We start from the raw sequence: 461373 nt of genomic DNA on the forward strand, positions 1-461373 counted from the left end.
CCTGTTGTCGACAATGGCAAGCCGCTCTACGGCGGCATGCCCTTTCGCTGTGACATGGATGGATCCAATTTTGAAGTCTTGGCGCACAACTTTCGCAATAACTGGGAGACGACGGTCGATTCGTTTGGCACGCTCTGGCAAAGCGATAATGACGACGACGGAAACCGTGGCACGCGTATCAACTTTGTGATGGAGCAAGGCAACTACGGCTATCGCGACGAACTGACCGGTGCGGGATGGCGTGATTCGCGAATCACTATGGAAGACGAGATCCCGCTGCAGCACTGGCATTTAAACGATCCCGGTGTCGTGCCCAATATGCTGCAGACCGGCGCGGGGTCGCCCAGCGGAATCTGTTTTTACGAAGGCCGCCTGCTGCCCAAGCGTTTTTGGGATCAGATTGTCCACTGTGATCCCGGCCCCAACGTCGTTCGTGCGTACCCGTCGCAGCCCGATGGCGCCGGCTACCAAGCCACCATCGCTCCATTGATGACCGGGACCACGGACAAGTGGTTCCGCCCGGCCGACGTCTGCGTTGCCCCGGATGGATCTTTGTTTGTCAGTGACTGGTACGACCCGGGGGTCGGCGGACACAAGCAAGGTGACAGCGACCGTGGGCGATTGTTTCGGATCGCACCACCGGGGGCAAAGTATGTCGTTCCCAAGTTTGATTATTCGACCGCTGCGGGGGCGGTTGCCGCGCTAAGGAATTGCAATTTGTCGGTGCGCTACCGTGCCTGGACCGCGCTGCACCAGATGGGCGCCGGCGCCGAGAGCGAACTGCTGAATTTGTGGAACGATCCAGAGCCGCGTTTACGAGCACGTGCGTTGTGGCTGCTTGGCAAAATCGATGGTCGCGGTGATCATTATGTTCAAGCGGCGATCAATGATGCCGACCCCAATATTCGCATCACTGGCATTCGTCTGGCCAAGCAAATTGGGTTGGTGCCATCGGATGCATTGGCGTCGCTTGCTAGTGATTCGTCGTCTGCGGTCCGCCGTGAATTGGCCGTCGCACTTCGGTTTGACAAATCGGCCGACATGCCCGCCGTATGGGCCAAACTTGCTCAGTCGCACGACGGCAAAGATCGTTGGTACCTGGAAGCACTGGGGATCGGTAGCGACGTCCGCGCCCAGGAGTGTTTTGAAGCTTGGGTCGCTGCTGGCGGGAATTGGAAAACCGCCGCCGGCCGAGACATCGTTTGGCGCGTGCGGGCTCCCGATGCAGCCAGCGCGATCGTGTCGATCATCGCTGACCCGAATCTGAAATTGGAAGATACCAATCGGTACTTTCGGTCGCTGGAATACCACGACGCTGCCACGCGAACCGCCGCACTGGAAACTCTCCTGCCCTGATTTCGCTGTCGCTTTCCTGCGTCGGCGAATGTCGCATGTCGCGATCTACCGCGCCGACGTTTTTTCAGTCCAGCCTGTGTGTTCACCGCCCCAGGCTCGTACCCATTTCACTTCATTTCGTACGACACCGATCAACCATGAATCGCATCCTTATTGCAATCACAGCGCTACTGTCTATTCAATCGATTCCTGCCCTCGCCGACCAGGCTCGCCAGGACGCCATTGTCGTTCGCGCGATCGAACGCATGCAGGGCTATGATTTCAGTAGCAACGATAAAGTCAAGGCCGCTATTGCCCGTCACATCGATCGAATGGCTGGTACTCCGGAATACCTTTCGTTGCTGCAGCGATTTCGACCCGACGGCATGAAGCAAAAAATCGAGAGCCTGCTGTTTGCCGGCAACAATTCGGCAGCCGTCGAAGCCGCCAAAATGATGGGCGAGATGCCCGACGGTCCCAATCGTTTGCGTGCATTGCTGCGCAGCGATGACACCGCCGCAGCCGCACGTGTCGCCGAAGTATTGGGATTCTTGGGCAATGGCCGGTCGAGTCGAATCTTGAGCGATTACGCTAGTGACGAAAGAATCGGGTACGACGTGCGCCGCGCCGCCGTGGTCGGTTTGACCAAAAGCCAGGGAGGTCAGAAAACGCTGCTGGAAATCGCGAAGTCCAAAAAACTGGTCGGTGACACCCGTTTGTTGGCGGGGGCGTTGTTGGCCCGATCGGCAGATGCAGGGATCAAGCAGCAGGCTGCCAAGATTTTGCCGCAGCCAGCGTCCAAGAATCAAAAACCACTGCCGCCCATTGATCGCTTGGCCACGTTGAAAGGGAGCGCCGACGCGGGAATGAAATTGTTTCGATCGGCAGCGACCTGCTCCAATTGCCACGTCGTCGGTGATTTTGGCAAAGAAGTCGGCCCCAATCTTTCCGAAATCGGCAGCAAGCTGTCTCGCGAAGCCATGCTGACATCCATTCTGGACCCCAGTGCCGGGATCAGTCACAACTACGAAAACTACAGCGTGCTGACCGAATCGGGCCAAGTCATTGTGGGGATCAAAGTGAGCGAAACCGCTGACGAAGTCGTGATCCGCACGGCCGAAGCTATCGATCGCAAGATCCCCAGCGGCGACATCGAACAGCTCAAAAAGAGCGAGAAGTCGATCATGCCCGAAAATCTGCATCACAGCTTTGATCAACAGGGCCTGATCAATATCGTCGAATACATGACGACGCTTCAAAAGAAGGGCTAGGCCGTCGCAGCAAGAACACGTCGGAGCAACTGACCAGGGCCTGATCGCGGTCCGGGCTGCAGGCAAGAAGGCAGGCCCCGAATTCGGGGGCCAGCTTTCAGGTTCGTTCTCGGCTTTCAGGGCCAGCATTAATGGCCCAGTTCACCGGCAATCAGCTCCCGTTCACAGGCAGTACCCAACGGCATCCAGTGGTTTTGCCGTTCTCTTCGGACCAGCTTGCCCTGCCAGCCTGATTTCCCCTGGCTTTCCTAATGCGGTTCTAACAGGTGGATGGTATCCTGCTTGATAGCTCATCTCATTTACATATTGCGGCAAATTTAGGACCTTCGCATGGCCAGTGTGCAAGAATTCACCGACCTGCTTCTCAAAAAAGGCGTCATCAGCCTCGATCAGCTTTCCGATGCGGAGCAGATCTCCAAAGACACCAAGGTGGATATTGGAGAAGTCCTGGTTCAGCAGGAGTACGCAACGCCCGAGGAAGTCGCGTTGGCGCTGGCCGAATTCCATAAAATCCCCTTCGTGGACCTTCGGGAAGAACGCATTCCCGACGAAGTCATCGAATTGGTGCCTGAATCGGTCGCCCGCGAGAACATGGTGCTGCCCTTCAGCGATGAAGACGGTGCCCTCCGGATTCTGATTGCCGACCCGTTTGACTTGGAAACCATCGAAAAGCTGCGGTTCATTCTCAACCGCAAGATCGAGACTGCCCTGGCACCCAAAGAGGCTATTCAGGGGGCGATCAACCAGTACTACGGGCAGGTCGAAGGTGAATCCGCTGACTCGATGCTCCAGGAATTTACGGATACGGCGATCGACTTTACCGAAACCGAAAGCGGCGAAACGTCGGAAGAAGAAACCGTCGATGACAGTTCCGCTCCGGTCATTCGCTTGGTCAATCTGATGATCGCCGAAGCCGTTCAGCTGCGGGCCAGCGACATCCACGTCGAACCGTTTGAAGAGCGAGTCCGGATCCGCTATCGAATCGATGGCGTGTGCGTCGAACGCGAAAGCGCCCCCCGGCGAATGCTATCGGCGATCATTGCTCGTATCAAAGTGCTATCAAAGATCGACATCTCCGAAAAACGGCGTCCAACCGACGGACGAATCACCATCACTGTGGGGGATAAGAAGCTAGACCTTCGGGTGAGTGTCATTCCAACCAACCACGGCCAGTCCTGCGTGATGCGGCTCTTGGACAAAGACAACATCAAAGTCGGCGTCCGGCAGTTGGGGCTCTCCGAGCGTGATTTCCGAAATTTCAATTCGCTGATCCGCCGTCCCAATGGAATCATTTTGGTGACAGGTCCGACGGGGTCCGGAAAGACCACCACCCTGTACGCATCACTGAACGCCTTGAACCGGCCGGACCGCAAAGTCATCACAGCGGAGGACCCGGTCGAGTACTACTTGCCAGGCATCAATCAGGTCGAAGTCAGGCACCAGATTGGGCTGGACTTTGGCTTGATCATTCGCGCGATGCTTCGCCAAGCACCCAATATTATTCTGGTCGGCGAAATGCGTGACCACGAGACCGCATCGATGGGAATCCAGGCTTCACTAACTGGACACCTGGTATTCAGTACCCTGCACACGAACGATGCGCCCAGTGCCATATCACGTATGGTGGACATCGGTGTTCCCTCCTACATGGTGGCAAGTAGTGTGATTGCGGTCCTGGCTCAGCGTCTTGTGCGAACTATTTGCCCCCGCTGTAAGGTTAAGTACAAACCGTCCGAAAGTGTGATTGCCGATTCGGGGCTTCCGCCGGAGATGGTGAAGCAGGCAGAGTTCTGTCGAGGCAAGGGTTGCCCGTACTGCGCCAGGAGTGGTTACCGCGGTCGAATCGGCATTTACGAGTTGATGATGATCAACACCAAATTGCGCGAGTTTATGTTCAAGGCCGCTCCTACCAAGGAGATTCGCGAAGCAGCGATAAATAACGGTATGTCAACACTTTACGCCGACGGCATGCTGAAAGTGATTCGCGGAATCACGACGTTTGAAGAGGTCTACCGGGTGGCCAAAAAGACGGAGCAAGAAGGCCTGGCGATGCAGCACATCGTCGACGATTTGGACTCGCTGTAAGCGGTTTGGTGGCAAATCTGCTCGGCAAGTTTAGCCCGCATCGAACGCGTCCGGCACGTCTTTGGACGTGCGAATCCGCGCCTGTCAGGCCTTGCCTGGGTTACCCCGTGTGGGGTGTTTAGGATTGCTTCTAGAGGGCATCGGCCGAGCGTCCGTTTCGGCGGCTGGCCAGTTTGCAGCAGGGGTGGGGTTATGGCAGCCTCGGGGACCAATAGTTGGTCTCTTGGGCGGTTTTTTTGGTCTTTGAGCGTTTGCGAGTGATAATGCTGCTGTCTGACACAAACGAGAGCTCGGTCGCCCAGCACTTTTCAGCGGCAATTCAGTCTCGAAACCTTAAAAGCATGCGTTATCAAGCCACCAGCGGAACTTGTCTTCCTTATTGCCTTCCGCGAATTTTTGGCTGATCAAAATATACTTATCCACTTTTTTCTGTTCCTCCTTTCACAACTCGCTCCGTTTCAAGATTCCTCCAGTGCAGTGTTTCGTCCCGGTTCCTTTGCGAACCCGGTTGATCCAGTTGGCGGATTCGCGTGAAGCCCAGCTTTTGAGAACGAGGCCGAAACCACGCCAATTTTGGAGATGATCTCTTGGCAACGGTACTGATTGACAAGCTGCTCCAGGCAGCCGTAAAGCAGGGCGTCAGCGATATTCACATCGTTGTCGGGCAGCCACCGGTCTTTCGATTGCATGGCCGGATGCGAAAACTGGAGACAAAGACGCTCGAGGCCGAAGATTCGGTCGGGCTGATGAAGAGCATCACGCCCGAGCGCTGTCAGCGCGAACTGCAGGAAACCGGTTCCTGTGACTTTGGTTTTGCGTTCGGCGATGCCGCGCGATTCCGAGTGTCGGTGTTCAAGCAGCGTGGTTTCATTTCCATGGTGCTGCGTCAGATTCCCAACGACAAACTGACGCCCGAGCAGCTTGGGTTGCCAGAAGCCGTCGTGAAAATGGTCCACCGACCACGCGGGTTGTTCTTGGTCACCGGCCCAACGGGATCGGGAAAAAGTACCACGCTGGCCAGTTTGATCAACTTGATCAACGAAACGATTGACCACCACATTATCACGATCGAAGACCCGATCGAATTTTATCACGACCATATCGAAAGCACGATCAATCAGCGTGAAGTCGGCGTGGATGTGCCAAGTTTCTCCGAAGCGATCCGTCGTGCTTTGCGGCAAGACCCCGATGTGATCCTGGTTGGCGAACTTCGTGACTTGGAAACGATCGAAGCAGCCATTAGTGCGGCCGAAACTGGGCACGTGGTTTTTGGCACGTTGCACACCAACAGTGCTCAAGGAACGGTGAACCGGATTATCGATGCGTTCCCGGGCAACTTGCAGGATCAGATCCGAACGCAGCTGGCCAGTACGTTGATCGGCGTGGTCGCGCAAACGCTGTTGCCCAAAATTGGCGGCGGCCGGTGTGCAGCTTATGAAGTCCTGAACGTGACTCCGGGTATCTCCAACCTGATTCGCGAAAACAAAACGTTCCGAATCAATAGTTCAATGCAGACTGGTGCCAAATTTGGCATGCAGTTGATGGACGACGCCTTGTTCAATCACTGGCAAGCAGAACGCATTACCGTCGAAGACGCTTTGTCAAAAGCGCAGCGTCCCGATGACTTGGCAAAGCGAATCGTCCAGGCACGACGCGGATTAGAAGACGAGCAGGTTCCTGTGCCAGAAGAGTGATTGATGCACCGAATTGATTGACAGCGAACATACCGACACCTCCCCCCACTTTTTAAAAAGCATTCCTCATGGCACCACGTCGCATTGGACAGATCCTCGTCGACCTTGGTTTCTTGACCGACGAACAACTGGAGATTGTGCTCGAAGAACAAGAGCAGCAACCCGGTGCGTTGTTGGGCAAAATTGCCGAAGACATGCAGTTGATCACGGACGAGCAATTGATTCAGGCGCTCGCCGAACAAATGGCGATGCAGACCGTGTCGCTCGAAGAGGCCGATCTGCAGCCAGAGTTGTTGGAGAGGGTCACCGAAACGATGGCACAGCTGTATCGCATCGTGCCCATTCGGTTCGACGAAGATCGCCAGGTGTTAACGATCGCCACGTGTGACCCCCAGAACCTGACCATCCAAGACGAACTACGAACGTTCTTGGGCATGGAAGTGTCGATGGTGATCGCGACCGAACGCGACATCATGCAGACGCTGACACGTCACTACGACAGCGAATCCGAGAGTGTCGAAAAATTGGTCGCCGAACTGGCCAATGACGAAGACCTCAAGGCCGCGATCACGGCGATGGAGAGCGAAAAATTCAACATCGCCGACGCCGCCGCGTTGTCCGATGCTGCGCCGGTTCGCAAACTGTTGAACATGGTGCTGCTGCTGGCGATCAAGGATCACGCCAGTGACATTCACTTTGAACCGTTCGAGGATGAATTCCGGATTCGGATCAAAGCCGAAGGCGTGTTGTACGAAATGGTTCCCCCCCCACGTCACTTGGCGTTTGCGATCACGACGCGAATCAAAGTGATGGCCAACCTGGATATCGCCGAACGCCGCATGCCACAGGACGGCCGAATCGAATTGATGGTCGGTGGTCACCCAGTCGACCTTCGCGTCAGCGTTCTGCCGACGATTTTTGGCGAGAGCGTCGTCATGCGAGTGTTGGACCGGAGCGTCGTGAACTTGTCGCTAGAAAATGTCGGCATGGACGAAAAGACAATGTCGACGTTCCGGAGTGTCATCGACCGACCCAACGGAATTATCTTGGTGACCGGCCCGACGGGATCCGGCAAAACCACGACGCTGTATTCGTCGCTGTCGGAAATGAACAAACCCGAAGACAAATTGATCACGACGGAAGACCCCGTCGAATACGACATCGACGGCATCATCCAGATTCCCATCGATCACGACGCCGGCGTGACCTTTGCCAGTTGTTTGCGAGCGATCCTGCGGCAGGACCCCGACACGATTCTGGTCGGCGAGATCCGTGACTTGGAAACGGCCGAAATCGCGATCCAGGCCGCGCTGACCGGTCACTTGGTTTTCAGCACGCTGCACACCAACAGTGCCCCGGCAACGGTGACGCGTCTAAAAGACATGGGCATTCCGACGTTCATGATCTGTGCCACCGTCGAAGCCATTTTGGCTCAACGATTGGTGCGCCGCATCTGTACCAAATGCCGCGAAGAAACTCGCATCTCAGCCGAGATGCTGTTTGAACTGAACATGGAACGCGAAGACCTGGAAGACAAAAAGTTCTTCAAAGGCACTGGCTGCGATCAGTGCAACAACACGGGATACAAAGGTCGAATCGCGATGTTTGAACTGATGATCATGAACGACAAGATTCGTGAAATGGTCATGGGCAATTCATCCACCGACGAACTGCGTGACGAAGCCGAATCGGATGGCATGGTCACGCTGCGAGAATTTGGCATGAACCTGGCCGCCGACGGAGTCACGACGCTGGACGAAGTGATTCGCGAAACCGTTCAAGATTAACCGCCCTGCGACGTCGCGCCGCCATCACGGTGCGACAACGCAGTTAGACAACCAAGTCATCACGATCGCCACGGCGATCATGCACCTTTCAAAATTCACCCTTCCAACTTCAAACTTTTCCCATGCCGATTTATCAATTTGAAGCGATGGATGCGACCGGGCAGGAAATCCGGGACGAGATCGATGCTGCCAACGAAGAAGAGGCGCAAACCACGATTCGGCAGATGGGATACTTCGTCACGAAGATCTCCGTCAAGAAGCAAGCCGCCACGGTTGACAGTACCGGCAAACGTAAACGCCCGTTCGCGATGGGCGGTGCCAAAACCAAACAAATTTGTGCGTTCACACGTCAGCTATCGATCTTGCAAGACGCCGGGTTGCCGATCCTGCGCAGTCTGAAAATTTTGGAACAAAACGAAAAGCCCGGCAAACTGAAAAACGCGTTGATGGACGTCTGCGACGAAATCGAAGGCGGAGCCACGCTGAGCGAAGCGATGGGCAAGTGTCCCAAAGTGTTCGGTCGGTTGTACGTCAACATGATCAAAGCCGGTGAAGCCGGTGGTGCTTTGGAGACCATTCTCCAGCGTCTGGCCGAGTTCTTGGAACGGGCTGAATCGCTCAAGCGAAAAGTCAAAGGTGCATTGATCTATCCGGTCATCGTGGTGATGGTCGCGTGTAGCATTCTGGCGTTCATCATGATTTTCATCGTGCCGACATTTGAAAAGATGTTCGAAGAGTTCGGGTTGAAACTGCCGGTGCCGACGCAGTTGTTGATTGCGATGAGTAACTACATCGCGGACTACTGGTTCTTGCTGATCATCATGCCGATCTGTTTCCTGTTGATGGTCAAACTGATTCGCAAATTCCGGCACGGACGGATGGGATTTGACATGTTCATTATCCGTGTGCCGATCTTCGGCAGCTTGATCGAAAAGAACATTTTGGCACGGACCACGCGAACCTTGGGAACACTGATTTCCAGTGGTGTGCCGATCTTGGAAGCCGTCAACATTACTCGTGAAACGGCCGGCAACGGCAAATTTGAAACACTGTTTTCACAGGTCAACGTATCGATTCGCGAAGGTGAAGTGATCAGCAAACCGCTGCGTGAAGGCAGCACGTTGGGATTCCATCCGATGACGGCCGTGATCTTCGCGCTCTTTGGCGCGTTTCCCGGCATCATGTTGATGTCCGTTGCCCTGACCGCGACCGGTACCAAGTTGGACAAAGACGGAATGGTCCAGACGCTGCAGTTCACGGCGCTCTACGCGATCGCGCTGGGCGTGTTTTTTGCACTCGTCTACTACGGCATGAAAATTAAATCTCGCATCGTCGATGACTTGGTGGTCAACATGGTCGACGTCGGCGAGGAGACCGGTGAGTTGGACACGATGTTGTACAAGGTCGCTGACACTTACGACGAAGAAGTCCGTGTTTTGACCGATGCTCTGACCGCATTGATGGAACCACTGATGATTGTGTTCCTGGGGCTGGCGGTTGGATTCATCGTGGTCAGTTTGTTCATGCCATTGGTCTCCCTGATTAGTGGACTGTCATAACCCAGGACCGCAAACCCACGGTCTCGTCAAACGTGCGAAGCGTTTGGCGAGACCAAGAAACCCCGGTTAGCCGCGGGCGTTGGCCATAGTCGCTAGCCGCACGGCAACCAAGCCAACACCTCACTTACTCACTCGATACACGAAACCGTTTTCCTGTCAGCCCCTGGCGGGATCCCGAGTCAAACAGAGTCTTGTCAGCGAATGGCTGCCCAGACAAAAACGAAACGAATCACGCATGTCATCCACGGCAACCTTTCATTCACGATCCATCCGAGCAAACATTGGTCAAAGCATGAACGCTCCAGTGAAACCCAACCCCCAAACGATCCTCCGCCGCGGCTTTACGTTGGTGGAACTGTTGGTTGTCATCACCATCATCGGTATCCTGGTGGGCTTAGCCCTGCCGGCGATCCGGACGGCAATCGAAACCTCCAGCGTTACTGCGATACGGCTTGAAATGGAGTCGCTTTCCAGTGCAACTGAACGCTACCAGCAAAAGTACGGTGACTATCCGCCGGACTTTTCAAATTGGGCGGTTGTACAACGTCACTATCGCAAATTGTTCCCGCGGATGGCGGCCAATGAGATGCTGTTGTTGCAAAACATGACTCATGTCAGTGGCGTTTTTAATCCGGTAGCGATCGATCGTGCCGAGGCGATTGTCTGGACGCTTGGTGCATACAGCGAAGATGTTCAGCATCCCTTTACTGGCCCCGGGGGTCCGTTGGCTTGGGTCGGAAATGGTTCAGATAGTTATGCGGCCCCGGCGGGAGCCTCGAATCCTACGCAGGTCAACGCTGCCCAGCAGAATCCAGTCAACTACCAGATTAACAGTGACAGAGTGAATTCGCTTCACGATTTTGATCCGGGCCGATTGTCATTGTCGTCTGTGAATGCGTCAGCAGCTCTGACCGGAGCCAATAAGTACACATCCACCGACGATGGTGATTTGGTGCTCACGTATGCATCAGTGACTGAAGGTGGCCCGTTCGTTTACTTCGACTCACGGACCTATGCCCACTTTGATCCCAATATCAATGGTGGAGTTGGTGACTTCAATGGATATGGAAGTACTGATTTTGGCGGCGTTCGTCCGTACATTTCCACTGAAGCAGTCGCCAATCCGTCGGGCGCCAACTATGCAACCGACATAGCTGCCGTAAACGCTTGGCGTTTTGTTAACAGCGACACCTTTCAGCTGGTTGCCCCCGGTTTGGATGGAAGCTTCGGCAACGTCGTCAGTTTCAACGTCGACAGCGATACGTATGCCGAACCTGTTTACTTTCAGTATCCAACTGGCCAAGCCGCGGCGCCGCGCACTGATGTGGGGACGCCTGGTCAACTGCTGATCACGGGAGTCAATGGATTTCAGGAAACTGGATTTCCAAACCAAATCGAAAGCGCGCAGCTGGACAACATCGCTAGCTTTGCAAAAGCAAAACTGGTCGATGATGTGAAGCAGTGATTCGGTGCTGCACGTAACGTCTGCTTTGACGACCCAATCGTACTTGAATCTATTATGAAACTCATCACTAAACGACCGAGAACCGGCTCCAATCGGCTGGCACCTAACCATTGTGGTTTCACGTTGGTTGAGTTGCTGATCGTCATTGCATTGCTGGGACTATTGGCGGGGATGGTTAGCGCGTCTTATCAGGGCGTTGCCAATGCCTCCCGTGAAGCTCGCACGCGATCGATCATTGCGACGATCGATAGTGTGATTCAGGAAAAGTACGAATCGTACAAGTACCGACCATTGCCAGTCGAAATTCCGGACATGTTTCAGCCAGGAAACCAGACAGGCACAGAGGTCGGGTTTGAAACATTGGCAACCGAAGCGTCGCGAATACGTTTGATGATGAGTCGCGATCTACAGAAAATGGAAATGCCCGATCGTTGGTCCGACATTGTCGTAGGAACCGGCGATCCAGTCCGGCTTCGAGCGGCAGTCAGTCCCGTGGTGACAGTTGGCGGCAATGTTGTGGGAGCACGTAGTAGTCCGGCAAGCCGGCGCATGATGAACGTCAGCTGGTTTGGTATCGACAGGGTCAACACAAATACGGCTGATTCGGCGAACGTCCCGAGTCAGCTGGCGGCATACCGAAGTCGTGTGACGACGGTTCCTACGGTTGAACATCAAGGCGCCGAATGCTTGTTTCTGATCATGTCAACCAGTTTTGTCGGCGGGACGCCAGCAATCGATGCGATTCCGGATACCAATATCGGTGATACCGATGGCGATCTCATGCCAGAGATTCTTGACGGCTGGGGACGCCCGTTGATGTTCGTGCGTTGGCCGGTTGGATATGTCGATCCAAGCGGAGTTGTTGATCGAACAACGGCGGATGATTTTGATTTGTTTCGTAGCGATTACGCCTATGCAGACACGGGCTCCCCACCGGTTAGTTCGGCGCAAGCCACCAGTGTCGAAGGTGGGGGAAAGGTCCGACCTTGGTCAATTCGTCCTTTGATTGCGTCAGCCGGTTCCGATGGTGAATTTGGCATTTCCGCCAATCCTTGGAATTCAGCGTCCGAGTTGACCGCGTTTGATTACCGCAGCCAATGGGGATGGGCGGTCGATGCGGATCACTATGGTTCGGAGTTGCCGGGGCGTGGCGCTGGAATTGGTGCTGCGACGCACACAACGCATCCGTTTCCTGACCCTTATTTGCGTAACTTCGTCGCCAACAATCAGAGCAGCGGCGTTTTCGTTGGTCGCTTGCCTGGCCAGGTGCTGCCAACATCAACCGCTTTGGAAGATCGCGTTGACAACATGACCAACTATGACCTGCAGGCGGACAACTAATGTTGATTCACGGCAAAACAAACTCGCGTCGAATCTCGTCGGATCGTCCAGCGTTCACGCTAGTTGAGATCTTGATCGTGTTGTCCATTTTTTCGGTACTGGCCGCAATCTCCTTACCGTTGGTGAGGAGCTTGGTGTCAGAACAGAAAGGTGCAAACACATCCCGTTCGATTTCGGCCTTTATCGACGCTACGCGGCGTCGTGCGATCGCAGAGGGCCGCCCCATGGGGGTATTGGTCGAACGTCTCACTCGTGATGACGGTCCGCTTAGTCCAGACCGTGGTGCATCGCTACGCGTTCGGCAACTTGTTGGAGTGCCGTCCTATGCGGGCGAAAGCTCCAATTCGTTTGCCGAACTCAAAGCCGACAGCAATTGGCCAGCCGTCGGCCACGTCACTCGCCCCAATACGGGCGATCCAGATCCAGATCCACTGAAAATCGACACGGCCGTTTTCAATGCCAGCGACAATCAACTTTTGTTTCTGAGCGCGAGGATGATTGCAAATTCGGAACTGAACCCTCCGGTCGCGATCAATGATCCGATCGAATTTCCGGGCGGTCGAATTGCTCGGATTGGACGATTGATCGCGTTCGTCGACGGGGGCGTCGACCGAGTCAAAGTTAACTTTGATTTAGAGGATTCTGCGGCCTTCAATTCGTCGACAGGACAGTCGACGGATCGATTTCCCGCAACCAATCACATCGTCAAACGGCCAGCGCGAAGCGCTGGCGTGGTCGTGATTGATTCCAACGGATTCGTGGTTGACTTGGCAAATGCTGGGCCAGACGGAGCAATCGGAACGGCAGACGATGTGGTTCAGAAAACAACCTACAAAATTCATCGTCGGCCAGCCCGATCGACGACCGCACCGCTGGATCTGCCGCGAGGCTTGGCGATCGATTTGAATTACTCGGGCATGGGGGCGTTTGGAAATCAATTCGCACCGGTTCCCAGTGCGGCTACCCCCGGGCTGTCGATTTTCAATAACCACATCTCGATTACTTTCAGCGCGGATGGTCGGGTATCACAGGTCAACAATGCGGCTGGTGTGTCGCTCAAACCAAGCGGTCTGATCTTCTTGTGCCTCGGTACCACCGACGGACTGCGCAGCGATTCGCTTTTGAGCAATGACGAACGTGCTCCCGCAAACTTAATGGATTTGCAGTCGATTTGGATTGTCATCAATCCAAGTACGGGACGGGTTGTGTCGTCGCCATTTGCATCGGTAGCTCCATCGACAGCAACCATTACCGATCCGGCGGATGCCGCATTGGCTCCAGCGATCAATCAAGCACGGTTCTTCGCGTTTTTATCCGATACGGTGGATGACAAATGATTCAGTCTTTAACGAACACCATGAAATATCGCATGCGTCGCGCCGTAACTCTGATCGAGGTCATCTTTTCGGTTGGCGTTGTGCTGGTCGGATTGCTAGGGCTGTTGTCGGTGCTGCCGCTGGCAGGACGCCGCGCGGACGATTCGATCAGTCTCAATAGCGGAGCGGCACTGGCTGAATCGGTTTTTGATGAATTGGTCGCACACAAATTTATGTCAAACGGTCAGCTGCGACGGTTCGACTACACGACGGTGACTTCGGCTGTCGACAGCAACAGTTCGTTTATCATCGACCCCATGTTCTGTTCGGGCTATGAACAGAGCGAAGGCAACCTGACGACGACGACACTCCCGGCCACACCAAACGGTTACGATCAAAAAGCGTTTCCCTACTACAAGCAAATTCATCACCCGTACATCGATCCACTTTCCGGTTCGTCGTCCACGTGGCCTGCTCTGCAACCACGAATGGATCGCGTAGGGATCGCGAGCCCGTTTTCGTCTCCGACGATTCCTGTTGATGGTTCGGGCGATCCCATTGGGCCTGCGTTTGTCGATGTCGAACAAGCACTTCGAATCGTCGAAAGCCCCGATGACCTTTGGATTGTTCGGCCAAGCGATCGATCGCAGCCAGCGACGTTCAAAGCTTTGCAAGGTACATCGGGCGGACTTGCGTACGGCAAGCGTGTTCCCGATAGCGTGTTCTCTTGGGTTGCCACAGTGAATCCGCTCCCTGACGGTGCGTATGCGTCCGTCTCGGTCGTCATCATCAAAGATCGGGAGCGTAGCTTCGTTGCCCCGCAGATAAACACCGGTGCCAACAGTGTGGAGGACAACGCTTTAGGTGAACGTGTCGCCTATATCAACTACGCGTCGGGGTTTCGTGGCGGTGCCGGTGGAGTGGTTCATTTAAACAGCTCAACAGCAACAGTATCACGCGTCCGCTCCAACGATTGGGTCATGCTCTCTCGCAATACGGGAACGGAGACATTCCACCGATGGTATCGCGTTGTTGGGATTGATGGAAAAGCGACCGAGATTCAGCAGCCTGATCCGGTCAATCCAACCAACAACATTGTCGTGTGGCAGCACAAGGCTCTTCTGGATGGTCCCGACTGGATCTTTGGACACGAAGATGATGCGAGTGCCGGATCTCGTGCTTTGGCATTAGCCAATAACACCTACGTAACGCTGGTGCAAGGCGTTGTGTCAGTCACTGAGCGGACGATTTTGCTTTCTGACTTATAGCCTATTCACTGCGTTTTTTGATTTCGCCTCGCAATTCTTCTCTTCATTGCTTTCGCTCAGCGAGTTCCCATTATGAACCGCCATTCACTTTTCTTCCGTCAACCAAAGTTCGCCACAGCGCCACGTCGCTCGGGCATCATTCTTTTGGTTGTGTTGACCAGTCTGACATTCTTCAGCTTGCTGGTTGTGACGTACCTGGTGTTCAGCAGCCAATCGCGCCAGTCGGCGTTTGCAATGAACATCCGGACGACAAGGTCGCCCGATGTGAATGAACTGATAGAGCAGGCGATGCTGACATTGGTGCGCGGACCTAGCGATCCCAATAGTCCTTTTCGTGGTGAAAGCCTGCTGGACGATTATTGGGGGGGCGATGGTGTCAATATGCGAGCGCATCACGTCAATAGTTTTGCGGTTGGCCCTTTTAATTTGGGGAAAGGATTTGTTCGCTTTCCTGCCGTTCGGCAAACGGCAACACCGACTCGCGCGTTTGCCCTCTACATCGCTGACGATTTGATGACCGGACGGTACATCACGTTTAGGCAAGGGCCGCTTGCCAATCGTACCTTTCGGGTAGTCAAGTCGATCTACGACCCTGGCGCTCCGTTGGCTGTTCCGCCGTTGCCGGCCTACGACAATCTGTACATTGAGCTCGAGAGTAAAGATTGGGATCCGTCAGGCAATGTGTTGATCCAGTCTCTTTTCTACCGTAACCCATCGGACCTCACGTCTGGCGGCTACGCTTTTCGGCTCAACGGTGTGCCGCAAAATTCACCGGGAGTTGGACTCAGCGGCGGTAACCTTGATGCGACTGTTGCTACTGCGTCGATGCAACAAGGACGTGGCTTCGCTGACTTGCCTGTTTCACTTCAGCCAAATCATCTTCCTCAATTGGGAGCGACATTCGACAAACTAACTACATCGCCAGGATTTGACGAAGCCTACGATGCTCCTGATGCTCAGAACTGGTTTCTCGCATTTCGTCATCCTGATGGGACCGTTATCCCGTCGTTTCATCGTCCTTCGGTGATCAACTACATCCTGAATGAAATGGATTGGTCGTCTGCGACAGATGTCGATTTTGCGGATGTGGTTGCTAGTTTGGCCAGAAGCACCATGCGGCCGTTGCCCATCGCAGCAGGTCAGTTTGATGCAGGTACACCCAGCCCAGCGGTGAATCCTCGCTTCACAGGAGGCAACGCAAACTTCGCATTGCGAACGCCCTTGTTGATGCGGCAAGCCGGTGGTGCAGCGCGGTTAGATCAAGTCGCCAAAGCGTTAATCAACGATTTTGATGTCGACAACGACGGCGATGGTCAACCTGACAGCATTTGGATTGACATTGGTTTGCCGCAGATCACATCACCCGAAGGCAAGCTGATTCAGCCTCTTGTCGCGGTCATGATCGAAGACCTCTCAGGGCGTTTGAATCTGAATGCGATCGGAAATTCACAACTGAATTCGATCACTGCGGGTGTGCGAAACAACCCAAATGCAATGTGGGCCGGGACGCGAAATGTTTTCCAATCAGTCGCGAATCGCAGAAATGCGTTTCGAGGCATTGGATACGGACCTGCGGATATTATGTTGCCGACGCTTTCGACCGGCAGTGGGCTGATCACCAACGGTAATGTTCTGCAAGACATTGCGCGTTTGCTAGGTGATCGATACGGCGCTGACGCAATGCCTGGTGCGGATTCGAACGCGTTTAACACAGTAGCCGTTGATGCGTTGGATACTATTCGTCATGGCTACCGTCCGGTTCAACACACGGGGCGATCCGGTTTTGGTCGTTCGCAGGATCCGTTTGGCCGAGGCGGAATCGGAATTGGACGTGGCGGAGATTTAGTGGCCTCTGATTCTGGAGTAATCGTTAGCACCACTCCTGCTTCCTACGTCAATGAAAGTTACAACGATCCCTACGAAATGGACCCAGCGGCCAAATTAGGTCAGGATGCCCCTTTCACGTTCGCTGAACTAGAAACCATTCTTCGATCGAATGACTTTAGCTCTGAATTATTACCCCAAGAACTTCGTGACCGACTGCTACGGCTGTTGTCGCTCGCTCCTGAATACAGCCGAGTGGTAACGACGGCAAGCGTTTCCCATGACGGTCCGCCGACGCTAGGCGAATCGACTGCCTTGATCGGTTTCTTGGAACGTGCGCAGGACCTTGCGACAGCGCAACTAACGCCCCCGGCGACTGCACCTTTTTTAACGCCGGCGCAAATTCCTGAAGTGGTACCGGCCGAATTTCGACTCGGTCGCAAAATCGATGTGAATCGATCCTTCGGAAATCGAGTCGATGACAACGGCAACACGATCATCGACGAGCCGGGTGAGGTTTTCAGCGAAACCAATTCCGTCGGTACCGTTGCAAATCAAGCTGTTCCGGTTGGCTTTCAAACTTCCTTGCCTCTGTCACAGCCCACTTATCAAGCTGATTCGACGACCGCCTCGAGCGGCCGTGATCTGCTGGCACGGAATCTTTACGTTTTGATGCGTCTGCTAATCGACGACGGATTTGATTTTCCATCGGTGACAGGGACAGCGTTTTCAGCTGCGGACGCCGATGCGTACAAGGCTCGTCGGCTTGCCCAGTGGGCGGTCAATGTCGTGGACTATCGCGACCCAGATGCGATCATGACTCGCTTTGTGTTTGACCCCAATCCATTTGACGGTTGGAACCCCGGGGCGGCAACTGTCGAAAACACCGTTTGGGGTGTCGAGGCGCCTGCGTTGTTGTTCAGCGAAAGTCTTGCTTTGCATGACACAAGACTCAACGACGGTACTGACGACAACGGTGGTGGCGACGACAAGATGAGTGGCGACGCCGATTCAGACCAAGTTCGTATTCCACAGGGATCATTGTTTTTGGAATTGGTTTGCGCCCACCCAACGATTTCGTCGCTCGCTGCTGTTCCGCCGAATCCTCCGATCACAGACGAATCGGCTCAGCCAAGTTTTCCGCAGGAACTATACGACGCATCTGGAGCCCTGGATCTACTGAAAGCGAATCCCAACGATCTGCCGGTATGGCGAATCGCGATCAGCGAGCCACATGCAATCGGTACTGGAAAAGAGAATTTGGATCCGATGACGCTCCGTGATGCCGAGCCTGATTTTGCTGCTCTTGCACCAGAGTCATTGCAGGATCGAGAAATCGATGCGTCGCTGGGGGCTGGCAATGGATTGGATTTGGAGCGGTTTATCTTTTTTCGTCACTTCGACAATCAGCAAGACATTCGAGACTTGATCACCAATTCGGGCATTACCGATATGGGCTCAAATGAAGTGTTCTTTACGCCCAATTCAGATTTGCGTCTGGGCAACGCGATGAACGTTACGAAAACGTTGTTGCCAGGACAGTACATGGCGATTGCACCAAGGAAGAAAACCCACCTCGGTTCCAAGGAGGTTCCGTTGGGGACTTTCCCAGGAGCTCCAAGCCAACAGCGTTTTGAAGTGGATGCCACTCAAGGCGTCGTGCAATTTGAACAGGGAATTGCTGCGTCCAACATGGGATTGGGGGCGCGAACAACACCTGACTTTGGTGCCGCTGAAAACTACACACCTGCTCTCCCATTGATCATCGGGACATTTCGTCCAGATACTTGGCCGATCGCAACGTTCGAGGATGGATATGTGGGGCTGAACGTGTCGGAGCCTTTGCCTCGCGACGAATTGGGTAATGCAACTTACTATCCGCAGCCGCTAACCACCTACAATGATTCGACGCTGGACAACGACGGCGATGGCAACCCTGACTACGAGCTTTTGGATGCCTATTTCAATTACAGCGATCCCAGCACGTCGTCGCGGGATACACCACTCGACTTGACGTATGGAATCATCCCTACAGTTGGAGGTGGTGCTGAACCTGACCTAGGCACGATTCCCCAGTTTAGAACCGCTTATCTTCAGCGATTGGCTGACCCTACCCTTCCCTACAATGTCGTCACAAATCCGTACCGCACAGTTGACTTGATTTCAATCGATCTGACAGTTTTTACGGGTGAAGACCGAGACGAGAACATCAATACTGGCGGAGCAAGTTACGCCACCAGTTCTCGGCAGCGAAACGGTTTCATTCGCACTTTTGATTCCGGCGGGACTTCATCAACAACAGCCGCTGGCGCGCTTTTCTCCTACGAAACGGCGCCAACTGTATCTGCCGGAACGACTCTGACCAGTGATGATTATTTTTCGTTCTCAGGAACAAGCCCATTTATTCAGAACTCCCTTAGCTTTTTGAATACGGCGACAACCGGAGCACTCAATCGCGGCGATATAAACAACGTGGTTGATAGGCGCAACGGACGCAGTAACCCCGGCTTTGTAGGGTTCCAGCCAAGCATTGGCAGTCAAAGTCCGGCCGGTGTGACAACGAACGATCGCAACTTGCCGATCCAGCCTTTTTCGTTGCATCCATGGCTGAATCGACCGTTTGCTTCGCATCTTGAACTGATGATGGTGCCCGCCTGTTCTCAGACGCGGCTCTTAGAAGAGTACACGCACAACCTGGGTGGCGATCCTGATGTATACCCCGATACAGCAGGCTCTGGTGCGGATGATCCTGTCGTGTTCAATGCTCCTTTTCGGCACTTGTTGAATTTCTTCCACAGCAGTGATGAAGGCTCTTCGGTTGCTGAGTTCGGTCGCTTGTTTGATTTCGTTCATACGCTTCCTCGTTTTCGAGGCGAAGTCGACATGATCACACCAGCCCAGCTAGCGGGAGGCACCACGGCCCAGCAAGCCGAACTGGCTCGCATGAGGACGCTGCTTGCGCCGCCATTTAATTTCTCTTACGACAATCTGCGTCAAGGCCGTGTGAACTTGAACACCCTGGCTGAATTTCAAGTTTGGGCGGGGCTGATGCAGGGCCATTTGAATGATCCCGAGTTCACGTCACCCGCCTTGGCCGGCGGAGTGTTGTCGTTTGAAAGTTTTCTGTTGAATCGAAGAGGCTATGCCGTTGGAACGACGCCAAGCGCGTTTGTAAACGCACCACGACCAACCACTGGCTACAACTACAATCCGAATAAATTTGATCCGCGGTTTCCCACTCAGTTTGCCGGCGTCTACAAACCCGGAACCGATGCGATCTACGCTCCATTGCTTCGCTCGGCAGCAGACACCGACTTACTCCGCAGGAGGGAAGTAAACGGCACAGTACTGCGAGGGTCTGGAACCGTGGATACAAGTGATCCTGCTGCTGGCCCACCGACGACCGCACAAATGTTTGTTCGCAGCGCGACACAGGCTCCGCTTCCGACGTCGGCAACAGAGCTGCATATGAATCGAGATCGCAACCCGTTCATTCGCTATCAGACGGCGATGAGGATGCCTAACTTGGCATCTAATAATTCGCAGATGTTTTTGATGCGAATGAAAATGGGTTTCTTTGAAGTCGACGCTGGAAACATTGACAGCGTGGGAGCGGAATACAAAGCGGATGTCGGCCAGAGTGATCGTTATGGCGCGATGTTCATTATCGACCGTTCGCGACCGGTTGGGTTTTCTCCCGGTCAAGATTTGAACGTTCGCGAAACTATCGTTTTTGAGAGTTATGACCAATGATGCACTTGCACAACCAAAAGAAATCTACGGCGTTTACGCTGGTAGAAATGTTGGTCGCAATGGCGATCACGATGCTGATGATGGCCGCACTTGCGCGTGCCTTCGGATTCGTAGGGGAGGCTGTCAAAGACAGTCGCGCCGACGTGGAAATGTCCGGTCGTCTAGTGGATATTAATGCGCGGTTGGCCGACGAATTAAAACGATGCACCGTTTCGCTTCAGCCTGCGGTAGAAACCGATGATCCATTGGGATATTTCCTCTACTCAGAGGGGCCAGTCACTGATGTGACTTCTTCTGTTTTTCGCGCCACTCCAGATGCCGATGGCAATCTGATTGACGCGCGATACGGTGATTTTGATGACTACCTTGCCTTCACGGCGGTTGCAAAAGGCAATAGTTGGTTTACTGGCAAAGTCCCTCGGTTTTTGCTGGATATGAAGAAGGTCGATTTGTTGCCTGTGAATCAGGACGCTAGCACGACCAACGATGTTGCGTATGACCCTACTCAATTCCCGGGCTTGCCACTCGATCCGATCGTCATTGAATCGAAATACGCGGAGCTCGTTTACTTTGCGAGTCCTGAGTACGTTGTCAGTTCATTGTCGACCGCGCCGGTCTTTGTTGACGACGACAACAATTTGCTCCCGGATCGGCTTAATCTTCATCGCCGTGTCTTATTGATTCGTCCGGATCTTGTTTTGACGTCGCCCACCGATGCTGTGGGAACGGAGGGGGCGCTGGCAGTCTATCCGGTTGTCACGGGCGCAACCGCCCTGCGTTGGATGCGGGCAGACGATTGGCCCATCGGAAATACAACGGTGCATACGACCAATCTGGCTCCTGCTACCGATCCGGCAGCATGGCAATATGGAATGGCCGGTGTTCATCAGCAGTGTGATCTTTCGCTGCGTCGGCGGTTCGATGCCACCGGTCAGCACTTGCCAACAGTGGCAGCCAACTCGTTATCGGATCTTTCCAAACCACACAATCGGTTTGGCCATATTCGTGTTCCGAGTGCTGCAATTGGCGGGTCCGGATCGGCGATTACATCAATGCCAATTCTTGCCTTGGGCGGTCCACCAGCGGTGCTGGGTGCGGCGACGACAGGGAGTGATCAAGTTCCTCCGCCGCTTGGCCCAGTGATCCCGACGGGCGAATCCAGTGTGTTGACGCCCTACCAATTCAGTGGATTCATTCGGCCCGAATTCGTATTGGGGACGAATGTTGCGCATCGTGAGGTAGCCGGGGACGCTTGGGGAAGCGAACGGCTAGGTGAAGACTTGCTGACCAACAATGCGTTGGCCTTCGATGTTCAAATTTACGATCCTCAGGTTACACAGTTTTCAACAAGCAACGGTTTAGTCGTGGGGCCGAACGACTCCGGCTATCGCCAAGCGGTTCTGGAAAAAATTGCTGCGGTGACATCGGGAAGCACTCCTGTTAGGGAAACCTCGCAAGGTGGTTTTGTTGATCTCGCCTATCCAATCCTAGCGGGCGGTTCTCTACGCGGATGGCGACCGCGTTTGGCTGATAGTCAAGCCACCGCGACCACGTTGGCGGTGGGAACTACCAATAACTACCTCAATACGCCGTTCTCTGGCGTTTCACAATCCAGTACGTCGGCGTATATCCTGTCTGATGCATTGCAGCGCAGTGGACGACTGATCTCTGACGCCTCAGGGAACATTCGTCTTTTCCAGCCCGCCTTTGATACTTACACGACGGCATACGAAGTGGACGGCATGTTGCAAGGCGCTGTGCCCAGCGCGAATGGTTCTCAGTGGCGAGATGTTACGGACATTAGTTTGGTTGACTTGGGAGCCGATGGCATCGACGGTGACGTAAATGCAGGTGCTGATGACGTGGATGAGCGTGAAACGTTGCCGCCATTTATTGACAGACCCGAAGCCATTCGTGTCACCATCCGAATTGAGAATCCGTCCACCCGTTTGATTCGGCAGGCGTCGGTTGTTCACCGTGATTAGACGTCAGTTAGATCAGCGGCGTGCGATAAAGCGGCTGGTGGTTGTGCAATGAGTCGCCAAGCATCCTTGGAAGAGTTGACATGAAACGGTCGCATTCGATCTTGCTCTCGGTGACCGTGGTTGCGGCTTCGGTGACTCGTTTGTATCTCCTGCGAGGTGCGGCGGCGGCTACTTCCGCGGTCTTGGTCGCTGAGCGTTTGTACGACGCGTCGGTGATCACACAATTGTCGTTTGATCCCAATGCGATTGTCTTGCTGGCTCCCGGCCCCGATGAGTTGCCCGGCCAAGCTGAACTTGATGATGACTTTGACGGTGTCATCGACAACCGAGCCGAAATGGGCGCCGTCGGCAGCGATGATGTGTGCTTGGCTCCCTGGAATCCCGGCTACCAAGCCGCCGCGGATCGCGGTGACGCGGTCGAAATCAGTCGCGGCGCGTTCGTCGACGACGGTCCCGTGTCGGTCGGCAAAGCTGCCGCCAACGGCGTCTCACTTTCGCCCGGTCAATCCGACCACCGCCGGTTGTTGATCACCGGAACGACCCGAGGGCGCACCTGGTCACGGATGATCATGGATCATCGGTGAGCCGGTGGCGTTTGAGACGATCTGCGATTTGACAAATGGTTCGGTTCGGAAAAGCACCTGTCGTGGTGCCGAATCGTTAGCCGCTGGCGCTAGCCACGGGCCCGTTGTTGGGAAGTTTGCTGGTGTGCCCGTGGCTAGCGCCAGCAGCTGATGGGGCGGGTGACGGCGGCGGCTGGCGAGGGTGGTTGGGCTTGTACAGATACCCTGCGGCTGGCGGAGCGCTTAGAATCGGTTGGTCCTTGTGCGTTTGCTGTTCGTTCCTCCACCGCTTTTGCTGCAGGTTATTGATGCGACTCTCTGCGATCGTTGTTTTTCTGGTTTTCGGCCCGGCGTTTATCGGTGCTGCGTTTGCGGCTGATCAGCCGAACGTATTGATCATCATGGCGGATGATTGCACGTTCAGCGATTTGCCTCTTTATGGTGGTCGGAATGCCCGGACGCCTCACATCGATCAAATCGCGTCGCAAGGTTTGACGTTTGAGCATGCGTACCTTTCCGAAGCGATGTGCCAGCCGTGTCGCGCCGAACTGTTTTCGGGGCTGTTTCCGATGCGGAACGGTTGCAATTGGAACCACTCCGCCAGTTTGCCGCAGACAACCAGCATGCCGCAGCACTTGGGAAAAGTCGGCTACCGAGTCGGGATCGCCGGCAAAGTTCACGTGCTCCCCAAGCAGGCGTTTCCGTTTGAAAAGGTTGGCGGGTTCGATTCCAACTGTGTGCGCAATCCGACTCAGGCCTGCGACCCTGGTTCGGTGCGAGAGTTCATGTCACGGTCCAGCGAGCAGCCGTTTTGCTTGGTGGTGGCGCTCGTCGAACCACATGTTCCTTGGGTGATGGGCGATGCGTCGGCGTATCCGCCCAAGCAAATCAAACTGCCCGCCAACCTGGCGTCCACGCCCAAGACCCGGGAAGCGTTCAGCCGGTACTTGGCTGAGATTACTTACATGGACGGCCAAGTCGGCACGTTGATGCGGACTCTGGCGGAAACGGAGCATGACGACGACACACTGGTCCTGTTCACGTCCGAACAGGGGGCGCAGTTTCCCGGATGCAAATGGACCAATTGGGACACCGGTCTGCACACGGCGTTGGTCGCGCGTTACCCGGGCGTCGTGCCGGCGGGAAAACGCACCGACGCGATCGTTCAGTACGCCGACGTGTTGCCGACTCTGTTGGAATTGGCGGGCAACAAGCCCGGTGAAAGCGAATTGGACGGCAGCAGTTTTGCCGGCGTGCTGAAAGGCAACGCTCATTCGCATCGTAAGTACGCCTACGGGACGCACAACAATATTCCCGAAGGACCGGCCTATCCGATTCGAACGGTCACGAACGGCCAGTACCGGTACATCCGAAATTTGCAGAGCGACAATTTGTACATCGAAAAACACTTGATGGGGATCAAGGGCAACGGCCAGCTGAATAATCCTTACTGGCAACAATGGATCTTTGATTCCGGCAGCAATCCCGGGGCTTATCGATTGGTGCAACGCTACATGCAGCGGCCTGCCGAAGAGCTCTACCACACGCAGATGGATCCGTACGAATTACGGAATCTGGCAAGCAGTCCCGCGGCCGCTGAGATCAAATCGGAATTGAGCCAGGAGCTGGATCGTTGGATGAAATCTCAGGGAGATCCCGGAGCTCAGCAGGATACGCCGCAGTCGCACCAAGCGGCCAAAGCGGGCAACCATCGTTTTCGCGCACCGATGACTACGGAAAAACAATCAGCGGATTGAACGCCGCCCCTAGGTTGCCTTACGTGGGATTGCGAGAACCGGGGCTGATGGATGCGCGTGTGGCGACGTCCCAACGTTGGCACAGGTATTTCAGAAAAACGGCTTCCGCGGTAGCCATGTGATTTCGGTTCAGCAAACTCTCTGCGAAGCCTTCCGCCATCGCTTCGCGCTGTCGTCGGGGCACCAGATTGAGTGTTGCGACGGCTTCTTCTAAGTCATTCATGTCGAACGGTTCGATGTCCATCAACCCGACGGGGCCCAAACCGGTAAAACCCCACATGCGTTGGAACCGCAGTTCGCCTAGCCCTTGGTCTCCCATCGTCACTCCGATCGAAATCACCTGCAATGCTTCGGCAAAGAGGGTTCGGAAATTCTTGTACTTCACTTTAACGCCCTTCCGCTTGCCAGCGTACGCCTCCAAAAACACCGACAACCAGCACTGCAGTTCCCAATCATTGGGCGCAGCTGCAGCCTGAATCTGCTTCAGCGTTTCTTGGACACTTGCGTTTTGGTCGTTATGGACGTGTTTCAGGGTTAGTTCCAGCAACGCGAACCATTCTTCGTCAGTGACGTTGCCAATCATCGACCAGAGCGATTCGATGGGGCCGCTCATTTTGCCGTCCTGGATGGTGGCTGCGATGGGGCGGTGGGATTCAGGAAACAACAGCAACGCAGGTACCGTTAGCATGACGGCAGCGGGGTCTAGGAACAGCTCCATCGTTTGGACGGGAAGGTCGGCCAGCGAACGCATCATCGATGTGTCGTCGCCACTGGCACGTTGAGGTTGTTTGTCATCTTCGCTTTCGTACAAAGGCACTCCATCCCAACGCCGGTCCGCCTTTTTGATCCGTCTTTCGAGCTTGGGGTGGGTATCGAGCAGGCCACCTGATTTGCCATTGGCTTGGGCAAACATCAAGTGTCCCAGTTTGCGACCGTCCGGACCGGCAATCCGGCCGTGAGTATCGTGTCCCAAGATTCGTTTCAGCGCGTCGCCAATGGGTTCCCAGGAGCCCAGGATTTTGGAAGCCAAACGGTCGGCGCGCATTTCGCGTTTGCGATTGGTCATCGCCATGACGGCGGCGCCCACCAGTGACGAAATCAGTCCCATCGGCCACAACGCGACGCCCAGCACGGTCAGGAAAAATCCCCACTGCAAACTCATCATCGCAAAACGGTAATTGCTTGACGATCCAAACAGCAGTCCGGTGCCTTTGCGAAGCATCCATTCGGCGGTGTGCCGAACGCTATTGATGCCCAGTTCGACGGCCAACAGTCGCATGTTGTGAACCATGTCACCATTGCGGATGTGAGCCAGTTCGTGAGCGATGATGCCGCGCAGTTGCTGACGGCTCATGTGTCGCAGTCCACGCGTGACGACCAGCACGGACTGGTTGCGTTTGCGTCCGACGACAAATGCGTTCATGCCCTCTTCGCTGGACAGCAGGTACAGCGCAGGGACGGGCAATCCAAATTGATCAGACAGTTCACGCACGATGTTGGGCAGTGCCTGCAATTCACCAGGGGCGGATTGGTCCAGCGGCAATGCGCCAAGTTTTTCTGCCATCGCGCGGCCGCCTTGGGCCAAGCGTCGTAGGTGATAGATCGTCGCGACGTTGATGATCAGAACACTTAGAGTTCCACCGATAAAGAAACCAGTGACAAAGTACCAACCCAGAATGGGCATCTGCGTCAGGGCGGTTTCGATATCCCAGGCCATCAAGGATTCTTTCAGCGGCACCCAGTCGCTGTCGTTCAGCCCGGTCACCAAGTGCGCAGCTTCTTCGCCGCCGACCAGATCAGAACCAAGGATGTCACGTGCCGCCTCGAATTTTTTCAGCTTGTACATCTGCAACGCGCCAAAACCGTAGCCCAGTCCGATTCCGGACAGGACAAAGGTAAGTAGTTGTGCAAACATGCTGACGAGAGCGACCGAAAGCCAGGAAAGCAGAGTACGCATGGGGAACGAATCGTCGGAATACAAAGGCTGGAACTGGCCCTCCCCCTCGCAGTTCCGCGGTGGGGTACCAAGGAAACCCTAGCTTCCGTTTTGCACACGCGCGTTCGGGGCGTGAACAAACACCCACAAGCGTGCCGGGTTATGGCGATAAATCCGAATCCAACAGGGCACGGGAGTCCGGTTATTCGGATTCGCGAGGGATCAGTTCCATGACGACTTCGATTCGTTTTTTGCCCGGTTCGGTGAGCGTTACCGAAACGTTGCGGTCTCGCAGCTCCTTTTCCTTGGGCACCTGGTAATCGTCATGCGAAACACTGATCGACATTTTCCCCAAGGGCACGTCGCTTAGGATTGCCACCCCGTCTTTGTCGGACGTGCTCTCGTATCGCTGGGGCGACTTACAAAGCCGGTGCGGTTTGGGAGTCCAATCACGATCAAGAAAATCGGCGGTGGGGTAGATGGCACCAAGCCATTGCGATCCCGACATCTCAAATAGCTGATTCGGCCACGTCGCAAGCTTCGCTCCAGGCAGCGGTTTTCCGTCGGGTGTTTTGACGCTCACCTGGATTGACGCGGTTGGCGTCATCGGGATTTCCAAGTCGTCCCAAACGTCATGGCCGGATCCGTCATCGTCAAATTCTTTTTCGTCCAGATCGTGGGTGATTCCACGGGTAAAGAAACCACCCGGTCCTTTACTGTCGATTATCCATCCGTCGCAAATCGCGATGAACTGAAGCTTGCCGGTCGGCGGCAACGACGGGAAATGATACGATCCATCGGGGCGAATTTCAGCAAAATCTTTCCAGCCGATCGACGCATTTTCCTTGGCGTGAACGTTACCATCGGGTTTGGGAATCGACCACGAAATCACAACGCCATTCGTGACGGGCCGTTTCACGTCATCCGAAAGCGTGCCGAATATTTCCAGCCCATTCTTGAGGGCCAGTCCACGCAGAGAGACCTTCTTTGATTCGGCAAAGTTGAGCGACAGAACTCGGCTAAACAAATGTCGCTGCTGTTCGCGATCGGCGCGCACTAACATGGTCTGGCGGCGACCGCGTGGAATGGATCGCGAACGCAGCACACCGGGGCCTTCGCCCGCGATGAATTTGGGTTGGTTACCCGCGATCAACACGCTCAAGTTGGGGATGATTTGACGTTGGGGATCGACGGCTGAAACAATCAGTTCGCAACCGGGAACCATCTGTTCGGTACAAGGGACGGCGGCGCAGGGAGTTTCGACGCGCCGCGAAATGAATTCGGCATGCGAAAGCGAATACGTGACCACCGTGGTGTGAACCCAGTCGGGATGCCTGCCGAATTTTTCGGGGACTTTGAATGTCGCTTTGCCCATTGCATCGGTAAAGACTTCCGGGCGTTTTCCAACGTTCGATGTCGGCCAGCCGTAGTGACTGCCTGGATCCTCTTTGACTCGCAGGCCAGTTCCAATGACCCGCACTCCCTGGAGTGGTTTGCCGGTTTCGTCGGTCACGGTCAACAAAAAATCGCCCGTGGGAACAGGGTGGGTGATCCGGTTGGGATCCAGTTCATCGGCCGATGCTGCCGGAGGGAGTGAACAAGAAAAGAGAATCGCGGATGCGACGATCGCGGTGGCCTTTGTCACTGGAAATCTCTTTTGAACGGGGAGCCGATTTTGCCCAGGGCTGGATGACAGAGGAAATTGTAAAGGATCGGCTCGGCGATTAACGCGTTTGGCAGCAGACGTTTTCGACGGCCGCCGGGGCAACGGGCAAGTTGCCCAGAGTTTGGACTGAAGGTAAAGGACTAAAAGATCTTCTTGAGCCCGTCGCTTAGGCTGTGCGACCGCTGGACCAAAGCTGCGTTCAGAACTTCAATTGCGACTCTTGATTCTAAGGTCACGCCGGCACGTACACCAACGCACGGATCGTGACGACCCTTTTCGAGCTCGAAATCGATCTCTTTCAAATTCTTGCGGATTGATTTTTGTGGTTTATTGATCGTCGAGGTGGGTTTAAATCCAACGCGGAAGACCAGCGGCATGCCGGTCGTGATGCCGCCGATCAATCCGCCATGCGTGTTGCTGACGTAGCCGCTTGATCGAATGGGATCGTTGTTTTCGCTGCCTGTTCGTGCGATCACGTCCAGCCCCGATCCTACTTCACAAGACTGCACGGCGTTGAGCCCACCAAGCATCCCCATGATTCGCGCTTTTAGACTTTGATAAAGCGGTTCGCCCAACAGCGGCGGAACGTTCAACGCCACAATTTCGACGGCCGCGCCGATCGAATCGCCCTCTTTGCGAGTGCTCTTAATCAGCTGGGCAGCTTCGTCGGCAAACGTGGTGTCGAGGCTGTGGATTTCCGCCGACTGCATTTTCTGTTGCACCGATTGGATCTCGGATTGGTCGATCGATAATTTTCCTGTATCGGTGATGATGTTTTGAAAATGATCCGAAAGCGTCGTCTTGGATGTCAACGAACCGACCTGGCAGATTGACGACAGCAGCACCGTGCCGAACGTCTCTTGCAAATACAGTCGTGCGATCGAACCACCGATCACATCCGCGATCGTCGACCGATAACTTGATCGCCCGCCTCCGCGCACATCGACAAACCCCGATGACTTGTGGAATTTGACCAAGTCCGTGTGTCCCGGTCGAACTTCTCCTTGTTCGCCTGTGAACTGCGTGTAGTCTCCCGATTTTTTGGAGGTCGACAAAACGATCGCGGCAATCGGTTCGCCCGTCGTATAGCCTTCCTCGTAACCCTCGGTCTGAAAGGACTGTCCGTCGACGTTGACCGACAGCTGACTGCCGCCCAAAAGTTTGTCGTGGTCGTCCTGGTAGATGCCTGACAGGAAGATCACTTTGTCTTTTTCGTTGCGTGGCGTGCCGTGCTTGTTGCCACCGGGGCGTCGCCGATCCAAGAATGGCTGCACATCGCTGCGGCGCAGGTAGTAACCCGCCGGGCAGCCAAATATGATCGCGCTGATAGCAGGCCCATGCGATTCGCCGGCGCCGGCGACCGAATAAAGTGGTCCACCCAAAATTTCCATTTGTATTCTCTTGTAGTCCACAACCGTTTTAGCAACGCACTGCAAAACGGGACAATTGCCGCGGCTGCGGCCAGCATTAGTACGTCACGCTGGTAAACCAGCGTTCTGAAACCAGTTTCGCCAGTTCGATCGTTTTTGTCGACCGGAGGGACCGTCCACGAAACGCAGGCAAGCCCTTGGCCGAAGTCACTCGCGATCAATCGGTGGTCTATTTCGCGGGCGCTTTGGTCGCGTGATTGATAAGGTGACCAACGTATTTGCCAAGTCGAACAGGGGGCTTGGCGGCTTGGCGCGGAAGCGTTTTGATCGCCGCCGTAACGGCATCGTTCAAGTCGGCGTTCATGTCCAGCACATTGAGCGCCTCGATGGCAGCGTAATGACCGTAGTCGTTGACATTGGCAAGTTCGATGAGTCGGTTCGTGGCAAATTTCTGCTCCAGTTTGGCTAGCAGTAGTTCGTCGCAGGCAGCGATGGCGACGCTGGGAGATTCGTCCGCGGCCATCAATTTTAGCCTTGCCGCCTTTTCGGCTTCCATCGCTTTGACCTGGGGATGATTCGGTCCATAGGAATGGAGCAGCCGTTGAATGTCGGACGGGGCATTTTTGACAGACCAGAACCGAACGACGCTATCCCTGTCATCCAGGGAAATGTTCGTTCCCATCGCTGCGTCAACGATTTGCTCGAAAGGCACTTCACCCGAACGAGCATATTCAAGCGGTGACAGGCTGCCACTGCGGCGGTGCATTTCGGCTTCGGGAAAGACGCCCATGTCGCGAGTGTCGATCATCCAGTCGCGGACTGCCTGACGCATGGTTGCGACTCGCTCGGCGTGCTCTGGTTTGGTTGCCAGATTGATTGTTTCGTCCGGATCGCTTTCCAAGTCGAACAACTCTTCGGTCGGTTTGGTTTTCCAGACTTTGGCTTGCGCGTCGTTTAACTTGCCCGCATCGAACATTTCTTTCCAAAGACGTGTCGTCGTCGTTTGGAACATGTAGTCGACGTACTTTAGGTAAGGCCGGTGTGGGTAGAAATGTTTCATGTAGACATAGCGGCCGTCGGTGCAGGACCGGACCATGTCGATGCGTTCGTCCATTCGGCCGCGGTATCCGAACAAGTACGATTTGCTTTTACCACTGAACTTGCCTGCAAACGGAACTCCCTGCATGTTCGTTGGCGGTTTGACTCCAGCCAAGCTGATCGCGGTTGGCCCCATGTCCACAAACGACGTCAAGCGATTGGACATCGCGCCGCTTTGATAGTCGGCCGGCGCCAAATCTTTGAATTTCGCCGGGACGTGCAAGATGAACGGCACATGCAGCCCCGAATTAAACGGCCAGCGTTTGCTGCGCGGCATGCCGCTGCCGTGATCGCCGTAGTAAAACACAATTGTCGAATCAGCCAGCCCGTCTTTATCCAACTGTTTTAGGACTTTGCCCACCTGCGCGTCCATCTCCGTCATTTTGTCGTAGTACTGGGCCCAGTCGCGACGGACTTCGTAAACGTCTGGTTGATAAGCGGGAACGCGAGCATTGGCGGGATCATGGATCAACGTATGCGGCTTGCTGCGAATCTTACTTTCGTGGCTGATCGTGATATTGAAGATCGAAAAGAAAGGCGTCTGCTTGCTGGGGCGGTCACGCCAATGAGCTTTCTTGCTGCTTTGGTCCCAGTCGACGTCGCCGTTGGCAAAGTTGTAGTCGGTCTTGGAATTGTTAGTGCAGTAGTAGCCGGCTTCCTTTAATACCTGGGGATACAGTTTCAAGTCGGCTGGCAGTTTGACCCCGCTACGCATGTGATGGCCGCCCAAGCTGGTTGCGTGCATACCGGAAATCAGCGTTGTTCGTGCGGGGGCACAGACGGGCGCATTGGACCAGCACATTTTGTAACGCAGTGATTTCTGTGCCAACGCATCCAAGTTTGGCGTGTCCGCATACTCGTCGCCGTAGCACCCCAATTGCGGACCATTGTCTTCACTGGTGATCCACAAAATGTTGGGACGATCGGCAGCAATCGCAGATGACGTCAGTAGGAGGACACACAGCCCAGTACGTAGCAATGGATTCATGTTTGACTCAGAAGACAAGAGGACAGGAGAGGCGATATTGTAGTCGCCAGCGATGTTAGGCGAACAAGTCACTGACGACCCGGCCGTGCACGTCGGTCAGGCGGTAGTCGCGGCCAGAATAGCGGAACGTAAGGCGTTTGTGGTCGATCCCCATCAGGTGCAAAACCGTGGCGTGCAGGTCATGCACATGAACACGTTTGTCGATCGCGTGCATGCCGAATTCGTCGGTGGCCCCATAGGTCAGGCCGCCTCGCACGCCGCCGCCAGCAAGCAGCATGGAAAAGCCCGTGTTGTGATGATCGCGGCCGGCTTTCTTGAGGTCTTTTGATTTGTCGATCTGTGCGTACGGTGTGCGTCCAAATTCGCCGCCCCAAATGACCAGTGTGTCCTCCAGCATTCCGCGTTGTTTCAGATCGGTAAGCAGCGCTGCGGTCGCCCGGTCGCTGTCGGCGCAGAGCGTTTGGTGCCCTGAGTTGTTGTTCTTGTGAGTGTCCCAAGGTTGCTTGCTGCCTTTTTTGACATAAAAACACTGGACGACTCGCACGCCCCGTTCCAGCAATCGACGGGCCAGTAGACAACTGCGTCCAAATTCGCTGTCGCCGTAGGATTCGCGCGTGGCCTGAGATTCGTTTTTCAAATCAAACGCCTCGGAGGCTTCGGACTGCATTTTGAAAGCCATCTCCATCGCGCGGATGTGCGTCTCCAAAGCAGCTTCGCCGGGGCGGTCGGCCAAGTGTTTTTTGTTCAGCGTCTGAATTAGATCCAGTTGTCGACGCTGCGTGGAGCGGTTCATGCTGGGGTGACGAATGTTTGCGATCAATTTTTCGATGTCGCGATGATTGGTGTCGACCTCGACGCCTTGATGCTGGCCAGGCAGAAACGCATTGGACCAAAGCTGCGGACCGACGACGGGCTGCCCCGGTGCGAGCGCGACAAACGAAGGGAGGTTTTCGTTTTCACTGCCCAGGCCATACGACAACCACGAACCCATGCTGGGGCGGATGGGCTGCTGATTGCCGGACTGCATCAATAGTAGTCCGGGTTCATGATTGGGGACGTCGGTATGCATCGACCGAATGTTGCAAAGATCATCGGCGTGCTGAGACAATCGCGGGAACAATTCGCTCATCTCCATGCCGCTTTCGCCGTGTGCAGCAAATTTGAAAGGCGACGGCATGTATCCCGCCGCGCGATTGGCATTGAAAAGTTCTTGGTCGGGTGCCTTGCCTTCGTGTTTGGCCAGTGCTGGTTTGGGGTCGAACGTATCGACGTGTGACGGCGCTCCGTTCATAAACAAAAAGATGACCCGTTTGGCGCGAGCCGGATGATGCAGCCCATTTGTTGCGGGTGTCTTGCCGTCGGACCCGAGCGATTGCTGAGCCGACATCGCACCGAGCAATCCTACGGTGCCGAACCCCGCGCCGGCGGTGCGAAAAAAGTCGCGTCGTTGTGGTTGATCATGCGTCATGGAAAATCGTGGGAATAAAAGGCGGCGGGGCGGCTCAATCGATCATGAACATTTCGTTGCTGATCAATAACGCTTGCAGGTACTGTGGCCACGCCTGCTGGCTACCGTCGAGGAGATAGTTTTCGCCAAGCGTGATCTCCTGGCGGGTTGGCTGCCGGGCGTAAAGAGTTTGATACGCGGTTTGAATCGCCGACTGGTGCGACTGGCTGGTGATTGGGATGCGGTCGGACAACGCCGTGGATTGGGCAATCAAAAAGGGGCTGTTCAGCAAAAACAGTTTTTGCAGCGGCGTCGTTGTCTCGTGCCGTTTGGCACTGTGCGCATTGGGATCCGGGAAATCGAAACGTGCCAAAAGCGGATTCAGGCCCAGGCGACTGATTTTGCTGTAAAGCGTCCGCCGCCTTGAATCTTTCGTGTCGGGCTCAATGGAAACGCCACCGATGCTAGTTTCCATTCGTCCGGCCACGGCCAACAATGCATCGCGGTATCCTTCGGCGCTTAGCCGTCGACGATTCATCCGCCAGCGAAGTGTGTTTTCAGGATCGATGGCGGCTTTGGCGGGATCGATGTCACTGGATTGGCGATAAGTCGACGAAAGGACAATCTCGCGTTGCAGCCATTTCAAGGACCAATCGTTTTCCATGAACCGTACCGAAAGATCGTCTAGCAGTTGAGGATGAGTCGGGCGGGAACCAAACTTTCCAAAATTGCTGGGCGTTGCGACCAACGGGGCTCCCATCAATTGCATCCAAATGCGATTGACGATCACACGCGCGGTCAGTGGGTTTTTGCGATCCGCGATCGCGTTTGCCAAATCGCCTCGGCCGCTCCCGTTGCTGAGCGGGATGGGTTGTTTGCTTAGCACGGTCAAAAAGGTCCGTTCAACCAAGGGGCCTTTGTTCGTTGCGTCGCCACGGATCTGAATCGCAATGTCGGTCGGCTTTCCTTCGCGGACGATGTGGACGGCGTCTTGCGGTTTCTTGGCTTCGCCCTTTTTCTTCTTGCCGGTTTGTTTTTCGACCGTGTCATTGATGGGGCGATTAAACATCTCGGTGCCGGCAAAGACTCCTGCCAAGGCGTAGTAGTCCGACGTGGGGATTGGATCGAATTTATGATCGTGGCAGCGTGCACAGGCGACGGTCAAACCGATCAGGCCTCGCGATACCGTATCAATGCGGTCTTCCCATTCGTCGGCCATCACGGTCGGGTCGTTGCGGCGATAGTACTTGGGGCCAAGGCCAAGTAACCCCAGAGCAAGGTGTGCGTCTTGGTCGTCCGGAACGATCAGGTCCGCGGCCAGCTGCAGTTTGATGAATTGATCAAACGGCATGTCGCCCGCCAGCGCGCTGATGACCCAGTCGCGGTATCGGTACGCGTTGGGATACGTTAGCGAATCGTTGCCGCCGACAATGTGAGCTTGGTCTTCGGCATACCGCACGACATCCAGCCACATGCGGCTCCAGCGTTCGGCACGACGTGGATCGCTCAAAAGACGCTCGATTAGGCGTTGATACGAAGTGGGCGAATCATCGGACAAAAAACGCTCAACATCGCGGGGCGTCGGTGGCAATCCGGTCAAATCAAACGTTACGCGCCGAATCAGAGTTTGGCGGTCGGCGGCGGCGTTGGGGGCGATGCCAGCGGATTCGAGTCGATGGAGCACGAACGCATCGATTTTGCCCGCGGCCCAGTCTGTCGCTTTCGCCGACGGTGGTTGGTGCTTGATGGGTTCTTGAAACGACCAAAACGCTCTGGCTTGGTCCCAGTCGATGTCGCTGGCAGGGTTGGACTGGGGAAGCGAATCGTTGGCGCGCGGATCGGCGGCCCCTAGTGCGATCCATTTTTCAAAATCTTGGGCGACCGCTTCGCTCAGTTTTCCGTCCGGTGGCATCTCCATTTCTTCGTAACGAATCGCCGCCAGCAGCAAACTCTTTTCTGGTTCGCCGGGCATCACTGCGGCGCCATTGTCGCCGCCGCGAACCATTGCGTCGGGGTGATCCAGTCGCAGTCCGCCTTGGATGACGTCCGAATCGCCGGAGTGGCACTCGTAGCAGTGCTGAACCAATACCGGGCGAATCTTGCGTTCAAAGAACTCAATTTGCTGGTCTTGTTGTTCGTTGGCGCTGGCAGGCAGGCAGAAGACTGCCAGGCAAAATGAGACCGCCAGGCACAACGAAACTGCTAGACGCAATGAAACCGACCGGGAAATCAAGCGTGTAAAGTGCACGGTGATTGCAAATTCAGGGAGGGGAGGCAGGGGCGGCGGGTTGGCCGTCAGGAGGGACCTCCATTCTAGCGGAATCGGTACTCCGCGACAGCAAAATTTAGCTTTCCTGCGATGCTCTTCGTGCGAATCCGATCAGTACCACAATCCTGCGACATGCCAGCGAGGCCCCTTGCGAACGCGGTTCTGGTCATGCGGTGCCAAACGTTGTCGCGGACGTGGAGTGTGCTGCAGTTGCGGCAAAACCGATTGGTCGGCCAAAAAGGATTCGCCGGCTGCGATGATTCGGCGGACACGTTCATCGGTGGGCGGGTGAGTCCGCAGCATGGCCGGAGTGGTTTGTGTCTTGCGCCCCGCGAAAATCCACGGAAAGCCTCCGCCGGATGTCGCACGTTCAAGTTTCGTCAGCGCGGACGCTAGGCCGCCCGCATCGCCAGTGAGAGCGACCGCGCCCAAGTCGGCATTGAATTCGCGCGCCCGTGACAAAGCAAGCTGCATCAAGTTGTTGATCATCGGAGCACTGATCAGAAGGATCGCAACCAGCAACAGCATGTAGCCACCATTCATCATCGCCGAGGGCACCGCCAAGAACAGCATCAGTTGTCCCATTTGCGAAAGCCCGCCGGTGATTCGCGAAACGCCATCCGCAATTCCCAGCACTCGCATGTCTTTGTGGCGAATGTGGCTGACTTCGTGAGCCAGCACACCGGCGACTTCGCGGGGATTCAAAATCCGTAGCAAGCCATCGGTGATCGCGACTGCACTATCGCGTTGGCTGCCGACGGCAAACGCATTCAACGTCCGCGACGGAATGTAGTACAGCTTGGGGGAAACCGGCAATTCTGCTCGCTGGACCAACTGAGCGAATAGGTCAATCAACTCGGGTGACGATGAGCGAGGGATTTCCTGGGCCTTGTACATCTTCAAGACCAACTGCGGCGACACGCGAGGGGAAAGGAACGCCATGGCCAAGCAAGTCGCGATGGCTAACCCAAATCCCAGCGGTCCGCCCAATACATAGCCGATCAGCGCAACGACGCAGGCCATTCCAAAGATGAGCAATCCCGATTGAATGCGATTGCCGCGGATGTTCGATGTGATGTGATCGTTGGGCACAGTCTGATGGCTTGGGAGAATGGAAACGTTGTCAGTCGAAACGCATTGTATCAAAACCACACCCAACGCAGCGGCCCGTTGGACGCGTCACCTTGCCCTTTGGTGCTGCTGAATACCGTTCGTTGCTGGCAGCACGCAGTAAGCAGACGGCAACAAAAAAGGGCCAGCGGGTGGTGTTCCCGCTGGCCCGATTGAATCAATCCCGTTAGGGTTCGATGGGTGGCCCACGCTGGCAAAGCCAACTGATAAACATCAGCGTGACTTCCGCCAACGTTGCCTCGGGAGAAAGGATCGCAAGCGCGAGTCGGGCCAATCGGTAACCGATTGAGAATCGCGCGTAGTTTACCTTGGCCTGGCTCCAGAGGCGTGCGACTTTTTTGACGCAGAACGCTGATCGCTGCCGACAACTGACGCCTTTGCGTTGACGGAATTCGCCAACGTTCCCATCAAGGCTTCGTGCCGAGTCGCGGTTGCTCGCTCGTGCTTTTCGCGTTGAGCCAACTCCTTTCGCTTCAACTCCTCGTCGCTCATTCGCGTAAAGTAGCTGCGGATCAAAAGAGCGCCGCCGACAACAAAGCTTGCTACAAAGACCAAGCCACCTTGCGTGTACAAGGCCGTTTCGAAACGACCTTCCCACGATTCTTGCTCGGGCCAGTGCGTCATCACCTCACGCAAGATCAAGTGACCATGCGAAAGGACCATCGTCGCGACCATGGTGATCGAACACCACACGGTCGTGATTAACTTGTGCTTAGGACTCATCGCAACCTCCTGTGGTGCAAGTGAAAGAAAACGGTCGAGCAGCAAACAGAATTTGCTGCCAATGAAAACTGCCGGTCGCAACGGTGCTGTTTGAAAAACAAAGTGTCTTGGCGGGACCGGGGGTCACGCATTCCAACCGGGCGACAACAAAGACGCGGTTGTCGGCGGGACGTTCGCGTTTTCGTAGGCAATTCGGACGGAAAATCACTGCGTCGTTTCAGCTTTGTGTACCACCCTCATTGCTGTTCTTTTGTTTTTAACAGTCGGCGTCGAACTGCAAGAAACGGCGGGTTTTGCGAAGGAAAGCCTGTCGCAGCCATGTTTTCGCAGAAAAGCAGCAGGACGCTGTGGATTCATTTCGCGCCCGCACGTTTAAAATAGAAGTGCCTGAATTGTTCGGCGCTCGTGATTAGTTTCACAAGCTGAATCAACAGTTCGGCTGCGACAACGGACCTTTCCGGCACTAAACTTAAAAGCCTCTTCTCCTTATCAAAAAACGCTCCTAAAGACCGCCAAAATGGTCACCAGCTCCTCTGGCAGCGTCCCTGACAATTCGAACCGCTTTTATCACGACAATTCGCAATTGTTCTGCGACTTACTTTCGCGTGCGCGGTCGGGCGATCTTGATGCTCTTGGAAAACTGCTTCAGTGGTACGTCAATTACTTAAGCATCCTGGCATCGTCGCAGATGGATCGGCGTCTTCGTGGTCGGATGAATTCGTCGGATGTGGTCCAAGAGGCGATGTTGGCCGCGCATCGCGACTTTGGCGATTTTCGCGGCGGCAGCCAGGGCGAACTGCTTGGCTGGCTTCGTCAGATTTTGATTCACACACTGCACCGAATGTTTGCCCGGCATTTTGCCGCGGAAAAGCGAGATGTGCGTCGCGAGCTTTCCTTGGACGAATTTTCGATGGGGGTCGAAGAATCGGCTTGCAACCTTGCCGCGATTTTGCCAGCGACTTGCGAATCGCCCAGCGGTCCGATGCAAGCCCGTGAAGACGCCGTTTCGCTTGCCAATCAATTGGAATGTTTGTCGGCACCGTACCGCGATGTGATTGTATTCCGAGTGTTGCAAGGGTTGTCGTTTGACGAGATCGGTTTGCAGATGCAACGCAGCAGCGGAGCCGTTCGCATGTTGTGGTTGCGGGCGTTGGAGTCGTTCAGAAAGCAATGCGAGGTAACTGATGAAAACTAGCGAACAGTTGTCAAATTTGGGATCCCAATGCGATGCCCTGCCAAGGGATGACGCCTTGAGTCGCGCAAGTGCGCAGCTGACTGATCAGCAACAGCAGCGTTTGACTTACTTGTTGGACGATTACTTGGCTGGGTTAGAGAACGGTGTTTCGCGAAACGTTGACGAAATTTGCGAAGCGAATCCAGATTTGGCGGACGCCATCCAAGCGTACTTGGTCACGATAAAAAAACTGTATGGCTTTGCCGCCGGGATGCGTGGTGCTGCCGCGATCGAAGCAGCAGCCTGCGAAAACGTCGGTGCCGAAGGTTCTGATCGAACGTTTCGTGATTTTCAGCTCGATGATTTCAAGATCATCCGCGAACTAGGCCGCGGTGGCATGGGGATCGTCTACGAAGCACACCAACAGTCGATCAATCGCCGCGTCGCGCTAAAGATTTTGCCGATGGCGTCGATGTTGGATGAACGCCAGTTGTCGCGATTTAAGAACGAATCGCGGGCCGCCGGTCAGCTTCAGCATCCGCACATCGTGTCGGTGTTCAGTGTTGGTTCGGACCAGGGTATTCACTACTACACCATGCAGTTGATCGACGGCACGCCGATTGATGCCTGGATTCAGCAGGAACGTGATCGCTGCGAATCAAACAGCCGCGTCGATTGGCGTCGCTGTGTGACATGGGCCATCCACGCGGCCGACGCATTGCACTGTGCTCACGAAAACGGAATCGTTCACCGCGATATCAAACCATCGAACTTGATTTTGGATGCCAGTGACAAAATCTGGGTCACTGATTTCGGTCTCGCACGTTTTCACACGAACCAAACATTGGGGAATCGGGCCAGCTTAGACAGTGGCAATCCGCAACAGTCCGGTGCAAAGCGGGATCGTGTTCAACAGGCATTGACGCATAGCGGTGATTTGCTGGGCACCATTCGCTACATGAGTCCCGAACAGGCGACCGGTCACAGCGAACTGATTGATCACCGCACGGATATCTATTCGTTGGCAGCCACTCTGTTCGAACTGCTAACGTTGGAACCAGCCGTCGAAGGTGAAAATGGACCGTCGTTGTTAAGCAAGATCGCTTCTGAATCAACCCGGAAGCTAACCTCCATTCGAAGTGATCTGCCAACGGATCTGAGTGTGGTGTTGCAAAAGGCGATGGCGAATTCCAAGGATGATCGCTACTTCACAGCGGACCAGTTTGCAGTCGATTTGCGAGCCGTACTAGACGGCCGCGCCACCGTCGCGAGACCACCATCGTGGATCAGTTTGACGGGGCGCTACGCTGCGCGGCACAAGCGAGTCGTCACCGCAAGTGTTTTGGCGACTGTGGCGGCGTGCATTGGATTGATCGTCGGCAGCGCGATGATCCTGAGCGAAAGTCAAAAAGCAAAAACCAGCGGCATGCAGGCGCAGCAGTATTTCAACCAGGCACGCGCGACCGTCGACCACCTAGGGACCGACGTCGCGACTCGGCTTGCATCGGTGCCCGGAGCCGAACGGATTCGACAAGACCTGCTGCACGATACGCTGCAGTACTACGAACAGTTTGTTGCACAAGCGTCCCACGACCCGAGCGCCGTGGGAGATCTGGCACGGACTTATCACCGGATCGGTGTGCTTACCACCGAACTGCACTCGTCTCAGCAAGCGGTGCCGCACTTTCAGCGCAGCGTAGATCTGTACGCACAGGTCATCGACGCCGATTCAGATTTGATTGACGATGAAATCCTGCATCAGTCTGCTGAAAACCTCAATTCGCTTGGTCTCGCTTTGGTCGACGTTGCTCGGACAGCCGAGGGAGCCAAGGCTTATGCTCAAGCTCGGGCGATTCAGCAGTCACTGGTCGACAAGCAACCTGGCAATATCGATTTTGCGACACAGTTGGCTTTGATTAAGAACAACACCGGTTTGTTGGCTCGTCACCAAGGCGATCTCGAATCGGCTCGGCAGTGGTTTGCTGACGCCAATGACCAGCTCGAATCCCTTGTGGAACGATGCAAAGCGAATGGTCAATTGGTCGACGACAAGACGCTTCGAACGCAGTCCGCAGCACTTGCCAATGCCAGTTCGGTTCTGTTGGACACAAAGCCAAAATTGGCGATCGGTTTGCTTGAACAAGCGATCGCCATTCAGGCATCACTTGCGCTGACATCAAGTCACCGACTACGTGTCTCGCAAGAGATTGCGGCGCTGTACAACAATCTGGCTTCGGCCTATTCATCGATTGGAAACGTCGACCAGGCCGACATCGCCTACCGGCGTGCCATCGGTCTGCAACGCAAATTGCATGCGATCGCACCGTTGGCCAGTGATCACGGACGTGCCTTGGCGATCAGCCTGAATAACTTAGCGATGACGCGGCAAAAGCAGTCACGCCACTCCGAAGCCGCCGATCTGATCACCGAAGCGTTGTCGCTTCAGGGAGGATTTTTGGGCGGCGACAAGCGATCCGCCGCGGATCAAAGTCGGCTGGGAGCGATGCTGCACAACCAAGCGATTTCGGCATTGGCATTGGAGCAGTTAGCGAATGCCGAACGGTTGTTCAAGGAAGCGATCAAACAGCAAAACGCCGCACTGGTTGATTCACCCACGCTATCGAGTGCAAGGGTTTTCTTGGGGCAGCACTACTCCCAACTTTTGAAGTGCCAACTGCGTTTAGAGCGTTGGCATGAATTGGCTGCCACGACGAAGGCTTACCATGACATCGCCAGTCAAACACCGGGGGATATGGCGGTCTTTCGGCAAGATTTGGCCGAAGCAGGCCGGTTGATGCCTGCGGATTTGCGACGCAGGCTGACGCATTCAAACGCCAGCGAGGTAACCCAATGAGAAACCAAATTCAATCGCGACGCCGACTGCGACTAGAACGTTTGGAAGGCCGCGCGCTGATGAGTGCCGACGCGTTTGGTTGGATGGGCGACCAACCGTTGAATTATGATCGCGCGTTTGAATCCGCAGCACGGCAAGTGGATCAAACCAGGGGCCGAACCGATAGCCAACAATTGCAGTCGCGGCAGTTTCGCGGTTTGGAGAACGCAAGTCGTCTTTCGCCCAACGATACGGCGGTCGATTCGCAACGTGCGGACCGAGTCTTTCGTGAAGGCGTTTCGTTACACCAGGAGCGTCCATCGCACGGGCAACCGCTAAGCCATCCGTCCCGTTCGCAGAATCACCAGCCAACTAATAGCGTATTGGTTGTGTACGTTTTCACTCCGGTATCTCAAGCAAGATCGATCGGCTCGGAGAATACGTTTGGCGTTAGCGGCCTTGCTCCAACGAACAATGCCATCGTGGTTTCGTCGTCCGGTCCGAACAGTAATGAAATACTTTCCTTGGGTTCGGGCGGTTTGACAGGTAGCACTTTGCAGTCATCGCCGCAGGGAGAATTCGTCGCGCCGAACTCGGAACGGGACGAAGTACAACGCGATGGGCAACCGCCCAGTGACGGACCACTCTCTACTGAGGGGCGACTTTCGACTGAGAGTCCGGAGCGGCAGGCGGTCGCGTCTGATCTCTCCATTGACACGTCGAGTGAAACGGCATCTGCATTGAGTCGAATCAGCGCCACGAACGAAGTGGTCTTGGTATCCCTGACCCAAAGCGATTGGGGGAAGTTCTCGTTTGAGACGGGGGCTCTCACTACCGAGGGGCTGGGCGGCGACAGTCTAGATGCCGCGTCGCAAACGAACCGAGGATCGGGGTTTTTAAGGAGAATTGATGAAGCGATACGCCAATCGGGAATCGATTCTTGGTTGGACCAATCCGAAGCCACGGAATTTGGTTTGGCGGATTTGGACGATTTGATCGAGCAGTTGAGCCAAGCGGATTCCGCACAGCCTGGGGGCGCTGCTAGGTCCGTCGGTGGCGAAATCTACGACCGAGTGACCTCTTCATCGAACAATGCCTGGCTCAACTCGATCAGCGAAATGATTCGAATCGAACCCAACGCCGGTCTGTCGGCTAGTTCGGGTATCGAGTTGGATGCAGAGAGCGACGAGGTGCCTCGGCCATGGGCTGCTGGCATCGGAATGTATCGGGCATTCGATTTTGCCGGAATGCAGACGCAGTTCGGTGATGCCGTCGCCAATGTTTCCGTACCGATCGATTCGGGGGCCTGGAATTTAACGGGCGATTGGACCGACACTCGAGAACTGTCACCCGGGTTAATCGAAACGCCCATCGTATCGCTCAACACTTCCATCGCCGTTGGGTTAGCCGTGGGAGTGCTAGGCATTCAGTACTTTCGTGGTCGCTTACGCGGGCAGCACGATCAGCACTCGTACATCACACACGTTGGTTCCGGTCGGTCCGGTGGTCAGTAGTCCGCCGACGGATTGAAAGAAGTGGTACGCATCATTGCGGCGCAGGAAATCTTGCCCATCGAGTCGCTGCTGGACGATTTGTTGGTGGACGGCTGCATTGATGAAGGCACCCGCGGCGTCCGTGGGACCGTCTTCGCCATCGGTTCCGCCCGAAAGGATTGCGATGCGGTTCCACTGTTCCGGTGTTAGATCTTGTTTTTGCAAATGCAAGTACGCGGCCAAAACCAGTTGTTGATTGCGTCCTCCTTTTCCGCGAATGCTGCTGTCGGCCAAAATTACGGTCGGCTCGCCGCCAGAGACTTGGCAGATCGGTTGGGTGAAGTCCTCTCGGTCCAGCAGCTTCAAGACTTCTTCGGCCAAATCTTGACCCAAAGACTCCGCTTCGCCTTCGCATTGGTCTGCTGAACTGGTTTGGGTTTCATATCCCAATTCGACCGCGAGTTCGCCTGCGGCACCGACGGCGACTTGGTTGTTGCCGATTACCAGAGTGGTGGCGTAGGTCGACTGTGGCGATGATGTGGTGGTGGCTGTTTCTAAAACCCGACGAATGTTCGCTGGCAAAGAATGGGCTTTGTCGTACCGGTCCAAGACGTTGATGGCGTCTTGTGCCGTTGACGTATCAGGGACGGTCGGGCCCGACGCGATCAAGTCAAGCGGATCGCCCAGCACATCGGACAACACCAGTGTGATCAATTCGCCTGCGCGGCAGGCTCTTAGCAGTCCGCCTCCCTTGATACGGCTCAGGTGTTTGCGAACAGTATTGAGTTCGCCAATGTTGGCACCCGCACCGCTCAGAAATCGCGTTACGGACTGTTTGTCGGCTAACGAAATTCCGTTCGCGGGAGCCGGCAGCAGCGCGCTGCCGCCGCCGGAAATCAACGCGATACACAAGTCGGTTTGATCGGCGGTTTGCACTAAATCCAAAATCGCTTGGGTCCCTGTCACGCCGGCTTGGGTCGGTTCATTCACACCGGCAGGCCGAGCGGGATGGACCGTGATCGAATTCATTGGCGTTTCGGTTCCTTCAGGCACATTGATCCAGCCAATCGTCGGCAGGCAGCCAGCGAGTGCATCGGTTAGTCCGCTGGCCATCGCGGTGGCGGCTTTGCCGGCACCGACGACCACGATTCGCTTGAACTGGGACAGATCCCAGCGTTGCTTGCCAATGATCAAGTGTTGGCCGTCGACGTGCACGACGCTGCTGACCAGTGGTCGCGCCCGGACGGCGTCAACTGATGCATTCCAAATCGAAACGGCGTCTCGGCTGACTTGGGAATCGGAAGTGGGCATGTCAAATGACCGGGGGATATGACTGGGCGAAACGACAAAGCGGCATGGTTTGTCCCTGCCGGCGTAACCGCGGTAGGTTGGACCTGTCGCGGCGGACTGCTACAACGATAGCACTATGAGCGAACAAAACGATACGCCTGATCGGGACGCATTGGCAAGCGAGTACTTTGACTTGTTGCCGTTTGAACCGTACCCGGTGCAGGAAGAATCGCTGCTGGCCTATTTTACCGGTGACCAAGGCGTCTTGGTTTGCGCCCCGACCGGAACCGGCAAAACGCTGATTGCTGAAGCCGCCGTCTACGAAGCGCTGCGGACCGGTAAGCGGATGTATTACACGACGCCGCTGATTGCACTGACGGACCAAAAACTGGACGAGCTTCGTGAATCGGCTGTGCGGTGGGGGTTTGCAGAGGATCAAGTGGGGTTGGTCACCGGGAACCGAACGGTCAACGCCAATGCACCGGTGTTGGTTGTCGTGGCAGAGATCTTGCTGAACCGTTTGTTGAATCCCGAAGCGTTTGATTTTGCCGAAGTATCCTCCGTCGTGATGGATGAATTTCACTCGTTCAATGATCCCGAACGCGGCATCGTGTGGGAGTTGACGTTGGCTCTGTTGCCGCCGCATGTGCGAACCATGCTATTGAGTGCGACCGTGGGCAATGCTCTGGAATTTACATCCTGGCTTTCGCGAGCCCACAACCGGCGACTCCAATTGGTATCGGGCACGGAACGCAAAGTGCCGCTGCAATATGAATGGATTGACGATGAAATCCTGGGTGATTTTGCAGAGAAGATTGCCGCAGGCGATGACGAACAACGTCGCACCCCTTCCCTGATGTTTTGCTTCAGCCGTTCGCAGTGTTGGACGAACGCTGAACTGTTGAAGGGAAAAAAACTGATCGACAAAGAACGCCAAGGCGAATTGGCCGATTACTTGAACGCGGCCGACATGTCGCGTGGGGCGGGGCCAAAATTGAAGCAAATCCTGATGCGAGGCGTGGGGGTGCACCATGCCGGCGTTTTGCCTCGCTATCGACGAATGGTCGAAGAGTTATTTCAACGCAAATTATTGAGCGTTTGTGTTTGCACCGAAACACTGGCCGCCGGTATCAATCTACCTGCTAGGAGCGTTGTGCTGCCGAACCTGTTGAAGGGGCCGCGTGATAAAAAGAAATTGGTCGAAACAGCTTCGGCGCAACAGATCTTTGGCCGCGCCGGCCGACCACAATTTGACGATCGAGGATACGTCTTTGCGCTAGCACACGAAGACGATGTGAAGATCAATCGTTGGCGTGAAAAATACGATTCGATTCCCGAAGACACGAAAGATCCGGGGCTGCTGAAGGCAAAGAAACAGCTGAAAAAGAAGATGCCCAAGCGGCGAAGTGGCGAATCGTATTGGACGCAGCAACAGTTTGTGCAACTGTACGAAGCCGAATCGGCGAATCTCTCTAGCCGAGGCCGACTGCCTTGGCGGTTGCTGGCCTATTTGTTTGGCAAAGATCCTGCGGTCCAGCCGATCCGCGACATGGTGGGCAGACGTTTGCTGACGCCGCAGCGAATTGAAGAAGCGCAGCGGGATCTGAATCGCATGCTGATTACGTTGTGGTCAGCCGGGTATGTCGAACTGGATCCGAAACCCAAGGCTGCCGCACCAAAGAAAGGACCGCCCAAGAAGGGCGACAAGCAGAAAGCTGATGCGGCTCAGGCGACGGCAGGTTTGTTTGGCGAACTTTTGGATAAAATGCGGGGTGATGAACCTGCCGACGCAGGCGAGAGCGAAGACAACGATGATCCAGAGCTGATCGAAAGCCGTGGCTATGAAGTCGATAGCTACAAACCAGTGACGGCGACGCCTACCGATCGCCTGGAACGATTGGTTCATCTGCGAAGTATCAATCCGCTGTTTGGCGTCTACTTGGCGGATCAGTTAGCGATTGCTGATCCCGATGAGCGGATTGCTGCGTTGGAGTCCGTGCTGTTGGTTCCCGGGACCGTCGCGAGATTTACCCGCATGCCGCGAATTGACGAAATGCCGCCGGGCACGTTGGCGACCACGCGTTTGGATCCGCGTCTTTTGCAGTTAGGATTGGCGACAGCCGAAGAGCTTGGCGCGGTCAGCGAATCCGAAGACGAAGAGGTCACCGATCGTGGTTTTGGTCGCGTAATGTTTGACGAACCGCGAGTGTGGCCGCTTACGATCGGCGAAAAAATCTTGCGACTATTCCGCAGCGAATTTCCGAGAGTTCACAATGTTGATGTGCGCCCGGTTTGGATCGTCGGAGACTTGCTCCAATACGGCGGCGATTTTAATAAGTACGTCACCACAAAAAAACTGCAAAAGGACGAAGGCATCCTGTTTCGTCATTGCCTGCGAATGATCTTGCTGTTGGATGAAATGGCCAATGTGCCGCCGGCCGAAACGACCGTGGAAACCTGGGAAGATCCGCTCGACGACATAGCCGAAAAACTGACTGAAACCTGCCGCAACATTGACCCGGAAAGTACCGATGAGATGCTTTCACAGAGTGGCAGTGAAATGGATGAACTGACGGAAATCGGTCGCCGTAATTCGTAGTGTTGGATAGTCGCCAGTTCGTAGGCAAGCATTGATGGTATTTGATTTTCGACCCGTGCTCAATGGTGAGCGCCGCGATCCGCTGGCGATCATGACGCGGCTGGTGCTGCGATTTGCCAGCGTTCCGTATGGTTGGGGCGTGCAATGGCGAAACCGGCAGTTTGAATCTGGCCAGCGCGAAACGGTCCGCTGTGGTGTTCCGGTGATTAGCGTGGGGAATCTAACCACAGGCGGAACGGGCAAAACACCCATCGTTTGTTTCCTGGCAAAACAATTGCGTGATCGAGGAGTGCGTGTTGCGATCGTCAGTCGCGGATTCGGACGTGGTGAAGCGGACGAAAACGACGAAGCGATGGAGTTGCACGCTCGATTGCCCGATGTCCCGCACGTTCAAGATCCCGATCGCGTCGAAGCAGCGCGAATTGCGGTCGAAGAACTAGAAGCCGAAGTGATTTTGATGGACGACGGGTTTCAGCATCGCAGGCTGCATCGCGACAAGAACATTGTTGTCATTGATGCGACGTGTCCGTTTGGCTACGGGCATTTGCTACCGCGGGGATTGTTGCGTGAACCGATCGGAAATGTCACTCGCGCGGACTTGGTTTTGATATCACGCTGTGACAATGTGGATTCAGAAGCCTTGGCAAACATCGAATCGCAGGTGCATCGTGTTCACCCGGAGGTTCCCATCGTGCGCAGCAATCATGTTGCAAAAACGCTGTTGCAATACCCTAGCGATCAGCAATCGATTGATAGCCTCGCAGAAGAGAACGTCGCTGCACTTTGCGCAATTGGAAATCCCGACGCATTCATGCACACCATCCGAGATTGTGGGGCCGTGATTGTGCAGTCCAAAGCACTGCCTGATCATGATCGCTACTCGCCCGAAACGATGGCCGAGGTGCGAGAATGGATTCAAACGATGGGCGATTCGATTGACCAAGTCGTTTGCACGCACAAAGATCTTGTCAAAATCTGTTCGGATCGCATCGGTGGCAAACCGCTCGGGGCGATTGCGATTGATTTGGAATTGGTCGGCGACGAATCACCTTTAGAGATTTTGATCAATGATACCCTGTCGCAATCGCAGCTTGATTGAAAAAGTCTGTCCTAAGTGGCTGGTGCTGATTGCAAAACGATGACACTGCGTTCTATGAGACTGCGGTGCCCATCTTTGTTGAAAAAAAAATGCCCAGGTCTCATCAAGTGATGAGATCTGGGCAATTCGCGATTTCATAATCAGCTGCGATCGATGGCTTGAAACTAGGGAGTTTCGCCTGCGGGAGTTTCGCTAGCTGCGGTAGTGTTTCCGTTGGGAGTCTCTACGCCAGTGGTCGTGTTGCCGGTTGTGTTGGACGTGACCGACGTCGATGTCGACGTGCTGGTGTTCGGTGCAGGCTGGCAGCCGGTCGTCAGTGTCAACAAAGCAATCGAAGCAACGGACAACACAGTGATTCGGATAGTGTTCAACATTTGATTGGATCTCTAGGAGGGGCGAGGTTGGCGGGCAGCGTTTTTCGCTATCAGTTCAGCGTCAACCGGTGCAAGGAACATCGTCACCGCAAAAGCTGACAATGACTGCACCTATAGTGGAATCACTTTTGCGAGAAAGGAAAGAGGCATCATCCAAATAATCCGCACCTTCGCGACGTTTCTGCAGATCTCTTGCGAACAATTCGAATCGTGTTACTTGGAGTGAATTTGACTGCCGATTCCAACTACATGGCCATGAGCGGCCTCTCGCATTTCCCACTGGCAAAATCAAATGAACGTACGGGTATCAGCAATCGCTTTCGTAATGGTGCTATCAAGCGCATTCGTGGCCGCCAGTGGTAGTTTCGCCCAGGAATCAAAGGAAGCCGAAGCCAATTCACGAAGCGGCTTGTTCGATGATTCCGAAAAATCGCCACGATCGTCATTGTCGACGGACCCGGCACAGATTCGTGCGGAGCGAGCCGTTGAACTGCGTCAGGCTCGAGCTCTGTACCGTTCTCAGCAACGAATTGAGCGTTTGGAACGCAATGCCTGGATCGGCTACGAACCGCTTCGCCCGACTTGGAACTCGGTTCCAATGATGTCCAGCCGCTACAACTACCGCCGGACAATCTACGTGCCGGTTTATTCGCGAGTCCGCTAGTCGCGGCTTTCTTTCGGCACCGCGACCGTCGGAATTATTTCCGACCCTTCTTTGCGGCTCAGCGTTCGGGGTCAGGCCGCTGTTCCATCTGCGTTGAATGCCATCCGCGTTGTGTGCGATCCGCGTTGAACTGGCGTTGGCTTCAAGCTCGGGCAGTTCTGCTCCTAAGAATCAGCCGTGGGCCGTAAGGCACCGGGACTTGATCGCTGTCGGCTGAACTTTTGGTTGGTTCTGCTCTACAGGCTTGACGGTGTCTCTCGCCGCAAAAAAATAGCCGCTTACCTGGCACGGTTCACGCGAATAGTTGATGAATCGCAAGTCAGTGAATTCTTTCTGCAGCGGCCACTGCATGGCTCCGAACGCATGTCTCGTCCGAATCTCCTTGAGAGCAAATTTGCGTCGCGCAATCTTCAACTTGATGCAGTCAAACACTGCCAAGGCGACGGGCTATCGCATCATCAAATGGACAGGTCATGCGCACGTGAACACTTGGCGCGATTATCGATGCGGTAGCAGTCGTGTGACTCGTTTGCATTGTCACTCGCGACAACAAGAAACGATCTGTTCAGACACACCAACAGCGAAACCGATCTCAACATCGAACGAAAAACCGTCCGATACAAACACCAACAGCGATTCGATCGTTCAGCCAACATGCTGATCGTGACTCGATAGGATTTCCACTCGACGGGATTTCCAAGCGAGAGTCATTTTCCATTAATCAATATTCAAGCGGTTCCCATCAATGGACAAAGAGATCAACGTTCTAGCATTGGTCAAAGGCGAAGAAAGATTTATCTTTCTGTTTGATGACGACAACCGTGATGAAACCTTGCGTCAATTAGCGAGGTTTGCTGCGGATCCTGAGTTGGAATTTACCTGGTACGACGCCGCAATGCTGAGTCGAAAGATTCGCGATGCAGTCCCCAGCGACGAAGATCTACTGGCCAACGATGAATTTGACAGCCTTTCGATTGAGGACTTTCATTGATCCGTTGACCTATCTGCCCAGGCTTTCGTTGTAGCGGGAGTCGTCAAGCTTTTGATTCGCGTTCGCCTGCTATCAAGAGTTTGACGATTTCCGCTGCTTCGTTTTTCTTAAGAGCCTTTGTCAGTTTCTAACGATTTGGACAGTTTCCCGATGCGAAGTTCGATAGCACAGTTTCTGAGATACTTGGCGACCGAACGTAACGCTTCGGATTTGACGATCAAAGCCTATCGCGAAGACCTAATGGGGTTAGTCGATTGGCTAGAAGCGACGCGCGGCAATGTGCCGCATCCCAGTTCGCTGGCGCCTCAAGATCTGCGGACTTTCCAAGCCGCGTTGCAAGAAGCCGAGTACGCTCGCACGACCATTTCGCGAAAACTGGCATCGCTGCGGAGCTTTTACAAGTTTTTGATGCGCGAAGGCATTGCTGCGTCGAATCCCGCAAAGCCTTTGCGAAACCCACGGCGTCAGCGAAAGCTGCCTCATGTTCTGAGCAATGACGAAGTCGGGCGGCTATTGGAAGCACCACCGCGCGAAAGTATCGCTGGACTGCGAGATCGTGCGATTCTGGAAACGATGTATTCCGCGGGCCTGCGTGTCAGTGAACTGGTGGGCTTGCGCGAACGGGATGTGGATTGTGACGAGCAAATCATTCGTGTTCGCGGAAAAGGTCGTAAAGAACGCATCAGTCCGCTGGGATCATATGCCATCAAGGCCGTGGATGCCTATTCTCGCAAACGAGTTCGCAGTCCCAAGGCGGAATCGCTTGGGCGAGATGCGCCCATTTTCGTCAATCGCTTTGGCAACATTCTGACGACCCGCAGCGTGGGGCGAATGCTGGAAAAATACATCGCGTTGGCGGATCTCGATTCGCGGACCAGTCCCCACACACTGCGGCATAGTTTTGCGACGCATTTGTTGGATCATGGCGCTGATATCCGGAGCGTACAAGAATTGTTAGGCCACAAGAGTTTGGCGACAACTCAGATTTACACTCACGTTAGCGCTGCGAATCTGCGGCAGGCGTACGAGCGAGCGCACCCGAGAGCCAACTGAGACGATTTCATTTCGAGCGATTTGCTTGATTGAAAAAGTGTCGCACAGCACGTCCGCTGACGGTCGACTTTTCGATCAGTTCTTCCGCGATCCAGCGGATTGCTTTTTGATAGATCTCGTCTTCCAAGATGTAGTGGGTTTTGTCGATCCAACGTTTGATCAATCGATCGAATTGACGTTGGTTGCCAAAACTGCTGCCCAGACGTGATTCGGCCAGTCGTTCGACCGCACGGAGGTCCTGCGCCGCTCCGGCGGTGCAATACTTGCCTGTGAAGTGCGACTCAGCAACCATGCCGGCCAGCAAGATTATCGCTTCGTCTTCTAGCCAGTCTTTGGTTGATTTCGTGCGTCCTTTTTGAATCTTGCACGCTCCCAGCCGAGTCCCACCAAATTGCATCTTGCCGGGAACAATCGTTACCTTTTCGACTGGTCGCCCGAGCGAAAATGCCATCACGGCGTGGCCCGCTTCGTGATACGCCGTGGCATTGAGTTCTTGATCAGTCATGGGCGTTTCGCATTGTGCAGATCGCATTGTGCAGAGATACTAAGCGAGTCACTAGAACTTGGATCTTACGTTCAGGCAACTGGACCGGATTGAGCGGCGTTCGATTCTTTTAATCGAAGATGATGCCATCAGGTCGAACCTTAACGCCCGTTGATCAGCGATACCACTTGCGCAGTCGCTGGGGCGAAACGCCGCAACGATGCGCCAGTTGAATTTTCCAGTTGCGTAGTGTTTGTCGAACGACGCCGGTCTTTTGCCAGCGTCTGGCACTGATTGTGATGGGGCCTGGCAAAAATGTCGGTTTCGCAATTCGGCGCATCAGTTTTGAAAATTGCACGTCTTCCATCAGTGGGATTTCGTCAAAACCGCCTTGCTGTTTGTAGGTGCTACGCCGAACAAAAATTGCTTGATCGCCAAACGGTAGGCCACGCCATTTGACTCGGAGTGCATTGCCCTTTTCTAACAGGCGGAACACGAATCGGTCGGAATCAATCGATTGCCCAAAGGCACCCCAGACGACATCCGTGCACAGGCAGATTTGCTGCAAGCAGTTTTCGCTCAGCCGATTGTCGGCGTGGAGAAACAGGACGTATTCCTTGCTGGCGAAAGTGGCTCCCGAATTTAGTTGGGTTCCACGTCCCGGCAACGAGCGAATCACCTTGGTTGCACCCGCTTCGGTGGCGCGAGTCGCCGTCGCGTCTTGACTGCCACCGTCCGCGACGATGACTTCGGTTGCCCCGGCTGCAAATGCACTTTGGATACAGGCCCCGATTGAATCTTGTTCATTCAGGGCTGGGATCACGACGGAGATGTCGCTCGGATTCATACCGTTTGGACGTCGCGTAGACGCACATAGGCAACCGGTCCAATGACAAGCAGTGGCACCCAAGCCGCAATCGCGGGCGAAATTAGATAGCCGTTTCCGCCCATCACGCTGGCGAACGTTTTAAGCACAAAGAAGAACAGGACGGTCAGGATCGCAAACGCAATCATGACGAACATGTTCCTTTGTCGTCGGTTGACCACCAATGGCAAGCCCAGCAGAATCAATGCGAAATCCAAGGGCAGGCGGACCACTCGTTCATGCAGCATGACGTGCAAACTGGTGCTGGTACGGACCGCCGGATTGCGAACCCGCGCGGCCAGTTCGATCACCGATGATAGTTTGGTGGACGACTGATCTTTAGACAGCAGCTGTGGCGAAATGGTCGTGGCGACGAAACACTGACCCGGTGAGAGCCAGTTTTGATCGCGGCTAGTAAGCAGGATTGCACGTTGCTGGGTGCCAATCGACGGTAGTTGGTCGATGTTTTGCGGTCGCTTGACTCGGTCCAATAGATAGCCCGAGGGATGCTCCGGAGTGGTTTCGATCCAGACGGCTTCTTCCGCCATCATTAGATCTCCGTAGCCTTGATAATCGCCGTAGAGACGAAAGCTTGGTTGGATGATCGTTTGTGTTTTCGGCACCATCGCTTGTCCTTCAAACAAAATGCCGCTGGTTTTATCGTACTCGGGCAACACCGCCACTTCGGCGATTCCTTTGACGTTCTTGGCTTTCATGTCCAAGGCATCGCGCAGTCGTGGGAGTGCAAGTTCGCGTATTGCCAACTGAGACGAGATGATGATCAGCGAGGCGATGATCATTGGTTTGAAAATGCGACCGTGAGATATTCCGGCGGCCAGCATCGCCGTCAGTTCGCCGCTTTTACGTAGCCATCCAACAACAAACAGCAACGCCAGCAGCGTGATGATGGTGCCCGTCATGTCAAACAGCAACACCATGTAGGGGCCGTAGAAACGCAGCATGACGGCGAGCATGCCGTCTTGTTCGCGTCCGAGTTCGACGAAGTCGTCCATTTTTGTAAAAGCATGAAAGACGACAAAGATGCCAGCGATCGAACAGAAACAAACAAAGACTGTGCGAAAGAAGAGCAGCAGGATGTAGCGATCGATCTTCGTCACGTCGTCGTCACGTTTTAGGGAAGCAATAGGCCATCACAGTGATTCAGCCCTTTGTCCCAAGTTCCCCATTCCCGCGGCAAGCCCATTCCAGCTTTGGTTCGGTCCGGCGACGAGCACCGGTATGAGACCGTGCCCACCAATGCAGAGCATTGCGAGTGAAACTGAGTTTCACGACCGACTTGTTCCACTTAATCTACTTGGATTTCACGAACGCTCGATTGTCTTGAATCGCTGCAAGCATTCGCCGGGCCTTTTGGTCGTGGGGCTGATTCTGCAAATAGAGATTGAGTTGTTCGATCGCAGCATTCCGATCGCCGGTTGCGAAATGCGCCATTGCCAGGGGAAACCCGACGCGAGCACCCAACAGCTTCGCCTGCGTCAGATGCTTGACCGCTTGCTTGGATCGCGCCGAACTGGCCAAGAACAGACCGTATTGTTGATGTGCATTGGCGGCATCAGGTTTCAGCTGGATCAATCGCTCGAAGTATTGGTCGGCTTTGGACATCGAACCGGCAATATCAAGATGATGAGCCATTGCATTGAGCATCGCGGATCGCAAAAGCATTCCGCCATCTTTTTGATCAGGTTGATCCAAGGTGTCAAAGAACACCGACAGTTTGGTGGCGTCGTCGCGAGCCCGTGCTTGGTCCTGTTCGTTTGCAAATCGCGTGGGGTAACTTGCCGCGTGGCGATGCAGGTTATTGAGCACTTCGTCCAGCCGTGGCATGTTCAATCCGTGGCTGACCTGCCCGTCAACGCTGGTCGACTGCATCAAAATGCTGGAGAGACGAATCGAGGGATATGGCGGTATCGGCGATCGAGTTTGCGAGGGGGCATCCGCCAAGTCAGCTGCCCCGGACCAAGATGCCAGTAGGCACACCAAAACTGCAGCTGGCAAGCGTTGACTGACGGACAAACAGATGGAATTCACAATAAGCTGCCCTGCCTGCAATAGAGGGAATGGGGGATTCTGAACTTATCGCCAATCGCTCTGGGGTGCGTAAAGGTCAGTGATCGTCGCCGACGTACTTTTGACGCCGCATTCTTTCGACTCCGCAGTCAGACAGCACCGACAGGCAATGTCTTGCTGCCGCTCTTGCGGGCGATACCAAAGGGCAACGCCCGTTATCCCGACGGTTGGATCGACTATATTGCTCGGCATGAGTTCCCCGACAGCAAACAACAGCGATGGCACGCCTGATTCTGGCAAAGAGGACGATTTAGATCCGCTCGATTCGATCATGGCCGACTATTTGCAGCGGATCGAAGCGGGCGAACGGCCCAATGTCGATGCTTATTTGACGGCCCATCCCCAGTATGCGAAAGATTTGAAAACCTTTTTTCGCAATCACCATTGGTTGGGGGATACTCCGGAAGCCAAGGCTTCTTCGTTGATCGGTACTCAAATCGGCCCCTACCAAATTGATTGCGAAATCGCGCGTGGTGGAATGGGCGTTGTCTACCATGCACGGCAACAAGGGCTGGAGCGTCCCGTTGCTTTGAAACTGATCTCCAGTGGATTGCTAGCGGGCGAAGAGGAACGCAAACGCTTTCGCATCGAAGCCGAGGCCGCGGCGAGATTAGATCATCCGGGGATCATTGCGATTCATGAAATCGGATCCTGGCAGGGCTACGAATACTTTTCGATGACGTTGATCGAAGGTCCCACACTTCAAAAACGCGTCGACGACAACCAGTTTGATGACGCCGAATCAGCTCGAATCGTCCGCGACATTGCTCGCGCCGTGGGCTACGCGCACCGAGCGGGCATCGTGCACCGAGATTTGAAACCCGACAACATCCTGCTCAGTCATGGTGATCATCCGCTGGTCACGGATTTTGGCTTGGCCAAATGGCATCGCGAAGGCAGCATGATCACGCGGACGGGCCAAGTACTGGGGACGCCCAACTACATGAGTCCCGAACAGGCGTGTGGTCGCGGGGACGGCGATGCGGGGACGGATGTGTACTCGTTGGGAGCGATTTTGTATGCGCTATTAACCGGGCAACCGCCGCACATTGGTCCTTCGGCAGCCGAAGTACTGCGAAGTGTTTTGCAAGATGAACCGGAATCACCACGCAAGATTCGCCGCGAAGTTCCTTTGGATCTGGAGAACATTTGTCTGAAGGCGATTCGCTACGAACCGCACGAACGGTATGCTACCGCCGACGCGTTTGCCGACGATTTGAACCGTTTTCTAGCCGGCGAGGATACTTCTGCTGCTGCCAGCGGATTGATCGACCGAGTGGCGCGAGAGATTCGGCGAGATCAGCACGAAAGCGTCTTTGGTGCGTGGGGGCAAACGATTTACGCGTTGGGCGGCATCATTTTCTTTACGCATCTGATCATCTTCATTCTGGATGCGATGCAGCTGCCACGCTGGGCTGCTTACTGGACGCCACGTTTTACGATGTTGGCGACCATTGCGATTCTGATCTATTGGGTTCGCGGCGGTTCGCTTCGTCCGCGAACGGTGGCCGAACGTCCCGTGTGGTCGATTTGGCTCGGCTACTTGGCCGCGTTGGGGGTTGTGAATCTGCTTCTTGTGATCGGTGGCATTGATCGCGACGCGTTGTTTCCGATCGCTGCGGCGCTGAGTGGTTTTGGCTTCATTGCGATGAGCGGCCATGTCTGGGGTGGATCAGCGATCATTGGCATCGCATTTTTGCTGGTCGCAGTTCTCAGCGCGTTTTTGATGAATGTGGCGCCGTTGTTGTTCGGGACGATGTGGTTGATCAGCCTAGTCACGTTGGGGCACCATTATCGCATGCGCTAAGGGCACGGATCGTCCTAGGAATCATTCGGTACAACCCGAACGCAAACCCGACGACCGCCGTTCCATCCGTCTTATTCGTTCGCCAATTTGTTTTGCGGAGGACTTCCGACGATGACATCAAAACCGGCGGCGAGGATGGCAGCCGATGAACACTAAGGTTTTGCGCGGATTTACTCCGGCGTGAAACTCTTCCCGAAGGAGCGAACGATGGTCCGATGCACTGCTGGTTGGTTGGTTTTCAGTTTCACAGCTGTTTGGATGTTTCAGCCAGCGATGGCGCATCACCCAGACCGTGAACGCCAGACGGTTCGCCCGCGGGGCGATTTGATCGGGCCACTGGGCAACAATTTCCGTCCCTCGTATCGCCGCGAACTCAATCGTCCGCGTTTCCTGGCCGGGAAACTGGCCTACGCAATCGCGCCGACCAGCCAAGAAGCGATTGCCTGGCATCACGCTGACCACGAAGGGGCTTACGCAAATGACGCGTGCCGCATCGAAAAGCGATTCATGTACCCCAAACCTTGGGAAGCGCTCAAAGTCGGGCCCCGGCGCACCTCCCAGATCGATCAAAATGCCGCGCTGAAACCAATGGCTCAAGGGCAGGCTCTTCCGCTGGCGCCGGGAAATTACGACGCGAGCAATGGCGATACCGATCCGATGGCTCTATCGGATGACGAAGACAACGCCGGCAATGACCAGACTGACAACGATTCGCGGACAGACGCGGATGAAAAGGCAGACAACACGATTGTCGATTCGCCCCCTGAAGAAGTGGACACGCTTCCAGAGCCGCTTTCCTCGCCATCGGATCTTCAGCCTGACGATGGTTCCTCTGCCGAACTGAATGCTCCGCCATCGGCCACTTTGGATGCTCCCCGGCAGTCGCCGCGTGAAGCGATCGGCAGTGGTTTGCAAAGGATCAAAGAGCGTTTGAAAATCAGCGGTCCAGCGAATCAGTAGCAAGTCAGAAAACTAATTGCGTTTTTTTGAGATAACCGGCAAAGTTTACCCAGAACCGCGCCGATAAAACACTTGGGCGAGGATTCGGCTGACAGATGCGAGACTCACGTTTCACATCTCAAAGACGATTCCTCGAAGGGGGGCTTTCCAATCAGACTGCTCGTGAAACTTGCCAAGCGTTTTTGGCGGGTCAAGCGGCGGCGACTCAGGGAAGCCTAGAGCATGAACCGCTCGTTGTTTCGCATTACTGTATATCTGCAACTCGGGATGATGATCCTGTTGGCGACGGGCTGCGCCCCGACTCAACCGTTCTTCATGAACGAGTCGCCCGACCTGCAGCACTATCTCAACACTGCGACGTCCATCGAATATCCCGATGTGAACATCGATTCGTTGGCGGAAACGACGCAGTCGATGCGCCCCCTTACTATTGGCAATCACGACTACCAGTTCTGGGACGTGACCCTGGAAGAGTGCGTTTCGATCGCATTGGCCAATGCAAAGTTCTTTGTCACGACCAGTGGCAACGCCGAGTCGCGTCAAAACATTGCTGCTCAATTCGTCAGCGGAACGGCAGACCAGTTCGGCAGCATCTATGACGTTCCGGTCCAGCAATCAACCACTCAGTCGGTCCCGCTGACAGTCGATGGCAGCGGCAACCGTTTGTTGCCACGAAACGTTGTCCGAGCTAACCAAGTCGGCGGTGTCGAAGACGCTCTGGCAGAATTTGATGCTCAGGCAAGTGGCTTTATCAACTACTCCACCACCGACCGTCCTCAAAACGTTGGTATTGGCAACACGATCAATCCGGTTGAGTCTCGGACTCAGAACATGACGCAGCAAGCCGCGATCAGCAAACGCGGTGCAACGGGTGGCGTTTTCACTTTGCGTCAACAAATCATCTATTCCGACAGCAACGCTCAGATTTCCAACTTCGGCCGTTCAGTCCCAAGCGACTACACCGCCGTTTTGGAAGCACAGGTTCAGCACCCGTTGATGCGAAATCGCGGCACACTGATCAACCGAATTCCCGTTGTCTTGGCCAGCCTGAACGAAGATATCTCGATCGCAGAATTTGAAGCACAGGTTCGTAACTTGGTTCGCGACGTCGAAAACAACTACTGGGACCTGTATGTCGCGTACCGAAATGTCGCGACAACCACCATCGGTCGCAACAGTGCGATCGCTACCGCCCAGTTTGCACGTTTGAATCTGGAAAACGGCACCGGCACCGTTCAAGAACTGGCACAAGCCGAAGAACAGTACTATCAATTCCGGGCTCGCCTGGAAGGCGCATTGGCGGGATCCAACTTGGATGACCGATTCGGCGTCTACGGTCGCGAACGAGCACTTCGCGAACTGATGGGACTTGCTCCAACCGACGGGCGTTTGATTCGTCCGATCGATGAACCTTCGGTCGCTCACGTCGAATTTGATTGGTGCGAATCGGTTGCTCAAGCGTTGTATCTGAGCCCCGAACTACGCAGCAAGAAAGTTCGCATCAAGCAAAACGAACTGGAGCTGATGTCAGCCAAAAACCAGATCTTGCCAGAAGTCAATCTTTCGCTGTTGTACCGCGGCGTCGGTGTCGGCGACACACTGGGGCCTCCCAATGGAAGCGATGTTCGCGAAGTACAGCGTGGGAGTAGTGCACTAAGTAGTTTCACCAGCGGCGACTACCAAGAAGGTGCGATTCGTTTGGAAATCACGCCTCCTGCTTTCGGTGGACGCCGAGAACTGGCTCGCATTCGCAATGCACAACTGCGACTCGTTCGCGAAAAAGGATACTTGCAAGAGTCAGAGCGACTCTTGGTCAGTCAGCTAAGTGATGCGGTTGCAAAAACGGCGACACACTACCGTTTGATGGAAACGCATTCGCAGCGTTGGCAAGCCGCCGAACGCGAAGTCGAAGCACGATTGGCTGAATTTGAAACTGGTCGCAGTCCCGTCAACGTCGTTCTGCAAAGTCAGCAGCGAAAAGCCGACGCACAAGTCGCGTACTACCGAGCCCTGGGCGAATACAACAAATCACTGAACTACGTCGACTACCTCAAGGGCACGATGCTGGTTAATAGTGGCATCACATTGGCCGAGGGGCCTTGGAATTCCAAAGCCTACTGCGACGCATTGGAGCGAGCACGTGAACGAAGTGCTGGCAAAGAAATGCAGTACGGTGTGACCCGGCCTAGTGTCGTCCGCACGGGACCGGTTCGCGATGCAGCCGGGGCCTTGGACTTGATGGCTCGTCAAAAGCCGACACTCGGTCAAACCATCGGGGCAGGTCTTGCACCTGTGCAGCAAAGAGACATTCAGCAGTACTCCGACGAAATCATCCACGAACAAATTCCTTCGCACTTTGGATCCGAAAGTCTGCGTCGGTCCGAGCCAGCCATCATCGACAGTGTGCCACTGAGCGACATGGGCACGCCTCAGGAAATGTTCTCGCCAAGCACGACCGACGTGCAAATCGAAAACATCGTGCCAGACGAAATGGAGCTGGAAGACATGCAGCGTCGAACGATGCCTCTCGGGAATCCGACGATCCAGGGTACTGGCGAAAGTATCTTGAATGCTCCTGCGGTCGAAACCGTCTTGCCATCAGAAGGACGAGTGGACCAGGTCAGCTATCAGGCGGGAGACATCGGTGTTGAAAATGCACCGTCACCAGTCCGCCGCCGTCCTCTGCCTCGTTAATAGGTCTTCGGACCAAAGCACCAATCCATCCGTAGGGCGGAGGCATTGCGAGGGTTACCCATACGCGTCGGGAACCCTGACCCTCGTACACGAACAGCTCGAGTTGCATCTGCAAGATGCCTCGAGCTTTTCGTCGTTCGAATCGGCGGCGGATTTGTTTCAGCGCGAGCAGGGTTTGCCTATACTGCATAAATCGATTTCAGCTGGCCCTGCTTGCCATTCATCACTCTGACAACCGTGGACCTGATGTTCCGAATGATTGTGGCTGCAGCATTGATGATGGCAAGCCAAATTGCAGTGGCTCAACTGTCGTTTGATCTTCCACCCATCGAATACTCCACCACCGCGCCGACGGATCCCGTCGCCAAGCTGAATGCGAAAGTCGCGAGCGGCGATTTGGTTTTGCAGCGAGATGCCAAATTTGGCTACCTGCCAGCACTGCTTGAAGTACTTCAGATTCCGCTTTCGTCACAAACGTTGGTCTTCTCCAAAACCAGCATGCAGCGGCATCTTATTTCGCCGGCCAATCCAAGGGCGATCTATTTCAACGATCAGACTTACGTGGGTTGGGTACCGCATGGCGAAGTCATCGAAATCTCGTCGACCGATCCGATGTTAGGCACGACCTTTTACACGATCGAACAGTACAGCCCGCGTCGGCAAATGCGAATTTCCAGGCGGACAGAACGGTGTCTTTTTTGCCACGCGTCTAGCGACACCGGACGCGTGCCTGGATTGTTGATGCAAAGTACTTACACGGATCTTGATGGACACCGCGTGATGCCCGTCGATTCGATCTGGCCGAAATCCAGTGGCCCACTCCAGACGCGTTGGGGTGGGTGGTTTGCAACAGGGACACACGGACAACAATCTCACCTGGGTAATTTGATGATCGATTCGGGCGACATTGTTACCGATGACATCGAATTGAATAACGGCAATGTAAGCGAGTTGTCCAAGTGGTTTGATGTGACAACGTACCCGTCGCCGCACAGTGATCTGGTCGCATTGATGGTGCTGGAACATCAAGTCACGATGCACAATCGACTTACCGATACCAACCATCGCGTGCGTCATTTGATTCGTTCAGCAGAGATCACAAATCAAGAACAAGGCCGCGTTAAATCGTTTTTGACGGCGGAAGAAATCATCATGATCGATCAACTGGCCGAAGACTTGGTCGATACGCTGTTGATGGTTGGTGCATTGAAGTTCAGTGAGCCGGTCTTAGGCAGCAGCCAATTCGGCAAAGAGTTTTCCGCGATTGGGCCGGTTAGCGCGAAGGGCAAATCGCTGCGAACGCTCGATTTGCAACGTCGCTTGTTTCGATACCCTTGCAGTTATCTGATCTACAGTGATTCGTTTGCTGCTTTGCCAGAGCAAGTGAAAACGCAGTCAATCAAGCGTCTTGCCGCGGTGCTTAACGGTGTAGATGTGCGGGAGAAATACTCGCATTTGTCCAGCGAAGATCGTGTTGCGATTCGGGAGATTCTGCGCAGCACAAAACCTGAATTCGCCCTTTAGGCTCCAGCCGTCTGCTTAGTCCAACGTGGATAGAGAAAGCAGGTCCAGTTCGGTTAGCAACGCGTCGATCTCGATTTTTAACTGGTCTCGTAGCTTGGTTATCGCGGGCCAATCGGAACCGCTATCGGCTTGTTCCAGTTTCAACGCTGTGGCAACGGCATCGGTTGCACCGACTACCATCACGGACCCCTTCAGCGTGTGTGCGACACTTTGCAGGCCAAAAGGATCGTGTTGGTCGATCGCTGTCGAGATCTCTTGCATCAACGAGGGCGTTTCTTCGTGAAGGACGACGACCAAGTCGCGCAGCAACTTTCGGTCGTTGCCGACGTTTTCCAAAGCAATTTGCAAATCAAACGATGGCGTGGTCCTGGCATTGGGGTCAGGGACGGTCGGTTCCTCGTGTGCAAAATTGTTGGTGAAAACCTCTTCAATCTGTTCCAACAAGGCAGCACTCTTGCTGGTCTTGCGAATGCAAAGGTCCGCGCCAACCTGTTTTCCACGCGCCGAAAACTCAAAGTTGTCTTGGCCGGAGTACAGGATGATGGGAATCGTCGATAAGCGACGCGTTTGGCGAATCGTCTGACAGACTTCAAATCCGTCGCGACCGGGCATGTTCACATCCAGCACGATCAAATCAGGTTCGCGTGAATTCGCCAGTCTGACCGCTTCGTCGCCAGTCGCTGCTTGGATCACATCGTGCCCAGCGGCAGAGAGTTTTCGCGAAAAAAGCAGCCGCAATGCGCGGTGGTCGTCCGCCAACAAAATCGTCTTTCCAGTGGGCGGTTTATGAAATGTCTCGCCGGATTCGTTGACTTGTCGGATCAGTACCAAGGCATCGTTTTCGCGGACCTCGGTACCACTTGGGCAAGGTTTCAGCACGCCTTCGTCACGCCGGATTCCCGCAATCCCGATGGCTTCGTTAGCCAGCATGATCGCTGCGGCCGTGGTCGGTTCGCTGCGATGATGTCGATAGGTTGTCAGTTGCAAGCCCATCACGCTATTGGTCGTCAGCAACTTTTCGGCATCGGGCAATTCGCCGGCTTGCTGCTTGATCAATTGGGCAATTTGTTGTCCGCCCAATTTCATCGGTGATACAACGATGTCAGCGCCGGCACGTAGGATACGGTCTTCCACTCCCGAATCCTCGCCGCGCGCGATGATCAGGATTTTGGGATTCAGTTCACGGGCAGCCAAAGCGATGAAAAGATTGTCCGCGTCATCGGTCAGGATTGCGATCACGCCGACGGCGCGTTCGATGCCGGCTTCTTTTAGCGACGTGTCGGCGGTCGGGTTACCTGTCACCGACGCATAGCCTTCGCGCGAGATGGCGGCTTTAGCGGTTTCGTCGTTGGTAATGACCACGAACGGGAATTGTTGATCGCGGAGTTCGCCGCAAATCGCGCTGCCGATTTCGCCGTAGCCACAAACGATGTAATGATTTTTCATGCGACTGATCCTTCGACTCATCTGCTTTCGAGTGATAACGCCGACGCCTTCCAATTCGCTTTGAATGATTAGGCGGGCAAACTGCGTGGCGAACGCAACCACAGCGCCGAAACCACAGAAGACCAACAGCACCGTGAAATACCGGCCGGGCACCGACAACTGGTGGACTTCGTCAAACTGAGTGGGGGTGATCGCCGTGACGGCCATGTAAAACGCGTCGCTGATCGAAATGTTGTCTTCGATCACCAAGTAGCCCATCGTGCCGAATGTCAGGATGGTCGCTACGAATACCAAAATCGGCAATAGGTACGAGGCCGATTCTTTCATGGTTGGGCGAGATGAGGTTGAAGGTTGCGTAAGGAAGTAGGGAACGAACTGCCATTCTAGTGAGAAACCCGCCCGATACGATCGGTCCAATTCGTTATTGGCAAAGCCGTGAGATGGGTTCGCATCCAGGCCTGGAGGCGCAGCAAGGTCTAGCGAGTTGTGTGATCAGGGGTGGGACAGGACACGTCGAATCGCTCCCAATCACTTGGCAATTCAGCCGATCACCGCGCAACCACTGCTCTGGTGGAGGCTCTGTAGTCGTGAAGGCACCTTGTCATCCAGGGTGTCCCGCATCATTACACGGAAATTCGGGTACCGGCCATGTCTCAAACGATCGACGATTCGGCGTCTTCCACTCGCTATCCAACACCCACCCAGTCGCCGGAGAACAGTTCGTCGTCTTGGTTTGAAACGTTCTTTCACAGCTTTTTTCAAGAAAAGAACATCAAGTGGATGCTGATTGTTGGCGCCGCGATCGTGTTTGGTTCTTCCTTGATGTTGGTCACCAAAGCCTGGCCCGATTGGTCTGTTGCTTTGAAATACTTGACGATTGTCGGCTACACCAGTGCGATCTTTTTTGCCGCTGAAATCACTCGGCGTCGTTTGAAGTTATCGGCGACCTATCACGTTTTGCAATCGCTGACGCTGTTGCTGTTGCCGGTTTGTTTTCTGTCGCTGACGTGGTTGTCGGCCGGCACGGCCGTTCAGGCAAACCTGCATTCGCTGAAGTATCTGGGATTGCTGTTGCCAGCGATTGCACTGCTTTGGCTGGCATCGACCACGATCTTGGATCATTGGCTACGAGGTCGACAGACGACGTTTTTGATCAGCTTTGGGCTGTTGTGTATCGCCGGCGCTTTGCCAGCGATCGCATCGCCCGCTTTGGCGTTTGTCTTCGTGGCGATCTGCTGGTGCGTCTTTACCGTCGGTGTGGTGAAAGTAAACCGCCATACGTTTTGGCTTGCCGAACAGCATCAACTACCGCGGATCTTTGGTTTTTTGCCCATCGCTATGCTGGGCCTCCAACTTGTGACTTTGGTCGGTGTCAAAGCCGGAGCAATGTTGCCGGCGCACTGGATTGGATTCGCTGTCGCCATGGTTGCAGCGACGATTTTGATGACAACGCGAACCGTAGCGGACGTCTTTCGTCAGCGCACTGGTGATCTGGTCCGCCCGCTGCCTTGGGCGATCGCCGTTCCGCTATTTGTTGGACTCATCGCGGCAGTCACTGGTTTGGGGCTGTCCCTGATTGGGTTTTCTTACGTCGGATCAACAACCTACGCCGTGATTCCAACGTCGATCGTGGTTGCCATCCTGATGGCAATGGTGGCTCGTGACACACGCCATCCCGCGTTGGTGTGGGCAACCCTGGCAGTCGTTGCTTTAGCTTACCAGTGCTCGCCCACTTTGTTCGCGGACTTGGTGCAAATGGCAAAGAGTGCGACAGCCGATGCGATCAATCAATCTCGCGTGCCACTGTCGATGTACGGCCTGACGTATTTGCCGCTGCTGGGCGGACTGGCGTTGATCGGACGGCGATTTGCAGATCAAAAGCGATTGGAATTTTATGTTCCCGTCAAGCAATTTGTTACCGTGGTGTCGGCAGGTCTTTTTTGTGTTGCTCTGGCAGATATCGTATCGCTGAAATTCATCTCGCCGTTCTTGGTTTCATCGGCCAATTCGGTCGCCTTCCTGGCGTACGCTATCGTGTTTCGGGATCGCCGTTACAGCATTCCTGCAACACTGGCGTTTGTGGTTGCTTGCGGGACGGCCATTCCAGCGATGAACCAAATGCAGTACACGGACCTTTCGCTGTCGTGGGTTCCGACAGTCTTGGCGGGTGTCGCTTTGTTGATGAATGTGACTGCGTGGCCCGACCGTTTGGTCAATCGAATTGCAGTGTGCAACGATCAGTCAGGGAGGGCGGTCAACGGAGCGAACCGGAAAGTGATCCGTCTAACCGGTTGCGTATTGGCGGTGGCCCTGGCGATCCACTGGATCGTCAGCACGGCGATGATGTTTAGCGAAGCTTTGACTCTTCCGGCGGTGTTGCAATTTGGTTTTTTGATGGCCGCACTGGTCAGGTACACGATTCGCGAATCGCACTATTTTCCGGCCGCCAGTGTGTGGGTGCTGTCGGGATACGCGACGCTACGGATGGCGGCTGGCACAGGGATCGAAGCGGTCGATCTGGTCAGTTGCAGCGTCTACGCGTTGGTTGGCATTTCGATTGTCAGCTTTGGTCTGCTGAAGTATTTGCAGTCGGCATCAGGGACGGAATCTTTGGGCCAAATGCGTCGTTGGCTGGGGCTGGGATCTCCTCTGGAAAGTGGGGTGAAAGCTGGACCGAACAATGTTGGCAGCGGTTTTGTGAAAAGTATGGCTGCGTTCAGCTTGCCGGTATTTGATCTCAGCACCATCGTGCTCTGCAGTCTGGTTGGGTTGGTTTATATCCCGGCGGTAATCATTCAACATGCTGCGTTAATGGGTTTGCAGACCGCTGACTTAAGTAACTTTGGGTGGTCGACCACCGCGATTCTGGCTTGGTTGTTCACGTTCGCGGCGGTCAATCGTGATCGTGCCTTTGGGGTGATCGCCGCGATGTTGTTGCCTTTGGTTGTCAGCTCGACGTTGATTACGGCTGGTTTTTTGAGCGGTGTGACTGAATTGTTTTTGGTTTGGGCAACCGTTCAGTGTGCGTTGACGGTTTTTAGCCACCGATTACTCGTCCGTCTTGAAGATGCTTCCGGCATCACCGCGGTTATGCAAGTCGGCCGCGTTTGGTGCGTGGGATTACTGGCGATCAGCTGCCTTTCGTTTGACATGCCAATGCGAATCGTTGCATTGATCAGCATTGCTTCCCTGGTAATTTCCTTCATCGGACGGTGGGATCAATTCAAACAGTGCAACCTTGCCATTCTGGCCAATGTCAACGTGCTCTTGTTTGCTGCAGGCGTTGGTGGGTGTAGCGGTTGGGTGCTGCCGGGACTGAGCGGGACAATTGTCCTGGCAGCTTTGCCGCAGGTGTTCTTTGTTGGATGTGCATCCGTCCTGGCTTTTGAAATGCCTGCCCGTTGGTACGCAAACAAGCTGGCTGGCCAATGGGCAACGGTTTTGCGAATCTCATTGATTCCTCTGATGCTGGGGGCGTTCCTGTTGGATCAGTTGGATTGGGTATCCGTCGTGCTCGTGATGGTAGGCTTCGGTGCTCTGATCACGACCGAGCTAGCTCAGGCCCTGAAACGAGTTTCGGAGTGGAGAGTCTGGACGGCCTGCTTGATCGGTGGAGCTGCGGCCCTTTTCCTGTACCAACATGAAATCATTTCTTTTGGCGTGGGCATCAGCCAATTGGTGCTGCTGACGCTATCAGTCGTCGGGTTTTCGGTTGCCCATCTTTCGCAGCGCCATCCTTCCATCGCGGTGCTTCGCCGTCCAATGTCGATCATTGGTCAGTCGCTGCCTGCTCTGGTTGCCTGTTTGGCAATGTTCCGTGAATTCTCTGGCGTGTATTCCTCGCTGACGGCGCTCAATGCCTTGTCGCTGATGATCGCTGCTGGGATTTATTTTCATCAAGCAATGGTGTTGCGACGCTCCTATTTGTGTTTGCCGGCTTTGGTGATTGCCAACGCAGGTGCCTTTTTGCTCTGGAAATCACTTAGCTGGAATGCACCTGAGTTGTACTTGGTGCCCATCGGCATTTCGATTTTGGGCTTTGCCGAAGTCATGAAAAAAGAACTACCCAAAGTCGCACACACGCCTCTGCATTACATCGGCCTGCTGACGGTGCTCTGTTCGCCATTGCCCGAAGTGATTGGCGGAAGCTGGGGGCACATTTTCGCTCTGATGGTGCTCAGCGTGGTCGTGATCTTGGCGGCGATCGGGCTACGGATGCGCTCGCTTGTGTATGCAGGATCAGCGTTCTTGCTAACGGACTTGGTCGCCATGGTCATTCGGTCAACGATTCACAACGTCAATCTCCTCTGGATCTGCGGCGTGGTGCTCGGAGTCGGCGTCATCGCTTTGGCGGCTTTCTGCGAAAATCATCGCGAGAATCTGCTCAGCCGAATCCGGATGTTGTCCGCCGAACTGGCGACTTGGAACTAATGGATGTTTTGAAACGAATCCCTTTTTAACTAACTACTCTTCAAGGAAACGAACCATGCAATGGCTTAATCAATTCTCTCTTGTAATGCGGTCCAGCATGACTTCACTGCGAGAAAAGGTCGAAGATCCCGAACGAATGTTGCACCAGCTTTTGATCGATATGGAAGAAGAACTCGACCGTGTACGCGGCAGTGTCGCCGAGGCGGTTGCGGACGAAATTCAGCTTCGCAAACGCACTGCCCGAGAGCAAAGTGATTCACAGCAGTGGATGCAGCGAGCCGAAGAGGCGATGAAGCGGGGCGATGAGTCGGCTGCGAAGTCCGCACTGGCTCAGAAGTTGGCCGCCCAACAACGAGCCGAGCGATTTGGAGACGACCACCAGCGTCAGAAAAGCGAAGTCGAAAAACTGCAGCACAGTGTCATTGATTTAGAAGACAAAATTCGCCAGGCAAAACAAAAGAAGACACTGTTGACCGCACGAATCACCCGTGCGGCGTCGTCGCAGAAGATCAATCAAACGTTGGACCGTACGCACAGCAAGTCTGCGTTTGCTCAGTTCAATCGCTTGGAAGAGAAAGTCGATCGAGAGGAGGCCATGAGCGAGGCGTGGGATCGGCTTGACGGCAAAGACCCGGATGCAGCCGAACTAGCGAGGCAGTTTGAGAAGCAGGAACGCGAAGGCAAGCTCAATGAAGAGCTTGAACGTCTTAAGTCAGCGACGTCCAACTAGCGCTGGGGGAGTGCATGGCTGTGTCTCACTTTCACTCGGTTTGTGGATTGATTCGGTCTTGGGCGGGCAGAGATCGCATTCGCATCTCGCCGACTCAGGGCCGATTGCTCGGGCTGCGGCCCAGCGATCGGCTGTTGATTGGTCAGGCGGTTTTTACGGTTCAATCACGCGAAGTGAACCGTCAGACGGTTGTCTATCAGTTGGTCGATGACGGCAGTGCCTGTCAGGTGACTGACTATCAGATGACTGACAACGAGTCGACTGATTATCAATTGACTGGATTTCAGTTGACTGTGCCCATTAATACCGAGTCGGTGGGGGCTCAGCGGCAAGCAGGTCGCGGCGAGCTGAACTGCCGGGGTGAATGCCGTGATGTATTTGAAGAGGACGTTTGCCAGTTGAGTCAAACGAAGGCTGATCGTTGAAACGCCGCGGTCGGATCTGCCCACGCAGTCGGCGTCTTAAGCCAGGCCATACACTTGGCGAAAACGGCTGATGTCCTTGGCGTTTCCCATGACGATCGCGGTGTCATCCTGTTGGAAAACTTGGTCAGCACCGGGATTGAATAGCAATTCACCGTCTTTGGGTTTTAACGCAACCACCAGTAATTTGTGTTTGCGATGCGCCTCCGTTTCCGCGACAGTGGCTCCGATGATATTGCTTCCCGCGGTGACACTGATCTCATCGAGTTCCAAATCTTCGTATCCGCTGTGCGTTACCAAATCGAACAGGTCGGCTGTCGTTGGGCGAGTGATCATTCGCGACATCAGTCGTGCGCCGACCAGACTTGGCATCACCACTTGATTCGCACCCGCTTGCAGCAACTTTTTTTCGGTGGAGGGCATCTCGGCTCGGGCGATGATTTGGAGATCGCAGTTCATGTTTCGTGCGGTCAGCGTCACGAACACATTTTCTGCGTCACTTGGCAATGCAGTCACGATCGCGCCGGCTCGGCAGATTCCCACTTCCGTCAAAACAGACTCGTCGGTTGCATCGCCGATTACGCAAAGGAATCCGTTGGCGACCGCTTCCTCTTGAACGTCTCGATTGGTTTCCAACACCACGACTTCCTTGCCTCCGGTTCGTAGTTCTGCAGCCAAGCTTTGGCCGATGCGACCGTAGCCACACAGCAACACGTGGCCGGAGAGGCGACTGATTTCTTGGTCCATGCGTCGTTTTCCCAGTAGGTTTTCGATTTCGCCTTCCAACATTAACTGGATGAAGCCGCCGATCGTATACACCGCGGCAGACATTCCCAGCAGGATCAACAATACGACAAGCAACTGCGATGTGGGCGAGAGTGTACTATGTTCGCCAAAACCGACGGTCGATATCGTCACGACGACCAGCCAGAGCGATTCAATCCAGTCGTAGCCTTCCAAGTAGCGAAATCCGACGACGGAGACGCCCACCACGAGACACAGGAAAATCGCTCCTCGACCGACTCGTTGCAGGGGGGTTGTCATGGGTGATCGTCGTGGCCGGCTTGTCAGAAGATGGCAGAAGTGAGGTGGACGCGGCAGCTACGAGAAAAGAGTGGCCGGCGGCCATCATTCTACGTTGCTGGACTGGCTTCGTTTGGCGCCAATTCGCATTCTGCTTTCGATGAATCAGCCGCCTCGTCTTTAGCAAATCGATCCAGCAGCCGGTACAGTTTTCGGCGATGGATGCCCAGCTTACGAGCGGCCCGCGCCTTGTTGTTCTTTTCGGCCGCAAGCACTTCCAGAACGTGAGCTTTGGCGATGTCATCCAACTTGGTAGACAGCATGCCAGTACGTCGTGAGGTTGCGGCTGCATCAAGCGGCATCAATTGAGATGGTGATCCCGGATCGATGCGTCGACCAGCACGCCCGTCGACGATTTCCGCAGGCAGGTCGTCGATCGTGATTTCATTTCCGTCAGCCAGAATCATTGCACGCTGCAGCACGTTGATCAGCTGCCGAACGTTGCCTGGCCAAGGACAGCGGTTCAACGCCGCCCGAACGGCATCGTCTACTTGCCAGACAGCGGGTGTAAAGTGATCGACCAGCCGATCGACGTCACCGGCTCGTTCGCGAAGTGGCGGCAGTTGAAGCGACAGGACATTGATACGGTAAAAAAGATCTTCGCGGAAATTGCCCTCTTTGACTTCGTCAGTCAAATTGCGATTTGTCGCCGCGATGATGCGAACTTTGACAATGCGTTCTTTGTGCGAACCAATGCGCCGCATCGATCCGTCTTCTAAAACTCGCAACAATTTTGGTTGAAGCGACAAAGGTAGTTCGCCAATTTCGTCAATGAACAGCGTGCCGCCATCGGCGATTTCAAACAGCCCTGGTTTTTCAGTCACGGCGCCGGTAAACGCGCCCTTCTGGTGGCCAAACAGTTCGCTTTCGACCAACTGTTCTGGCAACGCGGCGCAGTTAATTGTCACAAACGGCTTGTCTGCCAACAGACTGTTTTGCTGAATTGCGCGCGCAACGACCTCTTTGCCTGTACCGCTTTCGCCTTGGATTAGAACAGGTTTGTCAGTTGGTGCGACCTTGGTGATCAGTCGCGATATCTGGTTCATCGCAGGCGAATCACCAATCAAATCCATCGCCGGACGCTGGCGCGAGATGAGTGCCTTGAGTTGACGATTCTCTTTTCGCAACTGGCCGCGATTCGATGCCAATAGGCAGTGGTGTTCCAGGTCACCCAGTGAGCAGGGTTTGGTCAAAAAATCACATGCCCCCAATTTCATCGACGCCACGGCAGTTTCAATGGTGCCCTGCCCCGTCAAAATGATGACTTCCATCGGAATGTCCAACGTATGAACGCGTTGCAACAATTCCAGCCCCGACATGCCCGGCATGTTCATATCAAACACCGCGACATCAAAATCCTGCGTCTCGCAAAGTCCCAGCGCCTCGGCACCGCTGCCCACCGCAGTCACCCGGTGACCTTTACGTTGCATCCAGCGAGCGCAACTCTCGCGAAAATCGTCTTCGTCCTCGACGATCAAAAGGTTTAGTACGGTGTCAGTCATTGGGCGATGTCTCTTAATCGACTTTGTTCGGCGTCCATGAATCGGCGTAGCAGCTACTGGGAGACCTTTGCCGTCACCAATAGCCATCAATCAAACCCAAGAAGCGAATCATGTACCATTACAGAATCGGCCAACGAATCGGTGCCGTTGCATTGAATGCCCGTTGTCCGAAAACCTCGGCTGAGTCCGGTAATGGCGGTTGCCGGGGGAATTGTGTCTGCTAACGGCCGGTAAACGCCGCTAACGGCCTGTTTCAAAGTCGATGGATGATTTGTAATTCGGCCAACACATGCCGGGTACGAATCACTGGTACGCTTAAAACGCACGGCTGTGACAAATACGCACGGTCGCACTCCGGTTGGATCAGTAAGTGACTCAGCGAGCGCGGTAGCCTTGTCAGCGTGTGATTTGATGATTGAAATGCCGGAAGACAAGACGTCCAGCTAGTCTGGATGTGCTGAATCGAACTCGAAAACCAGATACTTTGGCCGACGCTGACGGCGAGTTGCAAAACGGAACGATCAACCTAAACGGGCGTTTGCTAGAAACAATCCGCCGGACGAAACTTAATCCATGACGCGAATTGAACCATCAAACGATTGTCGCCTACGGGTCCTATTGATCGAAGACGATGCGGATACGCAAGTCAATCTGAGTGACATTCTGGACTTGGACGGCTACGACATCCAGGTTGCAGGCACCGCAGCTGAAGGCCGCCTTTTGGCGAAGCAGACTGTCCCGGACGCGATCATTTTGGATCGGAAATTGCCCGATGCCAACGCCGACCAGTTGCTGCCCGAATTGCGTGAGTTGATTCCGTTTGGCGACATCATCATCGTGACGGGCTTCGCCGATATCGAAAGCACGATCGCCGCTTTGCGGTACGGCGCAAGCGACTACATTCTGAAACCCATCAATCCGGAAGCACTGCGTGCGAGTCTGAATCGAATCAGCCAGCGGCGGCGAATGGAACGCGAACTGCGGGGAGAACAGCAATTTGCCGAGCGCGTTTTGCGTACGGCCGAAGCCGTGATTTTGGTTCTTAATCTGGATGGAACCATTGTCGATTACAATCCGTTTTTTGCTCGTCTGACCCAGTGGCCGTTGTCGGAGTTGATTGGGAAGGACTGGTTCCGACACTTCATTCCGGCAGAAGATGTTGCGAGTATTCGGAAAGTCTTTATGCAAACAACGCACGACGTCGACACCAGCGGCATTGTAAACGAGGTCCGAACTCGTGACGGCAAACGTCGCTCAATCCGCTGGGCCAATACAACACTGGTGGACGATTGGGGCAATACCAATGCGGTGCTGTCTGTTGGCGTCGATGTCACTGCGTACATTGCGGCTCGCGATCGGGCTCTTCACGCCGAGCGTCTAGCGACCATCGGGCAAACGATGGCAGGCTTGGCGCACGAGAGTCGCAACGCGTTGCAAAGAATTCAATCCAGCCTGGAACTGCTGTCGTTGGAACTGACCGATCAGCCTGAGTGCCAAGAAGATCTTGCCAAGATCGGTCGCGCGACTCGGGATCTCAATTCACTGCTGGAAGAAGTCCGGTCTTACGCCGCACCGATCGTTTTACACTGCAAGCCGATCAGTTTGGTGCAAATCTGGCAGCGATGCTGGCGAGATTTGGAGTCCAGTCGTCAAGGTCGCGACGTGCAGCTGGTGCAACAATCGGGCGAGGACGAGCTGATCGCGTTGGTTGACGAGCTTCGCATGGAACAGGTCTTCCGCAACCTGTTTGAAAACGCCATTGCTGCTGGAACGGATCCTGTCGTGGTGAGTGTAGCGGGGGCCAAAGAAACCAACGGCGACGTAAGCATCACCATTTCCGACAATGGGCCGGGGCTCAGCCACGAGCAACAGCAGCGGATTTTCGAGCCGTTTTTTACAACCAAGAGCGCCGGGACGGGGCTGGGGATGGCCATTGTCCAACGAATTGTCTTGGCTCATCAAGGGACGATCGCCGCCCAGACGCCGTCTGCTTCGGGAGCTGTTCTGACGATTCGTCTGCCGTCATCAAAAAAGAAAAACACGTTGGACAGCCAGTGAGTATTTCGCAATGGAAAAGTGTCAATGGATAAGCAGTCACGAGCCCTGCTAGCCGCAATTATGGAGACAGCCGTTGATTCCATCATTGTTATCGATTCGGCTGGCATTGTTCAGCTGGCAAACCCGGCCACCGAAGCCCTATTTGGTGTCGTTGTTGCTGACTTGGTCGGACAGAACGTCAACGTTTTGATGCCGACCCCGCACCAAGAGGCACACGACGGCTACTTGCGGAACTATCTGACTACCGGTGTCGCCAAAATCATTGGGATTGGGCGCGAGGTGATCGGTCGGCGAAAAGACGGAAGCGAATTTCCGCTGCACTTAGCGGTCAGCGAAATAAGCGTGGATGGCCAAAGGCTGTTTGCGGGAATCATTCGTGATATCACCCATCTCAAAGCCGCCGAAACCAAGCTTCAGGAAATGAACGATGTCTTGGAGCAACGAGTGCAAGAACGAACAGCCGAGTTGCACGCAGCTCAAGCGGACTTGATTCGAGTTGAAAAACTGGCAACGCTTGGTCAAGTCTCGGGCGGGATCGCGCACGAAATACGCAATCCACTCAACGCCATCAAAACGTCGGCTTACTATTTGCTCAACGCTAAGCATGCGACTCCGGAGAAAGTAGCGGAGCATCTCGAACGAATTGACCGACAGGTTTCGTCGATTGATCATGTCGTGACCGCATTGTCGGACGTCGCGCGGTTGCCCGATCCCCATGTCGAGTCGTGCGATTTACGGCCCATCGTCCGCGAAGTCGTCCGTGAAACGTCTCTGCCGTCGCAGGTCTTGATCGATGATCAATTACCCGTCACGTTTCCGAATGCTCTATTCGATACCAAACAGATTCCGATCGTGATTCGCAATATCATTCGAAACGCCCGCGATTCGATGCCAGATGGCGGAACGATGACGTTGTCTGCACTCGCGAATAATGACGAACTGTCGATTTCGATCAAGGATACTGGGTGTGGGATTTCTGCCGAGAACATGTCCCGCATCACCGAGCCACTCTTTTCCACCAAGCAAGCCGGGATGGGGCTGGGACTGGCAATCACGAAGGCGATTTTAGATAAGAATCGTGGTCGCTTGGAAGTCGCTAGCAGTATGGGAGACGGCAGTACGTTCACGATCGTTCTGCCGGTGGCGAACAGGTCGACCGATGGCTCTGCGGCTGAAAAGCCTGACACTGGCAAGTTTCTTAATACCTAGCAACCGCAATGATTGGGATAGGCACTTGTCCGCAAAACACAACCGAATCTTGATCGTCGACGATCACCAGGATATCTGCGCAAGTATGCGCGACATTTTGGACGACGTCGGTTACGAAGTAGTGGTGACTGGCAACGCAAACGACGCTCTTGAACAGGTGGATCTGACGCCGTTTGATGTGGTTCTGTTGGATTATCAAATGCCCGATATGAACGGTGCAGCCCTGTTGCGGATCATTAAGCAAAAACAAAAGGCCGTCACCGCGTTTTTGATCACGGCCTATGCCGGTAGCACGGGAGCACAGGATGCATTGAACATCGGTGCCACGGCAGTCTTGCAAAAGCCCATCAATGTCGTCGAACTTCTTGGCTATTTGGCCGATGCCGAAAGAGCGTGACAAAAACGCGTGTCGCTGCGTCTCGGTTTGGTTTTAGCCCTGTGCGTTATCGCACTTTCTTTTTCGCACACGGCGTATGCGTGTCGTTTTTGCGAATCGGCACGCGATCTGCTTTAGCAAGCTGGTGTCATTCGCGTCGGTTTCGACCCTCGGAATTCGCGTGACATCCATCAATCAACTTCGCTTGAATCAAAGGCTTCACGACGATGACTACTGCCAAACCAGCTTCGATCTACGACCGACGAATCAAAGAAATCATGAGTCGCGATGTGGTTACCTTGAGCGCTGGCGACACAATCCATGAAGCCCTCACACTGATGGGGGAAAATCGCGTTTCCGCATTGCCGGTCATCGATTCGCATAACCACTGTGTCGGTATTTTGTCGACCTCCGATTTGGTCGACATGACGCGCGACGTGGACGACGATCTTTATCACCTTGATTTGGTAGACCCCACCAGTCGTCGCTTTTTGCTTGACAAGTTGATGCACAGTATGGGCAATGAAAGTGTGCAGTCGTTTATGAGCGAGACAGTTGCGACCATCGATGCTGAGACAACCCTGGCAAAGGCGACGCAAGAAATGCTGCGCAATCGAGTTCATCACCTGCCGGTGGTCGACGCAAAAGATCACTTAGTCGGCATTGTGTCGACGATGGATGTCTTGGGCGAGTTTGCCGACGCGGCTCCTGAGTAGTTCGCTGTGCGGAGATTGTCCAGCGGCTAGTCAGTGTTACATTGATTGGGCCTTGGATAGTCGATCGCTTTCGCTACGGTTTGTTCTGTGCACCCTGATGCTGGGAGTCGATGATGAATGTTTTGCTTGCTACCGACGGTTCCAAAGACGCGATTCACGCGGCGCAATTCTTGTCGACGCTTCAGTGCAAGGAACCTATTTCGCTGACGGTGCTAACGACCACTTACGCGCCTGACCGCATTGGAGGGACTCAGTCGCAGGCTTGGTTTCCCGAATGGCGAAAGCTGGAGTATGAACGGGTCACAAGCCATCACAATTTACTGCGTGATTTGCTAGAGCCGCTTGGCAGCAAGACACACTTCGTCCATGTTGATGGCGCGGCGGCTCACGAGATTTTGAAACTCGCCGAACAGATCGACGCGGATTTGATCGTGTTGGGTGCATGCGGGCATTCCGCGGTGGGACGCATTTTGCTGGGTAGCGTTTCGGATTCCGTGGCGACTCATGCGACGTGCTCCGTCTTGATTGTTCGTCCTGAATCGGAGGATGCAAATACTGAACCTGGCACCTGCCGAATCACACTGGCTTATGATGGGTCTGAGAGCTCAACCGCCGCCGTCGACGAGCTTCAACACTTTGATTGGCCCCAATGCTGCAGCGTTAATGTGCTCTCGGTTGTCACCGCTCCAGTTTTGCTTTTGTCAGAGTATCCGGTTCTTCTGGACCAGCACAACGAAGTTGCGGTCGACGAAGCCAGGAAAAAAGGTGAGCAGTTAGTCGCCACCTTGGCTGGGTGCGTCGCGCAGCCAACCGCGCAAGTTGCCACCGGCGAGCATATCGGCGAAACGATCATCGCCAACGCCGCCGAATCGGACAGCAATCTGATTGTCATGGGAGATACCGGCCGTGGATTCTTAGGGAAGTTGCTGCTGGGGAGCGTGTCGAAATACGTGCTCCGGCATTCGACGACCAGTGTTTGGATTTCGCGGCATCATCGCAAAACGTCCGACGTAACGTAAATCGACCAAGCGGCAGTAGAAGATTTACTCGGTTGCAGTATTCTAGCGTTCAAGTTCCCCATGGATTTCCCCGTCGATCGATGCGATACATCGCCTGGCTGGGTCGCTAACTGAAATACTGCACGAAGAAAAGTGACTCTGATGTTCCGTACCTTTGGGATGGCATGCTGCTTTGCGGTAAGCCTTTTGAATTCAGCCAATGCTCAAGCACCGGCGATGCCCACGCACGAATGGGAAACCATCGCGGCGACAGGCCAGCCCACGGCGCGGCATGAAGCGACGTTGGTCGACTTTGAATCCAAGCTCTATCTGATCGGTGGACGACGCATCAATCCCGTCGATGTTTTTGATCCGAAGACGAATGCTTGGACCGCAAATTCTGAAACACCCCAGGAGCTGCATCATTTCCAGGCGGTTGTGCTGGGCGACGCGATTTATTTGATGGGAGCGATGACGGGACCGTACCCCAACGAAGTTCCGCTTGAAAAAATTGTTGTCTACTACCCCAAAGACGATCGATTCGATTTCAAGCACGTGATTCCATCGGGGCGTCGTCGAGGCGGCGCAGGTGCGGTGCTTTACGACGGCAAGATTTATTTGGTTGGAGGGATCACCAACGGTCACGTTGATGGGTTCCAATCGTGGCTGGATGAGTATGATCCGCGGACCGGCGAGTGGACGCAATTGGAAGACGCACCGCACGCACGTGATCATTTTCCAGCCGTCGTCTTGGGCGACCGCTTGTATGCGTTAGGCGGTCGAATGACATCGCAAAAGACTAAGAAAACGTTCAGCCAAACGATTGCTGCGTGTGATGTCTACGATTTTAAAACCAAGCAATGGCTGGGCGTGCAAGATTGCCCAGTCCTGCCGACTCCGCGTGCTGGCAATATGGCGATTGCGTGGAAAAATCAATTGCTGGTTGGTGGCGGCGAAAGCGGTACGCAAAAGACAGCGCACAAAGAAGTCGAAGCATTTGACACCGACTCAAAGAAATGGACGAACTGGCCCAAACTACGTCGCGGTCGTCATGGCAGCGGCTTTGCGATTGTCAATGACTTTCTGTACACAGCGTCGGGGAGTGGGAACCGCGGCGGCAGTCCCGAGTTGACATCGATAGAAAAAATTAGATTGCCCTAACGCTTTGTCGGCGCGGCCAAGCTCATCGGAACGTCTTGAGTCTTGTTAACATGGTTGATCTGCACCCATGTCAACTTTCGCTTTCGTGAGACTCACCCCATGAAGCTTGCTGAACGCCTTTGTATCGCTGGTTTTCTCTTTGCATTGCTGGCCATGTCTCCGCCGCGGGAGGCGATTGCAGCGGACGGGCTCGCTGGCTCCCGGCCGAACATTATTTTGGTCATGACAGACGATCAAGGGATGGGTGACTTGTCGTGTCTAGGAAACCAAGTGCTGCGGACTCCGAATCTGGATCGATTTCATGCGATGTCGACGCGGTTTACCGAGTTCCACGTCAGTCCGACTTGTGCACCGACACGGTCAGCAATCTTCAGCGGACGCCATGAGTTTCGCAACGGCGTGACGCATACGATCAAAGAACGCGAACGCATGGCATTGTCCACGACCACGTTTGTCGAACTGCTTCACAAGTCAGGGTACGAGACGGGCATTTTTGGCAAATGGCATTTGGGCGACGAAGATGCGTATCAGCCTTACAACCGCGGATTTAGCGAAACCTTTATTCACGGTGCGGGCGGAATCGGGCAAGCGTTTGTGGGAAGCTGTGCCGATTTCCCGCCCAATCGAGCTAAGAAAGGGCGGTACTTTGACAACGCGATTTTGCACAACGACACGATCGTCCAAACCGAAGGCTTTTGCACGGATGTGTTTTTTCAGGCTGCGTTGGGCTGGGTCAAGAAAAATCACGAATCCAAAACTCCGTATTTTGCGTATGTCACGACGAACGCACCACACGGCCCGATGCTTGCGCCAGAGAGTTACAAGAAACGATTCTTGGACGATGGCTGGGATCAGAATACGGCCGGTCGATACGGCATGATCGAGAACATTGATGATAACTTTGGGGCATTGATGCAAAAGCTGGATCAGTGGAACGCCTGGGACAACACCCTGTTGATCTTCATGACTGACAACGGCCAGGCCGGAAGGAGCGGAAAACAGAATGGCAAGCGAGTCGGCTTGCACACGGCCGGGTTCAAGACGGGCAAAAATTCTCCGTATGAAGGCGGCACGCATGTTCCGGCGTTTTGGCGTTGGAAAGGCAAGCTTGGCGCGGGCGTCGATATCAATGCGTTGACGGCTCACATCGACCTTTACAAAACGTTTTGCGACCTTGCCGGCGTTGTGGTGCCCGATAGCGCCCAGGCGATCGACGGACGATCGATGCTTCCGCTTTTGGAAAACCCTGCGGCTCCTTGGGATGATAGACACTTGTTTGTTCACTTAGGTCGATGGGAAAAAGGCGTTGCCCCCAATGAATCGAAGCTCCGTGATTATGCGGTGCGAACGCAGCGTTGGCGATTCGTCAACAACAAGGAACTCTATGACATCGTCGCAGATCCGTATGAATCCAACGACGTAGCAGAGGATCACCCCGATGTGATCGCTGATCTGCGTCAAGCGTACAGCCGTTGGTGGTCGGACACGCTGCCGTTGATGGTCAACGAAGATGCCGTATTTGCCCCCGAACAACCTCAAGCAGTGCGTTACAACAAACAGCTTGCCGAAAAAGGGATTCCAGTTTGGCAGCCCCCCACACTGTAGTGTTCGCTTGGCTTTGCTGGGGCAGTTTCTGATGCCTACGGAGCGTCGTACTCTTCGCTGACAATGCGTGGCGGCGTGGGCGAAGAAAATTTGTAGAACTGATAGCCAAACAGTGATATCGCGGCGAGGATCAGCACCAACGAGCCGACCATTTTGATCGATTCTTGGTCAGAAAGATCGACTCTCGTTAAAAGTGGTGCGCGAACCTTGCTCGACTTCAGCGGTTTGCCTTTGGGGATTTTCAGCGGCTTCTGAGGCTTTGGTTTTTTGATCGCTGCTTTCTTTCCGTCGTCCATTTCTTCGGTAAGTGAGCGAATGGTTGACCGAGCCACGTCGCCTGAATCGTCACTTAGTTCATTTAACAAAGCACCTAACTTTTGGATCGGTTTGGCGACCGACTCCAGCTTGCTGTCGGCTTCCTCAAGAATTGAGAACACATCGGAATCGAAATCCGAATCGGCAGATTCCTCTGCCTGGGCTAAATCATCTATCTCAGCAGACGCAAATTCTTGGATGCTTTCGACGCAGATCAAAAACTCAAGTTTTCCACATCGAAGCCGGTCGTCGTCGTTAAGAAAATGCCATTGGTGCGGTGCAATTTTCTCTCCATTTACAAACGTTCCTGTACGGCTATCTAAATCGAAAACGCGCAGCAGTCCCTGTCGATGCTCCAGTAGACAATGCCGGTCAGCAATCGAAGTGCTTTTGGGCCGAATCTGACATTCTTTGTCCCGCCCAAGCAAGTAGTAGCCGACGAAGATGGGGGCTTCGACGCGGTCTTCCGAGTTGTTGAGGATCAGTTTGATGGTCGACAATGGCGCGGCAGGTTTTCTGAGCAAAATTGACTTTCGGATACGAGACGGTCGGGGCACTTATTCGTGAACAATGATCATGTGGCGCCCCTTGCCATCACTCACATCTTGGAACTTGGGCATGTGTGGATCCGACGGGCCAATCGCTGAATAGCCGACCATCGATAGCACGACAACGAGAACCAGCACGGCAAATGCGAATCCGAGCATCGAGACTGTCTTATGACTGGATGTCGGCGTTGCCTGGGGCTCCCTCTGCGCTTGTCGTTTCGGATCGGAAAAGACGCTGGACGACGTATTGGACAGATCGCTCGCCGATGCACTTTTGGCCTGGGCTGGATTGGAAGCGTTAGACGAAACGTGTTCGTCAAATGAAGGCAACTCTCCCAGGTTCAGTTCGTCCCACGGCGGATCGTCGGCACCCAAGGATCCTGCCGTCGAATCGCCTGACAGAAGCGATGAATCGCCAATTGTATTTTGGAACAGTTGCGTTTCGCACGCGGTATCGCCAGCGGGAGCGATGCTCTGAAGTGGCTGGTTATCTTCACAAGGTAGCTGGTTGCCAGAATTGATCTGTTTGATCCATGCCAAAAGAGCGCCAGCTGATTTGGGCCGATCGTCGGGACGCTTGGCCATCATCCGCATCAGCAATTCGGCAACCGCAGGGGGACAGGCTGGACACTGTATGCGCACATCAGGTGCCGGCGTGGTCTGATGTTTGGCCAGCTTTTGATCGGATGTCACGCCGGAAAAAGGGACTTCGCCGGTCAGCAAAAAATACAGGGTGCAGCCAAGCGAGTAGATGTCAGCCCGGGCATCCACGCCGGCGCTGTTGATGGCTTGCTCGGGGGCCATGAAGTCGATCGATCCCATTAAGCGGGTTCTCTCGCTGGCCGCGACGTCGTCCCATCCAACACGAGCCAACCCCATATCGCTTAGTTTGACAATTCCATCGGTTCGCAGCAAAAGATTGGATGGCTTGATATCGCGGTGAACAATGCCGCGATCGTGAGCGTGCGCCAGCCCAAGTGTGGCTTGGTTTAGAACGTCGATCGCGGCGGACACAGATAGATTGCCATCGCGCAGAACCGCTTGGTGCAGATCGATGCCATCGACATACTCCATCGCGATAAATAGTTTGCCTCCTGAATCGGCAAAGTCATAGGCGCGAACGATGTTGGGGTGATCCAGTTGGGCAGCCGCGCGAGCTTCTTGTTTAAATCGTTCGATCCGCCGCGCGTCTTGTGTCGCTTCTGGAGGCAGGATTTTGAGCGCCATCAGCCGACACATCACATCGTGTTCCCCCAAGTAGACGACGCCCATGCCTCCTCTGCCTAGCGGTCGCAGCAAGCGGTAGCTGCCAAGATAGAAGCCGCGTTTTTTGCCCGCCAGTAATTTGTTGGCTTGCCACTGAGTCAGCAGACCTCCTCCGATCAGTCCGTCGGACAAACGTTTGGGAGAGATGTCCGGGCTCTCAATTAGCAACGAAGCGACGATCTTTTTCAGATCATCTAGCTGAACCAAGCCCGACTGCAGGGCGCAGCGAACATAGTTCCGAGTCTCCTCGTTTAACTCAGGCGAGGTTTGCGGCTTTAAAACGTTTGACATCGAACCATCCCAAGGCCTTCTGGCTGGGCAAAATGCCCGTCCCGACGAGCGACACACTACAGCGCTTAAACCGCTGCTGGATGAAGGCGACGTTAATTTTCCGTTAGCAAATCCTCAGGAATTAGCACGGTGATGACGTCCGCACTCACGCACCGACAGAGGTGTTCATTGCTGCCCAAACCGGGCATCGCCTGCCTTTAAACGTGGCTTTCTGTGCCAGATTTCTGGGACCGCTGGATCGGCGCGGTCCGCACAATTATCCTTATCGGCAACCACCTGCTTCAGTCCCTCCCCTTCCAGGCTCGCCCCTCATGCCTCCAATCCGTTCAAATTGGCTGCTCAAGATCGTTTTGATGCTGACTGGTTGCCTTTCGGTTCCCTCGCTTTGTCAGGCAAAACAGCCCAACATTCTGTTTATCTTTTCAGATGACCACGCTCCGCAGGCCATTGGCGCTTACGGATCGAAGATCAATCAGACGCCCAACTTGGACCGGATTGCAAAGGAAGGGGCGATCTTTCGCAACTCTTTTTGCGCCAATTCGATATGCGGCCCCTCGCGCGCGTGCATTCTGACTGGCAAGCACAGTCACCTGAACGGATTCTTGCGAAACGGAAACAAGTTTGACGGGAATCAATTGACATTCCCGCAGCTGATGAAAGACGTCGGCTATCAGACAGCGATCATCGGCAAGTGGCATTTGTCGTCCGACCCCGTGGGATTTGATCATTGGGAAGTGCTGCCAGGGCAAGGCAGTTACTACAACCCCGATCTGATTCAGATGGATGGAAAACGCAAACGGTACGACGGCTATTGCACCGATATCATTACGGACAATGCGTTGGCTTGGCTGAAAGAAGAGCGTGATCCCGACAAGCCGTTCATCCTGATGTGCCAACACAAAGCGCCGCATCGAAATTGGTCACCGCCGAAGCGTCACTTTTCGCTTTACAAAGACACGGATGTGGCCGAACCGGACACTTTGTTTGACGACTATGCCAACCGCAGTTCGCTATTGCAGCAAAACGAGATGTCGTTGGAGAAGCACTTTCACTGGGGCCACGATATGAAGTTCCACGGGGACACTCCGTTCCCGAAATTCTTTGCTTCCCGCCATCAAAACGGCGAGTACAACCGCATGACTGATCAGCAAAAAGCAGATTGGGACGCGGCATACCAGCCTGAAAATGACGAGTTCATTCGCCGTATGAAGTCGGGCGAACTCAACGACAAGCAAGTTTTGCAGTGGAAGTACCAGCGCTACATCAAAGATTATTTGCGTTGTATCCAAGCCGTTGATGATGGTGTGGGTCGCATGCTGGATTACCTGGACGAAGCCAAGTTGACCGACAATACGATCGTGACCTACAGCAGTGATCAGGGATTTTATCTGGGCGAACACGGCTGGTACGACAAGCGATGGATGTTTGAAGAATCGTTGTTGATGCCGTTCTTGATTCGTTGGCCTGGTGTGATCAACCCGGGCGTCGATTCGGACGCGTTGATCCAAAACATCGATTATGGGCCAACCTTTCTGGAAGCCGCCGGAGCCGATGTGCCTGCGGAGATGCAGGGGCGTAGTATGGTGCCGATGCTGAAGGACCAGGGCAAACCGTCAGCATCGTGGCGTGACGCAATCTACTACGCGTACTATGAAAATGCTGCCGTCCACAATGTGCCTGTTCATGATGGCGTCCGAACCGATCGCTACAAGCTGATGTTCTTTCCGCGATCTCGCGAGTGGAATCTGTTTGATTTGGAAACCGATCCGCAAGAAATGAAGACAGTGCACGCCGATCCGCAGTACGCCGATATTTTGGCGGGAATGCAAAAACGCTACCGAGATCTTCGCACTTTCTACGATGTAAACACCGCCACGATTCCGGCCACGCGGGGTGATGAACCTCGCTGGCGAGAGCGTGACGCATCAATGACCAAACTGGCCCGAACCGGCGAGTTTGATTTGGCTTTTATCGGCGACTCGATTACACAAGGCTGGGAAGGTCGCGGGAAAGCTACTTGGGACAAATTCTACGGTAGCCGAAAGGCGATTAATCTTGGGATCGGTGGCGATCGGACAGAGCACGTGATCTGGCGTTTAACGCATGGCAACCTCGGCAAGATCAAACCCAAGGTTGCGGTGCTAATGATCGGTACCAACAACACCGGTCATTTTCAGCAAGAGCCGAGCGAAGTCGCGGCGGGGGTGAAAAAGATTTTAGATATCTTGGCCGAACGATTGCCGGAGACCAAAGTCGTCTTGCACGGAATCTTTCCACGCGGTGCTGGGCCGTTGGACTTGAAACGCCTGAACAATATCGCGATCAACCAACAGATTCGACGCTTGGCCGATGGTGAGCGAGTTCAGTACTTGGAAGTCGGCGATCAGTTCTTGGAAGCCGACGGCACAATCAGCAAAACGATTATGCCTGATTTACTTCACCTCAGCCCTCAAGGCTATGAGCGTTGGGCGAAAGCTCTAGAGCCGAAGCTGAAACAGCTGGGGCTGTAAGTCAAGTATGCGAATGTCGTTCCCACGCATTGCGTGGGAACGAATCGCAATTCGATTAGAACATCACCGGCTTGCCCGTCTTTCGACGCAGTGGCACAGCTTGACCGGCGTGCATCATCGGGTGCGTGCCAATTAGCACGAACATATGGCCCACGGTGGGACAGAAGTCACGCATGTGTTCAGGTGATTCCGCGTCCAGATCTTCAGCGGACAGCCCATCAAGTGCGGCAACGGTCGAAGCGCGAACCGAATCCCAAAGCTGCATGTATTCATCACGACTTTTAAACTGCGAAGCGTCGTCCGAAGCGGCTGCTTCCTTGGCGTGCGCTTCTTCAAAGCCGTCAGGTAAAGTCGCGGCTTTGCCGGGGCAGATGCTCTCTAGCAGTCCAACTTCCGAAGCGATCAAGTGACCGGTTTGCCAGGCGAAGTGATTGCAGCCGTCACTGGGACGCTGAAGCATCTCTGCATCGTCCAGGTCAGATAGATAGCCTCTGTAGACCATCGAGCTTAAATCCATCGCAGCTTTAATCGCGTTTTTTGAATCCATGTTTTCGCCTGTTTCGAGGAGAGTATTTTGAAGACGCTCAATCGTAGTTGAGTGAAAGACCGTTTGGAATTGGACACCTAATTTGATGCTGGATCTCGAAGCGGTAGTTTTCGTGTGCTGGCGATAGGCGTTTGGTTGGGCAGAGTGCGTTTGAGGATCTTCATTACTTTTTCACCCGTCGCTCGATAGCCAGTTAGTTTTCCACCAAATATTGAAAGTGTGCGTGGATTCGACGAGTTATTGGTCGGCAACTGGGTTTCGCGTGATCGTTTGAATGCTGCCCCCGTAGCAGCTGGCAAGACTCTTAAACCGGCCCAGTGATTAATCACGGTCGAGTCGCGGTTGGGGAAATGAGTCTCATAGACTTCTTTCAAGTACGCAATTTCGCGGTCCAACGCGGCGACTTTGTCAGGATCTTCATCGTACTTTGCTTCGGTCGTGCCAATCATCGTTCGCCCCTTCCATGGCATCACGAACACCACCCGCTTGTCTTTGGCTTCGACGTAATAGCATCCTTTGTCGATGTCGCCGGGACACTCGATGTGCGCGCCTTGGATATTGTCGACGGCAAAGGGCTCTTGTTTGGGCGTGATCCGAGAAAGAACATCGTTAGCCCAAGGGCCAGCGGCATTGACGATGACGCTTGCTCGGGTGGATACGGTTTTTTCGGCTGCGTCTTCGCCCAAGGCAATTTCGACGGAAACGCCATCGGCATCGATCGTCGCTTGTTGAAAATGCGCAGGGTAGAAAAGGTCCGCTCCCAAGTCCTGCGCCGATTGCATTACTGCGCGAGTCAAAGCAGCGTCATCGGTTTGGCCATCCCAGTATTGCAGGACTTTTCTCAGGCCTTTTTGATCAATCCCATCGAGCGAGTCCCATTCGCTTTTGGGTACGGTTCGGAATCGAGTGTTTTTCTGACCGCCGGCAAGGATGGAATAGATCAGCAAACCTAGTTTCATGACCCATGGTTTGCGACTGGTGCGATCGTAAACGGGGATGAAAAACGCTTGGCGGCGGACCAGGTTTGGAGCAAGTTGAAAGAGCAGTTCCCGCTCACGAAGACTCTCCCAGACCAACGATATTTCAAAGCTTTCCAGATATCGCAGTCCGCCGTGGATCAGCTTGCTACTGCGACTGGACGTGCCTTCGGCAAGACGTGATTTTTCTAGCACGGCCACGCTGTAACCATCAGCAGCAGCGGCTTGTGCCACGCCGACTCCGTGAATGCCGCCACCAATAACGAGCACGTCATAGTGAGGTTTAACCGTGGCGGAGGACTGGTTGGCCGAATTGACGTTTCCTGCGGAACCGTATTTCGATTTGGTCGTTTGGTCGGGGGCAGAGTCAGGCATTCGCATTCAGTTGGGCGTGGCCGAGTAAATCGACGATGCGGTTGGTTTCTAACATGTCGAAACCGCTGTGATAAAAGTCTAGCACGTCATCAATGGTTTCTGTGTTATAGAGCACCCATTGCCAGTTGCCCTCCCAGACAGTACGCGAGGTTGGAACGCGGGTGGTTTTGCAAAACAGATAGCTTGGTCGCAAATTTTGGGCGATTTGATGGTGGCTGTCGTCGTACTGACGCAGGACCAATCCGATCGGCATGCTGCTGCGGATCGATTTGACGGCAGCAAGGACTTCTTCATTGAACGAAATCACGACGCACTGATCACGAATTGGTTCCATCGCGGCAAGCACCTGATTGGCAACAAGCTCCGCACCAAAAAATTCGACGCTTTGACGTTTGATCTCGACAAAGGTGGTGACGTGTGGATGCTGCAACATCCACTGGGAAAAGTCAGCGAGTGATACAAGACGATTGTGCTGAAACGTTTCGCCGAACCGTTCGGGATAACCTGCGGGATGGCTGAGCACTTTAGCGGCAGAGAGTTGTGTGATATCGCCGGCGCGCCCCGTCATCCGCAAGAGGTCTTGGTCGTGATGCAGGATGGGAACCTGATCTTGGGAGAGCTGGACATCGAGTTCGACGAACTTTGCCCCCGCGGCTACGGCGGACTCATATGCGATAAGCGTGTTTTCGGGATACTGGTGTGAAGCTCCGCGGTGCGCAACCAGGGTGGGGGCTGCGGTGCTCGGATGAGACGGTTTTGCCATCGCATGTATTTACAAAAGCGAGTTGTCAAAAGTTACTGTTAAACGCGATCATCGTCATCACGAACGAAAACAGTATGAACGCAATACTGATCGCCGCGACGAGAGCGATCGAACGCCAAAACCGTAGTTGTGCGGCGGCAAATTGAGTTTGGTCTTCTAACGTGCCAGTTCGGGCGTAGCGAGTTGTCGCAAAGCAAGCTTTCCAAAGTAGAAACGTTGGCAGACAAAGTGTCAGAAAGTAGATCGCAATCGTGACCATCATTGCCAGTATTTCCATGACACCGATTCCACCTCCGATGCCCAGCATGGCAACAAAGTAGAATCCCATCAACACCGTGAAAAGCGTCATCGCGGATGCTGTGATCTTTTGCCAAGTCGCCAGCTTTTCGATCGTGAGCATAACAAAACTAAGGTCACCGAACTGATCCTTTGGGTCGGCATTGGTTAGCGTTGTCTGATAGGGATTGAAGTCGCTTGGTTGAGCTGGGGAATGGTTAGGCATTGTGATCAGCTGCAGCTTTTCAGTTCGAGGGCTTTCAGTTGGTTGTTTGATCAAACAACCCAATCGTCAAAGTCAACTTAGTTGTTGGGACCAATGGTCCACGCGGGCGTTTGAGACGTGATTGCGAGTTTTATGGAATTTCGCTGCAGATCGATTGAGAGCACGAATTGGCGGTCGTTTCAATTCCGAAGACTTTAACGCTTAACATAGCTAGGTTCGATCGGCATTGCCCAAGCGTCGATGCAGAATCTGTGCTGCACGACTCGATCGACGGACGCCAAACTCTGCGATGGCTCGTTCGGTAGGCAGCGGTTTCTTTTCTCGCCATGACGAATTTGCCGTGAATCCAAATCAGACCCCCACTCAGGTATCCGCATCGACACGCCCCGCACTGCTGGGGATTTGGCGATTGGGACGTGAGATTCATTCTGGCAGAACTTCCGAGCTAACGCTCGCGCAGCCCGCTGATGCGGAAGGCAGTCCGCGATGGGACTACGTGCTCAAGCGTGCCGTCGACACGACGAACAACGCGGAGAACGTTCGTCAGATTGTTCAGTTCGCTGCCGCGTCAGAGAAAGTCTCCAACCCAAATTTAGTTCCGGTTCTCGATGCTTCGGCAACTGGGACATCGCCCTATTTGGTAACGCCGCTTATCGAAGGCGTGACGTTGCAAGAGAGTCTGGCCGGAGTGGCCAAGCCGCTGCCCGTCGCGCTGTGGATTACTCGCCAAATCGCACAAGCACTAACCGCCCTGCATGCGACGGGATGGATTCATGGCGATGTAAAACCCGAAAATACGATCGTCGGCCCGCGTGGCCATGTCACCGTCATCGATCTGGGGTTTGCCTCCCAGATTCATCGAGTTGATAGCAGTCAATTTCGAGGAACACCCGAGTACGCCGCGCCTGAGGTGATGAAGGGAAACATGGCGGCGATGCCGGCGGCAGATGTGTTTTCGCTTGGACGGATTTTGTGGAAGTGTCTGACGCACATCGAACTCGCCAATGACGTCGTACTCGCTCCGGTCGCCCAACTGGTCGAAGAAATGGTCAGCGAAGATCCGTCGTCGCGGCCGTCGGCAGCCGATGTTACAGAGCGACTATTGCGGTTGGAGATCGATACGCTGGGGCACCACATCGGTCCTTCGCCAAGCATTCATCGTGGCACTGGCAATGTCCGTCGCGCGGCTTAGTTTGTGTCCATCGCGCGGCGTGGCTCGTCAGCCTATCTGCTACAGAAAATCGATGTTGTAGCAGTCTGATGCTATCACTTTGTCCGCATCAACTAGCTTCAATTCGATCAGTTGCTCAACCAGTGTGGACCAGCGTTCGGGCGACATTTGCCCGACGGATTTGAGCGGCAGATCATCGGGGCGAGCAAGTTTGCGTAGTTCTTTCATGCCACGATTCAGTGTCGCGCCAGTCATCTGCTGATTGTCAGCCAAGATCAAGGCATTGCCTTTTGCTGGATCGGTTAAGTAGTTCTGCCAGCCGGTTCGCGTTGCGGTGACGAACTGTTGAACAAGCGTTGGGTTCTCGCGAATCAGTTTGCCAGTGGTCACCAAAACGCTGGAATACGGATTGAAACCGAGTTCACTGGCCATCATGGTCCGAACTTCGACGCCTTGCTCGGCTGCTAGCAGAGGTTCCGAAAACGAGTAGCCTTGGATCACGACGTTAGCGTCGGCTACCAGCGGGGCAACGCTGCCTTGGTAAGGCACTTCGTTGACTTGGTCGAGCAACCCTTGCGAACGCATAAATTCGACGTACGGCCTGGGGCCGTGTTGGAACGTCGTGCCGCGTAAATCTTTGAACGTTTGGACGTCGCTGTCAGCACGAACCATGATGCAGCGAGGATGATTTTGCATGGCAGCCAGCACAGCGACGATGTCGACGCCTTCGTTGCGCAGTAGCACGACATCGTCGGCATTTGCCATCGCAAACTGGCAGCGTCCGAGTTCCAATTCTGGGCCAATTGGTGCGTTAATGCCACCCGGAGTAATCGCGACGGTCAAACCAGCTTGCGTATAAAGTTCGTCAGCTTGTGCTTGGTAAAGTCCGCCATGCTCCGATTCGGCTTTCCAATTCAATTGCACCGTCACGATCGATCGAGTGGTCGACATCGGCGGCGCGGTGGACCGGCTGCATCCTGATGCCAAAGTGATTGCTAGAGCAACGGCAAAGTGGAACGAAAGGAATTTCATGATTCGGTTGCACCGTGTTAACGCGCTGCGTTGTAGTTTGAACGTGCCGACTATGTTTTCTCGATGGCGCCGCTGACCCACATCCATCTCCGTAGTAGGGTCGCGCCGATCAACCGCACGCCGCCGAACAGGATCAGTCCTACCAACATGGACGCAAAAAGAGCGGCAATCAAGGCGTCCGTTTTGTAGTACGCCTGCCAGTCTTGCATCAGAGCGCCCAGTCCCGACGCGTTCTGTCCATTGCCGATAAAAAACTCCGCCACGATTGCACCAATCACGGCGAGTCCGCTGCTGGTTTTGGCGCCGACCATCAGGTGAGGAACAGCGGTCGGGATCTGCAGTCGGAGAAGTTTCTTGCTGCGGCCCGCTCCGTAAAGCCGAAACAGATCGGACAGTTCGCGGTCGACTGCAAGTAACCCGGCCGTCACGTTGTTGATGATCGGAAACAAACAAATGATGACCGTGATCATAACTACCGTGCGAAATCGATAGCCGCTCCAGATGATCAGCAACGGAGCGATGGCGACGATCGGGACGGTTTGCAAAAAGACGACGTAGGGAAAGAATGCCATGCGGATCTTTCGCGAGAGGCTAAACACGACGGCGATCAGAAACCCGATCGCGACAGCAAAAGTCAATCCGATCGCTGCAGCCAAGCCTGTCGCAATCGTGCCCTGCCAAAGTTCTGAACGATGCTCGATTGCCGCGGTGGCAACTTGGACAGGATTGGGCAGTAAGATCTTTGACAGACCGAAAAACTTAATGACGCAACACCAGATCACGATCCCCACAGCTGCGACGCTGATGACCCAGAGGACGTTGGTTGCAAGTTGCTTGGGGCGGTTCACTGGAATGTCTCCCCGGTGTTATTTAATTCATCGTTGTCCTGTGGCCCATTGTTCCGGGCATTTGAGTCTAAATCACTGGATTCCCAATCTGCCGTTGCGCGAAGTTGGTCGCTAACTTGGCCATAGAATCTGCCGAACTCAGGGGACGTGCGGATGGATCGGACACGTGGTTCCGGGAGCGAGTTGGTGATGATTTGTTGGACTTTGCCATCGTGCATCAGCACGATCTGGTGCGAAAGCAGTATCGATTCGGCAATGTTATGAGTGACCAGGACGGCGGTGAACTGATACTGATTCCATAGCGACCGCAACAGTTGACCGAGCTGTTCGCGGAGCAGGTCATCAAGTGCCGCAAAAGGTTCGTCCAGCAGCAGCACGCTGGGCCGTGTGATCAGAGCTCTTGCAATGGACACTCGCATTTTCATGCCGCCTGAGAGTTGGTTGGGCATGCGGTCGGCGGCGTCGGCAAGTCGTACTGAGTGCAATATTTCGGTTGCCCTCTTTCGTCGTTCGTCGCGTGAGTAGGCACCAAGCAATTCCAGTGGGAGCATGACGTTTTCGACCGTCGTCAACCAAGGCAATAAAGACGGTTGCTGGAACACAAAACCAATTTCCCCACGCTCGCTGATGGCAGGTGGCGACAACTCAATACGGCCCTTGGTACACGCTTGCAGTCCGGCGATCGATCTTAGAAGGGTCGTTTTGCCACAGCCGCTTGCGCCGATGAGCGAGTGAATCTTTCCGGCCTCCAGCTGCAACGACACATCGTCAACTGCTGTGGTTCCACTGGCAAACGTGACCGAAACCGCTTGGCAGCTGATCTCTGAAGGGCTCGATGGCGGTTGACGGACCGAGGCGGCAATGTCAGTGGCGTCTGGCATTCAGGGAATCGTCCGCGGAGAGATGTTTGATTGGGCATCTTCCATGCAGGCACGGTCTGCGACGAAAGAAAACGCTACGCAATTCTGTTGTATTGTCACATAGATGCCGTCCGCGGGAAGCCGGGAGGCGGTTCAGCAGTAGGCCGGCGTTTTGTTTGACCTCCTTGCTGCGGCAAAGCTGGTCAACACGTTACTATGTCAGTGTTCGTTAGAAGACTAATTATTCTGGGTCGCTGAAAAACGGGTCTATGAAAACACTGTGTTTCTTTGCCGCTTTGCCGCTGGTTGTCGTTATGGGGTGCTCTGGCAAGAGTTCTGTAGATCGATCGTCGTCTCCTGAGAAGCCAGCTGCTGCTAGTTCATCTGCCTCTGCTGATTCGGCTGACGACACAAGCGACACTGCATCCCATGCAAATGAGTCAGCAGTTGCCCTAGCGGAGAGCGGCAATGATCTAGCGATCACGCCCGCGGTCGCTGCGCTGATGAGCGACGCGGAGGTGGAGCAGTTCGTGGCGTTGATGCGTCCCAAAGTAAACGCATTTTGTGGTGATTGTCATGTTCCACCACGCCCGACCAGTTCTTCTCAGGCCGAGTGGCGTGATGAAGTCGAGCAAGGTTTTATGCTCTACCGCACATCAGGCCGCAAGGACTTGGAAGTGCCTGATCAGGATGATGTGTTGAAGTACTTTCAGCTGCAGGCCCCAAAGCGACTTGAGTTGCCCGTGTCGATCGACGACTATCCGCCCTCGCCCATTGCGATGCGTGTGAGCGAAGTGTTTTTTAAGGATTCGCGTCCATCGGGAATCACCAATCTGAAGTGGATGGAGATTGGCATGAAGGACTCGCCTGCGATTGTGTACTGCGACATCGGGACGGGGGCGGTGAAAGCACATTGGCCTCAAGAAGAGGGCGCGCCGACGCTGCGATTGGCGACGTTGTTTCAACCGGTTCACGTCGAAGCGTGTGATCTGGACGCCGATGGGAATTTGGATTTGATCGTCGCTGACATCGGCGAATTCAATGCGGACGATAGCGATCTTGGGCAAGTCATTTGGCTTCGGCGTGTTGATGGGGAAGAGAGGTTTGAAAAAATCGTTTTGCAAGATGGACTTAGCCGCGTCAGCGATGTTCGGCCGGGTGATTTCGACGGCGACGGTGATATCGATTTGCTGGTGGCCGCCTTTGGATGGCGAAAAACAGGCCGCACCTTCTTGTTGCAAAATGAAGGGGTCGACCAGAAAAAAGACAAACCGTTTAGCCTTCGCGAAGTGGATGATCGCCACGGGCCGGTGCATGTTCCGCCGGTCGATTTGAACAACGATGGACATTTGGATTTCGTCGCTTTGATCAGCCAGGACCAGGAGGTGGTCGCTGCGTTTATCAATGATGGAACCGGCAAATTTGAAGACCACGTCCTGTATCAGGCACCCGATCCGGCTTATGGTTCCAGTGGAATTGAACTGGTCGACATGGACGGCGACGGCGACTTGGACGTGTTGTATACCAACGGCGATTCCTTTGATCGTGGTCCCAAGCCGTACCATTCGGTTCAGTGGTTGGAAAACCAAGGTTCGTTTCCGTACCAGCATCATTCGCTGGCGCTGATGCCGGGCGTGCTGAATGCTACCGCAGGCGATTTCGATGGCGACGGAGACCAGGATGTCGTTGCGGTATCGTTGCTGGCCAAACCAGTGAGGGATTCGCTGAAGGGCCGAGATACGTCGTCGGTGGTTTTGCTTCGGCAGCAGCCAAAATTTAAATTCAGCCCCTTTCAGATCGAAGCAAAAACGCACCAGCACCTTTCGGTTGAGTCGGGGGATTTTGACGACGATGGCGATTTGGATATTGCTGTGGGCAATTTTCTCCGTGAAGGATCGCCGCAGCTTTCTGACCTGAAAATCTGGTGGAACACGGCAGAAAAACAGTAGCTGAACGATTTTCTGGCGTGCTCCGAGCATCTTGGCGCAGTTTTCCTGATTGAGGATTTCGTTTGCGTCGATTCTGCTCTGAGGCGGACGAGGGAAGGTATTTGTTTCGTTGAGGGAGAAATTAGGAAAACTGCGACTGATGAATCAAGCAAATTCTTTGCAGCCAGATTCACCATCTGCGACGGGCATGCGGCAGGCGATCAGTGATGCCACCATCTACATGGTTGTGTCGCAGCTGGGCCATGCGTTGGGGATCCCTGTCGAACGGAGCGGGTTCTCTGCTGATGGGTTGGGCAAGGCAGCCGATACGGACGATCAGCTAGAGCGATTGATGATCGCGGGGCGTCACGCTGGGATTTCGATCAAAGAAGCCAAGCTGATCAACGCGAACCAGATCTTTGACTTAATCTCCGAAGGATATCCCGTCTTGATCTGCGATGGGAGTCAGGCGGTTCATGTTCTTAAGTCGCGAACCGGTCGAAAGTTGGACGGCGTATCGTTGCCATCGAATCAGGTAGAGAGCTATTCTCGGAGGCGGCTCAGCCGACTTCTGAAGGCCAGCAGCGGGCAGCGAATGCTGGTCGCCAAACAGGAGCTCGAATGTGCAACATTGTCATCGTTGGGCATGGTGACGCCTGGTGGCGATGATGATCACGATCATATGTCGCCGCTTCAGCGATTCATGGGATTGCTGAATTTGGATCGTCGAGATTTGTGGATGGTGGCGTTGTTCGCTCTCGTCGGCGGCGTGCTTTCGTTGGCGACTCCGCTTGCAATCGAATCCCTTGTCAATGTAGTCAGCTGGGGCACTTATTGGCAGCCGCTGTTGGTGCTGTCGCTGTTGTTGCTGACGTGTTTGGGACTGTCGGGCATCATGAAGATTTTGCAGACAGTGGTGACTGAGATCATTCAGCGACGACAATTAGTTCGGATCGTCGGCGATCTAGCCCATCGTTTCCCGCGTGCCAATCAACAAGCACTGCAAGGCAGTTATCCTCGCGAGCTTGCCAATCGCGTGTTCGACATCATGACGATTCAAAAAGCAACGTCCGTGTTGTTGATGGATGGCGTTTCGCTGGCTCTGACAACCATGTTGGGGCTGTTGCTATTGGCGTTTTACCACCCCTTTCTTCTGGGCTTTGATCTTGTCCTGCTGCTGACCATGATCATTGTGTTGGTGGTGCTGGGGCGTGGTGGTGTGCGGACGGCGATCGAAGAGTCCATCACGAAGTACCGAATCGTGGCTTGGCTTCAAGACGTGATCGCACTGCCGACTGCATTTAAGGTAAACGGGGGCGAAACATATGCAATTGATCACGCCAACCGACTTGCTACGGACTATTTGATCGCGCGGAAGAGTCAGTTTCGAGTGATTTTGCGGCAGGTCGTGTTCGCTGTTGGGCTTCAAGTCGTCGCGTCGACCGTGCTGTTGGGGCTGGGAGGATGGCTGGTCATTCGTGGGCAATTGACGCTCGGGCAGCTTGTTGCCAGCGAATTGGTGGTGACCGTCGTGGTGGGCGCGTTTGCAAAAGCAGGCAAGTCGCTGGAGAAGTTCTACGACTTGATGGCAGGCATTGATAAGGTCGGGCACTTGTTGGATGTTCCCATCGATGATCGACGCGAAAGCGTCCTGCAGCCCGACGGCGCGGGGGCAGTCCGGTGGGATACGCTGACATTGGTCGCGGGTGCTCAGACGATCGAAATCCCCGAAACGGAGATCCAGCCAGGCAGCCGAGTGGCAGTCGTTGGTGAATGTCCGCACGGCAAATCAGCGTTGATGCGTGTTTTGGCCGGGCTTGTAAAACCACAACGTGGGCTAGCCGAAATCGCGGGTGCCGATGCATTGCAGGCTGGTCCAAGTGGTGAAGGGCAAATCGTGGGTTTTGCCGGTGATGTCGAGATTTTTAATGGTACGCTGCGTCAGAATGTGGCTCTGGGCCGTAATGATGTGGGGCGAGATCGAATCCGAAAAGTTCTGCAAGACATTGGGCTTTGGGATGGTGTGCTGAGACTGTCCGACGGTGTTGAATCGATCCTGCAGACCGGCGGTTATCCGCTGACCAAGACTCAGGCCAGTTTGCTAATGATCGCCCGCGCAATCGCAAGCGAACCTTCGGTGGTGTTGATTGACGGACTCTTAGATCCGCTTGGTGATGCCCCCAGGAGACGCGTGTGGGAAGCCATCAGCGGTGACGATAAACCTTGGACTTTGATCGTTTCGACCAATCGCCAAGATGTCGCTGACCTTTGTCGTGATCGAGTGACTGTGAGGGTAAAGGCATGAGTAAGCAGCAAACGTTGTTTAGTGAATTTCCGGCTCTGCAATTGGTGCGCACCGGTCGTGTGGTGCGATTGGTTGGCAAGTTGACGACGCTGATGTTGGTCGTGTCGATCGTGGCGCTCGTGTTTGTGCCGTGGCGTCAGACCGCAGCGGGGACCGGCGTGGTTGTTGCGTTGGATCCGCAAGAACGTCCGCAACCGGTCCACAGTCAGTCCAAAGGAGTGATCAGCTATGTCAAACCGGGGCTTCGCGAAGGCAGCTATGTCGAAAAAGATGAACTGGTGCTTCGGTTGACACCGTATGCAGCAGAAGGGGTGCAGCAGATCGATACGCAAGTCATGGCAATCGAATCCAAATTGGCGATTGGCAATTCCAGCTTGGAAGTAGCTGAACAGGCCGCGAAATTGCAGATTAGCAGCGGGCAAAGTTTGGCCGAATCGCTCAATCAAGAGTATTTGTCGTCGAGCCAGAAATGGGAGCAGTCCAAAAACGAGGTGGTCGCGTTGCAGGCTGAACTTGACGACAAACGCAACCAATTGCGTATCGCGGAAGAAGTCGCGGCAAAGGGATTGGTGTCTCGCGAAGAGTTGTTTTCCAAACGTCGAGCCGTCGAATCGCAGTTAGCAAAAGTATTGAAATCTGAAAGTGCCGTCGAAGAGGCCTATCGAACTTTGGCGGCAAAGGAAGAAGAGATCGAATCGAAGAAACAAGAAATCGACATCAAGAATCGGTCCGCCAACCAAAAAGTGTTGGAAGTGATCAGCAAGCTTCGTACGATCGAAAAAGAGTTGATCGACCTGCGTAACAAACGCGGTGAACTCGATCGATTGGATGTGCGAGCACCGCGGAGCGGACTGATCCAAAGCTGGTTGGGGCAAGCCGGAAGCGACTCGGTAAAGGAAGGCGATCGATTGTTTGTGATCGTACCGGACACGGATGAACTGGCGGTCGAAATGAAAGTGAGCGGCAATGACATGCCCTTGATTGCCGAAGGCGACCGCGTCCGACTTCAGTTTGAAGGTTGGCCAGCGGTGCAATTTGTCGGTTGGCCATCGGTCGCCGTCGGGACGTTCGGTGGACGCGTGAATCGTGTGTTTCCGACCGATGATGGGGTCGGGAACTTTCGTGTAGTCGTTACGCCCGACACCAGCGGTGAAAGCGACAGTGCGTGGCCCGATCGACGTTATCTGCGTCAGGGCGTACGGGCCAACGGTTGGGTGCTGTTGGACGAAGTCGCACTTGGATACGAAGTCTGGCGGCAACTGAATGGATTTCCGCCAACCGTCAACGACAAGGCACCCAAGGACGACAAGGGCAGCAAGGTGAAACTGCCTAAAGCTTAGATGGCTTTGAAAGCGAAGCCTCTTAGGAATCGGCCGTCAAAGTCGACGTGGATTTCCTGGCCTAACACGTCGGACACATGCGCGTGTGAAAGTTTGCGTTTGTGACGGGTTAGAACGATTGATAGGCTCAGAGCGTCTTGTTGGTTTGCCGATCATTGACCTACCGCCCTCTGCTTTTCATGGGCCGTTCATTGGTGATTTGCTAGCACAGATGCTCCGTCAACGCTCCTTGATTCTTCGACAATTGCCTTCGGCTTTCACGGCCGCGTGGCTGGCTTTATGTGCATCGCAAACTGTTGCTGAGCAGCCACCATCGGGGTTGCGGGCGACCGCGCAGACGACGCCAATCGAGGCGCTTCGCGCAAGCGATGGTTTGATCGAAGAGGGCGATTCGGCAGGGTTGCCAGACGCACCACAAAGTGCGATCGCGTTTCCGGTGAATCGTCAGGCCGAGGTAAGGGCGAACTCCGAGTCCAATCCGTTGGTCAGCGTTCCGGTGGAAGCACTTGACGTCGAACCGGACAACGATCTTACGACGCATGCTGCTGAAGTGCCGATTGCGGTTGATGCGAGCGATGCAAACGGGCCTTTGAAGCTGGCGGACGTGATTGCCAGCGTCTACCACGCGTACCCAGAAGTGGCGTCGTCGAAACTGGAGTACCAAATTGCCAATGGCCAGTTGAAATCAGCGTACGGATGGTACGACACGAAAGTAAAAGGATACACGCTCAACGAGCCAACTGGTTATTATGAAAATTACCGGCACGGTATCGGCGTCGCACGACAGACATGGTGGGGCGGATATCTTTCGGCAGGCTATCGCATTGGCCGAGGAGAATTTCAACCTTGGTACAAAGAGCGTGAGACCGACAAAGCGGGCGAACTAAAGGCATCATGGCAACAGGCATTGCTGCAAGGACGGGCGATCGATCCGCAACGCGTCGAAGTGTTTCAAGCGTCGGTCAGTCGCAAGGCGGCCGCGCCACAAGTGCAGCAAATCATCATCGAAACATCGCGTGATGCCGCACTGGCCTACTGGAAGTGGGTTGCTGAAGGCACCGTGTTGAAAGCTCAGCGCGAGCTGCTTGAGTTGGCTCAAAAGCGAAATGAGCAGTTTGTAGTTGGCGTTCGTGCCGGCAAGTTTCCTGAGATCGACCTGATCCTAAATCAGCAGTTGCTTGCCGAGCGACAAGCCAAAGTGTTGGAAGTGCGTCGGAAATACCAGGCAGCCGCATTCAAGCTGTCCCTCTTCTTGCGAGACGAAATGGGCAAGCCGATGATGCCGGAGGATACTTGGTTGCCCGAAGAATTCCCTGTCACCGAGGTTCCAGCGAGACCGGATTTTGAATCGTCTGTGATGGCGTCGATTGAGCGACGTCCGGAGTTTCAGTTGTTGCGTTTGAAGCGTCAGCAGTTGCAGTACGACTACCAGCTCGCCTGCAACCAAACACTGCCACAGGTGGACCTGATCGCAGAAGCTTCTCAGGACATGGGCGCGGACGCTTCGTCGAAGGATGACAAGGACGAGTTCTTGGTCATTCTGGGACTGCAGGGCGAGTTGCCAATTCAACGTCGAAAAGCACGCGGAAAAATCCAGCAAACGACGGCCAAGATGGCTCAGCTGGATCAGAAGATTCGTTTGCAGACGGACAAAGTGGTCACGGATCTGCGGACAGGTTTTGCTTCGTTGGAGCTGTATGCCCAAGTGGTTGAGCAATCTGATTTGTCACTGCGTGCAGCGTTCGATACGCTAGACCGCTATCGCTTTGCGTTTACCAAGGGCAAGGTGGACCTGCTGTATTTGAATCTGATTGAAACCAAAGCGTACGAAACCGAAATCAAGCTGATTCAGGCACAGCAGCAATGGTTTTCCGCCTTGGCAGAATTGCAGGCAACCATGGGGTTGGATCCGCTGGCACAAGCCACCACCGTCGATGCCATGCCGCCGTCGGATCATCCCGGGCCAGGCAATTTACCCGTCCCGGAGCAAGATGACGAACCAGCAGAGGACGCGTCGGGCACCAATCGTACGTCGAGCGATGCTGAGCAAAACCGATCTGCAAAACCGCAGGCGGGTGAAACACTGTCGGGAGAAAAGCAGCCAAGCGAACGCCGCCTAAATCAAGCTGCCGAGTAAACATGTGGTTAATGCAGTGCCACGACAGAGCCTTGCCGTTCGTGAACAGGGCTCGCGGCATTTGCCGTTCACCGCACTGGAAAACCCAGGCGGCGCTTTGGGGGATCGAAACGGTACTACGCATTCAGCGCGGCGGTCACGATCTGCTTCGCTTCCTCTTGAATGGTTGCCAAGTGTGATTCGCCGCGAAAGCTCTCGGCATAGATTTTGTAGATGTCTTCGGTTCCCGATGGTCTTGCTGCGAACCATCCGTTTTCGGTGACGACTTTTAGTCCACCGATTGCCGCGTGGTTGCCGGGAGCTTCGGTCAGCTTTTGAGTAATGGCTTCGCCCGCCAGTTCGGTCGACTGAACTGCTTCAGGCGATAGAGATGACAGCGCGGCCTTTTCGGCGGGCGTCGCGGGGGCATCGATACGAGCGTAATCGGGGCTGCCAAATTCAGCCTGAAGTGCTTTGTAGTGCTCCGACGGGTTCTTGCCTGTCGTCGCAGTGATCTCGGCCGCCAATAATGCCAGGATCATGCCGTCTTTGTCAGTCGACCAAACGGTGCCGTCTTTGCGAAGAAACGAAGCTCCGGCACTTTCTTCACCACCAAAACCGAGCGAGCCATCAAGCAGCCCGTCGACGAACCATTTGAATCCAACGGGAACTTCGCAAAGCCGGCGACCAAGTCGTTTCGCGACGCGATCGATCATTGAACTTGATACCAGCGTTTTGCCGACTGCAACGTCGTCGCCCCACTGCGGTCGATGTTGGAAGAGGTAGTCAATCGCGACCGCCAAGTAGTGGTTGGGGTTCATCAGTCCAGATCGAGTCACGATCCCGTGACGGTCAAAATCCGGGTCATTTCCAAAGGCAATGTCGAATTTGTCTTTCCACTGAATCAAACCTGCCATCGCGTACGGTGATGAGCAATCCATGCGGATCTTGCCATCTTTGTCGACCGTCATAAACGCAAACGTGGGATCCACTTTGGGGTTCACGATTTGCAAATCGATTCCGTACTTTGCAGCAATTGGCTCCCAGTAGCCAATGCCAGAGCCGCCCAGCGGATCGACGCCGATTTTTAAGTCAGACGCCGCGATGGCTTTCATGTCCACGACGGAATCAAGGTCATCCACGTAGGGCGTGATGTAGTCGCGCGAGTGAGTCGTGGCGGCGGCAAGTGCTTGCTGGAAAGGCAATCGTTTTACATCGGTGGATCCCGACGCGACGATCTGATTGGCGCGGTTCTGAATCTGAGTGGTTGTTTTGGTATCAGCGGGGCCGCCGTTGGTACCGTTGTATTTAAAGCCACCGTCTTGGGGCGGATTGTGTGACGGCGTGATCACAACGCCATCGGCCAACTTACTACCGCTCTGACGGTTGTGACCCAAAATCGCGTGAGAAATCACGGGCGTAGGCGTGTAACCCAGTCCCTCTTGGATCACGACGTCGACACCGTTGGCAGCGAAGACTTCGATGGCGGTTTGGAAGGCGGGTTCCGACAGCGCGTGAGTGTCTTTCCCGCAAAACAAAGGTCCGTCAATTTTGTTTTCGATTCGAAATTCGCAAATCGCTTGGCAGATCGCAGCGATATGTGTTTCGTTAAACGTGTTGGAAAGCGAACTTCCACGGTGGCCGGACGTGCCAAAGCTGACCTTTTGGGTCGAATCGTTTGGGTCGGGCCGCTGCGTGTAGTACGCCGAAACCAACTGAGGAATGTTGACCAGCAGATCGAGTGGTGCTGGTTTGCCAGCCAATTCGTGAAGTGCCATCGGTAATTTCTCGTGAGATGCGAGACGGTTCATCACCGCCTGTTATTGAATCGTCAACCACCGGCGGATTCTCGCCAGCGGGTCTGTTCGCTTACAGTCGCAGTAGAGGCCTACGATTTGGGGAGTGGCTTCACTTTCCAAATTTCGTCAGCGTACTGACCGATCGTGCGATCGCTGGAGAACCATCCACTTGTGGCGGTGTTCAGGATGCTCATGCGGTTCCATTTTTCGACGTCTTGGTAGGCATCGTTGACTTCGCGTTGTGCATCGATGTAACTACGCAGGTCCGCGATCGTGAGCCACTGATCTTGAGGATTGCGAAGGCCGTTGGTCAGGACATTGAAGATGCCTGGTTCGTCCTTATTGAACGTGCCTCCTTCGATCATCTCCATGACCCGGTGGATTTCCGCGTCAGCGGAAATGATCGCGTTGGGATCGTAGTCCATTTTCAGCTCGACCACTTCGGCAGCGTCCAGGCCGAACAAGAAGAAGTTTTCTTCGCCGGCTTTTTCGCGAATCTCGATGTTGGCTCCATCTAATGTGCCGATTGTCAGAGCACCGTTCATCATGAATTTCATGTTTCCGGTGCCGGAGGCTTCTTTGCCCGCGGTTGAAATTTGCTCGGAGAGTTCTGTGCCGGGACAGATGACTTCCATCGCCGAAACGCGGTAGTTGGGGAAGAAAACCAGTTTCAGCAGTTCGTTGGCTTTCGGATCGTTGTTGATCACACTGCCGACATTGTTGATCAGTTTGACGATCAATTTTGCCAGGTGATAACCAGGGGCTGCTTTACCTCCAATCAGTACGCAGCGAGGAACCATGCCCTTGGTTTCTCCTCGCAAGATGCGGTCATAGAGATGGACGACGTGCAAGACGTTTAGCAGTTGCCGTTTGTACTCGTGGATTCGTTTGACTTGGACATCGAACAACGCGGACGGATCGAATTTGACTCCTGTGTTCTTGAACACGTAGTCGGCCAATCGTTCTTTGTTGTGCTGTTTGACTGCTAGCCAACGCTTGCGAAACGCTGCATCGTCAGCATGCTTTGCGAGTTCGGAGATGCCTTCCAAGTTAGCTTCCCACTCCGTGCCGATCGTGTCGTTTAACAGATCACGCAGACCGGGGTTGCAGTGCGACAGCCATCGTCGCTGGGTCACGCCATTGGTCTTGTTGTTGAACTTGTCAGGCCAAATGCGATAGAAGTCAGCGAAGAGTCCGTCTTTGAGCAATTCAGTGTGGAGGGCGGCAACGCCGTTGACCGAAAAGCTGCCGACGATGCTGAGGTAAGCCATCTGTACATGCGGCTGGTCGCCTTCTTCGATCAGCGAGATTCGTTTGAGCAAGTCATTGTCGCCGGGGTATTGCTTGGCGACTTGCGACAAGAATCGCTCGTTGATCTCGTAGATGATTTCAAGCAGTCGAGGCAGCAGGCTACTGAACAGAGCGACCGACCATCGCTCCAGGGCTTCTGGAAGGAGCGTGTGGTTCGTGTATGCCATGCAGTTGGACGTGATCGACCAAGCATCGTCCCAGTCCAAGTGGTGCTCGTCGACCAGCAACCGCATCAATTCAGGAACGGCGCACGCGGGGTGCGTGTCATTGAGTTGGAAGCAGTTCTTTTCAGCAAAGTCGGTGAAGTCACTGCCGTGTTTGGACACCCATTCCTGCAAGACATCTTGCAGACTAGCGGAGACCAAGAAGTACTGCTGTTTGAGTCGCAGTTCTTTGCCGTTTTCACTAGCGTCGTTGGGATACAACACCATCGAAATTTGTTCGGCATTGTTCTGTGCAGCGACGGCTTCGGGGTAACTGCCGGCGTTGAATTCTTTTAGGTCGAACACATCCGTCGCCGCGGCCTTCCAAAGTCGGAGTGTGTTGACCGTGTTGTTTCGGTAGCCAGGAATCGGCATGTCGTATGGGACGGCCAGGAGGTCGTGGCTGCCGACCCAGCGGCTGCGTGTTACGCCATCTTCATCACGGTAACGCTCTGTGTGACCGTAAAGTTTTACCTTCTTGGTGTCCTCGGCTCGCTCAATTTCCCAAGCATTGCCGTTTCGCAGCCAATGGTCGGGAGCTTCGACTTGGTGGCCGTTTTCGATGTGTTGATGGAACATGCCGAATTCGTACCGGATGCCGTAGCCCGCAACCGGCAGGCGAAGATTGGCACAGCTGTCCAAGAAACAAGCTGCAAGCCGTCCCAAACCACCGTTGCCCAGGCCGGCGTCGTGTTCTTGTTCGACGACTTCTTCGAGTTCCAGTGAGTACTGATTCAGTGCTTCGCGGATGGAGCCATCCAATTCTAGGTTTTGGACGGCATTGTTGAGCGATCGCCCCAGTAGAAATTCAAGCGAGAGATACCGAACGCGACGCCCGTCGGTTTCTGCGAATTTTTCGCGAGTATCGAGCCATGGCTGACTGATCCGATCTCGAACAGCGATCGCAGCGGCTTGGTACGAATAATTGGGGCTGATGTCTTTTTCGTTTTGACCCAGCGTGTGGAGCAGGTGTCGACGAAGCTCCGTTGGTAGAGGACCCAGGAGAGCATGGTTTGTCGATTTTGATTGTTTAGTGTCTGGCATAACTTGGTCAAACGCTTAAGAGGAGGTTTCAGGGGATGGTAGAGCGTCGAATAAAAAGGAATTGACGCTGCACCGACACCGTGTTTGTAGGCCTGAAATAAAACGGCCATCATGATATGGGTTAAGTCATTGCTGCATAGCTTGTTGTTGCTGCATCGCGATCGGTTGTACATCCACGCTGACTTTCAGCGTAGTCTGGCCGCCACCGAGCACGACGCCACACATCGGGCTGATATCGCCGTAATCGCGTCCGATCGAAATCGGAATGTGGTCTGTTCCGGCAACAGTGCCGTTTGTTGGATCAAATCCGACCCAGCCGTGTCGAGGGCCCGAGTAAATACTGAACCAAGCATGTGATTCGTCCGCGCCGATTAACCGCGGTGCACCGACTGGCGGGAGAGTCCGCAAATATCCGCTGACATACTTGGCCGACAGGCCAATGGAACGCAGGCACGCAATCGCGAATTGAGCAAAGTCTTGGCAAACACCTGCGCGGGCCGCAAACGCTTCTTCGGGGAGCGTGTCGACGTTAGTTGCCGACGTGTCGTAGCGAAAGTCGGTGTAGATTCTGCGCGTGAAATCCAAGGCGGCTTCCAGGATTCCGCGTCCTGGTGTGAAGGATTTGAAAGCGTAGTCCGCAAACGGCTGCACGCGGCGGATCCTGGGGGAATCAAACCGTTGTTGATCGATCATTGCATCGAATGTGTCGGCCGATTGGATCTGTTGAGCGATCAATTCCCAGGGTTGGCCGACATCACTTATGTTCGATTTTCCCGGGCCGACAGTATTGGTCGGTGGGCCGATCAGTGTCACGGTGGGGGCGTGAACAGTCACGTCGCTATGGGCAACGATTTCGAGTGATTGATGCGTTGATTCAATGGCGAACGTCAAAACGCGATTGCCAAAGTAGTCTTGATGTTCTTCGCTGCTATCGGGCAGCGGCAAGATGTCTAATCGTGTGAAATGGCAAGTCAGGTTCGGCCGTGGAGCTGGCATCATGCGGACTTGGTTTTGACACACCGCGACCGGTTCGCTGTACGCGTACGACGTCTTGTGTTCGATGCGATAGCGCACTTCGGAATTTTGGTTCTGCATAACGGTCATCTCATTCCCCCGGTAAAACCGTGGCCACCCCGGTCAAAGTCTGCTGTTGGCCAGTGTGAATCAAATAACGCGCGGAAATGGCATCGGATAGTGTTGGCAGGTCATCAATGATTCGTCGCAGTTTATCTTCCAGTTGTCGAAGCGTCCCGTTGGGTGACCGTTTGCTAAGTTCTGCAGGGATTGCCATGACCAATTCATGTTTCAGCGCCAAAGCGATTCGTTCGTCGGGGCCAGCGCCGACCGTACGTGAAACGGATGGCAGCGAAGTAAGCAGTTCGACGATTTCGTCCATCTGAAATCGCAACGATCGTGGATTGGTATCGTCGGTTACCAAAAGGTCGATCACCGGGGCGAGGCGTACTAGGTTCATGTAACGCGAGCGGTACGTCATCAGCGAATCGCAAGTTTCAAGCACTGATTCGCAGACAACACGATCGTCTTTGGCCGGCCAAGAAATGGTGGCAAGCAGTAATTCGGATGTATGGTCGGAACGCTCAATGCGACGACCGAGTTCCAGAAACTGTCTCGCGTGGGTTCGCACGAAGCTTTCGGCCGTTACGCCGGCGAGTGCCAGAAAGGCCGAAATCAATTCGTCTAAGCGGATCAAATTCGCGCCGTCGTCATCGACATCGATGGGCAATTTTGCAAGATCCGAAATCCGCTGCACGATGCGATAAGCGTCCAGCGACAAGCGGTCGCGAACCGACATAGCACTTCGCTGCATCAGTTCGATGGTCCGAACCAAACCGCGCGGCTGGCTGGGATCAAAAACCGATCGCGGGAGAATGTCTTCGGGACGTGGGAAGTTTGTGTTTAAGAAATCAATCGCGTAATCCGGATCGATCTGTCCCATCGCAGCGAGGGCCGCGACTAAACGCGGAAGTTCGTTTAATTCGTCAGCGTTGCGTTCTCCGTTGAGCCTGAGCAGCACGGTGCGCAAAAGTCGGGCGATGGCTTCGGCCCGTTCGGCATAGCGGCCCATCCAGAACAAGTGTTCGGCGACACGACTAGGCAGTTCGTCACCACTGCGACGCAGCGAGACAGGGGCCGATGCAGGGTGTAGAAGCGAGTTTTGGTCGTCCGCCGTTTCTTCGCCAAGGACCCAGCAGTCTTGGGTCAAGCGTCCGGATGCCGGCGTTTGGTCCAAGTCGTTTTCATCGTCGCTGAGCCGTGCCAAAGCACCAGGGAGAACTTCGACGTCGTTGGCGGTGCTGAGCTGGAAGCAACGCATCGAAACGTGCCAGGGTTCTAATCGATTGTTGTGCCACACAGGCGCAGTTGAGTAAGTCGGGTGCTGCTGAGCGACGTAGTTGTGCGGTCGGTGTTCGATGGCGGCCAGCAGTTCGCTTCGTGCGGCGGCCGAAAGATTGGCGGCCGACACCGGAGCATCGCCGACGATATGATAGGCCGGGCGAATCAGCAGCTGATCCAAGTTGTCTTTGACGTACTGCAAGTCGGTCGGGCTACCGCACCAATAGGTCTTAACGTTTTGAAGGCGTAGTGGTTCTTTGAAAAAATACTCGCACGCGGCCGACAGGTACGGCATCAATGCCGGAGCTTGGACCAGCACGCTGCCGAGTCCATTTGTTAGCGCAATGCGGCCACTGCGTAAACAGCCCACCAGCCCGGTCACACCGTCGGCGGATTCGGGGGCGAGCTCTAATGGATCGCAGTTGCGATCGGAAATATGCCGCCAAAGCACTTGAATCGGCAGCAAGCCTCCGAGCGTCTTGAGATTCAGTTCACCACCGCGAACCGCCAAGTCAGCCCCTTTGACCAAAGTAAATCCAAGGTAGCGAGATAGATACGCGTCTTCGAATTGTCGGTAGTCACCGGAGGTTGGCGTCAGCAGCGCGACGCGGGGGTTTTCGCGTTCGCGGACCGCTAAGGATCGCAGGTGATCGCGGAGCGAGTTGAAAAAACTGGCGATCCGTTTGGTTTTCGTATTTCGAATCAAGTGCGGATAAATCCGGCTGGTGATGATCCGGTTTTCGAGCAGGTAGCCCAGTCCACTTGGCGCCCGCGTGCGGTCGCTTTGAACCAGCCAGTTGCCGTTGGCTTCGCGAGCAATTTCCGTCGCAGTGATGTGCAGCCGATGCGTCGAAGTCTGCAGCGAATGATAAACGCGATGGAAATAGGGATTGGACCACAGCAGGTCTGCCGGGATGATTCCTTCGCGGAGAAGACGCTGTTCACCGAGCAAATCGTCCAGCACTTTGCTAAGCAAACGCGTTCGCTGTTTCAAACCCGCTTCGACAATGCTCCAGCTGGCGGAGTCGATCACCACCGGGGTGCTTGAAAGCTGCCAGGGACGCGGTTGTTGATCGGCGTCGCCGTCAATTTGGAACGTCGTGCCGTTCTCTCGTACCAGTTTTTCGACTGCTTGTGCTCGCCGATTGAGGCCTTCCCAGCCGAGCGAATCCATTTCTCTTGCGCACATCGCCCAGTGCCCGCGCATGGTTCCATCGTTGCCAACCATTTCGTCGTAGCGATTGGGCAGCGTTTGGTAGCTCTGCACAATCGCCTTCTGATTGGCGGTTGGTTGATTGGCGGCTGGTTGATCGGGAGTCAACTGATTCGCAAGCTCAGGGTTCAATGACAAAATCGTTCGACAAGAATTCGCTTCGGGATGAAATGGCAACCTTCGCTAGGCTTCGCAACTGAAACGCTCCGGCTCGCCCTAAGTTACTTTTCGCAAATCAAAAGTGACAGGGTATTCATTTGGGCTGATCGTCGGTGGCAAAGGTGGCACATCGACAACGCCGCCGGTCACCGTGCCAGCTGTGAAACGGGTCGCACGCCGCGTTTCTGCTTCGCTAGCGTTGATCGGAAGCTTATCGTATGTCAAACCAGCTGGGTGCGACACATGATATCGACAGCCACCGACGCTATGACGTCGATTGCGGTCAACAATATCAAATTGGAGCGGCGTATCGACCGCAATCGTTGGGTGCAGGCACCGCGGAGGCTGCCAAGCACGGTATTTGACGCCAGCGATGAATCGGCCGGCGATGTCCGTTTCATGCATGGGAACTTGATGCCCCTGGCAAAGAATGGCGTGCCGATTGGGATCAAATCCGTCGACGGTCACTTGCAGCCGTTCCATCGACGCATCGACATAGCGTGCCGTACCGCCTCCGGCGGGTTCTTCGCCCATCAGAAACCACGGTTCAATGGCCGATCGAAGTTCCAGATTCACTCCGTCACGTGTCATTTCGCCAATCTTGGCGAAACGGAAATTGAACTGAGGTACAAACCACTCGGCGTCCATCGCGATCCCGCGATCATTTAACTCACCGATCAGGTTGACCATGTCGTTCCAGACAAAGTGCGGTAACAAGTATCGGTCGTAGATACCCGTGCCCCACCGCGTCAGCGGTGTGTGCAAAGGCGAATCCCAAAAGGCAGCTACGATCGATCGAATCAGCAACTGTTGAACCAAATTCATCTGAGCGTGCGGAGGCATTTCAAACGCGCGTAGTTCCAGCAGCCCCAGTCGTCCGGTGGGTGAATCGGGGGAATAAAGCTTGTCGATGCAGATTTCGGCGCGGTGAGTATTGCCCGTCAAGTCGACCAGCAGATCGCGGAACAATCGATCCACCATCCACGGTGGTTCGGCGGGCGTCAGTTTGTCCAACTGGGCCAACGCGATGTCCATTTCGTTGACGGCGTCCGGGCGAGCTTCGTCCATCCGCGGCGCTTGGCTGGTTGGGCCGATGAATTTGCCGCTGAACAAATACGACATCGCGGGGTGGTTGTGCCAAAAGCGAATCATACTGCCGAGCAGATCCGGTCGACGTACAAACGGACTGTCCGCCGGGGTGCTGCCGCCCATGACTATGTGCGCACCGCCGCCGGTGCCGGTGTGAAGTCCGTCCAAGTCAAACTTGTCCGCTCCCAATCGACAGTGCCGGGCTTCGTCGTACATCGTTTCGACCAAATCGACCAGTTGGTCCCACGATCCCGACGGCTGCACGTTGACTTCGATGACGCCCGGGTCGGGCGTGATTTTGAAGTATTCCAGTCGATCATCGGTGGGTGGCAAATAGCCTTCCAGGATAACTGGCAAGTTCAGGTCGCTGCAGGTTTGTTCGATCGCAGTGATTAGATCCAGGTAGTCTTCGATGCGCTGGGTCGGCGGCAAGAAAATGTAGAGCCGTCCATAGCGAGCTTCGACGCAGAGAGCCGTTGGGATCACTTCGCCCGTGATGGCTTCGCCGGGATCGCCAAAGTCATCGTCTTCATCGTTCGCATCATTTTCGTGAAGAATCTTTTTCAGTTCTTTGGCGTGTTCTTCCGCTTCCTTTTGAAGCTGCTTGCGGAGCGGATCGTTCACCAATTTTTCTTCGTCGGTGAGGATGTCGTCGCTGTACCGGTCTTGCAGAATCGTCCTGGCCTGCGACAGCGGTTCACGTGTTGCAAACGGATCGATGTACGAACTGTTTGCCGTCGTGTTGATTGCCTTGCCAGGCAATGTGTCTAGCGGCAATCGCAATCCGATGGGCGAATTGCCTGGAACCAAAAACAGCTTCTGACTCCGCACGGGCCAGCGGCTGCTTTCCCAAGGAGCCTTGGCTTGCCACCACGCGCGGCGAAGCGGCATCACGTAGCCTACGGGTTTTCCAAGTCCGCGAGTGAACGTGCGAACCATCATCTCACGTTCATTGGGATCTTCCAGCTCTGCCTTGGTTGGTTCGGTATCGACCGGCAGTCGTTGTTCACGCCAAAGGTAGTGAAACGTGTCTTCGTAAACCGGGAAACTGCATTTGACGTTTACACCCAGTTCTTCGGCCAAGTGCTTGGTAAATCGTTTGGCGTCGGTATGGTCGTGCCCGTAGTCGACGCCTTCATCGGCGATCAAAGCGGGGTTCTGCCAAACCGGTTCGCCATCACGGCGCCACAGACAAGTCAGCGCCCAGCGTGGCAACGATTCGCCGGGGTACCATTTACCCTGGCCGTAGTGCAGCATCGCACCAAAACCATATTTCTCTCGCAGTCGCATCAGCAGCATGTTGCTACGGACACGTTTGTCTTCGCCCACCGCGTCGGTGTTCCATTGCGGATCGTCGGCATTGTCGATTGCGATGAACGTCGGTTCGCCGCCCATCGTGAGACGGACATCGCTGTCGACCAAGCGTTTGTCGACGTCGGCACCGACCCGCATGACTTCGGCCCATTGGGCGTCGCTGTACGGTTTGCTGACGCGAGTCTCGCTTTGAACTCGCGTGACGGACATCTCATGTCCAAACGTCACTTCACAGGCTTCGTGTCCGCCGGTGATCGGGGCTGCACCGGAGTACGAAGGCGTGCAGGCCAACGGAATGTGTCCTTCGCCAGCCATCAATCCGCTGGTTGGGTCCAGTCCGACCCAGCCGGCGCCGGGCAAATACACTTCCGTCCAAGCATGCAAGTCACAGAAGTCATCGGTAGGGCCTTCGGGGCCATCGACCGGTTTTTGGTCAGGGGCTAGCTGGATCAAGTATCCCGAAACGAATCGCGAAGCCATGCCTAAGTGGCGAAATGCTTGAACCAATAGCCATGCTGAATCGCGACAGGAACCACTGCCGATCTTGAGCGTTTCCTCCGGGGTTTGCACGCCCGGTTCCATGCGGACGGTGTAGTCGACTTGGGCCTGAGCGGCTCGATTGACGTCGACCAGAAAGTCAATGACCTTTTCACTTTTGGTTGGCAGCGTTTTGACCCATTGCTGCAAAAGTGGCGTGATCGGCTCGGCTTCCAAGTACGGCGCAAGCTGCACTTTCAAATCGTGGTCGTAGTCGAACGGCCAGAAGCTAGCGGTATCGTCGACGAAAAAGTCGAACGGATTGATCACCGTCATCTCGGCGATCAAGTCAACTTTGACGACGAACCGATCCGTTGGTTTGGGGAACACAAGTCGAGCGACTGGATTGGCAAACGGATCTTGTTGCCAGTTCAGAAAGTGCTCTTCCGGTTCGATACGAAAATCGTAGGCCGTGATTTCGGTGCGGCCGTGGTAGGCGGGCTTTAAACGCACCAATTGCGGGCCGAGCGAAATGAAGCGATCGTAGTGATAGCTTGTGTGGTGCCGAAGTGCGACGCGGATCGTCATGCGTTAACTGGTGAGTTGAAGTAATCTTGATGGAGCGATGCACTAGCGGCATTTAACTCGACTTGAATCATGTCAATGAATTCATGCATGCCGCCTGCAATGACTTCTTTGACGCTGGTGTGTGCCAATCGGTGTCGAAGCGCCGCAACCTGTTTGGGGGCATCGCGAAGCGTGTGTGTGCAAGATGTCTTCTCGATCTGGCGAAGCGACCAGTCGGCCCCAGCGACGCAGGATCGAATGGATCGCGGGAATTCGGGATGAAACAAAAAGAACTCGATGACCTTTTTGACGCTGATGACTTGATGTTCACGGCGATACGCTTCAAAACCACTGATGGCGGCCAATAATTCGGACCACTGCAATTCGTCCACGACGGTTCCGACGTCTTCTAGTCGTGGCAGAAGGTTGAAATACTTGACGTCCAAGATTCGCGACGTCTTGTCGGCGCGTTCCAGTAAACGCCCCACATTGAGAAAATGCCAGCGCAGATCGTGCGTCATTGTGCTGTCGATGATTCCGGTCCACATCAGCGCATGTTTGCGGACTTGATCAAAGAACTCAGCTGTCGGGTCGGTTAACTGTGCTGCGGTCGAATCGTTGACAAAGTGATAAAAGTCATTCAGTTCTTCAAAGACTTCGGTTGAGAGCGATTCACGCACCGACTTGGCGTTTTCACGAGCGGCACGCAAACAAGTCAACATGGAACTGTGGTAGTTCAGGTCAAACGCCAAAAACGTCACGACCGAATGGGCATCGATGGTCGCGTAGTGTTCTTCGTACCATTCGTTGTCACCGGTAACGCGCACCAATGGCTCCCAAGGATCAACCATGTTTTCAGGTTGATCCAAGATCATGTGCAGCGTGACTTCCAGAAAACGAGCGTGGTTTTCAGCCCGTTCGACTTGTCGGGACATCCAATAGATTGATTCAGCGACGCGGGATAGCATCGAATTGCCTTTGTTTAAAAAGCGAATGGTGGAGGGCCAGAAGCCATGAGTGACCAAAGATGGATCTCGGCCCCATTGTCTTAGGTCGAGGTGATCTTAAGTCGAGGCGGTGGGTTGGCCATCATCGGCAGCCACCCAGGTATCTTTGCTGCCGCCGCCTTGTGATGAATTGACGACCAGCGAACCTTTTCGCAGGGCCACGCGTGTCAAACCGCCGGGCAAAACCCAAACATCGTCCGGGCTGCTGCAAAGGATGTAAGGGCGCAGGTCAACGTGGCGGCCCTCCATTTGTCCATCGACGATCGTTGGTACACGCGAGAGCTGCAAGGTTGGCTGGGCGATCCAATTGCGAGGATTTTTGCGGATGTTGTCCGCAAATTCGCCACGTTCCTTTTCGCTTGCATGCGGGCCGATCAAAATTCCGTACCCGCCCGATTCCGCGGCTGCTTTGACCACCAATTCGTCCAAGTGATTCAAGACGTACTCTCGGTCTTCGTCACGCGAGCAAAGGTAAGTCGAAACGTTAGGCAAAATCATTTCTTCGCCCAAATAGTACTTGATCATATTGGGAACAAACGCGTAAATGACTTTGTCGTCCGCGACCCCGGTTCCCGGAGCGTTCGCCAATGTCACATTGCCGGCTTGGTACGCTTTCATCAAACCGGCGACGCCCAGCAACGAATCTGGGTTGAACACTTCGGGGTCGATGAAAGTATCGTCGACGCGGCGGTAGATCACATGGACTTGTTGCAAACCCGCCGTGGTCCGCATGTAGACCTTCTCGTTTTCAACGGTCAGGTCGCGGCCTTCGACGAGCTCGATGCCCATTTGCTGAGCCAAAAACGAGTGTTCGTAGTATGCGCTGTTGAATACTCCTGGTGTCAGCAGTGCAACCATCGGGTCCGTGATGCCGCTGGGAGCCACTGCTTTGAGCATCGAGTACAACCGCGCCGGGTAGTCCGCTACCGGGCGAACCCGTGACGCACCGAACACTTCAGGGAAGTTGCGTTTCATGACGTGGCGATTTTGCAGCACGTATGACACGCCCGAAGGACAACGCAGGTTGTCTTCTAAAACAAATACATTGCCGGAATTGTCACGCACCAAGTCCGTGCCAGTGATGTGGCACCAGACGCCATTGGGCGGCTTAAGCCCTTTGCACTGCGGCAGATATGCAGTGGCCGAGTCGATCAGATCCGCGGGGATCACGCCATCGCGGATGATGTTTCGTTCGTTATAGATATCGTCCAAAAAACGATTGAGCGCTCGGATACGCTGTTGAAGTCCGGCATCGATGCGCTGCCAAAGATTGGCCGACACGATTCGTGGCACGACATCGAAAGGCATGATTTTTTCGGTGCCTTGATTGTCTCCGTAAACCGTAAAGGTAATGCCCATTCGGTACAAAGCGCGCTCAATCGCCGTCTGTCGCCGCCCCAGTTCGGCCACTCCCATCTGGTTGATCAGGTGGACCAGCATCGACGCATCGACGCGAGCAACATTGTCCGACGATACGAGTTCATCAAAGAAGTTTCCGGAATCATATCCGGACAAAGCCGGTAGCGGATTTCCCATCGCATCAACCGTGGCTGACTGCGATATCGGGGCACTCGATTGCGATTGAAAGGACATGGCAGCTTTCGCTTTTAGGTGCGTCCGTCGACTTCAGTGCATGGGCTGCACGAAAACGACTCGGTGTCTTTTAAAATGCCCGTCCGCCAGTCGGGGTCGCCTTATATTACCTGTTTGGCGATGAATACGAGTGGTTGGTTTCACAGTCTTTCTTTGTTGGAACGCTGATATCCGCAAGCGGTGGCCTAACGGGGAACAGACTTCCAGCCCTACAATACGACACGGATTGGAGATCTTGGTCAATGCAACGTCTCTGATCTGAATTAACGCCGAAGGTACGCACTGCAACGAGCCATGAAGGTCAGCAAACTGTCATCCTTGGGCCGTGGCTTGTCGTTTTTTTCTTCTACCGCGTCTGCGATACGCAAAATTGATTGCTATGAAATTGCTCTGCCGCGCACCTGCCTGCCGTCGATTTCTTCGAGTTCGGTCGCTTTTGCGGCAGATGTCAGCCCAGATAACGGTGCCGAATCTCACGGAGTTTCGGCGTGTCAGTCCGTTTCGTTGCGTCGGTGTGCCGGGGGCGAGCGAGCTTGCGGCTGATTCTCGCCTGGCAATTGCCGCCCTATTGGTTTTCTTTTCCGCTTTGCCCCTTGGTTCCAACCCAGCCAACGGGCAAGTGCTGGCGCCTTTCCTGAATTCGCCGCAGCGGGAAAGCGACGAATCTACGGAATCCAAATTGGATGCCAAGCCAAAGGCCGAAGCGGCGACGTCTGGTGAAGACGATAAGCCGGTGGTCGCTGCACCGGCAGACACCGGGGCCGTTTTTAAGACTCTGGCTAGTCGGGTCGAACAATCGCAGCTGAGCGACGAGGACAAGGCGGCGACTCTAGCGACGATCGCGCAAGGCGAGTCGCAGTTGGCAGAAATACAGACGCAGCAAAAACTCGTCGACGAGCGGACCGATACATTGTCGATCGTCCCACAGCGAGCAAAAAAGCTAACGGAAAAACTAAGCGAACTGACGAAATTCAAACCTGCGTTGCCAGAGGATCAGACGCTGCCAAATTTGGAAGTTCAGTTGGCCAACGCCGACGCGGAATTGGTGATTGCAAAAAAAGCCGCCTCCGATGCCGAAACTGCCATGGCACGTGCTACCGGTCGGCACCGCGAGATCGAAACGGAGCTGCCGGCGCTCCAAGAAAAATTGACCACCTTGACGGTCAAAGACGAAGCAAGCGATGCCGAAAAAGCTGCTTCCCTGCTGGCCCAAGCCAAGCGGGCCGAAACCCAGGTCGCAGTCAAACTGGTCACCGCACGAATTGCAGCACTCAATGCCGAAGCAGCGTTGCTGGCTGCCGAAGTCGCGGCCAACATGCCCCAACTGCGACGTGATGTGGCAGTCCGTCAATCAGAGAACCTGCAGGCTCAGAACGATCTAATCAAAACCGCGGTCGAAAAGAAACGTGCCGTCGAAGCCGCCAAACGAGTCGAGTCCGCCAATGAACAACTTGCGACATTGCATCCGGCGCTTCAGCCGATTGGCGAAAAGAATAAAAAGCTGGCCAAAGATAGCCAGACGCTTGCCAAAGACATCGAAGCCGTCCGACTTTTGCTGGAAGAACGCACGCTCAAATTGGAACAGTTGGAGTCGTCGCTCAAGCAAGCCGAAACCCGTGTCGATACGGTCGGACTAACCGATGCGGTCGGGGCGATGTTGCGTAATTTGAAACAGGGGTTGCCTAGCGCTGGCGAGTTTCATTTGCGAGCAGCAGAGCGACAGACGCTGATCAATGACACTCAGTATGAACTTTTTGAGTTGACGGATTTGCGTAACAAACGCTTGGAGCTCATGGTCGATCAGATCTTTGCCACCGCCAATCCTCCCATGAGTCTGCAGCAACGGGCAGACCTTAGCGGTGAAGCGAAAGAACTATTGCAGCAGCAACGCGCCGATTTTTTGGATCCCGCGATTCGGACGCAGACCAATTACTTCAACGCTCTAGTCTCGCTTTCAACGGTTGAGCAACAGATTTTAAAAACGGTCGAGAGCATTCGTCTGTATGTCGACGAACGCGTTTTGTGGGTGCGAAGCACCAAACCACTTACGTCGCAACTGTCGCAGTGGTTTCAGAATCGCGAACCTGAAGCATCGCAGCTGATGCCATCTTCGGACGAAGGGTGGTTCTTGCATTCGGCGGCCTGGGATGGTGCTTGGCAGCGATTGTTTGACGAAGTCAAACGTCGATTCTTTTTGTGGCTTGCGTCGGTCGTGGCGCTGATCGCGCTGTTGCGATTGCGAGTGTCGCTGCGAAAAGAAATCGCTGATTTGGGGCATCAGGTCAGCCAAGCGGGCTACACCCGATTTGGCCCCACGATGAAAACCATTCTGCTGACCGTCCTGACGGCGGCTCCGTTGTTTTTGATTTTTGCGTTTCTCAGCTGGCGGCTCCACGCGGTTGCGGGCGGCATTACGGGCATGAACGCGCTCTCGCGAGCCGCGTTCGCGTTTGCACTGGGTTACTTTCCGGCGGAAATCTTGCGTCAAATTTGCCGTCCCAAAGGGCTGGCCGAAAGTCACTTTGCGCTGCCCAGCAACAAGGTCGCAATCGTGCGACGAAACATGCGTTTGATCCTGTTCATCGTGATTCCCCTGCTAACCGCTGCTAGTTTTCTTGATACAAGCGGCTTGGCTTTTGGACGCGACACATTGACCAGATGTTTCTTCATTGCGGCGATGATTGCTTTGGCATTGATCGTGGCGAGGCTGTTTAATCCGCAGCACGGCGTGTTTTCGCAGTTCATTCGTTCGCGACCAACGGGGTGGGCTGCGCGACTGGTTTTTGTTTGGTATCCGTTGTTGATCGGTTTGCCAGTTGCGTTGGCGATCTTGGCGTTGGTCGGCTACTACTTCACTAGCCAACAGTTGGGCTGGCGTCTGTATCGCAGTACCGTGGCGTTGTCGATTCTGTCTGTGGTGTCGCTACTAGTCCTGCGCTGGGCGATGTTGCGCCGTCGACAGCTCAAAATTGATGAACTGCGTCAACGCCGTGCTGCCGCAGCAGAATCTGCTGCCAATTCGGACGCACCACCTGAATTGCTGGACGAAAACAGCATCGACTTGAGTAGCCAAGTTCAACAGACACGACAGATTCTGCAAACCGCGATGATCGTTTTCGGGTTGGCCTGGCTGTGGGTTGTGTGGAAAGATGTGGTTCCCGCACTCGGGCTGTTCGATCGATGGCCGCTTTGGGAATCGACCAAAACAATTTCCGAAATCGTGCCCACCGACGATGGAGGGTCGATTACAAGGACGCGCGATGTGCCCGAGAAAATTACGATCGCCGATGTTGGTTTTTCACTGCTGTCGTTTGGGCTGATGATCGTAGCGATTCGTGACCTGCCTGGTTTGTTGGACTTTGCCGTCCTCAGGCGCCTTCCATTCGATCGATCGACGCGCTACGCGATCACATCCCTGACAACCTACTTGATCGCCATGCTGGGGCTGATTGTCTGCTGCTATGGAATCGGTTTGCGATGGAATCAAATCCAATGGATGGCAACGGCGCTGACGTTTGGATTGGCGTTTGGATTGCAAGAAATGTTTGCCAATTTTATCGCTGGCATCATCATTCTGTTTGAACAACCGATCCGAGTCGGCGATGTTGTCGAGATCGATGGCGTGACCGGCGTTGTATCGCGGATTCGCATCCGAGCGACAACCATCACAAGCTGGGATCGCAAAGATTACATCGTCCCCAACAAAGAATTTATCACCGGCAAGCTTCTAAACTGGACTCGCAGTGACGAAATTGCTCGGCTGACCTTAGAGGTCGGCATTGCCTACGGAGCCAACACCAATTTGGCTCGCGACCTGTTGTTGAAGGCTGCCAATGACCACACCGAAGTGCTTTCGGAACCGCCGCCAATCGCATCGTTTGAACAGTTCGGTGACAACAGTTTGAACTACAAACTACGCGTTTACATCAAGTCGTACGAAAAGCGTTTTCATGTATCGCACGATTTGCATACCGCGGTCAACGATCTCTTTGCCGAAGCAAAAATTGAAATCTCGTTCCCACAACGCGATCTGCATCTTCGCACGGTCCCCGAACCAATGTTGAAACAGATTGTCGAACATGCCGCCAGCGTTGCAAAGCCAGACGTCGCGAAAGATTAAGTGGTCTTTGTCAGCGAGGACCGATTTGTCGTTGGAGGTAACGAAGCACGGTTGCGAATTGGTTGTTCACAAAGAAGTGATTGCCTGCGAACTGCCGACAACTGAACTTGGCAGAGGTCTCTTTTTGCCACCCATGGAGATCATTGATCGACACCATGCGATCATCCGAGCCTCCGATGGCGGTGATTGGGCAAGCGAGCGGTTCGGCATCGCGGTACGCGTAGGTTTCGTAGACATGCATGTCGGCGCGGATCGCGGGGAGTACCAGTTCCAGGATGTCTGGGTTGTTACCAATTTCGGGTGGAATCGCGTCATACCAATCCTGTAGCTTGGAAATCATGTCTTGATCGGGCAGCGATGCGACTGGATCCGTCACGCTCAGGGCACTGGGAGGGCGACAGGCTGCGACGACCAAGTGTTGGATGTTTCGTCCGCGAAGACGTAGCTGACATGCAAGTTCGTAGGCAACCACTCCGCCAAAACTGCAGCCGAGAAGTGTCAACGGACGGTCCGCCAATGGGCTACCGGAAACGGCATCGGCCAGATGCCCTGCCAACTCAACGGCATTGTCGATTGGGGGATCATGTAGTCGCCCGTCGCGCCCGGGGAGCTGGGCCGCGAAGATGTCCGCTGCATCGAACTTTGAATTGCGCCAACCGCTGAACGCTGCACTCCCCATGCCGGCGTATGGCAAACAAACGATCGCTCCGGGGGCCGCTGTGTCCGTCAATTGGCTGAACCAGACGGACTGGCCGGTGCTGGAGTCGCTGCTGTTGGCTCTAGGCATTGCTGTGTCTGGAGGAACCGTGTCCGAGGTCAGGGGGAATGTCCGAATTCGCTTGCGCGATGTTCGTTGGCAGCGAGTATTACAAGATTCTGATGGATCAAGCTCTTGCCCCCGTCTGGATCGACTGCGGGGAAGTTATCAAATGAGGGCAACGCAAAGAGAGAGCTTTACGCTGCCAGGCCGATGCAGATCGTAACCCGAAGCGTGAGCGAGGAAACCGTCTTCGTGCTCGCATGCGCTGCGAGTGACCGAGAAAACGCTTCTGCGCCGTGACGCGTTTTGTTCGTGCGGTGCCAGCAAACCAGAGGCGAAGTCGCCTGGGGTGTTTAGGCCAGTCCAGCGGCGTTCTGGGGCGGCATCTGTAATTTCCGTGCTCAAGCGTTTAAGTTTTCCACGTGTCCTTTGTTTCTGATTCATCGCTCAACGCTACCTCCAGCGAACTTGATCTGCTTCGTCGGCGGTATCTTCGTCGCTGGAAATTTGGGCTCGCCATTTTGCTTTTGTTGGCAATACCTGCGTCAGTTCACTCTGCCGCTGCCATTGCGACGCTACGAAATATTCCGGATCAATGGCTGCCGTCAAGTTTGCCTCTGAAGCAAGATTTTGCGGAGTATATTCGTCGCTTTGGCCACTCGGATGTTCTGTTTATCTCGTGGCCGGGAGCCAGGCTGGATGACGACGAAGTTCAGAGCGTCGCCATGCTTCTGCGCGGGATGTCCACGGAAGTCGCCGAACCTTTGGATGACAGCGAACCCTTGACGCCGCTGGACCAATTTGACTCGGAATCGGTACCCGATGCGATCCGCACCTTTTGGAAAGACGCGAGGGCGATGTGTGATGATGCCACCCCGTTGGTCTGGGTTCGCAGTGGCACAGAGATACGCGATTCGATGATGCGACGACCGCTAAGCCTGAGTGATCGGTCGGCAACGCGCCGGTTGAAGGGAACGTTCGTCGGACCCGATGGACAAAAAACTTGCGTGTTGGCTTCGTTCGCTGAATCCTCCGGATCTCACCATCGGCAGTTGCTACCGCTGATGCAAAATGCGATCGCCGAAATGCTGCGGCGCCCAGCGGAAGAGGTTGTTTTTGTAGGAGCCTGCGTGAATGGCGCGGCGGTCGACAACGAAGCGATTGCGTCGATCGAAAAATACACCATTCCGTCGTCCGTTTTGGCAGCCGTATTGTGCTGGCTATGTTTGCGATCGATTCCGTTGACGTTCACGATTTTGAGCATCGCGACGGTTGGACAAGGCATGGTGCTGGCGACGGTGTTCTATTTTGGGACGCCGATGAATGCGATCTTGATTGTCTTGCCGCCGCTCGTGTTCGTCTTGACGGTTTCGTCGGGTATCCATCTAAGCAACTACTACTTTGACTTCGCCCGTGATCGGCAAGTTTCACGAATCGTCGCGGCCCAGCAAGCCATGCGAATCGGCGTGCCACCTTGTTTGATAGCGACCTTCACGACGGTTGTCGGTTTGATGTCGTTGTATTTGGTTCGCCTGGAGCCCGTGCGAATGTTTGGCATGATCGGTTCGATCGGTGTGCTTTCGACACTGGCGTTGATGATCATGATGTTGCCCGGCGCGATGTTGTTGGCGCGAGTTTCGACTAAGCAGCCGTCCGCCGATACGCCTGTCATGACGCAATCGATCGCTTCAAAGGCGTCACCTTTCTGGCTACGCCCCTTTTGGATCCTGCTGATCTTCGCTGCGTTATCCAGTTCGGCGGTCGTTGGCTTTGGTCGGCTGACCACGTCCGTCAGCGTTCCCAAAATGTTCCATCCGGAGAGCGAACTGCGGCAGAGCTACGTTTGGTATGAGAGCAACGTTGGTGCAACAATGACCGCGGAGTTGCTTTTGTCGTTTGACGATCCGCTCCGCGAGGACCGAGCTAATCGAGATCCGAGCGTAAGAAAAGGCGACGCCGCGATCAAGCAACTGCGTCAAGTGATGCGTGTGCATGCTGCGGTTGTCGATCTGCCTGCGGTGGGAGGCGGTTTGTCTGCCGCTAGTTTTTTGCCCATTCCGTCGAAATCTCGCAGCGTTTCGGGAACGATTTCGCGTTCGGTAATCCGTGCCCAAGTCGCTGATGAGAACTCGGTGATCCACCAGCTAGCCTACGTCGACCGTGCGAAGGATGAGCAGACTTGGCGAATATCGCTACGGTTGTTTCAAACTCACGAATACGATTTCGGTGACTCGATTGAATTGATCGAACAAACCGCTCGAGAAGCCCTCCTGGTTGCTGCAGATGAATCGCCAAAGCAGGAATCGGATGTCAAAATCAAGATGACCGGCCACGTTGTGATCATCGATGGTTCGCAGCAGCTGTTGCTAAAAGATTTGTTCACCAGCTTTTTGGCAGCCTTTGGTGTGATCGCGATTTTGATGTCGATCTACCTTCGCAGCATCCGAGGCGGACTCTTTGCGATGCTTCCCAATTTTATGCCGACGCTGATTCTGTTCGGTGCCATGGGGTGGCTGCGATGGCCGCTGGACATTGGGTCCGTGATGACGGCATCTGTCGCACTAGGAATTGCCGTGGACGATTCGATTCACCTGTTGGCCCAGTACCGGCGTGTACGGGCAACGGAGCAAAGCCGCATAGCAGCTGCGGTCCTGGCGCTACGTCACTGTGGATGGGCAATGCTTCAGACCACCATCGTTTGTAGCCTCTCGCTACTCGTCTATGGACTATCGCCGTTCCTACCGACGCAGCGATTTGCGTTCTTCATGATGGGGCTATTGCTGTTAGCGTGGATCGGTGTTTCCACTCTGTTGCCAGCTATCATGTCGACCCGATTGGGGGACTATTTCACCGGCACAAATGCTAGCGGGTAGCCACGCTAGCGAGACATGCGGTTCCAGAACCGACCCTTGATGGCGAGAACCACCTATTTCGTGCCAGAATCCTGAGACCCGTCTTTACGCTGGTACGATTCGCTCGTCAACTGATTGCTTGGCTGATCAAAGTTAGATCCGCCTGAGTTGTCAGAATGACTGTTGGCTGGACTGTAGACGGGGAAGCTAAGTCCGTGGACGGTCTGAATGAACAGTTGGGGTTTTGAAAACATGATTCGCTCTCGAGTAATTCACTTCGGGGTGAGATTGAGGTGACGTATGCAATCGGCGTTCCAATAGTCCAACGGTATTCGGCACGTCAAGGCAGTTCCGTCCAATCAACCTCGTAAGAATGCTTCGGATTCGACCGGAAACAGTTTCGCTAGCCTGCGTGAGACGGCTCGGAATGCTTGCACAGACGGTTGAAGCCGGCTTTCGTTCGGGAAAACCGGCTGCTTCAGTTTTTGGATCGTTTATCGAACATTCTCAGCGGCCAGGCGAATTTGCATCGCAAGCGAACTGGGATCGACTTGCTCAGGTTTTGAGCAAGTCGATCAATTATTTGGCAAATGTTACAAACCGAAGGAAGACGAATGGTCGGCGTTGGCGGCATTTTTCGCATCAACGCCAGCTGATATCGCGTGGAACGACAATTGCGTCGTCAGGATGCGAGCGCGCGTGTTAGCAACGAATCGAAACGTCCGCGTCTGACGGCTAGCTCACCGGGCACGGTCACATTTTGCAAGTCGCTCCACTCAACAGCCACATTCTACCTATTTAGCCAACTGCAACACCGAGAGTTCAAAAGAAGTTGACTCAAGAAAAAAGCAACGCCGGAGCTCACCGGCACACCAAAATCATTGCGACGATTGGCCCCGCTACGGAGTCCGCTTTGCAGCTTCGTGAACTGATCCTGTCGGGCGTCGATGTCGTGCGGCTCAATATGGCGCATGGCACGGGGCAATGGGCTCGGGAAGTCGTCGCGCGGATACGCCAAGTGTCAGCCGAAGTGTCGCGACATGTTGCGGTGATGATGGACATCAAGGGTCCTGAAATTCGCACCGGTGTGGTCGACACGCCGATCGAACTCAAAACTGGTGACCGCGTATTTTTGATGACGGATCCGTCGGCGACTGCCCTGCCGTCTCCGACTGCCGAGGGGAAACTGGTCTATTCGGTGACGGTCAATTACCCTGCGCTGGGACGCGATATTGAAATTGATGCCATCGTATTGGTCGACAGCGGCCTGTTGCGAATGAAGGTCTTATCGATCGACGAAAATGGAGTTCTTTGCGAAGTCTTGACCGACGGGATGATGGGGTCGCGGCGACATATCAATTTGCCAGGAGTCGAAGTCAGTCTTCCCGCTCTTACCGAAAAGGATGTGGCAGACCTGAAGGATGGTGTCGCGGCGGGGATCGATTTTGTGGCGTTGTCATTCGTGCGTCACGGTTCCGACGTGCTGCAGCTTCAAGAGCTGCTGACAGAGCTGGGGTCCACGGCAAAAATTATTGCCAAGATCGAAGAGCATACTGGCGTCGCGAATATGCAAGAGATCGTTCGCGAGAGTGACGCGATCATGGTTGCACGTGGCGACTTGGGAATCGAAATCGATTATCACCGATTGCCGTTGATTCAATCTGAATTGGTGGTTGCCTGCCAACGCGAAGGCAAGCCAGTCATCATTGCGACGCATCTGTTGGAATCGATGATCGTTTCGCCGATGCCTACGCGAGCAGAGATTTCAGACGTATGCAATGCGGTTCGCGAACAAGCCGATGCGGTCATGCTATCGGGCGAAACAACGACGGGAGCCTATCCAATCGAGTCCGTCGAGGTGCTGAAGAACATCATCTGCAGCATCGAACCCAGTGTCAGTGCGGCGCTGAACGATCAGATTGTGCTGCGCGAACCCAAAGCCAAGATGCTTCGCTCTGCGGCAGTACTAGCACAGGATTTGAAACAATCGGGAATCATCGTCTTCACTCGCAGCGGTTTTTTGGCGTACGTCTTAGCAGCGCTTCGGCCGCGCGGTGTTCCTATCTTTGCGTTTACCGATCAAGAAGACATCTTTCGGCATTGCTTGTTGCCGTGGGGAGTTGAGCCCTTTTTGTTGGACTTTTCGGAGGATCCCGAGTTGACGATCGGCAAAGCCTTGGCCTGTCTTAAAGAAGGCGGCTGGGTTCACGATGAAGACTGGTTGGTAGTGATTACCAACGCGCTGGCAAATGACAAGATCATCGACTCGCTGCAACTGCGACAGGTTCAGCCCAAAGAAGTTGGCTAGGTCATGTCTTGCGGCAAAACGGGGGCACGCGGGATCGAAAAGTAAAACGTGCTGCCCTGGCCCGGCTGCGATTCAACACCGATCGATCCTCCATGCCGCGTGGCAATGCGGCGGCACAATGCCAAACCGATGCCTGATCCGGTGTAAGTGCTTTGCGTGTGCAGGCGACGAAAAATCTCGAAAATGCGTTCTTGGTGTTTGGGATCGATTCCGATGCCGTTGTCTTTGACGCGAATCGTCCATTGTTGTTCGGGTCTCTCGCCCGAGTCATCCTGTGACGATTCGGCTGAGATCTCAACGCGGGGTGATCCTTGGTCGTGATACTTGATTCCGTTGGCGATCAAGTTTTGGAATAGCTGAGTAAGCAGTGCTTTGTCGCCGTCGACGGTGGGCAGTTTGTCAAAGGTCACGATCGCATCGGCCGTTTCGAGATCGGCTTTGAGAAGTTGTAGGGCATCTTCAAGTGATTCGTTGAGGTCAACCTTTTCGTGAGGAGCTGATCGGGACTCGACCCGCGAAAACGTCAGTAGATCGTCGATCAATCGCTGCATCCGTTTTGAATTGCGGACAATGCGATTGAGGTAGTCGTCGGCGTTGTCATCAAGTTTGCCGCCGTAATCGTCAAGCAAGAACTGAGCAAATCCGGTGATGGCTCGCAGCGGTGCTTGTAAGTCATGCGATGCGACGGAAGCAAATTGTTGAAGCTCGAAGTTGCTTTCGCGGAGGGCTTCGTTTGTCGTCGACAATGCTTCGTTTAATCGGGCCATCTCCCGTTCACTGTTGACCTGATCTGTAATGTCAACATGAACGCCTATCATCCGCTTCGGCTTGCCGTCGGCGTCAAAATCCGCGTTGCCTTGCGCTAGAAACCATCGGTAGCTGCCGTCCGCACATCGCATGCGAAATGTTGACCGGTAGTCGGTGACCTTGCGTTGAAAATACTCGTCGACTCGCCGCAAAGCTCCTTCGATGTCTTCGGGGTGCAAGCTGGAACGCCAAAATTCAAAGTCGTGACAATCGACGTCTTCGGGAAATCCCAACTGCGATTTGTAGGTGGGTGAATAATAGACTTCGTCGGTTTTGGCATTCCAATCCCAGAGCCCAACGTTGGCACGCGTCACTGCTAAATCGAAACGTTCTTTGGCATTCGCCAGTTCGTTCTTACTTGCGTTGACTTGGTGTTCCAAATCGCGATGAACCTGCATCTCCTTTTGTTTTTGCTGTCGACGGTCCGTGGTATCGGTGAATGTGACGACAGAGCCAACCCACTGCCCGTCGCGACGAACCGGAATCGAGCGGTATTCCACGGGAATCGAAGTCCCGTCTTGTTTCCAGAAGATTTCATCATCGACAAAAGAACCTTCGCCTTTTTCGGACGCTTGACGAATCCGGCAATTCTCAATCGTCCATTTTGTACCGTCTTTTTGAGTTTGGTGGATCAGATCGTGGATGGGTTTGCCCACAAGCAACGTCGAACTCTGGTAGCCAAGCAGATTGGTCGCGGCTTTATTGGCAAATGTACAGAGGCCTGCCTGGTCGACCCCGTAGATTCCTTCGGTCGTGAATTGCAACAAAGACTGGGTTTGACTGTCGGGCCCCAGTAGTGCCGTTAGCACATCGTCGTGAATGGTTGTCGCATGAAAGACCATGCTGCATTTGCCGCTGGAGTCGTCTTCGTTGCCGATCAGGGTGACCTGCATTGGGAGCAATTGACCTTGGCGGTCGATGATGGTTGTCGACATCGTCGTCGAATAGTGCGTCGAATCTTGTGGTGGACCGAGGGCGATTTTTTCGGCAAAAGGCATGCGTCCCGAAACGCGATTGATTTGGCGTAACAGCACGTCGCGGTCTTGTTCGTGGATGATGAGGTCGACGATCGGTTCGCCTATCACTTGCTCTCGTTTCCAACCAAACAGATCCTCGGCCTGGGCATTGAATTCGGCGATAAGTTGCCCGTCACGTAAGTTCACGATCGCGTCGGACGAAATCGTGACATGTGTGGCAAGGATTGCTTCGGTGCGGTCACAGTGTTCGCGTAACCTGCGAAGTTGAAGCTTGAGTGATTCGATCGATTGAGAATTTGAATCGGACATCAGAAAGGCCCAGTAAAACCTGTGAGCAAATCACCGTTGTTCGGTGAGGAAAATACGAGGCGCTGTTGCCCAGCGGATGCTTGTCGTGTGAAGGAACACTTCGTTATCGATCGGCAATCAGTCCGTGTCCGCTTTTCTCTTGTTTAAGAATATCGCAATCACGTCCCGCAATCTTGCGTCTGGTTTGTGGACACTTGCGGCGTCTGAGTTGCGGAAAAGGAACTCGTGATTTTTGTGCCGTGGTACGCAGCCCATAGGATATGTCGGTGACGCGGTTTATAGGAACTCGTGGCAGTGAACGTTTGGTACGTAGTGTAAGGAAAGACTTGCAGCGGGGTGGTAAACCACAATAATGGGGGCCGCTCTCCCTGGAAGCGGTTGTTCCAGGAAGTCACTCCCCTGTGGAAAGCAGTGCGTAACGTATGGATGTTTGTCCCTCTGCGATGCGGGGCGTTTGGTATCCCAACTGATTGAATGATCATTTGGTGGATCGAATTGCTATTCGGAAGTAGACAATTTTATGCACAAGTCGATTGAAGCCAAAGAAGATTCACTTCTTGAGCTCGCTTCGTTGCTGCTTTGTTACGGCTTGGCTGTCGCGGTCATCGCAACCATGCGAATCGAGGTTGCGATTCTTTTGATGGGGACGTTGTCCTTGATGGCGTACTCAGGCAAACGACGATTCTGGGTGTGCTGGTCGCTAGCGCTTTTGGCGACGATTGTTGCGACCGGTTTCGTTTTCACCGGAGCTATCAGCGATGCGTGGGGCATGGCCGGCGAGACAGGGCCCACCTGGACTCAGGTTTTTTCGGGGCCGTCGGTGGCTTGGGTCGCAGCCTGTTTGGTGCTGATGATGCAGGCGATCATGCGATTGCAAAAAGAAGCCCACGAGGCTGGTCAAATTCGTTTCCCTGTCGCGGATGTCTCGCCGCTGTCGGTCGCAGCGCAAGATGTGGGACAACAGAGCGAATCTGCAAATGATTCGCAGATGACGTTTGAATTGGCCGACGATATCGAGATGCTCGACGCGACGGACATGCACTCGAGTATTGGTTTGCACGCGGGCAACGTGGACAAGATTCAACACTCTCGATTCAGTTTGGAAGCGACCGAGGTCGAAGAGCTGGTTCAGACGATCGGCGTTGCAGGGGACTTCGATCAAGATCAGTTGCAGTTGATCGACGATTCCTTGAAGCGAGCCGTTTTCAAACGCGAAAGCGATGTGGCCGATCTTTTGCCACCAGGCAGTCAGGTGGGACAATACACGATCGAAAAATTGTTGAATCAGGGTGGTGGCGGCCGCGTCTATGTTGCCAGTCACAACGAGAGCGATCAGTTAGTCGCATTGAAGATCTTGAAATCGCGAAAGCTCGACTCGCGTTTTCGTCGCGAAATGTCACTGGTTCAGAAGTTGGCTCACCCCAATATCGTGGTCGCCTATGAAGTCGACGAGCACTGTGGCGTGCCCTACATCGTGATGGAACTGCTCTCGGGGACCGACTTGCATGCGCACGTCCGCGATGAAGGGCCTGTTCCCTATGTGACTTCGTTGAATTGGATGTTGCAAGCCGCGCGTGCCCTTTCGCATGCCGACGAACGTGGGCTGACACACCGTGACGTCAAACCGGGCAATCTAATCCAGCATCGCGACAATGTCTTGAAGCTGACGGACCTTGGTCTGGCGGTCTTCAAAACAGCTGATCGAGATTCGCTGTCCAATTGCATCACTCGCGATGCAGCCGTTGTAGGGACGCTGGAATTTATGGCGCCTGAACAAGCCAAGTCACTTGCTTCGGCGGACGTTCGTTCCGACATCTTCGGGCTCGGTGCGACTTGGTACTACCTACTCGCTGGCCACTCGCATTTGTCCGGTAGCAACCTGAAGGAACAGTTGACGGCACTCTTAGTTGATCGGAATTTTATTCCGATCAAAGACGGCCTGATTCCACCGCGTGCGATGAAAATTTTGGAACGGATGACAGCCTACGATCCAGCTGATCGCTTTCAGGCTTGGGACGATGTCATCGCAGCGATTTTGTCGCTGTCGGATGATTCCGATTCGCATAATTCGCCCAGCGTTCAGGTGCTTTTGATCGAAGACAACGCCGACGACGTGGTGCTGACGACCCGGATGCTTGGCGAGATGAATCATTCCGTGGTGGTTCACGAAGCGAGCACGTTGGCAGAGGCGACCGAATTGCTGACAGGACCGATTGCATTTGATCTGATTTTGCTGGACCTGCAATTGCCGGACAGCATGGGAATCGAAACCGTGCACGCAGTCAGACAAGTCGATTCAACTAGCCCGTTGGTGGTGCTGTCAGGCTTTGGTGATACTTCGACCGGTCTGGCCTGTGAGGCCGCGGGCGCGAACGCCTACACCAGAAAGAACGCGTTGGACGTGCATGAACTGGAACGGATTATCTTTGTCACTCGCAGCCGTTTCGAGGCCAATGTCGCGGTGGGTGTCAGCAAGCGTGTTGTGTGAGCACGCTTATTCGAGTTCCAATCTTTGCAACACTCTTGCTGCCGTTTCTTCTACCGTCGCGTCTGTCACATCAACGATGGGAACTCTCAGACGTTTGTAGATTTGTTCGGCTGCCATCACTTCGCGGATCGTATCGCGAACAGCTGCGTAGCGAAAATTGGCGTCGGGCTTCTTCAGGATTTTGTCCGCGAATCCATTTACTCGCAGACGTCGGTTGCGAATTTCAGAAAGGTTTTTGGGCGCCATCGTCAACGCGACCACTCGGCTACGACAAGCTTTGATTTCAGCAGGCACACCCTGTTCGGGCGCAAACGACACGTTGGCAACGCGATGTCCAAGCCACCCCAAGAAGGCCGCGGTGGGAGTTTTGCTGACTCGGCTGATGCCCAGCAAAACGATGTCCGCTTTGTTGATCGAATCAAGCCGCCGGCTATCGTCATGCTGCATGGTGAATTCCCAAGCGTCGATTCGATCAAAGTAAGCAGCGTTTTGAGTGTGCACCGAATCAAGGTCTTCGATGGGCTGCTGCTGAACTTGCTGCGAAACAAACGCGACCGCACCACCGGTCATGTCATAGCTGTCGATCCCACGTGCGTCGGCTTGCTCTTGGAGAGTCGCTTTGGTTTGTTCACAGGCGAGAGAGTGAACTACAAATGCGTTCTTCGGGATGGTTTTTTTGAAGAGCTTCAGGATCTTTTCCGGTGTGTCACAGAAAACGTGATACATCGGTTGGCTGTGTAAGTCAGGAAACTGAGTCAGAATCGCCTTCAGAAAGTGTCGCGGAAGTCCGCCCGTTCCATCGGTGATGACATGAAACTGCTTCGCTGAAGTGGCTTTCCGCGAACGCGCTTTGTTGGAACGTTTGGTCGCTGGCTTCTTTCGAGTCAACGTCGTTGCTTTTCGTGCCGCCTTCTTTTTTGCAGTTGTCTTCTTTTTCGTTGGCGGTTTGCTGGCTTTTGTCATTGTCTTCGCAGCGGCTTTCTTTGTTGCTGTCTTGGATCTCACCGCGTTACCTTTGGCCATCTGCTTGCTCGTCGTGAAATTTTCAACCGGTCATCGTGGCTGGTCGCAGTAGGCTGCGGTGCTTTTGCTCGTTGCCGGCGACTACGCGCTGCCAAGCACACTTTGTTTGGAGGCAGATCTACAGCGCCGGGACGCGCAACGTCCGACGGAATTTCTGTCGAATAAATTGCACTAGGACGCTGCGAAGAAAGGTGATCAGTTTCAAAACTGGCCAGCCCTTCAGCTCTGCTTGGAAGCACTCGAACGCAAGTTCGATACCAACTGACCGTTGAATCAGTGGGGCCGTTGCCGGATGAGTTTTGGCTGGTTGCCAACGAATGAAGAACGAACACGCTGGCGAGTGCGTTTGGCCAACGCTTGGTGGTCCTTCATAGAAATCGCTTCGGCGTGGCCAAAAATCGAGTTCAATGCGGAGGAAATGCGAAGTGAGCGGGCGGGCACGTTTGTAGCTCTATTGTCGCAGTTAGATGTGCGTTATCGCTCGCTGGCGTCGTCGGTCGACAATCTTCGTTGCCCAGCCGCTGCGACGTTCAAAGTCTCGCATTGGCACGAGAGTTGTAATTGAGTATCGATGAGGTTCAACACGATTTTGCAGGAGGCAAATCCAATGAGACATCCAGTCGCGATCTTGACGCTTAGTTTTTTTCTAGGAACCATCATGTGCTTATGGCTGCCGGCTCAGCAGCCGGGGCAAACGGCACGCATCGAGGCAGATTCGGCATCGTCAGGAGCCCCGGTTTTGGTGGCATCACCGACTGCTGCTTCGAGTGCACTGATGAAAGCGAAGCTGGGGCGTTCGCAAAAGGTCTTGGAAGGTCTTCTGCGGAAAGACTTTGACCAGATCGCCAGTGGGGCTCGCGAAATGAAACGCATCAGCGAAGCAGCCGAATGGCCGCGGGCTCGCGACAATGTGTACGAGCATTTCAGTGCCGAATTTCGTCGGCAATGCAGCCAACTGGAATCGCTAGCGAGTCGACGCAACCATGAGGGCGTCACATTTGTGTACCTTCAGATGACGACCACCTGTATCCAGTGCCACGATCACGTTCGGGACTCACTGCGAGTCGCTGGGATAGAGCCTCGGGACAACGTGTCTTTGATTCCGTCGCAGTGGCCTCAGTCCAATGACAAAAGTGTTGAATCGGGGCCAGAACAAGTGCGCCGAGTGCCAGTGCATTCATCATCGGCTGATTTGCCATCAAGCTCTGTCCGTCCGGCTGCATCACCGCGGTAGAACAACCTGCAAATTCAAGCAATCATTCAGCTGCGTCGAGTGGAGTCATCCATCGACGTTGGTTTCGCCGGTGACTTTGTCTTTGTACATCGCTAAACGACCCAGCGCGTCATCGACGTCGCGGGGTGCGATGTCGTTGGCTTCCAACGCGTCCGCGAAATGTCCGCAAAACTTCGCGAAGTGCTTACCGGAGATGGCGTGTTTGGCGTGGATTTGGGTCAATTCGGCACCGGTGTAATTGACCGGGCCACCGAAGGCCGATGCAAGAAACTGGAACTGCATTTGTCGCAGTCTTTTGACGCCAATTCCTTCGAAGAAGTCGGCCAAGTCCGGGTCGGAGAGAACGCGTTCGTACATGTTGTCGACGATTTGCGCAAGTTTGGTGGCGCCTCCAAGTCGGTCAAACAGTTCGCTATTGGCTTTGGACATCATCTTTTTCGTTTCGTAAGAGGTGTTTCTGCGATCGCGAGGGGGGCTTTCGATTCCGGCGTTCGACGATAGGAGTGGTTCTGATAGAATTCCGATCTGACTGATTCGCAGGAGACAAGTTCAGGGGCCGTGAAGCCACTCGACTGTCAAGCCAAGCGACCGGGCAAAAAGCCAGTGACCGAAGCGCGATAATAGGGAATCGACTGCCAGTTTTATACTTCAGCATTTGAGACCTTCCAGCCGCTTAATGGCCAGACGTGGTCTTGAAAGTGAATTTATAGCGTGGCAGCGTTTCGCGAGAATGGGTTGGTGGAGCTCATCGCGTGCGTTACGGCACAGGTTGGCTGGCGGCGTGTGCGTTTTGGCACAGGCGAGGAGGCAGATTTTCCGCTACTTTTTAAAACGCTTGATTCCTGCTGCGACCGATGGACGCAAGGGGGCGGGAAAGTGCCGTTGGGGCGCTAAGATGAGTGAACAGATTTCGCTAGTTCGTGTACGTTCAAATCGAATCGAGTTTGGCACTGCATTTGAATAGCGTTGGGATCTCCGAAGCATCATAGAAACAGCTACAGCAGTATTTCGTAATTGCCAAGTTGCATCCGATTGCAATGCAGGTGATTTCGACAAACGACTTATCAACCATCTTTAATCGAATTTCTCTCACGCGAACCAATTCGACCGGACCATGGAAGCAACCATCGACTCATCCACCAGCAGCGCCCAGGACTCTTTGGAGCCTGATCAGTTTAGCTACGACGACAAAATCGTACGCCTGTTCGTAACCGCGACGATCCTCTGGGCATTGGTAGCAACGCTGGTTGGCCTAGTCGTCGCCTTGCTGTTGGTGATGCCGTCATTGAGCGGCGGACTGCCGTATATTTCGTTCGGGCGTCTGCGCCCGCTTCATACCAATGCAGCCATTTTTGCGTTCGCTGGTAACGCCATTTTTGCAGCCGTGTATTACAGCACTCAGCGTCTTTGCAAAGCACGGATGTGGAGCGACACACTTAGCCAACTTCACTTTTGGGGCTGGCAGCTGATTATTGTTGCGGCAGCCATTACACTGCCGCTGGGCATTACCCAGAGTCGCGAGTACGCGGAACTGGAATGGCCAATCGATATTTTGATCGCAGTGGTTTGGTTGTTCATCTTTGGTGGCAACTTCTTGATGACGCTGATTCATCGGCGTGAACGTCACATGTATGTGGCGTTGTGGTTTTATATCGCCACCATCGTCACGGTTGCGTTGCTGCACGTCTTCAATAACTTGGTGATTCCCGCAGGCTGGTTCAAAGGCTACAGCGTTTACGCTGGTGTCCAAGACGCGTTTATGCAGTGGTGGTACGGGCACAATGCGGTGGCGTTCTTTTTGACGACGCCGTTCTTGGGACTGATGTACTACTTTTTGCCAAAGGCTGCTGAGCGTCCGGTATTTAGTTATCGACTGAGCATCATTCACTTTTGGTCCCTGGTGTTCATCTACATTTGGGCGGGACCGCACCACTTACACTACACCGCGCTGCCAGAGTGGGCATGTAGCCTGGGCATGCTATTTAGCTTGATGCTTTGGATGCCAAGCTGGGGCGGCATGATCAATGGCTTGCTGACACTGCGCGGAGCGTGGCACAAAGTCGCCGCTGATCCTGTTTTGAAATTCTTTGTGGTCGGTATCACGTTCTACGGCATGTCGACTTTCGAAGGTCCGATGCTTTCGATCAAGGCCGTCAATGCACTGAGTCACTACACCGATTGGACGATCGCACACGTGCACTCCGGTGCTCTGGGTTGGAACGGTTTCATGGCGTTTGGAATGATCTACTGGCTGCTGCCGGTTCTCTATCAAACCAAGCTTTGGAGCAAAAAGCTGATGAGCTTGCACTTTTGGACAGGCACCATTGGCATTCTGCTTTACATCATTCCGATTTATGCAGCCGGTCTGATGCAGGGCCTGATGTGGCGTGCAATGGACGACACAGGCCACTTGGTCTATCCCGAATTTATCGAAACGATTCAATCGGTCGTGCCGCTATGGTGGTTGCGAGTCGTCGGTGGCACGCTGTACGTCAGTGGTGTCGTCATGCTTGCGTTCAATGCCTTTATGACTTGGACGACTCGGCCTGCGGTTTACGACATTCCTGTCTACACAGCCCCTCGATTGTCTAAGGATTACCCGGACGAACCGGCAACCGAGTCGGATCTGAAAGATGTTCCGATGTTGGAAGCTGGCAAAAAGCTCAGCGTTCTTGGCAAAATGAATTGGCACCGTCGTTGGGAGCGTTTGCCGGTCAAGTTCACTGTGCTGACGACTGCTGCGGTGTTGGTAGCAACACTCTTTGAATTGGTGCCCACGTTCCTGATCCGATCGAACGTTCCGACGATTGCGACCGTGACGCCGTACACACCGTTGGAGCTTGCTGGACGACACATTTACGTTTCCGAAGGCTGCTACAACTGCCACAGTCAAATGATCCGTCCGATCGTTGCCGAAACCAAGCGTTACGGCGAATACAGCAAACCGGGCGAATTCATCTACGATCGCCCGTTCCAGTGGGGCAGTCGTCGCATCGGGCCTGACTTGGCGCGTGAAGGCGGCAAGCAGAGTAGTTTCTGGCACTGGCGTCACTTCGAGAATCCGACGGACGTGTCGCCTGGCAGTGTGATGCCAAGCTACCAACACTTGCTTGACGATGACCTGAAATTCAACGCGATCGCACCTCACGTCCGCGCGGCAGCCTTTTTGGGAGCCGAGTATTCGGAGGAAGAATTGAATAACACCGAAGCAGTTGCTCGTAAGCAGTCGGAGGTCATTGCGGCTGAGATCGTCGCACAAGGCGGTCCGGCGGCGATGTACGACAAGCAGGCCATCGCGCTGATTGCGTACTTGCAGCGAGTCGGTACCGATCTGTTCAAAACACCTGAGCCAGCTGCGAAAACGCCGGCCGATTCGCCTGGCGATGGTGAAGCGGCGGCGGCGGACAGCGAAGCTGGGACGACAGGGAACGAAGCGACTGAGGATGCTCAGTAGTTTCGATTCTTGCTGGACAAACCACCTCATTTTTACGGACTTGATTGCTGATGATAAGAGACCTCGTTAGCTCACTTGACTACTCCGACTTTGCCGAATTGGCCCTGGGGCTGTTCGTGATCGCATTCGTGTTTATTGTTTTCGGCGCAATGCGGTTAAGTAAAAAAGCCGCCGACCGTTTTGCCTCGATTCCAATTAGCGACAAAGTGGAGGACCCACGATGAGCGAAGCCCCCAAAACAGATCATGCCTACGATGGCATCGAAGAGTACGACAATCCACTACCGGGTTGGTGGAAATGGTTGTTCATTGCAACGATCGTTTTTGCGCCCTTCTACTGGGTGTATTACCACGGAGGTGCCGAAGGGCGATCTGTCGAAGATCAATTTGGCATCGCACTTGCAGAGAATACTCGTCTTCAGTTTGCCGAAATCGGTGACTTGCAACCCGACACTGCGACGGTGGCAAAGTTCATGGGCAAAGACAGTTGGGTGAAAGTTGGCAAGTCGGTTTTTCGAGCGAATTGCATCTCTTGCCACGGTCGTGAAGGAGAAGGAAAAGTTGGGCCGAACTTGACCGACGATTCCTACAAAAACGTGAAGACATTGGGCGACATTGCCAAAGTGATTAACAACGGTGCTGGTAACGGCGCGATGCCAAAATGGTCACACCGTTTGCATGTCAATGAAGTGGTCATGGTGTCGGCGTTTGTCGCCAGTTTGCGTGGGACGAATGCCGAAGGTGGACGGCCACCCGAAGGAAACAAGATCGCCGCGTGGCCAGAGCCGCCACCTGAAGAAGAGGTTGAAGACGAAAAGGAGAAATCGTAGCTGTTCGATGGGAGCCATGAGTGCTATCCCGTCTTTCTAGCGACTAAGCAGTGCCGGTCGGATCCGGCAGTGATGTTTCTCTTTTTGCGTGAAGACGAATTTGGATGCCAAGTCGATGCCGTTGGCAATTGCCATCGGCGTGCTTGGCGAGCGAAGACCATCGCGGTCTATCCGCCGAAATGTGCACGAGAAACATAAACTATGAATCAGCCGCCCCCCGATAACGGATCGTCACTGCCGGTATTACCCGGTGGAAAACCACCCAGGAAAGAAGCAGCCGGAAACAATCCATCGTCTGGTCGCGCCAATGAAGCTTTGTTGGAGACGCCCGATCACGTCCTCAGTACGCTTGAAAAAGACGGTAGCCGTCGTTGGCTGCGTCCCAAGTTGTCGACGGGGCATTGGTGGAAACGCCGCCGCGTCGTCGCCTACGTTTTGATGGCCGTCTTTGTTGCGGTGCCACATCTTCGCGTGAACGGCAAGCCGCTTGTGTTGCTGGATATTGCAGCGCGTAAATTTACTGTCTTGGGAAAAACTTTTCTGCCAACCGATACGGTGGTGCTCGCGTTCTTGATGCTCAGTGTGTTCATCACGATCGTGCTGGTCACTGCCGTCGCGGGCCGCGCGTGGTGCGGCTGGGCATGTCCTCAAACGGTGTACATGGAATTTTTGTTTCGCCCGATTGATCGGTTCTTCGAAGGCACGGTTGGTAAAGGCGGCAAGCCTAAAAAGAAAGCTGCCATTTGGCAGGTCGCTCGAGTTGCTGTGTATCTGGTCTTGTCGATGTTTTTGGCTCATACGTTTCTGGCCTACTTTGTCGGCACGGAGCGTTTGGCTGTTTGGGTGCGGAGTTCTCCTTTGACGCACCCAATGGCGTTTTTGGTGATGGCGGGAACCACTGCCGCGATGATGTTCGACTTTTTGTATTTCCGCGAACAGATGTGTCTGATTGCGTGCCCATATGGCCGTTTTCAATCGGTGATGTTGGACGAACAGTCGATGATCGTCGGCTATGATCCTGTTCGCGGAGAACCACGGATCAAAGGGAAACGAGTCGAAGGGGACAACAAAGGCGACTGCGTGGATTGCCATCAGTGTGTCGTCGTTTGCCCAACGGGAATCGACATTCGCGAAGGCCTGCAGATGGAGTGCATTAATTGCACTCAGTGCATCGATGCGTGCGACAGTGTCATGGATCGCGTCGGAAAACCGCGCGGTTTGATTCGTTACAGTTCGCAAGATGCCATCGCTCGCAAACCTAAAAAGCTGTTTCGGGGTCGAACGATTATCTATCCGATTTTGCTAATCGGCGTTCTGTCCGCGTTCGGGTTGGCGATACGGTCCAAATCCAGTTTCGATGCTAGGCTGATACGCGGTCGCGGTGCTCCATTTACGATGATGCAGTCACGCCAAATCATGAACTCGTTTAACATGCGTCTGGTCAACCGAACCGACGATGAGCAACAGTACGTAATTTCGGTCGCGTCGCCCGAAGGTGCTTCTTTGGAGGTCGTTGATGACGAAGGCTTGACGCTTGACGGCGGCATGACTGCTTTGGTGCCCATTAGCATTCGCTTTCCCAATACCCTGACCAATCAGGGCGGAAAGTCGGAAGCGGTACTGAGAATCAAAGACGGAAGTGACAACGAGCGACTCGTTAATTTCAAACTTTTAGGTCCAAGACAATAAAGATGACCACCAACGATTCGTTTTATCAGCTTGATCCGGCAGTCCAGAGATCCGCCGAGCGACGCGCCAAGTATTTTTGGGTTTCGTTGGTGGTGACGCTGCTTGGCATTCAGTTAGTCATTGGCTTTTTCTCGATTCACTTGGCCACCAGCGATCCGACGGTGTCGGTGATTCCGGAGTACCACAAAACTGCTTTGAATTGGGACCAACAGAAGTACGTCTCCACTGCGGCCGATCGACTGGGCTGGGAAATTGACTTGGTGGCGTCGGATGTCGCCGACGGACAAGGTCGCCGGGCGGTCGAAATCGCGGTGCGAGACGAAAACGGGAAGACAATCGACAACCTCAGTTTGCATGCCACGGCCTATCATCATGCCGCGGCGACGGACATCCGAAAGTTCTCGGTCGATTCAGTTGGAAACGGAAACTATATGACCCTGGCTCCGCTGGGGCGATCGGGAATCTGGAACTTGGAGATCGACATCGCGGGAGCCGACGAGCCGATTACGCTGCGGCGAACGATTGAGGTGATCCAGTGATTGTGCGACCAGCATTTTTTAAATCGTGCTGATTACGAAAAGGAAATTGGCTAGTGTGGATTTTGATTTCAGCTGTAGCGACGGCCAGTTTGCTCGGTAGCATGCACTGCGTCGGCATGTGCGGTCCGCTCGCGATTTGGGCCAGCGGTGCGGGTGATTCGGCGCAGAAACGCACGGTTGCCGTTGCGACGTTGCTGTATCACGTCGGTCGATTAATCACTTATCTGATTGCTGGTTTGATCGCCGGTTTCATTGGCAGCGCCGTCGAGATCGGTGGCGAATGGCTGGGCTACCAAGTCATGGCGGCTCGGGTCGTCGGCGGAATCATGATCGTGGTCGGGTTGGTGCGGCTCTATCAACTGGTCGGTCCAGCATCGCAGAAAACGAAGACCGTCAAACCATCGACGATCGGCGGCTTGCTGGTCAAGGCTCGCCCGTTTCTGTTTCGTCTGCCGATTCCAGCACGAGGGTTGTTCACTGGAATGCTGACCACGCTGCTGCCATGTGGCTGGTTGTACCTGTTCGCTTTGATTGCTGCTGGAACAGGCAGCCTGCTGATGGGACCTGTGGTGATGTTCGCTTTTTGGATTGGAACGGTGCCAGCGTTGACCGGACTGATCGCAGGAACACGATTGCTATCTCAGCCACTGGGTTTGCTGGTCCCCACGGCTGCCGCAGTCCTGTTGATTGTTGGAGGCGGTTTTACCGCTTCTGGACGGGGGTTCGCAGGCCTGACTTCGCTCGAATCGCTATCTCCCAGCGGCAGTGACACAGCCGCGTTGGTGCAACAGGCAACATCCGCGGGCGATCAACCATTGCCCTGTTGCTGCGAAGAGGAAGAATGTGCAGTGTCGTCTGCCGAGAGCCCGGAAACCGGCGTGTTGGACGCGGCGAGTTTGGATGTGGGCAATTTGGACGTGGACAACGCAACCAGTCTGAAGTTGGACGACTGATTCATGTCGACAATCGAGCCAGCGTCCTCCGAGCCAGCGTCCTCCGAGTCGACGACGCGATCGCTGCCCTGCGTTCACTGTGGATTGGCGACGCCTTGCGGTGAAGGTACGGATCCGCAAACGGTCTTTTGCTGCAACGGATGTTTGGGCGCCTATCAACTTATCCACGGTTGGGGACTGGACGACTTTTACGCTCTGCGGGACCAGGTTTCGTCGACGGCGCCGGACCAAGTTCGCAGCGATGTCACGCGGTTCAATGAGTTTGATCGCGAAGAGTTTTTGGGGCGTTCTAAGCCGGTCGATCAACCTGACGGCCGCAAGCTATCGAATCTCGCGATCCATGGGCTGCACTGTGGGGCTTGTGCTTGGTTGATTGAAAACGCTGCGGGGCGAACACCCGGTTGGGAGTCGGCACGCGTGAAGATGAGCGACCACACGGTTTGTGTGAGTTACAACCCAGTGGAGATCCCCCTGAGTCGCATCGCAGCGCTGTTGTCAAAGTTGGGATATGAAGTCGCCCCGTTGACGGAAGTGCCCGATCAGCATTTCTGGATCGAAAATCGGCGACTGCTTACGAATATCGCTGTCGCTGGTTTCTGTGCAGCGAACGCGATGTGGATCGCGATTGGTCTGTACGCCGGCGAAGCTTGGGGGATCGCAGAGAGTCATCGCATTTACCTCCGAGCCTTTGGCACTGTCCTGGGCATTGTCGCCGTGGTTTTTCCTGGCAGGACTTTCTTTGCCGGAGCGATGGCGGCGATTCGTACTCGCACACCTCATATGGATCTTCCCGTCGCTCTAGGGTTAAGCGTTGGAACGCTGGCAGGTGCGGTCAATGCCGTCACGGGACGCGGTGAGGTCTATTTTGATTCTCTGGCCGTGTTGGTGTTTCTTTTGTTGCTGGGGCGATGGATTCAGTTTCGCCAGCAGCACCGGGCGGCTCAGTCGGTGGATCTGTTGATGCGGATCACTCCTCAGCACGCTCGTCGTGTAAATCGGGATGGAACGAACGACTTGGTGCCTTGGCAGCGTTTGACGACGGACGATCAAGTTTTGGTGTTGGCCGGCGAAAGCATCCCTGTCGACGGCAAAGTGCTGAGCGGTGATTCGATGATTGATCGTTCGTTGTTGACCGGAGAAAGTCGTGGTGTCGCCGTTACCGAAGGTGACTCGGTGGCCGCTGGCACAGTCAATCTAATGCGTCCGATCGAAATTTCGGTGGACGCGATTGGACAAGAAACTCGCATTGGTAAAGTGATGCAGTCGGTCGAAGCGGCCGCGATTACAAAGACCCCCATTGTCCAGTTGGCTGATCGGATTGGTGGCGTCTTTGTCGTCACGGTCACGCTACTCGCCTTGGCAACATTTTTGTTTTGGTCGAAAGAAAGCGTGTCGGTGGCGATGGGAAATGCCACGTCGCTGTTGATCGTGGCATGTCCCTGTGCGTTGGCGCTGGCAACACCACTTGCGATTGCGGTTGCCATTGGACGATCTGCGAAGCGGCGAATTTTGGTTCGCGACGGACAGACTTTGCAGCACCTTTCGCGAGGAGACACGATCTGGTTCGACAAAACCGGAACGTTGACGGAAGGCCGTATGCGGGCGGAGTTTGTGCATGGGAATCGAGATGCCTTTGCAGTGGCTGCGTCGGTGGAGGCTCATTGTGTCCATCCGATTGCTGAGGCCATTGTGAGAGCAGCAAAACAGCAAGGCTTGGTGATTTTCGACCAAGCCGAACTTTGTGGTATCGAAGTGGGGGGCGTGGTTGGTCGTTGCGATGGACGTGGAGTTTATATCGGTAGCCTTGGGTTTCTGCGTAGTAATGACGTGACGATCGATACGGCCATGCTAGACGCAATCAATCGCTGCCTTGATCATGGCACGACCCCCGTAGTCGTTGCCATCGATGGTCAAGCCGAAGCGGTGTTGACGGTTACTGACAACATCAAGCCGGACGCGATCCGCACGATCAGCGAATTGACTAAACGTGGTTGGCAAGTTGGCATGCTTTCGGGAGATCACCCGGCCATTGTCGACCGTGTCGCAGAGACGCTTGGGATCAGCAAGGAGAACGCGCTGGGGGGGCTTTCGCCTGAAGACAAATTGGAATGCATCAAGAAAGCTCAGCCCGGACAAGTTGTCATGGTGGGCGACGGAGCCAACGATGCGGCGGCATTGGCTGCTGCGGATGTGGGGATTGCCGTTCGCGGTGGCGCTGAAGTGAGCCTGCAGGCCGCGCCGGTTTTTATTTCGTCGGGTCATTTGGGCAGCATCGTCGAATTGATCGATGGTGCGAAGCGAACGCGGTGGTTGATTATCGCGACGTTTGCGGTCTCGCTGGGTTACAATGTGGTCGCGGTCGCACTTGCGATGACTGGTTACATTAGCCCGTTGGTCGCAGCCGTTTTGATGCCGATCAGCAGTGTGTCGGTCCTGGCTCTCACTCTTCTCTGCCCAATTTTTGGCAAGCAATCCTCATGAGCGTACTTTTTATCGCCTTGCCGCTTGCCCTGTTGCTAGGAGCTGCCGGCGTGACCGCCTGCGTCTACTGCATTCGTGACGGTCAATACGACGATTTAGATTCGCCGCCGATGAGGATTTTGGTAGACGAACAAAAAAAATCCCGGCCGGAAGATTCAGACGGCACGCCGCCGTCCAATCCGTAAGGGAGACAGCGCTGTTTGTCTTGCCGCGACGTGAAGGGCAATCGTGCCTGATGTGCGTTTTCTCTGCTCGCGCAAATGGGAATGGCGCAAACGCCGAGTTGCTGGAGCGGATTTGGAGCGAAAGCAGCCCCACCGATTAAACCACAAGTCGCCTCGCCAGTCCTGAGCGGTCTGCACTCCTGCAAGCGACCGGCTCTCCCGCACGCGGGAGAGGGAAGTGACGATAGTCGACGCTAACCGAGCCTATTTCTGCGACAGGTTCCGCAGCACCGTGTTGAGGATGCCCCCGTTTTGGTAGTACTGCATTTCGACAGGAGTGTCGATTCGTACTACACACGGAATCTCGGTGACTTTGCCGTCAGCAGCAGTAGCTGTCACGTTGATGGTCGATCGAGGCTGCAGGTCATTTGATAGACCTGGGATGTCGATGGTTTCTTCGCCGGTCAATCCCAGTGATTGCCAGGTAGCGCCATCGGCAAATTCCAATGGCAACACGCCCATTCCGACCAAGTTGCTGCGGTGGATGCGTTCGTAGCTGGTGGTGATAACGGCTTTTACACCCAACATCATCGTGCCTTTGGCGGCCCAGTCACGGCTACTTCCGGTGCCGTACTCTGTGCCAGCCAAGACAACTAGCGGCACGCCGTCAGCTTGGTACTTCATAGACGCGTCGTAGATGCTCATGACTTCGTCGGTTGGCAGGTAACGCGTCACGCCGCCTTCGGTGCCCGGTGCCAGTTGGTTGCGAATGCGGATGTTGCCGAACGTTCCGCGTACCATCACGCGGTCGTTGCCACGTCGCGAACCAAAGCTGTTGAACTCACGAATCTCCACGCCGTTTTCTTGCAGGTAACGCCCGGCCGGCCCGTCCGATGCGATCGCACCAGCTGGTGAAATGTGGTCGGTCGTGACGCTATCGTTTAACAACGCCAAGACTCTTGCACCTTTGATTGGCGTGATATCGGGGACCGATTCGCCGGTCACGCTGTCCAAGAATGGCGGGTGGTGAATGTAAGTACTGGATTCATCCCAAGGATAAATTGCTCCCCCGGCGACTTCGATGGCGTTCCAAAGTTGGTTGTCGGTGACGCCACTTTCGTACTGGTTGATGAACATCTCCGGTTCGATTGACGTCGCAATCGTGCTGGCGATCTCTTCGGCCGTCGGCCAGATTTCTTTCAAGAACACATCGTTGCCCTCGCCATCTTGGCCGATCGGCTCGGTCGCCAAATCGATGTCCGTTGTGCCTGCGAGTGCATAGGCAACAACCAGCGGCGGACTCGCCAAGTAATTGGCTTTGGTCAGTGGGTTCACGCGTCCTTCGAAGTTTCGGTTACCGCTCAAGACAGCAGATGCGATCAAGTCGCCTGACTTAATCGCGTTGGCGACGGGCTCTGGGAGGGGGCCGCTGTTGCCGATGCAGGTCGTACAGCCATAGCCAACCGTGTGGAATCCAAGCGCACGCAGGCTGTCGGTCAAACCGGCTTTGTCCAAGTAGTCTGTCACGACTCGGGAGCCAGGTGCGAGCGAAGTTTTGACGTGCGGCGAGACTTTCAAGCCACGTTCAGCAGCTTTTTTGGCCAACAATCCAGCGCCGATCATGACGGATGGATTACTGGTGTTGGTGCAAGAAGTGATCGCGGCGATCACGACGGCGCCGTGAGTAATGTCGTTGCTTTGGCCGTTGTTTTGAACGGTCGCTTTGCGGTCCAAATCGGTTGTTTCCAACCCAAAACCAGATGCTCCGATCGGTGCGGTCAACGATTTGTTGAAAGCCGCTTTCATGTCCGTTAGGGCGATGCGATCTTGAGGCCGCTTGGGACCAGCCATGCTGGGTACAACGGTTCCGAGGTCCAGCGACAGCGTTTTGGTGTACGTGAGCGATGGGCCGTCGTCGGTGCGGAACAAACCTTGTTCCTTGGTGTATCGTTCGACCAATTCGACTTGCTGGGCCGTCCGTCCGGTTTGACGCATGTACTGCAGCGTGACGTCGTCGACCGGAAAGAATCCCATTGTCGCACCGTATTCAGGTGCCATGTTTGCGATCGTAGCTCGGTCAGCAACGCTCATTGCGTTCATCCCGGCGCCAAAGAATTCAACAAACTTACCAACCACTCCTTCGTCGCGAAGAATTTCGACAACTTGCAACACCATGTCCGTCGCGGTCGCGCCGGCGGGCAAGCTGCCGGTCAATTCGAATCCGACCACTTCGGGCATCAGCATGTAGAGCGGCTGACCCAGCATGTTCGCTTCGGCTTCGATACCACCGACTCCCCAGCCCAATACGCCCAGTCCATTGATCATGGTGGTGTGGCTGTCGGTTCCGACCAAAGTATCCGGAACGGCAACGGGACCATCGGGAGTGTCATGCAGCGCGACAACGCTTGCTAGGTACTCCAGGTTTACTTGGTGGACGATGCCAACGTTGGGGGGGACCACGCGGAAATTGTCAAACGCCTGCTGGCCCCAACGCAGGAATTCGTAGCGTTCTTTGTTGCGTTTGAATTCCATGTCGACGTTTTTGACCAACGCACCATCGCTGCCAAAGAAATCGACTTGCACGCTGTGGTCGATCACGAGGTCGACGGGAATCAACGGATTGATTTTTTCGGGGTCACCGCCCAGACGAGCCATTGCGGATCGCATCGCTGCGAGGTCGACAACGGCTGGGACGCCCGTGAAGTCTTGGAGGACGACTCGGTACGGCTTGAAAGGGACTTCCTGCTTTGCTGGCGCGGCGGCGTTCCACGCTGCAAGGTTTTTGACATCGTCTTGGCTGACCAGAAAATCGTCGCAGTTTCGCAGCACTGATTCCAGCAAAACGCGGATCGAGAACGGCAGTTGGTCGATCTGGCCGAGGCCAGCGTCTTGCAATTTGCTGAGGCGATAAATGGTTGCTTTTCCATGACCAGTGTCGAACTGATCGCGTGCTCCAAATGGATCGAAACTCACGTTGTATTCTCGTATTAGCGGCTGTTTGGGCAGGAAGTCGTCGAGCCGAAAGTTTAGCGATTTGCGATCTGATTGTCTGGGGGCGGCGTTTTTTCGCAGGCAATGGCAGCTGGGGAGATGCGAAAGATAGGCAAAAGACGTCCAGTTTGCCGATGTTTCGGGTTCTCTTGGTCATTCCGAATCTTTCGGGTCGATACATCAAAGCATCACGCCGCAATTCCAATGAGGTTTCTGATGAAACGCCCTTCCCGCAACGATACCCCGATGTCCCAAATCAAACACAATCTGACCAGTCGCGTTTCGACGACGAACCGAAAACGACGACTTCTTGGCCGCATCGTGTTGGGACTGGTAGCAGTCGCTGGCATGGCAACGCAGGCTCAAGTCAGCCAAGCTTGTGATTACTGCGACAGTGTGGAAGTCAATTGCGCGGCTTGCGACGGCATGAGCTGCGATGCGATGGGGTGTGACGGCATTGGCTGTGACGCGATCGGCGGCGGCTGCAAGATGGTTCGTGGCGGCGTGTTTCGCGCTCTGGATGCAGTCGCTGGTGGCGTCGAAAGATTGATGGGCTTTGACAAATGCGGCCAAAGCAGCTGTGGCTGCGACAGCCTTTCCTGTGACAGCATGTCGTGCGACGGTGGTTGCGGATCGATGATGTCGGGCGAAATGATGATGCCAATGGCGCCTGTCGAAATGGCTCCCACCAACACGCATGTGCATCAGCACGTTCATTCGCCTGCACCTGCTTATTCGGCTCCCTTGCCGCCGATCGCAACGCCTCGCATGGCCGCGCCCCGTATGGCAGCGCCGCGGCATCCTCAGTTTCGCATGTCCGAACCGACCATCGTGTCGCCACATGCCGCTCCGCATCAATCAGCGCCGGTTCAAAGCGACCAAATGGAATTCGACAATCTGGAATCGCAACTAGATTCCAGCTTTGAAGCAGCGCCGTCGATGTCAACGCCTCGCACCAGTACGCCTCGCACCAGTACGCCTCGCACCAGTACGCCGCGAGTCACGACACCGCGGTCCACTCCCAGAGCTTCGGCACCGATTGACCGGTTGCCCACCATTGATCGCACACCTTCACCCGATCCGGCTCCCAACGCATTTGAAGCCCCAGCGGTTCGTCCGGCGGCACCCGCACCAAAGACTCCCGCGCCCAAGAATGATGGCGGCGGATTGTTCGATGCGTTGGACGATCCGTTTGGCGACGATGTAAGAGTCTTGCCACGAAGTCGTCCGACGATTCAGCCGAGCAACTATCGCAAGACTCAACTGAGTCAGCCGATTCGGTTGGGGGCACCGCAAGCAAGCGTTCGCACGCAGACGCAACAACGCACAGCCAAAGCAGCGTTGCAGCATCGCTCTAGTCGTGCACCGTCGCTGGCGCGTTCGTCCAGCTCTGCGCACCGACACGTCGCGACGTCCCATCGAAAGGCAGTTCCGCTTCGCACGGGAAGTTCGTTCCGTAGCTATAGCCAGGCGAGCCCTCCAATCCGTGTCGCGACTCGCCAGGTTTCGCACCAGCATTCTCGAACGGCCGCAAGTTCGCGCCGGTCAAATCCGCAGTTCTCACCTGCTCCCGCTCCTCGTCAGTTCACTGCCCCTCAGCAAGTGAAGTCCTCCGATTCGGTTCGCCGTCAAACGACGGGGCAGCGACACTCATCGGCCGGATACTCGGGTTACGGTCACACGACCAATCGTCGATAGAACGATCGGTAGGCGTCGACCATGGCGGGAACGGAGAAATCCAGTTTGACTCGTTCTTGATTTCGACGTCCGACATCATCGCAAATCAACTCGTCGGCTAGAAATGGTTCGACGAGTTTTCTCATTGCCGCGTCATCACCGATCGGGAATACTTGCCGATCTCGATCGTGGCTGAGCAATTCCAGACTTCCTTGCACACTACTGCACACCACCGGTTTGGCAGCAGCCATTGCTTCAAGCACCACATTGGGCATGCCTTCGTAATAGCTGGGCAAAACCAGTAGACGACAGGCTTTGATGATCGGGGCGATCTCTTTCTGCCATGGGATCATCTTGACGCGATCGGGGCCGATGTCGTTGGCCCAGGACTTCAGCTCGCTCTGCAGCGGACCGCTGCCGACGATCAGCAGTCGTCGGTCCGATTGTGCTGGTGCCAAGGAATCGATTTGTGACTGCAGAAGCTGAATTCCTTTTTGGGGATGCAGCCGACCGACAAACAGAGAAACCTTCGAATCGTCGGGCCATCCGATCTCGGACCAGGCCATGGGAGTTGCGGTCGAAAAACGCAGCACATCGACGCCGTTGGGAATGACAAGCGACTTGGTGGTCGGGCAATTCAGATGCGTCGCCGCAAATTCTTGCACACCGTGGCTGACGCAAATCAGCGAACTCATTTGTTTGACGGCATGACGTTCGATGCGATTGCGAAACCAGCGTTTTTCCGCAATGCGGGCTCCTCCCACGCGGATCTTGACGCCAGCTTTTTTCGCAGCCAGGGTTCCCAGGACATTGGCATGAAACAAAAACGTTTGGCAAATGTCTGGTGGAGATTCGACCAGCCAAGATCGCAGCTTTGCCGACGCACTCAAAAACGACGAAACGTGATCGGCGTGCGCCGATGCTACTGGAATGCCTGCGTCTCTCAGTTGATCGACCAACAAGCTTTGATCGCCGGTGGGGAAGTTGGCAAACGAAAACACTCGCACCGAATCGCCGCTTTCGGCCAATCCTTTTGCAAGCTGCGTCAAGCAGCGTTCCGCACCACTTACGTACATCTCGGTGATGACAAAATCGACACGCATAAAACTTCTAGATGGGATTGTTGGCGACGAACATGAGCATGGGCTTTGGCACGGCTATGACAACGAGGTGACCGCGAAATCAGACGGCGGGACTAAGGGATTTTTCCCCAGATCGTTTCCATCAGCTGGTGCATGTCCGGATCATGCTCCTTTAATTCGGCGCGAACGAACGGAAAGAAGTCATTCACGCCAAAATAGGCCTCGGTGGATTCGGCGAAATACTCTTTGTGGTTGTTCAATGCGTAATGCTTGACGTGTTTCGCTTTGTGGGAAAGGACTTTGTCGTAGGTGCCGCTTTGCTTCATCTTTTCATAGGCACTCCGAACCGGCGGATAGTCGAAACCAAGCTTTTGATCGTGGTACGCGTGCGCCAGTTCGTGCAGAATCGCGTAAGGATGTTTGGTCCATTGCCGGCGATCGATAAGATTCTTGGCACGACCGACGTGCACGTGCTTGGCCAATCGCGGATCATGATCGTTTGCTAATAGCCAACCGCGGCTCGGGTGATACTGCAGGTTCTCCAGTGTGTGGTCCCAATGAACCCAGATGCCAACTTGCTGAAGCTCTGCGAGACGCTCTGGCGAAACGATCCACCTGACCCTTTGCAGGTGATTGGCCAACGCGCTCAAGCACTCTTCGCCAGTCGAACGATGTGGCTGCGCGACGACTTCGGGAGAAATGAAAACCGTCCAGCCTTCGATATTCCGCTGGATCGGATCAGCGAACCTCTGCGGGGTCTGTGCTTCTAAGTGGTTGGCGAAGCACAGAATGCTCAGGGCAGCCATTGGAAGACAGCTCAGCAGGCGATCCGCATAACCGGATCGAATGTGTTTTAAAGCAGTGCGCACGTCGTTGATGGTCTCTAGTGGCAGTGAATCGTCCGTTGGGTGGCTGTCGCCTGCGGATGATCTTGTAACCACGGCCGCTGCAAACGGAATATTCGTAACAACAAAACAACCGCTGGACATCTTAACGACTTCGGCTGAGAAAAGACGCAGTGATCAGATGCGATTCGGCCAATACTTCACTTGTGGAATGAATGGCACCGGTGCCCAATCCACATCAAGCAATACTTTACGACGTCTCCAACAGTGACACTTTACGATGTTCAACTCAACAACCTTTACGATTGAGTCCGTTCACGGATTGAAGCAAACGTTCAACGTCAATCCTGGCGGCATCGTCGACACGACCAAACTGCAGGTTGTCGAAGAGCGTCAGCAAGAGTCGCAGCCCAAGCGGACAGAAGATCGAATGGCGAAAGCCAAGTAAGTCGGCCTCGGCAATTCGGCATAGGCAATTTGGCTTGGTGCGCCGCCGCATTCTTTCCATTGAGGTTGCAAGGCGACCTCCACGTGGCGGGCATTCGAACCGTGCTTTCACGCGCAAGGTCCCTTCGCTTTTGCAAAAGCTGTTGCAATAGAGACCAGGAGCGGAGCAACCGTTTCGTAATCACGCCGAAACTTCGGTAAGCACCGATGCTGTGTCGCAGTCAATTCGTAGGCAAGCGAGGGCCGGTGTAGTGAGCCCTTGCGGTCGGCCGTTGGGCCGTGAGCGGCCAAGATTCTGCGTTACGCCCGATGGGTTTCGCTCAGCCCAATCAGTTGTGTTTCACTGCCGTCATTGATGTGCAGCAATCCGGTCGCTGCTTAAGCCATTGCGTCACATGGAGAGGGCTCTTGGATGGCTGGTAGTGCTGGCGTCGTTGAAAGCGCTGCGAAGGCCCCTACCGCCAATTCTTTGACGAGCAATTCGATGGCTTGATCCAATGGCACTGGCTTGGAGAACAGAAAGCCTTGGGCCATATCACAACCAAGCTTCGTAACGGCCTGGTCCTGATCCGACGTCTCAATCCCTTCGGCCACGACCTTCAGGTTAAGTGCTTTGCCCAATCGCGTGACGCAGTCCGTGATCGCGTGCTGGCTCTCTGATTCGCAGACACTGCTAATGAGCGCGCGATCGAGTTTCAGGTAATCGATCGGAAGTTGTTGCAGATAAGTGAGCGAAGAGTGCCCAGCACCAAAATCATCCAATGCTACTTGAATACCACGTTTGCGCACATTTGAGATGACGCGTTTGGCTTTCTCGAAGTCGTCGATCAACGCTGTTTCCGTGATCTCCAGTGTCAGGTGCTTGGGATCCAGTTGAGTTCGTTCCAAGACATCGTTGATGACGGTGATCAATCGCAAATCTTGTACCTGCTGAGAGGCCAGGTTTACGTTGACTTTCAGCGGAATGCTCGGGAACAGCGTCGTCAATTCCTGGAGATCTCGGCATGCCTGTTCCAAAATCAATTCGCCGATTTCGACAATCGCACCTGTTTCTTCGGCGATCTCCAGAAAGAAAAACGGAGACAGCATTCCTCGTGTGGGATGATCCCAACGCACGAGCGATTCGAATCCTACGATCCGTTTAGATTGCAAATCGATGATCGGTTGATAGAACGCGACAAATTCTCGCTGGCGAATCGCGCGGGAGATCTCACGTTTCATCGTGTTTCGTTCTTGAAGCTGGTCACGAACCGCATCGTCGCAGACGACTACGCTTGACCGTTTGTGTACCTTTGCCAGTTCCAGTGCAAAACCGGCATCCCGAATGGTGGCGTCGAACGTTTGTCCGATTGCGCCCAGCGCGAGGCCGATGCTGACTTGCGGTTCGACTTCGACGCCGTTGATTTTGATAGGCTGGCAGAGTTCTTCGGTCAGCCGATAAGCGACCGATTCGGCGAATTCAAGCGGGCAGTCGGAGCTAAGCAGGATGGCGAATTCGTCAGCGCCAGTACGAAACGCGGTGTCGGAATCACGTGTGAACGCTCGGATTCGATCACCAAGAATACGGAGCATGGAATCGCCAAAGTCCTCTCCCAGACTGTCATTGATCGACTTGAAGTCGTCCATGTCTGCCAACAGAATCGCGATGTTCTTGCCGGCCTGCAGCGCGTGGCACGCATTGAGTTGAAACTGCTTTCGGTTGGCGAGTCCGGTTAGCGTGTCATGCAACGTGCGATGTTGCAGACGTTCTTCCAATTCGCATCGTTCGGTTACATCACGCGCCAGCAGGACATAGTTTTCGCTTCCCGAACGCGCCAAGCGGGCATCGAATTGATAGCCGTTGGAATTTTCGCCCAGTTGAAAGGAGACGACTTTGGGAACGTCGTCTTCATCGAGTGTCTTGATCGCTTCGGCGAGTACGCTTTCGATCGACGGGAGGCAGTTGGTGATCGTTTGAGTGACGAAACGAGCAGGGTTGGTACCCAGATAGGATTGGGATGCTGCTTTGATGTCGACGATGATGCGATTGGCATCGAAGTGAATGCACAAGTCACCGGCGGCTTCCAGGTCACCGATGAGTTCCTTTTCCGTCATGTGACGTTGTTCTTTGTCTCTTGCAGCGCGTTCTAAGCGAAGCACCAGTTTCTTGAGTTCGTAGTGCTTGATATCCTCGCCTGAGGCCGAAGGATTCAGCTCCCTTGATTCACTTTGGAATTTGTCGGAATGAGCAGCTTCGGGATTCCAGAGATGTATTTCACGGTCGCAGTGATCCTGGTTCGATGGACTAACCAAGAAAAGAAAGCCGTGCGCGCGAGACGACATTCGCCCAACCAATTGAAGCCCGCTTGGCAGCCAGTCCACCTTGACGGTCTGGTCCGTGTGCGCAGCGATCTTGCTGGAGTCAGCAGCCGACGTAATTTCTTGCTGAGACGATTCATGCCGAATCGTGACTTGCTCCATCAGGCGACTGCCAATTGCAACATCCCGATTAAGACGTTGGATGGATGCACCTAACATCGTAATTCGAAAATCAGGATCGCATGCAATGAAGAAGGGGAAAGCTTCTTCAAGCAAGTCGGTCGTGACTCCGTACTGCGCGAATGCGTCCATGGGAATTTGCCCTTTAGCCGATACACCGGTTGGCATCGGATTGTGATGTTGTCATTTCGTTTGTTTTTGCACTCTTTGGAAGAGTGGGTGGCGCCAGGATCTCGATTGCAGTCGTCAAAGCAGACCGCTGCAGCAATCCGATAGGTGATTGCAAGACATCTGGATACGGTTTGGCCTCGGGGTGTTTTGTTCAGTTCGCGAACAGCCCCAGTAATATTTACCCCACAAAAAGCGAAGCGGACGCATAAGCGACGGCGTCAGGTCGATGACGCAAAAAGACGGCAATGTCCGGCGTAAATCCTGCGGATTGCCGAAAGAGAGTTTGGCTGCAAAAGGCAGGCTTTTATCCCCTCTGCAGATGAGAATCAAGAGCTCGCGAGGGTTAGCCGTCAAAACGGCCAATTGCGCCGCAAACCCGGAAAAGCCGCAACGCATCCACGTTGGATTTGACGTCATGCACGCGGATGATGTGTGCCCCAGCCGCCGCAACTGCCAGGGAAACGCCGATCGTTCCCACTGTTCGATCAGCGTCGCGATCGTTCAAAACGTGGGCGATAAACCCTTTGCGAGAATGCCCGATCAAAATCGGCGAACCGAGATTTGCCAGCCGCCGTGTGGCTTGCAGCAGTTGCAGATTGTGCTGATGCGTTTTGCCAAATCCGATACCGGGATCCAAGCAGATCCGGTCTTCGCCGATTCCCAATTCCAAGCAAGCGTTTCGCCGTTGGATCAAGTAGTCGCAGATTTCGTCGACGACGTTTTCGTACATCGGATTATCTTGCATCGATTGCGGCGTGCCCTGCATGTGCATGACACACACGCCGACGCCGCTGTCGACCGCTACGCTTGGCATCTCACGATCGCCTTTCAATCCGGTGACATCATTGATGATTTCGGCACCAAGCTGAATCGCAACTTTGGCGACCGATGCTTTGCTGGTGTCGATACTGATTGGGATTTGTAGTTCTTGCGATAACCGTTCGATCACAGGCGCGATGCGGTCCGTTTCCTCCGCGGCCGATACAGCGGTTGAATACGGACGCGTGCTCTCGCCACCGATGTCGATAATGTCGGCGCCGTCGGATTGCATCTGAAGAGCGGTTTGGACGGCCACGTCGACATCGCAATGTTGGCCGCCGTCCGAAAAACTATCGGGCGTGACATTTAGAATGCCCATTACCAGCGGACGTTCATTCAATTCCAGCTGGCGGCGACCTAGGTTCCACGGTTTTGTCACGGATCGCTACCAACGCATTTCCATTTGAGAAACGATTCTTGCTGCTAGCTGATCGATTGCTTGTTGCATCGCCGTGTCCACTGACTGGCCAGCTTCGGGAACGAACCGAATGTTTTGGCCAAACGAAATAGCGGTGTCACTCATTGGAATCAAACTGTTTTGCATCAGCGGCTGACCGTTTCGCGACACCCAATCCGCACGCACGCTGACGGCCGCGTCCAATGCACGCGGGTCATCGGTACTGGCTTCGGTCAGCACTCGCTTCGATTCAGCCACGATACGGACTCGTAAAGTGCTATCCGCATTGGGGTCACCGGTGACAACGTAGTTGGTGCGATCTTGGATCTCTTTGACGATCGCTTCGGACAGCTGAGGACCCAGGCTGTGCCGGTACGTGTCGTTCTGAACAATCGGCACATGAACGGTGGTCACGCCAACGGGGAACAACGCATCGTTGCCATACTGATACGACGCGCAACCTCCAGCGGATGTCAGCCAGGCGACGATCGGCAAAAGGCACATCAGCACCAATCGAATTTTGCGGTTTTTGATCAACGCAGCATCGTCCCACGATTGGTGGTTGGTTGATTGGTAGGCGTTTCGTTTGTCAGCGGTTGGTTGGCGGGAGACTGGTTCGCCGGCGACTGGTTGGCTGGAGTCTGTTTCCTTTGCATTTTTGCAGGAACCAACGGCGATGATTGACGTGAATCAGGGAACACTTTGGTCAAAAACGCCAACTTCTTCTGCGGCACGGCGGGCAGCTTTTGAGTTTCCTGCAATCGTGAACGAGCGATCTTGGCCTGCGGTGCGCTGGGATGGTCACGCAAAATCTGTTGGTACTGCGCGGTCGCCGCTCCGTACTCTTCGCGTTTTTCCCGGTAGCGTGCTCGATGAGCCAATCGCTCGGCTTGGTGATAAGCCACTTCGCGTGTAGCGCGAGCCAACATTTCGTTGTACTCTTGCTTTTGCAATTTGTCGGGGAAGCGTTGACGAGTTTGCTTGATCAGTTTTTCGGATTCTTCCAGAACCAGTCCGCTGTAGTTTGGGCCTGCGTAGACTTCCAACTTACAGCGAATGCCAAGCAAATGAGCCAGGAACATATGGTCGCTATCGGTAAACGTTTCTCGCAAATCGGTTAAGAATTCATCCGCTTTTTCAAATTCATTTTGGCGAATGTACTCAGCCGCGGCCGCCATGGTCGCATCGTCCGCCAGTCGCCCGGTGGGGTCGTCGTAGCGAATTTGATCGAGCACTTTGATGGCGTGACCTTTGGAGTCGTAACCCGGACGTTTATGATCGAACAGATTGACTTTGTACCAAGCGTCCCCGCCAGCTCGACTGGTTGCGATCCAGTACTTGCTGATGTCAAAAAGTCTCGCTGCGACACGGTCGTTGTGCCGGTTGCGTGGGAAATCTTTTTGGAGCTTTTGGTAAGTCTTGGTTGCGTCGTTGAGTTCATTTGCAAAGAAATGACTCTCTGCCTGCATGAATAGGGCGTCTTGTTGCAGTGCAGACCCCGGCGCGGCATTGCCCGCTTTTCGAAAGAATTTGGCCGCCGCGGAATATTCGCTGGATGATTTACCGTTCGGCTTTCTTTTTGCTAAGCGAAACGCTGCGTCGGCTTTTTTGTACATGCTCTTGGCCGTCGCGGGATCTTCTTTCCACGATGTCAAAAAACTGACGACTCGATTGCCGCCGTCGGCGTCGGTGTAAGCCGCTGCGTCACCGTCGGCTTGAACCACCGGGTTGGCTTGTGATGGGGATTCGGTGGCACCTGCGGTCACGACTCCTCCCTGAGTGGATTCGCCACTGGCCAGTGTGACACTGGAGCCGGATTGGCTGTCGCCTTGGGAAATCAATTCCAAGGGCGTATCACCAAAGTCGGATGCCTGTGATTTGCGCAGCGACTGACAGCCAGTCAGCGCAATGGCCAAACCAGCAAGCAGCATCCATTTGCTGGAACTATGTAAGTGGCTGTTTAGAACATCACGAGGGGACATCATGCGTTCGGTTCCTTCCGGATCGCGGTTGGCAAGAAGGACTGCATGCGGGGTTGAGTGCCCAGCAGTGCCTGGAAATAGCGATTCATCACAGCCCTCAGTTCGCCGTAGACGGTTGCATCAACGGAAAGAGGAAATCGCACGTCGGTGGATAGCAGTCTCTGTAGTTCGTCGATTGAATCACAGGAGACCGAGAGAGTCTGGTGTTCGCGTGATCGGCAAGCGTTGCAGACCACACCGCCGCCGATCAGTGCAAAGGCCATTCGTTTCGTTCGCGGCACGATTTTGTCGCAGCCGGTACACGTCGTCGTCGAGGGCGCGTGCCCTAGCATTCGCAAAATCTGCGCATCGAAGAACAGCATCGCCGCAGCGATGGTGGTAGCGGGTTTTTTCAATCCGCAGTCGATTTGAGCGAGGGTCGCGATTGCCAAGTCGTAAACGTCGGGATGGGGGTCGTGTTTGTCGGTCAACAACCGCAGCATTTCGGCGATGTAGTAGCCTGCATACAGTTGTTGAAGTGAACGCTCAGCACCGCGAAACCGCTTTTGCAGTTTCGCTTCGGTCAAAAGATCGAGCGCATCGGCGTTCTTACGAATGACGACTACACGACAAACGGCCAGCAGGTCAAGCGAGCCTTCGAAGGGGCCTTTGGGCCGGCGTGCTCCTTTGGCGATCGCCGCCATTTGCCCAAAGTCACGCGACAACAGAGTGACGATCAGACTTGTCTCGCTAAATTCGATCGTGCGCAGGACGATTGCGGTCGTTTGTTCAGCGGCCACGGATGCAGGGGCACCTTCTTAAGAGAAACGAATTGGTTCGTATCTTCGGGCGGGCAGCGGCAATTTCCATTTTGAGCGCAGTTTCCCAGCCGGTCGTTTCACGGCACACCCACAGCGAAGACACGTACCGCTGAGCGATGATCGGTGTCGTCGTGCCGATGACTACAGTTCTCCGACTACAGTTCTCCGAGTTCACCCAATGAAGCAAGCAACTCGCTCATCTCTGCCGCTGCATGGGAGTCGCCTTGTGATCGAGCTTGCTCAATTCCGTCTCGTAAGAACTCTCTTGCTTCGTCCACTCGATCCAAGTCAGCAAGTTGTTGCGCGGCCATGAAAAACGCTGGGACGTACGGCGTCGCGTCTTTGGTCAGCTCTTGCAGCTTCGCAATGCTATCGTCGTGCGAACCTTCGCTTCGCAATTCCATGGCCAAGCTGTAACGCAGGAAAGTATCGGTGGGATCGTCGGCCAACATGGCCAAGATTTTTTCGCGTCGCGACATAGTAAGCAGAGTCAGTTGAATGAGGGGATTCGTCATGCGGTTGCTGAGCGTCGATTATCAGCCAGTTTCACGATTCGGGAAATGGTACCCAAGCGGTGAAGAGTCGCAGAATCGGAATAATCGTCAAATTCAGTTCAACTGTTACATGAGGACGGGCCGATATCAAGATTGATGGACTCCCCTTACGCATACACGCGAGATTTACGGATGAACCGCGGCAACCGCAGAATCATCGTAGCTTCGATCATTCTTACACTCCCTTTGGCGATCCTGCTGGGATCATTTTCCACTGGCGCTCCGCCCTACAAGGCAGCACACCGTACTTCCGCAAAGGCTTCCCAAAGTGGAGAAGGAAATGCAGGAAAGACGGGTTTGCGTTTGCCTGCGATCTTCCGCAAGCCGGCGACAAAGTCGACTCAATCGACGGCCAATCAGCCAACCGGCCATCACAATCATGGTCACCACGCACCTGTGACACGACAGAGTGTTCGCCAAGTTGCCGGTACTTCCAACGACACAGGGTTGACCGGAGGCATCTTGCACGCCTTCAGCGGCGGCAACGCTCAAGCGTCAACCAACGTGCGAACTGCGGCGCCTACCCGAACGACGGCGAACGCCCATCGTTCGCATGGATCAGCTGTTGTGCCTGCCGCTGGTGTGCTGGACGGGTTGGTCGAAGCAATCAAGCCTGCAAACAAGTCCACGAACACAGCTGCCCGCAATCATCGCCAGCAAATCGCACCGAACTGGGACGGTATCCCATTTCATAAGCCCAGTCGTGATACTGCTTCGTTGCAGCGCGGACCCATTCGCGATCCAAGTCAGGCACCCGCAGCTCAGGTCGCAACTTTGCCGCGTCCGGCAGCGACGCCACAAACGAGCGTTTCAGTTTCAACTGGGCGTTCGATCGCCGGAAGTCAATCGATCATGACTCGGTCGACAACTAAACCGGCACTTCAGGCGATGCCAGCGAGCAGTCGCATCAGTGGATCAGGAGCCGTCGTCAGTCGTCCACAATCTCTCAAAGATGCCAAACCGATCATCGTCGATCGCCGCGAAACCAACGTATTGTCATCGACCAGCAGTAGCCGACGTTCAGGCCGCCGCGTCATTGATGCGTTGGATCCATCGGAAATTGCTGCCGCTTCGACAACACCTGACGCCGTGGCAGCCGATACAAAATTGGACGAAGACTTAGTTCCAAAAGCTCCGCGGCGCATGATTGTTGACGCCGCTGCTTCCGCGAAGAAAGTTGCTGCTGTTGAAACTGCAAAAAAGGCTGCTGCCGATCTGGCTGCTTCCAAAGCCGAGGCTGCGAAATCGGCACTCCAAGACGCGGCGCAGGATCTGGCCGCGATCAAGTCATCGGTTGCTGACAAGGTGCAAGCCAAAGTATCGCCGTCAGCAGAGATTCCGATGAGTCTCTCTCCGGCACCCGCCAAAGCAAAGTCCGTTGCGGTTACCGCCCAGCCAACTCCAGCCGCATCGGCTCTCGCTGCTTCGGCGGCGAAATTGTCTGCTGCAACGGATGGTTCCGCCCAGACGCTTGCTGCCCCTGGAATCGCCAAGCTGAAGAAGCCTGCCCCGATGAAGTTGGATGTGACTACATCCGCTGCACCGTTGCCAGCCGAAAAGAAAACGGAAGCCACCACGCAACTGATGGCTCCGGCCGTCAGTCCAACTCCTGCGATTGCGAAGTCCAAGCCAGTCTTGAACGTGAAGGCACCTTCGTCGGTAACAGCTCATCGTGGTGAGACGCATTTCTCAGGACCGCCTGCTAACGCGTTTGACCAGCAAACCTCGATGGCCAATTCGACTCCGAAACTGACTGCAATTGGTTCGGGCGTGATCGCTCCGATCGAAAACGGTTCCCCATCGAGCTCGCCTTACGCATCACCTGATCAAGTTTCTGCTCCGCGAATTGCTCAGGCTCCCGCGACTTCGCAAACTTACGATCGCACCTACAGCCGTGACCCGTACATGGGCAACCAGTATTTGGATCCTCAGCCAGCGGTCAGCCAATTCGATGGCAACCAAAGTGCTGGTGCACAACTGGGCGGCGATCAGTTCGTTGGGCAGCAATTCGGACAGCAATACAGCAATGGTCCGTACATGCCGCAAACACAAGGCGTGACTCGCCCGATGCGAACGCAAGAGGCTGCCCCGGCGATTCAAGTTGAATCCAATTTTCAGCCGCGTGAACGACGCACGATTGCAAATGAAATGCGTCCTTCGCAGCCAGCCCAAGCGGCTGCGGTTCCTGCACCGACCAAACGAGTCGTCGATACTGGCAACTCGGTCGTTGCATCGGAGTTACCTGGGATTCGCGTCGTGACCCACGGTCCGAAGCAGATCATGATCCGTCAATCACACCAGTTTGAAATTCGCGTTGAAAATCGCGGATCGATCGATGCCGAAGGCGTCATGGTGCGTGCGATGATCCCAGACTGGGCCGAAGTGCTTGGTCAAAGTGCAAGTCGTGGTGGCATTGCTCCGGATAAAAACGCTGGCAAGGAACGTCTTGTTTGGACGATCGACGAGCTGCCGGCCGGAGCATCTGAAAAGATGTTGGTCCGTCTCAAGGCAGAACGAAGTGGTACTCACGGCCTGGATGTTGACTGGACGTTGATGCCTCAAAAGAGCGTGACTCAAATCGAAGTTCGTGAGCCACGTTTGGAATTGACCATTGAAGGCCCCGAAGAAGTCGTCTTTGGTCAGTCACAAACTTATCGCGTTCGCGTGCTGAATCCCGGTGACGGAATGGCTCCCAACGTGGTCTTCACGTTGTCGCCAAACTCCCCGACTCCTCAGACACAACGAATCGGCAACATCCCTCCTGGTAAGGAAGCTCAGTTTGAAGTCGAACTTACCGCACAGGATCTAGGCGACCTGAAAATTGCCGGCCTAGCATCGGGTGACTTGGAGCTTAGAGCCGAAGCGTCAAAGACAATTCGTGTTTCGGCAGCTCGACTGGAAGCCATGTTGACCGGACCTGAGTTGAAGTACCAAGACACCGAAGGGTCTTACAACTTGGAGATTCAGAACAAGGGAGTTGCGACCAGCGAAGACATTGTCGCGACGCTTCGCCTGCCAGCTGGTGTGAAATACGTCGGTGGTTTGGACAAAGCTGTTCAGCGGGGCTCCCAGTTGCAGTGGCAAGTCAGTTCATTGCCACCGTCGGCCGTTCGCAACTACCAGTTCCAGTGCAAAATGAACGCGACCGGCGAACAAGCGTTTGCGTTTGAGTGCAAGGGTTCGGCAGCGGGGGCGGCGAAGGTTTCGCTGGTCACACGAGTCGAATCGATCGCTGACTTGGTCATGACGATCAATGACCCTGCTGCACCGGCTCCCGTTGGTGCCGACGTGACTTACGAAATCACGATTCGTAACCGCGGCAGCAAAGCAGCGACCGACGTTCGTGCGATCGCACAGTTCAGCCATGGAATCGAACCCCGTCGCGTCGAAGGTCACAGCGGCGAAATGCTGACCGGACAAGTTCTGTTTGATCCGATTGCACGCATCGGTGCCGGCGAAGAAGTTCGCTTGAAGGTAGTCGCCAATGCAGCACGTCCTGGACACCACCGTTTCCGCAGCGAAATTCGCTCGGGCGATACGATCCTGGTCTCCGAAGAAGCGACGCACTACATGAACCCCAAGAGTGATCGTGTCAGTCGTCGCAGCGGCGACACACAAACTCGCTAGACGAGACTGAGCCTGACAAAAAACAAAACGCATCGGATAGGATCCGGTGCGTTTTTTGTGCGCAGGCGGGACGCGTCTACTTCACGTCAATGAATTCCAGCGGCTGCGTTTCGGTTACGTCCGCGACGCGGATGGCGAGTTCACCGGCCAGGATACGACGAAAGGTCTTGCCGACGATTTCGCCTCGCCAGCCTTTTAGCAGGGACGGTTCCGTATCGCTCTTGCGGCGATCAAGTTCGTAGCCAAGCAGTTCTCGGACGTCTTCGGCGTTTCCGACAATGGGCGGTGCCAGTTTTTGTTGGCGGCTGATGCAAGCGATCGACGTCGAAAGAAACTGGCTGAGCATCGGCGATACCACACGTCGTGTGCCGCGCGAACGTTTGGGCAAGTCGTCTTCGGGAACTGCCAACGCGTCGCCAATCGCTGTGGCGATATCTTCGTAGTGGTCTGTAAATCCGCGTCGATCGAGCCCGCGAATGTTGCGGATCTTTTTTTCATCTGACGAGCCGACCTTGGCAAGCTCGACGATCAAGTCGTCACGCATCACACGTTTGGTCAGCCGGTCGGTTGCCTTGGCTCGATTTTCACGCCACCGCCAAAGGTGTCTGACGATTTCTAGCTGTCTTGCATTGAGTCCCGATGAACCGCTGACGCGTCGCCAGTTTTCACGGTTTTCGGCATCGATGACGGCCTGCTGCTTCGACGCAGCTTCTTCGTCGACCCACTCCTTGCGATCCAGTTTGTCGATCATCGTGCTGAGCTTGCGGTACATCTCTTCCAGCTCAGTCACATCGTGCAATGCGTAGATGATTTGGTCTTTATTGAGTGGGCGATGACGCCAGTTGGTGCGTGTTTGCCCTTTCGGCAGCGTTTTGTTGCAAAGCCGATTGACCAGATTTCCTAGAGACGCGGGATATTCCATGCCCACGAATCCAGCTGCCAGCTGAGTATCGAAAAGACCGCCGATTGGCTTCCCTGTAAATCGGTAGCAAAAACGCGACTCTTCTCGTGCTGCGTGTGCAATCACGGTTCGACCCGGTTCGGCGATCAGATCCCAAAACGGCTGCGTATCTCCGATGGGCATCGGATCGATGATGGCCAAAATGTCTCCGGCAGCGACTTGCACGAGGCACAATTGGGGCCGGTAGCAGTCTTCGGAGACAAATTCGGTGTCAAAGGCGATGACTTTCTGCTTGGCTAGTTCAGTGCAGAGATCGTCCAAGCCGGCGGCTGTGTTTATATACTCGTGTTTCAACGTTACGCTGACATTCAAAAAGGCATCGAAAAGGTCGTCCATAGGGCGAACAATGACTGTAACCGCCCTGATACTTATCGCCTATCCAACCAAACGTGACAAATCGCACTCCACCTGAAAACATTTTGCCGCAGCCTGGGCGAGATCGGGATTCACAGACGGTCCTCGCCGCCCCAATGGCCTGGTTGGTCAGCGTCAGAAACGAAGTCGAATTTTCGCTCGCGGCAAGCTATGGCGTAGATATCGTCGATTTCAAAGAACCTCGCAAAGGCGCGCTCGCTCCGGTCGACCCGCAGATTTGGCAACAGGCCGCCCGTTTGCAATCGAGTACTTCGGCGGCGACGGATTCGGCAGCCTTTGAATTGTCGGCTGCCCTTGGGGAACGTAGTGACATGTTGCAAATCGCCAGCTCGGTGCCGCCGTCGTTTGCATTTGCCAAAGTCGGCCCCAGTCAGTGTGATTCGCCGCAAGACCTTTTGCAGCTCTGGGATGACGCCGCACAGCGTTTGCCTGCTAGCGTCGAACTGGTTGCGGTGGCCTATGCCGATTACGGAAACGCCGCCTGTTTGCCACCCGAAGAAGTTTTTGAATTGGCCAGCCAACGTGGGATGAAACGCTGCTTGCTTGACACGTTTACAAAAACGGGCGTCGCAACTCTTGACGCTTTGGGGATCGAACGCTTGCGAAGGCTTGCGACCCTGGCCCGTAGCCGAGGCATTTGGTGGACGCTAGCCGGTTCGATCAAGTTGTCGCACCTAGAGCAACTCTTGGCAAATCGCATCGATCCTCACTGCATCGGGATTCGAGGGGACGCCTGTGATCAGAATCGCACTTCTTCGTTGTCGTCAGAACGCCTGAAACTTTGGTCTGACACGATGGGCAAACGCAAAGCAATTGCCGCGGATGATGCGGCGTCGTAAGACGCTGCGTCCAACTTCTGGGGCCAATGCGTGCGAACTGTCTCTAAGCCCAGTTCAGACCGGTCATGTCTTTGAGGCGTTCTTCAAAGTTGCCGATCAGGCCGCCGATCATGGTCCACTGATCCGCGCCGCGTAGTTCGATCTCTCCGAATTTGTTGATGCGGATAATCGAATCGCTCTTCACGCCCGCGTCGTGCAATTCCTTGAAATCAATTTCGCCTTCGTTGACGATATCCAGCAAGGTCTTGCCTGTTAATTCGATGAACTGCATCTTCGCTATACCTAAGGATCTGTTGTGGCGGTTTGATCTTTTGATTGCAAAAGAAACGTTCATTCCGAAAGCTCTTCTTAGACGAAAAGTATCCCGTGAACATCGATTGCACCCTACAGTCTACTTCACAAATCGAGATCAGATTCCCTAATTGGCAGTGATTGTCGATACTTGGATTTCATCGTTTTTTTCTTGACATTGCAGGGCCAGATAGTCCGTTTTCGCGGGCAATTGCTCGCTGAGTTTCAACTGAACTGGACCGTGTTTTCGGGTGGACTTAGGTAGGTTGGGTTTGGTAGCTAAGGGGCTCATTGCTTGACCTACTACCCAACTCCGTGCGGCGCCTTATGCATTCATCGACAAATCAGAATTCGGGTGCGCGGATGTTGTTGATTGATGAAAACATCCGCGATTCGGGGGGGCACTATTTGGAACTTGCTCAGTTGTTGATGCAGGGGGCAAAGCAGCATGGGTATCGTCCGACGCTGGCCACCAATCAGTCCTTTGATCAAGGCAAAGCGTCTGAATTGCACTGCGATATTCGTAGTGTGTTTGAGCCGCGACGAATGAATGCTTGGTCGTTGGGGGTAGATGGCAATTCGCTTGTGCAGCGTGCTGGAATGGCTCGGCCTGTTGGTGCCAGTTTCCCACTTCGCGCGTCTCAACAAGTTCGTGATGCCCTGTCCCGTCGTCAACGCAACCCACAGCGAATGATCCAACAGTGGTCCGATGGTTTTCTAAAATTGATAAACGATTGGAAGCCCGAAGCTGCGGACCAGATATTGGTAAACACCGCTGATGATTTTGTCATGCTGGCTCTGTCAAACGCGCTGCAGCAATACAAATCATCGACGCCGCTGAGTGTTAGTGCGATTTTTCACTTTGCTCTCTTTGCGTCCAACAAAATCACGCGACGAGCGCGAGAATTTGGGCAGCAGGTCAATGCTGCGGTCCAGGCCAGTCAGCCGCATTCGATTTCGCTTTTCGCAACCACTCATTCTCTGTCTAGTCAGCTTGAAGCCGTGGGCGTTGATGCTGCTCCGGTGCCCTATCCAACGCGTTCGCGGCAGTCGGTCATGCGGCATGAAAAACGGAACGCAGAGCAGCCACTGAAAATCTTGATGGCCGGTATGCCGCGTGCTGAAAAAGGACGTGACAAGATCGCGACGCTGCTTTCGGCAATTCATCGTCCGTTTCTTGCGGACAATCAGTATCGCTTTTCGCTGCAAGTGCGTCCCGACACGTGGAAGCGATTGATCCCGTCGGAATTGCATCCCGCCTATCACGCGGCTGTTGATCGTCATTCGGCTGACACGGTTAGCCCGCTGGAAATTGTCTCGTCCGATTTGCCTGGGCAAGAGTATCACCAATGGCTGGGGACCGCTGATGTCGGGCTCTTTCTGTATGATCCGGTCCGATACGAAGCCCGTTGCAGCGGCGTGTTATTGGAAATGATGGTGGCGGGCGTTCCCGTTGTCGTTCCTGAAAAATGCTGGTTAGACGATCAGCTACAAGTGGCCGGCGGCGATGGGGCGATCGGATATCGCTATCGCACAATCGATCAGATCCCGAGTCTGTTGCAGCGAATTCGTGGCGACTACGTTGCTTTGCGTGATCGGTCGCAACGTTACGCAGACGTCATGCGCAAGCGGCACACCGGAGCCAACACGATCAAGCAAATGGGCATGCCGGTCGTCAATGCACAGCATCGAATGGCGTCGTAACGCAACTATCAGAGTAGATTGAAATGAAGATTCGGCACTACCTTCGCTATCCGATCGATATTGCACGGGCCAAAAACCGGCTCAGCGACCGATCCGCAGGCACATCGGTTTTCGGCAACCGTCCGATCGTTCTGGATCTGTACACGCCGGATTTACTGATTGACTGTGGTCGGCACTTCGCCTCGATCGCACACTACGCCGCACAACATCAGTCGGCGTTGATCATTCGTTGTCAACGACTGTTGCTGGCAGCGATCGCGCATAAACCATTTGGGACTCAAGCCCTGGAGATGCAAAACGTATCCTGGGTCGGTGACGATCAGTTGGTGCCGGCAAACGCAGTCGTCATGACGGACGTGGCCAATCGTGACGTCACACGCCGTTTGAATGGTCAGCCGATCACGACGATGTTGATCGGAAAGGACTTCATGATTGGCGATGACATCGCGCCGGCCGGTTCCGTGATGCCTTATCCAATGCACCCCGCGATTTTGAAATTCGCTGACCGCAGTTGTTTGTTAGCTAGTCGAGCGACGTCGAATCGCTCAGGTCTTTTTTTCGCAGGCAGTCAACGTGCCAAGTATGGTCGCGATGTGATGCGAAAAGGCTTTGATGTGCTGAACCGCTTGGAGATCCTGGATTGTGTGCGTCAGACGTACGAACAACGCATTGTCACCCAGCGAAGTGAAGTTCAGTCTGCGGATCGCATGCCGATTATTTTGCCGCCGACGGAGGCTGGTGATGCAGCAGTTCCCATCTCCACCGATCAATGGCTACCCACGTTGGCGCAGCATCAGTTCTTTTTGTGTTGTCCTGGTATCGCTCAGCCAATGTGTCACAACATCATCGAAGCGATGAGTGTTGGGGTGATTCCTGTGGTTGAGTACCCCGAGCGGTTTTGCCCAATGTTGATCGATGGCCAGAACGCAATCACCTACCGTGGACGTCAAGGATTGCATGCCGCGATCGAACGAATCGACGCGATGGATCGGGATGTAATTGCCGCGATAAGCGAGCGTGTGTCGACTTACTATGACGAACACCTTGATGGCGAACGTTTCATTGGCCGCTTGCTGTCAGAAACGAACGAACGTCGGCCATCGGCCATTTGTTTGCCCTTTCACGATGAAAACCTGACTGCAATGAAGTCCATCAAACTTGCCGCTGCAGCAGTAGCTTAGAGCATCGTCTGCGTGCCGAATCGATGCGCAGTCTGTTGGTGCCAAGCACCACGGACCATCTCACTTCTCTAGCAGCTCGGTGACGGTCGGCTCAAGCTTGCTACCAGTGAAATCCAGGGCAACGATGCGCTGCTGTTGGTCCAAGATGGCGACGAAAGGCATCGATACCATGCCGAATTGCGCGGCCACCGGATTCCCCATGCCTTGATCGGCAGACGATTCGCTCCGGTAACTGGGAAAGCCCAGCTTCTTGTCGGGCTCGAATTCGTCGACGCGTGTATCGGCGGGATCCAGGTTCATGCCCACAATGACGACGTCGTCGGGATGTTCGTTTTGAATGCGTTTGAGCATAGGAATCACTTGCAGCGATTCGGGAAAACCGGTCGCCCAAAATGGCATCAAGATGACTTTGCCATCGTGGTTTGAAAGCGGCATCGAATTGCCGCTAGTCGACGGCAGGTCGGGTGCGTAAACATTCCCGATCACACGCTGGCGAGCTGCACGTGCTTCCAATGCCACACTTACTTCGCGACCGGTGGCGGTTTTGGGATTCTTGAAACGGTCTTGCATGATTTGATACGTCACAGTCGCCAGCGAATCGGCTCCTGAAGCTTCAAATTCAAGTGCCGCTCCTGCCAAATACTGCACGGTGACAAGGTCGGGGGCATCGTTGATCAATTCGTCGACCGATTCGATCCATTGATTTTTAGTAACTGATTTGCCCGCGACGATCGAAGCACGCATTCTTTCGACGACATCGAAGCGGACATTGCCCGCCGCCTGCGCCGCCATTTTTGCTATCTCAGGATTGGAGGAGTCCGCAAACAAATCTAGGATCCGCTGGCGTACTTTGACGGCCTGTTCGTCGAATTCGTACTGTGCCAGCAGGCCACGGGCGTGACCCATCATCATCAACGCAGGCACATCGGGCTGGTCATCAGAAGAATCGACGGATTCAACGAGCGATACAATCTGATCCGCGGCACCCTCCTTGCCAGCTTGCAGCGATTCGATGGCAAATCCGATCAGCACAACACGGCTGTCAGCCACCAGCAGACGGTCATTGGACTGAAAGTTCTTTTTGGCCAGCGTAGCAAGATCCTCGGCGGCTTTTAGGTTTCCCTGAGCGGCCAAGTGTGACAGTGACTGCATTTCGCCGCGTGCGCCTTCGATCTGTTGCGTCGCATCGGCGTCCGGATGTTCAATTAGGCGGCGAGAAGCTTCGAGCTTGGTTTTCGCGACTCGGTTCATCTCTTTGAACGCTTCGTTTCGGTCCGATATCCCGCGTCCCGAAAACAGCAATTGCATGTACTGGTCGGCTTTGCCGAGAAAGATGATCAGCTCCTGCGGCGACAAATCCGCTGCCAGTTGAAGCGGTTCGGTCTGGTCCTCGGTTTCGGCTGTTTCGTCTTCCGCGGGGGCGATCGTCAGCGGCGACCGATACGGTTCTGGTTCATCGCCGACGATGCCGGTGTCGGACGGCTCTCCACCTTGAATGGGAGTCATATCCGTCGACGTCGCATCGAGAGCGGGAGGCATGAATTCTTCGCCACGCTCGGGGGCTTGCGAGTGCGTCGGGGCAAAGTCGGGGTTAGTCGATGTCGTCGGCTGGATCAGTTGCGACGCCATTTGACCGGAGGGATCCGCGTCTAAATCGGGCGGATTGTCGATGGAGGTGTCTTCGGACATGCTGCAGCCAGAGCAAACAAACGCTAACGCAAGCCCGGCTAGCAAAGCCTGTCGCCGGGGAGCCAGTGGCTGGGGAAATCGGCTTGCATTGTGAACGGTACTGATGGCGCGAAACATGCGTCGTCCCGAGATGGCAGGGGGTGGCTCTGGCGAACTGGTGCAGCACCAGTCGGTGCTGCGATCCCAATGATATCGCGCAGGGGCCTTCTCGTCGGCAGCTGATTGCGTTTTTAAATCGAGTCGCAGGAGATTGATCGAGTTTCAGACGTCGGCAAGCTAGAGGGGGGCGTCACGGGGAGTCATCCCGTTCGCACGCCTATTCCGGCACGGCGACGATTTCGTTGCCAGCTCGCGTCGACATGCCTTGCCACACTTTCATGTCAATAGAATCAGACACGAAACGCACGGACCCGTCCATCAACGAAGCATTGACCCCGCCTTGGTGAAAGCTACGTGATGTGACTGCAGCGTAGGTGAGCGCCGTTGTCGTTTTGCCTTCTCGCATGTTGGTGAAATCGACGTCATGTTCGATTCCACTGACGGGACAAAGGATTTTTTTGTTTGGCGAAAACGTCGTCGTGAAACCACTTTGATGCACTCGGCCATCGACCCATTCGGTGTGTCCCGAGTTGGATTTAAATGATCCTCCCAAGGCACAGATTTCGACTGGTTCGGTTGGCATGTCGATCGAACCAAATGTTTCAGCGTCACGATAGTACGGACGCCACGATTTGACTTCGGAAAAGGCGAGTGTGTTGGATAGGCCGTCTAGGACGTCGCGAAAACGCGACATGCGGTTGGCCACGAAAGAACCTTCACCGACCGTTTGATTGTTTGGGTTGTAGACGAACCACGGACCAGCGTTGTACGCATAGTTCAGCGGATGATGGTACGGGTCGCCGTTGGAATCAAAACGTTCTTGGTCGCCTTGTGGATCGCTGGGGCAAAGGTAAACCGGAACTCGAAAGCTGGAAACCTTGATGTCTTCGCCGTCCACGTGAATCGTCGATGCGCCATATCCGGCCGCAAAGTCGATACTGGAGGACAGGCCAACGGCTTCGACAAACGGGAGGATGCGTGCTTGGGCTGACCAGCCATCGCCACTAAGAGCAGGTTGCGTCCACGCAGGCGGAGTCCGTTTGTAGGCTGATTCGTAGTTGTGAACCGCCAGCAGGACTTGATGCAAATTATTGGTGCAGCTCATTCGACGCGCGGCTTCGCGAGCTGCTTGAACGGCAGGAAGCAGTAGGCCGACCAAAATTCCGATGATCGCAATCACCACGAGCAGTTCGACCAGCGTAAATCCGCGTTGGGACTTCAATCCGTTTTGGACTGGGCGTCGCGTGTTTCCGTGAGTGAGTTTCAGCAAATTCATTTCGATACCAGATCGCTAGCGGAAAAACGGGAATGCCAGACAGAAGTATGTGCGTTCGACTTGAACGCGGATGGCATGGCCGATGCGTGGCTGGCTGGGAATCAAACGTGATCAGTGCGGTGCTGTGTAGCACCGCCGGTGTGAAATCACACGGGATCAACGCGACTCTGGCTTGCTGCGTAGTCGGTGAGTGGTAATCAACGTTACGAAGCAAACAGCTTGCTGGTGTTGAGAACCATTCTCAGCAAAGTTTGCCCGGAAGCGACGGTGGATTCAAGGAGTGAAGCCTTGTTATTCCGAGGAATCATGGCATTTATCGCAGATTCCACAGAAAGAGGCGGGGGGTGGCTACCGCCGTTTGAGCGATGCGAGCCAGAATTCGACGGCTCGCCGGTTGGATTCAAACGCCATCGACTCCAGGTACTCCGGTCCCGGCTGGACCCAGACAAATTGGTCCAACTCGTCGGCAGCCAAGTTGATCACCGTCGAATCGGCGACTTCGCAAAGATAGAACAAGTCAATCACCGGCGAAACGACGCCTTGGTAGTTGTACTGATTGGGGCCAGTCATCAGAAGTTTGCTGCTGGTTACGACTAGCTGCGTTTCCTCGATGACTTCGCGAGCCAATGCTTCTTCGACATTCTCGTCACGGTCCACGAAACCGCCCGGCAGTCCCCACAAACCTTTGCCAGGGTCACGTGATCGTCGTACCAAAAGCAACCGTTGCTCCGCATCGACGACCAGTCCGCCCACCGCAGCCACCGGACCAAAGAACAATGAGAACTGACACGAATGGCATCGAAAGGGAACTGAGCCGACGTCCCGTGACTCCGCGCCGCATCTGGGACAGAAGCGGTAGACGGACTCAATTGGATTTGATTCGGTCGTCATGACAAAGGGTGCATGGGGGATATTTCAGATAGGCAGCAACCAAGGCGTCGTCAGTCTGTGTCGGCAACCGCATCATCGTCAGCGCTGGGCGCGTCACTTTGGTCGGACGTACCGCTTAGGTGAGGAGCGTCAACGGCTCCGTCAGCGAACTGTGCCGATCGGATGATTCCACAGGTTACAAACGATTGGCTTAACCGCGTGAGTTCGGATTGATCTGCGATCACACCGACGCCGAGCGGTTCGATCTGCTCTCTTGTCAGTAGACTTCGCAATACGACTCGATGTTCAGCCAGTACTCGAGTGAAAGTTGATGCGGCGCCGAGTTGTGCATCCCAGAGCGGAAAATCGTTTTCGTTCTCATCGCCCTGTGTTTCTTGCACATGTTGATCGAGTAGCGAAAACGGTTCGTCAAAATCGTCCAAGCGGGCCAGCATTCCGCGAGGCGGTTCGTCGATCGCCGTCCACAAAACGATCGTCCCTTCGTCAGAAACATGACGGCTTGACGCTGCCAACGCACGTGCGGCATTGGCCCACGTTTGCTGTTGCTGATCGCCGTCAATCGATGCGATGACTAAGTCCGCAAGCGGCGGAAACGAATCGCCCTTGGTCGGCTCGCTGGCGTTTTGCGATGTTGCCGCTTGCCCCTTTGTAAATTGATCGTTTGCGGGATTCTTGCTGGCCAGTTGTTTGCGAATTGCATCCGGTGTGCCTGCCAAGATTTCGCCAGCGACCCCGTCATCATTTGCCGTCACTGCCACGATCAAATGCACGCCTAGGAGCCAAGGGATTTGCAGTTCTTCTTCGTTCTGGGACGCTGCGGCGTCGATCACGCGTCGTTGATGCCGCAGTCGAGTCGCCGAATCAGCCAGCGCAGGAAACACGCCGGTCAGATCACGATCGCCGGTGATATCAATCTGGCGTGATGACACGACTGGCAATACAAAGTCGGCGTCGACTAGCAGGCGATTGAGATAGATGGGCGTCGCTTCGACATCGGCGGCTAAGTACCGGAGCGAATCACGTTGCGACGACTTGTGTTTGTGAACGCTTACTGTTTCGCCTGCCACGTCCTTGATCGCCGTGATCGTGGCATCGGACGCTTCGTCCCAAAGCACGATATCGATATCGCCGGCTTCGGACATGGCGAGCGTTTTTAAAATGCCGACAATGACTTCGGCGATCTGTGGCACATTCGGATCGACCGCCAACGCGACCCGATCACCGGCAACAATCGCGGCTTCGATAGACGGAAAGCCTAAGGGAGATTGAAGCGTGGCGTGAGTTTGGCCAGCGACATCTTTGCAGACCGTTTTTGTGCCAGAATCAAATTCCCACACCTTTTTCGCTTCAAGCGATGCTGTCAGATCATTCACGCGAACTTGTTGGGAAGGTTCCGGATTCATGCTGATTGAGCGTCGTAGAGAAAGGTAGATTCAGTTTGGGCAATTCGTTGCGATTGTGACCCACCCTATTGTTTTAGTACGCTGAGCTAGTCTGCATAAGTGTGGGCCTATCCGCCTGCCACTGTGTGATGCTAGTGCGGTTGGATTTCTGACGCATTCCATGCCTTTGATCGACATTCCTGTGATCGCCTTACTTCCGCCGCTATCTGCCACGATTCGCAGTCCCCAATCCAAGCGGCCATTTCGCTGCGTGATCGTTGCATCAGGATGGTTGGCGGTGGTGCTTTCCGTGGTGCTAACAATCGGGTGCGGTCGCCAATCGGATCGGGTGGGTGAAGATTCCATCCTCACGGAACATCAGGGAATGAATGCCGAACAGTTTCTGCGTTCGGTGTTTTCTCGATACCGCAACGCCGAATCTTATCGCGACCGCGGGCAGGTTCGATTGAATTATCGCTCGGGTGGAAAGACTCAAAGCGAAGTGGCTCCACTAAGCGTTTGGTTTGATCGCGATTCGCTTTATCTCAATGCGTACGATGTTCATCTGCGAAGCACGCCGCAGAATCTGACCGCGTGGATCACAGATCCGACGACCCGAAATTTTGACTCACAAGTCGTGCGGACGGATTCGCAATCCGGGCGTCCGGCGATTCACGCGATGTTGTCCGACACTGTGCTCCGAGAACGCATCGCGGCAGGATTGGCGGGGCCGCCTCCTCAGTTGGAATGGTTGTTTGCGGCTGAGCCGATGGAGCGACTTTTTGACGGGCCGTACCAAATCGCGTTTGGAAAGCCGGTCACCTTTGAACAACAAGAGTGTGTCGTCGTGGTGGTGCAAGCCGACGAGGATGCTTACCGATTTGCGATCGAGGAACGAAGCGGAGTGATACGTCAGGTTCAGCTGCCGTCGCTGCGTGCACCGGTGCGGTATCAGACAGCGGGTGATGCCAGCGAATCCAGCCCAATACGCTTGACGCTTGATCTTGCTGGCGCAACGTTCGAATCGCCACAAGACCAGCCGACCTTGGAGCCGCTGCCTCGATTGCCTCGGTTTGTAAGTCACTTCATTCCGCTGCCGCCGGATCAGCCATCGGAGACACTAGACACGCGGTTGGCATCGTTCAAAATTCGTGATCAGAGCGGCCGAATTACGATGACGCACCGCGGGATCGATGGCGTCGACTTCACTCTCTTGTTGTTTGCCAACGATCGCCCCTCGGATTTGGTGTCGGCGGCGAATCTGATTCAATGGGCGGTCGCGATGCCTGCAGACATGCGGACAAAAGTTGCCGTTGGAATCGTGACCGACGAAACAGCATTTCGCCGGCTGCCCCGTGACTGCCCTGCCCCACTCTTTATCGACGCCGAAGTCGACACGGGTGTCACTGTGCAGCAAACCGTCGGCGCCGCGTCGGGGCAATTGGTGGTGATCAGTCGTGACGCCCGAATCGTATGGATCCAAGATAGCGTTTCGATTGATTCAATCGCTCGATTGGGCCGAGTCGTTGGCGATCTCATTGACGGGGTGGATGTACCCGCCCGGTTACGATCGCAGTGGCAGAGCGACGAATCGACCTACCAATCAGTTTTGAATGCTGAAGTCGCGCGACAGCAGCAACACTGAAATCGATTTCGGTGAATCGCCGTTCGTGATCGAAAAATGCGGCGTTTTACGGTGTTTCAAATGATCTTGCTCTGCGATCGGGTCGCTCGCGACAATTCGCTGTTGATTTCCCGCGATCAGCATTCTGTTGCAGTTTCCAATCGATACCCTGCTCTCTGATTTTCCATGAACAAGCGCGACCTATCGGACCTTCCTAACCCGTTTGCGCCCGATTCGGCACGCCGATGGGAAAAACCACGCTTGGTGTCAGCCGCCAAGGTCTTTGCCGTCACGGTGGTTGCTTTGGTCGTGTTGCTTGTCGTGACCAGTCGTGGTCCTGGCTGGTTAGCAAATCGATTGAGCAAAGGGTTTGATTCGCTGGACTCTCAGCAGAAACAATCTCGATTGGTTCAGCTTTCGCAGCTAGGTCTCCCCGGGATTGAACCCTTGATGGCTGGACTTGCCGATCCGGATTCAGAAGTGTCCGATGCGACGATCGCGTTGATTCGTGACCTGCAGGCTCAGTGGACAACCATGCCCAGGGCCGAATCCGCACCGCGTCAGTTAGCGTTGGTCAACGCGGTGGGAAAGTCCGCGAATCGACTGCCAGAGGAACAGCAGGGATGGGCAGCCGATTTGCTGAACCAAACGATCGTTGAATGTGTTGATGAAACCGATCACGCTTCGAGGCAAATCTTTGAAGCCGCCAACAATGCTTTGGCTAGTCTCTCCCATGCCGGGCGGAATGCGACGCAAGCGTTTGACGATTCCAAGTCCGTTTCGATGAAGATGCCATCTGGCGTGCCACAGCCGTTGCCCCTGAGTGTTGCGTCGGACGGGCAATCTTGGACGGATTGGCCGCCACAGCGACCGACCGTGCTGCAACCTGAAACGGTAGCAGCGGAATCAATGATGGCAGAACAGGATGAACTTTCGTTTCCATCGATCAGCATCACCGATGTCCGTTCACGCGAATCCGCGATCACGATGCCGGTGGCCGCATCGATGAGCGTGGCTCCAGCGACAGTTGCGGAAACACCGATGGCCAGTATTCCAGTTGCGCAGGAGCCAGTTACGCAGAAGCCAGTCGCGCAGGAGCCAGTCGCGCAGGCAAGTCTTTCGCTTCCCACGGCAATCGCAGCTGGCGCTATCGCTCAGCCAGAACGACAGATCCAGCCAGAGCCAATGCCCGAATCGGGCGTGCGTTTGACGTCAGCTGAAACGCTTGGCGGCGATCCCATTGTCGCTCAAAGTGGTTTCGTTCAGCCGGCGGACCAAACGTTGGCAATCGAATCTGCGTCTGAACAGGTTGCCGCCGAACAAGTTGCGGGTGAACGGGCTACGATAGGAAACTGGAATTCGATTGACACTGTGTCGATCATCAAAGTGCTGGGAAGTCCGCAGGAAGTAGTGCGTCAGCAGGCCAAGGCGGAACTGCTGCATCGAGGTTTCAGCGACACTGAACTGTCGGTGGCCGTGGCGATCGCTACTTCGGACGCTGCCTACCGGGTCGAACTGATCCGGCAGCTTGTTGATCAGCAAACCATTGATGCACGACCTTGGCTGCTGCTGATGCTGCAAGACAACACTCGCGAAGTCAAACTAGCCGCCGTCGATGCCCTCGGTCGGATGCTTGATCCGCAGGTTCGCAAGGAGCTGCGTCTGCGATTGATTGACGAACCCGATCAGAAGATCGTGCTTAAGATTCGCCGCATTTTGAACCTGCGTTAGGTCTCCGGTCGCTATTCCGACAGACCGCGACGAGACTTCAGTCGGATAAACATCGCCGCAGCCGACACCGCCAGCAGGCCGACGCTAAACGCGAAGTAGCCGAATACGATTTTCAAGTTGCCGATGTTGACTGGTTTGTCGTCAAAATCCTGCTTCATCTGCGCATCCAACGGCAACGCAAAGAGTGCCGAAAACGGACTGGTCACGCCAAACCACTGTGCACTGACAATTTTGGATGGATCAAATTCCAGAATCGTCATCAATGCGATCATCGCCGGTGGCAAGACATACAGCAGCAAAAGCACCGAATACGTGCTCAGCAACGCGATCGAAGTCTTCTTTTGGTACAGAGAGCAAACCAATGCAATGGTTGCGTTGACCAGGCAGACCATCAGCACGATCGCAAACATGCCCAACACGCTGGCCCAGTTGGAATAGAACACGCGATTAAGCAGTGTGCCAAGCACAAGCGGCCAAAGCAGAAACGATGTCAGCACTGCGGAAATGCGGAACCCGACGACAAACTTTCCCGACAGAATCTGGAACGGTGTCAGTACAGTCGTCAGCAAGAGGTCCAGCGTTTGCCGTTCGCGTTCGCTGGTCATGCTGCCGGCTAAAAACACCGGGCCGACCAACATGTTGAACACGATCACATAGACGGGAAACCAGGGTGCTTTTTCGATTTGCCAAAACAGAAAAACTCCCATCAAGGGAATCGCCAATAGCATGCTGATCTGAATGACCAGACGCAGCATCAGCGTGCCTTGGCTGAAAATCTCGCTGTGAATTTCTTTATCGTAGACAGGGTTGGAACCATCCGGCATTAACTCTTGTTTTTTGGGTGGTGCAAAGAGTCGATCCGGAAATTGGTCCGGCTGGATGACCAACCCGACGGCTTCTTCGGCCTCTTTCTCTAGGTCGATGACTTCTTTGCCTTCGCTCCCAACGTCCGGTGGGTAGAGCATGCGGCCCGCTGCGGCGGCGCACATCAGAATCACGGCGGACAGCAAAAACGCTGGTACGACCAACACCGCCAGTTTCAGTCGCAGTTCGCCGTCGCCTTCCAGCGATTGCCAAAACATTACCGCCAGGATTACCAACGGCAAAATCACCAAGTAGCTGACAACCAGCGAACTACTGGTTCGCGAAAAGTAGCTGCTGCAGAAAACGCCAATCGCTCCGAATAAGATGACGGAAACAATCAGCCCCATGTAGGCCGCAAGGACTTCGTACAAACTGACACCGCCCAGCGGCAAGCAAAGCACGATGATGGGGAGCGATGCCAGGATCAGCATGCCCAAGTGAGTCAGGGAGGCAACCATTTTGCCCAGCACGATTGCGCCGGGGCGCAGTGGGCTGGCCAACAGCATCTCGTAGGTTTTGCGTTCTTTTTCTCCGGTGATTGCACCGGCTGCAAAACTGGGGGCCATCAAAGACGCGATGACGTATTGGCCCAGGAAGAAAAGGTTGACCAGCTTGGTCGCCGATGGCGGGTTGCTGGTCAGATCCAATCGCTGGGCACTTGGCCAGGCCAGGAGAACAACACCAGCGAGTAAAAGCTGGTACACGGCGAGCAACAGAAACGCGCGGTTGGTCCTTAAGTTGACCAGCAGTTCACGCTGAAGGACCGGGTTTTCAAAAATGTACATGGCGCGCTTGTTCTGAAACGATCGTTGCAACGATGGGGCGTCGACGAAAGTTTAGCAGAACAAACGCAGGCAAGGGCTGTTTGCACGTGGCTACCTGTACGCGGCAGACTAAAGAGCCAGCAGCAATCGGCTGGGGGCTTCCAAGTATCCGATCACGTCATTGAGGAATCTTGCAGCAGTGCCTCCGTCGACCAAGCGGTGATCGTAAGAGAGGCTGAGCGGCATCATTAGGCGTGGCTGAATCGAATCATCGGGCATGACGACAGGCAACTTGCGTGACCGGCCAACCAGCAAGATGGCGACTTCGGGAACATTGACGATTGGCGTGGAATACTGTCCGCCGATCGCACCCAGGTTACTGATCGTAAACGTTCCGCCTTTCAGATCGTTGACGCCAAACTGTCCGCCGCGAACTTTGCCCGCCATTTCGGCTAGCGAACGCGTGATTTCCGGAACACCCATCCGGTCGGCGTCCTGCATCACAGGAACAACCAGTCCGCGTTCGGTGTCCACCGCAATGCCGACGTTGACGTACTCCTTGTAGATAATCTGTTCGTTCTCTTCGTCGATGATCGCATTGATCGACGGGTGGTGACGCAGAGCCGTGGCGATCGCTTTGATCAAAAACGGCATCGTGGTCAGTTTCAGCCCCTGCGCGGCGTAGTCTTCTTTGCTGCTTTGGCGCAGACGTTCCAGGTCGGTGATGTCCGCATCGTCGAAGTTGGTGACGCGTGGAACGGTTGACCAACTGGTGTGCATCTGACGCGAAATCGTCTTGCGGATTTTGCTCATCCGTTCGACAGAAATCGGCCCAAAGTCATCGGCATCGGCGGTGCCGGGACGCGGTGCGCCGGAGGTCGACGCGCCCGATTTTGCAGCGCCTGCCGCGTTGCCAGCGGTCGGCTTTGCAGCAGTACTGTTTCCGCCAGCAGTCCGAGCTTCGTTGGCATTGCGTACGACAGCCATCACATCTTCGCGAGTGATTCGCCCGCCTTCGCCGGATCCGGAAACGCTGGCCAAGTCGACGCCGACTTCGCGAGCGAACCGGCGAACCGCAGGTCCGGCCGGGATGACTTCGGTCGATGTTGCTGCGACAGGTGCCGCAGTAGCGGGGGCTGGAGATACAGGCGGCGGAGAAATAGGTGCTGGAGCGGCTGGCTGCGGCGTAGCGGACGCAGCTGCCGGAGGAGGTGTTTGAGCAGCCGGTTCAGAAGCTTGTTCGGCTGCTTTTTCGGGAGCTGGTGTGGACGGTTCAGGAGCCGAAGCGCCCTCGGTCGCCTCGATTTCGATCAGCACGCCACCGATGGGGACAGTGTCGCCTTCGGCTACCGAGATCTTGCTGACTTTGCCACCCACCGATGCTGGCACGGGGACCGTTGCTTTGTCGGTTTCCATTTCGACGATGTCGTCGCCTTCGCTGACCACGTCGCCAACGCTGACGAAAATTTCAAGTACATCGCCGGATTCGATACCGTCGCCCAATTCAGGAAGTTTTACTTCGGTTGCCATATTGATAAGTGAAGTTGCGTGGAGGTTGGTTGGACGTGCTTCGGTGAAGGGAGAAGCAAGGTGTTGCCCTCTTTTGCAGAGGGGCTCGCCGAAGCGAGGGGAATCTCTGTACTGGAATGCCTTCGCTTCGCTCTGGCATGCCTCTCCTGGTCGGAGAGCAGAGCGAAAGTCTGGTCCAGCTATCGTAAGCCGTTAGGCGAAGTACGGGTTTGTTTTTTCCGCGTCGTAACCCAAGTCTTTGATCGCGTTGGCGACGTCTTTGGCAGTAAACACGTCGGCTTTGGCCAAACGACTAAGCGTTGCAAGCGTGATCGATTCTGCATCGACTTCAAAGTGACGTCGCAGAGCTTCGCGGGTTTCGCTGCGGCCCATGCCATCGGTTCCCAGGCAATAGTAGTCGCCAGGAATCCAAGGTGTGAGCTGTTCGCCGAGTGCCTTGACGTAGTCGCTCGCCGAGATGAACGGACCTTCGACGCCTTCGAGTGTTTCTTCCAAGTAGCTTTTCTTAGGAGTCTCGGTTGGATGCAGCATGTTCCAGCGTTCGCACGTTGCTGCTTCGCGTCGCAGTTGGGTGTAGCTGGTCACGCTCCAAACATCGCTGGCGATTCCATAGTCGTCGGCCAAGATTTCTTGGGCTCGCAGAGCACTGTTCAGGATAGCACCGCTGCCGAAAAGTTGAACTCGAGCTTTGGCCGATTTCACGTCGCGACTGCGGAACTTGTACATGCCTTTGACGATCCCTTCGGCACAGTCTTCGGGCATCGAAGGGTGGTCATAGGCGTCGTTTTCGGCGGTGATGTAATAGATGCATTCTTCGCCCTCTTGGAACATCCGCTTCAGGCCTTCTTGGATGATCACGATGACTTCGTAAGCAAACGCAGGGTCGTAGGCGCGAACGGTCGGGAAGGCGATTGCATTCAGCAAACTGTGGCCGTCCTGGTGTTGCAGGCCTTCGCCATTAAGCGACGTTCGTCCGGCAGTACCGCCGACCAAGAATCCTTTGGCACGCATGTCCGCCGCGGCCCAGATCGAATCTCCGACGCGCTGAAAACCGAACATGCTGTAGTAGATGTAAAACGGAATCATGTTGACTCCGTGGCAGCTGTAAGCGGTTCCCGCAGCATTGAAACTGCTCATCGAACCACATTCGGTGATGCCTTCTTCCAAGATCTGGCCGTCTTGGGCTTCTTTGTAAGAAAACGTGATTGCCGAATCGATCGGTTCGTACAGTTGGCCCGCATGCGCGTAGATGCCGAATTGCTTGAACATGCCTTCCATACCGAAGGTGCGCGATTCGTCAGGAACGATTGGCACCATGAATTTGCCGATTTGTTTGTCACGGCAAAGAGCGATCAGCATTTGAACGACAGCAAACGTTGTGCTGCAGTTCTTGCCGTTGCCCAATCGGTCGATCAGTTTCTGGAATGTGTCCAGCGACGGCACTTCCAATTTGGGATGCTCGGTCGGACGACTCGGAACGCTACCACCAAGGGTCTCGCGGCGTTCCTTCATGTACGTCAGTTCGGCGCTGTTTGCCGGCGGCTTGTAAAACGGTGCCGTGCCGACTTCTTCGTCGCTGATGGGGATTCCAAAGCGAGTTCGGAATTCCAGCAGCTCTTGCTCGTTCATCTTCTTTTGGTTGTGAGCAATGTTCCGTCCTTCGCCGGCTTCGCCCAATCCGTAGCCCTTGATCGTTTTGGCCAGGATCACGTTCGGGCGACCGTTGTCGGAATCCATCGCAGCTTTGTAAGCGGCATAGACTTTTTCTGGGTCGTGGCCGCCACGGTTCAGTTTTTCCAGCTTTTCGTCGCTGTAGTTTTCGACCAATTTGAGCAGTTCGGGGTACTTGCCGAAGAAGTGTTCGCGGATGTAACTGCCGGGCATGCCGACGTACTTTTGATACTGTCCGTCAACGACTTCGTTCATGCGCTTGGCCAGCAATCCTGTTACGTCTTTGGCCAAAAGTTCATCCCAGTCGTCACCCCAGATGACTTTGATCACATTCCATCCGGCACCGCGGAAGATGCCTTCCAACTCTTGGATGATTTTGCCGTTTCCGCGAACCGGTCCATCAAGTCGTTGCAAGTTGCAGTTCACGACAAAGATCAGGTTGTCCAACCGCTCGCGAGCAGCCAATCCGATGGCGCCGAGTGTTTCGGGTTCGTCGCATTCACCGTCACCTAGAAACGCCCAGACCTTCTGGCCCTTGGTGTTTTTGATTCCGCGATCGTTTAGGTATTCATTGAAGCGAGCTTGGTAGATCGCCATGATTGGCCCCAGCCCCATCGATACGGTGGGGTATTCCCAGAAATTGGGCATCAACCAGGGGTGCGGGTAACTGGACAGTCCACCGCCGCCTTCGAGTTCGCGACGAAAATTCTCCAGGTTCTGTTCGTTGATACGGCCTTCCAAAAACGCTCGGCTGTACATGCCGGGCGAGGCGTGGCCTTGGAAGTAAATCGAATCGCCGCTGTAGCCGTCTTCGCCGCGACCTTTGAAAAAGTGATTGAACGCGACTTCGTAGAGCGTCGCGCTCGAAGCGAACGTACTGATGTGACCGCCGACGCCGCCGGGACGCTTGTTGGCTCGGACGACCATCGCCATCGCATTCCAGCGGACGATGGATTTTAGACGACGTTCCAGATCGCGGTTGCCTGGAAAGGCCGGCTGATCCTTGGCAGGAATCGTGTTGACGTACGGCGTGATTGTGTCTTCGGCACACTGGATGCCTTCTTCGGCAGCGCGGTCGCGAAGCTGTTCGATCAAAAATTGAACGCGATCCGCTCCTTTGCTCTTCAAAACGTAGTCAAGCGAAGAGAGCCATTCTTGAGTTTCTGCCACATCGATATCGACCGGCTGATCTCCTTTTTGAAGCTCACCGATTTGATTTTCGATTTCAGCTTGGGCGACCGTTTTGGAGTCCGACATATTGTTTCCTTGTGTAAGTGCCGTCATAACAGGACATGTCGGGCCGGAGCACCAATGTGCTGACTCGGACGCAACTTGCCAACTCGGACGCTAGGTGCGATGCGATAGCAAACGCGAAAGGCGACGAGCCGAACGCCAATGAGCGTCGACGTGACAGGCGACGCAGAGGCGTCGAGGTGTCCATTCGTCGGCGATTCGCTGGCCGTTTAGGCGATTTAAGGTAATTCAGGGAAGCCTATAGAGTAGCCTCCGACGTCCAAAAACGGCAAGGGCGACGCGAATGTAGGTTAATTCTGCCCCCTTTAAGTTGCCACACCGTTGGCGTGCCTCCCGTTTTGCGAATCAAGCCGTCCTTGAAGTCCCGTTAAACTGCTTCAAAGGCAGATTCGAAACGAGCAGCGACCGCCTCCGAATGAGGCACCCAAGCAAGCATCACGCATTGTGACTTTCCCCTAAAACGTTCGAGAAGACACGAAGATGACAGACGAAAACAAAGACAGCGAAATCGTCGCCGAGCTTATCAAGGCCTATTGGATGGAGCTGGAGACGGTTCTGAACTACTTGGCCAACAGTGTGAATCTGGACGGCGTGCGTGCCGAAGAAATCAAAAAGTCGCTGGCAGCAGATGTCACCGAAGAGATGAACCATGCGACCCAAATCGCAAACCGGATCAAAACCATCGACGGCGTCGTGCCGGGCAGTCAGCAGTTTTCTGCCGGACAGACCACTCTGCAGCCGCCAGCGGATACCACTGATGTGGTGACCGTAATCAAAGGTGTGATCGACGCCGAGGAAGCTGCGATCAATCAGTACAACAAAATCATCAAGCTGTGTGATGGCTACGACTATGTCACCCAAGACATGTGCATCACGCTGTTGGCGGACGAGCAGCATCATCGCCGCGAGTTTGTTGGGTTCTTGAAAGAATACGAAAAAGCCTAGAGCGATATTTCCGCTGTGAAATCCTTTGCCAACACAAATGCCGTCGTTACCGGTGCCTCCAGCGGCATCGGCCAGGCGACCGCTATCGCTTTGGCGAAGGCCGGTGCGCAGCGTGTGCTGATTCACTTTCATCGTAATGAGGACGGTGCCAACGAAACCGCGGAGCGGGTTCGTGAAGCGGGCAGCCAAGCCGTCGTGCATTCGGGAGATTTGAGCGATGCAGCGCAGCGTGATGCGCTGATTGAGTTTGCCTGGAAAGATTTGAGCCTGATTCACACTTGGGTCAACAACGCAGGCTTGGATGTTTTGACCGGCGAGATTGCGGATGCAGATTTCGACACCAAGTTGCAGCGGTTGATGGCCGTCGACGTGATGGGCACGATTGCGTTGTCGCGTAAAGTCGCGATTCGGATTGGTTCTCAGCGACTTGCGAAACCACCCTCAATGACTTTCATCGGATGGGACCAAGCACCCGAGGGCATGGAAGGCGACGCCGGACAAATGTTTGGTCCGGTGAAAGCGGCCGTGATGGCGTTTGCGAAAAGTCTGGCACAAGAAGTCGCGCCGTTGATCCGAATCAATACCGTCGCGCCAGGCTGGATACAGACCAAGTGGGGCGAATCCACGGGCGAATACTGGGATGCGCGAGCCAAAGAACAAGCGTTGATGAATCGCTGGGGTAGTGTCGAAGACGTTGCCAGAGCGATCTTGTATCTCGCGGATCCGGCGAACACCTTCGCGACAGGGCAAACGCTAAACGTCAACGGCGGTTGGAATCGCACCTACCAATAGCCAGTAGTGAAAGCCAATAGCCAGCAGTGAAAGCATGGCCAAAGAAGTCTCCCGATCCAACGTCAACCCGTATCAACCTCCCGTTGGTGCGTTGACGATGCAAGATAGGCTGCTGGCAGGGTTTTCACGCGATCTGGCCATCAAGCTGATCCTCGTCATCGGCGCCTACCTGATCGTCGCCATCGTGTCGCTGTGCTGGCACTTGAGCATCAGTGCGTCGTTTGATGACCCGACCGTCGGATTGATGTTTGTTTTTTCGATTACCGCGGCGTTGGTGGGGCTACTAGCGATTTGGTTTGCTGCAGGGACGCTGAATTGGGGCCATCGATTCGCAGGGATGCTCTGCATCGCTGGGCTTGTCGCAGGTATGTTCTTCTGGGACCGCTTCTTGCTGTGGCAAATGGCGCAGGTGCACGTCGCGCAGTTGGCATTCCTGGCCGTTGCATTTGCGGTTCAGCGATTCATGGGCAAGACGATTGCAGATCCGAATCTGTCGCCGCGTTCGTTCGCCAACGCCAATGTTCTGTCGGTACTTGGCTGGTTGGTTGTGGCCACGATGATGCTTTTGATTTGGGCCGCCTTGCGAATTTTGCCTCCGTTCAGCTCAGGCATTGTGCTGGCGTTGGTTTTACTGGTCGGCGGCGCCGGTACTGCCGCAATCACACTGACCGCGATTCGAATTTCGCTCGGCAACGCAAGCTTGCTTTCGCGCGTCATGACGTTTGCTTTCGTCGCGCCGATGGGCGGCATCGTCTATCTGGTTTTGTCTCCCTTTGCCCCGTTGCTTTTCAACGGGTTTTGGTTCGCAGGCGTGACGACTTTGCAAATGTCGCTGACGATTGTTCCGATGTTGATTGCTCGCCAGCATGCCATGGCACGGCAGGTGGACCAAGCAGACGCATTGACCCCGTAGGCGCCTCGGTCGAAACCGGCCAACGCGTTGCAACCTAACTTGCGTGACTTTAAAACGCGTTGCTCTATCCGCGGCTGACTTCGCGATAGACGTCTGCGAATTCGCCAGCCATGCGCGAAGCAGAGAATTCCGCAGCGTGGCGTGCTTGCACGGTCCGGCTCATTTGCAGGTAGTCTGCTCGGCCGTCGATGAACGATTCGACCGCGTCCGCCAGTTTCGCGTGGTCGCGGTTAGGAAAAATCAAACCGTCTCGGCCGTGCCGAATGGTATCGGAAATGCCCGGAACGTCGGAACCGATCGCGGGAAGTCCGTGTGCCATCGCTTCAAGCAGTACCATCGGCAAACCCTCGGGGCCGACGCTGGGCATGACGAACAAATCCAGACGCCGCAGCTGAGCAGGCACGTCGCTGGTGAAACCCACAAACTCGATTAAACGTTCGGCATCCAACGATGAAACCAGCTCGTTGATCTCGTGCTCATATTCGTTTTCGTAAAACGTCCCGACGACCACTAGCTTTACGTCGCAGCCTCGATCGCGAAGTTCCCCGACACCGCGAATCAAAATTTCGATGCCTTTGCAGGGCCGAATCAGGCCGACGATTCCAAGCGTCCACTCTTTCGCAGGACGAGTCCGTTCGATTGGCGGCGATGCTTTGGGCACTCCGTTGGCGATCATGCGGCGTGTCTTGCCAAGATCAAGTTCTTCGGCCAGTCGCATGGATTCGGGGGAAACGGTTGTCACGAAGTCGGCGTCCCGCAATCGGGCAATGGAGTATCTGTTTTGCAAACGCTTGGTGATGTTTCCACCGAGCGAAAAGAAGACGTCGTGCATTGTGTGGACCACCGGACGTCCGGTCAGTTGCCCGGCCGAGAGTGCTGCCCAACTGCTGCGTGGTGTATGGCAGTGAATCACGTCGTAATCGCCATTGTTGACCACGTCGGCGATCTGCGCGATCGCCGGTTTGGACCAAGGGTGAGGCAGCGGGATTTCGTGCAACTTGGATCGCTGACTTTGACGTTTGGCCGGAAACACGTCGGGTTTGACGCAGACGAAATCGCTTTCGCAATTAAATTCTGGCAAGTGCATGGCCAGTAGATCTTGCACCCGTCCTGCACCTGCGTAGTACTGCCCGTTGACGACCTGCAATACACGCAACGTTGTCGGAGGAACCACGATGGGTGCCGCAAAAGCAACTGCGCTGTTTAGGTGAGTGTTGGTCGACATGCGGGAAACGGTGCAGATGGTTGGATGAAACAGTTGCCTGGACGACAACAGTGAATTGCGCAGCAGTGAATGGAAATCGCTGCTGGTGGTCCAGGACGGGCGCACCGGCGGCGTACAGCCAACGCTACGTCACACCCCAGTGCTTGGCGTGCTTGCGACGTGATTTCGCAGAAAATATTTGCTTGTTGCCAGCTGGAACCTACGTTTCACCAAAGCTCTACACTCGCAGCGTTGCTGGAACATTCCTGAACTTTCATGTCCAATTACCTGAAAACTGCCGCTTTCGGCGTCTTTCGACGCGCGACGATTCCCTACCGGCTTTGGTGCGCCCATGCCGCGCGGCAGCAGCGTCAGACTCCTTTGATGATGCTGTATTACCACCGCGTCGCTGACCGAGATCCGACGGCGTGGTCGATGACGAATCGGCAATTTCGTCGGCAAATCGATTGGCTGGAACAAAATTTTGACATGGTGTCGATGGATGAACTGCGACGCCGCATGGACAACGGCAATTCGCGTCCAGCTATGCACATCACCTTCGATGATGGATATGCCGAAAACTGCGACGAAGCTCTTCCGCTGCTGATCGAACGAAAGATCCCTTGCACCTACTTCGTCACGCTCGATCACACCTCCAATCAGCGGCCCTTCGAACATGATGCCAAAGCGGGTTACGACTTTCCGGTCAACACGATCGACGAACTCAAGGATTTGGCAGGCCAGGGAATCGAAATCGGTGCCCACACCCGGACTCATCCCAATCTAGGCGAAGTCTACAATTTCGCCGACATCTACGGCGAAATTGTGCTCGCCCGACGCGAACTGGCGGAACTTTTGAAGCTGCCAATCCGTTACTTCGCCTTTCCGTACGGATTGAAAACCAACTTGAATCACGCGGCCGCAGCGATGGCCCGAGCCGACGGTGTCGAAGCGGTCGTCAGTGCTTACGGTGGTTACAACAAGCCCGGTCAAGACTCGTTTCATTTGCAACGCTGCCACGGAGACCCCGAACTAGAACGCATCCGCAATGCGGTCACGTTTGATCCACGCCACGTGCGAAAAGAAAAATACAAACTGGAAACCCAGGGACCGGCTGTTCAAGCCGCCTTGGACTACTACCAAGATCGCAGCATCGGATCGAATGAAGCCACTCCGGCGGCCCCGATCAATTGCTTGCCCACCACCACTCCCCTGCAACAACCTTCATAGACGTGCCCAAAATGTTTCAACGAAAAGTCGCTCATCCAACGATGCCCGAAAACCGTGATCCACTGCGTGTGATGTTTGTTCATACAGAAGTCGTCGTTGGCGGCGCTGAAACGTTGTTGTTGGAGATCATTCGCAAGATGGACCGCGCGCGTTTCGAGCCCGAATTGGTTTGTTTGAAACAACTCTCCGAGCTTGGCGAAGTCATTGCCAAAGAAATCCCGACTCATGTGGGGCTGCTGGAGAACAAGTACGACGTCAAAGTTCTCGGTCGATTGACGCAGCTTTTAAAGGATCGCAAGACCGACGCCGTCGTCACGGTCGGCACCGGTGGCGATCGCATGTTCTGGGGACGACTGGCGGCTTGGCGTGCCAATGTGCCGGTCATCCTTTCGGCACTTCATGCCACCGGCTATCCGATGAAAGTCGAACGCATGAATCGAATGCTCTCACCCATTACCGATGGGTTCATCGGCTGTGCCCGGACTCATTCGGAGTTCCTGGTCCAAGGCGAAGGCTGTCCCGAAAACAAAGTATTCACGGTCTGGAATGGTGTCGACGTCGATCGTTTTCAGCCACGTGACAAGGCCGAAATGCGTGCACGTATCGGTATCGATGCAAATGTGCCGACTGCCGGCATCGTGGCTGCCCTGCGCCCCGAAAAGCAGCATGTCATGTTGGTTCAGTCATGGGCCAAAGTCGTTCAGCAACTGCCCAATGCGGTTCTGGTCGTGATCGGCGACGGCGTCGAACGTGAAGCGATCGAACAAGCAACGGCCGAACTTGGATTAGAAGACAACGTGCGAATGCTGGGCATGCGTCACGATGTGCCCGAAGTTCTAGCCGGATTGGATTTGAAAGTGCTTTCGTCACGTATGGAGGCCAATCCCGCGTCAACCCTGGAAGCGAACGCTTGCGGTTTGCCCGTGGTCGCTCCCAACGTAGGCTCGTTGCCGGACACCGTCGTCGAAGGCGAAACAGGCTACCTCTACGAAGCGAACAACGTCGACGCTCTGGCTGAATCGATGCTGAAGGTGTTGTCGAGTGAGGATCGAGGTGCCGCCATGGGAGTCAAAGGACGCAAGCTGGTTTGCGAGCGATTCTCCGTCGAAGTCATGGTGCAAGGTTACGAACAGTTGATCGATGGTGTGTATCGCGCTGCCCAAAACGGCAAGCGACTGACACCACAGCAGTACGATGACACGATGGAAGAGTTGATCCAAGAGATTGCCGCCCAACGCGACAGGGTGTCTCCAGCCGTAGCAGCGATCACGATGCCAGGTGTCGTTTCAGGAGCCAGCATCGAAGCTTAAGCATCGCAGCTTGAACGCCGCAGCTTGAACACCGAAGCTTGGATATCACCGCGAGTGAGTTTTGCTGCGATGGATGTTTCGGTCGACGGACAGACACAAAAAAACGCTTCGTACCATTTGGCACGAAGCGTTTTTGTTTTGCAGTGATGACTTGGTTGCTTACAGGTTGGGTGTCTTGTAAGGCTCGACGTCGCCGACCATGTGGAAGTGGTTGTGGTCGATGTAGACGACTTCGATTGCTTCGCGGTCGTGCAGAGTATGTGGCACTGGATAGCCGACGGTGGTTTTCTCGTCGAAGTAGATCGTGCACTTGTAGTGAGCGTGGTGCAGTTGAGCAGGACCGATCAGCGGGTAGAACCGTGGTGGGTCAATGTAGTCGGCGATCTTTTCTTTGATGATGCGAACGCCGTTACGCTGCTTTTCGTAGATCAATGGGATGCCACCTTGAACAGGACGTGCTGTTTCCAAAGCGTGCATGACTTCGTCGTCCGACGGTGGGTCAAGAGCGACGACAGGACCACCCGAAGTGATCGGGCCCAAGATGGGAACACGCTCGTATCGTTCGTGCTTCCAGAACTTTTCTTCTTGTTTGTGCTGGTAGTACGGGCTAACTGGAATGGGAAACCCGAGCAGGCCCAGGTTATACGTGCCGGTCCCGATTCCAAAGCAACCGGTGGTCGACACGGCCAACAGAGCGAACGTGCTGAGCAGCATTCGATTGACGTGTTTACGCATTGTGTTTCCGGGTGCGGTGTGTGCTGTCTTTTGCAAAGTGGTCATCACTAGCAACCTTCCATGGCCATCAAACTGACGGGATGTCGCGATCAGAACGCGAACGATCCTCTGTGTAAGAGTGTTATCGTGTGAACTTGGGAGGATCTTGCGGGTAATTCCGAAGATTCCAGGAAAGTCCGTCTCTGCGAACTTGAAGCTGGACGCTAGCAATGCGTCGTGTCGCGTCCGCGCAGAAAAAAAGCCGCGAACAGGCATGCTGTTCGCGGCACATGATTCAGAACTGTTGGCACGTTGCCCAACGGTTTAGGCTGATGATCGGCAACGTGAGGCGAGTCCATTAGAGACCCGCCGACACATTTGGGGCGACTTGTCGGTCGGTTTAACGATCCGAGAAGTCCAGTTGCCACCAGCCGTCGTCCCATTCCAACGATACCTTACGCCATCCCAAAGGAACTTGTGGGTAAGGATAGAAGGGGCCAATGTAAGGCCATGCCGAAGGGCTGTACTGCTGAGGATAAGTCAACGCAGCGTAGTTTGGGCTCGCTGCATAACCTGGCCAAGCGTAGTTCGGCAAGTTCGGTGAATCGTAGCGAGGTGCTCCACCACCGCCACTGTATCCGCCGACTGGAACAGGCTGTCCCATGACTGGTGCGCCCATCGAAGGGGCACCCATCATCGGTGCACCCATCGTGGCTTGCACTGGTTGAGCCTGCATTTGCTGTGTCATGCGGTACGGTGCAGGGCTAGCTTGAATCGGCTGAGCAACGTGCATCGATTGGCGTGGCAGTGCATTGTCGCGAATCGGTTGAGGAACCGGATCGACGGCAACGGGTGACAGACGAGTGCTGACCGAGCGTGCCGGCGTCGAAACGCTCCGCAATGCTGGCGGTTCAGGCAACTGAGCCGATGCGTCCATCTCTGGAATGCGAATCGAGTTTCGCACATGTTGCACGCCGGGAGTTGCCTCGGCGATTTGCAGGATACGTGATCGCTGAGCGGATGATGCAGCACGGCCTTTCAACCAAACCACTCCATCGCTGCTTTTGACGTCCACTCCGAAACCCTTCAGGGCACCGGACTTTTGAGCTCGGCTGAGAGCGCCGATCACACTGTTTTGGATGTCGTCATCGCTGCGGTTTCCGCCGGGTGCTGCGAACTCGACATTGGCAACTGGACGAACATCGCCCGCGAAGCCACTGATGGGTGTCGTAGCCAATTCGACGGGAGCAACGCGAGCTCCTGAATTGTCTTCCTGCATGATTTGACGTGCCTCTTCGGCAAGCGCTTCACGCAGTGAAAAATCAGCCTGTGACTCGCTCGTCACGGCTTGATGCACCATGGCATTGGATGCCGCCGCAGGTTTCATAACCTGAGGTTTCACGATTTCAGGTGCTGCAGTCACGGTCAGGTGATCGACGACATCATTGATGCCTTCGATGTCCCTGGCGGTTTGCAGTACCAGTAGTTTTTGCTCCGGAGCGTTCACGTTGCCTCGGAACATGACCACGCCTTTGTCCACTTTCATGTCCAAGGTGAAGTCTTTTAAAGCACCCGATTCTCGATTGGTTTGCAATCGTTGGATGATCTGTTCAGCAATCTCGCGGTCACCACCCCAAGCCAACGATGGCCCGAAAGTGGCAGCAGCAACGATCACCATCGCTAAGTATTTGCGTCGCATTGGAAATGCCTCCCTACAGTTCTGTTTCGCCTCGTGAATGAAACGATCTCGATGCACTAAAAAACCGTGAGTGCTTTGCTTGCGAAACAAATCAAAATGAATTGATCACAGTGACGCAGCACTCACCTGGCTGGCATACGAACGATCTTCCAGACCGGCGTTGTGGGTTGTTTCGGCGATTTCGAGGTGGTGAAGGTAGGTTTTTTCGGATTTTGTTGATGATTCCGAAGTTGTCGGATGTCCGTGCTAGCAAGCGGACGTGTTTCACTGTCGATTTCACGCTCTTTGAAACTCGATAGCCGACGTGTTTTACGTCTATTTTCGTCCACGAATCCCGCGCGCGATCGTCGCTAAAAACGTCAACACGCCGATCGCGGGCAAAACAAAAACAACTAGCCTGGGTTGAGCCGCCAAGACAATTAGCCCCAGAACGCAGGCAACCGCGATTCCAGGTGGCAACCATCTGGCGGGCCGAGTCAGCGACGGCCAAGCCAACCACAACGCGGCCATGACCAAACCAATTCGGCCCATCGCGGCGGACGCAAACGTCGACCAGGTTTTGTCACCAAACCACCAAGCCAGCAGTGCTCCGACAAGCAAGCCGATCGAAAGAAAGAGCACCATCGCGCGGCGGGCTTGGCTTTCGGGCGAAAGCTGAATGACGTGTTTGCGATTCATGGAACTCGTTGGCTTTGTCTGTTAGCCTTTTGGCAGAGAAGTCTTACAGAATAACCTTCCCACTCCGTTTTGCAGATTGGTAGCGATGAAGTTCCTCTGTTTTAGTGATCTTCACTGCGACAAAGATGCGGCCAGACGCCTGGTCCATCTCGCAGATGAGATCGACGTCGTGATCGGAGCGGGCGATTTTGCAAATCAACATCGCGGCATTGCGGACACGATCGACATTCTTTCGGCAATCACAAAACCATCTGTGCTGGTCCCCGGCAATGGCGAAACCGTTGATGAACTTCGCGAAGCGACCGCCGATTGGCCCAGCGCTTCGGTGCTGCACGGCAACGGCATCTGCATTGCGGGCACTGAGTTTTGGGGCGTCGGCGGTGGGATCCCCGTGACTCCGTTTGGCGATTGGAGCTACGACTTTGATGAACAACAGGCCGCTGACATGCTGCATGGCTGTCCCGATCATGCGGTTTTGGTCGTCCATTCGCCGCCACGCGATACGGTGGACCATGATAGTGCGGGACGTGTTCGCGGCAGTCAGGCCATTCTTGAATCCGTTCGTTCAAGGAAACCGACGCTGGTCGTTTGCGGGCACATCCACAGCGATTGGGGCAAGCAAGTCAAAGTCGGTCCGAGCATCGTGTTGAATGCGGGCCCTCAAGGCGTTGTCGTGACAATTGATTCGTAGCCAGAGAGCTCAACGAAAACAGCCCCGGCAGTGGACTGCCGGGGCTGCGAAATGCTCTTGTCAGAGTTGGTCGCCGTGATGACGCTCAGGTTATGACGCGCTGGGGTCTTTGCCGTCGACCCAAGGCCCTGCAAGGTCCATGTATTCGGGCTCGATCAACTTGCTCCCAAAGTCGCCAGCTTTCCAACCAGGGATGTGACGCACATCGGCGCGTTTCTCCGACAGGTCCTCCCACTGCTTGGCCCAGCCCGGATCCTTGGTGCTGATCTCGCGAGTCTCTTGGTTGATGAAATACACTTCGCCGTTGCGGTAACTTTGTGCTCCCAGGATGACCACGGCGATAGCCGCTGCACCAAGGTCAGGCGGATTGTTGCACTTCATCGGCTCACCAGCTTCGACCGCATTCAACCAATTTGCGAAGTGCGCTTTGGTCGTATCCGGCACGGGGTTTGTGCTGATCCGTTCGCTGTTGTAATCACGAACGTGCGTGACTTGCGGACGTTCGGCGACGAAATCAAATCCATCAAATCCTTCGCCGTTTCCAAACGCAAACGTACCAAAGTGACCACGAATCAATTGATTGATACGTGATTCTTGATTGCACATCGTCGCAGTGATCAAGCCTTCGACGCCTTCGTCAAAGTCCGCAACCACGGTTGCAACGTCCGGAACATCACGGCCGTCGTACTCCAGGAACAACCCGCCAGCACCGACCACCCGTCGAGGCAAACGCAATCCGGTGCCTTTCAACATGGCGGTGGTTCTGTGAACGAAAAGGTCCGTAAACATGCCGCTGCCGAATGGCCAAAATCGCCGCCATTGTTTGTAGACTTCGCGATCAAATGGCAAGTCCGGCCCGAGGCCTTCGTTTTTGCCAAGCCAACGATCCCAATCGATCGACTTGGGCGTCATCTCTTTTTCAAGTTTGTAGTAACGCCACTGCCCCATGTCGCTGTTACGGAAATACTCCGTCTGAAAACCGAGTACCTTGCCCAGCTTTCCGTCTTGCAGCAAATCACGCACTTGATCCCAGACTTCCAGGCTGGTCGATTGAACTCCGACCTGCATGACTTTGCCGCTTTCTTTCCAGACCCTTTCGACGTCGAACGCTTCTTCGACGGTTTTGGTCATCGGCTTTTCGCAGTAGACGTGCAAGCCAGCTTTGAGCGAGTCGACGGTTTGCTTGTGGTGCCAGTGGTCCGGGGTACCGATACAGACCGCATCGAGGTTTTCCTTTTCGATCATCTCGTTGTAGTCAACGTAACGACCAGGATCGGTGCCGGTACTTTTCTTGATGTAGTCGGCGACTTTGTCACGCTGGTTTTTGTAGACTTCGGCGACGCCGACCAAATCGATTTTGCGGCCCTCTTCATGCAGCTTGCAAAGCTTTTTGACATGGGCACCGAAACCACGACCACCCGGGCCGATGAATCCAATTCGCAGTCGGTCATTTGAACCGGCAGCGGCTTGCGTTTGCTTGGCCGTCAATGCAACGGTCGACGCGGTGGCAGCGACGGCACCGGATGCTTTGAGGAAATTACGACGGGAAGCGTCTTTCATCGAGTGGTTCTCCAGAGGGTGGGCAAAGGGAAGTTTTGTAGAAGCCGTTGTGCGGGCGAAAGCCCCAAGGTCTCGGCACCAATGGACTGAGAAGACACTGGGCGCGTTGAGTCCGTCCAGGATAACACGAGTGTTTTAGATTGGCGAACGATAGTGCAAATAAGCCATCGCGGAGCGAAGACTACCGCAGCAGTATTATCAAGCGTCAGAACCAAACGTCAAAATTGCGTCTGCCAAAATGTGATTGCCAGGCAGTGGGCGAATAATCCGCGATGGCAGACTCCAGCTGAGCTGCGTTAGCTGGGCTGGCGTATTGAAAAGATCCGCCGCGGCTATTTGATTTCGTCAAAAATGATTTCGGCATCAACCCAAACTCGGAATCGGCGAATCCGCAGGCCCGGCCCGAAATCAATTTCGATTCGTCCGGATCGTTCATCGGCAGCAGATCGCTGTGCCGAGGATTCAGTGCTTGGGATTCTGAATGTGATTTCGCGATTGAGCGCCACCCAGCTGACTTTGGACCAAACCCGACGATTGTCGACGACGACACGCTGCCAAAACCACCAGCCTGAATAAGTGATCAGTGTGCCGTTGCGGCTCGCATTACCGAATTCGCTCTCCGTTTCCCCCGCCGCAGGACTGCTGCCCTGATTCGGATCATGGACTCGGATCATCCGGTACAAAAAGGCCGACCGGAGTAAGTCAGCTGATTCTGCGAAAATCCCTTGCTCAGATGGGATATTCGTTGCAGCGGAATAGGGATTCGGCATGACTATAAGCTACAGGCTATCGAACGAAGGATAAGGAACCTGCGCGCTCGCTGATTCCTCGGATCCGCAAATTCAAACAATTTGACGTGTTTGGCGCCGATTATGCACGCCTAACCACTACGAACATCCCCATCATCGGGGCAGATCTGCCAAGCCAGACAAAAGTCAAGTTTTAGCAATCAAAGATGTTGAATGGCGGGTAGCCTTTATCTAATATCCTAATAGTTATGAATTGCCTAGTTTCGCGCGGGAGTATCGCACGACGGGGGGGATTCAAACGCGAGAGGTCGCAACACATGAAAAAATTTATCGCTCTATTAGCAGCGTTCTCAGTTAGCTTTACCGCTGCTCAGGCCACAAACGCTCAAACAACCGTCACGCCTTTGACCGTCAATCAGTGGGTTCAACCCAGCCAGGACGGTGTTTTGCAGGGCAAGATCGTTGTTCCTGCTGAAAACGGAACCACAGTCGCCGTCGAAAACGCCGAAGTCGCTATTCGTAGCAACGATGGCGAAGTTTTTCGTGCACAAGCCAAGACAAATGCGAAGGGTGAGTTTTCGATTCCCGGCGTTCAGCCAGGCGTTTACTCGCTGACAGCACGTGCTGACTACGTTTTCGCTGTTTGTGCTATGCACGTTTTGGACAGCGATCTGGTCGGCGAGCGTGAATTCCCTCAGTCGGCAGAAGTTGCTGCCGCTAACGTGGATTTCACCACCGTCAAAACAGCGATCATTCGCTACATGCCTCCTACAGCGAAACAAATTAAGAACGTTTCGATCAAAGGTGCAAAGCTGGACGCTCTGGCTTCACGAGTTTGTGGCGACGAAGCGTTTCGCGTCAATCAGTTCCGCGGCGGCATGAAAGGCCGTCTGCTGAAAGCTGGTACTCGTGGCGAAAACCTTGATACCGTTCAACTTACCAACGTTTTCATCATGCAAGATGGCGTTGAAATTGCTCGTACAGTCACGAACGAAGCTGGCGAATTTGAAATCGCCTCGATCGGTGCCGGAAACTACTCACTGATGGCTGTCGGTGCTGATGGTCTTGGACTGGTTGGCTTTGAATTGGTTAGCGAAGTCGCTGGCAACGTGATGACAACGACTGACGGAAAGACTTTTGTTCAGGCACCTTGTGGATGCAATACATTTGCAATGCAGGTTGCCCCTGTGCAAAACGTCGAAAACATCATCTCTGACACCGTGATTAGCGAACAGCCGATCATGCAAGGTGGAATCGCTGACGGCGGAATTATCGCTGACGGCGGAATCATCAACGGCGGCGGCATGGTCAACGGTGGTGGCATCGCTGGCGGTGGCGGCGGCGGATTTGCTGGTGGTGGCGGAATCGCTGGTGGCGGCGGCGGTGGCGGTTTGCGTGGAATCGCTGGTTTGGCCGGAATCGGCGGAATCATTGCAGCAGCCACATCGGGCGACGACGATGACGTTGTTGTCCCAGCTCCTGTAGCCAGTCCCGTTGTTCCGGCTAACTAGAGCAGCAAAGACGACCTCTTAGAGTTATTAGAAAGCCGTGACTGGCAACAGTCGCGGCTTTTTTTGTGTTCATCGTGCACGCGTCCGCAGTCGTTACGGGCTTCCCTATCGTCGATAATGGGCATGAAAAGTCCGTGCCGCGGTTGATTCTTGCGTTCTACGATTTCGCTTCGTTTCGATCGTGATATTATGTGGGGCCCTCCCATGCCGCTGCCGCGGTTGAAAACTCTACCAACCAAGAGACTTATTGATGACGTCTGTCGATTCTCAAGTCAGCCCGGAAATAGCCAGTCAAGCTGCCGAGGCCCTCGATCGCCTCAACGAACACACGCTCAAAACAGTGCACTGGCACTTTAGCGACGATACTGGGAGCCCGTTTTGGCTCGAGAAGAAAGCAGAGCTCAATTTCGATCCGTTGACTGACGTGAAGTCCTTTGATGATCTGAAAAAATTTCCGCTCTTTGAAGACGATTGGTTGCGTGGTGGACCCGTTCGACGCTGGGTTCCCCAAGGTCACGCGGGCAAGCCAACTTACGTCTTCGAAACGGGCGGTACGACTGGCGTGCCCAAGAGCCGTGTCGTCATCGAAGATCACTGGAAAGACTATGAGCTTTTCAGCGACACGCTTCCAGATGAACATTTTCCGCGTGGTTCAAACTGGCTAATGCTTGGCCCGAGTGGCCCGCGTCGATTGCGACTAGCCGTCGAACACTTGGCACAACACCGTGATGGAATCTGTTTCTGTATCGATTTGGATCCACGCTGGGTCGTCAAATTGATCAAGAAGGGCTGGATGGAACACTTGGAAGAATACAAGAAGCATTGTGTCGACCAAGCCGTCACGGTTCTTACCGCTGGTCACGACATCAAGTGCATGTTCACAACACCTAAGTTGCTTGAATCGCTCAGCGAAGCCTTGGAAGAACGTGGCACCAGCATCCAAGAAGTCGGCATCAAAGGCATCTTCTCCGGTGGCACCGAATTCACGCCTCAATGGACCCGCTTTTGTGTCGAAGAAATGCTGGGTGGTCCTGCCGAAGACGGTGGCGTTTTTATGACTCCTACCTACGGCAACACCCTGATGGGGCTCGCCTGTAGCAAGCCGATCACGGCAGCGGATGGATACAAGATCAGCTATCACGCTCCGCAGCCACGTGCTGCAACTGAAGTCGTCGAATTTGATGACTACAACCAAGTTGTGGGCTATGGCAAAACGGGCCGAGTCAAACTTTACACGCTGACGGACGAGTTTTTTGTCCCTGGATTTATGGAGCGAGACGAAGGGGAACGCGAAATGCCGTTTGCGAAATTCCCTTGGGATGGCGTCAGCGGAGTCCGTCCCTTTCACGAATTGGCAACGGCGACGACGGTTGGCGTTTACTAAAACCCATTCAATCAAAGTACGGCCGCGAATCGTTTCGCATCGCGGCTGTCGATTCTCACAAGTCCTACTGGCCCGCAAAGGCAAACTAAATTTTCAATGATTACTCTCAGTCCGTTACGTTGGGGCAAACCCTACGAATCGCTTGATTTTCACGACGTCGTTCACTTTGACACTGGCGCGCCAATCGCCAAAGTGGGGCAAGTCGGCGGCGGTGTCGTCGCGAAGGATTTGCGCAAAGCGTATAAAGCTCGTGAAGCCTTGTTGAAATATTCAACGGGTGAGTTGATCGAGATGTCGATCAAAGCCGCGGAGCTGTTCGAGAACGGCACCTTGTCGGTCGGTGATTCACAGCAATCCGTTGACGACTTTGTGCACCAGCAGTCCGCTAGCACCGGGCTGCCCGAGCACATGTGTCGATCCAATATGGTCAAGAACAGTTTTGTGTTGAAAAACATGGGGCAGATTCTCGACTGTTTGACACGCGGTTTGGACCTTTCGATCTTGTCCAACGGTTACGGCGAAGAAGGCCGTGGTGTGATCGTCAGCTACCAAGCTCAGACGCCCATTCTGGGCGCCGTTCTGCCCAACAACTCCCCGGGCGTGCATACGCTTTGGTTACCCGCGATTCCGCTGCAAATTGGACTAGCGCTTAAGCCTGGATCGCAGGAGCCTTGGACGCCCTATCGAATGGTGTCGGCCTACATCGCCGCTGGTGTGCCAGCCGAAGCTTTCGGTTTGTACCCAGGCGGCCACGATGCCGGTGGTGCGATCATGACAAAGACAGAACGCAGCATGATCTTCGGCAGTGCGCAAACGGTCGCACAGCACGCAGGCAATCCCCGCGTCCAAGCTCATGGTCCTGGCTTCTCCAAGATTCTGCTCGGCGATGACATCGTCGACGATTGGGAAAGCTACTTGGACGTCATGGTCGAAAGCGTGCTCAGCAACTCGGGTCGTAGCTGCATCAACTGCAGTGGCATCTGGGCCAGTCGACACACGCGTGAGATTGCAGCGGCAATCGCCAAAGAAATTGGCCCGGTCGATGTCAAACCACCTACGGACCCGGACTCTCAGTTGGCCGCCTTTACTGTCGCGGCGATGGCAACCGGCACGTACGGGATGGTCCAGCAAGATTTGGCTGAATCAGGCGTCACCGATTTGACGGCTGAATTTGGTGACAAACTGATCGAACGCGATCATTGTGCATACTTGCGGCCAATGGTTGTCCACGCCGATTCACCGGATCGAGCGGTGGCGTCCAAAGAATACATGTTCCCATTTGTTTCGGTCGTCGAGTGTCCGCAGGCTGAGATGCTCCGCCGGATTGGACCGACCTTGGTAGGCACCGTCATCACGGCGGACAAGCAGCTGATCGCAGCGGCTGGCGCCTGCACTCACATCGATCGCGTGAACATTGGGCCGATTCCTACAAATCGACTCAACTGGTTGCAGCCGCACGAAGGCAACATCATCGATTTCTTGTTCCGCTCGCGGGCGTACCAAGTTGCCGATTTGCCGGTTGCCGCGGCGGTCTAGCGCCCGTCAGAAAAAAGACGGTCGATCCACTTCGACGGATTGGCTATTTCGACAGATTGGCAGCGAACCAAATTGCCGTCGAAATCACAAACAACACACCGCTGGCAACAGCGGTGTTTTCGATTGGTTGCTGGCTTGAGCGGATCCGTTTTGGGCGAATTCTGTTTGCCGGTCTCCCCTTCTCGCTCGATCTTGTCGCACGCGAAGACGCCATGCGCCCCGTGCTTTTCGATTAATTGGCGAACCTAATGCACTTTCGGCGGGTTCAATCTTCAGGCCGGCTGTTGCTGCGCGCCGTCATTGGCCAAAACACCGACCGCTCGTCCAGCCGAATTGCTTTGAGGAATAGACTGTAGTGACCAACTATCGTGTGAGCGTTGTCTTCTTATTAATTGGCCTGCTGGGTCACCAAGCTGCCAACGCCAAGAATTTTGTGCTGACGATTGGGGGCGGTTACGCGCCCGAAGGCAATCAAGCGTCGTTGGAAAAGAATGTGCTCCTGTTCCAGCGTGTCCTAGCGGGACATTCGGGTGACATCGAACAACACGATGTGTTTTTTGCTGACGGTCAAAACGCAGCGAAAGACCTTCAGGAGCATGACCCCAGCCAGGTGCCGCTGCCCAACCGCTTGATGGCCGAACTGTTTGGGAGCACCCGTGACCTTGGACTGACCTATCGAAATCATCGTGTTGAAAATGTTCGCGGCGTATCCAGACCCGGCGAAATCAAATCTTGGTTCGCAAAGGTGGGCCCGCGAATGAAGGCCGGCGACAAGCTGACGATCTACGTGACTGCTCACGGGCACCGCAGTCGCGACCGTAATCGTGAGTACAACACGTCGATCGCCATGTGGGGAAACTCCGCGATTCAGATGACTGATTTTGCACGACTGCTTGATCGACTTGACCCCAAAGTCGACGTCGTCGTGGTGATGGTGCAATGCTACACAGGTGGGTTTTCGCACCTGATGTACCGAGGCGGAGATCCAGCCAATGGATTGTCACCGCAGCGGCGAGTCGGCTTTTACGCGACCGTGCATGATCGCCCCGCCGCTGGCTGCACACCCAGTGTCGATGAAGCCAATTACGTGGAATACAGTACGTACTTTTGGGCAGCGATCGCGGGCATCGACCGGTTGGGGAACCCGATCGATTCACCGGATTACGACAAAGATGGACATGTCTCGCTCGAGGAAGCCCATGCCTACACAATTCTGCACGCCGACACGATCGACGTCCCTGTGAAAACGTCCGGTGAGTACCTTGGCAATGCGAGCAAATTCGGCGACGGCAAAGGTGACCTGCTTCAGAACGACGAACCGTATAGCGTCGTGATGCAATATGCATCGCCCGTCCAAAAAGCGGTGCTGACGAAGCTATCGGAAAAATTGCAACTCGAGGGAGACAACCGCTTGGTCGATGCCTGGCAAAAGACGCGAGTCGATCGGCGACGACGAGGCCGTCGGACCACACCTTCCTCTGAACTGAAGAACACAATCGCCGCCGACCTTCAAAAACGTTGGCCAGAGCTGGCAAACACCATGAATCCTGTCAGCATCGCACTACTGACGACGCGGCACAAGGAATTCGTTGACGCCGTCCAGGACCATCCTCAATACACGAAGTACAAACAAGAATCGGAACAACGACAGTTCCGTCCCGACGAGCAAGAAACCCGGGCACAATTCGAAAGATTCCTTCGAGTCGCCGACAACGTGGTCCTTGCGGAAAATCTTCGCCGGTTGAACAAGCCGGTTCGGATGCAGGAGTACCAGCAGATCATTGCTGCAGAACGTGAAGCGTTTCTTTCACCCTGAGCCATCCACACAAAAGAAAAGGCCAGAACAAACTCGCACGAGTTCGTCCTGGCCAATCGTTTCGTGAAAACGTTTGCTCAACGTCTACTTGATGAACAACATCTCTTGGTACGTTGGCAGTGGCCACAAATCATCAGCAACAATTCCTTCGAGTTGATCGACGCAATTGCGAACCGCCAACATGGACGTCAGTACCGCGTCACAACGATGGCGAGCTTCGTCCAATGACGTCGTTGGCGACTCATCGGCAACGGCATATTCCAATCGACTGATGCTGTCTTGAAGTGATTTGACAAGCATTGTCACTGTATCCAACGTGTCGGTATCGAAGTCATAGCCGACCAGTTTCAGATTCGCACAGGTCGACGCTAGCTCACTTTGATAACGAATCGCGGCCGGGAAAATCAGTTTCTTCGCCATGCTGATCGTCAAATTCGCTTCGACATCAACGGTCAGACAATACTGTTCGAGATACGTTTCAAGGCGGCTCTCCAACTCGCGTTCGGAAAGCACCTCATACTTCTCAAACATTGCCAGCGTTTCAGGCGTCTGCAAAGCGGGCAACGCATCAGGCGTCGATTTCAAGTTCAGCAAGCCTCGTTCGGCTGCTTCGGCATGCCATTCGTCCGAATAACCATCGCCATTGAAAATGATCGCTGAGTGATCGTTGATGATCTCTGTCAGCAATTCCTGAATTGCCCCGTTCAACTTGTCTGGATCACCTTGCGTGGCTAACTCCAGTTTCGTTGCACAGAAGTCGACAGATTCAGCAATGATCGTATTCATTGCGACCAGTGGCCCGGCGATCGACTGATTCGACCCGACAGCTCGGAACTCGAAACGATTTCCAGTAAATGCAAACGGGCTGGTTCGGTTGCGGTCGCCCGCGTCTTTTGCAAACAAAGGCAATGTGTCGACACCAACCGTCAACGTACCGGAATCAATCGACGAGCTAGCACCGCCAGCCTTGATTTGGTCGAAGATATCCGACAACTGATCACCCAAGAAAATCGAGATGATCGCCGGAGGAGCTTCGTTCGCACCCAAACGATGATCGTTGCCAGCCGTTGCGACGACAGCACGTAGCAGGCCTTGATGTAAATGAACCGCGCGAATCACCGCCGCGCAGAACACCAAGAACTGAGCGTTATCGTGCGGCGTGTCACCTGGATCCAACAGATTGCCTTGAGAACTGCTTCCCATCGACCAGTTGACGTGTTTACCGGAACCGTTGACTCCAGCAAATGGTTTTTCGTGCATCAAGCACGCCATGCCGTATTTCTTGGCGATCCGGTCCAGCGTGATCATCATCAGCTGCTGGTGGTCAGCCGCCAAGTTAGCCGACTCGAAAACCGGAGCGATCTCAAATTGCCCGGGAGCGACTTCGTTGTGACGCGTCTTGACCGGAATGCCCAGCTTGAACAACTCGCGTTCCGCATCCAGCATGAATGCCAGAACGCGTTCTGGAATCGCACCGAAGTAGTGATCGTCAAACTCTTGCCCCTTGGGAGGTTTGCAACCAAAGAGCGTCCGTCCTGCGTTGAGCAAATCCGGTCGCGCGAAGTAAAAGTGACGATCAACCAGGAAATACTCCTGCTCTGGACCAGCCGTCGAAGCCACAAACGCACCATCTTGATGGCCAAAGAGCTTGAGGATTCGCTGAGCCTGTTTGTTCAGCGCCTGCATCGATCGCAAGACTGGCGTTTTCTTGTCGAGTGCTTCCCCGGTCCACGAAACGAACGCGGTGGGAATGCAAAGCGTGGTACCGTTTGGATTCTCCATCAAGTACGCGGGGCTTGTCACGTCCCAAATGGTGTAGCCACGTGCTTGCGAAGTGACTCGGATGCCACCGGTTGGAAAGCTGGAACCGTCAGGTTCGCCCTGGATCAGTTGCTTCCCGCTGAATTCCGAAAGCGTGCTGCCATCGGATGTCGGCGACAAAAAGCTATCGTGCTTCTCCGCCGTTGCACCCGTCAACGGATAGAAAATGTGAGCGTAGTGGGTCGCACCTTTTTCGATGGCCCAGTCCTTCATGGCAGACGCAACGATGTCAGCAACATTCGGGTCTAACTTCTCGCCAGACTCGATCGTACTGATCAGCGACTTGAAGACTGCTTTGGGTAAGCGTTCTTTCATCACCGATTTGTTGAAGACGTTTACCGAGTAGTAGTCTTGAGCCGGCGTGTCGGCGAACTGGATAGGAGGCGAATTAACCGAGTAGTTGGTAACGGCGGCGATCGCTGCTTGACGTGTCGATGTTCCGGATGATGAGTGAGCTTTTCCAGATGCCGAACCAGAAGGTTGCGTTGTGGATTTACTGGGGGTGAGCGTAGTGCTCATAAGCGTTTGCCTTGTCAGTGAGTGGGCGGAGATCGAACATAACTAAAACGAAACGCAAGTGCCTGATGGATGCATCAGGTCCAAACGCGTCCTAAACGACCCATCCCTGGTCAGCGAACAGCTTTCCGTCTCGAACATCAACCCGCACGACGAAGTCTCATTGATTGAAAGACTCGTCTTCGGTCGATTGCTCGATTTGCTGTTGAGCCAACCTCATTTCGCAAACCCTGTGCCACAATGACTGGGCACTTCAGAAAGACGACTGACCAACCGCGACCAAACAGCGTATTGGGTGGTCGTTTGACGGGGAAAACCGACGAGTTTGATTAAATCATCAAAACTGAAGCGTCGAAGCGTTGGATTCGATCTGGTAATTGGCGCAAGCTGAAGATGATCGAACCAGGGACACATTGAGGCACGACGTGCTAGTGCAACAGGCACGTTGGCATTTCAATCGCGCGATTCGCAGGCACTCAAGGTTGGCTCCGAGAGCCGCCGTCCGCCAATACGGATCCACGCGGTGGCGAAACCGTCGCGGCATGATTTGTGCTGTCTAGGAAAGCCGTCCCTCCCAGCACCTAGATCATCAACCATGCCAATGCCACTTTCTAAGCAGTCCAATCCCGCCGTCGAAATGATCGACACCCATCAGAAAGCGCTCCAGGTCAATCTGGATTCACGAAGGTATGGCACCTTCGCCGAAATTGGTGCCGGTCAAGAAGTTGTTCGTTGGTTTTTTCGCGTTGGAGCGGGTGCCGGAACGATTGCCAAGAGCATGTCGGCCTATGACATGACTGTTAGCGACGCGATCTATGGCCGAGCGAAACGGTACGTTTGCCGCGAACGACTGCAAGCGATGTTGGACTACGAACATGCGTTGAACATCGATCGGCTGAAAGATGTCCGCGGCGACACCACGGCGTTCTTTGCTTTCGCGGACACCGTTTCAGCAAGAAACTACCGAGGCACCAATGAATGCCATGGCTGGATGGGGATCAAGTTTCAAGCTCATCCTCGCGACGATGACAGTCAGATCATTCTCCATGTCCGTATGCTCGATCAGGAAGCAGCGCTTCAGCAGGAAGCGCTGGGGATCGTCGGCGTTAACTTGGTTCACGGTGCATTTGCACTCAACCACGAGCCCGAACTATTGGTTGATTCGTTGCTCGATGGCCTTTCCACCTCGCGGATCGAAATCGACATGATCGAGTTCTCCGGTATCGCATTTCGGCACGTCGACAAACGATTGATGAGCCTGAAGCTAGTCGAACTTGGCCTGAGTGGCGCCGCGATGTTTGCCGCAAGTGGCGAAGTTCTACAGCCATCGGAGTTTTTCTATCGCAAACCGATTCTGGTCGAACGGGGCAGCTTTCGCCCCGTCTGCAACGTCAATCTGGACATGCTGCGGTGCGCTAATGAAAAGTTTTCGCAGCTTCCAAGCGTCCAAGGCAAGGAAGTCGTTCAGGTGATGGAAGTCACCATGAACAACTTGAAAGCGGAAGGCGAAATCGACTTACGTGACTTTCTGGCTCGAGCAGACGTGATGGCAGCATGCGGCATGCCGGTGCTGATTTCTGATTACTTTCAGTACTACCGCCTGGCCGCCTATTTGTCGCACTACACCAAAGAAAGCATCGCCATCACGATGGGTGCGGGAAGCTTGATTCAGCTTTTCGATGAAAAGTACTACACCGGGCTCGCCGGCGGCGTGCTCGAATCATTTGGGCGACTTTTCAAGAACGACCTGAAGCTGTACGTCTACCCGCTGCGCGACCCGGAGTCAGGTGAACTGACAACGTGCGATAATCTGGAGATTAAATCCGAATTGCGGCAACTTTACGGCTACCTAAAAGATCGTGGTTGCATCAACGCATTGGACAATTTTAGCGAAGATTGTCTTTCGATTTTCTCACGTGAAGTGCTTGGCAAAATCAAAGCGGGCGATGAAAGCTGGGAATCGATGGTTCCCGGCGAAGTGGCTGAAGTAATCAAGAGCAAGAACTACTTCGAGTATCAGCCTGCGTAAGCATTTAGCTGTTGCCAGTTTCTTAAGCAATTCTGCGCAGCGGTGCCGCACCTCTTACTTACTTGCGCAAACACTACGGAAGCGAACCTCCCCTTGCTGCGGACAAGCGGCGCCGTTGCGTCCATAACATTCATCACGCGAATTTTGCGATCCGTGGCACGCTTTCTGCATATTGATCTGCGTTCACGTTTCTGTCGAAGAAGACCTTTGGTCTGTCTGCTCATCCAAGTCAGTTTACGTCTCCTCATACGCAGTCGATCCGTGATTCAGCGTGGAATCGAATCGAAACATCAGCCGTTCACCCGGCGACGGCAAAATCGACATTGCTCCTCTAGATATCTCGCGACCCATTCGCCGGATCATCACTGGGGCTGTGCTTTTTCTGTTCGTCTGCGTGATCGCCGTTTCGGGCTACGTGGCAGCGGGCTGGAGAGTCGACGACGCAATCTACATGGTTGTGATCACGATCTTTGGCGTTGGTTATGGCGAAGTCCAACCGATCGAATCGGCCGGACTACGCGCATTGACCATCATGGTCATCATCGCCGGCTACGGTGCAGTGATCTATACAGTCGGCGGATTCATGCAAATGGTTGTCGATGGCGAACTGAACCGCGCGATGGGAGCCAGGCGAATGACTAAAGGTATCGAACGCTTGAGCGAGCACACAATCATTTGCGGCATCGGTCGCTTGGGTAGCATTTTGGCAAGCGAGCTGCACAAGTCCGCGATGCCGTTTGTCGTCATCGATTCAGACTTGGAGCGACTCAAGGACGCCGAAGAACGCGGCTACCTCGTCCTGCACGGCGATGCGACCGAAGAAGAAATCCTAGAACAGGCGGGGATCAATCGTGCTTCGGTTGTCGCCGCTATGATGTCACTCGACGCGAGCAACGTTTTCGTCACGATCACCGCGCGTGACATGAACTCCGACGTCACCATCATCGCACGTGGCGAGAATCCACGTACCGAGAAGAAGCTTCTTGGTTGTGGAGCGAACAATGTTGTTTTGCCAACCGCGATTGGCGCTCAAAAGGTCGCTCAGCTAATCACGAGGCCGACCGCAGAGAACATTCTGCAACAGATAGAGGACCAAAGCACTCTGTTGGACGACCTCGGCCAGATCGGCTTGCAGTTCAATGAACTAGAAGTGCACCCCGACTCGGATCTTGCGAATCATCCGCTTAGCGAAGTCGAAATCCGCGGCAACCACAGCTTTTTAGTCGTTGGAGTCCGTCATACGGACGGCAAAGTTCAATTGAACCCAAAGACCAGTTTGAAACTTGTGCCCGGTGACGTCGTCATCGTTCTGGGGCACCAAGATGATTTACCTGAGATTGCAAGACGCTTTCTGCGCAAGCGTCCGAAAATGACCTACCGCGGCGCATCAGTGAGCTAGAAAATGGTGTTCTCCCTATCGCTTTCACACAAGCCTGCTGTATCGGCAATTGACGAGACGTTTGAACGTCTGATCGATGAGGCTCAGTATCGAATTGGTGATCTCGACACGCCAGAGATCGTCATTGATTGTTCGCTAGTGCAATGGATTTCCAGTCATGCGATTGATCGCCTGATTCGTCTGCACCTAGAAGCAAGACGATTCGAACAGTGCGTTGTTATTTCCAATGCAAGTGATTTTGCATGCGACGTGATCAACCTCACTCGGCTCGATCGAATCGTGTCTGTTCGATTTGATGCCGCTCATGAGCGAATGTCATCGCCTCATTTCGGTTCGTGAACCGAACAAAGGTCGTGCTACAAGCCTTCCGCATCCACTTTGCGGGTTGGCGTCACGATCGACGCTTCCAATTTACCTTGGCGGAAGTGATCCGCGCTGCGTCGAATCTTCTTCATTTGCGGACAAGCGTTTAACACGGTTCTTACCCGACACAAGCGAGATGAAGCGACCTTGCTGTACGACTCGGTTGTCTTGGTTGATCAACTTACGAAACCAAACGACGCGGCACGCGCGGCGGCCGTGCGGTTCGATCGATTCCACTTCGGTTGCCACATGAACTTGGTCACCGAAGAATACCGGCGACTTGAATTCCCAATCCGCCAAACTGACCAGGGCCAAAGTTGCGACGCGCGGGTGGGTAGTGCTCATTCCGGCCAGAATGCTCAGTCCCAACAGTCCGTGGGCGACCGGTTTTCCGAATGGTGAATTTGAACCTTGGTCCGTGTGCAACGGATCGTGGTCGCCGGTCAGCTGAGCAAAATCGGCCACGTCATCGCCCGAAACTTCACGCCAATCGCTTACCCACGACGCACCGACTTTCAAGTCCTCGAAGTACAGCAGGTCGGGTTCAGTTTTTGGATCCAAGGTTTAATTACCTAAGTGGGACGTTGCAAAAGCGGCGGCCAAGCGCTGTCTCCATGATGCCTTCCATAAGACGGCCCCAAAAGGCCTTTTTTAGTTTTCAAAGCGAAAAAATGGTCGGTCGATCGTCTCACTTCGGATTAGACAAGTGTTGCTGCTGATCAAGCCAACACGTCAGGGGGCTTTGGAGCTAAAATTCAGTTGCTTGCTTCCCACTCCCCTCCCGCCTACGGTCACATCGTCCATGAAAAATACCGCGTTTCCTTTCGTGCTTCTTGCCGTTCTGTTCGCTAGCGTTTCATCGGCGATCGCTGATGAGACCGTGCAATTCACCGTCCGGCAGCTAACGATCGATGGCAATGAGGGCATGGCTGCGGGAGACATCGACGGCGACGGATCGCTGGATTTAGTCGCAGGGCGAAACTGGTACAAGTCAGGTGAATGGGTTCCCCGTCCGCTACGAACGATCGACGATTGGAATGGATACGTGGAAAGTAACGGCGACTATTTGTTCGACGTTAATGGTGACGGTCGTTTGGATGTCATCGCCGGATCGTTTTTGCCGACCGAAGTCCACTGGTACGAGAATCCGGGCGACGAAGCGCTTCGCTTGGGCAAGATGTGGCCCAAGCATCTTTTGCTGGACACCGGGCAATCGCAAAACGAAGGCCAGATGATGGAAGATATCGATGGCGATGGTCGACCCGAATGGATCGTCAATAGTTGGAAAAAAGATACGCCTGCTTTTATCTATCGGTTGGTCGAAAAAACACCGAAGCCCACAGCAGACCCCAGCGCAAAAGGTAAAAAGGCTCCCGAAAAGAAAAAGGCGTCGGACGGAAATCCAAAGTACGAACTTGTGCCCCATCAAGTCGGTGAACGTGGCAATGGGCATGGCGTCGCCGTCGGTGACATCAACGGTGATGGCCGGAAAGATCTGTTGGTCGGCCAAGGTTGGTACGAACAACCCGCAAATGACGCTTGGTCAAAACCTTGGACGTTCCGGCGTAACTGGGATGTGCACTCCAGTTTGCCAATGGTGGTGGTCGATCTAGATAACGATGGTGACAACGATTTGATTCTGGGCGAAGGTCACGATTTTGGTTTGTCGTGGTGGGAAAACGACGGCCGCGATGACGAAGGCAAAATAAATTTCAACGAACACGAAATCGACAAGAGTTTTTCACAACCCCACTGTTTGCTCTGGGCCGACATCGACGGGGACGGCAACGAAGATTTGATTACCGGCAAGCGCTACTACGCACACAACGGAAAAGACCCTGGCGGAATGGAAATGCCTTGCATGTACTACTACACATGGGATGCGAAAGAAAAGAAATTCAGTCGGCACACGATTGAAGAAGGTCACGTCGGTTCGGGTTTGCAAATCGTTGCCAAGGATCTTAATGGAGATTCCAAAATCGATTTAGCGGTCGCGGGCAAGAGTGGCACTCACCTGCTGTTGGCCAAATGAGTGATCCGATCCCAAGCGACCCGCTGACTATCCGCCAAGCTCAGGACACCGTTGACCAGTGGATTCAAACGATCGGTGTCAGGTACTTTGGCGAACTGACGAATTTGGCCCAATTGGTCGAAGAGGTCGGCGAAGTGGCGCGCATTCTGTCCCGAACGTGCGGCGAGCAATCTTGCAAAGACGGTGAATCGCCCGGCGACTTGGCGGACGAGCTCGCCGATGTGATGTTTGTCACGATCTGTTTGGCCAATCAATCCGGAATCGACTTGACCGATGCACTTCGCCGTAACTTGGACAAAAAGACCAAGCGAGACGGCGATCGCCATCGCAACAATCCTAAGTTGCTCTGATAGGTTGACAAAAAAAGCGTCTCGCTAGCAATTCTTTGCAGCTCCTCTATTGCTCTCGCAGCGAAATCTTCGCTATCAGTCAGAGATATCGACGTTCTCATCCATTGCAAACGACTTGCATTAGGAACAGTTATGTTTGGCAAGAAGCCTCATCGAATCTCTCGCGGACTCAGCGTAGCCGTGATCGCCGCAGCCTTTTTGTGCCAAGGTTGCGCATCGATGTGGGGCGACAAGTCTGAAAAGACGGATGACGAACGTCTCAATGAACTGATGCACAACGTCCCCAACGCTCCGGAATTGATTCGCCAAGCAGCGGTGCCACGTGGGATGCAATCGATCGTGGTCGAAGGTGTCGGAGTGGTCAACGGCTTGCCAGGAACGGGCGGCCCAGCGGATCCATCGCCGTTTCGCGATCAACTGCTCGAAGAAATGAAACGCAACGACGTTGTCAAACCGAATCAGTTTTTGGAGTTGTCCGAAACAGCATTGGTCCGAGTTCGCGCGTTGATCCCGCCTGGAGCGCGGCGCGGCGAGCCGATTGATCTGATGTTGATCTCTCCTCCCCGAAGCCGTGTCAAAGATTTGCACGGTGGATGGCTGTTAGAAACTCGAATGCGGCACCAGCAAGTATTGCAAAGTGCAGTGCGGCAAAGCGACGTGATGGCGATGTCGATTGGTCCGGTGCTAACACGCGCCGACCACGAAGCCGGTAAAGACAATTCGCTCAAAACGGAAGCAAGGATTTTGTCGGGTGGTCGTGTTCAGAATGACCGAAACTTGGGATTGGTTTTACGACCGGATTACCAGCACTACAAAATGGCCAAGGGCTTGACAGCCGCGATCAATGATCGGTTCTTTTTCTTTGACGGATCAACACGACGTGGTATCGCTACGGCGAAAGAAGACGATTACATCGAAGTCGAAGTGCATCCACGCTATCGTGGCAATGAGTACCGGCTGATGTCCGTGATCTTGGCGCTCGGTGCAAAAGCGGGATCCGCTGAATCGCAGCAACGACTAAGTGAGTTGGCTGATAAGTTACGTGACCCTGCCACCGCATCTGACGCGGCGTTGCAGTTGGAAGCGATTGGCGAAAACGCAATCCCAACATTGCTGGCTGGTCTGAAATCCGAAAACCCAGAGCTGCGGTTCTTTGCCGCCCAATCGTTGGCCTACCTGGATCGCACCGAAGGCATCGCGCCGTTGGAAGAAGCCGCTCGGGAAATTCCAGCGTTTCGATACGCGGCTTTGTCGGCACTGCAAAACATGCCGCACCCCAGCGCGGTTGATTCGTTGAAGAATCTTTTCGCTCAGTCAAGTTTAGAAACACGCTACGGCGCGTTCGTTTCGATTCGTCGTCGCGATGATGGACGACGAAAACTTGATGGCGAGATGATCGGTCAGGCACTGCGTCTGTATCAGATCGAAAGCGATGCACCGCCAGCAGTGGTACTGTCGCTGAATGAAGCTCCCGAAGTCGTCTTGTTCGGAGATGTCGCGCCGATTCAAATTGATCGCTATCTGATGGGACCGGGGGGATTCATCCTGAAACCGGAACCTTCTAACCCAAATAAAATTCGCGTGAGCCGTTTTAGCCCCGGGCAAGACGATCAACGAGTCATTGCTGATAATTCCGTCTCCGCGTTGGTCAAGGCGATTGTGGGCGTGGGAGGCGGCTATGGCGACGTGGTTTCAGTCCTGAGAGCGGCCAAGGACAAAGGTTGCATGAGCGACCAATTGGCCCTCAATCCGCTGCCCAAGCCACTGCGGACCTACTATCGCGATGGGATGACCAAGCAAGAAGAGAGCGAGGACGAAGACAAGTCAAAATCGATTTGGTCCGACCAAAGAAACGCTAAGTAGTTGACTTTGACGACTGAGCGACCAAAATCTCAGTCGCCATGCGAATACTCACTCTACTAGCTGCTGCAGCCGCAATCTCTCTTGTCGGTTGCCCGTCGTCTCCTTCTGCGATCTCGATGATCGGCGATGCTTCCAAGGTTTCAGCGAAGGAAGATGCCGCCCCGGTGGCTGCGCATGTGCAGCAATCGCTGAGCGATAATCTTGCAAAGCGAGGCTTGTCGACGGAGCTGCATGGAGCCTGGCAGGTTCTGCATGGCATCCTGGCTTACGGCCAAGACTTTACTTTACAAACCGGTCGGGGATCGCAGCCTGCGGTCGACTATCTGCTCAGCGGTGGTGCATTGGATGGTTTTAATCCGCGGGCAGGTGACATGATCGGATCGCCCCCGCGTCGTGGCGTGCGAGTCGAATTGCAGCCTGACAGCAAGATTGGACAAGGCCACCGCGATCAGTGGTTGGCCGTAATTTTGCAAAGCGGTGTCAGCGAAGACGACTCGATCACCACGGTTGATGGTGACTACACGATTCGCGATTGGATCAATCAAACGCAATTCGACGTTCCGCTGAATTTGGAAACGGAGTTTAGCTGGACGTTGATAGCGCTCACCGCACTGGACCCTACGACTCAAACCTGGGTCGCCCGAGACGGAGAGACGTACAGCACCGAACTGTTGTTGCAGTCCGAAGTTCAGCAGTATCAAGAAAGTGCTCAGTCAGGCGCTTGTGGCGGAACTCACCGCTTGATCGGAATCGCGATGGCACTGAATAAACGCCGCGCCGAGAAGCTGCCAATGGATGGCGTATGGGCAGAAGCTGAGCAAGTCGTCAGCGACGCGATCGAAGTCGCAAGGCAGAACCAGAACCCCGACGGATCCTATTCCACGTCCTATTTTCATCGACAAGGCTGGACCAGGGATTTGGGCGAATCGCTAGGAACGACCGGGCATGTGCTTGAGCTTTTGGCGATCGCTGCCCCTCAAGAAACGCTCAGTCAGCCTTGGATTGAACGTACCGCCAGACGCTTGTGCGAAATCTTAGACCAATGCGAAGGCATCGATCTGGAATGCGGTGTGCTCTATCACGCGTTGCACGGACTGGCCGAATTTCAAAAGCGAAGCGTGCAGGATTGAGTCGTTCTGATGTCTTTCATCAAACGCTAGATGTAAAACATGGTTTCATCACCATGGCGACTGCGTTCAACCAAGTCGCCCAGCGTGACGCGTTCGAGAACGCCGCGTGATGCCTCGGCTGCTTCTTCCCACGACCGTTGCAGCAGTTCGCCAGCCTTGGTCGTTTTGGTTCCCGTCTGGCAACCTGATTCCTGGCAACCGACCGCTTCGGCGATATCGAGCAAAGTGATTTCGTTAGGATCAACGGCCAATCGGTAGCCTCCCTGGCTGCCGCGGATGCTCTGAACCCATCCGACAGATCGCAGCGTGCGCAGGATTTGAACCAGAAAGGGGCCCGGCACTCCGTGACGATCCGTGATCTCACGAACCGCGACCGGCGCGTCATCGCCAGCGCGAACCGACAGCTCCAGCATTGCCAAGCAAGCGTAATGGACTCGAGCAGAAATCACCATATTTGACCTCTAGTCGTGGAGTCCACATTCGGTTTTCTTAAATCCGGCCCACCGGCCCGCTCGCTCATCTTCGCCTAGCGTCACGGCGCGTGTGCACGGCCAGCAGCCAACGCTTGGATAGCCTTTGTCGTGCAGTGGGTTGTACGGAATGTTTTCTTTGGTGATCAGACTCCAAACGTCTTTCTTGGTCCAATTCGCAAGCGGGCTGATCTTGACCAGCTGGAACTTGCTGTCCCAACCCACGATAGGAGCTTTCGCGCGAAACTCACTTTGGTCCCGGCGAATCGCACTCGCCCACGCATGCCAACCTTTGGCTGACTCGCGGAGTACTTTTAGCTTGCGATCACCGCAGCAACGTGTTGGATCCGTCTTGTAGACCGGGCCACCGTTGGCGGCTTCGTACTCTTGGACCGTTTGATCTGGGTACTTGAATTCGACTTCGATGCCGTAACGCTGCTTGACAGTTTCGCGAAGCTCGAGTGTTTCGTCGAACTGATATCCTGTTTCCAAATTAAAGATCGGTGTCTCGGGGGCGATCTTGGACAGCATGTGGATGATGGTCATGCCCTCTGGGCCAAACGCAGTCGCCATCGTGAACTTGGGCGCAAAACGCTCAACCGCCCAGCTCAAAACTTCCTGCGGCGTCGACGATTCCAGCTTGTCGCTATCGGCCGCCAACTCAGCCAGGAACTCATCGGTGGGAACCAACGGTGGATCCGCGGCCAACGCCCCTCGAGGCTCGCCGTCATCATCTGGGGACAGCACATTGAGTGAAGCTGGTTGGGTTGGCTTGGCGTTACCGCTTTGCGGCACCGGAATCTTCGACTCGCTCATAGTGGGCTCAATGGCCGAAAGGCGTGTGGACGAGAGTATTTGACGATAACGTGCGGCAGACATCCAAAATTCTTCAATCGGCTCGCAATGAGTGATACAGTACAAACATGATCACATTAGTCAAGTATGTTCATCGGCCACGGTGCCCCGCCAATTGAGCGATTTTGGCTCGATCGAGGGGCTTAACCACGTTTTGGAGCCAATTTGCACGCGCCAAGCCGGCTCGGGGCGTCTAAGTTGGACTCTTGAGGAAGGTGATTTGCAGGTTTCGCACTACTTCTAATCGGCTCTTTTTTATGTCACGACTAGCTTCAGCCGCGTTTTCGCCGCTCATCATTGCAACGTCCATCTCCAGTCTGTGGATCGCCGGCATCGGCTGTCCGTCGACGCTGAACGCCGAGCTGCCTCCTACCGATACGATTGAGCTGCGCGGCGGCGGGCAACTCGCCGGCAAAGTCCTGCGACAAGTCGAAACGCCCGAAGGCGGGTTCGTGTCCGTGCAGGTCGATGACGGGATCAGTGTCGCGATCGAAAAGGCTCGCGTTACACGGGTACGGACGGCGGACGAGCTTGCGAAGTACTCACAGCTCGCAGAAGCCGCCGGAGACGACCCAGAGAAGCACTATTTATTGGGGAAATGGTGCACTGCAAATCATTTGTCGCAGCAGCGGTTGTTTCACTATCAGCGCGCGATCACATTAAATCCCGAACACAATCTGGCTCGCGCGGCATTGGACTACGTCCGTGACGAGCGCGGAAACTGGATCCCCTACGCCGTCCAACAGCGGAATCGCGGATTGATCTGGGCCAAGGGTGGCTGGAAATTTCCCGAAGTGGTTGCCAAGGATCGGTTTCAAGATGAAGCCAATGTGAAGGCCAGCAAGTGGATCAAGCAAGTCGCGCAGCTGCGAAGCCAGTTTCTGGGGCGAGGCAAGAAACAGCAAGAAGCCTGGCAAGAGATCCAGGGCATTCGCGACCCGCTTGCCGCAGGGGCGATTGCGGGCGAGTTTGAAAAATCGCGTGGCAAAAATATCCAGCCCCGTGCACTGCGTTTGGAATGGGTCAAACTGCTGGGACGTTTTCGCAACTCAGTCTCGGTGCGTTCATTGGTGCTTGCCGGAATCGATGAACCCGATGCCGTCGTGCGCGAAGCTGCGTTGGCGGAACTAAAAAAATACGGCTGGGACTCTGCGATCGCCACGTACGTACCCATGTTGGCGCCCAAGAACAGCAGCGACAATGTGCGACGTGCGCTGAGAGGTTTGACGTATTTTCCTCAGTCCCACCTCGCGATGACTTACGTCAATGCGTTGATCACCACGCACATGCAAGTCGTGCCCCAGGGCCCCGGCATTTCGACCGGGTTTAGCGACACCGGCAGCAGCGGTTTCACGACGGGGTCTGACAACAAACCCAAACCTGTCCGGCGGAAAAACACGGATGCGTTGACGCTGCTGAAAATGATCGAACCCGATGTTGACTACGGTTTCAATCAGCAGGCGTGGCGTGAATATTTCGCCGCAAAATTGACCGCGTACCGTGGCAACTTACGTCGAGATCCGTAGGCTGGCCGCCATTATGATTGAAACAGCGTCGGCAACATGCGGTCAAACTGTCCTCGTGTCAGCACCGATTCGATCCCAGCCGATTTGGCGGCATCTAATTTGGCCACCTGCACGTGCGGCCCGTAGGCGATCACCTTGGCGTCGGCACACAGATTGGCACACTGCTCTGGCAAATCGCCAGTCAGTTTGCTCATCGTTGCCAAGTCCAAAATCACGTAGCGAATAACGCCCCCTGCATCTTCGGGCAATCGTCCGCTCAATTTGAATTCCAGTCCCGCATTTTCGGCCGCTCCGCGCACACGCGAGGCAAACATCAAATCGCCGGAAAGGAAGACAACAACGCCCGAAAAATCTGCTTCGGGCGTTTGGGGGTGGGGTTGCTCGTTCACTTAAGCACGTTTCTCGACTTCGCCCTTCATGAACTTCAAACCTTCGCTGGCCAGCGTGATTTCGTCCTTGTACATCCGACGCCAGATTTTGGTTGCGGCAGCAATTTCGGGAAGTGACAACCCGAACGCTTCGATCACCATCCAGCTATCGTAGCCGCTTTTGCTGATCGCATCAAAGTTGTCATCCCATCGTACGATGCCCGCACCTGGGGTGCTGCGATCATTTTCGCTGATGTGGATGTGGACCAGTTTGTCACCGCCAGCACTGACCGCATCGGCAATCGATTTTTCTTCGATATTGCTGTGGAAAGTGTCGTACATCATGCCGCAGGCAGGGTGATCGACTTCGCGCACAAAACGCGCCGAGTCGGCATGCGTGTTCAAGAAGTAACACTCAAATCGGTTCAGTGCTTCGACGCCCAATTGCACGCCGACTTTGCCCGCATGCTCAGCGACAGCCCGCATGCTTTCGACGCCCCATTTCCATTCGTCTTCGGTCGGGCCTTCGCCGCTGAAGTATCCGATCGCGGAATGGTAAGGGCCAACAAGTGTCTCAACACCCGCCGCAGCACAACAGTCGAGAGTCTTTTTAGTCAGCTCCACCCCTTTGGCGCGAATCGCTGCGTCCGGTGAAATCGGGTTGTCTTCTTCGCCACGAATTGTCACCGCGGTGCGGCCTAGCCCCATGTCGTCGAGGTGTTTTCCCAACCCGGCGTAGTCCAAATCCAAGTTGAACATCGGCAATTCGACGCCATCGTAGCCGACGTCTTTCAGTTGTTTGCAAACTGGCAGTAGTTCATCGGTGACTTCGCCGGACCAAAGCAACAAGTTCATTCCGTATTTCATTCGTCTCTCACAAAAAAATCATTGGATAACGTGAGCCGCTGGCGCTAGCCACGGGCTATCCACCAACACCTGGGGGACTCACCGTCGGCTCACGAGCAAATTATTCAGAAAAAAGCCGCGAAGGGAACCGACCCATCTGGCGGCGTTAACAATCGTTCTCGACGAGATTCTATCAGTTTCGACGCTCCAGGGAGCCAGTCGAGTAGGGAATCAGGAAGCGGTGCCAATTTCACTCGCTTCATCACTTGGTTCAGACGAAACAGAAGCCGGTCGTGCTCTAGGTAGTCGAACAGGAACCGCATCTCCACAAAACGCCCCACCGTTGCTTGTAGTTCGTCGGTTGGCTTACCCGTGATCTGATTCACGCATCGCTGAATGTCCTGGTGCGAGACGTCATCAAGCATCGCATAGTACCGCTCGCCGATCGATGGATCATCGCGAATCCAAAACGCGTCCAGCAGCATTTCAATCAGAATGTGGCCGACAAAGGTAGGCCGGAATCCAGCGTCACCGGGCAACAGGTCACGTAGTTCAACTGCCAGCCGCATGTTTGTTTCGACAAACGCTTGCGTGCCGTGGAACCACTTGTCGTCTTCGATATGACGAATGATTCCCGAAGCAACCAGTCGAAGCGATTCATCGTCGCTATCGAGAAACTGCGAGGCTAATTTGCCGCGTGCGCGAATCTTGCGATCCACCACACTTAACCAGTCCGGCACCGCCGTACAAGAAGCCAACAACGGAGTGTCAAAATAAGGCATCGCATGGCAAAGGAAATTCATGCCGTCAGCGTATCAGTATTTCGCCTTTTTCTCCACAGCCGACGGCTTGAACCAGGGCAAGTCACTTTTTGAAAATGGGGCAACTGCTAGCGGAACGGCGCGAGCCGTCCGGTGCGTCAAAGACTGGATGGCTTGTGCTATTTCGCTAAAAACAAACCTCGACTCTTCGGAAATTGATTCGCCCTGTGCTTGAAACGGCACCGGCGGCTATGGATATATTCCGCCGCTAAATTACAGTGTTCCTTCCATGGGCCTTTGTTTCGTTTGTGATTCAGGTGTTTTCAATGTGTCGTCAGTTGTCACTGTTTCTATTACTGCTTTTCGTTAGTTTATCCACCGCGAGTGGCGACGAATTGCCAACACTCTTGTTTGATGACGTCGTCGTCAATGAAGGGGAAGCGGTTACGTTACAGCTGCGGTTATCTGCACCCTCCTCTCATCCGGTACGTCTAACTGCATCGACTCGATTTGGAAACGCGATTTCCGGCCGCGATTTTGCCTCCAAGTCCCAAAGGATTACCTTTGCGCCCGGCGTTACTGAAATGTCAGTGTCTTTCCAGACCAAAGAAGATGATATCGATGAACCAGACCAGTTCTTTTGGGTCTTCTTTCGCAATCCACAACGAGTGGATTTGGTATCGAATCGAGCTCGTGTGACGATCCGTGACAATGACGCCGAGCCGACGATTCGTTTTGATCGCACCGTTCAGTCTTTTGTCGAAGGAACAAATGGCGGCATCACGAAGGCGAACATTCGCGTCCGGCTAAGCCATCGTAGCGAAAAGAAAATTCGGTTCACCGTTCACACCGCCCCCAATACGGCAACGGAACTTGAGTTTTCGCCCGTTGCCCAGCGCGTGCTCTTTCAATCCGCGGGAATTGTTTTCAATTACGTGGTCAACCTCGTTCCCGATTCGGATCTGGAGGGGCGGCAGCAGTTCTATTTGTACATGCGCAATCCTTCCAACGCAGAACTTGTGTTGGACGATCCAGAGGCCGATCGAATTCGCACAACGATTCGAATTCTAGATGACGATCATCTGGTCATTCCCGCACCTATCGATCCAGCTAGTAGTTTTGCCTGGATTGGCACATTTGGGCGACGGTTTACCGATGCGGAACTGGACGCGATTGCGACCAATACCAAATTTGTCGTGTTGGCAAAATTTCACGCATTCTTCGATATCGAAACTCACAACGAAGAAACGGAACTGCTCAGACAACGCAATTCGGAACTGAAAGTACTGCCCTATTTCAACGCGAAACACTGGTTCGTCGAAAGCCGTTGGGGGACGACGCCCGACGAAGACTGGCTGCTCAAAGACGCTGGCGGAAATTTGGTTCGTATTTCGACCGATCGTTCGGACGCCAACTATTACGATTTAAGAAACCCCGAATGCCGTGCTTGGATTTTGGCCACGATCGCACTTTGGCTGGACACGGGGCTCTATGACGGAATCGCTTTTGATTCCGCTGGCCCGATCGGCGACTACGGCGAAGCTACTTTCTGGCAAGATTTGTTAGGCGGTCAAACCGAAATCGATGCTTGGAATGCAGGGCTCGCATCCTTGCTTCAGGATACGAAGACATTGTTAAATTCGCAGGGCTACTCCGTTATTTTCAATGGCATCGGTCAGTCGAACCTGCGTGGGGCGGATCGCGACACATTCCAATTGGCATACACCGACGGAGCGCTGAACGAATCATTCGCGATCGAACCTTTCGGCATGCTTCGATCCTCGTTGCTTGACGACATTGATCTGATGCAACTTGCTGACGACAAAGTTCTGTTGATGAAAACCAACGTCTATCACGACGGTGATCAGACGCGAACAGTGCGGATGGGCCGATTCGCGTACGCGTGTTTTCTGATGGGCTGGGTGCCTGGGCAATCGTATTTCAAGTTTGGCGTCGATGATTTTTATACGACCGCGGAGTTAGAAGACTTCCCCGTTGAGCGGCAGCTGGCAATCGGATTACCGCTCGGAACCTATACGTTGGCAGACGATATTCTGCAACGAGAGTTTGAGCACTACTCCATCTATGCGAACCTTTCTGAATCCGAAAAAACGATCTCCCACGGATCGACGTCCGTCACGATTCCGTCAATGGATGCAATGTTCCTTGAACGCACGGAGTAAAAAAAAAGTTGATTTGTTTTCAACCGCTGAGCGAATACCCAGGTCGAGTGACAAAAGAACTTCAATGGGTCAACAACGTGACGCTTGTCTAAAATCTTGCATGAATAGAAACGACGAGTGTTGCACAATCCGAACATTCATCGCTGGGGATAAACTCAGGGCACTGCAAAGCAGTAGGCTGAGCAAAACATGAATCGTCATCGGCCGGACTTACTTGAAACCGGACCAAGAAGCTGACCAGTTGGTTTTCAATTCAGTTCGGGGTTAAGGGAATACTGTCGAGGCTATCAGCAACTTCGCCGCGGGGTTGGCAGCAAAGTCAGCAGATCCTAGGTGCAGAGTCCGATCGTCTAAAAATTGTCGCCATCGATTAGACCACCGAGCGAGCCTAAGATGGAACCTTCGCCTTTGCCGCCGCTACCGGCGTTCATCAGGACGCGACCAGCGAGTCTTGAGAACGGCAGGCTCTGTAGCCAGACGCGGCCGGTGCCGCGAAGTGTCGCCAGGAAGAGACCTTCACCGCCGAAGAACATGCTCTTTAGATTTCCGGCTCGTTCGATGTCGTACTGAATGTGTGGTTCAAATGCGACCAAGCAGCCCGTGTCGACTCGCAAGGTTTCGTTGTTCAGTTCGCGCTCGATCACCGTGCCGCCGGCGTGGATAAATGCCATCCCGTCGCCGACCAGTTTTTGCAGGATGAAGCCTTCGCCGCCGAAAAGTCCCGCGCCAATTTTCTTGTTGAATGCGATCGTGACTTTGGTGCCGTGCGCCGCGCAAAGAAACGCATCCTTCTGACACAAAAGATCGTTGCCTGCGATCGAAGCCAAATCGATGGGAATGATCTTACCGGGATACGGTGCCGCGAATGCAACATGACTTTTACCTTGGCCTTGGTGCGTAAAGTGAGTCATGAAAATAGACTCGCCCGTGACCGCGCGTTTTCCCGCACTAAGCACTTTGCCAAAGAACCCTTGTTCGGGTTCGGAGCCATCACCCATCTTAGTTTCAAAATGAATGCCCTCTTCCATGTAGGTCATCGCACCCGCTTCGGCGATCACTGTTTCGGCCGGATCCAGTTCGACGATCACCATCTGCATATCGTCGCCCACGATTTCGTAATCAACTTCGTGACAATACTGTCGGCTGGGTCTCGACGTCACAATCGCCTCGGCAATGGCGATCTCCGTTTCAGGCACGTCCAGAACCGATTGGCAGGATGGGCAGCGAACTCGGCGGCCAGCATATTGATCCGAGACACGAAGTTCTTTGCCACAGTCGCAGTAGAGGTTCATCGTTGAATAGTTCTGGGCTATTGGAAATGTTTCAGCGAAAAATACTCGCGGAATCAGTAACAGGCCGAAACCGCGTTGTTTGGGGGCGCTGCGATTGTGTGGTAGCAGGCAATGACAATTTGGCTGCAGCGAACGGCGTTGTACGTGAGGGAAAATCTACTTCGGGACGTTTTTTTGCCCGTCTTAGTCCTTCAGCACCGGCGATTTTTTGCATAGAATTGGTAGTAGAATAGATTCCGTGTTCCTTCTCGTTGAAAGAGAAACAATGCTTTCCCTGCAGGCGTTTCGACCCGCACTTGTTGCTCTAGCGGTTTCCCTTTTCGCGTGTAGCACGGAAGCTGCCATCGTATTCAATTTGTTCGGTCAACCCGGAACCTTCGACAACAACTCGACGGCAATGTTGACAGTTGGTGGCATCACCGCGACATTTGACGCAGGATCGGATAATCTCAACTCGAATGCAATGACGTTCGGCATTAGCGACGGCAACAATACCTCGGCAAATAATGGTGATGCAATTGGTGGTAATGAAGTGCTTACGATTACGTTTGACCAAGTTGTGAATGTGACTCAGGTGGTTGCGACGAATCTAAGTACTACCGAGCAGATTCTTGCGACGATCGGTTTAAGTCCTCAGATATCGCTTGATGATACCGGAGACGCTATAGATACGTTCAATTTTTCGTCATCAAATGAAGTGGCTGTGGGGCAGTCGTTTGTCCTTGAGGCCTCCGGGGGAGACTATAGCTTGACGAGTTTTAGTGTGACGGCAGTGCCTGAGCCTGCGTCTTTGGGGTTCCTTGCGATTGGAGGTGTGGTGCTATTGAATCGCCGTCGGCGTAGTGCCTCGAGACTACTGCCAAAGCAAGAAGCCGACGCGTCGGAACTGCCTGAGCGGTAGTCGGCTTACACAGACGTAAGATCTCTCGTTTTAGGCGAGATGGGCACAGAGCTATGGTCTGAAATCGTCGGGGGCTTATCAGTTGCCGTGGTAAGATTCTGCTTTCTGAGAAACTCATTTCTGAGCCTCGCAACTACGCCTTATTGCCAACTGGATCGAGTGAGATCGCAATCGCTTGCTGTCGGGCAGCTTTGGTTTGTGTTGCTCTCCGTTGTTGCAGCTTCGTGGGATCTGAAATACATCTAGCGCCGTCGTCTTCATCACCGAGTTTGAAGAGGAGTGTTTCGTATTCACCAAGTTCACGAGCCTTGACTCCGAGGGAACTAAGTAGGCAACGGTCAGCACACCTTCATCTATAAGCACTGCTCCACGCTATGATTGTTGTTCTGTGTGACACGGCTCGCGTAGATTTGCAGTAAGGTTGTCGAACGCCCTCAGAAAAGTGACGTTGTAGTTTCAGGATAGCCTGAAATCAGTGTCACACGAGAATGATAGTGGGTTGTGCATGGATGGAAGCTTTCGCCAAGTGAAACGCCGAGGCAGTATTTCAATATTCGTTTGCAAGCACAATTGCCGCCGAAAAGCGGCTGACAATCTGGAAAGAACAAAGGCGGAGTTGATGTCGCTCGGTGATCAAAATGACAATCCTGTCGAAGAGCACGAGTGTTTCCATGAAGATGGATCTCGTGTCGTCTACTTGCCGGTTACAAATCGGATCGCGGACCGAAAAATACGCACGCAAGCGATCATCAGTGAGTTGATCGCTAGTGATGGCGGGGAGCGGATACTGGATATTGGTGGTAACGAGTATCAATCTTTTTGTCAGGAGCAAGGCATCGAATACACGATGCTGAATCTCGCATCACCGCAGCGCACTGGAACGGGCGGCTATCACGGTGGCGGAATGACGTATGACGGTCGCACGTTACCCTTTCCTGCTGGGGAGACGTTTGACTTGGTGATCTTGAACTTTGTGCTGCATCATGCAGCTGAGAATGCCCTGCCGATTTTGCGGCAGGTGAAAGAGATTGCTGCTCGGTACGTCTTGATAGGAGAAGATCTCACTGGGATTGACTACGCCGCCAGTTGGCATGATCGAAATCATAAGCACCAGCCTGGTGGCGTGTTTCGTTCGGACCAAGAATGGCGATTGCTGTTGTCAATGTTCGGTCTGCCTGTTTTGCGTCAGTACGTCATTCGACGAGAGGACGATGTTGATCCGGGCAGGGTCTACCGTTGCATGTATTTATGTTCGGTCGATTAGTGTTCCGTTGGTGCCCTGTGCCGAATGCGGTCCGAATCGGATCGGAGGTGATTCATCTAGCCAGGCCGAAACTCTTGACGATGATCGCAACGGAAGTATGACGACCGTGTCGGCGACCATCATCAATGGGGCGAACCAGGCCGGGACGCGACATATCGCAAACAAACGGTGCAATGCGCGCACGAAAAAAACCCCTTTGTTGTCGAAACAACAAAGGGGTTTTAAAAATCTGGCAATACCTACTTTCACGCTGGTGTGCACTATCATCGGCTCGGAAAGCTTAACTACTGTGTTCGGGATGGGAACAGGTGGGACCTTTCCGATATGGTCGCCAGAAAGACTTGCCGACGGATATTTCGCCACCGACAAGCCGGTGTTTGGTAATTGATATTTGCGATTGAGACTTAAGCCCTTCTAGCAGCTGTCTGTATCCTTATACGATCCAAAGTCGGTTAGGACTTTGAGTGCGGGATATCGACGGCCAAATCTTCGCCCGTTAGTACTGGTTAGCTTAACTGGTTACCCAGCGTACACGTCCAGCCTATCAACCTGGTAGTCTTCCAGGGGGCTCTCGTTCTATTGAACAACGAGTCCTAATCTTGGAGTGGGCTTCACGCTTAGATGCTTTCAGCGTTTATCCTTTCCGAAGTTAGCTATCCAGCCGTGCCGCTAGCGCGACAACTGGTACACCAGAGCTTCGTCCAACTAAATCCTCTCGTACTAAAGTTGAATCTCCTCAAGACTCGAACGCCCACGGCAGATAGGGACCGACCTGTCTCACGACGGTCTGAACCCAGCTCACGTACCACTTTCATTGGCGAACAGCCAAACCCTTGGGAGCTTCTACACCCCCAGGATGTGATGAGCCGACATCGAGGTGCCAAACCGCATCGCCGCTGTGGACGCTCGGATGCGATAAGCCTGTTATCCCCGGAGTACCTTTTATCTGATGAGCGATAACCCTTCCATTCGGGATTACCGGATCACTAAGACCAACTTTCGTTCCTGCTCGACTTATGAGTCTCGCAGTCAAGCACACTTCTACCTTTACGCTCTACGCCTGATTGCCGACCAGGCTGAGTGTACCTTTGTACTCCTCCGTTACTCTTTGGGAGGAGACCGCCCCAGTCAAACTGCCCGACTGACACTGTCCTTCGCCCCGATTCAGGGGATCGAAGTTAGAATTAAAATATGACCAGGCTGGTATTTCAACAACGACTCCTTCGACACTAGCGTGCCGATCTCAAAGTCTCCCAGCTATCCTACACAGAACATATCTCAACCCAATATCAGCCTACAGTAAAGGTTCACGGGGTCTTTCCGTCTAACCGCGGGTACGTGGCATCTTCACCACGACTACAATTTCACCGGGTCGGTGGTTGAGACAGTGCTCAAATCGTTACGCCTTTCATGCAGGTCGGAACTTACCCGACAAGGAACTTCGCTACCTTAGGACCCTCATAGTTAGGGCCGCCGTTTACTGGGGCTTCGGTCGCGGGCTTCGCCCCGAAGGGCTAACTCTCTTCCTTAACCTACCAGCACCGGGCAGGCGTCAGTCTCTATACATCCACTTGCGTGTTAGCAGAGACCTGTGTTTTTGATAAACAGTCGTTAGAGCCGATTTTCTGTGGCCTCTCTCAGCGTGAACCAAAAGAGGCGCCCCTTATCGCGAACTTACGGGGCCATTTTGCAGAGTTCCTTAACCACCGTTCTCCCGAGCGCCTTAGAATTCTCATCTCGCCTACCTGTGTCAGTTTTAGTACGGTTAGCTGTATGCATAACTTAGCTGCTTTTCTTGGACGTCCTTCCAATGACTTCGAGAACTTAAACGCTCTCGAGCTCAACCTTGGCTTATGTCGGGTGATTTAGTCCCCAACACCTCAGTTTTCGCTACGGACATTTCTAGTCGTACCGCTCACTTTTCGGACGCCGTCCCAGCATCGAACATACAGCCAGCGCAGGAATGTTGACCTGCTATCCATCGTCTACGCCTTTCGGCCTTGACTAAGGGACCGGCTAACCCTGGGCGGAATTGCCTTCCCCAGGAAACCTTAGGCTTTCGGCGAACAGGATTCTCACCTGTTTTATCGTTACTCATTCCGGCATAATCACCCGATAGACCCGACACCACTCGTTACCGTATGGCTTGTTTCTGTCTATCGGCGCTCTCCTACCACTCTAGATAAATCTAGAATCCGCTGCTTCGGTGTACTACTTACTCCCGTTCATTATCGGCGCAGAAATGCTCGACTGGTAAGCTGTTACGCACTTTTTAAATGGTGGCTGCTTCTAAGCCAACATCCCAGCTGTCACGGCACTTCAACTTCCTTAGTGACTAAGTAGTCCTTCGGGACCTTAGCAGGCGATCTGGGTTGTTTCCCTCTCGACCCTGGAGCTTATCCCCCAGGGACTGACTGCCGAGATAATTTTACCGGTATTCGGAGTTTGGTTCGGTGAGGTACCCCGGGAAGGGCCCCCATCCGATTCAGTATCTCTACCCCCGGTAAATAGTGGCTCGACGCTATCCCTCAAGATATTTCGGAGAGAACGAGCTATCTGCTGGTTTGATTACACTTTCAGTCCTCCCCACAAGTCATCCCCTCAGTTTTCAACCTAAGTGGGTTCGGTCCTCCACGCAGTTTAACCCGCGCTTCAACCTGCTCATGGGTAGATCACACAGCTTTCGCGTCTGCAGCATACGACCAATTTTCGCCCTATTCAGACTCGGTTTCCCTTGGGCTTCGTCCCGTAAAGACTTAACCAAGCCGCATACCACAACTCGCCGGATCATTATGCAAAAGGCACGCCGTCACCCGTGACGTAAACGCCATAGGGCTCCGACCGCTTGTAGGCACATGGTTTCAGGTTCACTATCCTCCCCTAGACGGGGTTCTTCTCACCATTCACTCACGCTACTGGTTCGCTATCGGTCATTAAAGAGTATTTAGCCTTACGGAATGGTCTCCGTGGATTCAGTCCAGGTTTCACGTGACTGGACCTACTCAGGTGCTCCTACTGTGACTACTTACTTTCGTATACGGGACTGTTACCCTCTGTGGTGATCCTTTCCAGAATCTTCTACTAGCAGCAATCAATCAGATGTTGGAGTCCTACAACCCCTCGGAGGAAACCTCCAAGGTTTGGGCTGTTCCGCTTTCGCTCGCCGCTACTTACGGAATCGATTTTTCTTTCTCTTCCTCTGGTTACTTAGATGTTTCAGTTCACCAGGTTGTTACGTGCCTGCCTATGTATTCAGCAGGCCGTTTTCAGGAATCCCGGGATCATAGCTTGTTTGTCAGCTCCCCCAGGCATTTCGCAGACTTCCACGCCCTTCTCACTTTTAATGCCAAGACATCCCCCATGTGCCCTTAGTAATTTGGCCGTCGAAATCCCGAACTCAATACTTAAGCCAAGTGACTTAAGCACCAAAATCGCAATCGCGAGCAGTTTCATTACTGAACGATATCACATGTGTTGGTTACCAATCATGTCGGACCTAAGACCGACGACGTCTTTGAGATATCCAGCAGGAGTAACTCAAAGCCTCAAGGTAACCACGTTGCACAGAATCCTATAAGAATACATTTGCGTTGAATCACAAATTGTGAAGTGACTCAACGACGCTACTTAAAGAACTTGTATCTTTAAAAACAACAAACTCAATCGATTCACCTCGACCTAAGTCTTGGTTCATCTCATAAGCATATTGCTCAATCAGATGCCAATTACCAAACAACCAAATTGTTAAAAATCAATTACTTGTTGATCAGCAGACCCGGAGGCCAGATCCCAACAAGGGACGCTGCGGTGAGCAGCCGGGCGACTTCAAACAACGAAGTCAGCCGGTTGTTCACAACAAGTGAGGCGGGAAGATAGCGATGCTAAATCCTGTCGTCAAGTGTCAGGTGAGATAATTCTCAAATGATTTTCTTGGCGACTGCCTCCGAGTCTTTCGCGGTCATTCGACTGAGTTTGTTACCTCGATCGAAGCCTGGCAAGACTCGAGCTGCAAGCTTGTCAGTCCGTGTCGCGGAGGTGACTTGCTTGCGAGAAGAGAAAGATAGCGATCTGCGGTTTCGGGTCAACACCTCTTGGGACAATCTTTGAGATAAAAACACTTTTCCCGTGTTTTGCCGAGTGAGTCTCATCGGCTTTTTCAGGCCGTAAGCCTGACATCTTCTCTAGCTTTCGTAGGTTTTCACGGTTGGTGACGTTTTACGGCGGCCATGCAACCAGATTTGGCAGCGGTTCGACTGGCTTTGAGGTGCGATGACCCATCGGCGGCTGTGCCGGTGAACCGTGAGACGGAGTATTGGTGAGGTCGGATATGGCCGCACTTTGTTTTCATCGGAGGCCTTTGATGTTGAGTATTTTCTTTCCGCGGGCGTGCTTTTGTGTTGGTGGTGCTTTCGGATTGCCCCGTTTGGTCTGCGGTCAGGCATCGATGTTTAGAGGTTCGGCTGAAAGTAAGGCGTTTTGGCGATGGTGCAGTCGCTTCGATCTGTTTTCAAGGCAATGTGTCGATTAGATTTGGTTTCTGGCGGTCTGTTTGCACCTCCCCCATTGCGTTTTGTTTGGTGGGCACGAGCATCGCGAAGGGGTTTGAGCAGGCCAGGATTCATCTCAATAGTTCGCAGTTCGACGTGTCGATCGAGTCTGTTTCAGCAAAGTCTTTACATGTCATCTCGCCGCAATCGCACCGATTCACCGGTGCAAAAACAGGCATCTTCGTACCGTCGCGTTTCGTGCCGGATCGGTCGTTTAAGTCGTAAAATGCTGAGTCAAAGCGACATTCGTGACGCTTGGCGGTCGCGCACGCGGGCCGCTCTGCGTCTCGCTATCGGAGGTTCGGGGGGCAGTCGTATTCGCTTCGGTTTTGGGTGGATTTTGCGAGGCGTTTGGGGCTGTTTCGTTCAGCGCTGGACGGTGGTTTCGCAGCAGGTGGTTTCGCAGCAGGTGGTGCGTCGGCAGCGGCGTATGATGGTCGCGCAGAATCTGGAGCGAAGGCAATTGTTGGCAGCGGATTGGTTGCCGGCTGCGGCCGAGGTTGGGCTGCAGAGTGACGTTCAAATGATTCAGCAATACACAGTGGGAGAGCTAATTCCGACTTCGGCTGTGCAGACGCCAATGCAGAATTTGCACAACCGTTTCGATGTGAACGCCGACAATGCGGTCACTCCGCTCGATGCGCTCAACACGATCAATTATTTGGCGAGCCCGGTGAGCGTGCAGGCCGATTTGACCGCTCCCAAAACCAATGGTGGTCAAGGCTTTTTTCCGGACGTGGATGGTGATGGGGCGGTATCGCCCGTCGATCTTTTGGAAGTGCTCAACGAGTTAGCGGCCATGAATCGGTCTGAGCGTTCGGAACGCTTGGAGGCGATTAGTCAGTCCGAGACGTTTACCCAGGCGGCACCTGAGCCATCGGCAAACACAGCGTGCACCGTGGTCGAAGTCGGCTTGCTGGCCACCGTGGATGTGGACGACGGAAGCTTGATTGCCGATTCAATCACTTGTTTGGCCAGCTACATCGATGCAACCCCGACGGTCGATCGTGGGATGGTGACTGTGTCGCAAAGCACGGCGTTTTCCGAGTCACTGCGTCTCCAGGACGACATCGTTTTGAACATCCAGGACGGTGTCACGTTGACGCTGGATACGTATCTGGATCCGTCGGACTTGATCAACGGTGGGCCAGCGATTCGTTTGAACAACACGACGGGATCGGGCGTGACGGGATCGGGCACGTTGGATTTTGCAGGCAACTCGCGTCAAGGCATTTACGGCGTGGCTATGCATGACGCGGTGATCGGCAATGTGGACGCCACCGGGCTGGATCCAGCAAAATTGAGGGTGGTTGGCTGGCAATACGGAGTGTTTTTTGCGTCGACCGTGGATGTCGCGGCCAGTAATTTGACGATTGCGAATTTGGAGATCACGGAGCCTCATTCCACTTTCGTCGAGTATCCCCTGACGGTGACGAATCGCCCTGGTGCCAATGGCCAGTGGGTCGACGGATTAACGGTCACGAATCTCTTGGTCGATGGTGGGCAACCGGACGGACTGGGCGGAAAAGTCGGCGGCGCACACGGCGTAAATAATCCTTTTACAGCCGATCAAATTGCGATTCAGGGAGTCCATAACGCAACGCTGACCAACGTGGAATCGTTGAACGGGGGCGAAAACGGACTGACGGTTTCGTGGGGATCCAGGAACGTCGTTTTGACTGACGTGACGATCGACAATCCCGATGCGCATGCCTTTAACATCGGCGGCAGTGGGCAGGCGATCGATGTGGTCAGCGAAGCGGGGTTTGTGCAAGGGCAGCAGATTGTTGGTGTCACGTCGGGAACAACTGCCGAAGTCTTTCAGGTTTATCCCGGGCGAATCTGGGTGAAGGACACCGGCGGCAACCGCTTCGCAATCGGCGAAGTTTTGGACGTGACGGATGCGGGGGTTTCGGTTTCGACGACGGTGATCAAAGCTTTCCGAACCGAGAACATCACCGTCGAAAACGCGGCGACTAAGCAGGCGGGCCGTAACATCCATTCAGCGGTCAACGGGGATGGCGATCTGATCGCTTTTTCGGATGTGTTTATTCAGCAAGGCAATAACATCGCGATCAATAACAGCCAGTTTGATTCGCTGGGGCGAAGCGATGGAGCGACTGGCGTAGCGGACCATTACGGAATCAACGCGGCGATCTCTATGTTCAGCATCAGCGGCAATGAGTTCGTGAACTATGGCGACAGCCAAACGCCTGTGGTGACCAGTGCGAATACAACGCAGAGTGCGGGAACGCCTGAATCAAACGCGATCGATGGCACAGTAGACGCCGACGCGATTGTCGGAACGGTTTTCGCTGACATCATCGTCGGTGAAGGTGGAGACGATTGGCTGCAAGGACGTGACGGCAATGATTGGATCGAGGGTGATGACGGAGCCGATTTACTCTCGGGCGAAAACGGAGATGACACGATTGATGGCGGCGCGGGCGACGACTATCTGATCGGAGGCGATGACGACGATCATTTGGTCGGTGGGATGGGCGTTGATGAGCTGTTTGGTCAAGACGGAGCAGACGTTTTGACAGGCGGTGAGGACGCGGATTATTTGAGTGGTGGCGACGGTGATGACCAGCTCGATGGCGGCACCGGATCGGACACGATTATCGGTGGGCAAGGTCACGACACGATCATGGCAGGCGATGGCGATGATACGGTTCGTGGGATCGGCGGGGACGACAGTATCAGTGGCGGGGCTGGCGTGGATCAGCTTCAGGGCGAAGGCGGCAGCGACACGATCTTGGGTGGAAGCGGTGACGATCTGATTCAAGGTGGACTGGGCGCCGACCAGTTAGATGGTGGAGACGATGATGATTTTGTTTCCGGCGAAGAAGGCAACGACACGGTGTCGGGCGGACTGGGGACCGATGTGGTTTACGGCGGCGACGGAAATGATTGGGTGTCGGGCGAAGATGGCGACGATACGCTTCGCGGTGATGCGGGTAACGACACCATCGATGGAGGCGATGGCGATGATTCGTTGGATGGTGGCGAAGGGAATGACCAGCTAAGTGGTGGCATTGGCGATGACAATCTCAAAGGTGGTCTTGGCAGCGATGTGTTGGATGGCGGTGATGGCCGCGACATCGCAGATTATCGCAATGCCGTGACAGGCATCACGGTCGATTTGCTGGATCCGACGTTGAATCTGGGCGCCGATGCGGTCGGTGATACTTACGTTGCAGTGGAAGATTTGTACGGCACAGCTCTTGCCGATGTTTTGTTTGGCAGCGGCCAAGACAACTGGCTCAACGGTGAAAACGGGAATGACATTCTCTACGGCCGCGATGGTGACGATACGGTCAACGGAGCCGAAGGCGATGACACGTTGATTGGTGGTCCGGGCGCGGATGAACTGCGCGGCAACGATGGTGTCGATACAGCCAGCTACGCTGATTCGTTAACGGGGGTGACGATTGACATTGAGTCGTTGTCGACCAACACAGGTGATGCTGCGGGGGACCAGTACTTTGCCGTCGAGCGAATTGTTGCGACCAGCCATTCGGATCAGCTGTGGGGCAGCGGAGCGGTCGAGATTTTCATCGGGGGAGCGGGCGACGACAATCTGAATGGACGCGGTGGTGACGATATTTTAGAAGGCGGCCAGGGAGATGATGTTCTGGAGGGCGGCATCGGCAGCGATGTGATTCGCGGCGGTGAAGGAATTGATACGGCGACTTATGTCAGTGGAAACGGCTGGGTAAAGGCATCTTTGTCCGATCCATTGTTCAATGAGGGCGCGGCGATCGGTGACACTCTCGAAGACATCGAAAACCTCAGCGGCACCGATTTTAATGACACATTGGAAGGCGACGCGTCGGCAAATATTCTGTCCGGTGGCTTGGGCAGAGACGAATTGCGCGGTTTTGGCGGCGACGACTTATTGCTCGGCGGCGACGGTGAGGACAAATTGATTGGCGGGCTGGGGGCGGACGATCTGCGCGGCGGGGACGGCATTGATCGGGCTGACTATCAGAGTGCGGGCGCCGGGGTGGTGGTTGATCTATTGGCGCTGGTGTCGAACGCCGGTGAAGCCGCTGGCGACTTATTTACCGACGTCGAAAACATTGGCGGATCACTCTTCGCGGACAGCTTGTACGGCGATGAGGGAGTCAACGAAGTCGTCGGTGATTTAGGTGATGATTGGTTGTTTGGACGCGGCGGCGATGACGTTTTGATTGCCGGCGATGGCGATGACACGTTGGACGGTGGGAGTGGTGCTGATGTGATCAACGGCGGCTTGGGCAGCGATGTCGCGACCTACGCACGTGCAGGATCGGGGGTCACGATTGATTTGATCACGCCAGCGTCAAATGCCGGCGAAGCATTTGGCGACACGTTCTTTTCCATCGAGCAATTCATCGGTAGCGATTGGGATGATGTTTTTCTGGGCAGCTTGGGTGGCAATGTATTGATGGGCGGCGCGGGCAATGATTTTCTGAATGGACGCGGTGGGCCCGATACGTTGATGGGAGGCGAAGGAGATGACGTTTTGGAAGGCGACACTGGCGCCGACCAGTTGCACGGCGGCAGCGGAATTGATGCGGCGAGCTATGCAGGAGGCGCGACGTTTGTCCGTGCTTACCTTTTCGATTCGCTGTTGAACAAAGGCGTTGCTGTCGGTGATGTGTTTGACAGTATCGAAAATTTGATCGGGACTGATTTCAATGACATTCTTTTCGGTGACGAAATTGGCAACCTGTTGGTCGGCGGATTCGGCGACGACATGCTTAGCGGTCTGGCGGGCGACGACACGCTTCAAGGAGGCGGCGGCGACGACAAACTTTCTGGCGGCGAAGGTGCGGATGATTTGCAGGGCGGCGAAGGCGTTGATGTGGCGTCATATCGTGACGCATTGTCCGGAGTGGTAGCGGATTTGACGTCGACGCTGGGATCGACGGGCGAGGCCGCGGGCGATGTTTTTACAGACATCGAAGACATTGACGGTACCGATTTTGAAGACTCTCTGTTGGGCGACCTGGCGGAAAATGAGCTAGCTGGTTTTGTCGGAAACGATCTGCTGGACGGGCGCGGCGGCGATGACATTTTGTCCGGTGGCGACGGCGATGACACATTGGTCGGTGGTGCGGGGGCAGACGTGTTAAACGGTGGTGCTGGATCGGATGTGGTGACTTACGCGGCATCCACCGCTGGCGTGACGATTGATCTGGAAGATCTCTCCGCCAACCTGGGAGACGCGGCGGGGGACACGTTCATCGCGGTCGAAAGCTACGTCGCGACTGCATTTGCTGACGTGATTGCCGGCAACGGTGGCGTGAATAATTTTCAAGCCGGAGAGGGAGATGATTTTGTCGATGGGCGCGGCGGTAGCGATACGCTTCGAGGCGGCGGCGGAAATGATGTGCTGCAAGGAGGACGTGGCGCCGATGCTTTGCTCGGCGGTGATGGAGTGGATGCCGCATCGTATGCGGATGCGACCAGCATTGTTCGTGTGTATCTGGCAAATCCCCAGGACAATAACGGCATTGCTGACGGTGACACTTACGACAGTATCGAAAATTTAGTCGGCTCGGATTTCAATGACACATTGGTCGGCGACACAGCTGCAAACGGAATCTTAGGTGGCTTCGGAAACGACGGTATCGAAGGCGGTGCTGGCGCTGACACGCTTGACGGGCAAGACGGTAACGATCGACTGACCGGCGGATTGGGCGACGATTGGTTGACCGGCGGTGCAGGAAACGACCGCTTTATCTTTGCTCCGGGCTGGGGGCATGATACCGTTTCGGATTTTGCCAATGACGGCGCCGAAAAACTGGACGTGCGCGGGATCGCCGGGCTGCATGCCGTCGAAGATTTGGTCATCACCGATGGACCCACAGGTGTGTTGATCGAATTCCAGGGGGACAGCATCACACTGGTTGGCCTGTCATCGGCTGACGTGGATCGCTTGGATTTCTTTTTTGATCCGCGGATCAACGTCGCTCCAACGACAACTAGCTTGGGCGAAACCGCGGCGGTCAATAAGAACGCTTTGGTAACGACTGGCGGCGTGATTGGCTTTGCTGATCCAGACGTGAGCGATTCGCACACCGCGACGACGACGTTTGTTTCGTCCACTCATTCGTCGCAGCTAGGGGCTTTGAATGCAGCGGTTTCCGGTGTGACGCCCAGTGGCGAAGTCACGTGGGACTACTCCGTCGACAATTCGGCGATTCAGTTTCTGGCTGCGGGCGAATCGATTACCGAAAATTATGTCGTCACTATCAGCGACGACCAAGGCGGCAGTGTCGACGTCAGCGTGGTGCTGACGATCCATGGTGATGCCGTCAATCAATATGTTGTCAACACGGTCGGCGACAAACCCGATGTTGATTTAAGTGACGGAATTCCTCGTGATGAAGATGGCAATGTGTCGCTGCGTGCCGCGATCATGCAAGCGAATGCCACGCCGGCTAACACGGTCAATCAAGTGCGATTTGAAGTGCCCACAGCATCTGGCGAAGCGGTGGTGGTGGCGGTGCAGTCCGCATTGCCGAAGGTAACGTCGTTGATTCAGCTAGACGGAATTCAAATCGATGACGCGATGCAAGCGAGGCCCAATGTCGTAATCGACGGCGCGGCCATTACGACTGGAATTGTCGATGGATTTCGTGTCGAGGCGGACGCCGTCAAAGTATCAAACCTAGACATCGTGAACTTTACCAGTGACGCGATCGAAGTCAGGTTGGCTGACGGCGTGGTGATTGATTCGGTTTTGGCGGCCGACAATGGCGGTGCCGGGATCCGGCTAAACAACGCAACGAACAGTCATTTAATGGATTCGGTGATCGTCGGAAATGGATCCTCCGGTGTGCAAGTCGTGGGGGCAACGCCCGCGCAAGGGAACCACATTTCCGGAAATCGCATCGGTCTTGTCGAAGATGATTCACCGGCCGGCAACGGTGCGTTTGGCGTTCAGATTCTCGCGAGTGAGAACTTTGTCACCGACAATGTGATCTCCGGAAACACGCGAACTGGTTTGGTCATCAGCGGTGTCAATGCGTCGGGTAACCAAGTTCAGGGGAATCGGATCGGCACCAATGCCAGTGGTACTGCGGCGGTGCCAAATGGTGCGTTTGGGATCATCGTTGCCAGCGCAAATGGTAATCTTATCGGCGGACCGGATTCGGTGGATCGCAACCTGGTTTCAGGCAACGGCGGTTCGGGAGTCTCGATTAGCAGTGGCAGTTCCAACACGACTGTCGAGAACAATTTGATCGGCCTGGATGTGTCGGGGACGATTGCGATCGCGAATGGTGGCAACGGAATTTATCTGCGAGCCGGTGCGGTCAATAATTTGGTCGTCAGTAACTTTGTCGCCGCAAATGCAGGCAGTCAGATTGCGTTGGTTGCCGCCAACACGACCGGCAACACCATCCGCTCCAATCACCTTGGGTTCGGGACCGATTTTGCGCAATTCAGTGGCGGCATCAATTCGATTCTGGTGAAATCGCCCGGCAATACCATCGGTGGACCGTTGGCAACCGACGCAAACTTCATCACCGGCAGCACGACGGGAATCAGCCTCAACGGTGTCACCGCTTCCGGCAATCTGATTCAAAACAATCGAATCGGTACCGACGATCAAGTGCCTCGAGGTGCCAACCATGGGATGGTCAATGGCGTTCAATTCCTGCAAGGCGCCAAAGAGAACTTTATTACCGAAAACGTGATTGCTTACTGCAGCGGGGACGCGATTCGGTCGCCCAACGGTGGCGTCGGCAATTTGTTTTCGCGTAACACTCTCTACAGCAATCACACCGCCATCGACTTGGGTGGCAACGGAAACGCCGTCAACGATCCGGGCGATAGTGATACTGGTCCAAACCAGTACCAAAATACGCCAATTGGCATCGGGACGATTCTGATAAGTCCGACGGGCGGCGATTTGGCGGACGTCACGATCGTGTATGCCGTTGATTCGGATCCTTTGAACGCGACGTATCCATTGTTGATCGACTTTTTCTTCAGTGACGGCAATGGCAAAGAGGCGTTCTATATCGGCAGCGATGTTTATTTAGAGGTCGATCAATTGGCCGGAAACAAGACGGTCACGATCAGCGGTGTCGCTATCAACGATGTCCCACTGCAAGTCGGTGTAGCGACGGCGACCGACGATTTGGGCAACACTTCGGAGTTGTCGGCCCCGATCGCTCTGCAAATCCTTTAGCGATCGCCCCTGCCCTGCCCTGCCCTCCGACTGCCTCTGACGAATTGCCTTATTAAAATGTCCCCTCAGCAAGGGGCTCTGGGAGTTGGAGCGATGTTTGTTGCAGCCCGAATACGGAAAGTCTCTGGCTCCCTCGGGAGATTCCATGAATGCACAGCGTTTCGGTCTGACGACAATCGTTTGCACGGCCGCGCGCAATTCCGTATTGAAGCTCTAACGTTCGTCAGCATGCTTGTTGGGCGGAGCGGTCCAAGGTTCGCTGCCGAGTGCTGCTGCGGTGCTGACTTCCGGTTCCAAGGCAACCACTCTGAAATTCGTATAGATGTGGTGAGTCCCGACCATGCGAAATCCGAAGTAGCCTTCGCGATAAATAGGAAAGCGATCGAGATCGTAGTCGGCTTCGCGGATCGTCAACTCGCCCTGACTGTCACGGCCTTCGATTTTGATCCGGTCGTCCCGTGCGATCTGATAGATCAGTTTACCGTCGACGATGTACTGAATGAGATCGTCGTACGCGACGAGTTGTACCGCCATCACCTTGTCCGGCGTGATCAAGTAGCCGGGGCGTCCGTCCTTGTCGGTGAACGCCAAATGTTCGGCTGGTTTGCCGTCTACTTCACGCGGGTATCGCCGCATTCGAGTCGTCCGGTTGGCGACCGCTCCGCCGCCTCCCGTGCTAGCGTAATAACCGTGGATCTTGTCATACGAAGAGAACTTGCCGTTGTACCGGTTCGAATCGAACAGACCCTGGTCGGGATCAAGCGGATCGGTCGCCATCCAGAAATGGTTGATGTCGCGAGGCTGCAATCCTTTGATCGCTGGTTTCGGCGTCGGGCAGACGACCTGATACGTGATCGCCACGCGAGTAGGCAGCTTCTGCTTAAACCACGCCGTGCATCCGCGTCCCGGCAATCGGCAGTCAAGCGATTGGTTTCGTGCTGCGACTTTGGCCGGTGCGAACCCCGATCGCTCCTGAATTTGGATGACCCAGTTGTTGAGGCTTTCAAAATCATCCTGGGCAAGTTGCGCCCCGATTTTAAACATGCCCACTCCGTGACCAAGCACCGCTGGATTCTTTCCGGCGACAACTAATTTTCCCCGCACCGGCAAACCGTAGGACGTCAGGGTGCCCCATGACATGTGTTGGCGATGCGATCCTTCAGGCCGTTCTTGGTCTGCGACTCGCCGGCTGTAAGCCATATCCAGGCCCATCCGATCGTGGTAGTGATGAACGATTCGCTCATAGATCGGACGGAAACATCCTCTGCCTTTTGCTGAAATGGCCCGGTAATCGTATCTGTCACCTACGCTGCGATAGCGTTGGTAAGGAACGTCTTCACCGAGGTTGTATTTGGCAGTGTATTCAAATCCCCGTGCAAGCCGATTGTCGGCGGCCGCATACAGATCGACACCTTGTCTCCAAGCCATCTCGCACGCACAGGCGAGGAACCCCATCCCCATCTGGACGTGCGACTGATCTCGACCGCTTTCTTGGCATTCTCCAAACTCGTTGAAATACTTTTCGATGGCGCCGTTGCCTGTGCCAGCTACGTAGTATTTCGCCGCGCGATCAAACATCGCGCGATCATCAAGGAAGATTCCCATCGCAATCATGGTTTGGATCATCGAGGCGTCCCAGTTGCCGTTGGCAGTGGGATAGAAGTCCTTGATCACCGGATAAAAGACCTGACGAAGCATTCGCTCAAATTGCTTCTGATCCGCGTCCGGCCACAGGGGGCTAGTGTGTCGAAGCAGTTCCGCAGCATTGCAAAACACCACTCCATCCATGCCTACCAGCAGCCGAGCATCGTGGCCCGAAACGGACTGGAGCGTGGTGGCCCAGGCGTTAAGAATTTCGATCGCCTTTCTCGCGTGTGCCTCTTTGTGCGTCAGGCCCCACTGCAAAGCGTGGGCATAAGCCGCCGCGGCGTCGCGGGACATATCCGAACTGCCAATGTTCGGATTGTTCCTCACGCCGCGTACAACGTTGGCAAACGGCTTGGGCGTGTAATCGAGCGCAGCTTCTTCGGCCGCTTGCAATTGCTCCCAGGCGGACTTCCACGGTTGCTGACTCGTGTTGATCTTCTGTTGGATGAACTTCAGTTCGGCGTGGCTGTGAAGCAGGCCGGGATGAACGAATGGCTTGGCCTCGTCTACCGATCCAGTACCTTCGTCGGCTATCGCCAAAGCAGTAGGGGCCAACGTGAGAAAAATGAGCAGCAAGAAGTAGTTCATTCGCACCAAACTCTCTGCCTGTTTGAACATTTTAGATTTCATCGTTTTCGTGGCTCTGGTTTATTTGCCGATCACTGAATCTGGATCCTACTATCCTAGGTCAGCAGACATTTCGGCTGCCCATGCGTTTCCTTCCCCTCGTTTTTGCAGGCAGTTCCGCCAGGGACGCCAGTCGCTTCCTGCCAGTTATCGACCCACCCCGCTGGCAATAGGTCGATCACTGCCGAGTCGCAATTTCCTGCGGCATGCAACGCCCGTGCAGCACGCACCGCGTCGTGAGTCGCTCCGATTGTATTCTCAATACAGCCATCGGCCTGAGTATGGCCATCGACGGACACACAAACTTCTGCGGCAGAACTCTCACCCGACACGAGCAAGCCAACCAACCCGGTTAGCAACCACTGAAAGTTCGCTGTGGGGCGAACAGAAGTCTGACGAGTATTCATGTGTCGCGGGATGCGAACGCAGGATTGAGATGAGAGTTCCTCAATCGAAGGCGTGGCTCATCTAGGGCTCGCGTGTCACGGTTGGTTTTGGTGATGAGGGCTTTCCAGTAGGTGCTTCTTCAGCAGATCCTCACCGTAGTCGTTGCCTGGTTCGCGAAACACGGTGTGAATGTGGTTGACGGGACCAGAACTGCGTCCTGGAGGAAAGTGGTTGTCGAATTCGATGATGACGGTGGGGCCGTGGATTCGATAGTAATAGGGCTTTCCCTCTCCAGTGCCGGCCCAAGCAAAATGAATCTTGTCCAAACCTGATTTCAAGATTCGATCCAGTTGGATGTGAGCAATGTTGTGCTCGTAATTGTGAACGTATTCGTCGATCAAAGACATCAAGAGGCGTCGTTGGCCCGCGTTCAGATCCGATGCCGGCAAACCCGTTGGCGTCTTCAGCTGGTCACCGCGCGTCGGGCCGGTGATCACATCGCGTGGTGCCACCTTGTCAATCACCGCTTTGGAACGCTGTTTGTCGTCCAGCGACGCGAAAAGCCGCTTGCCTTTTTCATCCTCAGCCCCTTGGACGTTCCACCCCGAATACGTTCCCTCGGGCAGCCTCGCTGGGTCGGAACCCATGAACGCGGGGCGGACCGAAACTTCGTCCCCAACCACCGTAATGTTGAGCGCGAGGTGATGGCCGTCTAATTGCCAGCCCCAGGATTTGTCCTTCGCGGGATCGCCGAAGATACCGATCCAGTAAAGGTCATGTCCAAACATCGGAGTATTATTTGGGCGACGCTTCTCCGCCAAGCTCTTAAGGATCTCATCAAGGTGCATGATCCCGGTTGTCTTTAGATAGCCCTGGCTACTAAGAGTGCTTTGCAGCAACTGATGAGCGAGTGATTTTTGTTCAGGCGACATTTCCTTAAAGCTGACTCCTTCGCGTTTGAAAGAAGTTGCCGGGAGATTGCTCCAAGCTCGACGTTCTTTGTCATCGAGCGTGAACATGGCTTGCTTTCGCAGTTCGGGGCTCAGACCTTCAAGGAAGGCGACCGCGGACTGGCGGATCTCCGTAACTGGAGCCTTGTGTTGCTCCTTTGGCTCCTGAGCATGGGCGACCGTGATGCTGACTAAAAGGCATGCAACGAGAGCGAGTGGTTTCATATTCAGAATTCCTTAGAGCTTGGTCGTTAAACGGGGATATAAGTAGCATTCGGCAAAATGCAGGCGGCACACGTTTGGTCGCCCGCCTGAGATCTACAAAAGCAGGTATTCGGTACTGCTGGATTTAATTGGGAACAGACGATCACACATGACGATGACACCGCCTTCGTGGCCACCGTCACGCGTCCAAAGCCATTTCGTCACCACTTCCACATGGAAGCCTCCGTTCGTCGTGGCCGGCCGTGTGAAGATGATATCGCTTGGGTGCGCGGTCCGCACCGACTGCGGCGAGGAAGGTCTTGCGGAGGGCGTCAAATTCGGCATCGCATCGACACCAATCAAGCTTCTCTGGCTTCAGCGACGATACATCCAATGCGGTTTCGTGCGCCGCATTGTAGGCACTCTGTGGTGCGGTGTAACGCGCAAGTCTCTCGTGTTGCGAACGCCACTGAACTGAACTGACTATCCAACGTGGTGGCTACAGCGATAGTTCCAGCACGCTGAAGATCGCTCGATGATCCGATGCGACGGCTTCGTGCAAGACCGTCGTTTCGATCGCTCGCCAACGCTTCCCAGGACGGAACAAGATAAAATCAATCTGGCGAGTTGGTTTGGCAACCGGAATCGTCGGCATCGCGTCGGCGTTGGTAACCGTCCATTGTTTTCTTAACAGCCCAAGTGGTTCGCTGCCCAGGACATCGTTCAGATCGCCTATCAAGAGTGCTGGGCGAGGATCGTCTTTGAGCAAAACGTTGATCGCCTGGGCAGACTGAATGCGTTCGTCTTGGTTGCGGCGATGGTCAAAGTGCGTGGCCAGTATGAGCAGTTTTTCCGCAATTTTTGGAACCGATATTTCCGCCGCCAGTACGCCACGTTGTTCGCCATCGTCCAAATTAGGAAGTCGGTGATTGGCATGTGTCGCGATCGGAAAACGTGAAAGAATTGCGTTGCCGTAATGACCGCCCTGGAGTTTGATGTTTGGGCCAAAAGCGACATTCATCTGTGTCAAACGCCCCAGTTTCTGGGGTTGGTCGACATTACCAGAACGCTTCGCGTTTTGATCCACTTCTTGCAGCGCCACCAAGTCGGGTTGCACCGACCGAATCACATTGGCGATCCGCGGCAGGTCCCGCTTGCCGTCGACGCCTTCGCCATGGTGAATGTTGTAGCTGAGTACACGCAACCGAATCGGTTCGGCCGAGACCGTGTTCCAAGACGCGACGTTGATCATGGACAAAACAGCAACAGCAGCGATCAACGAGAATTTTGTCATGGATTGGCCTGAATGCGAAGGAGGATGGACGTGACGAGAATGCGAAATGGAAGTCGCCTGGCGTCTTGTCAGGGCGAATCACTTTTTAAAGAAAGGAGGTTTGTTTCTAGCGGATTGGCGCGAGCCAGCCGTTCGTTGACGCACCGGATGGCTCGCGCCGTTCGGCTACCAGTTGCCCCAATTTCGAAGAGTGACTTGCGTTGGGTGTCTTGTTGTTAGTCGAGCGTCTGGTGTGTATCAGCTTAGCCCCGATTATTCATGGGATTTTGCAGCACTCCGGCAACTCGTTTGGATGCGCCTGTTTACATCAAAAGGGCGAATGAAAAATCCGGGTCAAAGACCTGCGGGGCCAATGTAATCGCGAGCGATGACCACGTTGTCAAACCAAACCCGATTGGTTTCTTGTTTTGTCCAGCGATCGGTTACGTAGCTTTCCAGAGTGAAGGCGTTTGCCCACAGGTCTCCCGAGGCACGCCAGTTGATTCCCTTGAAGTGACCGATCAGCTTACCATCGATCCACCACGCTTGCTCTCCATCCGGTTTGCCAGGAGTGTTGTGTTTCAACATGAATTCTGCGCAGATCCATTCCTCTTTTTTGATTGGCCGCTCATCCTCAGCGTCAAACGCGTTGCCCCAATAGTTGCCATCAGGGCTTGGCTTCATGTCTTGCCAATAGCTATAGAAATGCCACTTGCCTGGCGCCGGGTTTTTGCCCCAATTGCCCCACGGTTCCAATGCCGTCGAGAAGCGGTCGCTGCCAAGTGGTTTAAGCCCCGCACCACCGAACCCGCTCCATGCGTCTTTGCCGTGTGTTGCTTTGTTGGCTCGCAGGGTGCAGAAATGATGAATGTAGTCGACGTCTTTGTCGAATCGAACATAGAAGCGAATGAATAATCGATCGTTCGATTCAAACCACTTCGTCAGGCCGCCTCCGGTGTTCTTCGTCAAGCGAGCCGTGACTTGTAACGATCGTTTTCCCACCGGAGCAAAGCGTTCATTGGCCGGGGCGTCTGAGCGAAATGAGCTGGGCGCAGTGACTAATGTGAGCACACCACCGTCATCCCGAACGTCTTGCCAATTTTTCTGGTAATCGGATTGCTCGAAGTCTTCTGCAAAAATAACGCTCGAGTTACCGGCAATCCCAGCATCGGCTACGAATCGATCCGCTAGTCCCTTGCCTTGAGGCAGGCTGCTGTCTGCCGCCACGTTTGCCCACTGCTCGGCAAACAGGTTAAGAGGAGCGACCACGGCCAACAATGCGAATAGCTCTGCTTTGAATCTTAGCATTTGAAACTTGCTTCCTCGATTTGTCTAATCGTTGGAGTTCGAGATGAGTGGGGAGTTCGAGATGAGTGCTTCGGGCCGAACGAGGTTGAAGTAGTGACCGTGGTCGGCAGTGAGGATCAGTGCGGTTTCATCCCAGCCACCGTTTTGTTCGATCCAGTTGACGACAGCTGCAAAGGCGTCGTCGCCACTGAAGACCGCGCCGATGGAGTTGTCAATGTTGTTGGAGTGGTTCGCCCAGTCCACGTCTCCTGATTCGACCATCAACCACCATCGTTCGCTACGCGAATCAAGCACGTCGATCGCGGCGATCGCCATCTCGCTCAGTTTAACGCTCTCGTGCAGATCGGCCTCGCTATACACCTCTGCTTTCGCAGGTTCGGGGGTCCCATAGCTGACCACTGGGTCGTAGTTTCCATCGGCGGTACGAAACGGCAAGTGTCCACCTTGTGCACCGAAAAAACCAAACAGCCGTTGACGATTCGCTTTCGCTGCCTGCACGCCGGCACGCAGTGCTTCCGCCCCCGCAACACCACTTTTGCGCTGTGCGACGACGTATTTGCCTCCGTTCTGGGCATCGATTGCGGCCAAGTCGTCTGGGGCAATGTACCGGTTGCCTGGGACGTAGTTTTTGCCTTGTGCGGGATCTTTGTCCAAGTCGATTCCCCAGCCACCGCCGATCAGCACATCAACGCCGGGCAAACCGCCGGGGTGGTAGATGGACGGTTGCCCGATCAAATCGCGAGTCAAATCTTGGTAGTCGTTTCGATGGACGTTGCTCGCATAGGCACAGCCAGGCGTCGCATGGCTGATCGGCACACTTGTAACTACACCGACTGCGAAGCCTTGGTCTTGCAAAGTGCGGGCAATCGGCGTTGCCTCGCGTCCCATCGAATCCACGTTCATCGCCGCGTTGTAAGTTTTAATGCCGCTGGTCAACGAAGTTGCCGACGATGCCGAATCCGTATAGGCATGCTTGGTTTTCTTGCTTTTGCCGGTCAAGTAGTCGGGGTCATCGTGAGGCTTCCAGGGCGCATCGCCACCAAGCTCTGGATCGTAGCCACCGCGAACCTTTCCGTCCGGGTTCGTCACCGTCTGTTTGTCGACGTTGACGGAAGTCCCATCGTTGTGCGGACTCGTGACGCAGTAGCCGAAGTCGGTTTCTGCACCGCGATAGTCTTGGAAATGAAGGCCTTTGCCCCGCCCTTCGCGATAGGCCGCTTTGCCTAGTTTTGCGATCGCCGCAGCTCGCGTGATTTCCCAATCCATGCCGTCAAAGACAAACAAGATGACACGTTTCTTTCCCGATTCGACGGCCTGCTCCTGGAGACGAAAAACATCGGTCTGGTCAAAGTACTCAGCCTTTGGGTTCAGTGTGTTGTCGGGCAGATAGCCGTAGAGTTTTTCGATGGCCGCCGCATCGCGATACAGGCTTCTTTCACCGCTCACTGACCGGAGGTCGGTACCGAATGTATAAACCGGGATCAGGCGGTTGCTGTGCGTTTTCCAGCTGGAGTAGGTGTCGGGGTTCGGCCCCCAGTACCCCCAGTCGGATTGTCGCGTTGCGACTGCATCAGCTTGCAGTTTTGCAATTGGATCGGGAACTTGCGCGGAAGACGCAGTGGCAGCAATCGTGAGAACAACGAATGCAGTCCTTAGCAACGAAGTGTTGCCACCAAAGTGCGGATTCATATCGGGGGACTTGGTTTGGAGGTGGGATGTTCGGTGGGACCGACCAGTCTAATCGTCTGCTAGGGGACCACAACGGTTGGCACATTCAGCGTCGTCATCGTTGTCGTTTGCTGTCGGGAAAAAAACGAAAGTCAACACGGCGGATTCAACTATCTCGCCCGTTGATGCGTCAGGGGCAGGTACAAAGCGGAATGTCGATGACGCTGACCCAGCGGCCTGAGCTCAGTTGGACGATCGCCGCAGCTCGGCTCACGACTGTGACGTCGCTTTCATCTAGCTGGCAAGCAACACTCAGCAAGCGAGCCGAGCAGAATATTCAGCCAGATGCACGGCAACGCTTGAAGGGGGGCGATGCATGATTGCATCGCCCGGATTGCGACGCGACAATAAGTTTCCACGTTTACTAAATCAATTCTTGTCGGAAAAAAGACATGATCAGTCGCCGAAATTTCGTCGGTGTCATTCCTGCTAGTGCGATTGCCATGACGGGCGCTCATGCCGCACAGTCAGATCAATCGCAGGGGCGTGCACCGAGTGAAGCGCCAAACCGACCCTTGATCGCCAGTCCGCCGGTGGTTCAGAACCCGCGCGCCAAAAGCTTTGGTGTTAGCGTGGCCGTCGCTGGATTGGCGACCGCGTGGGTTGAGTATGGATTCTCCCAAGGTGATCTGCGTTTCACGGCATCTGCTAGCCATCATGGCTTGATCCAAGCAGACAACAAGGTGCTGCATGTTCGCGTGAATCATGCCGACATCCTGCCAACGGATCGACCGATCTATTATCGCGTCGTCGTGCAACCGCTGAAATACATCAGCGCGTATCAATTAAAACGCGGTGAGATACAAGCGACTCCGACCTATGCTCTGCGTTTGCCCGACCCGGCGGCAAAACAATTGCGTGTGGTGTCCATTAATGACACGCATGAAAATTTGCCGACAATCACACGGCTTCATGCAGAGATTGAAAAACTCGACCCTGACTTGCTGATCTGGAACGGGGACACGTGCAACGACTTCAACGCGCCGAAAGCAACCGAACAAATCCTTTTGAATCCCGCCAACGATCTCGCTTTGAGTTGGGCGAGTACCCGACCGCTGCTGTTTTCCAACGGCAATCACGATGTTCGCGGTGAACGTGCCAGAGAAGCGGCACGGTCGTTCGTCGGTTGTCCGGAATCGCAGGAGTTGCCCTACAACCAAGCACTTCGATTTGGCCCGCTGGTCGTCGTGACGCTCGACACCGGCGAAGACAAGCCGGACCAGCATCCTGTGTTTGCGGGAACTGCTGCGTATCAGCCTTATCGTGAGCAGCAAGCGTCTTGGCTGAAGCTCGTCGCCGCGCAACCGCACCTCCGTTCGGCTCCCTTCAAAATCGCAACCAGTCATATTCCCTTGCGAGGCCTCGAAGGTCACAACGACGGCACAACGCTCGACGGACATGCCTACTACAGCGGTTTCGGTGCAAAGCTCTGGCTGCCGACACTCAACGAGGCCGGATTTCAGGCTGTGCTCTCGGGACACATGCACCGCGATCGTCTGGACGCGGCAACCGACGACATGCCTGTCTGTCAATTTGTGGGCGGTGGTCCAAAGCCGGAGCAGGCTACGCTGACCGTTGTTGATACGACGCAAAACGTTAGTCGGGCAACGCTTGACATTCGCATTGTCGATTTGAATGGAAAATTGCTGCACCGAAAGCAGTGGTCAAGCTGATCGTCGCGGATCGCTACAGTGGATCTTGTGCAACAGTGGGGTTTGTGCAGCGAATGCGTGTGAATGGCCACTTAAGACTTCGGCTGAGCCCGATGCTTGGCACGGCTCAGCCTTGCGCTCCAGTCGGCTCATTTGACACTGAGTCGAGAGCCATCGGACGGCGCGGAGAATCTTGCCAGGCAGTTCATGTGAACCCGGAGCTTCGTCAGCGAAGGCTTGCGTCGATTGCAATGCCATCTTGTTTCACCGTTGTTGGGTGATCCAGAACAACTTCAATTTGGTTTGGTCACCACCATGATGGAGTCTTCAATCGCATTCAGGCTGTGCAGCTCCTCCGGAGGAAGAAACAGCATCGTGCCGGGCGTCATCGTGTGGGTTTCGCCCATCGTCGTGAACTCGACTTTCCCGGCCACGCACTGAACGGTGATGTCCTTGGCCGCCTTGTGTTCGGGGATCGCTTTGCCGGCTGTCAGCACCAGCCGCATTACGTTCATCGGCTCGGTCTTAATGAGCAGCTTTGGTTTCGGCTGGTCGTTGGTGCCGATGTCGTGAAGGTCGATCAATTGACCGGCAGCAGTTGTGCCTGTCATTTCGCTTTGCTTTCTTAGAGAGTAATTGTCATCCAGATGGCCGAGGCGATGGTTCCAGCCACCAAGGTCCATCCAACGCGTTTGAGTTGTTTGGCGTGAGGCGGATCGTGCATGAGGTGCCAAGACATCAAGAGCATCGGCAGCGTTGCAATCGGCAACGCAAACGCACGAAAGGTCAGATAGCCAACTAGAATCGAAAGCCCAGCTACGGCAATCCAGTGAATCATTCTTGACTGACGTTTCTGTGCCGCGATCACGCCGCGGACGGTCATCGTCGTCGCCGCAAAACCGATCAGCCAATCGCACCAAGCTTCCATGGTTGACGATGTGGAAAGGTCACCTGCCAGCAAGATCGGCATGCATGGAGCGGACAACGCGATGACACCCCAAAGCTGCCTGCCAAGTGTGCGATGGTTGCCGGCGATCGCAAGTGCAAAACTAGCCGCTGCAAGCACGCCACATCCAATCAGGGACCAATGCACGCTAGTGGTTCCCTCCGTCATCGCGATCACGCCACAAGTCAATGTCGCGGCAAGTAGCAAGCCAAGTCGCCTACGCGCGGTAGGTGTTGATCGCTGAGCACGATTGCCGCGATGTCCGATCGCGACCAACAGGGGTTCGTGGGCCAAGAATCCCGCCACAGAGGCGACGGCAACACAAAGTCCAGCCAGGGTGGTGCCAGCCAGGACCAACGACGTGATCATTGGAATCCCAAGGATCGCGTAAGCACCATGTTCCTTCGGTTTTAGTTTGGTGGCTGGTTGTGCTGGCATCTACTTCGCGATGTTGGGGATGACCGTACTCATGGTTTTAATAAACGGAAACCGAGGCATTGGAATGTGAATGTGTTTCCCCATGTCTCACTGGCTCTTGCGTCTCAGCGGCAGATTCTCTCAAGCCCGCGAGAATGCGAACCGCCGCCTTCTGCCCGCTTTCAATGCATCCGGGTACGCCGACACCCGACAGGAAACTTCCTGCCAAAGCCAACGTTGAATGATGCATCAGTTGTTCATTGATCTCCGCAATCCGTTCTTGGTGGCCAACGTGGTATTGCGGCATCGCGTTTGACTGGCGAGTGAGATGACTCAGCAGCGGGGCGCCGCCGATTTGCAACAAGTCAGCGAGTTCGGCATGAGCCAATTCGATCAATTGCTGATCAGGCAGGCGAAGCAACTCCGGCTGCATCGCACCACCAACGAACACTCTCATTAACACCGTGCCCTCTGGTGCTCGGCCTTCATGCTTCTGACTCGAAAAACTACACGAAAGGATCCGGCGGTTTTCAACGCTCGGAACCACAAAGCCAAATGAGTTCATTGGCGTCTTGATTTGGTCGCGGCGAAACGCAAACGAAACGACCGCGCAGCTGGCGTACGCGATTCGCCCGAGCCGCCGCGTCATGTTCGCATCGACACACTGCAACATCGCAGCAGCGTGATGAGCGGGCGATGCAACCACGACCGCATCAGCAGTCGACCGGCGACCGTTTCGATCCTCAATCAACCAAGCCGATCTCGTTTTGGTCAGATTTGAAATCGGAGAATTCAAATGAACCGATCCGCTGGGCAAGCTGTCTCCCAAAGCACTGATCAAGCGTGACATGCCACCGCGCAGACTCATGAATTGGCTGTACCGTGCCCCGCCCCGGTTTTCGGCCGCTTGCTTTTGCTTTCGGCGTCCTGCCATCCTGCCGCGAATCAAACTGCCGTACTTCCGTTCGATGTCCAAGAACCGAGGCATTGTCGCCGCTACGCTTAGCCGGGCTGGGTCAGCCGTGTAGATACCTCCGACCAACGGCTGCACCAATCGTTCAAACATCTCATTGCCAAAGCGGCGACAGATAAACGATTTCAACGACTCATCGTTCGTCACTTTCTTGCGTGGCACAAACAGTTCGATCCCCGACCGCAGCTTGCCCATGGGCGACAGTATCTTCGTCGCCAAGATCGGCCGGATTCGTGAAGGAGCCATCACCATGAAGCCCGGCGGAATCGGTTCGAGTTTGCCGTTGCGGACAACCATGGCTCCGCCGCCACCGGAATTCGTCTGGATCAACTCGTCCCCTAGGCCAAGGTCTCGGCACAGTTCGATAGCGGTCGGCGACGTGGTGATGAAGTTGTCAGCGGCTCATTCGATCAAGAACCCGTCTTGCTCGGTTGTCTTGATCATGCCGCCCAATCGATCGCTCGACTCGAACAATTGAACGTCGACCGTTGGATCGAGTCTGCGAAGTTGATGTGCCGTGGCGAGGCCAGAGATGCCGCCGCCAATGACGGCGGCGCGTTGATGAATGACGCGTTGATGAGTGACGGTGGAGGGCCCGTTCAAGGGCATAGGGCAGATCCTTGAAAGGCGGGAAGGAGATAGTTGCAGTCGGGTATCAAAAAGAACACCGACCACAGAGCAATGTCCAGCTTGCCGAAGCGATCGCCCATCGCTTCGATCTGGTCGACGTTGGCAGGCGTTAATGTTGTATTGATCAGCGTTTGAACGCCAAGTTCGCGAGCAATCATGTTGAAGCTCCAGGCGAATGAATCGTGTGCAATTCATCCCGCCGAATACTGTACCTGAGTGTATGCAATGAAAGCAGGGAGCTTTGCCGCGGTGAAATGTCACATGCATGTCGAGGAAAACACCAAGGGAACGGCGTCTCGTGCCCGTCGCGAGGATTGAACTGTTTCGCCTCTTCGCCATTCCTCCCATTGGACGCTCGGAGTTGCGGTCGCTCTTTAGCCAAGGAATGATCACGCGCGGTTTCTTGCCCAAGTCGACTTCGTTGGCTCGAAGCTGCAGCGGGAACCGGCCCAAGGCTTCCAGTACATCGCCATTTTTTGTTTTGGACAATTACGAACTTCTTCAAGTGATGACGATCGGACGACATGATGCGCGATGTACGCCAACTGAGAGCGGATAACGGAATAGCGTCCTTCCAGAATATCGCCCTTCAGATCGCTCACTTCGCGACTGCCAGCAGCCGTCAGATAACTCACGTCGTACTCAACGCTGTCCTCGTCCATGGTGTCAATTAGTGGTTAGGGACTATCTGATACGATGAGTAGGTCTAATGACGATTCCAAACGCCGCAAGGTTTCTTTCCCGAAGTCGCAAGTGAGCTTAGGTAACTGCGGCGCGGGCTTGCGAAAACCACACTTACATCATCAGCAGCACTTACACTGACGTGTCCGCCGACGCGATAATTTCCGCCATCTACGGTCACGACGGTAAACCGCTGGCCCAGGCATCAGATTGGGGAACTGTCGCGGTTGCCGAAATGGATTTGAACAAACCAATGCACTGTCACAGCCTCGGCGATTTCGAAGCAGAGATCCAGCGACACCGAACTGCGACGCTACAACACGCAAACGCGATCGCGAAATAGTCACACGCAATGAAGAACGTTCGTCAATCTAAAAAAATCTATTCATGAACTCCAACGCACTACGAATTGCAGCACTCACCATTGTCTGGTTGTTCACCAGTGTTTCTTCTGCCGAGGAAGCTTTGCGGCCGTGGGCGGGCAATGCGTGGTACTGGAGTTTCCACGACAAGCCCGTGCTGCTGCTTGGCGGCAGCGATGACGACAATCTGTTTCAGTGGCCCGAGGAAAAACTTCTACCGCAGCTTGACCGACTGGCAGACGCCGGCGGCAATGTCATTCGCAACACAATGAGCGACCGGAAGGACAAGGACTTCGAGCTGTATCCCTTCAAGCAAATTGACAACGGTAAGTACGATCTAAACCAATGGGACGACGAGTATTGGGCTCGATTCCAACGGATGCTGAGCGAAACGGCCAAACGCAATATCTTTGTGCAAATCGAAATCTGGGATCGCTTCGACTATGTCGACCAGAAAGGTCCCGATCGCTGGCAGATTCATCCATACAATCCACGCAACAATGTGAACTACACGTACGATGAATCTGGGTTTGCTCCGCGGTATCCCGACCACCCAGGAGCCAACAAGCAGCCGTTCTTTTTCACGACTCCCAAGCAACGCAACAACGTGGTTGTACTGAAGCATCAGCAACGTTTTGTAAACAAACTGCTGGATCATTCGCTGAAGTTTGGTCACGTGCTGTATTGCATGGACAACGAAACTAATGGCCAAGAGGAATGGGGCCGCTACTGGGCTCAGTTTGTCAAACAACGAGCGGCCAAAGAGAACAAGACAATCTTCGCCACCGAAATGTGGGACAACTGGAATCTCGCAGATGAAGAACACAAGCGAACCTTTGATCATCCCGAACTGTATGACTTCGTCGATGTTTCGCAGAACAACCACAACAAAGGTCAGAAGCACTGGGACAATTTCCTGCATGTGCGGAAGTATCTAGCAGACCAGCCGCGTCCGATGAACACGACCAAGACGTACGGAGCGACCGGCAACAAATTCGGCCACAATGATCAGGATGCGATCGAACGGTTCTGGCGACACCTACTGGCCGGAGCGGCGTCCATTCGTTTTCATCGGCCGGATTCCGGTCTGGGCTTAAACGACAGAGCGGTCGCCTGCATCAAAGCGGCCCGCAAGTTAGAGTCCTTGATCCCGCTGTGGTCCGTCGAACCGGCTGACGATTTGCTTTCTCAGCGGGATGCCAACGAAGCGTATGTTGCGGCTAAAAGCGGGGGATCGTGTGCCGTGTATTTGCCCGCCGGCGGCGAAGTTGAATTGGACTTGGCGGCGACCAGAGGGCCGCTGACAGTTCATTGGATCAACATCAACACCGGCGAGTTTGGCGCGCGGAAGAAAGTCACCGGCGGCGGCCTTGTCAAACTTTCATCGCCCGGTACCGACAACTGGGTCGCCGCCATCGTTTCTCCTTGAGCGTCCCTTCCCTTGCTGTGTGGAAGCTTGCGTTTGATTTTTTGCCCCGTTCGGCAACCGATTTCAGTTCATCCTCCATTTTCAGGTTTGGCTATGACGATGCGAATCCTTCTTCTTTTTAGCCTGACACTCTTTGCTGCACCGATTGCGGTTTCGGCGGAAGGCGAAAGGGCTCCGATTTCGCTTCACCCCGAGAATCAGCATTACTTTCAGTGGCGTGGCAAGCCCACCATCCTGGTGACGTCGGGCGAACACTACGGCGCTTTGCTGAATTTGGACTTTGACTACGTTCAGTACTTCGATGAATTGAAAGCTCATGGCTTGAATCACACACGAGTTTTCGCGGGGACCTATCGAGAAAACGAAGGCGCGTTCGGAATTACCGAAAACGTTCTCGCTCCAAAGCCAGGACGCTACATCAGTCCGTGGGCCAGAAGCAGCGAGCCGGGGAAGGCACATGGCCGCAATCGATTTGATTTGATGAAATGGGATCCCGCGTGGTTCGAGCGAGTGAAAGACTTGTTGCGGCAAGCGAGCGACCGTGGCATTGTGGTAGAGCTCACGTTGTTTTGCCCCATGTATGACGATCAGACGTGGGACATCTGCCCGATGAACGCCGTCAATAATGTCCATGGCATCGGTGCCGTGCCACGAGAAGAAGCCTTTACACTGAAACACAACGATCTGCTGGCGATTCAGATCGCAACCACGCGAAAAATTGTGCAGGAACTCGAAGAGTTCGACAATCTGTACTACGAGGTTTGTAACGAACCTTATTTCGGTGGCGTCACGATGGCATGGCAGCATCGCATCGTCGACGCGATCGTGAACACGGAAAAAGACTTCGCTCAGCGTCATCTGATTTCAATGAACATCGCCAACGGTCGCAGCAAAGTGAAGGAGCCTCATCCGGCCGTGTCTATCTTCAATTTCCACTACTGTGTACCGCCCGATACGGTTGCGATGAACTACGGGCTGAACAAGGTCATCGGAGAAAACGAAACCGGTTTTCGTGGCTCTGCCGATGTGCTGTATCGCACCGAAGCCTGGGGTTTCCTGCTCGCTGGCGGAGCGTTGTACAACAATCTTGATTACTCCTTCACCGCAAAACATCCAACCGGAACACTGCGAGACTACAAGTCGCCTGGGGGCGGCAGTGTCCAACTGAGACAGCAACTGGGGATTCTAAAACGCTTCCTAAGTGGCTTTGATTTCATCCGAATGAAGCCGAATGGTTCTCTTGTGCGCGCTGTTGAGCCGAAACTGTCGACCTACACGCTTGCGCAAAAGGGCAAAGCGTACGCCATTTACTTTCACGTTCCACTTCCCAGCAAGCCCAAAGATTTGAAGTCGCTGTTAAGGCGAGACATACAAAACTTTGGCGACGATTGATCTACCTGCTGGCAAGTGGCGTGCAGAATGGCTGGACACGAAAACCGGGGAGATCGTCAAACGCGAATCCTTTCAACACGAAGGTGGTAGCAGGCAAGTCAAATCGCCATACTTTTCCAACGACATCGCACTTCGGCTGACACCACAAGCCTGACAGCGGTGCGTTGACAGACACACTCCATATCGATGTCCTGCTCTCCGAGTCATACGATGCCTGTTTTCCAAGGGATACTCCTTCTGCTGACTGCTGCCGCCATTTTTGTGCCCGCCGTATGCACTGCCGATGAGCCAACGGCTATCGCCAGTGACCGATTCAGGCAGGCCCGTGACCATACGTTCCAATCATTCGATGCTCAGTCAGAACGAAACTGGCGGGGGACTTACTTTTTTCTGCAGCTTGCCGATACGCAATACGGAATGCTCACTGGAAACATGGGCTCTGAAAAAGAAGCGGCCCTTTCGCAACAGGCGGTTGAACACATCAATCGCCTCCGACCACGATACGTCATCGTATGCGGTGATCTAACGAACGCGACACCGAAACACGCTCGCTACGACGCGCAAGTCTCTCAGTACAAACAAGACTTTTCGGCGATAGACGAAGACATCCCTCTGGTTTGTGTTTGCGGAAATCACGACATCGGTAACCGACCGACACCAGATTCGATCACGATTTACAATCAGAATTTTGGCGACGACTATTTCTCATTTTGGGTTGGTGGCGCCTTCAACATTGTGTTGAATTCGAGCGTCCTGAAGGATCCGTCGGGAGCCCCCAACGTCCTGACTGCACAGCACGAGTGGCTGGACCTGCAGCTGGCTGCTGCGAGGAAAGCCGAGGCGAAGCACATCTTTGTCTTTCAACATCATCCGCTGTTCTTGAATCAGCCGGACGAAGCCGATCAGTACTTCAATATTCCGCTTGTCCGCCGCACTCCGCTAGTAAAGAAGTTGCAGATGGAAGACGTGCGTGCTGTTTTTGCGGGACATTATCATCGCAACTCCCACGGTCAAGCAGGAACGCTGGAGATGATCACGACCGGACCCGTGGGCAAGCCGCTTGGAAACGATGCTTCGGGGTTTCGGATTGTGACGGTGCATGAAGATCACATTCGGCATCAATACTATGGATTGGATGACGTCCCACAGTCCGTCGACTTGCAGCCCATTCCTCAAGTCACCCAGCCAACTGCTAACGATTGAGATTCTTGGCTGTCAATGTGCCGCCGCGCATCGTTTTCGTGATTCAACCCGCGGGAGTTTGAATTTCGTCACCGAGTCAACACTACTGCGGTTGCAGTAAAAGCTGCACGCCGTCGACGACCACGAAGCCATCCGTGTTTCGATTCGATACGGTCACCATCAGGCAATCGTTGACACGAAACTTGCCCAGTGACGAACCGACCGCCGTGGCTTTGCGTTGGTTGACCGTCAGCTCTTTCGCCTCGTCGCCCACCGAAACCGTCACCGGAGTCGTAGTGGATCGGTTGGAAGACGCAACATACAGCAGGTTGACTTCGTAGGTGCCAGGTTGCGGGACACTGATTTTGAAGGTCGCCGTTTTCTCGCCCTTTCCAGTGTTGCCATCATGAAGGTAGGCCGGGCCAAAGACAGGAGACAGCGTGCCGGCCGTCCATGCTCCGGCAGTTTGTGCATCCTTGTCATCGGTCACTAGGCCGGTAAGCATTTTGGCAGGTTTGTGCACGGGCGTTTGATCCCATGTCAGTCGCTGGGCGTCGCGTGCCAGTTTGGCCCTTAACGCTGGATAGTCCACTTTCTGCACAGCGATCTTTTCGGTAATCGCCATTGCTGCAGCCGTACCGGCACTTTGGCCCAAAATCATGAACACCGGTTCCATCCGAATCGATCCATATGCAACGTGCGACGACGAAAGACAAACCGGCACCAATAGGTTGTCGCATTCACTTTCTCGTGGAACGATCGCGCGGTACGAAACGGGATACGGCTTCGCGAAGCCATGCCCAAAACCGCCTTCTTTTCGCACTGTCTGGACTCCGTTTTCTTCGATGACGACGCGCTGACAAAAGTGAGAATCCATTGGGTACGACGCCAGACCCACGGAATCGGTAACGACCCGCCGTGATTCGCAGTCCGCCTGGGTGACGACATAGTCAGACACCATGCGTCGGCCTTCCCGTACATACAATTGATGCGGCCAGAATCCCGTTTCCTTAAACTCCTGCGGGTCGAGTCCCCAGGCACGCACTCGTGTCCGCAGTTCATCCGGGACGCGAGGATCGTTTGCCAGGAAGTACATCAATCCTTGCTGGTAGTTGACGTGGTCCTGGAAAATGCGTTCACGCAGTTCGTACAATTCGCGCGGCGGCATCGGAAGTCCGCGGCGTGGTGGAGATGTTTTTGCAAACGAACCTGGCAGGTAGGTGCCGTCGGGCCAGCGATAATTGCCGCCGACATAGTCCGACGAGAAACTACCGGCGTTGTTGCTGTCGCCTCTTCGCATCTGCACAGGCCCATCGGTCAACGCAGCCGTTGTGTAGTCCAAACGCCACTCGACGCGTTCATCGAAATTCAGAAAATGGGCCAACAAGGCGTAGCGTTCCGCGTCGTAGCCACGAGGTTTCGGGAATGCGATTCTGTCGTCGCCGCGTGAAAGTTGAATTCGGAAATTGTAAGCCTGCACTTTGAAGTCGCCGTCGCCCCGTTTTCCAGCAGTCTCAGAGGCGATTTCGGGCAACAGCCCTGATGCCGGATCATCAGGAATCACAAAGGGGCTCAGCGGAAGTCGGCAAAACTGGTAAACGTTTTTCCACGACACTGTCTGCCATTGCCCGCCCAAAGATTCGTCATAAGCTGACGCGGGTTCTCGGCCCACGCGGTAGGAAACACTCGCTGCGGCCAGCAGATCGCCTTCATACGTACTGTCAATAAACATGGCCGCACGCACGGTCTCGCCGGTTTCCATCGTGGCGGACACCAGCCGGTTCTGCTGCATTTCCACTGACTGCAATGCGCGTTTCAGAAGTACCTTGACCCCCGCTTCATCCAGCATTTTTCGGAACAGAGTTTCCGCCGCCGACGGACGATAGTCGCGAGCTTTGCCGATGCGGTTGTAGAATTCCAAGGCCAACCCGCCGATCGAATCTTTCCTGCCCAGATCCGTGGCCGTCAATCCGCCGGACGTCATTCCTCCAACGTGGCGGTTAAATGAAAACAGAACCGTGGCCTTGCCTTCCCGCGCGGCCTGAATGGCAGCCGTCACTCCCGCCGGAGTCCCACCGTACACGGCAACATCGCACTCGATCAATTTGGACTGCCCCGGCTCCCTCTGTTCGTAGTAGCGCGGCTCGCTAGCACTGGTCTTGTTGTGGAAACTGGACGGCTGCACAGCTGCGCTCGCAACAAAAGCGATCAGCCAGACAGCGTGCTTGGGGATATGTATTTGATGGAGCATGGATTGAGTGTCTGTAGCCTTGGGCACTTGGTCGCGACGACTGTTCAGTCGACGGGCCGACGAAAGGGGCCGACGAAGGGGCCGACGAAGAGGCCGACGAAGAGGCGAGCATGGTTCGTGTGATTGTAACGACATCGGGGGCATTGCCTGCCATTCGCTGTGCCCAATCGATCGTTCCCGCGCTGACCGACCTGCCGATACGGGAAATAGGTTCCCAGAGTCCTGTCGGCACATGCTAAATTGATTCGCCGGGGGGGATCCCTTGAACCAATCAATGTGCTTCAAAAGTCGGAAAACAACTCATGATATTTGGTCGCTTTCAGTGGCAGTCGCTTGCTGCACATCTTCTGCTTGGCGGGTTCGTTTTTGCAATCGCGGGATTACCGCTCAGCGCTCAGGCCGAGCATGATGGAGAACTCCAAATTCTGTTGCTCGGCGATAGCACCACGGAAGGCAGCGTGCCGCGGCGATTGAAGCCCGAGGGGCCTCATCTAGAGCAAGTGCTGGAGCACCTATTGGCAGCCGAAGACGATTTGCCTGCGTGCCAAGTCATCAATTCGAGCCAAGGTGGCGAAACGATCCGCCGACTATTGGATTCCGGACGCTACGAACGCAACGGAGCAGAATTGCCAGGGCTGGACTACATTTTCATTCGCTACGGGATCAACGATCGAGCGAAGATTGAAAATTTCGTCGAGAATTTCCCCAAGCACTTTGCTGAACTGTGCGAACGATTGCGCAAGGATCATCCCAGCGCTGAACTGATCCCGATGACCGTGATCCCGTTCTCTAGTGAAGCCGCCAGCGAAGAGATTAACAACCTGATTCGCCAAGCCGCAGCTGAGAGACACTTGGAGGTCTTTGACATTTACCCTCGCTACGCCCAAGAGTTGAGCAAAGGCCCCAATATGCTCAATTACCGTCGCTACGCCTTGGACAAAATCCCTGCCAAGTATCGCGAGTTGGTCCAGCCGTTTGTGCACGGCGCGAAGGTGGAAGTAATGGGCAACGAACTGGATGCCATTCTGGGCGGATTGCCGGGCTGGTATTCGGATCGGCACCCCAACTTGGCGGGATACAATGTGATCGCCGACGCAACGGCCAAGTACCTTGCCAAACGTCTGCGCGAAAAACAAACGGAGCGCGCCAGCACAACTCAATCAAGTCCAGTCGAACTCAGCCCAACAAAGTAAGGCTCAGCATCATCAATGCTCGCTCGGCAGTGATGCTCACCATCTATTCTTTTACAACATCCGCCAGATAGACGGCCGTAATCGTTCGGCCGTCTTTGCTTTCGTGGCTGGAATACCAAGACACCAGACCGTGTTTGGAGTCGATTTGGACGAATCCGGGATACGAATTGTCGCCACCGCTGGGAAGTTCTGCGATCGACTTCAAGTCATTGTCGACCAACCAGTAGAGCGCCATCTTTGGCCCCGCATCCGTGTTGCGACGTCCGCCAACCAGCAGTTGGTCTCCCCACTTCGCCAACAACGGCCCTCCCACAAAAAGCGGCAATTGCCCTCGCTTCCACGTCACGTATGGCGGCCGGGACCGCGCCAACTGTGACGTCGCCCCTTTCTCGCGACTCAGTGCCAGAATGGTTTTGTCCGAGAGCATCTGAAACGCCGTCTCGTTTCCCTTTTGCGTCTGGAAGAGCGACCGGAATCGCCAATTGAGTCCATCATTGCTCGCTAACAGAGCACCTTCCAAAATCGACGCGCCTCCCGCGCCAGATTCGGCTTCGGAGTATCCACTCTTACGTCTCGCACAAAGGTAAGCCGTGTCTCCATCCGTCACGGCCCGCCAAATGTAATGACCGTAGGTGCCTTCAAGTTGTTGCGGACCGTTCCACGTCTTGCCGTCGTCAGTCCATACGGCAAAGCCGAGGTGTTTGTTAACGTCATATTTGTCGCGAGCCAGCTTGCCGTCCCCGCTGTACCAAGTGCCGGTGTAGATGAAGAGTTTTCCCTTAAAGGACAAGAAATGTGGATCGCGGGTGTCACGCAGGGGAACGGAAAATCGATGCGCAGTTTGCCAGGTCTTTGCATCATTGCTGCTAAGCACAACGATCGATGAGGTTGACGACACCATGTGCCCGTCCGGGCAACTTCGGAACGTGAGCCAGTATTTTCCCTGCCAGCGGATCAGATCCGTAAATGCGTTGTGTTCACCATTGTGAAACACTTGTCGCACATTTTCCACTCGCACGGTAGGCAAATCATCGTCAGCAACAGCGGATGGCGGACAATCTGCAAGCCAAATGATGGCGATCGAAACAAGTGCAACGATCGGACGTCGCTGTCGAGGAAAACGCATGGATCAGTGACTCAGGTTAGGCGGCGGGAGGTCGTTTGGTTGCGGCGAGCTCCATTGTCTGGCAATGCAGTCTCAGTCGATGAAAAAGAATTCAGTTGGCCACGAAAACCCAGGCCAACGGATGCTTTCAGATCATCTTCAACCAGCAATGATGCAACGGAAAGCTTATGGCGTTAGTTGGGATGCGTCGGTTGAATCGTCTTCGTGTGTCAGAGGCTTGATCTGCAACGTCTGAATCCACTGAGCGATCATCTTTACAGCCTCGCGGTCAACGACTGATGTCGACAGTGGAGGCATCTGGCCGCGACCACGCTGATTGATTCGGTGCAGCAGCACGGACGCCATGGGGTCGGATGGCTTGATCAGCTTTGCATCCGGCAGGTCAAATGAACCGTGAAGGGGAACCGTATTTACCGTGCGCGTCTTATCAAGCGACGTCGCGAAGGACAGCACAAGATCTGAATTGCCGCCGCCTTCCTTGACATGACAGTTGGCGCAGTTGGCGTGTAGATAGGAACGCACGCGCGTTTCCAGTGGCTCGGTCGTATCGGTGGGCTTGGGCAGTCTTGGCATCTCGTGAAACGATGTTGAAAATTCAAAAGGTGCCGCTTTTTCGACCGAGCTGGTTTTGGTTTGCGCATCCTCTTTGTCTGCCGCACTATGAAACAACCCAAGCTGTTTAAAACGTTCCAGTTGCGGCACGGCGTGTCCGTCGATCTGTAGGTCCAGATTTGTTTGCTGCACCGACAGCCCCAATACATAGTCTTGGGCACGGCTGTGGCACACCATGCATTCTGCTCGACTGGGATAGTGCCATGTTTGACGCGACACGCCGCCGTCGGATTCCGGCGAACGCACATCGAATTTGCGATCGATGCCCGACGCATCAACCAAGACCGCATCGGTCTGTTGTTCGTTCCACTCATAGGAATAGCCGTACCACTCACCGCCCTGGCGAGCAAGCAACCGAGTTTCGATCCGAGTCAGTGCTCCGTTGTTGCGACTAGCAATCGGCAACGCAAAGGTTTTCACCAAAACGGTTCCATCGGGGAAGTCCCAGCTCTTCGCTGTTTGAAACTCAACGGTTTTGTCTCCCGGTAATCCGATGAATCGTTCCTTGCTGGCTCCATCGGACCACAGCGGTGAATTGATTGTGTACGGAATCAGGCCCGGGTGAACGCGATTTTTTACCGTGGATTCATAGACGCCGGTTTGGCTTAGCAGACGTGGAAAGTCGCTGGATTGTTTTTGCTTTGATGGCACCAGTCGATACAGGCCGCTGCCGTGGTCGGCAATCAGCAGTTCGCCGTCGTGATCGATGCCGAAGCCAGCGATCTGGAGAGACGTTCTTGCGACCAAGAAATGGGACGTCACCGATTTGCCGTCCCACTTCGCTGCCCAAATCATACCGGTTGAATAGTCACCGTAGACGTAGTGGCCGTAAAGCAGTGGATGGGCCTTTCCGTAGTAGACATGGCCGCCGGTCAATGACCGTGCTTCGGAATGGGGGTGTTCGATCGTCGGCACCACGATCGGCGTTGGTCCGCGCTGGCGATTCGGTTGAAACGGTTGGCTGCCTTCGGTGATGCTCCAACCGTAGTTTTCTCCTCGACGAACGACTTGTACGGTTTCCCAGAGATCCTGGCCGTTGATTCCAGCCCATAGATCACCCGTCTTTGTGTCGATAGAAATTCGCCACGGGTTACGCAAACCGTAGGCCCAGATTTCCGGCCGCGCGTCCTTGATCGTTAGAAACGGGTTGTCCGTTGGAATGGAATACGGCTTTTCTGCGGTTGGCTGATCGACGTCAATCCGCAACATTGATCCCGGCAACGTCGTAAGATCTTGACCGGCGTGGTTTGCGTCCGAATCGGATGTGCCGTCGCCCGTTGATACAAAAAGCATGCCGTCTTTCGCAAAAACCAAATCGCCACCGTTGTGCCCGTTCGAGGGCCATTCGATGATCGTCGTTTGCGATTCGGGCTGACAGTCAAATGGTGCGGTTCGCGACACGTGAAATCGCAGCACCCGAGTGCATACTTTGTCCAACGCAGCGGACCGTCCATTGCAACCGACGTACATGAATCCGTTCTGCTGAAAGTCCGGATGAAAAGCGACTCCGTAGATGATGTCGTCCAGCACCAGGAACTCCGACAACTGACTGCTTGGATCGTCTGGCGTGAACCGCAGCAAACGCCCCGGCCCTCCGTAGTCTCCTTTGTGGACATGCACCAGCAAGTCCTTCGTGCCGGGCAAAGCCGTGACACTCATCGGTTTAGGAAAGTCGAGGTGTGTGAAGACCTGAGTCGTCTCCAGCGGCGGTGGCGGATCGGGAAAACCGACGACGCGAGATTCCGTCCAAAGGACTCGGTCGAAATCAGCCGATTCGACTGGCAGCGAACAGAAACAACAGGCTGCAAGAGCAACCCAGGCGAGACCGCGTTTTTGAAACGGCAAAAGCGTGATCATCATGTGCATTGCGTTGACGGAGAGTTTCATCACTGCCTCTCAATTTTCGACGAACGTGATGATTGGAAAAATCTCGGGAATGTGCGAGTCCCAGACTCCGTGCTTTCCCAGAGCCCAACCGCCCGAATCGACGGCAGGCTTGGCGGCCTTGTATTTGTTAAACCGAAACAGATCGATGCCCCACTTGTCACCCGGCTTTGGCGGTAAAGCTCGGTTGTCGCCTTTGGCTAACCACTTCATCTCCTGCCAAGGAAACGCAAGCTCGACGGTCCAGCCCTGGTCGACGTCCGAATCGTCGTTCAGTGTTCCATTGATGTGCACGGCCGATTTGAAATTGGGAAAGTCGTAACCCAGAAAGGCTAGCCGCTTGCCGCGGGGATGGTTCTTCAGACCCACACCATCAAAGATCTGTTTCTTGGGAGCATCGGCTTTCAGTTGAGGATCCTGGTCATACCCGTCACGCAGGTAGGCGTCTTGCCACACGAAAAAGCCCTCGTAGACCGTTGCGTGGGCATTGATTTCAAATTCGTAGTAGGAGTCCTTTCCGGCAATGAAGACTTCCACATCATTATCGTAGTAGATGGGGGCATCACGCTTGAGATACTTGGCATCAACATTGGGTTCATTGATCCAAAAGCCAACGTACAAATAGTCGTCGTCCCACAAAATCGCAGCCCGGGTGTCGTGCATCGTTTCTTTACCGCTGATCAAGTCGACGAACGGCGACGTCTTCTCGCAAGTCTTCCAAACGGCGTCATCCAGGCGACCATCGATGATGGGGGCAGTCGTCGCACGCCGAGCCGAATAGCGAGGCAAGTCTTGGGCTGGAACCAGCGACTCTGGAAACTGCAGTTCTGAAGATGGCGATTTAGCAGGTGGCGATACTGCAGATGGGGCAGGAACACTGACGTTCACCACGCTTGAGAAACTGAGTCGCGGATCGCCGCGCTGCTGCAACGTCTTTGACAACGTTGCGATGGTCCGCTCGACCAAACCATCGTACAGCACTTGGTCGCCGCACTTGACTGTGACCGGTTTGCCAAGGTCGATGAATTGGTCGTCCAGGTAGACATCGACCGGCATCGCATTCGAAGCCGTCAGTTGGATGGTTTGCTCGCTTGCTTGGGCGACTAACTGCGTTCCCTTCTTGGCATCTTTTGCATCGACGCCCAGCCAGTAGAAATTTGAATGCGTCACGTCGTCTTGCACCCACACGATCTTCTTTGGCGTCGTATTGCGAGTGTGCTTTGCCATCCAAGCAAGTGCGACAGCGTCTTCGCGATCCATCCAGTGGCCTTTGTCAGGGTAGATTTTTGCGAAATGCTGGTAGCCGTCGGGGTCTGCCTTGTGAAGTTCGGCTAGTTTCGTCTTCCAGTTCGCAGCGATCGTGTTTCGCTTGTAAGCGGAGTCCTTGCCACCGACCTGGAGCGCGAACGGAACGTTTCGCAATCCAAGCGGCGAAGTTTCGTTGGGATGCCCGGCCATCATCGAGGCCGCTGCCCAGCGGTCAGACATGCGCGGCGCAAGTTGGTAGACGCCGTCGCCGCCCGCCGAATAACCCATCAAGTACACGCGATCCCAGCTGACATCCTCCAACGCAACCATGTTTTCAATCAGTCGTACAAATAACGGGTCGATGTGCCCCTGATGCCAGAGGTTCCATGTGTCGGTCGGGCCACGCGGCGCGACGTACACTCCTTCAGTGGGTTGATAAAGCCGTTTTTGGTTTTCCCATTGTCGGTCGTTCACGGTTTTGGGGGCTCCGCCGCCGCCATGCATGGAAATGTACAGACTGCGACCACCGACAGGTTTCTCGCCGAACACTTCATAGTGAAAGGGCATTCTAAATTCACCGTGCGTCAACATGCGTGCCTTCATTTCTTCCGCACGCGACTTGCGGAGATCCTTTAATCGATCCTCTGCCAGCAGGCCTCGAACCGTGGCGGCGTCTTCGCTGGTCAATGCGACTTTGGCAAACGGCTCTCTGGTGATCTCTCCCCGGTCGTCAACGGCGGTGGTCAGAAACGTCGCTAGCGATTCCACGGCATCCGCCGACGCTTTGTTGGTTGATCGGATCTTCTTCGATTTCGTGGGGCGTGATTGCGATTCTGGCGGCGCGTCCGTGCCAGTCATCTGGAAGGAATGCAGTTGTTGATTCGTTTTGGGGGTGATGGTTTCGCTCTTCGCGTCAGGCCCGTCGCCGAGCAAAATCGTGTACGTGTGGTTTTGTTTCAGGGGAACATGAAGATGGTCGTTCGTGTCGAACCCGTCGTCGTTGGTTTTGCCGTCGAAGACGATGTCGTTTCCATCCATAATTCGAAGTGGCGAACAGATACGTTGACGGTCTGATCCGTAGACGACAAAGAGTGCGTCGACGGATCCTTTTGGCAAATCTTTTTGAAGTGCCACGTAACGATCGGTCACATTGACGGCGGGAATGAATTTGATCCTGCGGTTCCACACGCAAGGAAACGACAGGGGCGTGTCTTTGAAGCTTGTTGCATAGATCGCATTCGCCGCGGATGCCCTGTCAGCTTTGGCTGCGCGAGCTACAAACCAGCCCTTGTCCAATTCGGTGCCCGTCGGTTCTGCGGCGCCCGTGAAGTGCCAGCCGTTGTCCCAAATTTCGACCCACGAATGGTTGCCCGACCCATTGGACCACATCGGTGTGCCAACGAATCGTGCTGGGATCCCTACCGAACGACAAGCATCAATCAAAATCACCGACAAACCGGTGCAAGACGCTAGGCCACATTCAATGGATTCCATTGGGCTTTGGTCAGCTTTAACTCGTTTGGTCGAATACTTCACTCCGATTTGCTTGAACAGTTTTTGGTTGATCATCGCTGCTGCTTCGGATGCGTTCTTCGCGTCCTTTACCATGGGCAAGCAGCGTTTGCGAAAGTCGGCTCGCCAGTTGTCGCGGCGCTCATTGATACTTGCATACGGCAGCACATCATTGAGGAACAGTTCAAGCGGGACATCCCGAGCCCACGCGTCGGTTTGGCGAGACAGATACGCGAGCCGTGTGTTCTCGAGCAGAAAATCGGCACTCAAGGACTGTAGATCTTGCACGGGCATATGGAGCACCAAAAACTCCATGCCTTTGCGCGATTGAATCGGTGCCTCGGCAATCGCTCGCGCAATCTCGTCTCGATTGTCACCCGCTAGGTCCAGCCGATCACGGAGTGGATCGGCTAATGCATGCGCCGGTCCCAGAATCAACAGCAACAGAAAAGCGAACGCAAAAACGGACTGATTCATGAACCCACCTGCCATTGATTCTTGGCCCAGGGGGGCGCAACGAAGATCGTTGCTCGTCAGCGGGAACCCCCGTGCCAGTCATCATTGTGTCTGATTCCGAGCGCCAGTCAACTTGAAGGCAAAATCGGGGCTGTACATCTGGGACCCCAGGATGATTCGATTCGTATTGGGATTCGATGTGTGTTGGCCGAACGCCGGACTCTTGATCTGTGTCTGCCCGGTCACCGGCGGCATCGGTGACTTCCGTCCGTTCGCGCAGGTTTCAACCTTTGTAGTCGTGCTCAGGCCATCGCCGGGGCTGGTGTCAAAGCGAGCGTACGAGAGACCGGTGCCGTTGGAAAATGGGCTCTACTGTCTCCCGTGTTTCAACACCTGCAATGACGTAATGCTACTTGAAAAGCGAACGGGCGCGGATCATGATCAGAATCACGAATCGACCGATACACCCCGACCAGTCTAAAGCCATCGCATGACGAAAATCCGATTCAAGTTTGTATTTGTGTTCTCTGCAGTGTGGCTGAGTTTCCTTGGGCTCTGTTCATTTGGGCTCTGTCTATTTGGTCTGGGGACACTTAATCTGTTCGCTCAAGAATCACCGTCCGTGCACCCGATTCGCATGGTTGGCAATCCGAGTGTGTCGCCTGATGGCGGTCGCATTGCGTTCTCGTGGATTGGCGAGATTTGGTCGGCCAACATCGACGGCAGCGATGTTCAGCGTCTGACCGTGAATGACGCGACCGAGGGCCAGCCGATCTTTTCGCCCGACGGGGATCGAATCGCCTTTGTTAGCGATCGTACCGGTTCGAAGCAGATCTTTGTCATGTCATCCGACGGTTCCGGCGTACGGCAAGCGACGTTTCACTCGGCCGGCTACGAACTGAGTGATTGGTTTCCAGATGGAAAGCATGTATTGGCGCTCGGAAGTCGCGATCACTTCTATCGTGATGCGACGCGGATGATCAAAGTCAACGTGCAAGAGAGAAAGCAAGAAGTCGTCCTGGCCAATGCGATGGCGGAGTACGCACGAGTTTCGCCCAACGGCAAGAAAATCTTGTTCACGCGAGAAGGCGAACGTTGGTGGCGGAAGGGCTACGAAGGCGCACGATCCTCCCAAATCTGGATGCTGGACCTGATGTCTGGAGAATTCAGCGAAGTCATCCGTGAGAACGTGGAATGCATGTGGCCAACTTGGATGGCGGATAGCAAGGGGTTCTATTTTACGAAGGGCACGCTGCATGGATCGGACTTGTGGCATTACCGCTTTGCAAAGAAGGCCAGTAAACCCGGCAAGCAAAAATCCATCCACGCCTTTGCGGATGATTCAATCGTCTTCCCGGCGATTTCCAGTGACGGTGACACGCTGGTGTTCCGCCATCTCTTTGATCTGTATTCAATGGACCTCAACAAGGGTGATCAGCGTGCAGATCAACCCAGCAAGATCGAGCTGTCGGTCAGTGATGATGTCGATCTGCCAGCACAACAGCTGCGTCGTGAGTGGTCTGACGCAACCGATGTCGCCTTTACAAAGGACGGTTTGGAAATCGCATTCATTGCCGGCGGTGATGTTTGGGTGATGGACACCGTCTTAAGAGAACCGCGGCGCGTGACGTCGACCGATGGCTATGAAGAAGACATTCAGTTCTCCCCCGACGGAAACGAACTCTGGTTCGTTGCGACCACCGACGGTCAGCCTGACATCTACCGAGCCACTCGAACGGACAGCGAAAAGTATTGGTGGCAGAACGACGAATTCCAGCTGGAGGAAATGACGCACGACGCCCATGTCGAAAGTGATCTGCGGTTCACGCCCGATGGCAAGCATCTGGTGATGCAACAAGGACGCGGTAATCTTGTCTCCATGGATCTGGAGTTCAAGAAAAAGTCTTCACTGGTCAAGGGTTTTAGTGGTATCGACTTTGACCTATCGCCCGACGGTCGCTGGATTGCTTACTCCCAAGAAGACGACAATTTTAACCGCGAGATTTGGATCTCCAAACTGGATGGCAGCATCGATCCGGTAAATGTTTCTCGGCATCCCGACAACGATCGCAATCCCAAATTCTCTGCCGATGGAAAGCTGCTCGCCTTTACCGGACGCCGCGTCGATTCGGAAGTGGACATCTACTACGTGTACCTTCAAGAAGCCGACGATGATGAAACATCGCGTGAACGAAAGATCGACGAAGCCGTTGAATTGATCGAAAAGAGTCGCAAGAAAGAGCTAGCGAAGAAGAAGGGCAACTCGAAAACGAATGCGTCGGATAAGGAAGACGCCAAGGAGAAGTCGTCCAGCGACGATGATGAATCATCGGACAAAGATGAAGATGCCGATGATACCCTCGGCGAAGAAAATAAGGATCAAGAAAAAATCCACGTCGACTTGGATCGCATTCACGAGCGTCTACGAAAGGTCTCGATCTCCAATAGCTCCGAGGGTGGTCTGTTGTTCGCGCCCGAGGGGCAAAAGCTGGCGTTTCGTGCCAGGATCGATGGCAAGGACGGTTGGTACACCGTCGAATTTCCCAAAGAGATGAAACCGAAGCTACTGACCACCAACACCGGATCGTCAGCGGTTTGGTTCAAGAAAGCGGACGGCATCTTGTTCTTGCGCAATGGCTCGCCGGCCAAAATTGACAAGTCCGGCAAGCTGGAGACGTACGCTTTTAAGGTGCCTCAGCTGGCTGCGCGTTCAGGATGGTTGAAAGCCGGTTTTGAAAAAGCTTGGCTGACGATGCGGGAAGCCTGGTACGACGATCGGTTCGCCAACCACAACTGGGATCAAATTCGGCGTAAGTATGCTCCTGTCGCCGCACAAATGCACGACACGGCAGGGCTGGAGCAAGTGGTCCAGCTGATGCTGGGCGAACTGAATGGTTCGCACTTAGGCTTCTACCCCAGGGATGCATCTCCGGAAAACAAAGTCGAGGGATGGGAGGACGTCACGGCGCATTTGGGCGTGAGATTCCAGGACGACTTTCAAGGCCCAGGCTTGATGATCCGTGACGTCTTGAAAGATGGCCCCGCTGATCGTGCACAGAGTCGCCTTGCCGCCGGCGATGTCATTCTCTCGATTGATGGCACAGCCGTCGATCCAGCGATGGACCTAACCACACGCTTGAACGGCCGACTTGATCGCGACATCACACTGAGCGTGAAACGCGAGGGCAAAGGCCCCGACGCAGGGAAGGACGCAGATAAGGAAGATGACAACGATGACGCAGAAGACAAAGAAGATGAAGAGCACAAGAACGACGACGCAGAATTCGACGTTGCGATTCGTCCGATCTCCTACGCAGCCGCCCGTTCGCTTCTTTACGAGCATTGGTTGGATCACAATCGTGCGATGGTCGAAAAAGGTAGCGACGGCAAGATTGGCTACCTGCATATCCGTGCGATGAACATGTCCAGCTTCTACGAATTCGAGCGTCAGCTTTACAACGTGGGATACGGTCGGGAGGGATTGGTGATTGATGTCCGCGACAACGGCGGAGGATCAACGACCGACCTCTTGTTGACCGCCCTGACCCAACCGCGTCACGCGATCACTCAGCCGCGCGGCGGAGGCCAAGGCTATCCGCATGACCGAGCCGTCTTTGCATCATGGTCAAAGCCAATCATCGTGCTGTGCAATCAGAACAGCTACAGCAACGCAGAAATCTTCTCGCACGCCATCAAGACCTTGGGTCGAGGCAAAGTCATCGGAGTTCAAACCGCGGGCGGTGTCGTCAGCACAGGATCGGCCACGATCAATGACGTCGGTCGAATTCGAGTGCCGTTTCGCGGCTGGTTCTTGCTCGGCGATGGCGAAGACATGGAACGAAACGGCTGCCTACCGCACGAAGTCATCTGGCCAAAGCCAGCCGAGATCCCCCAAGGAATCGACCGCCAGCTAGACCGCGCCATCGAAAGCTTGCGAGACGAAATAGGCGAAGGCCAGCCACCAAGGAAGCTCAAGTACGCTTCCGAGCGAGATGCCAAATAGAGTTCGTGAAAGCGGGCTGCGACGATGACATGTCGCGGTCAGGCGTTGGCAAAGCGTGCCCAGCGAAGGCCAGAGAACCAACGGTCGATGAAACCGGTGCGGGCCAAGTAGACGTCAACAGAGCCTCCGGTGTCGGCCACCGGTGCGCCGCAAGTGCGAAGCGAAAAATGACCGCCGTCCTCCGTCCCGCATGATTCGCCGAAAAGAGGAATCCGATCAAGAATCCTGCAATAGTTTTGGCGACGAACCAGAGAACATCGTCGTCGGATAGTTTGTGGTTCCGTTAGTTTGGTATAATCGAGTCTTAAATCGGGGAGCGAGCGGGATGATCAAGCAAGGTCACAGCGTTCGATGCAAGCAGACCGCAAGATTGGGAACGACGGAAACGATGGCGGCATGGTCCAGGTCAAGTTTGACGATGAAACATTGCGAAACGCTCGATCAACTCGTTGCCAGGGCACGAAGGAGCGAGAAGAGAAGTACGGCATGAACTAGTGAGACAGCATGAAACGCACCAATGATGATGACGAAAAGAATGGACAAATCCGACGGCCGTCTATAACGCTCCTCGAAGATGTACCGACACCGAAAGATGCTTTTGGAGCTCACCAGCGATTAGCCGACACAATCGCTGACCTGATTGAATCTGAACAAGGAGGCAAAGCAGTTGCCCTGGAAGGCGGCTGGGGTTCCGGAAAATCCAGCGTCGTTGAAATGCTCAGCAAGAAACTTGCTGACAGAACGAAGGGCACCACGCGGGTATTGGTATTCGACGCTTGGTCTCACGAAGGCGATCCACTTCGCCGAGTATTCCTCGAGCAGTTGATGACCTATTGCAGGACTGACCTTGATTCTAGCCGCACCGAGCACTGGGACAACCGCACACGCACAGAGATCGTCGGAAAGTCACGCGAAACTGATCAGACGTCGGTTCCGGTGCTGCGATCACCTTGGCCACTCGCTGCGCTCGCCCTGCTTACGTTGTTCCCGGTCGCTCTTGCGATTGTCGCGGGGCTATTTCGCAGAAATCAGCTCGATCAGTATGAACAATCGATTCTGATCGTCGCTCTATTTGTTGCTTTGTGCGTCCCGGGTTTAATGCTCGTGCTCTTCGCTTACTGCGTGCAGTGGCCGCTATTAACAAAGGCAAAGAAGAAACTCTCTGACAAGTTTGAGTGGATCAACCCACCACGACAGCAAAAGAAAAAACTGGCAGATGCGGGACGCATGATCTCGCTTTACGCAAAGAAGATCGACGAAACGACGAGCACAACGACTCACGAAACCCTTGGGCCAACTTCCATAGAATTTCAAAGGTTTTTCTGTGACCTGCTTGCCGAGTACCTTGCGCAACCTGACAGGAAGCTGGTTCTTGTCCTAGACAATCTCGATCGGGTGCCCACGGAAACAGCCCGCTCTTTGTGGTCGACGCTTCGTGTCTTTGCCGAATGCTGCGAGAACAAAGAGAACGAGTCATGGGCAGGCAGGGTGTGGTTCGTTGTTCCTTATGACCCCGCATCCGCTCGCAGGCTCTGGGACGACGGGCTGCAGAGCGAATTCGAGCACGAAAACGAACCAGACGATGCCAACGCTCCTTCAGTGCCGAAGCTTTCAGCAGCTTTTTTAGACAAGACATTCCAAATTCGATTCGACGTGCCACCACTGCTCTTAGAAGACTGGAAAGACTACCTCTGCGAATTAGTCTTCACGGCACTTGGAGATACTGCGAGTGACGAAACAGAGGTTCACAAAGTTTATCTGCTTTCGCGGTATCTTGCCGAACAGAAGCGGAGGCCCCCGACACCTCGCCACTTAAAGCTGTACGTGAACGACGTCGGTGCACTATGCAGGCGTTTTGATGGAAAGTTCCCCGTGTCACACATGGCTCTGTACACGATTCTACGACGTCAGGGGCGTGACGTCAGAGCGTGGTTGCTGAATGCGAAGGAGGAGCATGAACTCTTTGAGCAAAAACTAAACGACGACGACTTCATGCTATCTCTCTGTGCGATGGTGTTTGGCACTACTGATCGCGAACGAGCGCGTGACTTGTTGCTTCGATCGCCTATCGAAGCTGCTCTAGCAAATGGTAAGAGTGATGACCTAAACCAGCTATCCAAAGTCCATGGTTTCTGGCCAGTGATGGAGATAGTCTGTGGCGAATCGGCATCAACATTCGGTACGGAAGATGCCCGCGTGGTGAATTCTCTCGCGGCGGTTGAATCCAGCGATCTACTTACATCAACTCAGCAAGAAACAGCCGCGTTGAAACGATTCTTGGAGTCATTGGTTGCGGAAGCAAAATGGAACAAACTTGACAAAAACACAAGTGAAGGCATTGCCATTGCCCACCGGCTTGGCCTTGCTCACAGCATCGTTCAGGCTGCCCTTGGGCGACTTGCAAGCTTGACATCGAAAGAAGACTTGTCGGAACTCGATGTCGATGAATGGATCAGCGGTATGCAGTGGATCGCCACAGAATGCTCGTCCGAGGATCTGGAACGATCGTTTGACGCCCAAGTGACGCTCACCGCGTCCGATGATTCAACAAAGCTGCTGAGCAAGTTGGGATCGCTTGATCCATCGAGTCGAAGAAACGTCGCCTCCATGATTAAGGTTTCCGGGTCGGCGGGTGAGCTAGTCGATGGGATTGCTCCAGCACCAACTGTTGAGTTTACCCGAGCGAATGCTGATGCAATTCGCGGGCTGATTTCAATTCCGTCATCCGGAATCAGTGTTGAATCTACTTCAAACGCTGTTGCGGCGCGTCTGCGGAACGAAGAGGAGCTTACAAAGCCCGAAATTGATCGTCACGTTAATGTGCTTGTGGATTTGGAATCCCGCTTCGGCCACATCGAAGCGATTCAGAAGCTTGCAGAAGACGCGATACTTTTCCGACGAATCAAGAATTGTGAAAAGAAGCTTGACTCACGACCGGTGGGAGAACTCTTTCGCTGGTCAATTCGCTTCTACTCGTTTAGCAAGCGACCATCAGCACCCACCAATGCTCCAGAAGGATACGATCTTGCGGCGAAGATCGCGACGAATCCGGCTGAATACGAAATTGCAGTCAAGCCTGTCCTCAATCAATTGACAACCGGTGATAGCAACTACCTGCTCAACTCAATTCTTTGCGAAGTAAACGTAATCCCGCAATTTGTCGGGCACGTAATTGATGCTTTGCGAAAGCGAGACGAACTGGGGCTTGTTCTGGGTCCAAATTGCTACGTTAACAGAGTTCCGGATATTGAAACTCATTGCTCGGCGAAAGCAAATCCAGGAATCGATGAGTTCACTGACGAATTGCTCCAGACGGAATGGTTCGTCGAAAACTTGAGCAAGTTGAAACCAACCGATGACAATCTACCTGGCATCATTCGTTTGACGAATCGAGATGCGTTATCAAAGAACGTGACTTTCCGTGACACTATCTGTGAGTTCTTAAACCAAATCACATCTGATGACTGGGTTAAATCGATAAAGTCCCAGGACGATAGGTATCAGCTGCTCGTTGCTGTCCGGAGGCAGATTGGGGACTTCACATTAGGTGAAGCAGCCAGTGAAGGGTTGGAGTCAATTCTTAACGAAACGATCGATGGAGAAACAGCAATCAATCCAGTCCCAGACGACTGGAGTGTTGTTCTCGATGCAATCCCTGAGAACCAACGCATGACTCGAGCCAGCAGAGTCGTGGAATCATCTGACGCTCCTGGAAAGTTGCTTTGGAAAGCGATTCCGCTTTGTTATGAACCGCTTAAATCTGCTGCACTCGGTCATTCAGAAGAGTCTTTTCTACGAAACGCTCTGATTCCAATTCTGCAAGAAGGCGACGATCTGGCTCATGAATGGTTAGCGGACGTCGTTGTAGATAGTCCTGCGTGGTGGCCCAATACACCCGATCACGATAAGGAAACTCTGAGCCAAACACTTAACGATGTTTTCGGTTCGTCCTCCGACGACCGCAAGACCATATTGAAAAAAATTGCGGTCGCGTTGGACATTGTGCTGGAGAGTCCCGAGCCGGATGCGTCGGAAGCCACTGCTGAGGAATAGGCAGTTTTTAAGTCATCGTTCTCGGTAGATTCGTAACCCGCTTCGGACAGGGCCGATCGATTGTTTCAACACTCCGGTGGCCGACACCAAAGTGAACTGGCCGATGAAACCGGTCTCGCAGACCGCGCGGCGAATGCATGCCACCGGTCGATGAAACCGGAGCGTCGGGCTGAAGCGTGGTTTCGCGAGTCTGTTTAGAGCCACGACCTACTCACATGTCGAGCGGCAGCGCGCACAGCGCGATTAAATGTGCGGTCACGGTCTTGACAGTGGCATCTGACATGTCAACACAATGCCTTCAAGAACCTTGGAGGAGCAACCTGTGTCCTTCGTTTTAGCGTAGGCAACCTATTCGGAGAGCAACAATGAACGGAATGACGGACCTTGAAAAGAGGCGACTACTGAAACTGTACCTCGGTGTGCAAGGGGGCTATCTCGGGGATTTTGACAACATCGGGGCATTGGAGCGACTTTACGCTGAATGTGGTCTGGATGTAGATCCTCGTGCCTATGAAGGGACGAACCGCGCAAAGTTCGAGCAAATTCTTGATACGTCCCAACCAAGCATTCAAGCGTCCATTTTACGTGGTGCATTGGAGTTCCACCCTCCCGACCCTGAACGGTGGAAGACTCGCACACAATCACTACACGACGAACTTTCAACTGTCGCTGATCGCCTGGAAGGCACTGCACCGGTTCCATCTAAGAAACCGAAGATTACCAGCGCGACCGTTGAACGTGCGATCGCTGACGCGGAGCAACTCATCGAGAAATCGGGAGCTACGAGCGCAGTGGACCGTGTGCACACAATGCTGCACGGATATCTGCGGGCACTGTGTGACGACGCGGGAATCAGCTACGGGGAGAAAATGCTCATGAGCGGGCTTTTTGGGCTGCTCCGTAGGCAACACCCTGCCTTCAGCAACGAGGGGCCGCGAAAAGACGACCTCAACCAAGTTTTTCGTGGTATGTCCAGGATTATGGATGCGATGAATCCCATACGCAACGAGGGAAGCATGGCGCATCCCAACAAGGATCTACTCGACCCAGCTGAAGCCGCGCTGGTCATCAACATGGCCCGAACGATCTTGCACTACGTCGATACCAGAGTAACGGAGGCCGGTCGATGAAGCCGGAGCGTGCAGGACGAAAGAAGACTTGAAGCGGCGTCGGCCACCGGAGCGAACGCCCGAACTCAAATCGGCTTCATTACCTCCGAGCACAACGGCGTTTCGTCGAAGCAGTCTCACGATTAAAAGTATCGCGGGTGCGATGCACGGACTTTAGCGATGAAAGACTCAAAGTCTCGGATGCATTTGGCCAGTTTCGCAGCGTCACCGCCAAAGAATCCCTCCTGAAGGCCTGGCCAGCTAGGGTTCGTTTGCGCTTCCCGCAAAAACTCCTCACCCAATGTTTCACCAGACGCTCTTCTGCCATAACGCGTCCACATGAACCGACCCGTGGGCCCCCAACCGTACTCCGGATTGTTGAAACGACATATACAAGAAAGGCCTCACTTGCGTAGATGGGTTTACCACAACTTCATCTTCGGCAAGGAGGCCTCTGTGATGAGCAGTTTGAACAATCGTCGGTTCCGCGAACAGATCAGATTCTTGCGTCGGCAGTTTTTACAGGACGGCGGCCTGCCATTCACCGACGTTCTTTCGGAACAGTCTATTTCCGATGCACTGACGCAGAATGGCGTCTGTTGGAAAGACCGGATCTACACGCCACTCACAACTCTGTGGGTGTTTCTTGGACAGATTCTCTGTACCGACCAGTCGTGTGCGTCGGCCGTTGCACGGCTAATTGCTCACAGGGTTTCGCGCAATCAGAACTCATGTTCTTCAGAGACTTCAGCCTACTGCCAGGCACGAAAACGCCTACCTGAGAAGTTCTTTTCGGATGTTGCGCGCCGAGCAGGGCGTGCTCTGGATGATGCTGCCAAGGCTGATTGGTTATGGCATGGTCGTCGGGTTTATCTCTACGATGGCTCGACGGTAACGATGCCTGACACTCCTGCAAACCAATCCGAATATCCTCAACCCTCCTATCAGCGTCCAGGATTAGGCCACCCGATGGCAAGAGTTTGTGTCCTCGTTTCGCTTTCGTGCGGAGCCATCGTCGACATGGCAATTGGCGCGTACTCGGGCAAAGGACAAAGCGAACTCGGATTGCTTCGACGCTTACTTGATGCGTTTCGACCCGGCGATGTAATGGTTGCGGATCGGTTGATGTGTTCATGGGTTGAGCTGACAGCACTTCAGTGCCGAGGTGTTGATTTTGTCGTGAGACACGCTTCTACTCGCAAGCTCGATTTTCGTCGCGGTCAACGCCTCGGTAAAGACGATCAAATCGTGAGTTGGCCAAAGCGGTATGCTCGCTCAAAGGCTGACAGCGCCTATCGCAAGGACCTGCCAGATAGCTTGCGGGTTCGAGTTTGTCGGATACGAATTGCTCGACCAGGGTTTCGCGACAAAGTTCTTGTTGTTGCTACGACACTCTTTGATCCAATTGAATACCCGAAAGAAGAACTCGCTTCGTTATACCGAGAACGCTGGAATGTGGAGTTAGATATCCGATCACTTAAACAGACGCTGCAGATGGATCGCCTGCGTTGCAAGACACCAGAGCTTGTTCGCAAGGAAATCTGGACTCACGTGCTCGCGTACAACTTGATTCACACGATCATGGCAAGAGCAGCTGATGACTACGACGTGGAACCACGCACGATCAGTTTCAAAACCACACTACAGACACTGAAGGCGTTCCAACCAATTCTTGCAAATTGTTGCTCGTCCGACTTTCGGCAGCAGATATATGACCAATTGATCGAGTCGGTTGCAGTACACCGAGTCGGAGACAGGCCAAACCGCATTGAATCGAGGAAGATAAAGCAACCCTCTCGAAAGCATCATGATTTTTTGCACGTGCATCGGCATGAAGCGAAACGTCAAATCCTCAAAGGACCTAGGAAATAACTACGTGCCATTCGCGGCCGACACCGGAGCAGCTCTCGGCGATTGTTTGATCAGCAATGCGGCGATCTCTGAGGCGTAAATACGATGGTCGAAATCGTTTGGGGGATTGATTCCGTTACCGGTCAGATCCGCGTTCTGCTTGCGCTTTAGAAGTTCGGTGCATAAACTGGTCATGTCTGCTAACGCAAGTTCAGATTTACAACGGAATGCGAGTTAATCGAGGTACTCAGGAAGGACAGCATGTTTGTTGCAGGACCTTGCAATGCACAAGCATAGAAATTGAAGGTGCTTTGTGCCGCGTGAGAGATTAAGCACGTCGGCGCGGTCTCGCTCAGCGACATCGCGCTGCTTGGATTTTCTAGCCAGACTTGAACACCTGCGACCGATCGGCACGAGATGTGAGAACGGATCGCAAGAGTCTTTGAATTTGCATCTCGGTTCTTGGTGGGAACCGCAATTGGCTGCTAGTGACGGTGCTTTTCTAAAGCTCAGGCCTACATCTCTTCGGGATCGTGGATGTGTCGGCGGGTAGGATTTAATAGAAGATGACACCTTCTAGACGCTCTCACCCCTCGTATTCGTTCAGCCGATTGCGTCGTGAATCCGCTTCACCAACGGTCGTGTTCGATCCGTTGGGCTATTCAATTGAAACATGGACGCGGCGAGGAAGCGATTTCGCCATTGCGGCGTCAGACCGCGGTAGTCTTCTAGGGCCGCGGAACTGAATTTGTAGTCATGCGAATCATTCCCTTTCAGGAACACCAGTCGCCGAGCGTGATCAACGACCGATTGCGCGTCGCCGCCTGCGGACAGGAACCGGTAAAGCCCTTCGGACGCCTCGCTGCGGCTCTTCCCCATCAACTGGAACACTTCCGGAACGGTTGAAAGCGACTTGGATTCAGCGTTGACCAATTCGCTGCCGGCCAGTTCGTCGATTCGTCTGTCAGCCAACTTGCCCCGATCTTGTGCTGCTTTGCGAAACATCGGCAGGAAGGACGCGTTTTGAAGCAATAAGAAAGCGCGGGTTTCCTGGTCGCCGCTTTTGTTGAAAGCGTGGCGAATCGCATTGGTCGTTGTCACCGAGTGTAGCGCAACGATTCCAGGTTGACGCATCAACAGCTCACCGGCTGAGCAAAACAAACCATCCCAGATCGATTGAACTGCGACGCCGCGCTGCATCATTTCAATGATCATGCTGCTCGACTCGTCCGGCGACGCACTGTGGAGAGCGCGGACTAAGTCGCGTGTTGCCGACTCGTCGATCTTTCCGGCCTGAAGCCTTGGCGCCAACTCACTGGCAAGTTTGCGGTTGGCGCGTCCCGATCGATCCGCACTGAGATCGCTTTGTGCTGGATTGGGTTCGCCATTGTGGTTCAGCATTGCATAGACAAGGCTGCGCATTACCGGTTCGGCATATTCCCAGCCGATTGTCTGTAGCGTTCGAAAGGCGTTGGAGAGATAGATGACCTTGTGGCCGATGCTGCGAAAATCACGCGCGGCATATTTCGCGAGTGTCTCGTAGACGCGATTTCCGCCCGCGTTTCGCACCATTGCAATCACCGCAGCATCCGCGGCGGATTCGTCCCATTCATCAAGAGCACGACGCAGCTGTTTTTCGGCAAGATGGCCTGCGGGTAAACGAGATTCGTCCACTGCCGCCATCGTCCAGTTGCCTTCTTTTACATCGCGTGCTTGAGAACTTTTGAAGTTGTCGATTGCCCAGAAAATTGGCAGCCAACGCTCTTCATCGACTCCGCTGACGCTGGCAAGGTGTGCTGAATTGACAACCAAGACGGCATGGAACTTGAAACCAACCGAGGGCCTTGGTTGCACATTTCGGACTCCTGCCAACAGCAGAGCCGCCAAAAGTTCGCGATAGCTCAGCCCTGCTTTAACACGACGCGCGGTTTCTTCGATCACGCGCTCACGCGGTGTGTCTTCCAAAAAGCGGACAAGCGGATCGATGTCGGCCGTAAAGCGAACACTGCCATCACCAAGTCTGATTTCGTCGGCTGAGAGTGGATTCAGCGAACCGAGCACACCGTCCAAGCCCAGGCCAGCTGCCGTGGCCGCCAAAAATCCACGCCGCTTGAAATCCATCATCGCATTGACCTTGCTGTTTAGTTTGTCGGGTTAAGTGCTTGACGCGAACTGGCATGATTTTAGCTTAACGGCGGGGCCAGCAGCACAGCAAAACTGTCAGGCAATGACTAAACATCGTTTCGGTTTGCTGACGCCTTTCTAGCGTGGACGAAGCATGCGCTCGCGAGGTGCAGGATTCGGAATTCGCCGTTTGATCCGAGTTGCGCAAATTCAAAAAGCGAATTGCTCTGATTCTCATTTCGCATTCGATAAACGCACTAAGACCGACCGAAGGATCGCATCAGTTTTCGGTCTCCCCGCCACTCCAAGCAGGAAGATGGCCGACTTTTTCAATGGCTGACGGACTTAGCGGAATGCCCCAAATCTTGCCGTAGAACGGAGCCAGATTGCGGCCGGTGGATTGTGACATTCGGACCAGCCAGGCATCGCGCTTGGCCTGTCCGTCCTTGGGAAGCTGGCTCGGGTCGTCGTCCTGCAGCTTGCTATAGCCAGCAAGGACTTCTCGATAGACATCCCATCCATAGGCATGGCGAATTTGAAGATGCATCGCCAGTTTTTCGCCCGCATTCCCGTCTGCGTAGGTCTTGCTCTGCGCTAGAAAACTTGTCGCTTTGTCCTCGACGGCCTCGGCACTGGCTGTCCACGTCCAGCCTTTTCTCTCTCGCATTCCGAGTTGATCGAAGGCGTGTGCCGAAAACAAATTCACGGTGACTTCGATTGATCCGTCGAATGTGTACGGATTGTTCCAGCTCCAAGCTTTGTCTGGGCGACGCTGGGCTTCGTGCCCCAGTTCATGAAACCATCCCCAATTGCCTGTCGAAGTCAGTTGGGGCAGATCAACCACTCCGCGGCATTGTTTTTGAGGGCCTTGAGTTGGATAGCCAGCATGGAAAAGCCCGACGGATATCTGGCAATCCACATTGACGCGTTCCGGCATTTTTCGCAGTTCGGTGTAACCGCCCAGTTGATCGTGCAGCTCAACGACTCCATCCCAGTAGTCCATCAGTGATGCCGGGTCGTCCAATTCCCGAATCCACTGGGAGGGAAACGAAATCGCCACATTCCGGCCTACCAGTTCCGCGTAGGGCGCCGGGTGGCTGCGTTGGGTTTTCTGCCAATCATCCAATGTCGTCTTGCCGTGCACATACATCGGCGCAGGCAATGCGTTCTGGAAGTTGACAAGGAAGGGATCCGCGTCGATGGGTGTGTTGCCAGTGTCGATGTAAACGGCCCCGCCGTAAGTCGCAGCCACTTCGGTACTAGCCTTGTCGACAGAGAACTGGCGGGCGGGACTGCGCGGTGTACGCAACAGTGCTTTCTTAAGCGGGATGTTGTCACGATGCCCCGACACCCAAATTTTCAAACCGCGCTGCGTCCATTCCTCGGGGACTTCGACGACCACGACTTCGCCGGGAGCCGCATAGAATCCCGTGGAGTGCATCCGCACTCGCCGAGGGTTGATCTCCGCCACGCCGGTGCCCCGTTTCGCGGCCGCGGGGATCGATCCATACAGAGCCTGTGCCGCTGCGTGGGCGGGAACTTCGCCGGGCGAAAGCTTGTGCAGATAGTCCCCCGCGATTTTCAGGAGCTGTTTGCCAGCTTCATTTTTGACGACTTTTAGATCGCCCTGCGCGTCACGTCCCAAGACACGCTCGGAATAACTGACCGCCGCTTTCTGTAATTCGATTCGTTGTTCGGGACTGAGCCTGCGCCACTTTTTTCCTTGGATCGAATCCGACAACGCTGTCTGCTCAGCCGCACTCAGGTCCGCGAAACGATCCACGAGGGAGGCTGGATTTGCCTGGTCAACTGCGGGCTGTGTAATTGCGGGCTGTGTAACTGCGATTTGGGCAACTGCGGGCAGATGAATCAGAAAGGTGATTGCGGATGTGGCGAAGAGAGATTTCATTTTGTAGGTGACGGTTTCAGGCTGGCGGACAGAGTGCCACGTCATTCTACGACAATGCCCTTCTGCCTGTTGACTCAACGGCACTCTACCGGCGGATCACTTTGCAGCGGTTGGACAAACCGATCAGACAAGTGGGCAATCTGAGATTGCACCCAATCAGAACCAGGCAAGACACGCCGGATTGAAGTGATTGCCGGGAGAGTGCATCTTTGACAGAGCGAACGCTCGGATGCCCTCAACGAAACGTTTCACGAACGAACTGAATCAGATCGGCCATGTCTTGAGGTTTCAGTTCCTGTTCCAAGCCTTCAGGCATGATTGACTTGCTGGTTGCTTGCAGGATTTCGATGTCACGGCGGAGGACGGTTTTTCGTTTCCCTTCGGCGGCCAGCAAGGTGATGCTGGTACCGGTCTCGGTTTCCAGCTTTCCGCTGAAACTCTGGCCGTCTTCGGTAAGGATCGAGTAGTTAAAATACTTGGCGTCGACCGAGGCGCTGGGGTCGAGAATTGCGATCAGAAGAGCTTCCTTCGTTTTGTTGGTGATGGAGGCAAGCTGCGGGCCTACTTCGTGCCCTTCGTCTTTGACCTTGTGACAGTTGATGCACGATTTGCGAAACACCTGGCCGCCACGTGTGCTGTCACCATTCAGTTTCAGAGCGGGCTGAAAATTTTGCAGAACATCCGCGCGATTCGTCGATGCTTTGCTGGCCAATGCCTTTTGCCACCGCGGTGCGTTTTTGCTGCGATCCAAGAATCGCTGTCGAACGGTCGCACTCAGCTCACTGACGCCGATCGTTCCGGCTTCCAGACGCCCGCGAAGCGACTCGGCCCACGGCGGGCGACTTGCGAGCACGTCCAATATCTGGCTGCGTAATTCCGGGCTGTGAGATCGCCACCCCGCGAGCAGGATTTCGCCGACCGAATCTTCGCTGCGCCGCGCGAGATGCGCCACGACAGCTCGTTGAAGAAGGACGGGCGACTGAGGGACGAGTAGCTCCTGCATCAGCTTGAAATCTTCTTGACGGCTTGCCTGTTCACGTCCCAGGAGTGAGGCAGACGCGATGCGGACGCCGACCGATTCGCGTTGGTCGGTTACGGCGACGCGAGCCTGTTGGATCGTGCTTTCAATTTGGTTCGCCGTGATTCCAGGCAATGCAGCCAAAGTCATTTTGCGCGAACGCAAACCGTCGAGAATCCGTCCTAGGGCTTCGAGCTTGCCTTTTGTCTCAAGCTCTCGGCCGATGACCAGCTCAACGAGCTGCCCGATGGTTTCCTTGTCGCCCATCGCTACTGTTTGTGTGATCAGTTCCGAAGTGTTGTGCGTAATAGACTCAGTGCCAGTACGTTTTGGCGACTGATAGACCTCCGTCAATACGGCAAACACGTTTTGCGGCTTCAATGAACTCATGACCGCGGCCCTAAGGTATCGATCATCACCGGATTCACTGACAATTTTGGCGAGGGCCGCACTGGCAGGCGGAGAATCATACGCGCCCAGCGCGGTCGCAAGTTCCAGGCGGACCTTTGCATCGGGATCATCAACCAGCGACGCCAGACGGTCGACGTTGACCTTGTGCTGTGCGGCGATCCTCACGGCGTTTCGCCGCACGCCGGGATGGGTGTCTGTGAGAGCCGTTTGAAGTGTGTTGGTCGAAAGTGCGTTGAGACCGTCGAGTGTCCAGAGTGCGTGTAGCCGAGCCAGCGGTTGTTCGCTGTTGGCCACCATGTCTTTCAACGGTCTAGTGGCAGCTTGATGTTTTCCACGGACCATCAATCGCTGTGCTGTATCACGTTGCCAGCCGTTGGGGCTTTCGAGTGCGGCGACAAGTGCTTGTGCTGACAGATTAGCGAGCCGAGGAATTTTGCGATCTGCCGCATCACTGCGAACAACGCGGTAGATTCGTCCCCGGTTTTCGCCGGATCGGAACCACGGACGAAGTTCGTCCTGGCCATTTTTGGGCAGCCACTGTGGATGTTCGATCATGTAGCGATACATGTCGACGACCCACAGAGCTCCATCGGGACCGGTTCGTGCCATCACTGGGCGACACCAGCGGTCTTCGCTGGTAAAGAAGTCCAGCTTGTGTTCGGCGGGATCGCGACGGAACTTGAAGCTGACGCCATCCTCTGCGATCAAGTTGTGCTGCACCAGATTGTGGAAGGGTTCGCAGGTAAAAGCGTGCTGCTCGTTGCCTGAATCGAACAAGTGATCGTCACGGTAAATCATCGCGGAACAGGCTGACGTAAATCGGCCTGACTGAGTGAAATTGTGAAATCGTTTTTGCAGTTGGCTGGCTGGATAGACGCGCGGATTCGACGGCGTAACAACCTGGTGTTTGGGATCAGGCGGAGCGAAGTGCGGGTTGCGTCGAATGTGGTGGTCAGCCAGCACATAGTGCCAAAGCGGATGACTATTCTGCACGCCAAACCAATTGCCCCAGTCGTCGCGGTTTCTGCCGTATTGCGACGGTCCACTTTGCGGGTCAATCGCTCCGGTATCGGGGCGAATACGAAAGTCACGGCTGCCGACTTGCTGCTTCGTTTCGGTCAGGTGCGAAGTGATTTGGCTGTCTTTGCCGTAACCGCCGTGATGGCTGCCACTGGCGCAGTACACCCAGTTGTCCAGCCCATAACGCAGTCCGTTCACTCGCAGTTGCTGATTGCCTTCCAAAAAGCCCGAATACAAAACTTTGCGGACATCGGCTTTTCCATCGCCGGAACGATCCTCCAAATAGACGATCTGCGGAGCCGCTGTCACCAGGATGCCTTGGCCCCAAGCCAAAACTCCCGTAGGAAAACTTAGCCCCTGGGCAAATAGCGTGGACTTGTCGTAGCGTCCATCGTCGTCAGTGTCTTCCAAGAACCGTACGCGTCCGCCGGATTGGCCTTGGCCGTCCATGCCCAGCGGATAGTCAGCCATTTCCACCACCCACAGTTTGCCGTCCGGGCCCCAGTCGATGGCCACAGGATCCATCACCAGCGGTTCGGCCGCGACCAACTGCACCTCGAAACCATTGGGGACGTGGATCGTCTGGAGAGCTTTGCCAACTTCGGTGGGAGTTGGCTCTGCGTGGTTGTCGTTCTTTGTTCCGGGCTTTGTTTCGGGCCCCGAAAGGAGACTCACTTGTTTGGCACCTGCGGCGCCGAAATGGGCTGCGACTTCCTGCGGCGTCAGGGCGCGATCGTACAGAGCAACTTCCTCCAGCATGCCTTGCAGATTCGCGAAGTTGTCAGTGCGGCCCCCAATCAAAAGCTCGTTGCATCCTTCGGGATACCCAACCGGTAGATCGGCTGCGATCTCCGGCGTCGGATCGCCATTGAGGTACACCGTGATTCTCTGTTGCTGCCGAACCATGACCACGTGCGACCAGCTACCCATTGGGATACGTGTGTGGCCGGCGACCATCTCGCTCCGCTTGTTGCCGTTGAACACGATTAGCCTGCCCATGTTGGAATGCGTGCCGCCAATTCCCAAGTTATCGCCAAACGCACCTTCCACTCCGTCAATGGCTCGGGAAAACAGGTACGCGGCTACCGGACGCGAATCGACGGGCAATTCATTTCGGCACCAAAGTTCGACGCTATACGTGTTGTGCAGTTTGGGCAAAGACGCCTTCACTCGGCCGCCCGTAAAGTTCTGTTTCCCGGCTCCTGCCTGAAACGGTAACGCTCCGGGTTCGTAGTTCGCGTCGTGCGGACCGGCCGAATCTTTCGCGGTCTGATTTAGCTGATCGTGTAGTCGCCAGAATGCGACAGGTTTTGATGACAGGATGACGTCCGCGTATTTCCGGCGTGAATCATCGTCCGTTGGTTTGGGGCCCAAAACGATGGTCGGTTTGGGAGTTGGAGGAGCAGTCATGCCGGACGCTTTGTACATCTCGACAATATCGTCGGCCGCCAACACGCGATCGAACAACGCTACCTCGTCGACTTTTCCATCAAACGTCGCTGCTGAAGTTCCGTCGCTGCCTATCAACAATCGATCGATCGGTTTGGGCGATCCGATCTCTGCATCAATCTCTGGTTCCGCCCTGCCGTCCAGATAGACGCGTACTCGCTGTTTGTCTCTTGTGATCGTTACCTGTTGCCAGTGCTGGGTAGACAAGGGGGTCTTGCCGACAAAGGTGTGTTGACCGGAATGCAAAACCAACTTTCCCAATTGGTCGCCAGCGTCTGTACCGGCAATCAGCAACGTTTCTGATCCCGTTGAAAGCAGGACGCCCGTGGTGTCGCGTGTGTCCGCAGGCAGCGCATTGAGGAACCACATCGCCAAACTGTATTCGCTGGGTGATTCTCCTGCCGAATTGCCGGGTGCGTGATTCAGAGTTGCGTCCACATGTCCGCCAGCAAGGTAGACAGATCGGTTTCCGTAGTCTGCCGATTCGAAGCCCGGACCATCGAAGCCCCGGCCATCGGGGCCCGGTAAAAACAACGCAACACCGCCGCGGTATTGAGCATGATTCTCCGCAACGGAGTCTTTGGCCTGCGTCGAAACCATCTCGTCTAGACGCCAGTACGCGATCGGCTTTCTACTGGTGACCGCTTGGGCGTACGGCGTGTCCGAATGCACCAGCTCGCGACGCTTTTTCTCCGCGACCGTTTCCAGCAAACTCAACAACGTTTCGACGATCAGCGGTTCGGCTTGTTCGTCCAGTCCCGCCGTGCGCGCGGGCCAGGTTGTGTAACCGCCCAGGCGATGTTGCTCCGGCGGCGGAATGTAGCCCGCCGCTCCGTTGGCAAGTTCAAGATTAAAGGTTGCTTTGAGCGGACTCTGCCTTTTCAGTTTCAGCCCGGTGATCCCATAAACTTCGTTGGGAATCGCGGTGATTCCCAGTTCGCCGATGCGAACGGCCTGCAGCACGACTTCGGCCTTGGGATTTTTGTGAATCCACTGAGCCTGTTGAGCGTAAACTTCGGCGCGATTTCGCGGGGGAAGATTGCCACGACCCGCGTTGATGGGCCGAGCCCACTGGCGGCGATCCTGTGACGGAGTCCGCCGGTCGATTGTCAAGCGTTTCTCGGCCATCGCAAGCGAATGATCCGATCGATGTTCAATCGTCTTCCAGGCTTCCAGGACACGATCGGCGACGCGTTGAGAATACTCCTGCCGCTTGATTCCCTGACGGGGTTTGCTGTAATCCATCCAGTGCAGATCGCCACTGGTTCCCTGGGACATGATGCCCACAACGCCTGCCGATGCAGTCCCGCTGTCCTTGCCGACACGCATCTGCAGTATTCGCGCGACTTCGCCAAAGTAGTCGGCCGAAAAACCGGCGCCGCCGAAGTAGTGCATCGACAGATTGCCCATCACACAAATCGGCGAATCATCTTTCGCAGACACAACGCTTAGCACCGACAGCCACGGATCGATCGGCCCGGCTGGGCTGGTGTAATTTGGGTTTTGGTAGCCCGGATGCATCATCGCGCGGACTGTCTGCCGACCGAAGGGATCGGTCCCCATTTTGTCGCTGCGCGTGATCCAACGCCTGCAGTTGGTCAGGTCGGCCCCGTCGACGATCGACCAACCAATTTTTGCCGCTTGAAGATTCTGGTGAGCCTCCACGATCGACTGGGCAACTCGGGCCGGCACGAATTTTACGTAGGCGTCGTCGGCCGAACTGCCCAGGCACCTCTCCATGACGGAGGGCGCCATGTGAGTATGCGTTGCGCTGATCAAAATTCGATTGGTCGGGATCCCGGTTTCCTTCGACGCCAGTCGCTTGATTTCATCGCACACGGTTGTGGGGCACATACACGAATCCACAATTACGATCGCGATGGTTTCCTTCGCGTCACTGAGAACCAACGATCGCGCGTGAAGTGGATCCAGCACGCGATCCACGCTGCGTTGCAAGAATCCACCATTCTGTATTGCAGGCAGGGTCTCGGGAGAGATATCCACCGACGCCGCTCCCGCGCGCAGGACGGGTGATTCAACAGCTGATACGCAGGTCGCATCAACAAAAAACAGCAGCAGGACGATTGCAGGAACGAGATGCGAATACTTCATGGCTTTTCCTTGGTGGACTGCTAATGATTCTCAGATGTTCCCGCGTTCGGGCGAGATCTTCTCACGCGTCTGTCAGAAACACGATTCGCCCGCCGGTCAGTGAGCCGACAGTGGCCTCGTCTGGTTGCACCACCCCGCTGCATCCACCGGGCTCTAGCGATTGAACAAGAGATGATATGCTTGGCAAGCGGCCTACATGTTGTCATTGGGATGGAAGATCGACCCACTGACCATTGAGCATGACTTTGGTTACACGACCCAGGTCGCTGATCTTTGTTGTCGGATCGCCGTCGACGACAATCAAATCGGCCAGCTTTCCCGTTTCGATGGTCCCCAGTCGATCATCCACGCCCAGGAATTCAGCACCCGTTTTGGTTGCCGAGGTTAAGACGTCCAACGGTTTCATTCCGGCTTCGACCAGCAATTCGACCTCGCGTAAATAGGCTTTGCCTTGAGCCGCGAAAGGAACCCAGGTATGGGACCCGACCACTAGTTTCGCACCGGCCTTATGACAGCGTCCCGAAAACGACAGCATGTTTTTAAACCCGGCCGCCTCGGCGGCTGTCGCATCTTTCTTGCCCGCCCGTCTTTCAAAGACTGCCAAGGTCGGCGACACAAACACACCTCGCTGTACAATCAAATCGATCAACTCGCCCACCCGCGGATTCTTCTCCAGCTGCACCTGTGCCCACAGTCGGTATCGCCACTCGCGCCGGGCACCCGAATCGGCTGAAACCATCGACTTAAACTGCTTCACTTGATCGCTTGTCCCAATCGACGTGCCAAAACTGGTGATATGCTCGATGCCGCTCACGCCCGCTTCGATGGCATCATCGGCATCCACCAGCTCCAAGTGCGCAGTGACCGGTACGTGCCGATCGTGGGCCGCCTGGCATGCTGCCCGAATGTGTTCGATCGGCAAGCGGAAATAGACTTTGATCGCCGAAGCCCCCCGATCCACATGACTGGCGACCGCCTGTCTGGCCTCGTCCTCGGTCGTGATGACGGCGGCCTGATCGGGCCAGACCACCGGCGGCGCATCGAGATGTCCTCCGCACAGAAAGACTCTCGGAATCCTTGCATCACTGGCAAGCAGCGTCGTGTAGTACTTGAATGGATGCCCCGGATCGCGGAACGAAGTGACCCCGTTGTGAAGTTCGAAATTCACCGGTTGTTCCACCGAATCGCGTGAGTGAAAGTGCGTGTCGATCAATCCAGGCAAAACAGACTTGCCGCCGGCATCAAACACTTTCGCTCCCTTTGGAATAGGTGTTTCGTGACGAGACCCCACGGCAACGATCTGGTTGCCCCGGATCACGATGCAGGAATTTTGCAGCGGACGTCCACCATTTCCGTCAATCAATTTTCCGCCCACGATCGCGACCACCGAATCGGGTTGCGGCGCAGCGATCTTATTCATTTCTTGCGAATAGGCTGGCCCGGTATTGAACAAGACTGGCATCCCCAAGGGGAAGAACGCAATTATCAAACCGATCAAGCACGATTGCGTGCGGCATTCTCGATACATCGGCGATTCTCTTTTCGTTGGGCTAATACAGGATGCGCAATTCAAAAATTCGCACGGCATTCAACGCACTGCGAAGAACGCCGGCATTGGCCTGCGATGACCGGCACAAATCTGTTCTCTGTCCCACGTTCAATCCACTTAGCATCGCCGACCAAGCGGGCATTGTAACGATTGGCAATCGTCACGTGCCCTGCTGCGTAATGCGTCGGCCGAAGAGCAGGAGCGACGAATGCATGCCATCGAGATGAGTCACGACACGGTCGGGCCACGAGAGGAAGCCATGATCGACTATTGTCGCCGGGAAAGAACAACCGGCTTCGGCTGCCGACACGCAATGCTGCCACCCAAAACACGCATCGAGAGCCAACGCAACCTTTAAAAATGTTAGAAAGAGTCCGCGCACTTTTTTCCTCCCGGCCAAAAGCGAAGGCCAACACTGAAATCTGCGAAGCGTATCCTCATACACGATTGCCCCCATCCTCCCGTCCGCGGCTAAGGGACTTCGCGTTCTGCTTCGAGCACAGCTACAGGCTACAATCAAGCGGCTTCGTTGGCACCTGTTTTTGAACCTTGTGGAAAATTATGAAACCATTTTTGAAATGCGTCGTTTGTTTGTCGGTCGTGTTGGCTGGCTGGGACGGCTCTGCTGCCGTTGCCGCCGACACGTCCGCAAAACCGAATATTGTTTTGTTCTTAGTGGATGACTTTGGTCAGCGAGATCTTTCGTGTTATGGCAGCGAGCTGTACGAGACTCCGCAGATGGATCAACTGGCAGCCGAGGGGATGAGATTCACGGATGCGTATTCCGCTTATCCCCGCTGCGTTCCCTCGCGGCAGGGTTTGCTCTCAGGCAAGTATCCTTGCCGGTTGACCTACGAATCACAACAGGCGGCGGGCCGCGAACACCATCTTCCGTTAGGTGAAACTTCGTTTGGCGAAGCGTTGAAAGAGTTTGGATACAGAACCTGCTACATCGGCAAGTGGCACTTGGGGCACGATGGCGGCGATCCGGGAGCCCAGGGTTTCGATACCGTGATTCATGCTGGTTCGGCTGGGGCAACGGGCAGTTTCTTTTATCCCTTTACGGTCGAAAAGGGACACCGCGTTGAAAACCCCATCGACGGTAAAGAGGGCGACTACTTGGTCGATCGCATGACCGATAAAGCCGTCGAGTACGTCAAACAAAAACATGACGCGCCGTTTCTGATGGTGATGGCACACTATGCCGTCCACACACCGATCGAGGCGCCCGAAGAGGTCACGAAGAAGTACGCGAAGAAACTGCGCAAAATGGGCGTGGCCGTGGGCGGCAAACGTGACGATGCTGACTTGGTCGTCGACCGCCAGAGCAAGACGAAGACGATCCAAAACAATCCCACTTATGCTGGAATGATCGAGCGAACCGACGACAGTCTCGGGCGGATCATCAAGGCGCTCGATGATGCTGGTATCGAGAACAACACAGCGATCATTCTGACATCCGATCACGGGGGATTGTCTACGCGAGGAAAGGACAGCAAACGCGGCTTGGCAACCTCCAATGCTCCACTTCGCCAAGGAAAAGGATCCATCTTTGAAGGCGGCACGCGAGTGCCATTGATCGTCAAGTGGCCCGGCAAAGTCATGCCCGGATCCACTTCCCCAGTACAAGTCACCGGAACGGATCATTACCCGACGATGCTAGAGATCGCTGGTGCCCCGCTGCGCCCAAAACAGCACCTCGATGGACGCAGTTATGTGAAAGCGATGCACGGCGAATCGTATCAACGTGATGGAATGTTCTGGTACAAATGGCAGGCACGTCCCGACAGCACTGGTGACACACGGGCGCTCTCGTACATCGAAGGCAATTTCAAAATCATCCAGTGGATCGACGAAGACCTGGTCGAACTGTTTGACTTAAGCAGCGACATCGGCGAGCAATCTAATCTCGTTTCACAGATGCCTGATCGCGCCACCGCAATGTTGTCCAAACTGAATGAAATCGAAGCAAGCGTCGGCAATCTTCGCGAACGGGGCCGCAAAGAACTTGAACGCCGCTTATCGCGAGTTTCTGCGAAGGCTAAGAAGTAAGTCACTCAGGCCTTTTCCTTCAACGAATGACACCTGAGTAGCAGGTGTTTGTCTCGAAACAGCGAATCTTTGAAGCAGATTCGTTATTGCGTGGTGCAGGATCAGCAACCTGGGGGCATTGAAGTACCATTGAACACCTCGCAGCCGCGACCTCCCTTTTAAACGTGTCGAACTGCTCCAGCGAGTCCCTGTTTCGCTCGCGACCGTATCCGTAGTGGCAAAATGAAAACGACAATACTGGCAACAACGATTCTATCACCACGCATCTTTTCCAAAAAGTCATCTGCTCGCTTACGTCGATCCCCAAGTTGGAATGTCGACACGCTCGAAAAACGACTGATGCTGGCAGCCAACTGTGGTGCTGCGATCAGTCGCGGAGCGGAGGTTGCTCCCGTCAGCGACATGGTCCAAATTCCCGAGGCATGCGTTGCCCAAATGCGGTCGACGCAAATCGTTTTTGTCGACTCCAGCATCGACGATATCAATCAATTGATGAACGGCCTTTCAGCGGGACACGAGTTGGTGTTGCTACAGCCCAATCAGAACGGCTTGGATCAAATTTCTCAGGTGCTTTCGCAGCGCAGCAATGTGCAGAGCATCCACATCGTTGCTCATGGTCAAGCAGGTCAGATTCAATAGGGCAATCAGTTGGTCGACGCCGAAACAATTCAGCAGCGACACACTGCTTTGCGTGGTTGGTCGAATTCGCTGACCGAATCAGCAGGCATTCTGATCTACGGCTGTGAAACCGGCGCGGACGCTAGCGGTCGGAACTCGATCGACCAAGTTGCCAAGCTGACGGGCGCTGACGTAGCCGCATCGACGGACAAGACCGGTGCCGAATCGCTCAATGGCGACTGGATCTTGGAACGCACGGTTGGCACGATCGAAGCCGGTTTGGCCTTCGATGCGGCCGCGCGACAGAACTACTCCGCCGTGATGCCGATCACAATTCGCGCCCAAGGAACGACCGGTGACGAAAACATGGCGTTGCAAATTGACGGCACCACCGTTGCGACGTTCGAGAGTATCGGAACGGCGTTGCAAGACTTTACGTTTCAGACGGCCAGCGATGCCAGTTCCAGTCAGATCCGCGCCGTCTTTACCAATGATTTGTTTGATGAAGCGACCGGCACCGACCGCAATCTTCGTGTCGATAGCGTGACGATCGAGGGAGTGACGCTGCAAACCGAATCGCCCGACGTGTTTTCGACTGGAACTTGGAAACCCGAAGATGGAATCGTGCCTGGTTTTCGAGAAAGCGAAACTCTTCACTCTGATGGCTATTTTCAGTATCCCAACGTCGTCGCAAATAGCGGTTCCGAAATTGAAGTGGTCGCTCGTGGCGACGAGGGAACCGAACAATTCGACCTGCTGATCAATGGCCAGAGTGTTGCGACGTTTGTGGCGACAACGCAGAACCAAACGTTTGCCTAAACGCACGATACGGAAGTGGTCGCCGATGACGTTCGAATTTAGTTTACCAGCGAAGGATGGGATCCTGCCAACGGCATCGATGAAAATCTGACCGTTGACTACATCACCATCGACGGCGAGAATTTCCAAGCCGAAGATCCTTCCGTCTACTCGACCGGCACCTGGACTGCGGCCGACGGCGCCGACGGCATCGTGCCCGGATTTGGGCGCGGCGAAAAACTGCATACCAAAGGCTGTTTTCAATTCGCTGGCACCACCAATGATGGCTCCCAGATCCAGATTCGCGCTCGTGGACAAGAAGGCACGGAACGTTTTGATCTGGTGATCGATGGCGAAGTCGCCCGCACCTTTACGACGGCGTCCGGTGACTACCAGACTTTCACCTACACGCATTCCGCGACGGTCACTCCTGCTGACATCCGCGTTCAATTCATCAACAACCAGTACAATCCAGCACAGGGCGTCGATGCCAATCTGGAAGTTGATATCTTTTCCGTGGACGGAAAGGCCTGTCAAACGGAAAGCCCCACCGTTTACTCCACCGGCACCTGGAAACCGGCCGATGGCATCACGCCTGGATTCCGCGAGTCGGAAACGCTTCACGTTAACGGTTACTTTCAGTTTTCCGACGCCAGCTATTTGGTCGACACCGATGCCGACGGTGACGGAGAGTGGAGCGATGTGGAACCATTGGGACTTATTCCGATCCACGCAATCGTGCTGCCTGATGGCAAAGTATTCAGCTTCGGCACGACTGCACTTGAAATGCAAAGTGCCGAGTTCATTTACAGCATCTACGATCCAGAAACTGGTGTGGAAGTGATTTTGCCCAACACGACCGACACCGATATTTTCTGCTCGAACATGTCGCTCGATCCAATTACCGGCAGCGTGATGATCTTCGGCGGTGACGCGCGAGGCGAAGGTGGGCCAGTCAACGGCCCCGTCAACGATGTCCTGGTGTTTGACTACACGGACATGACGATTCGCGACGCGACACAAGGCGAAATGGAATACGACCGCTGGTACGGCAGCAGCATGACGCTTCCCAATGGCGAGATCATGGGCTTGGGCGGCACAGGCGGCGGAGAAGATATCCCCGAAGTGTTCAACGCGACGACCGGTTGGCGAACGCTAACCGGCGTCAACATGAACATCAACTATTGCTATCCCAAAATGTGGGTGACCAGTAACGGTAGCGTCGTCGTGATGTCCAACAGTGGATCCATCTACCGGATCAACACAGCCGGTACCGGAAGCGCACTACAAATTGGAACGGCTGGCGTCCCGCATTCCAACACGTCGCCCGGTGTCATGTACGACGTCGACAAAATCGCCTTCGTTGGCACGATCGCAAAGATCTACGTCGGAGACCTCAGTTTTACGAACCCAACGTTCACTGCCGTAGCCGTTGTTCTGTCGGCGCGACGTGACGGCGGAATGAGTATGCTGCCAGACGGTCGCGTCATCATCACCGGTGGCAGCACACAGTTCAATGTTCTGGGCACCGCCGTCTACGCGACCGAGATTTGGGATCCGGCCATAAACGAAGTCGAAGTAGTCGAGGACATCGAACTGGGGCGACTTTATCACTCAACCCACTTGCTATTGCCCAATGGAACGATCTGGGCAGCCGGTGGTGGCGCTCCGGGGCCACTAACCAATTTGAATGCAGAGTTCAACGCACCAAGTTACTTGTACAACGCCGATGGCACGTTGGCAGATCGCCCAATGATCACCGCTGCCCCATCCAACGTCAACAATAGCGATAGATTCACGATCAACGTGGACAACGCCAACGCGGTCGATCGAATCACGGCCGTTTGCAGTGACGCGCTGACGCACGCCGTCAACAGCGACAATCGTTTTGTCGAACTCAATTTCACCGTGATCGACGGCGACACCATCGAAGTCACCACACTGGGTGCCAACATCATGGTCCCTGGCACTTGGATGTTATTCGCGCTCGACGCAAACGGCACGCCTTCCGACGCCGCGATGCTAGGTGTTGCCATGGCCAACGTCATCGACATGCCTCATTTGCTTGGCTAGGAATCGCCCACCAGTCTTAGGCGACCGCGTTTTGCTTTCTCAATGCGCCGCGGCTTGCTCTCGCTTCAGATTACCTATCTTCCCTCAGAAGACGTGATTCTGAGCGCAGGCTTTTGCGCTACCGCGAAAGCTGGGAGGCATGGTTACCTTTCATGGAACAACAAGGGCTGTGGTCGCAAAATTCCAATCCAAATGCAGAGCGGTCTGACGGCAACACGGCGGCTGCGATTGGTACTCCCACCAATCCTTGGAATGCGATGGGCCCCACTCCCGATCAGATTCAATACAGGCCTTGGGTCACTGAGGTCCCTACCTACCGGTGCCCCAGTGATCCAGGAATAGGCTTGCCCGCTTTGGGTCGCACGAACTATGCGGCTTGCCTGGGCGACTCGATGTGGCAAATGGAACTGGGTTTTAAAGACGTGCGTCGCAGGGACCCAACCAACAACACATCAAGAAATGGCCGCGCCGCCTGCCGGGGTATTTTCGTCACGGCGAACCATGCCAAGTTTCGTGACATTCTGGACGGTTTGTCCAACACGATTGCAATGGGCGAGATCATTACTGCGTTGCAAGATGGCGACAAGCGTGGTAACGGCGTTGCCAACAATGGAGGCAACTCGGGACCGTTCGGCCATGCCGCGTTACGGAACAATCCCAGCCTCTGTACTGACAACGGATACATTGATCCGGAGCGGCCATTGTTCTATCTCCCCCAGTGGCAACAGCAGAACCGGCGCAACTTCGCTCGGGGGCATCGCTGGGCTGACTGCTTGCCAATCATGTCGACTGTCCTAATCGTTCTTCCGCCAAATCGTGAAGCGTGCGGTCGATACAATGCCTTGGGGACAAGGCTAGTGGCAACGGTCTCAAGTCGGCACCAAGGTGGCGCTCACGTTCTAATGGGCGATGGAGCCGTCATTTTCATGACTGACTCGGTCGAAGCCGGCGATTCGCGTGCCCCGATGGTTTGGCATAACGGCACGGGCGATAACGCACCGGGGGCAAAGAGCCCGTACGGTTTGTGGGGAGCTCTTGGCACTCGCGCTAATAGCGAGACCATCGAAGAACAATTGAACCAATAGTCGAAATCACTCATGCCTCCACGTAGCTTTGGTTGTGTGAAGGCTTTTAGAAATCAAAGTTTCACACAAGTCAGGATATCAGGAATGAAAATCACCCACCTTTTTCTGCTCGCTTGCTGTTTCACTCTTACCGTAGCAGGTTGTAGCGGGAACGAAGAAAACACGGTAATAACCGACGATTTGACCGCAGACGACTTCGCTAAGTACGAAGCTGATCTGGCGAAAGCGAACGGAGAAGGCAATTACGATGAGGAAAGTGAAGAGTAGCCCTCCGTGCTCAGTAGCACATGGCAAGTGCTTGAATTTGCCATCCGTGGATCGATAGCGGGAAGCGTCTAGTTGACAGGAAAGCCACTCGAATTGAGTGGCTTTCTTTGTTGCGATATCAATGCGCCAACATGATGTGACGCGTTCGTGGAAGTGAACGTTGACGGGGGGCTTCGTTTGCCGGCGTCGTGATGATTCTCTTTCCCATTCAGGCCTGGCCCTTTTTCTGGCTCGTGACAACCTGCATCTTCGCCTCGCGCAGCGTCGATGAATCCAACCGTATGGAATTCGGTCCACGTGATGCTCGGGCAGCCATCCGCGATTAGAGGCCGCGCTGGCGATCAAAAACGATAAATCTGTTCAAGACATTTCCGACGAAGAACTCATTCAGCAGCTCGTCAAATGACGGACAAAATTTTGCGTCCGGCAACTGATCCCCACAACTTGGAAACAAGCGGTTCGGTGATTTTTTCCGGACAAGTACCCGGACAAGTACAATACACAGCAAGTGGAGTAGGCTTCCAGTCTGGCATGGCTTAAACCACAGTCTGGAAGCCTATCCCACATCAAATCCCGCCACGTATGACACCGTAGGTCCTGAAAGCCATGAAGTTTTTGATTCTGAGTGTTCTGTTTTCTGTTCTCATGGCGGTGCCAAGCTGGGCTTCCGAACCAGTTCCCGAGCATGATGTCGTCATTTATGGCGGTACGTCGGCTGCCGTCATGGCGGCGGTTCAGTCGCATCGGATGGGAAAGTCGGTGGTGCTTGTCAGTCCCGACAAGCATCTCGGTGGGCTATCTTCGGGCGGACTTGGGTTCACGGACATCGGCAACCGTTTAACCGTCGGCGGTCTCGCACGCGAGTTCTATGAACAGGTTTATCAGCATTACGACAAGCCAGAAGCCTGGACTCAAGAAACGCCCGATGTTTTCGCTCAAAAGAAGATTGGCTGGCGAAAAATGTGGGAGGGCGAAAGCACCCGATGGGTGTTCGAACCGCATGTCGCAGAAGCGATCTTCGATCAGTTCATTTCGGACAACAACATTCCTCTGTTCAGGGATGAGTGGCTCGACCGCGAACATGGCGTCAAAAAGGACATGGACCGCATCCAATCAATCACCACATTAAGCGGCAAAGTCTTCCGAGGGAAAGTCTTCATCGATGCGACCTACGAAGGCGATTTGATGGCGGCGGCCGGAGTGAGTTATCACGTTGGGCGCGAAGCAAATTCTGTCTATGGCGAGAAGTGGAATGGAGTGCAACAAGGTGTCTTTCACCACAAGCATCATTTTGATGGCCTGAAGATCTCTGCCTACAAAGTAAAGGATGATCCGTCCAGCGGCGTCTTGGCTCGGATATCGACGGACGCTCTGGAGCCAAATGGAACAGGCGATGACAAGGTGCAGGCCTACTGTTTTCGGATGTGCTTGACCAACGATCCCGACATCCGCGTCGCGATTCCAAAGCCCCAGAATTACGACCCGACGCAATATGAGTTGTTGCTTCGGATCTTTGAGGTCATGGATCCGATGTACGTGTTTCAAAAGTTCGATCCCGTTCCCAACAACAAAACGGACACGAACAACCACGGGCCGTTTAGTTTTGACAACCTCGGCATGAACTTTGATTATCCAGAGGCCAGTTACGAGCGGCGGAAGGAAATCATCCAGGAGCACAAGGCCTATCAGCTAGGCATGCTTTATTTCATCAGTCACGATCCACGCGTACCGAAACAGCTGCAGGAGAAAATGCAGAAGTGGGGGCTGCCCAAGGATGAATTTGTCGACAACGGCAATTGGTCGCATCAGCTCTATGTCCGCGAGGCCCGACGAATGGTCGGTCAGTATGTGATTACCGAGCGCGACTTGTTAGGCGATCTGAAATCGAAAACGAAAAAGCCAATCGGCATGGGGTCCTATGGGATCGATTCGCACAACATCCAGCGATTCGTTGATGCGGATGGCTATGTTCAAAACGAAGGCGACGTGGGTGTGCACGTTGGAGATTACACGATTCCTTATGACGTGATTGTCCCCAAGGAAGAGGAGGTCAGTAACTTAATTGTTCCTGTCGCGGCCTCTTGTTCTCACGTGGCATACGGTTCAGTTCGGATGGAGCCCGTCTTTATGATCTTGGCACAAAGTGGCGCAACAGCGGCTTGTATCGCGTTGGATGATGAGACGAGTGTTCAATCGGTCGACTACAAAAAGCTCAGGGAGCGACTGCTGATTGATAAGCAGATCCTAGGGAAGTCTGATCGGTTGCCAGACCCGCGAAAGAAGAAAAAATGATCGGTGGGCGAACCAGTAGTGGTGGCTTCTAGCCGTCATCGGCACGAACTCACGCAGAATGAAATTTTGAATCCATGAAAAACAAACTAATCTCCACGCTCTGTGCTTCGTTGATTGTCTGCGGAACGCTTTCAACCGCGATGGCGGAAATTCCTCGTCCAGCCAAACCCAACATTGTTCTGATTCTTACCGACGATCTTGGTTGGCAGGATGTTGGCTGCTATGACGTCGATGAGCCGTCACCGTATGAGACGCCCAACATCGACCAGCTTGCTAAAGAGGGCTTCAAGTTTTGGCAGGCCTATTCGCCCGCACCGACCTGTGCCCCATCACGCGTTGCGATTCTCTCTGGCAATCATCCGGCGCGGTCACAGAAGACACACGTCGTTGGTGGCGGACCACCGGCACCCTACAAGGAAAACAGCGCGGTCATCTCGCCTTGGTACAGCGGCCGAATGAACGTGAGTGAAATCACGATCGCCGAGGCACTCAAGACGAACGGCTACACCACGGGCGCCGTCGGCAAATGGCACTGTGCGATTAGTCATCACGCTTTTCCGCAGCCAACCGACCAAGGTTTCGATTTCGCACGGATGGATATCGGGGTTACCGCCAAGATGAAGCCGCATCGGCTGACCGGCTTTGCGACCAGCGCGAAGGATGATCCTTATCGACTTGATGGAAATGGCATTCCGCGTCATCAGAATTCCATCGACGCTCGGGACTTCGTTGAGCAGCACAAAGGCGATCCGTTTTTTCTGTACTACTGTACCTGGCTGGTCCACACGCCGATTCATTCTCGCACTGAAGCCTTGCTGCGGAAGTATTGCGAGAAACTAGGCGTGCCGTTCCCCACCGATCCAAAGGGTTGGGCGAAGGAAGGACAAAAAAATCCTTACTATGCGGCGATGGTTGAACTGCTTGACCATTACGTCGGCGAACTACTGACTTACCTTCGACAAACCGATGACCCACGTTGGCCTGGCCATAAGCTGGTTGAAAACACGTACATCATTTTTACGTCCGACAACGGCGGCATGGAACAACATCCTGGCGAAGTCATCACCGACAACTATCCGTTGGACAAAGGCAAGATCAACGCCAAGGAAGGTGGTGTCCGAGTGCCACTGATCATCACGGGACCAGGCCTGAAGTCCGGCGCGGAATCCGACGCGATGATCAATGGACTCGACTTCTATCCAACCATTTTGAGCTGGACGGGTACGAGCAAGCCAGAAACTCAACAACTAGACGGCCTCGACTTGGCCCCGTTTTTGAAGTCCGATTTAACCGACAGCGACCTGATTGCCGGCGCCGATGGCAAGCCTCGTGACGCGATGGTGTGGCACTTTCCGCATTCTTCGATGCAGTCGACCATCCGCCAAGGCCGATTCAAGCTGATTCGCAACTGGAGCCAATACCTGCTGCCCAATCGTCCCGCTCTAGAGCTTTACGAGTTGTACGACGCCAGTGGAGAGCGAGTCGACATCGAAGAGTCCAAGAACCTTGCCGAGTCGATGCCGGAGAAGGCGCGGGATCTGAACACCGTATTGCAAACGCACTTGGACGAGATGCAAGCCAGTCCGCCATTTTTGAACCCAACTTGCAAAGCCAAGTTGTTCGCCAAGGACAAAGTCTGCACAGCTCAGGAACACGGTCGTCAAGGCAACGACGTTTGGGTCACGTACCGCGAAAACGGAGCGAAAGTAGTCGACGCCAATCTGATCTACACGGACAACGGAAATCACAAGTACGAGGAATGGTATCGCCTGCCTGCAAAAGTTGCCGGTGGGAACAAAGTCACCGCGCGGCTACCCAACAACGCAACGCACTACGTCTTCAACCTAATTGACGAAAACCACTTCCTCGTCAGCTACCCGCGCGTGAAAACGCAAGCCGACACATCCGAACCTTATTCCGCCAAAGCGATTTCTGCGAAGTGAATCGCAACGGACGGGAGCCTTGCAACCGCCCAGTGTCGTTCTGGCCTTGCCGACGATCTGGGCCACGGCGACGTTGGATGTTACGACGCCACTGAATTGCAGATGCCTAACGTCGACTGGTTTGCAGCCAAAGGCCGCCGGTTCACGGATGTTCATTCTGTATGCGCTGTTTGAACGCTATCACGTTTAGCACTCTTGGGAATGGATTTTCGATTTCAGGCCTCTATTTCTTAGCATTCAGCAAACTACGATAGAATCCATCTGTTGGTGGCGTTGTCCAACTCGTTTCGTTCCAACTTTCCGTTGCTCCATTGCGTTCTTTCTCCAGAGGTCATTCATGTTCATTCGCGTAATCCTTATCACCAGCATCGCTTTCATCGCAACTGGTGCCGGCACCCCAAGCGTGATCGCTCAAAACGCGGCTGTGAAAACGGAGAAGAAAACGAAACCCGCAGATCGCCCCAAATCCATGGCCGCGATCAAGGAAGCCGTTAAGGATTTAACGGACGTTCAAAAAGAAAAGCTCGAAGCACTTCAAAAGAAAGCCGTCGCTCAGGAAAAGGCTCTCTTGGAGTCCGCAAGCATCACGTGGAAAATGTCAAAGCAACGCCTTGAAGCCTACGAAAAATTGAAGGCCAAGGGTCTCAAGGGCAAGAAACTTTCTGCCCAAGCCAGCAAGGAAGTCGGCTACACCAAGCAGCAAGCCACGGCCCAGTCCAAGGTCGGCAGAGTCTGGAATGACTATCGATACGCGATCGTCAATGTCTTAACTGCTGAACAACAAAAGCAGCTCCCAAAGTGGTTGGCCAGTGGCCACGCCGCTCGTGTAAAAGCAGAGAAAGAAAAGGCAAAGGCCGCCCTTAAAAAGAAGTAGCCGTCTGGGGGAAAACGCCTGAATGAATGCAGAAACGGCAGCAGGCCTTTTGATTGCTCGGCATCCTTGAGAAAATAGCCGACCTCATTGTTATCTCGAAGTTCAGGCCTGGCTCCTGAGAAGCGTTCGCCCATGCTGCCCAGCAAAGTGCGTGTAGCGGAGCAAGGAGAGTCCGCGTCGCTCTGTTCGTTCTGTACAAAGAACAGCCGGACGGCTTGGCGGATCAGCTCAATCGCGATTTCGCTGCCCAGGATCCGATGGCCAGTGAAATCGATTGGATCGTGTACCCGGTCGCAATCAACAGAAACACCATTAGCTGCGCGACGCTTTGTCCGTGGTAAATGGTCATGTAAGACTGCTCACTTCCAAACCAAAGAACACCCCAAAGATAGATTGCCCAAATGGCACTGATCACGGCACCGGTAGCCAATCGACCGACGTGCTTTGTCCGTTTCGTCATGACCCACCCGAGATAGAGTCCCATCAAATGCAGTGGTGCTGCAAAGATAGCTAGGAACCACAACATCTCTGAAAATCCAGCCACGATATTTGGATTGTCTGCAAGTCGAACTCGCATCAGCAGCGTGCTGACAAACGTCCAGATCGCGTTCGTTGCGTTCATCGCGATCACGGTTCGCCCTAAACGCGATTCCCAGCCGCCCAGCCGAATTGCGAAGTCCGCCTTCTCCAAAATTCCAGCGTTGCGTGCAGAGATCGGTTTGCCGCTGAGATAGTTTTGCAAATCGTCTACCAGCAATTTGCCCGACGCGTATCTGCGAGCCGCGTCCTTGCGTAAGCATTTAAGACAGATCGCTTGCAGCTGCGAGGAAAGATCTGGTCGATGGTTTCGTGGCGGAACAATGGGAGTGCCGTGATGCATCAGCACTGCTTCGGCAATGGAAGCTGGCTGATGAGGAGGGGTTCCGGTGAGCAACTGATAGAGAATCGCCCCGAGCGAATAAATGTCAGACCGGTTGCTAACACGACTGTTGCCAAACAACGACTGTTCGGGAGCCATGTAACAGGGCGTGCCGGCCATCAAACTGGTGGAGATTTCACCCGAGTCGACGAGCCCGCAAAGTCCAAAGTCAAGGACAACGGGAGCAATTCCTATGGAGCTAATTGCTGAAGGACGCACAAGGACGTTTTGTGGTTTTAAATCTCGGTGAACGATACCGACGTCATGGCCAAACTGAATCGCCTGGGCGATCGATAATACTAATTGAGCGGCCAACCGTTCATCGAGTGGCTTCGGCTGTTTGGAAAACCACTGGTCAAGATTCTGACAATCCAAATACGACATCACATAGTAATGCAGGCCATCTTCGTTTCCGCAGTCAAACACGCGAACGATGCCGTCATGATCAAGCGCTGCGGCGGCCTGAAATTCACGTTGAAATCGTTCGACACCCGTTTCATCGGACACGACTTCCGGTCTTGCAACTTTGATCGCGACCTGACGTTGGAGTTGTGAATCGTTCGCCAGATAGACAATTCCAAAACCACCTCGACCGATCTCACGCAACAGATCATATCGACCAATGCTCCCTAGTGCTTCACCATCTAAATGAGTGTGGACTTCGCGAATCGACGACCTCACTTGTCGCGCATCTTTGCGGGTCACAGACCTAGGGCTTTGCGACGTGTCTTTGCCAGACGTTTTCTGATCCATGTGCCTGTCAGTTGTAGGGGTTCACTACCTGATCATAGGCACAGGCGACTACCTTCGCAAAGGTAAATGACAGCCCGACCCCTGCGGTTGGCGAGTGGACTACAACGGACATCATCCCCACAGCGCTTTGGGGGGCAGGTCGCCCAAAGCGTTATCGGTAAATTGTTCGTTGTAGTCGACTGTCCACGCTTCGAGTTTTTCCTTGCATCGTCAACCGACTCGTTGCTTCGGACACGGTATTGGCAATCCCTGTTTTTCTTCTCGGCAAAGGTCCCGACGACATCTACTTCAAAAGTGAAGTAGAAGAATCCAGCCAACACAAGCTGTTCACAAGCAGCTGACCGTTTGTGGGACCACGCTAGTTGCAGGAAATGATGTACAGGATTCTCGTGTCTCTATGGTTGCTGATACCGTGCCCGAGATGTTTCGGAAATGCGATCAAATCGACGTCCAACTGCTGGTCTTGTCCGAAGAAAGAAATGTCTATCACGCCGCCACCGAGACTACATCGGCTTCGTCGTCCGGCGTCGGTTGCTAGTCGGCGGAACGCCCCAAGGTTGGAAGCGTCGAAAGTCAGGAGAGCCGAGTTCGCGGACCGATTGGCCCCGGCTAACTTAATTGTCGATTGATCTGGGCTAAGTAGTTGCCCATCAGATGCGACGCAATTCGCGATTGAACATTACCCCAGACCTCATCCGCGACCGATTGACTGATCGGTCCGTCCGGCGACGCGATAGCCGGTCCTGCCAAGCGAACTGCGTCAGCGTCCTCTTGCTCGCCCAAAACAAGTTCGCGTTGGACGTGGTTGTACTGATTGCTAAACAAGCTCATCGTTGGGAGTTTGGGCACCATGTCATTGAAGTCGACATAGCGTACGATTTTACCTGGGAATTCCTTGGCATACGCCTCCGCCGCTTTGGCATTGCCGACCATCGGTGCACCAAACGTGCAAATCTGATGGACGGGAATAAAGTGTTGGTGCAGGCGCCACGCTGCCATCAGTGCGATCGCACCACCCAGGCTGTGCCCCGTGATCCACAACGGTCGCTCGCGAAACCGCATGGCTTCGTCAACCGCTTGATGCAATGGATTCCAGACTTCCGCGAGTGCCTCCATGAACCCACGATGGAAGCGTGCGCCCACGCCCGCAGCAGCAAAGTCCGTTCCCAATCGTCCTTCGGGAATCACTAGGAAATTTCGAGCATTGGTCAGCAGCCAATCCTTGAACCCATCGATGCTGCCAGGGATTTCGGAGCCTCGAAAGGCGACCACAATGGACTCTGCGTTTTGGCAAACATAGACCTGCGTGTTGTCCACCGAGATCAAACGTGCATCCAGGTTCAACTCGTCTCGGAATCGGACACGAGCTTCGGCCTCCGGCAGATAAGCCAAGTCGCAAGCGGTCGCCAAATAGTGGCCTTGGAAAGGAGTATGCTGACCGCCGCTGACGTCAAGCACCGGGCCACTCTGTGCGTCCAGCTTGAATGCATCGTCAAGCGACGTACGCGGTGCCGACAAGCCATCGCTTCCGGATGGGCGTCCTAGCCACCAACGCGAAACTTGGAACAGACACCAAACGATGGCAACGAATGCGATGCAACTTACAAGGATCGTGAGGAATGTCATTGAAAGGCTCTTCGTCCAGGCTGCTGTGTTTTCCACTCATCCATGGTCGCTTCCGACACAGCCGTCTGCCGGACGTCGACGTTGCGCAGGTTTTCCAGCGTCATCAGATGCTGGCGGAAACCCTGGTCAGTGATTTTCGTGCCACGAATGCGTAAGGACTTTAGTGACGGCATTTTCGCAAGACGGGCGAGGCCGCTGTCGGTGATGGCCGAATCGTTGAGGTCGAGTTCGCGAAGCTGGCTCATTGGCGTCAGCCACTGCAACGTTTCGTCGGTAACATCCGCGTTGCCCATTTGCAAAATGACCGTGTCCGGTTTGTTGGCTAGCCAGCGATAGTCATCACCGTCCCATCCTGTCAGAGAAAGGTGGCGTTCGCCTTGTACGATGACTTCACGCGGTCCCAAGTCGACCTCGATCATTCGCGAGATCACAGCGGGCCCGACGATCAAGGCCACCCCCAGCAGAACCATGCCGACGGCACTCGCAATCGAACGACCGGAGCGTTTCATCATCGAACGCAGCAGCCAAATGCCACCGCAGAGGATCAGGAGCACCCCGACGTAAAAGCAATATTCAAAAACGAGTTCCATGTCACACCGAAGACTTGTTCAACTGAGAGGGACAACGAGATGCTAGCGTAACACGCGAGAGAAAAGCTCTTCGATCATCGCATAAACAATGTTAGCGATGGCGGGGTCGTATCGGTGACCTTCGTCGCGCATGAACGCGTGTTGGCCGTTGAATTCATGCCACGTAAAATTACGGTTAGAAGTGATCAGCGACTGATGGATTTGTTGACGACCTTCCACGGGAATGTGAGGGTCTTGCCGTCCCCAGATGAACATCAGCTCGCCTTGGATTTCGCCCATTCTGGCCAACGAGTCATCGTTCATGCCGGCCCCGAGACTGTGTTGATGGATGTCGGTCGGGTACAAACACGCCGTCGCAAGAATCCGGCTATCCAGCGCCGCGCGATAGGCCAAGTGTCCGCCCAGACAAATTCCGATGGCACCCACGCGTCCATTGGACTGCGAGTCTTGGCACAGAAAGTCGATGGCAACCCGAGCATCTTCGTCGTAGCTGGCGAGTTGCTTGGTTGTTTTCAAAGTGTTCCCACGTTCAGTCCCTTCGGCGTCATAGTTGAGCGAAGTTCCTGCGGATTCAAATTCGTGATACACCTCTGGGACTGCCACCAAGTATCCGAGCCCCGCAAGCATCGCGGCTGTTCGAGCGATCGGGCCCGTCATCTGGTAGATTTCTGAATACAGCACCACGGCAGGCACCGGCCGATCGATGCTGGGACGGAACAAGTGCGTGCGCATCGGGCCAAGCGACGTGTTAAGGTCAACGTGTTCTGGCGGTCGAATCAACATCTGCAGTGAGCTCTCAAAGCAAGTATCGGTGATCAAATGGTGGTTCGCGTACCTTAACGTTTTCTATCGAGTTTGTGTCTGTATGTTTGAAGGTCGTCGGAACGCCGTCGTCGTGTTGCGGTTTTTTTAAGGAGCGATTACGCCGAATCGTCCATCGCGACATGGCTTGCTGAGCAGAGACGCGTGTTCCTGTTTTATTGCCGCAATCTCCAACGAATCGCTTCGTAACGTCTTTAGGATCAGAGGGCTATCTATGAATCTCCCACTACGTGTTTTTGCCGCCATGGTATTGGCGACGATGGTCCTCGTGTCGGCACCCGCAAAAGCACAGGATGGCAAGAAAAAGGGATTCATCACCGTCGCCACGATCGGCGCGTCTCCGCTGACGGTTTCGGGCGACACCAAGCCGCAGAAAGTGGTTGACAGAGTGATCGCTCACTGGCGAAATCAGTTCAGTCGCGTACTGCCGGACCGGCCAGACCTGATTGTGGTTCCCGAAGTGTGCGATCGTCCACGAGGGCTTTCTCCCGAGGCGCAAGACCAATACTTCATCACCCGGGGAACTCAGGTGCAGGAATTCTTTGCAACGGTTGCCCGCGAGAACCATTGCTACATCGTGTATTCCGCCAAGCGAGCCATGGACGACGGGACGTGGCGTAATTCCAGCATGATGCTTGATCGCCAGGGCAATGTCGCTGGCATCTACGACAAAAACCATCCGACGATTGGCGAGATCGACAAGGGCATTCTCTGTGGCAACAAAGCTCCTATCGTGGAGTGCGATTTTGGTCGCGTGGCGATGGCGATTTGCTTTGACTTAAATTTCGACGAACTCCGGCAGCAGTATGTCGAAGCCCAGCCGGATTTGATCTTGTTTTCATCGATGTATCATGGCGGGATGATGCAGCAATACTGGGCCTATTCGTGCCGATGCCATTTTGTCGGTGCGATCGCAGGACGAGCCACGCCATCGCAAATCCGAAATCCACTGGGAATCGTCGTCGCGTCCAACACCAACTACTTTGACCATGCCGTCGCGAGAATCAACCTGGATTGTGCATTGGTTCATCTGGACGAAAACTGGGGCCGGCTGAGCGCGATGAAGGCGAAGTACGGTCCTAAAGTGAAAATCACCGACCCGGGCGAGCTAGGATCGGTGCTGATCGCAAGCGAACACGACACGATCAGCATTGATGCGATGATCGCGGAATTCGAGCTCGAAAGATTGGACGACTATATGGCTCGGTCGCTCTCGCACCGCATGAAACCAGCCATCACCGAATCCGTAAAAACCAAGCCATGATCCCACGCCCATTTATCCATCTGAGTTTGTAGAAGTCTTATGAAGTCCAATTTGATTGTCTGGATGTTTTTTGTTTTCAATATGGTCTGTCCGGCGTTGGGCCAGGAGGTAGGCGGTCACATAGAAGAGCAAACGAGCGGGCTGGCAAATTGGGCTGCAGGTTCCCCGCAGCACAATGACGGTGCTAATCGCGAATACTACAACGCGGGCGCGAATTTGCCATGGAAGAACTTCATGGGCGATTGGCGCGACGCGAGTGATGCAGAACAAGGAGCGGCCGCCTATGCCGTTGCAGAGGTCGCAGACAGCGATACGCGCAAACCCGTTCGCTGGGATGTCACGACGCTGGTGAGGGAGTGGGCCGATGGTTTGCAACCCAATCAGGGCATGTTTCTACGCATCACCGATGGCCGCGGCACGATCATCTTTGCGAGTCGTGAAAGTACGGATGTGACACTGCGTCCCAAGCTAGAGCTGACTGGCGAAACCGCGACGGTCAGTCTTGATCCCGTCGCAGACACGTACCTCAGCAAGTCGACTTACCGTTGTCAGGGCCAAACTGACGAGCTGCGCGTGTCCGCTGCGCCGGATCACGTGCTGATACGATTCGATCTGAAAGAGGCGGCCCGAGTCGGGGAGTTGTCGAAAGCCACCTTGGTCCTTCAAACGACAAAGCAATTTGGCACCGCCAGCATTGGCATTTTTCGCTGCCGTCAGGGACATCACGAACCGGCGTCGGTGCCCGTTTTAGGAATTGCCGCACGGTACGAAAATGATCGGCAAATGAGCGATGATCCCGATGTGGTTTTTGCCACTGGTTTCGAACGAGCGAATTGGCAGAGCGAATGGACGCGGGCCGCGCCGTTGGACAGGATCGACACGATCGAGGCCGAGACGCAATTTCAAAAGTTCGTGCCGCTGCAAGGCAAGGCACTGCGTTGTCGAATCGCCAAGGGAGAGATGACGGGACTGAACACGCTGTTCAAATTCGCTGAACAAACCGGAAAGGAGCCCGAAGAAATTTTCTTTCGGTACTATTTGCGTTTCGCGGATGACTGGAATCAAACGGTTCAGGGAGGCAAGTTGCCTGGGATCAGCGGGACCTATGGCCGAGCAGGCTGGGGGGGACGAAAAAGCAACGGCAAAGACGGATGGTCGGCGCGAGGACTGTTCAGAATGACCGTTCCGCAAGGAAACCCATTGGCAGGAAGAACGCCCGTTGGGTTTTACTGCTATCACGCCGACATGGACGGATCGTATGGAACGAACTGGCTTTGGAGCAAAGGCTATCGCGGATATTTGACAACCAATCGCTGGTACGCCATCGAACAACATTGTCGTCTGAACACTCCCGGCGAAAAGAACGGTGTCCTCCGGGCCTGGGTCGATGGCCACCTCGCATTCGAAAAGACCGACGTTCGTTTTCGCTTGACCGACGAACTACGAATTGAGCAAGTTTGGATGAATCTCTACCACGGCGGGACGACTCCCTCGCCGCATGACCAGCACGTTTTTATCGACAACGTGGTGATTGCGAAAAAGTACATCGGACCGATGGCTTCGCAGCCCTGATTATCAACTGCGAATTAGATTGTCGAACATGCGTGGATGCAGGTGAGTTTGTCGTGCGTCTGCCGGCTTTCAAGGGGCTCCTGGATCGATCGAATTCGGCTACTGCATTGAGTACTCAAACGAAAACTGATGATCGCTTTCGTCAGGAACCAGCTTGGTGGTTCGGGTCAGGGTATTGCGATCGGTGTTGTAAGTAATCACGTGCACACGGTTTTTGCGGGGAACGAAACGGTAGAGCCGCAACGATCCATCACTGCTGTAGTCGGACAGGCAAGAATGCACAACGTTGCCGTGATCTCCCAGTGCGGAAAGATGCATGGCTTGACTCCGACTTTGATCACCGGAACAAATCAGAAACAGGTTCTTGTGTCGCTTGAAACACTTGTCCCACATTTGCACGGATGTGTTGCCTCGCCGTGAGTGGCACTTTTTCCATTCCATGCGCCCCTTCGGATCATCGATGTAACCCTGGCTCGTCGTTGGACGTTTGGTGGGACCCAGATCCATGTGTGTCGTGACGATGACTCGGTGCATCGGATGGCTGGCAATGGTCTCGTTGGCCCATGCCAGCACATCATCCGGCGCGTTGCATTCCAGATGCAGAAACAAAAAGTCCAGATTCCCTGCTCGGAATTTCTGGACACTATTGGCATTGTTCCCGGAAACCGCTGGCTCGGAACGATCCGGATGAAACGAGCCTCCGTACCAGTCAAAGTCCTGAAAACGCGACTCAGCAAAGTATGTCTGAAACAACGACGAGTCGCCGGAACTCACCATGTCATGATTTCCGACGGTGATGCCGTATGGGATGACGCCGTGGATCCGATCCATGCACCAGCGAGCCACCACCCATTGTTCGGGGACGTTCTTGTCCACGATGTCACCAACGTGACTGACAAAAACAATCTTCTGCCGCGCACGATTTTTCACAATCCAATCCGTAATCGTTTGGAAAACCGGGTTGCGAACTTCCTCGTCGCTTTCCGGTTCGGACTTTGTGCCGCGTCCTCGATACGCCTGCGTATCCGGAATGACGGCGATCGTAAACGAACCCGATGGGGCAGGTGCGAACACTGCGCCGTCAGCCAGAGCGACCGTCGTGCAGCAGGCAAGCAAGAGTTGGAGTACAAGAGTTTTCATGGGGCGGTTGATCTATCTGCTAAAAATCTTTTGGCTTCTCCCTCGCGCGATGCGAACTTGGATATTGTAGGGGACGCAAGGCAACCCAGGCTGTTGTTCTTGTCCCTTGTTTTTGGCCCTGCCGAACGCGTTGATTCAATTTGGAATGACCTCATGGACCGCAGACTGTTTGTTTTAGCGATACCCTTTCTGTTGTTTACGGCAGTGGCAACGGGCGCTGACTTTGCCTGGAAGGCTGGTGCCGCGAAAGTCGCGATCACGCCCGAGCAACCGATGTGGATGGCTGGCTATGCTGCACGCACTCGTCCGGCCGACGGCAAGCTGACGGAGCTGTGGGCGAAATCGCTTGTGTTAGAGGACCAGCAAGGCAACCGCGGTGTTGTCGTTACTCTGGACTTGGTCGGCATCGATCGCACTCTCTCGCAAGCAATCTGTGACTCGTTGAAAGAGCAATACAGTCTGCCGCGCGAGCAAATTGTCATCTGCACTTCGCACACTCATAGTGGTCCTGTTGTCGGCCAGAATCTTGCGCCGCTGCACTATCGGCTGCTCGCGGAACCTCAGCAACGCGCGGTAGATGCTTGGGTCTCTACGTTTCAGAAACAAGTCGTTGCTCTGGTTGGCGAAGCGATCGGCAGGCTCGCCCCGAGCGAGTTAAGGTGGGGAAGCGGCACGGCGACGTTCGCGGTCAATCGCCGCGATAACTCGGCGGCGTCGGTGCCCCAGTTGCGAACCGAAGGAAAACTGCAAGGTTTCAGCGACCATGATGTTCCCGTGCTCGCCGTTCGAGACGCGGACGAGAACCTGATCGCCGTTCTATTTGGATATGCATGCCACGCAACGACCCTGAGCGGCTTTCAGTGGTCAGGTGACTATCCGGGATACGCTCAGATTGAATTGGAAAAAGAGCATCCCGGCTGCGTCGCATTGTTCTTTGCCGGTTGTGGCGCTGACCAAAATCCGCTGCCGCGCAAAACCGTCCAGTTGGCGAAGCACTACGGCCAGCGATTGGCAACCGCCGTGGATTCGGTGTTGATGACATCGCAAATGCATCCCGTCCAGGGAACGTTGCGGACAACGTACGCTGAGATCGATCTGCCGTTCGATACGCTGCCAACACGCGAGGAGATTGAGCTCAATTCAAAGTCCGCGAATCGCTACGAGGTAGCTCGAGCGACAATGCTGAGGGAGCAAATCGAAGGCGGTGTCCCTCTCAGTCAAACGTACCCGTATCCCATCAGTGCCTGGTCGATTGGCGATGACCTTAAGTGGGTAGCACTTGGAGGTGAAGTGGTCGTCGATTATGCCATCCGTCTGAAAAGCGAATTGGCGGGAACGGGAACATGGGTGGCCGGCTACGCAAACGACGTGATGGCTTACATTCCGTCACGGCGGGTGCTCCGCGAGGGTGGCTATGAAGGTGGCGGGGCAATGGTTTACTACGGGCTGCCCGCTGCGTGGGCGCCGGCGCTCGAAAGAGACATTGTCCAGGAAGTCCATCGGCAAATTGATCTCGCATCGGATCAGCGAGTCATTGCCGACGAAACGCTGATCGCATCGATCTCGAAGGAAACGCTGTGGCGAAATCGCGATGGCAAGAGCCAGACTTGGTTTCATCCGCGTGCCTGCATGATGCCGGGAGTCGATGGAAAACCGGTGGCGCTGATGACCCTGCAGCAAATTGGAGGCTCGGACTACTTTGGCCAGGTTCACTGGTCGACGTCGAGCGATCTTGGCCAGACTTGGAGCGATCCAAAACCGATTGCAGCACTCGGTCGCGCCCCGGTTCCTGGCCACGATGATGATCTGAAAGCTGCCGTGTGTGATGTCGTGCCTCAGTATGATCCCATCGCAAAATCACTGCTGGCGATGGGGCATGTCGTATTTTACAAAGGAGACTACTTTGCCCGCAAGGAACAACTCTCGCGTTATCCCGTTTACGTGACTCGCGACCAGGATGGGACTTGGTCAGAACGCAAAATCCTACAGTGGGACGATCCACGTGGCAGCAATATTTACTCGAACGGTTGTGGCCAGCGTGTTGTTCTACCAAACGGAGATGTGCTGTTGTCGTTCACCTTTGGTCCGAAGGAGATCAATCGGATGGTTTCCGGAGTGCACGCTTCGTTTGATGGTGAACGGTTGAAGGTAAAAGAAGTTGGTCCGGCTCTGCGCAATGACAAAGGACGGGGTTTGCTGGAGCCGAGTGTGACCGAATTCGATGGGAAGTTCTGGATCACCATGCGGGCGGAGGATAACCGTGGCTATGTCAGCGTCAGCGACGACGGGCTCAACTATGAAGCGAAGCAAGCTTGGGCATGGGACGATGGAACCCCGATCGAGATGTCAACGACGCAGCAACATTGGTTGACGCATAGCGATGGCTTGTTCCTGGTGTACACGCGGCAGGATCAATCCAACGAGAAGGTGATGCGTTGGCGATCACCGCTGTGGGTCGCACAAGTCGATACCGACAAGCGTTGCCTGATCAAGTCAACCGAACAATTGGTTCTGCCATTGGTGGGCGATGGAATCGATGCGCCTAATAAAGTGGCACTGATGGGCAACTTTCACGTCACGCACGCAAGTCCACAGGAGTCTTGGGTGACAGTCGGAGAATGGATGCCTCAGGACGGCTACCGAGGCGACGTGTTGCTGGCAAGGATTCGTTGGTCCAAGCCGAATCGCTTGCCGTTATGGTAGCTCGGGTCGTTCGGCGAGATACTCATCCACTGTAGCGGCCAGACTTGCACCGACTGCCTGGTACCCTGCCGTTGTGCTGCTTGGTAAGTTCCACGCCGTCTCTAAGCACAAGCTTACGGTGTCCGCGTTTCCGTTCATGCTGACCCAATTGGCGCTGATCTGTCGCCAGAGTGGATGATAATTCACGCCGGTTATCTTGGGTTTGTTACTCATTGGGATCATGGGTTTGATCTGACGAATCTTTGCGTAGGCCAAATCAATGAATCGGTTGCGGAGACCAATCATCGGCTCTTTGATGAGCTCTTCGGGAAGGATGTAGAAGAAACACGGATCGCCGGGCGCGGGATTGTGCAGGTCCAGAAATACATCCATGCGGTCGTCAGCAATCAAGTCCAAGACCATGCGCTGGGCGGCCATCGTCTCGTTCCAATGAGGTTTGGGTGACCAGTCGCGATTGTGGTCATGTGGAAGTGCGTTCTTGCCGCCGTTGCCGGTCGCGGTGTTGTCCACGTCCATAATGGGAATGACATAAATATCGGCATGCTGCCGGAGCCAAGCTGCACTGGGATCGTCACCGATGATCCACTGGGCGAATCCTTGTGCCACCCAGCTTGAACCGCTCTCCCACGCATGTTGACGAGCTTGAACCCAGACACCGAAGCGATCTTTTGACTCCCGCTGGCCCTCTCGTACATGGAGCATTGGCACCGTGCGACCGTCGCGCGAACGGCACAGTTCCGTCGCAGTTGCATGAGACGAACGTTTGCCAGTCTCCCGCACAAATCTCTCCGCGGTCTTTGGTGTGTAGGGCGGACCCCAGGCGACGTACACCGATGGTGCATTCGGTTTTAGATTGTAAGTCATCCACTCGCCCTGGCGTTCGCCCCGCGCCGTGTGTCGCCAAGACTTGCCATCAATCGAATAGGTTGCCTGAGCTGGCATTGCCCAAAACGCTGACAATGGTTTTTGCTTCTCAATCGTGGCGCTGGATCCGCGCAGCCGCAACGTGATCTCTTCATCGATTCCGATCCCGTCGATGCGGAAGTACCACCAGCAGGGCCAACCACGTTGGGGATCCCCGCCCGGCATGAAACTAACACTCCGCTCTTGCTGGTCAATTGCGACGTCGCGAACGGAAGCTCCTTCAAAGTCGGCAACGATCGCCAACGGTTCATTGGCTTGGCACGCACCAGACACATGCGAAAGGCAAACGATTGCCAAAACGGCAACAAGCACGTGATGATTCATAGCAAGCCTCGGTTTGAATGTAAGATCCGCCGGAACACCGGCTCAGGGTGTGGTCAACCATCGCATGAAGACGACTTCTTGGCGGGCACGAATGATTCCCAGCAGGGTGCCTGGATCATCGTGATCCCAAGCGATTCCCTGGCCCGCAATCGGTGCTGGCACAGTGGCGACGTGTTCAAGTTCGCTGTCGTTAGCAGAAACGTCCAGGACATAGAGCTCCGCGTGGTCATGCCCGGTTACGAACAGTCGCCCACCTGGCCCAAACGCGCCGCCAGAATTGCTGTTGGGAAGAAAACGCTGAACCACCGATTCGGGGAACGTCCACATTCCCGTTTCCTTCCAATCGTCATCAAAGCGAACCAGTTTGGTCCGGCGAACTTCGCCCTCACCATAGAACGCAAACACGATCCACCACGCACCCTGATGTCGATCGATCCAATTGATGGCTCCCTGTGTCTCGGAAAAAGGTTTTGATTCAAGGTGTTTCAAAGTCTCCGCACCAAAGATCTCGATTGTGTTCTTCAGAGGTTTCGCGGGCCAGTTGGAGTTCGCGCAATACAGGCGTTGACTGACGACGACGCCACTATTGAGATGCTGAATCCCGGACTTTGCCGGCGCGTCCCAGCGAACAAGCCGTTTGGCCGATTGCTTGTCATAGCGAGCGATCGTGCGGTTTGAAATTGCGTAGAACGACGACTCATCGACGGCCACAGCCTGGTGCGCTTCGGCGATGCTCACGCGTCGTAAATGCTGAACCGAAAATTCGTCTGCTGAGAGGTTCGTTTGCAAGACGACGCAACCGAGCGTGAGCGAGAACAGACAAAAAAGTTGTTTCGTCATGGCTGTGGTTTCACCGTGTTCGTTCGATTAACTTCATCATGTCGTCCGTGATTGGCATGACCTGGAAATCTTTGAAGAACATTTCGCAGTCGGTGCCACCGTGCATTTGCAGGCCCAGCTTGCCCGTCTTTTCGCACGCTTCGTCGACGAGATCCGACGTGCAAAATCCGTTGAGCGTCTGGACCAAGCGATCGCCATAAGCAGCGGTGCAGGTCGTGTTCCACTGGTCGTCCCTGTTGCGAACCTTTTCCACTAGCTCGTCGTTCGTGACGACCCAGCCGCGACCGGGGATCTTCTTGCCGTCAACAATGCCGGCGGTGTGCCAGAGAGCTGAATCCTTGCTGTTGTTGGCGATTTCGTTTTGAAATCCGCGCAGAACCCACGGGGCACTGGTTTCTTCGGCGCGGAAATACAAGGCACTGTTGCCGCCACGCATCCGATAAGTGACGCGAGCGATGAAGTTGTCGTAGTTCTTGGTGGAAATGACGAGCCCGTCCTTGCCCTGGCTCTTGGAATGGGCGCCGTGCAGAACGCCGTCCTGGGTGAAGGACCATTCTTCTGGCAGAACGAACTTGGCATTAGCGAGTTGGTAGCTGCCGTCGTCGCCTTTGACAAAGAATGACTCCCATTTGCTCTCGCCCAGATCCTTAACGCGGATATTCCTCCAGGCGACGGAGCCGGATTTCCCAGCGTGAATCTGCAGTCCCAGGAATCCCTTCATTGAGAAACTGTCGAACATGTCGACGACTAGCTTGCCGTTCAGCCACGTCTTGATGGACGGCCCGACGCATTGAATTTCAACATCGTTCCACTCTCCTTTCTGGTCTGCTTCCTGGCAGCTTTGCTGAGCAGCGTCCAAACGATCCTGCGGTGTGCGTGCGTCGAGCCAAATGATGCCAAATTTGTGGCCTCGCCGCCCTTCGTCGTAGATGCGACCGGTCATGTCGCCAGCGGGACGCATTTCGTATTGATAGCCGTAAACACGTTGTCGATCGCCTTCGGAGCGCGCGGCCGAGCGGAACTGGATTCCGGAATTGCCGGCTTCGAGGAATTTGTATTGCAGCTTCAGCACGAAGTTGCCGAGTTCTTTTTCCGAACAGAGGAACGTGTTGCCCGGCGTATCGGCAGCGCAAGTTCCCACGATCGAACCGTCTTCGACTTTGTACTCCGCTGATCCACCACGCTTGACCCAACCGGCCATGTCAATGCCGTTAAAAAGGGAGGTGAATCCATCCTCCACATCCGCCGCCGAAGCGGTCGGGCCGCAGAACGCCGAAAGTCCAATCATCATGGTTGCTACAAAAAGTTTTCTCATCGCTGTCGCTTTTGGAAGTGATTTTCTACGGGGGGGCGTTTCACTGCGCAATCAGTTTTTGGGATCGTCGAGCAACGCGGCAAGTGTTAGTTGCGTTCGTTGTCCTGCTGCAGACTTTGAAACATCTCTAACAACGCTGCAACGATTTTTGTGGTTGCTTCTTGTTCAACGTAACTGGTTCCCAGCCAAGTTTCGTATCCGCCCAAACGATGCTGCCGGGGAGTCGGCAAATAACCGTAAGAGCCGTTGGCGAGTTCAATCGTAAATGTGTCTCCGAAGGGGCTGCGGTCCTTCAGTTCCAATCCCGTTTCGGTAAACGTTTCGAATGGGATCGCTGCGATTCCTAAGTCTCCGATGCGAAGGGCCTGCAGTTGAATTTGAATTTCCTTGGGAGCCGTCTGGATCTTCGCAATTCGATCCGCATAGATCTCTTCGCGACTGTGGCGGCGTCCCGGATCATCGTCTTTGCCAGTTGTCACCTTTTCAAAGTGCGCGATCATCTCCGGTGTGGGCTGCCTGGTCTTTAACGTCAAGTTCACGTGCTGGGCGGCCAACGGAACCCAGTCTTGGAAATCGATCTTTTGATGTGCTTCAAACACGCGACTGGCTACCTTGCCTGCCACCTCCTGCATCTTCTCGTAGCGCTGGTACTTTCGCGTGGACTTTTGGGGAAAGTTGATATTGTTCACATCGCCACTGGTACCGTTGGAAAGCATGCCGACGAACGGTGGCGATTGGTCGTTCGCTTCGAGTTTGTCCCCGATGAACTTCGCGAAGTAACCGAAGTAGTCAGCCGAGACGTCTCCGGATCGCACGCCGCCGACGTAATGGAGCGAATAGTTGGCCAGCAGTGCGATCGCGCGACCATCAAGACTTTGCACCGACACAAAGCTGATTTCAGGATCGGTGGGGCCAGCCGGTCGGTCGAGTTTGGAACTGCCGCGCGGCGGATTCGTTCGGACTTGATCGAGACCGTCGAACGGATTGCTCAACAAGCTTGCGTCGGTGACGAACCAGCGGCGGTTAAAGACTTCGGATGGTTCATCGATCGTTCCCCAACCAATTCGTGCCGGTTCCATTTGCGCGAGTGCACGACGAACTCCGTCGGAGATGCGGCGGGCAACAAACTGCTGGTAGTCAGTCAGGTCGGTCTCGGGCAGTGTTTTCAACGGCCCTCGAGCGGTCGTCGCCGAATGCGTGTGGGTGGCCGCCATCAGCAAATGCGAAGCTGGCAGACCGGTCGTTTCGTATAGCTGTTGTTTCGCTAAGTCAAACACTTCTGCGGGGATGCCAACGTTGTCGCAGAGCACGATGGCCAGCTTGACCTGGCCGTCGTCCAGCACGAGGCAACGCGCGTAGAGCTCGTCATGAATGTTGATCGCCGGAATCGGTTTCCATCCGCCAACAATGGACTCGCCCAAAGGCGGCGTGATATTGCTTTTTGCAGCGCCCGCCCGAAAGATCGGCTTAGCGTCCTCGGCACGAACCCGGAGCTCACCGCCGAGTAAGACGATGATACCGATCACCAACGAAACGATTCTTGTGGAAGCAGACCTTGGCATGTTTTGATCATTCCTGTGCAGGGCAACGACGCGAGTTCGAGCGATAGAATAACGCAATCAAAATCAATCTGTTCGAAAGCACGTTCTCGTCAGGCGTCCGCGTCTGAACAGCCATCCGCGTCGCAGAGAGAGCCTGCAGTGCTGTATCACTCGGTTCTGATTTGTCGTCGCAACAAAATGGAGCAAGAGATTTCGCTATCCGTGCTGGTCGCGAGCGGCTGATCCAGATTGCCCAATTCAATTCTGCCGGATCAATTGCGACCGAAGATGGCGAGCTGCCAGCAGGTGACTCGCTTGTTCGCGAGGGGCCACGTGTTCAGTGGCTCCCTGCCTTTTCGGAGCATTCAGCTGCCAAGCTGGTTTCTTATCGAAGCATTCATCGGAACCACCTAAATCGACGGGGCCTACAGAAAGTCGATGAACTGGCGACCGCCATGTGATTCCCAACAAAAAAAGCCACTTGCCTGGAACAGGCAAGTGGCTAGAAAGTGGAGGTAGACGGACTTGAACCGACGACATCTGCCTTGCAAAGGCAGCGCTCTCCCAACTGAGCTATACCCCCGGGAACACCGCATGCGGCGTGTTTAAGATTTCAAATTTGAAATCTCAGAGTTTGCAAAGTATCTCAAATTGACCACCAAGCAGTCAATGGGCGTACCAGAATTCGAATCTGGGACCTCGTCGTTATCAGCGACGCGCTCTAACCAACTGAGCTATACGCCCGAATTTCTCGTTTCGGAGGGGCAGAGTTTACGCGAACTGCTTGGGCTGTCAAAGGGAAGTTGCTTACTGAGCGACCTCTTAAGCGTTTTTTTTCGTCCATTGGCCCTCCCAAGCATGAATCGACGTTTTCTTAGGGGGCAAGGTTCGTGCAAAATAGGGCAGCATCAAGACTGGTTACGCAGGCTGCTACGACATGGCTACCGATTCAGTCGGACAGCTCTTGGTTGTCAGCCGTTAAAGGCCAGCCGCCTACTGTTGGCTAATTCCGCTCATGCGACGATCGGGAGACTAGTCGTTAGTGCGGTGGTTGCGGTGACTTTGCCCTTGGCTCGTCTAACTTCGTCATCACAAACACAATACACTCCACACTTTCACCGGAAATCACGGGACTCAAACGGCATCATGGATCGAACCGAGAAAGCACTTTCAGTGCAAACCCTAGCAAGCGTGGCGTTTCTGCTGTCCGCGCTTGTCGTGCCCTCCACCGCGTTGGCCGACACTCCCAGCCCCAAAGCGGCATTGTCGCTTGAGCCTGTGCAGGACGAGGTGACGTACGAAAAAGTACCTGCCGCGGACGTGGCAAAATGCGAAGTTCGCGACATTGACCACCCCAAGTGGACGGGCTGGGAAGTCGTCGCTGGCGACGGCACCATGCTGCGACGATTTGCCGACACCAACAAAGACAAAAAAATCGACCTTTGGTCATATTACAACTTCGGAATCGAGGTTTACCGCGACGTTGACGCCGATTTCAACGGGAAAGCCGACCAATATCAGTGGCTCGGTACCAGCGGAACTCGCTGGGGATTAGACGAAAACGAAGACGGCAAGATCGATCGATGGCAGCGAATTTCCGTGGAAGAAGTTTCCGCCGAAGTCGTCGCAGCGGTCCGCGAAGGCGATGAATCGCGATTTGCTCGGATGTTGGCCACTGAGCGTGAACTGCGTTCGATCGGCTTGGGCGAAGAAAAAGCCAAGGATCTGTCCGAAAAAGCCGCTCGCGCGGCACGCAGCTTTGGGCAATTGGCCAAGCGACAAAATGCGGTTGGCCCCAATGCAAAGTGGGTTCAGTTTGCATCGTCGACACCGGGAATCGTCCCTTCGGGCACCGACGGGTCCACCAAAGACGTTCTGGTCTACGAAAACGCCGTCGCAATGTTTGAACAAGACGACAAGAGCGGCCAGCTACTTGTTGGCACGATCGTCCGAGTAGGCGATGCGTGGCGTTTGGTCGATTTACCGTCGATCGGTGCTGAAGGCGAGGGTGTTGCACAAGGCAACGGGCATTTCTTTACGCCTGGCAGTGCGTCGATGGCGTCGGCCGGTGGCCGGAACGGCATCGGAGAAGCGACCCAGGAATTGGTCGTCAAGCTGGAGAAAATCGACGCCGCTCTGACGGCTACGACGCCCGATACCAAAGTATCGACCCTGGCAAAATTGCATGATCAACGTGCCGAAATCGTCGAAAGTCTGATTGAAACGGCCGGTTCCAAAGAAGAAAAAGAGACTTGGGTGCGGCAGCTGGTCGACACCGTCACGGTCGCCGTCCAAAGCGGTAGCTATCCCGATGGTCTGAGCCGGTTGAGCAAAGTGGCCAGCAAGTTTTGCCGTGGAAACGAAGGCTTGAGTGCCTATGCGGAGTTTCAGTCGATTGGGACCGAGTATGTCACGCGGCAGACAAAAGACGCTGATTTTCCGAAGGTCCAAGAGTGGTATCTGAAAACGCTGAACGATTTCATTGACCGCTATCCCAAAACTCCCGAGACGGCTCAGGCTTTGTTGCAGCTGGCGCTAAGCAAGGAGTTTGAGGACAAAACCCGCGAAGCGATTCGCAATTACCGACGTGTGGCAAGCGATTTTGCCAACACCGACGCTGGCCGCAAAGCCGCCGGTGCTGTTCGGCGATTGGAATCCGAAGGTCGACGGATCGAATTTGAAGGTGCGACCATCGACGGCAAGCAGTTTTCGCTTTCCAAATTGCGTGGCAATCCAGTCGTGATTCACTACTGGGCGACTTGGTGCGAACCCTGCAAACAGGACATGAAAGCCCTGCGTCGCATGCGTGCTCGATACCCAGGTCTCCAGTTGGTTGGCGTCAATGTCGACACGACACGCGACTTGGCCGTTGGTTTCCTGAAAGAAAACGAGTTGCCATGGACTCAGTTGTTCGAGGACGGTGGGTTGGAGTCTAGCCCGTTGTCAAACGAGTTTGGCGTGCAAACGTTGCCGACCATGATGTTGATTGATCGCAACGGAAAGATGGTTCGTCACAATTTGCGAGTCGCCGAGCTTGATGGTGAATTGGAGTCGATGACCAAGCCAAAGTCATAGACCGGCGCATATTCAACGTCGGGGCAGTTTCTTTTCCGCCCCGTCCGTTGATCGAGAACTAATCACGGATCGTTCGCACCTGCGGGCGATCCGTTTTTTTGTGCCCCTCCCGGTTCGCGGCGTTTCGACAAAGAGTTATTGCAAATCGAAATTTTGTGCGGCGGTTCGGTAGGCGTTTTTCGCGTTAGTGAAACGGGGCTTCAGCATTCTGATTAACGGCCAATGCACGATGGCAAAGTCCAAGGGACTCAAGCAAAAACTTAAAGCGGCGGATCGCCGTCGTCGCCAACGCTTGGCGGAATCGTCCGCGGGAAAGTCGCCGAGCGACGTAGGAACGCAGACGCCTGCTGCCGCACGCGTGGATGTCGTTGACTTGGTTACCGCAGAGATCCTGCGTTTGGCCGACATCACACGAGACGCGGGCCAGGACGTGGTTGTGCTGGCGGCCTTGCGAGGTTGTCTAGTTGGCAAAACGCCCAGCGGTCATGCATCTGAAAAGTTGTTTCAAGTGATCACTCAGGTCGCTGATCGCGTTGAGGTTTCGACTCACGCGTTTCGTGCCGCGGTCAAGCAATTGATCGAGACACAAAAAAAGCACCAGGACCCAAATGATCCCGGTGCTTTTGTCGAATATCTGCGGTTTATGACCGCTTAGCCAGCGATTTGGGTCGCCGACTAAGCCTGTGAAGGCTCTTTGCGAAGCTGGATCCACTCCGTGTGGAACGTGCCTTCTTTGTCGGTGCGTTTGTACGTGTGAGCACCGAAGTAATCACGCTGAGCTTGCAACAGGTTCGCTGGCAGGCGTTCCATGCGGTAGCCATCGTAGTAGCACAGTGCGGCGCTGAACGCTGGGACGGGAATGCCCATGATCGATGCAACTGCAACGACCTTACGCCACTTCTCTTGCGAGTTTTCGACGGCTTTTTCGAAAAACTCGGTCAGCAACAAGTTTTCCAAGTTCGGATCGGCGTCAAACGCTTCCTTGATGCGATCCAGGAACTGAGCGCGGATGATGCAACCACCTCGCCATAGGAGAGCCGCAGCACCGTAGTCGAGTCCCCAGCCATGCTCGGCTGACGCAGCTTGCAGCTGCACGAAGCCTTGAGCGTAGGAGACGATTTTTGACGCGTACAACGCCTGGCGGACTGCTTCGACAAATTCAGCCCGATCGCCGACGAGCGATTTTGCGATCGCCTGCATTTCGGGGTTCGATGAAGCCGAAGGACCGTCCAGGCTTTTTGATGCACGGACGCGGGCTTCTTTTTGAGCCGACAATCCACGAGCAAATACCGCGGTGGTCACCAAAGTGCTAGGAACACCCAGGTCCAACGCCAGTTGGCTCATCCATTTTCCGGTGCCCTTTGCACCGGCAACATCCTGGATTTTATCGACCATAAAATCGTCGCCACCTTGATCGTCTTTCACGCTGAAAATATCGCGTGTGATTTCGATCAGGTAGCTCTGCAAATCGCCTTTGTTCCAGTCATCAAAAACGTCGTAAAGTTCATCGTTGGTCAGGCCGCCAAGTTCCCGCAACATCTGATAGGCTTCGCAGATCAGCTGCATGTCGCCGTATTCGATGCCGTTGTGAACCATTTTGACATAGTTGCCAGCACCACCACTGCCTAACCATTCGCAGCAAGGAATGTCGTTGTTGGGGCCAACCTTTGCAGCGATCGACTGAAACATCTCTTTGATGTGCGGCCAAGCGTCGGCGCTACCGCCGGGCATCAGACTGGGGCCTTTCAGGGCACCTTCTTCGCCACCGGAAACACCGCAGCCAACGTATAGCAGTCCTGCTGCTTCGACCTGTTTGGTGCGTCGTTCGGTGTTTTGGTATTGCTCATTTCCACCGTCGATGATGATGTCGCCGGGTTCGCAGTGCGGCAGCAGTTGTTCGATCAATGCGTCCACGGCGGGGCCAGCTTTGACCAGCATCATCAGTTTTCGCGGGCGTTTGACTGATTTGACAAACTCTTCGATGGTGTGCGTGCCGACGAAATTTTTGCCTTTTGCACGGCCTTCCATCAGCGCGTCGACTTTGCTGGTCGTGCGGTTGTAGACCGCTACCTTGTATCCACGACTCTCAACATTCAGTGCCAGGTTTTCGCCCATTACTGCCAAGCCGATTAGGCCAAAATCACAATCACCACTCATCTTGTTTTTCTTATTTGTTGGAGTCAGAGGTTTGCCAATCGAACCATTTGCGATCTGCTGAGACGCCAGAATAGGGTTCTGGTCGTCCCTGAGCAACGAATCGCGGTCCGCTGCGAGCCGCGATTTTAAAGGTTCAAAACGAGAGCGATAGGCGGCAAATCGTGTTGAAGCCGTCAGGGGCCTCCAAGCCGCCTGAATCGATCTCCACTGCTCCGCCCAGGACTCCGGTGGCCTCGGATCGTTCGTATCCGGCCTCGAACCGTTCACATCGCGAGGATTTCATCGACGCAACCTGTTTTTACAGCTAAAAACGTTGCAGCGATGGATAGGATTGCACCGATTCTAACTAGCGATTCGTGCTCTTTTGGGCCTGCTGTCGCCTGAGGAATGGGGTGGTATGCGTTTAACCGCATTAATCGATGGTCAGTGGCAGCAGATACCATGGTTTTTTGTTGAGGGTGCCCTGATCGTCAACTAGACTCCTTTTGGACCTTGTCACGCTCAAACATCCGTAAATGTCGAGCATTTCGTTCGCTTTCGCACTTAGTGCAACGTGCAGATTTTCAACATGAATTTTGCTCCTACCGCCATCGGTTTTCGAAATTGCCTGCTGGCGATGCTTGCTTTTGCCGCAACCACTTTGGTTGTGTCTCCCTCGTACGCTCAAATTAACAATCCCATCGCTGGTGTGGATGTCGACGCGACCGGCGTGTTGAAGGTCCGTCAATTCGATCCTCGATTGTTCAATCAGCGGCTTGCTGCGGCTCGTCAAAACGAAGACAGCAACCTAATGCGGTCCAGCAAGCTGCGCAAGGTTTCGCTGAATCGTCTTGAAAAAGCGATCGTCGCGGCTCAAGCCAGTGGCCAACCGCTCAATGATGAGTTTCGTGGTTTGGCAGGTTTGACCGCCGTCGAGTACGTCTTTTTCTATCCTGACACAAACGACATCGTGATCGCCGGGCCTTCCGAAGGTTTCGTCGCCGATCCGACCGATCGATTGGTCGGAATCAAATCGGGACGTCCTGTCGTTCTCTTGGAAGACCTTGTCACGGCTCTGCGTGCCTACGGCCCCGGCGGCAAAGCCAACTCAGTAATCAGCGTTTCGATTGATCCCACAACGGAAGGACTTGCTCGCATGCAGCAGTTCCTTGCTTCGGTTCGCGGGCGCGTCGGGCCAAACGATGCGAGTCGTTTGGCCAAAGGACTCAAAGACAATCTGGGACTGCAAACGGTTTCGATCAAAGGCATTCCCGAGTCGTCTCACTTTGCCCGCGTGTTGGTCGAAGCCGACTATCGGATGAAATTGATTGGCATTGGCTTGGAGCGTTTGCCAGTGCGAATGCAAAGCTATGTTGATCGTGCGAACCCCAATGCCGTTGCAGCCAATGCAATGGAACGTTGGTATTTCCAGCCTCGTTATGACGGCATCGCTGTCAGCGAAGACGGGTTGGCGATGAAAATCAAGGAACGCGGCGTGCAATTGGTTGGCGCTGCTGAGCGTGTCGCCAACGGCGGCAAACGAGTCGCTGGACGCGGAAACAAAGCCAGCCAAGCTTTCTGCCAAGACTTTACCGACAAGTTTGGTTTGATTGCCGACAAGGTTCGGATCTACGCCGAACTTCGTCAGTTGGTCGATGTCGCCATCGCTGCGGCCTACATCCAGCAGCAAGATTTTTACACTCAAGCCAATTGGGACATGTCCGTACTGGGCGACGAATCGAAAGTTGCCGTGGAGATCTACACTGCTCCTGAGCAAGTCGAAACGGCTGTCAACGCCATTTGGCGTGGCAACACCTTGATGACTCCGCTGGGTGGCGGCGTTCACATGCAGCCGCGTTTGGCATTGAACCCCGACCGATTGACCGTCGACACGACGGGCGAAAACGATCAAGTCAAGAAGACCGCCGGACCATCGGATCTAGCCGATGGCCAATGGTGGTGGGACTGAGACGCGACCGTTTCTTAAACAACCAAGAATCCGGCGAGCTGCCATCGGCTCGCCGGATTTTTTCGTGCGCCCGCAGGTCTCAAACGCGACGTTAGTCGGCAATGACCAGGTGGAGCGAAACGCTTAGAATGGAGTTGGAGCTAGATCTATAGCGTTTCGAGAAATCATTCTTCGGCCGGGGGCAGTGATGAGTAGGGGCAAAGTTTTTGAGATACGCCGCGCAGCGATCAGCGCACTCACGATGTTTTGCTTTGTTTTTGTGGTTCCCGCTGTCTGCGATGGGCAAGCGGCTTCTCCCCATGACGATCTGCTCGGGGGCACGTTTTTTGAACGCATGGAAAAACTGGAGCTAACCAAATCGAGTGGCCCCACACAAACTCTCCGCGTTGGTGGAATTGTCCGTGACACCGTAGGAAAGCGAGCTGCTGATATTTGGGTTGTATTGCAAACGCACAACACTCGTGACTTCATTACTGAGTTTTCGCAAGTGGATCGGCGTTCCAAAGCCAGTCACGTTTCGCCGAACGCGTTTGCCCGAACGAAAACTGACTCGTTTGGTCGTTTTTATTTTGACGATGTCGCAATTCCTCTGCACGTCGATTTCTTTGAAGTCGTTGCTGCCGACGAATCTGGTCGCGTTGGCTGGACAAACGGTAGGTGTGTCCCTGATTTTGATCATGCCCGTTTCGACATCAACCTCGTTCCCGTAACGGATGTGCGTGGCAGGTTCGTCAGTTCCGATGGTGAACCAATCGCCGACGCTGTCGTCAAGTTGAGCGTCTTGGAACACGCTGGGCACGGATCGCCGATTCACAATGGAATTGTCCAAACGAGCTCTCGTTCAAGTGGCAGCAAACGCCCACGCCCCGTTGTAACATCGAGTGGTCGCTGGATGTCGCTTCGCGGCAGTGCGCTTCAGCCAACGGTTCGAACGGATGCGAATGGCGGCTTTCAAATTCGAGGTCTGCCGGCGGGCTGCGTCGGCAGATTGTTACTGACTGATGGAGAATTCTTTCGCACGCAATTCGTTAACACTGCCACCAACGTGACGCTTGAATCATACAAGCGGCCTGGACGCGAAATGCCGTCACGGTACTCGCAAAAAATTCACGCTTGCGATCAACCTTTGCGGATTGTTCAGACGCGGTTTGATCGTGCTGAAGTCGTCGCAACAGACAGTGCTGGCGATCCAATCAAAAGCGCTCGCATTCGACTGTTTCCAAATGCAGGCTACGCGACCACGGATGCAGACGGAAAGTTTGAATGGATCGTGTCTCGTGAGTGGCGCGAGACCTTCAGTCCCGAAGTTGTCAAGTTGAAGCAGGAAGGGTTGGTCGATGGTTGGATGCCAACAAAGCAGGAGTTTCCTGTCGACCAGTTTTACAATGCCGGTCCGGTGAAGGTGCGTTTTGAACAAGACCCTCGAGTCACCGTGTTCGGAATCGTCCAGAACAAATCAACTCAGCAACCGATCGCCAGTATGCCGGTCGAATTTGCGGTGTTTTCTGAAGGCCGTCGTCAGCCGAAGCGATTTCGGGTCTTTACTGACAGCCTTGGTGCTTATCGATTTAAGGTACCAAGCGGTCAGTGCCGAGTTCAGGTCGCTGGTTCGCGGCCAGGCTATCGAATACCCAAACAGGCATTTCGAGCTTTGAGTGATCAGGATCGCAGCGACCTCTTGAGGGCACTGGATGTCGCCAACGAGAATTTGGAGTTGAAGCCGATTTTGGTTGAACCGATCGGTGACTTGGAGATTTTAGTGACTGACGACGTCGGCAGTCCCGTTCCGAACGCCAGCATCGAGTCGGCGTTTCGTGAGCAAACTAGAGGAAACCAACAGCATGTCATCATGCCTAATTACGTTCCGCACCTGCCGGCGCAGAAACGATCGGTCGACGGTCTGTCAAAGTCTGACGCCACAGGATTGTGTCGCCTGAAAATGTCATCGGATTCTTGGGTTTCAGGCAGACTTTTTGTCTCTGCCGTGATTGGAGGTCGCAAGTGGTATGGCGACGTTGTTCTGAGTGGCCCGGAGACGCGACCAATCGTCGTTAAGCTTGAAAAAGCTTGGGTCTTACAAGGCAAGGTGAATGCAAACGGAATTCCGGCTCCAGATGTCGAGATGGTTTTGAGCAAGATGAGAAGTGCTAGTCCACAGCAAGGCATGATGTCACTTCCGGAGCCCCACTATCGATTGGCAAAGACAGGAGCCAATGGCGAGTATCGATTCGAGGTTCCGCCAAACCAAAAATACGCCGTTTATGTCAATCATGTGCCTGCCGAATACAGGTTGCTTCGCCCTGACCTACTTCGTCAGGACTACTCCCCCAGCAATGTTGCCGCGAACGACTATCGGTTCGAGGACGTCGAATTGGATACAGAAGTTACTTGGCCAATCAACTAGCGGGCCAATTGCTTGCCATACATTTTTTGTAGTGTCGCGGCGACGCGGGCAGCAATCTTTTGGCTGCCACGTTTGTTACTGTGAATGCCATCGCTGCTGAGGTGTGTTTCTTTTGACATCCATTTCCCCGGCGGCGCGATAGGGCTTTGTAGGACAATCTGGCGCAGCCATGTGTCGGAAATGAGCTGGACGTCTTCTTCATACGCGACTTGCCTTTCGATGCTGCGGAATGGATCGAAGATGAACCCACGCGGAATCTCCATCAGGATCACGTCGCTGCCGTGTTCGCGGCAAGATCGAATCATCGATCTCAAATTGTCACGCGTTTCGCGACGTGAGTGACCTTTCAAAAAATCGTGGCCTCCCAGTTCGATAATGACAACTTGCGGGTGATGTTTCAGTACTCGGTCGATCTGGTCCAGGCCCTGGCGAGTTGCGATTCCCGAAAAACCCAAGTTGATTACTTCGGGGGCGATCAGTTGCTTCAAGGCATCTGGGTAGCCGCGGTCGGGGCGCAGACCCTCGGTCAAACTGTCGCCCAAGCAGACGACGGGACGTGTCACGTCGAACTCAGCGGGCTGACTGCACTGTTGGATCGTTTGCCATTCCCAGTACATGGCTGCCCAGTTCAGAATCATCACGGCGATGACCAGTCGGCGAAGCGAATGACGTGACTGCGGTGGGCAACGAAAAAGAAGCGCGGCAGCGAGTGCAAAAGCAAGCAACAACACTACCATGGCTGGCGTCATCGCGACCGGACGGATCAGGAGCGTTGCGAGACAAGCGACGATGGGAAGCCAGCCGGGTTTGCCGCGGACAATCTGCAGGACTGACCATCCCGTCCACCACGCAATCATCCAAGGTGTCACGCTTGGAAAACTTAAAAGCGAGAGAACAAAAACTAGCATTAGGCAGCTTGTTTGTGCCGCTCGCGACAGACGCGGCCCAATCCCAGTGCCTTGGTCGCACGGCGTCTGGTTTGGCGACACATCAGCCATCTTGGGATGCCTTGTCGGGATGAAGTATTGCGGCAGTTCACCGGCGATGTGGATATTTAGCGTCGGGGATAACGTCGGCATGCGGTACAATCTACTACGCGAAAAGACTGCTTGTCGTTCATCCGGAGCGTATGATGCACGCTTACCATTTTCGTGGGAGAAGTAGCGAATGAACTATCTGGATGCCGATCAGCCGCTCCGACAGACCAGCGGGAAATGCAAGCTGGTTGTGGTGCAGGATCAGTTGCAAGAATGCCCGTACCTTGCCGACACGACTGCGCGGATGCCCCTGCGGCTTCCGGTGGGAGACGTGACACCGCAGATCACGGACGAACTACTCGCGATGGGCTACCGGCGCAGTGGTGATTTTGTTTATCGCACTCAGTGCCCAACTTGCAGCGAATGCAAGCCAACTCGCGTACCAGTCGCGACTTTCAAACTGACCAGTTCGATGCGTCGCGTGTTGAAGCGTGGCGATCGAGAATTGACGCACAAATGGGGCCCGCCGCAGATTGATCAAGAACGCGTCGCCATGTTCAATCAGCATCGTTTGCATCGTAATTTGGGCAGCGGCGAACCAGTAGATGAGTATTCCTACGGCGCGTTTCTAAACGATACTTGCTGCGATACGCTGGAGCTGTCTGTCTACCGAGATCAAAAGCTGGTTTCAGTTTCCGTGATCGATGTCGGCGAAAACAGTATCTCAGCGGTCTACACGCACTTTGATCCCAAGGAAAGTCGCTACAGCTTGGGGACGTATGGCATCTTGAAGCAAGCTCAGTGGGCAGCCCAGACGAATCGACAGTTCGTTTATCTCGGAATGTACGTCGCTGACAATTCACACCTCAACTACAAGGCGAGGTTCGGCCCGCAGCAACGTCTGTGCGATGGGCAGTGGACCGATTTTGAAGTGTAGAGTTCGCAAAGCGTTTCGGCCGCCTCTTTAGTCTTACGCGTTTCTTGGTTGCGGAAGTTCGGCTGCCAAAGTAAATCTGCGCAGCGGAGTATCCCATCGAGCGACTACTTCGCGTCCCACCACCAACGCTGCACCAGTTTCGGCTTTGTCTGGCCTGGGTTGGCTATCGATGCCAAAGCAGGGTAATCGATCACGTCCGATCGGATCAATTGCATGACATCGACAGAAACGCCGCCGCTGGCCAAGACGACGTGGTGAATTTGTCGACCACGCTTAATGCGGTGGTAACTTGCAATCGAATCGACTTGGCGCGGCGTGCGCATGATCCAGGCCGACAGCGATGCTTCGGCGGCAAGTGATTGCAGGAGCGTTCGGTGGGCGGGCATTTCTGCGAAACGATCCAGCAAAGCTCCCACCGATGCGACGCGATAGATTGATTCCAACGATCCATAGATCGGATACTGTGATCGGATGCTGCTCCAGTGTTTGTTGAATTCCGCAACAAATGCTTCGGTCCGCACATCACCCGTTACCGCGCCACGTTGTCCGTCAGAGAGTGCCCGTTGGTTTTGGCCGCTCAAGCGGATGGGGGTGCCTGCAATTTCAAAAACCTGTTTGTCGGTGTCAGCGCGGATCGCACGAGGCTCGGCCGTAAACCACAGTCGCAGCAACAATTGATTGGGGGGGCCTTGGGCGATGAAGTCATCAATTGCATCTAAGTAGTTTTTGACGCCCTCGGGCATGTCGGCTTTTCCCAAAGCCAGCTGTTTCATGTGGCGATCTGCTTCGACCATCACGTAGCCGATCGGAGTGTCGCCAGCGGTGCCAAACACCTCGACTCTTTGCAAGCCAAGGGCTTGTTGCAGCTTTTCAGCGGCTTGGCCGACAGGAATTGCTTTGGATTGAACGGATGCGGCGACCGCTGCCGCATTCTGCATTCCTTGCGGTGTTGGATCGATCGTGCATCCGAAGTGATCGTGGTGCAGAGCCGCCGAAAGACACGTCAAAAGAAAATCGCTTCGCAGCGTATTCATGCTGGTGGCTCGGTCGCGATACCAGCCATCGATCAATTCGACACCGCCGACCGGGCCAGCCAATACGATGTCGTCGTCGCTCAGGATGACGTACTGGACGCGTGAAAGTCCCGCTAGATTCAACAGTTCGGCGGAGGGCTGTTGGCCAAAGCAATTCTGTTTTGCCACATGATCATTCAGTCGCTTCAGTGATACGAATCGCATCGGCGACGCTTGGTGCCAATCGACCGTCGTCGTATCCGCGTTTCCAGCGGCTTGTCGTTTCAAGAGTGCCGCAAATTGGTCGGCGGCAGCCGATTTGGCGATCGTCGTGCAAGGTCGAAGCGTTCCGTTGGCGTCGACGTAGACGCCCTGGGGATAAGGCGCCATGGTGCTCGGGCCGCCAAGTGCTTCCCACGTATCTGGCACGACGGTGGTTTCGACTAGCTGCATCAGCGAATCAAAATCCGCCATTGAGCTTCCGCCCGCGGCGCCTTCACCTCGGGTCGAATTCGCGATGACTTCGTTGGCGTAGTCACCCGGCGTAATGTTGCTAGCCGTTTTCGTCGCCGAAACCTCTTCGCCGCTGCCCACATGCTGGGCAAGGTCGTCTGCATCAACCGTTCCCGCCGACAGCACTATCAATGTTGTACTCAGAAGAGTTAGTGGCCAAGCAGTGCGTCTGTCTCGGTGTGGAGTGCTAGCGCGAAGCATGATAGTCATCCTGGACGAGAAAAGGAGAAGAGCAGGCCATCTCATTAGAGCAAGTTTTGGTCCAGAAACTAAACATATCGTGTAAACACAAGGAAACGCCCTCCAAGACCAAGCGAATCGCTTCGTCCCGATACGCCGCCAGGTCCATGGCGACGCGAAACGCTACAGCAGATTCCAACACGGTGGGCAATAAAAAACGGTGATAGCCAATGGGGCGTCACCGTTTTAAGTGTTTCAGTCCACGTCAGATCGATATGACGATCTGGACGCCGGCGTCTAGAACAGATTCGACAAAGCTGCATCGATCGCGGACACATCGTCGTCGGTGCTTTCTTCCTCTTCTGCGATCAGATCAATCCATTCAGTATCGATTGCTGGCTCCAGAGTCGAAGCACCGACGACTTTGTCGGTCGAATCTTCGACCGACATTGCAGGCTCGAAAGTATCACCGTTGCGATTCAAGTTGGTTCCGACGTCGATTCTGTCCGTCGGCACAAATTCGCCGCTTGGTTGGACGAACTCAGCGTTCGGATCGTTGGCGGCGTTTTCGGCCAATTGAATCAAGACGTACAGGATGTCTGCGGGAGTGATGGACTGGCTGCCGTTGGCATCCCAGTAATCAGGTCCCATATCGCCAGCAGCAATCGGAATTCCGTTTGGCAAAACAATGCCGTTTGAATCACGTCCGTCGCGAGCCAGTTTGTTGATGACACGCAGTGCGTCATCCGGAGTGACATCGCCATCGGCGTTGACATCGGAGAAGTTCGCTGGGTTTTGTCGACCGCTCGCAACGTTAGGTACGGTGACAAAACCAGGTGCACTTCGGCGTCCTTGGTTGTCAGCGACCGTGTAGCTGAACGTGTCTTGTCCGTTGAACCGTTCTGATGGCGTGTAAAGCAGGGTGCCATCGGCCTGGACGTCAACGGTGCCGTTCTGCGGACTGGTGTCGATCAAAATCGATGACAAATCTAAGTCGCCGCGATCGTTGGACAGCACATCAAGGACGAACGATTCGCCCGCCTCGGCGTCAACGTTTCCGCCGACGTCAGGATTGGCAAACGGGAAATCACTGACGTTGATGGTGACCTTCGTTGGCACACTTTGTTGGCCAAGGTTGTCCGCAACGGTGTAGCTGAATGTATCCGATCCCGTGAATCCTTCCTGAGCGGTGTACGTCAACGTTCCGCTTGGATTAAGTCGGACCGATCCATTGGCCGGTTGCAGGGTCACGATGATCGAATTGCGATCGATTTCGCCGTCTCGGTCTGTGTCCTGTCCCGGGTCGCCTGGTTGTCCGACGACGTCGATTTCGACGGATTGACCAGGGAATACGCTGGCGGAATCTGGTTGGACATCAGGCCGGTCATTCAGTCCCTGGACGGTCAGGGTCACCGTGGCAGGTTGTTCTGCAGGCGATCCCGGAGCATCGGGGTTAGTGACGAAGTAAACGAATTCGTCTTGCAACGAATCAGTAGGCGACATGGCCTGCAACGCAACCGAATTGGTTGGGTCGTAGATGATATTGCCACTGTTGTCGAATGAAAGTGCTGCGCCCAGCGTGGACGTTGCAGCCAATGTCGACGTGATCACGATCGTTTCGGATGGATCAAACGGGGTGTCGGGATCAGTGTCGTTTGCCAACAAGTCCGACGGTTCGATCTGAAGGACCGTGTCTTCGTCAGTGCTGATGTTGTCGTCAAACGGCGTCGGTACATCATTGACTGGCGTGATCGTGATCTGCAACGTCACAGGCGGAACCGATCGTTCGGACAGGTCGTCAACCGCGACGACTTGGACATCAATCACTCCACTTGCAAAGGTCGCCGGAGTGAACGTCAAGATTCCGGTCGACGGATCAATCGCAGGCAGCGAGGAGAATAGCACCGCTTTGTCCGCAGGAACCGTCAGTTCAAAACGCTCGACTTCCTGATCGGATTCGTTTGCCGGCCCTGGCAAGATGTTGGTCGCCCACAGTGCAGTGTAGGGGCCCGAACTTTCTACCACGGTAACGTTGGGGCCGGCGGTGAACGTCGGCGGGTCATTGTCGATTCCGACGACGACCTGGAACGGATGGCGAGTCGTGTTGACATCGTTGTTGCCCGGATCGTTTGGTCCGTTGTCAACCAAGATCAGTTCATACATCGCAAGGCCGCTGGCTTCGGCAGCCGTTTCAAACTGCAAGGTCAACGCGTCGCCCGATCGCACTGCGATTGGATCAGCCACCAGCACATTGTCGCCGCCGACTTTGACAATCGAGATCGAGGTGATTTGCTGGTTTGCGATTTCATCGGCTGCGCCAGCAGGTCCCGGTAGCAATCCGGTCACCCAGTTTGGAATCGAAATCGCTCCAGCGTCTTCTTCCAGGACGATATCGTCGCCACCCGTAAACGTGGGGCCGTTATTAACAGCGGCCACGTCGATGGTGATGTTGACGACCAATGTCTGGGCATCGGGGATTGGTGTCCCAGTCGAGCCTATCAGGACGGTTTCGCCGTTGTCGACAATTTCGTAACTGAATGAGTCTTGGCCAACGAATCCGATTGGCGGCGTGTACCGGTAGTCAGTCACGTTGCCGTTGGTGTCAGTCAAAGGAGTCAGCGTGCCACCTTCAACCGTCGTCGTAGGCACAGAGCCAAGCGTGATCGATTGGTTTCCGCCAGGAGCCGGTGCAATATCGGCCGATTCATTAGTCGGTCCTGCATCGAAGGCACCCAACAAGTCACCTTGGACGGAAGCTCCACTCGCGGCGATAACCAGGGTCTCACCTTCTTTGGTGTCGAACGACAAGCTGCCAACTGCTGCGGCGTTGATGACCGGGGCATCGTTTTGAGGGCGAACGTCGATCGTCAGAATCTGAGTGATCGATTTGTCGATGTCCCCGCGAACGACGTCGTCGGTTCCATCGTCGTCCAAGACAACGTTGAAGACGAATTTGCCAAAGACATCCGCGGCTGGCTGGTAGGTCAGCACTCCGGTATTGGCGTCAATTCGCGGCGCGACACTAAAGAACGTTGATACTGGCTCACTTGAATTGGTCAGGTTCAGCGTAAACGCCTTGCTCTGTCCGTTGGCGAAGCTGTTTTCGTCGGTCGCAGTTGGCGATCCAGCAGCGATGTTAAAGGCGAAGCCAGCCACATTTTGGATAGTGGCGTCTTCCGCGGTACGCACTTCGTTCGTGCTGACTTCAAAGACCGGTTGGTCATTGACGGGCAGCAGATTAAAGCGAACTTCGTTGCTTCGGGTCAACGGATCCGCTTCCAGTTGACTGTTAAACGGATTGTAAGTCTGTCCGTCGACGTTGGAGTCGCTGACGACATAGATGAATGAATCATCCAGGCCGATCGTATTGTTGTCATCCGTTGGCGGTGTATAGAACAGCGCCATGTCACCGTTGGAATCCGCACGCAGTTCCAAGCTTCCGCCTTGGCTCGTTTGCGATGGGAAATTCGACAGATTCAGAACCTGCGATCCGCCTTCGGAGCCATCGGACTCGTTTTCGGGGCCAACCGAGAAGACATCCAACAGTCCGATCGGCTGATAGCCGGTGCCACTGGATCGAAGTGGGATTTTGTACTCGGACGTCACACCGCCTGACGATGTGTTGTCTTCCTTCAGCGTGTATGTGATCGTGCCATTGCTGGCGACCGAATACGCTTCGTTGACAGGCGAGTTGCCATCGTCGTCGCTGGTGTTGATGTTCCCCAGATCAATTACGGGGGCGTCGTTGACCGGACGGACATTGACCGTCAGCGTGACCAGTTGGGTCTCGGGTACGAATCCAGGAGTTACCGTGTCAGCATCCTGCACCTGCATGACGATGGTAGCGGTGCCGATTACGTCAGGGCTTGGGTGCACCGTCAGGCTTGCTTGGCGCGTCGTCGGATTGACGCTGATTTCAGGCGGCAAACGGAACAGTCCAGCCGGCACCGTCGATTGCGATGGCAGGTAGGTAAAGACAACCGTCTCACGCTGAAGTTCATCCAGCGAAGTTCGGTTGCCGGGATAAACCTCCGTCGCCCACGGACGGACGATGACTGGCAAGTTGTTGTCGTTTTCGAGCACATTGACAACGGAGAGTGCATTTTCAAACGTGACCGGATCGTTAACCGATTTCAGTTTGAATTCGACCGTGACTGGTTCGCTGCGTGCAGCTGGCAAGTCATAGACCTGCGTGGTGCCCGGCGCGGCCGTGTTGGCATTGTCTTCGTCCTCGATGACAAAACTGAATACTTCGGCAGATGCAAACGGCGTGCGGCCGTTGTAGTCCGGTCCAGGTCGGTAAACACCGCTGGTGAAATCACCGTTGGCAAAGCTAAATTCAAACGTGCCGCCGAACGACCCGCTGCTCAGCGTGATGGTGCCGGTACCGTTGGCGTCCAGTTCGCTGTGGTTTTCGGGACGGCCCGCATCGATCGATTCGCTTCCGGTTGCGAAGGCGACGATTTTCAGATTCTGGTCGGTTTCATCGAATGGTGCGATCGGTACCGGTGTGGAATCCGAAGGAACCGCGATTGGCGAGAAACCGTTGAGGAGTTGGTCCTTGGTAAACGAAATGTCGACATCTTCGACATACGTGTTGGACTCGAACGTGCGGTTTCCGGCCGTTGGCAAATCATTGACTGGCGCGATGTCGATTGTCAGCGATCGCACGACGGAACGATTGATGTCGCCGCGTGCGTTGTCATCGGCCCCGCTGTCAATGAGCACTACATCGAATGTGTAGGCTCCAAATACGTCCGGAGCTGACTGGAATGTCAGGGCGCCCGAAGTCGCGTCGATCGACGGCGCGACACTGAAGAGCGACGAAATCGGGGCCGTGAAGTTTGTTGGCGTCAGTTGGAATGACGTCGTCTGACCAATGGTTGTGCTGGTCTCGTCCGTCGCAGTCGATCGTGCCGGGGCAATGTTCAACGCATATCCATTGATCGTTTGCAGTCCACTGTCTTCTGTTGCGTCGACCTCTGTGGTGCTGACACCAAAGACAGGAGCATCGTTGACCGGTAGCAAGTTGAACCGAACCTGATTGAACACGGTCAACGGATCTTGCTCAAGTAATCCAGTTTGCAGGTTGTAGGTCTGCCCAGCGGTATTCGTGTCCGTGGCGGCATAGATGAACGTGTCGTCCTGTCCAACACGGTTGTTGTCATCGACCGGCGGCAGATAGTTCAGTCCGATCAATTCACCCGTACCGTCAAAGACCGGCGTCAAGCTTCCGCCTTGGACAGTCTGTGTCGGGAAACTTGACAGCTGAAGAGTCTGCGATCCACCGACCGTGCCGTCGGCTTCGTTGCTTGGGCCGACTCGGAATACATCCAGCAGACCGATCGGCGAGTAGCCCGTCGCGCTGCCATCTTGGCGTAGCGGAATGTAATACGGAGATGTGTTTCCGTTGGTCGTGGTGTTGTCTTCTTTCAGCGTGTAGGTGATTCGTCCATCGCTGAGGACCGAATAGGCTTCGTCAGGTGGAGACTGACCGTCGTCGGCCGATGTCGTAACCGTGGTGAGATCGACCACAGGGGCGTCGTTGACAGGTTGCACGTTGACCGTGAACGTCTCGAACCGCACTTGAGGCACAAATCCTGGTGTCACGTTATCCACGTCCCGCACTTCCATCACAACCGTCGCTGTCCCGACCGCATCAGGGCTTGGGTACAGCAGTAGAGTTGCTTCGCGGCTAATCGGATCAACGTTGATGATTGGATCCAATCGGAAGAGCCCTGCATCAATGACCGACATGCCGGGGGCAAAGGTGAACAAGACGCTTTCACGTTGATCTTCATCCAGCGAAGTCACGTTGCCCGGATAGATGTCCGTGGCCCAAGGAGTGACCACAATCTCGGAATTGAAATCGTCTTCGAGGAAGTTGATCGTTCGCTGAGCATTTTGGAACGTCGGCTCGTCGTTGACCGCCGCCAACGCGAAGTTGACCGTCACCGGTGTGCTTCGCAACGCTGGTAAGTCGTAGGTTGGCGCTGGGGCAGGTGAGTAAATTTGAGTCGAACCCGGCACAAATGTGCTGCCGTTGTCGTCATCTTCAATCACAAACGTGAATGATTCGATCGGTGCAAACGGCGTGCGGCTGTTGTAGTCAGGTCCAGGGCGGAAGAAACCATTCGTGAATTTTCCGTCGGTAAAGTTGAACTCAAATTCGCTGCCCGACGCGCCGATGCTGCGGACGATCTGGCCCGTTCCGCTGACATCCAATTCGGCGTGGTTTGCCGGAGTACCTGCGTCAATCGTTTCGCCTGCGACGGTGATGACGACAATGTGCAGATCTTGGTCATCTTCGTTAAACGGTGATACCGGTGCGGGATCCGCATCCGAAGCAACGGCTGGCGGCGTAAAGGCGTTGAACAATAAGTCGTCTTTGCTAAACGCAATGACGTCGTCTTCCGAATTGGTCGTGTCGTCAAAGAAGCGGTTCTCCGACGTCGGTGGATCATTGACCGGATCCAGCAAAATGGAAATCGTCGCCGGCGAAGTCAGCGGGGTCACAACACGATTGCCGCTGACATCTTCGTTGATGCCCGCGTCAATGACCGTGTACACAAACGTGTCCAAACCAAAGACGTTGGCAGGCGGCGTGTACAGCAGATCGCCGCTTGGCAGCAGTTCTACGGTACCGCCCTCTGCGGTAACCAGATCGAACGAATCCAATACCAACGGTGAAACATCGTTGGTCAGATCCAGTTCGTCGTTGGCTGGAAGCCCAAGGCCCTGCGTATTGATTGGGGCGACGGCAGGTCCGTTGGTGTCACCATCCAGCAAGAAAGCCAGTGGGATGGTGATCGCTTGATCTTCGGTCGGATTGTCCGATGAAAACGCCGTCCAGTTTGCGTTGCCCGTTGCGACGATGTCGTCATCCGGCACGGGGGCATCATTCTGAGGCGTGACGTTGATCGTTACCGTAGCTGGCACGGTCGATTTCTCTGGCGTGACGATTGCATTGCCGCCTTGCGGAAGCACTGCGTTGTCATCGTCAGTCACATAGAACGTCAGCGAATCAAAGGACCGAACTCCGGCCACCAATGGATTGTCGCTGTTGTAGTTTTCAGCCGGCAAGTATTCCAGCTGGTCCAGGATGCCGCCCGCTGTGAAGCTAATTGCCGTGACATAACCCCGGGGATTCGCTGGGTCTGTACTGGTCGGGAGAGGCAACGTGAATGTCGAGACATTCGCGGCGTTGACAGCCACACCACCGATGACGACTTCGGTGACGTTTGTGTTCGGTGCATCTTGGATGCTTTCGTCAAACGGTGCGCCAAGAGCGGGGGCGGCGTGTCCGGTGGCACCGACGATCAAGTCAGCGTTGGTGATGACCAGCGGCGTCCGAATGTCCTCGGTAACCGTGTACGACTTGTCGGCCGCTGACGGCGCGTCATTGACGGGGTCGACCACCAGCGAAACAGTCGCACTGTGGTACTTCGGTTGCACGACTGAAGTGCCGTCGGCAGAAATGCTGACGCCTTGATCGACGATGAAATACTCAAACGAATCCGGGCCGTAGTAGTCCTGTGCCGATTTGTAAATTAAGTCGCCGCTGATTGGGTCAATCGTAACCGTTCCGCCTTGAGCGGTCGTCAATGGGTACGCTTGGAAATCGGTTGGGAACAACGGGTCGGTTCCCGCGTCGGTAACGATCGAAAGGAATCCATCGTTGATTCCGGTGCTCTCGTCATCTGTTGTCGTTACACCAGCAAAGTCATTTGCCAGCAGGAACGATCGCGGAATCGCAAATTCGACATCTTCCAATAAAGGTCGTCCGACAAACGTCACGCTGTCGATCGAATCTGCAACGGCCGTCGGCGAATCGTTTTGCGGACGCACATGTAGCGTCACCATTGCGTCGACAGTTTTGGGAGCCGGCTGTGGTGAAGCCAGTGAACCGTCCGGCAACGAACTTCTGCCGTCATCGGCAACGGTGTAGACAAACTGATCCGACGACAACGCTCCGCCCGCAGCGAACGGATTGGAATCGTTGTAGTCATCATTGGGCTGGTACACGACCATCGTCACCTTGCCGTCGAATGCGGTCACGGTCACTGTTCCGGCCGGTACATATCCTGCGGTGCCGTTGATGTGCGTCGTCGCGGTGTAAGTTCCATTATTGGGCGTCAGCGGATCCGCCATGTTTGCCGCAGCGATGACGGGCGTCGATGTTCCCGTCGCATCGAGAACCGCGATCTGAATCACTTTCAGAATCTGCTCGCTCTCGTTGTAGGGATTGCGGATCGTGGAGGTGTTTCCAAGGGCAGCAACGTCGGCGTGCGGTGTCGCTCCTTGCAACAATTGATCGGCGGTAAATGTCAGCGCCGTCGACGTGTTGGTGTCCGTCGGTTCGGTCGTGATCGTCGTCGAATCGTCCTTGTTCTCGGCGGTTGGCGGGTCATTGACCGCGTTGACCGTGAGGGTAACGGTGCCGACACGACTGCTGCGAACAGGCAAATCGACGATGGTTCCGTTGACATCAACTTTCTGCGTTCCCTCGATGCGATATGTGAAGTAATCGAATCCGTAGAACTCAGGGTCCGGCGTGTAATCGATGGAGCCATCGTCGCCAAAGACCAGTGTGCCGTTGCTTACATCGTCTTCCAAAACGAACGACGTGTTTTCAGCACCGTTGAATTCATCGTTGTCGCCGATCGCGACGGTTCCATCGATCGTCGAAACGAGGCCGTCGACCGTGAACGCGGTGTCTTCGAGCAGGCCTTCGGCAAATCCGAATTGATCACCGCCAATTCCAGGTTCAGGTGTGCGGGCTGCAGCGACGCGGACTTGATAATCCTCGACTTCGCCACCGACGACCAAGCCATCGTGCGATGGGCTTCCGTTGGGGCTAATTCGGAAACGAGCCCAAGTCAATTCGCTCGTTCCTTCGCCGCCAGGAAGTACGCCTGGCATGGCCGGAGTCGCGATCAGGATTCGGTTTTCTCCGTCAAGAACCAACGAGCGGGTCAACACTCGTTCGTCGATGTCCAAGAAGTCGCCGTCGTCATTGAAGTCAATCCAGAGATCCAGGAATCCGCCGCCCGTGGTGTTGATCACCAGTTCGGCGCCGTCGGCCGACAAGGGATTCAAGTAGCTAAGGATCTGTTCTTCGGGCGAATCAACGCCTGGATTCCATTCGGGATCCAAGAACAACCCATCGACAGGAATGCCGTCGACGATCGCTTGGCCGATCAAAATACCATCTTCGTCATCCAAACCAACAATCGTCAGTTCAGCCACCGCTGAATCGGCTTGGTTGACGCTGGCTTGTACGTTCTGGGCAGGCAAGGTCGACTGCATGACGGTGGTCAACGCCGCGGTGATTTCCGCAAGCGTATCGGTCGCTTCGTAATAGACAGGAACGCGGCCAGCCGAAGCCGTTGCTCCAGTAAGAACGAATTCGTAATTGATCGACCGTCCATTGGCGCCGACTTGCAAGTTGTCACCCACGCTGGGCATTGAAGACAAAACGACGGTCGTAGTGCCCGCCACGTTGTTGATCGCAAACGGGCCGCTGCCGGTGTCTTGCACGTTTCCGTCCACGGTAACCACCGATGGCAGGTCGTCGGTGCCAACGCCCGCTGAATCAGGTTCGCCGTCCAAGTACGTGCCAAATCGCGGAGTGTTTTCATTGATGCCAGCGTGCCGAGCACCATTGTCATCAAGCAAACTGCCGTAGCTGGCCGGTGCGTCTCCAAAATCGATATCGACTTCGGGAATGATGATCACGAATTCGGTCGTAGCATCCGGCTGGTTGGGACGCAATCGATTGCCAGCGCGATCGGCAATCTGAGTGTTGTCGAGCGAGATTTTGTAGACGCTGGATTTTTCCCAAAGCGTTGACAGTGGCGTCAGTAGCAATACGCCCGAGAGTTCGTTGTAGCCCAGTTCGTAATCAACGCCCTGCTCCAACTGGATGCCGTCTTGTTCTATTTTTACAGCCCGACGCGAAACGTTCGGATCGCTTGGGTCGTTGACGGTCAGCCCATCGACGCCAGTTCCTTCAAACGGCGAATTCGGTCCACGGCCATCACCTAACAAAATCCTGAAGTTTTCCAGCAAGGAATCCGTCATGTGGACGATGGTTTCATTCGGGTCGCGATCGACGGCATTGTCGTCCAACGGGTTCAGAATGACAGCGAACGGTGCGTCTTCGTCACTGCGGTCGACCGCTCCGCGGTCGATAAAGACACTTGATCCACCACCGCTGGGGGAACCGCTGCCATCGATTCGCAATTGACCGTAGACGTCTCGCGTGGGAGCGATAATCGCGGACTCGGGAATGCCAAGTTCGACTTTAAACGTCTTGTAGTCAGCGCGGTCTTGTTCGTTGTCTTGGCCACTATCGATCGCGGCAGAGCCGTCGACGGGATAGTAGTTTCGGTTTGCGGCATCCACAAACGGTGAACCTGTGTTGCCAGCGTCGATGAACGCAGTGCCTAGGTTCGGGTCATTGTTGTTGCTCTGGAAGAAGTTCGATCGAATGATCGGTGCTTCGCTAGAGTTGGCGACGGCAGTGCTGTTGTTGACGATGCTGGTGCCCAGATCCGTGAACAAGTTGTTCATCAAGGTCGGGCTGGCGATGCCGGCGATTTCGACTCCGGTTCCGCTACGGCTAACACCGGACAGGGTGTTGTTGACAATGCGGCCAAACGGAACGGGACGTTGCGGGTTGGACGTTGTTTCGCCAGCGAAACGAATCCCGGTGCCAGATCCAACCACGACGTTATTGGTAATCACGATGCCGGGTACCAAGCGGTCCGCATTGGTTTGTGGGAAATTAATTAGCGATCCAGGGTGCGAAACGCCTCCCAGGGTCCCCTGCTCTTGCCCGGGCTGAACATTGATTCCGCGATTGGCCGAATCAGTGATGAAGTTCGATTCGATGACGAACTGCCCTTGTTCGCGTTCGCGATTCGAGTCCGCCAACAGGCCTGTTCCACCTTGCAGTAGAACGATGTTGTCAATGAAGGCGGTTCCGGTGCCGAAGGTACCATCGAATACCCATGTCAGCGTGTGGGGGCCGGATGGCAAGTTAAAGCGAACAGTTCGGTAGCTCAGTTCGCCTTTCGCCAGCAGAGAATCGCTTGAATTGGGGAAGTCTGGATCGGGAGCCACTAGGTTCTGCGGAACGCCATCGATCAGGAAATACATGCCGTCGTCGACGTCTGGATCGATCGAAGTATCGACGCTATAGGTGAACTCGATCACGCCTGCTTCAGTCGCTGATCCACCTAGCTGCGTTGTTGTGACTTGGTACGCCGAATACGGATTGCTTGCCTCGAGCGACCAGGCTCCCGTTTGTGGGTTGGTCGTTGTACGAGTAAACACGGGAATGACACCGCCAAAACCGGGGACGCCGTTGATCTGCGTCGCATCGATGGGAGTGTTGCTAGGGAAACCGGCCGATTCGAAGTCGACAGTAGCGACTTCGGTCAAATCGATAATGTGACGATCGTTCGTGTCGTACGTAACTCCAACACTTGTGTTCTGCGCGGTCGACCGCCAGTTTTGATATTCGCCGGTGCGACGGATTTCCAGCTGGTACGGGCCCGACAAAATTGAGGCACCTCGGAAGGGGTCGGTGTTGTTGGTACGAGCCGACGCATTCAGGTCGGTGATTCCCGAATCGCCTGATGCACCGGTGACCATCTCACCGCGTTCAGCGAAGCCGACAACAATGTCATCGATATAGAACCCTTCGAATTGGTTGGCAAGTCCGCGAATCGACCGTTCGTTGTCGGAGAATTCTCCAAACGTTCCATCGATATTGCCCGACGCGCCACTGTTCAGCGTTGGGTCGTTCATGGCACCCGAAGTCGCGAAGTCGAACCGTAGTTGCACGTCTGCTTCGCCGGCAAACGTTGACAAGTCAACGCGGGCCTGACGCCACTGCGAACTGTTGTCAAACAATTCCTGACGGATCTGCTGAGTTGTGCTGCGTGGATTTGAGCTCTGCAAACCTGCATCCGACAAGTGTGACAAGAAACTGCCCAGCTCCGACGTGCCGGGAGAGTCAGAGACATTGTCAGCACTTAGAGTTGAGTTATTTGTCGCCAACAGTTCCCACTCTTTCGTGGGATCATCGTCAGCCTTTCCATCGCGTGACGCCCATACGCGAGCCGAGTCGCGGAAGGGGTTGTTGCCGTCCGAATTACGAGTGGAGCCGGAGTGGTTCTCTGTTTCCAAGTAGTAGTTGAAATACAACGTCGGTCGGTCCGTCGCTTCGGAACCGGTCAAGTCGAACGATTGGCTTTTGATGGATCCGGCCGCACCACCGGGGAGGTTGTATGAACCCGTTCCAGTTTCTCCTACTCCGGTCACGATGGCAGGGTTGCTGCTAAGGTCCTGGTGAATCGCCGTGCTGGCAATACCAAGCTGCGCGTTGACGCCGTCCGTGTAGGTCAGGTACGACTCGCTGCCGACCAATTCGTTTCGTAGCCAAGGTTCCAGCCCAAAGTACAAGCTGACGCCACCCGCACTTTCTTTGAACCTGCGGTCATCACTGACGCCGTCCAGGGAGATGACAACATCTGGATTGCCGGGAGAGCGGCTCAGATCGTCAGCAAAATTGATCCCGTGACCGGCGTCGTTGCCGCGACGTGTCGTCGGGTGCCAAAGATTGAAGTCAAACGGCGAAAACGCCAAACCGATAGGACGCTGGTTGCCCTGATTAGGGCCGCTTTCGTAGCCATCGATTGTCATGATCGGGCTGTCTGCAAAACCGTCACTGATTGATGATGTGTTCGACAGGAACGCTATCGTCGTGTTCGTGCCGTTGTAAGGGGCTGGGACGTCGGAGACAAACGGTGGGACATTCTGCATCAAGAAGTTGTTGATGTTGAAATCATTCACGTCGACCGTTGCCAGATTGTCTGCAAAGCTAACCGTCGATCCAGGGTTTTGCAGATCGCCCGAGACACGAATGTTGCTTACGCCTGCCCCGTTGACGCCTAAGTTCGGCAATGCATCCAATGCATCAAACACGCTCAGTACGCCGTCGTTTTCTTCGGTGATTGGGGCAAAGACTTCGATCCCGTCACGGGTGGTTCCTATCGTCGGCGTCTGCGGCACTGAATTTCGCGGTGTCGATAGATCGATACTGGCACCACCTGGAGCAACGGCAGTCGTAATGGCGAGATCGAAAAGGCTGACATCAAATCCGGCATAGTCATTGATAAATTCGATCGTGATCGCTGGGCCGTTGGTATTGGCTTGCGAAAGCGGTCCGCCCGTGACAAGGATCTGCCCTGCCAATTCGGGGATGCCAGCCACGATCTTGTTGACGATTTGGACCGCGTTGTCGTTGTAATTGATCACGCTGGAAGTTTTGACGACCCTGGCATTCAAGGTCGCGCCCTGTTCGGCCGGGACTTCCAACGAAAGCGTGAACTGTCCGGCGGTCGCATTGGCACCGGTCAATACGATCTGTTGGATTTCGTTGATCGACAGCGGATTCGCAGCGGCTTGAACCTCGACGATCTCGACTGTGTTTTGCGTCGGTGGCAGGAGCAAGTTGTCGACGAATTCGACTGTGAATTCAGCGATCTCAACGCGAGACAATCCACGGATGAATTCGATCCGGATTGGTGCGCTGTCTACGGGGCCGCCTTCGACAAAGATATTGTTGGCGCCGCCGGTAGCGAGATCGGGGATTCCACTGATCAGTGCCGCCTGGATCGCGGCAGCATCTGCATTGAAATCAATTAAGTCTGACTGTGCGTTGAAGAAACCATTGGCAGGATCATTCAATGTCAATCGGAAGGTTCCACCTGTCGGTGTGCCCGTCAGTTCGATCGATTGAATCTCGTTGCGAGCGCTGACAATCGCGAATTGATCCATCGACGTCGACAGTGTCGCCGCTGGCGTAAAGGCAGGTGCGCCGACAACTTGAATCTGAGCCACCGGCAGCCCTGCAAGTTCATTCGTAAACTCAATCAGGATTGGCGTGGTATGCACAGGACCGCCCGTCACGTTTAAATTGCCCGCCAACTGGGGCAGCGCGCCTTGCAGCGCGTTTTGCACTTGGGTTGCGGTGGCGTTGTACTGCAGGTTGGCCGTCGTTCCTGTACCCAGATTGGGATCACTGAGCGTCAGTTGGAATGAACCAAAGCTAGTGATGTTGGACAGTTCCAGCTTTTGGACGGTGTTGGGCGCGACGGCGCGAACGTCAAATGATACCCCGTTGTCCGTCAACGGTGCCAAAGTGTTGTCGTCTTCGGCAAGACGGAAAGGCGTGACATGGTTGCCCGCCAGATTACCAATGAACTGCACACTAAATGGCGTCGTCGGCGATGGGCCACCCGTGACGACCACGTTCGTGTTGTTTAGCGCAGGGACGCCATTGATGATCGCTGTTTGGACTTGGGCGGCGGTCGCATCGAACGAAATTGGGTTGGTGGTACCGAAAATGCCGTTTGCTGCGTCGTTGATTGACAATCGATAGTCGCCGCTGATCGGCGTACCTGCCAAAGTGATCGTGTGAACCTCGAAATCGTTCAGTGCCCCTCGGTCGACCACCAATTGGTTGACGTCCTGGTCTCCTAGTTCGTTGACAAATTGGACACTCAGCGGGCCGCCAGGAAGCTGACTGCCTGTGACTACGACGTTGCCAACACCGATCGATGAGAGCGACTCCAAAGCTTGTTGGACTTGAGAAGCGGATGCATCAAATGGGATGTCGGCCGTTGTCTGGACACCCCCTGTACTGGGATAGAAATCCAGTCGGAAGTTGCCGTGGTTGATGTTTGTATCCAACGAAATCGTTTGGATCTCGTCGCCGACCAAGTTAGTTGTGTCGGTCGTCAGCGGTTGCAGGTCCTTGCCCTTCAGGTCACCCAGGAACGTGATGGTTTCGGGATTTCTGGTCAGGTCGGCGGTCGTCAGCACGTCATCGGTGTCAAAAGCGTCGCCCGATAGACGGCCGCCTTCGACCAACACGTTTCCGCTTCCCACACTTGGCAAGGCTTCGATTGCGGCCTGCACGGTCGTCAGTGTTGCATTGATATCGATCGGTGCTGTCGTGTCCAGTTTGAACGTAGCGGTTCCTGCTGCATGAGCCCCCAGGGCCGTGCCGTTGACTCCGCGAACGACACGTACCGTATTGAATCCGGTGTTGAAACTCAGGATCCGCATGTCTTCATTACCAATCCGCAAGCGATCCGCCAAAGCGAATGGCAAGGCGTCTTGAACCGAAAGAGTATCGCTGACAATCGTTACCGCGGTTGGCGTTGAACTGGGCGCGACTGACGTCGGGTTGTGGTGCGTGCTGGTGGTTCCGCCGACACCACGGGACACGGTCAACTGAGACGGAATCAGACTGACGCCGTTGACAATCATCTCTTCGTCACCGATTCGGATAATGTCGCCGATGCTGAATGGCGATGCGTTGGCGACCGGTACCACGGTGGAGGTGTTTTGATCGTCAATGGATGCACTCAGTGTCGATCCGTTGCTCGGGATGGACGCTGGCACCGCAAGTTCGGTTTTGACGATTTCAAACACGGTTGCGGTATCGTCATGACTGACGGCAGTTGTCCCGTTCCAGCCGCGATCGACGGTGAGTGAATTGCTGCCGACAGTCGTGACTCGCATCTGTTCGTTGTCGATTTGGATAACGAACGGCGTTCCAGTGACCCCTGGTGCTGGAAATCCAGCAACGCTTTCGACGGGGATGATCGTGTCAGTGGCACTGATCACATTCACCGGATTGTTGTTGTTTGTGTTATTGGCGCTCAAGCTAGTGATCGCGCCTTGGTCATCGACCAGGGAAAGCGTGAATGTGCTTTGCAGTCCCGATGTCACACTGGAGTAGCCAGTCGTATCAAGAATCTGGCTTTCGTTGACCGTCAATGTTGCAGGGGCGTCGTCTGCGATCGGAACGGTAGTAAAACGAGCACGCGGATCGGCGCCAGTTCCAGCATCCGAGGTAATCGTGAAGTAGCCGACGTTTGGCGTGCCGCCGGCAACGGTAATGGTTTGAGTTACGACATCCGTATCGAAAACCGGATCACTCAATTGCGTCGCCGTATTGAATGCAACGATCTCGCCGTCGCCTGTCACAGCAAACAACGTATTGCGGTAACGCCCGCCTTCAACGCTTTGAGGTCCCAGCGACAATCCTTGGAAATCTAAGTTTTCGACCCCAAACGCGTCGCCGGACTCCAAGATGTTGGTGACTTCTGCTGTATCGGGATCGATCGTGATCAGTTCGCCAGCGGTGGTCACGCCATAAAGAGGACCGGTGTGGTTGCCGGAACCGTCATAGCCGCCAAACGACAGGCCCGTTACACGCCCACGAAGTGGTCCGTAGGGATCAAACCCGTCCGAGCCTACAACGGTTGTCGTGGCACTGGGCGTGAATCCGATTGCTGGAATTCCATCAGCTCCGTCGCCGAACGGAGCGTTTTGATTACCACCGGCGATAATCGCAGTAACCCAAGTTTTGGCCGTTGGGTGGCTGTTGATCGCATGCGTGATGGCGGCCGCGCTGGGGGCATTGGTGATCATGCCCATGTTATTGAGAACGGCACCAATCGTCAGGGTGATCACTCGTGTCGACACGCCGGTATTGGCGTCAAAGTCAATGTTTGCGCCGACCACCATGTTCAAATTGTTGGGGCGAGTTGCAAATTCCAGTCTGAAATTTCCAACACTGCCCGCGTCGCGAGATTTGATGCGGATCTCGCTGATGTTTGGGGGGGCCATTGGGACCGGTTGGATCGCTTCAAACGTTTGCGTTGCAAACGTCACGCCAGCCGGTTGGATATCACCAATGACGCCATAATCGGGATTTGCACCTGCATTTACAGGAGCGGCATTTCCGTCACCATCGCCGCGGTACAATCGCGATGCAATGTCCGACTCGCGAACCGAGAAGTAGGTGTCATAGATAGGCACGGGAGCATCCGCTGGGCCGCCTTGATCCCGACGTTCAAAGGTAAACGCATCGACTTCGTCTGACAGAGTGAACTCGTCAGCGCGTTCCAAGTGGGTGCCGATGTTGTCAGCCAAGGTGGCCGTGTTGGGGACGGTTAGCCCAGCCGTGCCGATAACGGGCCCAGCGATGTTGTCGTTGGATTGGGAGCCCGCGATGACTTGCCCAGTCGCTGGGTCGATTTCGACCAATTGCCCCACGCGGTCAGGCACGCTGAAGTTGGGCTGGTTCAGAGGTTGGTTTGGGATTTGGCGTTGGTAGCCAAACATCCGCCCGTCACTCCGAACGACAATGTCTTGGACATCATCAAATCCTGAACCGCCCGTCGAGATGTTGGTGCTGACACGGGTCACGTAGGTCCCGCCCGTGAACGGATTGTATGTATAAAGACTGTCGTTGGCGCCCGCTTGTCCAGTGTTGCCAGCGACGTCCGTGGCGACGTACAGCCCCACGTCGCCCAGGGTCAGTCCTTGGATTTCAGTATTGGGATTGGTTACATCAAAGAGCGCGCCAGTCGTCGGCGAAATTGTTACGCCGTTGGAGTTGTAGCCGACCAATCCAAGGTGGTCTTCGACGATTCGCGTGACCGAATTGACCGGTTCCAAGCGTGTTTGTGCAGTCGCGTTGGAGACGCTGGACTGGAAGATGCCGTTCAGCGCCGAAGGCTGTTGGCGATTGCTCATCACAGCGACATAGTAAGTTTGACCCCCCAAGCCAGGAGTCAGGTGGATCGGACCGATGTAGCTGTCCTTCTTTGCCAACGACCCGCGTGTCAAATCATTGACACTGAGTACGCCGTCGGGACGTTGGTCATCGGTGATGTCTGATTCGCGTCCGATGTAGACCAACCGTTGATTTTGGTCGTAGACCGCGACCGTCGTGTCTGCGCTGACTGCACCATCGGCGTAGTCGATGTCCAGCACCACAGCGATCGCACCCGCACCGTCATTGACGCCGCCGATGACTTGGACACCGGTTTGATCCAAATCAAATTGGTACCAATCGACGTCCGTCTCGCTGCCCAATGCTCCGGAAAGCCCGATGGCTGCTGCATCGGTTTCCAGCAAGTTTACGAGCGTGGAAGCGTTGGCGAATGAATCATTGACATCGGATCCATTTGCGGCCAGCACTTCGCCAGCTTCTGCGATCAATGGACTGTGTGCCGGCAACCCACGGACATCGATTCCGGTGTCTGCGAATCGAATGTCCGAAAAGCGAACGGTCGAACCAGGGAACTCATCAAGCTGTTGCGTGCGGATTTGCAACTGGTACTTGCCGCGACTTTGCTCGTTACCCGCCGCTGCAGTCTTGCTGCTAACGCGGATAAAGAAAGTTCCTTCGGTTCCAATCGCCGCGTTGGGCTGATTCAGAACGTAGTAGAACCCAGGGTCCCGGTAGTTTTGTGAGTAGTAGTCGCCTCCGCGAAGGATGTTTTGAGTCAGTGTTGCCGCACCGACGCCACCGAACTGATCGGGGCCACTGGAGCTGACCAAACTGATTCCACTGGTGGCGTCGATCAGTTCGATCACCAAATCATGCGTTGAATCGGTACGGTCGATGTCAATCCAGATCGGCGTGCCATTGGTTCCCGTAAAGCTATACACGTCGGTATCGCTACCGTCGTCAGGGCTGATAAAGCCATGGATCTCGAACCCAAGTCGGCGGTTGTCATCACCCGATTTTTGGGCGGGAGTCGGCGTCGCCGCAGAAGCAATGTTGGGGGCTAAAACACCGATGTTCTGAGCCTGAGTCGGTGTTCCGTTGACGTTCTGCCGGTTAGTCAACGGGTTCTCTAGCTCGCGCACGATGGCGACGTTGCGATCGTTGCTGTATTCGTCAAACACCAACCCACGCCAGTCACCCGGCGTACCGGTTGTCGTTCCGACGCTGTTGTTGGTGTTTCGATTGACAATTCCACTTGGTGTAAATCCAGCGCCAACGGAGTCGTCGTTGACCGAAGTGAAAATGACGGGGTGTCCAACCGTTCCAAGGACGTGAATCGTTCCACCGATGCGATCGATGATCTCGGCAGGAGTGCCCGTTGCGGTAAAGCCAGCGTCGGCACCGCTTAGTTTGATCACCAAGCTTTCTGAATTGCTACTTTGCAGTGTCAGTCCACCAAGCGTGTGCAAGTTATCGACCGATACTTCGTTCTGAAGCACATGCACCATGTCGGTATCGTCCCAGACGCTTTCGACGGTGACTTCTTCACCGCGAACCAGCATCCCGTTGACGGCACCATTGCTGCCGCCGTTGTTTTCGAGGCTGTTGAGCCGAATCAGTGGGCCGTAGTTGTCGTCAAACAACGTGAACGGTTCGGCAGGGCCCGTCGCGCGACCGTAGTCTCGCTGAATTTCTGCCAACATCGAATTGGCGTTGATGCTGATCGGCGTGCCTTCGTTGTTCTTGATCGTATTGTTGATCAAGACGGGCTGCGCGCCACGCACATAAATCGTCGAAACACCATTGGATCCGCGGCCGTTTCGTCGGCTGTCGCTGACCGCGGATGTCGCCGCGTTGTCTTGAAAAAGACTGTTGACGACGCGAACGTCGGATTGATGGATTTCGAGTGCATTGAACGGAAAATCGCTGCCTTCGATACCCGTGTTGCCACCACCGAAAGTGATGATCGCTTGGTCGATGCTGCCGCTGGTTCCTTCGCCAAAGTACAGACCGCCCCAGGCCGCGGGTTGTGCGACGCTATTGGGTGACTGGTTAGTGTCAAACGAACCGCTGCCGCCGTAGCGTTTGTCGTCCTGAGCGGTGAAAACAACTGGTCGCCCCACCGTGCCTTCGGCGATCAGTGTGCCCGCCCCGCGTTCGACCTCGATACGTGATCGGTTCAATTTGATCACCACGCCCGGATCAATTTGCAAACGACCGGCGGGACGTGCCACAAGATTTCCCGATCCGTCAACGATCGCACCGCCCGATCCACCGGCGATGATGAGGTTTTCGCTCAGCACGTGCGTGATGTCAGTGTCGTCGAAACGACCGGATACTTGCAGTTTGGTCAGTCCGGAACCGCTTGGCGTATCGATTCGGATGGCCAAGCCATTGATCGAGTTACCTACTAGATAGTTGCCCTGGATGTCTGGCCCGATTCGGCGCAGGGAGTCATCAAAACTATCCGGGCTGGCGGAGATCGCAGATGTTGCACCTTCGGAGATCAAGTTGTACGACAGCGTTGGCCGCGCATTGGTGATGTGGATCGATGTGAACGTCAACTCGTTACTGTCGACAAAGACTTTTCCGCCACCATGTTTGATGTCCGCATGATTGACATGATTCAAGAAAATGCCGTTGGCTTCGCGGTCCGAATCGTCGCGGAACACGATGCCGCCAAAGTCACCAGCGTCAGGTGTGGTGATTCCGCCGTCGCTGTTTCCGCCTGCTGTATCGTCGTGATAGGAGCGCAGGAAGACTGAGTGAGTCGGCGTGCCCAGGACTTGAATCGAACCACCGGCACGGTTGATTCCCGCTGCCGTTGACCCAGCGTCAATGTTTGCTTTGCGCATTTTGATCAGCGTGCCAGCGTCCAGCATCACGGTGACACCAGCCGGGACGCGGAACTCAGCGCCATCAGGCAACGTCGCGCCGCCGATCGCGGTACCCACTAAGTAAGCCCGGTTGTCTGCCAGCGTACTTACATCACCATCAAGACCACCGTTTCCCACGATTCGCACGATAGTTGGTGACGTGATACTTGTGCCGACTCGTGCCGCGGCCGCCTCTAAGCCCTGGCTGATCGATTCAAAGGGGCTGGCCAATGTTCCTAGGCCCTGTCCTGGAGCTTGGAGCGTGTCAGCCAGTTTGTCGACGAAAATGGTGTTGCCAGGAGCTGTCGACTGGAACCAAAATTGATGCACGCCTCCCGGTGTCCCGTCCGCATCACCGTCGAGTGCGGTGCCGCGTGTGTCACGCAGTTCGGCCACGGCGTCAGGTTTGAAATTCAGTGCCAGTTCGTACTCACCGTCTGTGGTACCGCCAAATCCAGAATTAGGCACGTTCAGGTCATAAGCAGTGTTTCCGGCGCTGGAGACGCCGATGAAGTACGTTCCGCTTTCGAGTTCGATGTCTAAAAATGCATCGGCGCCAAAGTACTGGTCATTTCGTGCGACAAGGACTCGATCTCCCGTTGTCGTATCAAATCGGTAAAGCGACAGCGCGCTGTTCAGCAGGCTGGGTTCTTTCAAGTCGTCTGCGAGCGTCAAACGCTCTGCAAAAATCTCTGCACTTAGCCGTCCAGCCGTTGGCAAAGAAAAGGAGTAGACGTCGATGTCGGTGCTGTTGGGCGCAGAGATCCTTTGTAAATGCAGGATGTCGTTGTCGCCTGGCAAGACTTCGTTAGCGATCGGGCCTTGACCTTGGACAGCAGGTTGATCGTAGGCATGGCTCAGCGAAAGCGCATGTCCGATCTCGTGGAACATCACGCCCGTGAATCCGTCGCCGTAAAATCGGTTGGACTGGTTGAATCCAGTTCCGTTAAGAACCACTCGCCCCGGTCCGCCAAGTCCGGCGACGCCGTCGTTCGGGCCAATGTCTGAATCAAGCGCTCGCAAGTCACCTTTACCAATGCTAAGGCCAATTTCATTGGTGGATTCAATAAACTCGAATCCTGATTCCTTGGCGTAGATCTCAAAGATATCGCGAACGATTTGCTTCTCAGTTTCCGTGATCAGATTCAAATACTGACCTGGGTTGTTAGGGTCGCCCGAAACGAACTCACCCAGCACCAGTGGGAAGTGGTACTGGACTGTCCGGATTGCGGTCGGAATCGTAGGCGTTGTTCCAGTGGAAGCGACATGTTGCTCCCGTTGGATTTCGCGGTGGCCAGGATCGTCTTCACCGCCAGGCAGCGGTGGCAGAGCGATGGAGGTTTGGGGTTCAATTCGACCTGCCAATCGGATTGACGTGTCAGCCAGTGCGCCGGCATTGACCGTGCCCAACGGAATCGCGGTGTCGAAGCTGACACTAATGTCGTTAACACCCAAGTTGCCGCGATCGTTCACTAGCGGGTCGCTATCGACGGCTTGGCCGATGTCCAGACGGAACGAGCCTTCGGGAATATCGTTTGTAAATGTCAGCGTGGCTTTGTTGTTCGCGGCGTCGTAGACGACCGAACTCGGAGTCGATTCGGCAGCAGGAGATTTCGTATCCGCGTCATACAAACGATAGAAGTTGACGTTTTCGGCGTCAGCCTGTTCCAGCTCTTGATTGTCAAAGTAGACCTCAATTACTTTGTTGTCTTGCGACAGTGTGTTGCCGCTGCGAGTGACTGGTTGTGGCACGACACTGACGACGAGCGCACCGCGATCCAAGTGAAAGTTGGTGATCAGATTGTTGCCGTTGTTGACTGCTTCGCCAGCCAAGTTACTGAGCGTGGAAGCTCCGTCGCCGATGATTTGAATTTGATAGAAATCGTCGGGGAATTGGTTGGTGTCACTCTTCGAATTAAAGCCTGCGCTGCTGGCGGGCCGTAAAACGATGTGCGCTAAATCGGTCGGATCAGTGCTGCCCGGATTATTCAGGCCCACAAAGCCAAGTGAGACTTCGACGTCGTCGCTGTTGCCAAACACACCATCGCCGCCACTGCGAACCAGTTTGATGGTGTCGGAATTGATGGTGGATTCGTCCAGCCCGGCTCCGCCTTTGAAGAATAAATTGAATTCGCTGGGAGCAACGTTCAATGTGTCGCCGTCATTGAGCAATCCATCGGCATCGGGGCGAATCGCGATCAACTGCGGGCCCGTAAAGATCTCCTCGCTCAACGACAACGTGTAGAGTTGCGTCGGAGTCACGGTGCCAGTCGCTGGCCCCAGCGGGCTGGCGCCAGAAACCGAAACGGTGTAAGTGCCCGATGCTGACAAGGGGACGGCGAAAGCTGCTTCGGTCGCACCAAGTGTTTGGCTTGATTGGCTGGTAACTAGGTTGCCCAGCGGGTCGAAAACGTCGAATCGAAGGTCACTGTTACGACGACTATCTACGGTGCTAACCACGCCGTTTTGCGGACCGATGTCATAGACTTCTCCATCGGGAGTGAGCGACATCCCAAAGAACTGGCCCGCGGTCGCCTCAAAACTGTACCAGTCGACGTCCGTTTCGTTGTCAATCGATACACCAGAAACGCTGGCGATCGAACTGCTAAGCGTTCCGATGGGAGTCGCGTGGGTCTGGATGTCATTGTCTCCGTTGACATCGCCATACAGCGTTTGGGCTCCCAGAATGTCATCGTGCTGAGGACCATCGATCGACAATGGAACGGTGGGTTCCATCAATGCCGTTCCGGTCTGATCGGGAATGACATGCGAGATACCAACCGCGTGGCCGATTTCGTGCGCAAGCGTGTTTCGCAGTCCGAGGTTCAGCCCAGTTGGACCATCGGAATTAGCGGCGTAAAAACCACTGCTCGTATTGACGACCATGTCACCATCCAAGCCAAAGTTACCGCCGTTGACCGGTAGTTGCGCAAAGGCAAGGTTGGTTGGATTGGCGCTGTTGTCACCACCGCCGATTCGGATGTCGCCACGCGTGCCAAGCAAGCCGGGGCCACTGCCACCTTGCGCAGCGCCGTCGTCGTTGGGTTCGTAAACAAAGTCGATGCCGCTGACATTTTCCCATGCGTCAAACGATTGTTGGATTAGCCCAAACCAGGGTCGTGATTCGACGGGGTCGGTCGCAGTCGCGCCACCGTTGCCGTAGATGCCATCCAAGAACGCAATCAAGTCGCTCGTTTCATTCGTGGCCAGCCCGGTAACAGATGTGCCGTCTGGCACGATGCTCCACGTGATCGTCGCTGCATCGCCGATGTCAGGACTAGCACCGCTGGCCGAAGTTCGCCAACGCGCGTCGGCGGTTCCAAGATTGGCTGCCTGTTGGCCTTGGCCGGCAGTGTCCAGTGCACGCTGTTGATACCAGCGGTCGATATCTGCTTGCGGTGTTCCTGGTGCAAACGCGACGTCCATCAATTCCGCAGCAAGCAGTTCGCGTCGCTCCAGTGTCTCGTGATGTAACTTGCGCGAAGAATCACGTCGAGTCTTTAGATTGTCACGAAGTGTACGGCGGCGAAGTTGTCGTTTGTTCATAAAGCGACGCAATGACTAAGGAGGTATTCGATGATGTATTTACAATGCGGAAAAATGGCTACGGCAGCAGTTGGTTGCCATAGCGACCCGCAAGGAAGCATTTGTGGCCTAAGCTGGGCCAATAATATCGACGCCCATAATACACCGTTAACGACATGTTTGAACACAATCAACTTGCGGTGATCAACATTTTGCGGCGCAAAAACGAAACCTCCCGCGCGCGTGACATTCGTACGCACCGGAAGCTTTAGTGGCCCTGAAAGCGCAATGGCGCTGACGCATCGCAGGTGCGATACGCGAAAGAAGAATCGTCACCTTGAAGAGGTGGCGAATCGTAGAGATGAATTCGCCGGACGGGGGGCGTCCGGCGTGAATGAGTTTGTGAACGCGAAGTGTTCTAAATCAAATCTCCAAAGGCGGCGTCCAACGCGCTAAGACGATCATCCTGGTCGGTTTCATCGTCCGAATCAACGATCAGGTCGATGAAATCAAGGTTGTCTTGCGTTTCGCTGTCGGACCCGACGACGGATGCGTCAACGACCTTGGTAGCCGAATCCTGAGTGAGCAGCGAATCCACTTGGACGATGCGTTCGTTGGTTGGTTCCGTCGAAGTGAGAATTTCGGAGGAAATTAATTCGCTCTGGCCACGATCATTCGCGGCTTGTTCCGCCAATTGGTTGATCACGAACAGGATGTCAGCAGGCGAAATTTTCTGGTCGCCGTTGGCATCGTAGTAGTGGACCGGAACGCCGTTGGACTGGTAAAGGTCCGATCGAACATCGGGTGAAATGTTTGGGATTTCCCCGCCTTCTTCCGCCAGCAAGTTGATTACCAGCAAGGCGTCGAGAGGCGAAATGTCTCCGTCCGCGTTGACGTCATGGAATCGAACTGCGTTTTGTAAACGGCTGTTGGAGAATCGGACGTCGACCGTCGCTGGTTCACTGTATCGACCGTTGATGTCAGCGATCGAGTACTGGAACTGATCCGCACCGACAAAGTCAGCATCAGGTGTGTAGCGGATGCTTCCACCGCTAAGCACTTCGACATTCCCGCGGATCGGTTGACCGGCGATGATGATGCTGTTCAGGTTTAGCCCACGGTTGGGGGCCGTGTTTGGGCTGTCAGGATCAAAGTCGTTGGCCGCGACATCGATGACGAACGCTTCGTTGATAAACGATCCGCCCACGTCGTCGCGAGCAATGGGAGCCGCGTTGGCCGAAATGGTGATCGTAGCCGGTTCGCTTCGCAGCCCAAGGTCATCGGCCACGGTGTAGCGGAATGTGTCTTCGGTCGAGAAGTTTCCAAACGGCGTGTAACTAATGATACCGCCGTCGCTGATGTCCAGAGATCCAAACGCTGGTTGCAGCGTGATCACGATCGATGTTGGGTCGATTTGACCATCAATGTCGGAATCGTTCTCCAGTGGTCGAATGATCGTCACACCTGCTGGATTCAACGTCGGCGTGTCAGCGACCAATTTTGGTGCGTCATTGATGCCAGTGATATTCAGGCTGACTGTCACCGAATTGCTAGAGAATCCACTTGCGTCTTGAGCAGCGTACGAGAAGCTGTCGACGAGCAGTTGGCCTTCGCGAAGACCCTGCAACAGATCCGAGTTGCGTGGGTCATAGGTGATGTCGCCGGTCGTTTCATTGTACGACAGCGAAGCACCGTTGAAGGAGAACTGCGACGCGGACAGAAGCACGCGGAGCACCTCGTTTGGATTCGTCGCCAAGTCAGGGTCGATGTCGTTGGCTAGCAGTTGTGACGAAGGAATGATCAACACCGCGTCTTCGTTGGTGTCGATTACATCGGTCCGAGCGAGCGGCACGTCGTTGACTTCGCCGATGACGATTTGCAACGTCGCAGTTTCGGATCGTTCGCCATCGGAATCGATCGCAGTGACCTGCAGATTTGCAGTGCCCACAGCGTTGGTCGCGGTGGTGAAACGCAGGAATCCGTTGTCGTCAATCGTCGGTGCTGTTTGGAACAGGTCACTGACACTGGCAGGCGTGATGACCTCGAAACGAACCGTTTGCAACGCTTCATCATTCGGGCCCGCCGATACGTCGGTTGCCCACGGTTGCACGTCGTTGTACTGGCCCAGATCTTCGTTGATGTTGATGACGCCACCGGGCACAAAGCTCGGTGGATCATTGATGGCGTTGACGCGAATCGTAAACGTCTTCGTCTCGCTCGTATTGTCATCGTTGATTGACAGGTTGTTAGGGCCCGTGTCGACGACAAATACTTCAAACGTTGCAACTCCGTTTGCGTCAGGAGCGGCTTGGTAAGTCAACGTGGCATTGCTGCCAACGACTGCGGCAGTCGGTGGGGTCGTAAACAAATTTGGATCGCCGTTTACTTGAGTGATCGTAAACGAGAGCGATTGTGACTGGGCTTCATCGGAAGCTGTTGGCGGCCCAGCTTGAACATTGGTCGCCCACTGAGGAATTGAAATCAATCCTTCGTCTTCTTGCGAAACAACGTTGCCGGCTCCACTGAACAGTGGCTCGTCATTGATGGGCGTCACGTTCAACGTCACGGTGTTTCCAGCGAATTTGGGATCGCTGGTTTCAGTCGAATTGGTTCCGATGTCCACGGTGATTCCGTCATCGGTCACCGTGTAGATGAACGAATCGGTGCCGACGAAGTTCTCGCGAGGGGTGTACCTCAGCGCGATCAGTTCATTTGTGTTCGGGTCAAGGACTTGAGTCAGCGTGCCCAGTTCGGAAGTCGACGCCGTGATTGGTGTCGCTAGCGAAACGGTTTGATTTCCGCCCGGTGTAATGTCTTCGGATTCGTTGGCGGGGCCCGGCAAGAATGGCTTCAGCAATCCGTTGGACTGCGAATCACCGTTGACAGGAATGTCGATCGTGCCGTCTTCACGCAATGTGAACGTCAGCGGATCCGCATTCGGGTCGACTACCGGAGCATCGTTCTCTGGTTGGATCGTGATCGTGATGGTTGACGGAATCGATGAAATCAAGTCGCCACGAGTGTCGTTGCCCGGGCCTTCGTCATTCAGGAAGACTCGGAACTCAAATTTGCCGAAGACATTCTCGGCAGCTTCGAACGCTAAAGTTCCATCAGGCGAGATCGTCGGGAACTCGTCAAAGAACTGTTGCGACTGGGTTGCCGGAACTGTCAGTGACGTCAGGCTGAACACGACAGGTTGTCCGGTCGTCACGTCGACTTCGTCAAACGCGGTCGCCACAGGTCCAGCGGAGATGTTAAAGGCAAAGTTCGGGAATTCGACTCGGCCAGCATCCTCGGGAGCTTCGGGGCTCGGGTTGGCGATCGTGAATTCCGGTCGGTCGTTGACGGGATTCAAATCGAACAAAACGGTGTTGAACGCCGTCAATTGATCGTCTTCGAGATTGCCTGAGTCCAGGTTGTAAGTCTCGCCACCCACAGTGCTGTTATCACGAACGGTATAGACGAACGAGTCCGTTCCGCCGCCGCCGATTTCATTGTTGTAATTCAACGGCGGTGTGTAGTTCACGCCGACGACTTCGCTGTTGACGATCACAGGAGTCAACTGGCCACCAAAGGCGGTCGTTGCAGGCAGACCTGTAAAGAAGCGAAGCGTTTGATCGCCGCCTAGCGTTCCATCAAGTTCGTTGTCTGGACCTGACATAAACACGTCCAACAAACCAGGTCGGTTGTATCCGACGATGTTCGGGTCTTGGCGGAATGGGATGTAGTACGGTTGTGGTGCTGCGCCGACTGGCTGCGAGTTGTCTTCGCGAAGCGTGTAAGTGATCGGTGCTAGCGAGACACGGCCCGTTATCGGATCGACTTCGCGGCCGATCGCGTAAGCGTCATCCTCATTGTTGATATCGCTGACCAAAGGATCGCCTGGCTGACCGACCACGTCGGTGTTAAAGCGAGGTGCGTCATTGATCGGACGAACATGAACGGTGATCGTCGCGTCGGTACTTTGCGGCGTGACGCCGTCGTCCGTGCCGCGAACAACGTACGTCGCTGTTCCGACCGCGTCGGGAGCGGGGAAGAAAGTCAGCCCGCCAGCGCTGTCGATCGTCGGCAACTGCGTCATCAATCCAACAGGAACATTGGACAACAGTGGGTCGATGCTGAACGTGACGGTTTGGTTTGCGACTTCGTCCAAGGCAGTCGCCATCGACGGAAGCACATTTTGAATCACGTTGTCAACCGTGCCGCCAGCGGAGTCTTCAGCGATTTCGATAACACTTGGCGACGTAAACGTCGGTGTGTCGTTTGTCGCTGTGACCGTGATCGTGACGGTTCCAGGGAATAGGGATCGATCCGATGGCAAATCAACGGTCCGCCCCGTGCCAGTGACAACGGTCTGTCCTTGGTCTTCGTCTTCGACGATGTACGTGAAGAAGTCATTGGGCTGGAATGGTGCCAGTTCGTTGTAGTCCGTGGCGGGAGCGTAGAAACCTGTGGTAAAGGCTCCTCCGTTGAACGTCACGGTGATCTGGCCACCTTCGATCGTCGGCAAAGTATGAGTTCCGTCGCCATCGACCAAAGCGTCGATGGTGCCGAGAGCTGTCGAGAATGCGACCACTCTTAGGTTTTGATCGTCTTCGTTAAACGGCGTGCTCAGCGTGGCGTTGAATTCGCCCGGTGCCGATGCAAGTTCGGTCAATGCGGCAGTGTTGACATTGGTAAATGTCAGCTCCGCACCGGATGCGGTGACCCCGAAGCCGGCAGCACGAAGAGCGACTTCGACGCGTGTCGCAATCGAATCCGCAATGTCCGCCGGAGCGTACTGGACAACAAAGTCAGTGCCAGTCGATGCGACTCCAGTCGTATTGAATTCGACCACGACCGGGGTGCTGTCGGACAACGTCAAGGTCACTGTTTCGCCATCAACCAGACGACGTCCCGCTGGAAGTGTCAACGACGATGAGGTCGTGACGATAGCGGTTGCCGGTGGGGCGGCAACAGCGTTTGTCACCGTGTGGAACGTGACGTCGGCGCCATTGGCGGTCGCACCAAAGAACTGATTCTGCAGCACGGCGACCAAGTTACTTGCAACCACATTGCCAGGGTCAGTGTCGGTCACGATGACAACAAAGTCGGTGCCCGCACTGGGGGTGCCAGTCGTGTTGAATTCGATCACGCTAACGCCGCCCGAACCATCGTCGACCGTAATGGTTTCGCCGTTGATAAAGTTGGCGCCATCCGGAAGAGTTAGCACATCGCCGGAGCGAGTGATTTGTGTCGCCGCATCATCGACCGAGACGACTAGCGAAACGAACTGGACGATCGATTGGTTGCCCACGCCTGCTTGAACAATGCTGCCGATGCCATTGTTGGCAAAGGCCGCACGAAGCGAATTAGCGACGGTGGTTGCGTCATCAGCGTCCGTGTAAGCAACAAGCACGTCGGCGTTGTCCACCGAAAAACCTGTTTCGGAGAACTCAAAGACAGTCGTGCGACCTGCAGCATCAGTAACCGTGATGGTTTCACCACCAGTCAAGCTTGCACCGTCGACGACGGTTACCGAAGTCGCGTCAGCGACAACGCTGGTCGTGAACACGCCGGTTGCAATGCTGTTGACCGAAGCGAATGAGACCGTGTCATTGGTAGGTGTTCCGCCGACACCGACTGCGGTCAGTGAGGTTGCCAACGAGGTGGCAATCTGAGCAGCCGTGTCAGTCGTCGTGTATTGGATCAGTACATCGGTTCCGGTCGATGGAGTGGCTGTCGTGCTGAATTCAACAACCGTTGTCAGTCCATCAGCTCGGGTCAGTCGCAGTGTGTTGCCGTCGATCATCGATGCGCCATCGACAACCACAATGTCAGTGCCATTGATCGTGATTGGTGATGTCACGCTGGTGCCAAGGCCGCTGATCAGTGTGCCAGCGGTAAATGGTAGCTGGGCGGCAGCGGCGGGTTCGACAGTTTCGGCGATCGTCAGAGCACGGTCGTAGGCGACCGGTGCATCGTTAGTCGGTTCCAAAACGATCGACGACGTAATGCTCTGACGAACCGGACGCAGGGTTGCTGTTCCATCGAGGGCACGGTCGATTCCCAAGTCTTCGACTTCGTAAACAAAGTCGACGCGTCCAAACACATTGGCAGCGGGGACAAAGGAAACGTCGCCGCTAGGTAGCAGTGAGATTTGGCCCAACGATGGGTTGGCCAACGAAACGCCGACGATTTGAAGAGGTGCGTCATTGCCTTTCAAGAAGTTGACTTCATCGATGGCGGTCGCCGGTCCGCTGGCGTCATTGCTCAGCAAGAACGCTTCTGGGATGACGAGCGAGTTGTCCTCGGTCGGGATCGGAGCGGTTTGTCCCAATCCTGAGTAGTAGGCCAAGTAGTTTGCGTCGTCGCTGGCGATTGTTTCGCTGGTCAGAGCTGGCGTGTCGTTGACCGGTTCAACGCGGATGCTGACCGTTGCTTGCGGATTCTGCGAGTTTTCGACCGGCAGTGCCGCGCCCAATGTCCCGTTTTCAAATTCGACGGCACCATCGTCCTGAACGGTAAACTGGAACGTGTCCAGGATGTCCGCAATGTCCGAGTTGAAATCCGTCGCGTCAGGGTTGCTGCGGAATCCGGGGGTGTAGAACACTGACGTTACAAAACCACCGGAGAATGCTGCACGCAGACGTCCCCCTTGCGGCGTAATCTGTTCTTGGCCGTCACTGACGATTTGGTTGAAACCATCCGCTGAAATCGAAACGATGTTCACGGTTTGGTTGGATTCATCAAGCGGCGCAGTGACTCCTGCTCCCGGGGAAGCGTGTCCGACGGCACCGGCAAGCAAGTCCGAAGCTAAGTACTCTTGCTCGGTGTCTTCGATCGCCGAAACCAACTGGTTCTGGGCTGCGGGAGCATCATTGTCCGGTTCCACCGTAATCGTCACCGTAGCGGTGACTGGATTGTCCGGCGGGGAAGCATCGCCGTTTTGCTGGGTGCTCAAGCGATAGGTGAACGTGTCGGTCCCGTAAAAATCTGGGTTCGGTGTGTAGATGAACTCACCGGGATCTTCGTTGTTGGTGACGACGACCGTTCCGTTCTGCGGTTGATCAACAACAAAGAAACGGACTGGCAAAACTTGGGTGCCAGTCGGGTCATTGACGATGATGCCACTGCTTGTCGTCGATGTGTCGGAAGTGCCAGCAACCGTCAGGCTGTTGTCTTCCAGTACCGTGTAGGCATCGTCCATTGGCACAGGAAGAGCCAGCGGTTGGACGGAGATTTGGTAATCTTCGACTTCACCACCGACACCAACGCCGGTTGGAGTCAGGTTGCCTGATTCACTGATGCGAACTCGCATCCAAGTGTCACCGGCGGTTGCGTCGATCGGCGATCGGAAAGTGACGCGGTTGTCACCATCGACACCCTCAGCGACCGGTTCGTTGGTCAGCACTTGTTCGTCGTCTTCAAAGATGCCGTTGCGGTCGTAGTCGACCCACGCATCCAAGAGACCTGAACCGACCACGTTGACGGCCATCGTGGTGCCGGCTGGATCCAGCGGGTTGATGAATCCAAGAACGTCTTCGGCGTCAACGGTTCGCGGTGTCGCGTCGTTTGGATCGGTGAAGACATAAAGTGGTCCAATGCCCGTCGCAAAATTAGGCACATAGATACCGATCGATACACCGTCTTCGTCGTCGACCGCTTCAAGCGAAATTGTTGCGTTGGTCGCGTCGAACGTCATGATGACCGATTCGTCGATCTCTGTGATCTGACCCCGAAGTTCCAGAGCAATGTTCTCGGCCACTTGGGCCGGAGTGTCACTTGGCGAATACGGGATTGGGATACTGCCGATCAGCGGCGTCGTGTTAGCAAGCGTCAACTGGAAAGTTGTGACGCTGCCGTTGACATTGACCTGCAGTATTTCACCGCCAGCAGCGACAACGTTTTCGATGGCGATCACCGTTTCCGTTGCCGACGGAGTCGACAGAGTGAAGATCGCGCTGTTTTCAGAAACTGTCACTGTTGGCGGAGCGTCGTCACCGCCTGTGGTGGGATCATTGTCGACATCAGGGGCACCGTCTGTTTCGGTGTCCAGGTAACGTCCCAGTCGTGGCGTTCGGTCGGCAGCCACGGTGTGTCGTGCGCCGTTGCTGGCGTCAAGCGTTCCATAGGAATCAGGTGCGTCACCGAAATCAAACACGACATCAGGCATGATGATCGTGAAACGAGTTTCTTGATTGACGCGAGTTTCGCGAACTGGATTACCAGCCAAGTCCGACACTGCTCCCAACTGGCTGCCAATGGCTGTAACCGGTGTGCCGCCGAACGTGGCTAGGACCGACTGAGCATTGGAGATCAGCAATTGGCCGTTGCCAGGGCTTATTGTCTGAGCCGCAGAGCTGGAATCGTTCAGGGCGGTTTGGATCGCCGCTGCTGTCGCCGCCGGTGTGAACTGAGCCGATGGGATAAACGTGATCGGCGTTGTTCCGGACGTGTTGCCCGGTTCTCCGCTGGTGAGTAGCGAATTGGTGGTCACGGCTGTTACGGTCAAACTGTCGCCGGAGTCGCCGCCAATTGCCACTTTGCCTTCGCCAATGGCACGAACTTCGTTCAATCCCAAGTTGGGGTCGGCCGAAATCGCGTCGCGGATTCTCTGAGCGATTTGGTCCGGAGTATCCAAACGCGTAATGGCGATTGGCGTAAAGGCCGGGTCACTGACCAATGCATCCGTGGTCAGCTCGAACGTGGTGGTCGCTGATGCGGTGGAGTAAGTAAAGAGGTCTCCATCGCCAGACGTCGCAACCTGACCGCTTCTGGCCACTTGGCTAAATCCGCCTGTGATCACGTGATCGGCCAGTGTGCCGAGCTGGATTTGGCTGCTGCCAATCGCAACCGGTGCCAAGTCAAGAGCTTCGGCGACCGTCAACGGCGACAAAGCAGAGTCCACTGAATTCAACGCGGCAAGAATCGCATCACGCAATTCAAGGACCGTGCCGGCACTGCCAACTTCGACAGCGATGTTGCCAGCCGTCACACCACCGGAGCGGTTGATTTCCAGCGTGCGTGTTTCGCCGCCAGTCAGAGCGATGGTCAGCGTTTCACCGTCGACGACATCGGCATTGGTCCCAGACACCGTTAGCAAAGTCGACTGAGGAACTGTTAGCGAGAACCCGCTATCGAATTCGAATGTTACCACGCCGCCGTTAGTGTCCTGGATGATGACTTGATCGCCATCCAGAATTCCATCTCCACCTGGGAAAGGAACCTTCACGCTGGGTTGATTGTTGAGCGTGATTTCATACACCGCGTCAGGTCGCCACAAACCGGAAATCGGTGTCAAGCGAAGGGTGCGGTTGTTGGCGCTGTAGCCAAAGATGTAATCCACGTCCGGCGTCAGCAGTTGACCGTTTTCGGTCAGGATCACGTTTTCTGAAGTGATGGTGTCGGTGTCCGGCCCCGTGCCTGATTCATCGATCAACTGGACTTCAAAGAACTCGACGATGCCATCGGCCAAGCGGACGAACGACGAATCGACGTCTTGATCGCCACCGGGGACCACGAATCCGGTTGCATCCTGTGGTCCAACCAACACGGCAACAGGCCGCTCATCATCGGCGCGGTCAATCGCTCCGCGGTCAATAAAGACATTCAGACCAACACCACCGGGAGTCGTCACAAGAGGATCATCAACTCGGACTTGCCCGTAGGCGTCTTGTCCTGGCGCGATGATCGGTGACGGCGAGATGCCGATTGGCTGTTTGACCGTTTGCAAGAAATTACTGCGATCCGTCAGCGAAGCAAACGAACTATCGATGATGTCCGAGCCGGCTGCTGGAATGTAAATCTGACGTGCCAGGTCTTGGAACAAATCCACGTCATCCGGAATGACGAACGAAGAATTCGCGACACCCTCAGTCGAATCGGTCGCGTTGTTTTGGAACGCATTGCCGCCCGCAACAATCTCGCCGGTCTGGTTCGCTGTCGCAACCAGTCCCTGGTCGACGTACGAAATCACGTTGTTCAGGACCGTTGGGCTTGCCGATCCGCTGATGCGGATTCCGTCGCCCGCTCCAGTGCCGACCACTGTATTGTTGATAATGCGGCCAAACAAAGTGGGGGCGGCAACCGTGCCGTTCGTACTGATGTCCCCGCCAAACGAAATGCCCACAGTGCCGGAGGTCGCAACCACATTATTGCTAATCACCACACCCGGAATCAGTTCGTCGCTATTTTCGTTTCGCAGCAGTGCGGCGGATCCAGGACGTGGCAACAGGTCGCCTTGGATGGCTCCATTGTTGTTGACCCGTGTTGCACCGCGAGCGCTGTTGGTCGCCAGAATGCCGGCATTCTGTGAATCGCTAATGAAGTTGCCCGAAACAATGATCTGTCCCTGCGGGCTGACGCGGTTGGCATCGCCGATTCCAAATTGGAAATCGGTCATGATCACGTCGCGATCAGGAACGGCAGCCGATGACAGAGCATCGGGGCGAATCGTTAGCTGATATTCGCCCGAGCCACCGCTGCCGCCGAACAACGTCGCCGACGAAACGACCACATCGTAGTAGCCTGTTTCCGGTGCGGTGAACTTCATGAACGCCGCCAAGTCGGATTCCCCGGGGGCACCCGTTGGCGTAATGATCGACGTCTGCTGCAGAGTCGTTTGTTGGGCGGTAGCGCCAAAGTCCTGAGATGCAAGAACTGAAATTACCGGCAACGTCAGCAGGCTGGACGAGGTGTATGCTCCTCCGGCAGTACCTGCCTTGGTAAACCCAACGGTGTCGACGTCAATGTCAATCGTTTGGTTGGCTTGGACAAAGATCCGTACCGAATCAAAATCAAATTCAGGAACCGAGGATTGAATGATGGCACCGTCTTGTAGGTTCGATGGAACGACGCCCGTGTTGACTTCGTCACCGATTTTTCCCACCGCGACAAGCGTGTCGACACTGCCATCGACAAAGCTAGTGACGGAAGATCGAGCCAGCTGGCTACCGAAATTCGTGTCGACGACCGATTCCACGGTGTGATCGACTTGCGGAATCTGCTTGGATGTTTCGCGGCCTTGGAAAGTCTCTTCAGCAACCAAGTCGAGCTTGATGTAGCGACCGCCGGTGTGGTTGACACTAATGTTGTCGCCAAACAATTCGACGCGGTTGCCTGTTGGCACAGCCAGTTCCAATCCGTCACTGGTAGCTGCCGTGATGTTCAGGACTCCCTGGACTTGCTGCGAATTGATCGCATCGCGGATCGAACGCGCGACAAATGCTGGGTCGGTGTTGGCTGGGTTGAACGGAACTCGAACGCTGCCTGAGTCCACTGTTCCGTCAGAGAACAGGTCAAACTCAAACTTCATTTGACGATCGCCATCACTAAGCGTGAAGAAGTCGCCGTCAACCAACGTGTACGCCGGTTGGGCGATGATCGTTACAGCACCATCAACCAGTCGGTCATTCGTATCGAAGGACCGTCCCGCACTGATCGTGTCGTAAAGGAACAGATTGACTGGATCGTAGTCTTGCGGGACTCCATATTCGTCGCTGGTGCGGATCTCCAAGTTGTAGCCGCCCAAGAGCGTTTCGTTCTGACGTTCTGGCTGGATCGCGGCAGGATGCGAATCGGGAAGTGTTTCCGGATTGAAAACGAAATCGCGATTGCCGGTCGGAGCGTTCAAGACCATTTCGCCACGTTCGGCGAAACCAACAATGATGTCGTCTAGGTAGACACCTTCGACCTGGTTGTTCTGGGCGCCATTCTGTTTGATTTGATTGGTGGCAATCGCGATCGGTGCATCTTCGCCAAACAAATCGCCCGGTACTGGGCTACTGACAGGGACGATGTTGAACGTCGACTGGTCAAAACGGAAATCGTCCTGGTCATAGCTGGACGATCCAAAACTACCGGCTGCAATCGGCGTCGTGTTGTACAGTCGGATTCGATCGCCACCATAGATTTTGTAGTTGTCAGCGCTGGCGGTTGACACGTTGTCCGTCGCACTTGCTCGACCAAATCCATCGGCAAAACCAAGTTGAATTGCCGCAGCGACTTCCTGCGTTGTCATTTTTGAATTGACAATGATGGACGTCGCATCGGTGATCGACTCGAAACTGATGAACGACGAACCGGCGTTGGACGAAACCGAAGCCACGTTGAGCAACAAGATTTCACGCGTGTTGGTCAGGAATGCTCGCAAGCTGACTGGCAGCTGCGAAACCACGCTCGCAGCGACATCAGCGGCACTGTCGGTGGGTTCAAAGACGACTTCGTTTGCTGCCCCGGTGACCGATACAGGAGCAACTAGTTCGATCGTTACTGTACTGAGATCTTTCAGCGTGAACGTAATGGTTTCGCCGTCGGTGATGTTGGCACCGGCGGGAATGGTTAGCGGTACGGCTGATTCGTTGATCGTCGTTGTCTGCGTCAACGTCTGATCAGGATTCAACGTGACGTTCGCGTCGGTTGCTTCACGCGAATAGATTCCGTTCCCATCCGGACTGACGTAAGCCGTTGTCGTCAACGCCAGGGCGTCGATGATCTGTTGGTAGAGATCCGCTGCTGTGTCAGTTTCGTTGTAGAAAACTGGCACCGTGCCGATGTCCGATACGTTTGTGCCGGAACGAATGAAGGTGATGATTTCGGTTTGGAAACCAGGCAGGTCAATCGTGACCTGTTCCCCGTTGCGCAGTTCAAATGCGTCCGGGATGTCCAGGTTTGTGACATCGAACGCTGAATAGTCAAACGCAACGGTTAGGCCGGTTCCACCAGGTGCGTAGAAAGTCGCATTCGCATCGAAGAAAACCGTGTCGCCCGCACCACTTGCTACCACTGCGTCAGGAGTAATCGTTGCCAGGACAGCTTGCGCACGCAATGCGATGTCAGCAGCCGTGTCCGTCAGCTGGTAGATCACTTCGTTCGGTCCAGCCGGTCCAGCTGATTCGACAAACGTAATGATCGTTGTGGTGCCGCTAACCGTCACCTCTAACGTGTCGTTGTTGGTCATCCCTATGCCGTCCGGCACGGTTAGATGAAATGCACCTTCACTGACGCGGGTGATCTGCGACGTCGCTTGATCGCTAGACGCATCCACGACACCGAACAAGAGGACACTCGTGCCCGAAATGGCAGCGTCGACTTGGCGCGAGCCTGCATTGATTGCTGCCACCAAGCGACCTTGAATTACCGAAGCCGTGTCGCCTGGTTGGAAGTGAACCGTGTCGATCGGTGCGACGGCGGGGCTGGCGACAAACGTGATGTCTAGTGGTCCCGAGTCGGTTGAAATTCGCAGGATTTCGCCGTCGATCAAGTTGTCACCGTCCGGTGCGGTCACTCGGATCGATGGAGTCACACCTGTGTCCAATGCACCACCGCCAGAACGCAGGTTTTCGGCCAATAGCGATACAGTGGTTCCGTCGGCTTCCACCACAGCGCCGTAGCGCGCTGGGAGTGCAGTGACGATACGTGGTGCGATCGTATCGGCGGTTTCACCCGCAGCGAAGAAGACTCGGCCAGGGGCGATCAGATTTGGGTTGTCGATGAAAGTCAGCGTGAACGATGTGCCATCGTTGGAGTCAATCTCCAGCGTTGATCCGTTGGTCAGGTCGTCGCCGTCTTCGGTAAGGATCGTTGCACGGTGCTCCATGACGCTAACACTGTTGGCCGTCTGGATCAGAGTGGGGCCAAACTGAACATCGATGTCGACTGTGTTGATGAACGAAATCAGTCCATTGCCTGCGTAGACCGCCGAATAGCTTGATGGAATCTCCGCGAGGATTCGTGCGGCAATGTCATCAACAGTGTCCGTTGCACTGAAGGCGATTTCGCCCGGAGCACCGGTAGGAACACGCACGAATTGCATTTCGGTGGACAGCAGGTCGAACGAATCTTCGACCCCGTTGCCATCCACGTCCGTGCCAAATTGGAAGTCAGCATCGATTCCAAAGTCGATGCCGTCATTGTCAAAGTCAAAATCGAAGAGCACGTTGGCGGGGAAGAGTCGAATGATCTCTCCGTCGACCAAGTCTTCGATCGCAGGGATAGCCAGTTGCGTCGTGGGTGCCCCAAAGGCTCCGCTTGGGTTGAACTGGATGGGGTTGGACTGGCCGATGACGGCATCGCCCAAGGCTTCAAAATCGGTTGCAGCCAGCACATCGATTGTGCCGTCGTTGTTATCCAGGGGATTCAGCGATGTCGGCAGCACGGCAAAGACAGCCGCACTGATGTCAGCAGCCGTATCGGTAGCCGCAAAGACAACTTCGCCAACCACGCCGGTCGTGTTGCCAACGGTATTGAACGTAACGACAAACGGGCCTTCAGGACCTGTCACGCTGAATTGATCGCCGTCATTCAGTTCTGAACCAGCGGGGAGAACAATGTCGCGACCGACAATGGTTTCAAACGAAACGTCGACAAAATCGGTTTGGAAACGCAGTTCTTCGTTATCGACGACTTCGTCACCGGGGACGGCAACAAAGTCAATCGCACCATGGTGGACTCGCATCGATCCCGCAGTCGAGAAATCGAATCGAATGCGTACATTTTCGCTACCAGCTAGAGGCCCTAGATCGACACGGGCCTGGCGCCACTGAGTCGTTTCGCCCGCGTCGCCACTGTCGAACAACTCTTGGACGGGAATATTGGTGTCGTTAAAGTGGTCGTATTCATCGTCAAATGGCAATTCACGATAGTCATCGTTGGTCGCCAACAATTGCCACTCGCCGTCGTCGCCGGCGCCGAACACGCGGAAGCTGTCGTTTTGCAATCGAACAGCACGCAGGTAGTCATCGTCAGCTTCGACATCCAGCAAGTAGCTGAAGTACAACGTCGGTTTGTCAGCTGAACTGTAGCCTTCCAGGTTGATCGGTTGCGAGATGACTGAACCCTGTGATCCGCCAGGTGCCAATTCGCCAAACCCATCTCCATCGCCCCGCGAGATGGTGTTGTTTGCTGTGTTGCCATCGACTTCAAAACCGTAGTAAAGCGATGTGCCTCCATTGACCAATCCACGGCTTTGATCGAACGGAGCGTCGATTCCGTGTCCATCGTTGTCGAATCGGTCACCGGTAAGGTGCCACGGATTTGTTTCCAAGTGGGTGAAGGCTGCACCCGTTGTAGGAACTCCGATTTCGAATCCATCAATGAAGGTCAATGGAATCGCGGATTTACCATTGTAAAAGACGTTCGACGCTTGGACTTGACCGGTCTGATCAATCTCCAGTGCATACAACCATCCGTCGATGGTCGTCGCAAAGATGACGTTCTCGTAAACGCCGTCTTCGATGGTCGGCGGGCCCAGTGTCATGCCAGTGAACACAGGAGCGCCGCTGCCAGCGTGGGCAGGGTCGCGTGTTGCGGTTCCGTGAAAGGTCGTCGGAATGACGCCGTCGTAACCGAATGCATCGCTGGATGCCGGCGCAGCAACGGTCGTGCGATAATCAAACGAGTGAACACCGCCTCCGTTGGTCACGCCAATGAAGTCGCTGCTTCCGCCGTTCGGGTCGAACGTCATGCCCGTGATGTCGCCACCATCGCCGCCGGTGTTGAAAATGAATCCAGTGTCAACGATGCCAAATTCTCTGTCGCCCGAAGCCGGCCCGAAGGATGTGTTGTAAGGCGTGTTTCCGGGGAACATGCGATGCGCATTTCCGTTGAAACTGCCGCGACTCGAAACGTTGCCGTCTCCCACTCGCGTCGTATAGAACAGGTTGCGTGTCAAGGACTCGGGAATCTCAAACGCAATGCCCTGGTCGCTCGTAAGCCTGCCCGTCGTGGGATTTACAAACCGGTTGCCGTTTCCACGCACACCGATGATGTAACCAGGCGCATTGTCAGAGAAGTTCGCATTGCGGACGGTGGAACCTGGCGTCGTTGGGAACGCAATCGCAGTGGTCAGCAAGAACGCTTGGTTGTCGGCCGCAACAGCAGTGCCAGCAGCGTTATTGCTGCTGAAAGTAATCGCGTCGGTTCCCGATACGGACGCGCTGCCATCGACAGGACTCATCAGCAATTCATCGCCGACATCACCGTCATTGAACTGTCCCGTGGGTGGGCCGTAGCCGTACGAATACAGTTGGCCGTCGTCGCGGATCGCTAAGTCACCTGTTTGTTCAAGTGACTGACCGATCAGTCGTTCCATCGTGCCAGTGAACGGATTGAAACTGGCCAAAGTGGATTGGTTGTTTCCAGAGATTCCTGTGTCCAAGCTGACGAATAGTCGAATGTCGTCCAGCTTGTAGGGAACGATCGATTCGTTCGTAAAGTTGACGACCGGACCGAAAACGGATGTGTCCAGGAAGTCGGTTTGCGCGGCTTCGGCTGTGTAGCCCAGGCCATCGAGTGAGTCATCAATCAGCCGTCGAACCGAGTTGATCGGTTGCAGGCGGACGGTTGATTCAACGGGAGCTTCGTTAAAGAACTGGTCCAACGTCGCTGGGATCGCCGCGGCGTTACTGACGACGACAAAGTACGAACCTTCGGGGACTTCGACGGGGCCAATGTGAGCGTCCAAAACGCCGGCGGATCCCGCAGACAGATTGGTTGAATCGACTCCCTGCAACGGTCGTCCCACATCATCGGCGATGTTGGAATCACGGCCGTGTAGAACCAGCTGGCCAAACGAGTTGTAGACAGCCAGAGAGGTGTTGGGACGCCCCAATCCATCGGCGTAGTCGACGTCAAACGAGACCGTGACAAAACGATTCTCGCTATCGAAGACGTCGGGTTCGATTTGTTGGCTGAATACATCGACTTGATAGACGTCGACGTCTTCCAAACGAATGTTGGTATTGAACGAACTGAGGTTGCCGATGTTACCGGACACGGAGAGAGATCCGCGATCGGAGGTCGCCAAGTTGCCAAGTCGGTCGGCTTGGGCGTCGGCAAATACGAGTCGATTGTTGGCTGTCTCTTGGGTGAATTCGTCGCCGCTTTGCCCGTTGCCTGGAGTCGGGTCGATGATCGTCGAGTAGTCCAGGCTTTCTTGCGCATCCACCGTCAATGGTGAGTGCAGTGGGGCACCGGTGACGGTGATCGCATTGGTCGCATAGCGAATGTCGGCAAACTGAACAGTAGACCCCGATACTTCGTCGGCTTCCAAAAGTCGCGCTGACAAAGTGTATTGGCCGGACGTCAGGCCGCTTGCGCTACGGACGCGAACGTAGTACACGTTTTCGCTGCTGGACGAACCAGGCAAGATGACTCGCATGCCCGCATCCATCGGATTCGGGCCCTCTTGATTTCCCACGCCCGTCAAGAACAACGGTTGAATGACCGTGCCTTGAGAGACTGACAGGTTTTGCAGGGTCGATCGATCAGTGCCTTCGGCAAACGAATCGTCGCTGCGTGCCAGAACCACGTCATTGACGTCGACTAACTCAAGTACCGAGTCGAAACCGATCGTCGTGTCGTCGATGTCCAAGTAGACCGTCGTTCCGCCCGATGCGGTGAAACTATAGACGTCGACATCCGCTGGGTCAGCCAGCGTGCCGCGAACATTGAATCCAAGGCGTTCGTTTTCATCACCGGCGTACTGGTGATCTGCCAAGTCGCCGATGCGTTGAGCGTTGTTGGCGGTCGCGTTTTCGGCATTGGCTGCTGCCACTGCGGCTTCGGTTTCCAAAACATGCGCAACATTACGATCATTGGCGAATGTGTCGATCGTCAGACCAAGCCAATCACCGGCGACGGCAGCGGTTCCCGCGCCGTCGGTACTAAGTGTGTCGATCATTGGTCGCCCATCTGGCGTAAAGCCGGCGCCGACGGTGTCGTCATTGATGGACGTTAGAATCACGGGGTTACCCGGTGTTCCGATGACCTGCAACGTTCCGCCGATTCGGTCTTCGATGTCCAACGGAATACCGTCGGCAATCAATTGACCGGCAGGGCCGAATTTGACGACCAACCCTTGTTCTGGATCACTTTGCAATCGCAGGCCACTACGGAAATGGTGAGTCAGGCTGACGATCTGTCCGTCGACCACGTGTACAATGTCCGTATCGTCCCAGACGCTTTCGGTCGTCAGGATTTCGCTGCGAACACGCAGTCCATTGATCGTGTTGTCGTCCAACCGGTTGCCGTGAATCAGGGGGCCCTGGTTGTCTTGGTCCGTATCGATCAAGTCGATCAAACCCGTCGACCGTCCACCATCAAGCACGTCGTTGTAGTCCAACGCGTTCGGGTTGATGCTGATCGCAGCACCCAAGTTGGCCTGAATCGTGTTGTTCAAGATGACGGGTTGGCTGCCACGAACAAAGATTGCTGCGTCGTCATTGAATCCGATGCCATCGCGAGTGCTTGCCACACCAAATCCGCTGGCGTTGTCATGGATGTTCGAATTCGTGATTCGTACATCGGCTTGCAGGATTTCGATCGCGTTGAACGATGTAAACACACCGTTGTTGGCAGTGAATCCACCACCATTGCTGATGTCAACATAGTCCAAGCTGACGTTGGCGTCTTGGCGAAAGACCAATCCGGCCCAGTCGCCCGCTGCCGCATTGTCGCCGATCGCATCGTTGTTCGTGTCGAACGTTCCACCGGCACCAACGGAGTCGTCCAAGCGACTGGTGAAAATGATTTCTTGACCATCACGACCTTCGGCATAGAAATTCGCACCCGCACCGACTTCGATTCGGGCGTTTTGCATTTTGATGATCGTGCCAGGATCGATCGACAGCCGAGCGTTTAATCGTGGGCTGAGCAATGTCCCGTTACCGCCGTCATTGACCAGCAAGCTAGCGGTTTGCGCGCCAGTGTCGCTGAACGTTGACGTGGTGCTGTCCAGCGTTGCGGCCAAGAAGTAATCCGTTGTCGCCGGATCAATTCGGTAGACGTTCAGTCCAACGAAACCGTCCGGGATCGTTGGCAAGTTCGCAAGATTGATTGAACCGCTATTCGGTGCGACCAAGGTGCTAGTCGCAGCACTCGCTTGTGTTTCACCACCGATCGAATCGACGAACGTGAAACGGTACGAATAAGCATCGCCCGGGAACAAAGTACCGGAGGTTAGGCCAGTCGAGAGCAATACACCCGATCCGTCAGGACGTTGTTCGCTTCGTAACAAGCCACCGCGAGTTTCGCCATCATCAACGTAGGTCGTTGTGTCGCGATCCAACTGCGTGACGAAAATGTAATCGGTCGTGCCTGGGTCCAGACGATACAACCGACGTCCGGCGTACTCACTGGGAGCGGTCGGCAAATTGTCGATCGTTATCAATCCATCGCCGGATGCCGATTCGCGTTCGGTCGGCAAACTTGCAAGCGATTCGTTGCCGAGTTCGTCGACAAATGTCACGCGGTAGTCGTACTGGCCTGGGGCCAAGGTGCCGGTCAACGTCGGGTCGGCGGCTCCAGTGGTCAGGATGGCGCTCAGGACGTTAGGACGTACTTCCAGTAGCACGGGGCCACCAGCCTGTCCTCTGACTTCCAGGACTTCGCTCAGAGTGTGAACGATATCGGTATCGTCAAATCGCCCGCTAACGGTCAGTTGCTCTCGTTGGCCCGCGGCGGGAGTTTCCACGCGTACAAACAAACTGTTGAAACTGTTGTTTAGCAGCGTGTTGCCCGAAATTTCGGGCCCCACGCGACCGTAATCCGACGTGTGCAACGACGAACGTTGGTAAATCGGCGCGTGGAAATTCGTTTCGCGGAAACTGTTGGGGTCAGCGCTGATCGCCGCGTCGGCACTGTCCGTGATCGTGTTGTAGATCAAGGTCGGTCGGCTGGAAGCCATGTGCAACGGATTGACGATCAACGGATCATTCAAGTCCACCGAGCCGCCGCCGTAACTCATGTTGGCGTGGGATACATAGTCCAAGAAAATGCCTTCGGTCTCCCAGACCGGTTGGCCTTCGGCAAAGTCAAAGTCGTTGCGGAATTCGATTCCTGCCCAGTTGCCTTTTTGTGGCGTCGTGGGAGCAGGGTTCGTGTCGAACCCGATGGCTTCGTTGTTGTAGCTGGTAAAGATGACCTCACCTTGGTAGGTCAAGTTGCCGTTGTCATCGAAACGATTCGGTTGGCCCAGGACTTGAAGAGCCGCTTGCGATCGGTCTTCATCGACCGACTCACTGCCGACGCTGATTTTGGCACGTTGAAGTTTCAAAATCGATCCAGCATCGATCATGACGGTGACACCCTTGGGCACTTCAAATTCGGCACCGTCACGCAGCACGGTCGAACCATTGCGGCCGATTTCGTATGCCAAGTTGTCGTTGGTCGTGCTGATCAGCCCGTCTGCACCACCATTAGGCAGCAAGCGAATGATGTCGCCTTCGGTCGATTTGGCGATCGCCGCAGAAATGGTTCGTAGCGGTGCTCCCAATGAACCGTCGTTTGCGTTGTCGCCCAGTTTGTCGACAAAGATCGTTCGCGCTTGGTTGGCCGAAGCCGTGGAAATATCACGTGCGGTGCGGAACCAGAAGTTGAAGTCGCCGCCTTCGTTTCCGTCTGCGTCACCATCCAATTTGGTGCCCGTCGAATCCAGAATCGTGCTGCCATTCGCTGCGGTGAATGTCACTCGCAATTCGTAGCGGCCTTCTGAAACGCCACCCAAACCCGAACCGGAAACTTCGCCGTTGTAGTTTTCGTTGCCCGATGCGCTGACACCGATGATGTACTGGCCAGCCGTCAAGTCGATCCCGACGAACGAATCGTCGCTGTAGAAATCGTCGTTGCGTGCGATCAGTTCAAAGCTGCCATTGATCTCTTGATACACATTGATGTGAGTATCCAGCAGGCTGCTGCCATCAAGCCGTTCGGCAATCGTTTCGGCATCCAAGTGGCCGTCGGACGTGGCGTTGAACGAATAGAAATCAACATCGTTGCTTTCCGGTCGATGCAGTGCTTGGCCCAGCGTGATATCGCTATGGCTGATGAACGATGGTTCGACCGGCAGGTCGGGATAGAACTGATTGGAAAACACAACTGCGTTCGGTTCATCAGGTGATGATCCCCCCGCACCGACGCCTTCGGGCAGTTCAAAAAGATTGCCGATGCCAAGCAAGCTACCGATGCCGCGCACGGCTTCGACAAACCAGCTGGGCCGACTGTCTGGCGACAGGCCATAAGCAGCGTCGTACCAGTTTTCGCCCGCGTCCATGACCAAGACGCCCTGCGACGGATCTGATTCGTTGACGCGGTAAATGCTCAGTGGCGTATCGGCACCCGCACCCGTGTCGGCGGTGATCACGATCGTACGAAGGTCACCGGTGACGATCTGAAGGCCTTCGTTTTCCGTTTCGATGAACGTCACGCCCAATCGCTCGGAATAAAGGTCCAGCACTTCACGAGCGCGGTCTTTTTGCGCATCGGTGATTGCGTTGGTGGCGTTATTTAACTGAGGATCGGTGCCGTACAGCGTCGCAAAGTTGTAGGGAAATACATTGATGCCGGTGTGCGTATCGACGCGGCCGACCAATGCCGTGTCACGACGCTGATCGCGCGAACCCACTGCGTCGGTGGAACCGGGCCACTGCGACACAAACGGTTCGCTGGCTTGAATCAACCCGTCGCTCACCACGACACTCTGCGTGCCTGCGCTGAACGTGACACCCAAAGGCATCGCTTGGCTGAAGAGGTCGCCGGAGCCGCCTGCTGCACTAAGTGATAAAGGCGCGGTGGGCAGCGCATCGCCGCTACCGATTCGCAATCGAAACGTTCCCGTATTGCCATTGGCAGCGACAGGCACCAGTTCCGACAGATCTTGGTCGAATGTCAGGACCGCACGATTGAGCGTGGGGTCGTACAAGACATCCTGAGGAATGAACGGAGCGCCGTCGTCGGTGTTTTCGATGGTGCCATTGGTCAGAATCAGTTTGTACAACTGAGGATTGACGACCGGCAGCGTGCTGCCGCCCAAGAACGACACGGGCGGAGCGTTGGGGTTGGACAACGGATCGTCGTTGAAGAATACCCAGACTTGGTCGCGACGTTGGACTCGGGTTCCGCCGATGGTTTCGACAGGTTGCGGAACGACGCCAACAACACGCGGTCCGACTTCGACGTTGAAACGAACCAACTGGCTGGGCCGAACTTCGTCCAATGCATTGGGAGGGCACAGCAGATCGCCGTCAATGTCTCGCAGTCCGACGATGCCTGCGTTGGTATCGTCAAAGCCCGCGATGTCGATCGTGTACTGACCATCGGGGAGCGTTTCGGCGAAACGCGCGACGATGATGTTGGAACCGTTGTCTTGTTCAAAGCCGATGAACCCAGGCGAGACAACGATTGGATCGGATGAACCATCGCCACCGGCGCGACGGAATTGGATTCCCGCGAGGGTGGATTCGTCAATCAAATCGCCACCGAATCGCAACGTCAATTCAGTCGGAGCGACTGACAATTGATTGTTGGATTCCAGGCCAAACTGCTCGCCCGAATTGGCGGACACGGCAATCAGTCGCGGGCCTTCATCGATGCCAAGACCAGCGGCAAGTAGTTCGCGGCGTTCCAGCGTTTCATGGCTGAGACGGCGATCCGACTTGTGGGGCGAGCGAGTGCGGGAAGGTTTACGTCGAGGTTGTCGTTTCAGGGTCATAGTTGACCTGACCTAAGCGAAATGCGTTGAAAAATTGCAATGCTGCGATCGCAGCAGAAAACCGGCTTGAGAGTCAAACTCTCAAGTCGGTTCGTAAAATCGAGGGTAAAAAGGCCGCTTGGGCAGCCTAATCAGCGGATCATCCAAGGAGATTATCTCTGATGTACGTCTGGGTATTAAACGTGTTGCGTCTCACTGAGTTCCCTCAGCGAAGAGCGAATTCGTTGAAAACTCGTCCAGCAGACCGTCCAAGGCCTCGTCCACCGACTTCTGGTTTTCGATTGGATCAGCATCGGTCTCGGGGCTCAGTAGCGAATCCACTGCTTCCAAACGCGAGCTTGAAAGTGAAATCCCGCTCGTCAACAATTGGTCGCGAGCATCGTCAGCATTCTCTGAAGGGGCTGGTTCTTCAACTTTGGACCGGTTGGAGAACGGCAGATTTATGGGATTTGATGTGGCAAAGGCGGTCGTGACGGCAAATCGGCTCTCGACGCCCCCCGTTGGTCCAGCGATCAATTCGCCCTGAGCCGCATCGGCGATCAATTCGCCCTGAGCCGCATCGGCGATCAATTCGCCCTGAGCAGCACCGGCGAGCAATTCACCTTGCCCACGAGCATTTTGATCCGCCAGCGCGTTGATAACAGCCAGAATGTCAGCTGGCGTGATGACGCCGTTGCCCGTGACGTCCAAGTAATCTGGTGGAGGAGACGAGAACTTGGTCGTATCGCTGACCGGCGTGTCTCCATTTTCGGCCAAGAAGTTGATGACACGCAAAATGTCGATCGGCGAAATGACTCCGTCGGCCGTCACGTCGGCTTGCATATCAGCGAGCGGATTCTGGTAAGCCGATTGATTCAATGTCAGCGAGACAGTCACAAACGTGCTTGCTAGCCCAGCATTGGAATCATCCAGCACTCGGTACTGGAATGTATCGACCAAACCGACCGAGCCAAGTGCGTTGCTGACGTAGGTAAAGGTTCCGTCGGCAGCAACCGAGACCGATCCGAACATTGGATCAGTAACCGTGCTGAGGTCGACCCGAACTGCGTCGCCATCGGGGTCAAAGTCAGCGACATTTGATCCGACACGCAGCAGGCCATTGGCTGGGTTGAGGACTTGAAGCGTTGACCGTACTGGTACGTTGTACGAATCGCCAAATGCGATCGGCCTGTCTTGGACGGATTCAAAGTCGACCGTCATTACATAGCTGACCGTCTGAATCCCGTCGCTAGCGGAAAGCACAATCGTTGCCGTGCCGAACTGGTTCGGTTTGGGGGTGATGATCAGATTGTTGCCAACAATGACACCATCATTGTTGGGGTCATTGTCCGTCAGATTTCTTGGTCCAACCGATTGAATCAGTGGATGAGCATCCAGCTGAGCCTGAGTCGGATTCTGCAAGTTGTCCAGCGAGACAAAACGATACGTCAACGGCTCCATGTCGGGGTCAGTGAAGATCGATCGCAAGTCGACGACCAAGTTTTGGTCTTCGGATCCCACGTACGGATCGGATCCGGCAATGACGCGAGGTGGATCGGGAGTCGGCGTGATCGAAACAGGAACCGTCGTGGTGAGCACACCACCGTTTCCGTCCGATGCGGTTACTTGCAAGTTCGTATCGCCCGAGGCAAACGATGGCAGGCGCAATCGCAGGATGTTGTTCGCTTCGGTTGCAATCAACAACGCTGGATTGTCGGAACTGACTGTGAACGACAATGCGTCGCCTTCTGGATCACGGAACCAAGTCGACAAATCGTAGGTGAATGACTGCTCAGTCTCTTTGCTCTCGTCAAATGTCAGACTTTGAAGTTGCGGGTCACCATTGATGCCAACAAAGATTGGGTTGTCGTTTTCACCGCCAACCGAAATCGTGACGACGCCCGTGCTCGTTTGGTTTGGTGTGCCACTGTCCGTGATGGTGTAAGTGAAACTGTCGGTTCCGCTGAAGAATGCTGGTGGTGTGTAAGTGATTTCACCGGCCGCATCAGTTGTCACGGTTCCGCCTTGGAACGATCCCGATTGAGTCGCTGTCAGGCTGATCGTCTGGTCGGATTCATTCGATGGTCCAGGCAGGTCATTGTCCAATAACACTGATTGGCCAGTCGCCGAATTGATCCCAAACGTCAATGTTTGGCGTTCTTGAATCGATCGTAGATCTTCACCAGCGATTGGAGCATCGTTGACTGGTTTGACTTCGATCGTCACGGTGCCCAAGACCGGCGACGCTTGGCTCAATTGCCCCGCGCCAGGAACATCAGCGACCACGTACACAAACGTGTCCGTGCCGTTGAAGTTAAGTCGTGGGGTGTATCGAACCGTTGTTCCTCCGTTAAGGATTTCGACAGATCCACCCTCGGTGGATTCGCCATTGATGTTGTTGTCCAAACTGCGGACGGACTGGATCACCAGTGGCTGGTCAAGTTCGTTGGCAGGGCCAGCTACGTAAAACGGATCGATCAAGGTTGCTTTTTCGATCAACAATGGAGTGTCTTCGTCGATCGCATCGGCTCCGTCCAAGACCGTAGTCGGTGTGGCCAACAATCGCGGTGGATCGTTGATCGGCGTGACGTTGATCGTGGTTGTGATCGCTCGATTGTTGACAATCTGCGAAGTTGGATCCAACGGACGAACGTCGGTTACTCGCGTGGTGAATTTGACTTCGCCATTGAATTCGCCGACCGATGCAAACGTGAATGTACCGTTGTCAAAAATCGTCAGGTCACCGGCTTTGGTGCTGCCGGAGAACAATGTGAACGTGCCGACGTCGTCAGCAAAGATTTCGACTTGATCGCCATCCGGATCGATGACGGTGTTCAGCAATCCGTCGTCGTTGGTCGTCAACGGTGTCAGAGTACCGTCGCTGTCCAGGGCCGAAAGCGTTCCGCCTTCGCTGACATTGTAAGTGCGATTTGCTTGGGCGTCCGTCAACGTTGGTGGGCCACCTGGCAGAATCAACAGCGAGTAATCTTCGACTTCTCCGCTGAGTGCTAATCCGGTTGGCAACAAGCCGCCTTCGCGAGAGACTCGGAATCGGGCATACGTCGTCAACTTGGACGGGGGGACAGGAGTCGTGTCGGGCACTGCAATCGTAAACGTTTTCGTGACACCACTGCCGGTCGGATCAACAAACACCGCGTTTTGGCCGTTGGCCTGAACCAGCGGATCAGTGGAGTTTCGCAACGATGGATCGATGACCAATTCGCCCGGATCGTCCCAGTCGCCATCGGCATTGAAGTCAATCCAAGCCTGCAAGACGCCCGAGCCGTACACGCTCACTTCGATTGGCGTTTCGGCACCCTTGTTCAGGACACCACCAGGGTTCAATTCGCTGGTCAGTTTTACGCCGTCTTCATCGTCGGCGATGATCTGTAGCGAATTGGCGTTGGGCAGCAAGACGGAGTCAATCGAGATCTTTGCTTGGCTCAAGTCGCTTGATGCGATCGCACGAGCCAAAGCGGCTCCGATGGAAGCATTGGAGATTGACTCGGTAGGTCGAATCGCAATTCGACCTTCGGTGGCCACGTTGTCGAAGTCCAGTTCCAACGTTGCTTGATAAGCATCATCGCCTGTTCCTACGGTGATGGTGACCGTGTCACCGTCCGCCGCGTTGGACGCGTCAATTTGGATGTCGGCTACACCGCCAGCAATCGAAGTTGTAAAAGTCGATCCAAAAGCGGCAGTCGCGGAAACTTCGTCCACGCCGACTTTTACTGTCGTCGCAGGTCGAAGAGGGCTTTCCGCGATGGCTACGTTGATTGCGTCGGCAATCGATGCAGTTGTGAGTGGCAACGTTGGTCGGATCGCGAAGCTGTCTTCATCGAAGATGCCGTCCAGATCCAATTCCAAGATGGCCGAATCGACGCCTGTGTCGATCGTGATCGTGTCCCCGTCGCCGTTAAGAGCGAGCGTCTGGGAGATTTCGATGTTGGCAATGCCGTTGACGACGCTGGTCGTAAACGTGGAACCGCTGCTGACGACGGAGATGACTTGGTCGTCGCCGTTAGCCAGTGGCGTGGGACGTCCATCGAGGTCGACATCGACCGTGCGGCCGAGCGTCAAGTCCGTGCCAATGACGTGGCGTGGACCGTTGTTTGCAAACAGAGTGGGGTAACGCCCAGGAACGTTGGAAACCGGATCCGGTGCATCGCCGAAGTCGACGGCCGAAACCGGCATCAAGATTGTGAACTGCGTTGAAAGGTCCTCGCGGTTTGCTTCCAACGGGTTGCCTGAGAGGTCTTTGATCGCAGGCAAGAAGTAAGTCGAAATGCCATTGCCAGCGAAGCTCAGAGCGTTTTCGACAAACAGGGTGTCGCCACCACGATCGCGCGCCATCAAGGTCGTGAACGGAAGCTGTCCCGATCGGTTGACACCGTTGATGGCTTCTAGGATTGCTAGTTTGACTTCCGTTGCTGTAAACGATGGCGAGATCAAAACCGGTTGAGCTCCACCTGGAACACCGACGATGTTCAGAGTCGGAGCCGCACTGACGTCCACCACGGTTCCAGGTACGTCATTCAGAATGACTTCGCCCTCTGGCGTGGCAACTGCTAGGCCGGTGAAACGTAAAGTACCAGCGTTGTTGTTAATCGCTGCCGCCAAAGCTTGCGCGACATCAAAGACCGAACTGCCAGCTTGGAATGCCACTTGAACGTTTCCGGAAGTGACTCCGCCGCCGACGGTTGCTTCTTCAAATTCAAAGCGAACTTCGTTGGTGCCTTGACGGATAATCAGCAGTTCTTGGTCCGCCACGATTCCGCGTTGCACGGTGACCTGGTTGATGCCAGAAATGCCGTTGGCAGGATCGCCCGCTGTGTTGACACGGCTGGCGTCGACCCGGCCCAATGAAACTTGACCGACTCCTGCCAGTTGAGCGTTCAAGCCGATGTTCTGAGCGTTGATCAGACCCTGCAGAGTCGTCGCAATTTGTGCATCGGTGTCAAACGTGTTGAAAGGAACCACGATGGACAGTGGTCGCTGGGAGCCGTCGGTGTTGAAGCCGCCGTCAAGCGTCTGCACACCGCCTTGATTGGAAACGAATTCAAACAGCACGTCGTTGCCAAACTGATCTTTCACGATCAGCACTTCGCCCGACATGATCGCACCACCACCGACGGTAGGCATGTTCAAGAGCAGCGGTCCAAAGACTTGGATCGTTGATGCTCCAGCGACAGCCGGCGAGCCAGCCACGCTGAGTGAATTGCTGTTGAGCGATAGTCCCAGTCCTTGCTGTCCACCGATCACCAAGCGGCCGCCGCCAACAACGCTAATCGAGTTAGCGTCTAGGCCGGCAATGCCAGTGTTGGTAGGTCCAGCAACGCCAGTGATCGCATCGGCCAACGCATTGGCAAGATCCAAGGACGTGGTCGATCGTTCGATGCCGCTGATTGGGATGTTCGATCCGGACACGCCCGGAGGAATCAAGTCGCCGTTGACGTCACGTTGATCAATGCGATCAATTTCTAAGACGACCGGTGCGCTGCCGTCGTTTGGCGTCAGCGTCAGTGTGTCACCATCAGCAGGTGGTCGTGCGACGCCCACAGCAGACAGACGTCCGCTGGAAACCGCAAGCGAACCGGCTGCCGGTAGGTCCAGGTAAACCGTGTTGCCGATGATCTGAGGGTTCAATCCCAGATTGGCCGAAACGACGCTTTGCAGAATGGCTGTTGCCACCTGAGCGGTCGTCAACGAAGCATTGCCAGCGATATTGACGATCGTGTTGGCAGGGTTGGGTGTTCCGGTGCCATCGCTGAATTCAAACGTGACCGCGGTGCTGCCATTGTCCAGCGTGAAGGTGTCGCCATCAACGACTCCGTTGACAGGGTCTGATCCCGCATTGGGGACCAGCAATCCTAAGGTGCGTGAAAGCTGTTGCAGGCCGGTGCTGTTGGTCGTGACGGTGGCGCCACGTTCGGCACCCATAATCAACTGTTCGCCAACGACTCGGACATCCACGTCCAATCGTCCCGCAGTGACTTCGTTGGAAATCACAGTGGCTGTGCTCAGTGCGATTTCTTCCAAGAAGATTTGCAACTGGTCAGCATCCAACGGCGTCGCCGTCGCTGGCAAAGGTACCGCAACGGTACCGGGCAGCTTGGCAGTGTCGCTGTTGTATTCAAAGACAACTGAAGGATTGACGCCATCGTTGATGACAAAGATATCGCCATCGCGGATGCCGCCGGAATTGGTGCCTTCGCGTGGGACAACCAATGTCAGTGGTTCGGGCAGTTGCAGTTGGTAGCCGGTTTCAAATTCAAACACGACCGTGCCGCCATCGGAATCGGCGATCGAAAACTGATCACCATCGCGAATGTCAGCCGGAGCAGCTGCCGTCACCACGGTGCGGTCTTGGTTGTTCAATGAGATACGATACGAAGCATCGTTCTTCCAGATTCCGGCCAGCGGAGTCAGGGTGATGATGTTTTTGGTCTCGTCGTAGTTGAACGTGTACTGGATGCCTTCGGTCAGTAGCGTGTCGTTTTCAAACAACGAAATGTTTGCACCCGATGGACGAACGCCAGGAATCGCTGGTACGACGACGGTCGAATCATCGATTCCGATACCGGCGAATGGGTCTGAAGCGTCGCCCGTGTCTCGCAATTGAATGCGGAATTCGTCGTACACGCCGCTCGTTAAGTCAATGAAGCTGATCGCCGGATCGGCATCCACGCCATCGGCGTCGTTGTCACGCGGTGCTTCGGCAATCGCGATCGGACCGACAAAGTCAGCTAGTTCACTGGAACCGCGGTCGATGAAGATCGATGCCCCGATACCACCGGGAGGGGCAAAGTTCGGATTGTCAGCACGCAGGATTCCGGCGACATCGATATTGGGTGCCAGGATATTACTGATCGGCAATCCAATCGAGTTCTTCAGATTCACCAGTGCGTCACGTTCGACCAGTGAGCTAACGGACGAATCAATCAGGACGGCACCGTCAGCGGGCTGGAAATTGCTACCTTCGGCATAACGGACCGCAGGATCATTGTCGCCAAGCGTGACATTGAAGTCATCGGTGCCGCCGTTCACGTTGCTTGGTGCAGCAGACGTTGTCAGTCCCGTGCCACCCGTGCCGATCGTGTAGCGAGAGAACGTCAGATCCTGGTTGTGCTGAGTCATTCTCGGCTCGTCGTGCTGGAACACGGACCCGACGACAATCACTTCCATAGGTTTAGGATGCTGGTCCGACCCACGTCGAGCCTCGCCAAATCCGTCGAAGCGAGTTTCCTCACGAACAACGCTTTCGTGCAAGTTCAAGAAAACGTTGTTAAGCAGAGTGGGGCTAGCGCCACCAGCAACCATCACACCCGTCTCGTTAATCAATTGATCCGTGTCGCGATTAGGCTGCGGGTCCAGTCGAAGACCTGCTGCAATCGCTTCGGGACTAAGCGTGATTTCAGCCACGTTTTCGATTAAAGCGTACTGCTCAGTCGAGCCCAGAGTCATCCGGTGCCCGAATCCGAATGTGTTGAAATCAAGTGGGTAGAATAACTCGTTGTCAACGATTCCTTCGCTGCTGAGGAATGTCCGTGGACCCAAGTCAGCGATGAACGCGCTGGAACCATCGATTCCGCCGGCGGCCGCTGCTTTGGCTCGCGGAATGGGGCCTTGGTCGATCACATCGTTCGGGATCGTTGGCTGATTGTTCCCGACGTAGATCGAGCCAACCATGTTTTCGATCGCTTCCATGATGTCCGGCAGTCGGTAGTCAGCGTCGACATCAATTTCGACATAACCCTCTGGTTCCGAGGAACCCGGCACTGGCGAAACGACCCGCCCGACTTGCGTGCCCTGGACGAATAGGAAAATGATCTCGTTGGGTTCAAAGAACTCACCATCAACGGAGTAATCATCGCCCTGATCTAGATTTACCAGGTCAGGAATCTGAGTGATCGTGAACGTCGTTCCAATCACATCGGATCCTCGGATGCCGTCGCGGTCGCTTTCGTCCGTGTAAGTAGGTGGATTGGCTGTTCGACCATTGTTGTCGTGGTTCGCACTGATCACGAAGGAACGCGGTGCGTAGACCTCGATCCCGATGTCGTACAACCCACCGCCTCCGGTGCCTGGCACTCGGCCGGACGAAGAGAACGGATCATATTCGACATTGCCTTCACTGCTGACGCCGACGAAATAGGTACCCGTTTCAGACGCCCTGAAGTCGACAAACGGATCGCGATCATTGACGGCATCCACACCCAAAATCGAGCCCGGTACATTTGGCAGATTTACATCCTGAATGTTCGGGTCCAAGGCACGGCGAACGACAGCGGCCGACTCACGGGGGTCCAAGTGATTTGGGGCGGTATCGTTGCTGCTGATCGTGACAAAAGTGCCCGACTGATCCAGGAATCCAACCGCAACTCCACTGGAGTCAAAAATTCTTACTGCGGTGTCAGGTCCCTGAATGACATTGGGATCATTGGGATCCGCATCGAGAGTGTCGATATCGACAACCAGACGATCACCGACTTCTAAGTAGACGCGGTAGAAATCCACATCGGAAACGCTCTCCAATGCTGCAGGCGTACTGCCCGGGCCTGAATCGGCAAAGAAAGGCCCGCGATGACTGCTGCCAAGTTTGGTGTCGACCGCTTGCGAGAGAAAATCGTTTGGTTCGGCCAGCGGGTCGCCTGGGAAATTGGATTCAGTTCCGTCGTCGCCGTAGATTGTATTGTTGACGATCCGAGCAAACGGTTGGGGAGCCTGGGCTAGAGGAGCCTGAGTGATCGTTAACTCACCAAAGCTTCGGCCATCACGGAAATCTTGATAAATACCACTTGCACCAAAGATGTAAACGGCGGGTGACGAGAAATCCACGTCCGTGCCGGTCGGTGTACCAAACAGCGACGGGCCAATCTCAACTTCAACCAATTCGGCTAGCGAATTGGACATCAAGATACTGCCCTGAATTGATTCGCGAATTGAATTAGCGACTTCTACCGCAGTGTACGGTGTGACCCGACGAAGATACTGCGACGCAGGGTTGCTGTCGGTGTGACGAATGTAGACCGGGACGTGTCCATCTCGGACGCCATCACCACCATCGGTAAGACTACCGAATGGTGCTGGGTGATTCGTAGGAATGTCGCCCTGGCTAATGTCCTCAAATTCAAACACAACGCGTGTTCCACCAGCATCAATTGCAAAGGTCGAACCATCAGTGATAAAGTCGCCTGAACCGAAAAATTCAGTTGTCGTTCCGGTCGTAACCAGCGCGTCGACCGGCGGGATGATCATAAACGGATTGATGTCTCCATCAATCTTGACGCCAGCGAATTCGGCCTGATCGATGGTGTTGTTCTGGATCACGATCCCTGGAGCCAATCCACCCAGCACACTGTCATTTAGTGTTGGCAAATTCCTGACGGCACCTGGGGATGAGTTGCCCAGATGGAGCGTGTCCAGGTAGGGATTGTCAAAGTTGTGGCTTGGGTCAACTTGACGTTGTCCCGGTTCGGACCAAACGCCGATGCCGCGGACATCACTGATCACGTTGTTTTCAACAATGATCTGTCCCTGGGTGCGAAGGAAGTTTTCGTCACCGACGCCGTCGTGCAGAACAGCCGGAATCAGCAAGTTGCCATCCGGTCCGGTCGTCAAAGCTGTGCCCGTTGCCGGTGCGTCATTCGCCGTGGTCAATGCCTGGAAGGTGCCCGTCGCATTTCCGCTTAGCGCCAATCGGCCGTCCGTCGCACTTTGGACATCCAAGCCACCTGACGTAGAAGCTTCGATATTGATCGCCGTTTGGCTGTTCAGTGCGGTGCGTATCGACTGAGCGACTTGCGCCGCCGTGTCCGTGACCGCGAATGAAACGCGTGTGTTTCCAAACGTCACGTTGGCATCGGTAGAGAATTCAAACGTTTGATTCGATGCCCCATCGCCGATGACAAATGTTTGCCCGTCTGAAATCTGTGTTCCATCGGGAGCTACCAATGTCACGCTGCGGTTGTGACGATCGTTGGTGTCAAAGCTAAAGTCCAACTGCGTGTTGCCACCACCGGTTGCCGTGGCGTAGTCGGTGCCGTGACGCATCTCCAGCTGATATTCGCCCGATACCGCACCAAATCCGGTGCCGATGAACGATGCATCGGAGCTGGAATTGAAGATCGTTTCACCACGTTCGGCGAATCCAACAATGAAGTCATCCAGGAATAATCCGCGCTCGGTACTTTGCGGGCTCGAGTCCGCGATCAGTCCGTTAGTGACATAATCGACTCGAAGTCGAACGCCCGATTCGCCGGCAAAATCTCCCAGCGATAATCGCAACTGACGCCAGTCGTCAGCCACGTTGTTGCCTGCGTCGTTATCGCTTGAGAACACATGGATCTGTGTTCCGACAGGATCACTGTCAGTCACGATCGATAGGGTCGCACTGTCGTCGCCGATGCCGCCGGGGCCCGGGACAGGCTGGAACAGACGATTCAGATAAAGCGTTGGCAGGTCTTCGGGGACATATCCGCTCAGATCAAACGCTTCGCTCAGAACTGAACCGGGAACCGCATTAGCGATTCGGTCAAACGCAATGACTTCTTGACCATTGGAGATTTGTGTCGCACTTGGCGGCAAGACGTGGTTGCCGACCGAAACGTGCAACGTATAGCTCTGCAGTCCACCGGTAACCGCGTCATTGGTCGTTCTGACGCCAGTCGCATCAATTGCGTAGGTCGTGCCTTCTTCCAGCACACCGACGTAGTAAACACCGGGTTGCAACGTGGCGCTTATGTACGGATCCAGCAGCGAATTACTGCCACCCGCACCGTTGTTCAAACTGAACGAATCGGTGTTTGGATTGGAAAAAGCATTGAGTGCTTCGCGCAGTGTGCCCGGATTGTTTGGGTCTTCTTCCAAGAGTAGTAGCGTCGCGTCGACGCTGGACTGATCGAAATTGACAGGTGGAGTCACCGGATCGCCATCGTCGTCGATTTCACCCGACGTGTCGTAGCCATTGTCGATGTCCAAGATGACACGCTGGGAGATGTTCTGGCCGTTGGTGGTCGGAACAATGAATTGGTAGAAATCTGCCGCGTCGTTTGCCAGATTGCCAGTGATCGAAACATGCGGAATCGTGGTGGCGGTGCTCTCAGCGCCGAAGCCCTGTGCATTTCCGCCGATTGAAAAATCGTCCGCGAGGGACCAGTTTTGCGATTCCAAGTCAGCGCTGAACGCCTGACCGAAAATGATGTCGCTTTCGGCGTCGTTGCCACCGGTGACCGTAAACTCAGAGATTCGCGGTGCACCGCTGATGAAATTCGGTCCCGTGGTACCGTCGAAGTGGTTCGGTTTTCCGTGGCCCAGCGAACTATCCGTCGCGATCGAGAAACCCGATCCTACCAACGATGAATCGCTGAACAATCGATCGATGCTGGGGTCATTCTTGGTGCTGTAAGATTCTGGGTTTGCACGGTCAACGCGATCTTCAACCAATCGGTCAACCGAGTTGATCGGTTCGCGAAGTGTGTTGAGCAAAGCAGTGGGACTGACGCCATCGGATGTCACGGCGACAAAGTAGGTGCCTTCGGGAAGGGCAACCGGGCCAATGAACGGGTCGCCATCGGACACCGATCCTCGGATCAGTTTTTCGATCGCGCTGTTTTCGCCGCCAGGGCTGGTCAAGTCATCGGCGATGTTACTGCTGCTGCCAAAGAAAACCAGTCGTGGTTCAAAGCTGCCAGTTCCGCCGTACTGAGGAATTCCATCAGGGTCATAAAAGATACTGATGTTAGTATCGGGACGATTGAAGCCAGCGGCATAATCAATGTCAAAGATCGTTGATTGGACACCGGTGCCGTTCGCGTAGTCTACCTCGAAGTGATAGAAGTCCACGTCGCTGGCCGATGCCAATGTTCCGCCGACGCTGATCACATTGCGATTGCCATCGACTAGGTTTCCGACGTATTGACCGCCGGATCCTGGGACAGTGCCGACTGGCGTATCGTTACCGGCAAAGAAGTTGCCGTTTTCGTTTTCCTGAGCTTCACCCAACAGTGGGGACGAGCTCATCAGGCCTTGTACGTGAATACCGGTGTTGGCGTAGCGAATGTCGCTATAGCGAACAACGCTGCCGGGGAATTGTTGCGCTTCGGTCAAACGTGCTTGGACGCGATAATTGCCGCCCGTGATTCCGCCTTGTGCGTCGTCAGGGTTGATGGAGGCACTACGAACACGGAAGAAGTAAACGCTTCGAGAACCGGCCGATGTGTTGCCAGCGAGTCGGAAGTGAATTCCAGCATCACGCGTGTTTGTCGAACCAAAGTCTTCGTAAAGTCCGCCTGCTCCGCGTTCGGTGTACTGTTCGTTGCCAGCTTGCAATGACGTCGTGACGCCTTGCAAATCAGGGTCCAGGACGGTCAATGGCGTTGGTGAGACGAGTGCCGTTTCGGCGGAGCTGTCGTCGCTCCGTGCAAGCACTGCACCGGTTTCGTCCAGCAGTTCGATGACGGTGTCCAATCCTAAGCTGGTTTTGTCGATGTCAATCCAGACTTCGGTGCCCGGTGATCCGATGAAACTGTAAACATCCACATCGGTCGTTCCACTCAAGAAGCCTTCGACTTCAAAACCCAAACGACGGACATGGTCGCCCGTGTTCACATCGGCAGCCAGTTCGCCTAAGAACTGAGCGTTTTCGACGGTTGCGTTCAGTCCAGGAGCGACTTCGGTCGAAAGTTCCAATTCTGGCAAGACAGGCACGTTGTAATCATTGCTGTATTGGTCCAACAGAATGCCACGCCAGTCATTGGCAAACGGACGCGAGAACAGTCCGTCGCCGTCGTGGTCAGTGAACTGCGATCCGTCCGGCTTCAAGCCAGCGCCGGCCGTGTCGTCTTCTAGACTGGTCAAGATGACCGGGCTGCCGGGCAGTCCGATGATGTGGACACTGCCGCCGATGCGATCGTCGATGCTGGCGGTCGATCCGGTCGCGGTAATGCCGGTGCCTTCGGTCGCGCTGTTGGGACCGCCGGGGCCCGAGAACTTCACGACCAAGCTTTCGTCAGGACGGCTCAGCAAACGGAGTCCGCCCGAGCTGTGGAAATTGCCAACTTCGATGTTGTCAAACAACAAGTGTGCAATGTCGGTGTCGTCAAAAATCGTTTCCGTCGAAATCGTTCCCGCACGAACTTCCAAACCAGACAATTGAATGCCTGGATCGCTCAGATCAACGGGCAGATTCAAGAAGCGATTGAATCGGATGGCTGGCCCATGGTTGTCATCCAAAACGGCATATCGATCGATGTCACCCGTCTGGCGACCAAGGTCAATGTTGTAGTCGCCGTTGAGCGATTCGATGTCGATATCGATCACTGATCCGCGGTTGTCCACGAAGGTGTTGCCGGCAATGATCGGCTGCGATCCGCGAACCATGATCGTGGCTTCGGTAACCGCCAATCGTCCCAGACGACCGGCAGGTCCAGCGCCGTCTTGGCCGTCATCATTGAACTCAAACGTGGAGTTCGTGATGCGGCCATCTGCCTGTTGCAGTTCCAGCGCCAAGAATCCTCGGGCCAGTCCGCCTTCGATCAGGCTGATACCACCTGCATACGAAACCTGTGCGTGATCCAAGCTGACATTTGCACCCGGCCCGGCGTAAATACCTGACCAGTCGCCACGCCGCGCGAGCGAGTCGCCGGTGATGCCGTCATTGTTGGTGTCGAAAGTACCGCCGGTACCGAAACGGTCGTCCAGCGAGCTGGTGAAGACGACCGGATTGCTGCCCAAACCTTCGGCCAATAGCTGCGTGCCGTGTCCCAGTTCAATGCGTGCACCGCGTAGTTTGACGATCAAACCTGGATCAAGAACCAGTGAAGCATCCAGTCGACCACGCACACCTTGGCGCGTGAGGTCCAAGATGGCTTCGCCTTCTTCGCCACCATCGACGAATCCGGATGATGATGCGTCTAGATCGGCAACCAATCTGAATTGGCCCGAAGCATCCGCGCGATACAGACGCCGCGACACGTAGTCGGTGTCCGCTTCGACTTGCACCAATGTCGACAGTTGAACGCTGGAAAGAGGGTTCGTGACGGTGATGCTGAACGAGTCGGCGCTGGCCAACGATTCGAAACCGTCGTCGTCAACGAAGGTCATTTTGTACTGATAAGTCCCGGGCGCAAGCACGCCTCCGGCCAAGACTTGTCCGGATACCAAGGCCATTGACGGAGCGATTCCGTCAACGATTGATCCGCCTGGTTCTGCTGCGACGACCAGATTTTCGGAGACGTAGTGGACGACGTCGATGTCATCGAAACGTCCCGCGATCGTAAATTCTTTGGGACGTTCGGTCGGCGTGGTGGTCGCGCGAATGAACACTCCGTTGACACTGTTGTCGACCAGCTGATTGCTGTGCATCTCTGGGCCGACGCGATCGTAGTCGGCGGTAAACGCACCGGCTTGCTGGAACTCAGGTGCCTGGTAACTGGTTTCCTCGAAGCTGTTTGGCGCGGCGCTGATTGCCGAGTCGGCACTCTGAGTGATTTCGTTGAACGTGACCGTCGGCCGCATATTCACGATTTGAATTGGATTGACCAACTGTTGGACCGAGTCAATCAAGACATTGCTACCACCGCCGTAACGGATTTCCGCGTGGTTGACCCGCTGCAGGAAAATGCCTTCATCTTCGTGGTCTCGTCGACCTTGGGCTTGGTCCAAGTCACGGCGATAAATGATGCCGCCCCAGTTGCCTGGCGTCGCTGCTGCACTGATTCCCGACGCATTAGCATCGGCCTGTCGGTCACGCGTGCTGGTGAAGATGACACTGCCGTCGTCGTAGCCCGGAGCTTCGACGTTTTCGCCGCTAATCAGGGTTGTCGTTACAGGGTCGCCTTCGGCGCTTAGCTGAACCAAACGCGGTGTTCCCAAGACTTGCAAGACACCGCCGCTACGGTCCACTTGCAACGTGCTACTGCCGATTCCGATGAACGAATTGCGCAATTTCAAGATCGCGCCGGCATCGATAATCGTTGTCACGCCTTTGGGGACTTCCATGTTACGGCCGTCTTCCAACGTGGTGCCGCCGGTGTCGCTAACGCCGATTTGGTAGCTGAAGTTGTCTTCTTCGGTCGCTAGCTGATTGTCCAAACCGCCGTTGCCGACGATGCGCACAATGTCGCCTTCGATTGCACTTCCAAATGCGTTCGCGACGACAGGGTTGGTGATGTTATTGAACGGACGAGCCAAACTACCGTCGGCTTGAGGCCCGGCTGTTTTGTCGACAAAGATGTTTCGCCCAAGGGCATTGGCACCGCGGAAATTCGTCGAGAAATTAACGCTTCGGTCGCCCGTGAATTCCAGCGTCGCCCCATCGCGAGACACGGTCACACCGGTTTCGCCTGCCCGCGAATTGATGGCGGCTTGAAGAGCGGCGGCCAAGTTACCAGGAGGTGTTGGGAAGCCGATTCCACCTGGCGTGTAGCTGACTTCGATATTGCCAGCGGTCGGTGACGAACCGATCGGAGTGAATTCGAACGTACGCACCACGCCATTGGCACCAACCAAGCGGACGGTCTGACCCGGCACGATTGCATCGCCGCTGTCAGTGAATTCGACGATCCGATTCAGCGGACGAGTTTGGAACCAGAAGTTGTGGACTCCTCCCGGTACACCGTCGCCGTCGCCATCCAAAGCAGTGCCAGGGACATCGGTACGATCGCTATCGAGGTCGCGAATCACATCGACTTCATCGACCTGCGGTTCAAACTTCAGGTGCAGGTCGTACCGGCCCTGAGTTCTGCCTCCGAATCCACTGTCAGGAATCGTTGGGTCATACTGGTCGTTGCCGCTTGCTGATACGCCAATGAAATAGACGCCTTCGCCAAGCGATGCTTTGATTCGCGAATCTTCGCTAAAGTAGTCATCGTTTCGGCTCAGTTTGACCAGCCCGCCACCATCTAGCAGCAGAGGTGAATAATCAATCTCGCCAGCGCGCAGAAGCTCGGTCTGGCCATTCAGAATTTCGGCACGGAACAGCGAACTGGACAAAGGATCGGAGTTGATCGCAGCGACGACTTGGGCTGCTGAGAGAGTCGCGACATTGGGACCGATGCGTGGCAGATCGATGATCACGGCATTGGCGATGCGCTGTCCAGTCGAATCCAACGGCACACGGATCTTGACGCCGATGTCGTTGGCGAATCGATCGGTCTGGATGAATTGCAACTGCGAGTTATTGCCGCTAAGGCCCGGCAACATCGAAGTGATCTGAACGTTCAGTTCCGGCCCCAAGCCAAGGCTGGTGTTGGCCGTTGCGGAGACTTCTTGGAACAACGTCAGCGATGTGTCCAGCAAGCTGGAATCGGGCAGGCGTTCTGCAAAGGTTTCGGCAGTCAGGTCGCCGACTTTGTCTGGGTCGCCTAAATCGACCTCGAAGCGGTAGAGGTCGACGTCGATGCTGTCCGTACGGTGCACAAACTGTCCGTGCAACACGTCCACGTTACCAGGAAAGACAGGTTCCAGATCCGTGAGCGAATCGATCGACGAAGTCGCGCCGATGTCCAAAAACGACGGATCAAAACTCATGATCGTAGGCGCTTCCAGATCGTTGGACTGATTCAGACCCAACAACAATCCAATGCCCGCGACGGCTTTCCGAGTGAAGTCTTCACCGTACGCAGTGCCGAAGACGACTTGGTTGCTGAACACCAATGCCGAATCGACAAAGTCCGGATCGACGCGAACCGCGGCATCCAGTGCACGCGCATCGGTCGCTCGGACCGTACCACGATTTTGAAGATCGTCTGTGTCGCCGAGCGCAAACGTGATGCCTTCGGCCTGCGTTTCGCGGAACTGAACACCGATCTCTTTGGACCAGAGGTTCAACGCTTCGCGAATACGAACTTTCTGACGGTCGGTAATCTGGTTCAGAAATTCGTTGCCAGATCCATCGGTGTCAAAGATGCGATTGAAGTTGTACGCAACCTCGGTGACACCATTGACGGCATCAGCGCCGAACTGCGAATTGATGTGTTCGACTTCGTCGGTGTGACCCGGATCGTCTTGCCCACCGGCCAGTTCGATTGCGTAAGGCTTGGGCGAAATCGATTCGCTCAGCACGATGCTTTTCAGCGCCGTATTGGTCGTCGGGTCCAGCTGACCGAACACACCGACGTCCAACGAAGTGCTCAACGTATCGCCCGCTGCATTCAATTGCAGCGCCGCGGCGCCAATGACACTTCGAGGCACGATCAAGTCGCCACCCTGCGCCGTGTCGCTATCGACGGCAAAGTTGACAACGATCTTGTTCGCTACTGCCGCAGTGTTGGCGGCGACTGTTTTCAAATCACTGACGGTGGGCGTGCTGCCACCAAAATCAAACACGACGTTGCCATTGACATCGACCGTTGCGGTCAACCCGCCAACGGCGCTGTCTACGAAGCTAACATTGAAGCCGCCGCTGTTTTCGCCAATGCCGTTTGCAGCATTCGCCTCGAAACTGACTCGCAGCCCTGGATGCTGAAAATCAGTGACTGCCGATGCCAGGACGTCTTGCTCGAACGGCACCAGAATCAGGTCGACGTCATTGTCGACCGCAGTACCAATTCGCAGACGCCAGGTGCCGCCGCCGGGATTGCCGGAGAGTTCATTGATGTCGTCAGCAAAGATCAATCGCGACGTATGAGTCGCAGCATCGTAGACCACGTCGATCGGTTCGATTCGCAAATCATCCGTCGTCCGTACCGTCTCTTGTGTGAACAGCAACTGATAGAAGCGAGTGTTCTCTGCACTTCGCGCAGTCGGGTTTCCATTGGCGTCGTCTTCGACGAAGAGTTGGTCTTCGTTGAAGTAGACGACAATCTCATTTCGGTTCTGTGACAGGGAACCATCGGCAAGTCGAATCACGGGCTGAGGCACAACCGATTCGACCAAGCCACCGAGCTTCAGTTCAAAATCAATGACTTCGCTGCGCAAGCTTGGATCGCTTGGCATGAAGAATTCGTTGTCAAGATTTCTTAGTCCTTTGACTCCCAGAGCATCGTCGTCATATCCGAAGACTTCGATGCGATAGTTGTCGTCCGGCAGCGCTTCGACGAATCGAACCACGACCTCGTTTTCGTTGGGATCACCCAGTGTCACCAGACCCGGATTGATGCGCACATCGTCAGCCGTATTGAAGGTGCCGTCAGGGCCACTTCGAGTGATACGGATTCCGTCGGTTGTGTCGGTATCGATCCGCTGTGCTTCGTCAAAACCGAATGTCAGCACGCGCGGCGCGGTGTCGCGCTGCGTGCCGTCTTCGATCAACGCACCTTGATTGGGTTGGATCCCGATCAGTTGCGGTCCAGCCAGAAGCTGTCGCGATTCCAGCGTCTCCAGGAGATGCTTGCGGCGGGCAGTACGTTTGGAGCCGGTGGTGTTATCCCGACGAAGTCGACGCATTAAATCAGATGAGCGCGTCGTATTTTTTCGCTTACGCGAGGTCATAGACCGTACCTTCCAAGCAATGTCCTAAAGCAAGCGAATTCCATGCCGAACTTTTGAACAGGTGGGGGTGAATGTGTAAAAGGACCAGCCCAACGCCAAAGCTGCAGCAATGAGTTGGGTGGGAATAGGGTCATAAATGGCGAATCATGGTGGAGCTGTGTTGCAGCGCCAAACACGTCGCTGAGTATAGTTAGGCCCGAAAAACCCGCAAATACATCGTTAACCTAGGTTACGAAACGAACGCAAAACGGAGGGAAATTTGGGCTAGTCGTAACGACAATGACGTTCGCATGAACACGAGCTTTCACCCCCCTGCCGGAGAGTACGAGCCCTGTCGTGCGACCACAATCTCGCTTGCGGCATTTGACGCCTAAGACGTCGAATAGTTCCCAAAATCCGGGTTTTGCTGGCCTGTCTCAAGCCGTTTACCGGCCGAACGTGGCTCGGTCGCCTTGAGAATCTGCTTTTGCCTGCAAATCAGAACGCTTGAGCGTTTTGTCTGGCTGCCTGGGGACCGATCGGAGGAGACGCAAATTTGCCGTCAAATCGAGTTTTTGTGGCTCGATTGCATCAGGTCTGCCGCTAATACGGGGGATCGTCCATAAACGGTGACGAATCGCCATCACTGTCGTCATCGCCGTCCAGGCCGTCATCATCATCCGACAAATCCGGGTGCAGGGGATCGTCCTGATCAAAGAAAAGGTCCGCCAAACCCAGCGGAACGGCATCCCCCCCCAATGTCCGTCGCTGACGCTGGGCTAATGCTTCTAAATCGATCGCGTCTTCTCCCAGACATTTTGCCAGAGATTCTTGCCAAGCGGCGTCTTTGGACACCGGATGAGTCGAATCTTGCATCATTCGCTTCAACGCGTATCGCAAAAGGCTGATTCCATCCCGCGGCGAAAAGTCTAATTTCAGCCGATGGGACTCCTGCAAAAAGTCCACGGTCATGGCCAGCATGTCGGCTTCGGCGAACGGCAGGTGGTACTGCAGGATCGCCATCTCGTCTTGTTTGTTGGGAAAACCGACTTCCAAAGTTGGTTGCAAACGGCTCAGGATGTAGTCGGGAATCTCAAACGTTGATTCGTCTTGGTTCATCGTCACGGCGGCACGAAATCGGCTGTCCGCGGCAATGGTGATGCCAGCGACAATCGATTCGACATACCGACGCGAATCGAAAAGTGGGGCAAGCGATGCCCACGACTTTTCGTTCATTCGGTTGCCTTCGTCCAGCACGCAAACGCCACCACAGAGCATCGCCGTGACCAGCGGAGACGCGTGGTAAGCGATCTCGCCACCTTGGCTTAGCACCGGCGTGATCAAGAGGTCTTCGGGGCGTGTGTCTGCGGTGCACTGATAGATAAACAGGGGACGGCCTTGCGCGGCGGCGCCCGCAATGGCGAGCTGAGTTTTGCCGACGCCAGGCGAACCCAGCAGGCGAGGCGTCAAAGGCAAGTCGGCGTCGTCTACAGTGATCCAACACGCCAAAAGCTGCATCAGGATTTCTTGTTGCCCAATCCACTGTCCCGGACCTTGGAACGGCTTGGCCAGTCGCAGAGAAACTCCATCGACTTCGATGGATCGGGGCAATGCTTCTGCGGCGCCCGCCGAAGGGTCTTCATCGTCGTTCTGCGAATCAGTCACAAGCTAAGTCCTGGTTACTTTGCATCGGTTGATTCGGAAGTCGAATCGGGGTGGGGTGGATCGGAAGCAGGCTCTTCGGCGACGTTTGCAATTTCTTCTGCAGTCGCGGCCTGGCCACCGTTAGCGATATCTTCTTCGTCTGCAATTAATTCGCCAAGAATCGCGTCGATGTAGCGATGAATCGAATGGTCAGTGAAGTGATCAATTTTCCAAAGCTTTAGGCTGCGTAGAAAGCCTCGCCAGCGATCACGTCGTTTCATGATCAGTCCCAGTTTGGCGAACTGCCCTTTACGATTGATGTAGACCTCACTGCCGCAGTGTCGGTAGCCCAGGAACGGGGGGGGGACTCGCGTTACGATGTCGTTGTTGTTGACAAAGCGATAGTGATCCAATTGGACGTAATTGATGTAGCGTTTGTCGCCGACACGTGGACTGCCATAGGTAAACAGTCCCATCGGATTGCTGGGAATGTGCGACAGATAGCACCGGCCGGCAGAAATGGTCGCCATCGCGCCGCCGAGTGAATGGCCGCAAAACCAAAGCTCGTGTCCATTATCGATCAACGCCGTTTCGACCATCGGCCACAAATCGTCGACTTCTTGTTTGAACCCGCGGTGAACTTTGCCAGCGGTTTCGGCCAACACACTTCGTGCGTTGGCATCCGCTTTGATGTCGTTCCATTCGTTCGGTTCGGTGCCTCGGCAAGCGATGACGCAATCGTGATCGTTGCGGAATCGGTAGGCTTGCGATCCGTCGCGATCATAAAACGTCACGTCCGGGAAACCGGCCATCGCCGCAGCCACGGTTGCTTCGGCTTGGCTGTTGTAGGCGATCATCGCTAGTTCGGCGAACAATAGCGACTTACGCAAGAAACTCAGCTCCTTGATGGGCGTCGTCACATTGGAGTGAACGACCAAAGGAACTTCGTCGTGTTCTTGAATCATCTTGCCGACGGGATTTTCCATCAGTCCAGTGGCCCTTCTTTTTGTCGACCAGAAGTCGTAAGCGAGGTTCGCGTACGGATTGAATCAGAGTTAAGAAGATAACACGGTTGAGGGTTGCTGCAACGTGCACTTGGCAGTTGCAAGCTGCCGCAGATTCGGATCGCTACTCGTCGGTATCGACCGAGAACGTCGCGGGCGTGGCTTCGGCGGGATCCAGCATTTCGGTAAGCTGGGGGTGTCCCGCATTGACGTTGATCTGAATCGTCAAATGGCGACGCCAATTTTCGTCATCGGGTTCTGGGTGGTCGATTCGGAAATGCACGCCTCGTGATTCTGTTCTGGCCAGAGAAGCGTTGACAATGCACGCGGCCGTGGTCAGCAAGTTTTGCAATTCCCAGCCTTCCACACTGTCAAACTGGTGCCGCATCACGTACGCCGCAAACGAACTGATCGAATCGGCTGCTTCTTGCAGGCCACCGGCGTCGCGTTCGACTCCCGCAAGTCGACCCATCAGGCTCTTGAGTGACACGCGAACGTCCGCGACATCAAATGATTCGTTCGATTCATGCGCCGAATGACGGATCGGCAACGCGACCATTTTGCTGCCCTCTTCCTGGGCGGCCCGAGATGCCGCTTCGCCAGCATGGGCACCGTACACCAGTCCCTCCAGCAGACTATTGCTGGCCAGTCGATTGGCGCCATGCAACCCACTGCTTGTGGATTCTCCCGCAGCCCACAGGCCCGGCATGCTGGTGAGTCCCTGACGATCAACGGTGACACCGCCGATCATGTAGTGAGCACCTGGCCGGACAGGGATCCGATCGCGCGTAATGTCCAAGCCAAAGGTCGAACACGTATGCGCGATTCCTGGAAACCGATTCATTACTCGGTCGGCATCCAAGTGAGACAGGTCCAGATAAACGCTCGGGTGTTTGGTGGCGGCCATCTGTCGGATGATCGACTGGCTGACGACATCACGCGGCGCAAGTTCCGCACGTGAATCGTACTGGCTCATGAATCGCTGTCCGGTGACATCAACCAGATGAGCCCCTTCGCCTCGGACCGCTTCGCTAATCAATGAGCGGGAAGAACCAGCGATGTACAGAACGGTTGGATGGAACTGGATAAATTCCATGTCGCGAAGTTCTACGCCGGCGCGGTACGCCAACGAAGTTCCATCGCCGGTCGCAACGGACGGGTTAGTTGATTCGCGAAAGACTTGGCCGACGCCGCCCGTGCACAAGATGGTTTCTTTGGCCCAGACCATTTGCGGTCGACCGTCCATGCCCACGATTACGGCTCCGCGGCAGCGTCCTTCGTGAGTCAGTAGGTCCACCGTAAAAGCGTTTTCCCAAATATCAATGTGCGGCATCGCCCGAGTCCGCGCGATGATGGCACGCATGATTTCGGCGCCGGTGGCATCGCCACGTGCATGGACGATTCGCTCTTGGCTGTGACCGCCTTCGCGTCCGAGTGCCCAGTCGCCATTTTCGCGATCGAAATCGGTTCCCCAGCGAACTAATTCCGAGATGCGCTGCGGCGCTTGCCGGATGACCATATCGACGATGGCCTGATTGCACAGATTTCCGCCGGCGGCCAACGTGTCGTTGATGTGATGTTCGAATCGGTCATCGGGATCCAACACGCCGGCGATACCGCCTTGAGCATAAGTGCTGTTGGATTCTCGGAGCGAATCCTTGGTGACGACCAAAACGGATAGGTGCGGATCGACCGAATTGGCTGCTCGCAATCCTGCGACGCCGCTTCCGATGATCAACACGTCGGTGAATCGGTGCAAAGCGCGGCGAGAATCAAACGGCAGTAGATATCGAGGCGTCATCATTTGAACGAAAAACCTACTTATCAAAGTTGGAGAAAAAAACGACGACGCAGTAGCGGAGAATGCCAAAGTTGGTGGTCGATTTTGCGGTCAAGAGTGGCCCGTCCGACGGGTCTCCGACCAAATCACGCCCACCACCGGATGATAGTCCGGCGTATCGACACCTGAATGTTATAGCGGATACCCTATTTGATAATCAGGACGCACAGTTTCGTCGCCTGATTGGCCTGAGCCCCGAATCGCAGCAAAATCCGAGTCAACGAGTAGTCTGGCGGCTCGGAGCTACGATCAAGTTGGAAACCCGTGGCAAATTGGAAAGCCGAGGCAAGTTAGCCGTCTGTCGATGGGGCCGCTTCTAACGGCTGACCTCTCGTCTCTGCCCACTCCTTTATCGCAAGAAGCACCCGAACCCGCCGTGCCCACACAACTTGCCGCTCCCGAAATTGTGATCGCGGAAGAAATGGATCCGCAATTGACAACGATTCAGCCCGGCGGCGGGGTGGTGATGTCGATCGAACTGTTCTGGGGAAAGATTCGTCGCATGCTGCTGCGTGCCGTACGGCCAGGCTACGTCAAGCGAATGCTGGAAGCACGTCAAGGACAACAAGGGACGCTGCCGTTTGATCCAGTCGATTCGCGTGATCTGAAATATTACCGAAACCAACCAACCTACTGGTGGGCCGACGGCGACGACCGCTTCAGTTGGCGCGACTCGCTGGGATTTGTCCGCGTGGGATTGGCTGAATTGATTTTGATTGGCGGTATGTTTCTTGTTTTGGCAGCGGTCTTGGGATGGCTTTGGTGGCCGCTGGCGATTCCTATGTGGGCGCTGGCGGGACTGGTCGCGTGGTTCTTTCGCAGCCCAAATCGCGAAGCTCCTTCCGACCCGAACTGTGTGCTTTCGCCAGCCGATGGAAAATTAGTTCAGATAGACCGTATCGAAGATCCTGAATTGGGCTCCTGTGTTCAGTATGGCATTTTTCTTTCGATATTCAATGTCCACGCCAATCGCGCTTCGTTGGCGGGACGCGTCGTTTCGGTTCGCTATCGCCCGGGCAAGTTTCTCAATGCACTTAAGCCCGAATCGGCTCGTGAAAATGAGAACCTCGACGTGGTGATGAAGTGTTCGCAACCTCCGCAGCGTTACTTTCGGATTCGGCAGATCACCGGCCAGTTCGCCCGGCGAATTGTTTGTTGGGTGCGAACCGGTGACGTACTGGCTCATGGCGAGATGTTTGGGATGATCAAATTGGGGTCGCGAACCGAACTGATCGTGCCCGATGATCCGAATCTAGAAATCGTTGCCAAAATCGGTGACAAGTTGGCTGCCGGGACGACTATCCTTGGAAAGTATCAAACACGAATTGGTGACGACTTTGTCGCCGAGTCGACTTAGTGGGTTTGCCCGTGAGTGGCGTTAGCGGTGGTCCGATCGTTCATCGTCGAACTGGCATACCTTTTTACATGACGGCAAAGCAGTATTCAGGACTCAAGTTGTGAGCGAACTTAAACACGAACTGTTCCCACGACGACAGCACAGCACCGACGCAGATTCGGTGGATAGTGCTGCAGAAAACGAGAATGTTGAAGTCGAAGGAAATCAATCGAAAACCAATGAGCGTGTTTTGACAGGATCCAGCAATAGCCGGCGTCGTAAAAAGCGCAAACGAAAGAAAAAGCCTCGTCGATTGACGCTGGCCGTTTTGCCAACGTTGTTGACGTTAGGCAATGCGGTTTGCGGGCTCGCTGCGATCGCGATTTTGGTTAGCAATTCGGAATCACTGGCATGGGTGCCTGAACAGAAACTGTTTGTCGCAGGATTGTTGATTTACGGAGGCATGTTGTTCGACGCCTTGGACGGCTCGGCGGCCCGGATGACGGGCCAAGCCAGTCAGTTTGGTGCGGAGTTGGATAGTTTGTGCGACGCTGTTACTTTTGGTACCGCTCCCGCTGTGCTGATCTGGCGCCTGAGTGATGTGCTCCCGCAACGATTGACGTGGGGCATCGGCGTGCTGTTTACTCTGTGCGTCTTGATTCGGTTGGCTCGGTTCAATGTCGAAACTGGCGAAGACGATCCGCACGATGGCTTCGAGGGGCTACCCAGTCCGGCCGCCGCTGGAACGGTCGCCGCTTTTGCGATCGCGATTCCAGAATTGAATTCCGTTGCCGCCGATGCACTGTATCCCGAACGCATCCGTTGGTTGGCGCAAAATTGTTTGGAAGCGTCGCATTACGTCATTCCAATTCTGGCATTGGTGTTGGCCTACTTGATGGTCTCGCGCTATCAGTACCCGCATATTTTCCAGCAATGGATTCGTGGACGGCGTCCAATGCACCAAATTGGACAAGCTCTCTTTGCCCTGTTCGGGATTTTTTTGCTGCATTGGTTGGCGTTGCCGCTTGTGCTGTCCTACTTTGCATTTGCGTCGCCCATTCGGTCGTTGGCAAAACGTCAATGGTCAGCTTCGCCCGTTCAGGAACAGCCTGACAAGGTGATCGAATCGGATGACGAGCCAGAAACGAATGAGGCGTCTGCCGAAGAAATCGCTGTCGACAAATCAACTTCGCCGGGCTCCGAATAATCGCTCCATCGCCCTGGCTTTGCTTGTGGTTTGCCCGGGGTTGGTGCTGGGTGCAGCGATTTACCGCGGCACTGGCTTCAATTAGCAGATTTGAGGGGATAGGCAGGTTTTTTCGACCGCTGACCCGACTAATTGTATCGGCCTTGTAATAAAATTCTCGAAAACGCTTTGGCCGCGCCGTCCTTGGGCCCAGGAAAGGCACTTAAACATCTAAGTTGCAGTGCAACGGGATTGGATCTACCGTCAAGTATTCTTGCGAAGCGTTCAAAACGCGGGGTATTTGACAATTGCGTTCAGTTTGTAATCCTTACTGACGGAGCTTGGACGCTCCGCGTGCCGAGAATCGATGCTCTGGCGGTGTTTGCCGACGACGAGCAAAGATGCTTGCCATGTAGCCGCCGCGACGACACTTTGTTTTACACCCGGAGAACCAGCAAGGCATGATTAGTGACGGCAATCATACGATGGAGCAAGAGTGCGAAACCGGTTCTGTATCGAAGGCTCCGGCGCACAGCGGGCACTCAATTCGCGAGCGAAAACCAGAACGCTCTGCTGCTAAACAGCAGGCATCGAAGCATCAGGAAACAAAGCGAACCGCCAAGCAGTCAGCGCGAAGCAGCGACGACGAAACGCTGCATGTCCCGCATGCCAGTCGGCTGTATCACAACCTAGTTCCGGCCTATCAGGCGTTCTGGCCCGCGATCGCTCGAAAACGAATTGCACAAGGAATCTCGTCGCTAGGAATTCAGCCTAACGCCAATGTTCTTGAAGTCGGTGTGGGGACGGGGATGTCGCTGCAAAGCTACCCCAAGAACATCGATATCACGGGCGTCGACCTTTCTGAGTCGATGCTGGCAGAAGCGACGCAGTTAATCCAAGACAAGCACTGGGACCGCATCAACGTGCTACCGATGAATGCGGAGAAGTTGGAGTTTGATGATTCGACGTTCGATGTCGTGACATCATTTCACACTATCACGGTTGTATCCGATCCACGAAAAATGATGGGCGAAGTCGTGCGTGTTTGTAAGCCCGGCGGACAGATCCTGATCATCAATCACTTTCGTAGCGACAATCCCTTGATCGCTCGGGTGGTCGATTCGGCTGGAAATATCACGAAGCGGCTTGGCTGGCGAACAGACCTGGAGTTGAGCGAAGTTGTTCGCGAATTTCCGCTCGTGCTCGATGATCGCTACAAGCCCAACCCGTTGTCGCTGTTCACCATCATGAAAGCGACGTGCACCAAGTCGGCTTAATCGCCCACTACCGGCTTAGCAGTCCAGCACTGGTTCGCTTTAAGGGCGACTGCGCGATTTAGCTCTGGGGCCCAGCGTCTGCGAAGCTATGCTTCGCTGTCGTCGTCGCTCTTTTTGGGAACCGGAAGTTCCAGCTTCTCTTTCTTTGGGTCGACGACTAATTTGTCGCCCAGGTAGTCCGCGTACACTCTGGCGACGTCGCCCATGTAGTTACGTGGTGCGTCTTCGACTGCTCGGCTCATCAGCCGGTACGCTTCTTTGCGATTGCCTTTTGCATCGGCGTACAGCCCCAAGTAAAAATCGCCATAGAACTGAGCGATCTGTCGATCCGACGTGTCAACCTTCGTTGCATTGACGGCTCTGTTGACATCATCTGTGTTGCCTGTCTTTAGAAGAGCCAACACCTGTTTCATTGGTACCCGTGGGTCATCGGGGGCGGGCAGAAGTTTTTCGCGAGCTTGAGCAAAACTTTCTGCCTTGGCGACACACAGAAAGTGCCAGGCTGCGTTTTCGACATCGTTCGGATTGACGCGTCGATGTTCTGCAAATTGCTCGGCAGCTTTAGCGTGTTCACCGATAAAGTACAGCGCAATTCCTCGCTGCCATAATTCTGCTTTGACCTCGGGTTTGTCTTCCAAGTATCGGTCAAACATTCGTGTCGCCCAGAGCGGCTTGGCCGAACGCAAGTAGATATCGGCGGCCAGCAGCGTCGCTCGCGTGTCGTCTGGGTACGCCTTGATCATCCGATCAGCGGACGCGATTGCCGTTTCGCGATCGCCTTTCATCAAAGCGCTCAGGGAGGTCGCTCGCAGAGAAGACACCGATTGTGCCTGGCAGGTCGACTGGTCGGCATCCGCGAAAGCAAAGATCAGTACGGCAAAGCCAGTAAGCAAAGACAACTTCATTTCAAAATACCTAAAGGATGCGAGAGCTCTACGATCCATCAAGCCACCCAAGCAATTTAGGATCAATCAATTCGAAGCAGACACGGAGCGGAGTGTGCCCTGGGCGCCAGGGCGTCATCCACAACGGACTCAGCCAAGCTGCGAGGTGACGATTTCCAGCAACTCGATTGCAGGTTCGCCATCGCAGAAAATCAACGCCGTTCGGCCATACACCGTTTCGCCTACGGGGACGTGAAGTAACTCGGACAAGGATTGCCCGGCCGTGACACGCCATAATTCGCACAATTGTACTTCGCGCAAAACGTTGTGCTCGATTAATACCCGTCCCAGCGGCACCTCTTGGCTTTCGATCCGCTGCCACACGACTGGATCGAGTGATTTTGTGTTCAACCGTACGATTCCGTACTGAACAATCCGGCCGGTTTTTTCGGTCGCCAGCGTGATTTCGCGAGCGTACCAGTCGCCGTCGTAGGCTGTCCGGTGGACATCAACAGTCACTTTGTCGCCATAAAACGACTCGACCGTCACGGTCATGTGCTCGTTGTGATTGAGCAACGTATCGAAGGGCGCAGGGACGGTGTCGGTGCTACAGAAATCACCTAGCTGCGCGAAGTCCGCAGGGGCACCGTAGAACTCCGCCAGAAGCTCCTCGATTTTGACTTTCGAATCTTCTTTTGAAACCGGGCCAGCCATCCGTATTGATTCCTCAAGCAGTCGTTTCGTTCGATTGGCTCAATCCTGCGGCGGTCACTCCCAATGACACAACTGCAGGTGACGGGATCTCAGGACGTTCCAGAACCGTGTCGACCAAAAAGTAAAATAGTCGCCGAAGTGCTTCGGGCTCGATTTCGTCAGCGACCTTTTCGGCGCGTTCTTGGTGTTTGTCGACCAAACGCAGCGCTGTATCAAACACGCCTGTCGAATGATAAATCTGGCGAACTCGCGCGAATCTTTGTTCTTCCGAAAGCTCGTTGGAGGGTTCAGCCAGCTGTAGTAATTGCTCTTGGCCTGCTTCATCTAAAGCATCCAGTGCGAGAGCCCAGAGCACCGTCGGGCGTCCGCCAATTGTGTCACCGCCAGCGGTGACTTTGTTGGTTTCGTCGTCGCTAAAGTCGCTCAAGTCGTTCAGGATTTGAAACGCAACGCCCAGGTTTCGGCTAAACGTGCGAATCGATTTGCGATACGGTTCGGCATCTCCGGCGAGCCGCATTCCACTGTACAAGGCGGCCTCAAACGCTGGCGAAGTTTTCAACGCGTAGACCTTCAGTGCATCCAGCGGTTTCAGGCGGCGATCCTTGGTGTCGCGCCAAAGCAGTTCGGCACCCTGCCCTTCGGAAAGTCGCAGGTGTGCGGTCGCTAGCGAATCGAGTACATCCACCCTCGCTTCTGCTGGCACGCTATCGCCGTCATCGGATCGACTAAGCAAGCGATAGCCCAGTCCAATCAAGTAGTCACCCACATTGATCGCCGTCGGCGAACCAAACCGGCGATGCACGGCAGGTTGTCCGTAGCGAAAGCCATCGTCGTCTTCGATGTCGTCATGGACCAAACTGGCTTTGTGAAACGTCTCGATGCTCATCGCCGCGCGGCGTACCGAATCGGGGATCGCCGCGATGGTTTCCTCGGCGGTTGCTCCCGTGCATGCGCCACCCGTCAGTGCGTCATAAGCCGCCAGCGTGATAAAGGGACGCGAATGCTTGCCACCGCGAGCCATGAAATCGTAGGCGATGTGTTCTGTCGCAGCGATCGTGTCCATGCCCGCGATCGAATCCAGGTTTGCCGCCGTTTCGATCAGTGGTTCTTGCGAACGAATTCGCGGGGAAAGGCGATCAAGCGTCGGAGTCGAAAATAAATCGCCGGCCGCACGCATCAAGTGAACGTAGCTTTTGGTTTTTTGCGAGGCTGGTTCGTAGGGAGTTCGGATCATTTGGTCGACCCATGATTCGTCGACCTTTGTGTTCCGACAATCGCTGCTCAGCAGCGGCACAGCCATGCAGGGAATGCCAGCCAACAAAACTTTGTCGATGGCTTTTTCCAAAACATTCAAACATGCAACGCCCACCACTGCGTCGACGTATCCGCCGACGATAATCTTCAGCACGACTGGCGAACCTTCGGCAACCAAGACTCGGTAGCCCATCTCTTCGGCCAATCCGCGAAAATCGGCGATACTGCAAGCACCACACTCTTTGCAGTTCATGCCAAACTGATCGTATTCCGCTGGGCAGCCTTCGGCATGTTTTAAGCAGTGCGGCAACAAAAACAGGCGTCGCTCCGGCGGAACCGCTTTGAGCGATTCACGCCAAAACGCGCTGCTAATCATCACCATCATCCAGCCCAAATAGCCTTCGGGCAGATCGGCTTCGGCGAGCGTTCGTCGTGCGACCTGTTCCATTTCGTCCTTGGTCATCGGGACATCGCGCGGCAGATGCTCCGCAATTTCGGCGCAGCGATCGCGCAAGCTCTCTCGCATCGCCAGCGATTGCGGCACGTCCTTCAAGTGACTCGTTTTACGACGAGTCTTCCTCGGGGCGTCTTGTCCGCTGGTCGCGCTGGCGGTTGTGGCAGACGATTCGGTGGGGCTAAATCCTGTCGACAAACCGCGTTCCTCTTGGGTGGCTCAGGTGGGTAAAAGGCGATGCTTGCTTTGTCGCGACCGATTAGGACGCGTTACTATTTCGGCCAATTCAATTGGTGTTCTTCCGCCGTGGCACGCAAGTACTTTCCCAGTGCCGCCACTGTAAACACCAGCGGGTAAAGTTTTTCGTGGTACCAAAGTTTCGCAAAGTAGAATCCGATCGGCCACGCAATTCGGTGACGACCGTCATCGACACTACGAAGCAAGAAATCGACGCCCGAGATTATAGCCTCTGGCAACTCATTCGTCCCGGCGCCAATCCGTGCCGTGTTTTCGCTTTCGTCTTTTTCGCCGTCACCAGCACCCCGCAAGCTTTCGTTTTTAACGAAAAAGCCGTCTTCTGCCGCGCGACGGTTACTTTGAACACCTGCATCGGCCCCTAAGTCTCGCTGGAATAACACGAATGTGGTCAGTGCTTCGACTGCCAGTGCCGTTTCTTCCACCGTGCTGGCCAAATTTTGGTCGGGAGCGGGCCCATTCTGCGGAGCCGAACCAACGAGTTTGTCTCGCACTGACGGACCACCCCCCCAGCCGCCATCGTCATTTTGCGTTTTGAGCAAAAACCGGATTCCCCGTTGGGAAGATTCCGGGCTGACGCATCCAGCGATCAGTACACGTGAAGTTCCGTAGACTGGGTTGGTTTCATCGGGCAAATCTTGGTTGCCAAACCACAGTGGCAACCAAGATCCGTCGGGAAGCTGTTGCTGATGGATAAACTGCACCGCCTTGGCTCGTTTTGCGGGCTCGATTCTGTCGCCGATCGCTCGCAGTGCGTGTGCCGTCAAATCCACACTGCTGCGATCAAACGGCAGCTTGCCCCAACCGCGGCAAAAGGTTGGCCATCCTCCATCGCGATTCTGAAGTCCATGCAAAAAACGCTCGCCATTGTCAAATGCTTGATCAAGTTCGCTGTGCCATTTGGCGTCGACCCACTTGCGATGTTGCTTGATCGCCAGCATGGCGCCGGGAGTGTCGTCGCCGTCGGGCACCGATCCACTTAAATCCGTCCAGCCCCAGCCGCCCGGATCGGCACCCGTAAACGGATGACGCTCCTGCAGTTGGCAGCTCAAGTGCCAATCAACGAGTTGATTATTGCACCAGTTACCGTCGTCGTCCGGATCGCAAGCCAGCGCGCCGACCGAAAGGGATGTCACCCACGTGGCAAGGTTCGTGTCGATCGGCCAACTGCCATCGTCGCGAATGGAGTTCTCCAGGAAACGGCTTCCCTTTTGGCTGACTTGATGATCGGCGCGTCCCGTTGCCGCCAAGCTCATCACGACAAATGCCGTCAGCGGTGTCGCTTCTAAGTAACCGCCACTCGCGGGCTGAATCTCGACCAGCTTGTTCATCGTCCGGCCGACGCTTGCGCTGCGAATCCATCGCAGGAGGGCAAACGCACGTCGTCCATGAAAATGCCTTGCCTGTCCGATCGCGACCAACGCCGGGATCGCGTAGCTGACGACCGGGATCTGCAAAAATCGATACATCGATTGTGGAAATACCGCCGCCTCGAACGGCAACGCCTGGACATCGTTCCAGTCGACCAAGCCAGCGATAGCCAAGTTGGTCAAGATCGGGACGACAAATGTTTTGTCTTTTCCGTAGCGACGTCGCAGTCCATCGGTCGCGCCCTGTCGCTCAATGTAGGCTGCCAAGTTACGTTTGCGATCTGCGTCCAAGCTTTCACCGCAGGCTTTTTCGGCAAGTGTCGTGGCTGCCAATACCAGATAGCTGGTCGCAATGTTGCTGTGGCTCAAGTCGGTGTCGCCAAAGCCGCCGTCGTCGTTTTGCTGCGTTCGCAAGTAATCGACACCACGCCGAATCAGGTCGATAGTTGCTTCGCGAGTGGTCGGCTGGTGGATACTGACGGCCGACAACGCGCTGACTGCCGTGGCCGTGCTCAGTGCCGAAGCCGACAATTCACCGGTCCAATGACCTTGCGGCGTTCGTTCGGCGAGCAGTTCGGATCGCAATTGGTCGAGCGTTTGGCGGACCCGATCGCGTTGCTGTTGCGGCATGAAACTTGGGCTATCCGAGCGGTGGGAGAAAGTGGCTAGAAGGGGCGAGGAGCAACGGCGTGATGCCGGCTGCTGATCCGCTGCGGTTCGTTTGGCAGCGATCTAAATTTGCGTGGATTTGAGGCCGCGCACGCGATTCTGCGCGTTGTTATGTTAAACGTGATTAATCTAGGGCGTGATTTTATTCGCAGGGGGGAGCTTCTCATCCAACGCGTCAGACTCAAACAAGGCAGACTAAAGTTTATGCGGATTACATCGATGCAGCGGCGCAAATTCTTGCAGCTCACTGCTGCTAGCGGAATGACACTGGCAGCTACCGGCGCGTCAACGCGACTGTCGGCTCGCGAACCCATCGTGCGAAGCGGACCGCCAAGGTTTCAGGTTGGTTTGGCAGCCTATTCGCTGCGCGAGTACTTTTCGTTTATGAAAGGCAAGGCTCGTCCGCCCAAGGATGATGGTCCGCACATCGATATGGTCGGGTTCCTGGACTACTGTGCGCAGAATGGTTTTGATGCGGCGGAACTGACCAGTTACTTTTTCAAACCTGACGCAGACGACGCGTACTATCGAAATCTAAAACGACATGCATTCACCCGTGGCGTCACGATCGCCGGAACAGCGATTGGTAACAATTTTACAGTCGGCGCGGGGCCAAAATTAGATGAAGAGATCCAGAAAGCGATTGCTTGGATCGATCGCGCCGACGCATTGGGGGCGCCACACATTCGCTTTTTTGCGGGGACCGGAAAGCAGCTCGCCAGTGACCCGAAGCGATTGGATGAAGCCGCTGCCGCCATCAACCAGTGCGCCGAACACGCGGCATCGAAGGGCATTTTTCTCGGGGTCGAAAACCATGGGAAACTGTCGTCCGATCAAATGCTGCAGATCATGGAGCGAGTCGAAAGCCCCTGGGTTGGCATCAATCTGGACACGGGCAACTTTCAAAGTGACGACCCATACGGAGACTTGGAACGGTGTGTGCCGTATGCCGTCAATGTGCAAGTCAAGGTTGGCATGAAAACGCCTGACGGCAAACACTACGATGCTGACATCCCGCGAATCGGACGAATCTTGCGTGATGGCGGCTACCAAGGTTTTGTGATCGTGGAGTACGAAGACAAGGACCCGTACGCCAAAATCCCAGTTGTGCATCAAGAGCTACGCAAAGCGCTTGGTACTTAGCGCGAGGATTTTTTCTGAATCCAGCTCGGGCCTTATTTGAGCCCAGCGCTCTTCCCTCTTTATCAAACGACGCAAAAAGAATCAGTCATGGCATTTAGATTTCTTGGTTTCTTCGTGATGCTGGTCTCCGTCATTATTGCGGCTCAGGCTGCGGTTTCCGCCGAACTGACTTCCGAGCGATTCACGCAGTTGCACCGCGAGCTTCAGGCCGATGACGCGGCGCTGTGGCGAACGATACCGTGGAACACCGATCTACTGGTCGCTCGCCGGAAGGCTGGTCAGCAGAACAGGCCGATTTTCATTTGGGCGATGGATGGTCATCCATTGGGCTGTACGTGAAACAATGGTGTGCTCGACCGTGCGTCGACATTCGCTCATCCGCAGATCGTCCGTCTCTTGAAAGAAAAGTTCGTCCCCGTCGCGCTCGACCAGGCCGACACGCGGCGTCAGCAAGACTCCGAAGGGGACTTTTACCGGCAGCTTGCGATACAGCATTCTGCCTTTGGGCTGTCAACCAGAAACGCAAAGTCGGCGATCAGTCGAACGACCCAGGGTTTTTACATCGCGACGGCATCGGGCGAACTGTTGCTATACAACAACAATCGCGACCCAGGGAAAATGTTGCGTTTGATGAACGAAAAACTTCGTGAGTTCGCTTCAAGCCAACAGGACCAGGCCGGGGCGTCGCCTGTAGTTCTTCAATCAGATCGTGAGAGCGAATCTGAAGATAAGGTCGACCAGCGTTATGGATTCCAATCGCCGAAGGGAGGGCTGGTTGTACGTGTTCAAGCCAAGGTTTTGGGCGGGTATCCGCCGACAGATGATCCTTGGCGAGAGATCTTTCAGTCGGCGTTGTCACGCGACAATCTTTGGATTTCTGCTGTCGAACACAAGTCGATCGTGCAAGGAAAGGTCCCCGATTCACTGCTCCACCGCATCGCACGGTTTCATTTAGTCGATAACACGCGTGGCGAACCGTTGATGTGGAAGCCAGACGAAGTCAAGCGAATTAAAATGGATCTTGCCGATGGTCAGTTCACTGGATCAGCTCTGATTCATTCGTCGAACAATGATCGTGGTTATGACGCCGAAATCCGAGGAGTCATCGAAGTCGCCGACGGATCGGTTATTCGCTTTGATGTCGTGGCGCTCGGCAAATGCTGGGGCGAAGGACCGTACACTCGGAACCCGCCACCGGGCAAGTTTCCGCTCGCGATTTCGTTCACCTTGGCCGACGGTACCGACTTGGCAGACTCGCTTTCGCCGCAGGGTGCTCGAGGCTGGTTGGACGCCTATCTGCCGAAGTAGCTTCTTGGCGACGTTTGCAATCGAAAAATGAAAGCCTTATTCGGTAGCCGAGATTGGGGCGAGACCGCTGGTGCGTGTTTTGTCCAACACGTCGAGGTTTCGACACTTGAACCTGCTTCACCAATCGAGGTGCCGATTAGAGCGGCGTGTTCGCTTCCGCTGCTTTGTTTTCGCGATTTGACGCGAACGCTCGCAAGTCGTCTGCAAAGTCGGCTGCTGATGCATAGCGATCATCGGGATCGTGGGCGAGTGACTTCAGTAGTATTTTCTCCAGCGTCTTGCTGAAATTGGGATTCAATTTCGTTGGCCGCTCGACGCTGCCCGAGGCGGCTTCCTTGATTGCGGCTGATCGATCGTCGGTCGATACGACGACGGGGTGGCGACGTAGCAGCGTCATGTAGATGGTGACGCCAAGCGAATAAATGTCGCTTCGCGGGTTGACTTCATCATTCTTGCCTTTGGCTTGTTCAGGCGCCATGAAAAGTGGCGACCCGATCAAAAGTCCGTCTACCGATTCTGCAGAATCCTCGGGGCTGGTCGCTCCAAACATCGATTTGCACAATCCAAAGTCCAGGATTTTGGGTTGGTTTTCATTGTCGACCATGATATTCGATGGCTTCAGGTCACGGTGGACGACGCCATGATCGTGTGCATGCTGCAGTCCGTCACAAACCGACGCGGCTAGTTTGATCAACTCCAACGGCGACGGCTTGTTTTTGCGAATGTGAGTTTGCAGCGTGACGCCTTTGACCATATCCATTGCGATGTAGCCTAGCTTGCTGTTGATCTCCGCGTCGTAGACATGTGCCACGTTGGGATGATCCATGCGTTTCATCACTTCGATCTCTCGTGCAAACCGACTGAAGACTTGCTCGGTAGCCAAGTCGACTCGAATCAGCTTCATCGCCACAACACGCTGAGTCTCCAGCTGTGTTGCTTCCCAGACAGTTGCGAAGGCGCCTTTACCGACGACGCGGTGAACTTCGTAGCCTGGTACCTGAGGTTTTGACCACTCTGCAGGCGGGATCGCTTCGATGATTCGTTTGGCGGCAAATAGCCGACTGCGAATCACAACGGATTCGACGGGCTTGGTCAGGTAGTCATCCGCGCCGGCTTCCAGACCCGCGATCATGTCCTGTTCGGCGTCGCGGCTGGTCAAAATCACGACGTAGGTAAAAGGCCGTTTATCACTTTGCTTGATCTTGCGACACAGGGATAGCCCATCGATGTCCGGCATTTGCCAATCGAGAAAAACGATCCGCGGCGGGTCTTCGTCATTAAGCTCTCGCAACGCGTCGCGACCATTGTCGACCGTCACGGATTCGAAGTCGTATCGCTCGACGGTTTTGGCCAGCAATTTGGTCCACATCGGATTGTCGTCTGCAATCAACACTTTCATTTGATCTGGTCCTCGTTAGACGACGCCAAACGATCGGGCAACTCTTTCAGTTCGGCAAACAATTTCTTCATCTCGCTTTGAAGGGCCATCCAGGCATTCGAGATTTCCGAAAGGTCGCCGCTTCGTGCCATCATTTCCACGTCCAACGCGGCCTTGGCAGTTCGATCAGCCCCGAAAATAACGACCGATCCTTTCAATTGATGAGCAGTCCGCTGAATGCCCGCTGCATCGACGTCGTCGATGCTTTGACCGATGGCCTGGAGTTGCAGGGGACCTTCTTCGGAAAAAAGTTCCGCCACGGAAAGAAGCATTTCCGGATCTCCGCCCGTGAACGTCAACGCTTGATCGATATCGATAATCGATTCAGATTTTGGCGACGCGGCCACAGTCATTTCCCTGCGAGTAATGAATTCAGCTCAAATCATAGCGCATTTTTGACACCGCCGTACAAGACATCCGTCGCAGTTGGCGGCGTTTGCCCAAGAAGGCTGCCAGGGCTTCGATAGGCCGCGGGGCACGCCGGCGATTTTGGGCTACTTTTGGTGGAAAGAATCGCTTTGAACAATCTGGTGGATCAGTTCTCTGAATCCCCAGTCCGACGATTCCACGCGGTTCAAAATTTGCTCCACGTCGGGTCGATCGTTCGCCGTGACGGATCGGCCCATTGCATAGGCGAGCAGTTTTTCGGTTAGCGATTTTGCAAACGGACGCTGCCGCTGCATTAGCAACGCCTTCAGCCCAACGATGTCGTCAAACGATTGTCCGTCCGGCAGCTTTCCCGAAGCATCAATCGGTGTGCGACGGTAGTGGGTTCGCCAACGACCAATGGGGTCGTAGTTCTCCAAAGCAAATCCCAGCGGGTCGATCTTGCGATGGCAGTCATTGCAACTGGCGATTTTGCGGTGCTTTTGCAGTTGTTCGCGAATCGTTTTTGCGTTGCGCGTATCCGGATCGAGCGGTTCGACATCGGGCGGCGGCGGTGACGGAGGCGTGCCCAGGAAGTTTTCCAACACCCAGACGCCGCGAACGACCGGGGATGTGTCGATCCCATTCGCTGACACTGTCAGCACGCTGGCTTGTCCTAGTAGCCCGCCCCGGCGATCGTCGTCAAAGAGGACTCGCTGAAAATCAGGGCCAGGGGGAGCATCGATTCCGTACATCATCGCCAACCGCTTGTTGGCAAAGCTGAAATTTGAATCGATGAAATTGACCAAACTAAGATCCTGGTCGATCAAGTGGCGTGCGAACAGCTGTGATTCGGTTCGCATCGCAGTCACCAGGTCGTATTGGTAGTATTCCCTAAAGATTCCGCGGTCTGGCGGAGCCGCACCCAGGTCGCGAAGCGTGAGCCAGCTATCTAGAAATCCATGAATCATCGCGTCGGACTGTGGGGCATTCAGCAAACGGTCCACTTCGCGACGCAAGGTTCCATTGTCGGCAAGCTCACCGGATTCGGCTAGGTCGGTCAGTCGCTGGTCGGGCATGCTGGACCACAAAAAATACGCTAGTCGTGAAGCGAGCGCGTGGTTGCTAAGCGTTTTGCGTTCACCTTCATCCAGATAAAGAAAGCTGGGGGAACACAACACCGCTTTGATGCCATCGCCAAAAGCTTGTAGCGAGTTGCGTCCACCCGACTTTCGGCTCTTGATCAATGTCAGCACGCGATCTAATTCATCACTTTTGACTGGTCGCCGGTAGGCACGCGTCATGAAGCGGACGAGATGTTCTCGCAGTTTGTCAGTCTGCAAATCGGCGCCACTGGCAGCGTTCTCGAGATCCTTGCCCAGTAATTCTCTCTGGCTGCGTGTGGGCCATTGGGAAAACAGTGGCCCTCGGATTTCGATTTCGTGCAGTCGGATCTGAGGAAGCTTGCCGTGTTGAATGGCATTGAAACGTTTGGCAACGATCCCGTTGGCGATGTTGTCGGGGAATTGATCAGGATATTTTTTGATCAGTTTCGTCCACAGGCTGCGAGCGTCCATCAAGCCGTTGCGAAACGTAAATCGCGGCGTGAATCCTTTGTCTAACCAGACCCGAGTCGTGTACCACTTCTGTTCGTCGGCTAGTTCAATCTCGGCCAACAGTGGTTCGATCGGTTGTGGCAAATGCAGTTTGCCCACTCTGCGGTTGCCAGGCCGGATGCCAAGTCGCAGCGGTTCGGCGCGGTCGGTCCCCAAGAACTCGTCATCGTAGGGATGAAAGCGATTGACGGCTTCTGCTTTGATTTTGATTTCATAAAAACCATCGATCGGCACTCCGTCGCGGAACTGATCGATGGGACCGTACGCACCCTCATGTTTGTCGGCACCGATGACATCATACAACGTCATGTGCGAAAATTTATTCGTCTTGCGGTGAACTTGATCGATCTCGGGCTGCTGGCGAAAGCCACTGCGAAACGTCCACGTTTGCGGCTTGGGTTGATCGATCGGACCGATCGCACGCTGGACGACTTGATCTGCTGCCGTCAAATAACGCGACAGCAGATAGCCTGATGTGACCAAGGCTTCGCCATTGTTGTCCAAGTGTTCGACGGTTTCGTCCTTGGGAAACGTTGCGGTCGGGTCGAACATTTGCATGTTCAGATGCAGGAGATCACGAACCGTGTTGCTGTATTCCCTTGCATTCAATCGTCGAAGTGCCGTTACGCCGTGGGCCGTCGAACGCATTTGGTGATGCATCTCGATGCGACGTGTTAACCATTGAATAACGCGACGACGTGACGTGTCCGAAGGTTGTTTTTCGTCGGCGGGAGGCATTTCTCCCAGATTCAATTGGTCCAGGATGTCTTGGTAATCCACCAACACGTTCTCGTCGGCAATCGATCCGTCGAGCCAGTCAAAACGACGGTCCCCTTTCTGTGCGTCAGCGCCGTGGCACCGCATGCAGTGTGTCGACAAGAAGGGCGCAATGTCCGATTTAAAACCGGCACTGGCTTGGTTTGATCGCTGGTCTGCGGCAATCGATTTTGCACCAACGACGGCGCAGTACGCGCACGCAAGCCCGACCAAAAAAGTTCTCACTTGCATCATGCCCAATCCAGAGTGCCGGTGCTGTTCGCAAAGCGATCCGTTTCTACACCGAACTGCTGCAGCATCGTCGTGAACAAGTTGCAAAGCGGGACGCGCTGTTTGGATTCTGACGGGTACTGTTTGTGCGTGCCGTGCTGAAAACCGCCACCTGCTAAAACAATTGGCAGGTCCGTATTGGTGTGTGAATTGGCGTTGCCCATGCCACTTCCAAACAAGGCCATCGTGTTGTCCAGCAACGTCTTGTCGCTACCAGGCTGCTCAATGGACTTTAGCGTTTTCAGAAATCTCGCAAACTGCTGAACCTGATACGTTTCGATCTGGACTAGCAAATCGATGCTGTCCTGAACCTGTCCGTGGTGCGAAAGTCCGTGGTAGCTCTTGCGGATTCCCAGATCGGACGCAGCAAAGCTGCCGCCAACTTCCAGCGTTGCAACTCGCGTGGAATCGGACTCAAGTGCGAGTGCGATCAAGTCGTACAGTTTTGGCAAATCATGGGTTAGGCCTTCGTCCTCCGGTTCGTCGACATGCGGCTGAGGCTTTGGGATCGTCTGCCAGTGTTCGTCCAATTTTAGTTTTGATTCGACTTGCCGAACCGATGCAAGGTAATCATCAAGTTTACGTTGATCATTTTTGCTGATACGCCGGCCAAGTGACTTGGCGTCGCCCAGTACCGAATCAAGGATCGATTTTTTCAGAGCGATCTGGTCCGAAGCTTTTCGTTTGTCGCTCGCTGTGCCATCGATAAACAACTGACGAAAAAGGTCTCGCGGACCGGTGATCGGTGGAACACGGGTTCCCGTTCGCGTCCAACTGATTCGACATCCGCCGTGAAGACCATCTTCGCTACCGATGGTCAGCGATGGAAAACGTGTTTGTGAACCAACATGCTCGGCCGCACGCTGATCCAGACTGATTCCGCCATCGGGCATTCCCCGTGCCTCGGTCGCTTTGACGCCGGTCAAAAAAGTGTGCACCGCGAAGTGGCCGCCTTTCTGTCCGTGATCCAAGTGCGAAAACAGCGTCATGTCGTCGCGATGGTTCTCCAGCGGCTGCAGCAGAGGCGACAATTGATAGTCTGCGCCGTCAGTCTTGGGCCAAAATGCACCGGGGTACATGCCGAATTCGTTGCCGATGCAAACCATGCGCATCGGAGCCTCGGTGCTGGGGGCAGCAGCTTTTGTGCGTTGCGTGGTCTCCAGGGCAGGTAAAGCAATCGATACACCCGCTGCTTTCAAAAACAAACGTCGGCGCGGATCAGCACTAGACATCGCAAAAATTCAGTGAGGAAGGATATTCTGGCGGGACCGTGGCACACGGCCGGCGGCCGCACTTATTCTAACAGGCGTGGCACACGCGTTCTATGCTGAATCGACCGACTATCCTTTCAGCCTGTGCGATTTACAAGTTTGCCGCCAGAGACGCATGCTTTTCTAAGTTCGACCCCTGAGAGAATTGGCGATGTTGCGATGCACTGTTTTTCTAGCGTTTACGTGCTGTGGGGCAATCTCGGCTCAGGCGCAGCCTGCGACGGACTCGCGGTTCAGAACGCTTGTTCTGGACGAGACTTTTCAAAGTGAAGGTGCAACGGTAGCCGATATCGACGGCGACGGAATTTCGGACATTGTGTCGGGGCCATTCTGGTATGCCGGCCCCGATTTTGATCGGCGTCGCTCGTATACGTCGCAAAAAGATTATTCGATCAAGGCCTACTCGGATCACTTCTTTTCGTTTGCGGGTGATTTCAATCACGACGGCCACACGGATATCTTCTCGATACCGATTCCCGGTGGCCAAGGCGTCTGGTTTCAAAACCCTGGCAATGCAGGCCTGACCGACGCGGCTCAATGGCAACGCCACGTCGCTCTGCAAAGCGTCGACAACGAATCCCCTTTGTTGGCTGATTTCAACGGCGACGGAACGGCTGACTTGATTTGTATTCACGCCGGCGAGCTGGGGTATGCTTCGCCACAGCTCCACGACCCCACTTCAGAGTGGGAGTTTACCGCTATTTCGCACGGCCGGCGACTTTCCCGTTTTACACACGGGCTTGGTATCGGCGACGTCGATGGCGACGGTCGGCTGGATTTGTTGGAGTCCAACGGATGGTGGCAGCGAACGGATGACGAAGACAACCAGTTCCAGTTTCATGCCCAAAAGTTTGCAGCGTCGGGCGGATCGCAAATGTTTGCGTACGATTTCGACGGAGATGGTGATAACGACGTCGTCTCGGTGCAAAACGCACATGGATTCGGATTGAGCTGGTTCGAACGTCGCGGCAATCGAGACGACGATTTTCTATTCGTCGAGCACGCCATCCTTTCGGACGACAGCGACGACAATTCGCGGGGACTCGCACTGTCCCAGATGCACGCCATGGGACTGGCGGACATGGATGGTGACGGTGTCAAAGACATCGTGACTGGCAAACGCTTTTTCGCACACGGCGGAAAGGACCCCGGCGCGTACGAGTTGCCTGTGTTGGTGTGGCTGCGGACGGTACGCGGCGACGCTGGTGTCGAATTCGATCCGCATCTGATTCATTCTCGAAGCGGTGTCGGCACGCAGGTGACTTTGAAGGACGTCGATCGCAACGGCCACGTCGACGTCATTGTTGGGAACAAGCTAGGCACGTTCGTCAGTCTTAACACGGGCGTCGCGGGAAAGGGGCTGCCAGAGAGCGACCAGCCTTTTTCGTTGGTCGGGTCGAACCAGATGTCGCTGGCTGTTCGCGCAACCGAAGCGTTATCGCCAACCGAAGAGTTGGCCACCTTTGTGCTACCCGATGGATTCGAAGTGCAGCTCTTTTCGGCCGAACCGGACATTGCCAAACCCATGAACATGGCTTTCGATGCGCGTGGCCGATTGTGGGTTAGCAGCAGCGAAGAGTATCCCTACGCAGCATCCGGCGATGAAAAACCGCGTGACACGATCAAGATTTTGGAAGATACGACCGGGGACGGGCACGCCGATCGCGTGATGACTTTTGCGGACGGTCTAAATATCCCGATCGGTTTGTATCCGTATCGAGACGGAGTGATCTGCTTCAGCATTCCAAATGTTCTGTTTTTGCGAGACACCGATGGCGACGATCGAGCGGACCAACGCGATGTTCTTTATGGGCCAATGGATACGTCGCGAGACACCCACGGTTTGTGCAACGCTTTTACGCGAGGGTTCGACGGTTGGCTCTATGCCTGCCATGGTTTCAACAATCAATCGTCCGTGGCAGGTACCGACGGACACAAGATCACGATGCAGTCCGGCAATACCTTTCGAATGCGATTAGACGGTTCGCGGATCGAGCATTTTACTCATGGGCAAGTGAATCCCTTTGGCATGGCCCTGACACCCGACGGCGATCTGCTGACGGCCGATTGCCACACCAAGCCGCTTTCGTTGTTGCTTCGTGGCGGGTTTTATCCCAGTTTCGGAAAACCTCATGACGGTGTTGGGTTTGTGCCCGAAGTCATGCAGCATTTGCACGGCTCGACCGGAGTCGGGGGCGTCGCCATCTATCACGACACGCGTTTTCCAGATGTGTTTCGCGGCAACGCATTCGGCGGCAATGTGATGACCAGCCGAATCAATCGCAACTCGATTCGCAACGAGGGATCGACGATCGTGGCCACAGAAGAACCTGATTTGTTGGTGTCGGGCGACCCATGGTTTCGTCCGGTGGATCTTCAAGTCGGTCCGGACGGAGCGTTGTACGTTGCCGATTTTTACAACCGAATTATTGGCCACTACGAAGTTCCTTTGACACACCCGGGACGCGACCGAAAACGAGGACGCATTTGGCGAATCGTGTACACGGGATCGGACGATCGAAGGGATGGCGGAAGTCGTTTGCAACCGACGCCGGCAATCAACGCCATTGGCATCTCCTCCGACTGTCCCTCGGTTGACCAAGCGATGGCGGATTTGCGTTCAGCAAACTTGCCAAAACGACTCGCTGCCGTTGATGCACTAGTGGACCAGCATCATTCAAAATCGGTTGCTTTGATCCAGGATCGTTTGGAGCATGCCGACAACCCGGACGAAATCGTGGGGCTTGCCTGGGGATTGGAACGGCTGCAGAAACTTAATGATTCGATGTTGCAACGTCTGGTTCAGTCACCGGCGTATCGCGTCCGTCTGCACGCGTATCGAATCTTGGAATCACGCGATGAACTGGCGGCACAGTGGACAACCGTTTTGCAAAGTGGCTTTGCCGATCCGGATGCCAGAGTTCGACGCGCAGCCGTGTCGGCATCGAGTCAACATTTGCGGCAATCGTCCATCAAGTTGTTGATGCAGCTACATCGGCAAACACCAGTCGGCGATGTGCATTTGTCGCACGCGACCAAAATGGCACTCCGCGATCACTTGTACAATGACCGTTGGTTTGAAGCCGCGACACAGAATCTGAGTGCCCCCGAAAGTGAGCTTACTACCAGTCTGTGCTTGGCGATCAAGACTGCTGCGGCAGGTCAGTTTTTGGTCGACCACCTCGATACAATCAGTGACGCCGACACAAGTATATTGAAAGAGTACCTGACGTTTGCATCTCGCTACGCCAAGCGAGATCAGCTTGCCAGCGTGATTGATTTGGCGCAGGACCGGTTCTCCAATGACTTGGCGTTGCAGTTGGAGTTGATGCGAGCGATCCGCGCTGGCATCCAGCAGCGGGGCGACACCCTTCCGGCGGTCTTAAAGGAATGGGGCTCCCGTTGGGTGGCCAGGAAACTAGGCATCGATACCAAAACGTTGAATCCGACCGCGTTGCAATACGTGCCTCCAATTGCCTGGAAGCCCGTCGCCAAATCGAATGGAGACGAGCCCGCTGAATGTTGGTCCCTGTCCAGTAAACGCAGTTCGGCCGATGGACAGCAAAGTAGTTTGCTGCACAGTAGTTTTCCTGGTGGTGAGCAGCAAACTGGGGTGCTCAGGAGCGACGACTTTGTTTTGCCAATGCGTTTCACGTTTTATGTGGCAGGACATGACGGACACCCCAGCAAGCCGATGCAAAACAAAAACAGGGTGCAGATTTGTGACGCCTCTACTGGGCAGACACTGAAGTTGTGGAGCCCGCCGCGAAACGACACGGCGCAATTGGTCACTTGGCAGACCGATCAAGACGCAGGTAAGAAGGTGTTTGTTAAATTGATCGACGGCGATTCCGCATCAGCATACGCTTGGCTGGCCGTGGGGCGATTCTCCGAACCGCGTTTGAATCCCAGTCGATCGACGGAAGACTTTCATTTGGCCGCCGATGTGGTGAAAGAGTTTGGTCTGGTAGCGATGCGTGACACGATGGCTATTCTGCTCCAACTCGACTCACTTGATTCCACCACGGCCGTTGCGGTCGCCCAAGCCACGATTGCTGCTAGTGGCCGCGATGATTCGTATGCCAACGCCATCGCAAGTTTGTTGGCGGTCGATGGGGTGGATGCCGCCACACGGACCGCCATCGTGGCGGAGATTCTTTCCGCGAACACAGATCAACGCGAGAAGCAAAAGCCAATCGCGCGCAAACTCATTGCGAAAGCCGTTTCGATTGCGAGTTTTGATGACCAACGGCTTGTTGCGTCCCAGCTTTGCAATGACCCAATCGGTGCGGCTTTATTGCTTGATTTGATTGAATCAGGGGCTGCATCGCGGGATCTGATTCGCGATGGCGAAATCGACGCAAAGCTGACGACCCTTCTGAATTCAGTGGACCGCCAGCAGCTTGCCACGGTCCGTGAATCATTGCCACCAAACAACAAGACGCTTGAAATTCGCATTGCAGCCAAACGGAAGTTACTTGCCCGGCGGCTGGGATCGGTTCCAAAGGGGGCGGCGCTGTTCAAACAGCAATGCGGTGTTTGTCATCAAGTCGCCGGGGTGGGCCAGCAGGTGGGGCCAAACCTGGACGGGATCGGTAAGCGAGGGCTTGAGCGTTTGACTGAAGATGTTTTTATGCCGAACCGAAACGTTGACGTGGCATTTAAATCGTCTTTAGTGTTGACCGATGACGGGCACGTTTACACAGGTCTGATCAAACGGACCGAGGGCAAGCAAACGGTGATGGTGGACAGCCAAGGAAAAGAGATCGCGATTGATTCCGACGTGATCGTCCAAACCAAGGCAACTCATCGCTCGGCCATGCCCGACAACTTTTCGGAATCCCTGACCGACGCGGCGTCGCAAGATTTGTTCGCATTTCTGCTGTCGCTCTAGGGAGTGCGTCGGCAAGTTTGTGCTTTGGGGCCTGCCTAGTGTTCTTCTGAGCACGGCGTGCTTAGGGACACACCGTGCTTATCAATACACGACTCTCTGTTCGGTGCTGGCTACCAGATTTGCTGCTTGCCCAGACGCGGATCGATGTTTTGCTGCCGGCTGATCTGCGGTCTGACTTGGCGAGCGAATTTGGCCAGAATCGCTTTTTGAGTCAATTTATTGCGTTCCGGAATGTTTGCTATTCAACCTCGCATTCTTCGCGTTACACTCATCCCCCAGAATGACGGTTCCATGGAATTTGGCGGCCTGTTTTCACAACCGGATGCACATTTGCTACTTTAGGATTACCAATGCCACGATCAAAAAATGCACGTCGCAGTGCCCGCCTGTCAACGCCCCCCCATCGGTCTTCGCGGCGCCGGTTGTTGCTGCAGCCCTTGGAATCGCGTCGGTTGTTAGTAGGCGACAATGAGATCTCCGAAGCAATCCCTGCCGTGATCGGTGTGAATACAGCGGAAATCGACAACCCGCTGGACGTTGACATGTGGTCCGTTGATCTTTTGGCAGGTCAAACGATTGGTATCGACATCGATTCGATTGATTACGTGGATGCAGCGATACGCGTTTTCGATGGAGCCGGAAACGAATTGGCCGAAGATGACGCTTCGCGTGGACCGGGGCTTGAGTATGGCGATCTCGAAGCATTTTTGACGTTTGAAGCACCAAGTACCGCTACGTATTACGTCGGCGTTTCCAGTTTCAGCAATATCAGCTACGACCCGGTAACTGGATCAGGCGCGACTGCTGGAGACTCGATCGGATTTTACGATTTGATCATCGGAGATGCTCCGGACGAATATCTGTTTATCGTCAATTCAACGGATGACAGCGGCGACACAAATCCCGGCGATGGTTTTGCGGAAGACGCAACCGGTATGACGACGCTGCGGGCAGCCATCGAAGAATCCAATGCGGTCGGTGGTGATGATTCGATTGTCGAAATTGTTTTTGATTTTGAAAATCCCCTCGACGTCTCCAATCCGTTTGCCGTACCTGACCCCACAACGGGCCGGTACATGATTCAGCCAGCGACGCCGCTTCCGGCGATCATGGAGCCCGTGTTTGCTACAGCCTACGGTCTCTTTGCCCTGAATTTTCCTCCCCTTCAAATCGACGGGCTGAACGTTTCGGGTGGCGCGACGGATGGTTTGCGGATCACCGGTGACAGCGTGGGGCTAGAAGGATTTGCGATTTCTAATTTCCCCGGCGATGGAATCGATATCTCGGGGAGTCAGGCATCGACGCTGTTTTCTAACTTGGTGTTTGATAACGGCGCCAACGGCATTCGACTGAATCAGACAGCTGACTCTTCGGTGGAGGGCAACCAAGTGTTGGACAATGGCAAAGCCGGTATCCAAATCGTCGGTGCCACGTCGACGGGCAACGTTTTGGTTGCCAACTCGGTTGGTCAAAATACTTTCGATTCGTTATCCACTCCGGAAGGAAACGGAACCTTTGGAATCCAAATCGCTTCGGCGTTAAACACGCTGATCGCCAATCAAGTCGTTGGCAACCAAAATGTCGGTATCGCGATCACCGATCCCACCGCCGATCTGAATCGGCTGGTCGGCAACTATGTCGGCACTGACTATTCGGGAGCGAATTCTGGCAATTCGTCGTTCGGGATTCTCGTGCGGTCATCCAACAACACAATCGGTGAACCGGGATTTGGAAACACGATTTCCGGGAATGGACGTTCCGGTTTGGTCTTGAGCGGGCCTTCGGCGAATAACAACGTGGTGCAAGGTAATTACATCGGCACCAATGATGACGGCAGTGTCGCGGTGCCTAATTCGGCTTTCGGTATCTTCGTTACCGGCGCGAATAATAACACGATCGGCGGCGCATTCCTTGAAGAAGGCAACGTGGTTTCTGGGAATGGCGGATCCGGTGTCGCGATCGCAACCAATGCCAGCGGAAACGTCGTGGAAGGCAATGCGATCGGTTTGAATGGAAATCGTGATGACGCGCTTCCCAATGGTTCGACTGGGATATTCCTGCGTGCGGGGGCCAACAATACTCAAATCCGTGGAAATTCGATCGCTGGTAACCCGGGGACGCAGCTATTGATCGCGGGGGCGTCGACGACGAACAATGTGGTCGCATCCAACTTGATCGGTTTGGATGATTTCGGGGCTGTCGTTCCCGGTGGCAGCAACGCAATCTTTATCCAGTCGCCTGGAAACACGGTTGGCGGAGCAACCATAAGCGAAGCGAATTTTATCGGTGGCTCAGCCACAGGAATTACACTCTCGCAGCCCAGTGCAAGCAATAACTCCATTGCCAACAACTACATTGGAAGTGATGGCTTTTTTGATTTTGGCATGACCACCGGCATTCGCGTGACAAATGGTGCTCACGAAAACACACTCGGACCAGGAAACTCCATCGGTTTCAATAGTGCTCGAGCGATCCAAGTGACTGGCAGCAACACGGTCGAAAACACGATCACAGAGAACTCCCTGTTCGACAATGGTTTTGGAATCGACCTGTTGCCTCCCGGCAACGCGCTCAACCCCAACGATGCCGGCGATGCTGACACCGGTGCGAATGAGCTTCAAAATTCAGCGACATCGCTTGCGGTAGATGTAACGATCGTTAGTGCTTCGAGTCTAAGCATCAGCATCGATTACTTCGTCGATTCCGATCCGTCGGAAGTTGCCTATCCGCTGCGCGTCGAATTCTTCTCGGCCGTGTTTGATCCGGCCAATCCGGATACGGTGCAGGGTGAGATTTTTGTTGGCTTTGATGAGTTTCAGGCGAGTGATTTCGCTAACGGAGGCACGAACTACACGGTCGTGACCAGTTCGATGACAGGGCTTGCTGGCGTGACGCACGGCACGGCAACCGTCACTGACGCGAATGGAAATACCTCCGAATTTACGACACCTGCGCTCGTCAATGTGCTCAATCCCCCATCCGTCGCTTCGGTTAACAGCAATCCTCTCAATCCACTCGATGTGAATGGACATGATGGAGTCACTCCGCTCGATTTGCTGCTCGTGTTCGATGGGTTGAGCCAACAAGCTGCGGGCGCCCACGGTGAATCGGCTGCATCGTCTGCGATGACCGATACCAATGGCGACGGCAAAACATCACCGGCCGATGCACTGGCTGTGATCAACTACCTCGCCGAACAGGCAGCACCGGTAAGTGCCTCGACTGAAGCACGTTCATTCTTGTCTGATTGGTCCGACGACGATGAAGAAGACGATGCGTTGGAGCCGTGGGACGCCGCGTTGATGGACATTGCGTGGGAAGTGTAAACGCAGGCGGTACAAGCGTTGGCTCCCAATTCGGTGATGCTATCGGATTCACACTGCCCTTTTCACAATGATGCTGCGCCGCACGATAGAATGCGTCCTTCTGGACCACTCAGTTTCTAAGTGAGGCACATCGATGGATCAACGACCGATTGATCAACCGTCTGTTTCCCGACGCCGTTGCATAAAGACGTCACTCGCTGCGGGAGCCGTGATTCCCGCCACGCTATCGTCGCGAGCTTACGCGGCCGGTTCGGACGAAATCAAAGTGGGGTTGATTGGCTGCGGAGGGCGTGGGACCGGTGCGGCCGCGCACGCGATGTCCACTGGCGAAAACGTACGCATCCGAGCGATGGCGGATGCCTTTGATGACCGTCTGGAAAGCAGTCACAGTTCTCTGGCCCGTGGCAAAGCTGGCAAGTCCAAGGTTCAGAAGGGCAACGGATTTGGGGGCTTGCTGGATGTGCCGCGCGATAGGCGTTATGTCGGGCTGGATGCATATCGCCGTATCATCGATTCCGACGTCGACTTGGTGATTTTGACGGGCCCTCCCGGGTATCGGCCATTGCACTTTGAATATGCCGCTAAAGCGGGCAAACATGTGTTCATGGAAAAGCCACTGGCGTCGGATCCGCATGGGGTACGGCGCATTCTTGCAGCGAACGAGATCGCACGCGAGAAAAACTTGAAGGTCGGTGTTGGGCTCCAGCGTCACCATCAAGCGACTTACCAAGAAGCCATTCGGCGGATCCACGCGGGCGAAATTGGCGACGTGGTGTCGATGCGATGTTTTTGGAATGGCGGGCCGCCGGCCAAGTCAGCGATTCCGCGCGAAGACAAAACCGAATTGGAGTACCAAGTTCGCAATTGGTATTTCTTTGATTGGCTCAGTGGCGATCACATTTGTGAACAGCACATCCACAACTTGGATATCTGCAATTGGGTCAAAGGAGTTCATCCGGTTTTGGCGGTCGGAATGGGCGGCAGGCAAGTGCGGACGGATAAACGATTTGGCAATATCTTTGACCACCATGCCGTTGTCTACACGTACGCCGACGGCACCAAAATGCACAGCTACTGTCGTCAAATGCGAGGATGCGAAAATTTGGTTGCCGAGCAAATCGATTGCACCGAAGGAACTGCAGAGCTAGGGACGGGATCGTGTGTGCTAATGGGCCGCGGAAAAGAAGTATGGCGTACCCCACGAAAACGGGGCGACGATTACGTCAGCCCCTATCAAGTCGAATGGAACGAACTGGTCGAGTCAATTTTGACCGACCGTCAACACAACGAAACCGATTACGGCGCAAGCAGTACGATGACCGCGATCATGGGGCGATTGGCCACCTACAGCGGTAAGGAAATCACTTGGGATGAAGCCTTCAATTCGGAGAAGCGTCTTACAACGGATGCTGAATCGTGGGACGCCGACACGCCGATCAAGCCGCTCAGCGACGGATCGTATCGGGTGGCGATTCCCGGAGTCACGAAAGTCGTGTGAGTCCTGTTCTGCAATCACATGTCCGACGGGGAGCCAACTTAGGTTCCTTGGTTGGATGACCGTGTAAACGCAGTCTTTGGCGTGTCGTTTGACTTGGAGCAATTATGAAGCGTCGTGAATTCATCGTTTCGAACGGAGTTGCCGCTTCGGTTGCCGTTCTTGGGACTGCCAGCGCGCAGCCAGCTGCGGACGCATTTACGTTGAGATACGCCCCGCATTTCGCGATGTTTGAAAAGTCCGCCGGAGATGATTTGCTGGATCAATTGCGTTTCGCTGCAAGTCATGGATTTAGGGCTTGGGAAGACAACCCAATGATGGACCGTGATGTCGCGGTGCAGACCGAAATCGCCCGAGAGATGGAGAGGTTGAAAATTGAGATGGGTGTGATCAGTGCGCTGAAAGGAATGTGGAAACAAGTCAATTTCGCGGGGGATGATCAAGATCTGCGAGACGAAGTTTTGTCGCGGATGAAGTCGGTGGTGGAAGTTGCCAAACGAGTCAATGCGACTTACTTGACGGTCGTCTGCGGTCTGTTAGATCCCAAGCTCCCCATTGGTTATCAAACTGCTAACTGCATTGATTTGCTCAAGCGTTGTTGCGACATCGTCCAGCCGCACGGAATGGTGATGGTTCTGGAACCATTGAATCGCAAACGCAACCACCCGGGCGTCTTTTTGTCCGAATCGCCGCACGGCTATTTGATCTGCAAAGCGGTGAATCGAAGTTCTTGCAAATTGCTGTTTGATATCTACCACCAGCAGATCACCGAAGGCAACTTGATTCCTAATCTCGATCGATGCTGGGACGAAATCGCTTACATCCAATGTGCGGACAATCCCGGACGAAAAGAACCTGGTACCGGAGAGATCAACTACGCCAATGTCTTTCAGCATTTGGCCGGGAAAGGATACGACGGAATCATCGGCATGGAGCACAGCAACGCATCCAAAACAATCGCAGGCGAGCAAGCGGTGATTGATGCCTACCACTTGGTCGATCCGGTGAATCGGCCAAGCTAATTGCCTGCGGTGAGTTGTTGGGAATGGAAATGTTTTCGCACTTGAGAAATGCGTTTCGCTGATGCGATGGTGGCACTGTTACCTCGTCTTGGTTTGCCACGCGTTCATCTGGTTTTCACATTGCGACTAGGGGAGGCAAGTTCCCCATTCTGAGTTTTGCAACGGACGTCTCTAGGTGCGTTGCGCCGCGCGAATCTGACTAAAGTGATCTCTGCATCATTTTCTAACACTCTCGCTACGCAATCTAAATAAAGCATCGCTCTAATCCTGGCCGATCGAGCCAACGAGTGGGATTCATTCTGCTAGGCGTGTGGGTCTGTCACATACATGCCGTCGTGCTGGTTTCGATTGAGGTTTAGTTCCTTTTCCGTACCGCTCTACACAAAACGAGAGAGTAAACAGATGCAAAACACACTCGGCTTGGCGTCGCAATCCAAGCGTTCCCAAGAACGCTGCGGCCTGCCAGTGAAGGAGTCCCTTGGCTCCCGAAACGAAGTTGCAAAACGCAACGCGTTTACGTTAGTCGAACTGTTAGTTGTGATCGCGATCATTGGCATTCTCGTCGGTTTGCTTTTGCCGGCTGTTCAGTCCGCACGCGAGGCTGCTCGAAGGATGCAGTGCCAGAATAATATGAAGCAGTTGGGACTGGCCATGCATAACCACATGGCCACCCACGGAGCGTTTCCTCCTGGAAACGTCAACTACGACGAAAGTGGAAACCGATTCAAAACAGGTGGATGGCAACACGGTCAAAACGAATTGGGATGGACTTGGTTGCCAATGTTGTTCCCCTTCATCGAACAACCTGGGCTTTGGCAGCAGGTAAATATTTGCGAAGACGATCGGGCCGATGACCACACATCGAACCCCTGCGACCACTGCGAGTACATGGCGTCCAACAACCACTTCGGACGCGATCAACTGGGAGGTTTTATCAGTTGCCCCTCGGCTCCTGCTCCGGTCACTCAATTCACCGATGGGACCTACGGTCTGGAATCGCTCGCCAAAGGCTGCAACTACGCCGCATCGTGGGGATCTGGAAACATGTTGTCATGGGAATCGTCCGAAACGCGTGGCGCGTTTGGAACGTACTACGTTCACCAAGACAAGATCATCAAGCCTGGCGTAGGAAGCACGGTTGCAGCGGGCGATCGGTTTCAGCAACGCAATGGCATGAAGAGCCGTGATTTTCTGGACGGGCTGAGCAATACGATTGCGCTGAGTGAGATCGTCGCGTCCGACGTGGGCGGCGGCTCATTGCCGGCGACCGACATCCGCGGCGTATGGATGTCGCCAGCGATGGGAGCCAGCATCTTTTCAACTTTCTTGAATCCTAACGCGAAGGAGAAAGACACGTTGGCGGCATGTGACGACACGATTACCGGAATCAATCAGCCCTACATGGAATGTTTGCAAGTGCGTGATACGGCGGATGTTTACGCCGCGTCGCGAAGCCATCACGTGGGCGGCGTCAATACGCTTATGGCTGACGGCTCTGTTCGGTTTGTGTCCGAATCGGTCGACAACATTAGCATCTGGCAACCGATGGGCACCGCGCAGAACAGTGAGGTCATCACCATCGAATGACCCGCGGAGGATTCGATTCCGACGGTTTCAGCGAAAGTGTTTTGTCGCTTTCGCCCCATTCGATTTCAACGCTCAACTACAAAGCTTTATCATTTAACTACAAAGCAATTCAATGAAAAAAATCAATCTAACCGCAGAGCTACTCTTCGTCTTGTTGCCAGTTTTGGCTTGTGTCACCGGCTGTGGATCATCTGAGGCCCTGACATCCACGGATCAACAGAACGCCTACGCACGCGTCACGGGACTTGGAGATGTCGCGTCGGACGAGTCTGCGTTTTCCGAAGCATTTGTGCCGGGAAGCCTGCCTGAAAATCGCAAGGACTACACAAAGTTCGGCTACGACATTGGCGGTGTGGCGACATTCGAGGGCGATACAGCCGTGATTCCAGTTACGATTTTTGGCGGCGTCTACGATTCGGCTCAAGGCGATCGTGCGGGAAGAAAGCCATCCAGTCAAAGTGAGATTCACAAAAAGTGGACGCTCCAACAGGTCGATGGGGATTGGAAAATCAAGGACGCGCCGTTGACTTAGTGCGGCGGATAGGACGACAGGCGGACCAGAGCAAATCGTTCTGGAATCCGCCGTCGGGTTGCGTTTTCATTTGCGGAAGAGCAAACCCCTCCGTTCCGTGTGCTTTCGAGGCAACACTTGTTAGGTGGACCGCCGAAATGCTTCGCGGGGCTGCTAATCAGATAGTTTTGTGGCCGCAGCAGGGATGCTCTTTGGGTGTCGTGCTGCGTCCTTCGTTTAACTCACCTCAGAGCAGACCCTCGCTTGTGAATCAAAAGTCTTTCTTGGGAACTTGCATTGTGGTTTTGTTTAGCTCATTGGGCGGCATGGTGTATTTAACCAGCCCACGTATCTCAGTAGTGTCAAGCAGGTCGTCCCGTTCTTCGGTGCAAACGATCGAACGTTCTAATCGGTACGCTGAATCGAATCCGGGCACTCCACTTGCAGGACCTACGCTGCAAACGAAGCAACGGACGGAGCAGTGGAATCAGTTCATTCCCGCTCAGTTTGCGGGCGATCAGGCATGCAAGTCGTGTCATCCGATGCAGTTCGAAGCCCATCAACGGTCAGGGCATTCACATACTCTGACGCCGATGGGAGCCACCGAATTTGCGAAAGAGCTTACAAGCCAAGGTACCTATCAGGATTCGCGTCGCAGTCAAACTTTTCGATTCAAGATTTACGAAGGCAAGTTCCGCATGCTCCACGCTCATCAAACCATTGGCGTCAATTGGTTGGTCGGATCAGGTCAGCATGCACAAACGCCAATTGCGACGAATTCAGCGGGCACAGAAGGCGTTGAGATTCGCTTAAGTGCATTCGGCACGGACCGCACGATTGGGTTGACACCCCATCACGATCGCTTCGATTCATTCCGGGCGGCTAGTGAGGAGTGTTTTGGGCGTCCGATGGACGTCGCCGACGTGCGATCATGCTTGGGATGTCATTCGACGGTGATTCCGCCCAAGGAATTGCCGCTTGATTCGGCTGTCATGATTTCCAATGTGGGATGCGAACGGTGTCATGGTCCGCGCAAATCGCATGCGATATTGGCAAAATCCGGACGGGCCGACGAGGTCAAACCGATGATCGGTTGGGAGGATCCCGAGCAATACATGCGGACATGCAGTGCGTGTCACCGCGACGAGACGACGGTGCGTGCCGAAACACCCGAGAGTGACCGAGTGCGTTTTCAGCCTTACGGTTTAAAGCGAAGCAAGTGCTATCTTGAATCCGAGACTCCCATAACTTGTTCGACTTGCCACGATCCGCACGATGCTGTTTCTTTGGATCGGGACGTCTATGTGGCTCAGTGCCAAGAGTGTCATCAGCCAACTTCGTCGGCGCGATGCACTTCGCGGCCGCGCGGGGACTGCGTCGAATGCCATATGCCAAGAGTCCAATGGACGGGTGAGATTGCTTTTCACGATCACTACATTCGCGTCCATGACGCGGGCGATGACGCAGAGGATCCTAGTCGTATCGTCCAATCAGCGGACGCCAGTCCAGCGAGGCAGCCATGACAGTTGCAGCGATTCAATCGCATCCTGCTGAACCAAAGAATAAGACACGGCAGCCAAGCCGTCAGCAGCGGGATCAAGCCATAGGAACACGCCAAGTTTCTACGACGATCGATTCGTCGGCAGCAACGGGAGCCGATCCATCGGTGACACAGAAATCGAAAGGTGGCTATTTGTTTTCGCCACTAATTGATTGGTTGTTCGTCGCCAATGTTTTGTGGCCTTTGGTCTTGCTGGTCGATTGGGCGGGCGGAATGGATGCGCACGAAGGAATGCTGTTCTGGCAAATCTTTTTTGTCACGGCGCCCCATCGCTGGATCACGATTGTCTTGGTGTCCGTCGATCACCATCGGTCCCAAGATCGGCGGTGGTTGTTTGCTTCGCTTGCGTTGGTGATTCTGGGGGCCTGTTTGGTCGTCCAATTTGGGACCGGATCACTTCTGTGTCTCGGTTTGATCGACTACGTGTGGAATGCTTGGCATTTCTCTTCGCAGCACCACGGGATTTTTCGCATTTATCAGCGTAAGGGGACGTTCCGCGAATCAAAGCTGGCGGGCTTGCTGCGAAAGGCTCTCTTCCGTGGTTTTATGCTCTACGTGATCGCAAGAGTCGCCGGCTTCGGTTGGAGCGATGGCGAGGGAATGGTCGATTCGTCGATAGCCGGTTTTGCCGGCGATACGTCGGCCGGTCAAATCAACGCCGTATCTGCGTTTGCCTCAGTCGATCTGTTGATGTTGGCGATTCCGTCTTATTTTGTCGTCACAGAGTTGGCACGACTTTGTGTGGCCAGAACGGCCAAAGTTGCCAGCGTAGTTTATTTGATCAGCGTGATGACTCTCTTTACGTCAATGCTGATGGCGGCGCACTTTCAAAATTCACATTTGGTCATTCAGTTGGCTGTCGCCTCCGCAATTTTTCATTCGATGGAATACATGTCGATCGTGACGTGGACCGTTCGCAAGCCCGTTGCATCGCCCAAGGAAAATCCTCTCAGCCAATTGTCGCAGGCTTGGTTTTTGTTCCTGTGCTTCTTTGTGGTTGTAATCGGAGTGGGCAATTACATTCTGTCGCTTGGATTCGTTGAGTGGTGGGTGACAATCAACCTGATTGTTGCTTTTTGGCATTACTGTTTTGACGGGATCATTTGGAAACGTGGCCCAAAGCCAGGTGGAACCCCAGTGCCTACGAGTGGAACATGACGGCGGTTATTGGGCCTAGCACATCACGTCAAAGTCTTGTCCGGCTCGCAATGTTGGCTGCCTGTGTGGTCTTTGGTGCGGGCTATTGGGGGCTGGATTTCGGCGATGGCGAATTGAAGATCTTCGGTCGTTGGGATGTGCTAGCAGTCTGCACGCTGTCAGCTTTGCCGATCGCAGTGTTGATTGCTGGGCAAGTTGCTAGGCAATCTAAAGTGGTTCGCGGTATTGCGGGTGGCTTGTCGGCGATTGCGATTGTGTTGTGCGTTTACGCGGATGGTGATGCGGGAGCTTTATTGAGTGCGAGTCGCTTGAGCGTCTCTGCGTTTCATGGACTCCTGGCCGTTGCAGCGACAACGCTTGTCATTTCAGTCTTATCGGTTGTTCGTATCGGTAAAGACCGCGAATTGGGTTTGTCCTGTTCGCGCAGAGTCGGGCTTTTATTTGCCGTGATGGCGGTTGCCTTGCCGAGCGTCTACACGGACTCGGTATCCAAAACGATGACGAACCAATTGAATCGGGCTTTGTCAAATCAACGTACCGTAAAAGCAGCTGCCTACGCTAGAAAGTTGCGGCACCTCCGTCCGAGAGCCCGCATCGGCGACGTGGCGATTGCGACATTGATTGAATCATTGCAGAGTCGCATTGCTGATCTGGAAGCGGTTGCTAGTCGCTCATTGTCACCGCGTTCGCCGGCTTCATCGCTTGCAAACCGTGTGACAGCCCTGGTTCAGTTGGAGCATCTTGATGAAGCCCTGATCGCCATCCGGCCTTTGCTTTCAGGGGACAAGTTTCATCCAGCGAGCTTTGATTTCTATGGTCTTTGTTTTCAACGTCTGGGTGATCCGGGGCAAAGTCTGATTGGTTATCAGATGGCGATTCAGTTCTGGGCAGATCAACCCGATTCGATTCAGAAACGTCAAAGTCTGGAGAGTGCTTGGAAAGGTGTTGCCTTTGCCGCACGTCAGCTAAGTAACCGAAGGATGGAAGAGCGAGCGTTTCACGAACTGCTGGCTGTTGCTCCGGCCGCGTCCAATCACCTTTTACTGGCTCAGTGTTACAAGGAACACCAGAAGATGGCATTGGCCGTCAAGCACGCAAAGCAAGCCGCTGCGATGGATCCGGCATTGCAGCCTCGCCTGGAGGCGATTTCGGCTTCGATTGCCCGGGACCACTTGGGATGTCTGGGCGGCGTGAAGTAGAGGCCCACGCTCAGACGCTTGATGCGAGGAATCAGTGTCGGCTGTTTTGATGCTCGCCGCGTTCAAAGACGACGTGTGCGCGACCAACCAGTAGCGGATCGACGGGGCCAATCGTTTCAATCGATTTGCCGGTGTACGGCAGCGAATGCAAAACGTATCGCATCGCATTGAGCCTCGCACGTTTCTTGCAGTCGGATTTGACGACCGTCCAAGGCGCGTCGGCGGTGTCGGTGTAGAAGAACATCGCTTCTTTTGCGCGAGTGTATTCCTCCCATTTGTCCAACGATGCCATGTCGACGGGCGAGAGTTTCCATTGTTTCAAAGGATGTTTCTCGCGTTCTTTGAATCTCCGCCGTTGTTCTTTGCGACTGACCGAGAACCAATATTTGATCATGTGAATGCCGCTGCGAGTCAGATTGCGTTCGAACTCGGGAGCTTGACGTACAAATTCGTTGTATTCGTCCGTGTCGCAAAATCCCATCACACGTTCAACACCGGCGCGGTTGTACCAAGACCGATCGAATAGTGTGATCTCGCCAGCGGTTGGTAGATGTTCGACGTAACGTTGGAAATACCATTGGCCGCGTTCGCTGTCGGTCGGCTTGTCCAACGCGATCACGCGTGCACCGCGCGGGTTCAAGTGTTCCATGAACCGCTTGATTGTGCCGCCTTTGCCAGCCGCATCGCGGCCTTCAAACAAGATCACTAGTTTCTGGCCTGTCGCTCGAACCCACTGTTGCAGTTTCAGCAATTCGACTTGCAGATGGTACTTCTGTTTTTCGTAGCTCTTGCGCGTCATCAAGTTTTTGTACGGGTATCCACCTTGTCGCCAGCGTGATGAGAGCACATCGTCTGGGCGCTGGGCTACCGACGGCAGGGCCATGCTGGGATTCTCCAACAGAGCCTGCCGCAGTGCTGCGGCATCATCGATCGAAGTGCCGTCCAAGATGGCTTTCAGAACTTGCGTTAGCGTGTCAACGTCGTGAGGTGGCACCTCTTTGATGATATCTCTGACCGCGTTGATTTTTGACTCTTGCGCGGCACTGATCGATTCGTCGACGACATACTTTTCGGTGGCCGAGGAGCTCGAAGTCGGAACGGTGTCGCCCAACGCTACCGCGCGCGGTTTCTTGACAGTCGCGGTTTGTTTCCCGTTGCGAGCTGACGCAGCGCTAGATCTTCTTGGGCCATCCCCCGCTTGCTTGGTACCGGGAGACTTTTTGCTTGTTCGCGACGATTTTGTTTTCTTCTTTGATGCCATGGTTCCCAAGTATAGAACCGGCACAACGAGAGTCCAATCGCATTTGAGCGGTCATTTGATTTTCGCGACCGTAGTGTGTCGCAGTGGCACAGTGTCAGCCAGAAAACTGGGGCTACTGCGGGTTTTTTGTCACCAGGTAGCTGCGATTTCCTCGGGTGACATAGATTGCATCTTCGTCGAGTCGCTGACAATTTTCGACCAAGAATTCGATCAGCCGATCAAACTCGGCTTCGTTGTTGAAAGAAACTTCGAATCGCTCCATTACATCATGAGCCATCTCGTTGTCTTGGTCGATCCAATAACCTTTCACCGGCGTGGGAGCTTGGGTGTAGGCCCGATAGCGGTGCATCAGGAATTCGTGGATGGTCGACCGAGCCGTTTGCGTACCATGATAAAAACGCGGGTCGTCCAATTTGTGCGAGGGAATGTAGAACACGGTCATGGTTCCCAAAGCCAGAATGTGCGGGGAATTCTTGGTGCCCACGGGAAGGCTCCTTCGGTAAGAATGAAAAGGAAATGGGTAATCAGAGCGATTTTTGCACGCTTTGCCCACCCGGCCGGGCACTGAGTAAATAGTCAACGTTAGAATTTCGACTTTGACTGAGGGACGACTACCAAAACTGTTTCAGGAATCTGTGAATGTGCGACCTTGAGCTTGAACGAACTTCGCAAACCGTGCTTGACCTTGCCGATCACATGAATCGTTTGCGTGAAGACGCGGTGACGTTTCGCGATTCGTTTGCGACCGGCGATCGCGGCTATTTCAGCCCGACGGAAGACGAACAGGTCACGCATCTTTGGGTTTCGTACCACCAGGCCAGAAATGCACTCCTGCAAGTGATCGATTCGATTCGGAGTAGCGTTGGAGAACCGACACAGGAGACGGCGGGTGAGTTTCTTGCGGCTTATGCGGCATCTGTTGTGCTGGTCGATGCAGCACGCACACTGCGAGATTTGTTTGGTGATGACGTAATCGTTCGGCGAAAGCTGAACGAGTCGTTTGATCTGTTTGGCATCGCCGAAGGCAGTTTTGACGCGGTCCAAATGTCACTGACGAATTTTTCCAATGCAATCGGGATCAAACGGGGTAATCGATTTTTTGATGAACATCTGACCGATCTGCATAAACTGGCTGACACGAATGAAACGTATCAGAAGCTATTGGGAGTCATCGATTTCATCGGTGAGAAGACTCGCGTAGAACATCGCAGTTACATCAGAGCACGCGCCCGCGATCGCACGAAACATGTCGTCGACAAAGTGATTCAATCGGGATTGGTTCGTGCTGTGTATGCAATCCAGGAATGGGGCGGCCGTGTGGTGGGCCGTGTGAGTACGTCGCTTTCGCATGTGCCGCGAATCCCGCTGGGCATCTGTGATGGAATTCGCGGCCTAATTCAGCCGGGCGATGTATTTGTGACGCGAAAAACTTACGCAGCGACTAACTACTTCCTGCCCGGTTACTGGCCTCATGCGGTGTTCTACATCGGCGGTGACGAAGTCGTCGAAGCACAGGCGGACGGAGTCCGTCGTCGGACGCTTGATTCGCCATTTTCAAACGATGCAATCGTTGTGATTCGGCCAAAGTTAGACAAGTTGTTGTGTGCGGAAGCGGTTTCGCGAGCGACTTCGCATGTTGGCAAGCCGTACGACTTTGATTTCGATTTTACGCGAGGCGATCGGCTGGTTTGCACAGAGGTCGTCTATCGAAGTTTGGAAGGTCTGGGGGGGACGCAGTTTGTGCTGTCACGTCGAGCCGGTCGCGAAACACTTTCGGCGGAAGACCTGCTGAGGATGGCGATTTCGGGAGAGCGGTTTGAACAAGTCGCCGTTTTCTGCCCCGACCATGATGAGGGATTGCTCGTTGGCGCCGAAATGGATCGTATTCTTCGTGCGACGGTGGCCTGCGACTGAACAGCACAGAATTGCTGGTCAGAGCTTGCTGAGAAACCGGCGTTAAAGCGAAACGCTTTTGACGTCGTAGATTTGAATCGTCCCCGCGGAGTCCCTGCATGGAAGCGGAGTCACTGCACGGAATCCGTGCAGCACGCAATCTGTTATCATCCCGTTTGGTTTTGGTTCTGTCCGAAGTTTTCTGGAATGCTGCGATGAATGCCTTTCGATTGATGCCTGTTTTAACGTTTGCTGTTGTCTCAGTGGTTTTGGTTGGCTGCCAAGGGCAGGCGACCGTCGACACCGATACGACGACGGGGGCGAAAGAATCGGGGAATACGACTTCCGTCTCAGAAACCCCTACTGCTGAAACTCCCCAGGCTGTCGAGAGAAAAATTTTGTCGAACTACGAAGACTCCGTTTTGCGTCACGCCGTGTTTTTTAAGTTCAAGGAATCGACAACGGACGAAGACATCTTAAGCGTGACGGATGCGTTTGCGGCATTGCCAACGAAGATTCCTGAGATCATTGATTTTCAGTGGGGCGTGAACAACAGCCCTGAAAAGCTGGACGAAGGATTCACTCACTGTTTTCTTTTGACGTTTGCGGACGAAAAGGGCCGCGAAGTTTACTTGCCTCACGAAGCACACAAAGCATTCGGCGATGTTCTGCGGCCGCACATGGATGGCGTATTCGTCATCGACTATTGGGGTAAGGCTGGTGATTCAGGCATCAACAAAGAGCTGAAGCATGCGGTGTTCTTTAAATTCCAGGACGACGCCGCGGCAGCTGATGTTGCGAAAGTCGAAGATGCGTTTGCGTCTTTACCAAGTAAAATCGATGCGATCAAAGCGTTTGAGTGGGGGAAGAACAACAGTCCGGAAAAGCATGATGGCGGATTCACTCACTGCTTTATGGTGACGTTTGATTCCGAAGAAGGCCGAGAAACCTACCTGCCCCACCCGGATCACGAAGCGTTTGTCCAAGTGCTCAAGCCTGTGTTGGATAAAGTCCGCGTGCTGGATTTTTGGGAGACAAAATAGCCCCGTTTTTACAGGTTGCTATTTCAGCCAACTGGGCGGGGTTTTGAGTGAGCCGACGCGTAGGTTGGCGATCGAAACGTTTTTTTGAGTTGGCGTCGTTGAGCAAGCGAATGTGATTCCAAACGGCGTTTCGTTTTCCGTCAAATCGGCAAAGACTGTTCCCCGCAGTCCTTTCCCGCCAGCCTGGAGCACCCAATGAATCGCCTTGGCGTCTGTTTTGTCTCGGATCAAGAACAGTGACGATTGAGTTGCCTTGCCGCTCACTCTCAGATTGTCGATGTACTCTCGTTTTTCATCGAATCTTTGATCACGAGTTCGAACCGAAATTCCACTTTTCGTTGAATGCAGCGTCACTTCGCGTTCACCGATCTTCAGTCCCACGACCACTTCGGGATCAATCTTAGGGATCAAGGTGGTAGCGATTGCGATGCCTTCGCCCATTGCAATTCGTTTCGAGGCCGCGACTAGATTTTGGTGGCGCTCATTTGCAGGGGCATTCTGCAGAAAAATTTTTCCGTTGCGAACGGTGAATGACTTTTCTGTCAGGGTGACGTCGGCAAAAAAGGTCTCCAAGTTGTCGTTGAAAACATTTCTTTGCTGAAGGCCGTCCCACCAGTTCGGTGCCAATTTGCACGCAACCGCTTTCGTATGCTCTAACGTTTCGTCGGGCTGTTGATAGGAAAGACTGTCCACCGATCCGGAATTCATGAATTCCGTCATGTCCAAACCCTGCGGCCCAGAGAGTCCGGAAGTAGCAGGTTTAGCGTCGCTGCCCGACGGTGGTTTGCGCAGCGAAGACGCAGTCTTGGCCGTGCCAGCTTTGGGCCGTTGGTTGACTTTGCTCTGCGTCGCCAATTTTTGATTCGCTGAATCTTGCCGTGCTGAACTACTTGGGGGTGGTGAAAGTTCGGGCACCGAGGTGGCACGCCGGCCACCATCACGATTGGCGAAAGCAAAAATGCCGACTGCGCATGCGAGTACCGAAGCGGATAACAAATGGTACTTGTACGCGTCCCATTGCGATGTGCGTCGTCGACTGGTCGATTTGCGTGATCTGGTGTCTGTTCCGCTGTCGTTGGGCGAGCCAGTCGATCCGACCGAAGTTTTGGCGGGCGATACCGAAACGCTCTGCGCTGTTTGGCGGCTAGGGGCGACGTTGGAATCGTCTGGAGGGGCATCGTCGGGAGTCGAAAGCCATTGATCGTATTCGGTCTTGGCTGATTTGTTCAGCAGCGTGCGCCTCGCGACAGCCACTTCGCCAAGAAGGCGTTGAACGATTTTGCGATTGGGCCCCGCTGCGATTTGATGGAGATAGGCTGCGCGAGACTTGGCGGCCGCGTCGATGGCAGATGCATCGTCCGAAAAATCGTCGACGCCCAGCAGCACATAGTGATTCGGTGGACAGTACTCCGCGGGAATGTCCAGCCACAATTGATATGGTTCGGGTGAGTCGGGAGAAGCATCCATGGAGTCTTGCTACTTGGTCCTGCAAGTCGAGAGCATTGGTGGTGAGAGACGTATTCTATGCGATGGATGGTGTCTCCGTATCGGCTGAGAGTCATTTTCCGCGCTGCGAGCATCACGGTGATGTCGACGGGGTAAAGCAACGGGCATTTAGAAATGATAGTCCAAGCTCTTAAGGAGGGCCTCGAATCGGCTAAACCAGGGTTCTACGCCGGGTTTCATGGTGGTCCTGAGACGTTTTGCGATAGGTTTCAATTGAGCCAAGCGATCGGCTCGGACTTTCTGATCCTCGATCGCGTTCGCGATTTCAAAGCGGCAAAGGAGCATGTTGCAACGGCACTGCATCAGCCGTTCGATGTCGCGGTCATTCGTCTGGTCCGAACTGGATTGCGATTGCAGCACCGTGACAAGCTTATTCCATCCCCAGATCGCCGAGTCGTCCGCGCCCTCCAAGGCTGTCGCATAAAGCCGTGAGTCTCCCGAGGAACCTGCTAGATCCTGGGTCGCCTGTGCCGCTTGGATCTGCATTGCGAACGCGTTGGGTGATTGCTGCAGAAGTGCAGTCATCGCTGCGAGAGCTTCGCTGGTGCGTCCAGCTTGTCGCAGCAATTCCAATCGACGTACGATGGCGGCATTGGTGGAATCTTTTGGGAAATCGTCACGCTCCATCGCTAGCTGGTAGGCGGCAGCGGCTTTGAAATGGCACTGCTTGCTAGATGTTTCGTCGGTCGCTTTGGGAGCCAGCGACGCCCAGGATTCGCCCAGCCAAAGCAAGTTTTGCACCGTCAGCGACTCTTGATTTGCTTTTAGTGGGTCGATCAAGTTGGCCAGTGTTGACAGCTGCGATCGGTCAACGGACGAAAGCTGCGTTAACTGTCTGGCGTATTTCGTGACGATGGAAAGATGAAGTTTGCTGACTTGATCGGCGTGCTTTTTACCAAGCGTTTTGGACATCCTTTCCAAAGTCACTTTCGCGGCTGCCAGATCGTTGCGTTCAAACTGAATCGAAAAAAGCGTTTCGTAGACCACTCGAATAAATTCGTCGGGCATCGCAACGATCTTTTTGCGGGTCTTTAGTCCGATGGAACGCGAGAGTGGCAGCTTGCCTTTGGTCAGCCACTTTTCTGCTGCGGCGGGATTACCTGCGGTGAGTTCGATTCTGGCAAGGTTCAGCTTCGCTGACATCACAGCCGGGCTGAGGCCTTTGTTGGCTTCAGTCAGGGCATTGATGCCCTGAGAAAGATGGTTGCTTGCTTGATCGCGAATCGGTTTCAAACGTTGCAGAGTTTGCGAGTTGGCTTGCTTCAGTTGGCTCGCTTGCTTTCGGTACTCGACCCAGTTGGCATCACCGGCAGCAAGCTGAGCTTGGCCGTAAAGTTTGGCGTCTGCGGAAACGGAGTTGTAGGCTTCCGCTGCCTGTTGATGTTCACCAAATCGATCGAAAGCTTGAGCTAGACTCATCTGCATCTTCGACAAACGCGGATCGTCGGGCCATCGCTGGGCAAACAGGTGGATGATGTTTTTCATCTGTGTCAGTTCACCGGTTTGGTTGGCGTTTGCCCATTGGACTTGGTTGGCTTCCTGCATCGCTGCCAAGCCGATCAACGCCGTTTCTTTGGTGGCGTCTTTCTTGGGATCACCCCACCGCAATGCTGCTTCGGCCAAGATAGCGGCTTCTGGAAGCCGTCCAGCACGGAAGTACAAGAACGTCAGCAACTGTCGGATCTCATCGGCTTGTTGCTTGGTTTGTGCTGGGCCAATTTTGGATCGTGACGCCTGCAACATTGCGATTGTTTCGCCCAGCTTCGCTTGGTAATCGGCGCCGTCCGTTCCGCCGGATTTCTGCTCCAGTTCATTCAGCTCCGTAAATGATGTGAAGGCGTCACGATAGGATCGATCAAAGGTGTATCCCGTCATTGGCGTGATCGGGATCGCCACGATGGGGCGGGCGGGTTGCGGCGCTGGGAGTGGTTTTTCCGGTGGCGGCGGAAACGAAGGACTCGACTTGACCGGGAACGGTTTTGTAACGGCGGTTTTTGACGCGGCTTTCATTGACGGCAGGGCGTTGGCTTTCGCATCGAACTCGGGGAAGTCCTTGGCGGTCGAAAAGACGTCCGTCGGATCAACCGTGCTGGCCGGTGCTTCGGTGATGTCTCTGATTGGTGCCGGCGGCGACGGTGCGGCGCCGTCGTTTGCCAAGTTCGTCAGGCCACGGCCCCGCACTACATAGACGCTTAGTGATATCAACAACAGCAAGGCAACTAGGCCAATTCCCAGAAGCGTGCCGAGAGACCATTTGCGTTTTCGTCCGGCGGGTGATCGGCGGTTGCTGGGATTGGTGTTGGCGTGGCTTTGGTAATCCGGATTCGGTTGGTCGGGATTCTGTTGATTCTGGTCAGGGTTCGGCTGGTCGAGATTCTGCTGTTTGGGCCGTTCCAATTCCCTTTCGTTCGCAGCATCCGACTCTGGCTGGCTGGTTGCGTCGATATGGAAAGCCGGCAAGTCTGCTTTCGATTGATGCTTATTCAGCACTCGACCTTGGATTTCACCGCGTTGGGCAACCGGCTCGGTAAGTACCAGGTCAGGGACGACGAACTGATTTCCACACTCGCATTGAATCGCTTCTCCCGCGCCTGCGCCGTCGACTACGTACTCGCCATTGCACTGCTGGCAATAGACCGTGATTTCTTCAAATCCTACCGAGTCGGCAACGAACAATGCTTGCGCGCATTGGCAGGTGAAGACCGTTCCGACATCATCGTCGTGGAACGGAGAGATCGCATGGCAACGGGGACACTGGCCAGTTCGACTCATAAGATTCGTTTACCAAGTCGGTCGCTCATTGGACCGGAAGGTTTCGTCCCCAAACACCATTGCGTTTATTGTTGCGAGGGATTGGAAACGCTTTCGCTCTGGCCGCAGCTGCCGGGAGAACACCGACGTCTTTGTAGTCGCCGCCATGCGCCTTGGCGAGCGCCTCGAAGGATTTGGCCAAGTTCGGAGCCACTTGCATCCCGCGCGTATTTAAAATCGTTCGTCCGCGCGGTTGCGAAGCAAAGTGCCTGGAAGCCTTGTCGGTAAACGCACCATCGCCAAGAACATAAATCACGTCCGGATCCATTTTGAAGGCAGCTTCAATGGCCTCTTTGCCGTTGGTCTTCAAGCAGAGCTGGACGGTGTTGAGCCACAAGAAGAGACGCTGCTTATTGGAATTGGTCGCGTAAGCCATCTGCGTGACCGAGTTGGGATACATCATCGGATAAGCACAGTCGCTGTAGAAAATGACATAGAAACGTTGTTTTTTGTTGAGGCCGTTGACGGCGATCATCAATTCGTGCAGCGCTGTTTCGAATCGACCTCTGCTCATTGAATTGGAATTGTCGATGACGAAAATGTAGTCGTTGGCGGCTTGCTTGGTTCCGAAAACGGCTGAGGCTGTCTTCTTGGGAACCTCCATTGCTTTGCCATTGGTCTTTGATGGTGCCGCTGGCGGTTTGATGCTGGGGATGCTTACTGCGCCCATGAAATCAATCGCAACTTCCTGCGTGATCGCAATTTCAACCTCTTCGGATTCAGGCGGCGAGTCTTGGGATTGAGAATCCTTCGGTTCCGTAATCTCCAGTGATTCTGGTTCGATGATGATTTCTTCGATCGCGTTACTCGTTCGGGATACCGACGCAATCAGGACGCTTTTTTGCTGTCGATCGTCCACCAACACTAGGCTGGCCAGGAGCAGGAAGATGGCGACGTGAATGGCGATACTGATTCCATGGCTACCAAGCTGGCGTTCCAGAAACACTCGCCTAGCTGCCAACCACTGTCGAGCAAAAACGCGGTAGTAATTCAGGCCACTTGCCGATTCAAGATCGTCTTGTTGTTCGATGGCGTCTTGCTGCGCCAGTTGTTCGGCTCGATTTAGTTCGGCGAGCAGTGTAAACCGACCGGGCTGATCTGGCGGAGACGGAATGGGCTGCGACGTGGACGCGTCCGGCTGATCGCTTGATTGCGAAGAAGCTTGCGAGGGGGCAGATGGATCGCAAAGCAAATCGACAAAACCATTTTCGCAAGCCTTCGTAACATCGCACGACGGAATCTCGAAGTGATAGCGGCCATCGCCGACGATTGTCCGGCCTTGCATCTCTGGCCGATAGAAACCTGCATCGGCAGCAGATGCGAAATCATCCGCGTCGATCTCATGGAACTCGCGGCCGTCAGAAACAATGAGTGTGTCTCGCATACTGTCCAAGCTTTACTGGTCCGATGACTTTTTGGGCGATGCTGTTTTTGTTTTTGTTTTGTCTTTGCCGTTGGTCGTGATGATGACCGGTACGCCCGGTTTGGTGGAGGCACGCTTCGATTCGCCACCCAGTCCCATCAATTTTGAAAAATCGGGTTCGCCTGGCTTGGCTTTGATCTTTGCTGTTGTCGGGAGCGCATCGACCTTCAGTTTGGGGGCCGGGACAACCGCTTTTTTCTTGTCCGTGGAAACCGCCTTTGCGACCGAGTCCTGGTGTTCGGTTGCTTTCGCTGCGGGTTGTTTGATGGTGGGTTTCTTTACCACTGGTTTTTGAAGAGTCGGTTTCTTGATGGTCGGTTTACCAGCTTCCGAGTCGCTCACAGCCGATTCTTGGGCAGCGTTTTTCGGGGCAGGTCTCTTGACGATCGGCCTTTTGGGAGACGGTTTCTTGGAGTTGGGTTTGCCTGCCGTTGTCTTTCCTTTCGGTTCTGGGGATGCGTCCGTGTCGTCCGTTTTGAGCTGGATATTGATCCCCGTCTTTGGCGCGGTTTTGGTCGCTTTGGAAACGACGATCGCCTTCGCAATGGTTGGTTTCTCTTGCTTCGCTCTTGCTGTGCTTGCCTGTGGCTGCTCGCTGTCATCTTGCGGCAGTTCCGGCGGGTCGGCTAGACCGTCGGCGATCCGCTGTTTCCAAGATTCGATCTGTTTGTCAGATAGTCCGGCTGCTCGGTCCAGCGTCATCTGTACTTTGCGATCGACGGCGGGCAGTGTCGCACTGACGGTCAGGCGTCCGTCTTGTCCGTAGTCAAACCGAACGTCGACCTGCGTACCTTTGGGAAGTTCGGGGGGCAAATTGTCGACGATGCACTTTCCGATGTTCGTGGCGTTGACGCCTTTGTCGTCTCCGCCTTCGACGACCACGATTTTGACATTGATCTGATTGTCGCTGTGAGTGCGAAACAGAGTACGTTTTTGAGCCGGCAACGAGGAGTTGCGTGGGATCATGATTTGGCGACGCGGAGTGCTTGTCTTGGGATCGACCGCCAAGATGCCCAGGTCGTTTGAATTGACGTTGGTCACCGAGATGTTGGCGTGGTCACCATCGGGCGCACCAATCAGCATGCCAGCGTACAACGCCGCACCGTGACTGACCGCTTCGTCGGGGGACAAAGAACGATCTAGTTCGATTCCTGATAGTCGGTGTAATTCGTCACGGATCATTGGCATGCGAGTCGACCCGCCGACCAGGATCAAACGCGTCAAATCAGACCAGCCGATCTTGGCATCATCTAGCACCAGTTGCACCGTCATCAATGTTCGTTCGACCAAGTCTTCGGTCAGCTTGGCAAACTCCGCTTGCGTCAATTCGATCCGCAGTCTTTTGTCTTGGAATGCAAACGAAATCGACACCGATTCTCGTTGAGTCAGTGCGTGCTTGGCTTGGTTGGCTTTGCGTACCAATTCCTGTTCGCCACGCATGTCGTCACGCGGATCGATACCGTGTTGCGAATGGAAAGCTTCGGCGATGAAATCAACAATGCGGCGGTCCCAATCGATTCCACCCAGATAAACATCGCCTGCTGTTGCGAGCGTGTTGTACTTGGCGTCTTGGATCTCCATCACCGTGACATCAAACGTACCGCCACCGAGGTCGTAGACGAGCACGCGTTCTAACTCTTTGGATCTCCCGCTTTCGGTTAAAAAACCTTGCTGGATTCCGTAAGTGATCGCGGCAGCGGTCGGTTCATTGATGATGTCCAGCACGTCCAGTCCCGCCAGTCGTCCGGCATCTTGTGTTGCCTTTCGGCACGGTTCGTTGAAGAACGCTGGCACGGTGACGACGGCCTTCGTGATTTCGCCAAGCTTCAGTTCCGCGTCCGCTTTCAGCTTTTTCAGAATCAATGCTTGAATCACTTCCGGAGGAAATGTCTCGCCACGAATTGTTTTTTCATAAGCCGCTTCGCCAACGTCGCGTTTGGCATATTGAGCCAGTCGCTCGGGTTCGATCATGCCCGCTTCGACGGCTTCGGTTCCGACGATGGGGTTCTTGCGGTCAAAGAAAACAGCGCTCGGAGTCGTCATGTCTCCTTCGGCACTGCGAATCGTTTCCGGACGTCCTCGGTTGTCCAGAAAAGCCACCGCTGAAAAGGTGGTGCCCAGGTCGATCCCGATCGCAGCGGGGGTGTTGGATTTAGACATGACAATCGAACGCAGAAAAGAAGGAAAAGCGACTACCAATGGCAACCATTATCGTAACAACATTTGCACTGGTTGCCCGAGTCTTGCAAAACACGGCGATTGCGACCGTTTAGGTTCACCGGCCATGGATCTGCGGAGAAGATCACTGCAGGCAATCGCGGGCACGGGGCCGATAGCGGAAGCACAGGCCGATAGCCAAAGCACGGGGCCGATAGCGGAAGCACAGGGCGAACGCCGAGGCACGGGGCGGATTCTGGAGAGCCGTACGCCGGCCCGCAAATTTGACTACAGCCCGTAGTGCGAAAGACTTTGTTCGTCGGTCAATCGAATGGATCCGCTCTGCGTTAAATCAAGAATCGATTCATCGCTCAAACGACGCAGGACTCTCGAGAATGTTTCGCTGGACAAGTTCAAGTGGTTTGCAATGTCTTTTTTGGTTGCCGGCAATTCGATTCGCCCCGAGGCATCGCGCGGCAATTCGTTGAGATATCGAGCGACGCGGCTGGTCGCGTCGCGCAACACAATGTCGTCGAGCAACTGCACGAAATGACGAACCCAAAAAGACATGCCTACCAACAGCTGCCGGCAGAGATCGTGATTTGCCACCAGCTCTTTTTGCAGCAAGTCATTGGGAATCATTAGGCACGTCGAAGGTTGCGCCGCGACCGCGCTCGCCGGGACCGGAAAGTCTCCGAATGCGGCGACCTCTGCAAACGTCTGGCCCGGACCGCAAAGGTGCAGTACATGCTTTTGACCTTGTTGCCCCATGCGAAACACGCGTACCAGTCCTGCGTCGACCACGAATAGCCCCGGGCAAGAATCACCTTGCGAGAACAACTGCTCCCCCGTTTTGAAGTGACGCATGAGGGACATGTTTTCGAGAACGGATCGCTGGAGATCATCCATTCCACGAAAGAGCCCGCACGATTGAAGGACGTCGCCAGGGCTGCGAGATTGCATCGAAAGTATTCTCAGGAAAATACGCGGCGGTTGATTTAGATCAAGGCAGACCGCAAGGAAATCACTACACTGCCGCGGAAGTCTACTCGTCGCAGGAAGCATGTATGTCGCAGGATAAGCCGGAAACCGCTGAATCGGAAGAAGGTAACGCTGCGCCCCAATCAAACACCGACGCTCGGCCGCCGCGAAAACTGCGGATCGGCAAGCTGCCTCTTCTGTTGGCTTTGTTGTTGGGGGTTTTGGCGGGTTTGGGCACATTTACGTTTGGCTACGGCAAGGGTGCCAGCTATCTGAGCAATAACCCCGAGACGTGCGTCAATTGCCATGTCATGCAAGACCATATGGATTCGTGGCAGCAAAGTAGCCACCACCATGTCGCCGTCTGCAATGACTGCCATCTTCCGCATGACTTTGTCGGAAAATGGGTTACTAAAGCGGATAACGGATTTTTCCATTCGCTAGCGTTCACGCTGCAAAACTATCGCGACCCGATTCAGATCAAACCGCGCAACAAACGAGTCACTCAAAGTACTTGTGTTAGTTGCCACAACGATTTTGTTCACTCACTTCTCCCGGCGACGGACGACGAAGGCATGCAATCTTGTGTGCATTGTCACTCCGATGTCGGTCACGCATTTCGATAACTCTTCTCCCCTTTTGTTGTTCAATGGCTAGTTCGCAAAAACAAGGTTTCGGTTGGTTGCTGTTGCTAACTGGGTTGGTGGCGTTGGCGACATTTGGCGTCGTTGCGCTGTTGATGAATATCTTCGAGCGAAAACAGGAAGCACGCACGCCGTTCACGCGACTAGTCGAAGTCAACGAGATCAGCACGGACCCCGAGCCTTGGGGCGTTAATTTTCCGCTGCAATACGAAAGCTACTTGCGCACTGCCGATACTGAGCGAACTGAATACGGTGGCAACCATGCGTTACCGCCCAGCAAGCTGGAAAAAGATCCTTGGCTGAAGCGCTTGTTCGCCGGTTATGCATTTAGCATCGACTACCGTGAAGCACGCGGGCACGCGTTTATGTTGGGCGATCAAGAGGTCACTAAACGAGTCACCGATGTCCAGCAAGCAGGCGCCTGTTTGCATTGCCATGCGTCGATCGCGCCGACGTACCGGCGTATCGGTTTTGAAAAAATGGGCTTGGAAGCAACCGAAGAAACGCTAGGCGAGAGTTTTCACCAAGAAGCCGTCATGGCCGGATTCAAGGCGGTTAGCCAATTGCCTTACGAAGAAGTGTTGGCGGAATTGACAAAGACACCTGATGGCGTGGTCAAAGCCGAGGCTGGCGATCCCCATTTGGGAGACGCTCATCCGGTGTCGTGCATTGATTGCCACGACCCCGACACTATGTCGATTCGCGTGACGCGACCTGGTTTTATCCAAGGGATCGCCAAGCTTGCCGAGAGCGACGACCCGGTGCCGCATTTGCCAAGTATTCAGCTTTGGCGTGATTCCGGTTCCACCGAAGCGTATGACCCGAATAAAGACGCGACGCGACAAGAGTTGCGGTCGTTCGTTTGTGGTCAGTGTCACGTTGAGTACTACTGTGCCAACAAGATGACGTTGACGTTCCCGTGGTCAAATGGATTGAAGGTCGAAGATTTGGAAAAGGAGTGGGACGAAACGACCTTTCCGAAAGACAAAGATGGAAAAGAGGGCGGTAAGTTTTATGACTACGTCCACAAAGAAACTGGCACCAAGGTCTACAAGGCCCAGCACCCTGAGTTTGAACTCTGGAGCCAAGGCATCCACGCTCGCGCGGGTGTCAGTTGCAGTGATTGTCACATGCCCTACGAAAAACAGGGAGCGACAAAGGTTAGCAGCCACTGGGTGCGAAGCCCGATGTTGAACGTCAATCGAGCTTGCCAGACGTGCCACAAAGTGCCGGAGGATGAGTTGAAAGCCCGTGTTGAAACCATCCAAGGTCGCACACGTGCTCTGATGGATCGGGCGGCGGTCGCAATGACTGATATGTTGGACGCAATCTTGGCGGCGCAAGAAGCCGAAGCGAGCGAAGAGGATTTGAAGCCGATCCGAGACCTTCAACGCAAAGCGATGTGGCGATTGGATTACATCAGCAGCGAAAACTCCAAAGGTTTCCACGCCGATCAAGAGGCTGCTCGCATTTTGGCCGAATCCATCGACTACAGCCGCCAAGCCCAGGCAGCTGCGACGAAGTTGTCGAAGTAGACGCGTTTTCGACTCAACGCAAAAATGTGTGTCAATCCGCTTCTTTGCAGGAAGTGGTCTCGTTCGATTCGACGATGTCGTGAGAGGCGGTTGGCATTCGCCTCGGCACAGATCGAGTGCCTTTTTCTTCGGCCTTTTCAGAGGCCAGCAGATCCGTCATTGTTGGTGGTCAGTGGTGACGGAGGATTTTGTGACTGGGATCGATGCTGAAGAGCCGATTTCGGCGTGATCCAGCTCATCGCCAACGCAGGCTGTGACGAGTGAATCGCAGCCAATGACAAGTGGCTGACGCATCAGGGAACTTTGCGAAGCGAGTGGCGTTAAGTTTGAGCGACCGCCGCGCACGCATCCAGAACGAATGAGGACGGAATGAACATCACCGAAAGTGTCGGTAAAATTCTCGAGTCGGAGCACTTGCTGGGCGGGAAATTCTACGATCGTTTCTTTGTGGAGTGTCCGCACTTGAAACAGTATTTCGACGGCGTAGACATGGATCGCCAGTCCGCGATGTTGACGTCGGCGATCGTTTTGGTCGAAACAATGCATAGCAAAGCAGGCGATGGTTTGTCGCCTTATTTGCGACTGTTGGGAACAGACCATCGCGATCGCGGGATCTCCGCAGACGATTTCACCGACTGGGCCGAATCGATGCTGCGGACCCTTGATGACTTTCACGGCGATGACTGGAGCAAAGAATTGGAGCGCGAGTGGTACGCCGCCATGATGAACGCGGTCAAAATCATGCTCGAATCGTACGATTCGTAAGCACAATCGCGATGGTCGATGCCTTTTAAAAACTCTGATTCATGCATCAAATCCTGGTCTACGGTGACTCGCTCAGTTGGGGCGTCATCCCCAATACTCGAAACCGCCTCGCTTTTGCTGATCGTTGGCCGGGAGTGTTGGAGCGAGAGTTGTTGCGGCAGGGGCATCTCGCACGTGTCATCGAAGATTGTCTGAACGGGCGCAGGACTGCTTTGGACGATCCGTCGAAACCCGGGCGAAATGGACTCGTCGGCTTGGAACAGAGGATCGAAGTCAACTCGCCGCTTGCACTGGTCATGCTGTTTCTTGGAACCAATGACTTCCAGTCGATGCATGACGTCAACGCCGTTCAATCGGCTCGGGGACTGGGATCGCTTGTTGCCGCCATTCGTAGAGCTCCCGTCGAACCAGGGATGCCAATCCCAGAAATCATGCTGATTGCTCCGCCGCCGATCCAAATTGGCAAAGCAGCGATTGCCGCGAAATTTCTGAATGCGGAAACCAAATCCGTCGGACTGAACACTGCAATTCGAGACGTAGCCGTTGCGGAGAACTGTCAGTTTTTTGATGCGGGCGATGTCACTGCGACCAGCGAGGTCGACGGAGTTCACCTCGACAGAGATCAACACAGCATCCTTGGAACGGCGCTTGCTGTAAGTGTGGCGGCAGTTCTTTCTCTCGCACAGCGTTGATCTAGAATCGTCGCGACGATTCTAGATCACTTGTAGGGCGTGCTGAAAGCGTTTGTTTAAACAGGCGTCGGAGCGGTCATGCGTGCCGATCTGTTTTCTAGCTTTAGCTGGTTGGAGGCGGAAGGTTGGTTCATCGATTCGACGTGGTCGATGCCGGCTGCCGTGATCGCAATTTGTCCACTTTGTTCGCGAGCCATCCAGCCTTTTTCGCGGAAGTACCACAGGTGAAACTGAAGCACTTCGGGAGGGCACGGAGCTAGATCTTCAAGTGTCCCGATACCGATGCCGGGCTTTTTATAGTCACGCCGCCGTTGGGAATACAGGATGGTCAGGACTTTGTACCGGACCATGCAATCGTCGGACGCTGCGTTAGCACCTTCGACGATCTCGCCTTTGGCCTGCTGCTGCCGTTCGTGTTCGATGTCGTAAGCGGCTCGCGCTTTTGGGTCTCGCAGTGTTTCAAACGCTTCGACCATTCGGGTGAAAACTCCGACGTCGGCGCTGGGCGACGCATCGGGATGGTTCTTTTTCGCTAAGTAGCGAAAGACGCGTTCGATGGTTGCTTCGCTTGCGTTGGGACTAATTTCCAACACTTCGTAGTAGTCAACAAAATCTCTGATTGTCACAATTCGATTCCCAATGCGAGCAGACTATAAAACACCTATCATTCAGATAGGTTGCTTGATCGCATAAGAGTTCAGAATCGCCCACCGTGTCCTTCGATTTGGCGATGGTTTGGTCCCTGCGTCCGGTTGTGCCGATTATCGGGATCCGTGCAGGTGAACGGGGCGAGTTAGCGATCGGGAGCCTGGGACAAGCTTGGCTGCTAACCCCTGTTTTTCGGTTTGATCGCGGGGACTTCTTCGGGGAAATTTGGCCGTGGTTTTCTCGCTATTTAGGTGCCATCGGATGCCAGTTGGTTGGATGCATTGGGAGTGAATCGTGAGAGGGGAGAGCGATACGTCGGAACCGACCTGCCCGATGGCGGGTCTTGGCTGTTCAGCTTTCCCTGGCGAAAAAACGTCTCGCTCAGACGCAGAATCGGTGGCAGATGAAACGGTGGCCTAAACGGACCAGCGAGGGCAGATCCTGATTTCGCTGTCCGGCATGCAGCGTTCTCTTGGCTGTCGCCGGCTAGATCCGTCCCGAATCCGCGTTTGGAGCGACAATATTCGACCATTCGCCGTCCGCATTGAATTCGGTGCGTGACAGAACCAGCAAATTCACTAGACTCTTTCGCATGACTGATCCATCTCAAACTGATCCGGCCACCCAGCCGGACACGCAAAACGCTCCTGCAGCTGATTCGACCCCTTCGGCTGCTGAATCAAACCCGATGATTGCGCCGTCCCGATCCATTCGCCCCCATGGCACGGAGGAGAGTCGCAAGCTCGCCGCAGCTGCCGTACGCGTTGCCATCGAAAACAATGGTTTCGACGTCATGGTGATCGATGTGTGCGCCCAGTCTGCTGAGTTCGATCTCTTTGTGCTGGTCACGGGAACCAGCCGTAGACAGCTTCACGCGATCAGCGAACTCATCGACGACAAGTTGGAGAAAGAGCTTGGCGATTGCCGAATGGGGATCGAGGGCTACGCAGAAAGCCGCTGGATCGTGCTGGATTACGGCAGCGTGGTGATTCACTTGTTCGACGAAGAGACTCGCGAATACTACGATTTGGAGTCACTTTGGGCCGATGGCACGCCAATTCCTCTAGCAGATCTTGGGATCACCGAGGAATAGTCTTTATTGCTGCGGATCGAAGTTGTCGGGAATCGATGGCGGATGGATTGACGGTAGCAGTTGACCGTCCAGTGCATTGCTGACGGCAGGGACGTCGGAATCAAGCATTTCGGGGTTGGTCAAATTCAAGCTCTGTTCAGCGTCGCTGAAGGGCATGGGCATGCGCCGAATCGGGGGAGCATCTTGGCCCAGTGCGCTGTCGACGGTTGGCGTTGCATCGGAGAGCGGATTGGCGAGTTCTTTCGCAGTGCTGTTTGCTTCACCGTTCTTTGTGCCGGACTTGCCGCCGCTGGCTGTGTCGTTATTGCGGGGGTTCCACGTTGCTGCAGCGCGTTCCGGTGCGACCCGCTGATACGGATTGCCGTTTTGGACCAGTGATGGATCACGGCACGGCGATTGGCACTTGCAACAGCGCTCGCAGGTCTCATTTGCCAGGCAGCACTTGAGTTCTTCGCAGAATGTCCTTGAAGCCACAAAAATGCGATCCCCAGGTTGGAGTTGGTAGTTCGTCGAACTATCCCCCAATTGTGTAATCTCGCGGTAACAAATTGGCAATGTGATTCGGCATGATCGCTCAAGTGTGGGGCGTGCGAGCAGTAGTTTGCAAGGAGAAGCGTCGCCTGTTAGTCCGCCGGCGGTCAAGATCGCATCGAGTACGGTTTCGTTTCCTGCCAAAGGATAGGCGCCCGGAGAATTGACTTCGCCAAGCACGTAGAAACGATGCACGCCTTCGAGCAATCGAATATTGATTTGGGTTTCTTTTGCACCGCTATGCACGATGGTTTGTTCGATCAGTTGCTCGGCCGCTTCCAGAGTCAGGCCGGCGATGACGGCACGGCCGAAACCGCCCAAGTCGACGCTTCCGTCAGCCAAAACATGCTGATCAGCGGGGATGCGAATGTTGCTCTCGAAGTCGATTGGTTCAATCAATAGAACATCGCCGGGCTCCAAATAATGGACGGGGAGCACTCCCTTGCTGAGTTCTTTGGGGAGGTTGGCTTCGCGCGGCGATCGCTCCAAAACTTGTTCGGACTGTTCCGTCAAAAAGTGGCCGGTGGGATAGAGCGTGATCCCAAGAGTGCTGCACCCACATGCGCCGATGGTACAGACGATGAGAAGGAGCGTGCGAAACATGTTGGCTTTGGAGTTGGTCTGAAGGAGCGGTCGTTGTTCTAAGTATCGACCGACTTCAACTCGTATGACCGGTAAGAAGCGAAATCACCGAAAGGCCTTCGCAACACCCAATGACGCTGTAAAACGCAAGGCTTAACAGTTGCTTGCATCAAGGACGTTCAAGCACGACGTTTTACCGCGACAGGGGATTTTGTTGCTGCGCAAACTGGCACGGAACGGGCAGCAATTGCTGCAAAAAGAATTGAGCGGTTTCTTCGCGGATCGTTTCCAGCGGCTTGAGGCGAAGTCTGGGATCGCTTGCCGGGCCGACGACATCGACGAAGATCGTTCGGTCGCTAAGCAGCTGATTGATTTCCAGCAGAATTCCGATGGGTGTTGCGTAGTCGACCGCGACCATCCCCAAGGCGGAAATCAACGTCGTGCTGGTGTCGAAATTGCCAGTCGAAATGACTGCTTGTAAATCAAGCCGCTGATTTGCGAGCACAATCGGGCCTTCTGCCCACACCATCAACTGCGGGCTTCGCAGCCAAAACTCTTGCAACGTTGCCCGTCCGGCACCGATTACGCCGCGTGCGCGTCCCTCATCGAATCGCACGCCAGCCAGACCGATGGGACCCAAGAAATTCTGAGCGTCGTCCAGTCCCGGAATCGATCGGCCACTACTTCCATTGAGTTTGAAATCAAAGTTGCCGAACAAGTCCTGCGGTCCAGAGACGTGATTGGCGTTTAGGACCAGCTTTCCACTCAAACGCCCTTCTCCCAAAATGCCGGAGGATGATTCGGCATTGGCTAAGGTTTTGGCGAAATCAACGTTTCTTAAATCCCATTTACTTCGCATGTCGACTTTTGACGGACGGTTGGCGGATTTCAAGCTCAGCGATCCTGCGATTCGTCCATTGCCCGTTGAGCCGGCAATCGATGGGATGTTGAAACCCCAGCGGTCCAATCGAGTTGTTAAGTATCCGGAAATGCCACTGTGTGCTTCGTCGATTCGAATGCCGAAGGTGGTCGCGTCGCTCAATGTGACCGCGCCGCGAATCGCCAGGCGGTCTCGGTCTCCGCCAGAAACGACGAGTCGCGCGGAAACTCGGCCGTCGATTTGTTCCGCTACGTTCGGCGCGACGAGATTCAAGATTGTCGGTGCATCGACGCTGGCGACTCGAACGTTTAGCTGGGCGCTTCTGATTTGAGCGGAACCTGGCTCCAAAACGAGCAAGCCACTCGCTTCAAGACGACCGTCGGCGATCAAGCCGATTGCTTGGTCGATGACCAATCGGTTGTCCACGATTCGTGCGTTCAGCTTCATTCGCCGCGTCAGTTCCGTACCATCGAGTGATACGTTGCTGGCGACGGCTTTGATTGTTGAATCTGCTTTGCCGTTGGCCATTTTAAAATCGACGTTCGCATTCAACTTTCCACGCCATCGTCGATTCAATAGTTTGGGTCGCAGCGCTGGCGGCAACACTGCAATAATTCGCTCGGCCTGCATCGATGCGATAGACACTTGCCCCGTCGTAATGGCCTGCCAGAGATCCTGAAAGGTCAAGTCGGGGGTGACGTCGGTTTTTGTTTTGATCGACCAATCGCCCCCGAACAGTTTTCCCTGCGACTCCAAGACAATGGAGTTCGGCGTGGATTCAGCGATGACCGATAGATCGCCGACACTGGCATCTGCAACGGTGATCTGCTCCAAATCGACCGAAATTTTGCCACGATGCTGGTCGACTTTTGCGATCCCCGCAGCAGGCACCGTCCAGTCGATTGCTCCGGATGCGAATGCTTGGAAAGCTACCGAGACCGGAGCAAAAACGCCTGCGTCAAACTGCAGTGCAAGGTCGTTCCATTTCAGGTCGACGTGATGCGGTGAAGCTCCGTCGGTCGACAAAACGGCATTGCCGGCAAGCGTTCCGTCGAACACTTCGGCAGCAAGCTGTTCCAGAGCAATCGATGTGGGCTGAACCTGGTATTTCGCCGCAATTCGCTTGATCAGCAGCTTGTCATTGTCGCCGACTTCCAGCAATGGCGTCAGCACGAACTGGTGTTTGTCAAAAGTAATTTGATGTTCGATGAGCCCTAGGTTAACTCCTGAGGCGGTCATCTCCGGCGAAGCGATCTTTCCGTTCACTTCCCAGTTCAATTCGCTCGTGTCGGCCCAGTTGTTCTTTCCATCGCCCAGCCGTCCTTTGGCCGTGAGATCGACATCAAGTTGACCAGTGACCCAGGGGATTTTGGAGCTGGAGAAGAGGCCCGCAATTTTGGTCAGCGGTACATTGTCCCCCATCACACCCAACTGAAAGCGACGTTCGCCGCTCAGTTCAGCACGCGCGGCCGCCATCAGCGTGCTCGGCTGGTCACCCGCAACCGTCGCTCGCATATTCTTGGCTTCCAGGGTGCCGTTGCGGATGGTAGCCGAGCCCGTCGCCAAATTGACCGCTGGAAATTGGCCGCTGCGAAACTGATCAACACTGACGTCTGCATCGAGCGTCCATCGATGCACATCGCCGATTGATTCGTACGGCGCCGAAAACTGAATCTTGCCGTCTACCGTGCCACTTAGGGTGGAGACGGAATCATCGCCGATGGCCGATTTATAGACTTGATGAAGCGGGCTGATTTTTACCGATTCCATCACTAGTTTTGCTGAAACGTCTCCCATCGGGGCAAACTGCAAATTGGCGGAACCCGTCACTCGACCACTTCCTTGCATGCTCTTTGAGCCAAGTGATCCGCGCATCTTTTGGAGCGAAGCATTTCCTTCGCGGACATCAATGACGGCCTCGAAATCGCTCCAGACCAATTCGTCCACTTGCAATCGTTTTGACGAAATCGTTCCCGTTAGCTGGTACTTGTCTGAGGAACGCAGTGCATTGAGCGGGATCCCTACTTGGACGTCCACGGACGCGTTGCCCTGGGCGGAAACAGGAATGTCCAGCCCAACAGATGAAAGTCGGCTGGACAGTTGCTCCACGTCGACGTCTTTCCAGGACCAGCTTAGATTCCAGTAACTCGTCTTCTCCTGAGCACTCGCCGAACTGGACGACACGAATGTGGTCGCGCCGATCAGGATGAACAGTCGAATGACTTGGGTTAGAAACGGTGATCGCATGATGTAGTCGAAATCATCGGTCGAGTTCTTCGGTCGAATGCTGCTGGCGTTCGCGTGATGGTTGCACGCAAGGACAGAGCTTCAGCTAACTGGTCCTCCTTTAAGTTCGTCCCGTTGGATTGGGCAACTCGCGTCGCCGAGCCGCTTTGGCGGGCGAAACAATCATTCTGCAACGATTGTGACGACAACATGTTATGTGCGAGCCAAGTCGAACAGCCTCACCTTAGCCGGGCAAGGGGCAGCGTGTTGCTTTCAAGACGCTAATTGTGTTCAGCAATGCTTCTTGAATCCCAACGTTTTCGGGCCTCGGTTTGCCGCGAAAAACTGTTAGCAGCTTCGCCCAAACGATGATCCGTTTCCCAGGCAGTCGAACAGCTGTTTAACGATTCTCCAAACGGTCAAGAATCGACTCCATCACGTCCAGTTCCGTGTAGAACATCGCGCTGGGGTCGATACCTCTTTCGTCCAAGAAAACGAGTTGGCGTCGCATCCGCGGCGTTGCAGCGATCCGGGGCAGCACGCTACACCAGATCGATACGACGATTCCAAGGCTACCGGTTAACGCCAGCCAGCGGAAAAACCGACGTGTCCGCGGCCGCAGCGTAGTTGGTGTTTGATCGGAGGGCATGGGCGTCTACTGTACGAAGTCACGAAAAACGATGCCGAACATCAGATAGGCCATCACCAGGGTCAGGATCAGGTTCAATGTTTGGCCGCACAAGTACAGAATCAGCGGCTTGCCGCCTTTCAGGTACGGCGCGAGTTCGCTGAATTTGGTTTCCAATCCGATGCTGACAAATGCAAGGCAAAAGAACCAGCCACGCAACGTCTTGGTTGACCCTTTGATCACGCTGTTGACCAGCTCGGGTCCTTCGGTCATGAAACCGTGGATCATCGAAAAGAAGATTGACGCGACGATGAAGCCAACAACAAACCTGGGGAAGCGTTTCCAAATTTCCGAGACGCCGACTCGTTTGCTGGTGGAATCTCTTTCGACAAAAGTGACCCAGTACGTGGCAATGCCGAACGCCGAAACGCCAATCAAGATATTTTGAATCATCTTGACCGTCGCGGCGACTTCCAAAGCTCGGTCACCCAAGGTGGCACCCGCCGCAGCGACGGCTCCGGTCGCGTCAATGGTGCCGCCCAGCCACGCACCGCCGACGACGTCGCTCAAGCCAATCGCTTTGATCGCGATCGGCATCAGTACCATCATGATGACGGTGAAAGACAGCGACATGCCGATGGCCAACGACAATTCTTCCTTCTTTGCCTTGCAGGCAGCCGCGGCTGCGATCGCCGCGGAAACACCGCAAACAGACATGTCTGCCGAGATGACCATGTTCAGCGAACGCGATTCCATTTTCAGGATTTTTTGGCCGAAGATATAGGTGCTGATCAAGACAATCGGCGTCACGATCCAAGCCACCGCGATGCCTGGAATCCCCAGTGCCAGCAAGCGAGACATGAGGACTTCGGCGCCCAAAAGGACCAAGCCGGTTTTGATAAAAAATTCTGTCAGTACCGCCGGACGCATCCATCCGGGTGTTCCGACGGTGTTGGAAATGATCAAGCCAACCATCAACGCCCAAAGTGCATACTCCAGGTTGTACGCTTTTACGACACTCTGTCCGGCAAGTGTGTAGGAGAACGTGGCTAGCAGGAAGACTCCGATAAAGCCTTTGAAGAATCGCAGCCCACTGTCACTGCCATCGCGAAATCGTATGGCCAGCGAAAGCAGCAGGCTTAGCACGACAAACGCACCGACGACGCCCATCAAGCCCGACCAGCTGGTTTCGCCGTCGGCAGTCGATGACACAAACGCCGCAACGGGACTTTCTGTCCATTTGCCTGGTTTGGCGATCCAGTCTGCGAAAGGGTTCTCCGCGGAAAGGACAGACTCGCCTTGATCATTTGTCGTGCGACCCGAAGCGATCAGAACGCCGGCAAATGATACCGCCAGCAAAGTCGCTGCGCAAAGAATGGCCAGCCAATCGTCCGACATCCGCTTGGGAGTTGCCGAATGATTTGCGGAGACGCTTGGATCATCCGGTGGCAGAACGCTCGACGACTCTCGGTGTGACGAACTGGGGTTCAATGGATCGCCGGCGGGCGTGTTTTCCGAATGATTGCTCATAGTGTCTCATCGAGGCTTCCAACGATATTTCTTGCGTCCAGGCAGCGTGATGCCTAGCGAAACCTACTTTAAGCGACCTGCCCGTGTGGCGAAACTGCGGTGGCGGTGAAACGAACCGCGTTTCATTCATTCGTCGCTGGCGGTCCGGATGGCTTAGGGATTCAATGAAGATTCCGCAGCGAGAAGCGTCAGAATTTGCGAGTCACAGAGATGCGTTTTCGCGGTACATCGATCTCCAGAACCTTTACTTTGACAACATCGCCGACTGACACGATGTCGTTAGGGTCTTTGACAAAGGTATTCGCCAACTGCGAAACGTGGATCAACGCGTCTTGATGGACGCCGACGTCTGTGAAAGCTCCGAAATGCGTCACATTGGTAATGACACCTTCCAGCACCATGCCTTCCTTCAAGTCTTCGATTTTGTTGACTGAGTCATCAAATTTGACCGCCCGAAATTGACTCCGCGGATCGCGTCCTGGTTTGGCCAATTCGTCAATGATGTCGATGATCGTCGGTATACCAAACTGATCGTCAACGAAATCTTCGGGTTTCAGTTTTTGACTCAGTGTTGCGTTGCCCACCATCGACTCCGATTCGGTCCCTAGCTTTTCGGCCATTCGTTTGACGATCGAATAACTCTCGGGATGAACCGCCGAATTATCGAGTGGGACCTTGCCATTGCGGATCCGCAGAAAACCGGCCGATTGTTGAAAGGCTTTCTTACCTAGTTTGGGGACTTTGGCGAGTTCTTTGCGACTGTTAAAACGGCCAAAACTGTCGCGGTAGTCAACGATGTTTTGCGCTAATTTGGGGCCAATGCCGGCAACGCGAGCCAGCAACGGGACGCTGGCCATGTTCAGATCCACGCCCACCTGATTCACGCAGCTTTCCACCGTCCGATCAAGACACCTCCGTAGTTTTGATTGGTTGACATCGTGTTGGTACTGCCCGACTCCAATCGATTTGGGATCCGTTTTGACCAGTTCGGCCAGCGGATCTTGCAGTCGCCGGGCAATGCTGATCGCGCCACGGACCGTGATGTCCAAATCCGGAAACTCTTTGCCGGCCAACTCACTGGCAGAGTAAATCGATGCACCTGATTCGCTGACCATCACTCGTGTGACGGCCAATTGATTGTCTTTGACCAGTTGCCCCACAAAGGCATCGGTTTCGCGTGAGGCGGTTCCATTGCCAATTGCAATCAGTTCGACATCGTGCTTGCCAATTAGTTTCAAAAGTGCAGAGCTGGCTGACGACACATCGCTTTTGGGAGGCATTGGATAAATGGTGGTGTGAGCTAAAAATTTTCCGGTCGAATCGACAACCGCCACTTTACAACCGGTGCGAAAACCTGGGTCGATACCAATGGTGGTCCGCGGTCCGGCGGGGGCTGCCATGAGAAGTTCGTGGAGATTTTTTCCGAAGACGGCAATCGCGTCGACGTCCGCTTTTTCCTTCAATTCTTGCAGCACCGTTGTCGCTGTCGCTGGCAGCAGCAGACGCTGGTAACAATCGTCGACGGTTGTCACTAGTTCGCGATGAAATTCAAAATCTCGATTGCTGATCAGCCGCGATTTCAAATGAAAAAGCACATTGGAATCATCTAGCTCAATCGTGACTTTCAAAACCCCATCGGATTCGCCTCGCAACATCGCCAGCAACCGATGCGATGGAATTCGACTGACAGATTCCTGGCGGTCGACGTATTGCTCGTACTTTTCGGCAGCGTCTTTTTTGCCGCGTTTCAGTTTGGAAGCGACTTTGCCATTTTTGGACGCTTCCTTAAAAAGCCACTCTCTCGTGTCGGCTTCGTCGGACCACTGCTCGGCGACAATGTCCATTGCCCCCTGAAGCGCGGCCTGTGTGTCGGGCACGTCGCGTTTGGTGTCGACGTAGTCTTTCAAAATCTGTTGCTTGGATTTGCTCAGGCTCTTCTGTGCAATCAAAAGATCGGCCAGGGGCTGCAATCCTCGTTCGCGGGCGATCGCGCCTCGTGTTCTGCGTTTTGGTTTGAATGGCAAGTAGATCGCTTCCAGTTGACGCGCGTCGTTGCATTCATCGATCTGCTTGCGGAGTGCGTCGGTGAGGAAACCAAGATCCGTGATGGTTTTTAGGACCGTGGATTTTCGCGAGGCCAGAGCGAGTGCTTTGTCCAATGCGTCTTCGATCGCACGGAGGGCAACCTCATCCAGTCCTCCGGTTGCTTCCTTGCGGTATCGGGCAACAAACGGGATCGTGTTTCCATCGCTCAGCAGATCAATGGCGGCAGCAACTTGGCGCGGCGGTAATCCTAGTTCGGAGGCGATGCGATTGCTGATCGTTTCCAAGCTGGCTTTTTCAATCTTCGTGTCGGCCATAAGACGTGTTGACGGTGCAGTAAGAAGAACGCGATGTGATACGCTAGTTTTATCACGCGTTTGCACTGCAAATTCAATGGGCCTGCTATTTCCCAGAACCTCACTGCCAGCGGTTCGGACAGCGCACGCGTGCTGCAGAAGTCCTGCGATGTTAAGAACATTCGGCGCCGGTCCGCAAGGATCCTCGTCGTAACAAGCATGGGCGTAGGCTTGGAAACGTCCGCCGGAGCAAGACGCGGAGCAACGTCGTCGATCGCTAGCGTAGACGATCGGCGCTTGTCTAGACGATCGGAGACCGGGTGATGGGAGGTCGGGAAACGTGCGGGTGGTCGTCGCGATGCCCCAGCGCTCTCAGAATGCCCGTGGCATTTTGCTTCTTTTCGTACATGTTTTTGTCCGCCTGAATCCATGCCTTATCAAGTGACATGGTCGGGCTGCGTGTCGCGGTCCCGATCGAGGCTTGGATGTTGAATTGCGAAAGGTTTTCTTTGATGCGGCGAATGAACTGGGCCGACTGAAATTCGTCGCACTCGACTGCTATGATCGCAAACTCATCGCCACCCGTTCGCGCAACGACATCACAGGCACGAGAGGCCCTTTCCAAGGCTTGCGCGACTTGCATCAAAGTTCTGTCGCCGGCGCTATGCCCTTGCGAGTCGTTGACGTTCTTGAAATCGTCCAAGTCAATTGCGATGATCGAAGCGATGTGGCCGTAGCGATGGCAGCGAGATTCTTCCGCAGAAAGCATTCGATCCCAACCGCGTCGATTGAATGCATTGGTTAGTGCGTCAGTTTCCGCTTCGGCCTCCGCGTGATTGGCGCGACGCATTTCGGCTTCAGCTTTCAGCTCCGTTGCCAAGATGGTGCTTAGCATTCGCGAGGCCATGATCAAACGCGGTAATTCGTCGACCAAATCTGCCGGTTGTGGTTGGGGGTCGATGGCGCACAGCGTGCCGAACAAGGATCCGTCGGGACGTGACAAAGGAATCCCAATGTAGGCGCCTATGTCTAGTTGCTGGGAGACTGGCGCATCGGCGTACGCATCAACAGATCGAGCATCAGGTGCGATGCAGGGGCCGAGTCCTTGGACCATCCGCGAGCAAAAGGAATCGGTCCAAGAGAAAACGTCGCCTGCGGACACACCGTAAGTGTGCTGTTTGGATTGCAGCACGGTCCAGTCGACCCCATCGGTGCGCGTGACCATCCAGAGGGAAAAACCGTACTGTTCGTGCAATAGATCAAGCAGGCTTTGGGCTGCCGAATCGAAGTCGCTAAAGGGTTTGTATGCACGCAGCATAAGGAATCAGTCCATTCAACGTATTTCACCTTGCGCGGTTTTGCCATTCGAGCCAAACAATGGGGCACACAAGCGAGCCAGAGCGAAACACTCTCGGGGCGGTTACGGATGAACACTATGTCATTGGGTTGTTGAGCCTTTCGATATTTGCGGCGTTGAGGGTTTGCCCGCGACCGCCGCGGGGTTCGATATCGGGCTGCAACGAATTTACGGACGAGAGGCTGCTAGCGGCTTATGAGGCGTTTGGCTCACAAGTGTTAATCGGCAAAGTCTTCGCAATAGGATCCAATCCTGTTGCGGGTATGACAAATCCACTTGGGGCTTGCCGCACCGTTAAAATAAATTTTGCGGAGAAACATCGCCAAGCCAGAAGCCGCAATGGTGCTTCTTGCTTGGCTGAAATCACATCGGCTCTCAACTCAAAACACGAAACTGAGAATTGTCCCAATCGCAGCTCCCAAATGACGATCATCCAAGGCGGATTGCGGTGATAGGTACCGGAATTAGCGGAATGTTGATCGCGCGTCTGCTGGCAACAAAGTTTGCAGTGGATGTCTTCGAGGCGGGCGATCACATCGGGGGTCACGCACACAGCGTCGACGTCGACATTCCGCATCAGGCTAGCGGGAGATCTGGAGTCCAAGGCGTGTCCGCCGACGTCGCGTTCATGGTGTTGAACCGACGAACGTATCCAAATTTCTGCAAAGTGCTGTCGATTTTGGGCGTCGACACGCAGGAGAGCGACATGAGCTTGAGCGTCCGTTGCTTCCGTAGCGGGTTGGAGTACCAAGGGAGCTCCCTGAACGGAGTCTTCGCGCAGCGCCGCAACCTCATTCGGGCGGCCTTCTATCGAATGCTGCGAGACATTGTCCGTTTCAATTCCTTGGCGAGAGAGTTTTGTGAATCACCTGACGGCGGACTTTCGCTTGGGGGATTTTTGGACAACGCCAATTTGGGCCGTGAGTTTCGCGAGCAGTACTTGTATCCCATGTCGGCAGCGATCTGGTCGACCGACCCGGCGGGCATGGCTGCTTTTCCGGCCAAGTTTATTCTTGGCTTCCTGCGAAACCATGGGCTGCTCCAAATCAACGATCGACCGCAGTGGCTAACAATCGCAGGACGGTCGCGCCGCTACGTCGCAGCTCTCACATCGCAGATGGATGGCCAGATCTTCGTTCGCACACCTATCATCGGCGTAAGCGCTGACGGAAACCAAGTTCAAGTGACTTCGCGTGATCTTGCCAGTGGAAACCAAGTCGTCAGCAATTATGACCATGTTGTTTTTGCAACGCATGCAGACCAGACCCTTAATCTGCTGAAAGACAGTAGTCCGTTGGAAAAAGCGGTGCTGGGAGGGTTTCCTTATCAGCCCAACGAAGCGGTGCTGCACACCGATATGTCTGTGTTGCCGGTTCGTAAACGTGCCTGGGCTAGTTGGAACTATCACATCCCTGAACAAACATCGGATCGTGTCAGCGTGACGTACGATCTGAATCGATTGCAAAGTCTGGGGTTGAGTCACCCGTTGTGTTTGACTCTGAATCCGAACTGCTCGATTGATTCAACCAAAGTCATTCGTCGTTTTGAATTTCAGCATCCGGTTTTTTCGGCCGAGTCGATCCGATCGCAACAACGTTTTGCTGAGATCAATCACCAGCGTGGCATCAGTTACTGTGGTGCGTACTGGGGCTATGGATTCCATGAAGACGGCGTCAACAGTGCCTTGGCGGCAGCTAAACCATTCGGCCTGGATCTGCAGGATCTGCGTCGTCCGGTCTTGCAATCCAGTGGCCGCGCTCCCAGTGCCCGGCTTCAGACGATTGCTTCTGGATCGTCGGCGAGTGATTCTGGTGCCTCATCGGTGACGGCTTGAACCCATGGTGACAACGAATTTGAAAAGCTGTCTGTACCGCGGCTATGTCCGACACCGACGCAAGAGTCCAAAGCATGCTTTTACGTATTCTTCTTCGTGGGTCTACCTGGATCTAGACGAAGTCGAGGGGATCATTGATTCGAGTTGGCTACTGGGGCGGCGTCGTTTTTCGCCTGCGGCTTTTCGACGGTCGGATCACCTGGGCAGCACAGATACGTCGTTGCAGTCCAGCATTCGAGAATTGGTGGAGCAGAAGACGGGCCAGATCATTGACGGTCCCATAAGAATACTGACACAGTTAAGCCACTTTGGCGTCTACTTCAGTCCGATCAATCTTTACTACTGTTTTGATCGCGATGACGAATTGGTCGTGCAGGTCGCCGAGGTTAGCAACACGCCCTGGAACGAACGCCACTATTACGTTCTGTGGGCAGGAAATCGCGTCGATGGTTCGCAGGACAGGTACTCGCATGCCAAAGAGTTTCATGTATCGCCGTTCATGGGAATGGATTCGACGTACCAATGGAAAACGGCTGCCCCAGGCGATGAATGTGTCGTATCGCTCGGTTGTGACCGAGACGGGAAGCGAATTTTTCAGGCTCTACTGCGACTACAGAGCGTGCCACTGACGAATCACGCACTATTGGTAAGTTTGCTGCGACGCCCCATCGCAGCAGTTCATATTGTCGGGGCAATTTACTTTCAAGCGTTACGACTTTGGATGAAGCGATGTCAGTTTTTTCCCCGACCGAATCCTGCCCCTCTACCGACCACGATCGATCCGGATCCAGAAGCGGCGTCACGCGAAGCGATGCCCTGCGGTCCAGCGGTGTCTCGCAAGGCCGGCGTGTAGAGTTCGACGACGATTGCGACACAAGCTGCCATGCCGATGACACGCGGCGTCCGCAACGCGCGGGCGAATGCGAAGACCACGGAAGCCGTGGGGGAGTGAGCCTGATCTATCGCGGATTGCGAAAAGCTCTCTTCTCAAGTCTGAACGGCATTCGGCATGGACGGTTGGACGTGGTTGATCAAGACGAGGTCACCGCGTTCGGAGAGTTTGATTCAGAGCTTCGCGCGACCATTTACGTGAAAAACCCACTGTTCTATCGGTATGTTGCTACGGGTGGCAGTTTGGGCGCGGCCGAAGCCTTCTGCGATGGTCTGTGGGAGTGTGACGATCTCACCACCCTGATCCAGCTATTCGCCCGCAACTCGGATACTTCGGATCGTCTTGGCAAATGGGGCAACGCGATCGCAAATCTGGGCCGCAAATTCACTCATCGAATGAATCGAAACACGCGGGACGGGAGCCGTCGCAACATCGCGTCGCACTACGATCTGAGTAACCAATTCTATTCGCTGTTCTTAGACGAAACGATGACCTATTCCAGTGGCATCTTCGCGTCTCCGAGCACCTCGCTCGCTGACGCGTCGCGAGCCAAGTACGACCGCTTGTGCCAGCAATTGCAATTAACTGCGTCTGATCGAGTTCTGGAGATTGGCACTGGATGGGGAGGGTTCGCGCTGCATGCCGCTGCGAAATACGGATGCCACGTCACGACGACAACTATCTCCAAGCAACAGCTTGACTACGCTGCCGCGGCGATTGCGTCAGCCGGTTTGTCCGACCGGATCACGCTCAAGCTTTCTGACTACCGTGATCTGGAAGGGAAGTTCGACAAGCTCGTTTCCATCGAAATGATCGAAGCAGTCGGGCATGAGTTTCTAGACACGTTCTTTGCAAAGTGCGATAGTTTGTTGAAAGAGGATGGAATGTTTGCCTACCAAGCAATTACAATCCCGTGCCAACGGTATGAATCGTATCGACGCTCCGTTGATTTTATTCAGCGCTACATTTTCCCCGGTGGGTTCCTGCCGTCGATGGGCGCGATGAATGCGTCGATCGGTCGTGCGACCGATTTTCAATGGGTGCACTCAGTCGATTTCGCATCGCACTATGCGAAAACATTGAAACTGTGGCGAAGTAATTTCAACGCAAATCGCGATGCCATCTTGTCATTGGGAATGACGCCTTCTTTCCTGCGGATGTGGGAATACTACCTCTGCTATTGCGAAGGTGCTTTTCTGGAAAAACAAATCGGCGTGTCGCAGGTTCTGTTGCAAAAGCCCGGCAACCGTCGACCCATCGCTTTGCCCGGACTGACGGAAATAGGAGCGTAGAGCTGTGCGAACACTACTGATCATTCTCTTCGCGGGCGTCTTTCTGAGCATGGCTGCGGTTACCACGACAGCCACTCTTCAACGCGGCATGTTTCAGGCAGGCCACGACTTGTGGCCTGATTGGTGGTTTCGCGCGACCTTGCTAGACGCCTACTGTGGCTTTATCGCGTTCTACGTTTGGGTGGCGTACAAGGAGAAATCCCTTGTCGCTCGCGCAGGGTGGTTTGTTGGCATCATGTTGCTGGGCAATTTTGCGATGTCGGCTTACATGTTGATTCAGCTTTTCAAAACGGATCCCTTCAGTTGGGAACGCATGCTTCTTCGCACGCCCCAAGGTGTTTCGGCCAGCTAGTCTTTTTGTTTCCGTAGTCTCATCTCCTCCCTCCCAGTCGGCTTTGTTTCATGTCGCTTATTCAGCTTGCCGAAAAACGCTGGCTCCCTGATCCTGTCATCCGAATCGGCATGCGGCGTCTGTTGCGTGAGCGCTTGCAGGTCGAGGAACAGCGAGCAAACGGTGACTACGACGAAGCGCTCGATCGGTTTGCCGATCAGCAACGTCAAAGTTTGGTGACGATCGATACTCATCGAGCGAATGAGCAACACTACGAAGTCCCGGCCGAATTTTTTCAGCTCGTGCTGGGCCCTCGGTTGAAATACAGTTGCGGATGGTGGGCGAATCCTCAATCCTCGCTGGAGGACTCTGAAAACCTGATGCTCGAATTGACCTGCCGTCGTGCGCAGATTGAAGACGGCATGTCGATCTTGGATCTGGGGTGTGGTTGGGGTTCGCTGACGTTGTGGTTGGCCGAACACTATCCGAACAGTCGGATTACTTCGCTTTCAAACTCAAAAAGCCAGCGTGAGTTTATCCAATCTCGCTGTAAAGATCTGGGGTTCAAGAATGTTCAAGTGCTGACCGAAGACGTTGGGATCTTCGACACCTATCTCCGGTTTGACCGCGTTGTCAGCGTCGAAATGTTTGAACATGTACGCAACCACGAAAACTTGCTGCGTCGCATCTCCTCTTGGTTAGAAGATCACGGAAAACTCTTCGTGCATATTTTCTGTCATCGCAATCTGGCATATGCCTTCGAGACTGATGGTGAGAAAAATTGGATGGGACGCCATTTCTTTTCCGGCGGCATCATGCCTGCGGAAGACTTGTTTTTGCGATATCAACAGGACCTCCAAGTTGCTCAGAACTGGTGGATCAACGGCGGTCACTATGCGCGGACTTGCGAAAACTGGCTTTCCAATCAAGACGAGCAGTCAGGTGCCGTACGTGATGCACTTGGCAGTTGCCAGAGTGC

General features: G+C 54.7%; 267 protein-coding genes, 2 tRNA genes, 2 rRNA genes and 3 pseudogenes (2 of these 274 cut by a window edge). 141 read left to right on the forward strand and 133 right to left on the reverse strand.

What is annotated here, in order from left to right:
• From K239x_RS06740 to K239x_RS06805, 15 genes and pseudogenes are all read left to right on the forward strand, one after another.
• Positions 1-1356, forward strand: the end of a protein-coding gene (locus K239x_RS06740; RefSeq protein ID WP_145417016.1) for a PVC-type heme-binding CxxCH protein. It extends 1515 nt beyond the left edge of the window; the window shows 1356 of its 2871 coding nt (coding positions 1516-2871); its start codon lies beyond the left edge, outside the window; the stop codon is at positions 1354-1356.
• 137 nt (positions 1357-1493) lie between these two features.
• Positions 1494-2606 carry a hypothetical protein gene (locus K239x_RS06745; RefSeq protein WP_419189757.1) on the forward strand — a complete coding sequence of 371 codons (1113 nt, stop codon included), beginning with the start codon at positions 1494-1496 and terminating at the stop codon, positions 2604-2606.
• Between the two features lie 330 nt (positions 2607-2936).
• Positions 2937-4691: a GspE/PulE family protein gene (locus K239x_RS06750; protein ID WP_145417018.1), complete on the forward strand. Its 1755-nt coding sequence runs from the start codon at positions 2937-2939 to the stop codon at positions 4689-4691.
• 587 nt (positions 4692-5278) lie between these two features.
• Entirely contained in the window at positions 5279-6385 is a 1107-nt protein-coding gene (locus tag K239x_RS06755) for a type IV pilus twitching motility protein PilT (RefSeq protein WP_145417019.1), read from the forward strand.
• Positions 6386-6453: 68 nt separating this feature from the next.
• Positions 6454-8172: a GspE/PulE family protein gene (locus K239x_RS06760; RefSeq protein ID WP_145417020.1), complete on the forward strand. Its 1719-nt coding sequence runs from the start codon at positions 6454-6456 to the stop codon at positions 8170-8172.
• Between the two features lie 122 nt (positions 8173-8294).
• The gene (locus K239x_RS06765) at positions 8295-9731 is read left to right on the forward strand and encodes a type II secretion system F family protein (protein WP_145417021.1); all 1437 of its coding nucleotides are present in this window, start codon (positions 8295-8297) and stop codon (positions 9729-9731) included.
• 292 nt (positions 9732-10023) lie between these two features.
• Positions 10024-11196: a type II secretion system protein gene (locus K239x_RS06770; RefSeq protein ID WP_145417022.1), complete on the forward strand. Its 1173-nt coding sequence runs from the start codon at positions 10024-10026 to the stop codon at positions 11194-11196.
• A gap of 54 nt (positions 11197-11250) precedes the next feature.
• Positions 11251-12537: a type II secretion system protein gene (locus tag K239x_RS06775; RefSeq protein ID WP_145417023.1), complete on the forward strand. Its 1287-nt coding sequence runs from the start codon at positions 11251-11253 to the stop codon at positions 12535-12537.
• Positions 12537-12623: pseudogene (locus K239x_RS28310) on the forward strand (hypothetical protein); the annotation flags it as partial. The gene K239x_RS06775 and the pseudogene K239x_RS28310, both read left to right, overlap by 1 nt.
• A 48-nt stretch (positions 12624-12671) precedes the next feature.
• On the forward strand, positions 12672-13874 hold the full coding sequence (locus tag K239x_RS06780; RefSeq protein ID WP_419190134.1) for a hypothetical protein: 1203 nt from the start codon (positions 12672-12674) through the stop codon (positions 13872-13874).
• Positions 13871-15121 (forward strand): hypothetical protein, encoded by a 1251-nt coding sequence (locus K239x_RS06785; protein ID WP_145417025.1) that lies wholly within the window; start codon positions 13871-13873, stop codon positions 15119-15121. The genes K239x_RS06780 and K239x_RS06785 overlap by 4 nt, the downstream gene beginning before the upstream one ends.
• A 72-nt stretch (positions 15122-15193) precedes the next feature.
• Positions 15194-20698: a hypothetical protein gene (locus K239x_RS06790; protein WP_145417026.1), complete on the forward strand. Its 5505-nt coding sequence runs from the start codon at positions 15194-15196 to the stop codon at positions 20696-20698.
• Entirely contained in the window at positions 20695-22683 is a 1989-nt protein-coding gene (locus tag K239x_RS06795; RefSeq protein WP_145417027.1) for a PulJ/GspJ family protein, read from the forward strand. The genes K239x_RS06790 and K239x_RS06795 overlap by 4 nt, the downstream gene beginning before the upstream one ends.
• 80 nt (positions 22684-22763) lie before the next feature.
• On the forward strand, positions 22764-23267 hold the full coding sequence (locus K239x_RS06800; RefSeq protein WP_145417028.1) for a hypothetical protein: 504 nt from the start codon (positions 22764-22766) through the stop codon (positions 23265-23267).
• Between the two features lie 287 nt (positions 23268-23554).
• Positions 23555-25003: a sulfatase family protein gene (locus tag K239x_RS06805; protein WP_145417029.1), complete on the forward strand. Its 1449-nt coding sequence runs from the start codon at positions 23555-23557 to the stop codon at positions 25001-25003.
• A 19-nt stretch (positions 25004-25022) separates the two neighbouring features.
• Here K239x_RS06805 and K239x_RS06810 read toward each other — a convergent pair whose 3' ends face one another.
• The 8 genes from K239x_RS06810 to K239x_RS06845 all read right to left on the reverse strand — a co-directional run bounded on the left by K239x_RS06810 (position 25023) and on the right by K239x_RS06845 (position 37631).
• Positions 25023-26960 (reverse strand): M48 family metallopeptidase, encoded by a 1938-nt coding sequence (locus K239x_RS06810; RefSeq protein ID WP_145417030.1) that lies wholly within the window; start codon positions 26958-26960, stop codon positions 25023-25025.
• 181 nt (positions 26961-27141) lie between these two features.
• Positions 27142-28584 carry a hypothetical protein gene (locus K239x_RS06815; protein WP_145417031.1) on the reverse strand — a complete coding sequence of 481 codons (1443 nt, stop codon included), beginning with the start codon at positions 28582-28584 and terminating at the stop codon, positions 27142-27144.
• 161 nt (positions 28585-28745) lie between these two features.
• Positions 28746-29996, reverse strand: a complete 1251-nt coding sequence (aroC, locus tag K239x_RS06820; RefSeq protein WP_145417032.1) for a chorismate synthase — start codon at positions 29994-29996, stop codon at positions 28746-28748.
• A 208-nt stretch (positions 29997-30204) separates the two neighbouring features.
• Positions 30205-32061 (reverse strand): sulfatase family protein, encoded by a 1857-nt coding sequence (locus K239x_RS06825; protein ID WP_145417033.1) that lies wholly within the window; start codon positions 32059-32061, stop codon positions 30205-30207.
• A gap of 55 nt (positions 32062-32116) precedes the next feature.
• On the reverse strand, positions 32117-33529 hold the full coding sequence (locus K239x_RS06830; RefSeq protein ID WP_145417034.1) for a DUF1501 domain-containing protein: 1413 nt from the start codon (positions 33527-33529) through the stop codon (positions 32117-32119).
• A 34-nt stretch (positions 33530-33563) separates the two neighbouring features.
• Positions 33564-35756 (reverse strand): PSD1 and planctomycete cytochrome C domain-containing protein, encoded by a 2193-nt coding sequence (locus K239x_RS06835; RefSeq protein WP_145417035.1) that lies wholly within the window; start codon positions 35754-35756, stop codon positions 33564-33566.
• A gap of 132 nt (positions 35757-35888) precedes the next feature.
• A complete protein-coding gene (locus tag K239x_RS06840) occupies positions 35889-36869 on the reverse strand; it encodes a zinc metalloprotease HtpX (protein WP_145417036.1) in 981 nt (326 codons plus the stop codon).
• A 342-nt stretch (positions 36870-37211) separates the two neighbouring features.
• Positions 37212-37631, reverse strand: coding sequence for a hypothetical protein (locus K239x_RS06845; protein WP_145417037.1), 420 nt, complete (start codon positions 37629-37631; stop codon positions 37212-37214).
• Between the two features lie 517 nt (positions 37632-38148).
• Between K239x_RS06845 and K239x_RS06850 the strand changes: the two genes are divergently transcribed.
• Genes K239x_RS06850 through K239x_RS06860 form a run of 3 tightly spaced genes read left to right on the forward strand, consistent with a single transcriptional unit; the run spans position 38149 to position 43152 of the window.
• Positions 38149-38826 carry a sigma-70 family RNA polymerase sigma factor gene (locus K239x_RS06850; protein WP_145417038.1) on the forward strand — a complete coding sequence of 226 codons (678 nt, stop codon included), beginning with the start codon at positions 38149-38151 and terminating at the stop codon, positions 38824-38826.
• Complete coding sequence (locus K239x_RS06855; protein WP_145417039.1) at positions 38816-41659, forward strand: serine/threonine-protein kinase; 2844 nt, start codon at positions 38816-38818, stop codon at positions 41657-41659. Before K239x_RS06850 ends, K239x_RS06855 begins: the two co-directional genes overlap by 11 nt.
• Complete coding sequence (locus K239x_RS06860; protein ID WP_145417040.1) at positions 41656-43152, forward strand: hypothetical protein; 1497 nt, start codon at positions 41656-41658, stop codon at positions 43150-43152. The genes K239x_RS06855 and K239x_RS06860 overlap by 4 nt, the downstream gene beginning before the upstream one ends.
• On the opposite strand, the gene K239x_RS06865 is transcribed toward K239x_RS06860, so the two are convergent.
• The gene (locus K239x_RS06865; protein WP_145417041.1) at positions 43084-44442 is read right to left on the reverse strand and encodes a glycerate kinase type-2 family protein; all 1359 of its coding nucleotides are present in this window, start codon (positions 44440-44442) and stop codon (positions 43084-43086) included. The genes K239x_RS06860 and K239x_RS06865 overlap by 69 nt on opposite strands.
• A 115-nt stretch (positions 44443-44557) precedes the next feature.
• On the opposite strand from K239x_RS06865, the gene K239x_RS06870 reads away from it, so the two are divergent.
• Positions 44558-47020: a DEAD/DEAH box helicase gene (locus K239x_RS06870; RefSeq protein ID WP_145417042.1), complete on the forward strand. Its 2463-nt coding sequence runs from the start codon at positions 44558-44560 to the stop codon at positions 47018-47020.
• A 34-nt stretch (positions 47021-47054) separates the two neighbouring features.
• Positions 47055-48119 (forward strand): tetraacyldisaccharide 4'-kinase, encoded by a 1065-nt coding sequence (gene lpxK / locus K239x_RS06875; protein WP_145417043.1) that lies wholly within the window; start codon positions 47055-47057, stop codon positions 48117-48119.
• A gap of 164 nt (positions 48120-48283) precedes the next feature.
• Here lpxK and K239x_RS06880 read toward each other — a convergent pair whose 3' ends face one another.
• The gene (locus K239x_RS06880) at positions 48284-48493 is read right to left on the reverse strand and encodes a hypothetical protein (RefSeq protein ID WP_145417044.1); all 210 of its coding nucleotides are present in this window, start codon (positions 48491-48493) and stop codon (positions 48284-48286) included.
• A gap of 325 nt (positions 48494-48818) precedes the next feature.
• On the opposite strand from K239x_RS06880, the gene K239x_RS06885 reads away from it, so the two are divergent.
• From K239x_RS06885 to xerC, 3 genes are all read left to right on the forward strand, one after another.
• Positions 48819-49157, forward strand: a complete 339-nt coding sequence (locus K239x_RS06885; protein ID WP_145417045.1) for a hypothetical protein — start codon at positions 48819-48821, stop codon at positions 49155-49157.
• 745 nt (positions 49158-49902) lie between these two features.
• Positions 49903-50148, forward strand: coding sequence for a hypothetical protein (locus K239x_RS06890; RefSeq protein WP_145417046.1), 246 nt, complete (start codon positions 49903-49905; stop codon positions 50146-50148).
• A gap of 150 nt (positions 50149-50298) precedes the next feature.
• Positions 50299-51201 (forward strand): tyrosine recombinase XerC, encoded by a 903-nt coding sequence (gene xerC / locus K239x_RS06895; protein ID WP_145417047.1) that lies wholly within the window; start codon positions 50299-50301, stop codon positions 51199-51201.
• 7 nt (positions 51202-51208) lie between these two features.
• On the opposite strand, the gene K239x_RS06900 is transcribed toward xerC, so the two are convergent.
• From K239x_RS06900 to K239x_RS06915, 4 genes are all read right to left on the reverse strand, one after another.
• Complete coding sequence (locus K239x_RS06900; RefSeq protein WP_419189758.1) at positions 51209-51706, reverse strand: ATP-dependent metallopeptidase FtsH/Yme1/Tma family protein; 498 nt, start codon at positions 51704-51706, stop codon at positions 51209-51211.
• Positions 51707-51860: 154 nt separating this feature from the next.
• Positions 51861-52532 carry a TIGR04283 family arsenosugar biosynthesis glycosyltransferase gene (locus tag K239x_RS06905; protein WP_145417049.1) on the reverse strand — a complete coding sequence of 224 codons (672 nt, stop codon included), beginning with the start codon at positions 52530-52532 and terminating at the stop codon, positions 51861-51863.
• A complete protein-coding gene (locus K239x_RS06910) occupies positions 52529-53668 on the reverse strand; it encodes an LptF/LptG family permease (RefSeq protein ID WP_145417050.1) in 1140 nt (379 codons plus the stop codon). Before K239x_RS06910 ends, K239x_RS06905 begins: the two co-directional genes overlap by 4 nt.
• A 193-nt stretch (positions 53669-53861) precedes the next feature.
• Positions 53862-54599 (reverse strand): tetratricopeptide repeat protein, encoded by a 738-nt coding sequence (locus tag K239x_RS06915; protein WP_145417051.1) that lies wholly within the window; start codon positions 54597-54599, stop codon positions 53862-53864.
• A 229-nt stretch (positions 54600-54828) separates the two neighbouring features.
• On the opposite strand from K239x_RS06915, the gene K239x_RS06920 reads away from it, so the two are divergent.
• The 4 genes from K239x_RS06920 (at position 54829) to K239x_RS06935 (ending at position 61623) form a co-directional block, all read left to right on the forward strand.
• Positions 54829-56445: a serine/threonine protein kinase gene (locus K239x_RS06920; protein WP_419189759.1), complete on the forward strand. Its 1617-nt coding sequence runs from the start codon at positions 54829-54831 to the stop codon at positions 56443-56445.
• A gap of 207 nt (positions 56446-56652) precedes the next feature.
• On the forward strand, positions 56653-57405 hold the full coding sequence (locus K239x_RS06925; protein WP_145417053.1) for a hypothetical protein: 753 nt from the start codon (positions 56653-56655) through the stop codon (positions 57403-57405).
• Positions 57406-57627: 222 nt separating this feature from the next.
• Positions 57628-60099: a TolC family protein gene (locus K239x_RS06930; protein WP_145417054.1), complete on the forward strand. Its 2472-nt coding sequence runs from the start codon at positions 57628-57630 to the stop codon at positions 60097-60099.
• A 213-nt stretch (positions 60100-60312) separates the two neighbouring features.
• Positions 60313-61623, forward strand: a complete 1311-nt coding sequence (locus tag K239x_RS06935; RefSeq protein ID WP_419189760.1) for a hypothetical protein — start codon at positions 60313-60315, stop codon at positions 61621-61623.
• 15 nt (positions 61624-61638) lie between these two features.
• Here K239x_RS06935 and K239x_RS06940 read toward each other — a convergent pair whose 3' ends face one another.
• Positions 61639-63396: an NAD-binding protein gene (locus K239x_RS06940; protein WP_145417056.1), complete on the reverse strand. Its 1758-nt coding sequence runs from the start codon at positions 63394-63396 to the stop codon at positions 61639-61641.
• Between the two features lie 321 nt (positions 63397-63717).
• On the opposite strand from K239x_RS06940, the gene K239x_RS06945 reads away from it, so the two are divergent.
• From K239x_RS06945 to K239x_RS06955, 3 genes are read left to right on the forward strand one after another with little or no spacing between them, the layout of a single operon-like run.
• The gene (locus K239x_RS06945; protein ID WP_145417057.1) at positions 63718-67500 is read left to right on the forward strand and encodes a hypothetical protein; all 3783 of its coding nucleotides are present in this window, start codon (positions 63718-63720) and stop codon (positions 67498-67500) included.
• A 55-nt stretch (positions 67501-67555) separates the two neighbouring features.
• Positions 67556-68230: a PspA/IM30 family protein gene (locus K239x_RS06950; protein ID WP_145417058.1), complete on the forward strand. Its 675-nt coding sequence runs from the start codon at positions 67556-67558 to the stop codon at positions 68228-68230.
• A 20-nt stretch (positions 68231-68250) separates the two neighbouring features.
• Positions 68251-68655, forward strand: coding sequence for a hypothetical protein (locus tag K239x_RS06955; protein WP_145417059.1), 405 nt, complete (start codon positions 68251-68253; stop codon positions 68653-68655).
• Between the two features lie 36 nt (positions 68656-68691).
• On the opposite strand, the gene K239x_RS06960 is transcribed toward K239x_RS06955, so the two are convergent.
• On the reverse strand, positions 68692-69696 hold the full coding sequence (locus K239x_RS06960) for a potassium channel family protein (RefSeq protein WP_145417060.1): 1005 nt from the start codon (positions 69694-69696) through the stop codon (positions 68692-68694).
• 89 nt (positions 69697-69785) lie between these two features.
• On the reverse strand, positions 69786-71237 hold the full coding sequence (locus tag K239x_RS06965) for a sigma-54-dependent transcriptional regulator (RefSeq protein WP_145417061.1): 1452 nt from the start codon (positions 71235-71237) through the stop codon (positions 69786-69788).
• Between the two features lie 573 nt (positions 71238-71810).
• On the opposite strand from K239x_RS06965, the gene K239x_RS06970 reads away from it, so the two are divergent.
• The 7 genes from K239x_RS06970 to K239x_RS07000 all read left to right on the forward strand — a co-directional run bounded on the left by K239x_RS06970 (position 71811) and on the right by K239x_RS07000 (position 79360).
• Positions 71811-73295, forward strand: a complete 1485-nt coding sequence (locus tag K239x_RS06970; protein ID WP_145417062.1) for an ATP-binding protein — start codon at positions 71811-71813, stop codon at positions 73293-73295.
• Between the two features lie 24 nt (positions 73296-73319).
• A complete protein-coding gene (locus K239x_RS06975; RefSeq protein WP_145417063.1) occupies positions 73320-74504 on the forward strand; it encodes a two-component system sensor histidine kinase NtrB in 1185 nt (394 codons plus the stop codon).
• Between the two features lie 25 nt (positions 74505-74529).
• Positions 74530-74901 carry a response regulator gene (locus tag K239x_RS06980; RefSeq protein WP_419189761.1) on the forward strand — a complete coding sequence of 124 codons (372 nt, stop codon included), beginning with the start codon at positions 74530-74532 and terminating at the stop codon, positions 74899-74901.
• A 206-nt stretch (positions 74902-75107) separates the two neighbouring features.
• On the forward strand, positions 75108-75596 hold the full coding sequence (locus tag K239x_RS06985; protein ID WP_145417065.1) for a CBS domain-containing protein: 489 nt from the start codon (positions 75108-75110) through the stop codon (positions 75594-75596).
• A 110-nt stretch (positions 75597-75706) separates the two neighbouring features.
• Entirely contained in the window at positions 75707-76615 is a 909-nt protein-coding gene (locus tag K239x_RS06990; protein ID WP_145417066.1) for a universal stress protein, read from the forward strand.
• 141 nt (positions 76616-76756) lie between these two features.
• Positions 76757-77755, forward strand: a complete 999-nt coding sequence (locus K239x_RS06995) for a Kelch repeat-containing protein (protein ID WP_419189762.1) — start codon at positions 76757-76759, stop codon at positions 77753-77755.
• Between the two features lie 99 nt (positions 77756-77854).
• Positions 77855-79360, forward strand: a complete 1506-nt coding sequence (locus K239x_RS07000) for an arylsulfatase (protein WP_145417067.1) — start codon at positions 77855-77857, stop codon at positions 79358-79360.
• Between the two features lie 35 nt (positions 79361-79395).
• Here K239x_RS07000 and K239x_RS07005 read toward each other — a convergent pair whose 3' ends face one another.
• Both K239x_RS07005 and K239x_RS07010 read right to left on the reverse strand, forming a co-directional pair.
• Positions 79396-80175 carry an FHA domain-containing protein gene (locus K239x_RS07005; RefSeq protein ID WP_419189763.1) on the reverse strand — a complete coding sequence of 260 codons (780 nt, stop codon included), beginning with the start codon at positions 80173-80175 and terminating at the stop codon, positions 79396-79398.
• A gap of 57 nt (positions 80176-80232) precedes the next feature.
• On the reverse strand, positions 80233-81780 hold the full coding sequence (locus K239x_RS07010; RefSeq protein WP_145417069.1) for a serine/threonine-protein kinase: 1548 nt from the start codon (positions 81778-81780) through the stop codon (positions 80233-80235).
• A gap of 311 nt (positions 81781-82091) precedes the next feature.
• On the opposite strand from K239x_RS07010, the gene K239x_RS07015 reads away from it, so the two are divergent.
• Positions 82092-84290: a sulfatase/phosphatase domain-containing protein gene (locus K239x_RS07015; protein ID WP_145417070.1), complete on the forward strand. Its 2199-nt coding sequence runs from the start codon at positions 82092-82094 to the stop codon at positions 84288-84290.
• A 55-nt stretch (positions 84291-84345) separates the two neighbouring features.
• On the opposite strand, the gene K239x_RS07020 is transcribed toward K239x_RS07015, so the two are convergent.
• The 4 genes from K239x_RS07020 to K239x_RS07035 form a co-directional block, all read right to left on the reverse strand.
• A complete protein-coding gene (locus tag K239x_RS07020) occupies positions 84346-84837 on the reverse strand; it encodes a DinB family protein (protein ID WP_145417071.1) in 492 nt (163 codons plus the stop codon).
• Positions 84838-84914: 77 nt separating this feature from the next.
• Positions 84915-86189, reverse strand: coding sequence for a glycerol-3-phosphate dehydrogenase/oxidase (locus K239x_RS07025; protein WP_419189764.1), 1275 nt, complete (start codon positions 86187-86189; stop codon positions 84915-84917).
• A complete protein-coding gene (locus tag K239x_RS07030) occupies positions 86182-86952 on the reverse strand; it encodes a glycerophosphodiester phosphodiesterase family protein (RefSeq protein WP_145417073.1) in 771 nt (256 codons plus the stop codon). Before K239x_RS07030 ends, K239x_RS07025 begins: the two co-directional genes overlap by 8 nt.
• A 25-nt stretch (positions 86953-86977) precedes the next feature.
• Positions 86978-87454: a hypothetical protein gene (locus K239x_RS07035; protein WP_145417074.1), complete on the reverse strand. Its 477-nt coding sequence runs from the start codon at positions 87452-87454 to the stop codon at positions 86978-86980.
• 289 nt (positions 87455-87743) lie between these two features.
• Between K239x_RS07035 and K239x_RS07040 the strand changes: the two genes are divergently transcribed.
• Positions 87744-88646: a serine/threonine-protein kinase gene (locus K239x_RS07040; RefSeq protein WP_145417075.1), complete on the forward strand. Its 903-nt coding sequence runs from the start codon at positions 87744-87746 to the stop codon at positions 88644-88646.
• A 39-nt stretch (positions 88647-88685) separates the two neighbouring features.
• On the opposite strand, the gene K239x_RS07045 is transcribed toward K239x_RS07040, so the two are convergent.
• From K239x_RS07045 to K239x_RS07055, 3 genes are all read right to left on the reverse strand, one after another.
• Positions 88686-89576, reverse strand: coding sequence for an ABC transporter substrate-binding protein (locus tag K239x_RS07045; protein ID WP_419189765.1), 891 nt, complete (start codon positions 89574-89576; stop codon positions 88686-88688).
• 131 nt (positions 89577-89707) lie between these two features.
• Complete coding sequence (locus tag K239x_RS07050; RefSeq protein ID WP_419189766.1) at positions 89708-90505, reverse strand: ABC transporter permease; 798 nt, start codon at positions 90503-90505, stop codon at positions 89708-89710.
• The gene (locus K239x_RS07055; RefSeq protein WP_145417078.1) at positions 90502-91386 is read right to left on the reverse strand and encodes an ABC transporter ATP-binding protein; all 885 of its coding nucleotides are present in this window, start codon (positions 91384-91386) and stop codon (positions 90502-90504) included. Before K239x_RS07055 ends, K239x_RS07050 begins: the two co-directional genes overlap by 4 nt.
• A 248-nt stretch (positions 91387-91634) precedes the next feature.
• On the opposite strand from K239x_RS07055, the gene K239x_RS07060 reads away from it, so the two are divergent.
• The 4 genes from K239x_RS07060 to K239x_RS07075 all read left to right on the forward strand — a co-directional run bounded on the left by K239x_RS07060 (position 91635) and on the right by K239x_RS07075 (position 99075).
• Positions 91635-93314, forward strand: a complete 1680-nt coding sequence (locus K239x_RS07060; RefSeq protein WP_419189767.1) for an FG-GAP repeat domain-containing protein — start codon at positions 91635-91637, stop codon at positions 93312-93314.
• Between the two features lie 139 nt (positions 93315-93453).
• Positions 93454-95598, forward strand: coding sequence for an ATP-binding cassette domain-containing protein (locus K239x_RS07065; RefSeq protein WP_419189768.1), 2145 nt, complete (start codon positions 93454-93456; stop codon positions 95596-95598).
• A complete protein-coding gene (locus K239x_RS07070) occupies positions 95595-96938 on the forward strand; it encodes an HlyD family secretion protein (RefSeq protein WP_145417079.1) in 1344 nt (447 codons plus the stop codon). The genes K239x_RS07065 and K239x_RS07070 overlap by 4 nt, the downstream gene beginning before the upstream one ends.
• 229 nt (positions 96939-97167) lie before the next feature.
• The gene (locus K239x_RS07075) at positions 97168-99075 is read left to right on the forward strand and encodes a TolC family protein (protein ID WP_419189769.1); all 1908 of its coding nucleotides are present in this window, start codon (positions 97168-97170) and stop codon (positions 99073-99075) included.
• 116 nt (positions 99076-99191) lie between these two features.
• Here the strand turns inward: K239x_RS07075 and pgm are convergent, their stop codons facing one another.
• From pgm to K239x_RS07110, 7 genes are all read right to left on the reverse strand, one after another.
• Positions 99192-100832 carry a phosphoglucomutase (alpha-D-glucose-1,6-bisphosphate-dependent) gene (gene pgm / locus K239x_RS07080; protein WP_145417081.1) on the reverse strand — a complete coding sequence of 547 codons (1641 nt, stop codon included), beginning with the start codon at positions 100830-100832 and terminating at the stop codon, positions 99192-99194.
• A 110-nt stretch (positions 100833-100942) separates the two neighbouring features.
• A complete protein-coding gene (locus K239x_RS07085) occupies positions 100943-103411 on the reverse strand; it encodes a glycogen/starch/alpha-glucan phosphorylase (RefSeq protein WP_145417082.1) in 2469 nt (822 codons plus the stop codon).
• A 126-nt stretch (positions 103412-103537) separates the two neighbouring features.
• The gene (locus tag K239x_RS07090) at positions 103538-104506 is read right to left on the reverse strand and encodes a transglutaminase family protein (RefSeq protein WP_145417083.1); all 969 of its coding nucleotides are present in this window, start codon (positions 104504-104506) and stop codon (positions 103538-103540) included.
• 10 nt (positions 104507-104516) lie between these two features.
• Entirely contained in the window at positions 104517-107111 is a 2595-nt protein-coding gene (locus tag K239x_RS07095) for a circularly permuted type 2 ATP-grasp protein (protein WP_419189770.1), read from the reverse strand.
• A gap of 84 nt (positions 107112-107195) precedes the next feature.
• A complete protein-coding gene (locus tag K239x_RS07100; protein WP_145417084.1) occupies positions 107196-110606 on the reverse strand; it encodes a transglutaminase family protein in 3411 nt (1136 codons plus the stop codon).
• A complete protein-coding gene (locus tag K239x_RS07105) occupies positions 110603-111553 on the reverse strand; it encodes an alpha-E domain-containing protein (protein WP_145417085.1) in 951 nt (316 codons plus the stop codon). Before K239x_RS07105 ends, K239x_RS07100 begins: the two co-directional genes overlap by 4 nt.
• 96 nt (positions 111554-111649) lie before the next feature.
• Entirely contained in the window at positions 111650-113185 is a 1536-nt protein-coding gene (locus K239x_RS07110; protein WP_145417086.1) for a circularly permuted type 2 ATP-grasp protein, read from the reverse strand.
• Positions 113186-113648: 463 nt separating this feature from the next.
• Here K239x_RS07110 and K239x_RS07115 point away from each other — a divergent pair, with 463 nt between their 5' ends.
• Positions 113649-117305 carry a mechanosensitive ion channel domain-containing protein gene (locus K239x_RS07115; RefSeq protein ID WP_419189771.1) on the forward strand — a complete coding sequence of 1219 codons (3657 nt, stop codon included), beginning with the start codon at positions 113649-113651 and terminating at the stop codon, positions 117303-117305.
• A 10-nt stretch (positions 117306-117315) separates the two neighbouring features.
• Here the strand turns inward: K239x_RS07115 and K239x_RS07120 are convergent, their stop codons facing one another.
• Positions 117316-118092 carry a thioesterase II family protein gene (locus tag K239x_RS07120; RefSeq protein ID WP_145417088.1) on the reverse strand — a complete coding sequence of 259 codons (777 nt, stop codon included), beginning with the start codon at positions 118090-118092 and terminating at the stop codon, positions 117316-117318.
• Positions 118093-118487: 395 nt separating this feature from the next.
• Between K239x_RS07120 and K239x_RS07125 the strand changes: the two genes are divergently transcribed.
• Positions 118488-120938 (forward strand): efflux RND transporter permease subunit, encoded by a 2451-nt coding sequence (locus K239x_RS07125; protein WP_145417089.1) that lies wholly within the window; start codon positions 118488-118490, stop codon positions 120936-120938.
• A gap of 53 nt (positions 120939-120991) precedes the next feature.
• Here the strand turns inward: K239x_RS07125 and K239x_RS07130 are convergent, their stop codons facing one another.
• A complete protein-coding gene (locus K239x_RS07130) occupies positions 120992-121171 on the reverse strand; it encodes a hypothetical protein (RefSeq protein WP_145417090.1) in 180 nt (59 codons plus the stop codon).
• Positions 121172-121749: 578 nt separating this feature from the next.
• Here K239x_RS07130 and pyk point away from each other — a divergent pair.
• Positions 121750-123225, forward strand: coding sequence for a pyruvate kinase (gene pyk / locus K239x_RS07135; RefSeq protein WP_145417091.1), 1476 nt, complete (start codon positions 121750-121752; stop codon positions 123223-123225).
• On the opposite strand, the gene K239x_RS07140 is transcribed toward pyk, so the two are convergent.
• On the reverse strand, positions 123222-125318 hold the full coding sequence (locus K239x_RS07140; RefSeq protein WP_145417092.1) for a PAS domain-containing sensor histidine kinase: 2097 nt from the start codon (positions 125316-125318) through the stop codon (positions 123222-123224). The genes pyk and K239x_RS07140 overlap by 4 nt on opposite strands.
• A 520-nt stretch (positions 125319-125838) precedes the next feature.
• Here K239x_RS07140 and K239x_RS07145 point away from each other — a divergent pair.
• Positions 125839-127806, forward strand: coding sequence for a protein kinase domain-containing protein (locus K239x_RS07145; RefSeq protein WP_145417093.1), 1968 nt, complete (start codon positions 125839-125841; stop codon positions 127804-127806).
• Positions 127807-127812: 6 nt separating this feature from the next.
• On the opposite strand, the gene K239x_RS07150 is transcribed toward K239x_RS07145, so the two are convergent.
• A complete protein-coding gene (locus K239x_RS07150; RefSeq protein ID WP_145417094.1) occupies positions 127813-128829 on the reverse strand; it encodes a kinase/pyrophosphorylase in 1017 nt (338 codons plus the stop codon).
• Positions 128830-129436: 607 nt separating this feature from the next.
• Here K239x_RS07150 and K239x_RS07155 point away from each other — a divergent pair.
• On the forward strand, positions 129437-130063 hold the full coding sequence (locus tag K239x_RS07155) for a hypothetical protein (protein ID WP_145417095.1): 627 nt from the start codon (positions 129437-129439) through the stop codon (positions 130061-130063).
• Between the two features lie 45 nt (positions 130064-130108).
• On the opposite strand, the gene K239x_RS07160 is transcribed toward K239x_RS07155, so the two are convergent.
• On the reverse strand, positions 130109-130495 hold the full coding sequence (locus K239x_RS07160) for a group I truncated hemoglobin (RefSeq protein ID WP_419189772.1): 387 nt from the start codon (positions 130493-130495) through the stop codon (positions 130109-130111).
• A gap of 682 nt (positions 130496-131177) precedes the next feature.
• On the opposite strand from K239x_RS07160, the gene ccoN reads away from it, so the two are divergent.
• From ccoN to ccoS, 8 genes are all read left to right on the forward strand, one after another.
• Positions 131178-133517 (forward strand): cytochrome-c oxidase, cbb3-type subunit I, encoded by a 2340-nt coding sequence (ccoN, locus tag K239x_RS07165; protein ID WP_145417096.1) that lies wholly within the window; start codon positions 131178-131180, stop codon positions 133515-133517.
• A gap of 50 nt (positions 133518-133567) precedes the next feature.
• Positions 133568-133741 (forward strand): hypothetical protein, encoded by a 174-nt coding sequence (locus K239x_RS28315; protein ID WP_419189773.1) that lies wholly within the window; start codon positions 133568-133570, stop codon positions 133739-133741.
• Positions 133738-134346: a cbb3-type cytochrome c oxidase N-terminal domain-containing protein gene (locus K239x_RS07170; RefSeq protein ID WP_145417097.1), complete on the forward strand. Its 609-nt coding sequence runs from the start codon at positions 133738-133740 to the stop codon at positions 134344-134346. Before K239x_RS28315 ends, K239x_RS07170 begins: the two co-directional genes overlap by 4 nt.
• A 201-nt stretch (positions 134347-134547) precedes the next feature.
• Entirely contained in the window at positions 134548-136035 is a 1488-nt protein-coding gene (gene ccoG, locus K239x_RS07175) for a cytochrome c oxidase accessory protein CcoG (protein WP_145417098.1), read from the forward strand.
• A gap of 2 nt (positions 136036-136037) precedes the next feature.
• Complete coding sequence (locus tag K239x_RS07180) at positions 136038-136574, forward strand: FixH family protein (RefSeq protein ID WP_145417099.1); 537 nt, start codon at positions 136038-136040, stop codon at positions 136572-136574.
• A gap of 53 nt (positions 136575-136627) precedes the next feature.
• Positions 136628-137527, forward strand: a complete 900-nt coding sequence (locus K239x_RS07185; protein ID WP_145417100.1) for a sulfite exporter TauE/SafE family protein — start codon at positions 136628-136630, stop codon at positions 137525-137527.
• 3 nt (positions 137528-137530) lie between these two features.
• A complete protein-coding gene (locus tag K239x_RS07190; RefSeq protein WP_145417101.1) occupies positions 137531-140008 on the forward strand; it encodes a heavy metal translocating P-type ATPase in 2478 nt (825 codons plus the stop codon).
• On the forward strand, positions 140005-140193 hold the full coding sequence (gene ccoS / locus K239x_RS07195) for a cbb3-type cytochrome oxidase assembly protein CcoS (RefSeq protein ID WP_145417102.1): 189 nt from the start codon (positions 140005-140007) through the stop codon (positions 140191-140193). Before K239x_RS07190 ends, ccoS begins: the two co-directional genes overlap by 4 nt.
• Before the next feature lie 243 nt (positions 140194-140436).
• Here the strand turns inward: ccoS and acnA are convergent, their stop codons facing one another.
• Positions 140437-143145, reverse strand: coding sequence for an aconitate hydratase AcnA (acnA, locus tag K239x_RS07200; RefSeq protein WP_145417103.1), 2709 nt, complete (start codon positions 143143-143145; stop codon positions 140437-140439).
• A 234-nt stretch (positions 143146-143379) separates the two neighbouring features.
• Here acnA and K239x_RS07205 point away from each other — a divergent pair, with 234 nt between their 5' ends.
• Entirely contained in the window at positions 143380-144861 is a 1482-nt protein-coding gene (locus tag K239x_RS07205; protein WP_145417104.1) for a hypothetical protein, read from the forward strand.
• Here the strand turns inward: K239x_RS07205 and K239x_RS07210 are convergent.
• Positions 144840-145943, reverse strand: a complete 1104-nt coding sequence (locus K239x_RS07210; RefSeq protein WP_145417105.1) for a glycosyltransferase family 4 protein — start codon at positions 145941-145943, stop codon at positions 144840-144842. The two genes, K239x_RS07205 and K239x_RS07210, sit on opposite strands and share 22 nt — an antisense overlap.
• Before the next feature lie 92 nt (positions 145944-146035).
• The gene (locus K239x_RS07215; protein ID WP_145417106.1) at positions 146036-146728 is read right to left on the reverse strand and encodes an anthrax toxin lethal factor-related metalloendopeptidase; all 693 of its coding nucleotides are present in this window, start codon (positions 146726-146728) and stop codon (positions 146036-146038) included.
• A gap of 319 nt (positions 146729-147047) precedes the next feature.
• On the opposite strand from K239x_RS07215, the gene K239x_RS28320 reads away from it, so the two are divergent.
• Positions 147048-147215 carry a hypothetical protein gene (locus K239x_RS28320; protein ID WP_419189774.1) on the forward strand — a complete coding sequence of 56 codons (168 nt, stop codon included), beginning with the start codon at positions 147048-147050 and terminating at the stop codon, positions 147213-147215.
• A gap of 377 nt (positions 147216-147592) precedes the next feature.
• Here K239x_RS28320 and K239x_RS07220 read toward each other — a convergent pair whose 3' ends face one another.
• The 6 genes from K239x_RS07220 to K239x_RS07245 form a co-directional block, all read right to left on the reverse strand.
• A complete protein-coding gene (locus tag K239x_RS07220; protein ID WP_419189775.1) occupies positions 147593-149824 on the reverse strand; it encodes a bifunctional diguanylate cyclase/phosphodiesterase in 2232 nt (743 codons plus the stop codon).
• 382 nt (positions 149825-150206) lie between these two features.
• Positions 150207-151061 (reverse strand): dihydropteroate synthase, encoded by an 855-nt coding sequence (gene folP / locus K239x_RS07225; RefSeq protein ID WP_473163570.1) that lies wholly within the window; start codon positions 151059-151061, stop codon positions 150207-150209.
• Positions 151062-151067: 6 nt separating this feature from the next.
• Entirely contained in the window at positions 151068-151616 is a 549-nt protein-coding gene (lptE, locus tag K239x_RS07230; RefSeq protein ID WP_419189776.1) for an LPS assembly lipoprotein LptE, read from the reverse strand.
• Entirely contained in the window at positions 151613-153064 is a 1452-nt protein-coding gene (locus tag K239x_RS07235) for a tetratricopeptide repeat protein (RefSeq protein ID WP_419189777.1), read from the reverse strand. Before K239x_RS07235 ends, lptE begins: the two co-directional genes overlap by 4 nt.
• Positions 153061-153840 carry a DNA repair protein RecO gene (gene recO, locus K239x_RS07240; RefSeq protein WP_145417108.1) on the reverse strand — a complete coding sequence of 260 codons (780 nt, stop codon included), beginning with the start codon at positions 153838-153840 and terminating at the stop codon, positions 153061-153063. Before recO ends, K239x_RS07235 begins: the two co-directional genes overlap by 4 nt.
• Before the next feature lie 176 nt (positions 153841-154016).
• Positions 154017-154376, reverse strand: coding sequence for a hypothetical protein (locus tag K239x_RS07245; RefSeq protein ID WP_419189778.1), 360 nt, complete (start codon positions 154374-154376; stop codon positions 154017-154019).
• A gap of 171 nt (positions 154377-154547) precedes the next feature.
• On the opposite strand from K239x_RS07245, the gene K239x_RS07250 reads away from it, so the two are divergent.
• Entirely contained in the window at positions 154548-158042 is a 3495-nt protein-coding gene (locus K239x_RS07250; RefSeq protein WP_145417109.1) for a DUF11 domain-containing protein, read from the forward strand.
• 76 nt (positions 158043-158118) lie between these two features.
• On the opposite strand, the gene K239x_RS07255 is transcribed toward K239x_RS07250, so the two are convergent.
• Complete coding sequence (locus tag K239x_RS07255; protein WP_419190056.1) at positions 158119-159297, reverse strand: ribonuclease D; 1179 nt, start codon at positions 159295-159297, stop codon at positions 158119-158121.
• 95 nt (positions 159298-159392) lie between these two features.
• Between K239x_RS07255 and K239x_RS07260 the strand changes: the two genes are divergently transcribed.
• The gene (locus K239x_RS07260; protein WP_145417111.1) at positions 159393-160217 is read left to right on the forward strand and encodes a (5-formylfuran-3-yl)methyl phosphate synthase; all 825 of its coding nucleotides are present in this window, start codon (positions 159393-159395) and stop codon (positions 160215-160217) included.
• A 43-nt stretch (positions 160218-160260) separates the two neighbouring features.
• Here the strand turns inward: K239x_RS07260 and K239x_RS07265 are convergent, their stop codons facing one another.
• Positions 160261-160488: a hypothetical protein gene (locus tag K239x_RS07265; RefSeq protein WP_145417112.1), complete on the reverse strand. Its 228-nt coding sequence runs from the start codon at positions 160486-160488 to the stop codon at positions 160261-160263.
• Positions 160489-160871: 383 nt separating this feature from the next.
• On the opposite strand from K239x_RS07265, the gene K239x_RS07270 reads away from it, so the two are divergent.
• Positions 160872-162212 carry a glycosyltransferase gene (locus K239x_RS07270; protein WP_419189779.1) on the forward strand — a complete coding sequence of 447 codons (1341 nt, stop codon included), beginning with the start codon at positions 160872-160874 and terminating at the stop codon, positions 162210-162212.
• A 23-nt stretch (positions 162213-162235) separates the two neighbouring features.
• Positions 162236-163393, forward strand: coding sequence for a hypothetical protein (locus K239x_RS07275; protein WP_145417114.1), 1158 nt, complete (start codon positions 162236-162238; stop codon positions 163391-163393).
• Between the two features lie 60 nt (positions 163394-163453).
• Here K239x_RS07275 and K239x_RS07280 read toward each other — a convergent pair whose 3' ends face one another.
• The 4 genes from K239x_RS07280 to K239x_RS07295 all read right to left on the reverse strand — a co-directional run bounded on the left by K239x_RS07280 (position 163454) and on the right by K239x_RS07295 (position 168751).
• Positions 163454-165199, reverse strand: a complete 1746-nt coding sequence (locus tag K239x_RS07280; RefSeq protein ID WP_419189780.1) for a TlpA family protein disulfide reductase — start codon at positions 165197-165199, stop codon at positions 163454-163456.
• Positions 165200-165398: 199 nt separating this feature from the next.
• Positions 165399-166457 (reverse strand): DUF1559 domain-containing protein, encoded by a 1059-nt coding sequence (locus tag K239x_RS07285; protein WP_145417116.1) that lies wholly within the window; start codon positions 166455-166457, stop codon positions 165399-165401.
• A gap of 348 nt (positions 166458-166805) precedes the next feature.
• Positions 166806-167348 (reverse strand): NUDIX hydrolase, encoded by a 543-nt coding sequence (locus K239x_RS07290; RefSeq protein ID WP_145417117.1) that lies wholly within the window; start codon positions 167346-167348, stop codon positions 166806-166808.
• Between the two features lie 50 nt (positions 167349-167398).
• Positions 167399-168751, reverse strand: a complete 1353-nt coding sequence (locus K239x_RS07295) for a nickel-dependent lactate racemase family protein (protein ID WP_145417118.1) — start codon at positions 168749-168751, stop codon at positions 167399-167401.
• 160 nt (positions 168752-168911) lie between these two features.
• Between K239x_RS07295 and K239x_RS07300 the strand changes: the two genes are divergently transcribed.
• Positions 168912-170375, forward strand: coding sequence for a hypothetical protein (locus K239x_RS07300; RefSeq protein WP_145417119.1), 1464 nt, complete (start codon positions 168912-168914; stop codon positions 170373-170375).
• Positions 170376-170540: 165 nt separating this feature from the next.
• Positions 170541-172085, forward strand: a complete 1545-nt coding sequence (locus K239x_RS07305) for a HEAT repeat domain-containing protein (RefSeq protein ID WP_145417120.1) — start codon at positions 170541-170543, stop codon at positions 172083-172085.
• A gap of 11 nt (positions 172086-172096) precedes the next feature.
• On the opposite strand, the gene K239x_RS07310 is transcribed toward K239x_RS07305, so the two are convergent.
• The 3 genes from K239x_RS07310 to aceE all read right to left on the reverse strand — a co-directional run bounded on the left by K239x_RS07310 (position 172097) and on the right by aceE (position 178171).
• Positions 172097-173734: an ABC transporter permease gene (locus K239x_RS07310; RefSeq protein ID WP_145417121.1), complete on the reverse strand. Its 1638-nt coding sequence runs from the start codon at positions 173732-173734 to the stop codon at positions 172097-172099.
• A gap of 108 nt (positions 173735-173842) precedes the next feature.
• Positions 173843-175243: a 2-oxo acid dehydrogenase subunit E2 gene (locus K239x_RS07315; protein ID WP_145417122.1), complete on the reverse strand. Its 1401-nt coding sequence runs from the start codon at positions 175241-175243 to the stop codon at positions 173843-173845.
• Between the two features lie 192 nt (positions 175244-175435).
• Positions 175436-178171 (reverse strand): pyruvate dehydrogenase (acetyl-transferring), homodimeric type, encoded by a 2736-nt coding sequence (gene aceE / locus K239x_RS07320; RefSeq protein ID WP_145417123.1) that lies wholly within the window; start codon positions 178169-178171, stop codon positions 175436-175438.
• A gap of 477 nt (positions 178172-178648) precedes the next feature.
• Between aceE and K239x_RS07325 the strand changes: the two genes are divergently transcribed.
• The 3 genes from K239x_RS07325 to K239x_RS07335 are packed head-to-tail and all read left to right on the forward strand — an operon-like array spanning position 178649 to position 180818.
• Complete coding sequence (locus K239x_RS07325; RefSeq protein WP_145417124.1) at positions 178649-179113, forward strand: ferritin-like domain-containing protein; 465 nt, start codon at positions 178649-178651, stop codon at positions 179111-179113.
• 15 nt (positions 179114-179128) lie between these two features.
• The gene (locus K239x_RS07330) at positions 179129-179905 is read left to right on the forward strand and encodes an SDR family NAD(P)-dependent oxidoreductase (protein WP_145417125.1); all 777 of its coding nucleotides are present in this window, start codon (positions 179129-179131) and stop codon (positions 179903-179905) included.
• Positions 179906-179939: 34 nt separating this feature from the next.
• On the forward strand, positions 179940-180818 hold the full coding sequence (locus K239x_RS07335) for a hypothetical protein (RefSeq protein WP_145417126.1): 879 nt from the start codon (positions 179940-179942) through the stop codon (positions 180816-180818).
• A 64-nt stretch (positions 180819-180882) separates the two neighbouring features.
• Here K239x_RS07335 and K239x_RS07340 read toward each other — a convergent pair whose 3' ends face one another.
• On the reverse strand, positions 180883-182043 hold the full coding sequence (locus K239x_RS07340; protein WP_145417127.1) for a glycosyltransferase: 1161 nt from the start codon (positions 182041-182043) through the stop codon (positions 180883-180885).
• A gap of 255 nt (positions 182044-182298) precedes the next feature.
• Here K239x_RS07340 and K239x_RS07345 point away from each other — a divergent pair, with 255 nt between their 5' ends.
• Entirely contained in the window at positions 182299-183252 is a 954-nt protein-coding gene (locus K239x_RS07345) for a polysaccharide deacetylase family protein (RefSeq protein WP_145417128.1), read from the forward strand.
• 11 nt (positions 183253-183263) lie between these two features.
• A complete protein-coding gene (locus K239x_RS07350) occupies positions 183264-184562 on the forward strand; it encodes a glycosyltransferase (RefSeq protein ID WP_145417129.1) in 1299 nt (432 codons plus the stop codon).
• Positions 184563-184721: 159 nt separating this feature from the next.
• Here K239x_RS07350 and K239x_RS07355 read toward each other — a convergent pair whose 3' ends face one another.
• From K239x_RS07355 to K239x_RS07365, 3 genes are all read right to left on the reverse strand, one after another.
• Positions 184722-185297 (reverse strand): hypothetical protein, encoded by a 576-nt coding sequence (locus K239x_RS07355; protein WP_145422228.1) that lies wholly within the window; start codon positions 185295-185297, stop codon positions 184722-184724.
• 379 nt (positions 185298-185676) lie between these two features.
• Positions 185677-186975 (reverse strand): BON domain-containing protein, encoded by a 1299-nt coding sequence (locus K239x_RS07360; RefSeq protein WP_145417130.1) that lies wholly within the window; start codon positions 186973-186975, stop codon positions 185677-185679.
• Positions 186976-187290: 315 nt separating this feature from the next.
• A complete protein-coding gene (locus K239x_RS07365) occupies positions 187291-187653 on the reverse strand; it encodes a hypothetical protein (RefSeq protein WP_145417131.1) in 363 nt (120 codons plus the stop codon).
• 85 nt (positions 187654-187738) lie between these two features.
• Here K239x_RS07365 and K239x_RS07370 point away from each other — a divergent pair, with 85 nt between their 5' ends.
• Positions 187739-188344: a metallophosphoesterase family protein gene (locus K239x_RS07370; RefSeq protein WP_145417132.1), complete on the forward strand. Its 606-nt coding sequence runs from the start codon at positions 187739-187741 to the stop codon at positions 188342-188344.
• A gap of 90 nt (positions 188345-188434) precedes the next feature.
• Here K239x_RS07370 and K239x_RS07375 read toward each other — a convergent pair whose 3' ends face one another.
• Both K239x_RS07375 and K239x_RS07380 read right to left on the reverse strand, forming a co-directional pair.
• On the reverse strand, positions 188435-189904 hold the full coding sequence (locus tag K239x_RS07375; RefSeq protein ID WP_145417133.1) for a Gfo/Idh/MocA family protein: 1470 nt from the start codon (positions 189902-189904) through the stop codon (positions 188435-188437).
• A gap of 332 nt (positions 189905-190236) precedes the next feature.
• Positions 190237-190674, reverse strand: a complete 438-nt coding sequence (locus K239x_RS07380) for a hypothetical protein (RefSeq protein ID WP_145417135.1) — start codon at positions 190672-190674, stop codon at positions 190237-190239.
• Positions 190675-190970: 296 nt separating this feature from the next.
• Here K239x_RS07380 and K239x_RS07385 point away from each other — a divergent pair, with 296 nt between their 5' ends.
• The 4 genes from K239x_RS07385 (at position 190971) to K239x_RS07400 (ending at position 196900) form a co-directional block, all read left to right on the forward strand.
• A complete protein-coding gene (locus tag K239x_RS07385; protein WP_419189781.1) occupies positions 190971-192164 on the forward strand; it encodes a carboxypeptidase-like regulatory domain-containing protein in 1194 nt (397 codons plus the stop codon).
• Between the two features lie 250 nt (positions 192165-192414).
• Positions 192415-193548 (forward strand): phenylacetate--CoA ligase family protein, encoded by a 1134-nt coding sequence (locus tag K239x_RS07390; RefSeq protein ID WP_145417138.1) that lies wholly within the window; start codon positions 192415-192417, stop codon positions 193546-193548.
• Positions 193549-193644: 96 nt separating this feature from the next.
• The gene (locus tag K239x_RS07395) at positions 193645-195084 is read left to right on the forward strand and encodes an aldehyde dehydrogenase family protein (protein ID WP_145417139.1); all 1440 of its coding nucleotides are present in this window, start codon (positions 193645-193647) and stop codon (positions 195082-195084) included.
• 355 nt (positions 195085-195439) lie between these two features.
• Positions 195440-196900, forward strand: a complete 1461-nt coding sequence (locus K239x_RS07400) for a hypothetical protein (RefSeq protein ID WP_145417141.1) — start codon at positions 195440-195442, stop codon at positions 196898-196900.
• 84 nt (positions 196901-196984) lie between these two features.
• Here K239x_RS07400 and K239x_RS07405 read toward each other — a convergent pair whose 3' ends face one another.
• Positions 196985-199240 carry a glutamine synthetase III family protein gene (locus K239x_RS07405; protein ID WP_145417143.1) on the reverse strand — a complete coding sequence of 752 codons (2256 nt, stop codon included), beginning with the start codon at positions 199238-199240 and terminating at the stop codon, positions 196985-196987.
• Positions 199241-199838: 598 nt separating this feature from the next.
• Between K239x_RS07405 and K239x_RS07410 the strand changes: the two genes are divergently transcribed.
• From K239x_RS07410 to K239x_RS07420, 3 genes are all read left to right on the forward strand, one after another.
• Complete coding sequence (locus K239x_RS07410; protein ID WP_419189782.1) at positions 199839-201266, forward strand: TonB-dependent receptor; 1428 nt, start codon at positions 199839-199841, stop codon at positions 201264-201266.
• Between the two features lie 271 nt (positions 201267-201537).
• Positions 201538-202665 (forward strand): potassium channel family protein, encoded by a 1128-nt coding sequence (locus tag K239x_RS07415; RefSeq protein WP_419189783.1) that lies wholly within the window; start codon positions 201538-201540, stop codon positions 202663-202665.
• Between the two features lie 3 nt (positions 202666-202668).
• Positions 202669-203004 (forward strand): STAS domain-containing protein, encoded by a 336-nt coding sequence (locus K239x_RS07420; RefSeq protein WP_145417145.1) that lies wholly within the window; start codon positions 202669-202671, stop codon positions 203002-203004.
• Between the two features lie 72 nt (positions 203005-203076).
• On the opposite strand, the gene K239x_RS07425 is transcribed toward K239x_RS07420, so the two are convergent.
• A complete protein-coding gene (locus K239x_RS07425) occupies positions 203077-203589 on the reverse strand; it encodes a MaoC family dehydratase (RefSeq protein WP_145417147.1) in 513 nt (170 codons plus the stop codon).
• A gap of 241 nt (positions 203590-203830) precedes the next feature.
• On the opposite strand from K239x_RS07425, the gene K239x_RS07430 reads away from it, so the two are divergent.
• From K239x_RS07430 to K239x_RS07445, 4 genes are all read left to right on the forward strand, one after another.
• A complete protein-coding gene (locus tag K239x_RS07430) occupies positions 203831-205060 on the forward strand; it encodes an FG-GAP repeat domain-containing protein (RefSeq protein ID WP_145417149.1) in 1230 nt (409 codons plus the stop codon).
• A complete protein-coding gene (locus K239x_RS07435; RefSeq protein WP_473163571.1) occupies positions 205057-205410 on the forward strand; it encodes a nucleotide pyrophosphohydrolase in 354 nt (117 codons plus the stop codon). The genes K239x_RS07430 and K239x_RS07435 overlap by 4 nt, the downstream gene beginning before the upstream one ends.
• A gap of 132 nt (positions 205411-205542) precedes the next feature.
• Entirely contained in the window at positions 205543-207273 is a 1731-nt protein-coding gene (locus tag K239x_RS07440; RefSeq protein ID WP_145417151.1) for a flagellar basal body P-ring protein FlgI, read from the forward strand.
• 38 nt (positions 207274-207311) lie between these two features.
• Positions 207312-208403, forward strand: a complete 1092-nt coding sequence (locus K239x_RS07445; RefSeq protein WP_419189784.1) for an ADP-ribosylation factor-directed GTPase activating protein isoform b — start codon at positions 207312-207314, stop codon at positions 208401-208403.
• Positions 208404-208429: 26 nt separating this feature from the next.
• On the opposite strand, the gene K239x_RS07450 is transcribed toward K239x_RS07445, so the two are convergent.
• Positions 208430-208855: an Rrf2 family transcriptional regulator gene (locus K239x_RS07450; protein ID WP_145417155.1), complete on the reverse strand. Its 426-nt coding sequence runs from the start codon at positions 208853-208855 to the stop codon at positions 208430-208432.
• 9 nt (positions 208856-208864) lie between these two features.
• A complete protein-coding gene (locus K239x_RS07455) occupies positions 208865-209689 on the reverse strand; it encodes a phosphoadenylyl-sulfate reductase (RefSeq protein ID WP_145417157.1) in 825 nt (274 codons plus the stop codon).
• 296 nt (positions 209690-209985) lie between these two features.
• Here K239x_RS07455 and K239x_RS07460 point away from each other — a divergent pair, with 296 nt between their 5' ends.
• Positions 209986-211254, forward strand: coding sequence for a HEAT repeat domain-containing protein (locus K239x_RS07460; protein ID WP_145417159.1), 1269 nt, complete (start codon positions 209986-209988; stop codon positions 211252-211254).
• Between the two features lie 11 nt (positions 211255-211265).
• On the opposite strand, the gene K239x_RS07465 is transcribed toward K239x_RS07460, so the two are convergent.
• The 3 genes from K239x_RS07465 to K239x_RS07475 all read right to left on the reverse strand — a co-directional run bounded on the left by K239x_RS07465 (position 211266) and on the right by K239x_RS07475 (position 213250).
• Complete coding sequence (locus tag K239x_RS07465; protein WP_419189785.1) at positions 211266-211643, reverse strand: histidine kinase; 378 nt, start codon at positions 211641-211643, stop codon at positions 211266-211268.
• Positions 211644-212489 carry a sugar phosphate isomerase/epimerase family protein gene (locus K239x_RS07470; protein WP_145417161.1) on the reverse strand — a complete coding sequence of 282 codons (846 nt, stop codon included), beginning with the start codon at positions 212487-212489 and terminating at the stop codon, positions 211644-211646. It lies immediately after the preceding gene.
• Positions 212490-212593: 104 nt separating this feature from the next.
• Complete coding sequence (locus tag K239x_RS07475) at positions 212594-213250, reverse strand: hypothetical protein (RefSeq protein WP_419189786.1); 657 nt, start codon at positions 213248-213250, stop codon at positions 212594-212596.
• Between the two features lie 305 nt (positions 213251-213555).
• Between K239x_RS07475 and K239x_RS07480 the strand changes: the two genes are divergently transcribed.
• Entirely contained in the window at positions 213556-215412 is a 1857-nt protein-coding gene (locus K239x_RS07480) for a Calx-beta domain-containing protein (protein WP_419190057.1), read from the forward strand.
• Between the two features lie 350 nt (positions 215413-215762).
• On the opposite strand, the gene K239x_RS07485 is transcribed toward K239x_RS07480, so the two are convergent.
• Positions 215763-216704 carry a TIGR00266 family protein gene (locus K239x_RS07485; RefSeq protein ID WP_145417167.1) on the reverse strand — a complete coding sequence of 314 codons (942 nt, stop codon included), beginning with the start codon at positions 216702-216704 and terminating at the stop codon, positions 215763-215765.
• Between the two features lie 238 nt (positions 216705-216942).
• Here K239x_RS07485 and K239x_RS07490 point away from each other — a divergent pair, with 238 nt between their 5' ends.
• Together K239x_RS07490 and K239x_RS07495 are read left to right on the forward strand one after the other, a co-directional pair.
• Complete coding sequence (locus K239x_RS07490) at positions 216943-217605, forward strand: PEP-CTERM sorting domain-containing protein (protein WP_145417169.1); 663 nt, start codon at positions 216943-216945, stop codon at positions 217603-217605.
• 619 nt (positions 217606-218224) lie between these two features.
• Positions 218225-218869 (forward strand): class I SAM-dependent methyltransferase, encoded by a 645-nt coding sequence (locus K239x_RS07495; RefSeq protein WP_145417171.1) that lies wholly within the window; start codon positions 218225-218227, stop codon positions 218867-218869.
• A gap of 227 nt (positions 218870-219096) precedes the next feature.
• Here K239x_RS07495 and rrf read toward each other — a convergent pair.
• Together rrf and K239x_RS07505 are read right to left on the reverse strand one after the other, a co-directional pair.
• Positions 219097-219205, reverse strand: a 5S ribosomal RNA gene (rrf, locus tag K239x_RS07500).
• A 141-nt stretch (positions 219206-219346) separates the two neighbouring features.
• A 23S ribosomal RNA gene (locus K239x_RS07505) occupies positions 219347-222251 on the reverse strand.
• 1295 nt (positions 222252-223546) lie between these two features.
• On the opposite strand from K239x_RS07505, the gene K239x_RS07510 reads away from it, so the two are divergent.
• Positions 223547-231607, forward strand: a complete 8061-nt coding sequence (locus K239x_RS07510) for a right-handed parallel beta-helix repeat-containing protein (RefSeq protein WP_419189787.1) — start codon at positions 223547-223549, stop codon at positions 231605-231607.
• Between the two features lie 213 nt (positions 231608-231820).
• Here K239x_RS07510 and K239x_RS07515 read toward each other — a convergent pair whose 3' ends face one another.
• The 6 genes from K239x_RS07515 to K239x_RS07540 all read right to left on the reverse strand — a co-directional run bounded on the left by K239x_RS07515 (position 231821) and on the right by K239x_RS07540 (position 239692).
• On the reverse strand, positions 231821-233884 hold the full coding sequence (locus tag K239x_RS07515) for a DUF6250 domain-containing protein (RefSeq protein WP_145417174.1): 2064 nt from the start codon (positions 233882-233884) through the stop codon (positions 231821-231823).
• A gap of 53 nt (positions 233885-233937) precedes the next feature.
• On the reverse strand, positions 233938-234288 hold the full coding sequence (locus tag K239x_RS07520) for a hypothetical protein (RefSeq protein WP_145417176.1): 351 nt from the start codon (positions 234286-234288) through the stop codon (positions 233938-233940).
• A 75-nt stretch (positions 234289-234363) separates the two neighbouring features.
• The gene (locus K239x_RS07525; RefSeq protein ID WP_145417178.1) at positions 234364-235443 is read right to left on the reverse strand and encodes a DUF3500 domain-containing protein; all 1080 of its coding nucleotides are present in this window, start codon (positions 235441-235443) and stop codon (positions 234364-234366) included.
• A gap of 478 nt (positions 235444-235921) precedes the next feature.
• Positions 235922-236716: an endonuclease/exonuclease/phosphatase family protein gene (locus tag K239x_RS07530; protein WP_145417180.1), complete on the reverse strand. Its 795-nt coding sequence runs from the start codon at positions 236714-236716 to the stop codon at positions 235922-235924.
• 333 nt (positions 236717-237049) lie between these two features.
• On the reverse strand, positions 237050-238003 hold the full coding sequence (locus tag K239x_RS07535; RefSeq protein ID WP_145417182.1) for a hypothetical protein: 954 nt from the start codon (positions 238001-238003) through the stop codon (positions 237050-237052).
• Between the two features lie 24 nt (positions 238004-238027).
• Entirely contained in the window at positions 238028-239692 is a 1665-nt protein-coding gene (locus tag K239x_RS07540; protein ID WP_145417184.1) for an alkaline phosphatase, read from the reverse strand.
• A gap of 431 nt (positions 239693-240123) precedes the next feature.
• On the opposite strand from K239x_RS07540, the gene K239x_RS07545 reads away from it, so the two are divergent.
• Positions 240124-241404, forward strand: a complete 1281-nt coding sequence (locus tag K239x_RS07545; RefSeq protein WP_145417186.1) for a metallophosphoesterase family protein — start codon at positions 240124-240126, stop codon at positions 241402-241404.
• A gap of 272 nt (positions 241405-241676) precedes the next feature.
• On the opposite strand, the gene K239x_RS07550 is transcribed toward K239x_RS07545, so the two are convergent.
• The 5 genes and pseudogenes from K239x_RS07550 to K239x_RS07575 form a co-directional block, all read right to left on the reverse strand.
• Positions 241677-242066, reverse strand: a complete 390-nt coding sequence (locus K239x_RS07550; protein ID WP_419189788.1) for a cupin domain-containing protein — start codon at positions 242064-242066, stop codon at positions 241677-241679.
• Entirely contained in the window at positions 242009-242767 is a 759-nt protein-coding gene (locus tag K239x_RS07555; RefSeq protein WP_145417188.1) for a YwiC-like family protein, read from the reverse strand. Before K239x_RS07555 ends, K239x_RS07550 begins: the two co-directional genes overlap by 58 nt.
• A gap of 37 nt (positions 242768-242804) precedes the next feature.
• A pseudogene (gene hemG, locus K239x_RS07560) lies at positions 242805-244328 on the reverse strand (protoporphyrinogen oxidase).
• Entirely contained in the window at positions 244319-244507 is a 189-nt protein-coding gene (locus tag K239x_RS07570) for a hypothetical protein (protein ID WP_419189789.1), read from the reverse strand. The pseudogene hemG and the gene K239x_RS07570 overlap by 10 nt, the downstream one beginning before the upstream one ends.
• Before the next feature lie 231 nt (positions 244508-244738).
• Positions 244739-245011 carry a hypothetical protein gene (locus tag K239x_RS07575; RefSeq protein ID WP_145417193.1) on the reverse strand — a complete coding sequence of 91 codons (273 nt, stop codon included), beginning with the start codon at positions 245009-245011 and terminating at the stop codon, positions 244739-244741.
• 161 nt (positions 245012-245172) lie between these two features.
• Between K239x_RS07575 and K239x_RS07580 the strand changes: the two genes are divergently transcribed.
• The 4 genes from K239x_RS07580 (at position 245173) to K239x_RS07595 (ending at position 249416) form a co-directional block, all read left to right on the forward strand.
• The gene (locus K239x_RS07580; RefSeq protein ID WP_419189790.1) at positions 245173-245373 is read left to right on the forward strand and encodes a hypothetical protein; all 201 of its coding nucleotides are present in this window, start codon (positions 245173-245175) and stop codon (positions 245371-245373) included.
• A gap of 44 nt (positions 245374-245417) precedes the next feature.
• Positions 245418-246821, forward strand: coding sequence for a hypothetical protein (locus tag K239x_RS07585; RefSeq protein WP_145417196.1), 1404 nt, complete (start codon positions 245418-245420; stop codon positions 246819-246821).
• Between the two features lie 99 nt (positions 246822-246920).
• A complete protein-coding gene (locus K239x_RS07590) occupies positions 246921-248213 on the forward strand; it encodes a hypothetical protein (RefSeq protein ID WP_419189791.1) in 1293 nt (430 codons plus the stop codon).
• 210 nt (positions 248214-248423) lie between these two features.
• Entirely contained in the window at positions 248424-249416 is a 993-nt protein-coding gene (locus K239x_RS07595; RefSeq protein ID WP_145417200.1) for a serine/threonine-protein phosphatase CPPED1, read from the forward strand.
• Positions 249417-249498: 82 nt separating this feature from the next.
• On the opposite strand, the gene K239x_RS07600 is transcribed toward K239x_RS07595, so the two are convergent.
• Positions 249499-251646 (reverse strand): FAD-dependent oxidoreductase, encoded by a 2148-nt coding sequence (locus K239x_RS07600; RefSeq protein ID WP_419189792.1) that lies wholly within the window; start codon positions 251644-251646, stop codon positions 249499-249501.
• A gap of 302 nt (positions 251647-251948) precedes the next feature.
• Here K239x_RS07600 and K239x_RS07605 point away from each other — a divergent pair, with 302 nt between their 5' ends.
• Positions 251949-252839: an SGNH/GDSL hydrolase family protein gene (locus K239x_RS07605; protein ID WP_145417204.1), complete on the forward strand. Its 891-nt coding sequence runs from the start codon at positions 251949-251951 to the stop codon at positions 252837-252839.
• A gap of 43 nt (positions 252840-252882) precedes the next feature.
• Here K239x_RS07605 and K239x_RS07610 read toward each other — a convergent pair whose 3' ends face one another.
• The 3 genes from K239x_RS07610 to K239x_RS07620 all read right to left on the reverse strand — a co-directional run bounded on the left by K239x_RS07610 (position 252883) and on the right by K239x_RS07620 (position 259698).
• The gene (locus K239x_RS07610; protein WP_145417206.1) at positions 252883-253965 is read right to left on the reverse strand and encodes a hypothetical protein; all 1083 of its coding nucleotides are present in this window, start codon (positions 253963-253965) and stop codon (positions 252883-252885) included.
• A 165-nt stretch (positions 253966-254130) separates the two neighbouring features.
• Entirely contained in the window at positions 254131-256464 is a 2334-nt protein-coding gene (locus K239x_RS07615) for a PQQ-dependent sugar dehydrogenase (RefSeq protein ID WP_145417208.1), read from the reverse strand.
• Positions 256465-256473: 9 nt separating this feature from the next.
• Positions 256474-259698 (reverse strand): transglutaminase domain-containing protein, encoded by a 3225-nt coding sequence (locus K239x_RS07620; protein WP_145417210.1) that lies wholly within the window; start codon positions 259696-259698, stop codon positions 256474-256476.
• Between the two features lie 469 nt (positions 259699-260167).
• Here K239x_RS07620 and K239x_RS07625 point away from each other — a divergent pair, with 469 nt between their 5' ends.
• From K239x_RS07625 to K239x_RS07640, 5 genes are all read left to right on the forward strand, one after another.
• A complete protein-coding gene (locus K239x_RS07625) occupies positions 260168-263680 on the forward strand; it encodes a S41 family peptidase (RefSeq protein WP_145417212.1) in 3513 nt (1170 codons plus the stop codon).
• Positions 263681-264031: 351 nt separating this feature from the next.
• Positions 264032-264175, forward strand: a complete 144-nt coding sequence (locus tag K239x_RS28325; RefSeq protein ID WP_419189793.1) for a hypothetical protein — start codon at positions 264032-264034, stop codon at positions 264173-264175.
• 9 nt (positions 264176-264184) lie between these two features.
• On the forward strand, positions 264185-267733 hold the full coding sequence (locus K239x_RS07630; RefSeq protein WP_145417213.1) for a P-loop NTPase fold protein: 3549 nt from the start codon (positions 264185-264187) through the stop codon (positions 267731-267733).
• A 365-nt stretch (positions 267734-268098) separates the two neighbouring features.
• Complete coding sequence (locus K239x_RS07635) at positions 268099-268863, forward strand: abortive infection family protein (protein ID WP_145417215.1); 765 nt, start codon at positions 268099-268101, stop codon at positions 268861-268863.
• 438 nt (positions 268864-269301) lie between these two features.
• On the forward strand, positions 269302-270714 hold the full coding sequence (locus K239x_RS07640) for an IS4 family transposase (RefSeq protein WP_419189794.1): 1413 nt from the start codon (positions 269302-269304) through the stop codon (positions 270712-270714).
• Between the two features lie 582 nt (positions 270715-271296).
• On the opposite strand, the gene K239x_RS07645 is transcribed toward K239x_RS07640, so the two are convergent.
• The 4 genes from K239x_RS07645 to K239x_RS07660 all read right to left on the reverse strand — a co-directional run bounded on the left by K239x_RS07645 (position 271297) and on the right by K239x_RS07660 (position 282264).
• Positions 271297-272817: a hypothetical protein gene (locus K239x_RS07645; protein WP_145417219.1), complete on the reverse strand. Its 1521-nt coding sequence runs from the start codon at positions 272815-272817 to the stop codon at positions 271297-271299.
• Between the two features lie 280 nt (positions 272818-273097).
• A complete protein-coding gene (locus K239x_RS07650; RefSeq protein ID WP_419189795.1) occupies positions 273098-274726 on the reverse strand; it encodes a M60 family metallopeptidase in 1629 nt (542 codons plus the stop codon).
• A 235-nt stretch (positions 274727-274961) separates the two neighbouring features.
• Positions 274962-280736, reverse strand: coding sequence for a PVC-type heme-binding CxxCH protein (locus K239x_RS07655; protein ID WP_145417223.1), 5775 nt, complete (start codon positions 280734-280736; stop codon positions 274962-274964).
• A 202-nt stretch (positions 280737-280938) separates the two neighbouring features.
• Entirely contained in the window at positions 280939-282264 is a 1326-nt protein-coding gene (locus K239x_RS07660) for an amidohydrolase family protein (RefSeq protein ID WP_419189796.1), read from the reverse strand.
• A 582-nt stretch (positions 282265-282846) separates the two neighbouring features.
• Here K239x_RS07660 and K239x_RS07665 point away from each other — a divergent pair.
• The 9 genes and pseudogenes from K239x_RS07665 to K239x_RS07705 all read left to right on the forward strand — a co-directional run bounded on the left by K239x_RS07665 (position 282847) and on the right by K239x_RS07705 (position 294287).
• Positions 282847-284337, forward strand: coding sequence for a sulfatase (locus tag K239x_RS07665; RefSeq protein ID WP_145417227.1), 1491 nt, complete (start codon positions 282847-282849; stop codon positions 284335-284337).
• A gap of 435 nt (positions 284338-284772) precedes the next feature.
• Positions 284773-285216 (forward strand): annotated as a pseudogene (locus K239x_RS28330) (DUF4347 domain-containing protein); the annotation flags it as partial.
• 105 nt (positions 285217-285321) lie between these two features.
• Positions 285322-285774 (forward strand): carbohydrate-binding domain-containing protein, encoded by a 453-nt coding sequence (locus tag K239x_RS28335; protein WP_419190059.1) that lies wholly within the window; start codon positions 285322-285324, stop codon positions 285772-285774.
• Between the two features lie 192 nt (positions 285775-285966).
• On the forward strand, positions 285967-287826 hold the full coding sequence (locus K239x_RS07680) for a carbohydrate-binding domain-containing protein (RefSeq protein ID WP_145417233.1): 1860 nt from the start codon (positions 285967-285969) through the stop codon (positions 287824-287826).
• Between the two features lie 152 nt (positions 287827-287978).
• Positions 287979-288911 carry a DUF1559 family PulG-like putative transporter gene (locus tag K239x_RS07685; protein ID WP_419189797.1) on the forward strand — a complete coding sequence of 311 codons (933 nt, stop codon included), beginning with the start codon at positions 287979-287981 and terminating at the stop codon, positions 288909-288911.
• 84 nt (positions 288912-288995) lie between these two features.
• The gene (locus K239x_RS07690; protein WP_145417237.1) at positions 288996-289178 is read left to right on the forward strand and encodes a hypothetical protein; all 183 of its coding nucleotides are present in this window, start codon (positions 288996-288998) and stop codon (positions 289176-289178) included.
• Positions 289179-289784: 606 nt separating this feature from the next.
• A complete protein-coding gene (locus K239x_RS07695; RefSeq protein ID WP_145417239.1) occupies positions 289785-291470 on the forward strand; it encodes an FAD-dependent oxidoreductase in 1686 nt (561 codons plus the stop codon).
• A 74-nt stretch (positions 291471-291544) separates the two neighbouring features.
• Entirely contained in the window at positions 291545-293413 is a 1869-nt protein-coding gene (locus tag K239x_RS07700) for a sulfatase (protein WP_145417240.1), read from the forward strand.
• A gap of 337 nt (positions 293414-293750) precedes the next feature.
• Complete coding sequence (locus K239x_RS07705; RefSeq protein WP_145417242.1) at positions 293751-294287, forward strand: Spy/CpxP family protein refolding chaperone; 537 nt, start codon at positions 293751-293753, stop codon at positions 294285-294287.
• A gap of 223 nt (positions 294288-294510) precedes the next feature.
• Here K239x_RS07705 and K239x_RS07710 read toward each other — a convergent pair whose 3' ends face one another.
• From K239x_RS07710 to K239x_RS07725, 4 genes are all read right to left on the reverse strand, one after another.
• Positions 294511-295959: a serine/threonine protein kinase gene (locus tag K239x_RS07710; RefSeq protein ID WP_145417244.1), complete on the reverse strand. Its 1449-nt coding sequence runs from the start codon at positions 295957-295959 to the stop codon at positions 294511-294513.
• A gap of 609 nt (positions 295960-296568) precedes the next feature.
• Positions 296569-297585, reverse strand: a complete 1017-nt coding sequence (locus K239x_RS07715; protein WP_145417246.1) for a lipase family protein — start codon at positions 297583-297585, stop codon at positions 296569-296571.
• Positions 297582-298175 (reverse strand): hypothetical protein, encoded by a 594-nt coding sequence (locus K239x_RS07720; protein WP_145417248.1) that lies wholly within the window; start codon positions 298173-298175, stop codon positions 297582-297584. Before K239x_RS07720 ends, K239x_RS07715 begins: the two co-directional genes overlap by 4 nt.
• A 42-nt stretch (positions 298176-298217) precedes the next feature.
• Complete coding sequence (locus K239x_RS07725) at positions 298218-298958, reverse strand: dienelactone hydrolase family protein (RefSeq protein ID WP_145417251.1); 741 nt, start codon at positions 298956-298958, stop codon at positions 298218-298220.
• 253 nt (positions 298959-299211) lie between these two features.
• Here K239x_RS07725 and K239x_RS07730 point away from each other — a divergent pair, with 253 nt between their 5' ends.
• The gene (locus K239x_RS07730; RefSeq protein WP_145417254.1) at positions 299212-300261 is read left to right on the forward strand and encodes a carbon-nitrogen hydrolase family protein; all 1050 of its coding nucleotides are present in this window, start codon (positions 299212-299214) and stop codon (positions 300259-300261) included.
• 39 nt (positions 300262-300300) lie between these two features.
• Positions 300301-301833, forward strand: a complete 1533-nt coding sequence (locus K239x_RS07735; RefSeq protein WP_419189798.1) for a polysaccharide lyase — start codon at positions 300301-300303, stop codon at positions 301831-301833.
• A gap of 99 nt (positions 301834-301932) precedes the next feature.
• Here the strand turns inward: K239x_RS07735 and K239x_RS07740 are convergent, their stop codons facing one another.
• Positions 301933-302973 carry a metallophosphoesterase gene (locus K239x_RS07740; protein ID WP_145417256.1) on the reverse strand — a complete coding sequence of 347 codons (1041 nt, stop codon included), beginning with the start codon at positions 302971-302973 and terminating at the stop codon, positions 301933-301935.
• Between the two features lie 153 nt (positions 302974-303126).
• On the opposite strand from K239x_RS07740, the gene K239x_RS07745 reads away from it, so the two are divergent.
• The gene (locus tag K239x_RS07745; protein WP_145417258.1) at positions 303127-305676 is read left to right on the forward strand and encodes a neutral/alkaline non-lysosomal ceramidase N-terminal domain-containing protein; all 2550 of its coding nucleotides are present in this window, start codon (positions 303127-303129) and stop codon (positions 305674-305676) included.
• On the opposite strand, the gene K239x_RS07750 is transcribed toward K239x_RS07745, so the two are convergent.
• The 6 genes from K239x_RS07750 to K239x_RS07775 form a co-directional block, all read right to left on the reverse strand.
• The gene (locus K239x_RS07750) at positions 305668-306924 is read right to left on the reverse strand and encodes a M14-type cytosolic carboxypeptidase (RefSeq protein WP_145417259.1); all 1257 of its coding nucleotides are present in this window, start codon (positions 306922-306924) and stop codon (positions 305668-305670) included. The genes K239x_RS07745 and K239x_RS07750 overlap by 9 nt on opposite strands.
• A gap of 42 nt (positions 306925-306966) precedes the next feature.
• Positions 306967-307764, reverse strand: a complete 798-nt coding sequence (locus K239x_RS07755) for a hypothetical protein (RefSeq protein ID WP_419189799.1) — start codon at positions 307762-307764, stop codon at positions 306967-306969.
• Positions 307765-307774: 10 nt separating this feature from the next.
• The gene (locus tag K239x_RS07760; RefSeq protein WP_145417261.1) at positions 307775-309079 is read right to left on the reverse strand and encodes a 3-keto-disaccharide hydrolase; all 1305 of its coding nucleotides are present in this window, start codon (positions 309077-309079) and stop codon (positions 307775-307777) included.
• An 86-nt stretch (positions 309080-309165) separates the two neighbouring features.
• Entirely contained in the window at positions 309166-310641 is a 1476-nt protein-coding gene (locus tag K239x_RS07765; RefSeq protein ID WP_419189800.1) for a neutral/alkaline non-lysosomal ceramidase N-terminal domain-containing protein, read from the reverse strand.
• Positions 310642-311130: 489 nt separating this feature from the next.
• Positions 311131-311203: transfer RNA gene (locus K239x_RS07770), tRNA-Ala, on the reverse strand.
• 87 nt (positions 311204-311290) lie between these two features.
• A tRNA-Ile gene (locus K239x_RS07775) sits at positions 311291-311364 on the reverse strand.
• 429 nt (positions 311365-311793) lie between these two features.
• Here K239x_RS07775 and K239x_RS07780 point away from each other — a divergent pair.
• Both K239x_RS07780 and K239x_RS07785 read left to right on the forward strand, forming a co-directional pair.
• Positions 311794-313695 carry a redoxin domain-containing protein gene (locus tag K239x_RS07780; protein WP_419189801.1) on the forward strand — a complete coding sequence of 634 codons (1902 nt, stop codon included), beginning with the start codon at positions 311794-311796 and terminating at the stop codon, positions 313693-313695.
• A gap of 229 nt (positions 313696-313924) precedes the next feature.
• Positions 313925-314350 carry a hypothetical protein gene (locus K239x_RS07785; protein WP_145417266.1) on the forward strand — a complete coding sequence of 142 codons (426 nt, stop codon included), beginning with the start codon at positions 313925-313927 and terminating at the stop codon, positions 314348-314350.
• A gap of 20 nt (positions 314351-314370) precedes the next feature.
• Here the strand turns inward: K239x_RS07785 and gnd are convergent, their stop codons facing one another.
• Complete coding sequence (gene gnd / locus K239x_RS07790; protein WP_145417269.1) at positions 314371-315852, reverse strand: decarboxylating NADP(+)-dependent phosphogluconate dehydrogenase; 1482 nt, start codon at positions 315850-315852, stop codon at positions 314371-314373.
• Positions 315853-316420: 568 nt separating this feature from the next.
• Between gnd and K239x_RS07795 the strand changes: the two genes are divergently transcribed.
• Together K239x_RS07795 and K239x_RS07800 are read left to right on the forward strand one after the other, a co-directional pair.
• The gene (locus K239x_RS07795; RefSeq protein WP_145417271.1) at positions 316421-317800 is read left to right on the forward strand and encodes a DUF1598 domain-containing protein; all 1380 of its coding nucleotides are present in this window, start codon (positions 316421-316423) and stop codon (positions 317798-317800) included.
• A gap of 241 nt (positions 317801-318041) precedes the next feature.
• A complete protein-coding gene (locus tag K239x_RS07800) occupies positions 318042-320204 on the forward strand; it encodes a hypothetical protein (RefSeq protein WP_145417273.1) in 2163 nt (720 codons plus the stop codon).
• On the opposite strand, the gene K239x_RS07805 is transcribed toward K239x_RS07800, so the two are convergent.
• Positions 320201-321283 carry a GDSL-type esterase/lipase family protein gene (locus tag K239x_RS07805; RefSeq protein ID WP_145417276.1) on the reverse strand — a complete coding sequence of 361 codons (1083 nt, stop codon included), beginning with the start codon at positions 321281-321283 and terminating at the stop codon, positions 320201-320203. The two genes, K239x_RS07800 and K239x_RS07805, sit on opposite strands and share 4 nt — an antisense overlap.
• Positions 321284-321371: 88 nt before the next feature.
• On the opposite strand from K239x_RS07805, the gene K239x_RS07810 reads away from it, so the two are divergent.
• Entirely contained in the window at positions 321372-322118 is a 747-nt protein-coding gene (locus K239x_RS07810; RefSeq protein WP_145417278.1) for an arginyltransferase, read from the forward strand.
• Positions 322119-322222: 104 nt separating this feature from the next.
• On the opposite strand, the gene K239x_RS07815 is transcribed toward K239x_RS07810, so the two are convergent.
• The 7 genes from K239x_RS07815 to nadB all read right to left on the reverse strand — a co-directional run bounded on the left by K239x_RS07815 (position 322223) and on the right by nadB (position 393143).
• Positions 322223-323770, reverse strand: coding sequence for a DUF1598 domain-containing protein (locus tag K239x_RS07815; RefSeq protein WP_419190060.1), 1548 nt, complete (start codon positions 323768-323770; stop codon positions 322223-322225).
• 351 nt (positions 323771-324121) lie between these two features.
• Complete coding sequence (locus K239x_RS07820; RefSeq protein WP_145417282.1) at positions 324122-347854, reverse strand: tandem-95 repeat protein; 23733 nt, start codon at positions 347852-347854, stop codon at positions 324122-324124.
• A gap of 397 nt (positions 347855-348251) precedes the next feature.
• Complete coding sequence (locus tag K239x_RS07825; RefSeq protein WP_145417284.1) at positions 348252-370301, reverse strand: tandem-95 repeat protein; 22050 nt, start codon at positions 370299-370301, stop codon at positions 348252-348254.
• A gap of 192 nt (positions 370302-370493) precedes the next feature.
• The gene (locus K239x_RS07830) at positions 370494-388667 is read right to left on the reverse strand and encodes a tandem-95 repeat protein (RefSeq protein WP_145417286.1); all 18174 of its coding nucleotides are present in this window, start codon (positions 388665-388667) and stop codon (positions 370494-370496) included.
• Positions 388668-389294: 627 nt separating this feature from the next.
• Positions 389295-390356, reverse strand: a complete 1062-nt coding sequence (locus K239x_RS07835) for an AAA family ATPase (protein ID WP_145417288.1) — start codon at positions 390354-390356, stop codon at positions 389295-389297.
• A 14-nt stretch (positions 390357-390370) separates the two neighbouring features.
• Positions 390371-391321 carry a lipase family protein gene (locus K239x_RS07840; protein ID WP_145417291.1) on the reverse strand — a complete coding sequence of 317 codons (951 nt, stop codon included), beginning with the start codon at positions 391319-391321 and terminating at the stop codon, positions 390371-390373.
• A gap of 142 nt (positions 391322-391463) precedes the next feature.
• Entirely contained in the window at positions 391464-393143 is a 1680-nt protein-coding gene (gene nadB / locus K239x_RS07845; RefSeq protein WP_145417293.1) for an L-aspartate oxidase, read from the reverse strand.
• A gap of 412 nt (positions 393144-393555) precedes the next feature.
• Between nadB and K239x_RS07850 the strand changes: the two genes are divergently transcribed.
• The 3 genes from K239x_RS07850 to K239x_RS07860 all read left to right on the forward strand — a co-directional run bounded on the left by K239x_RS07850 (position 393556) and on the right by K239x_RS07860 (position 396978).
• A complete protein-coding gene (locus K239x_RS07850; RefSeq protein ID WP_419189802.1) occupies positions 393556-394536 on the forward strand; it encodes a phosphatidylserine decarboxylase in 981 nt (326 codons plus the stop codon).
• A gap of 100 nt (positions 394537-394636) precedes the next feature.
• On the forward strand, positions 394637-395722 hold the full coding sequence (pssA, locus tag K239x_RS07855; RefSeq protein WP_419189803.1) for a CDP-diacylglycerol--serine O-phosphatidyltransferase: 1086 nt from the start codon (positions 394637-394639) through the stop codon (positions 395720-395722).
• A 440-nt stretch (positions 395723-396162) separates the two neighbouring features.
• Positions 396163-396978, forward strand: coding sequence for a class I SAM-dependent methyltransferase (locus K239x_RS07860; RefSeq protein WP_419189804.1), 816 nt, complete (start codon positions 396163-396165; stop codon positions 396976-396978).
• 86 nt (positions 396979-397064) lie between these two features.
• Here K239x_RS07860 and K239x_RS07865 read toward each other — a convergent pair whose 3' ends face one another.
• The 4 genes from K239x_RS07865 to K239x_RS07880 form a co-directional block, all read right to left on the reverse strand.
• Entirely contained in the window at positions 397065-397883 is an 819-nt protein-coding gene (locus K239x_RS07865) for a tetratricopeptide repeat protein (RefSeq protein ID WP_145417295.1), read from the reverse strand.
• Between the two features lie 129 nt (positions 397884-398012).
• Positions 398013-398576, reverse strand: a complete 564-nt coding sequence (locus tag K239x_RS07870; RefSeq protein ID WP_145417297.1) for a hypothetical protein — start codon at positions 398574-398576, stop codon at positions 398013-398015.
• A 13-nt stretch (positions 398577-398589) separates the two neighbouring features.
• Complete coding sequence (locus K239x_RS07875; protein ID WP_419190062.1) at positions 398590-400374, reverse strand: polyprenyl synthetase family protein; 1785 nt, start codon at positions 400372-400374, stop codon at positions 398590-398592.
• 182 nt (positions 400375-400556) lie between these two features.
• Positions 400557-402539, reverse strand: coding sequence for a prenyltransferase/squalene oxidase repeat-containing protein (locus K239x_RS07880; protein WP_145417299.1), 1983 nt, complete (start codon positions 402537-402539; stop codon positions 400557-400559).
• A 258-nt stretch (positions 402540-402797) separates the two neighbouring features.
• On the opposite strand from K239x_RS07880, the gene K239x_RS07885 reads away from it, so the two are divergent.
• The 3 genes from K239x_RS07885 (at position 402798) to K239x_RS07895 (ending at position 405029) form a co-directional block, all read left to right on the forward strand.
• Positions 402798-403721, forward strand: coding sequence for a sugar phosphate isomerase/epimerase family protein (locus tag K239x_RS07885; RefSeq protein ID WP_419189805.1), 924 nt, complete (start codon positions 402798-402800; stop codon positions 403719-403721).
• Positions 403722-403808: 87 nt separating this feature from the next.
• On the forward strand, positions 403809-404060 hold the full coding sequence (locus K239x_RS07890; protein ID WP_145417301.1) for a hypothetical protein: 252 nt from the start codon (positions 403809-403811) through the stop codon (positions 404058-404060).
• Between the two features lie 57 nt (positions 404061-404117).
• A complete protein-coding gene (locus K239x_RS07895; RefSeq protein WP_145417303.1) occupies positions 404118-405029 on the forward strand; it encodes a hypothetical protein in 912 nt (303 codons plus the stop codon).
• A 136-nt stretch (positions 405030-405165) separates the two neighbouring features.
• Here K239x_RS07895 and K239x_RS07900 read toward each other — a convergent pair whose 3' ends face one another.
• From K239x_RS07900 to K239x_RS07915, 4 genes are all read right to left on the reverse strand, one after another.
• Positions 405166-406428 carry a protein kinase domain-containing protein gene (locus K239x_RS07900; RefSeq protein ID WP_145417305.1) on the reverse strand — a complete coding sequence of 421 codons (1263 nt, stop codon included), beginning with the start codon at positions 406426-406428 and terminating at the stop codon, positions 405166-405168.
• On the reverse strand, positions 406425-406814 hold the full coding sequence (locus K239x_RS07905) for an Hpt domain-containing protein (RefSeq protein ID WP_419189806.1): 390 nt from the start codon (positions 406812-406814) through the stop codon (positions 406425-406427). The genes K239x_RS07900 and K239x_RS07905 overlap by 4 nt, the downstream gene beginning before the upstream one ends.
• 147 nt (positions 406815-406961) lie before the next feature.
• Positions 406962-409451 carry a DUF1592 domain-containing protein gene (locus K239x_RS07910; RefSeq protein ID WP_419189807.1) on the reverse strand — a complete coding sequence of 830 codons (2490 nt, stop codon included), beginning with the start codon at positions 409449-409451 and terminating at the stop codon, positions 406962-406964.
• Between the two features lie 5 nt (positions 409452-409456).
• Positions 409457-410728 carry a DUF1552 domain-containing protein gene (locus K239x_RS07915; RefSeq protein WP_145417309.1) on the reverse strand — a complete coding sequence of 424 codons (1272 nt, stop codon included), beginning with the start codon at positions 410726-410728 and terminating at the stop codon, positions 409457-409459.
• Between the two features lie 190 nt (positions 410729-410918).
• On the opposite strand from K239x_RS07915, the gene K239x_RS07920 reads away from it, so the two are divergent.
• The 9 genes from K239x_RS07920 to K239x_RS07960 all read left to right on the forward strand — a co-directional run bounded on the left by K239x_RS07920 (position 410919) and on the right by K239x_RS07960 (position 427520).
• Positions 410919-415661 (forward strand): PVC-type heme-binding CxxCH protein, encoded by a 4743-nt coding sequence (locus K239x_RS07920; RefSeq protein ID WP_145417310.1) that lies wholly within the window; start codon positions 410919-410921, stop codon positions 415659-415661.
• Between the two features lie 350 nt (positions 415662-416011).
• Positions 416012-418987, forward strand: coding sequence for a right-handed parallel beta-helix repeat-containing protein (locus K239x_RS07925; protein ID WP_145417311.1), 2976 nt, complete (start codon positions 416012-416014; stop codon positions 418985-418987).
• 133 nt (positions 418988-419120) lie between these two features.
• On the forward strand, positions 419121-420485 hold the full coding sequence (locus tag K239x_RS07930; protein ID WP_145417312.1) for a Gfo/Idh/MocA family protein: 1365 nt from the start codon (positions 419121-419123) through the stop codon (positions 420483-420485).
• A gap of 104 nt (positions 420486-420589) precedes the next feature.
• A complete protein-coding gene (locus K239x_RS07935) occupies positions 420590-421504 on the forward strand; it encodes a hydroxypyruvate isomerase family protein (protein ID WP_145417313.1) in 915 nt (304 codons plus the stop codon).
• Between the two features lie 402 nt (positions 421505-421906).
• Positions 421907-423091, forward strand: coding sequence for a DUF1559 domain-containing protein (locus tag K239x_RS07940; protein WP_145417314.1), 1185 nt, complete (start codon positions 421907-421909; stop codon positions 423089-423091).
• Between the two features lie 112 nt (positions 423092-423203).
• A complete protein-coding gene (locus K239x_RS07945; protein ID WP_145417315.1) occupies positions 423204-423623 on the forward strand; it encodes a hypothetical protein in 420 nt (139 codons plus the stop codon).
• Between the two features lie 572 nt (positions 423624-424195).
• Positions 424196-425125, forward strand: a complete 930-nt coding sequence (locus K239x_RS07950) for a multiheme c-type cytochrome (RefSeq protein WP_145417316.1) — start codon at positions 424196-424198, stop codon at positions 425123-425125.
• Complete coding sequence (locus K239x_RS07955) at positions 425122-426321, forward strand: hypothetical protein (RefSeq protein ID WP_419189808.1); 1200 nt, start codon at positions 425122-425124, stop codon at positions 426319-426321. Before K239x_RS07950 ends, K239x_RS07955 begins: the two co-directional genes overlap by 4 nt.
• Positions 426318-427520: a tetratricopeptide repeat protein gene (locus K239x_RS07960; RefSeq protein WP_145417317.1), complete on the forward strand. Its 1203-nt coding sequence runs from the start codon at positions 426318-426320 to the stop codon at positions 427518-427520. Before K239x_RS07955 ends, K239x_RS07960 begins: the two co-directional genes overlap by 4 nt.
• Positions 427521-427551: 31 nt before the next feature.
• On the opposite strand, the gene ppk2 is transcribed toward K239x_RS07960, so the two are convergent.
• Both ppk2 and K239x_RS07970 read right to left on the reverse strand, forming a co-directional pair.
• Complete coding sequence (gene ppk2, locus K239x_RS07965; RefSeq protein WP_473163572.1) at positions 427552-428805, reverse strand: polyphosphate kinase 2; 1254 nt, start codon at positions 428803-428805, stop codon at positions 427552-427554.
• A gap of 88 nt (positions 428806-428893) precedes the next feature.
• Entirely contained in the window at positions 428894-429265 is a 372-nt protein-coding gene (locus K239x_RS07970) for a hypothetical protein (RefSeq protein WP_145417319.1), read from the reverse strand.
• Between the two features lie 155 nt (positions 429266-429420).
• Here K239x_RS07970 and K239x_RS07975 point away from each other — a divergent pair, with 155 nt between their 5' ends.
• Together K239x_RS07975 and K239x_RS28340 are read left to right on the forward strand one after the other, a co-directional pair.
• On the forward strand, positions 429421-430695 hold the full coding sequence (locus K239x_RS07975) for a YiiX/YebB-like N1pC/P60 family cysteine hydrolase (RefSeq protein ID WP_145417320.1): 1275 nt from the start codon (positions 429421-429423) through the stop codon (positions 430693-430695).
• Positions 430696-430889: 194 nt separating this feature from the next.
• A complete protein-coding gene (locus K239x_RS28340; RefSeq protein ID WP_419189809.1) occupies positions 430890-431717 on the forward strand; it encodes a Dabb family protein in 828 nt (275 codons plus the stop codon).
• Between the two features lie 18 nt (positions 431718-431735).
• Here the strand turns inward: K239x_RS28340 and K239x_RS07985 are convergent, their stop codons facing one another.
• The 5 genes from K239x_RS07985 to K239x_RS08005 all read right to left on the reverse strand — a co-directional run bounded on the left by K239x_RS07985 (position 431736) and on the right by K239x_RS08005 (position 440481).
• Positions 431736-433184, reverse strand: a complete 1449-nt coding sequence (locus K239x_RS07985; protein ID WP_145417321.1) for a hypothetical protein — start codon at positions 433182-433184, stop codon at positions 431736-431738.
• A gap of 147 nt (positions 433185-433331) precedes the next feature.
• Complete coding sequence (locus tag K239x_RS07990; protein WP_145417322.1) at positions 433332-435995, reverse strand: tetratricopeptide repeat protein; 2664 nt, start codon at positions 435993-435995, stop codon at positions 433332-433334.
• A 25-nt stretch (positions 435996-436020) separates the two neighbouring features.
• Complete coding sequence (locus K239x_RS07995) at positions 436021-437418, reverse strand: vWA domain-containing protein (protein WP_145417323.1); 1398 nt, start codon at positions 437416-437418, stop codon at positions 436021-436023.
• 12 nt (positions 437419-437430) lie between these two features.
• On the reverse strand, positions 437431-439617 hold the full coding sequence (locus K239x_RS08000) for an Hsp70 family protein (RefSeq protein WP_145417324.1): 2187 nt from the start codon (positions 439615-439617) through the stop codon (positions 437431-437433).
• Between the two features lie 285 nt (positions 439618-439902).
• On the reverse strand, positions 439903-440481 hold the full coding sequence (locus tag K239x_RS08005; protein WP_419189810.1) for a Crp/Fnr family transcriptional regulator: 579 nt from the start codon (positions 440479-440481) through the stop codon (positions 439903-439905).
• Positions 440482-440681: 200 nt separating this feature from the next.
• Here K239x_RS08005 and nrfH point away from each other — a divergent pair, with 200 nt between their 5' ends.
• The 4 genes from nrfH to K239x_RS08025 all read left to right on the forward strand — a co-directional run bounded on the left by nrfH (position 440682) and on the right by K239x_RS08025 (position 444231).
• Positions 440682-441221 carry a cytochrome c nitrite reductase small subunit gene (gene nrfH / locus K239x_RS08010; protein ID WP_145417326.1) on the forward strand — a complete coding sequence of 180 codons (540 nt, stop codon included), beginning with the start codon at positions 440682-440684 and terminating at the stop codon, positions 441219-441221.
• Positions 441222-441244: 23 nt separating this feature from the next.
• Entirely contained in the window at positions 441245-442774 is a 1530-nt protein-coding gene (locus K239x_RS08015; protein WP_145417327.1) for an ammonia-forming cytochrome c nitrite reductase subunit c552, read from the forward strand.
• A 369-nt stretch (positions 442775-443143) separates the two neighbouring features.
• Positions 443144-443539 (forward strand): globin domain-containing protein, encoded by a 396-nt coding sequence (locus tag K239x_RS08020; protein ID WP_145417328.1) that lies wholly within the window; start codon positions 443144-443146, stop codon positions 443537-443539.
• Between the two features lie 41 nt (positions 443540-443580).
• Positions 443581-444231, forward strand: a complete 651-nt coding sequence (locus tag K239x_RS08025) for an SGNH/GDSL hydrolase family protein (RefSeq protein WP_145417329.1) — start codon at positions 443581-443583, stop codon at positions 444229-444231.
• 56 nt (positions 444232-444287) lie between these two features.
• Here K239x_RS08025 and K239x_RS08030 read toward each other — a convergent pair whose 3' ends face one another.
• Positions 444288-444857 carry a DnaJ domain-containing protein gene (locus K239x_RS08030; protein ID WP_419189811.1) on the reverse strand — a complete coding sequence of 190 codons (570 nt, stop codon included), beginning with the start codon at positions 444855-444857 and terminating at the stop codon, positions 444288-444290.
• A gap of 614 nt (positions 444858-445471) precedes the next feature.
• Between K239x_RS08030 and rsfS the strand changes: the two genes are divergently transcribed.
• Entirely contained in the window at positions 445472-445972 is a 501-nt protein-coding gene (gene rsfS, locus K239x_RS08035) for a ribosome silencing factor (protein ID WP_419189812.1), read from the forward strand.
• A gap of 3 nt (positions 445973-445975) precedes the next feature.
• On the opposite strand, the gene K239x_RS08040 is transcribed toward rsfS, so the two are convergent.
• From K239x_RS08040 to K239x_RS08065, 6 genes are all read right to left on the reverse strand, one after another.
• Entirely contained in the window at positions 445976-447106 is a 1131-nt protein-coding gene (locus K239x_RS08040; RefSeq protein ID WP_145417331.1) for a polysaccharide biosynthesis/export family protein, read from the reverse strand.
• 172 nt (positions 447107-447278) lie between these two features.
• Positions 447279-450212: an AsmA-like C-terminal region-containing protein gene (locus tag K239x_RS08045; RefSeq protein WP_145417332.1), complete on the reverse strand. Its 2934-nt coding sequence runs from the start codon at positions 450210-450212 to the stop codon at positions 447279-447281.
• A gap of 379 nt (positions 450213-450591) precedes the next feature.
• On the reverse strand, positions 450592-450840 hold the full coding sequence (locus tag K239x_RS08050; RefSeq protein ID WP_145417333.1) for a hypothetical protein: 249 nt from the start codon (positions 450838-450840) through the stop codon (positions 450592-450594).
• Positions 450841-450846: 6 nt separating this feature from the next.
• Positions 450847-452349 carry a YeiH family protein gene (locus tag K239x_RS08055; protein ID WP_145417334.1) on the reverse strand — a complete coding sequence of 501 codons (1503 nt, stop codon included), beginning with the start codon at positions 452347-452349 and terminating at the stop codon, positions 450847-450849.
• Between the two features lie 188 nt (positions 452350-452537).
• Positions 452538-454709, reverse strand: coding sequence for a Tex family protein (locus tag K239x_RS08060; RefSeq protein WP_145417335.1), 2172 nt, complete (start codon positions 454707-454709; stop codon positions 452538-452540).
• Positions 454710-454989: 280 nt separating this feature from the next.
• Positions 454990-456006, reverse strand: coding sequence for a sensor domain-containing diguanylate cyclase (locus tag K239x_RS08065; protein WP_145417336.1), 1017 nt, complete (start codon positions 456004-456006; stop codon positions 454990-454992).
• A 487-nt stretch (positions 456007-456493) separates the two neighbouring features.
• Between K239x_RS08065 and K239x_RS08070 the strand changes: the two genes are divergently transcribed.
• From K239x_RS08070 to K239x_RS08090, 5 genes are all read left to right on the forward strand, one after another.
• Entirely contained in the window at positions 456494-457879 is a 1386-nt protein-coding gene (locus K239x_RS08070; protein ID WP_145417337.1) for an NAD(P)/FAD-dependent oxidoreductase, read from the forward strand.
• Between the two features lie 4 nt (positions 457880-457883).
• Entirely contained in the window at positions 457884-458732 is an 849-nt protein-coding gene (locus K239x_RS08075) for a DUF1365 domain-containing protein (RefSeq protein WP_145417338.1), read from the forward strand.
• Positions 458733-459166: 434 nt separating this feature from the next.
• On the forward strand, positions 459167-460063 hold the full coding sequence (locus K239x_RS08080) for a class I SAM-dependent methyltransferase (protein ID WP_473163590.1): 897 nt from the start codon (positions 459167-459169) through the stop codon (positions 460061-460063).
• 4 nt (positions 460064-460067) lie between these two features.
• Positions 460068-460415: a DUF1475 family protein gene (locus K239x_RS08085; protein ID WP_145417340.1), complete on the forward strand. Its 348-nt coding sequence runs from the start codon at positions 460068-460070 to the stop codon at positions 460413-460415.
• A 50-nt stretch (positions 460416-460465) separates the two neighbouring features.
• On the forward strand, positions 460466-461373 hold the 5' portion of the coding sequence (locus tag K239x_RS08090) for an SAM-dependent methyltransferase (RefSeq protein ID WP_145417341.1). Its footprint extends 136 nt past the window's final position; only the first 908 of its 1044 coding nucleotides appear in the window; it begins with the start codon at positions 460466-460468; its stop codon lies off the right edge, out of view.

It is taken from the genome of Stieleria marina, assembly GCA_007741555.1.
Lineage (GTDB): Bacteria > Planctomycetota > Planctomycetia > Pirellulales > Pirellulaceae > K23-9.

Bases quoted from the DNA above. Each gene is read 5' to 3' on its own strand.
- K239x_RS07695 (WP_145417239.1), top strand. From the start codon at position 289,785: ATGAAGTTTTTGATTCTGAGTGTTCTGTTTTCTGTTCTCATGGCGGTG.
- K239x_RS07430 (WP_145417149.1), top strand. From the start codon at position 203,831: ATGAAAAATACCGCGTTTCCTTTCGTGCTTCTTGCCGTTCTGTTCGCT.
- lpxK (WP_145417043.1), top strand. From the start codon at position 47,055: ATGGTATTTGATTTTCGACCCGTGCTCAATGGTGAGCGCCGCGATCCG.
- K239x_RS07860 (WP_419189804.1), top strand. From the start codon at position 396,163: ATGATTAGTGACGGCAATCATACGATGGAGCAAGAGTGCGAAACCGGT.
- K239x_RS07540 (WP_145417184.1), bottom strand. From the start codon at position 239,692: ATGAATCCGCACTTTGGTGGCAACACTTCGTTGCTAAGGACTGCATTC.
- K239x_RS07030 (WP_145417073.1), bottom strand. From the start codon at position 86,952: ATGGCAAAACCGTCTCATCCGAGCACCGCAGCCCCCACCCTGGTTGCG.
- K239x_RS07730 (WP_145417254.1), top strand. From the start codon at position 299,212: ATGAATCTCCCACTACGTGTTTTTGCCGCCATGGTATTGGCGACGATG.
- K239x_RS07120 (WP_145417088.1), bottom strand. From the start codon at position 118,092: ATGCCTAGAGCCAACAGCAGCGACTCCAGCACCGGCCAGTCCGTCTGG.
- pgm (WP_145417081.1), bottom strand. From the start codon at position 100,832: ATGGCACTTCACGAATTGGCTGGCAAACCAGCACCACTCGATCTGCTG.
- K239x_RS07975 (WP_145417320.1), top strand. From the start codon at position 429,421: ATGTGCGACCTTGAGCTTGAACGAACTTCGCAAACCGTGCTTGACCTT.
- K239x_RS07935 (WP_145417313.1), top strand. From the start codon at position 420,590: ATGAAGCGTCGTGAATTCATCGTTTCGAACGGAGTTGCCGCTTCGGTT.
- K239x_RS07245 (WP_419189778.1), bottom strand. From the start codon at position 154,376: ATGACGAATCCCCTCATTCAACTGACTCTGCTTACTATGTCGCGACGC.
- K239x_RS07805 (WP_145417276.1), bottom strand. From the start codon at position 321,283: ATGCCGACGTTATCCCCGACGCTAAATATCCACATCGCCGGTGAACTG.
- K239x_RS07215 (WP_145417106.1), bottom strand. From the start codon at position 146,728: ATGGCTGCCCTGAGCATTCTGTGCTTCGCCAACCACTTAGAAGCACAG.
- K239x_RS06870 (WP_145417042.1), top strand. From the start codon at position 44,558: ATGAGCGAACAAAACGATACGCCTGATCGGGACGCATTGGCAAGCGAG.
- K239x_RS07235 (WP_419189777.1), bottom strand. From the start codon at position 153,064: ATGATGTCCCCTCGTGATGTTCTAAACAGCCACTTACATAGTTCCAGC.
- K239x_RS06880 (WP_145417044.1), bottom strand. From the start codon at position 48,493: ATGTTGAACACTATCCGAATCACTGTGTTGTCCGTTGCTTCGATTGCT.
- K239x_RS07435 (WP_473163571.1), top strand. From the start codon at position 205,057: ATGAGTGATCCGATCCCAAGCGACCCGCTGACTATCCGCCAAGCTCAG.
- K239x_RS06770 (WP_145417022.1), top strand. From the start codon at position 10,024: ATGAACGCTCCAGTGAAACCCAACCCCCAAACGATCCTCCGCCGCGGC.
- K239x_RS06990 (WP_145417066.1), top strand. From the start codon at position 75,707: ATGATGAATGTTTTGCTTGCTACCGACGGTTCCAAAGACGCGATTCAC.
- K239x_RS06965 (WP_145417061.1), bottom strand. From the start codon at position 71,237: ATGACTGACACCGTACTAAACCTTTTGATCGTCGAGGACGAAGACGAT.
- nrfH (WP_145417326.1), top strand. From the start codon at position 440,682: ATGTCGCAGGATAAGCCGGAAACCGCTGAATCGGAAGAAGGTAACGCT.
- K239x_RS07925 (WP_145417311.1), top strand. From the start codon at position 416,012: ATGCCACGATCAAAAAATGCACGTCGCAGTGCCCGCCTGTCAACGCCC.
- K239x_RS07525 (WP_145417178.1), bottom strand. From the start codon at position 235,443: ATGAAACCACTCGCTCTCGTTGCATGCCTTTTAGTCAGCATCACGGTC.
- K239x_RS07155 (WP_145417095.1), top strand. From the start codon at position 129,437: ATGAGACATCCAGTCGCGATCTTGACGCTTAGTTTTTTTCTAGGAACC.
- K239x_RS07100 (WP_145417084.1), bottom strand. From the start codon at position 110,606: ATGACGATCCGCGTCGCACTTCGGCACCACACAAGCTATCACTACGAT.
- K239x_RS08045 (WP_145417332.1), bottom strand. From the start codon at position 450,212: ATGCGATCACCGTTTCTAACCCAAGTCATTCGACTGTTCATCCTGATC.
- K239x_RS07190 (WP_145417101.1), top strand. From the start codon at position 137,531: ATGTCGACAATCGAGCCAGCGTCCTCCGAGCCAGCGTCCTCCGAGTCG.
- K239x_RS07655 (WP_145417223.1), bottom strand. From the start codon at position 280,736: ATGAAGTATTCGCATCTCGTTCCTGCAATCGTCCTGCTGCTGTTTTTT.
- K239x_RS07890 (WP_145417301.1), top strand. From the start codon at position 403,809: ATGGCATTTAGATTTCTTGGTTTCTTCGTGATGCTGGTCTCCGTCATT.
- K239x_RS07450 (WP_145417155.1), bottom strand. From the start codon at position 208,855: ATGGTGATTTCTGCTCGAGTCCATTACGCTTGCTTGGCAATGCTGGAG.
- K239x_RS07665 (WP_145417227.1), top strand. From the start codon at position 282,847: ATGAAACCATTTTTGAAATGCGTCGTTTGTTTGTCGGTCGTGTTGGCT.
- K239x_RS07265 (WP_145417112.1), bottom strand. From the start codon at position 160,488: ATGCAGTTCATCGAATTAACAGGCAAGACCTTGCTGGATATCGTCAAC.
- K239x_RS07325 (WP_145417124.1), top strand. From the start codon at position 178,649: ATGACAGACGAAAACAAAGACAGCGAAATCGTCGCCGAGCTTATCAAG.
- K239x_RS07650 (WP_419189795.1), bottom strand. From the start codon at position 274,726: ATGAAATCTCTCTTCGCCACATCCGCAATCACCTTTCTGATTCATCTG.
- K239x_RS28325 (WP_419189793.1), top strand. From the start codon at position 264,032: ATGCAAGCAGACCGCAAGATTGGGAACGACGGAAACGATGGCGGCATG.
- K239x_RS07390 (WP_145417138.1), top strand. From the start codon at position 192,415: ATGACGTCTGTCGATTCTCAAGTCAGCCCGGAAATAGCCAGTCAAGCT.
- K239x_RS07990 (WP_145417322.1), bottom strand. From the start codon at position 435,995: ATGAGTCGAACTGGCCAGTGTCCCCGTTGCCATGCGATCTCTCCGTTC.
- K239x_RS07290 (WP_145417117.1), bottom strand. From the start codon at position 167,348: ATGACGACCGAATCAAATCCAATTGAGTCCGTCTACCGCTTCTGTCCC.
- K239x_RS06855 (WP_145417039.1), top strand. From the start codon at position 38,816: ATGAAAACTAGCGAACAGTTGTCAAATTTGGGATCCCAATGCGATGCC.
- K239x_RS07745 (WP_145417258.1), top strand. From the start codon at position 303,127: ATGGACCGCAGACTGTTTGTTTTAGCGATACCCTTTCTGTTGTTTACG.
- K239x_RS08000 (WP_145417324.1), bottom strand. From the start codon at position 439,617: ATGTCTAAATCCAACACCCCCGCTGCGATCGGGATCGACCTGGGCACC.
- K239x_RS07645 (WP_145417219.1), bottom strand. From the start codon at position 272,817: ATGATGGATTTCAAGCGGCGTGGATTTTTGGCGGCCACGGCAGCTGGC.
- K239x_RS07735 (WP_419189798.1), top strand. From the start codon at position 300,301: ATGAAGTCCAATTTGATTGTCTGGATGTTTTTTGTTTTCAATATGGTC.
- K239x_RS07610 (WP_145417206.1), bottom strand. From the start codon at position 253,965: ATGCGTTTTCCTCGACAGCGACGTCCGATCGTTGCACTTGTTTCGATC.
- K239x_RS07470 (WP_145417161.1), bottom strand. From the start codon at position 212,489: ATGAAATACGGAATGAACTTGTTGCTTTGGTCCGGCGAAGTCACCGAT.
- K239x_RS07750 (WP_145417259.1), bottom strand. From the start codon at position 306,924: ATGAATCATCACGTGCTTGTTGCCGTTTTGGCAATCGTTTGCCTTTCG.
- K239x_RS07210 (WP_145417105.1), bottom strand. From the start codon at position 145,943: ATGCGTGTCGATTTTGTCATCACCGAGATGTACGTAAGTGGTGCGGAA.
- K239x_RS07705 (WP_145417242.1), top strand. From the start codon at position 293,751: ATGTTCATTCGCGTAATCCTTATCACCAGCATCGCTTTCATCGCAACT.
- K239x_RS07130 (WP_145417090.1), bottom strand. From the start codon at position 121,171: ATGTTTTCAAAACCCCAACTGTTCATTCAGACCGTCCACGGACTTAGC.
- K239x_RS07110 (WP_145417086.1), bottom strand. From the start codon at position 113,185: ATGTCCTTTCAATCGCAATCGAGTGCCCCGATATCGCAGTCAGCCACG.
- rsfS (WP_419189812.1), top strand. From the start codon at position 445,472: ATGACTGATCCATCTCAAACTGATCCGGCCACCCAGCCGGACACGCAA.
- K239x_RS07475 (WP_419189786.1), bottom strand. From the start codon at position 213,250: ATGCCTTATTTTGACACTCCGTTGTTGGCTTCTTGTACGGCGGTGCCG.
- K239x_RS06985 (WP_145417065.1), top strand. From the start codon at position 75,108: ATGACTACTGCCAAACCAGCTTCGATCTACGACCGACGAATCAAAGAA.
- K239x_RS06745 (WP_419189757.1), top strand. From the start codon at position 1,494: ATGAATCGCATCCTTATTGCAATCACAGCGCTACTGTCTATTCAATCG.
- K239x_RS07940 (WP_145417314.1), top strand. From the start codon at position 421,907: ATGCAAAACACACTCGGCTTGGCGTCGCAATCCAAGCGTTCCCAAGAA.
- K239x_RS07070 (WP_145417079.1), top strand. From the start codon at position 95,595: ATGAGTAAGCAGCAAACGTTGTTTAGTGAATTTCCGGCTCTGCAATTG.
- K239x_RS07275 (WP_145417114.1), top strand. From the start codon at position 162,236: ATGAAGATTCGGCACTACCTTCGCTATCCGATCGATATTGCACGGGCC.
- K239x_RS07785 (WP_145417266.1), top strand. From the start codon at position 313,925: ATGGCAAAGTCCAAGGGACTCAAGCAAAAACTTAAAGCGGCGGATCGC.
- K239x_RS07625 (WP_145417212.1), top strand. From the start codon at position 260,168: ATGACGAAAATCCGATTCAAGTTTGTATTTGTGTTCTCTGCAGTGTGG.
- K239x_RS07420 (WP_145417145.1), top strand. From the start codon at position 202,669: ATGGTGTTCTCCCTATCGCTTTCACACAAGCCTGCTGTATCGGCAATT.
- K239x_RS06790 (WP_145417026.1), top strand. From the start codon at position 15,194: ATGAACCGCCATTCACTTTTCTTCCGTCAACCAAAGTTCGCCACAGCG.
- K239x_RS07385 (WP_419189781.1), top strand. From the start codon at position 190,971: ATGAAAAAATTTATCGCTCTATTAGCAGCGTTCTCAGTTAGCTTTACC.
- K239x_RS07160 (WP_419189772.1), bottom strand. From the start codon at position 130,495: ATGATGTCCAAAGCCAATAGCGAACTGTTTGACCGACTTGGAGGCGCC.
- K239x_RS06960 (WP_145417060.1), bottom strand. From the start codon at position 69,696: ATGACAACCCCCCTGCAACGAGTCGGTCGAGGAGCGATTTTCCTGTGT.
- xerC (WP_145417047.1), top strand. From the start codon at position 50,299: ATGCGAAGTTCGATAGCACAGTTTCTGAGATACTTGGCGACCGAACGT.
- K239x_RS07570 (WP_419189789.1), bottom strand. From the start codon at position 244,507: ATGATTGCTCGCGAACTTGGCGTTCAAACGCTGATCAATACAACATTA.
- K239x_RS07300 (WP_145417119.1), top strand. From the start codon at position 168,912: ATGCCTTTGATCGACATTCCTGTGATCGCCTTACTTCCGCCGCTATCT.
- K239x_RS28320 (WP_419189774.1), top strand. From the start codon at position 147,048: ATGTTCAACTCAACAACCTTTACGATTGAGTCCGTTCACGGATTGAAG.
- K239x_RS07535 (WP_145417182.1), bottom strand. From the start codon at position 238,003: ATGCTAAGATTCAAAGCAGAGCTATTCGCATTGTTGGCCGTGGTCGCT.
- K239x_RS06805 (WP_145417029.1), top strand. From the start codon at position 23,555: ATGCGACTCTCTGCGATCGTTGTTTTTCTGGTTTTCGGCCCGGCGTTT.
- K239x_RS07440 (WP_145417151.1), top strand. From the start codon at position 205,543: ATGTTTGGCAAGAAGCCTCATCGAATCTCTCGCGGACTCAGCGTAGCC.
- K239x_RS06825 (WP_145417033.1), bottom strand. From the start codon at position 32,061: ATGAATCCATTGCTACGTACTGGGCTGTGTGTCCTCCTACTGACGTCA.
- K239x_RS06785 (WP_145417025.1), top strand. From the start codon at position 13,871: ATGATTCAGTCTTTAACGAACACCATGAAATATCGCATGCGTCGCGCC.
- K239x_RS07090 (WP_145417083.1), bottom strand. From the start codon at position 104,506: ATGCAGAACCAAAATTCCGAAGTGCGCTATCGCATCGAACACAAGACG.
- K239x_RS07550 (WP_419189788.1), bottom strand. From the start codon at position 242,066: ATGGACCTTGGTGGCTGGAACCATCGCCTCGGCCATCTGGATGACAAT.
- K239x_RS07280 (WP_419189780.1), bottom strand. From the start codon at position 165,199: ATGTTTCGCGCCATCAGTACCGTTCACAATGCAAGCCGATTTCCCCAG.
- ccoN (WP_145417096.1), top strand. From the start codon at position 131,178: ATGGAAGCAACCATCGACTCATCCACCAGCAGCGCCCAGGACTCTTTG.
- K239x_RS07405 (WP_145417143.1), bottom strand. From the start codon at position 199,240: ATGAGCACTACGCTCACCCCCAGTAAATCCACAACGCAACCTTCTGGT.
- K239x_RS07755 (WP_419189799.1), bottom strand. From the start codon at position 307,764: ATGACGAAACAACTTTTTTGTCTGTTCTCGCTCACGCTCGGTTGCGTC.
- K239x_RS07575 (WP_145417193.1), bottom strand. From the start codon at position 245,011: ATGGACGAGGACAGCGTTGAGTACGACGTGAGTTATCTGACGGCTGCT.
- K239x_RS07960 (WP_145417317.1), top strand. From the start codon at position 426,318: ATGACGGCGGTTATTGGGCCTAGCACATCACGTCAAAGTCTTGTCCGG.
- K239x_RS07995 (WP_145417323.1), bottom strand. From the start codon at position 437,418: ATGCGAGACACACTCATTGTTTCTGACGGCCGCGAGTTCCATGAGATC.
- K239x_RS07605 (WP_145417204.1), top strand. From the start codon at position 251,949: ATGATATTTGGTCGCTTTCAGTGGCAGTCGCTTGCTGCACATCTTCTG.
- K239x_RS07445 (WP_419189784.1), top strand. From the start codon at position 207,312: ATGCGAATACTCACTCTACTAGCTGCTGCAGCCGCAATCTCTCTTGTC.
- K239x_RS07830 (WP_145417286.1), bottom strand. From the start codon at position 388,667: ATGCGTCGACTTCGTCGGGATAACACCACCGGCTCCAAACGTACTGCC.
- K239x_RS07065 (WP_419189768.1), top strand. From the start codon at position 93,454: ATGAATCAAGCAAATTCTTTGCAGCCAGATTCACCATCTGCGACGGGC.
- K239x_RS07885 (WP_419189805.1), top strand. From the start codon at position 402,798: ATGCAGCGGCGCAAATTCTTGCAGCTCACTGCTGCTAGCGGAATGACA.
- K239x_RS07410 (WP_419189782.1), top strand. From the start codon at position 199,839: ATGCCACTTTCTAAGCAGTCCAATCCCGCCGTCGAAATGATCGACACC.
- K239x_RS07485 (WP_145417167.1), bottom strand. From the start codon at position 216,704: ATGAACCTCTACTGCGACTGTGGCAAAGAACTTCGTGTCTCGGATCAA.
- K239x_RS07455 (WP_145417157.1), bottom strand. From the start codon at position 209,689: ATGAGCGAGTCGAAGATTCCGGTGCCGCAAAGCGGTAACGCCAAGCCA.
- K239x_RS07315 (WP_145417122.1), bottom strand. From the start codon at position 175,243: ATGGCAACCGAAGTAAAACTTCCTGAATTGGGCGACGGTATCGAATCC.
- gnd (WP_145417269.1), bottom strand. From the start codon at position 315,852: ATGAGTGGTGATTGTGATTTTGGCCTAATCGGCTTGGCAGTAATGGGC.
- K239x_RS06760 (WP_145417020.1), top strand. From the start codon at position 6,454: ATGGCACCACGTCGCATTGGACAGATCCTCGTCGACCTTGGTTTCTTG.
- K239x_RS07635 (WP_145417215.1), top strand. From the start codon at position 268,099: ATGAACGGAATGACGGACCTTGAAAAGAGGCGACTACTGAAACTGTAC.
- K239x_RS07725 (WP_145417251.1), bottom strand. From the start codon at position 298,958: ATGTTGATTCGACCGCCAGAACACGTTGACCTTAACACGTCGCTTGGC.
- K239x_RS06865 (WP_145417041.1), bottom strand. From the start codon at position 44,442: ATGCCCACTTCCGATTCCCAAGTCAGCCGAGACGCCGTTTCGATTTGG.
- K239x_RS07355 (WP_145422228.1), bottom strand. From the start codon at position 185,297: ATGCGTAAACACGTCAATCGAATGCTGCTCAGCACGTTCGCTCTGTTG.
- K239x_RS06750 (WP_145417018.1), top strand. From the start codon at position 2,937: ATGGCCAGTGTGCAAGAATTCACCGACCTGCTTCTCAAAAAAGGCGTC.
- K239x_RS07375 (WP_145417133.1), bottom strand. From the start codon at position 189,904: ATGAAAGACGCTTCCCGTCGTAATTTCCTCAAAGCATCCGGTGCCGTC.
- K239x_RS07060 (WP_419189767.1), top strand. From the start codon at position 91,635: ATGAAAACACTGTGTTTCTTTGCCGCTTTGCCGCTGGTTGTCGTTATG.
- K239x_RS07880 (WP_145417299.1), bottom strand. From the start codon at position 402,539: ATGCCGCAACAGCAACGCGATCGGGTCCGCCAAACGCTCGACCAATTG.
- K239x_RS07595 (WP_145417200.1), top strand. From the start codon at position 248,424: ATGCCTGTTTTCCAAGGGATACTCCTTCTGCTGACTGCTGCCGCCATT.
- K239x_RS07840 (WP_145417291.1), bottom strand. From the start codon at position 391,321: ATGGAAAATCCCGTCGGCAAGATGATTCAAGAACACGACGAAGTTCCT.
- K239x_RS07480 (WP_419190057.1), top strand. From the start codon at position 213,556: ATGTGTCGTCAGTTGTCACTGTTTCTATTACTGCTTTTCGTTAGTTTA.
- K239x_RS07460 (WP_145417159.1), top strand. From the start codon at position 209,986: ATGTCACGACTAGCTTCAGCCGCGTTTTCGCCGCTCATCATTGCAACG.
- K239x_RS07800 (WP_145417273.1), top strand. From the start codon at position 318,042: ATGTTTTGCTTTGTTTTTGTGGTTCCCGCTGTCTGCGATGGGCAAGCG.
- K239x_RS07395 (WP_145417139.1), top strand. From the start codon at position 193,645: ATGATTACTCTCAGTCCGTTACGTTGGGGCAAACCCTACGAATCGCTT.
- K239x_RS07370 (WP_145417132.1), top strand. From the start codon at position 187,739: ATGAAGTTCCTCTGTTTTAGTGATCTTCACTGCGACAAAGATGCGGCC.
- K239x_RS07915 (WP_145417309.1), bottom strand. From the start codon at position 410,728: ATGTCTAGTGCTGATCCGCGCCGACGTTTGTTTTTGAAAGCAGCGGGT.
- K239x_RS07180 (WP_145417099.1), top strand. From the start codon at position 136,038: ATGACCACCAACGATTCGTTTTATCAGCTTGATCCGGCAGTCCAGAGA.
- K239x_RS07685 (WP_419189797.1), top strand. From the start codon at position 287,979: ATGGAACAACAAGGGCTGTGGTCGCAAAATTCCAATCCAAATGCAGAG.
- K239x_RS07040 (WP_145417075.1), top strand. From the start codon at position 87,744: ATGGCTCGTTCGGTAGGCAGCGGTTTCTTTTCTCGCCATGACGAATTT.
- K239x_RS07270 (WP_419189779.1), top strand. From the start codon at position 160,872: ATGTTGTTGATTGATGAAAACATCCGCGATTCGGGGGGGCACTATTTG.
- aceE (WP_145417123.1), bottom strand. From the start codon at position 178,171: ATGTCGGACTCCAAAACGGTCGCCCAAGCTGAAATCGAAAATCAAATC.
- K239x_RS07345 (WP_145417128.1), top strand. From the start codon at position 182,299: ATGTCCAATTACCTGAAAACTGCCGCTTTCGGCGTCTTTCGACGCGCG.
- K239x_RS07615 (WP_145417208.1), bottom strand. From the start codon at position 256,464: ATGAAACTCTCCGTCAACGCAATGCACATGATGATCACGCTTTTGCCG.
- K239x_RS06950 (WP_145417058.1), top strand. From the start codon at position 67,556: ATGCAATGGCTTAATCAATTCTCTCTTGTAATGCGGTCCAGCATGACT.
- K239x_RS07085 (WP_145417082.1), bottom strand. From the start codon at position 103,411: ATGCCAGACACTAAACAATCAAAATCGACAAACCATGCTCTCCTGGGT.
- K239x_RS07590 (WP_419189791.1), top strand. From the start codon at position 246,921: ATGCGAATCCTTCTTCTTTTTAGCCTGACACTCTTTGCTGCACCGATT.
- K239x_RS07620 (WP_145417210.1), bottom strand. From the start codon at position 259,698: ATGAATCAGTCCGTTTTTGCGTTCGCTTTTCTGTTGCTGTTGATTCTG.
- K239x_RS07220 (WP_419189775.1), bottom strand. From the start codon at position 149,824: ATGGACGCATTCGCGCAGTACGGAGTCACGACCGACTTGCTTGAAGAA.
- K239x_RS07105 (WP_145417085.1), bottom strand. From the start codon at position 111,553: ATGCTATCCCGCGTCGCTGAATCAATCTATTGGATGTCCCGACAAGTC.
- K239x_RS07015 (WP_145417070.1), top strand. From the start codon at position 82,092: ATGCCTCCAATCCGTTCAAATTGGCTGCTCAAGATCGTTTTGATGCTG.
- K239x_RS07000 (WP_145417067.1), top strand. From the start codon at position 77,855: ATGAAGCTTGCTGAACGCCTTTGTATCGCTGGTTTTCTCTTTGCATTG.
- K239x_RS08015 (WP_145417327.1), top strand. From the start codon at position 441,245: ATGGCTAGTTCGCAAAAACAAGGTTTCGGTTGGTTGCTGTTGCTAACT.
- K239x_RS07920 (WP_145417310.1), top strand. From the start codon at position 410,919: ATGTTGCGATGCACTGTTTTTCTAGCGTTTACGTGCTGTGGGGCAATC.
- K239x_RS06775 (WP_145417023.1), top strand. From the start codon at position 11,251: ATGAAACTCATCACTAAACGACCGAGAACCGGCTCCAATCGGCTGGCA.
- K239x_RS07740 (WP_145417256.1), bottom strand. From the start codon at position 302,973: ATGAAAACTCTTGTACTCCAACTCTTGCTTGCCTGCTGCACGACGGTC.
- K239x_RS06930 (WP_145417054.1), top strand. From the start codon at position 57,628: ATGAACCGCTCGTTGTTTCGCATTACTGTATATCTGCAACTCGGGATG.
- aroC (WP_145417032.1), bottom strand. From the start codon at position 29,996: ATGGAAATTTTGGGTGGACCACTTTATTCGGTCGCCGGCGCCGGCGAA.
- K239x_RS07510 (WP_419189787.1), top strand. From the start codon at position 223,547: ATGTCATCTCGCCGCAATCGCACCGATTCACCGGTGCAAAAACAGGCA.
- K239x_RS08055 (WP_145417334.1), bottom strand. From the start codon at position 452,349: ATGAGCAATCATTCGGAAAACACGCCCGCCGGCGATCCATTGAACCCC.
- K239x_RS06995 (WP_419189762.1), top strand. From the start codon at position 76,757: ATGTTCCGTACCTTTGGGATGGCATGCTGCTTTGCGGTAAGCCTTTTG.
- K239x_RS07660 (WP_419189796.1), bottom strand. From the start codon at position 282,264: ATGTATCGAGAATGCCGCACGCAATCGTGCTTGATCGGTTTGATAATT.
- K239x_RS07930 (WP_145417312.1), top strand. From the start codon at position 419,121: ATGGATCAACGACCGATTGATCAACCGTCTGTTTCCCGACGCCGTTGC.
- K239x_RS07025 (WP_419189764.1), bottom strand. From the start codon at position 86,189: ATGCCTGACTCTGCCCCCGACCAAACGACCAAATCGAAATACGGTTCC.
- K239x_RS06860 (WP_145417040.1), top strand. From the start codon at position 41,656: ATGAGAAACCAAATTCAATCGCGACGCCGACTGCGACTAGAACGTTTG.
- K239x_RS07205 (WP_145417104.1), top strand. From the start codon at position 143,380: ATGAAACGCCCTTCCCGCAACGATACCCCGATGTCCCAAATCAAACAC.
- K239x_RS07545 (WP_145417186.1), top strand. From the start codon at position 240,124: ATGATCAGTCGCCGAAATTTCGTCGGTGTCATTCCTGCTAGTGCGATT.
- K239x_RS08075 (WP_145417338.1), top strand. From the start codon at position 457,884: ATGGTGACAACGAATTTGAAAAGCTGTCTGTACCGCGGCTATGTCCGA.
- K239x_RS07035 (WP_145417074.1), bottom strand. From the start codon at position 87,454: ATGCCTAACCATTCCCCAGCTCAACCAAGCGACTTCAATCCCTATCAG.
- nadB (WP_145417293.1), bottom strand. From the start codon at position 393,143: ATGATGACGCCTCGATATCTACTGCCGTTTGATTCTCGCCGCGCTTTG.
- ccoS (WP_145417102.1), top strand. From the start codon at position 140,005: ATGAGCGTACTTTTTATCGCCTTGCCGCTTGCCCTGTTGCTAGGAGCT.
- K239x_RS07140 (WP_145417092.1), bottom strand. From the start codon at position 125,318: ATGTCCGATTCAAATTCTCAATCGATCGAATCACTCAAGCTTCAACTT.
- K239x_RS07720 (WP_145417248.1), bottom strand. From the start codon at position 298,175: ATGGAACTCGTTTTTGAATATTGCTTTTACGTCGGGGTGCTCCTGATC.
- K239x_RS07820 (WP_145417282.1), bottom strand. From the start codon at position 347,854: ATGAACAAACGACAACTTCGCCGCCGTACACTTCGTGACAATCTAAAG.
- K239x_RS07765 (WP_419189800.1), bottom strand. From the start codon at position 310,641: ATGCCAAGGTCTGCTTCCACAAGAATCGTTTCGTTGGTGATCGGTATC.
- K239x_RS06890 (WP_145417046.1), top strand. From the start codon at position 49,903: ATGGACAAAGAGATCAACGTTCTAGCATTGGTCAAAGGCGAAGAAAGA.
- K239x_RS08050 (WP_145417333.1), bottom strand. From the start codon at position 450,840: ATGCCCTCCGATCAAACACCAACTACGCTGCGGCCGCGGACACGTCGG.
- ccoG (WP_145417098.1), top strand. From the start codon at position 134,548: ATGAATCAGCCGCCCCCCGATAACGGATCGTCACTGCCGGTATTACCC.
- K239x_RS07715 (WP_145417246.1), bottom strand. From the start codon at position 297,585: ATGACATTCCTCACGATCCTTGTAAGTTGCATCGCATTCGTTGCCATC.
- K239x_RS07145 (WP_145417093.1), top strand. From the start codon at position 125,839: ATGCACAAGTCGATTGAAGCCAAAGAAGATTCACTTCTTGAGCTCGCT.
- K239x_RS07810 (WP_145417278.1), top strand. From the start codon at position 321,372: ATGAACTATCTGGATGCCGATCAGCCGCTCCGACAGACCAGCGGGAAA.
- K239x_RS06905 (WP_145417049.1), bottom strand. From the start codon at position 52,532: ATGAATCCGAGCGACATCTCCGTCGTGATCCCAGCCCTGAATGAACAA.
- K239x_RS07350 (WP_145417129.1), top strand. From the start codon at position 183,264: ATGTTTCAACGAAAAGTCGCTCATCCAACGATGCCCGAAAACCGTGAT.
- K239x_RS07900 (WP_145417305.1), bottom strand. From the start codon at position 406,428: ATGAAAGTGTTGATTGCAGACGACAATCCGATGTGGACCAAATTGCTG.
- K239x_RS28335 (WP_419190059.1), top strand. From the start codon at position 285,322: ATGGCGTTGCAAATTGACGGCACCACCGTTGCGACGTTCGAGAGTATC.
- K239x_RS08080 (WP_473163590.1), top strand. From the start codon at position 459,167: ATGAATCGAAACACGCGGGACGGGAGCCGTCGCAACATCGCGTCGCAC.
- K239x_RS06970 (WP_145417062.1), top strand. From the start codon at position 71,811: ATGACGCGAATTGAACCATCAAACGATTGTCGCCTACGGGTCCTATTG.
- K239x_RS07310 (WP_145417121.1), bottom strand. From the start codon at position 173,734: ATGTACATTTTTGAAAACCCGGTCCTTCAGCGTGAACTGCTGGTCAAC.
- K239x_RS28315 (WP_419189773.1), top strand. From the start codon at position 133,568: ATGATAAGAGACCTCGTTAGCTCACTTGACTACTCCGACTTTGCCGAA.
- K239x_RS07640 (WP_419189794.1), top strand. From the start codon at position 269,302: ATGAGCAGTTTGAACAATCGTCGGTTCCGCGAACAGATCAGATTCTTG.
- K239x_RS07865 (WP_145417295.1), bottom strand. From the start codon at position 397,883: ATGAAGTTGTCTTTGCTTACTGGCTTTGCCGTACTGATCTTTGCTTTC.
- K239x_RS06845 (WP_145417037.1), bottom strand. From the start codon at position 37,631: ATGAGTCCTAAGCACAAGTTAATCACGACCGTGTGGTGTTCGATCACC.
- K239x_RS07340 (WP_145417127.1), bottom strand. From the start codon at position 182,043: ATGTCGACCAACACTCACCTAAACAGCGCAGTTGCTTTTGCGGCACCC.
- K239x_RS07825 (WP_145417284.1), bottom strand. From the start codon at position 370,301: ATGACCCTGAAACGACAACCTCGACGTAAACCTTCCCGCACTCGCTCG.
- K239x_RS06830 (WP_145417034.1), bottom strand. From the start codon at position 33,529: ATGACGCATGATCAACCACAACGACGCGACTTTTTTCGCACCGCCGGC.
- K239x_RS07250 (WP_145417109.1), top strand. From the start codon at position 154,548: ATGAACCGCGGCAACCGCAGAATCATCGTAGCTTCGATCATTCTTACA.
- K239x_RS06795 (WP_145417027.1), top strand. From the start codon at position 20,695: ATGATGCACTTGCACAACCAAAAGAAATCTACGGCGTTTACGCTGGTA.
- K239x_RS07285 (WP_145417116.1), bottom strand. From the start codon at position 166,457: ATGAATTTGCTGAAACTCACTCACGGAAACACGCGACGCCCAGTCCAA.
- K239x_RS06810 (WP_145417030.1), bottom strand. From the start codon at position 26,960: ATGCGTACTCTGCTTTCCTGGCTTTCGGTCGCTCTCGTCAGCATGTTT.
- K239x_RS07335 (WP_145417126.1), top strand. From the start codon at position 179,940: ATGGCCAAAGAAGTCTCCCGATCCAACGTCAACCCGTATCAACCTCCC.
- K239x_RS07515 (WP_145417174.1), bottom strand. From the start codon at position 233,884: ATGAAATCTAAAATGTTCAAACAGGCAGAGAGTTTGGTGCGAATGAAC.
- K239x_RS07630 (WP_145417213.1), top strand. From the start codon at position 264,185: ATGAAACGCACCAATGATGATGACGAAAAGAATGGACAAATCCGACGG.
- K239x_RS07795 (WP_145417271.1), top strand. From the start codon at position 316,421: ATGAATTTTGCTCCTACCGCCATCGGTTTTCGAAATTGCCTGCTGGCG.
- K239x_RS07170 (WP_145417097.1), top strand. From the start codon at position 133,738: ATGAGCGAAGCCCCCAAAACAGATCATGCCTACGATGGCATCGAAGAG.
- K239x_RS06920 (WP_419189759.1), top strand. From the start codon at position 54,829: ATGAGTTCCCCGACAGCAAACAACAGCGATGGCACGCCTGATTCTGGC.
- K239x_RS07985 (WP_145417321.1), bottom strand. From the start codon at position 433,184: ATGGATGCTTCTCCCGACTCACCCGAACCATATCAATTGTGGCTGGAC.
- K239x_RS07360 (WP_145417130.1), bottom strand. From the start codon at position 186,975: ATGCGACGCAAATACTTAGCGATGGTGATCGTTGCTGCTGCCACTTTC.
- K239x_RS06850 (WP_145417038.1), top strand. From the start codon at position 38,149: ATGGTCACCAGCTCCTCTGGCAGCGTCCCTGACAATTCGAACCGCTTT.
- K239x_RS28340 (WP_419189809.1), top strand. From the start codon at position 430,890: ATGAATGCCTTTCGATTGATGCCTGTTTTAACGTTTGCTGTTGTCTCA.
- K239x_RS08005 (WP_419189810.1), bottom strand. From the start codon at position 440,481: ATGCGTCACTTCAAAACGGGGGAGCAGTTGTTCTCGCAAGGTGATTCT.
- K239x_RS07045 (WP_419189765.1), bottom strand. From the start codon at position 89,576: ATGTCGACCACTCGATCGATCGTGACGGTGCAATTGAATTGGAAAGCC.
- K239x_RS06925 (WP_145417053.1), top strand. From the start codon at position 56,653: ATGGTCCGATGCACTGCTGGTTGGTTGGTTTTCAGTTTCACAGCTGTT.
- K239x_RS07305 (WP_145417120.1), top strand. From the start codon at position 170,541: ATGAACAAGCGCGACCTATCGGACCTTCCTAACCCGTTTGCGCCCGAT.
- K239x_RS07495 (WP_145417171.1), top strand. From the start codon at position 218,225: ATGTCGCTCGGTGATCAAAATGACAATCCTGTCGAAGAGCACGAGTGT.
- K239x_RS06885 (WP_145417045.1), top strand. From the start codon at position 48,819: ATGGTGCTATCAAGCGCATTCGTGGCCGCCAGTGGTAGTTTCGCCCAG.
- K239x_RS06945 (WP_145417057.1), top strand. From the start codon at position 63,718: ATGTCTCAAACGATCGACGATTCGGCGTCTTCCACTCGCTATCCAACA.
- K239x_RS08025 (WP_145417329.1), top strand. From the start codon at position 443,581: ATGCATCAAATCCTGGTCTACGGTGACTCGCTCAGTTGGGGCGTCATC.
- K239x_RS07020 (WP_145417071.1), bottom strand. From the start codon at position 84,837: ATGGATTCAAAAAACGCGATTAAAGCTGCGATGGATTTAAGCTCGATG.
- K239x_RS07380 (WP_145417135.1), bottom strand. From the start codon at position 190,674: ATGCCGAATCCCTATTCCGCTGCAACGAATATCCCATCTGAGCAAGGG.
- K239x_RS08060 (WP_145417335.1), bottom strand. From the start codon at position 454,709: ATGGCCGACACGAAGATTGAAAAAGCCAGCTTGGAAACGATCAGCAAT.
- K239x_RS07955 (WP_419189808.1), top strand. From the start codon at position 425,122: ATGACAGTTGCAGCGATTCAATCGCATCCTGCTGAACCAAAGAATAAG.
- K239x_RS07585 (WP_145417196.1), top strand. From the start codon at position 245,418: ATGAACTCCAACGCACTACGAATTGCAGCACTCACCATTGTCTGGTTG.
- K239x_RS07055 (WP_145417078.1), bottom strand. From the start codon at position 91,386: ATGCCAGACGCCACTGACATTGCCGCCTCGGTCCGTCAACCGCCATCG.
- K239x_RS07520 (WP_145417176.1), bottom strand. From the start codon at position 234,288: ATGAATACTCGTCAGACTTCTGTTCGCCCCACAGCGAACTTTCAGTGG.
- K239x_RS07700 (WP_145417240.1), top strand. From the start codon at position 291,545: ATGAAAAACAAACTAATCTCCACGCTCTGTGCTTCGTTGATTGTCTGC.
- K239x_RS07010 (WP_145417069.1), bottom strand. From the start codon at position 81,780: ATGTCAAACGTTTTAAAGCCGCAAACCTCGCCTGAGTTAAACGAGGAG.
- K239x_RS06940 (WP_145417056.1), bottom strand. From the start codon at position 63,396: ATGAAAGAATCGGCCTCGTACCTATTGCCGATTTTGGTATTCGTAGCG.
- K239x_RS07295 (WP_145417118.1), bottom strand. From the start codon at position 168,751: ATGAATCCGGAACCTTCCCAACAAGTTCGCGTGAATGATCTGACAGCA.
- K239x_RS07690 (WP_145417237.1), top strand. From the start codon at position 288,996: ATGAAAATCACCCACCTTTTTCTGCTCGCTTGCTGTTTCACTCTTACC.
- K239x_RS06900 (WP_419189758.1), bottom strand. From the start codon at position 51,706: ATGACTGATCAAGAACTCAATGCCACGGCGTATCACGAAGCGGGCCAC.
- K239x_RS07870 (WP_145417297.1), bottom strand. From the start codon at position 398,576: ATGGCTGGCCCGGTTTCAAAAGAAGATTCGAAAGTCAAAATCGAGGAG.
- K239x_RS07945 (WP_145417315.1), top strand. From the start codon at position 423,204: ATGAAAAAAATCAATCTAACCGCAGAGCTACTCTTCGTCTTGTTGCCA.
- K239x_RS07365 (WP_145417131.1), bottom strand. From the start codon at position 187,653: ATGAATCGCAAACACGTCATTCAGCTTTCGCCCGAAAGCCAAGCCCGC.
- K239x_RS07710 (WP_145417244.1), bottom strand. From the start codon at position 295,959: ATGGATCAGAAAACGTCTGGCAAAGACACGTCGCAAAGCCCTAGGTCT.
- K239x_RS07600 (WP_419189792.1), bottom strand. From the start codon at position 251,646: ATGCTCCATCAAATACATATCCCCAAGCACGCTGTCTGGCTGATCGCT.
- K239x_RS07555 (WP_145417188.1), bottom strand. From the start codon at position 242,767: ATGCCAGCACAACCAGCCACCAAACTAAAACCGAAGGAACATGGTGCT.
- K239x_RS08040 (WP_145417331.1), bottom strand. From the start codon at position 447,106: ATGTTTCGCACGCTCCTTCTCATCGTCTGTACCATCGGCGCATGTGGG.
- K239x_RS07150 (WP_145417094.1), bottom strand. From the start codon at position 128,829: ATGGCCAAAGGTAACGCGGTGAGATCCAAGACAGCAACAAAGAAAGCC.
- K239x_RS06765 (WP_145417021.1), top strand. From the start codon at position 8,295: ATGCCGATTTATCAATTTGAAGCGATGGATGCGACCGGGCAGGAAATC.
- K239x_RS06975 (WP_145417063.1), top strand. From the start codon at position 73,320: ATGGATAAGCAGTCACGAGCCCTGCTAGCCGCAATTATGGAGACAGCC.
- K239x_RS06800 (WP_145417028.1), top strand. From the start codon at position 22,764: ATGAAACGGTCGCATTCGATCTTGCTCTCGGTGACCGTGGTTGCGGCT.
- K239x_RS08020 (WP_145417328.1), top strand. From the start codon at position 443,144: ATGAACATCACCGAAAGTGTCGGTAAAATTCTCGAGTCGGAGCACTTG.
- K239x_RS08065 (WP_145417336.1), bottom strand. From the start codon at position 456,006: ATGCTGCGTGCATACAAACCCTTTAGCGACTTCGATTCGGCAGCCCAA.
- K239x_RS07530 (WP_145417180.1), bottom strand. From the start codon at position 236,716: ATGACAAAATTCTCGTTGATCGCTGCTGTTGCTGTTTTGTCCATGATC.
- K239x_RS07950 (WP_145417316.1), top strand. From the start codon at position 424,196: ATGGGAGCCACCGAATTTGCGAAAGAGCTTACAAGCCAAGGTACCTAT.
- K239x_RS07760 (WP_145417261.1), bottom strand. From the start codon at position 309,079: ATGAGAAAACTTTTTGTAGCAACCATGATGATTGGACTTTCGGCGTTC.